This is a genomic window from Streptomyces roseoviridis (assembly GCF_039535235.1).
In the GTDB taxonomy this organism is placed as follows: domain Bacteria; phylum Actinomycetota; class Actinomycetes; order Streptomycetales; family Streptomycetaceae; genus Streptomyces; species Streptomyces roseoviridis.
In genome coordinates this window covers 3,133,689-3,586,213 of the sequence record NZ_BAAAWU010000001.1, presented here as the reverse complement: position 1 = coordinate 3,586,213, position 452,525 = coordinate 3,133,689, and the positions used below count along the sequence as shown (strand labels likewise).

Annotated in this window: 413 protein-coding genes, 7 tRNA genes, 3 rRNA genes, 4 pseudogenes and 2 riboswitches (1 of these 429 only partly in view); of the genes and pseudogenes, 239 read left to right on the top strand and 188 right to left on the bottom strand. The window is 72.9% G+C overall.

Annotated elements, in window-relative coordinates:
- Together ABD954_RS16220 and ABD954_RS16215 are read left to right on the top strand one after the other, a co-directional pair.
- A protein-coding gene (locus ABD954_RS16220) for a maleylpyruvate isomerase family mycothiol-dependent enzyme (RefSeq protein WP_345486746.1) crosses the window boundary here: on the top strand, positions 1–17 show its 3' portion. It extends 775 nt beyond the left edge of the window; only the last 17 of its 792 coding nucleotides appear in the window; the start codon falls outside the window, past its left edge; the stop codon is at positions 15–17.
- 75 nt (positions 18–92) lie between these two features.
- Positions 93–914 carry an META domain-containing protein gene (locus tag ABD954_RS16215; protein WP_345486745.1) on the top strand — a complete coding sequence of 274 codons (822 nt, stop codon included), beginning with the start codon at positions 93–95 and terminating at the stop codon, positions 912–914.
- Here ABD954_RS16215 and ABD954_RS16210 read toward each other — a convergent pair.
- Positions 883–2,373 carry a sulfatase family protein gene (locus ABD954_RS16210; RefSeq protein ID WP_345486744.1) on the bottom strand — a complete coding sequence of 497 codons (1,491 nt, stop codon included), beginning with the start codon at positions 2,371–2,373 and terminating at the stop codon, positions 883–885. The two genes, ABD954_RS16215 and ABD954_RS16210, sit on opposite strands and share 32 nt — an antisense overlap.
- 184 nt (positions 2,374–2,557) lie before the next feature.
- Complete coding sequence (locus ABD954_RS16205) at positions 2,558–2,656, bottom strand: putative leader peptide (RefSeq protein ID WP_345486743.1); 99 nt, start codon at positions 2,654–2,656, stop codon at positions 2,558–2,560.
- A gap of 253 nt (positions 2,657–2,909) precedes the next feature.
- On the opposite strand from ABD954_RS16205, the gene purF reads away from it, so the two are divergent.
- Both purF and purM read left to right on the top strand, forming a co-directional pair.
- Positions 2,910–4,436, top strand: coding sequence for an amidophosphoribosyltransferase (gene purF / locus ABD954_RS16200; RefSeq protein WP_345486742.1), 1,527 nt, complete (start codon positions 2,910–2,912; stop codon positions 4,434–4,436).
- 45 nt (positions 4,437–4,481) lie between these two features.
- Entirely contained in the window at positions 4,482–5,549 is a 1,068-nt protein-coding gene (gene purM, locus ABD954_RS16195; RefSeq protein ID WP_345486741.1) for a phosphoribosylformylglycinamidine cyclo-ligase, read from the top strand.
- A 166-nt stretch (positions 5,550–5,715) separates the two neighbouring features.
- Here purM and ABD954_RS16190 read toward each other — a convergent pair whose 3' ends face one another.
- Positions 5,716–5,973, bottom strand: coding sequence for a DUF3073 domain-containing protein (locus ABD954_RS16190; RefSeq protein ID WP_345486740.1), 258 nt, complete (start codon positions 5,971–5,973; stop codon positions 5,716–5,718).
- A 289-nt stretch (positions 5,974–6,262) separates the two neighbouring features.
- Complete coding sequence (locus ABD954_RS16185; RefSeq protein ID WP_345486739.1) at positions 6,263–7,351, bottom strand: Leu/Phe/Val dehydrogenase; 1,089 nt, start codon at positions 7,349–7,351, stop codon at positions 6,263–6,265.
- Between the two features lie 153 nt (positions 7,352–7,504).
- On the opposite strand from ABD954_RS16185, the gene ABD954_RS16180 reads away from it, so the two are divergent.
- A complete protein-coding gene (locus ABD954_RS16180; RefSeq protein WP_345486738.1) occupies positions 7,505–8,368 on the top strand; it encodes a DUF8083 family protein in 864 nt (287 codons plus the stop codon).
- Between the two features lie 545 nt (positions 8,369–8,913).
- Positions 8,914–9,120, top strand: a complete 207-nt coding sequence (bldC, locus tag ABD954_RS16175; protein WP_003949541.1) for a developmental transcriptional regulator BldC — start codon at positions 8,914–8,916, stop codon at positions 9,118–9,120.
- 409 nt (positions 9,121–9,529) lie between these two features.
- Here the strand turns inward: bldC and ABD954_RS16170 are convergent.
- Together ABD954_RS16170 and hrpA are read right to left on the bottom strand one after the other, a co-directional pair.
- Positions 9,530–9,606: transfer RNA gene (locus ABD954_RS16170), tRNA-Asp, on the bottom strand.
- A gap of 123 nt (positions 9,607–9,729) precedes the next feature.
- On the bottom strand, positions 9,730–13,698 hold the full coding sequence (hrpA, locus tag ABD954_RS16165; RefSeq protein WP_345486737.1) for an ATP-dependent RNA helicase HrpA: 3,969 nt from the start codon (positions 13,696–13,698) through the stop codon (positions 9,730–9,732).
- 318 nt (positions 13,699–14,016) lie between these two features.
- Here hrpA and ABD954_RS16160 point away from each other — a divergent pair, with 318 nt between their 5' ends.
- From ABD954_RS16160 to ABD954_RS16150, 3 genes are all read left to right on the top strand, one after another.
- Positions 14,017–14,370: a hypothetical protein gene (locus ABD954_RS16160; protein ID WP_345486736.1), complete on the top strand. Its 354-nt coding sequence runs from the start codon at positions 14,017–14,019 to the stop codon at positions 14,368–14,370.
- A 61-nt stretch (positions 14,371–14,431) separates the two neighbouring features.
- Positions 14,432–15,247, top strand: coding sequence for a DsbA family protein (locus ABD954_RS16155; RefSeq protein WP_345486735.1), 816 nt, complete (start codon positions 14,432–14,434; stop codon positions 15,245–15,247).
- Complete coding sequence (locus ABD954_RS16150; RefSeq protein WP_345486734.1) at positions 15,244–16,080, top strand: cytochrome c biogenesis CcdA family protein; 837 nt, start codon at positions 15,244–15,246, stop codon at positions 16,078–16,080. The genes ABD954_RS16155 and ABD954_RS16150 overlap by 4 nt, the downstream gene beginning before the upstream one ends.
- Here the strand turns inward: ABD954_RS16150 and ABD954_RS16145 are convergent.
- The 4 genes from ABD954_RS16145 to ABD954_RS16130 all read right to left on the bottom strand — a co-directional run bounded on the left by ABD954_RS16145 (position 16,077) and on the right by ABD954_RS16130 (position 16,523).
- On the bottom strand, positions 16,077–16,202 hold the full coding sequence (locus tag ABD954_RS16145; protein ID WP_345486733.1) for a hypothetical protein: 126 nt from the start codon (positions 16,200–16,202) through the stop codon (positions 16,077–16,079). The two genes, ABD954_RS16150 and ABD954_RS16145, sit on opposite strands and share 4 nt — an antisense overlap.
- A 39-nt stretch (positions 16,203–16,241) precedes the next feature.
- A tRNA-Phe gene (locus ABD954_RS16140) sits at positions 16,242–16,315 on the bottom strand.
- 22 nt (positions 16,316–16,337) lie between these two features.
- Positions 16,338–16,411: transfer RNA gene (locus tag ABD954_RS16135), tRNA-Asp, on the bottom strand.
- Positions 16,412–16,450: 39 nt separating this feature from the next.
- Positions 16,451–16,523: transfer RNA gene (locus ABD954_RS16130), tRNA-Glu, on the bottom strand.
- 105 nt (positions 16,524–16,628) lie between these two features.
- On the opposite strand from ABD954_RS16130, the gene ABD954_RS16125 reads away from it, so the two are divergent.
- The 5 genes from ABD954_RS16125 (at position 16,629) to ABD954_RS16105 (ending at position 21,675) form a co-directional block, all read left to right on the top strand.
- Positions 16,629–16,979: a metallopeptidase family protein gene (locus tag ABD954_RS16125; RefSeq protein ID WP_345486732.1), complete on the top strand. Its 351-nt coding sequence runs from the start codon at positions 16,629–16,631 to the stop codon at positions 16,977–16,979.
- A gap of 225 nt (positions 16,980–17,204) precedes the next feature.
- Complete coding sequence (locus ABD954_RS16120) at positions 17,205–17,807, top strand: hypothetical protein (RefSeq protein WP_345486731.1); 603 nt, start codon at positions 17,205–17,207, stop codon at positions 17,805–17,807.
- A 211-nt stretch (positions 17,808–18,018) separates the two neighbouring features.
- On the top strand, positions 18,019–20,154 hold the full coding sequence (locus ABD954_RS16115; RefSeq protein WP_345486730.1) for a DEAD/DEAH box helicase: 2,136 nt from the start codon (positions 18,019–18,021) through the stop codon (positions 20,152–20,154).
- 135 nt (positions 20,155–20,289) lie between these two features.
- A tRNA-Lys gene (locus ABD954_RS16110) sits at positions 20,290–20,362 on the top strand.
- A 257-nt stretch (positions 20,363–20,619) separates the two neighbouring features.
- The gene (locus ABD954_RS16105) at positions 20,620–21,675 is read left to right on the top strand and encodes an amidinotransferase (protein WP_345486729.1); all 1,056 of its coding nucleotides are present in this window, start codon (positions 20,620–20,622) and stop codon (positions 21,673–21,675) included.
- Positions 21,676–21,754: 79 nt separating this feature from the next.
- Here ABD954_RS16105 and sigJ (ABD954_RS16100) read toward each other — a convergent pair whose 3' ends face one another.
- Positions 21,755–22,762, bottom strand: coding sequence for an RNA polymerase sigma factor SigJ (gene sigJ / locus ABD954_RS16100; RefSeq protein WP_345486728.1), 1,008 nt, complete (start codon positions 22,760–22,762; stop codon positions 21,755–21,757).
- Between the two features lie 211 nt (positions 22,763–22,973).
- On the opposite strand from sigJ (ABD954_RS16100), the gene ABD954_RS16095 reads away from it, so the two are divergent.
- The 9 genes and pseudogenes from ABD954_RS16095 to ABD954_RS16055 all read left to right on the top strand — a co-directional run bounded on the left by ABD954_RS16095 (position 22,974) and on the right by ABD954_RS16055 (position 31,968).
- Entirely contained in the window at positions 22,974–23,468 is a 495-nt protein-coding gene (locus ABD954_RS16095; protein ID WP_345486727.1) for a rhodanese-like domain-containing protein, read from the top strand.
- A 62-nt stretch (positions 23,469–23,530) separates the two neighbouring features.
- Positions 23,531–23,604, top strand: a tRNA-Met gene (locus ABD954_RS16090).
- A 116-nt stretch (positions 23,605–23,720) separates the two neighbouring features.
- A complete protein-coding gene (locus ABD954_RS16085; RefSeq protein WP_345486726.1) occupies positions 23,721–24,461 on the top strand; it encodes a MerR family transcriptional regulator in 741 nt (246 codons plus the stop codon).
- A 153-nt stretch (positions 24,462–24,614) separates the two neighbouring features.
- Positions 24,615–25,007, top strand: coding sequence for a hypothetical protein (locus ABD954_RS16080; RefSeq protein ID WP_345486725.1), 393 nt, complete (start codon positions 24,615–24,617; stop codon positions 25,005–25,007).
- A gap of 154 nt (positions 25,008–25,161) precedes the next feature.
- Positions 25,162–26,208 (top strand): annotated as a pseudogene (locus ABD954_RS16075) (PLP-dependent cysteine synthase family protein); the annotation flags it as partial.
- A gap of 269 nt (positions 26,209–26,477) precedes the next feature.
- Complete coding sequence (locus ABD954_RS16070) at positions 26,478–27,713, top strand: MFS transporter (RefSeq protein ID WP_345486724.1); 1,236 nt, start codon at positions 26,478–26,480, stop codon at positions 27,711–27,713.
- Positions 27,714–28,112: 399 nt separating this feature from the next.
- Positions 28,113–29,222, top strand: a complete 1,110-nt coding sequence (locus tag ABD954_RS16065; protein ID WP_345492225.1) for a PP2C family protein-serine/threonine phosphatase — start codon at positions 28,113–28,115, stop codon at positions 29,220–29,222.
- Between the two features lie 212 nt (positions 29,223–29,434).
- Positions 29,435–29,579: riboswitch (cyclic di-AMP (ydaO/yuaA leader) on the top strand.
- 12 nt (positions 29,580–29,591) lie between these two features.
- A complete protein-coding gene (locus ABD954_RS16060) occupies positions 29,592–30,701 on the top strand; it encodes a M23 family metallopeptidase (protein ID WP_345486723.1) in 1,110 nt (369 codons plus the stop codon).
- Between the two features lie 292 nt (positions 30,702–30,993).
- Positions 30,994–31,968 (top strand): aldo/keto reductase, encoded by a 975-nt coding sequence (locus ABD954_RS16055; protein WP_345486722.1) that lies wholly within the window; start codon positions 30,994–30,996, stop codon positions 31,966–31,968.
- Between the two features lie 6 nt (positions 31,969–31,974).
- Here ABD954_RS16055 and ABD954_RS16050 read toward each other — a convergent pair whose 3' ends face one another.
- The 4 genes from ABD954_RS16050 to ABD954_RS16035 form a co-directional block, all read right to left on the bottom strand.
- Entirely contained in the window at positions 31,975–33,288 is a 1,314-nt protein-coding gene (locus ABD954_RS16050; RefSeq protein ID WP_345492223.1) for a PrsW family intramembrane metalloprotease, read from the bottom strand.
- Positions 33,289–33,551: 263 nt separating this feature from the next.
- Complete coding sequence (gene trmB, locus ABD954_RS16045; protein ID WP_345492221.1) at positions 33,552–34,271, bottom strand: tRNA (guanosine(46)-N7)-methyltransferase TrmB; 720 nt, start codon at positions 34,269–34,271, stop codon at positions 33,552–33,554.
- Positions 34,272–34,559: 288 nt separating this feature from the next.
- A complete protein-coding gene (gene lhgO, locus ABD954_RS16040; RefSeq protein ID WP_345486721.1) occupies positions 34,560–35,759 on the bottom strand; it encodes an L-2-hydroxyglutarate oxidase in 1,200 nt (399 codons plus the stop codon).
- Between the two features lie 82 nt (positions 35,760–35,841).
- Complete coding sequence (locus ABD954_RS16035) at positions 35,842–37,515, bottom strand: NsdA family TPR-like regulatory protein (RefSeq protein ID WP_345486720.1); 1,674 nt, start codon at positions 37,513–37,515, stop codon at positions 35,842–35,844.
- 562 nt (positions 37,516–38,077) lie between these two features.
- Between ABD954_RS16035 and ABD954_RS16030 the strand changes: the two genes are divergently transcribed.
- The 3 genes from ABD954_RS16030 to ABD954_RS16020 all read left to right on the top strand — a co-directional run bounded on the left by ABD954_RS16030 (position 38,078) and on the right by ABD954_RS16020 (position 43,922).
- Complete coding sequence (locus ABD954_RS16030; RefSeq protein ID WP_345492219.1) at positions 38,078–40,207, top strand: asparagine synthase-related protein; 2,130 nt, start codon at positions 38,078–38,080, stop codon at positions 40,205–40,207.
- Between the two features lie 115 nt (positions 40,208–40,322).
- Positions 40,323–40,559 carry a hypothetical protein gene (locus ABD954_RS16025; RefSeq protein WP_345486719.1) on the top strand — a complete coding sequence of 79 codons (237 nt, stop codon included), beginning with the start codon at positions 40,323–40,325 and terminating at the stop codon, positions 40,557–40,559.
- A 75-nt stretch (positions 40,560–40,634) separates the two neighbouring features.
- Complete coding sequence (locus ABD954_RS16020) at positions 40,635–43,922, top strand: ATP-binding protein (RefSeq protein WP_345486718.1); 3,288 nt, start codon at positions 40,635–40,637, stop codon at positions 43,920–43,922.
- 55 nt (positions 43,923–43,977) lie between these two features.
- Here the strand turns inward: ABD954_RS16020 and ABD954_RS16015 are convergent, their stop codons facing one another.
- On the bottom strand, positions 43,978–45,978 hold the full coding sequence (locus tag ABD954_RS16015; RefSeq protein WP_345486717.1) for a sigma-70 family RNA polymerase sigma factor: 2,001 nt from the start codon (positions 45,976–45,978) through the stop codon (positions 43,978–43,980).
- Between the two features lie 241 nt (positions 45,979–46,219).
- The gene (locus tag ABD954_RS16010; RefSeq protein WP_345486716.1) at positions 46,220–46,987 is read right to left on the bottom strand and encodes a TetR/AcrR family transcriptional regulator; all 768 of its coding nucleotides are present in this window, start codon (positions 46,985–46,987) and stop codon (positions 46,220–46,222) included.
- 353 nt (positions 46,988–47,340) lie between these two features.
- On the opposite strand from ABD954_RS16010, the gene ABD954_RS16005 reads away from it, so the two are divergent.
- Together ABD954_RS16005 and ABD954_RS16000 are read left to right on the top strand one after the other, a co-directional pair.
- On the top strand, positions 47,341–48,729 hold the full coding sequence (locus tag ABD954_RS16005; protein WP_382746118.1) for an NAD(P)/FAD-dependent oxidoreductase: 1,389 nt from the start codon (positions 47,341–47,343) through the stop codon (positions 48,727–48,729).
- 106 nt (positions 48,730–48,835) lie between these two features.
- On the top strand, positions 48,836–50,488 hold the full coding sequence (locus tag ABD954_RS16000; RefSeq protein WP_345486714.1) for an ATP-binding SpoIIE family protein phosphatase: 1,653 nt from the start codon (positions 48,836–48,838) through the stop codon (positions 50,486–50,488).
- A 6-nt stretch (positions 50,489–50,494) separates the two neighbouring features.
- Here the strand turns inward: ABD954_RS16000 and ABD954_RS15995 are convergent, their stop codons facing one another.
- On the bottom strand, positions 50,495–51,772 hold the full coding sequence (locus tag ABD954_RS15995; protein WP_345492217.1) for an MFS transporter: 1,278 nt from the start codon (positions 51,770–51,772) through the stop codon (positions 50,495–50,497).
- Positions 51,773–51,915: 143 nt separating this feature from the next.
- On the opposite strand from ABD954_RS15995, the gene ABD954_RS15990 reads away from it, so the two are divergent.
- From ABD954_RS15990 to rrf, 4 genes are all read left to right on the top strand, one after another.
- Positions 51,916–52,482 carry a MarR family winged helix-turn-helix transcriptional regulator gene (locus ABD954_RS15990; RefSeq protein WP_345486713.1) on the top strand — a complete coding sequence of 189 codons (567 nt, stop codon included), beginning with the start codon at positions 51,916–51,918 and terminating at the stop codon, positions 52,480–52,482.
- Between the two features lie 678 nt (positions 52,483–53,160).
- Positions 53,161–54,686: ribosomal RNA gene (locus tag ABD954_RS15985) — 16S ribosomal RNA — on the top strand.
- 283 nt (positions 54,687–54,969) lie between these two features.
- A 23S ribosomal RNA gene (locus ABD954_RS15980) occupies positions 54,970–58,090 on the top strand.
- 87 nt (positions 58,091–58,177) lie between these two features.
- Positions 58,178–58,294: ribosomal RNA gene (gene rrf / locus ABD954_RS15975) — 5S ribosomal RNA — on the top strand.
- Together the 16S, 23S and 5S rRNA genes form the textbook arrangement of a ribosomal RNA operon.
- Positions 58,295–58,343: 49 nt before the next feature.
- On the opposite strand, the gene ABD954_RS15970 is transcribed toward rrf, so the two are convergent.
- The 4 genes from ABD954_RS15970 to ABD954_RS15955 form a co-directional block, all read right to left on the bottom strand.
- Complete coding sequence (locus ABD954_RS15970) at positions 58,344–59,036, bottom strand: response regulator (protein WP_345486712.1); 693 nt, start codon at positions 59,034–59,036, stop codon at positions 58,344–58,346.
- On the bottom strand, positions 59,033–60,238 hold the full coding sequence (locus ABD954_RS15965; protein ID WP_345486711.1) for a sensor histidine kinase: 1,206 nt from the start codon (positions 60,236–60,238) through the stop codon (positions 59,033–59,035). Before ABD954_RS15965 ends, ABD954_RS15970 begins: the two co-directional genes overlap by 4 nt.
- Before the next feature lie 151 nt (positions 60,239–60,389).
- Complete coding sequence (locus tag ABD954_RS15960) at positions 60,390–61,160, bottom strand: ABC transporter permease (protein ID WP_345486710.1); 771 nt, start codon at positions 61,158–61,160, stop codon at positions 60,390–60,392.
- A complete protein-coding gene (locus ABD954_RS15955) occupies positions 61,157–62,122 on the bottom strand; it encodes an ABC transporter ATP-binding protein (protein WP_345486709.1) in 966 nt (321 codons plus the stop codon). Before ABD954_RS15955 ends, ABD954_RS15960 begins: the two co-directional genes overlap by 4 nt.
- A gap of 147 nt (positions 62,123–62,269) precedes the next feature.
- Here ABD954_RS15955 and ABD954_RS15950 point away from each other — a divergent pair, with 147 nt between their 5' ends.
- Entirely contained in the window at positions 62,270–62,836 is a 567-nt protein-coding gene (locus ABD954_RS15950) for a GNAT family N-acetyltransferase (RefSeq protein WP_345486708.1), read from the top strand.
- Between the two features lie 297 nt (positions 62,837–63,133).
- On the opposite strand, the gene ABD954_RS15945 is transcribed toward ABD954_RS15950, so the two are convergent.
- From ABD954_RS15945 to ABD954_RS15920, 6 genes are all read right to left on the bottom strand, one after another.
- The gene (locus tag ABD954_RS15945; RefSeq protein WP_345486707.1) at positions 63,134–64,843 is read right to left on the bottom strand and encodes a type VI secretion protein; all 1,710 of its coding nucleotides are present in this window, start codon (positions 64,841–64,843) and stop codon (positions 63,134–63,136) included.
- 39 nt (positions 64,844–64,882) lie between these two features.
- On the bottom strand, positions 64,883–66,277 hold the full coding sequence (locus ABD954_RS15940; protein WP_345486706.1) for an ATP-binding protein: 1,395 nt from the start codon (positions 66,275–66,277) through the stop codon (positions 64,883–64,885).
- Positions 66,278–66,297: 20 nt separating this feature from the next.
- Entirely contained in the window at positions 66,298–67,851 is a 1,554-nt protein-coding gene (locus ABD954_RS15935; RefSeq protein ID WP_345486705.1) for an SCO6880 family protein, read from the bottom strand.
- The gene (locus ABD954_RS15930; protein WP_345486704.1) at positions 67,848–69,224 is read right to left on the bottom strand and encodes a hypothetical protein; all 1,377 of its coding nucleotides are present in this window, start codon (positions 69,222–69,224) and stop codon (positions 67,848–67,850) included. Before ABD954_RS15930 ends, ABD954_RS15935 begins: the two co-directional genes overlap by 4 nt.
- Positions 69,214–70,008 carry a DUF8175 domain-containg protein gene (locus ABD954_RS15925; protein ID WP_345486703.1) on the bottom strand — a complete coding sequence of 265 codons (795 nt, stop codon included), beginning with the start codon at positions 70,006–70,008 and terminating at the stop codon, positions 69,214–69,216. Before ABD954_RS15925 ends, ABD954_RS15930 begins: the two co-directional genes overlap by 11 nt.
- A 115-nt stretch (positions 70,009–70,123) precedes the next feature.
- Positions 70,124–70,432, bottom strand: a complete 309-nt coding sequence (locus tag ABD954_RS15920; RefSeq protein ID WP_046908545.1) for a hypothetical protein — start codon at positions 70,430–70,432, stop codon at positions 70,124–70,126.
- Positions 70,433–70,925: 493 nt separating this feature from the next.
- Here ABD954_RS15920 and ABD954_RS15915 point away from each other — a divergent pair, with 493 nt between their 5' ends.
- Positions 70,926–71,954 carry a C40 family peptidase gene (locus ABD954_RS15915; RefSeq protein ID WP_382745557.1) on the top strand — a complete coding sequence of 343 codons (1,029 nt, stop codon included), beginning with the start codon at positions 70,926–70,928 and terminating at the stop codon, positions 71,952–71,954.
- A 195-nt stretch (positions 71,955–72,149) separates the two neighbouring features.
- Positions 72,150–72,872 carry a phosphatase PAP2 family protein gene (locus ABD954_RS15910; protein ID WP_345486701.1) on the top strand — a complete coding sequence of 241 codons (723 nt, stop codon included), beginning with the start codon at positions 72,150–72,152 and terminating at the stop codon, positions 72,870–72,872.
- A gap of 422 nt (positions 72,873–73,294) precedes the next feature.
- Here ABD954_RS15910 and ABD954_RS15905 read toward each other — a convergent pair whose 3' ends face one another.
- Positions 73,295–73,465 carry a hypothetical protein gene (locus ABD954_RS15905; RefSeq protein WP_425584040.1) on the bottom strand — a complete coding sequence of 57 codons (171 nt, stop codon included), beginning with the start codon at positions 73,463–73,465 and terminating at the stop codon, positions 73,295–73,297.
- 112 nt (positions 73,466–73,577) lie between these two features.
- Between ABD954_RS15905 and ABD954_RS15900 the strand changes: the two genes are divergently transcribed.
- Both ABD954_RS15900 and ABD954_RS15895 read left to right on the top strand, forming a co-directional pair.
- The gene (locus tag ABD954_RS15900) at positions 73,578–74,396 is read left to right on the top strand and encodes an SCO4651 family lipoprotein (protein WP_345486699.1); all 819 of its coding nucleotides are present in this window, start codon (positions 73,578–73,580) and stop codon (positions 74,394–74,396) included.
- A 101-nt stretch (positions 74,397–74,497) separates the two neighbouring features.
- Entirely contained in the window at positions 74,498–74,674 is a 177-nt protein-coding gene (locus ABD954_RS15895; protein ID WP_345486698.1) for a hypothetical protein, read from the top strand.
- 2 nt (positions 74,675–74,676) lie between these two features.
- Here ABD954_RS15895 and ABD954_RS15890 read toward each other — a convergent pair whose 3' ends face one another.
- A complete protein-coding gene (locus ABD954_RS15890; protein WP_345486697.1) occupies positions 74,677–75,036 on the bottom strand; it encodes a metal-sensitive transcriptional regulator in 360 nt (119 codons plus the stop codon).
- Positions 75,037–75,229: 193 nt separating this feature from the next.
- Here ABD954_RS15890 and ABD954_RS15885 point away from each other — a divergent pair, with 193 nt between their 5' ends.
- Both ABD954_RS15885 and ABD954_RS15880 read left to right on the top strand, forming a co-directional pair.
- A complete protein-coding gene (locus tag ABD954_RS15885; RefSeq protein WP_345486696.1) occupies positions 75,230–75,850 on the top strand; it encodes a DUF47 domain-containing protein in 621 nt (206 codons plus the stop codon).
- A gap of 6 nt (positions 75,851–75,856) precedes the next feature.
- On the top strand, positions 75,857–76,855 hold the full coding sequence (locus ABD954_RS15880) for an inorganic phosphate transporter (RefSeq protein ID WP_345486695.1): 999 nt from the start codon (positions 75,857–75,859) through the stop codon (positions 76,853–76,855).
- 117 nt (positions 76,856–76,972) lie between these two features.
- Here ABD954_RS15880 and pstB read toward each other — a convergent pair whose 3' ends face one another.
- From pstB to mshD, 11 genes are all read right to left on the bottom strand, one after another.
- A complete protein-coding gene (pstB, locus tag ABD954_RS15875) occupies positions 76,973–77,749 on the bottom strand; it encodes a phosphate ABC transporter ATP-binding protein PstB (protein WP_345486694.1) in 777 nt (258 codons plus the stop codon).
- 24 nt (positions 77,750–77,773) lie between these two features.
- Positions 77,774–78,844, bottom strand: a complete 1,071-nt coding sequence (gene pstA / locus ABD954_RS15870) for a phosphate ABC transporter permease PstA (protein ID WP_345486693.1) — start codon at positions 78,842–78,844, stop codon at positions 77,774–77,776.
- On the bottom strand, positions 78,841–79,815 hold the full coding sequence (gene pstC, locus ABD954_RS15865; protein WP_345486692.1) for a phosphate ABC transporter permease subunit PstC: 975 nt from the start codon (positions 79,813–79,815) through the stop codon (positions 78,841–78,843). The genes pstA and pstC overlap by 4 nt, the downstream gene beginning before the upstream one ends.
- 129 nt (positions 79,816–79,944) lie before the next feature.
- The gene (pstS, locus tag ABD954_RS15860) at positions 79,945–81,081 is read right to left on the bottom strand and encodes a phosphate ABC transporter substrate-binding protein PstS (RefSeq protein WP_345486691.1); all 1,137 of its coding nucleotides are present in this window, start codon (positions 81,079–81,081) and stop codon (positions 79,945–79,947) included.
- A 246-nt stretch (positions 81,082–81,327) separates the two neighbouring features.
- Positions 81,328–81,741 (bottom strand): NUDIX hydrolase, encoded by a 414-nt coding sequence (locus tag ABD954_RS15855; RefSeq protein WP_345486690.1) that lies wholly within the window; start codon positions 81,739–81,741, stop codon positions 81,328–81,330.
- Positions 81,738–82,727, bottom strand: a complete 990-nt coding sequence (locus tag ABD954_RS15850) for a CHAD domain-containing protein (protein WP_345486689.1) — start codon at positions 82,725–82,727, stop codon at positions 81,738–81,740. The genes ABD954_RS15855 and ABD954_RS15850 overlap by 4 nt, the downstream gene beginning before the upstream one ends.
- Positions 82,714–84,975, bottom strand: a complete 2,262-nt coding sequence (locus ABD954_RS15845; protein ID WP_345486688.1) for an RNA degradosome polyphosphate kinase — start codon at positions 84,973–84,975, stop codon at positions 82,714–82,716. Before ABD954_RS15845 ends, ABD954_RS15850 begins: the two co-directional genes overlap by 14 nt.
- Before the next feature lie 247 nt (positions 84,976–85,222).
- Positions 85,223–86,209, bottom strand: coding sequence for an ABC transporter permease (locus tag ABD954_RS15840; protein ID WP_345486687.1), 987 nt, complete (start codon positions 86,207–86,209; stop codon positions 85,223–85,225).
- Positions 86,206–87,045 carry an ABC transporter ATP-binding protein gene (locus ABD954_RS15835; protein ID WP_345486686.1) on the bottom strand — a complete coding sequence of 280 codons (840 nt, stop codon included), beginning with the start codon at positions 87,043–87,045 and terminating at the stop codon, positions 86,206–86,208. The genes ABD954_RS15840 and ABD954_RS15835 overlap by 4 nt, the downstream gene beginning before the upstream one ends.
- Positions 87,042–87,425: a GntR family transcriptional regulator gene (locus tag ABD954_RS15830; RefSeq protein WP_345486685.1), complete on the bottom strand. Its 384-nt coding sequence runs from the start codon at positions 87,423–87,425 to the stop codon at positions 87,042–87,044. Before ABD954_RS15830 ends, ABD954_RS15835 begins: the two co-directional genes overlap by 4 nt.
- Positions 87,426–87,524: 99 nt before the next feature.
- Positions 87,525–88,451, bottom strand: a complete 927-nt coding sequence (mshD, locus tag ABD954_RS15825; RefSeq protein ID WP_345486684.1) for a mycothiol synthase — start codon at positions 88,449–88,451, stop codon at positions 87,525–87,527.
- A 275-nt stretch (positions 88,452–88,726) separates the two neighbouring features.
- Between mshD and ABD954_RS15820 the strand changes: the two genes are divergently transcribed.
- The 6 genes from ABD954_RS15820 (at position 88,727) to ABD954_RS15795 (ending at position 97,696) form a co-directional block, all read left to right on the top strand.
- Positions 88,727–90,562 carry a bifunctional metallophosphatase/5'-nucleotidase gene (locus ABD954_RS15820; protein WP_345486683.1) on the top strand — a complete coding sequence of 612 codons (1,836 nt, stop codon included), beginning with the start codon at positions 88,727–88,729 and terminating at the stop codon, positions 90,560–90,562.
- A gap of 201 nt (positions 90,563–90,763) precedes the next feature.
- Positions 90,764–93,991: a FlgD immunoglobulin-like domain containing protein gene (locus ABD954_RS15815; protein WP_345486682.1), complete on the top strand. Its 3,228-nt coding sequence runs from the start codon at positions 90,764–90,766 to the stop codon at positions 93,989–93,991.
- Positions 93,992–94,176: 185 nt separating this feature from the next.
- Positions 94,177–94,887, top strand: a complete 711-nt coding sequence (locus ABD954_RS15810; RefSeq protein WP_345486681.1) for a VanZ family protein — start codon at positions 94,177–94,179, stop codon at positions 94,885–94,887.
- A 9-nt stretch (positions 94,888–94,896) separates the two neighbouring features.
- Positions 94,897–95,571 carry a response regulator transcription factor gene (locus tag ABD954_RS15805; protein WP_345486680.1) on the top strand — a complete coding sequence of 225 codons (675 nt, stop codon included), beginning with the start codon at positions 94,897–94,899 and terminating at the stop codon, positions 95,569–95,571.
- Entirely contained in the window at positions 95,564–96,643 is a 1,080-nt protein-coding gene (locus ABD954_RS15800) for a sensor histidine kinase (RefSeq protein ID WP_345486679.1), read from the top strand. The genes ABD954_RS15805 and ABD954_RS15800 overlap by 8 nt, the downstream gene beginning before the upstream one ends.
- Positions 96,644–96,832: 189 nt before the next feature.
- Positions 96,833–97,696 (top strand): phosphatidylinositol-specific phospholipase C, encoded by an 864-nt coding sequence (locus ABD954_RS15795; protein WP_345486678.1) that lies wholly within the window; start codon positions 96,833–96,835, stop codon positions 97,694–97,696.
- On the opposite strand, the gene ABD954_RS15790 is transcribed toward ABD954_RS15795, so the two are convergent.
- The 5 genes from ABD954_RS15790 to ABD954_RS15770 form a co-directional block, all read right to left on the bottom strand.
- Positions 97,661–99,106 carry a sensor histidine kinase gene (locus ABD954_RS15790; protein WP_345486676.1) on the bottom strand — a complete coding sequence of 482 codons (1,446 nt, stop codon included), beginning with the start codon at positions 99,104–99,106 and terminating at the stop codon, positions 97,661–97,663. The two genes, ABD954_RS15795 and ABD954_RS15790, sit on opposite strands and share 36 nt — an antisense overlap.
- Entirely contained in the window at positions 99,103–99,828 is a 726-nt protein-coding gene (locus ABD954_RS15785; protein WP_345486674.1) for a response regulator transcription factor, read from the bottom strand. Before ABD954_RS15785 ends, ABD954_RS15790 begins: the two co-directional genes overlap by 4 nt.
- A gap of 20 nt (positions 99,829–99,848) precedes the next feature.
- Positions 99,849–100,889 (bottom strand): S1C family serine protease, encoded by a 1,041-nt coding sequence (locus ABD954_RS15780; protein ID WP_345486673.1) that lies wholly within the window; start codon positions 100,887–100,889, stop codon positions 99,849–99,851.
- A 111-nt stretch (positions 100,890–101,000) separates the two neighbouring features.
- Positions 101,001–102,023: a LacI family DNA-binding transcriptional regulator gene (locus ABD954_RS15775; RefSeq protein WP_345486672.1), complete on the bottom strand. Its 1,023-nt coding sequence runs from the start codon at positions 102,021–102,023 to the stop codon at positions 101,001–101,003.
- Positions 102,024–102,085: 62 nt separating this feature from the next.
- Positions 102,086–102,847 carry a response regulator transcription factor gene (locus ABD954_RS15770; protein ID WP_382745547.1) on the bottom strand — a complete coding sequence of 254 codons (762 nt, stop codon included), beginning with the start codon at positions 102,845–102,847 and terminating at the stop codon, positions 102,086–102,088.
- Between the two features lie 217 nt (positions 102,848–103,064).
- Between ABD954_RS15770 and ABD954_RS15765 the strand changes: the two genes are divergently transcribed.
- The 9 genes from ABD954_RS15765 to ABD954_RS15730 all read left to right on the top strand — a co-directional run bounded on the left by ABD954_RS15765 (position 103,065) and on the right by ABD954_RS15730 (position 108,819).
- Positions 103,065–103,889, top strand: coding sequence for an alpha/beta hydrolase (locus ABD954_RS15765; RefSeq protein WP_382745549.1), 825 nt, complete (start codon positions 103,065–103,067; stop codon positions 103,887–103,889).
- A 66-nt stretch (positions 103,890–103,955) separates the two neighbouring features.
- Positions 103,956–104,210, top strand: a complete 255-nt coding sequence (locus ABD954_RS15760) for a MoaD/ThiS family protein (protein WP_345486670.1) — start codon at positions 103,956–103,958, stop codon at positions 104,208–104,210.
- A gap of 10 nt (positions 104,211–104,220) precedes the next feature.
- Positions 104,221–105,432: a hypothetical protein gene (locus ABD954_RS15755; RefSeq protein WP_345486669.1), complete on the top strand. Its 1,212-nt coding sequence runs from the start codon at positions 104,221–104,223 to the stop codon at positions 105,430–105,432.
- Positions 105,433–105,548: 116 nt separating this feature from the next.
- Positions 105,549–106,241, top strand: coding sequence for an LmeA family phospholipid-binding protein (locus ABD954_RS15750; protein WP_345486668.1), 693 nt, complete (start codon positions 105,549–105,551; stop codon positions 106,239–106,241).
- Between the two features lie 205 nt (positions 106,242–106,446).
- Entirely contained in the window at positions 106,447–106,527 is an 81-nt protein-coding gene (locus ABD954_RS33630) for an Ms5788A family Cys-rich leader peptide (protein WP_352021666.1), read from the top strand.
- Positions 106,528–106,690: 163 nt separating this feature from the next.
- A complete protein-coding gene (locus ABD954_RS15745; RefSeq protein ID WP_345486667.1) occupies positions 106,691–107,536 on the top strand; it encodes a sulfurtransferase in 846 nt (281 codons plus the stop codon).
- A gap of 53 nt (positions 107,537–107,589) precedes the next feature.
- Positions 107,590–107,877 (top strand): DUF1416 domain-containing protein, encoded by a 288-nt coding sequence (locus ABD954_RS15740; protein ID WP_345486666.1) that lies wholly within the window; start codon positions 107,590–107,592, stop codon positions 107,875–107,877.
- Between the two features lie 97 nt (positions 107,878–107,974).
- Positions 107,975–108,274, top strand: coding sequence for a DUF3099 domain-containing protein (locus ABD954_RS15735; RefSeq protein WP_345492215.1), 300 nt, complete (start codon positions 107,975–107,977; stop codon positions 108,272–108,274).
- A gap of 134 nt (positions 108,275–108,408) precedes the next feature.
- Positions 108,409–108,819, top strand: coding sequence for a RidA family protein (locus ABD954_RS15730; RefSeq protein ID WP_345486665.1), 411 nt, complete (start codon positions 108,409–108,411; stop codon positions 108,817–108,819).
- 54 nt (positions 108,820–108,873) lie between these two features.
- Here ABD954_RS15730 and ABD954_RS15725 read toward each other — a convergent pair whose 3' ends face one another.
- Positions 108,874–109,236, bottom strand: a complete 363-nt coding sequence (locus ABD954_RS15725; protein WP_345486664.1) for a DsrE family protein — start codon at positions 109,234–109,236, stop codon at positions 108,874–108,876.
- Between the two features lie 390 nt (positions 109,237–109,626).
- Here ABD954_RS15725 and ABD954_RS15720 point away from each other — a divergent pair, with 390 nt between their 5' ends.
- Genes ABD954_RS15720 through ygfZ form a run of 3 tightly spaced genes read left to right on the top strand, consistent with a single transcriptional unit; the run spans position 109,627 to position 111,666 of the window.
- Entirely contained in the window at positions 109,627–110,199 is a 573-nt protein-coding gene (locus tag ABD954_RS15720) for a heme-binding beta-barrel domain-containing protein (RefSeq protein WP_345486662.1), read from the top strand.
- Between the two features lie 54 nt (positions 110,200–110,253).
- Positions 110,254–110,691, top strand: a complete 438-nt coding sequence (locus ABD954_RS15715; RefSeq protein ID WP_345486661.1) for a Fur family transcriptional regulator — start codon at positions 110,254–110,256, stop codon at positions 110,689–110,691.
- A 9-nt stretch (positions 110,692–110,700) separates the two neighbouring features.
- Positions 110,701–111,666 carry a CAF17-like 4Fe-4S cluster assembly/insertion protein YgfZ gene (ygfZ, locus tag ABD954_RS15710; protein WP_345486660.1) on the top strand — a complete coding sequence of 322 codons (966 nt, stop codon included), beginning with the start codon at positions 110,701–110,703 and terminating at the stop codon, positions 111,664–111,666.
- Positions 111,667–111,735: 69 nt separating this feature from the next.
- On the opposite strand, the gene dtd is transcribed toward ygfZ, so the two are convergent.
- Positions 111,736–112,161, bottom strand: a complete 426-nt coding sequence (gene dtd, locus ABD954_RS15705; protein ID WP_345486659.1) for a D-aminoacyl-tRNA deacylase — start codon at positions 112,159–112,161, stop codon at positions 111,736–111,738.
- A gap of 128 nt (positions 112,162–112,289) precedes the next feature.
- On the opposite strand from dtd, the gene ABD954_RS15700 reads away from it, so the two are divergent.
- The 4 genes from ABD954_RS15700 to ABD954_RS15685 all read left to right on the top strand — a co-directional run bounded on the left by ABD954_RS15700 (position 112,290) and on the right by ABD954_RS15685 (position 116,978).
- Positions 112,290–112,895 (top strand): RsiG family protein, encoded by a 606-nt coding sequence (locus tag ABD954_RS15700; protein ID WP_345486658.1) that lies wholly within the window; start codon positions 112,290–112,292, stop codon positions 112,893–112,895.
- 95 nt (positions 112,896–112,990) lie between these two features.
- Positions 112,991–114,238 carry a GNAT family N-acetyltransferase gene (locus ABD954_RS15695; RefSeq protein ID WP_345486657.1) on the top strand — a complete coding sequence of 416 codons (1,248 nt, stop codon included), beginning with the start codon at positions 112,991–112,993 and terminating at the stop codon, positions 114,236–114,238.
- A 6-nt stretch (positions 114,239–114,244) separates the two neighbouring features.
- Positions 114,245–114,904 carry a TetR/AcrR family transcriptional regulator gene (locus ABD954_RS15690; RefSeq protein WP_345486656.1) on the top strand — a complete coding sequence of 220 codons (660 nt, stop codon included), beginning with the start codon at positions 114,245–114,247 and terminating at the stop codon, positions 114,902–114,904.
- A 40-nt stretch (positions 114,905–114,944) separates the two neighbouring features.
- Positions 114,945–116,978 (top strand): HelD family protein, encoded by a 2,034-nt coding sequence (locus ABD954_RS15685; protein ID WP_345486655.1) that lies wholly within the window; start codon positions 114,945–114,947, stop codon positions 116,976–116,978.
- Positions 116,979–117,104: 126 nt separating this feature from the next.
- On the opposite strand, the gene ABD954_RS15680 is transcribed toward ABD954_RS15685, so the two are convergent.
- Together ABD954_RS15680 and ABD954_RS15675 are read right to left on the bottom strand one after the other, a co-directional pair.
- Positions 117,105–118,586, bottom strand: a complete 1,482-nt coding sequence (locus tag ABD954_RS15680; protein WP_345486654.1) for an MFS transporter — start codon at positions 118,584–118,586, stop codon at positions 117,105–117,107.
- Between the two features lie 77 nt (positions 118,587–118,663).
- On the bottom strand, positions 118,664–119,152 hold the full coding sequence (locus tag ABD954_RS15675; RefSeq protein WP_345486653.1) for a MarR family winged helix-turn-helix transcriptional regulator: 489 nt from the start codon (positions 119,150–119,152) through the stop codon (positions 118,664–118,666).
- An 81-nt stretch (positions 119,153–119,233) separates the two neighbouring features.
- On the opposite strand from ABD954_RS15675, the gene ABD954_RS15670 reads away from it, so the two are divergent.
- Both ABD954_RS15670 and ABD954_RS15665 read left to right on the top strand, forming a co-directional pair.
- A complete protein-coding gene (locus ABD954_RS15670) occupies positions 119,234–119,746 on the top strand; it encodes an HAD domain-containing protein (protein ID WP_345486652.1) in 513 nt (170 codons plus the stop codon).
- Positions 119,747–119,886: 140 nt separating this feature from the next.
- Entirely contained in the window at positions 119,887–120,255 is a 369-nt protein-coding gene (locus tag ABD954_RS15665) for a hypothetical protein (protein ID WP_345486651.1), read from the top strand.
- A 4-nt stretch (positions 120,256–120,259) separates the two neighbouring features.
- Here the strand turns inward: ABD954_RS15665 and ABD954_RS15660 are convergent, their stop codons facing one another.
- Positions 120,260–120,700 (bottom strand): VOC family protein, encoded by a 441-nt coding sequence (locus ABD954_RS15660; RefSeq protein ID WP_345486649.1) that lies wholly within the window; start codon positions 120,698–120,700, stop codon positions 120,260–120,262.
- 10 nt (positions 120,701–120,710) lie between these two features.
- Entirely contained in the window at positions 120,711–121,133 is a 423-nt protein-coding gene (locus ABD954_RS15655; protein WP_345492213.1) for a helix-turn-helix transcriptional regulator, read from the bottom strand.
- Positions 121,134–121,367: 234 nt separating this feature from the next.
- Between ABD954_RS15655 and ABD954_RS15650 the strand changes: the two genes are divergently transcribed.
- Positions 121,368–123,728 carry an ATP-binding cassette domain-containing protein gene (locus tag ABD954_RS15650; protein WP_345486648.1) on the top strand — a complete coding sequence of 787 codons (2,361 nt, stop codon included), beginning with the start codon at positions 121,368–121,370 and terminating at the stop codon, positions 123,726–123,728.
- On the opposite strand, the gene ABD954_RS15645 is transcribed toward ABD954_RS15650, so the two are convergent.
- Positions 123,713–124,714 carry a helix-turn-helix domain-containing protein gene (locus tag ABD954_RS15645; protein ID WP_345486647.1) on the bottom strand — a complete coding sequence of 334 codons (1,002 nt, stop codon included), beginning with the start codon at positions 124,712–124,714 and terminating at the stop codon, positions 123,713–123,715. The genes ABD954_RS15650 and ABD954_RS15645 overlap by 16 nt on opposite strands.
- 71 nt (positions 124,715–124,785) lie before the next feature.
- Here ABD954_RS15645 and ABD954_RS15640 point away from each other — a divergent pair, with 71 nt between their 5' ends.
- The 5 genes from ABD954_RS15640 to ABD954_RS15620 all read left to right on the top strand — a co-directional run bounded on the left by ABD954_RS15640 (position 124,786) and on the right by ABD954_RS15620 (position 127,852).
- The gene (locus ABD954_RS15640; RefSeq protein ID WP_345486646.1) at positions 124,786–125,859 is read left to right on the top strand and encodes a saccharopine dehydrogenase family protein; all 1,074 of its coding nucleotides are present in this window, start codon (positions 124,786–124,788) and stop codon (positions 125,857–125,859) included.
- Positions 125,849–126,397 (top strand): GNAT family N-acetyltransferase, encoded by a 549-nt coding sequence (locus ABD954_RS15635; protein WP_345486645.1) that lies wholly within the window; start codon positions 125,849–125,851, stop codon positions 126,395–126,397. Before ABD954_RS15640 ends, ABD954_RS15635 begins: the two co-directional genes overlap by 11 nt.
- Positions 126,398–126,454: 57 nt before the next feature.
- A complete protein-coding gene (locus ABD954_RS15630; protein ID WP_345486644.1) occupies positions 126,455–126,850 on the top strand; it encodes a helix-turn-helix domain-containing protein in 396 nt (131 codons plus the stop codon).
- A gap of 13 nt (positions 126,851–126,863) precedes the next feature.
- Positions 126,864–127,418, top strand: coding sequence for a hypothetical protein (locus tag ABD954_RS15625; RefSeq protein ID WP_345486643.1), 555 nt, complete (start codon positions 126,864–126,866; stop codon positions 127,416–127,418).
- A 92-nt stretch (positions 127,419–127,510) separates the two neighbouring features.
- On the top strand, positions 127,511–127,852 hold the full coding sequence (locus ABD954_RS15620; RefSeq protein WP_345486642.1) for a DUF2516 family protein: 342 nt from the start codon (positions 127,511–127,513) through the stop codon (positions 127,850–127,852).
- Positions 127,853–127,925: 73 nt separating this feature from the next.
- Here ABD954_RS15620 and ABD954_RS15615 read toward each other — a convergent pair whose 3' ends face one another.
- The 3 genes from ABD954_RS15615 to ABD954_RS15605 form a co-directional block, all read right to left on the bottom strand.
- A complete protein-coding gene (locus tag ABD954_RS15615) occupies positions 127,926–129,188 on the bottom strand; it encodes a PP2C family protein-serine/threonine phosphatase (RefSeq protein WP_345486641.1) in 1,263 nt (420 codons plus the stop codon).
- 233 nt (positions 129,189–129,421) lie between these two features.
- A complete protein-coding gene (locus ABD954_RS15610) occupies positions 129,422–130,480 on the bottom strand; it encodes a C40 family peptidase (protein WP_345486640.1) in 1,059 nt (352 codons plus the stop codon).
- A gap of 251 nt (positions 130,481–130,731) precedes the next feature.
- Entirely contained in the window at positions 130,732–131,529 is a 798-nt protein-coding gene (locus ABD954_RS15605; RefSeq protein ID WP_345486639.1) for a class I SAM-dependent methyltransferase, read from the bottom strand.
- A 204-nt stretch (positions 131,530–131,733) separates the two neighbouring features.
- Here ABD954_RS15605 and mshA (ABD954_RS15600) point away from each other — a divergent pair, with 204 nt between their 5' ends.
- The 3 genes from mshA (ABD954_RS15600) (at position 131,734) to ABD954_RS15590 (ending at position 135,383) form a co-directional block, all read left to right on the top strand.
- On the top strand, positions 131,734–133,107 hold the full coding sequence (gene mshA / locus ABD954_RS15600) for a D-inositol-3-phosphate glycosyltransferase (protein ID WP_345486638.1): 1,374 nt from the start codon (positions 131,734–131,736) through the stop codon (positions 133,105–133,107).
- Positions 133,100–133,594, top strand: coding sequence for a type III secretion system chaperone family protein (locus tag ABD954_RS15595; RefSeq protein WP_345486637.1), 495 nt, complete (start codon positions 133,100–133,102; stop codon positions 133,592–133,594). The genes mshA (ABD954_RS15600) and ABD954_RS15595 overlap by 8 nt, the downstream gene beginning before the upstream one ends.
- A 109-nt stretch (positions 133,595–133,703) precedes the next feature.
- The gene (locus tag ABD954_RS15590) at positions 133,704–135,383 is read left to right on the top strand and encodes a glycosyl hydrolase family 28-related protein (RefSeq protein ID WP_345486636.1); all 1,680 of its coding nucleotides are present in this window, start codon (positions 133,704–133,706) and stop codon (positions 135,381–135,383) included.
- Here the strand turns inward: ABD954_RS15590 and ABD954_RS15585 are convergent.
- Positions 135,370–136,776, bottom strand: a complete 1,407-nt coding sequence (locus ABD954_RS15585) for an MDR family MFS transporter (RefSeq protein WP_345486635.1) — start codon at positions 136,774–136,776, stop codon at positions 135,370–135,372. The genes ABD954_RS15590 and ABD954_RS15585 overlap by 14 nt on opposite strands.
- A gap of 126 nt (positions 136,777–136,902) precedes the next feature.
- Here ABD954_RS15585 and ABD954_RS15580 point away from each other — a divergent pair, with 126 nt between their 5' ends.
- The 3 genes from ABD954_RS15580 to ABD954_RS15570 all read left to right on the top strand — a co-directional run bounded on the left by ABD954_RS15580 (position 136,903) and on the right by ABD954_RS15570 (position 139,117).
- Positions 136,903–137,664: a phosphoglyceromutase gene (locus ABD954_RS15580; RefSeq protein WP_345486634.1), complete on the top strand. Its 762-nt coding sequence runs from the start codon at positions 136,903–136,905 to the stop codon at positions 137,662–137,664.
- Positions 137,665–137,888: 224 nt separating this feature from the next.
- Positions 137,889–138,626: a dienelactone hydrolase family protein gene (locus ABD954_RS15575; protein ID WP_345492211.1), complete on the top strand. Its 738-nt coding sequence runs from the start codon at positions 137,889–137,891 to the stop codon at positions 138,624–138,626.
- A 230-nt stretch (positions 138,627–138,856) separates the two neighbouring features.
- Positions 138,857–139,117 (top strand): DUF7683 domain-containing protein, encoded by a 261-nt coding sequence (locus ABD954_RS15570; protein WP_345486633.1) that lies wholly within the window; start codon positions 138,857–138,859, stop codon positions 139,115–139,117.
- A gap of 97 nt (positions 139,118–139,214) precedes the next feature.
- Here ABD954_RS15570 and ABD954_RS15565 read toward each other — a convergent pair whose 3' ends face one another.
- The gene (locus ABD954_RS15565; RefSeq protein ID WP_382745551.1) at positions 139,215–139,763 is read right to left on the bottom strand and encodes a GNAT family N-acetyltransferase; all 549 of its coding nucleotides are present in this window, start codon (positions 139,761–139,763) and stop codon (positions 139,215–139,217) included.
- Positions 139,764–139,894: 131 nt separating this feature from the next.
- On the opposite strand from ABD954_RS15565, the gene ABD954_RS15560 reads away from it, so the two are divergent.
- Entirely contained in the window at positions 139,895–140,365 is a 471-nt protein-coding gene (locus tag ABD954_RS15560; RefSeq protein ID WP_345486632.1) for a GNAT family N-acetyltransferase, read from the top strand.
- 60 nt (positions 140,366–140,425) lie between these two features.
- On the opposite strand, the gene ABD954_RS15555 is transcribed toward ABD954_RS15560, so the two are convergent.
- Both ABD954_RS15555 and phoU read right to left on the bottom strand, forming a co-directional pair.
- A complete protein-coding gene (locus ABD954_RS15555) occupies positions 140,426–140,584 on the bottom strand; it encodes a hypothetical protein (protein ID WP_345486631.1) in 159 nt (52 codons plus the stop codon).
- A 232-nt stretch (positions 140,585–140,816) separates the two neighbouring features.
- Positions 140,817–141,497, bottom strand: coding sequence for a phosphate signaling complex protein PhoU (phoU, locus tag ABD954_RS15550; protein WP_345486630.1), 681 nt, complete (start codon positions 141,495–141,497; stop codon positions 140,817–140,819).
- A gap of 317 nt (positions 141,498–141,814) precedes the next feature.
- Between phoU and phoR the strand changes: the two genes are divergently transcribed.
- A complete protein-coding gene (phoR, locus tag ABD954_RS15545) occupies positions 141,815–143,050 on the top strand; it encodes a two-component system sensor histidine kinase PhoR (protein WP_345486629.1) in 1,236 nt (411 codons plus the stop codon).
- A 5-nt stretch (positions 143,051–143,055) separates the two neighbouring features.
- Complete coding sequence (gene phoP, locus ABD954_RS15540) at positions 143,056–143,727, top strand: two-component system response regulator PhoP (RefSeq protein WP_466728736.1); 672 nt, start codon at positions 143,056–143,058, stop codon at positions 143,725–143,727.
- 111 nt (positions 143,728–143,838) lie between these two features.
- Here the strand turns inward: phoP and ABD954_RS15535 are convergent, their stop codons facing one another.
- The gene (locus tag ABD954_RS15535; protein WP_345486628.1) at positions 143,839–144,504 is read right to left on the bottom strand and encodes a DUF461 domain-containing protein; all 666 of its coding nucleotides are present in this window, start codon (positions 144,502–144,504) and stop codon (positions 143,839–143,841) included.
- A 586-nt stretch (positions 144,505–145,090) separates the two neighbouring features.
- Between ABD954_RS15535 and ABD954_RS15530 the strand changes: the two genes are divergently transcribed.
- The 6 genes from ABD954_RS15530 to ABD954_RS15505 all read left to right on the top strand — a co-directional run bounded on the left by ABD954_RS15530 (position 145,091) and on the right by ABD954_RS15505 (position 151,913).
- Positions 145,091–145,573 (top strand): CarD family transcriptional regulator, encoded by a 483-nt coding sequence (locus ABD954_RS15530; RefSeq protein ID WP_003953493.1) that lies wholly within the window; start codon positions 145,091–145,093, stop codon positions 145,571–145,573.
- A gap of 308 nt (positions 145,574–145,881) precedes the next feature.
- Positions 145,882–146,631 (top strand): 2-C-methyl-D-erythritol 4-phosphate cytidylyltransferase, encoded by a 750-nt coding sequence (gene ispD / locus ABD954_RS15525; RefSeq protein ID WP_345486627.1) that lies wholly within the window; start codon positions 145,882–145,884, stop codon positions 146,629–146,631.
- Entirely contained in the window at positions 146,621–147,124 is a 504-nt protein-coding gene (gene ispF / locus ABD954_RS15520; RefSeq protein ID WP_345486626.1) for a 2-C-methyl-D-erythritol 2,4-cyclodiphosphate synthase, read from the top strand. Before ispD ends, ispF begins: the two co-directional genes overlap by 11 nt.
- Positions 147,125–147,586: 462 nt before the next feature.
- On the top strand, positions 147,587–148,984 hold the full coding sequence (cysS, locus tag ABD954_RS15515) for a cysteine--tRNA ligase (protein WP_345486625.1): 1,398 nt from the start codon (positions 147,587–147,589) through the stop codon (positions 148,982–148,984).
- A gap of 106 nt (positions 148,985–149,090) precedes the next feature.
- Positions 149,091–150,044, top strand: coding sequence for a 23S rRNA (guanosine(2251)-2'-O)-methyltransferase RlmB (gene rlmB / locus ABD954_RS15510; RefSeq protein ID WP_345486624.1), 954 nt, complete (start codon positions 149,091–149,093; stop codon positions 150,042–150,044).
- Between the two features lie 306 nt (positions 150,045–150,350).
- Positions 150,351–151,913, top strand: coding sequence for a DoxX family membrane protein (locus ABD954_RS15505; RefSeq protein WP_345486623.1), 1,563 nt, complete (start codon positions 150,351–150,353; stop codon positions 151,911–151,913).
- A gap of 479 nt (positions 151,914–152,392) precedes the next feature.
- Here ABD954_RS15505 and ABD954_RS15500 read toward each other — a convergent pair whose 3' ends face one another.
- The 4 genes from ABD954_RS15500 to ABD954_RS15485 all read right to left on the bottom strand — a co-directional run bounded on the left by ABD954_RS15500 (position 152,393) and on the right by ABD954_RS15485 (position 156,612).
- Entirely contained in the window at positions 152,393–153,106 is a 714-nt protein-coding gene (locus tag ABD954_RS15500) for a nucleotidyltransferase family protein (RefSeq protein WP_345486622.1), read from the bottom strand.
- 53 nt (positions 153,107–153,159) lie between these two features.
- Positions 153,160–153,573: a hypothetical protein gene (locus ABD954_RS15495; RefSeq protein WP_345486621.1), complete on the bottom strand. Its 414-nt coding sequence runs from the start codon at positions 153,571–153,573 to the stop codon at positions 153,160–153,162.
- Between the two features lie 227 nt (positions 153,574–153,800).
- Positions 153,801–154,898 carry an ABC transporter ATP-binding protein gene (locus ABD954_RS15490; RefSeq protein ID WP_345486620.1) on the bottom strand — a complete coding sequence of 366 codons (1,098 nt, stop codon included), beginning with the start codon at positions 154,896–154,898 and terminating at the stop codon, positions 153,801–153,803.
- A 322-nt stretch (positions 154,899–155,220) separates the two neighbouring features.
- Positions 155,221–156,612: an RNA-guided endonuclease InsQ/TnpB family protein gene (locus ABD954_RS15485; protein ID WP_345486619.1), complete on the bottom strand. Its 1,392-nt coding sequence runs from the start codon at positions 156,610–156,612 to the stop codon at positions 155,221–155,223.
- Between the two features lie 158 nt (positions 156,613–156,770).
- On the opposite strand from ABD954_RS15485, the gene ABD954_RS15480 reads away from it, so the two are divergent.
- Positions 156,771–156,849, top strand: a tRNA-Thr gene (locus tag ABD954_RS15480).
- Positions 156,850–156,942: 93 nt separating this feature from the next.
- On the top strand, positions 156,943–159,030 hold the full coding sequence (locus ABD954_RS15475) for a restriction endonuclease (protein ID WP_345486618.1): 2,088 nt from the start codon (positions 156,943–156,945) through the stop codon (positions 159,028–159,030).
- 54 nt (positions 159,031–159,084) lie between these two features.
- Here the strand turns inward: ABD954_RS15475 and ABD954_RS15470 are convergent, their stop codons facing one another.
- Positions 159,085–160,476 (bottom strand): NAD(P)/FAD-dependent oxidoreductase, encoded by a 1,392-nt coding sequence (locus tag ABD954_RS15470; RefSeq protein ID WP_345486617.1) that lies wholly within the window; start codon positions 160,474–160,476, stop codon positions 159,085–159,087.
- Between the two features lie 45 nt (positions 160,477–160,521).
- On the opposite strand from ABD954_RS15470, the gene ABD954_RS15465 reads away from it, so the two are divergent.
- The 3 genes from ABD954_RS15465 (at position 160,522) to ABD954_RS15455 (ending at position 162,454) form a co-directional block, all read left to right on the top strand.
- The gene (locus tag ABD954_RS15465) at positions 160,522–161,499 is read left to right on the top strand and encodes an aminoglycoside phosphotransferase family protein (RefSeq protein ID WP_382745552.1); all 978 of its coding nucleotides are present in this window, start codon (positions 160,522–160,524) and stop codon (positions 161,497–161,499) included.
- A 19-nt stretch (positions 161,500–161,518) separates the two neighbouring features.
- Positions 161,519–161,995, top strand: coding sequence for a GNAT family N-acetyltransferase (locus ABD954_RS15460; RefSeq protein WP_345486615.1), 477 nt, complete (start codon positions 161,519–161,521; stop codon positions 161,993–161,995).
- Between the two features lie 123 nt (positions 161,996–162,118).
- The gene (locus ABD954_RS15455) at positions 162,119–162,454 is read left to right on the top strand and encodes a hypothetical protein (RefSeq protein WP_345486614.1); all 336 of its coding nucleotides are present in this window, start codon (positions 162,119–162,121) and stop codon (positions 162,452–162,454) included.
- A 23-nt stretch (positions 162,455–162,477) separates the two neighbouring features.
- Here ABD954_RS15455 and ABD954_RS15450 read toward each other — a convergent pair whose 3' ends face one another.
- Both ABD954_RS15450 and ABD954_RS15445 read right to left on the bottom strand, forming a co-directional pair.
- Positions 162,478–163,461, bottom strand: coding sequence for a zinc-binding dehydrogenase (locus tag ABD954_RS15450; RefSeq protein WP_345486613.1), 984 nt, complete (start codon positions 163,459–163,461; stop codon positions 162,478–162,480).
- A 238-nt stretch (positions 163,462–163,699) separates the two neighbouring features.
- On the bottom strand, positions 163,700–164,872 hold the full coding sequence (locus tag ABD954_RS15445) for an NAD(P)-binding protein (RefSeq protein ID WP_345486612.1): 1,173 nt from the start codon (positions 164,870–164,872) through the stop codon (positions 163,700–163,702).
- Between the two features lie 105 nt (positions 164,873–164,977).
- On the opposite strand from ABD954_RS15445, the gene ABD954_RS15440 reads away from it, so the two are divergent.
- Positions 164,978–165,640, top strand: coding sequence for a pentapeptide repeat-containing protein (locus ABD954_RS15440; protein ID WP_345486611.1), 663 nt, complete (start codon positions 164,978–164,980; stop codon positions 165,638–165,640).
- A gap of 35 nt (positions 165,641–165,675) precedes the next feature.
- Here the strand turns inward: ABD954_RS15440 and ABD954_RS15435 are convergent, their stop codons facing one another.
- From ABD954_RS15435 to ABD954_RS15420, 4 genes are all read right to left on the bottom strand, one after another.
- Positions 165,676–166,176 (bottom strand): hypothetical protein, encoded by a 501-nt coding sequence (locus ABD954_RS15435; protein ID WP_345486610.1) that lies wholly within the window; start codon positions 166,174–166,176, stop codon positions 165,676–165,678.
- A gap of 171 nt (positions 166,177–166,347) precedes the next feature.
- Positions 166,348–167,562 carry an FAD-dependent monooxygenase gene (locus ABD954_RS15430; protein WP_345486609.1) on the bottom strand — a complete coding sequence of 405 codons (1,215 nt, stop codon included), beginning with the start codon at positions 167,560–167,562 and terminating at the stop codon, positions 166,348–166,350.
- A gap of 365 nt (positions 167,563–167,927) precedes the next feature.
- Positions 167,928–168,557 (bottom strand): response regulator, encoded by a 630-nt coding sequence (locus ABD954_RS15425; RefSeq protein ID WP_345486608.1) that lies wholly within the window; start codon positions 168,555–168,557, stop codon positions 167,928–167,930.
- Positions 168,554–169,711: a sensor histidine kinase gene (locus ABD954_RS15420; protein ID WP_345486607.1), complete on the bottom strand. Its 1,158-nt coding sequence runs from the start codon at positions 169,709–169,711 to the stop codon at positions 168,554–168,556. Before ABD954_RS15420 ends, ABD954_RS15425 begins: the two co-directional genes overlap by 4 nt.
- Positions 169,712–169,990: 279 nt before the next feature.
- On the opposite strand from ABD954_RS15420, the gene ABD954_RS15415 reads away from it, so the two are divergent.
- The gene (locus tag ABD954_RS15415) at positions 169,991–170,539 is read left to right on the top strand and encodes a GlcG/HbpS family heme-binding protein (RefSeq protein WP_345492207.1); all 549 of its coding nucleotides are present in this window, start codon (positions 169,991–169,993) and stop codon (positions 170,537–170,539) included.
- A gap of 302 nt (positions 170,540–170,841) precedes the next feature.
- A complete protein-coding gene (locus ABD954_RS15410; RefSeq protein ID WP_345486606.1) occupies positions 170,842–172,236 on the top strand; it encodes a M1 family metallopeptidase in 1,395 nt (464 codons plus the stop codon).
- A 133-nt stretch (positions 172,237–172,369) separates the two neighbouring features.
- On the opposite strand, the gene ABD954_RS15405 is transcribed toward ABD954_RS15410, so the two are convergent.
- Positions 172,370–172,945 carry a TerD family protein gene (locus tag ABD954_RS15405; protein WP_345486605.1) on the bottom strand — a complete coding sequence of 192 codons (576 nt, stop codon included), beginning with the start codon at positions 172,943–172,945 and terminating at the stop codon, positions 172,370–172,372.
- 126 nt (positions 172,946–173,071) lie between these two features.
- Between ABD954_RS15405 and arfB the strand changes: the two genes are divergently transcribed.
- A complete protein-coding gene (gene arfB / locus ABD954_RS15400; RefSeq protein ID WP_345486604.1) occupies positions 173,072–173,509 on the top strand; it encodes an alternative ribosome rescue aminoacyl-tRNA hydrolase ArfB in 438 nt (145 codons plus the stop codon).
- A gap of 33 nt (positions 173,510–173,542) precedes the next feature.
- Here arfB and ABD954_RS15395 read toward each other — a convergent pair whose 3' ends face one another.
- Positions 173,543–174,130, bottom strand: coding sequence for a flavin reductase family protein (locus tag ABD954_RS15395; RefSeq protein WP_382745554.1), 588 nt, complete (start codon positions 174,128–174,130; stop codon positions 173,543–173,545).
- A 290-nt stretch (positions 174,131–174,420) separates the two neighbouring features.
- Here ABD954_RS15395 and cdgB point away from each other — a divergent pair, with 290 nt between their 5' ends.
- Together cdgB and ABD954_RS15385 are read left to right on the top strand one after the other, a co-directional pair.
- Positions 174,421–176,118, top strand: a complete 1,698-nt coding sequence (gene cdgB / locus ABD954_RS15390) for a diguanylate cyclase CdgB (RefSeq protein ID WP_345486603.1) — start codon at positions 174,421–174,423, stop codon at positions 176,116–176,118.
- A gap of 120 nt (positions 176,119–176,238) precedes the next feature.
- A complete protein-coding gene (locus ABD954_RS15385; RefSeq protein ID WP_345486602.1) occupies positions 176,239–177,219 on the top strand; it encodes a CBM35 domain-containing protein in 981 nt (326 codons plus the stop codon).
- Between the two features lie 61 nt (positions 177,220–177,280).
- Here ABD954_RS15385 and ABD954_RS15380 read toward each other — a convergent pair whose 3' ends face one another.
- The 3 genes from ABD954_RS15380 to ABD954_RS15370 all read right to left on the bottom strand — a co-directional run bounded on the left by ABD954_RS15380 (position 177,281) and on the right by ABD954_RS15370 (position 180,536).
- A complete protein-coding gene (locus tag ABD954_RS15380; RefSeq protein ID WP_345486601.1) occupies positions 177,281–178,219 on the bottom strand; it encodes a 1-phosphofructokinase family hexose kinase in 939 nt (312 codons plus the stop codon).
- Positions 178,220–178,356: 137 nt separating this feature from the next.
- Entirely contained in the window at positions 178,357–179,502 is a 1,146-nt protein-coding gene (nagA, locus tag ABD954_RS15375) for an N-acetylglucosamine-6-phosphate deacetylase (RefSeq protein WP_345486600.1), read from the bottom strand.
- The gene (locus ABD954_RS15370) at positions 179,502–180,536 is read right to left on the bottom strand and encodes an ROK family protein (protein WP_345486599.1); all 1,035 of its coding nucleotides are present in this window, start codon (positions 180,534–180,536) and stop codon (positions 179,502–179,504) included. The genes nagA and ABD954_RS15370 overlap by 1 nt, the downstream gene beginning before the upstream one ends.
- A 237-nt stretch (positions 180,537–180,773) precedes the next feature.
- On the opposite strand from ABD954_RS15370, the gene ABD954_RS15365 reads away from it, so the two are divergent.
- The 3 genes from ABD954_RS15365 to otsB all read left to right on the top strand — a co-directional run bounded on the left by ABD954_RS15365 (position 180,774) and on the right by otsB (position 183,308).
- Positions 180,774–182,030 carry an extracellular solute-binding protein gene (locus ABD954_RS15365; RefSeq protein ID WP_345492203.1) on the top strand — a complete coding sequence of 419 codons (1,257 nt, stop codon included), beginning with the start codon at positions 180,774–180,776 and terminating at the stop codon, positions 182,028–182,030.
- A 126-nt stretch (positions 182,031–182,156) separates the two neighbouring features.
- On the top strand, positions 182,157–182,420 hold the full coding sequence (locus ABD954_RS15360) for a DUF3263 domain-containing protein (RefSeq protein ID WP_345492201.1): 264 nt from the start codon (positions 182,157–182,159) through the stop codon (positions 182,418–182,420).
- Positions 182,421–182,453: 33 nt separating this feature from the next.
- Positions 182,454–183,308, top strand: coding sequence for a trehalose-phosphatase (gene otsB, locus ABD954_RS15355; RefSeq protein ID WP_345486598.1), 855 nt, complete (start codon positions 182,454–182,456; stop codon positions 183,306–183,308).
- Positions 183,309–183,357: 49 nt separating this feature from the next.
- Here the strand turns inward: otsB and ABD954_RS15350 are convergent, their stop codons facing one another.
- Positions 183,358–185,640, bottom strand: a complete 2,283-nt coding sequence (locus ABD954_RS15350; protein WP_345492199.1) for an immune inhibitor A domain-containing protein — start codon at positions 185,638–185,640, stop codon at positions 183,358–183,360.
- 206 nt (positions 185,641–185,846) lie between these two features.
- Positions 185,847–186,731: an NAD(P)-dependent oxidoreductase gene (locus ABD954_RS15345; RefSeq protein WP_345486597.1), complete on the bottom strand. Its 885-nt coding sequence runs from the start codon at positions 186,729–186,731 to the stop codon at positions 185,847–185,849.
- Positions 186,732–186,837: 106 nt separating this feature from the next.
- On the opposite strand from ABD954_RS15345, the gene ABD954_RS15340 reads away from it, so the two are divergent.
- Positions 186,838–187,221: a winged helix-turn-helix transcriptional regulator gene (locus ABD954_RS15340; RefSeq protein WP_345486596.1), complete on the top strand. Its 384-nt coding sequence runs from the start codon at positions 186,838–186,840 to the stop codon at positions 187,219–187,221.
- Between the two features lie 177 nt (positions 187,222–187,398).
- Here the strand turns inward: ABD954_RS15340 and ABD954_RS15335 are convergent, their stop codons facing one another.
- From ABD954_RS15335 to ABD954_RS15325, 3 genes are all read right to left on the bottom strand, one after another.
- Positions 187,399–188,784: an alpha,alpha-trehalose-phosphate synthase (UDP-forming) gene (locus tag ABD954_RS15335; RefSeq protein WP_345486595.1), complete on the bottom strand. Its 1,386-nt coding sequence runs from the start codon at positions 188,782–188,784 to the stop codon at positions 187,399–187,401.
- A 29-nt stretch (positions 188,785–188,813) separates the two neighbouring features.
- The gene (locus ABD954_RS15330; protein ID WP_345486594.1) at positions 188,814–189,152 is read right to left on the bottom strand and encodes a hypothetical protein; all 339 of its coding nucleotides are present in this window, start codon (positions 189,150–189,152) and stop codon (positions 188,814–188,816) included.
- A 66-nt stretch (positions 189,153–189,218) separates the two neighbouring features.
- Positions 189,219–190,163, bottom strand: coding sequence for a glucosyl-3-phosphoglycerate synthase (locus ABD954_RS15325; protein WP_345492197.1), 945 nt, complete (start codon positions 190,161–190,163; stop codon positions 189,219–189,221).
- Positions 190,164–190,284: 121 nt separating this feature from the next.
- A riboswitch (SAM riboswitch) is annotated at positions 190,285–190,426 on the top strand.
- Here ABD954_RS15325 and thrC point away from each other — a divergent pair.
- From thrC to ABD954_RS15300, 5 genes are all read left to right on the top strand, one after another.
- Positions 190,420–191,748, top strand: coding sequence for a threonine synthase (thrC, locus tag ABD954_RS15320; protein WP_345486593.1), 1,329 nt, complete (start codon positions 190,420–190,422; stop codon positions 191,746–191,748). (Overlaps the previous riboswitch by 7 nt.)
- A gap of 34 nt (positions 191,749–191,782) precedes the next feature.
- Positions 191,783–192,061 carry a MoaD/ThiS family protein gene (locus tag ABD954_RS15315; RefSeq protein WP_128985002.1) on the top strand — a complete coding sequence of 93 codons (279 nt, stop codon included), beginning with the start codon at positions 191,783–191,785 and terminating at the stop codon, positions 192,059–192,061.
- Positions 192,062–192,475: 414 nt separating this feature from the next.
- Positions 192,476–192,679, top strand: a complete 204-nt coding sequence (locus tag ABD954_RS15310; protein ID WP_005315736.1) for a cold-shock protein — start codon at positions 192,476–192,478, stop codon at positions 192,677–192,679.
- A 426-nt stretch (positions 192,680–193,105) separates the two neighbouring features.
- Entirely contained in the window at positions 193,106–194,728 is a 1,623-nt protein-coding gene (groL, locus tag ABD954_RS15305) for a chaperonin GroEL (protein ID WP_345486592.1), read from the top strand.
- Between the two features lie 154 nt (positions 194,729–194,882).
- Positions 194,883–195,353, top strand: a complete 471-nt coding sequence (locus ABD954_RS15300) for an SRPBCC family protein (protein ID WP_345486591.1) — start codon at positions 194,883–194,885, stop codon at positions 195,351–195,353.
- A 51-nt stretch (positions 195,354–195,404) separates the two neighbouring features.
- Here ABD954_RS15300 and ABD954_RS15295 read toward each other — a convergent pair whose 3' ends face one another.
- Complete coding sequence (locus tag ABD954_RS15295) at positions 195,405–195,731, bottom strand: deoxyxylulose-5-phosphate synthase (RefSeq protein WP_345486590.1); 327 nt, start codon at positions 195,729–195,731, stop codon at positions 195,405–195,407.
- An 85-nt stretch (positions 195,732–195,816) separates the two neighbouring features.
- On the opposite strand from ABD954_RS15295, the gene ABD954_RS15290 reads away from it, so the two are divergent.
- Positions 195,817–196,188, top strand: coding sequence for a VOC family protein (locus ABD954_RS15290; protein WP_345486589.1), 372 nt, complete (start codon positions 195,817–195,819; stop codon positions 196,186–196,188).
- Positions 196,189–196,241: 53 nt separating this feature from the next.
- Here the strand turns inward: ABD954_RS15290 and ABD954_RS15285 are convergent, their stop codons facing one another.
- The 4 genes from ABD954_RS15285 to ABD954_RS15270 all read right to left on the bottom strand — a co-directional run bounded on the left by ABD954_RS15285 (position 196,242) and on the right by ABD954_RS15270 (position 201,442).
- Positions 196,242–197,072, bottom strand: coding sequence for a hypothetical protein (locus ABD954_RS15285; protein ID WP_345486588.1), 831 nt, complete (start codon positions 197,070–197,072; stop codon positions 196,242–196,244).
- A 233-nt stretch (positions 197,073–197,305) separates the two neighbouring features.
- Positions 197,306–198,034 (bottom strand): class I SAM-dependent methyltransferase, encoded by a 729-nt coding sequence (locus ABD954_RS15280; protein WP_345492195.1) that lies wholly within the window; start codon positions 198,032–198,034, stop codon positions 197,306–197,308.
- Between the two features lie 1,464 nt (positions 198,035–199,498).
- On the bottom strand, positions 199,499–200,230 hold the full coding sequence (locus tag ABD954_RS15275) for a transporter substrate-binding domain-containing protein (RefSeq protein WP_345486587.1): 732 nt from the start codon (positions 200,228–200,230) through the stop codon (positions 199,499–199,501).
- A gap of 228 nt (positions 200,231–200,458) precedes the next feature.
- Positions 200,459–201,442 (bottom strand): aldo/keto reductase, encoded by a 984-nt coding sequence (locus ABD954_RS15270; RefSeq protein ID WP_345486586.1) that lies wholly within the window; start codon positions 201,440–201,442, stop codon positions 200,459–200,461.
- Positions 201,443–201,542: 100 nt separating this feature from the next.
- Between ABD954_RS15270 and ABD954_RS15265 the strand changes: the two genes are divergently transcribed.
- Positions 201,543–203,090: an alpha/beta hydrolase gene (locus tag ABD954_RS15265; RefSeq protein WP_345486585.1), complete on the top strand. Its 1,548-nt coding sequence runs from the start codon at positions 201,543–201,545 to the stop codon at positions 203,088–203,090.
- On the opposite strand, the gene ABD954_RS15260 is transcribed toward ABD954_RS15265, so the two are convergent.
- From ABD954_RS15260 to ABD954_RS15250, 3 genes are read right to left on the bottom strand one after another with little or no spacing between them, the layout of a single operon-like run.
- Positions 203,087–204,889 (bottom strand): PTS transporter subunit EIIC, encoded by a 1,803-nt coding sequence (locus ABD954_RS15260; protein ID WP_345486584.1) that lies wholly within the window; start codon positions 204,887–204,889, stop codon positions 203,087–203,089. The two genes, ABD954_RS15265 and ABD954_RS15260, sit on opposite strands and share 4 nt — an antisense overlap.
- Positions 204,890–204,929: 40 nt before the next feature.
- Positions 204,930–205,859: an N-acetylmuramic acid 6-phosphate etherase gene (gene murQ, locus ABD954_RS15255; RefSeq protein WP_345486583.1), complete on the bottom strand. Its 930-nt coding sequence runs from the start codon at positions 205,857–205,859 to the stop codon at positions 204,930–204,932.
- 25 nt (positions 205,860–205,884) lie between these two features.
- Positions 205,885–206,889, bottom strand: a complete 1,005-nt coding sequence (locus ABD954_RS15250; RefSeq protein WP_345486582.1) for a MurR/RpiR family transcriptional regulator — start codon at positions 206,887–206,889, stop codon at positions 205,885–205,887.
- A gap of 127 nt (positions 206,890–207,016) precedes the next feature.
- On the opposite strand from ABD954_RS15250, the gene ABD954_RS15245 reads away from it, so the two are divergent.
- Complete coding sequence (locus tag ABD954_RS15245) at positions 207,017–207,373, top strand: hypothetical protein (protein ID WP_345486581.1); 357 nt, start codon at positions 207,017–207,019, stop codon at positions 207,371–207,373.
- 13 nt (positions 207,374–207,386) lie between these two features.
- A pseudogene (locus ABD954_RS15240) lies at positions 207,387–207,647 on the top strand (DUF4031 domain-containing protein); the annotation flags it as partial.
- 161 nt (positions 207,648–207,808) lie between these two features.
- Here the strand turns inward: ABD954_RS15240 and ABD954_RS15235 are convergent.
- From ABD954_RS15235 to ABD954_RS15225, 3 genes are all read right to left on the bottom strand, one after another.
- Positions 207,809–208,834, bottom strand: coding sequence for a hypothetical protein (locus tag ABD954_RS15235; RefSeq protein WP_345486580.1), 1,026 nt, complete (start codon positions 208,832–208,834; stop codon positions 207,809–207,811).
- 43 nt (positions 208,835–208,877) lie between these two features.
- A complete protein-coding gene (locus ABD954_RS15230; RefSeq protein WP_345492193.1) occupies positions 208,878–210,086 on the bottom strand; it encodes a Cmx/CmrA family chloramphenicol efflux MFS transporter in 1,209 nt (402 codons plus the stop codon).
- A 333-nt stretch (positions 210,087–210,419) separates the two neighbouring features.
- Complete coding sequence (locus ABD954_RS15225; RefSeq protein WP_345486579.1) at positions 210,420–211,091, bottom strand: HD domain-containing protein; 672 nt, start codon at positions 211,089–211,091, stop codon at positions 210,420–210,422.
- A 168-nt stretch (positions 211,092–211,259) separates the two neighbouring features.
- Between ABD954_RS15225 and ABD954_RS15220 the strand changes: the two genes are divergently transcribed.
- The 19 genes from ABD954_RS15220 (at position 211,260) to ABD954_RS15130 (ending at position 234,273) form a co-directional block, all read left to right on the top strand.
- On the top strand, positions 211,260–212,702 hold the full coding sequence (locus tag ABD954_RS15220) for an MFS transporter (RefSeq protein ID WP_345486578.1): 1,443 nt from the start codon (positions 211,260–211,262) through the stop codon (positions 212,700–212,702).
- A gap of 311 nt (positions 212,703–213,013) precedes the next feature.
- Positions 213,014–214,189, top strand: coding sequence for a trans-sulfuration enzyme family protein (locus ABD954_RS15215; RefSeq protein ID WP_345486577.1), 1,176 nt, complete (start codon positions 213,014–213,016; stop codon positions 214,187–214,189).
- Positions 214,190–214,310: 121 nt separating this feature from the next.
- The gene (locus ABD954_RS15210) at positions 214,311–214,898 is read left to right on the top strand and encodes a MaoC family dehydratase (protein ID WP_345486576.1); all 588 of its coding nucleotides are present in this window, start codon (positions 214,311–214,313) and stop codon (positions 214,896–214,898) included.
- Between the two features lie 47 nt (positions 214,899–214,945).
- Positions 214,946–215,806, top strand: coding sequence for a class I SAM-dependent methyltransferase (locus ABD954_RS15205; RefSeq protein ID WP_345486575.1), 861 nt, complete (start codon positions 214,946–214,948; stop codon positions 215,804–215,806).
- Positions 215,803–216,846, top strand: a complete 1,044-nt coding sequence (locus tag ABD954_RS15200) for a class I SAM-dependent methyltransferase (RefSeq protein ID WP_345486574.1) — start codon at positions 215,803–215,805, stop codon at positions 216,844–216,846. The genes ABD954_RS15205 and ABD954_RS15200 overlap by 4 nt, the downstream gene beginning before the upstream one ends.
- 179 nt (positions 216,847–217,025) lie before the next feature.
- On the top strand, positions 217,026–217,919 hold the full coding sequence (locus tag ABD954_RS15195) for a diiron oxygenase (protein WP_345486573.1): 894 nt from the start codon (positions 217,026–217,028) through the stop codon (positions 217,917–217,919).
- Positions 217,920–217,956: 37 nt separating this feature from the next.
- The gene (locus ABD954_RS15190; RefSeq protein WP_345486572.1) at positions 217,957–218,868 is read left to right on the top strand and encodes a class-II aminoacyl-tRNA synthetase family protein; all 912 of its coding nucleotides are present in this window, start codon (positions 217,957–217,959) and stop codon (positions 218,866–218,868) included.
- Position 218,869: 1 nt separating this feature from the next.
- Entirely contained in the window at positions 218,870–219,397 is a 528-nt protein-coding gene (acpS, locus tag ABD954_RS15185) for a holo-ACP synthase (RefSeq protein WP_345486571.1), read from the top strand.
- A gap of 17 nt (positions 219,398–219,414) precedes the next feature.
- On the top strand, positions 219,415–219,666 hold the full coding sequence (locus ABD954_RS15180) for a phosphopantetheine-binding protein (protein WP_345486570.1): 252 nt from the start codon (positions 219,415–219,417) through the stop codon (positions 219,664–219,666).
- Complete coding sequence (gene metK, locus ABD954_RS15175; protein WP_345486569.1) at positions 219,663–220,871, top strand: methionine adenosyltransferase; 1,209 nt, start codon at positions 219,663–219,665, stop codon at positions 220,869–220,871. The genes ABD954_RS15180 and metK overlap by 4 nt, the downstream gene beginning before the upstream one ends.
- 28 nt (positions 220,872–220,899) lie before the next feature.
- On the top strand, positions 220,900–221,883 hold the full coding sequence (locus ABD954_RS15170; protein ID WP_345486568.1) for a carbohydrate kinase family protein: 984 nt from the start codon (positions 220,900–220,902) through the stop codon (positions 221,881–221,883).
- A gap of 1 nt (position 221,884) precedes the next feature.
- Positions 221,885–225,370, top strand: coding sequence for a methionine synthase (metH, locus tag ABD954_RS15165; RefSeq protein ID WP_345486567.1), 3,486 nt, complete (start codon positions 221,885–221,887; stop codon positions 225,368–225,370).
- On the top strand, positions 225,367–226,257 hold the full coding sequence (gene metF, locus ABD954_RS15160) for a methylenetetrahydrofolate reductase [NAD(P)H] (RefSeq protein ID WP_345486566.1): 891 nt from the start codon (positions 225,367–225,369) through the stop codon (positions 226,255–226,257). Before metH ends, metF begins: the two co-directional genes overlap by 4 nt.
- A complete protein-coding gene (gene ahcY / locus ABD954_RS15155; RefSeq protein ID WP_345486565.1) occupies positions 226,250–227,665 on the top strand; it encodes an adenosylhomocysteinase in 1,416 nt (471 codons plus the stop codon). Before metF ends, ahcY begins: the two co-directional genes overlap by 8 nt.
- 17 nt (positions 227,666–227,682) lie before the next feature.
- A complete protein-coding gene (locus ABD954_RS15150; RefSeq protein ID WP_345486564.1) occupies positions 227,683–228,351 on the top strand; it encodes a maleylpyruvate isomerase family mycothiol-dependent enzyme in 669 nt (222 codons plus the stop codon).
- Between the two features lie 81 nt (positions 228,352–228,432).
- Entirely contained in the window at positions 228,433–232,176 is a 3,744-nt protein-coding gene (locus ABD954_RS15145) for an amino acid adenylation domain-containing protein (RefSeq protein ID WP_345486563.1), read from the top strand.
- A gap of 307 nt (positions 232,177–232,483) precedes the next feature.
- Entirely contained in the window at positions 232,484–232,780 is a 297-nt protein-coding gene (locus ABD954_RS15140; RefSeq protein WP_345486562.1) for a DUF2087 domain-containing protein, read from the top strand.
- A complete protein-coding gene (locus tag ABD954_RS15135) occupies positions 232,777–233,403 on the top strand; it encodes a LysE family transporter (protein ID WP_345486561.1) in 627 nt (208 codons plus the stop codon). Before ABD954_RS15140 ends, ABD954_RS15135 begins: the two co-directional genes overlap by 4 nt.
- Before the next feature lie 123 nt (positions 233,404–233,526).
- Positions 233,527–234,273 carry a class I SAM-dependent methyltransferase gene (locus ABD954_RS15130; protein WP_345486560.1) on the top strand — a complete coding sequence of 249 codons (747 nt, stop codon included), beginning with the start codon at positions 233,527–233,529 and terminating at the stop codon, positions 234,271–234,273.
- A 182-nt stretch (positions 234,274–234,455) separates the two neighbouring features.
- Here ABD954_RS15130 and ABD954_RS15125 read toward each other — a convergent pair whose 3' ends face one another.
- From ABD954_RS15125 to ABD954_RS15110, 4 genes are all read right to left on the bottom strand, one after another.
- Positions 234,456–235,028, bottom strand: a complete 573-nt coding sequence (locus ABD954_RS15125; RefSeq protein ID WP_345486559.1) for a dihydrofolate reductase family protein — start codon at positions 235,026–235,028, stop codon at positions 234,456–234,458.
- Between the two features lie 77 nt (positions 235,029–235,105).
- Positions 235,106–236,494 carry an FAD-binding oxidoreductase gene (locus tag ABD954_RS15120; protein ID WP_345486558.1) on the bottom strand — a complete coding sequence of 463 codons (1,389 nt, stop codon included), beginning with the start codon at positions 236,492–236,494 and terminating at the stop codon, positions 235,106–235,108.
- A gap of 227 nt (positions 236,495–236,721) precedes the next feature.
- Positions 236,722–237,222, bottom strand: coding sequence for a thiol peroxidase (gene tpx / locus ABD954_RS15115; protein WP_345486557.1), 501 nt, complete (start codon positions 237,220–237,222; stop codon positions 236,722–236,724).
- A 321-nt stretch (positions 237,223–237,543) separates the two neighbouring features.
- Entirely contained in the window at positions 237,544–238,002 is a 459-nt protein-coding gene (locus tag ABD954_RS15110) for a hypothetical protein (protein ID WP_345486556.1), read from the bottom strand.
- Between the two features lie 155 nt (positions 238,003–238,157).
- Between ABD954_RS15110 and ABD954_RS15105 the strand changes: the two genes are divergently transcribed.
- The 6 genes from ABD954_RS15105 (at position 238,158) to ABD954_RS15080 (ending at position 243,060) form a co-directional block, all read left to right on the top strand.
- On the top strand, positions 238,158–238,766 hold the full coding sequence (locus tag ABD954_RS15105) for an SMI1/KNR4 family protein (RefSeq protein WP_345486555.1): 609 nt from the start codon (positions 238,158–238,160) through the stop codon (positions 238,764–238,766).
- A gap of 580 nt (positions 238,767–239,346) precedes the next feature.
- Positions 239,347–239,592 carry a hypothetical protein gene (locus tag ABD954_RS15100; protein WP_345486554.1) on the top strand — a complete coding sequence of 82 codons (246 nt, stop codon included), beginning with the start codon at positions 239,347–239,349 and terminating at the stop codon, positions 239,590–239,592.
- 82 nt (positions 239,593–239,674) lie between these two features.
- Entirely contained in the window at positions 239,675–240,178 is a 504-nt protein-coding gene (locus tag ABD954_RS15095) for a septum formation family protein (RefSeq protein WP_345486553.1), read from the top strand.
- On the top strand, positions 240,175–241,191 hold the full coding sequence (locus ABD954_RS15090; RefSeq protein ID WP_345486552.1) for an ABC transporter ATP-binding protein: 1,017 nt from the start codon (positions 240,175–240,177) through the stop codon (positions 241,189–241,191). The genes ABD954_RS15095 and ABD954_RS15090 overlap by 4 nt, the downstream gene beginning before the upstream one ends.
- Complete coding sequence (locus tag ABD954_RS15085) at positions 241,181–242,125, top strand: hypothetical protein (RefSeq protein ID WP_345486551.1); 945 nt, start codon at positions 241,181–241,183, stop codon at positions 242,123–242,125. The genes ABD954_RS15090 and ABD954_RS15085 overlap by 11 nt, the downstream gene beginning before the upstream one ends.
- Entirely contained in the window at positions 242,125–243,060 is a 936-nt protein-coding gene (locus tag ABD954_RS15080) for a hypothetical protein (protein ID WP_345486550.1), read from the top strand. The genes ABD954_RS15085 and ABD954_RS15080 overlap by 1 nt, the downstream gene beginning before the upstream one ends.
- 36 nt (positions 243,061–243,096) lie before the next feature.
- Here ABD954_RS15080 and ABD954_RS15075 read toward each other — a convergent pair whose 3' ends face one another.
- Both ABD954_RS15075 and ABD954_RS15070 read right to left on the bottom strand, forming a co-directional pair.
- A complete protein-coding gene (locus ABD954_RS15075; protein WP_345486549.1) occupies positions 243,097–243,528 on the bottom strand; it encodes a hypothetical protein in 432 nt (143 codons plus the stop codon).
- 22 nt (positions 243,529–243,550) lie between these two features.
- Complete coding sequence (locus ABD954_RS15070) at positions 243,551–244,135, bottom strand: TetR/AcrR family transcriptional regulator (protein ID WP_345486548.1); 585 nt, start codon at positions 244,133–244,135, stop codon at positions 243,551–243,553.
- Between the two features lie 108 nt (positions 244,136–244,243).
- Between ABD954_RS15070 and ABD954_RS15065 the strand changes: the two genes are divergently transcribed.
- A complete protein-coding gene (locus ABD954_RS15065) occupies positions 244,244–245,122 on the top strand; it encodes an NAD(P)-dependent oxidoreductase (RefSeq protein WP_345486546.1) in 879 nt (292 codons plus the stop codon).
- Here the strand turns inward: ABD954_RS15065 and ABD954_RS15060 are convergent.
- The gene (locus ABD954_RS15060) at positions 245,103–245,312 is read right to left on the bottom strand and encodes a DUF397 domain-containing protein (RefSeq protein ID WP_345486545.1); all 210 of its coding nucleotides are present in this window, start codon (positions 245,310–245,312) and stop codon (positions 245,103–245,105) included. The genes ABD954_RS15065 and ABD954_RS15060 overlap by 20 nt on opposite strands.
- A complete protein-coding gene (locus tag ABD954_RS15055; protein ID WP_345486544.1) occupies positions 245,293–246,144 on the bottom strand; it encodes a helix-turn-helix domain-containing protein in 852 nt (283 codons plus the stop codon). Before ABD954_RS15055 ends, ABD954_RS15060 begins: the two co-directional genes overlap by 20 nt.
- A gap of 116 nt (positions 246,145–246,260) precedes the next feature.
- Between ABD954_RS15055 and ABD954_RS15050 the strand changes: the two genes are divergently transcribed.
- The 4 genes and pseudogenes from ABD954_RS15050 (at position 246,261) to ABD954_RS15035 (ending at position 248,282) form a co-directional block, all read left to right on the top strand.
- Positions 246,261–246,461: a hypothetical protein gene (locus tag ABD954_RS15050; RefSeq protein WP_345486543.1), complete on the top strand. Its 201-nt coding sequence runs from the start codon at positions 246,261–246,263 to the stop codon at positions 246,459–246,461.
- Positions 246,458–246,850: an ATP-binding protein gene (locus tag ABD954_RS15045; RefSeq protein WP_345486542.1), complete on the top strand. Its 393-nt coding sequence runs from the start codon at positions 246,458–246,460 to the stop codon at positions 246,848–246,850. The genes ABD954_RS15050 and ABD954_RS15045 overlap by 4 nt, the downstream gene beginning before the upstream one ends.
- Before the next feature lie 4 nt (positions 246,851–246,854).
- A pseudogene (locus ABD954_RS15040) lies at positions 246,855–247,498 on the top strand (LysR substrate-binding domain-containing protein); the annotation flags it as partial.
- Positions 247,499–247,607: 109 nt separating this feature from the next.
- The gene (locus ABD954_RS15035; protein WP_382746050.1) at positions 247,608–248,282 is read left to right on the top strand and encodes a DUF5701 family protein; all 675 of its coding nucleotides are present in this window, start codon (positions 247,608–247,610) and stop codon (positions 248,280–248,282) included.
- Between the two features lie 167 nt (positions 248,283–248,449).
- Here the strand turns inward: ABD954_RS15035 and ABD954_RS15030 are convergent, their stop codons facing one another.
- Positions 248,450–249,190 (bottom strand): PIG-L deacetylase family protein, encoded by a 741-nt coding sequence (locus tag ABD954_RS15030; RefSeq protein ID WP_345486541.1) that lies wholly within the window; start codon positions 249,188–249,190, stop codon positions 248,450–248,452.
- Positions 249,191–249,345: 155 nt separating this feature from the next.
- Here ABD954_RS15030 and asnB point away from each other — a divergent pair, with 155 nt between their 5' ends.
- From asnB to ABD954_RS15000, 6 genes are all read left to right on the top strand, one after another.
- Positions 249,346–251,154 carry an asparagine synthase (glutamine-hydrolyzing) gene (asnB, locus tag ABD954_RS15025; RefSeq protein ID WP_345486540.1) on the top strand — a complete coding sequence of 603 codons (1,809 nt, stop codon included), beginning with the start codon at positions 249,346–249,348 and terminating at the stop codon, positions 251,152–251,154.
- A gap of 13 nt (positions 251,155–251,167) precedes the next feature.
- On the top strand, positions 251,168–252,232 hold the full coding sequence (locus tag ABD954_RS15020) for a 2-methylaconitate cis-trans isomerase PrpF family protein (RefSeq protein WP_345486539.1): 1,065 nt from the start codon (positions 251,168–251,170) through the stop codon (positions 252,230–252,232).
- A 137-nt stretch (positions 252,233–252,369) separates the two neighbouring features.
- Positions 252,370–253,116, top strand: a complete 747-nt coding sequence (locus ABD954_RS15015) for an SDR family oxidoreductase (RefSeq protein ID WP_345486538.1) — start codon at positions 252,370–252,372, stop codon at positions 253,114–253,116.
- 116 nt (positions 253,117–253,232) lie between these two features.
- Positions 253,233–254,798: a class I tRNA ligase family protein gene (locus tag ABD954_RS15010; protein ID WP_345486537.1), complete on the top strand. Its 1,566-nt coding sequence runs from the start codon at positions 253,233–253,235 to the stop codon at positions 254,796–254,798.
- Positions 254,799–255,235: 437 nt separating this feature from the next.
- Positions 255,236–256,546: a D-inositol-3-phosphate glycosyltransferase gene (mshA, locus tag ABD954_RS15005; protein WP_345492189.1), complete on the top strand. Its 1,311-nt coding sequence runs from the start codon at positions 255,236–255,238 to the stop codon at positions 256,544–256,546.
- Between the two features lie 217 nt (positions 256,547–256,763).
- Positions 256,764–256,949: a hypothetical protein gene (locus ABD954_RS15000; protein WP_345486536.1), complete on the top strand. Its 186-nt coding sequence runs from the start codon at positions 256,764–256,766 to the stop codon at positions 256,947–256,949.
- Between the two features lie 82 nt (positions 256,950–257,031).
- Here the strand turns inward: ABD954_RS15000 and ABD954_RS14995 are convergent, their stop codons facing one another.
- The 10 genes from ABD954_RS14995 to ABD954_RS14950 all read right to left on the bottom strand — a co-directional run bounded on the left by ABD954_RS14995 (position 257,032) and on the right by ABD954_RS14950 (position 266,343).
- A complete protein-coding gene (locus ABD954_RS14995) occupies positions 257,032–258,072 on the bottom strand; it encodes a LuxR C-terminal-related transcriptional regulator (RefSeq protein WP_345486535.1) in 1,041 nt (346 codons plus the stop codon).
- Positions 258,073–258,299: 227 nt separating this feature from the next.
- Positions 258,300–259,370, bottom strand: a complete 1,071-nt coding sequence (locus ABD954_RS14990) for a LuxR C-terminal-related transcriptional regulator (RefSeq protein WP_345486534.1) — start codon at positions 259,368–259,370, stop codon at positions 258,300–258,302.
- 97 nt (positions 259,371–259,467) lie between these two features.
- Positions 259,468–259,908, bottom strand: a complete 441-nt coding sequence (locus ABD954_RS14985) for a Fur family transcriptional regulator (RefSeq protein WP_345486533.1) — start codon at positions 259,906–259,908, stop codon at positions 259,468–259,470.
- Between the two features lie 67 nt (positions 259,909–259,975).
- A complete protein-coding gene (locus ABD954_RS14980) occupies positions 259,976–260,860 on the bottom strand; it encodes an SAM-dependent methyltransferase (RefSeq protein WP_345486532.1) in 885 nt (294 codons plus the stop codon).
- A 304-nt stretch (positions 260,861–261,164) separates the two neighbouring features.
- The gene (locus tag ABD954_RS14975) at positions 261,165–261,644 is read right to left on the bottom strand and encodes a GNAT family N-acetyltransferase (RefSeq protein ID WP_345486531.1); all 480 of its coding nucleotides are present in this window, start codon (positions 261,642–261,644) and stop codon (positions 261,165–261,167) included.
- 105 nt (positions 261,645–261,749) lie between these two features.
- Positions 261,750–262,661: a M56 family metallopeptidase gene (locus tag ABD954_RS14970; RefSeq protein ID WP_345486530.1), complete on the bottom strand. Its 912-nt coding sequence runs from the start codon at positions 262,659–262,661 to the stop codon at positions 261,750–261,752.
- The gene (locus tag ABD954_RS14965) at positions 262,658–263,083 is read right to left on the bottom strand and encodes a BlaI/MecI/CopY family transcriptional regulator (protein WP_345492187.1); all 426 of its coding nucleotides are present in this window, start codon (positions 263,081–263,083) and stop codon (positions 262,658–262,660) included. The genes ABD954_RS14970 and ABD954_RS14965 overlap by 4 nt, the downstream gene beginning before the upstream one ends.
- 296 nt (positions 263,084–263,379) lie before the next feature.
- The gene (locus tag ABD954_RS14960) at positions 263,380–263,661 is read right to left on the bottom strand and encodes a metal-sensitive transcriptional regulator (RefSeq protein WP_132911977.1); all 282 of its coding nucleotides are present in this window, start codon (positions 263,659–263,661) and stop codon (positions 263,380–263,382) included.
- Positions 263,662–263,690: 29 nt separating this feature from the next.
- Entirely contained in the window at positions 263,691–265,961 is a 2,271-nt protein-coding gene (locus ABD954_RS14955; RefSeq protein ID WP_345486529.1) for a heavy metal translocating P-type ATPase, read from the bottom strand.
- Positions 265,962–266,052: 91 nt separating this feature from the next.
- Entirely contained in the window at positions 266,053–266,343 is a 291-nt protein-coding gene (locus tag ABD954_RS14950) for a heavy-metal-associated domain-containing protein (protein WP_345486528.1), read from the bottom strand.
- 184 nt (positions 266,344–266,527) lie between these two features.
- Between ABD954_RS14950 and ABD954_RS14945 the strand changes: the two genes are divergently transcribed.
- The 3 genes from ABD954_RS14945 (at position 266,528) to ABD954_RS14935 (ending at position 270,317) form a co-directional block, all read left to right on the top strand.
- Positions 266,528–267,511, top strand: coding sequence for a hypothetical protein (locus ABD954_RS14945; RefSeq protein WP_345486527.1), 984 nt, complete (start codon positions 266,528–266,530; stop codon positions 267,509–267,511).
- Positions 267,512–267,563: 52 nt separating this feature from the next.
- Entirely contained in the window at positions 267,564–268,265 is a 702-nt protein-coding gene (locus tag ABD954_RS14940; RefSeq protein WP_345486526.1) for a copper homeostasis protein CutC, read from the top strand.
- Between the two features lie 1,128 nt (positions 268,266–269,393).
- Positions 269,394–270,317 carry an aminoglycoside phosphotransferase family protein gene (locus ABD954_RS14935; RefSeq protein WP_345486525.1) on the top strand — a complete coding sequence of 308 codons (924 nt, stop codon included), beginning with the start codon at positions 269,394–269,396 and terminating at the stop codon, positions 270,315–270,317.
- Here ABD954_RS14935 and ABD954_RS14930 read toward each other — a convergent pair.
- Positions 270,314–272,287, bottom strand: a complete 1,974-nt coding sequence (locus ABD954_RS14930) for a HelD family protein (protein ID WP_345492185.1) — start codon at positions 272,285–272,287, stop codon at positions 270,314–270,316. The two genes, ABD954_RS14935 and ABD954_RS14930, sit on opposite strands and share 4 nt — an antisense overlap.
- 358 nt (positions 272,288–272,645) lie before the next feature.
- Here ABD954_RS14930 and ABD954_RS14925 point away from each other — a divergent pair, with 358 nt between their 5' ends.
- Positions 272,646–272,861: a hypothetical protein gene (locus tag ABD954_RS14925; RefSeq protein ID WP_345486524.1), complete on the top strand. Its 216-nt coding sequence runs from the start codon at positions 272,646–272,648 to the stop codon at positions 272,859–272,861.
- Between the two features lie 79 nt (positions 272,862–272,940).
- Here ABD954_RS14925 and ABD954_RS14920 read toward each other — a convergent pair whose 3' ends face one another.
- Positions 272,941–274,587, bottom strand: coding sequence for a DNA repair helicase XPB (locus ABD954_RS14920; protein WP_345486523.1), 1,647 nt, complete (start codon positions 274,585–274,587; stop codon positions 272,941–272,943).
- Positions 274,588–274,891: 304 nt separating this feature from the next.
- On the opposite strand from ABD954_RS14920, the gene ABD954_RS14915 reads away from it, so the two are divergent.
- Entirely contained in the window at positions 274,892–275,278 is a 387-nt protein-coding gene (locus ABD954_RS14915) for a Uma2 family endonuclease (protein WP_345486522.1), read from the top strand.
- Positions 275,279–275,312: 34 nt separating this feature from the next.
- On the opposite strand, the gene ABD954_RS14910 is transcribed toward ABD954_RS14915, so the two are convergent.
- Entirely contained in the window at positions 275,313–277,871 is a 2,559-nt protein-coding gene (locus ABD954_RS14910; RefSeq protein ID WP_345486521.1) for a helicase-associated domain-containing protein, read from the bottom strand.
- 41 nt (positions 277,872–277,912) lie between these two features.
- Here ABD954_RS14910 and ABD954_RS14905 point away from each other — a divergent pair, with 41 nt between their 5' ends.
- A complete protein-coding gene (locus tag ABD954_RS14905; protein ID WP_345486519.1) occupies positions 277,913–278,821 on the top strand; it encodes a hypothetical protein in 909 nt (302 codons plus the stop codon).
- 340 nt (positions 278,822–279,161) lie between these two features.
- Here ABD954_RS14905 and ABD954_RS14900 read toward each other — a convergent pair whose 3' ends face one another.
- From ABD954_RS14900 to ABD954_RS14890, 3 genes are read right to left on the bottom strand one after another with little or no spacing between them, the layout of a single operon-like run.
- Positions 279,162–279,983, bottom strand: coding sequence for an ABC transporter ATP-binding protein (locus ABD954_RS14900; RefSeq protein ID WP_345486517.1), 822 nt, complete (start codon positions 279,981–279,983; stop codon positions 279,162–279,164).
- Positions 279,980–281,059, bottom strand: a complete 1,080-nt coding sequence (locus ABD954_RS14895) for a FecCD family ABC transporter permease (protein ID WP_345486516.1) — start codon at positions 281,057–281,059, stop codon at positions 279,980–279,982. The genes ABD954_RS14900 and ABD954_RS14895 overlap by 4 nt, the downstream gene beginning before the upstream one ends.
- Positions 281,056–282,069: a FecCD family ABC transporter permease gene (locus ABD954_RS14890; protein ID WP_345486515.1), complete on the bottom strand. Its 1,014-nt coding sequence runs from the start codon at positions 282,067–282,069 to the stop codon at positions 281,056–281,058. The genes ABD954_RS14895 and ABD954_RS14890 overlap by 4 nt, the downstream gene beginning before the upstream one ends.
- Before the next feature lie 126 nt (positions 282,070–282,195).
- Here ABD954_RS14890 and ABD954_RS14885 point away from each other — a divergent pair, with 126 nt between their 5' ends.
- Positions 282,196–282,840, top strand: a complete 645-nt coding sequence (locus ABD954_RS14885) for an HAD family hydrolase (RefSeq protein ID WP_382745603.1) — start codon at positions 282,196–282,198, stop codon at positions 282,838–282,840.
- Here ABD954_RS14885 and ABD954_RS14880 read toward each other — a convergent pair.
- Entirely contained in the window at positions 282,828–283,106 is a 279-nt protein-coding gene (locus ABD954_RS14880) for a hypothetical protein (protein ID WP_345486513.1), read from the bottom strand. The genes ABD954_RS14885 and ABD954_RS14880 overlap by 13 nt on opposite strands.
- Positions 283,107–283,273: 167 nt before the next feature.
- Between ABD954_RS14880 and ABD954_RS14875 the strand changes: the two genes are divergently transcribed.
- Entirely contained in the window at positions 283,274–283,657 is a 384-nt protein-coding gene (locus ABD954_RS14875; RefSeq protein ID WP_031073201.1) for a cold-shock protein, read from the top strand.
- A gap of 98 nt (positions 283,658–283,755) precedes the next feature.
- Here the strand turns inward: ABD954_RS14875 and ABD954_RS14870 are convergent, their stop codons facing one another.
- The 4 genes from ABD954_RS14870 to ABD954_RS14855 all read right to left on the bottom strand — a co-directional run bounded on the left by ABD954_RS14870 (position 283,756) and on the right by ABD954_RS14855 (position 287,320).
- A complete protein-coding gene (locus ABD954_RS14870) occupies positions 283,756–284,607 on the bottom strand; it encodes a 1,4-dihydroxy-6-naphtoate synthase (RefSeq protein ID WP_345486512.1) in 852 nt (283 codons plus the stop codon).
- Positions 284,604–285,368: a futalosine hydrolase gene (locus ABD954_RS14865; protein ID WP_382745605.1), complete on the bottom strand. Its 765-nt coding sequence runs from the start codon at positions 285,366–285,368 to the stop codon at positions 284,604–284,606. The genes ABD954_RS14870 and ABD954_RS14865 overlap by 4 nt, the downstream gene beginning before the upstream one ends.
- Before the next feature lie 22 nt (positions 285,369–285,390).
- Positions 285,391–285,867: a DUF2771 domain-containing protein gene (locus ABD954_RS14860; protein WP_345486511.1), complete on the bottom strand. Its 477-nt coding sequence runs from the start codon at positions 285,865–285,867 to the stop codon at positions 285,391–285,393.
- 73 nt (positions 285,868–285,940) lie between these two features.
- A complete protein-coding gene (locus tag ABD954_RS14855; protein ID WP_345486510.1) occupies positions 285,941–287,320 on the bottom strand; it encodes an MFS transporter in 1,380 nt (459 codons plus the stop codon).
- A 356-nt stretch (positions 287,321–287,676) separates the two neighbouring features.
- On the opposite strand from ABD954_RS14855, the gene ABD954_RS14850 reads away from it, so the two are divergent.
- Together ABD954_RS14850 and ABD954_RS14845 are read left to right on the top strand one after the other, a co-directional pair.
- Complete coding sequence (locus ABD954_RS14850) at positions 287,677–288,603, top strand: DUF3027 domain-containing protein (RefSeq protein WP_345486509.1); 927 nt, start codon at positions 287,677–287,679, stop codon at positions 288,601–288,603.
- 416 nt (positions 288,604–289,019) lie between these two features.
- The gene (locus ABD954_RS14845; RefSeq protein WP_345486508.1) at positions 289,020–292,232 is read left to right on the top strand and encodes a sacsin N-terminal ATP-binding-like domain-containing protein; all 3,213 of its coding nucleotides are present in this window, start codon (positions 289,020–289,022) and stop codon (positions 292,230–292,232) included.
- Between the two features lie 19 nt (positions 292,233–292,251).
- Here ABD954_RS14845 and ABD954_RS14840 read toward each other — a convergent pair whose 3' ends face one another.
- Both ABD954_RS14840 and ABD954_RS14835 read right to left on the bottom strand, forming a co-directional pair.
- A complete protein-coding gene (locus ABD954_RS14840; protein WP_345486507.1) occupies positions 292,252–292,857 on the bottom strand; it encodes a hypothetical protein in 606 nt (201 codons plus the stop codon).
- 139 nt (positions 292,858–292,996) lie between these two features.
- The gene (locus tag ABD954_RS14835) at positions 292,997–293,293 is read right to left on the bottom strand and encodes a hypothetical protein (protein WP_345486506.1); all 297 of its coding nucleotides are present in this window, start codon (positions 293,291–293,293) and stop codon (positions 292,997–292,999) included.
- 49 nt (positions 293,294–293,342) lie between these two features.
- Between ABD954_RS14835 and ABD954_RS14830 the strand changes: the two genes are divergently transcribed.
- Both ABD954_RS14830 and ABD954_RS14825 read left to right on the top strand, forming a co-directional pair.
- Entirely contained in the window at positions 293,343–293,921 is a 579-nt protein-coding gene (locus ABD954_RS14830) for an HD domain-containing protein (RefSeq protein ID WP_345486505.1), read from the top strand.
- A gap of 304 nt (positions 293,922–294,225) precedes the next feature.
- A complete protein-coding gene (locus ABD954_RS14825) occupies positions 294,226–295,179 on the top strand; it encodes a hypothetical protein (RefSeq protein WP_345486504.1) in 954 nt (317 codons plus the stop codon).
- 40 nt (positions 295,180–295,219) lie between these two features.
- On the opposite strand, the gene ABD954_RS14820 is transcribed toward ABD954_RS14825, so the two are convergent.
- The 5 genes from ABD954_RS14820 to ABD954_RS14800 form a co-directional block, all read right to left on the bottom strand.
- Positions 295,220–295,825 (bottom strand): hypothetical protein, encoded by a 606-nt coding sequence (locus ABD954_RS14820; RefSeq protein WP_345486503.1) that lies wholly within the window; start codon positions 295,823–295,825, stop codon positions 295,220–295,222.
- Entirely contained in the window at positions 295,822–297,324 is a 1,503-nt protein-coding gene (locus tag ABD954_RS14815; protein WP_345486502.1) for a hypothetical protein, read from the bottom strand. Before ABD954_RS14815 ends, ABD954_RS14820 begins: the two co-directional genes overlap by 4 nt.
- Entirely contained in the window at positions 297,324–298,130 is an 807-nt protein-coding gene (locus tag ABD954_RS14810; RefSeq protein ID WP_345486501.1) for an ATP-binding cassette domain-containing protein, read from the bottom strand. The genes ABD954_RS14815 and ABD954_RS14810 overlap by 1 nt, the downstream gene beginning before the upstream one ends.
- Before the next feature lie 224 nt (positions 298,131–298,354).
- Positions 298,355–300,808, bottom strand: a complete 2,454-nt coding sequence (locus ABD954_RS14805) for an HAD-IC family P-type ATPase (protein ID WP_345486500.1) — start codon at positions 300,806–300,808, stop codon at positions 298,355–298,357.
- 265 nt (positions 300,809–301,073) lie between these two features.
- Complete coding sequence (locus ABD954_RS14800) at positions 301,074–301,364, bottom strand: DUF2530 domain-containing protein (RefSeq protein ID WP_345486499.1); 291 nt, start codon at positions 301,362–301,364, stop codon at positions 301,074–301,076.
- Positions 301,365–301,614: 250 nt separating this feature from the next.
- Here ABD954_RS14800 and ABD954_RS14795 point away from each other — a divergent pair, with 250 nt between their 5' ends.
- Positions 301,615–303,036 carry an NCS2 family permease gene (locus ABD954_RS14795; protein ID WP_345492180.1) on the top strand — a complete coding sequence of 474 codons (1,422 nt, stop codon included), beginning with the start codon at positions 301,615–301,617 and terminating at the stop codon, positions 303,034–303,036.
- Here the strand turns inward: ABD954_RS14795 and ABD954_RS14790 are convergent.
- Entirely contained in the window at positions 303,029–303,229 is a 201-nt protein-coding gene (locus tag ABD954_RS14790) for a ribbon-helix-helix protein, CopG family (RefSeq protein WP_345486498.1), read from the bottom strand. The two genes, ABD954_RS14795 and ABD954_RS14790, sit on opposite strands and share 8 nt — an antisense overlap.
- Before the next feature lie 132 nt (positions 303,230–303,361).
- On the opposite strand from ABD954_RS14790, the gene ABD954_RS14785 reads away from it, so the two are divergent.
- Positions 303,362–303,805, top strand: a complete 444-nt coding sequence (locus ABD954_RS14785) for a MarR family winged helix-turn-helix transcriptional regulator (protein WP_345486497.1) — start codon at positions 303,362–303,364, stop codon at positions 303,803–303,805.
- 27 nt (positions 303,806–303,832) lie between these two features.
- Positions 303,833–305,191, top strand: coding sequence for an MFS transporter (locus ABD954_RS14780; protein WP_345486496.1), 1,359 nt, complete (start codon positions 303,833–303,835; stop codon positions 305,189–305,191).
- A 153-nt stretch (positions 305,192–305,344) separates the two neighbouring features.
- Here the strand turns inward: ABD954_RS14780 and ABD954_RS14775 are convergent, their stop codons facing one another.
- Positions 305,345–305,857, bottom strand: coding sequence for a GNAT family N-acetyltransferase (locus tag ABD954_RS14775; RefSeq protein WP_345486495.1), 513 nt, complete (start codon positions 305,855–305,857; stop codon positions 305,345–305,347).
- Between the two features lie 46 nt (positions 305,858–305,903).
- Between ABD954_RS14775 and thpR the strand changes: the two genes are divergently transcribed.
- Together thpR and ABD954_RS14765 are read left to right on the top strand one after the other, a co-directional pair.
- Positions 305,904–306,488 carry an RNA 2',3'-cyclic phosphodiesterase gene (thpR, locus tag ABD954_RS14770; protein ID WP_345486494.1) on the top strand — a complete coding sequence of 195 codons (585 nt, stop codon included), beginning with the start codon at positions 305,904–305,906 and terminating at the stop codon, positions 306,486–306,488.
- A 186-nt stretch (positions 306,489–306,674) separates the two neighbouring features.
- A complete protein-coding gene (locus ABD954_RS14765; protein ID WP_345486493.1) occupies positions 306,675–307,664 on the top strand; it encodes an aldo/keto reductase in 990 nt (329 codons plus the stop codon).
- Between the two features lie 71 nt (positions 307,665–307,735).
- Here the strand turns inward: ABD954_RS14765 and ABD954_RS14760 are convergent, their stop codons facing one another.
- Positions 307,736–308,323 (bottom strand): Uma2 family endonuclease, encoded by a 588-nt coding sequence (locus ABD954_RS14760; RefSeq protein WP_345486492.1) that lies wholly within the window; start codon positions 308,321–308,323, stop codon positions 307,736–307,738.
- Positions 308,324–308,449: 126 nt separating this feature from the next.
- On the bottom strand, positions 308,450–309,052 hold the full coding sequence (locus tag ABD954_RS14755) for a MarR family winged helix-turn-helix transcriptional regulator (RefSeq protein WP_382745645.1): 603 nt from the start codon (positions 309,050–309,052) through the stop codon (positions 308,450–308,452).
- An 18-nt stretch (positions 309,053–309,070) separates the two neighbouring features.
- Here ABD954_RS14755 and ABD954_RS14750 point away from each other — a divergent pair, with 18 nt between their 5' ends.
- Both ABD954_RS14750 and ABD954_RS14745 read left to right on the top strand, forming a co-directional pair.
- Positions 309,071–309,520, top strand: coding sequence for a carboxymuconolactone decarboxylase family protein (locus ABD954_RS14750; RefSeq protein ID WP_382745610.1), 450 nt, complete (start codon positions 309,071–309,073; stop codon positions 309,518–309,520).
- 4 nt (positions 309,521–309,524) lie between these two features.
- Positions 309,525–309,917, top strand: coding sequence for a RidA family protein (locus tag ABD954_RS14745; protein ID WP_345486490.1), 393 nt, complete (start codon positions 309,525–309,527; stop codon positions 309,915–309,917).
- On the opposite strand, the gene ABD954_RS14740 is transcribed toward ABD954_RS14745, so the two are convergent.
- Positions 309,914–310,618, bottom strand: coding sequence for a GDSL-type esterase/lipase family protein (locus ABD954_RS14740; RefSeq protein ID WP_345486489.1), 705 nt, complete (start codon positions 310,616–310,618; stop codon positions 309,914–309,916). The two genes, ABD954_RS14745 and ABD954_RS14740, sit on opposite strands and share 4 nt — an antisense overlap.
- Positions 310,619–310,731: 113 nt before the next feature.
- On the opposite strand from ABD954_RS14740, the gene ABD954_RS14735 reads away from it, so the two are divergent.
- Together ABD954_RS14735 and ABD954_RS14730 are read left to right on the top strand one after the other, a co-directional pair.
- Complete coding sequence (locus ABD954_RS14735) at positions 310,732–311,754, top strand: WD40 repeat domain-containing protein (protein WP_345486488.1); 1,023 nt, start codon at positions 310,732–310,734, stop codon at positions 311,752–311,754.
- Between the two features lie 111 nt (positions 311,755–311,865).
- Positions 311,866–312,231: a cupin domain-containing protein gene (locus tag ABD954_RS14730; protein ID WP_345486487.1), complete on the top strand. Its 366-nt coding sequence runs from the start codon at positions 311,866–311,868 to the stop codon at positions 312,229–312,231.
- A gap of 106 nt (positions 312,232–312,337) precedes the next feature.
- Here ABD954_RS14730 and serC read toward each other — a convergent pair whose 3' ends face one another.
- Positions 312,338–313,456 (bottom strand): phosphoserine transaminase, encoded by a 1,119-nt coding sequence (gene serC / locus ABD954_RS14725; RefSeq protein ID WP_345486486.1) that lies wholly within the window; start codon positions 313,454–313,456, stop codon positions 312,338–312,340.
- A 51-nt stretch (positions 313,457–313,507) separates the two neighbouring features.
- Between serC and ABD954_RS14720 the strand changes: the two genes are divergently transcribed.
- Positions 313,508–316,312 carry an FAD-binding and (Fe-S)-binding domain-containing protein gene (locus ABD954_RS14720; protein WP_345486485.1) on the top strand — a complete coding sequence of 935 codons (2,805 nt, stop codon included), beginning with the start codon at positions 313,508–313,510 and terminating at the stop codon, positions 316,310–316,312.
- Positions 316,313–316,465: 153 nt separating this feature from the next.
- Here the strand turns inward: ABD954_RS14720 and ABD954_RS14715 are convergent, their stop codons facing one another.
- Both ABD954_RS14715 and ABD954_RS14710 read right to left on the bottom strand, forming a co-directional pair.
- A complete protein-coding gene (locus ABD954_RS14715; RefSeq protein WP_345486484.1) occupies positions 316,466–317,134 on the bottom strand; it encodes a DUF4232 domain-containing protein in 669 nt (222 codons plus the stop codon).
- Between the two features lie 105 nt (positions 317,135–317,239).
- A complete protein-coding gene (locus tag ABD954_RS14710) occupies positions 317,240–318,142 on the bottom strand; it encodes a LysR family transcriptional regulator (protein ID WP_345486483.1) in 903 nt (300 codons plus the stop codon).
- A 156-nt stretch (positions 318,143–318,298) separates the two neighbouring features.
- Here ABD954_RS14710 and ABD954_RS14705 point away from each other — a divergent pair, with 156 nt between their 5' ends.
- Both ABD954_RS14705 and ABD954_RS14700 read left to right on the top strand, forming a co-directional pair.
- Positions 318,299–319,240 carry an EamA family transporter gene (locus ABD954_RS14705; protein ID WP_382745612.1) on the top strand — a complete coding sequence of 314 codons (942 nt, stop codon included), beginning with the start codon at positions 318,299–318,301 and terminating at the stop codon, positions 319,238–319,240.
- 126 nt (positions 319,241–319,366) lie between these two features.
- Entirely contained in the window at positions 319,367–319,546 is a 180-nt protein-coding gene (locus ABD954_RS14700; RefSeq protein ID WP_345486482.1) for a DUF1272 domain-containing protein, read from the top strand.
- A gap of 17 nt (positions 319,547–319,563) precedes the next feature.
- Here ABD954_RS14700 and ABD954_RS14695 read toward each other — a convergent pair whose 3' ends face one another.
- The gene (locus tag ABD954_RS14695) at positions 319,564–320,718 is read right to left on the bottom strand and encodes a COG1361 family protein (RefSeq protein WP_345486481.1); all 1,155 of its coding nucleotides are present in this window, start codon (positions 320,716–320,718) and stop codon (positions 319,564–319,566) included.
- Positions 320,719–321,120: 402 nt separating this feature from the next.
- Between ABD954_RS14695 and ABD954_RS14690 the strand changes: the two genes are divergently transcribed.
- The 5 genes from ABD954_RS14690 to ABD954_RS14670 are packed head-to-tail and all read left to right on the top strand — an operon-like array spanning position 321,121 to position 328,261.
- On the top strand, positions 321,121–321,927 hold the full coding sequence (locus ABD954_RS14690) for a TIGR03084 family metal-binding protein (protein ID WP_345486480.1): 807 nt from the start codon (positions 321,121–321,123) through the stop codon (positions 321,925–321,927).
- Positions 321,924–323,603 carry an acyclic terpene utilization AtuA family protein gene (locus tag ABD954_RS14685; RefSeq protein ID WP_345486479.1) on the top strand — a complete coding sequence of 560 codons (1,680 nt, stop codon included), beginning with the start codon at positions 321,924–321,926 and terminating at the stop codon, positions 323,601–323,603. The genes ABD954_RS14690 and ABD954_RS14685 overlap by 4 nt, the downstream gene beginning before the upstream one ends.
- Positions 323,600–325,204, top strand: a complete 1,605-nt coding sequence (locus ABD954_RS14680) for an acyl-CoA carboxylase subunit beta (RefSeq protein ID WP_345486478.1) — start codon at positions 323,600–323,602, stop codon at positions 325,202–325,204. Before ABD954_RS14685 ends, ABD954_RS14680 begins: the two co-directional genes overlap by 4 nt.
- 7 nt (positions 325,205–325,211) lie before the next feature.
- Complete coding sequence (locus ABD954_RS14675; RefSeq protein ID WP_345486477.1) at positions 325,212–327,131, top strand: acetyl/propionyl/methylcrotonyl-CoA carboxylase subunit alpha; 1,920 nt, start codon at positions 325,212–325,214, stop codon at positions 327,129–327,131.
- Positions 327,128–328,261, top strand: a complete 1,134-nt coding sequence (locus ABD954_RS14670) for an acyl-CoA dehydrogenase family protein (RefSeq protein WP_345486476.1) — start codon at positions 327,128–327,130, stop codon at positions 328,259–328,261. Before ABD954_RS14675 ends, ABD954_RS14670 begins: the two co-directional genes overlap by 4 nt.
- A gap of 174 nt (positions 328,262–328,435) precedes the next feature.
- On the opposite strand, the gene sigJ (ABD954_RS14665) is transcribed toward ABD954_RS14670, so the two are convergent.
- Complete coding sequence (gene sigJ / locus ABD954_RS14665) at positions 328,436–329,455, bottom strand: RNA polymerase sigma factor SigJ (RefSeq protein WP_345486475.1); 1,020 nt, start codon at positions 329,453–329,455, stop codon at positions 328,436–328,438.
- A gap of 174 nt (positions 329,456–329,629) precedes the next feature.
- Here sigJ (ABD954_RS14665) and ABD954_RS14660 point away from each other — a divergent pair, with 174 nt between their 5' ends.
- Complete coding sequence (locus ABD954_RS14660; RefSeq protein WP_345486474.1) at positions 329,630–330,097, top strand: YybH family protein; 468 nt, start codon at positions 329,630–329,632, stop codon at positions 330,095–330,097.
- 18 nt (positions 330,098–330,115) lie between these two features.
- Here the strand turns inward: ABD954_RS14660 and ABD954_RS14655 are convergent, their stop codons facing one another.
- From ABD954_RS14655 to ABD954_RS14645, 3 genes are read right to left on the bottom strand one after another with little or no spacing between them, the layout of a single operon-like run.
- On the bottom strand, positions 330,116–331,411 hold the full coding sequence (locus ABD954_RS14655) for a vWA domain-containing protein (protein ID WP_345486473.1): 1,296 nt from the start codon (positions 331,409–331,411) through the stop codon (positions 330,116–330,118).
- A gap of 8 nt (positions 331,412–331,419) precedes the next feature.
- Complete coding sequence (locus ABD954_RS14650) at positions 331,420–332,733, bottom strand: AAA family ATPase (RefSeq protein ID WP_345486472.1); 1,314 nt, start codon at positions 332,731–332,733, stop codon at positions 331,420–331,422.
- 55 nt (positions 332,734–332,788) lie between these two features.
- A complete protein-coding gene (locus ABD954_RS14645; RefSeq protein ID WP_345486471.1) occupies positions 332,789–334,294 on the bottom strand; it encodes a hypothetical protein in 1,506 nt (501 codons plus the stop codon).
- A 219-nt stretch (positions 334,295–334,513) separates the two neighbouring features.
- On the opposite strand from ABD954_RS14645, the gene ABD954_RS14640 reads away from it, so the two are divergent.
- Genes ABD954_RS14640 through ABD954_RS14625 form a run of 5 tightly spaced genes read left to right on the top strand, consistent with a single transcriptional unit; the run spans position 334,514 to position 338,665 of the window.
- Positions 334,514–336,109: a 4-coumarate--CoA ligase family protein gene (locus tag ABD954_RS14640; RefSeq protein ID WP_345486470.1), complete on the top strand. Its 1,596-nt coding sequence runs from the start codon at positions 334,514–334,516 to the stop codon at positions 336,107–336,109.
- Complete coding sequence (locus tag ABD954_RS14635) at positions 336,106–336,828, top strand: enoyl-CoA hydratase family protein (protein ID WP_345486469.1); 723 nt, start codon at positions 336,106–336,108, stop codon at positions 336,826–336,828. The genes ABD954_RS14640 and ABD954_RS14635 overlap by 4 nt, the downstream gene beginning before the upstream one ends.
- Positions 336,816–337,433 carry a TetR/AcrR family transcriptional regulator gene (locus ABD954_RS14630; protein ID WP_345486468.1) on the top strand — a complete coding sequence of 206 codons (618 nt, stop codon included), beginning with the start codon at positions 336,816–336,818 and terminating at the stop codon, positions 337,431–337,433. The genes ABD954_RS14635 and ABD954_RS14630 overlap by 13 nt, the downstream gene beginning before the upstream one ends.
- A gap of 48 nt (positions 337,434–337,481) precedes the next feature.
- Positions 337,482–337,556, top strand: a complete 75-nt coding sequence (locus tag ABD954_RS33625; RefSeq protein ID WP_382745647.1) for a putative leader peptide — start codon at positions 337,482–337,484, stop codon at positions 337,554–337,556.
- A 44-nt stretch (positions 337,557–337,600) separates the two neighbouring features.
- Entirely contained in the window at positions 337,601–338,665 is a 1,065-nt protein-coding gene (locus ABD954_RS14625; RefSeq protein WP_345486467.1) for an isopenicillin N synthase family dioxygenase, read from the top strand.
- On the opposite strand, the gene ABD954_RS14620 is transcribed toward ABD954_RS14625, so the two are convergent.
- On the bottom strand, positions 338,644–339,744 hold the full coding sequence (locus tag ABD954_RS14620) for a citrate synthase 2 (protein WP_345486466.1): 1,101 nt from the start codon (positions 339,742–339,744) through the stop codon (positions 338,644–338,646). The two genes, ABD954_RS14625 and ABD954_RS14620, sit on opposite strands and share 22 nt — an antisense overlap.
- A gap of 276 nt (positions 339,745–340,020) precedes the next feature.
- On the opposite strand from ABD954_RS14620, the gene pdxH reads away from it, so the two are divergent.
- From pdxH to griH, 4 genes are all read left to right on the top strand, one after another.
- On the top strand, positions 340,021–340,650 hold the full coding sequence (gene pdxH, locus ABD954_RS14615) for a pyridoxamine 5'-phosphate oxidase (protein WP_345492174.1): 630 nt from the start codon (positions 340,021–340,023) through the stop codon (positions 340,648–340,650).
- Between the two features lie 412 nt (positions 340,651–341,062).
- Positions 341,063–342,433: an aspartate kinase gene (locus tag ABD954_RS14610; RefSeq protein WP_345486465.1), complete on the top strand. Its 1,371-nt coding sequence runs from the start codon at positions 341,063–341,065 to the stop codon at positions 342,431–342,433.
- 61 nt (positions 342,434–342,494) lie between these two features.
- Complete coding sequence (locus ABD954_RS14605; protein WP_345486464.1) at positions 342,495–343,298, top strand: 2-amino-3,7-dideoxy-D-threo-hept-6-ulosonate synthase; 804 nt, start codon at positions 342,495–342,497, stop codon at positions 343,296–343,298.
- A gap of 26 nt (positions 343,299–343,324) precedes the next feature.
- Positions 343,325–344,431: a 3-amino-4-hydroxybenzoic acid synthase gene (griH, locus tag ABD954_RS14600; protein ID WP_345486463.1), complete on the top strand. Its 1,107-nt coding sequence runs from the start codon at positions 343,325–343,327 to the stop codon at positions 344,429–344,431.
- 61 nt (positions 344,432–344,492) lie between these two features.
- Here griH and ABD954_RS14595 read toward each other — a convergent pair whose 3' ends face one another.
- The 9 genes from ABD954_RS14595 to ABD954_RS14555 all read right to left on the bottom strand — a co-directional run bounded on the left by ABD954_RS14595 (position 344,493) and on the right by ABD954_RS14555 (position 354,700).
- Entirely contained in the window at positions 344,493–345,818 is a 1,326-nt protein-coding gene (locus tag ABD954_RS14595) for an MFS transporter (RefSeq protein WP_345486462.1), read from the bottom strand.
- A 102-nt stretch (positions 345,819–345,920) separates the two neighbouring features.
- On the bottom strand, positions 345,921–346,841 hold the full coding sequence (gene griF, locus ABD954_RS14590; protein ID WP_345486461.1) for a grixazone synthase: 921 nt from the start codon (positions 346,839–346,841) through the stop codon (positions 345,921–345,923).
- 27 nt (positions 346,842–346,868) lie between these two features.
- Positions 346,869–347,261 carry a tyrosinase family oxidase copper chaperone gene (locus tag ABD954_RS14585; RefSeq protein ID WP_345486460.1) on the bottom strand — a complete coding sequence of 131 codons (393 nt, stop codon included), beginning with the start codon at positions 347,259–347,261 and terminating at the stop codon, positions 346,869–346,871.
- Between the two features lie 34 nt (positions 347,262–347,295).
- The gene (locus ABD954_RS14580) at positions 347,296–348,708 is read right to left on the bottom strand and encodes an aldehyde dehydrogenase family protein (RefSeq protein ID WP_345486459.1); all 1,413 of its coding nucleotides are present in this window, start codon (positions 348,706–348,708) and stop codon (positions 347,296–347,298) included.
- Complete coding sequence (locus ABD954_RS14575; protein ID WP_345486458.1) at positions 348,708–349,757, bottom strand: phenazine biosynthesis protein; 1,050 nt, start codon at positions 349,755–349,757, stop codon at positions 348,708–348,710. Before ABD954_RS14575 ends, ABD954_RS14580 begins: the two co-directional genes overlap by 1 nt.
- A 144-nt stretch (positions 349,758–349,901) precedes the next feature.
- Entirely contained in the window at positions 349,902–351,263 is a 1,362-nt protein-coding gene (locus ABD954_RS14570) for an MFS transporter (RefSeq protein ID WP_345486457.1), read from the bottom strand.
- 383 nt (positions 351,264–351,646) lie between these two features.
- Positions 351,647–353,020 (bottom strand): FAD-binding oxidoreductase, encoded by a 1,374-nt coding sequence (locus ABD954_RS14565; protein WP_345486456.1) that lies wholly within the window; start codon positions 353,018–353,020, stop codon positions 351,647–351,649.
- Between the two features lie 153 nt (positions 353,021–353,173).
- Entirely contained in the window at positions 353,174–353,911 is a 738-nt protein-coding gene (locus ABD954_RS14560; protein ID WP_425584039.1) for an AfsR/SARP family transcriptional regulator, read from the bottom strand.
- A gap of 159 nt (positions 353,912–354,070) precedes the next feature.
- A complete protein-coding gene (locus ABD954_RS14555; protein ID WP_345486454.1) occupies positions 354,071–354,700 on the bottom strand; it encodes an NAD(P)-binding domain-containing protein in 630 nt (209 codons plus the stop codon).
- Positions 354,701–354,928: 228 nt separating this feature from the next.
- On the opposite strand from ABD954_RS14555, the gene ABD954_RS14550 reads away from it, so the two are divergent.
- On the top strand, positions 354,929–356,053 hold the full coding sequence (locus ABD954_RS14550) for a helix-turn-helix transcriptional regulator (protein ID WP_345486453.1): 1,125 nt from the start codon (positions 354,929–354,931) through the stop codon (positions 356,051–356,053).
- Between the two features lie 138 nt (positions 356,054–356,191).
- The gene (locus ABD954_RS14545; RefSeq protein ID WP_345486452.1) at positions 356,192–357,523 is read left to right on the top strand and encodes a PAS domain-containing protein; all 1,332 of its coding nucleotides are present in this window, start codon (positions 356,192–356,194) and stop codon (positions 357,521–357,523) included.
- A gap of 166 nt (positions 357,524–357,689) precedes the next feature.
- On the opposite strand, the gene ABD954_RS14540 is transcribed toward ABD954_RS14545, so the two are convergent.
- Positions 357,690–358,445: an SIS domain-containing protein gene (locus ABD954_RS14540; protein WP_345486451.1), complete on the bottom strand. Its 756-nt coding sequence runs from the start codon at positions 358,443–358,445 to the stop codon at positions 357,690–357,692.
- 160 nt (positions 358,446–358,605) lie between these two features.
- Between ABD954_RS14540 and ABD954_RS14535 the strand changes: the two genes are divergently transcribed.
- The 4 genes from ABD954_RS14535 (at position 358,606) to ABD954_RS14520 (ending at position 363,044) form a co-directional block, all read left to right on the top strand.
- Positions 358,606–359,298 carry an iron-dependent transcriptional repressor DtxR gene (locus ABD954_RS14535; RefSeq protein WP_345486450.1) on the top strand — a complete coding sequence of 231 codons (693 nt, stop codon included), beginning with the start codon at positions 358,606–358,608 and terminating at the stop codon, positions 359,296–359,298.
- Between the two features lie 387 nt (positions 359,299–359,685).
- Positions 359,686–360,537 (top strand): alpha/beta fold hydrolase, encoded by an 852-nt coding sequence (locus ABD954_RS14530; protein ID WP_345486449.1) that lies wholly within the window; start codon positions 359,686–359,688, stop codon positions 360,535–360,537.
- Positions 360,538–360,781: 244 nt separating this feature from the next.
- Positions 360,782–361,816: a trypsin-like serine peptidase gene (locus ABD954_RS14525; RefSeq protein WP_345486448.1), complete on the top strand. Its 1,035-nt coding sequence runs from the start codon at positions 360,782–360,784 to the stop codon at positions 361,814–361,816.
- Between the two features lie 481 nt (positions 361,817–362,297).
- Positions 362,298–363,044 carry a hypothetical protein gene (locus ABD954_RS14520; RefSeq protein ID WP_345486447.1) on the top strand — a complete coding sequence of 249 codons (747 nt, stop codon included), beginning with the start codon at positions 362,298–362,300 and terminating at the stop codon, positions 363,042–363,044.
- Between the two features lie 106 nt (positions 363,045–363,150).
- On the opposite strand, the gene ABD954_RS14515 is transcribed toward ABD954_RS14520, so the two are convergent.
- On the bottom strand, positions 363,151–363,594 hold the full coding sequence (locus tag ABD954_RS14515) for a subtilase-type protease inhibitor (RefSeq protein ID WP_345486446.1): 444 nt from the start codon (positions 363,592–363,594) through the stop codon (positions 363,151–363,153).
- Positions 363,595–363,962: 368 nt separating this feature from the next.
- Between ABD954_RS14515 and ABD954_RS14510 the strand changes: the two genes are divergently transcribed.
- Together ABD954_RS14510 and ABD954_RS14505 are read left to right on the top strand one after the other, a co-directional pair.
- Positions 363,963–364,874: an alpha/beta hydrolase gene (locus ABD954_RS14510; protein WP_345486445.1), complete on the top strand. Its 912-nt coding sequence runs from the start codon at positions 363,963–363,965 to the stop codon at positions 364,872–364,874.
- A 55-nt stretch (positions 364,875–364,929) separates the two neighbouring features.
- Entirely contained in the window at positions 364,930–366,135 is a 1,206-nt protein-coding gene (locus ABD954_RS14505) for a serine hydrolase domain-containing protein (protein WP_345486444.1), read from the top strand.
- A 126-nt stretch (positions 366,136–366,261) separates the two neighbouring features.
- Here ABD954_RS14505 and ABD954_RS14500 read toward each other — a convergent pair whose 3' ends face one another.
- From ABD954_RS14500 to ABD954_RS14490, 3 genes are all read right to left on the bottom strand, one after another.
- The gene (locus ABD954_RS14500) at positions 366,262–367,914 is read right to left on the bottom strand and encodes a transporter (RefSeq protein ID WP_345486443.1); all 1,653 of its coding nucleotides are present in this window, start codon (positions 367,912–367,914) and stop codon (positions 366,262–366,264) included.
- Complete coding sequence (locus ABD954_RS14495) at positions 367,911–368,753, bottom strand: ABC transporter ATP-binding protein (RefSeq protein WP_382745649.1); 843 nt, start codon at positions 368,751–368,753, stop codon at positions 367,911–367,913. The genes ABD954_RS14500 and ABD954_RS14495 overlap by 4 nt, the downstream gene beginning before the upstream one ends.
- 104 nt (positions 368,754–368,857) lie before the next feature.
- Complete coding sequence (locus tag ABD954_RS14490; protein ID WP_345486441.1) at positions 368,858–369,559, bottom strand: bifunctional DNA primase/polymerase; 702 nt, start codon at positions 369,557–369,559, stop codon at positions 368,858–368,860.
- A gap of 258 nt (positions 369,560–369,817) precedes the next feature.
- On the opposite strand from ABD954_RS14490, the gene ABD954_RS14485 reads away from it, so the two are divergent.
- Positions 369,818–371,200: an NsdA family TPR-like regulatory protein gene (locus tag ABD954_RS14485; protein ID WP_345486440.1), complete on the top strand. Its 1,383-nt coding sequence runs from the start codon at positions 369,818–369,820 to the stop codon at positions 371,198–371,200.
- A gap of 150 nt (positions 371,201–371,350) precedes the next feature.
- Positions 371,351–372,685 (top strand): hypothetical protein, encoded by a 1,335-nt coding sequence (locus ABD954_RS14480; RefSeq protein ID WP_345486439.1) that lies wholly within the window; start codon positions 371,351–371,353, stop codon positions 372,683–372,685.
- Positions 372,686–372,728: 43 nt separating this feature from the next.
- Here the strand turns inward: ABD954_RS14480 and ABD954_RS14475 are convergent, their stop codons facing one another.
- A complete protein-coding gene (locus ABD954_RS14475) occupies positions 372,729–374,000 on the bottom strand; it encodes an ABC transporter substrate-binding protein (protein ID WP_382745614.1) in 1,272 nt (423 codons plus the stop codon).
- Between the two features lie 284 nt (positions 374,001–374,284).
- Here ABD954_RS14475 and ABD954_RS14470 point away from each other — a divergent pair, with 284 nt between their 5' ends.
- Positions 374,285–374,728: an SCO4402 family protein gene (locus ABD954_RS14470; RefSeq protein WP_345492172.1), complete on the top strand. Its 444-nt coding sequence runs from the start codon at positions 374,285–374,287 to the stop codon at positions 374,726–374,728.
- A gap of 60 nt (positions 374,729–374,788) precedes the next feature.
- On the top strand, positions 374,789–375,640 hold the full coding sequence (gene purU, locus ABD954_RS14465; RefSeq protein WP_345486437.1) for a formyltetrahydrofolate deformylase: 852 nt from the start codon (positions 374,789–374,791) through the stop codon (positions 375,638–375,640).
- 87 nt (positions 375,641–375,727) lie between these two features.
- On the opposite strand, the pseudogene ABD954_RS14460 reads toward purU, so the two are convergent.
- A pseudogene (locus tag ABD954_RS14460) lies at positions 375,728–377,045 on the bottom strand (zf-HC2 domain-containing protein).
- The gene (locus ABD954_RS14455) at positions 377,042–377,629 is read right to left on the bottom strand and encodes a sigma-70 family RNA polymerase sigma factor (RefSeq protein WP_345486436.1); all 588 of its coding nucleotides are present in this window, start codon (positions 377,627–377,629) and stop codon (positions 377,042–377,044) included. The pseudogene ABD954_RS14460 and the gene ABD954_RS14455 overlap by 4 nt, the downstream one beginning before the upstream one ends.
- A gap of 219 nt (positions 377,630–377,848) precedes the next feature.
- Between ABD954_RS14455 and ABD954_RS14450 the strand changes: the two genes are divergently transcribed.
- On the top strand, positions 377,849–378,223 hold the full coding sequence (locus ABD954_RS14450; RefSeq protein WP_345486434.1) for an STAS domain-containing protein: 375 nt from the start codon (positions 377,849–377,851) through the stop codon (positions 378,221–378,223).
- 154 nt (positions 378,224–378,377) lie between these two features.
- Positions 378,378–379,058, top strand: coding sequence for an FMN-dependent NADH-azoreductase (locus ABD954_RS14445; protein WP_345486432.1), 681 nt, complete (start codon positions 378,378–378,380; stop codon positions 379,056–379,058).
- Positions 379,059–379,072: 14 nt separating this feature from the next.
- Here the strand turns inward: ABD954_RS14445 and ABD954_RS14440 are convergent, their stop codons facing one another.
- On the bottom strand, positions 379,073–380,584 hold the full coding sequence (locus ABD954_RS14440) for a class I adenylate-forming enzyme family protein (RefSeq protein ID WP_345486431.1): 1,512 nt from the start codon (positions 380,582–380,584) through the stop codon (positions 379,073–379,075).
- Positions 380,585–380,719: 135 nt separating this feature from the next.
- Between ABD954_RS14440 and ABD954_RS14435 the strand changes: the two genes are divergently transcribed.
- The 4 genes from ABD954_RS14435 to ABD954_RS14420 all read left to right on the top strand — a co-directional run bounded on the left by ABD954_RS14435 (position 380,720) and on the right by ABD954_RS14420 (position 384,977).
- On the top strand, positions 380,720–381,910 hold the full coding sequence (locus ABD954_RS14435; protein WP_345486430.1) for an amidohydrolase family protein: 1,191 nt from the start codon (positions 380,720–380,722) through the stop codon (positions 381,908–381,910).
- A gap of 8 nt (positions 381,911–381,918) precedes the next feature.
- A complete protein-coding gene (locus ABD954_RS14430; protein ID WP_345486429.1) occupies positions 381,919–383,052 on the top strand; it encodes an acyl-CoA dehydrogenase family protein in 1,134 nt (377 codons plus the stop codon).
- 8 nt (positions 383,053–383,060) lie between these two features.
- Complete coding sequence (locus tag ABD954_RS14425; protein ID WP_345486428.1) at positions 383,061–384,110, top strand: acyl-CoA dehydrogenase family protein; 1,050 nt, start codon at positions 383,061–383,063, stop codon at positions 384,108–384,110.
- Positions 384,111–384,476: 366 nt separating this feature from the next.
- Positions 384,477–384,977: an ATP-binding protein gene (locus ABD954_RS14420; protein ID WP_345486427.1), complete on the top strand. Its 501-nt coding sequence runs from the start codon at positions 384,477–384,479 to the stop codon at positions 384,975–384,977.
- Positions 384,978–385,150: 173 nt separating this feature from the next.
- Here ABD954_RS14420 and ABD954_RS14415 read toward each other — a convergent pair whose 3' ends face one another.
- Positions 385,151–386,089: a cyclase family protein gene (locus tag ABD954_RS14415; RefSeq protein ID WP_345486426.1), complete on the bottom strand. Its 939-nt coding sequence runs from the start codon at positions 386,087–386,089 to the stop codon at positions 385,151–385,153.
- A gap of 102 nt (positions 386,090–386,191) precedes the next feature.
- On the opposite strand from ABD954_RS14415, the gene ABD954_RS14410 reads away from it, so the two are divergent.
- The 3 genes from ABD954_RS14410 (at position 386,192) to ABD954_RS14400 (ending at position 389,757) form a co-directional block, all read left to right on the top strand.
- Positions 386,192–387,106 (top strand): SDR family oxidoreductase, encoded by a 915-nt coding sequence (locus ABD954_RS14410; protein WP_345486425.1) that lies wholly within the window; start codon positions 386,192–386,194, stop codon positions 387,104–387,106.
- A gap of 131 nt (positions 387,107–387,237) precedes the next feature.
- Positions 387,238–388,293 carry a Zn-dependent alcohol dehydrogenase gene (locus tag ABD954_RS14405; protein WP_345486424.1) on the top strand — a complete coding sequence of 352 codons (1,056 nt, stop codon included), beginning with the start codon at positions 387,238–387,240 and terminating at the stop codon, positions 388,291–388,293.
- A 75-nt stretch (positions 388,294–388,368) separates the two neighbouring features.
- Positions 388,369–389,757, top strand: coding sequence for an MFS transporter (locus tag ABD954_RS14400; RefSeq protein ID WP_345486423.1), 1,389 nt, complete (start codon positions 388,369–388,371; stop codon positions 389,755–389,757).
- Here the strand turns inward: ABD954_RS14400 and ABD954_RS14395 are convergent.
- A complete protein-coding gene (locus ABD954_RS14395) occupies positions 389,718–390,707 on the bottom strand; it encodes a GlxA family transcriptional regulator (protein ID WP_345486422.1) in 990 nt (329 codons plus the stop codon). The genes ABD954_RS14400 and ABD954_RS14395 overlap by 40 nt on opposite strands.
- Before the next feature lie 100 nt (positions 390,708–390,807).
- Here ABD954_RS14395 and ABD954_RS14390 point away from each other — a divergent pair, with 100 nt between their 5' ends.
- From ABD954_RS14390 to ABD954_RS14380, 3 genes are all read left to right on the top strand, one after another.
- Positions 390,808–392,079 (top strand): MFS transporter, encoded by a 1,272-nt coding sequence (locus ABD954_RS14390; RefSeq protein ID WP_382745651.1) that lies wholly within the window; start codon positions 390,808–390,810, stop codon positions 392,077–392,079.
- A gap of 156 nt (positions 392,080–392,235) precedes the next feature.
- A complete protein-coding gene (locus ABD954_RS14385; RefSeq protein WP_345486420.1) occupies positions 392,236–393,552 on the top strand; it encodes an MFS transporter in 1,317 nt (438 codons plus the stop codon).
- Between the two features lie 75 nt (positions 393,553–393,627).
- Positions 393,628–394,161, top strand: coding sequence for a hypothetical protein (locus tag ABD954_RS14380; RefSeq protein ID WP_345486419.1), 534 nt, complete (start codon positions 393,628–393,630; stop codon positions 394,159–394,161).
- A gap of 45 nt (positions 394,162–394,206) precedes the next feature.
- On the opposite strand, the gene ABD954_RS14375 is transcribed toward ABD954_RS14380, so the two are convergent.
- The 6 genes from ABD954_RS14375 to ABD954_RS14350 all read right to left on the bottom strand — a co-directional run bounded on the left by ABD954_RS14375 (position 394,207) and on the right by ABD954_RS14350 (position 400,932).
- Positions 394,207–394,389 carry a hypothetical protein gene (locus ABD954_RS14375; protein WP_345486418.1) on the bottom strand — a complete coding sequence of 61 codons (183 nt, stop codon included), beginning with the start codon at positions 394,387–394,389 and terminating at the stop codon, positions 394,207–394,209.
- 170 nt (positions 394,390–394,559) lie between these two features.
- On the bottom strand, positions 394,560–395,153 hold the full coding sequence (locus ABD954_RS14370; RefSeq protein ID WP_345492170.1) for a flavin reductase family protein: 594 nt from the start codon (positions 395,151–395,153) through the stop codon (positions 394,560–394,562).
- Between the two features lie 114 nt (positions 395,154–395,267).
- Positions 395,268–396,059, bottom strand: coding sequence for an enoyl-CoA hydratase/isomerase family protein (locus tag ABD954_RS14365; protein WP_382745616.1), 792 nt, complete (start codon positions 396,057–396,059; stop codon positions 395,268–395,270).
- A 13-nt stretch (positions 396,060–396,072) separates the two neighbouring features.
- Positions 396,073–398,307 carry an acetate--CoA ligase family protein gene (locus ABD954_RS14360; RefSeq protein WP_345486417.1) on the bottom strand — a complete coding sequence of 745 codons (2,235 nt, stop codon included), beginning with the start codon at positions 398,305–398,307 and terminating at the stop codon, positions 396,073–396,075.
- 213 nt (positions 398,308–398,520) lie between these two features.
- Positions 398,521–399,408, bottom strand: a complete 888-nt coding sequence (bla, locus tag ABD954_RS14355; RefSeq protein WP_345486416.1) for a class A beta-lactamase — start codon at positions 399,406–399,408, stop codon at positions 398,521–398,523.
- A gap of 363 nt (positions 399,409–399,771) precedes the next feature.
- Positions 399,772–400,932 (bottom strand): flavin-containing monooxygenase, encoded by a 1,161-nt coding sequence (locus ABD954_RS14350; RefSeq protein WP_345486415.1) that lies wholly within the window; start codon positions 400,930–400,932, stop codon positions 399,772–399,774.
- A gap of 163 nt (positions 400,933–401,095) precedes the next feature.
- Here ABD954_RS14350 and ABD954_RS14345 point away from each other — a divergent pair, with 163 nt between their 5' ends.
- Both ABD954_RS14345 and ABD954_RS14340 read left to right on the top strand, forming a co-directional pair.
- A complete protein-coding gene (locus ABD954_RS14345) occupies positions 401,096–401,545 on the top strand; it encodes a DoxX family protein (RefSeq protein ID WP_345486414.1) in 450 nt (149 codons plus the stop codon).
- Entirely contained in the window at positions 401,545–401,991 is a 447-nt protein-coding gene (locus tag ABD954_RS14340; protein WP_345486413.1) for a Zn-ribbon domain-containing OB-fold protein, read from the top strand. Before ABD954_RS14345 ends, ABD954_RS14340 begins: the two co-directional genes overlap by 1 nt.
- A 36-nt stretch (positions 401,992–402,027) precedes the next feature.
- Here ABD954_RS14340 and ABD954_RS14335 read toward each other — a convergent pair whose 3' ends face one another.
- Complete coding sequence (locus ABD954_RS14335) at positions 402,028–402,897, bottom strand: AraC family transcriptional regulator (protein ID WP_345486412.1); 870 nt, start codon at positions 402,895–402,897, stop codon at positions 402,028–402,030.
- Between the two features lie 266 nt (positions 402,898–403,163).
- Here ABD954_RS14335 and ABD954_RS14330 point away from each other — a divergent pair, with 266 nt between their 5' ends.
- Positions 403,164–403,931: a MerR family transcriptional regulator gene (locus ABD954_RS14330; RefSeq protein ID WP_345486411.1), complete on the top strand. Its 768-nt coding sequence runs from the start codon at positions 403,164–403,166 to the stop codon at positions 403,929–403,931.
- Between the two features lie 277 nt (positions 403,932–404,208).
- On the opposite strand, the gene ABD954_RS14325 is transcribed toward ABD954_RS14330, so the two are convergent.
- The gene (locus ABD954_RS14325) at positions 404,209–404,835 is read right to left on the bottom strand and encodes an HAD-IA family hydrolase (protein ID WP_345486410.1); all 627 of its coding nucleotides are present in this window, start codon (positions 404,833–404,835) and stop codon (positions 404,209–404,211) included.
- 18 nt (positions 404,836–404,853) lie between these two features.
- Here ABD954_RS14325 and ABD954_RS14320 point away from each other — a divergent pair, with 18 nt between their 5' ends.
- Positions 404,854–405,297 (top strand): SSI family serine proteinase inhibitor, encoded by a 444-nt coding sequence (locus ABD954_RS14320; protein ID WP_345486409.1) that lies wholly within the window; start codon positions 404,854–404,856, stop codon positions 405,295–405,297.
- A 16-nt stretch (positions 405,298–405,313) separates the two neighbouring features.
- Here ABD954_RS14320 and ABD954_RS14315 read toward each other — a convergent pair whose 3' ends face one another.
- Positions 405,314–405,556, bottom strand: a complete 243-nt coding sequence (locus ABD954_RS14315; protein WP_345486408.1) for a DUF397 domain-containing protein — start codon at positions 405,554–405,556, stop codon at positions 405,314–405,316.
- On the bottom strand, positions 405,553–406,416 hold the full coding sequence (locus tag ABD954_RS14310) for a helix-turn-helix domain-containing protein (protein WP_345486407.1): 864 nt from the start codon (positions 406,414–406,416) through the stop codon (positions 405,553–405,555). The genes ABD954_RS14315 and ABD954_RS14310 overlap by 4 nt, the downstream gene beginning before the upstream one ends.
- A gap of 91 nt (positions 406,417–406,507) precedes the next feature.
- Here ABD954_RS14310 and ABD954_RS14305 point away from each other — a divergent pair, with 91 nt between their 5' ends.
- Positions 406,508–406,930 (top strand): ATP-binding protein, encoded by a 423-nt coding sequence (locus ABD954_RS14305; protein ID WP_345486405.1) that lies wholly within the window; start codon positions 406,508–406,510, stop codon positions 406,928–406,930.
- 353 nt (positions 406,931–407,283) lie between these two features.
- Positions 407,284–408,162 carry an isocitrate lyase/PEP mutase family protein gene (locus ABD954_RS14300; RefSeq protein WP_345486404.1) on the top strand — a complete coding sequence of 293 codons (879 nt, stop codon included), beginning with the start codon at positions 407,284–407,286 and terminating at the stop codon, positions 408,160–408,162.
- Positions 408,163–408,366: 204 nt separating this feature from the next.
- Here ABD954_RS14300 and ABD954_RS14295 read toward each other — a convergent pair whose 3' ends face one another.
- From ABD954_RS14295 to ABD954_RS14275, 5 genes are all read right to left on the bottom strand, one after another.
- The gene (locus ABD954_RS14295) at positions 408,367–408,873 is read right to left on the bottom strand and encodes a mycothiol transferase (protein ID WP_345486403.1); all 507 of its coding nucleotides are present in this window, start codon (positions 408,871–408,873) and stop codon (positions 408,367–408,369) included.
- 50 nt (positions 408,874–408,923) lie between these two features.
- Positions 408,924–411,032, bottom strand: coding sequence for a serine/threonine-protein kinase (locus ABD954_RS14290; protein ID WP_345486402.1), 2,109 nt, complete (start codon positions 411,030–411,032; stop codon positions 408,924–408,926).
- Positions 411,033–411,164: 132 nt separating this feature from the next.
- Entirely contained in the window at positions 411,165–411,389 is a 225-nt protein-coding gene (locus ABD954_RS14285) for a hypothetical protein (RefSeq protein WP_345486401.1), read from the bottom strand.
- A gap of 106 nt (positions 411,390–411,495) precedes the next feature.
- The gene (locus ABD954_RS14280) at positions 411,496–411,906 is read right to left on the bottom strand and encodes a DnaJ family domain-containing protein (RefSeq protein WP_345486400.1); all 411 of its coding nucleotides are present in this window, start codon (positions 411,904–411,906) and stop codon (positions 411,496–411,498) included.
- Positions 411,907–412,045: 139 nt separating this feature from the next.
- Positions 412,046–412,249 carry a cold-shock protein gene (locus ABD954_RS14275; RefSeq protein WP_345486399.1) on the bottom strand — a complete coding sequence of 68 codons (204 nt, stop codon included), beginning with the start codon at positions 412,247–412,249 and terminating at the stop codon, positions 412,046–412,048.
- A gap of 259 nt (positions 412,250–412,508) precedes the next feature.
- On the opposite strand from ABD954_RS14275, the gene ABD954_RS14270 reads away from it, so the two are divergent.
- Entirely contained in the window at positions 412,509–413,381 is an 873-nt protein-coding gene (locus tag ABD954_RS14270) for a menaquinone biosynthetic enzyme MqnA/MqnD family protein (RefSeq protein WP_345486398.1), read from the top strand.
- An 18-nt stretch (positions 413,382–413,399) separates the two neighbouring features.
- On the opposite strand, the gene ABD954_RS14265 is transcribed toward ABD954_RS14270, so the two are convergent.
- Positions 413,400–414,458 (bottom strand): alpha/beta hydrolase, encoded by a 1,059-nt coding sequence (locus ABD954_RS14265; protein ID WP_345486397.1) that lies wholly within the window; start codon positions 414,456–414,458, stop codon positions 413,400–413,402.
- 225 nt (positions 414,459–414,683) lie between these two features.
- Here ABD954_RS14265 and mqnC point away from each other — a divergent pair, with 225 nt between their 5' ends.
- The 3 genes from mqnC to ABD954_RS14250 all read left to right on the top strand — a co-directional run bounded on the left by mqnC (position 414,684) and on the right by ABD954_RS14250 (position 417,287).
- Positions 414,684–415,898, top strand: a complete 1,215-nt coding sequence (gene mqnC / locus ABD954_RS14260; protein WP_345486396.1) for a cyclic dehypoxanthinyl futalosine synthase — start codon at positions 414,684–414,686, stop codon at positions 415,896–415,898.
- A gap of 7 nt (positions 415,899–415,905) precedes the next feature.
- Complete coding sequence (locus ABD954_RS14255; RefSeq protein ID WP_345486395.1) at positions 415,906–416,505, top strand: imidazolonepropionase-like domain-containing protein; 600 nt, start codon at positions 415,906–415,908, stop codon at positions 416,503–416,505.
- An 86-nt stretch (positions 416,506–416,591) separates the two neighbouring features.
- On the top strand, positions 416,592–417,287 hold the full coding sequence (locus tag ABD954_RS14250) for a demethylmenaquinone methyltransferase (protein WP_345486394.1): 696 nt from the start codon (positions 416,592–416,594) through the stop codon (positions 417,285–417,287).
- Positions 417,288–417,305: 18 nt separating this feature from the next.
- Here ABD954_RS14250 and ABD954_RS14245 read toward each other — a convergent pair whose 3' ends face one another.
- Together ABD954_RS14245 and ABD954_RS14240 are read right to left on the bottom strand one after the other, a co-directional pair.
- Positions 417,306–418,685 carry a phosphodiester glycosidase family protein gene (locus ABD954_RS14245; protein ID WP_345486393.1) on the bottom strand — a complete coding sequence of 460 codons (1,380 nt, stop codon included), beginning with the start codon at positions 418,683–418,685 and terminating at the stop codon, positions 417,306–417,308.
- Positions 418,682–419,437, bottom strand: coding sequence for a peptidase inhibitor family I36 protein (locus ABD954_RS14240; RefSeq protein WP_345486392.1), 756 nt, complete (start codon positions 419,435–419,437; stop codon positions 418,682–418,684). The genes ABD954_RS14245 and ABD954_RS14240 overlap by 4 nt, the downstream gene beginning before the upstream one ends.
- 112 nt (positions 419,438–419,549) lie before the next feature.
- Here ABD954_RS14240 and ABD954_RS14235 point away from each other — a divergent pair, with 112 nt between their 5' ends.
- Positions 419,550–420,836 carry a geranylgeranyl reductase family protein gene (locus ABD954_RS14235; protein ID WP_345486391.1) on the top strand — a complete coding sequence of 429 codons (1,287 nt, stop codon included), beginning with the start codon at positions 419,550–419,552 and terminating at the stop codon, positions 420,834–420,836.
- Here ABD954_RS14235 and ABD954_RS14230 read toward each other — a convergent pair.
- Entirely contained in the window at positions 420,802–421,779 is a 978-nt protein-coding gene (locus ABD954_RS14230; protein ID WP_345486390.1) for a helix-turn-helix domain-containing protein, read from the bottom strand. The genes ABD954_RS14235 and ABD954_RS14230 overlap by 35 nt on opposite strands.
- 84 nt (positions 421,780–421,863) lie before the next feature.
- On the opposite strand from ABD954_RS14230, the gene ABD954_RS14225 reads away from it, so the two are divergent.
- Positions 421,864–422,739: an NAD(P)-dependent oxidoreductase gene (locus ABD954_RS14225; protein WP_345486389.1), complete on the top strand. Its 876-nt coding sequence runs from the start codon at positions 421,864–421,866 to the stop codon at positions 422,737–422,739.
- Positions 422,740–422,814: 75 nt separating this feature from the next.
- On the opposite strand, the gene ABD954_RS14220 is transcribed toward ABD954_RS14225, so the two are convergent.
- Positions 422,815–423,642: a C40 family peptidase gene (locus tag ABD954_RS14220; protein ID WP_345486388.1), complete on the bottom strand. Its 828-nt coding sequence runs from the start codon at positions 423,640–423,642 to the stop codon at positions 422,815–422,817.
- Between the two features lie 690 nt (positions 423,643–424,332).
- Here ABD954_RS14220 and ABD954_RS14215 point away from each other — a divergent pair.
- The 14 genes from ABD954_RS14215 to nuoN all read left to right on the top strand — a co-directional run bounded on the left by ABD954_RS14215 (position 424,333) and on the right by nuoN (position 440,280).
- Positions 424,333–424,692: an NADH-quinone oxidoreductase subunit A gene (locus tag ABD954_RS14215; RefSeq protein WP_003956195.1), complete on the top strand. Its 360-nt coding sequence runs from the start codon at positions 424,333–424,335 to the stop codon at positions 424,690–424,692.
- An 18-nt stretch (positions 424,693–424,710) separates the two neighbouring features.
- Positions 424,711–425,265, top strand: coding sequence for a NuoB/complex I 20 kDa subunit family protein (locus tag ABD954_RS14210; protein WP_265863904.1), 555 nt, complete (start codon positions 424,711–424,713; stop codon positions 425,263–425,265).
- Positions 425,266–425,353: 88 nt separating this feature from the next.
- Complete coding sequence (locus tag ABD954_RS14205) at positions 425,354–426,085, top strand: NADH-quinone oxidoreductase subunit C (RefSeq protein ID WP_345486387.1); 732 nt, start codon at positions 425,354–425,356, stop codon at positions 426,083–426,085.
- Positions 426,082–427,404: an NADH-quinone oxidoreductase subunit D gene (locus ABD954_RS14200; protein ID WP_345486386.1), complete on the top strand. Its 1,323-nt coding sequence runs from the start codon at positions 426,082–426,084 to the stop codon at positions 427,402–427,404. Before ABD954_RS14205 ends, ABD954_RS14200 begins: the two co-directional genes overlap by 4 nt.
- A complete protein-coding gene (gene nuoE / locus ABD954_RS14195) occupies positions 427,401–428,138 on the top strand; it encodes an NADH-quinone oxidoreductase subunit NuoE (RefSeq protein ID WP_345486385.1) in 738 nt (245 codons plus the stop codon). Before ABD954_RS14200 ends, nuoE begins: the two co-directional genes overlap by 4 nt.
- Positions 428,138–429,487 (top strand): NADH-quinone oxidoreductase subunit NuoF, encoded by a 1,350-nt coding sequence (gene nuoF, locus ABD954_RS14190; RefSeq protein ID WP_345486384.1) that lies wholly within the window; start codon positions 428,138–428,140, stop codon positions 429,485–429,487. The genes nuoE and nuoF overlap by 1 nt, the downstream gene beginning before the upstream one ends.
- Positions 429,484–431,964 (top strand): NADH-quinone oxidoreductase subunit G, encoded by a 2,481-nt coding sequence (locus tag ABD954_RS14185; RefSeq protein WP_345486383.1) that lies wholly within the window; start codon positions 429,484–429,486, stop codon positions 431,962–431,964. Before nuoF ends, ABD954_RS14185 begins: the two co-directional genes overlap by 4 nt.
- A gap of 29 nt (positions 431,965–431,993) precedes the next feature.
- Positions 431,994–433,322 carry an NADH-quinone oxidoreductase subunit NuoH gene (gene nuoH, locus ABD954_RS14180; RefSeq protein ID WP_345492166.1) on the top strand — a complete coding sequence of 443 codons (1,329 nt, stop codon included), beginning with the start codon at positions 431,994–431,996 and terminating at the stop codon, positions 433,320–433,322.
- On the top strand, positions 433,315–433,932 hold the full coding sequence (nuoI, locus tag ABD954_RS14175) for an NADH-quinone oxidoreductase subunit NuoI (RefSeq protein WP_345486382.1): 618 nt from the start codon (positions 433,315–433,317) through the stop codon (positions 433,930–433,932). Before nuoH ends, nuoI begins: the two co-directional genes overlap by 8 nt.
- Positions 433,929–434,792 carry an NADH-quinone oxidoreductase subunit J gene (locus ABD954_RS14170; RefSeq protein ID WP_345486381.1) on the top strand — a complete coding sequence of 288 codons (864 nt, stop codon included), beginning with the start codon at positions 433,929–433,931 and terminating at the stop codon, positions 434,790–434,792. Before nuoI ends, ABD954_RS14170 begins: the two co-directional genes overlap by 4 nt.
- Positions 434,789–435,088 (top strand): NADH-quinone oxidoreductase subunit NuoK, encoded by a 300-nt coding sequence (nuoK, locus tag ABD954_RS14165; protein ID WP_030214504.1) that lies wholly within the window; start codon positions 434,789–434,791, stop codon positions 435,086–435,088. Before ABD954_RS14170 ends, nuoK begins: the two co-directional genes overlap by 4 nt.
- 10 nt (positions 435,089–435,098) lie before the next feature.
- Complete coding sequence (gene nuoL / locus ABD954_RS14160) at positions 435,099–437,039, top strand: NADH-quinone oxidoreductase subunit L (RefSeq protein WP_345486380.1); 1,941 nt, start codon at positions 435,099–435,101, stop codon at positions 437,037–437,039.
- Between the two features lie 5 nt (positions 437,040–437,044).
- A complete protein-coding gene (locus tag ABD954_RS14155; protein ID WP_345486379.1) occupies positions 437,045–438,634 on the top strand; it encodes an NADH-quinone oxidoreductase subunit M in 1,590 nt (529 codons plus the stop codon).
- Positions 438,631–440,280, top strand: a complete 1,650-nt coding sequence (nuoN, locus tag ABD954_RS14150; RefSeq protein ID WP_345486378.1) for an NADH-quinone oxidoreductase subunit NuoN — start codon at positions 438,631–438,633, stop codon at positions 440,278–440,280. Before ABD954_RS14155 ends, nuoN begins: the two co-directional genes overlap by 4 nt.
- 66 nt (positions 440,281–440,346) lie before the next feature.
- On the opposite strand, the gene ABD954_RS14145 is transcribed toward nuoN, so the two are convergent.
- The gene (locus ABD954_RS14145) at positions 440,347–440,904 is read right to left on the bottom strand and encodes a hypothetical protein (protein ID WP_345486377.1); all 558 of its coding nucleotides are present in this window, start codon (positions 440,902–440,904) and stop codon (positions 440,347–440,349) included.
- 208 nt (positions 440,905–441,112) lie between these two features.
- On the opposite strand from ABD954_RS14145, the gene ABD954_RS14140 reads away from it, so the two are divergent.
- Positions 441,113–442,069, top strand: coding sequence for a helix-turn-helix transcriptional regulator (locus ABD954_RS14140; protein WP_345486376.1), 957 nt, complete (start codon positions 441,113–441,115; stop codon positions 442,067–442,069).
- Positions 442,070–442,121: 52 nt separating this feature from the next.
- Positions 442,122–443,003 carry a dioxygenase family protein gene (locus ABD954_RS14135; RefSeq protein ID WP_382745620.1) on the top strand — a complete coding sequence of 294 codons (882 nt, stop codon included), beginning with the start codon at positions 442,122–442,124 and terminating at the stop codon, positions 443,001–443,003.
- Between the two features lie 33 nt (positions 443,004–443,036).
- Here the strand turns inward: ABD954_RS14135 and fahA are convergent, their stop codons facing one another.
- Positions 443,037–444,272, bottom strand: a complete 1,236-nt coding sequence (gene fahA, locus ABD954_RS14130) for a fumarylacetoacetase (protein WP_345486375.1) — start codon at positions 444,270–444,272, stop codon at positions 443,037–443,039.
- A gap of 305 nt (positions 444,273–444,577) precedes the next feature.
- Between fahA and ABD954_RS14125 the strand changes: the two genes are divergently transcribed.
- Complete coding sequence (locus ABD954_RS14125; RefSeq protein ID WP_345486374.1) at positions 444,578–445,858, top strand: LPXTG cell wall anchor domain-containing protein; 1,281 nt, start codon at positions 444,578–444,580, stop codon at positions 445,856–445,858.
- A gap of 108 nt (positions 445,859–445,966) precedes the next feature.
- On the opposite strand, the gene ABD954_RS14120 is transcribed toward ABD954_RS14125, so the two are convergent.
- Positions 445,967–447,961: a CocE/NonD family hydrolase gene (locus tag ABD954_RS14120; protein ID WP_345486373.1), complete on the bottom strand. Its 1,995-nt coding sequence runs from the start codon at positions 447,959–447,961 to the stop codon at positions 445,967–445,969.
- 261 nt (positions 447,962–448,222) lie between these two features.
- Between ABD954_RS14120 and ABD954_RS14115 the strand changes: the two genes are divergently transcribed.
- From ABD954_RS14115 to ABD954_RS14105, 3 genes are all read left to right on the top strand, one after another.
- Entirely contained in the window at positions 448,223–449,233 is a 1,011-nt protein-coding gene (locus tag ABD954_RS14115; RefSeq protein WP_345486372.1) for a polyprenyl synthetase family protein, read from the top strand.
- 47 nt (positions 449,234–449,280) lie between these two features.
- A complete protein-coding gene (locus tag ABD954_RS14110; RefSeq protein ID WP_345486371.1) occupies positions 449,281–449,694 on the top strand; it encodes a VOC family protein in 414 nt (137 codons plus the stop codon).
- Positions 449,695–449,840: 146 nt separating this feature from the next.
- Positions 449,841–451,034, top strand: a complete 1,194-nt coding sequence (locus ABD954_RS14105; RefSeq protein WP_345486370.1) for a LolA family protein — start codon at positions 449,841–449,843, stop codon at positions 451,032–451,034.
- An 88-nt stretch (positions 451,035–451,122) separates the two neighbouring features.
- Here ABD954_RS14105 and ABD954_RS14100 read toward each other — a convergent pair whose 3' ends face one another.
- Positions 451,123–452,439: a M28 family metallopeptidase gene (locus ABD954_RS14100; RefSeq protein WP_345486369.1), complete on the bottom strand. Its 1,317-nt coding sequence runs from the start codon at positions 452,437–452,439 to the stop codon at positions 451,123–451,125.
- Positions 452,440–452,525 lie beyond the last annotated feature (86 nt).

The window sequence follows — 452,525 nt, the reverse complement described above, 5'->3', positions numbered from 1 at the left end:
TGCCCCTGATGAGCTGAGGAACCGTACGGGCCGGGCCGCACCGTACGGGCCGGACCGAGGAACCGTACGAACCCGCGGCCCGTCCCATCGGCATGCAGAAGCCGCGCACACTCACCGCAGCCCTGACCGTCTCGGCCCTCGCCCTGCTCTCCGCCTGCGGTACGGAGGCGGGCACGGGCCCCGGGGCGGGGGGCGACCCGGACACCCCCGACCTGCCCGTCGCCGGCAACCACTGGACGATCGCCGCCGTGACCGTCGACGGCGCCCGCTCGGTCGCCCCGCCCGGCGCGCACCTGGAGGTCGAGGAGAACGGCCGCGCCAAGGGGAACACCGGCTGCAACAACTTCGGCGCCGCCGTCGCCGTGAACGGGGACACCGTCACCGTCTCCTCGCACGAGGTGACGCTGATCGGCTGTCCGGCCGACCGGGACCGCTTCGAGCGGGCGCTCCTGAAGGCGTTCACGGGCGAGCTCAAGGGCAAGGCGCAGAAGAAGGGGCTGACCCTGGCCTCGGCCGACGGCCGCAAGGTCCTGGAACTGGTCGCCGAGTCCGGCGCTCCGCTGGTCGGCACCGCCTGGACGGTGGACGCCCTGCTCGGCGGGGAGACGTCCGCGTCGCTTCCGGCCGGCTCGGAGGGCAAGGCGAAGCTGACCTTCGGCAAGGACGGCCGGCTCAGCGGCAGCCTCGGCTGCAACCGGGTCTCCGCCCCCGCGAAGATCACCGACAGGACCATCACCCTCGGGGCGGTCACGACGACCCGGATGATCTGCACGAGCCCGCAGATGGAGCTGGAGACCAAGCTGTACGAAGTCCTCGACGGCCCCCTCACCTACCGGCTCGACCACCGCACCCTCACGGTCACCGGCGCGGACGGCCAGGGCTTCACCGCCCGCGCGGAGACCGACGAGGGTTAGTCCGGACGTCGGGACCGGCCCGGCAGGATCCGGAAGAGAGGCCCTGGCCTCCGTACGGGAGGAGGCCGGCGTCCGTCCTCTCCCACGCGGCCTTCAGATCGGCGAGCCGTGCCCGCTCGTACGGGGCCCGGTCGGCCTGTTCGCGGGCGTCCTCGGTGAGCCGGAAGAGCTGGTCGCGACCGCTCTTGCCGCGGTAGTACTTCCAGTCGCCGCGGCGCAGCGCCCGCTCCCCCCGCACCCGCCAGAAGAGGTCGCGCTCGGGCACGTCCTCGCCGCGCAGCAGGTGGCCGGCGAGGCTCGTGCCGTCGAGCGGATAGGCCGGGTGGGGACGGGCGCCGCCGATCTCCAGGAGGGTGGCGGTCCAGTCGGGGGAGAAGACGGGCAGGTCGCTGACCTGGCCGCCGTCGATCCGGGCGGGCCAGCGCAGGATCGACGGGACGCGGATGCCGCCCTCCTGGAGGGAGCCCTTGTTGCCGGCGAGCGGCCAGTTGTAGGAGAAGCGTTCGCCGCCGTTGTCGCTGGCGAAGAAGACGAGGGTGTCGCGTTCGCGGCCGGCGCGCCTGAGGGCGGCGAGGACGGTGCCGACGGAGCGGTCGAGGTCCTCGACCATTTCCTTGTACTTCTCCAGGGAGCCGCCGTCCTGGTGCCAGAGTGCGGAGCGGTCACCGGCCTTGATCCGCCGGACGATCTCCGCGCTGGTCTCTTCGTCGCCGTCGGCGATCCAGGGCCAGTGGGGGGTGGTGAAGTTGAGGTTCAGCAGGAAGGGCCGGTCGTGGTCGCGGCTCACGTACGCGCTCGCCCGCTCGGTGAGGATCCGGGTGTAGTAGCGCAGGTCCTTGTACGCGGCGTCGCCCTCGTAGAGGTCGTACTCGCCGCCGAGGCCGAGCTTGGAGTAGTACTCGAGCGCTCCGCCGAAGTTGCCGAAGAACTCGTTCCAGCCGGAGCGGGTGGGGGAGTAGTCGGGGAGGTAGCCGCAGTGCCACTTGCCGATGAGGGCGGTGGCGTAGCCGGCGTCGCGGAGCAGTGAGGCGAGCGTGGGGTGGGTGGGCTCCAGGCCGACGGACCGGTCCGCTATCGGCTCGGCGAGACCGCCCTTGGTGCGGCCCGGGTAGCGGCCGGTGTAGAGGCTGAAGCGGGTGGGCGAGCAGGTGGCGGAGCCGGCGTAGGCGTCGGTGAAGCGGACGCCCTGGCGGGCGAGCCGGTCCAGGTGCGGGGTGCGGATGTGCGGGGAGCCGTAGGAGGAGAGGTCGGCCCAGCCGAGGTCGTCGCCGAGGATGAACAGGATGTTGGGGCGGGCGGAGTGGCGGCCGGGCGCGGCACGGAACGGCCGCTCCCGCGCGGCCGTCCCGGGAGCGGCGGCTCTGGCCGGTGCGGCGGGGACCGTGGCGGCGAGGGCGGCCGCGGCGGCGGTTCCGACGGCGGCGCCGCCGAGGGCGCGCCGGGACAGGGGTGTGGACATACGGGACTCCTGGAGGGATGCAGCGGAATGCGGAACCGCCCGGAGGCGGACGTTCCGCGAGCGCGGTGGTGAGAGGGCGCGGCTCTACGGCACGGCCTGACGGCGGTGCGGTGCGGCAGGCTCCACGGCATGGCCCGGCCGCACCGTTCTCCGGCACGGCCCTGCGGCCCGGGGAAGGAAGCGCTCAGGCGCGGCGACAGACGGCGCTCGCGACACGGGCCAGGTCCACGTGCCGGCGCTCGACGAGCGTGACCGAGGGGTCGAGGTCACCGTTGGGCTGCATGATCGGAAGCGTGGCCGACTCCGGCGCCGGCTGTCAACGGGCGTCCTGCTGCGTGGACTCCGTCACATCCCGACCGTTCGGCCCGTGCCGTACGAGCGTGTGCTCTGATCACGCCACCCGGCTGCCGCCCTTACGCCGCCTGCTTTGTGGGCTCCGACAAGGAACGGACGATCAGTTCATGCGATCGCACAGCGCCGTATCACGCCTCCGGACGAATTCGGACCAGTGGTCGACCTCGCCTACACTCGGAGACGTGCCACGTGGTGACGGTCGACTCAATCACGATCTGCTCCCCGGCGAGAAAGGCCCCCAGGACGCTTGTGGCGTCTTCGGTGTCTGGGCTCCGGGCGAAGAGGTCGCAAAGCTCACGTACTTCGGGCTCTACGCCCTCCAGCATCGGGGCCAGGAATCCGCGGGAATCGCGGTCAGCAACGGCTCCCAGATCCTCGTCTTCAAGGACATGGGCCTGGTGTCCCAGGTCTTCGACGAAACCTCTCTCGGTTCCCTCCAGGGTCACATCGCGGTCGGTCACGCCCGCTACTCGACCACCGGGGCCTCCGTGTGGGAGAACGCGCAGCCGACGTTCCGGGCCACCGCCCAGGGCTCGATCGCGCTCGGACACAACGGCAACCTGGTGAACACGGCGCAGCTGGCCGAGATGGTCGCCGACCTTCCCAAGCGGGAGGGCCGCTCCACCCAGGTCGCCGCCACCAACGACACCGACCTGGTCACCGCGCTGCTCGCGGGCCAGGTGGCCGAGGACGGCACGCCGCTCACCATCGAGCAGGCGGCCGCGAAGGTCCTCCCCGAGGTCCGGGGCGCCTTCTCCCTCGTCTTCATGGACGAGCACACGCTCTACGCGGCGCGTGACCCGCAGGGCATCCGCCCGCTGGTCCTCGGGCGCCTGGAGCGCGGCTGGGTGGTCGCCTCCGAGTCCGCCGCTCTCGACATCTGCGGCGCCAGCTTCGTCCGCGAGGTCGAGCCGGGCGAGCTGATCGCGATCGACGAGAACGGCATCCGCACCTCTCGATTCGCAGAAGCGAAGCCCAAGGGCTGTGTCTTCGAGTACGTGTACCTGGCCCGCCCCGACACCGACATCGCCGGCCGGAACGTGTACCTCTCCCGCGTGGAGATGGGCCGCCGGCTCGCCAAGGAGGCCCCCGTCGAGGCCGACCTGGTGATAGCGACGCCGGAGTCCGGCACGCCGGCCGCCATCGGCTACGCGGAGGCCTCCGGCATCCCGTTCGGCGCCGGCCTGGTCAAGAACGCCTACGTCGGCCGGACCTTCATCCAGCCCTCGCAGACCATCCGCCAGCTGGGCATCCGGCTGAAGCTCAACCCCCTCAAGGAAGTCATCAAGGGCAAGCGCCTGGTGGTCGTCGACGACTCGATCGTCCGCGGCAACACCCAGCGCGCACTGGTCCGGATGCTCCGCGAGGCCGGCGCCGCCGAGGTCCACATCCGGATCTCCTCCCCGCCGGTGAAGTGGCCCTGCTTCTTCGGCATCGACTTCGCCACCCGCGCGGAGCTGATCGCCAACGGCATGTCGGTCGAGGAGATCGGCAAGTCGCTCGGCGCGGACTCGCTCTCGTACATCTCGCTCGACGGGATGATCGAGGCGACCACCATCGCCAAGCCCGACCTCTGCCGCGCCTGCTTCGACGGCGAGTACCCGATGGAGCTTCCGGACCCCGAACTGCTCGGCAAGCAGCTCCTGGAGACCGAGCTGGCCGCCGGTCCGGCCGCCACCGCGGCCGCCGACGCCCTGCGCCGTCCGTAAGACCCCGCTGCACACCCCGCAGTACGACACGAAAGCTCTGAACCCATGTCTCAGACCACTGGTGCCAGCTACGCGAGCGCGGGCGTCGACATCGAAGCGGGCGACCGCGCCGTCGAGCTCATGAAGGAGTGGGTGAAGAAGACGCAGCGCCCCGAGGTCCTCGGCGGCCTCGGCGGCTTCGCCGGTCTCTTCGACGCCTCCGCCCTCAAGCGCTACGAGCGCCCGCTGCTCGCCTCCGCCACCGACGGCGTCGGCACGAAGGTCGACATCGCCCGCCAGATGGGCGTGTACGACACCATCGGCCACGACCTGGTCGCCATGGTCATGGACGACATCGTCGTCTGCGGTGCCGAGCCGCTCTTCATGACCGACTACATCTGCGTCGGCAAGGTCCACCCCGAGCGCGTCGCCGCCATCGTCAAGGGCATCGCCGAGGGCTGCGTCCTGGCCGGCTGCGCCCTGGTCGGCGGCGAGACCGCGGAGCACCCGGGCCTGCTCGGACCGGACGACTTCGACGTGGCCGGCGCCGGCACCGGTGTCGTGGAGCACGACCGGCTGCTCGGCGCGGATCGTATCCGTACGGGTGACGCCGTCATCGCCATGGCGTCCTCCGGTCTTCACTCCAACGGGTACTCGCTCGTGCGGCACGTGGTCTTCGACCGCGCCGGCATGACCCTCGACCAGCAGGTCGAGGAGTTCGGCCGGACCCTGGGCGAGGAACTCCTGGAGCCCACCAAGATCTACTCGCTGGACTGCCTGGCGCTCACCCGGACCACCGACGTGCACGCCTTCAGCCACATCACGGGCGGCGGTCTGGCCGCCAACCTGGCCCGGGTGATCCCGGACGGCCTGCACGCCGTCGTGGACCGCTCGACCTGGGCTCCCGGCGCCGTCTTCGACCTGGTCGGCACGGCCGGACAGGTCGAGCGCCTGGAGCTGGAGAAGACCCTGAACATGGGCGTCGGCATGATGGCGGTCGTCCCGGCCGACTCGGTCGACGTGGCCCTGACGACCCTCGCCGACCGGGGCGTGGAGTCCTGGGTCGCCGGCGAGATCACCGAGCGCGGCGACAAGGAGACCGGCGCCGAGCTGGTCGGCGACTACGCGAAGTAGCCGCTACCGGACGTGGCCTCGGCCTCGGCCGTACGACGCACACCGAAGAGCACCCCTTGACGTCGAGGGGTGCTCTTCCGCGTCGGGGCACGAGGAGCCCGGCTCCCTCCGGACAGCGCAGAAACCCGGTCCGGGGTGCCCGGACCGGGTTTCGATGTGCGGAAGGTCAAGCGCGACGCTGAGTGGACGCCGGACCGGACTCGTCGTCCTCGTCCTCGTCGTCCGTGTTGTAAAGATCCGCGTACTGCGCGTACGGGTCGTCTTCCTCGTCGTCGTCCTCGAACGGCTCGCCATTCGGCGGCTGGCTCGAAGTCGTCGAAGCGCCCAGCTCGTGGGCCAGACGCGCAAGGTCGGTCCCGCCGCTGCTGTACTTCAGCTGGCGGGCGACCTTGGTCTGCTTGGCCTTTGCCCGGCCGCGCCCCATGGCTCGACCCCCTCGGTGACGGGGCTCGACGGCCCCAGAGTCTTGACACGCGTTCATGGTTCGGAACGGGCTCTCGGGAGAGAGACCGGTCCGTAGGGCTTCAACGGTACCTGTTTCCGTCGGTCTACGGTACGCCGCGCGCATCACATACCCCGGTACAGAACCATCGAGGTGCCCTGTCCTCGCTGGTCAATCGCGATTTTAACCTCTTCTTGAGGTCCGACCCGCCGATCGGCGTGAGCGAAGTCTCGCGAATCGCCCCCGGTCGGCGGGCCGGACCTGTCAAGAGTCAGGCCCGGCGCGCCTCGGCCATGCGCTGCTCGGCGATCCGGTCGGCCGCCGCGGCCGGCGGGATGCCGTCCGCCTTCGCACGTGCGAAGATCTCCAGGGTGGTGTCGAAGATCTTCGTGGCCTTGGCCTTGCACCGGTCGAAGTCGAAGCCGTGCAGCTCGTCGGCGACCTGGATCACGCCACCGGCGTTGACCACGTAGTCGGGCGCGTAGAGGATCCCGCGCTCCACGAGGTCCTTCTCGATGCCCGGGTGGGCCAGCTGGTTGTTGGCCGCGCCGCAGACGATGGCGGCGGTGAGGAACGGCACCGTCTCCTCGCTCAGGGCGCCGCCCAGCGCGCAGGGCGCGTAGACGTCCAGGCCCTCGACCCGGATCAGGGCCTGGGTGTCGGCGACGACGGACACCTGCGGGAACTTCTCGGTGATCCGGCGCACCGACTCCTCGCGGACGTCGGTGACGACGACCTCGGCGCCGTCGGCGATCAGGTGCTCGACGAGGTAGTGGCCGACCTTGCCGACGCCCGCGACGCCGACCTTGCGGCCGCGCAGGGTCGGGTCGCCCCACAGGTGCTGCGCGGAGGCGCGCATGCCCTGGAAGACGCCGAAGGCGGTGAGGACGGAGGAGTCGCCGGCGCCGCCGTTCTCGGGGGAGCGGCCGGTGGTCCACCGGTTGGTGCGGGCCACGACGTCCATGTCGGCGACGTAGGTGCCGACGTCGCAGGCGGTGACGTAGCGGCCGCCGAGGGAGGCCACGAAGCGGCCGTAGGCGAGGAGCAGTTCCTCGGTCTTGATCTGCTCCGGGTCGCCGATGATCACGGCCTTGCCGCCGCCGTGGTCGAGTCCGGCCATGGCGTTCTTGTACGACATGCCGCGGGACAGGTTGAGCGCGTCGGCGATCGCCTCGGCCTCGGTGGCGTAGGGGTAGAAGCGGGTGCCGCCGAGGGCCGGGCCCAGGGCGGTGTTGTGGAGGGCGATGACGGCCTTGAGGCCCGTGGCGCGGTCCTGGCACAGCACGATCTGCTCGTGGCCTCCCTGCTCCGAGTGGAACAGGGTGTGCAGTACGTCAGGAACGCCGGTCACATCGGTCACGGTGGTGACTCCCAAAACGAGGCGGCGGAAGGTCCCCCCTGCGGGTGGGGGAGGGACCGGAACGGCAGAAGGTTAAGTGCTACCTGGGCGTAGCAGGGACGCAGTGCTGCGGATCACCCCCTCCAGGAGTACGCGCGTGGAAGGATTTGCGACATGTCGGTCGTGTCCTCGGTGCTGGTCCCCTACGCCTCCTATCTGCGCGTGTACGAGCCGCTGGCCGCGTTCCCGGTCGCGGAGCGGGAGCACTGGGCCCGGTACGCGCGCCGCACGGACCTGCCCGGCGCGCAGGACGAACTGCGGCGCTCGCTGGCCGATCTGGTGCCGGTGCCGCCGGTGCCGGTGCCGGCGCACGAGAGCGGCGACGCGTTCGTGGTGGCGGTGGACGGGGTGGTCCTGGTCTGTCCGTGGCGGACGCGGCTGCGGGGCTGGCTGGCGATGGAGGAGCTGGTGGGCGGGACGCTGCCGGCGCCGGTCCTGGACGCGATGCTGCCGCCGGTGGTGCGGGAGCAGGCGGTGGCGGACCACGAGCGGTGGGTGGAGCGGAACCCGGACGCGCGGCCGTGGATCCGCAGTGCGGTGTGGCGAGTGCCGCTGAGCTGGTTCGCGCTGTTCTCGGACGAGGAGCGGGAGTACGAGCCGGGCGGCGGCGCGGGAGGGCCCGGTGGGGCCGGTGGGGCGGTGCTGCGCTACCGGACGCCGATGGCGCAGGCGCGGCGGCGGCTGGCGCGTTCCCTGAAGGCGTTGCGGGGGGCGATCGCGGAGGGGCCGATGACCGAGGGGCTCGTCGGGGTGGGCCGCTGGCTGGAGGAGTTCCATCCGCGGGCGCTGGTGGAGCTGGACTACGGCGGCCTGGTGCACGCGGTCCCCGCGGAGGCGCTGGCCGCGGACCGCTCGGCGGCGGACGTGGCCGAGGGCATCGCGGCGCTGCGGGACGGCGAGGGGGAGGCCGCGCGGGCGGCCTACGAGCGTCTCGCCGAGCGGTGGCGGGCGGTCCGCAACCTCGAGTTCGCGAACTGACCATCGACAGGACATCTCCATCTGATGTAAATGATCTTCATCGCTGGACACCTGTTCGGATCTTTGGTGTGCTCTGGTGGGGTCGGCGGTGCCGATGGGGCGGGACGTAGGTCCCGATCCGGGCCTTTGGTTCAAGCGTGACGGACAGCACTTACCGCACCCTTGCGCCCATCGCCCACCCTCGTGCCAAAATAGGACAAGGAGTCCGGGGAGGGTTCCTTCCGTCCAAGATTGGGCGGAACGCTCAGCATTGCACTCTATGGGGGGTCTGAGGACTCCTGATCGCTCTGTGACTGATCGTCACAGTGGCGTGACTGTCCGTTATGGCATGGTCCATCGACTTCCGCCGCTGATGAACACCTGCGAGGGCAATTCCATCGGTTTGGCCGACGTGGCTGGACGGATGGTGTAGTTGTAGTGCCGAGGACAAGCCGTTCGTCCTATAACCGACTCGGCCCGCTTCTGCCATTTCGGGCAAGGCGGGTCAAGGTGCAGAATTTAGAGGAAAGAACCGAGAAGGTTCGGTTCTCCCGAGGAGGCCGCTCATGACCGCTCGCACCCCTGATGCCGAGCCGCTGCTGACCCCTGCCGAGGTTGCCACGATGTTCCGCGTGGACCCGAAGACGGTGACCCGTTGGGCGAAGGCCGGAAAGCTCACGTCCATCCGCACCCTGGGTGGGCACCGCCGGTACCGCGAGGCCGAGGTCCGCGCTCTGCTGGCGGGCATTCCGCAGCAGCGCAGCGAGGCCTGAGGCGCACGCGAGGCACGCAACACCCCGTAACACCGGGCAACAGCCGGGTCCCCCAACCCGGTCCGCCCACCCCAAGCTCTGCCGACGAGTGCCTGCCCCAACAGGTTCTGGTCATCGATCGCGCTGGACTCCGCCGGGTCCAGCGCGATCTTTTTGTGTCCGCGTCCGGAAGCGTCCGATGGGTGCAATTGCACATATTAAATCGGGGACATGTAGGGAGGGTGTAAGTGCGGGGGTTTCTGAAACCGATTCAGTGACACCCGTCACACGGCACGACTCTTGCCAACCAACAGCCTGCCACTTCCGGGGAGTTCGCCAACGCGCCGTAGGTCACCGCCAGGTGGGACCTTGGTCCCTCCTTCGGGGGAACGCAAGAAGGCCCGCACCGATCGGTGCGGGCCTTCTTCGCTGGCGATCCTGACGGGACTTGAACCCGCGACCTCCACCTTGACAGGGTGGCGAGCTAACCAACTGCTCCACAGGACCTTCGCAGCCTCTGAGCAGCGGCTGCGAGGAAAACTGTACAGCAGCTCGGCGGTCTGGTCGAACCGGCGTCGGAGCGCCCGGCCGACGCCACCGCCGAGGCGGCCACCGGGCGCCCCGGCCGGCCTACGGGACGGCCGCGTCGATCGCCTTCACGATCCGCTTGTCCGACACCGGGTACGCCGTGCCGAGCGCGTGCGCGAAGTAGCTCACCCGCAGCTCCTCGATCATCCAGCGGATGTCCGTGACCGAGGACGGCACCGGGCGGCCCTTCGGCAGCTGCTCGAGGAGCCAGGCGTACTCGTCCAGCATCTCGTGGACCTTCTGCATCCGGGTGGTGTCCCGCTGCACGCCCGTCGGCATCTGCTGCAGCCGCCGGTCCACCGCCACCAGGTAGCGCATCAGGTCCGGCAGCCGCTTCAGGCCCGTCCGCGTCACAAAGCCGGCCGGCATGAGCCAGGACAGCTGCTCGCGCACGTCCTGGAGGTTCGGCAGCAGCGCCGGGCTGTTCGTGGCCTTCAGCCGCCGCTCGCAGGCCTGCCAGGCCGCCAGGACCTGCTGCACCTGGCCCACCGTCCGCACGGTCAGCTCCACGAGGTCCGCGCGGACCTTGTCGTACAGCTTCCGGAACGACTCCTCGTCCCACACCGGGCCGCCGTGGTCCGCGATCAGCCGGTCGGCGGCCGCGGTCGCGCAGTCCTCGAACAGGGCCTGGACCGAGCCGTGCGGATTCGCGGACAGGGCCAGCTTCTGCTGGTTGCTCAGCCGGTCCGAGGCGAACTTCGCCGGGTTCACCGGGATGTTCAGCATGATCAGCTTCCGGGTGCCCCGCCACATCGCCTGCGCCTGCTCCTCCTCGGTGTCGAAGAGGCGCACGGCGACGCTGTCGCCCTCGTCCACGAGCGCCGGGTAGGCCTTCACCGGCTGGCCGGCCCGCCGGGTCTCGAAGACCTTGGTGAGGGTCCCGATCGTCCAGTCCTTCAGCCCCGTGCGCTCCAGGGACGGCCCGGATCCGTCCGGGCCCGCCGTGGCCGCCTTCGCGGCCTTGGAGAGCGCCTGACGGGCCTTGGGGCGCAAGCGGAGCTTCAGCGCCTCCAGGTCCTTGTCCTCGGCCAGCTTGCGGCGCCGCTCGTCGACGATCCGGAAGGTGATCTTGAGGTGTTCGGGGACCTTCGCCCAGTCGAAGTCGTCCGCCGTCAGCGGCACCCCGACCATCCGCTGGAGCTCGCGCGCGAGCGCCGTCGTCAGCGGCTCCTGCACCGGGACGGTGGAGTCCAGGAAGCGGGTCGCGAAGTTCGGCGCGGGCACGTAATGGCGGCGGATCGGCTTGGGGAGGGACCGGATGAGCTCCGTGACGACCTCCTCGCGCAGGCCCGGGATCTGCCAGTCGAAGCCCTCGTCGGTGACCTGGTTGAGCACCTGGAGCGGGATGTGCACGGTCACGCCGTCGGCGTCCGCGCCCGGCTCGAACTGGTACGTCACACGGAACTTCAGCGGTCCCTGCCGCCAGGAGTCCGGGTAGTCGTCCTTGGTGACCGCCCCGGCCTTCTCGTTGATGAGCATCTCGCGCTCGAAGTCGAGGAACTCCGGCTCCTCGCGGCGCTTGTGCTTCCACCACGAGTCGAAGTGCGCCCCCGACACGACGTGCTCGGGCACCCGCTTGTCGTAGAAGTCGAACAGCGTCTCGTCGTCGACGAGGATGTCCCGGCGCCGGGCGCGGTGCTCCAACTCCTCGACCTCGGTGAGGAGTCTGCGGTTGTCGGCGAAGAACTTGTGGTGGGTGCGCCAGTCGCCCTCGACGAGCGCGTTGCGGATGAACAGCTCCCGGGAGACCTCCGGGTCGATCCGCCCGTAGTTCACCTTGCGGTCGGCGACGATCGGCACGCCGTACAGCGTCACCTTCTCGAAGGCCATGACCGCCGCCTGGTCCTTCTCCCAGTGCGGCTCGCTGTACGTCTTCTTCACCAGGTGCTGGGCCAGCGGCTCGACCCACTCCGGCTCGATCCGCGCGTTCACCCGCGCCCACAGCCGCGAGGTCTCCACCAGCTCGGCGGACATCACCATGCGCGGGGGCTTCTTGAAGAGCGCCGAGCCCGGGAAGATCGCGAACTTGGCGTTCCGGGCGCCCAGGTACTCGTTCCGCGTGCCCTCGCGCTTGGCGTCCTTGCCCTCCTTGGCGTCCTTCACGTCCTTCAGGCCGATGTGCGACAGCAGACCGGCCAGCAGGGACACGTGCACCGACTGCTCCGGGGCGTCCTCCTCGTTGAGGTGGATGCCCATCTGCTTGGCGACCGTCCGCAGCTGCGCGTAGATGTCCTGCCACTCGCGGATCCGCAGGAAGTTCAGGTACTCCTGCTTGCACATCCGGCGGAAGCTGGACGAGCCCCGCTCCTTCTGCTGCTCGCGGACGTAGCGCCACAGGTTGAGGAAGGCGAGGAAGTCGCTGGTCTCGTCCTTGAAGCGGGCGTGCATCTGGTCGGCCTGCGCCTGCTTGTCGGCCGGCCGCTCGCGCGGGTCCTGGATGGACAGCGCCGCAGCGATCACCATCACCTCGCGGACGCAGCCGTTCCTGTCCGCCTCCAGGACCATGCGGGCGAGCCGCGGGTCGACCGGGAGCTGGGACAGCTTGCGGCCCTGCTCGGTCAGCCGCTTCTTCGGGTCCTTCTGGGTCGGGTCGAGCGCGCCCAGCTCGTGCAGCAGCTGCACGCCGTCCCGGATGTTGCGGTGGTCCGGCGGGTCGATGAACGGGAACTTCTCGATGTCGCCGAGGCCGGCCGCGGTCATCTGGAGGATGACGGAGGCCAGGTTGGTCCGGAGGATCTCCGCGTCCGTGAACTCCGGCCGGGTGAGGAAGTCGTCCTCGGAGTAGAGCCGGATGCAGATGCCGTCCGAGGTGCGGCCGCAGCGGCCCTTGCGCTGGTTGGCGCTGGCCTGCGAGACCGGCTCGATCGGCAGCCGCTGCACCTTGGTGCGGTGCGAGTAGCGCGAGATGCGGGCGGTGCCCGGATCGATCACGTACTTGATGCCGGGGACCGTCAGGGACGTCTCGGCGACGTTCGTGGCGAGGACGATCCGGCGGCCGGAGTGGGCCTGGAAGACCCGGTGCTGCTCGGCGTGCGACAGCCGGGCGTACAGCGGCAGGATCTCCGTGTTGAAGAGCTTCTTCTTCGTCAGCGCGTCCGCCGTGTCGCGGATCTCGCGCTCGCCGGAGAGGAAGACCAGGATGTCGCCCGGCCCCTCCTTCTGGAGCTCGTCGACGGCGTCGCAGATCGCCGTGATCTGGTCCCGGTCGGACTCGTCCGAGTCCTCCTCCAGGAGCGGGCGGTAGCGCACCTCGACCGGGTACGTACGCCCGCTGACCTCGACGATCGGCGCGTCCCCGAAGTGGCGCGAGAAGCGCTCGGGGTCGATGGTCGCGGAAGTGATCACGACCTTCAGGTCCGGGCGCTTGGGCAGCAGCTGGGCCAGATAGCCGAGCAGGAAGTCGATGTTGAGGGACCGCTCGTGGGCCTCGTCGATGATGATCGTGTCGTACGCGCGCAGCTCGCGGTCCGTCTGGATCTCGGCGAGCAGGATGCCGTCCGTCATCAGCTTGACGAAGGTGGCCTCCGGGTTCACCTGGTCGGTGAACCGGACCTTCCAGCCGACCGCCTCCCCGAGGGGGGTCCTCAACTCCTCGGCGACCCGCTCGGCGACCGTGCGGGCGGCGATCCGGCGGGGCTGGGTGTGCCCGATCATGCCCCGGACGCCACGGCCCAGCTCCAGACAGATCTTCGGGATCTGCGTCGTCTTTCCGGAACCGGTCTCACCGGCGACGATCACGACCTGGTGGTCGCGTATCGCCTCCAGGATCTCGTCCTTCTTCTGGGAGACGGGCAGCTGTTCGGGGTACGTGACGGCGGGCACGCGTGCGGCGCGCGCGACGACCCGCTCCCTGGCCTTGCCGGCCTCGGCGGCGATCTCGTCCAGGACGGCCGTGCGGGCCTCGGGGTTGCGGATGCGGCGGGCGCCTTCGAGACGGCGGCCGAGCCGGTGGGAGTCCCGCAGCGAGACCTCGGCCAGGACGGACTGGAGGGCGGCGAAGGAAGTAGACATACGGGATCCAGGATCGCACCTGCGGCCGAGAAGCGGCGAACCGATTTACGAGTCGGGTGCCGCGCCCGGCCCCGGTAGGGCCCGGACCGCGCCGGGCCCCTCTACCGCCGCCCCCCGCCCGCCGGGCCGTGTCCCGGGCCGCGCCCCGCCTTGCCGGGCCCCCCTACCGGGCCGCGCCCCTCACCGGGCCGTGTCCCGGGCCGCGCCCCGCCCGCTGGCCCCCTACCGGGCCGCGCCCCGCCCGCCGGCACCTGGTCCCCGGGGCGGAGGCGGCCCGCTGCGTAATATTTCGGGCACGTCCCCCTGAAAGGTCTCCCCATGTCCCGTACCGCTCGCGCGCTGGCGGCGTTCGCCGCGCTGGCGGGCCTGGTGCTCGGACTGGTGGTCTGCGGGGCGGCGGCAGCCGTTCCGGCGGGGAAGACCCAGGCCGCCGCGCCCGGGCCCGCCCACCCCGGCTGCGGCGAGGGCCACGGCGGCGACGAGGGCGCGGCGGGGCCCGCCGTACCGCCGCGCTCCCACGGCTTCGCGGAGCTGCTGCCCGTACCGGCCGCCGACCGGGCGCCGTGGGGAGGCTGGGGCGGGGACCAGGCCGTACGGGAGACGGCCCCCGGCCCGTCGCCGCCCGAGCGCGTACCTCCGTCACCGGTGGAGCTGTCGGTCCTGCGGGTGTAGACGGCCGGGCCCCTCCCGCCCGTCCGTCGTCCTCTTTCTCCCCGTTCAGGAGCGCTTCAGCATGCCCACGTCCACGAGCAAGTCCACCGGCAAGTCCACGCGCAAGCCCGCCGGCAAGGCCCGGCCCGCGTCCCCGTCCACCTCGAAGTCCAGGCCGGTCGTGATCGTCGCCGGGGTGGCCGTCGCCGCCGCGCTGCTCGGCCTCGTCTCGTACACCGCCACCAAGCCGCAGGCGCCCGGCGGCTCCGGCGGCTCCTCGGCCGTGGCCGAGGTGACCGCCGACCCGTCCGACGGCGTTTACCCGGAGCTGGAGTCCTACGCCCGCCGGGACCCCGGTGACCGGCTCGCCCTCGGCCGGGCCGACGCGCCCGTCGTCCTGATCGAGTACGCCGACTTCAAATGCGGCTACTGCGGGAAGTTCGCCCGGGACACCGAGCCGGCGCTGGTGAAGAAGTACGTGGACGCCGGCACCCTGCGCATCGAGTGGCGGAACTTCCCGATCTTCGGCGAGGAGTCCGAGGCGGCGGCCCGGGCCTCGTGGGCGGCCGGGCAGCAGGGCCAGTTCTGGGAGTTCCACAAGGCCGCGTACGCGCCGGGCGCCAAGGAGAAGGGCTTCGGCGAGCAGCGCCTGACCGCCCTGGCGAAGGAGGCGGGGGTGCCGGACCTGGCCCGCTTCGCCCGCGACGCGCAGAGCGCGGCGGCCCGGGAGTCGGTGCGCCGGGACCAGGAGCAGGGCTACTCCCTCGGCGCCACCTCGACCCCGTCCTTCCTTATCAACGGCCGGCCGATCGCCGGTGCCCAGCCGATGGAGACCTTCCAGGAGACGATCGAGGCGGCGGCCGCGGCGGCGGCCGGGAAGCCGGGGCCGGGGCGATGACCTCCGGCATCGGCTACTTCGCCGCGTTCCTCGGCGGCCTGCTCGCCCTCCTCAGTCCGTGCAGCGCCCTGCTGCTCCCGGCCTTCTTCGCGTACTCCGTCGACACCCGCGCCCGCCTCCTGGCCCGGACCGGGATCTTCTACGGGGGCCTGGCCACCACCCTCGTGCCGCTGGGCGCCGCCGGCTCCTTCGCCGGGCGGCTCTTCTACGGCCACCGGGACCTGCTGGTGGCCGTCGGCGGCTGGCTGATCGTGGCCCTCGGGGTGCTGCAGATCCTCGGCCTGGGCTTCGCGTCCCGCCGGATGAGCGAGGTCAGCGGCCGGATCCGCCCCACGACCGCGTTCTCCGTCTACGCGCTCGGCCTGGTCTACGGCCTGGCTGGTTTCTGCGCGGGCCCCATCCTGGGGAGCGTCCTGACGGTGGCGGCGCTCAGCGGCAGCCCGGTCTACGGGGGCCTGCTGCTCGCCGTGTACGCGCTGGGGATGGCCGTTCCGCTGTTCGTGCTCGCGCTGCTCTGGGAGCGTCACGACCTGGGGCGGCGGCGCTGGCTGCGCGGCCGGCCGATCCGCGTCGGCCGTTTCGCCCTGCACTCGACCTCGCTGCTCTCGGGCCTCTTCTTCATCGCCCTCGGCACCCTCTTCCTGGTCTTCGACGGCACCACGGCCCTGCCCGGGCTGCTCTCGGTCGACGACTCCTTCGCGGTGGAGGAGCGGGTGGCCCGCCTCGGCCGCGCGGTTCCCGACTGGGCGCTGCTCGTGGCCGTGGTCGCGGCGGTGGCGGCGGTCCTGGCGTGGCGGGCGCGGCCGGGCGCCAGGCGCCGGGAGGACGCCTAGCGGGCGGCGAAGGCCGTACGGGCGGGGCGGCCGTACGGGAGGGGCGCGGGCTCTTCCCGTACGGGCGCCCGGGACGTACCGGGTTCGCTGAGGACCCGGGCGCGGGCACGGGCGCGGGACACGAAGAAGGCCCCGTTCTTGCGAACGGGGCCTTCTCTTTGTGGCTGGGGCCGGGGTCGAACCGGCGACCTATCGCTTTTCAGGCGATCGCTCGTACCAACTGAGCTACCCAGCCACGAGGCCGTTTCCGACCTCAGCGATCCTGACGGGACTTGAACCCGCGACCTCCACCTTGACAGGGTGGCGAGCTAACCAACTGCTCCACAGGACCTTATGGTGTGCGAGAACCAGTCTCGCACAGGGTTGTGCGTGCCCCCAACGGGATTCGAACCCGTGCTACCGCCTTGAAAGGGCGGCGTCCTGGGCCACTAGACGATGAGGGCTAAGAGGCCCGCCTGGGCGCTTCTCAGCGCGTCGGGGACGTGAGAAGCATATGGGATGGCAGGCGGTATCGCCAAAACGGTTTCCCGAGGGGGGAGAATGAGCGGGTGCTGGAGATGACGCGCGAGGAGTTCGAGGAGCTCGTCGCCGAGGCCCTGGACCGGATCCCGCCGGAGCTGACCCGGCTGATGGACAACGTCGCCGTGTTCGTGGAGGACGAGCCGCCCTCGGACGACCCGGAACTCCTCGGGCTCTACGAGGGGACGCCGCTGACCGACCGGGGCGAGTGGTACGCCGGGGTGCTCCCCGACCGGATCACCATCTACCGGGGGCCGACGCTGCGGATGTGCGCGTCGCGCGAGGACGTGGTCGCGGAGACGGAGATCACCGTCGTGCACGAGATCGCCCACCACTTCGGCATCGACGACGACCGGCTGCACGCACTCGGCTACGGCTGAGCGGGCCTCCGGCGCGCCGCTCGGCGCCCTCGGGGGCGCATCAGGGGCGCGTGCGAGAACCGTCCCGGGCGCATGCGGGGCGCGTCCCGGGCGCGTTCCGGGCGTGTCCCGGGCGTGTCCCGTGTGGCGTCGGGGCGTGTCCCTTGTGGCGCCAAGGGAGTTGGGCAGGGCAACGCGTGCGAACCGCGTCCCCGTTCCTGCCTGACCCGTCCTGGAGGTGCCTCCGTGCGCCATTTGCCCACCCCCGTGAGATGGGCCGCCACCGCACTGGCGGTCGCCGCCTGTGCGGGTCTGAGCGGCTGTATGAGTGTCGGCGAGGACGGCGCGAAGCCGGCGCCCAGCACGTCCGCGGGGAAGGGCGGCGAGGCGGCCGGTCCCGACGAGGACGGCGGGCTCGCCGGCGGCCACGGCGGAGGCGGCTACGACCGTACGGGGCGCGGCGGGCCCGATCCGGACGGCGAGGGCGAACAGACCCCCGTACCGAGCGGATCGCCGTCCCCGTCGGCCAGGCCGGCCGGCGGGGCGGGCCCGGCCGGTCCGGGCGGGTCGCCGAAGCCGCAGCCGCCCCCGGACGCCGGCGGGGACGGCGGCGCCGACGGCGGTGGCTCGGGCGCGCCGGGCGGCGAGACCACGCCACCGGTGGACCCGCCGCAGCCGACGCCGACCCAGGAGCCGACCCCCACGCAGGAGCCGACGCCCGATCCGACGGTGAGCGAGACGCCCACGACGACACCCGGCGCGGACACCCACATGGGTGCCATGCGGGCGGCCGAGGGTCCTGGCGGCGCGACGGAGCCGAAGGCATCGCCGCAGGCCAGGCCGGTGTAGCGCGGGTGTGACGGAGCTCGGTTTGCCTTGAGCGGGGGAGAGTGCGTATGGTGGTAGATCGTTTGATCCCATTTGCCCGGCGCCACGACCGAAGAGCGCCGTGACTGGCGCGTACTCTCCCTTGCCGTGGCTGACCGCATTGAGGCGGTCGATATGCGAAACACGGAGTTGACGGGCGCGTGCCGAGACTCCGGAAGGTTTCGCATTTCGCATGTCCATTTTCAGTTCTGACCACGCCGTCCTGCCCGAGAACGACGAGATCATCGACGCCGCCGACGTCGTGGAGGCCGCCGAGGCCGCCCTCGACGCGAGCGTCGACACCACCGTCGAGGCCGACGACTCCTCCGCCGAGCCCGAGCTCACCTTCGGTGACCTGGGCCTGCCCGAGGGCGTCGTGCGCAAGCTCGCCCAGAACGGTGTGACCACCCCCTTCCCGATCCAGGCCGCGACCATCCCGGACGCCCTGGCCGGCAAGGACATCCTCGGCCGCGGCCGTACCGGCTCCGGCAAGACCCTCTCCTTCGGTCTCCCGCTGCTCGCCACGCTGGCCGGCGGCCACACCGAGAAGAAGAAGCCCCGCGGCGTCATCCTCGTCCCGACCCGTGAGCTCGCGATGCAGGTCGCGGACGCCCTCCAGCCCTACGGCGACGTCCTCGGCCTGAAGATGAAGGTCGTCTGCGGCGGTACGTCCATGGGCAACCAGATCTACGCCCTGGAGCGCGGCGTCGACATCCTCGTCGCCACCCCGGGCCGTCTGCGCGACATCATCAACCGCGGCGCCTGCTCCCTGGAGCAGGTCAAGATCGCGGTCCTCGACGAGGCCGACCAGATGGCCGACCTGGGCTTCATGCCCGAGGTCACCGAGCTGCTCGACCAGATCCCCGAGGGCGGCCAGCGCCTCCTGTTCTCCGCCACGCTGGAGAACGAGATCGACAGCCTGGTCAAGCGCTACCTGGTCGACCCGGTCACCCACGAGGTCGACCCGTCCGCCGGTGCCGTCACGACGATGACCCACCACGTCCTGGTCGTGAAGCCCAAGGACAAGGCCCCGGTCACCGCCGCCATCGCCGCCCGCAAGGGCCGCACCATCATCTTCGTCCGCACCCAGCTGGGCGCCGACCGCGTCGCCGAGCAGCTGCGCGAATCCGGTGTGAAGGCCGACGCGCTGCACGGCGGCATGACCCAGGGCGCCCGCACCCGGACCCTGGCCGACTTCAAGGACGGTTACGTCAACGTCCTCGTCGCCACCGACGTCGCCGCCCGCGGCATCCACGTCGACGGCATCGACCTGGTCCTGAACGTGGACCCGGCCGGCGACCACAAGGACTACCTGCACCGCTCGGGCCGTACCGCCCGCGCCGGCCGCTCCGGTGTCGTGGTCTCCCTGGCCCTGCCGCACCAGCGCCGCCAGATCTTCCGCCTGATGGAGGACGCGGGCGTCGACGCCTCGCGCCACATCGTCGGCGGGGCGGGCGCGTTCGACCCCGAGGTCGCCGAGATCACCGGCGCCCGTTCGCTCACCGAGGTCCAGGCCGACTCCGCGAACAACGCCGCCAAGCAGGCCGAGCGCGAGGTCGCCGACCTGACGAAGCAGCTGGAGCGCCTGCAGCGCCGTGCCGTCGAGCTCCGTGAGGAGGCCGACCGCCTGGTGGCCCGCGCCGCCCGCGAGCGCGGTGAGGACCCGGAGGCCGCGATCGCCGAGGTGACCGAGGCCGCCGAGGCCGAGCTCGCCGCGGCCGTGGTCGCGGAGCCGGTCCGCGAGGAGCGCCGCGACTTCGACCGCGACCGCCGCGACGACCGTCCGTCGTTCAACCGCGACCGCCGTGACGAGCGTCCGTCGTTCAACCGTGACCGTCGTGACGACCGTGGTGGCGACCGCGGTGGTGACCGTGGTGGCTTCCGTCGCGACGACCGTCCGTCGTTCAACCGCGACCGCCGCGATGAGCGTCCGTCGTTCAACCGTGACCGTCGTGACGACCGTGGTGGCGACCGCGGTGGTGACCGTGGTGGCTTCCGTCGCGACGACCGTCCGTCGTTCAACCGCGACCGCCGCGATGAGCGTCCGTCGTTCAACCGTGACCGTCGTGACGACCGTGGTGGCGAGCGTGGCGGTGACCGTGGTGGCTTCCGTCGCGACGACCGTCCGTCGTTCAACCGCGACCGCCGCGACGACCGCCCCACCGGCGGCCACCGCGGCAGCGACCGCCCCTTCAACCGCGACCGCCGCGACGACCGCCCCTTCAACCGGGACCGTCGTGACGAGCGTCCGGCGTTCAACCGCGACCGCCGCGACGACCGCGGTGGCTTCCGCCGCGACGACAAGCCGCGCTGGAAGCGCAACGGCTGACACGCCGACAGGGCCCCTGCCCGCACATGAGTGCGGGCAGGGGCCCTGCCCTTTGTGGCACCGCGCGCGGCAGGGCCGATACCCGATCGGTTTGGAGGAGGTATCGGGCTATGCTGCTCGGGTGTGCTTGTCCACGGGCCGTTAGCTCAATTGGCAGAGCAGTGGACTTTTAATCCATTGGTTGTGGGTTCGAGTCCCACACGGCCTACCGCACGAGACGCCCCGCCCGGTCCCACCGGGCGGGGCGCCTCGGTGTCCGGCCCTCGTGCTCGGCCGCACGGCCGGTCGTCACCCGGATGCCACGTTTGGTGGCGGCGCAACGGGGACATCCGCCGGTGCGGAGGCATGGATATGGCTTTGTCATTCCGCCGCGCAGACGGCGTCCCGAGCACCCGAGAACGGCGTACCGATGAGCGGCACGCCCCACCGCCCGCCCCGGCCGCCCCCGAACCACTCGTCTCGCCGGTGAACTCCCACAACGAATGGGATCCGCTGGAGGAGGTCATCGTCGGCCGTCTCGACGGCGCGGCGATCCCGCCCGGCCACCCGGCCGTCACCGTCACCATGCCGCCGTGGGCGGCGCGGCTGCACGGCCTGGCCACGCCCTTCCGGTATCCGCGCCGGCTGGTCGAACCGGCCCAGGAGGAGCTCGACGGCTTCGTGGCCCTGCTGGAGTCCCTCGGCGTCACCGTGCGGCGCCCGGACCCGGTCGACCACAAGCGGCCCTTCGGCACCCCCGACTGGTCCACCCGCGGCTTCGCCAACTCCTGTCCGCGCGACAGCATGCTCGTGATCGGCGACGAGATCATCGAGACGCCGATGGCCTGGCCGTGCCGGTACTTCGAGACCCACTCCTACCGCACGCTCCTCAAGGACTACTTCCGGCGCGGTGCGCGCTGGACGTCCGCGCCCAAGCCGCAGTTGACCGAAGCGCTGTACGAGCCGGACTTCCGGCCCGCCAGGGACGGCGAGCCCGTCCGCCGCATCCTGACCGAGTTCGAGCCGGTGTTCGACGCGGCCGACTTCGTCCGCGCCGGACGCGACCTGTTCGTGACGCCGAGCAACGTCACCAACCGCATGGGCATCGAGTGGCTGCGCCGGCACCTGGGCCCCGGCTATCGCATCCACGAGATCGAGAGCCGCTGCCACGCCCCCATGCACATCGACACGACCTTCCTTCCCCTCGCCCCCGGCAGGGCCCTGGTCAATCCGGAGTACGTCGACATCGACCGGCTGCCCCCGGTCCTGGACTCCTGGGAGATCCTGGTCGCCCCGGAACCGGACCCGATCGACGACCGTCTGCTGAAGTTCACCTCGATCTGCGGCAAGTGGCTCAGCATGAACGTCCTGGTCATCGACGGCGAACGGGTGATCGCCGACCGCCACCACACCGGCATGCTGCGCGCGTTGGAGAAGTGGGGCTTCGAGCCCGTCCCGTGCGACCTGCTCCACTACGCCCCCTTCGGCGGCTCCTTCCACTGCGCCACCCTCGACGTCCGGCGCCGGGGCACGCTGGACTGAGCCACGCCGGGGGCGAGTCGCGAGCCGGGCCGGCCGCGACCGCGGAGCCGGGGCGGGCCGCCCGACCGTCTTCCGCCCCTCAGCGCACGCCCAGCCCCGCCAGCCGCTCCGGGTCCGCGACGATGTCGATCTCCACGATGCGGTCGTCGACGATCGTGAAGGCCATGAGGCCGACCGGGGCGCCGTGGACGAGGGAGACCAGGCCGGCCGCGCCGTTGACCGTGACCGGGCGGGCGGCGTGGCGGTACTTGGCGAAGGTGAGGGCCTGGGCGGTGACGGCCTCGGCGCCGCGGACCAGCTTGGAGGCGGCCGCCGTGAGCGCGCCGCCGTCGACGCGCAGGACGACGTCGGGGGCCAGCACGGTGAGCAGGCCCGCGAAGTCGCCCGCCCGGGAGGCGGCCAGGAAGGCGTCGACGACCTTGCGCTGCCGGGTGACGTCCGGGTCGGGCGTCGGGGCGGCGTCCTGGACGCGGCGGCGGGCGCGGCTGGCGAGCTGGCGGGTGGCGGCCGGGGTGCGGCCGACGATGGGCGCGATCTCGTCGAAGGAGACGGAGAACATGTCGTGCAGCACGAAGGCCAGCCGCTCCGCCGGGGCGAGCGTCTCCAGGACCACGAGCAGCGCGAGACCGACGGAGTCCGCCAGCAGCGCCTCCTTCTCGGGGTCGGCGGCGCCCTCCTCCCGTACGACCGGGTCGGGCACGTAGAAGTCGAGCGGGTCCTCGCGGCGCGAGGCGCGGGAGCGGAGCATGTCGAGGCAGACCCGCCCCACGACGGTGGTGAGCCAGCCGCTGAGGTTGCGCACCTCGCTGACGTCGGAGCGGTTCAGCCTGAACCACGCCTCCTGGACGGCGTCCTCGGCCTCGCCGACCGAGCCGAGCATCCGGTAGGCGACCGCCCGCAGATGGCCGCGGTCGGCCTGGAAGCGTTCCGCCAGGAGCTCCGGCGCGGAGGGCGCGGCGGGGATGCCGCCGGGTTCCTCCGTGAGGCCGGAGGGGCCGGTGAGGCCGGGGCGGTCCGTGCGGTCCGTACCGGCCGCGCGGTCCACGGGGTCCCCGGCGTCCGTGGGGCCCGGGAGGTCGTTCTCCATCGTTGCTGCCTCTTCCCCTTCGCGCGCCGTCCGACGAGATGACGGACGGGGTGCCCCGGATGTGACGGGGAGAGGTTTCCCCGCCCTTTCCGTTCCGGTACGTGAGATCCGTGCCGGGCCGTGGCGAACGCCCGGGAATCCCCGGCCGACCCCCCCGACCGCCGTGGATCGCCACTTCAGCGCGGTGATCGTCTTCCCTAGATTGATCACCATGACGACGACGACGAACCAGGTCAACCCCGTTCTCCGCACGCCCCCGGCCTCCCCGGCGGCCGCCGCGGCCTACTTCTCCGCCTCCCTCGCCTTCCACGCCGACGTGTCCGACGTCGCCTCCGCGCTCGCCGACGCCCGCGCCACCGGCGGCGACCCCGGCTTCGTGGTGATCGACTCCCGCTCCACCGCGTCCTGGGACCAGGGCCACGTCCCCGGTGCCGTGCACCTGCCGACCGCGCTGATCCCGGAGCAGGCCGAGCAGCTCCTCGACAAGGACGTCCCGGTCGTCACGTACTGCTGGGGTCCCGGCTGCAACGGCGCCACGCGGGCCGCCCTCGCCCTGGCCGAGCTGGGCTTCCAGGTGAAGGAGATGCTGGGCGGCTTCGAGTACTGGGTGCGCGAGGGCTTCCCGTACGAGACCTGGGAAGGAGCCGAGCAGAAGGCCGCGGACCCGCTGACGGCGCCGGTCGACGCGGAGGACTGCGGCTGCTGAGCCGTCGCCGGGGAAACCGATTAGGGATTCGCCCGACCATGCCGTAAGGTCATATTCACCGACGCGGGGTGGAGCAGCTCGGTAGCTCGCTGGGCTCATAACCCAGAGGTCGCAGGTTCAAATCCTGTCCCCGCTACTCAGTAGCACGAAGGCCCGGACCCGTCTGACGGATCCGGGCCTTCGTCGTGTGTCCGGCGCTGCCCCGATGTCCGGCTTGACCTTTACGCAACGTCAAGTTCTAGCGTTCTGGTCATGGAGTGGTCGATCCAGGAGATCGCCAGAAAGGCCGGCACCACTAGCCGCACCCTCCGCCACTACGGCGAGCTGGGGCTGCTGGAGCCGAGCCGGATCGGCGCGAACGGTTACCGGTACTACGACCAGGCGGCACTCGTGCGGCTGCAGCGGATTCTGCTGCTGCGCGAGCTCGGGCTGTCCCTGCCCGCCATCGCCGAGGTCCTCGAAGGCCAGCGGGACACCTCGGCCGCCCTGCGCACGCATCTGGCCCTCCTCGAACGGGAGCGCGAGCGCATCGGGCGGCAGATCGAGGCCGTACGCACCACTCTCCACAAGACCGAGAGAGGAGAAGAACTGATGGCCGAGGAGATGTTCGACGGCTTCGACCACACGCAGTACGAGGCGGAGGTCACCGAGCGCTGGGGCCGCGACGCCTACGAGCAGGGCGACCGCTGGTGGCGTTCGCTCGACGACGCCGAGAAGAAGGCGTTCATGGACGAGCAGACCGGCATCGCCCGCGACTTCGCGGCGGCCGCCGCCCGGGGCCTCGCGCCCGACAGCGACGAGGTGCAGGCGATCACCCGACGGCACCACGCCTGGCTGTCGACCACGACGACGCCGACGAAGGAGTACTTCGTCGGGCTCGGGCAGATGTACGTCGACGATCCGCGCTTCACCAAGAACTACGACCGGCACGGTGAGGGCACCGCCGTCCTCGTCCGGGACGCGATGGCCGTCTACGCCGAGCGCAACCTGTAGGCGCTGGGGCGGTGGGCGCCGGGCGCCCGGAAGCGGAACCTGAGCGTCATCGCCCGCCTTCGCGCGGCCCGCGCCGTCCGAAGTAAAGGGTGGCCGGATCCGCGCCCGTCCCTTTGCCACCGGGCGAGCGCGAGGCGTAACCTCACGCGCACCATGAGTGACCGGAGCGTGACGATGCGTGCGGCAGGACGGCGGGCGCCCGCCGTCCTGCTGCTGCTCGCGCTCGTCGCGCTGATCGCGGGCGTCTGCCACGGCACGCACGGCCACTCGCTGCCCCTCGCCGGCGGCCCCGCCCAGACCGGCGTCTCCGCCCCCGCCCTGCCGCACGGCTGCGAGCGGTCGGGGGAGGGCTGGTCCTTCGACGCGCATCTGCCCGCGCAGTCCACGGGCACGCAGCTGTCGGCGCCGGACGCCGGCAGCGCCGTCCTCGTCGCCGGTGACGAGGCGTTCCCGCAGGCCCCGCACACCCGCTGCGTCCGCGGCAGGGCGGGCCCCGGCCCCGAGCCGGGCCGTCTGCTGATCGCCCTGGGAGTGGACCGGAACTGACCGGACCGCGTACGAGCCCGAGCCCCGGCCGCTCGACCGAGCCCTGGCCGCTCGACCGAACTCCGGCCGCATCGAGCCCGAGCCGTACGCCTCCGGTCTTCCGCATGCCCGCGTACGCGCGGAGCCCCACCTCACCCAAGGGACGCAGACCCCCATGACGCACCCCGCCAACCTCCTGTCCGTCGCCGGGCAGACCGTCGGCAACACCCCCGTGCTGTGGATGGACGACGGCTACTGGGCGAAGCTCGAAGGCTTCAACTTCGGCGGCATCAAGGACCGCGCCGCCCTCCACATGGTCGAGCAGGCCCGCCGCCGCGGCGCCCTGCGGCCGGGCGCCCCGATCGTCGAGTCGACCTCCGGAACCCTCGGCCTCGGACTCGCGCTCGCCGGGATCCTGCACGGCCATCCCGTCCACGTCGTCACCGACCCCGGCCTCGAACCGATCGTGGAGCGGATGCTCACCGCCCACGGCGCCCAGGTCCACGTCGTGCCGGAGCCCAGCCCGCACGGCGGCTGGCAGCAGGCCCGGATGGACCGGGTCGCCGAACTGCTGCTCGCCCTGCCCGGGGCCTGGTGGCCCGACCAGTACGGGAACCCCGACAACCCGGATGCCTACGCCGGGCTCGCGGCCGAACTCGCCGGTCAGCTCGACCGGATCGACGTGCTGGTCTGCGCCGTCGGTACGGGAGGCCACTCGGCCGGCATCTCCCGCGCCCTGCGCGCCACCAGCAGCCCCGCGCTCGAACTCGTCGGCGTCGACTCGATCGACTCCACCGTCTTCGGCCTGCCGGCCGGTCCGCGCCTGATGCGCGGCCTCGGCTCCTCCATCCACCCGGGGAACGTGGACCACGGCGCCTTCGACGAGATCCACTGGGTCGGACCGGCCGAGGCGGTACGGGCGGCCCGCCGGCTGGCCGCCCGGCAGTTCGCGACCGGCGGCTGGAGCGTCGGCGCGGTCGCCCTGGTGGCCGGCTGGCTGGCCCGGACCCGGCCGCGGGGCACCCGGATCGCGGCCGTCTTCCCGGACGGCCCGCAGCGCTACTTCGACACCGTCTTCAACGACGAGTTCTGCGCGGCACACGGCCTGCTCGACGGCCCCGTACGGGAGGACCCGGAGGCGTACGCGCCCGGCGAGCCGGTCAGCGGCTGGACCCGCCGGGTGCTCGACCGCCCGGCCCGTAGAGGGGAGGCCGGCGCCGAGGTGCGTGCGGGGGAGGGAGAAGCCGGCGGCCGTAGGGGGGAGGCCGGCGCCGAGGTGCGTGCGGGGGAGGGAGAAGCCGGGGTCCGGAAGGGGGAGGCCGGCGCCGAAGTGAGTGCGGGCGAGGGAGAAGCCGGGATCCGTAAGGGAGGGGGCGGCGCCGAGGCGCGTGCGCGGGAAGGCGGCGTCGGGGCCCGTACGGCACCGGGCGCCGGCGGGGCCCGTACGGCGCGGGCAGGTACCGAGGCCCGCACCGCGCAGGGCGGGGCCCGATGAGCGTCTGGCGCCGGACCCGCGGCTTCGAGCCCGCCGCCCGGCTCCTCTTCCTCAACCAGCTCACCATCAACCTCGGCTTCTACATGCTGATGCCGTACCTGGCCGCGCACCTGGCGGACGGCCTCGGCATGGCCGCCTGGGCGGTCGGGCTCGTGCTCGGCGCGCGGAACCTGTCCCAGCAGGGCATGTTCCTGCTCGGCGGGGCGCTCGCCGACCGGCTCGGCTTCAAGCCGCTGATCGTCGCCGGGTGCGCGCTGCGCACGGCGGGCTTCGGTGCGCTCGCCTTCGCGCAGTCGCTGCCGGCGCTGCTCGCCGCCTCGCTCGCGACGGGCCTCGCCGGGGCGCTGTTCAACCCGGCGGTGCGGGCCTACCTGGCGGCGGAGGCGGGGGAGCGGCGCGTGGAGGCGTTCGCCCTGTTCAACGTGTACTACCAGGCGGGCATCCTGCTCGGGCCGCTGGTCGGGGTAGCCCTGACAGGGGTGTCGTTCCGGCTGACGTGCACGGTGGCGGCGGTGCTGTTCGCCGCGCTCACGCTCGTACAGCTGCGGCATCTGCCGGTGCGGCGAGCCGTGGAGGCCGAGGTTCCGTGGGGAGAGGAGCGGCGCGGGCAGTTCCGTACGGTGCTCGCCCACCGCACGTTCTGGCTGTTCTCGCTGTGCATGACCGGCTCGTACGTGCTGTCCTTCCAGGTCTATCTGGCGCTGCCGCTCGCCGCCGGCGGCACGGGGGCGACCACGGCGCTGTTCGTGGTGTCGGCGCTCGTGGCGCTCGCCGGGCAGTTGCGGATCACCGCCTGGTGCTCGGCGCGGCTGTCGCGCGAGCGGTGCCTGGTGCTCGGACTCGCCCTGATGGGCGGGGCCTTCCTGGTTCCGGCCGCGCTCGGGCGCTCGCTGGTGGGGCTGCTGCTGTGCACGGCGGTCCTGGCGGTCGCGAACGCGGTGCTCTACCCGTACGAGATGGACACCGTCGTCGCCCTGTCGAAGAACCGCTGGGTCGCCACCCACTACGGGCTCTACAACACGGTGTGCGGGGTGGGCATCACCCTGGGGAACCTGGGGACGGGCGCCCTGCTCGACGTGACCGGGTGGTCGGTGGTGCCCTGGCTGGTGCTGTGCGCGGTCGGCCTCGGGTGCGCGGGGGCGATGGCGCTGCTGGCCCGCGGCGGGCGGCTGGCCGAGCCGCCGCCCGTACGCCAACCGGCCGAGGAGGAGTCGCCGAGCCGCTCGGCCTGACGGCACCCTGGGGAGGGCGCGGGTCCGTCCGCGACCGGGCGGGTCCGGGCATGTCCAGGTGGGAGAGCACAGGTGGCGCGAGCGGGGATGCGGCGCGGGCGTGGCCGTTCCGGTGCCGCCCGCCCCGGTGCGCCCGCCGGTGCGGGGCGCGGTGACCCGTCGGCCGGTCCGTCGTCCGGTGCGTCCGCCGGTACGTCGTCCGGGGGCGGCCGGGGCGGTCCGGCTTCCGGCCGGCCCTTCGGTGCGTCCGCCGGACCTTCGGCCGGTGGGCCCCGCGGTGGGGGCCGCGGCGGGCCCTTTGGGCGGTCGTCCGGCCGGGTCTCCGGCTCGTCGTCCGGTGCCGTACGGGCCGCGTCCGCCGGTCCCGCGGGCGGGCAGTACCGGGGCGCCCGGCGTTTCCTGCGGGCGCTGCCTCCGCTGCTGATCGTGGGCGGGGTCGTCTTCGACACGCTGACCCCGCCCCAGTACACGGCGGCGCCGTTGTTCTCGGCGGCGCCGCTGATCGCGGCCCCGCTCTTCTCCACCCTGACGACGCTGCTCACGGGCATCGCCGCCGTCGTCGCCGGCATCGGCCTGCACGTCTACAACGGGACCGTGATGCGGATCCCGTCCCTGACGGAGACCCTGACCGTCGCCACGGTCTCCGGGCTCGCCCTGCTGATCGGCCGGGTGGTGCGGCGCAGCGGCGAGCGGCTCGCCTCGGCACGGGTGATCGCCGAGACGGCGCAGAAGGCGGTGCTGCCCGCGCCCGCGGAGCGGATCGGCGGCCTCCAGATCGCCGCGCGCTACGAGGCGGCGCAGGCGGACGCGTTCATCGGCGGCGATCTGTTCGCGGTGCAGGACACCCCGCACGGGGTGCGGCTGGTGGTCGGCGACGTGCGGGGCAAGGGTCTGGACGCGGTGGAGGCGGTGGCCGTGGTGATCGGCGCCTTCCGCGAGGCGGCCGAGCAGGAGGAGACGCTGGAGGGGGTGGCGGCGCGCCTGGAGCGGGCGCTGGCCCGGGAGGGCACCCGGCGCGACGGGCTGGACGCGTTCGAAGGGTTCACCACGGCGGTGCTCGCGGAGATCCCGGGCGGTGACCGGGTGGTGCGGGTGGTCAACCGGGGGCATCCCGAGCCGTTGCTGCTGCTCCAGGACGGGGGCGTGGAGGTGCTGCGGCCGAGCGAGGCCGCGCTGCCGCTGGGCATGGGCGATCTGGGGGTGTGGCCGGACCGGGCCGACGAGACGCCGTACCCGCCGGGGGCGACGCTGCTGTTCTACACGGACGGCCTCTCGGAGGCCCGGGACGGGGCGGGGGTGTTCTACGACCCCGGGGAACGGCTCGCAGGGCGGATCTTCCCCGGGCCCGAGGAGCTGCTCGACGCGCTGGTGGCGGACGTGCGCCGGCACACGGGCGGGGGCACGACGGACGACATGGCGCTGCTCGCGGTGAGCCGCCCGGCGGCGGGGCAACCGGAGCGGCGGCGGACCATGCCGGTGGTGCCGCCGGAGGGCGGATCGGCGCCGTGACGGGGCGTAGTGGCGAGGTGTCGCTCCGATAACAATTGACGTAACGTCAGATCGAGCGTTTGGTCCTGACCTCTTTCTGAAGGGGGGTCAACTCGGGCATTTCCCTACCAATTCAGCTAATGATCAAGGGGAACGGCTTGGAATCGGGTGGCCGCGTCTATTAACGTTCGATAACGCAGCGCGGTCGTCCCAGCCGTCGCAAGAGACGGCACCGTGCGCACGCGCCGAATCCCGCAAGGGAACCGGGGAACCACCACTTGGGGTGAATCGGGCCCCACCGCACCCGTGCGGCCGCCCGTAGGAGACCTTCCTGCTCCGAACCCGTCAGCTAACCCGGTAGGCGAGAAGGAAGGAAAGGAGAGCGCCTCCGTGGCCTCCAACACCCCTGCTCCGCATACCCCCTTCGATTACTTCGACACCTCGGGGGCGCCGGGCGCCGCAGGCGCGGACGCGGAGGAGTGGAATCCCACCGAGGAATCCCTCAGGGACCGGAGCCGCTCCGGCGGGCGCCACCGCGTCGTCAAGCAGCGCTCCAACTTCGCCCGTTCCTCCACCGTGCTCGGCGTCGGCGTCATCGCGGCGGTCGGCGCCGGCGGTCTGGCCACCGCCCAGCAGAAGCCCCCGGTCTCCATAGCGCTGCCGGACGTCGACCTTCCCGACGCCGCCGACCTGCCGGGCGTCGGCGCGCTGATCGGCGCGGACGACAAGGGCTCCGAGGGCGGGGCCGGCGGTGACGGGGGCTCGGACGCGATCGCGGGCGGGAACGACACCCAGCCGCTCACCGCTCTCACCTTCACCACCGACGGCGGCGGCTCGGGCGCCGAGGCCGCCGGGACCCAGACCCGGACCGACGCCGGCGAGGCGCTGCGCGCCCGCATCCTCCAGCAGGCCGAGCAGCAGCAGGTCGCCGCGGACGCCGCCGAGAGGGCGGCCGCGGAGAAGACCGCTGCCGAGAAGGCGGCGGCCGAGGCCGAGGCCAAGGCGCAGGCGGCGGAGCAGGCGGCCGCGGAGGCCGAGAAGAAGGCCGAGGAGGAGGCCGCGGCCAAGGCCGAGGCCGAGCGCCTGGCCAAGCTCGCCGCGAGCTACGCGCTGCCCACCTCCTCGTACACGCTCACCTCGACCTACGGCGAGTCCGGCTCCATGTGGTCCTCCGGCTACCACACCGGCCTGGACTTCGCGGCCCCCACCGGCACCCCGGTCAAGGCCGTCCACAGCGGCACGGTCAAGTCGGCGGGCTGGTCCGGCTCCTACGGCTACCGGATCGTCCTGGAGCTCCAGGACGGTACGGAGATCTGGTACGCGCACCTGTCGTCGATGACGGTGAGCGCGGGCCAGTCGGTCGGCACCGGAGAGACCATCGGCCGCGTCGGAGCCACCGGCAACGTCACCGGCCCCCACCTCCACCTCGAGGTCCACACCCCGTCCGGCAGCGGCATCGACCCGGCGGCCTGGCTCCGCTCCAAGGGCCTGTCCGTCTAGTGCGCCCCGCGTCCCCCGCACCGTCCGGCCACGGGCGGCCCACCGGTTTGCGGCCCCCGGCACCGTCCGGCCACGGGCGGCCCACCGGTTTGCGGCCCCCGGCACCGTCCGGCCACGGGCGGCCCACCGGTTTGCGGCCCCCGGCACCGTCCGGCCACGGGCGGCCCACCGGTTCGCGACCGTCGCGCCGGAGCTCGCGCCGGCCGGTGCCGCCGGGAGGCCGGGGGCGGGCGGCCGATCCGGATGATCCCCGGCCGGAATAGCGGTGTCCTCACGGAAGGTTGATCCACGCATGACTTCTCTTCGCCGGCTTGGCACCTCCGACCTGCACGTCTTCCCGCTCGCCCTCGGCGGCAACGTCTTCGGCTGGAGCGCCGACGAGGCGCAGTCCTTCGCCGTCCTCGACGCCTACGCCGCCGCCGGTGGCAACTTCGTCGACACCGCCGACGTCTACTCCGCGTGGGCCGAGGGCAACGAGGGCGGCGAGTCGGAGACCGTCATCGGCCGCTGGATGGCCTCCCGCGGCAACCGCTCCGACGTCCTCGTCGCCACCAAGGTCGGCGCCCACCCCCGCTTCAAGGGGCTGAGCGCCACGACCATCAAGGCCGCCGCCGAGGAGTCGCTGCGCCGCCTCGGCACCGACTACATCGACCTCTACTACACGCACTACGACGACGAGTCCGTGCCCGTCGAGGAGATCGTCACCGCCCTCGACCAGCTGGTGAAGGACGGCAAGGTCCGTGCCGTCGCCGCCTCCAACATCTCCCCCGAGCGGCTGCGCGCCTCCCTCGACTTCGCCGAGGCCGAGGGCCTCGCCCGCTACGTGGCCCTCCAGCCCCACTACAACCTGGTCTCCCGCGACACTTACGAGGGCCCGCTCCTGGACACCGCCGAGCGGGCCGGCCTCGCCTCCGTGCCGTACTTCGGTCTCGCGTCCGGCTTCCTCACCGGCAAGTACCGGCCGGGCGCCACCGTCGCAAGCGTGCGCGCCGGCACCGCCGCCAAGCACCTGGAGACCGAGCGCGGACAGAAGGTGCTCGCCGCCCTGGACGCCGTCGCCGAGGCGCACGACGCCGAGGTCGCCGCCGTCGCCCTGGCCTGGCTGGCCTCCCGTCCGACCGTCGTCGCCCCCATCGCCTCGGCCCGCACCGTCGAACAGCTCCCGGCGCTCGTCGACTCCGCCGGCCTGCGGCTGACGGACGCGGAGCTCGCCGCGCTGACCGCGGCCTCCGAGACGCCCGCGGTCTCGGAGGCGTCGGGGGCCTGAGCCCCGTCAGCTCCGGTACGGGTTGTAGCCGCCGTAGTCCAGGTACTGCGGCGGCACCCACACCCGGCCGGTCACCCGGGCCGCGTGGGTCAGCGCGGGCGAGGCGACCTGGCGGCGCTGCCACAGGTGGTGCAACAGCTCCTGCTCACGGGCCGTGAAGTCCGGTGCGGCCTGCCCGCGCCGGGCCCGGTGGCGCAGGAACGCAAGCGTCGTCGCGAACGCCTCGTACTCGCCGACGGCCTGCGCACCCGGCTTGCCGAAACTGCGGGCGGCGTAGCCGCGGGCGAGGGCCCGGGCCCGCATCGAGGAGAGCGCCAGCGGCTCGTCATGGGCGAGCCAGCCGGCCGACGCGTACGCCGGGAGCTCCCCGGATATCGTGCGCAGCTCCTTCTGCCGGCTCCATATCGCCAGCCAGGTGAGCAGCGCGAACACCGGCACCATGAACATCCCGTACACCAGCAGGAACGCCAGCGGGTGGAAGGTCGCCGAGCCGTTCCACAGCGCGTGCATGCCCATCGCGAGCAGCAGGCCGCCCAGGGGCAGCAGCACCAGGCGGGTGCGGCGGGCCCTCGCGGTGACCGGGAGGAGCGCGGCGAAGCCGAAGCCGAGGCCGGTGAGCGAGGTGAACAGCGGGTGCGCGAACGGGGACATGATGATGCGGACGAAGAACGTGCCCACGGTGATCGAGCCGAGACCGGCGGCGCCGAACTCCTGGTCCTCGCCGAAGGCGTTGCCCAGATAGAGAATGTTCTCGGTGAAGGCGAAGCCGGTGGCGGTGAACCCGGCGTAGACGAGCCCGTCGACCGGACCCGTGAAGTCCCGGCGGCGGAAGAGGAAGAGCAGCAGCACGGCGGCGCCCTTGGCGGTCTCCTCCACGACGGGGGCGACGGCGGTCGCGCCGAGGGTGTCGGCGGAGCCGGGGTCGGCGGTGGCGCTGCTGATCCACTCCACGGCGAAGGAATTGGCCAGGATCGCGACCAGGGTGGACGCGAACGCGCCCCAGGCGAGCGCGAACAACAGGTTCTTCCAAGGGGCCGGCTCGACGCGGTCGAGCCAGCGGAACGCGGCCATCAGCAGCGGCACCGGCAGCACCGCGAGGCCGAGACCCACGAGGAAGCCCTCGGTGCCGGTCTGCTCCCGCACCAGCGCGAGGATCGCCAGCGCGCACAGCGCGAGCACGGTGATCAGCGCGACGGCCCGGACCAGCCGGCTGCGCCAGAACGCCTTGCGCGGCTTGTACCGCCACTTGGCACGCTCCGGGACGGCCGTGAAGTCCGGCTGGTCGCTCTCGAGCGCGGGCACGGGAGCGGGTGCGGGCACGGTCCCCTGGGACTGAGAGGGATCGTGGACGGGCGAGTGGACGGGCGCGTGGACGTGCGACTGGGCGGGGACGGGCTCGGCGGCAGGACCGGCGATGGGGTTCGACGACACGCAACGACCCTAACGAGCCCCGCCGACAGCGGCGAGGGAGTTCCCGCCGCCTGTGGAAAACCCGGTTCGGGCGCCTGTGGAAAACGCCTTGCCGCGCCGGTAGGCGAACCGGAGCGGCGCCGGGGGAGGCCGAGGGAGGCCGGGGGCTCCGGCTAGCGGCGGCGGAAGAGCAGGTCGTGGACGACGTGCCCCTTGTCGAGCCCCTGCCCCTCGAAGCGGGTCAGCGGCCGGTACCCGGGGCGCGGGGCGTAGCCGCCGTCCTCCTGGGTGTTCTCGAAGTCGGGGTGCGCGTCGAGGACCTCCAGCATCTGCTCCGCGTACGGCTCCCAGTCCGTGGCGCAGTGCAGCAGCCCGCCGTGCTTCAGCCGGGGCGCGAGCAGGGTGAGGAAGTCGGGCTGGATCAGCCGGCGCTTGTGGTGGCGCTTCTTGGGCCAGGGGTCCGGGAAGTAGACCCGGCAGCCGGCGAGGGACTCCGACGGGAGCATCTCGCGCAGCAGGATGATCGCGTCGCCGTTGGCGACCCGGACGTTGGTCAGGCCGTTCCGGTCCGCGAGCCCGAGCAGGTTGCCCTGGCCGGGGGTGTGCACGTCCACGGCGAGGATGCCGGTGCCGGGGTCGGCGGCGGCCATCTGCGCGGTGGCCTCGCCCATCCCGAAGCCGATCTCCAGGACGACCGGCAGGCCCCCGAACATCTCGTCCAGGTCGAGCACCCGCTTGCCGTCGATGTCGAGCCCCCAGTCCGGCCACCGCTTCAGCATGGCCTCGGCCTGCCCCGCCGTGACGCGGCTGCGGCGGGGCTGGAAGCTGCGGATCCGCCGCTCGAAGTGCGCCCCGGCCGGATCGGGCGAGGGCCCTTCCCCGGGCGCGAACATGCGGCTGCCGCGACGCGCGACGGGCTGCTCGGCAGGGGCGGTGTGCGGGGGGTTCTCAGGGTGCTCAGACACAATGCCCCGATTCTACGGTCCGCCGCCGAGGGAGGGCCCGCGGAGGACGGGCGCACGGAGGGAGGGCCTGCGGAGGGCGGGCGTGCGGGGGCGGGTCCGGGCGCCGGGCGGGGCCACGGAGGACCGGCCCACGGAGGGAGGGCCCGCGGAGGACGGGCGTGCGCGGCCTGCGCCGCACGGACCCGCGCTGGATGGACCCGCGCAGGCCGGGCGCGGCTACAGCAGGGCCAGCGCCCGGCCGGCCACTTCGCGGCCGATCGGGAGGGAGGCCGTCGCCGCCGGTGAGGGGGCGTTGAGCACGTGGACCGTCCGCACCGACTCGCGGATCAGGAAGTCGTCCACCAGAGTGCCGTCCTTCAGCACCGCCTGCGCCCGCACCCCCGGAGCCGCCCGCCGCAGGTCGCGCTCCTCGACGATCGGGAGCATGCGCCGTACGGCCTCGGTGAAGGCGCGCTTGGACAGGGAGCGGTGCAGTTCGCCCGCCCCGTAGCGCCAGTGCGCGCGGGCTATCGCCCAGCTGCCGGGCCAGGCGAGGGTGCCCGCGAGGTCCCGCGGGCGGACGACCGACCAGCCGTATCCCTCCCGGGCGAGCGCCGGGACCGCGTTCGGCCCGACATGGACGCCGCCGTCGATGCCGCGGGTGAGGTGGACGCCGAGGAAGGGGAAGGCCGGATCCGGCACCGGATAGACCAGGCCGCGCACCAGGGAGGGGTCCGCCAGCTTGTAGTACTCCCCCCGGAAGGGGACGATCCGCATCTCCGGGTCGTCGCCGGCGAGCCGCGCCACCCGGTCGCAGTGCAGCCCCGCGCAGTTCACCAGGACCCGTCCGCGCACCACGCGCCCCGCCGCCGTGCGCACCGCCACGCCCCAGGGGCGCCGGTCGACGGCGGTGACCGCCGAGCCGTACAGGATCCGGGCGCCCGACGCCTCGGCGAGCTTGGCCGCCACCGCCCCGTAGTCGACGATGCCGGTGGTGCCGACGTGGATCGCGGCCAGGCCCCGCACCCGCGGCTCGTACTCGCTGATCTGCGCCGGGCCCAGCTCGCGGACCGGGATGCCGTTCTCCCGGCCGCGCTGCACGAGGGCGTGCAGCCGGGGCAGCTCCTCGCGGCCGGTGGCGACGATCAGCTTGCCGGTGACCTCGTGGGGGATGCCGTACTCGGCGCAGAACTTGACCATCTCGGCCGCGCCCTCGACCGCGAAGCGGGCCTTGAGCGAGCCGGGTCGGTAGTAGATCCCGCTGTGGATCACGCCGCTGTTCCGCCCGGTCTGGTGGCGCGCCGGGGCGTGCTCCTTCTCCAGGACCGTGACGCGGGTGCCCGGGGCGGCGCGCGTGATCGCGTACGCCGTCGACAGACCGACGATCCCGCCGCCGATCACGAGCACGTCACAGTCATAGCGGTCCGACTCGGACACCAGCGCCACCTCCCACCCCTGATAGTGCACTGGCCCACTGACAACCCGGCTAAACCGCCCGCACCGTGGGACACGTGTCACGTCACGCGGGCGCGACGAGGAGCGGGCGGGCCCGTTCCCGCAGCTCCATGACCCGCGGTTCGTCCCCGTACGGTTCGAGCCGGTGCAGCAGGTCTCGCACGTACTCCGTGGTGCGGGCCGAGGAGATCCGTCCGGCCACCTCCACCGCGCGCGTGCCGGCGGCGCAGGCCGCGTCCAGGTTGCCCGACTCCAGCTCGGCGACGGCCGACACGACCAGCCGGAGCCCGTGCGAGCGCACGTACTCCTCGGTGGGCCGGGACAGCGCCTGCTCGGTGAAGCGGCGCACCTGCCGGGGCGCCTTCAGGTCGCGGTAGCACTCGGCGGCGTCCGCGCAGAACCGGTCGTACGAGTAGAAGCCGAGCCAGGACGGGTCGCCGTCGCCCTCGCGGGACCGCTCCAGCCAGCCCTCCGCGGCCTTGAGCGCGGCGGCCGCCGCCGCCCCGTCGCCCGCCTTGGCGTGCGCCCGGGCCTCCACCAGGCGGAAGAAGGACAGGGTGCGGGCGGTGGCCAGGCCCCGGTTGCGTTCGAGGGCGGCCTGCGCGAGGTCGACTCCCTCGTCGGCGAACCCGCGGTAGGTCGCCTGGAGGGACATGGAGGCGAGGACGTACCCGCCGAGCGGTACGTCGGCGGCGGCGCGGGCGAGCCGCAGCGCCTGGATGTAGTAGCGCTGGGCGGCTTCCTGCTGGCCAGTGTCGAAGGCCATCCAGCCGGCGAGCCGGGTGAGCTCGGCGGTCGCGCCGAACAGGGCCCGGCCGACCTCGTCGGAGTAGGAGCCGAGCAGCAGCGGCGCGGCGTCGACGCGTAAGCACTCGGGCACCATGGAGGACCGCCAGTCGCCGCCGCCGTATTTGGAGTCCCAGCGGCGCGCGTCCTCGGCGGCCTCGCGCAGCTTGGCGACGTCGCTGTGTCCCACCCGCACGTGCTCCACGTGCTCGACCGGGCCGGCCGCGTTCCCCGGGCCGGCCGCGTTCCCCGGGCCGGCCGCGTTCCCCGGGCCCGCCACCCCCGCCGGGCCCGTCACCCCCGCCGGGCCCGCGGCACCCGTCGTGCCTGCCACGCCGAGAGCGCCGGGTCCGCCTGCCGGGCCGGCCGTGCCGCCGGTGGCTCCCGGGACCGTGGTGATCCGGGCCCCCGACCGCATGCCTCCGGGCCCGCCCGTCGGCCCCGCGCCGTGGCCCGGGTCCGCCTCCGGGCGCGGGGCGCGGCGCTCGACCGAGGGGTCGGCGGGGGTGATCAGCCAGCGGGAGGCGGGCGTCGCGTAGGCGCTCACCGAGAAGGAGCCGGCGAGCGACTGCCAGATCCCGCCTCCGCCCCGCCGACCGGCGAGATCCAGCCGGTACAGCTCGGTGGCCGAGCGGACCGCCTCGCCGACGTCGCGCGGGAAGGCGAGGCCCACCTCGGGAGCGGGGTCGGCGTCGGCGAGGCCGATCTCGTGCAGCGGCACCGGCCGGCCGAGCTTCTGGCCGATCGCGGCCGCGATCAGGTGCGGGGCGGCGCCCTGCGGCACCATGCCCTTGGACACCCACCGGGCCACGGACGTCTTGTCGTAACGGAGCGTCAGGCCGCGCTGCGCCCCGAGGTCGTTGACCCGCCGGGCGAGCCCGGCATTGCTGATTCCCGCGAGGGCGAGAACCGTGCCGAGCTTTTCGTTCGGCCCGCGTTGCTCCCTGGACATGACGCCACCCCTCGACACGACACCCAGACGGCCGCCACGACGCCGGGCATAGGCGTGCGGCATTCGTAAGCACAGCGTAGTTCGCCGGATCCCGACCGTTAAGGGGCGGTGTTCCGTATGGCGAGATTGTTGTGCGATGGGATGAGCTGCCCGGCCGTGGCGGTGCGTCGTGCTCCGGCCGTGTGGCCGTGCGCCCGGCCGTGCGCTCTCGCCCGGCCCTCGGGGGAGCGCTTCCATGAGTGCTGCGTGGGTCGGCCCGCTTGGCCGAGGACCGATGTCCCGGACGGGCGGGCTGGGGGACACCGTCGCCCCATTCCCCGCGGGCGGCGGACGGCTCCGGGAGGCGTCACGCCTCCCGGCTGCCGGAAGCCCGTCCTCTTTCACCGCCGGCCGGTCGGAGAAACCCGCCCCCCGCGGGGCGGTTGAGAATGGCCGAAAGGTGACGGTGCTCAACTGGCCCATGCCAGGGGCGCATTCGCCCTTGCCGTGATGCCCCTCGTGATACCTCCCGTGCGCCGTTGTCATGGCAGCATGTCTCCACTCGACCTTTGTGGAGGCGGCGATGCGGTGGCTGGTGGGTTGGAGCAGTGTCGCCGCGCGCTTCGGCACGCACGGCGTGCCCCCGGGGCCGCCGCCCGGATCGGCGGGCGCCGTCGGCGACCCGGCCGAGGGGCGCACGGTGCAGCCGGTGGGCGCGCAACTCCTGTGGGGCGACCCCGATCCGCTGTGGGCGGTCGGCGACTGGCGCCCCGACGAGGTGCGCCTGGTCGCCGTCGACGAGCACACCCGGCTCGCCGTCCTCGGCTGCTGCGCCGCGAGCGACGAGGAACTGCGGCGCGGCCTGCTGACCGCGCGCGGGGGCGCACTGCGGCACCTGACCGCATGGCCGGGCAGCTACACCGCCGTCGTCAGGGCCGGCCGGCGCATCACCGTCACCGGTGACCTCGCCGGCGCCCGGCCCGTCTTCCACACCCCGTGGGCCGGCGGCACGGCCTACGGCACCGCCGCCCTGCCGCTCGCCGACCTCACCGAGGCCCAGCTCGACATCGGCCACCTCGCCGCCCTGCTCGCCTGCCCCGAGACCCCGGAGGCGCTGCGCGACTCCACCCCGTACGAGGGAGTGCGCCGGGTGCCGCCCGGACACGCGCTGATCCTGCGCGAGGGCTCCCGGGAGATCACCGGCTACGAGACGGTCGCCTCCCTCGCCGTCGCCGCGCCCGAGGCCGACCCCCGGCAGGCCGTGGAGGCCGTACGGGACGCCCTCGTCGAAGCGGTACGCGCGCGGCTCACCGCGCCCCGGCACGCCCCCGAGATGCCGCTGCCCGACCCGGGCCCGGTGCCCGGCATGGGCCCCGCCGACCGGCGCGCGGCCCGCGGGACCGGGCCCGCGCCCGGCATCGGCGCCGACCTGTCCGGCGGCAGCGCCTCCGGCACCCTCGCCCTGCTCGCGGCGGGGCTGCCCGGCGTGCCCGGCACGATCCTGGGCCACGGCACCGGGGCGGGCGAACGGCTGCTGGCCGTCACCTTCAACGACCTGGCCACGCCCGGGCGCACGGACGAACTCGAACGCGCCCGGGAGATCGCCGCCAACCCGCGACTGCACCACGTGGTCGTCGCGGCCGGCGAGGAGGCCCTGCCGTACGCGGAGCTCGAAGGCCCGCTCACCGACGAGCCCGGCCCCTCCCTGGTGTCGGCCGAACGCCACCGCAGGCGGCTGGCGGGCGGCAGCGCCGACCACTTCACCGGCTTCGGCGCCCGCCAGGTCCTCGACGCCCACCCGGCCCGGCTCGCCGACCTCCTGATGGACCGCCGGCGCCGCTCCCTGGTGCGGCCGGTCACGGCGCTCGCCAAGGCGACCGGCGCCTCGGCGGGGGCGCTGCTCGTGCCGCTGACGGTGTACCGCGCGGCGCGGCGGCTCGCCCGTACGCCGTACCGGACCGGTCTCGAGGCCGCCGCCACCCGGGTCCTGGAGGCCAACCGCGCGCCCACCGGGGCCTATGGCCCGCTCGAGGCCTCGCTCTCCGCGCTCGCCTGGTCGCGGCCGGGGCCCGCGGCGCGCTGGCTGACCGGGGAGGCGCTGGCGGAAGTATCGGTTCGCCTGCACCGGGCGGCGACCCTGCCCACCTCCGTGCAGCGCCCGGGCGAGGCACGCGCGCGTGCCGCACTCGCCCGTGCCGCGGCCGACCACCGGGTCCTGGAACAGGCCGCGGAGATCCGCGGCCAGCGCCTGCACACCCCCTTCCTGGACAACCAGGTCGTACGGGCCTGCCGCAACCTGCCCGAATCGCTGCGGGTCCAGCCCGACGCCCGAGCCGGCGTCCTGCGCACCGTCCTCGCGGGCGCCGGCATCCACGACCTCCCGCCGGGCTGGGGCGCCTCCCATCCCGCCGTCCCGGCCGCGGCCACCCGCGCCGGGCTGCGCGCCGCCCTGCCCCAGCTCATGGCCCTGTTCGACGCGCCGCTCCTCGCCGACGCGGGCCTGATCGAGGCCCGCGTGGTCCGCCGCGCCCTGCGCGCCGCCGCCGACGGCGAACAGGTCCCCCTCGACGGCCTCGCCGACCTCGTCTCCACCGAACTCTGGCTCCGCCGCCTCCTCGCCCGCCGCGGCTCCTGCTGGACCGGCACGGCGGCCCCCCGCCACCGCGCCGTCCCGGGACCGCTGATCCCCACGGGCCGGTCGCTGCCGGCGTGAGGAGGAGCCTCGGATACGGGTTACGTCCTCCCCGACCCGGTCGCCGCACCCGAGGGCAGCGTCGAGGACCAGCAGCCGTGGCACGCCCCCGACCCTCGTGCTCCTCGTCACCGAAGTGACCTGCGAAGTGACCTGCGCGTCCCCGGCCGGCCGACCGGACCGAAGGACCCGCGGCTACGCCCGCGCAGGCACGCCCGTCCGTCTGCTGATCGACCGCGAGGCGGCCGGCGAGGCCGTCGTCCGCTCCGGCCCCGACGGCGGCGGCGACGCGCGCAACAGCGCCCACGAGGCGGGGACGCGCGTCCCGCTCCCGGGCCCGCTCGGCTCCGGGCCCGGCACCTCGGAGTTCTGACCGCGCCCGCGCCGGTCCGGGAGACCCGACCGAAACCCCGAGGCGCTCGCCACCCCCGCCCGTGACAATGATCCGGTGCGGTACCTCATCCTCGGCACCACCGAGGCCCTCGACCCCCACGGCGCCCCGGTCCCCCTCGGCGGCGCCCGGCTGCGTGCCCTGCTCGCCGCGCTCGCGCTGCGCGGGGGCCGGGCGGTGCCGGTCGCGGAGCTCGTGGACGACGTGTACGGGGCCGAGCCGCCGCACGACCCCGGCGCCGCGGTGCAGGCCCTCGTCGGCCGGCTGCGCAGGGTCCTCGGCAAGGACGCCGTCGCCTCCGGCCCCGGTGGATACCGGCTGGTCGCCGGCCCCGAGGACATCGACCTGTACGTCTTCGAGCGGCACGCCCGCGAAGCCGACGCCCGCCTCGACACCGGCGATCCGGACGCCGCCGCCGCACTGCTGCGCACCGCCCTCGGCCTCTTCCGGGGCCCGGCCCTCGCCGACCTGCCCGCGCCCGCGGGCGTACGGCCCGAGGCACAGCGGCTGGCCGCGCTCCGCCGGCGCGTCGAGGCCGACCTGCGGCGCGGCGCCACCGCCGGACTGGTCCCCGAGCTGACCGAGCTGACCGGCGCACATCCGTACGACGAGACCTTCCACGCCCAGCTGATCCGCGCCCTGCGCGCCGAGGGACGCCCCGCCGACGCCCTCGCCGCCTACGACAGGGCCCGCCGCACCCTCGCCGACGGGCTCGGCGCCGACCCCGGCCCCGAGCTCACCGCCCTGTACGCCGAACTCCTCGCCGCGGCGCCTCCTCCGCCCCCGCCGCGGGGCCCGGCCGCCACTGCCGAGCCCGGCAACATCCGCCCCCGTCTCACCTCCTTCGTCGGCCGCGAACCCGAACTCGCCGCGCTCCGCGCCGACCTCCGGCACTCCCGGCTCGTCACCCTCACCGGACCCGGCGGCTCCGGAAAGACCCGCCTCGCCGAGGAGGCGGCCCTCCAGGCCGTCGGCCCCGCCGCCTGGATCGCCGAACTCGCCCCGCTCGACGACCCCGACGCCGTACCGGGCGCCGTCCTCTCCGCCCTCCGGCTGCGCGAGACCAACCTGATCAGCCGGGACGGACAGCCCCTCCAGGACGATCCGACCGCCCACCTCGTCGAGCACCTCGCCCGCCGCCCCCTGCTCCTCGTCCTCGACAACTGCGAGCACGTCATCGGCGCCGCCGCCACCCTCGCCGAGACCCTGCTCACCCGCTGCCCCGACCTGCGCGTGCTCGCCACCAGCCGCGAACCCCTGGGCGTCCCCGGCGAAACCGTCCGCCCCGTCGAGCCGCTCCCGCCGACCCCCGCCCACCGGCTCTTCGCCGAACGCGCCCGCGCGGTGCGGCCCGGCTTCCGCGTCGAGGACGACCAGCCGGCCGTCGACGAGATCTGCCGCCGCCTCGACGGCCTGCCGCTCGCCATCGAACTCGCCGCCGCCCGCCTGAGGCTGCTCACCCCCCGGCAGATCGCCGACCGCCTCGACGACCGCTTCCGCCTCCTGACCTCCGGCTCCCGGACCGCGCTGCCCCGCCAGCAGACCCTGCGCGCCGTCGTCGACTGGTCCTGGGACCTCCTGGACGCCCGGGAGCGCGACCTGCTCCGCCAGGTCTCCGTCTTCGCCGGAGGCTGGGACCTCGCCGCCGCCGAAGCCCTCACCGCGAGCAGGCCGAGCGCCCCGAGCGCCCCGAGCGCCCCGAGCGCCCCGAGCACTCCGGGGGCCCCGGTGTCCCCGGGCGGCCCGCACGCTCCCCACACCGCCGACACCGCCGACACCGTCGGCGCCCTCGGCAGCCTCGTCGAGAAGTCCCTCGTCGTCGCCACCCCCACCGACGACGGCGAGATGCGCTACCGCCTCCTGGAGACCATCCACGAGTACGCGGTCGAGCGCGCCGCCGAGACTCCGGAACTCCTCGCCGCCGCCGAGGCCACCCACACCGCCCACTTCACCGCCCTCGCCGAGCGCGCCGAACCCCTGCTGCGCTCGGGCGAACAGCTCCCCTGGATCTCCCGCGTCGAGCGCGACCTCGACAACCTCCGCGCCGCCCTGCACCGCACCGTCGCCGCCGGCGACGAGGCCGCCGCGCTCCGGCTGGTCCTCGCCCTCGGCTGGTTCTGGTGGCTGCGGAACTACCGACCCGAGGGCCTCGCCTGGACCGAGCGCGTCGTCCGGCTGGGAGACGACCCCGAGGACCCGGCCCACCCCCGCTACTGGCCCCGCATGCACCTGCGCATGCTGCACTTCTTCCTCGCCGTGGAGAGCCAGACCGTCCCCGCCTTCCGCGACGACCCGGAGGTCACCGCCCTCGTCGACCGCCTGCGCACCGCCTTCGCCACCGACCCCGGCCCGGAGGCCGCCCGCTTCCCGGGCCTGCTGTGGCCGTTCACGGCGTATCTCACGGGCGAGCCGGCCGACGTCCGCGCCCTCCTCGACATCGCCGTCGCCAACACCCGCCGCCACGGCGGCGCATGGGAGACGGGCGTCACACTGATGTTCCGCACCCACATGGCCATCGACATGCCCGGCGGCACGCCCGACGTCGACGACGACCTCGCCGAGCTGCGGGCCCTGTCCCGGCGGGTCGGCGACCGCTGGATGCGCGCCCAGGTCGAGAGCGCGGCGGGCGAGGCCAACCTGCTCCAGGGCCGTGACGCCGAGGCCCGCGAGGCGTACGAGGAGGCCCTGGGCCTCGCCCGCGAGGTCGGCGCGCACGCGGAGGCGCCGTTCCTGATAGCCCGGCTCGCCGAACTGGACTTCCGCCTCGGCGACGTGACCGCCGCCGTCCGGGGCCTGCGGGAGGCGACGGCGGTGGCCGAGCGACACCGCGTCCGCGACACCGAGACCTACGTACGCTTCCTGCTGGCCGGAATCGCGCTCCACGAGGGCGACCTCACCGGCGCCCGCCGGCACATGGAGACGGCCGGCGCGCTGATCGGCGAAAGCACCCCGCCCCCGCACTTCCAGGCCCTCGTGACCGGACTCGCCGCCCGGATCGAGGCGCACGAGGGCGCGGGAGCGGTGGCCGTCGCGCGCGCCGTCCAGGCCCTGCGGATGGCGGTGGACGCCCAGTGCGCCCAGGTCTTCGCGGCCGGTCTCGCCGACGGCCTCGCCACCGCCCTCGCCCTCGGCGGCGCACTCGCCCCCGCCGTGACCGTGCTGGCCGCCGCCGGCACCTGGCGCGGCGATGCCCCGGCGGCCGTCCCCGAGGTCCGCGAGGCGGCGGACATCACGGCCCTGGCACGCGCCGGGCTCACCCCCGACGCCTACGAGGCCGCCCGGGCCGCCGGCCGTGACCTCGACGTGGCGAAGGTCCTCGCCTTCGCGGAGCCCTACACGACGTAGCCGCGTGGGCCCGCGGGCCCACGCGCGACGCGGGCGTCCCGGCGCCTCGGCGGGCTCAGCGGCAGCTGATGCGGGAGTTCGCCCAGTCCGCGACCGCCGCCCGGCCGAAGGGCGTGTGGTCCTCGACCACGAGCCGGAGCGTGCGGCGGCCGGAGAGGGCGACCTGCACGGGGACCGGGGCGTCGCCCGGGCGGATCACCGGGGAGCGCCAGAGCCGCTCGCCGTCGCCGTACACGGAGAAGCGGACGCCGCCGACGCCGAGCGGGGCGCTCATGTCGTCGAGGCCGACGAGCGCTTCGTAGCTGGTGCACTGCCGGTTGAGGTCGATCAGCACGGAGGACGGGACGTGCATGCTGACGCCGTGCGCGTAGCGGGTGCCGCCCATGGAGACGCTGGAGCGCTGCCACATCCAGCTGCTGGCCGCGAGGTTCACCTCCGGCTCGGTGCCGTCTCCGGCGATGCCGTACCGGAGCCGGTTGAGCTGGTAGACGGCCGGCACGGTGGGAGTCGGCTTCGGCGTGGCCTTCGGTGCCGTCCGCGACGGGCTGGGCTTCGGCTTCGGCGTGGGCTTGGGGGACGGCGTCGGCCGTGGGCTCGGCCTCGCGCTCGGCGTCGTCGGCTCGGGGTCGGCCGGCGGAGCCGGTACGGGCGGAGGCACCGGCTTCGGTGCCGGCGGGGGCGTCGGCTTCGGCGCGGGCGGCGGCGGTTCGACGGCGGCGACGGCCGGCGGCGTGGCCGCGGGCTGCGCGACGGGCTCCTGGTCCGATCCGGTCAGCGCCCAGACCAGGCCGGCGGTCGCGGCGACGGCGGCGACGGCCGCGATGCCCGCCTTCGCGGGGATGCCCAGGCCCTCGGCGGCCGCCGCCGAGGCCCCGGCCGTGCTGCCCGCGGTGCCCGTCCCCGTGGCGGCGGCCGCGGCGCCGGCCGCTCCCGCGCCGGCGGCACCTCCGGCGGCGATGCCCGCCGCCTTGAGGGAGTACCCGGCGGCGAACCAGCCGATGACGGCGACCGGCAGAAGTGCGGGGATCCCGGCGTTCACGTGGGCCAGCTCACCGGCGGCGAGCCGGCACTTGGCGCACTCGTCGAGGTGCTTGCGCAGACCCCGCTCGGCCCGCATCCGCAGGCCGCCGCGGGCGAACGCGCCGAGCCGGTCGGCGTAGCGGGCGCAGTCGCCGCCGGTGGTGAGCGACTGGCTGACATGGGCCTGGAGATACGCCTGCTTGAGGCCCTCGCGGGCCCGGCTGGCCAGAACCGCGGTCGCGTTGGCGGTCAGGCCGAACAGCGGCGCGATCTCGCTCGGCGACTCCTCCTCGACCGTGGTGTGCCACAGCACGGCCTGCCAGCGCTCCGGCAGCGAACGGAACGCCTGCATGGCGAGCGACTGCTCGGCCTCGTGCATGGCCCGCACGTCCGCGCCCAGGTCCAGGCCCGCCCCGAACGTCGCCGTCTGGTCGGCGACCTCGGCGGCCCGGGCGGCGTCCTCGGCGAACACGGCGAAGTCCTCGACCAGGTGCTCGCGCTTCTGGGTCCTGGTCCAGGTCGCGGCCACCCGGCGCACGCTGGTCAGGAGGTAGGCGCGGACCGCCTGTTCGGGGCCCGCGCCGCCCCGCACCGCCTGCAGGGTGCGGGCGAAGACCTCGGCCGTCAGGTCGTCGGCGGTGTCCGCGTCCCGGCAGCAGCTGCGCGCGTAGCGGCGGACGGCGGCGGAGTGCCGGCGGAACAGCTCCTCGTACGCGCCGTCGTCGCCCTCCCGCATCCGCTGCACGAGCTCGGCGTCGGACGGCGGAAGGTCCAGCGGCGGCGGCAGTACGGATCCGGACCCGGCCTCGGCCTCGTCGGCGAAGGACTGCGGGGCCGTACCGCCCTCGCGCTGCTGCGGCACGCTCACCTCGGCCGCCGAGCCGAGGGCCCCGTCCGCGCCCGGGACGGCACCGGCGCCCTGGCCGGGAGCGCCGGCCGGACCGCCCTGGTCGGGCACCTGGGCCGGGGGCGGGCTCACGGCCTCCGCGGTGCCGCCGTCTCCGCCCAGCGCTTCGTCCCGACTGTCACCGCTCATCGCGGAAGCCCCCGTATGCACGCTCGGACCCGAACACCGGCCAAGCGTGCCACAGAGCGCGGGCACGCCGAGCCCGCACGCCCACTTACCACTCGTCCGGGGCGACTTCCCGTTCCCGGGCGTGACCGCTCACCCGTTCGGTCCAGGCTCGGTGGTCCGTCCGATCACCGGCGGCCGGCCCCGGTCCGTATGACCGAGACCGTCTCCGAGCGCGCACGAGGGCGCCAGGACGCCGCCGCCGTCACCGCGAGCGAAGACCCTCCAGGAGGATGTCGAGGAGACGGGTCGACGCCGCCGCCTGCTGGGCCGCGTCCGGCAGCGCCGGCGCGCCGGTGGCTATGACGAGCAGGACATCGGACACCGTCACGTCCGCCCGCAGCTCGCCCGCCTCCCGCGCCCGCTCGACCAGCCGGCCCACGACCTCCAGGAGCTCCGAGGCCCCGGCGTCGTCCTGCTCGGCCGCCGGCACCGCGCGCGGCGCGACCACCCGCTGGTCGCCGTGCTCCGCGAACCCGTCGGCACCCGCGCCACCCGCCGCGTCCGCCACGGCGGAGGCCCGCTGATGCGGCACCCGCGCCTCGTCGTCCGGCGCACCGGCCGGCAGCACCACCTCGTCGACACCCACCCGCAGCACCTGCGGCGGCAGCAGCCGGCCGGCGCCCGAGGCGACCGACGTGCGCAGGAACCGGGACAGCGCCGACCACGGCTCGTCCTCCTGGCCGAGGGCGGTCCGCGCCTGCTCGGTGAGCCGCGCCGTCTCCTCCTCGGCTATCCGCCGGACCAGCACGTCCTTGCTCGGGAAACGGCGGTACACGGTGCCGACGCCGACCCGGGCGCGGCGCGCCACGTCCTCCATCGGAGCCCCGTACCCGAGCTCGCCGAACACCTCGCGCGCGGCCCGCAGCACGTGCTCCAGATTGCGCTGGGCATCCACCCGCAGGGGCGCGGATCGCCCGTTCGCCATCGACTGCGCCGTACGAACCTGCCCGTACGAATCCTGAATCTGCATAAGCGTTCCCCCGCTCATGATGTCTCCCCCCGGAGACTCCCCGCCCTGACACGGGGTCCGTCCGCGCCGCGCTCCTTGGTCCACGCGCGGCGATCCGACACCCCGACGAAGTACGAACATAGTTGAGTCCGGGTCAATTCAGAAGGGGCAGTTCCGTACGGTGCGCCCCCCGATCGGAGCAAGGACCCGGACCCTCCCGATTCAGGACCCGCCACCCACCCGCCACCCCCACCCTGACCTGCGGACTTCCTCCCGCGCCCGGTCCGTTCGCCACCCCGCGCCTCCGTAGTCCGCCGGTCACACAATTTGTCGGGCCTGTGGACAAACCCCGGATGGCGTTGCGTCATGGGACAGTGACCGAACCTGTGCGCATTCTCGTTGTCGGCGGCGGCTACGTCGGGATGTACACCGCGCTGCGCCTGCAGCGGCAGCTCAAGACGGAGCTGAGAAGCCGCGCGGCCGAGATCACGGTGGTCACCCCCGACCCGTACATGACGTACCAGCCGTTCCTGCCCGAGGCCGCCGCCGGCTCCATCTCCCCGCGGCACGTCGTCGTCCCCCTCCGCCGCGTCCTCGACCGCTGCCGCATCGTCATCGGCGAGGTCCACTCCATCGACCACGCGAAGCGGACGGCGACCCTCTCCACCCTCGCGACCGAGGAGGAGGGAGCCGGTCACGTCCGGCTCGGCTACGACGAACTCGTCATCGCCCCCGGCTCCGTCTCCCGCGCCCTCCCGGTCCCGGGCCTCGCCGACCACGGCATCGGCTTCAAGACCGTCGAAGAGGCCATCGGCCTGCGCAACCACGTCATCGAGCAGATGGACATCGCGTCCTCCACCCGCGACCCGGCCATCCGCGACGCCGCCCTCACCTTCGTCTTCGTCGGCGGCGGCTACGCGGGCGTGGAGGCCCTCGCCGAACTCGAGGACATGGCCCGCTACACGGCCCGCTACTACCACAACATCAAGCCCGAGGACCTGCGCTGGATCCTCGTCGAGGCGACCGACCGGATCCTGCCCGAGGTCGGCGAGGAGATGGGCCGCTACGCCATCCGCGAGCTGCGCGCCCGCAACATCGACGTCCGGCTGGGCACCCGCCTCGAATCCTGCGAGAACCGCGTCGCCGTCCTCTCCGACGGCAGCCGGCTGCCCACCCGTACCGTCGTGTGGACCGCCGGCGTCAAACCCGCGCCGCTCGTCGCCGCCACCGACCTGCCCCGCAACGAACGCGGCCGGATCGTCTGCACCCCGTACCTCACCGTCGACGGAGTCGAACACGCCTGGGCCGCCGGCGACGCCGCCGCCGTCCCCGACGTCACGGCCGGGGAACCCGGCAAGGAGTACGCGCCCAACGCCCAGCACGCCGTCCGCCAGACCAAGGTGCTCGCCGAGAACATCGCCGCCTCCCTGCGCGGACAGCCGCTCAAGGAGTACGCGCACGCGTACGCGGGCTCCGTGGCGTCCCTCGGCCTCCACAAGGGCGTCGCCCACGTCTACGGCCGCAAACTCAAGGGCTACCCGGCCTGGTTCATGCACCGCGCCTACCACCTCAGCCGGGTCCCCACCTTCAACCGCAAGGCCCGCGTCCTGGCCGAATGGACCCTGTCCGGCCTGTTCAAACGCGAGATCGTCTCCCTGGGCTCCCTGGAACACCCCCGGGCCGAATTCGAACTCGCCGCCGCCCCACCACCCGCCCCCAAGGACAGGTCACCGGGCGACAGCCCCGGCGAGTCTTCGGCCTGACATCACTGTCAGTGCACTCGCCCACACTGGACGTGTGACCATAGGTGGGCTCACACCTGCACAGAGTGACTCTGCACGGCAACGACACGACGAGGCATACAGATCCGTGAACTTCACCCGTTGGAGCGCCCGTCTCCCCGGTACGCAGCGCCGAGCGGCGGCCCGCGGGACCGAGGGCGCCGTGCCCGCGGCCCGCGGTGAGTACGGGCCCCGGCCGGACCACCCCGCCGACGCCGCCGCAGACGTCCCCGCGGGCGTGCCCGCCCTGGAGGACTTCACCGTCCGCGAGATCGTCGGCCGCCTCCCCGGCCTCGTCGCGCTCGTGTACGGGCCGGAGCACCGCATCGCGTACGTCAACGACGCCTACGCCGCCGCCTTCGGCCCCCGCCCCGCCGGAGCCACCGTCGCCGCCACCTGCCCCGAGGCGGAGGAGCTCGGCCTGCTCCCGCTCCTCGACCAGGTCCTGCGCAGCGGCAAGCCCCGCACGGTCAAGTCCCGCCGCACCCAGGACGGCGGTTCCTACACCGTCACCTGCCTGCCCGTGGACAGCCCGCACCTCGCCGACGGCGGCGTCCTCGTCCACGCCGCCGACGTCACCGACCACGCCGAGGCCGCCGAGCGGCTCCGCGCCAGCGAGCGCCGCCACCGCGAGACCGCCGTCACCCTCCAGCGCTCCCTGCTCCCGCAGGAGCTGGAGCAGCCCGACGACCTGCGGATCGCCGCCACCTACCAGCCCGGCGGCACCGACGCCGCCGTCGGCGGCGACTGGTACGACGTCATCACCCTCGGCGCCGGCCGCACCGCCCTCGTCATCGGCGACGTCATGGGCCGCGGCGTCCGCGCCGCCGCCGTCATGGGCCAGCTGCGCACCGCCGTCCGCGCCTACGCCCGCCTCGACCTGCCGCCGCACGAGGTGCTCCAGCTCCTCGACGGCCTCGCCGCCGAGATCGACGCCAGCCAGATCGCCACCTGCGTCTACGCCATCCACGACCCGAACGAGGGCAAGCTCGTCTACGCCTCCGCCGGCCACCTGCCGATCCTCGTCCGGGACGAGGACGGCACCGTCCGCCGCGCCGAGGACCCCACCGGGCCCCCGCTCGGCACCGGCGGCTGGCTGCACACCTCCGGCACCATCGCCCTGCCGCCAGGCTCCACCGCCGTCCTCTATACGGACGGCCTCGTCGAGCGGCGACGCGAGGACATCGACGAGGGCGTCGCCGCCCTGGAGCGCGCTCTGTCCGGCGCCACCGGCACGCCCCAGGTCGTCTGCGACCGCCTGCTGCGCTCCCTCGGCGTCACCGCGGAGCACGACGACGACGTGGCCGTGCTCGTCCTCCAGCACCCGGCGCGCAAGGGCCCCGACGCCGAGCTGTTCCACAACGCGGCACTGGAGCTCCTCGGCGGAGTGGAGGCGGCACCACGCGCGCGTGCCTTCGCCTCCGGAGTCCTCGCCAGCTGGCGCTTCCCGGTGGAGCTGCGCGACCTCGGCGTCCTCGCCACCAGCGAGCTGGTGGCGAACTCCCTCCAGCACGGCACCCCGCCCATGCGCCTGCGGCTGCGCCGCACCGACCGCCGCCTGATCATCGAGGTGACGGACGGCGACGACCATCTGCCGCGCCGCCGCAGGGCGGAAACGGAGGACGAGGCGGGTCGCGGTATCTCGATCATCGCGACGATTGCCTCGTCCTGGGGGAGCCGCCGCACACCGGGCGGCGGCAAAGCGGTGTGGTGCGAGTTCGCCCTGCCGGACACGCCGTGAGGCGCGTCAGGCGGTGGCGGTCTCCTTCGCCGGTTCGTGCCGGGCCACGATCTTCGACGGCCTGGCGGCGAGCGACGGCTGGTTCTGCACCGGCGTGAGCCGCTTGCCGAGCCGGACCGCCAGCACGGTGATGCCGAGCGAGAACAGCACGAAGGTGATGATGTACGGGCCGTGCAGCGAGGCCCCCATGGGCCCGCCGACCGCGGGGCCGACCGCCAGCGCCAGCTGCTTCACCAGGGCGAAGGCCGAGTTGTACGTCCCGACCATCGACTCCGGCGCCAGGTCCGCCACCAGCGGCGCGACCGTCGGCGACAGCATCGCCTCACCGAGCCCGAACAGCGCGTACGTGGAGACGAACGCCGCCGTCGCCATCGCCTGGCTGCCGTGCCCCAGACCCGCGTACCCGGCGAACAGCCACGCCACGGTCCAGATCAGCCCGACCGCGGCGATGACCCGGGTCCGCTTGCGGCGCTCGACGAACTTCAGCACCAGGAACTGGGCGGCCACGATGACGGCCGTGTTCGCGGCCAGGGCGATGCCGAGCGTCGACGGGGCGATCCCCGCGGCCTCCGTGCCGTACGCGGCGAGACCCGACTCGAACTGCCCGTAGCAGGCGAAGAACAGCACGAAGCCCAGCACGCACAGCTGCACCATCGCCTTGTGCCCGAGCAGCACCCGCAGGGCGCCGCCCTTGCCGGCGGCGGGCCGTGCCCCCTGGAAGGCGGGCGACTGCGGCATCCGCACGGTCAGCACGATCCCCGCGAGCACCAGGAACATCGCCGCCTCGATCGAGAACAGCAGCAGGAAGCTGTCGGGTCGGCTCGCGTCGACCAGCTGGCCGCCGATCAGACCGCCGATGCCGAGGCCCAGGTTCTGCAGGAAGAACTGCATGGCGAACGAGCGGGTACGCGTGGCCTGCGTCGAGCACCACACGATCATCGTCGCGAGCGCCGGCTGCATGACGGCCGTACCGGCACCGAGCAGCGCCGCGGACCCGACGGCGGCGGGCACCGAGGACGCGACCCCCATCCCGAGCGCGCCGAGCGCGGCGAGCAGCGAGGCCACGAGCAGCACGGGAACCGGCCCGCGCCGGTCGACGGCCCGACCGCTGAAGGGCAGCACGAGGAGCGCGGCCATGGCGAACACGGCCAGGACGACGCCCGCCGTGCCCGCGCCCAGATCCCGCACCTGAGCGACGTACACATAGAGGTACGGCACGGTGAAGCCGAGTCCGAACGCGCTCAGCGCGCTGCCTGCCTGAATCCGGCGCATCGCTGCGCCCATCGCCTTGGTCACACTCACCCACTTCGGTCGCGGGTTCAGCTCTGTAGCCCTGAACCCTGAAGACTTCAACACTAAAGTTCGAGGCTTAACAATACACATGGAAGGACTTCAACGCCAACGACCACCGTGGAATACTCGACCGCATGTCCGACACCCCCACGCCGTCCGGCACCCAGGCCCCCCAGGAGCCGAGCCTCGACGAGCAGATCGCCGCCTACCAGCGCGAGTTCCGCGACCTCGACCCCCAGGTCGAGAAGGTCGTCTCCGCCCTGGGACGGCTGAACCGCCGGATGAACGTGGCGTACGGCCGCCAGGTCGCCGACCTCGGCATCAGCAACGCCGAGTGGGAGGTCCTCAAGACCCTGGTCCTCTCCGGCGCCCCCTACCGGCTCGGTCCCGGCGAGCTGGCCAAGCGCCTCGGCCTCACCCCGGCCGCGATGACCCACCGCATCGACCGCATGGCCGGCGAGGGCCTGGTCACCCGCGACCGCGACGAGAACAACCGGGTCCGCGTGATCGTCGAGCTGACCGACGAGGGCCGCCAGAAGTGGCTGGAGGCCATGCGCATGGCCACCGACTTCGAGGAGGAGCTCCTCCAGGACCTCTCCACGGAGGAGCGCGGCGTCCTCGGCGAGATGCTCATCCGCCTGCTGCGCCGCGTGGAGCTGACGCAGCCGGACGCGGGCGGCCGCCTGACGGACCTGGACTGATCCCGGACCCGGGACCCCCGCCCCGAGGCCCGACGTGGAGGCCCGACGTGGAGGCCCGCCAGGGGGGCCTTGACACACCCCTCCGCGATGCGTAGTGTTCTCCGAGTTGTCACGGAGCCGGAACGGTTCTTCGACAGCCACTCCCGCCGCAGTAGCGGCACCTCAACTCCGCACGATCTCCCTACCGGGACGAATTTCGGCATGCCGAAATTCATTTCGAAAGGCTCGATTATGAGCCCCCGGGGAAATCCGCTAGAGTTTGAGACGTCGGAACGGCCCAACAGCCGCGAAGACAACTCCCGCTGACTGGGAATCAGGCCCGAAAGGATCTGATAGAGTCGGAACCGCCGGAAGGGCCCGGAGCGAAAGCGAAAGGGACCGGAAAGCACCGAGGAAATCGGATCGGAAAGATCTGATAGAGTCGGAAACGAAGGAAGCGCCCGGAGGAAAGCCCGCGAGGGTGAGTACAAAGGAAGCGTCCGCACCTTGAGAACTCAACAGCGTGCCAAAAATCAACGCCAGATTAGTTGATACCCCGTCCATCTTCGGATGGTCGAGGTTCCTTTGAAAAAGTCCACCCCACGGGGTGGCACACAGCGAGGACGCTGTGAACGGTACGGACTATTCCTCCGGACCGTTCCGCTCAACGCGAGTGTAGAACCGGATTACCGGTAAACATTCACGGAGAGTTTGATCCTGGCTCAGGACGAACGCTGGCGGCGTGCTTAACACATGCAAGTCGAACGATGAAGCCCTTCGGGGTGGATTAGTGGCGAACGGGTGAGTAACACGTGGGCAATCTGCCCTTCACTCTGGGACAAGCCCTGGAAACGGGGTCTAATACCGGATACGAGTCGCGGAGGCATCTCCGAGACTGGAAAGCTCCGGCGGTGAAGGATGAGCCCGCGGCCTATCAGCTTGTTGGTGAGGTAACGGCTCACCAAGGCGACGACGGGTAGCCGGCCTGAGAGGGCGACCGGCCACACTGGGACTGAGACACGGCCCAGACTCCTACGGGAGGCAGCAGTGGGGAATATTGCACAATGGGCGAAAGCCTGATGCAGCGACGCCGCGTGAGGGATGACGGCCTTCGGGTTGTAAACCTCTTTCAGCAGGGAAGAAGCGAAAGTGACGGTACCTGCAGAAGAAGCGCCGGCTAACTACGTGCCAGCAGCCGCGGTAATACGTAGGGCGCAAGCGTTGTCCGGAATTATTGGGCGTAAAGAGCTCGTAGGCGGCTTGTCACGTCGGGTGTGAAAGCCCGGGGCTTAACCCCGGGTCTGCATCCGATACGGGCAGGCTAGAGTGTGGTAGGGGAGATCGGAATTCCTGGTGTAGCGGTGAAATGCGCAGATATCAGGAGGAACACCGGTGGCGAAGGCGGATCTCTGGGCCATTACTGACGCTGAGGAGCGAAAGCGTGGGGAGCGAACAGGATTAGATACCCTGGTAGTCCACGCCGTAAACGTTGGGAACTAGGTGTTGGCGACATTCCACGTCGTCGGTGCCGCAGCTAACGCATTAAGTTCCCCGCCTGGGGAGTACGGCCGCAAGGCTAAAACTCAAAGGAATTGACGGGGGCCCGCACAAGCAGCGGAGCATGTGGCTTAATTCGACGCAACGCGAAGAACCTTACCAAGGCTTGACATATACCGGAAAGCATTAGAGATAGTGCCCCCCTTGTGGTCGGTATACAGGTGGTGCATGGCTGTCGTCAGCTCGTGTCGTGAGATGTTGGGTTAAGTCCCGCAACGAGCGCAACCCTTGTCCTGTGTTGCCAGCATGCCCTTCGGGGTGATGGGGACTCACAGGAGACCGCCGGGGTCAACTCGGAGGAAGGTGGGGACGACGTCAAGTCATCATGCCCCTTATGTCTTGGGCTGCACACGTGCTACAATGGCCGGTACAAAGAGCTGCGATGCCGCGAGGCGGAGCGAATCTCAAAAAGCCGGTCTCAGTTCGGATTGGGGTCTGCAACTCGACCCCATGAAGTCGGAGTTGCTAGTAATCGCAGATCAGCATTGCTGCGGTGAATACGTTCCCGGGCCTTGTACACACCGCCCGTCACGTCACGAAAGTCGGTAACACCCGAAGCCGGTGGCCCAACCCCTTGTGGGAGGGAGCTGTCGAAGGTGGGACTGGCGATTGGGACGAAGTCGTAACAAGGTAGCCGTACCGGAAGGTGCGGCTGGATCACCTCCTTTCTAAGGAGCACAGTACCGATTGCAGGCAAACGTTCTGCACGGTCAGCTCATGGGTGGAACGTTGATTAGTTGGCACGATCGTGAGAGTCCGTCACCAGTACTGCTTCGGCGTGGAACGTGATGAGGTCTTGAAGGATCGTGCTTGGCACGTTGTTGGGTATCTGAGGGTACGGCCGAAAGGTCTTGCCTTCGCGATGCCGGCCCCAGTGAACTTGACCTTCGGGTCAGGGTGATGGGTGGCTGGTCGTTGCTTGAGAACTACACAGTGGACGCGAGCATCTGTGGCCAAGTTTTTAAGGGCGCACGGTGGATGCCTTGGCACCAGGAACCGATGAAGGACGTGGGAGGCCACGATAGTCCCCGGGGAGCCGTCAACCAGGCTTTGATCCGGGGGTTTCCGAATGGGGAAACCCGGCAGTCGTCATGGGCTGTCACCCATGCCTGAACACATAGGGCATGTGGAGGGAACGAGGGGAAGTGAAACATCTCAGTACCCTCAGGAAGAGAAAACAACCGTGATTCCGGGAGTAGTGGCGAGCGAAACCGGATGAGGCCAAACCGTATGCGTGTGATACCCGGCAGGGGTTGCGCATGCGGGGTTGTGGGATCTCTCTTTCACAGTCTGCCGGCTGTGAGGCGAGTCAGAAACCGTTGGTGTAGTCGAAGGACATGCGAAAGGTCCGGCGTAGAGGGTAAGACCCCCGTAGACGAAACATCAGCGGCTTGCTTGAGAGACACCCAAGTAGCACGGGGCCCGAGAAATCCCGTGTGAATCTGGCGGGACCACCCGCTAAGCCTAAATATTCCCTGGTGACCGATAGCGGATAGTACCGTGAGGGAATGGTGAAAAGTACCGCGGGAGCGGAGTGAAATAGTACCTGAAACCGTGTGCCTACAAGCCGTGGGAGCGTCGCTCACATCTTTGGATGTGGGTCGTGACTGCGTGCCTTTTGAAGAATGAGCCTGCGAGTTTGCGGTGTGTTGCGAGGTTAACCCGTGTGGGGAAGCCGTAGCGAAAGCGAGTCCGAACAGGGCGTTTCAGTAGCACGCTCAAGACCCGAAGCGGAGTGATCTAGCCATGGGCAGGTTGAAGCGGAGGTAAGACTTCGTGGAGGACCGAACCCACCAGGGTTGAAAACCTGGGGGATGACCTGTGGTTAGGGGTGAAAGGCCAATCAAACTCCGTGATAGCTGGTTCTCCCCGAAATGCATTTAGGTGCAGCGTCGTGTGTTTCTTGCCGGAGGTAGAGCACTGGATAGGCGATGGGCCCTACCGGGTTACTGACCTTAGCCAAACTCCGAATGCCGGTAAGTGAGAGCGCGGCAGTGAGACTGTGGGGGATAAGCTCCATGGTCGAGAGGGAAACAGCCCAGAGCATCGACTAAGGCCCCTAAGCGTACGCTAAGTGGGAAAGGATGTGGAGTCGCAGAGACAACCAGGAGGTTGGCTTAGAAGCAGCCACCCTTGAAAGAGTGCGTAATAGCTCACTGGTCAAGTGATTCCGCGCCGACAATGTAGCGGGGCTCAAGCGTACCGCCGAAGTCGTGTCATTGCAGCAATACTCCCAACGGAGGCTGTGATGGGTAGGGGAGCGTCGTGTGCCGGGTGAAGCAGCCGCGGAAGCGAGTTGTGGACGGTTCACGAGTGAGAATGCAGGCATGAGTAGCGATACACACGTGAGAAACGTGTGCGCCGATTGACTAAGGGTTCCTGGGTCAAGCTGATCTGCCCAGGGTAAGTCGGGACCTAAGGCGAGGCCGACAGGCGTAGTCGATGGACAACCGGTTGATATTCCGGTACCCGCTTTGAAACGCCCAATATCGAATCCATTAATGCTAAGGCCGTGAAGCCGCCCCGGAGCCTTCGGGCAAAGGGGAGTGGTGGAGCCGCTGACCCAAGGTGGTAGTAGGTAAGCGATGGGGTGACGCAGGAAGGTAGTCCAGCCCGGGCGGTGGTTGTCCCGGGGTAAGGGTGTAGGCCGTGTGATAGGCAAATCCGTCACACATTAAGGCTGAGACCTGATGCCGAGCCGATTGTGGTGAAGTGGATGATCCTATGCTGTCGAGAAAAGCCTCTAGCGAGTTTCATGGCGGCCCGTACCCTAAACCGACTCAGGTGGTCAGGTAGAGAATACCGAGGCGTTCGGGTGAACTATGGTTAAGGAACTCGGCAAAATGCCCCCGTAACTTCGGGAGAAGGGGGGCCACGCCTGGTGATCGGATTTACTCCGTGAGCTGGGGGTGGCCGCAGAGACCAGCGAGAAGCGACTGTTTACTAAAAACACAGGTCCGTGCGAAGCCGTAAGGCGATGTATACGGACTGACGCCTGCCCGGTGCTGGAACGTTAAGGGGACCGGTTAGCTCACTTTCGGGTGGGCGAAGCTGAGAACTTAAGCGCCAGTAAACGGCGGTGGTAACTATAACCATCCTAAGGTAGCGAAATTCCTTGTCGGGTAAGTTCCGACCTGCACGAATGGCGTAACGACTTCTCGACTGTCTCAACCATAGGCCCGGTGAAATTGCACTACGAGTAAAGATGCTCGTTTCGCGCAGCAGGACGGAAAGACCCCGGGACCTTTACTACAGTTTGATATTGGTGTTCGGTTCGGCTTGTGTAGGATAGGTGGGAGACTTTGAAGCCGTGACGCCAGTCATGGTGGAGTCGCCGTTGAAATACCACTCTGGTCGTGCTGGATGTCTAACCTGGGTCCGTGATCCGGATCAGGGACAGTGTCTGATGGGTAGTTTAACTGGGGCGGTTGCCTCCCAAAGGGTAACGGAGGCGCCCAAAGGTTCCCTCAGCCTGGTTGGCAATCAGGTGTTGAGTGTAAGTGCACAAGGGAGCTTGACTGTGAGACCGACGGGTCGAGCAGGGACGAAAGTCGGGACTAGTGATCCGGCGGTGGCTTGTGGAAGCGCCGTCGCTCAACGGATAAAAGGTACCCCGGGGATAACAGGCTGATCTTCCCCAAGAGTCCATATCGACGGGATGGTTTGGCACCTCGATGTCGGCTCGTCGCATCCTGGGGCTGGAGTCGGTCCCAAGGGTTGGGCTGTTCGCCCATTAAAGCGGTACGCGAGCTGGGTTTAGAACGTCGTGAGACAGTTCGGTCCCTATCCGCTGTGCGCGTAGGAATATTGAGAAGGGCTGTCCCTAGTACGAGAGGACCGGGACGGACGAACCTCTGGTGTGCCAGTTGTCCTGCCAAGGGCATGGCTGGTTGGCTACGTTCGGGAGGGATAACCGCTGAAAGCATCTAAGCGGGAAGCCTGCTTCGAGATGAGTATTCCCACCTCCTTGAGAGGGTAAGGCTCCCAGTAGACGACTGGGTTGATAGGCCGGATGTGGAAGCCCAGTAATGGGTGGAGCTGACCGGTACTAATAGGCCGAGGGCTTGTCCTCAGTTGCTCGCGTCCACTGTGTTAGTTCTGAAGTAACGAACACGCCCCCCTTTTTGGTCAGGGGCGCGGCGGTTCAACTTCATAGTGTTTCGGTGGTCATAGCGTTAGGGAAACGCCCGGTTACATTCCGAACCCGGAAGCTAAGCCTTTCAGCGCCGATGGTACTGCAGGGGGGACCCTGTGGGAGAGTAGGACACCGCCGAACAATCATTGTGGGAAAGCCCCGCACCTTATGGTGCGGGGCTTTTCTGCGTTCACGACCCGGTCGGCGTCACCAGGCCCGTGTCGTAGGCCAGGATGACCGCCTGGACGCGGTCGCGGGAGCCGGTCTTCGCGAGGATGCGGGTGACGTGGGTCTTCACCGTCGATTCGGCGAGGTGGAGACGGGTCGCGATCTCCGTGTTGTTCCAGCCCTGGGCGATCACCGTGAGGATCTCCCGCTCCCGCTCGGTCAGCGAGGCCAGGCGAGGGTCCGCTCCGCGGGCGGAGGCCGGGGCTGCCGGGGCGCCCGTCGTCGAGGCGGGCAGGTGGTGGACGTAGGCGTCGAGGAGGCGCCGGGTCAGGCTCGGTGCCACCACCGCGTCGCCGCTCGCCACCGCGCGGATGCCGGCGAGGAGCTCCTCCGGCTGGGCGTCCTTCACCAGGAAGCCGCTCGCGCCGGCGCGCAGGCCCTCGTACGCGTACTCGTCGAGGTCGAAGGTCGTCACGATCAGGACCCGCGTGCGGGCGCCCGCGGCAACGATGCGGCGCGTCGCCTCGATGCCGTCGAGGCCGGGCATCCGGATGTCCATCAGGACCACGTCCGGCCGGTGGCGGTCCGTCAGGCGGACGGCCTCCGTGCCGTTGCCGGCCTCGTCGACGACCGTCATGTCGTCCTGGCTCTCCAGCAGCATGCGGAAGCCGAAGCGCTGCATCGGCTGGTCGTCCGCGATCAGGACCGTGGTCACGTGGGGGAGTCCTCCCGGGTCGGATGGGGCAGGGCGAGCCGGACCCGCCAGCCGCCGTCGGCCGGTGACCGGCCGCATTCGAGTGTGCCGTCATAGAGCGCCGCGCGCTCGCGCATTCCCACCAGACCCTGCCCGGCGGACGGGAGTTGGTCCGCAGCACCTCCGCCGCCGGACGTGCCGGTGTCCGTGACGGTGAGGACCACGGCCTCGGGCCCGTACGTCAGCGTCACCCTCGCCTCCGCCCCGTCGCCGGCATGCTTCAGCGTGTTCGTCAGCGCTTCCTGGAGGACGCGGTAGACCGTCAGCTGAGCGCCGTCGGCCAGACCCGGGTCACCTGAGGGCAGGTCCGCGTGGACCCGCAGACCCGCCTTCCGTACGCCGTCGATCAATGCCGGCAGGTCCGCGAGGCCGGGCTGCGGGTCCCGTGCCGCCGCTTCACCGTCCTGGTCCTCCTCCCTCAGCACGCCCAGCAGCCTGCGGAGTTCGCCGAGGGCCTGGCGGCTGGTCGTGGCGATGGCGTCGAGGGCCTGGGCGGCGCGCTCGGGCTGCTTCGCGGCCGCGTAACGGCCACCGTCCGCGAGACCGGTGATCACCGACAGGTTGTGGCCGATGATGTCGTGCATCTCGCGTGCGATGCGGGCGCGTTCGGCGGCGGCCGCCAGACGGACCTCCTGATCGCGCTCCTCACGGCGGGAACGGACCGTGATGCCGAGGAGGGCGACGATCGCGTACGCCCACAGGTTCGGGACGACGTGCTGGTCCCACGTGTCCCCCTGGAAGCGGAACGCGCCCGTCAGCAGGGGCGGCAGGATGAGGGCGGTGGACCACAGCAGGGCGCGCGGCGGCCGGGTCAGGGCGATGTGGAACACGGGGACCGCCTGGAGGAACGCGGCCTGGAGGAAGGCTCCCGAGGCGGCGCTGACGAGCGCCCCGCACGCCATGACGGCCAGCGCGGCCGTCGGCCGGCGGCGGCGCCAGTGGAGCGGCAGGGCCAGGACCAGGCTCGTCACCAGCACCAGCCAGCCCGGCACGGAGGGGTCGCGGGCGATGTTGCGCCAGCCGCCTGCCGCGTCGACGAGCGCCGCCAGCGTCCAGAAGGCGGTCAGGGTCGCGTCCCACACCCAGGGGCGCGCCGCGTCGAAGGAACGGGCCCGGGCCAGGGCCCGCTGGACGTAGCGGCTCGGCGCGGTGGTCCCGTGCACGGACGGCCGCTGTCCCGTCGCCCCGTGCCGCGTCCCTTCGTTCCCTGTATCCGCCCCGCCGGTCGCCGCCCCGCCGTTCGTCGCCTGCCCGGTCGTCCCCTGCCCCGTCGGTCGCCGCCCGGGCGTCGTGTCCGTGGTCACCCCCACATCCTCATACGTCCCGGCGCGTGAGCAGTACGGCCGGTACGGCGAGCGCCGCGCCCGCCCACAGCAGCAGGGCGACCAGGGCCGCTCCCGGAGTCGCGGCGCCGGGCAGTGGGGTGGCGGAGCCGAGGGCTCCGGCGGCCTGGGTGGGGAAGTGGCGGACGATCGTGTCCACGGCCTCGTACGGGAGCATGCCGAGGATCTCCGGCAGGACCATCACCCCGCCGATGAAGGCCCCGAGGGCGCCCGGGACGGAGCGCAGGGCGGCGCCGAGCCCGAGGGCGATCAGTCCGAGGAGGGTGACGCCGGCGGCGTTGCCCGCGATCGCGGTGAGGACGCCGTCGTCGGTGAGGGAGGCGGCCTGGTCGGTGTCGCCGAGGAGGATCTGGGCGGCCTCGAAGGTGAGCAGGGCGGTGAGGAGGGAGCCGGTGAAGACGACCCCGGTGTAGACCGCGGCCTTGGCCCACAGGACCGGACGGCGGTGCGGTACGGCGGTGAGGGTGGCGCGGATCAGGCCGGTGGCGTACTCGCCGGCGGTGAGCAGGATGCCGAGGACGGCGAGGGCGATGCCGCTGAGCTGGGAGCCGTAGAGGGTGAGGACGACGGTGTCGACGTCGGAGTCACCGCCGTCGGAGGTGTAGGTGGCGCCCATGAGGAGGCCGACGCCGACGACGAGGGTGACGGCGGTGAGCAGGGTGATCCAGGTGGAGCGGACCGTCCACAGCTTGTGCCACTCGGAGCGCAGGACGCCCGTGGGGGTGATGCCGTAGGTGGTCATGCGGCGGCTCCCTGGTGTGCGGCTCCCTGGTGTGCGGCGCCCGGGTGCCCGGCCCGCTGCGGTTCGGCGCCCTGGTATTCGACGGAGTCGTGGGTGAGGTCCATGAACGCCTGCTCCAAGGAGGCGGTCTGCGGGGTGAGTTCGTACAGCGGCAGCCCGTGGGCGGCGGCGGTGCGGCCGATCTCGGCGGCGTCGAGGCCGGTGACGTGGAGGGTGTCGGGGGCGTCGGCGGTGATGCGGGCCGTGGTGGGGAGCAGGGCGCGCAGCCGGCCGGCGTCGGGGGTGACGACCTTGACGGTGGTGCCGCCGGCCTCTCGTACGAGGGCGGTGACGGTGGTGTCGGCAAGCAGCCGGCCCTTGCCGATGACGACGAGGTGGTCGGCGGTGAGGGCCATCTCGCTCATCAGGTGGGAGGAGACGAGGACGGTGCGGCCCTCGGCGGCGAGGGACTTGAGGAGGGTTCGGATCCAGAGGACGCCTTCGGGGTCGAGTCCGTTGACGGGTTCGTCGAGGACGACGGCGGCCGGGTCGCCGAGGAGGGCGGCGGCGATGCCGAGGCGCTGGCCCATGCCGAGGGAGAAGCCCTTCACCCTGCGGTCGGCGACCTCGGTGAGGCCGGCGAGGTCGAGGACCTGGTCGACGCGGGAACGCGGGATGCCGTGGGTGAGGGCGAGGGCCGTGAGGTGGTTGCGGGCGGAGCGGCCGGGGTGGAGGGAACGGGCTTCGAGGAGGGCGCCGACCTGGGTGAGCGGCGCGGGGTGGTCGGCGTAGCGGCGGCCGGCGAGGGTGGCGCGGCCGCGGGTGGGGGCGTCGAGGCCGAGGAGCATGCGCAGGGTGGTGGACTTGCCGGCGCCGTTGGGGCCGAGGAAGCCGGTGACGGAGCCGGGCCGGACCGTGAAGGAGAGGTCCTGGACGACGGTGCGGCCGCCGTACCGCTTGGTGAGTTGTTCCGCTCGGATCATGTGCTCGACGCTAGGAAGCGGCGGGCGCCGGGGCGTCGGACCTGGGGTGGCAGGCGGGCGGCGGGCGTAGTACCGGGGTACGACGCGGGCGGGAGCGCCGGAAGAAATGCCTTGTCGTAGGGGTGCCCGGGCGGGGACGATCCCCGCATGGACCATGCGATACGTACCCTCCGCGCCGACGAGTGGGAGAAGGCGCGCGAGCTGCGGCTGGCCGCCCTCCAGGACCCGGTCGCGCACCTCGCCTTCCTGGAGACCTACGAGGACGCCGTCGGGCGGCCCGACGGCTTCTGGCAGGAGCGGACGGCGGGAGCCGCCGAGACGGGTGGGGGCCGGGTGCGCCAGTTCGTGGCGGAGGCGCCGGACGGGCGGTGGGTCGGCACGGTGACGGTGCTCGTGGAGCGGCCGTCGGACGGCGACGGCGTGGGGTTCGGGGAGGCGGCGACGGTCGACCAGACGCATCTGGTGGGCGTGTTCGTGCGGCCCGAGGCGCGCGGTGCCGGGGTGATCGACGCGCTGTTCCGGGCGGCGGTGGAGTGGTCCTGGACGCTGCCGGAGCCGGAGATCCGGCGGGTGCGGCTGTACGTCCACGAGGACAACGCCCGGGCCGCCGCCTTCTACCGGCGGTTCGGGTTCGTGCCGTCGGGCGAGAAGGTGCCGGTGCCGGGGCGGGAGACGGAGTGGGAGCTGGAGTACGTGCTGCCGCGTCCTGCGTGACCGACGTCCTGGCCGCCGGGCGGGTGATGCCTGAGGGGCGGCGGCCGGGGACACGTGCGGGGAGGGTGCCGGCCGAGGGGTCGGTGGTGTCCGCCGGGGGTTGGTGCTGGCCGAGGGTCGGTGGTGCCCGCGAGGGTGGGTGCCGGCTGAGGGGTCGGTGGTGCCCGCGAGGGTCGGTGGTGCCCGCGAGGGTTGGTGACACTCACGGGGCCGGTGACACTCACGGGGGGCCCGTGACACCTGCGGGGCCCGTGACACCTGCGGGGCGGGTGACGCCCGCGGGGCGGGGCCCCGTTCCTACGGCTGGGGGAGAGGTTCCGGCCAGCGGGAGCGGGCTTGCTCCGGGGAGCGCATCAGGGCGAGGGCCGGCAGGTCCGTCGGGCCCCGGTCGGTGCCCTCGGCGCGCTCGGCGACGAGACCGGGAAGGCCGGGGATCGGCGCGACGGCGGCGACGTCGTCGAGGACGAGGCTCAGTGGTGGGTCGAGCCGACCGTCGGATGACCGTGCGGCCATGCGGCGGCCGTGCTCGACCACGCTTGCGGCGAGGGCGGTCAGCAGCGGCATCGCGCCCGGGTGGGTGCGCGGGTCCTCGATCGGTTCACCCACCACGTAAAGGGTGCCCTGTTCGGCGACGAATGATGCCAACGCGAGCGAATCCGTTCGATTCGCCGTGCACGCCTCCCTGATGTGGATCGAGGAGAGGGAGGACAGCGCACGGGCCGTCAGCTCCTGCGCGGCCCGGCGGCGTTCGGGGTGCGCGGTGAGCGCGGACTCCAGGAGCCCGGCGTGGCCCGCGGCGGCCTTGGGGTGGGTGCGGAGGATCCGTACGGGGTCGTGGGCGTCGGAGCCCTGTGCCCAGCGGTGGACCTGCTTGAAGGGGCGGCCGTCCGTGGCGGCGGCGTGCAGCCAGCAGCGGAGGAGCGTTTCGGCGGTGTCGGCGAGCGCCGCGTCGAGGCGCGCCTGGGGCCGTACGGGAGCCAGCAGTGCCGCCGCCCGCTCCTGCGCCACGGCCGCGTCCTCGCATCCCTCCGCCGGGCTCCAGTGGAGGCGGGCGGGGGTGTCGCAGAGGTGGCCGGGGTCGTAGACGAGGACCGGGCCGAGCTTGCCGCGGGCGTCCTTGGTCTCCGCCCACACGGTCGGATCGGAGGTCACGACGAGCACGGCGCCCTCGGCGTCCCGTACCGCCTGCACGGCGAGGGGACGGCGGGTGGCGGCGGGGCCGTAGACGACCCGGGGGGTGGGAGCGGGGAAGGAGGGTGCGGTGGTCCGGGGCGCCTGGTGCGCCTGGGGCGCCGAGGGTACCGGGGGCGCCTGGGGTGCCGAGGGTGCCGGGGGCGCCTGGGGTGCCGAGGGTGCCGGTGGGTCGTGCGGGCCGCCCTGGAGGGGCAGGCGCGGAGCGGCGGGACGGGTGTCGGTGTCGCCTCCCGGGGCGCCGGCGAAGGCGGGGTCCGGAGCGGGTTCGCCCGCTGCCCGGGCTGCCCGGTGGTGGCTGCCCGCCTCCTCGTACGTCCTGGACGGCTCGTCGGGCCCGTACCCGTCGCCGTGCCGCTCCTCGGGCGCGTACCGCACCCGGGCACGGTCACGGCCCCGGTCGTGCGCGTCCGCGTCCGCGTCCCTTCCCCGCGCACTCCCCTCCCCGTACGCGCCCGCCCTCCGGCCCGCGCGGACCGCGCGCCAGCGGGCCAGGGTGCCGAGTGCGAACACCGCGAGGACCATGAGGATCATCGCCTCGCCGATGACGAGGCCCCAGAACAGCCCGTAGCCCGACAGCGCGGCCGGCGGGGTGGCCGGCCAGGCGGCGGGGAGGTCGGTGGGCGCCGAGATCAGGGAGCGCAGGGCGAGCGGGGTGCGGGTGAAGGTGACGCCCTCCGGCCAGGCGCCGTGGGCGAGGAGGCCGGAGAGGCCGGTCGCCGTCCAGACGAGGACGGCGAGGGCCAGCAGGAGCGCGAGCAGTCCGACCACGAGACCGTCGGGGATGCCGCCCTCCCGCCGTACCTCTTTCTCCATGTCATCTCTCCCTGTCAGGCCGTGCTCGCGAGGCCGTCCTCACGCCACCGTCGACTGGGAGGAGTCGTTCATCTGCTGCTCGATGAGGATCGCGCGCTGCTCCGTCTCCCACTCCAGTTCCTCGTCGGTCATGGACGATTCCGTCATGGCGCGGTCGGTGTAGACGAGCGGGCGTTCCTTCTCGGTGATGAGGTGCTTGACCACCTGGACGTTGCCGTTGACGTCCCAGACGGCGATGCCGGGGGTCAGGGTCGGGATGATCTCGACCGCCCAGCGGGGCAGGCCGAGGACCCGGCCGGTGTTGCGGGCCTCGTCGGCCTTCTGGGCGTAGATGGTCCGGGTGGAGGCCATCTTGAGGATCGCCGCGGCCTCCTTGGCGGCGGCTCCGTCGACGACGTCGGAGAGGTGGTGGACGACGGCGACGAAGGACAGGCCGAGGCGGCGGCCGAACTTCAGCAGGCGCTGGAACAGCTGCGCCACGAAGGGGCTGTTGATGATGTGCCACGCCTCCTCGACGAGGAAGATGCGCTTCTTCCGGTCGGGGCGGATCCAGGTGTGTTCCAGCCACACGCCGACGATCGCCATGAGGATCGGCATGGCGATGGAGTTGCGGTCGATGTGGGAGAGGTCGAAGACGATCAGCGGGGCGTCGAGGTCGATGCCGACGGTCGTGGGCCCGTCGAACATGCCGCGCAGGTCGCCGTCGACCAGCCGGTCGAGGACGAGCGCCACGTCCAGGCCCCAGGCCCGTACGTCGTCTATGTCGACGTTCATGGCCTCGGCGGACTCCGCCTCGGGGTGGCGCAGCTGCTCGACGATGTCGGTGAGGATCGGCTGGCGGTCGGTGATGTGCTCGTTGACGTAGGCGTGGGCGACCTTGAGCGCGAAGCCGGAGCGCTCGTCGAGGCCGTGTCCCATCGCCACCTCGATGATGGTGCGCAGCAGGGCGAGCTGGCCGGTGGTGGTGATGGACGGGTCGAGCGGGTTGAGGCGGATCCCGGCGTCGTTGGCGACCATCGGGTCCAGGCGGATGGGGGTTATCCCCAGCTCCTGGGCGATGAGGTTCCATTCGCCGACGCCGTCCTCGCCCTGGGCGTCGAGGACGACCACCTGGCGGTCGCGGAAGCGGAGCTGGCGGAGCACGTAGGTCTTCTCCAGCGCCGACTTGCCGTTACCGGACTCGCCGAGGACCAGCCAGTGGGGGGCGGGGAGCTGCTGCCCGTACAGCTGGAAGGGGTCGTAGATGTACCCCTTGCCGCTGTAGACCTCACGGCCGATGATCACGCCGGAGTCGCCGAGGCCGGGGGCCGCGGTCGGCAGGTAGACGGCCTGGGCCTGCCCGGTGGAGGTGCGGACGGGCAGGCGGGTCGTCTCCACCTTCCCGAAGAGGAAGGAGGTGAAGGCTTCGGTGAGGACGGACAGCGGATCTCGCATCGGTCTGTGCCCCTTCGGCCCTAGCGGCGGATGCCGGTCGCGAACGGCAAGGTGTTCACAAAGGCCCGGTGGTGCTCGCGGTCGCACCACTCCAGCTTGAGATACGACTTGCCGGCGGAGGCCCTGATCGTGCGCTTGTCCCGGGCGAGGGCTTCGGGGGAGCGCGCCGATACGGTGATGTACCCGACGAGGTTGACGCCCGCGGCGCCGCTGGCGAGATCTTCACCCCGCTGGTCGAGCCGGCCGTGGGCGGCGATGTCGCGCGGGTCGACGGTGCGGTTCATCTTGGCCTGCCGGGAGGCCTCGGCCTCGTCGTTGGTCTTCTCGGTGAGCATGCGCTCGATGGCGACCTCCGTGGGCTCCAGGTCCATGGTGACGGCGACGGTGCGGATGACGTCGGGGGTGTGGACGAGGAGCGGGGCGAGGAAGTTGACGCCGACGGGCGTCATCGGCCACTCCTTGATCCAGGCGGTGGCGTGGCACCAGGGCGCGCGGGTGGCGGACTCGCGGGTCTTGGCCTGGAGGTACGTCGGTTCCATCGCGTCCAGCTCGGCCGGCCAAGCGTTTCGTTTCGTCATGGCCTGGATGTGGTCGATGGGGTGGTCCGGGTCGTACATGGAGTGCACGAGGGAGGCGAGGCGGGACTGCCCGAGGGGCTGGCGGACCCGGATGTCGGCCTCGGCGAGGCGGGCGCAGATGTCGGTGAGTTCGCGGGCCATGACGACGGCGAGGCCGGCGTCGCGGTCGAGCCTGCGGGCGCCGGAGGCGTGGCGGGCGGCGCGGGCCATGGCGTTGGCCTCGGCGGCGAGCTCGCGGGTGTAGTGCATGCAGGCCACGAGGTAGGCGCGGTGCTGCTCGCTGGAGGTGGAGACCATGGACTGGAGCTGGTCGTAGGACTCCTGGAGCCAGGCCGGGGCCTGGTGGTCGCCGCGCTGGGCGACGTCCTTGGCGTGGGCGTCGGGGTCGGCGGGCAGGGTGCGGGCGAGCATCTGGAGGCGGGTGACGAAGCCGTCCCCGTTGGCGACGTGCTTGAGCAGGGTGCCGAAGCGGTCGACGAGGGCTTCCTGGTCCTCGGAGTCGCGCAGGCCGACGCCGGGGCCCTCGATCTCGATGGCGGCGGTGACGGTGCGGCGGTCGGCGTGCAGGAGGACGGCGATCTCGTCGGGGCCGAAGGGGGCGGAGAGCCAGCTGATCCGGCCGATGCCGGGCGGCGGGCCGACCTCGACCTCGCGGCCGTCGAGGCGGGTTCCGGCCTCGACGGCGCCGGAGCGGTAGGCGGTGCCCCGCTTGAGCATCCGCTTGTAACTGCGGTTGATCTCGAACCACTTGTAGAACGTGCGGTGCTTGTACGGGACGTAGACCGCGGCCAGGGCGATCATCGGGAAGCCCATGAGCAGCACGATGCGCAGGGACAGGACGGGGACGATCAGCCCGCTCATCATGCCGAGGAAGGCGCCGGCGATGATCAGCGCGATCTCGCCGGTCTCGCGGTTCTTGCCGACGATCGCGTTCGGCCGGGCGCGGCCGATGAGATACGTGCGGCGGGGCGAGACCGGCTGGGACTGGGTCGTCAACGCCCTCCACCTCCTGTGTTCTTGCTGCTGGTGCTGCTACGGCTGGTGTGCGGGGTCCCGGCGGTGGGGCTGCCGCTGCGGGGCGCGGGCGGGGGCGTGGGTCCGCTGCCGCCGCCGGAGCCGCGGCTGCTGTGGGCGGCGACGCCGCCGGAGAGCGGGTTGGCGGGACGGGGGGTGCTGCTCTGGCCGCCGCCGCCCTGTCCGCCGTCGCTGCGGGTGCTGTGGGTCTTGATGCCCTGGGAGACGAGGGAGGCGGGGGAGGAGATGACGGCGGCCGCGGCGTTCTCGCCGGCGCGGTGCAGGCGGTTGTTGCGGGAGGCGACGATCTCGTCGCCGAAGCCGGGGACGAAGCGGTAGATCATCGCGGAGGCGAAGATGGCGAGCAGGATGATGGCGAGGCCGGACACGACGGCGGAGAAGGCGTCGGGACCGGTGCCGGAGGAGAGCGCGCCGGCGAGGCCGAGGACGATGACGATGACCGGCTTGACCAGGATCACGGCGATCATGATTCCGGCCCAGCGGCGGACGTGGCCCCACATGTTCTTGTCGACGAGACCGGAGTAGACGACCACGCCGAGCAGCGCGCCGACGTACAGCAGCACGGCCCGCAGGACCAGCTCGAGGTAGAGCACGCCGGCCGCGAGGATCGTCACGAGCGACACGATGATCAGCATGATGGGCCCGCCACCGATGCTGTCGCCCTTCTCCAGGGCCTGTTTGAAGCTGCCGAAGAAGACGTCGGTCTGCTGGCCGGTGCCGGAGGCGATGACCTCGGTGACGGCGTCGGTGGCGTTGACGACGGTGTAGAGGATCAGCGGCGTGAACGCGGACGCGAGCACGGTCAGCCAGAGGAACCCGATCGCCTCCGAGATCGCGGTGGTGAGCGGCACCCCGCGGATGGCGCGCTTGGCGACGGCGAGCAGCCAGAGGAGGAGGGTGAGGAAGGTGGCGGCGGCGAACACGATGGCGTAGCGGCCGAGGAACTCCAGGTTGGTGAAGTCGACGTCGGCGGTCTGCTTGACGGCCTTGGAGAGGGTGTCGACGACCCAGGCGGCGGCCTTGGCGCAGCCGTTGGCGAGCGAGGAGAGGGGGTCGAGGGCGGCGGCGGGGTCGTCGAGCCGGGTGCGGGAGCCGCCGCCGGTCTGGCCGTTCTCGCAGTATTCGCGGGCCTGGCCCACGATGAGGTCACAGGGGTTGTTGCTGGGGCTCGGCGAGGGCGTGGCGCCGGGAGACGCCGTGCCGGCGGGCGGCGGCGTGGGCGTCGGGGCGGCGTACGCGCGCGGGGCGAGCAGCACGAGCGCGGCCGGCAGTGCGGCCACGCCGGCGACGAGCGGTCCCAGCGCGCGCAGGGAGGGGCGTCGGCTAGCGGGCATAGGTGAAGCCTCCGTATCCCTCGACGGCCTGGGCGATGTCGTCGGCGACGGAGGCGCGGTTGTCCCCGTTGACGGGCGTGGGGCCCTCGGCCTGCTCGGAGCTGACCACCCGCCAGTCGCCGTCGGTCCACCTCAGCTTCTCGGTGATGGTGAACCAGGTGGACGTGACCGGCTTCGTCGACCCCTCGCCCGCCAGCCCGACGAGCCCGGTGCACCACACCTCCACGGTGGCGGTCTCGCCCGTGTACTCCTTGAGCTTCGTGCCGACCGGAAGCGTGCGGGAGACGAAGGTCAGCCCCGCGGGGGCGGTGCCGTCCGGGTTGAGACCCACGTTCTCCAGGAAGGCGGCGGAGTAGGAGCTGTTCAGGCTCTGGATGAGGTTCTCCGCGACCGCCGGGTCGTGGATGGCGCGGACGATGTTCTCGCGCGGCCCACGCTGGAACATGTCCACGGACCCCAGCGCCACCGCGTAGTTCGCCGCCGCGCTCTGCGCCCCCTGCTCGTCCCTCGCGAAGCCCGACGGGATCGTGCCGTTCTTGCCCGTGACCGGGCGGACGCCCGTCGCCGCCGTGGAGGTCGCCTTCGCGGGGGCGTCGGGGCCGGCGCCGGAGGTGGCGGGGGTGGAGCCGTCGCCGCGGTTGGCGAGGGCGATGGCGGCGACCAGCAGGACCACCACGCCGACGACCGCGACGAGGGAGCGGGAGCCGCGGGCCGGGGGGCGGGGGGTGCCGGGGTCGGGGAGGCGCGTGCGGGTCTGGCCGTCGTGTTCGTCGCCGAGGCTCATGCCGGGTACGCCCCCTCAACCGTTCGCGGGTACGACGAATGCCGTGCTGGTTTCCGCGCGGGCGCGGCGTGGTGACTGGACATCAGGGAACGCGACCTCGGTGGTGAGAAACGGGTTAGACGGCCATCCCGTACACGATGGTGAAGAGCGTCCCCAGTGACCCGATGATGAAGACTCCGGTCAGCCCGGCCACGATCAGGCCCTTGCCCTGTTCGGCGCTGAAGGTGTCCCGGAGGGCGGTCGCGCCGATGCGCTGCTTGGCCGCTCCCCAGATGGCGATGCCGAGGCAGAGCAGGATGGCCACGGCCATCACGACCTCGATCATCACCTTGGCCTCGGCTCCCAGGCTGCCGAAAGGCCCCCAGTTCGGGGCGATTCCACCGATGATGGTGGTGATGTCGCCCTTTTCTGCCGCCAGGTACATGTAACTCACCGCCCCTGTTGGGAAGTTCGTCGGCCCTGCCGGATGGCATGGGTCGTCGACCCTATCTTCGCTGATGAAACCGCTCGCGTGTGACGGCTTGACGGCTCTCTTTACCCGATCCCCGCACACTTGACCGATGTGACCGCCTTGACCTGCGACGGTGTGGCCGGTTCCTATGCGAAGAAGTGTATGGTCACTCTGTGTATCACGCAGGGTGACTCCGGGCAATGATTGTCGTTGTGGCACCTTTGGGGCGGTGTCGGCGCCTTTCGGACAGGGCGTCAGGGCCGGTACGGGGTCCGGACGTCGCCCGTGCCCGGGGAACAGGGGCGTCGTGTCGCTGTCTCCCTCGAGCCGAACAGGCCGTCGGCCGGGGGTCGTCGTTCCGGTCGGGGGACACTGCCGTTCCGTCCGGTTCGTCCACGCCCTGAGGCGGGGGATCGCGCCTAGACTGGGGTGGGGCGTACTGCCAGGAGCCGAGGGGTGGTTGACGGTGCGTAAGGCGCGCGGGGCGTGGCTGGTGGCCGGCGGGGTGTTCGGGGTCTGCCTCAGCTTTGTCGCGCTGATCGTCGTCGGGACGTACTCCGCGGCCTCCGGGCTGCTCGGCGGGGCCGGGAACGGGAAGAACGGGACCGTGGCGCTCGCGAAGGGAGCCGTGCCGGCCGCGTACCAGGGGCTGGTGCAGCAGTGGGGGAACCTCTGCCCGGCGATCAACCCGGCGTTGCTGGCCGCGCAGCTGTACCAGGAGAGCGGCTGGAACCCGACCATCGTCTCGCCGGCGAACGCGCGCGGCATCGCGCAGTTCATCCCCGGCACCTGGGCCGGGCACGGCATCGACGGGGACGGGGACGGGGACCGGGACGTCTGGGACCCCAAGGACGCCATCCCGTCGGCCGCCTCCTACGACTGCGAGCTCGCCGGCTACGTGAAGGACGTGCCGGGCGACCCGACGAACAACATGCTGGCCGCCTACAACGCGGGCGCCTACCGGGTCATCAAGTCCGGTGGCGTGCCGCGGATCCGCGAGACGCAGAACTACGTGCGGATCATCCGCTCCCTGGAGAAGAGCTTCGCCCGGCCCGTCGGGCGGGTCGATCCGTCGCGGCAGGCCGCCGGGGCGATCTACTACGCGCAGCAGAAGCTCGGCACGCCGTACCTGTGGGGCGGTACGGGTACGGCGGCGCAGAACGGCCGGTTCGACTGCTCGGGGCTCACCCAGGCGGCGTACGAGTCCGTGGGGATCAAGCTGCCCCGCGTCGCCAACGACCAGTACAACGCCGGGCCGCATCCCAGCAGGGACGAACTGCTGCCGGGCGATCTGGTGTTCTTCTCCGACGACCTGACGAACTCGCGCGCCATCCGGCACGTGGGCATCTACGTCGGCGGCGGCTACATGATCGACGCGCCGCGCACCGGGGCCGTGATCCGGTTCGACCCGATCGACACGCCCGACTACTTCGGGGCGACCCGGGTGACCCAGGACGGTGCGGCGGCCTTGCCGACCCATCTGCCGCAGCCGTGACCGCCGCAGCCGTGATCCCGGCCCGGAACTCTCCGTGAGGCCCGGGCCCTGGGCTGCGAGGGCCCGTCACCTTTCGATAACGTCGTAGTGATCTTGGGTCAAGAGCGGAACGCTGCCCTCGGGCGGATCGTTTCCCGATCCGACCACTCTGACCACGGGGGTTGGACACCAACACACAGCAAGGGGCCGCAGCAGATGGCTGGACTCGCATCGGACGGTTCGAACCCCGATGTCAGCCTGCTCTACGACATCAACGGGCTGGCGAAGGCCAGCCCGCCGTGGTTCGACCGCGTCATGGAGTTCGTCGGCGAGTACGGCATCATGCTCGGCCTCGTCCTCGTCGTGCTCTGGTGCTGGTGGAGCATCCGCAGGAGGGGTTCGCTCGGCGATTCCGTGACCGGTCTCGTCGGGCTCGTGTGGGCCCCGCTCGCGGCCGGCATCGCCCTCCTGGTCAACATCCCGATCCGCGGCTTCGTCGAACGTCCCCGGCCCTTCAAGGACCACCAGGGGCTCGAGGTCCTCGTCGCGGGCAAGACCGACTACTCCTTCGTCAGCGACCACGCCACCATGGCGATGGCCATCGCCGTGGGCGTCTTCGTCGCCAGCCGCCGCTTCGGGCTCGCCGCCATCGGCCTGGCGCTCGCGGAAGCCTTCTGCCGGGTCTACATGGGCGTCCACTACCCGACCGACGTCGTCGGCGGTCTCGCCCTCGGCACCGCCGTCGCGCTGCTGCTCGCCCCGCTCGCGCTGGCCCTGCTCACCCCGGTCGTCTCCGCCGTCGCCCGCTCCCCGCGCGGTGCCCGCCTCGTGCGCTCCCGCCGCGCCGCCGCCCGGGCCGCCACGGCCGGCACCGGCGCCGAGGCCCTCGGCATCCCCGAGCCCCGGCACGGGTCGGGGGAGAACGACCTGGCGGCGTAGGGCGGAACGGGGGGCCCGGGCGTTCCCCGCCGGGGAGCGGAACGAGGGGCCCGGGGCGTTCCCCGCCGGGACCCGGGCCTGCCGGTCCGGATCCGGGCCCCTACCCGGACCCGAGCTGTCCATCGAGGTCCGCTCCCGGGGCGTTCCCCACCGGGGTCCGGGCCTGCCGATTCGGGCGGGGGCCGGTCCCGGGACCGCTCTGGGGGCTTCCCGTCGGATCCGGGGCCTGCCGGTCCGTATCCGGTCCCGGAGGCTCCCCGTCCAGGTCCGGCCTCGCGGTCCCGGGCCCGGGGCTTCCCATCGGATCCGGGGCCTGCCGGTCCGGATCCGGGCCCCGGCTGTCCATCCAGGTCCGGGCCTCTCGGTCCCGGTCCCGGCCCGCCTCTCGGTCCCGGTCCCGGTCCCGGCCCGCCTCCGCCTGCTCAGGCGCCGGGCCGTCCCGCCGACGCTTCGTCCTGCACCGCCACCGACGCCTCGTGCTCCGCCGCGTCCGCCCGGGCCCGTTCGCGGGATCTGCGGGCCGGTCCCCGCCAGCCACAGCTGCATCGGGCGATCGCGAACGAGCCGCGTTCCGTGGTCTCCGTGTGATGCACGTCCCCCACCGTACTGCGCCGCCACGCGCGCGTGACGGGGCGTCGGGACCGTCGTTATCCGGTCGGGCGGGTTTCGGACGGACAGCGGTACGGCGTTGGGGGTTGGCAGGCGATGGTGGTGCGGAAGGGACGCTCGGGCGGGGCGTGGGCCGCCGCCGCGGCGCTGGTCGGGAGCGTGGCGGCCGCCGGCTGCGCGGCGTCGGCCGAGGTGGCCGAGCCCGCCGGTGATCCCGTCGCCTCCGTGCGCGGCGCGGCCGAGGCGCTGGCGCGTGCCGGGTCGTCGAAGGCGAGCACCTCCATGGAGATGGCCTCCGGCGGCACCCGCGTCACCATCCGCGGCGAGGGCACCTACGACTTCCGCCGCCGCACCGGCAGCCTCCAGGTGGTGCTCCCCAAGGACGCGTCGGGCGAGAGCGCGCACCGGCCGATCACCGAGCTCCTGGCCCCCGGCGCGCTGTACATGAAGAACCGGGGCGCCGGTGTCCCGGCCGACAAGTGGGTACGGGTGGACACCACGACCCTGGACGACGGCAACCTGGTCACCGGCGGCGCCACCGACCCGGCCGCCGCCGCCGAGCTGCTGCGCGGGGCGCACCGGGTGGACTACGTGGGTGAGGTCGACCTCGCGGGCGTGAAGGTCCGGCACTACCGGGGCGTCGCTGACCTCGCGGCGGCGGCCCGGCGGGCGTCCCCACAGGTGCGCGGGGCGCTCGCGGCGGCGGCGAAAGGGTTCACCACGGACGCCGTGCCCTTCGACGCGTATCTGGACCGCGAGGGGCGGCTGCGCAAGGTCCGCCACCAGTTCAGCTTCAGCAACCAGGGCCGTACGGTCGCGGTCGCCTCGACCACCCTGCTGTACGGGTTCGGGGCGCGGGTGGCCGTGACGCTGCCCGACCGGAAGGACATCTACGCCGGGAAGATCAAGGCGTAGGGCCCGGTCCGCGGGGTCATCGCCAAATGGCCCGGACGTGTCATGTGCGGTCCGTAGGCCGCTCCCTACGCTGGGAGACCGACGCCGGCAGGAAGAGGTGAATGCGCATGGCCCCGCCGCTCGGTACCCCGACCGCGCTCAGCGATCCCGAGTGCGTCGCCCTGGCCGAAATCGAACTGTGCGGAGAGCTGATCATCGCGGCCTCGGCGATCGACGAGGAGCGGCTGAGCGCCGACCGCATCGACGAAGTGCTGCGGGTCGGCGCCGACGGCCGCTGACGTCAGGTCCGCAGCATCCGCGCGATCGCCTTCGTGGCCTCCTCGACCTTCGCGTCGATCCCGTCGCCGCCCTTGGTGGCCGCGTCCGCCACGCAGTGGCGCAGGTGCTCCTCCAGGAGCTGGAGGGCGAAGGACTGCAGCGCCTTGGTGGAGGCCGAGACCTGGGTGAGGATGTCGATGCAGTAGACGTCCTCGTCGACCATCCGCTGCAGGCCGCGGATCTGGCCCTCGATCCGTCGGAGCCGCTTGAGGTGCTCGTCCTTCTGCTTGTGGTAGCCGTGCACGCCGTGCTCGTGGCCGTGGTCCGGCGACGGCTCGGTGGTGTCGGGGGTGACCTCGGCCGCCGCCTCGGTGGTCGTCATCGCGTCCTCCCGCTGTCCAGAAAGGGTGTGTATACCCCTCGTGGGTATATGGTACCGATCCCCGCCGATCGGGGCGGGGTCCCGTGCAGATCACTGTGCCTGATGGGCGACACTGAAGGGACGCCGGTTAGCCGTGGCCGGATGATGCGCCTAGCATCAGCCTGACCGAAACCCAGCACCCCGAGGACCCCACGTGCGATTTCGTCTGACCCCCAGGGAGACGAGCTTCTACGACATGTTCGCCGCGTCCGCGGACAACATCGTCACGGGCTCCAAGCTCCTGATGGAACTGCTCGGAGCGGAACCCTCCGCCCGGGCCGAGATCGCCGAGCGGATGCGGGCAGCGGAGCACGCCGGCGACGACGCCACCCACGCGATCTTCCACCAGCTGAACTCCTCGTTCATCACGCCGTTCGACCGCGAGGACATCTACACCCTCGCCTCCTCCCTCGACGACATCATGGACTTCATGGAGGAGGCGGTCGACCTGGTCGTCCTCTACAACATCGAGGAACTCCCCAAGGGCGTCGAGCAGCAGATCGAGGTCCTGGCCCGCGCGGCCGAGCTGACCGCCGAGGCGATGCCGCACCTGCGGACGATGGACAACCTCACCGAGTACTGGATCGAGGTCAACCGCCTCGAGAACCAGGCCGACCAGATCCACCGCAAGCTGCTCGCCCACCTCTTCAACGGCAAGTACGACGCCATCGAGGTGCTCAAGCTCAAGCAGATCGTGGACGTGCTTGAGGAGGCCGCCGACGCCTTCGAGCACGTGGCGAACACCGTGGAGACCATCGCGGTCAAGGAGTCCTGAGGCTTCGTGGACACCTTCGCTCTGATCGTCACCATCGGTGTCGCGCTCGGCTTCACGTATACGAACGGATTCCACGACTCCGCCAATGCCATCGCCACCTCGGTGTCGACCCGGGCGCTGACCCCCCGGGCGGCGCTCGCCATGGCGGCGGTCATGAACCTCGTCGGTGCCTTCCTCGGCCAGGGAGTCGCCAAGACCGTCAGCAAGGGGCTCATCGAGACCCCGACCGGTGACAAGGGGATGGGCATCCTCTTCGCCGCGCTGGTCGGCGCGATCATCTGGAACCTGGTCACCTGGTACTTCGGTCTGCCGTCCTCCTCCTCGCACGCCCTCTTCGGCGGCATGGTGGGCGCGGCGCTGGCCGGCGGGACCGAGGTCATCTGGTCGGGTGTGCTCGAGAAGATCGTCATCCCGATGTTCGTCTCGCCGGTGGTCGGCCTGGTGGCCGGCTACCTCGTGATGTGCGCCATCATGTGGATCTTCCGCAGGACCAACCCGCACAAGGCCAAGCGCGGCTTCCGCATCGCGCAGACCGTCTCGGCGGCCGGCATGGCCCTCGGCCACGGCCTCCAGGACGCCCAGAAGACGATGGGCATCGTGGTGATGGCCCTGGTCATCGCCGATGTGCAGCAGGCCGGGGACGAGATCCCGGTGTGGGTGAAGATCGCCTGTGCCGTGATGCTCTCGCTCGGTACGTACGCGGGCGGCTGGCGCATCATGCGGACCCTCGGCCGCAAGATCATCGAGCTGGACCCGCCGCAGGGCTTCGCCGCCGAGACCACCGGCGCGTCGATCATGTTCGGCTCGGCCTTCCTCTTCCACGCGCCGATCTCCACGACCCATGTCATCACCTCCGCGATCATGGGCGTGGGCGCCACCAAGCGCGTCAACGCGGTGCGGTGGGGAGTCGCCAAGAACATCATCCTCGGCTGGTTCATCACCATGCCGGCAGCGGCCCTGGTGGCGGCGGTCAGCTTCTACATCGTGCGGCTGTTCTTCGGATAACGGATCCTGGATATCGGATCCGATATCCAGGAACGTGGTTGGGCCCGGCTCCCCCGTGGGGGAGCCGGGCCCTCTTCGTCGTACGGCGGCACCGCCATGCAGCGCCGTACAACGTGGTTATCCGAAGCGGCCCGAGATGTAGTCCTCGGTCGCCTGGACGCTCGGGTTGGAGAAGATCCGCTCGGTGTCGTCCAGCTCGATCAGCTTGCCGGGCTGGCCCACGGCGGCCAGGTTGAAGAACGCCGTGCGGTCGGAGACGCGGGCGGCCTGCTGCATGTTGTGCGTCACGATGACGATCGTGAAGCGCTCCTTCAGCTCGCCGATGAGGTCCTCGATCGCGAGCGTCGAGATCGGGTCGAGGGCGGAGCAGGGCTCGTCCATGAGCAGGACGTCCGGCTCGACCGCGATGGCGCGGGCGATGCACAGGCGCTGCTGCTGGCCGCCGGAGAGGCCGGAGCCCGGCTTGTTCAGACGGTCCTTGACCTCGTTCCAGAGGTTGGCGCCCTTGAGGGAGCGCTCGACGATCTCGGCGAGCTCCGCCTTCTTGTAGGAGCCGTTCAGGCGCAGGCCGGCCGCCACGTTGTCGAAGATCGACATGGTGGGGAAGGGGTTCGGCCGCTGGAAGACCATGCCGACCGTGCGGCGCACGGCGACCGGGTCGACCCCGGGGCCGTACAGGTTCTCGTCGTCCAGCATCACCTTGCCCTCGACGCGGCCGCCGGGGGTGACCTCGTGCATGCGGTTCAGGGTGCGCAGGAAGGTGGACTTGCCGCAGCCGGACGGGCCGATGAAGGCGGTCACGGAGCGGGGCTCGACGGTCATGGAGATGTCGTCGATCGCCTTGTGGGTGCCGTAGTAGGCGGAGAGGCCGCTGACGTCGATTCGCTTGGCCATCTGAATCACTTCCAATTGCCGCGGTCAGCGGCCGGTCTTCGGGGCCTTCCAGCGGGCGATGCCGCGGGCCACCAGGTTGAGGATCATGACGAAGGCGATCAGGACGAGCGCGGCGCCCCAGGCGCGGGCGACGGCGGCGTCGGTGCCGACCGCGTACTGCTCGTACACGTAGAGCGGCAGGGAGGACTGGGCGCCTTCGAAGGGGTTCGGGTTGATGAGCTTCGTACCGAACACGAGGAGGAGTACGGGGGCCGTCTCACCGGTGATGCGGGCGACCGCGAGCATGACGCCCGTGGTGATGCCGCCGATCGCGGTGGGCAGGACCACCTTCAGGATCGTGCGCCACTTGGGGACGCCGAGGGCCAGGGAGGCCTCGCGCAGCTCGTTGGGGACGAGCTTCAGCATCTCCTCGGTGGAGCGGACGACGACCGGCATCATCAGGATCGCGAGGGCCATCGCGCCGGCGAAACCGGAGGGGCCGAAGCCCAGCATCAGGTTCCAGGTGGCGAGGATGAACAGGCCCGCGACGATCGACGGGATGCCCGTCATGACGTCGACGAAGAAGGTGACGGCCTGGGCGAGCTTTCCGCCGCCGTACTCGACGAGGTAGACCGCGGTCAGGAGGCCGATCGGGGCGGCGATCACGGTCGCGATGCCGACCTGCTCGATCGTGCCGAGCAGCGCGTGGTAGACGCCGCCGCCGGCCTCGGCGTCGAGGACGCCGTTCATGGAGTGGGTGAGGAAGTAGCCGTCGAGGACTTCCATGCCCTTGCTGATGGTCACCCAGGCCAGCGAGAGCAGCGGGACGACGGCGAGGACGAAGCAGACCCAGACGAGGCTGGTGGCGACCCGGTCCTTGGCCTGGCGGGAACCCTCGACCTTGGAGGTGAGGGCGTACGTGGCGAGGACGAAGACCAGCGCGGCGATCAGGCCCCACTGGACCTTGCTGTGCCAGCCGGCGGCGAGGCCGAGGCCGCAGCCCGCGACGACCGAGAAGACGGCGACGGCGGCCGGGGTCCAGCGCGGGAGGCGCGCGTGGGACAGCGAGCGGCGCGGGGTCACGGTGACGGGACGGTCCTGTACGGCGTGGCTCATGCGTTCGCCCCCGAGTACTCCTTGCGGCGCGCGATGATCCAGCGCGCGGCGCCGTTGACCAGCAGGGTGATGGCGAAGAGGACGAGACCGGAGGCGATCAGGGCGTCCCGGCCGAACTCGTTGGCCTCGTTGAACTTCGCGGCGATGTTCTGGGCGAAGGTGCCGCCGCCCGGGTCGAGCAGGTGGCCCGAGATGAGGAAGCTGGGGGAGAGGACGACGGCTACCGCCATGGTCTCACCGAGGGCGCGGCCGAGGCCGAGCATGGAGGCGGAGATGATGCCGGAGCGGCCGAAGGGCAGCACCGACATGCGGATGACCTCCCAGCGCGTGGCGCCGAGGGCGAGGGCCGCCTCCTCGTGCATCTTCGGGACCTGGAGGAAGACCTCGCGGGTCACGTTGGTGATGATCGGGAGGATCATGATCGCCAGCAGGATGCCGACGGTGAAGAGGCTGCGGGCGAGGCCCTCGGCGGACTTGTCGAAGACGTACGTCCAGCCGAGGTACTGGTCGAGCCACTTGTTCAGGCCGTCCAGGTACGGGACGAGGAAGATCGCGCCCCACAGGCCGTAGATGATGCTGGGCACGGCGGCGAGCAGGTCGACCACGTACGCGAGCGGCTTGGCCAGCTTGCGCGGGGCGTAGTGCGAGATGAACAGCGCGATGCCGATCGCGACCGGCACGGCGATGACCATGGCGATGACCGACGAGACGACGGTGCCGAAGGCCAGGACGGCGATGCCGAAGACCGGCGGGCTGCCGGCGGGGTTCCACTCGAAGGTGGTGAAGAAGTTGGTGCTGTCCTTCGAGATGGCGAGGGCCGCGCGGTAGGTGAGGAAGACCGCGATCGCGGCCATGATCACGAGGAGGGTGATGCCGGAGCCGCGGGACAGACCGCTGAAGATGCGGTCCCCGGGGCGGGCCGCGCTCTTGGCGGGCCGGCTCCCTTGTATGTCGGGTGTTGTCGTAGACATCTGTTTCTTCTCCGGTCTGCGGAGCCGGTACGGCGGCCTCGTGGCGGCGTACGGGCTCCTGGCGGCGGTGCACCGGATGCCGGGGGCCGGCCCCTCCACGGGAGGTGAGGGGCCGGGCCCGGCCGGGGGTCAGGACAGGGTCGGGACGATCTCGCGCACCTTGGTGGCGATCTCGGCCGGGAGCGGGGCGTAGCCGGCGTCCGTGAGGACCTTCTGGCCCGCCTCGCTGACGGTGTAGTTCAGGAAGGCCTTCAGGGTCGGCAGGTTCTCCGCCTTGTTGCCCTTGTCGCAGGCGATCTCGTAGGTGACGAGGATCAGCGGGTAGGCGCCCTCGGCCTTGGTGGCGTAGTCGAGGGACAGGGCCAGGTCGCTGCCGGTGCCCTTGATCTTGGCGGCGGCGATGGCCTTGGAGGCGTTCTCCGGGGTGGCGGCGACCGGGGCGGCGGCGCCGGTGTTGATGCTCACCGTGGAGATCTTGTTGGCGGTGGCGTAGGAGAGCTCGAAGTAGCCGATGGAGCCCTCGGCGTCCTTGACGGCGGTGGCGACACCGGAGGAGCCGTTGGCGGCCTGGCCGCCCTGGGCGGGCCAGGACTTCGACTTCGGGTCGTGCTTCCAGTCGGCCGGGGCGGCGGTCGACAGGTACTTGCCCAGGTTCTGGGTGGTGCCCGACTCGTCCGAGCGGTGGAAGGCCTGGATGGCGGAGTCGGGGAGCTTGGCGCCCGGGTTCAGCTTGGCGATCGCCGGGTCGTTCCACTTGGTGATCTTGTTGTCGAAGATCTTGGCCAGGGTGGAGGCGTCCAGGACCAGGTTGTCCACGCCGTCGAGCTTGTAGCCGATGGCGATGGGGCCGCCGACCATCGGCAGGTTGATGCCCTTGCCGCCCTTGCAGATCTTCTGCGACTCGGCGACCTCGTCCTCCTTCAGGGCGGAGTCGGAGCCCGCGAAGGCGACCTGGCCCTGGTTGAACTTGGTGATGCCGCCGCCGGAACCGATGGCCTGGTAGTTGATCTCGACACCGGAGCACGCGGCCTGGAAGTTCTTGACCCAGAGGTCCATCGCGTTCTTCTGGGCGCTGGAGCCGGCCGCGAGCAGCTGGCCCTTGGCGCCGTCGCACTTGATGTCGGACGCGGCGGCGGACGTCGTGCCGCCGTCCTTGGCGGGCCCGGTGTTGTCGTCCGAACCACACGCCGAGAGGACCAGCGCGCCGGAGACGACGAGGGCACCGATCGCGGAGGCGCGAAGCCCGTTGTTGCGCGAAAGCTTCACTTTCGGGTGTTCCTTCCAGAAGCCGCCTGTCATGGACCTTGCTGTCCTGAACGTTCTACGGCGGCGCGTGTCGGAGTGGCCGGTGCGGCGCTGAGCTGTGCACCTTGTACGGCCGAAATTAGGCAGAACAGGTGAAGCCGCCGACGGGGGAGGGTGAACGGAAAGTGAACCGTGCCGGAATCGGTGGTGCGGGTCCCCCGGATGCCGCCCGCGGGCGGTGCCGGGGCGCGTTTTCCCGGGCGCCCTCTAGCGGGCCGCCGTCGCCAGGAGCGCGTCCAGGAGCTCGCGGTCCCGGGGCTGGGTGAGGCGGGGGCGGGCGAGGGCCGGGCGGAGCCAGACGAGGTCGTCGATCTCGTCGTTCGGCGTGAAGGTGCCGCCGAGGGCCCGCGCGGCCCAGTACGTGACCTCCTTGGGGCGGCCGTTGGCCAGGTACCGGACCGTGGGGAGGCGGGCGCCCAGGGCGCAGGACTGGCCGGTCTCCTCCCGGATCTCCCGCCGGGCACACTCCTCGGCGGTCTCGCCGCGCTTCAGCTTCCCCTTGGGGTGCGACCAATCGTCGTATTTCGGCCGGTGGACGAGCGCGATCTCGATGCCCTCGCCCGTCGCGGCCGGGCGCCACAGGACGGCGCCCGCCGCGAGGACGAGGTCGGGGGAGGTCACGGCACCGCCGCCGTGGCCGTCGCCCGGGACCAGGCGCGCTGGAAGGCGAAGCGGGCGGCCTCGACCTCGTGCCGCTGGTCGGCGTGCAGGACGCCGAGGGCGTACGCGGTGGCCGGGGCGATCCGCGGGGTGCGGGCGGCGGCAGCGGCGGCGGCGGCCGCCTCGGCGGCGTCCCGGTGCCGGTCGAGGGCCCGCCCCGCCTCGTAGAGGACCGGGTCGGCCTCCGCGCCGCCGTGCAGCACCTCGCCGGCGTAGCGGTGGAGCCGCAGCAGGCTGCGGGTCTGGTGCCAGGGGGCGTCCTGGGCCTCGGCGGCGGCCAGGGCGAGGGCTTCCGCGTTGTACGGGTGGGCCGCCCGGGTCAGCGGGAGCGCGGCCACCGCGTCCAGGAGCCGGCGTTCGACGGCCGACGCCGAGGCGTCCAGGACGTCGACGGCCCGCGCGGAGCCGGCCGGGCCGAGCGGCACCTCGGAGGCGAGCAGGGCGACGGCGTCGGCGACGGCGTGGAAGCGGGAGGAGCCGAGGGCCTGGAGCGCGGCCGAGTGGGCGCGGGTGCGGGCCAGGGTGAGCTGGCGTTCGAGGAGGGCGCCGGCGCGGGCGGTGCCGACGGCCAGGCCCCGGCCGCCGTCCGGGCCGCGCTGGGCCGGTACGGGGTCCCCGTTCGACAGCCGGGACAGGGCGTCCACCAGCCGGACGAGCCGGGAGGTGCAGGCGTGTTCCAGGGCGAGGGTGCCGGAGAGCCAGGCCAGCTCGGTGCGCAGCTGGTCGGCCCAGGCGGCGTCCAGGAGCGGCCGGAAGGTGTGGAGGGTGCCGCTGATCCGGCGGGCGGCGGCCCGCAGGGTGCGCGCTGCCGCCTCCGCGCCGGCCGTGTCGGCACCGCTCTCGGTGTGCAGCCGCAGGCCGCGGAGGAAGTCCGCGGCCCGGGCGTGGAGGTAGGGGGCGAGCACCTCGCCGGCCGAGACCTCGGAGGTGATGTCAGGGTTGTGCACGCCGGCGCCTCCGCGCGTCGATGAGCATCTCCTGGACGTGCCGGAGCGGCTGGCCCTCGGGGTCGGTCGCGTGCCGCGTCCAGTTCCCGTCCGGGCCGAGGTGCCAGGAGGAGGTGGTGTCGGACATCCCGGTCTCCAGGAGCCGGGTGAGGGCGGCCCGGTGGGCGGGGTCGGCGACCCGGACCAGGGCCTCTATGCGGCGGTCCAGGTTGCGGTGCATCATGTCGGCGCTGCCGAGCCAGACCTCCGGTTCGCCGCCGTTGCCGAAGGCGAAGATCCGGGAGTGCTCCAGGAAGCGGCCGAGGACCGAGCGGACCCGGATGTTCTCGGACAGGCCCTCGACGCCGGGGCGCACGGCGCAGATGCCGCGGACCCAGATGTCGACCGGGACGCCGGCCTGCGAGGCCCGGTAGCAGGCGTCGATGACGGCCTCGTCGACCATCGAGTTGACCTTGATCTTCACGTACGCGGGCCGGCCGGCGCGGTGGTGGGCGATCTCCTTGTCGATGCGGGAGACCAGGCCGTCGCGGAGCGACTTGGGCGCGGTGAGCAGGCGTCGGTAGGTCTCGCGGCGGGAGTAGCCGGAGAGCCGGTTGAAGAGGTCGGAGAGGTCGGCGCCGACCTGCGGGTCGGCGGTGAGCAGGCCGAGGTCCTCGTAGAGCCGGGCGGTCTTGGGGTGGTAGTTGCCGGTGCCGACGTGGCTGTAGCGGCGCAGCACCTCGCCTTCCTGGCGCACCACCAGGGAGAGCTTGCAGTGGGTCTTCAGGCCGACCAGGCCGTAGACGACGTGGCAGCCGGCCTCCTCCAGCTTGCGGGCCCACTTGATGTTGGCCTGCTCGTCGAAGCGGGCCTTGATCTCGACGAGGACGAGGACCTGCTTGCCGGACTCGGCGGCGTCGATGAGGGCGTCCACGATCGGGGAGTCGCCGGAGGTGCGGTACAGCGTCTGCTTGATGGCGAGGACGTCGGGGTCGGCGGCCGCCTGCTCCAGGAAGAGCTGGACGGAGGTGGAGAACGAGTCGTAGGGGTGGTGCAGCAGCACGTCGCGTTCCCGTACGGCCGCGAAGACGTCGGGCGCGGAGGCGGACTCCACTTCGGCGAGGTCGCGGTGGGTGCCGGCGATGAACTTGGGGAACTTCAGTTCGGGCCGGTCCAGGGACGCGATGCCGAAGAGGCCGGTGAGGTCGAGCGGGCCGGGCAGCGGGTAGACCTCGGAGTCGGAGACCTTGAGCTCGCGGACCAGCAGGTCGAGCACGTACGGGTCGATGGACTCCTCGACCTCCAGGCGCACCGGCGGGCCGAAGCGGCGCCGCATGAGCTCCTTCTCCAGGGCCTGGAGCAGGTTCTCGGCGTCGTCCTCCTCGACCTCCAGGTCCTCGTTGCGGGTCACCCGGAACATGTGGTGGGCGAGCACCTCCATGCCGGGGAACAGCTCCTCCAGGTGCGCGGCGATGACGTCCTCGAGGGGGACGTAGCGCTCGGGCGACGCCTCCAGGAAGCGGGAGAGCAGCGGCGGGACCTTGACGCGGGCGAAGTGCCGGTGGCCGCTGACCGGGTTGCGGACGACGACGGCGAGGTTGAGGGAGAGCCCGGAGATGTACGGGAAGGGGTGGGCCGGGTCCACGGCCAGCGGGGTGAGGACGGGGAAGATCTGCTGCCGGAACAGGGTGAAGAGGCGCGCCTGCTCCTTCTCCGTCAGCTCGGGCCAGCGGATCAGGTGGATGCCCTCGTCGGCGAGGGCGGGGGCGACGTCCTGCTGGAAGCAGGCGGCGTGCCGGGCCATGAGCTCGCGCGAGCGGGTCCAGATGAGGTCGAGCACCTCGCGGGGCTGGAGTCCGGAGGCGGAGCGGGTGGCGACGCCGGTGGCGATGCGGCGCTTGAGGCCGGCGACGCGGACCATGAAGAACTCGTCCAGGTTCGACGCGAAGATCGCGAGGAAGTTCGCTCGTTCGAGGAGGGGCGTCGAGGGGTCCTCGGCGAGTTCCAGCACCCGTTCGTTGAACGCGAGCCAGCTGCGCTCCCGGTCGAGGAAGCGCCCCTGGGGCAGCTCGCTCGCGGCGGCGTCGCCCTCGTACACGTCCAGATCCGAGTCCAGATCGGGTTCGAGGTCGCTCACGGCCGCGCCGTTGACCACGTGCGGGCGGTGGGCGGCTATGGAACCGAGGGACGGCTGGGGCGAGGTCGGGGCGGACGGCTGCGCGGGCTGCGTGGACGACTGGACCGGGACCTCGGCGGGCTGCTGGCTCATGGCCCCATTCTTCCGCGCGAAGGGGTCGGTGGGCGCGTCGGAGCGGGCCGTGGGGGAGGGCAGTCTCCCCTTGGGAAGTCTCCCCTGGGAGAGGGCCCTGGCGGGGGCGGACACGGAGCGCTTCATTGCGTGAGCGTCGCAAGCGCGTCTGAATGGTCGGTAACGGGGACGTGTCCTCGGGGAATCGGGGGCGGGGCCTGTGGCGGGCCCGGCCCCCGGTTCGTCCGTCGGTCTCCCGCCGGTCCGGCTACGGGTGCCGGGCGCGCAGGACGCGGAAGGCGGCGAAGAGGGCGAGGGCGGCGAGGGCCAGGACGATGCCCGTTTCGGCGAGCTGTGTGGGCCAGAAGCGGGCCGGCGGGTGGTAGTCGACGAAGCGGGTGGTGATGCCGTTCTGGTCGAGGCACCGGGCGAACACCTTTTCCCACAGGTTGGGGTCGGCGTCCAGTCCGGGCGTCCGGTTGACCTCGCTCCAGCAGATGCCCTGGTCGAAGCGGTCACCGGTGGCGGTGAGCATGCCCTCCTCCATGACCAGGGAGCGGGGCGAGGGCCACAGCGGGGCCGCGGCGGGGCCGGTGATCCGCTCGACCGGCAGGAGGGACCAGCGCAGCCGGCCGAGGACGAGCAGGACCACGCCGAGGACGAGGCCGGTGGTCGCCATGGCGAGGAGGGTGCGGCGGATCAGCTGGCCGATGAGGGCGCCCACGGCGACGGCGGCGAGCAGCTGGGCGAAGAGGACGACGCCGGTCGCCACGTACGGGCCGGGGTCCCAGGCGGTGCCCCCGGGGCCCGAGACCCGGACCCAGCCGATCCGGAAGACGCCCGTCAGGGCGAGGGCGGTGAGGAGGGCGGCGACGGTCGCGGTGACCAGCTTGGTGCGGAGCCACACCACGGGGCGCACGGACTGGGTCAGGGAGAGCCGGTACGTGCCCGTCTCGTACTCGCGGGCGACGAGCGGTCCCGCGACGAAGGCGGCGACGAGGAGCGGCAGCAGGATCAGCGCCCCGCCGCCGTACTCCACGGCCAGGCGGAGCGCCGCGTGTCCGCTGTCGTTCGCGGGGACCCACTGGTCCTGCCGCAGCAGCGAGTCGGGGGTCCGCGCGTCCCAGATCCGCAGGGAGCCGATCACGGCCAGGGCTAGGGCGACGGCCGCGGCAGCCGCCCACAGGGTGCGGCGGTGCTGGCGGACCGTCACCCAGTACGAGCCCTTCGGGGTCAGGGTGCTCAGGGTGCTCACGCGGCGGCTCCTTCGGGGTGGCGGAGGTGGGCGAGGAGGAGGTCCTCCAGGGAGGGGGAGCTGACGTCCCAGGGGCCTTCGACGGCGCCCTCGCGCCGGACCAGGGCGGTGAGCTGACGGCCCGTCGTGCGGGAGTCGATCACGGTGTGCGGGGCGAGGTCGGCGACGGGCCCGGTGAGCAGGGCGTGGGCGGCGAGCAGGTCGTCCACGGCTCCGTCGAGGCGGATCCGGCCGCCGGCGAGCAGCAGCAGGTGGTCGCAGGCGCCCTCCAGCTCGGTGAGGATGTGCGAGGACATCAGGACGGTGGTGCCGCGCTCGGCGGCGTCGGCCATGAGCAGGCCCATCAGACGGTGGCGGGCGAGCGGGTCGAGGTCGGCCATCGGCTCGTCGAGCAGGAGCAGTTCGGGCCGCTTGCCGAGGGCGAGCGCGAGGGCGACGCGGGTGCGCTGGCCGCCGGAGAGGTCGCGGACGAGGCCCCGCGGGTCGAGCTCGTCGGCGATGACCCGCCGGGCGGCGGGCTCGTCCCAGCGGCCGGGGTTGAGCTCACGCCCCATCCGCAGGGTGTCGGCGACGGTGAGCCGGGGGTGGAGCGGCTTGTCCTGCGCCACGTAGGCGATCCGCTCGCGCCCCGGGGCCGTGACGCGGCCCTCCGTCGGGCGGAGCAGGCCCGCGGCGAGGGTCAGGATGCTGGACTTGCCGGCGCCGTTGGGGCCGACCAGGGCGCAGATCCGGCCGGCGGGCAGGGCGAAGGAGCAGTCCCGCAGGGCCCAGCGGCGGGCCCGTCGTCCGTACCGCAGGCCGAGGCCCTCGGCCTCCAGCGCGGTGTCCCCTGTCATGCGTCCCCCTCGAAGAATTCGGTCAGTACGGATGTGAAGAGCGCGGCCACGTCGTCCCGTTCGAGCCCCTCGGCGCGGGCCCGGCGCGTCCAGTCGGCGAGCTCGCCGCGCAGGGGCGAGTCGGCCGGGGCGGTGCCGAGGGTGGCGCGGACGAAGGTGCCGAGGCCGCGGCGGGCCTCGACCAGGCCCTCGCGTTCGAGCTCGCGGTAGGCCTTGAGGACCGTGTTCGGGTTGATGGCCGTGGCCTCGACGACCTCGCGGGCCGTGGGCAGCCGGTCACCGGGTTTCAGCAGGCCCATGCGGAGCGCCTGGTGGGTCTGCTGGACGATCTGGAGGTAGGTGGCGACCCCGCTGCGCCGGTCGATGCGGTAGGCGAGCACGTGCTTGCACCACCCTTTCACTAATCAAGTAGTGAAAGGGTGGTGCAAAACAGGGGGCGGTGTCAACCGCCCCCTGTTCTCGGTGCGTTGACCTGGAGTTCAGGACTCCGTGCGGTACATCAGGTCCACCTCGTGGGTCCGGAAGCCCAGCCGCTCGTACACCGTGACCGCGGCGGTGTTGTCCGCGTCCACGTAGAGCATCGCCGTCGGCAGCGTCTGGGCCGCCAGGTGGCGCAGGCCGATCGCGGTCAGGGCCTTGCCGAGGCCGCTGCCCTGCGCCTCGGGCAGCACGCCGACCACGTACACCTCGCCCAGCTGCTCCTCGGCGTGGACCTTCGTCCAGTGGAAGCCGATCAGCCGCCCGTCCTTCTCCGCGAGGAAGAAGCCCTTCGGGTCGAACCACGGCTCCGCCGTCCGGTCGTCCAGGTCCCGCTGGGTCAGCGAACCCTGCTCCGGGTGGTGGGCGAACGCGGCCGCGTTGACCGCGAGCCAGGCCGCGTCGTCCTGGCCGGGCACGAAGGTGCGGACGGTCACGCCCTCCGGCAGCTCCGGCTCGGGCACGTCGAGCGGCACCAGGGAGCGGCGGAGCTGGCGCAGTTCGCGGAACAGGGTCAGGCCGAGCACCTGGGCGAGGTGCCGGGCCGCGGACTTGCCGCCGTGCGCCCAGACCCGCAGCCGCTTGCCGGACGCGTCGAGGAGGGCGGCGCCGAGCGCCCTGCCGTGCCCCCGGCCGCGGTGCGCGGGGTGCACGACCAGCTCGGCGGCGGGTGCCTCGACCGGGTCGGTGTCCTCCAGCTGGGCGTAGCCGTAGAGGTGCGGGCCGACGGTGAGCAGGTAGTGGCGCACGCCCTCGCGCCGGCCGTGGCGCAGGGAGAGCCGTCCCTGCTCGGACACGGCGTGCACGCCGTCGGCGCGGTCGGCGGCCTCCAGCAGGTCCAGGACGTCCCTGACCTGCTCGGGGCTCAGCTCTTCGTAACTGTTGATCTGCCGTCCGGGTTCAAGGGCCGGTGCCGCGTCGGAAGTCATGCCCACGAGCCTACGGCGGGGGTGTGCCGGCCCGTGGGAGATCTCACCGGCGTGACTGACCGGTGGACACCTGAGGGCGTGGAGGGAAGAAGGGGAGGGCGGGGGCCGGACACGAGGAGGAACGGGGTACGGGCACGGGAAGGGCGGGAGTCGGACAAAGGCAACCAGCTCGTAATCAGCCACCCCCTGTTGCGCTACGCGCGTTGACCTTAGGCTGCACCGGCAGACGGGGGAGTACGCCGGATGCCGCCGCAGGGGCAGGATCAAGGGGAGAGATGGCAGCGACACGGAAGAACAGCAAGGCGAGGGGCCGCATCCTCGCCGCGGGAGCGGGACTTGCGACGCTGGGCGCGCTCGTCGCCGCGATGCCGGCCGGCGCGTCGCAGGACAGCGCCGACACCGCCGCGTACGGCACCAACGGCAAGGGCTGGGGCCGCATGGTCGACGTCCAGCTGCTCTCCTTCAACGACCTCCACGGCAACCTGGAGCCGCCGGCCGGTTCCTCCGGCCAGGTCACGCACGTCCACGAGGACGGCACCACCACGAAGATCGACGCGGGCGGCGTCGAGTACCTGGCCACGCACCTGCGCCAGGCCCGTGAGGGGAATCGTTACTCCATCACCGCCGCGGCCGGCGACCTGATCGGCGGCTCGCCGCTGCTCTCGGGTCTCTTCCACGACGAGCCGACCGTCCACGCGCTCAACGAGCTGGACCTCGACGTCACCTCGGTGGGCAACCACGAGTTCGACGAGGGCGCGGTCGAGCTGGCCCGCATGCAGAACGGCGGCTGCCACCCGAAGGAAGGCTGCTTCGGCGCGGACAAGGGCTTCGAGCCCTTCGGCGGCGCGGACTTCCCGTACCTCGCGGCGAACGTGACCGACGAGAAGACCAACAAGCCGCTGCTCGACCCGACCTTCATCTGGGAGAAGGACGGCGTCCGGATCGGCTTCATCGGCGTGACCCTGGAGGGCACCCCGAACATCGTCACCGCCGAGGGCGTCAAGGGCCTGAAGTTCGGCGACGAGGTCGAGACGATCAACAAGTACACGAAGATCCTGGAGCGCAAGGGCGTCAAGTCCATCGTCGCCCTGGTCCACGAGGGCGGCGCCCCGGCGTCCCCCGCGTACAACTACGACTGCGACAGCCCCGGCCCCGGCGACGGCATCTCCGGTCCGATCGTCGACATCGCGAAGAACGTCTCGCCGCAGGTCGACGCCATGATCACCGGCCACACCCACCAGGCGTACGTGTGCACCGTCCCGGACCCGTCCGGCAAGCCGCGCCTGGTGACCTCGGCGTCCGCGTTCGGCAAGCTCTACACCGACACCACGCTGACCTACGACCGCCGCACCAAGGACATCGTCCGCACCGCGGTGGGCTCGGCCAACCACGTCGTCACCCGTGACGTGGCCAAGGCCGAGGACATGAGCAAGCTGATCGCCGACTGGAAGCAGCTCGCCGACCCGGTCGCGAACCGTCCGCAGGGCTGGATCGCCGCCGACATCAACGGCCGCGGCTCGACGGCGTACGAGAAGCCGCTCGGCGACCTGATCGCCGACGCCCAGCTGGAGGGCCTCGCCCCCGCCGACAAGGGCGGCGCGCAGCTCGCCCTGATGAACCCGGGCGGCATCCGCGCGGACCTCGTCCACAAGGCGTCCGGCTCCGAGGGCGACGGCGTGGTGACCTACGGCGAGGCGTTCACCGTCCAGCCGTTCACCAACATGATGCACGTGGTCGACCTGACCGGCGCGAACCTCATCTCGGCGCTGAAGCAGCAGGTCAGCGGCTCCAACCTGGGCTCGCCGAAGATCCTCCAGGTCTCCAAGGGCCTCACCTACACGCTCGACATGACCAAGACGGGCGCCGACCGCGTCGTCGAGGGCACGATCAAGCTGAACGGCCAGCCGATCGACCCGTCGAAGACCTACCGGGTCGCGATGAACGAGTTCCTGTCGGGTGGCGGCGACGGCTTCCCGGCCCTGGCGACCGGCACCAACAAGCTGGTCGGACCCTCGGACCTGGACGTCTTCAACGCCTACCTGGCGGCCCACTCCTCGGCGTCGGCGCCGCTGCCGGTGCCGGCGGCCGACCGGATCACGGTCGTGAAGTAACTCCCGGGACGTGGGGGGCGGTGTCCGCTTCGGCGGGCACCGCCCCTTTTCTCGTTCTGAACGGGTTCGAACGACTGTTACAGTCGTTCGACTTGGGACACCTGGGGAGGGGTTCTACACGTGAAAAATGGGTGGGGGACGAGGCGCCGAAGCGCCCTCTCACTGGCCGCGGCGACCGCGGCCCTGATCTCGCTGACGCCGGTGGGCGTGGGAATCGCGTACGCGGCCGAGGACGACGTACCGGCGGAGCTGGTGATCCCGGCCGACGCCAAGGCCGATCCGTACGCGTGGGCCGTGCGGCCCGGCACGACGGGATTCCTGCAGGGCGGACGCAGCGGCGACTACGCCTGGTACTCGTACGCCGACGGCACGTCCGTCCCGGTGGACGACGCCGGAGCGGTCCTGTTCGCGACCGACACGGACACCGTCGCCCGCTGGTACGGGCCCCAGAACAAGGTCGTCCTGCAGAACGGCGGCGGCGGCTCCGAGGAGACCGTCCCGCTCAACGCGGACCGCAGCGTCGTCGGCATCGCCGGACGCACCGTCATCGCCGTCAACGGCAACCGGACGCAGCTGCACCTCGTGGCCCTCGACAACGGCTCCGCTGTCGAGCGGACGGTCACCGGTCTGCCGGCCGGTGCCACGAAGATCGAGCTCGGTGGGCGGACCTCGTACGGTTTCCTCGCCTCCTACGAGGTGAACGGCACCCGGTCCCACGGCTGGGTCGACCTCGCGGGCGCCGCGCTGAAGCCGGTGGCCGACCTGGCCGACCGCAGGACCGCGGTGCGCCACGGCGACGTGCTGCTGCACGTCACCTCCGGCGGCAAGCTGCGGGTGTGGGACCTGAAGGGCGACTGGACCGCCCCGGTCCGCGAGACCGACTGGGCCGGCACCGACACGCCCGTCGCCCTCCACGGCGACCGGATCCTGAGCGTGACCGCCGCCGCGGCGGACGGCACGCGGACGCTGCACTCCCGCGCCTTCGCCGGCGGTGACCAGAAGGTGGTGCTCGACGGGCTCGTCGAGGCTCCCCTGGCGGCCGCGTCCGACCTGCTCGTGGCCCAGCGCACCGACAACGCCGACCGCCCGGTCTACCGCATCGCGCCGGGCGCGGACGGCGAGTTCGCGGCGACGAAGGTCGCCACCGTCATGGGCGAGAGCGCCCAGCCGATCCGGATCTCCGCCGCGCAGGGCGTCCTGCGCACGGTCGACCACATGCCCTCGGGCGAGTACCGGCTGCGCTCCGTCGAGATGAAGGCCGGCGGGCCGCTCGTCGCGGGGGACCGGGTCGACCACGGCACGGACACCCGCTTCGGCACGTCCTGGGAGGTGCCCACCGGCGACGGCCGGGTGGTCCGCCAGACCGGTACGGGCCTCTCCGTCCTCGCCGACGGCGCGTCGGTGCCGGGGACCACCCTCGCGGCGGGCTCCGTGGCGGGCGACCTGGAGGCATCCGGCCGCTACGCCTCGTACCGCCTGACGACCGGTGAGCGCCGGGTCTTCGACCTGGACGCCAAGCAGGCCGTCCTCACCCGCAACCTCGGCACCGGCCCGACCGCGCTGAGCGGCTCCACCCTGTGGACCACGACCGGAACCGCCGGTGCCCTCGCCGCGATCGACGTCCGCACCGGTGCCACGACCCGCACGGTCACCGCCGCCGACTGCGTCATCAAGGACGTGCAGTCCGTCGGCGCCGACCTGTACTGGAAGTGCGACGCGAAGTCCGGTGTCCACAACACCGCGACGAAGGCGAACACCGCCCTGCCCGGGCACTCCCAGGCGCTCCTCGGCGACGGCTACGTCACGCACGAGAAGGACGAGCTGCTGTACGTCACGCCGCTGCGTGGCACCGGGCAGACCCGCGAGATCGGCCGTCCCGCGGACGGCATGCGGGAGACGGGCTGGAACGTGGACCGCTTCGGCGGCCACACCGTCTTCGCCGACAACTTCGGCGGCCTCCACGTCGTCCCGAGCGGCGTCCCCGCCTCGCCCGTGTCCGTCCTCGACTCCGACCTCTCCTCCGACGTACTCGACGTCGAGGGCGGCGACGCGTGGACCGGCAAGTGGTGGCTGTCCAAGCCGGCCGCGTCCTGGACGCTGACCGTCAAGAACCCGGCGGGCACCGTCGTCCGCACGTACGGCGGCCACCAGACCCGCGGCGCGGTCAAGGTCGCCTGGGACGGCAACGACGCGAACGGCACGCCGGTCGCCGACGGCCGCTACACCTGGGAGCTCAGCGCCCCGCCGGCCGACGGCGCCGGGGACGCCCTGCGCACCACGGGTGCGGTCTTCGTGACGCACGGCGGCATCTCCACGTTCAAGCCGGTGCCTCCGGCCCGTGTCCTCAGCACGGTCAGCGGCATCGGTGCGGCGAAGGCCAAGGTCGGTCCCCGGGGCACGGTGACCTTCCAGGTCACGGGCCGCGGCGGAGTGGCCCCGACCGGCGTGTCCGCGGTGGTCCTCAACGTGACGGCGACCAACGCGACCTCCGGGACGTACGTGTCGGTGTACCCCTACGGGCAGCCCCGGCCGGAGTCGTCGAACCTGAACGTGGCGGCCGGGCGGAACGTCCCCAACCACGTCACCGTGCCCGTCGGCAAGGACGGCAAGGTCACGCTCTACAACCACGCCGGTTCGGTCGACCTGCTCGCCGACGTGGCGGGCTACTACACGCTCGCCGGCGACGGCAACCGCTTCAAGGCCGTGACGCCGTCCCGCGTCCTGAGCACCGTGGCCGGCACCGGTGTGCCGAAGGCCAAGGTGGGTGCCGCCAGGACGGTGAGCGTGCAGATCGCCGGCCGTGGCGGGGTGCCGTCGACCGGTGTGACCGCGGTGGTCATGAACGTGACCGCGACCAACCCGACCTCGGCGAGCTACGTCTCGGTGTACCCGTACGGGACGCCCCGGCCGACCTCCTCGAACCTGAACGTGGTCAAGGGGCAGACCGTCGCCAACCTGGTGACCGTGCCGGTCAGGGACGGCAAGGTCACGCTCTACAACCACGGCGGCACGATCGACCTGATCGGTGACGTGGCGGGCTACTTCACCAACGTGGCCGGCCAGGGCGACCGCTTCAAGCCGCTGACCCCGACCCGGCTCTTCGACAGCCGGTGGGAGGGCTCGGGCGGACCGCTTCTGGGGGGACGCGTCGGCACCCTGGGCGTCGTCGGCTACGCCGACATCCCGGAGACCGGCGTGTCCACCATGATGTTCAACGTCACGGGCACCAACGCGACGTCCGGGACGTGGATCGCGGTCCACCCGTGGCTGGAGACGACGCCGACGATCTCGAACCTGAACCTGGTGCCGCGGGCGACCGTGGCGAACCAGGTCGTGGTCGGGGTGTCCCACGAGGGCACGGTCGACTTCTTCAACCGCTTCGGTTCCGTCGACATCATCGTGGACGCGTTCGGCTACTACACGAAGTAGCGGCGCGCGCCGAGCGAGAAGGGTGGGGCCCCCGTCAAAGGACGACGGGGGCCCCACCCTTCGTCGGCCCCGCCCTTCGTCGCCCTCGGTGGTGATCCCGTCCGCGCCGTCGGCACCTCGGCGTATCGCCCGCGTATCGAAAACCGCATACGCCCCCGCAACGGCCCGCCCGCTGTCATGGAGCCATGGACCAGGACCACCACCCCTCCCCGCCCGGCCCGGCCCGTCGCGCGCTGCGGTTCGTCGTGCCCGCTCTCGCGGTCCTCGGCGTCGCGGGCGGACTGTTCGTGCTGCGGCGGCCGTTGACGATGTCCGCTCCGACGTGCCTGGCCGGGCGGTGGCACGGGTGCTTCGACACGTTCAACGGGGTGGTGCTGATGACCCTGGTGGCGGTGCCGCCGGCCCTCCTGGCGGTGTGGGCGCTGGCGCGGCTGCGGCGTGGCCGGGGCGCCGACGGGACGTCGGCGTGGCGGACGTCGCTGGCGGAGGTGGGCATGGTGCACGGGACGGTGCCGTTCCTGTGGCTGACCATGATGCCGGGCGACGGGGCCGGAGTCGTCCCGGCGCGGGTGAGTCTGGTGCCGCTGCGGGACCTGGCCACTATGGGGGCGCCGGGAATCGTGGGGAACCTGCTGGTCTTCGCGGCGCTGGGGTTCTTCGCCCCGATGCGGTGCGCGGCGGTGGCGTCCGTGCCGCGGGTGCTGGCGCTGGGGGCGGGCTGCTCGGTCCTGGTCGAGAGCGCGCAGTACGTGCTGCGCCTGGACCGGGTGTCGTCCGTGGACGACGTCCTGGTCAACGCCACCGGCGCCCTGCTGGCCGGTCTCGCCTCGCGCCGCTGGTGGCGGACCGGGGCGCCGGGGGCTCCCCTCGTGCCGGCGATGCGTCGTGCTGCCTAGGCTGCGGCCATGCGCGTACTGATCGTGGAGGACGAGCCGTACCTGGCCGAAGCCGTCCGGGACGGTCTGCGGCTGGAGGCGATCGCCGCGGACATCGCCGGTGACGGCGCCACCGCCCTGGACATGCTCGCCGTCCACTCCTACGACCTCGTGGTCCTCGACCGTGACATCCCGGGCCCCTCGGGCGACGAGGTGGCCCGGCGGATCGTCGCCTCCGGCAGCGGCATGCCGATCCTCATGCTGACGGCCGCCGACCGGATCGACGACAAGGCGTCCGGGTTCGAGCTGGGTGCCGACGACTACCTCACCAAGCCGTTCGAGCTGCGGGAGCTGGTCCTGCGGCTGCGGGCGCTCGACCGCAGGCGCGCGTACGCGCGGCCCCCGGTGCGGGAGCTCGCGGGCCTGCGCGTCGACCCGTTCCGCCGGGAGGTCTTCCGCGACGGGCGGCACGTCGCGCTCACCCGCAAGCAGTTCGCCGTCCTCGAGGTCCTGGTCGCCGCCGAGGGCGGGGTCGTCAGCGCCGAGGAACTCCTCGCGCGGGCCTGGGACGAGAACGCCGACCCCTTCACCAACGCCGTCCGCATCACCGTCTCCGCCCTGCGCAAGCGGCTCGGCGAGCCATGGGTCATCGCCACCGTGCCCGGTGTCGGCTACCGCATCGACACCGGTGGCCCCGGTGCGTAGACCTCCGGGCCCCAGCGTCCGCCTGAAGCTCACCCTCAGCTACGCCGGAGTGGTCCTGGTGACGGGCGCGGTGCTGCTGGCCGTGGTGTGGCTGTTCCTGCTGCGGTACGTCCCCGACAGCTCGCAGGGCCTGCTCGGGATCTCGCCCAACCGGTTCCTCCTGTCGCGCGTCTTCGGCCGTGCCGCGGCCGTCGCGATGGTGCTGCTGCTGGTGGTCGGCCTCGTCGGGGGCTGGCTGCTGGCCGGCCGGATGCTCGCACCGCTCACCCGGATCACGGCCGCGGCGCGGACCGCCGGCGGCGGCTCGCTGTCCCACCGGATCCGGATGGAGGGCCGCCAGGACGAGTTCCGGGAGCTCGCCGACGCCTTCGACGGCATGCTCGAACGGCTGGAGTCGCACGTCGCCGAGCAGCGGAGGTTCGCCGCGAACGCCTCCCACGAGCTGCGCACCCCACTGGCCATCGCGCAGACGCTGCTCGACGTCGCCCGCAGGGATCCCACCCGGGACCGGGACGAGGTGCTGGAACGCCTCCAAACCGTCCACACCCGCGCGATCGGGCTCACCGAGGCGCTGCTGCTGCTCAGCCGCAGCGACCGGGGCACCTTCGTCCGCGAGCGCGTCGACCTGTCCCTCCTCGCCGAGGAGGCCGCCGAGACCCTGCTGCCCCTCGCCGAGCGGCGCGGGACCACGCTCGACGTCACCGGCGCGGCGGCCCCGGTCCGCGGTTCCGCGGAGCTGCTGTTGCGGATGGTGACGAACCTGGTCCAGAACGCCGTCGTCCACAACCTCCCCGTCGGCGGCACCGTGACCGTCCACACCGGGACGGGGGACGGCGCGAGCGTGCTGCGGGTCGGGAACACGGGCCCGGTCGTCCCGCCCGACCTGGTGCCGACCCTGACCGAACCCTTCCAGCGCGGGACGGAACGCGTGCGCACCGACGAGCACGCCGGCGCCGGCCTCGGCCTCGCCCTCGTGCACAGCATCGTCCGCGCGCACGCCGGCACCCTCGACCTCGCCGCCCGCCCCGACGGCGGCCTCCTCGTCACGGTCCGGCTCCCGGCGACGCCGTGAGGCCGAGGGGCCGCGGCCCGTACGACGTCCCCCGGGACGCCGTGAGGCCTGGGGGCCGCAGCCCGTACGACGCGCCGGGCTCGCGACGCCGTGAGGCCAGGACCCGTACGACGTGCCGGGCGCGCGCCGTGTGTCCGTAGCCCGCACGACTATGGCAGGAGCACGTCAACCGCTGTCATAGTGCCGCCCATGGACCGACGACGCTTTCTCGCGGGCGCCGCCGCAGCCGGTGCCGCCCTCCTCGCCGGCACCCCCTCCGCCCGCGCGGCCGGCACCGCGCTCGGCACCCGGGACTGGCTGGCTGCCCACGGTGACCCCACCCCGCTCCAGAGGCTCACGATCCCCGGCACGCACGACTCCGGCGCCCGCTTCGGCGGCCTGTGGACCGAGTGCCAGAACACCACCATCGCCCAGCAACTGGACAGCGGCATCCGCTTCCTGGACATCCGGTGCCGGGTCACCGGAGGCTCCTTCGCGATCCACCACGGTGCCTTCTACCAGAACATGATGTTCGGCGACGTCCTCGTCGCCTGCTGGGACTTCCTCGCCGCCCACCCCACCGAGACCGTCCTCATGCGGGTCAAACAGGAGTACTCCACGGAGTCCGACGCCACCTTCCGCGCGGTCTTCGACGACTACCTCGACCGGCGCGGCTGGCGCCCCCTCTTCCACATCGCCCCCGGCGTGCCCACCCTCGGCGAGGCCCGCGGCAAGGTCGTGCTCCTCGCCGACAACGGCGGCCTGCCCGGGCTGCGGTGGGCCGACGGCACGTACTTCGACGTGCAGGACGACTACCAGGCCGAGCCCTTCGCCAAGTGGACCAGGATCCGCGACCAGTTCCGCGAGGCCGCCGGCCGCCCCGGACCCTTCTACGTCAACTTCGTCTCCACCGCCGCCGGGCTCCCGCCCCGCTGGAACGCCGACCGCCTCAACCCCCAGACGCACTCCCTGATCGACGGCGAGGGCGCCGGCTGGAAGGGCCTCGGCATCGTCCCCATGGACTACCCCAACACCCGCTCAGGACTCGTCGAGTCCCTCATCCGCCACAACTGACCCCCGAGGCCCACCGGCCACGTCCGGCGGCGGTGTCGGCGCTCCCGGCAGCCGCACCGTCGCCACCGTGCCGCCCCCGCCGTCGGCCGCCGGCGCGAGCGCGACCGTGCCGCCCGCCCGCCCGACCGTCCGCGCCACGATCGACAGCCCGAGGCCCGACCCCGGCAGGCTGCGCGCCGACGGAGAGCGCCAGAACCGCTCGAAGACGTGCGGCAGCTCGTCCGCCGCGATGCCCGGCCCGTGATCCCGTACGGTCAGCTCGCCCCGCATCAGCCGCACCCGCACCGTCCCGCGCGGCGGCGAGAACTTCACGGCGTTGTCCAGCACGTTCACCAGCGCCCGCTCCAGGGCCGCCGGCTCGGCCCGCACGTACCAGGGCGCGAGTTCCGTCTCGAAGGTCAGCTCCGGGCCCCGCAGCCGCGCCCGGTCCAGGGCCGACCGCAGGATCGTGTGCAGCGGCACCACCTCCAGCGGTCCGGGGGCCGCCGCCTCCGGCCGGGACAGCTCCTGGAGGTCCCCGATCAGCGCCGCGAGCTCCGTCATCTGCGCCTTCACCGAGGCCATCAGGGCCCGCCGGTCCTCCGGCGGCAGCGCCCGGCCCGTCTCCTCGCTGCGTGCGAGGAGCTCGATGTTCGTGCGCAGCGAGGTCAGCGGGGTGCGCAGCTCGTGGCCCGCGTCCGCGATCAGCTGTGCCTGCCGGTCCCGCGAGGTCGCGAGCGCCGCCGTCATCGCGTTGAACGACTGCGAGAGCCGGGCGATCTCGTCCTCGCCCTCCACCGGGATCCGCACCGTCAGGTCCTCGGTCGCCGCCACGTGCTCCACCGCCCCGGTCAGCCGGTCCACCGGCGCCAGACCCGTCCGCGCCACCCACAGCCCGGCCGCCCCGGCGCCCACCACGCCGATGCCGGAGACCAGCAGCAGCACCCAGGCCAGCGTCGACATCGAGTTGTCCACCTCGGACAGCGGCCTGGCCAGCGAGACCGCCGTGCCGGGCCGGTTCGGATCGGCGTACGTGTAGACCCGCATCTCGCGGCCGTCGCCGTCCTTCGTCGTGTGCAGCGTGTCGGCGAGCAGCCCGCGCGCCACCGCCACGTCCGAGGTCTGCGCGGGGATCGGCGCCTTGCCCGACGTGCAGACCGTGCCGTCGAGCAGGGTCAGCTGCACGGTGTACGGCGGCAGCGGCGGCGCCTGCCGGCCCGAGCGGCAGCCGCTGAGGACCAGGTTCAGATAGCCGTTGTCGACCTTGCTGGCCCGCAGGCCCGCGTCCAGCTCGCTCTCCAGCTGCGCCCGCGTCACGAACCAGCAGGCCAGCGACACCGCCGCCACCGCGACCGCCACCGCGAGCGCGGTCAGCAGCGCGAGGCGGGAGCGCAGCGGGCGGGAGCGGAACCAGGAGAGGGGACCGGTCACTCGGTGCCCCCGCCGCGCAGCACGTAGCCGACGCCGCGGACGGTGTGCACCAGGCGCGGCTCGCCGCCCGCCTCCGTCTTGCGCCGCAGGTACATCACGTACACGTCCAGCGAGTTCGAGCTCGGCTCGAAGTCGAAGCCCCACACCGACTTCAGGATCTGCTCGCGGGTCAGCACCTGCCGCGGGTGGGCGAGGAACAGCTCCAGGAGCGTGAACTCGGTACGGGTCAGCTCCACCGGCCGCCCGCCCCGCGTCACCTCCCGGGTGGCCAGGTCCATCCGCAGGTCCTCGAAGGACAGCACGTCGCCGCCGCCGGCGGGTGCCGCCGCGGCCGCGTACGAGCTGCGCCGCAGCAGCGCGCGGATCCGGGCGAACAGCTCGTCCAGCTCGAAGGGCTTCACGAGGTAGTCGTCCGCGCCCGCGTCGAGCCCGGTGACCCGGTCACCGACCGTGTCCCGGGCGGTCAGCATGAGGATCGGCACGGTCGAGCCCGAGGCCCTGATCCGGCGGGCCGCCGTCAGACCGTCCATCCGCGGCATCTGCACGTCCAGGACGACGAGGTCGGGTGCGTACGACTCCATCGCGGCGAGGGCGTCGAGCCCGTCGACGGCGTCGCGCGTCGCGTACCCCTCGAAGGCGAGGCTGCGGCGCAGCGCCTCCCGTACGGCGGGCTCGTCGTCGACGATCAGAATGCGTTCGGCATCGTTCTGCTGGCCGGTCATGGACTCAGCGTCCCATGCGTTCAGGAGGCACCGCCCGCACGCAGGTCGTCCAGGTCGGCCTTGAGGGTGTTCACGGGGATCGCGAATCCGAGACCGACGCTTCCGGCCGTGGAACCGTTCGCCGAACCGGGCGCGTACATGGCCGAATTGATGCCGATGATCTCGCCGTTCATATTGATCAGCGCGCCGCCGGAATTACCGGGATTGAGCGAGGCGTCCGTCTGGATCGCCTTGTAGGTGGTCTTCGACGAGCCCGTGTCGCCGTTGAACCGCTGCCCGCCGAACTCGAACGGCCAGCCCTCCCGCGGGTCGTACTGCTGTCCCTGGCCCCGGCCGTCGTCCTTGGCGACGGTCACGTCCCGGTCGAGGGCCGAGACGATGCCGCTCGTGACGGTGCCGGTCAGGCCCTCGGGGGAGCCGATCGCCACGACCTCGTCGCCCACCCGCACCTTGGAGGAGTCGCCGAGCGTGGCCGCCTTCAGACCGGAGGCGCCCTCCAGCTTGATCAGCGCCAGGTCCTTGGCGGGGTCCGTGCCGACGACCCGGGCCCGGTGGGTCTTGCCGTCGGAGGTGCGCACCGTGACCGTGGAGGCGCCGGAGACCACGTGGTTGTTGGTGACGATCTCGCCGTCGGAGGTGAGGATCACGCCCGAGCCGGTGGACCTGCCGGAGTCCGAGCTCGCGGAGATCTCCACGATGGACGGGGACACGGCCTGGGCGACTTGGGCGACCGTGCCCCTGTTGCTCGCCGACACGTTCGTGCCGCTCACGGCGCCCGTCGCGGCCGTGGCGCCGTCGGCCGTCCACCGCTCGACCAGGGTCGCGGTCCCGCCGCCGACCGCCGCCGCGGCGATCGCGACGGCCGCCAGGAGACCGACGCCGCGCCGGGCCCTGCGGTGCGCGGCAGGGGCCGGGGCGGGACCCGGGGCGGGCGGCGGTACGTGGCCGCCGGACGGCCAGATCGTCGTCCCCGGGCCGGTCGTGACCGGCTGCGTGGGGTCGTACGGGGGACGCGGCGGATAGTACGGCTGCTGCGGCTGGGGCTGCGTGTGGTCCGTCATGACCACGACTCTCGGAGCCGTGGATGAGAACCGTCTGAGGACGGGCTGAGAAGCCCGACAGAAGCCTGTATGCCCGAAATAAAGACGGGTGGTCCCGCGACTGCGGAAAGGTCAGCCGCAGCCGCAGGAGCGGCGCACGATCAGCGCCGACGGGAACTGCTTCACCCGCTCCCGCCGCGAGCCCGCCACCCGCAGCGAGTCGTCGAGGACCAGGTCCACCGCCGCCCTCGCCATCGCCGGGCGGTCCGAGTAGACCGTGGTCAGCGGCGGGTCGGACAGCGCCGCCTCCTTCACGTCGTCGAAGCCCGCCACGGCCAGCTCCGTCGGCACGTCGATCCGCAGCTCGCGGGCGGCCCGCAGCACGCCGAAGGCCTGGTCGTCCGTCGAGCAGAAGATCGCCGGCGGCCGGTCCGGTCCCGACAGCACCTCGAGCGCGACCTTGTAGGCGTCGTAGCGGTTGTACGGGGCCTGGAAGAGCCGGCCCTCGATCGACAGGCCCGCCTCCAGCATGGCCCGGCGCCAGCCCTCCTCGTGGTCCGCGACCGGGTCGCCCACCGCGGGGGTGTTCGGGATGCCGCCCATGCACGCCACGTACGGGTGACCGTGCTCCAGCAGGTGCCGGGTGGCGAGCTGCGCGCCGCCGATGTCGTCCGTCACGACGGCCACGTCGTCGATCGCCTCGGGCCGCTCGTGCAGCAGCACCACCCGCGCGTCCCACGCCTCGATCTCACTCGCGGCCTGCTCGCTCATGCCCTGGCTGACCAGGATCAGCCCGGAGACCCGCATGCCGAGGAAGGCCCGCAGATAGTGGATCTCGCGCTCGGTCCGGTAGTCGGAGTTCCCGACCAGCACCATCTTCCCGCGCTCGGCGGCGGCCTGCTCGACCGCGTGCGCCATCTCCGCGAAGAAGGGCTGCCGCGCGTCCGGGACCACCATGCCTATGAGGTCGGTGCGGCGCGACGCCATCGCCTGGGCCACCCGGTCCGGGCGGTACCCCAGCTCCTTGATGGCGGCGAGGACACGCTCGCGCGTGGCCGGGGCGACCGGCCGGGGTCCGTTGTTGATGACGTAACTCACGACCGCGGTCGAAGTACCCGCCAGTCGCGCTACGTCATCCCGCGTCACCTTGGCCACGCGCGGCAGTCTACGCGGGGGGGACCTACCTACCGGCAGGTCGGACTGTGGCATGTGCCACGTCAGCGGTCCTCCACAGGAGTGAGTTCCCGCGTGGTGCCCTTGACGCGCGCCCCCTCCTTCGCCCGCGCCTCCTCGGCGGCCCGCTCCACCTTCTCCGGCGTGACGAACCGGTAGCCGACGTTCCGCACGGTGCCGATCAGCGACTCGTGCTCGGGCCCGAGCTTCGCCCGCAGCCGCCGCACGTGGACGTCGACCGTCCGGGTGCCGCCGAAGTAGTCGTAGCCCCACACCTCCTGGAGGAGCTGGGCGCGGGTGAAGACCCGGCCCGGGTGCTGGGCCAGGTACTTGAGCAGCTCGAACTCCTTGAAGGTCAGGTCCAGGACCCGGCCCTTCAGCTTGGCGCTGTACGTCGCCTCGTCCACCGACAGGTCACCGTTGCGGATCTCCATCGGGGAGTCGTCGGCCGTGATCTGCTGCCGGCCCATGGCCAGGCGCAGCCGCGCCTCCACCTCGGCCGGCCCGGCGGTGTCGAGCAGCACGTCGTCGATGCCCCAGTCCGCGGTGACGGCCGCGAGACCGCCCTCCGTCACGACCAGGATCAGCGGACAGCCGGGGCCCGTGGACCGCAGCAGCTGGCACAGCGAGCGCACCTGCGGCAGGTCCCGCCGGCCGTCGACGAGGATCACGTCGGCGCCCGGGGTGTCCACGAGGGCCGGGCCCTCCGCGGGCGCCACGCGCACGTTGTGGAGCAGCAGGCCGAGTGCCGGAAGCACCTCGGTCGACGGCTGCAGGGCGTTGGTGAGGAGCAGCAGTGAGCTCATCGCGACCCACCTGCCCGGGTCGTCGACCGGCTCACCGCTCGGTCGTGCGTCGTTCGCTCGTCCATGACGTCGGTTCCTCCTCGGTCCCTGCGAGGACGTCTGCGTACCACTCTCGCGCCCTGAGAGCGTTTGTTCATCCGGTCGTAACAACGGTCGGAAAACACAAAAGGACCCGGGGGCTGCGTTGCCCGGATCCTCCGCCAGCAGAATAGCCCACATGACTTCCGCGGCAGAGGGTCGATTTCACATGGTGGATGTTTCCTGGCTCACTTCCGTACCCCGCCGCGCCGTTCTCCGTACCGAGGACGACGTCCGGATCGAGGCGTTCTTCGAACCGCGCACGGCCGCCGTCACCGATGCGGCGGCCGCCACGGCGATCGTCGTGGCACACGGGTTCACCGGCTCGGTCGACCGGCCCGCGCTGCGGCGCGCCGCCCGGGTCCTGCGCCGCCACGCCGACGTCGTCACCTTCTCCTTCCGCGGCCACGGCCGCTCGGGCGGCCGTTCCACCGTCGGCGACCGCGAGGTGCTCGACCTGTCGGCGGCGGTCCGCTGGGCCCGTGAACTCGGCCACGCGCGCGTGGTGACGGTCGGCTTCTCCATGGGCGGCTCGGTCGTCCTGCGGCACGCCGCCCTGGAGCGCGGCGCGGAGGCCCGCACCGACGCCGTCGCCGCCGTGTCCGCCCCGGCCCGCTGGTACTACCGGGGGACGCCGTCGATGCGCCGCGTCCACTGGGTGATCACCCGTCCGGTGGGCCGGCTGGTCGGCCGCTACGGCCTGGGCACCCGGATCCACCACCGGGACTGGGACCCGGTGCCGCTGTCGCCGGTGGAGGCGGTTCCGCTGATCGCGCCGACGCCGCTCCTGGTGGTGCACGGCGACCGCGACCCGTACTTCCCCGTCGACCACCCGCACAGCCTCCTCGCGGCGGCCCCCGAAGGCACGGCCGAGCTGTGGCTGGAGCGGGGCATGGGCCACGCCGAGAACGCGGCGGACGACGGGCTGCTCGACCGGCTCGGGGCCTGGCTCGTCCGGCCGTAGAACGGCCGCCGCGGGCCATGGCCCATCATGGGGGGCGGCGCGCACACGAACGAGAGGAGTGCCGCTATGGCAGCGGGAACCATCCGCTACTGGGCCGCGGCGAAGGCCGCCGCCGGAGTCGCCGAGGAGCCGTACGCCGCCGAGACCCTCGCGGAGGCGCTGGACGCGGCCCGTGAGCGGCACCCCGGTGAGCTGGTGCGGGTCCTCCAGCGCTGCTCGTTCCTGATCGACGGCGATCCCGTCGGCACGCGCGCGCATGAGACGGTACGGCTGGCGGAGGGCGGCACGGTCGAGGTGCTCCCCCCGTTCGCAGGAGGGTGAACGGCACACCATGAGCAGTGACCAGCAGTACCCGTACGAGCCGCGCGGCGGTCAGCCGTACGACCCGAACGTCACCCAGACGTGGCAGGGCCAGACCTGGGACACCCAGTACCAGCCGACGGTGAGCCCGCAGGCCGCCCCGCCCGAGGCCCCCGTCCCGTACGACACGGCGCACCTGCCGCCCCAGGGCGCGTACGGCCCGCGGACCGGCGGCCACCCGCTGCCCCCGGAGACGGTCCACCCGCCCAGGGCGGCCTACCCGCCGGGCCACGAGGCCCCGGGCCGGGCCCCGGCGTACGAGACGGCTCCCGCCCCGGCGTACGAGGCCCCGGCGTACGAGGCTCCCGCGTACGAGAGCGCGGCGTACGAACCGCCGGCCCCCGTCGCGGCTCCGGCCGTGACGGTCGAGGCCGGGCCGGGCGACGGGCCCGCGTACTCCTCGCCCACCACCGCGGGCAACACCCGGATCACCGACGCCCAGCGGGCCCGCGCCGAGGGCCGGTCGCCGATCATCGACCCGGGGATGCAGCCGGCCGCCCTGACGGCCCTGCTCGGGCTGCTGCTCGCCGCGGGCGCGGCCGTCGGCCCGTACGCGCTGCTCGTGCCGCTGGTCCTGCTCCAGGCCGTCACCGCCGCCGGCTGGTTCCGGCTCAACGGCATGTGGCCCGCCCGCCAGGGCATCGCGCTCGCCTTCCTCGGCGGTGTCACGGCCGACGCGGCGCTGCTCGCCGCCGGCCGCGAGCACGCGCCCGCCGCGATCATCGGCACGCTCGGCGTCTGGGTGCTGCTCACCCTGGTGCTCCAGCTGCGCAGCCACGCCGACCCGGACGAGAGGATGTACGGCCTGATGGCGACCGTCGTCTCGGCGGCGCTCGCGGTGCTGGCCGCCGGTCACCTCGGCGCCGAGCCGGACGCCGTGGTCGTCGGCGGGGCCGCGGTCGCCGCGGCGGTCCTCGCCCGGGCCGTCCCGCTGCCCGGACCGGTGTCCGTGGTCGTCGCCCTGCTCGCCGCCGCCGGAGCGGGCGTCGCGGCAGGCGGGTTCACCGGCCTCGGCACGGGCGGCGCGCTGCTCGGTCTGGGCGCCGGGGTGTGTGCCCTGGTCGGGCTGCGGGTGGCCGCCTACGACTACCCGTCCAGGTTCGTCCACATGACGGCCGGTGTCGCGCTGCCGCTGACCGCCGCCGTCCCGGCCGTGTACCTGCTGGGCAGGGCGCTCGCGTAGCGGCCCGCCTCACGGCGCCCCCGAGCCGCTCGGGAACCGACCGGCCCTCCGACACGTCGATCTTGTGTCGGAGGGCCGGATTCGTCGGCCGGACTCGTCTCGGGGGGACCAAGCACATGCGAGCACTGCGGATCGTGCTGATCGTGGCCGTCGTGCTCGGGGGGCTGTTCGTCGGCGCGGACCGGATCGCCGTCGGGTACGCGGAGTCGGAGGCGGCCGAGGGCGTGCGGCTCGGCACCGGCAAGGCGGAGTCCACCGAGGTGGACATCCACGGCTTCCCGTTCCTGACCCAGGTCATGGACCGGCGTCTCGACGAGGTCGAGGTGCGGGTGACCGGCTTCCGGGCGACCGCCGGCGGCCGACCGGTGCGCATCGGCGAGCTGACCGCCGACCTCCGTGACGTCACGCTGGGCCCGGACCACGCGATCGAGCGGGCCGGCACGGCCGACGGCACCGCGTTGATCTCCTACCGTGACCTGGCCGCCGCCTCGGGCCGGGAGGCCACCGTCGAGTACGGCGGCGACGGCAAGCTGAAGGTCACCGGCGGGGTGCGGTTCCTGGGCCGGACGCTGACCCGCAGCGTGCTGTCCACGGTGACCCTGGTGGACGGCGACACCCTCCGGGTGCGGGCCGACGAGGTGCCGGGCGAGGGCATCCCGGGTCTGGAGGACATGGTGCGCGCCCGCACCGACTTCGACCGGCGGATCGAGGGCCTACCGAAGGGCATGCGGCTGACGAAGGTCGAGGCGCGCCAGGACGGTCTCGCGGTGACGGTGACCGGCCGCGACGTGGTCCTGTCGGCCGGCTGAGCACGCCGCCACGTCCCCGTTTCCCACCGGCTGATCACCATCTGAGACACGGCCGTCCGACAGGCAGATGCCCAGGCCCGTGCGCCGTGTCCATCCTCTCCGGCGCGGGCCCGCAGCCGTCTTCTATCCCGCATGCCGGACGATCGCGTCTCAAAATACGACACACCGGTGACACGGCCGCCCGTCCGTCCCTACGATCGTCCGCATGAAGCGACAGGCGGAACTCACGAAGCGGCGGGCAGTAGACCTGTGCCGCGTCGCCGCCATGCTCTGTCGCTCCGTCTGAGCGGGACGCCGTCCACAGCGCCCGTATTCCTCGGATTCCCAGGCCCTACGACGTGATGTCGGGGCCGTACTCGCGCAGCCGTACGCCGTCGACCCCCCGGGCCGAGGCGTACCCGCACCACCCCGCACGACACCGCCGCACACTGCCCCGGAGGAGAAGAAGCATGGCTCGCAGCGACGTCCTGGTCGACGCCGATTGGGTCGAGGCCAACCTCGACAACCCGAAGGTCGCCATCGTCGAGGTCGACGAGGACACCTCGGCGTACGACAAGAACCACATCAAGAACGCCATCCGGATCGACTGGACGAAGGACCTCCAGGACCCGGTCCGCCGTGACTTCATCGACCAGGAGGGCTTCGAGAAGCTCCTCTCGGCGAAGGGCATCGCCAACGACACCACCGTCGTCCTCTACGGCGGCAACAACAACTGGTTCGCGTCCTACGCCTACTGGTACTTCAAGCTCTACGGCCACCAGGACGTCAAGCTCCTCGACGGCGGCCGCAAGAAGTGGGAGCTCGACTCCCGCGACCTGGTCGACGGCTCCGAGGTCCCGAACCGCCCGGCGACCGAGTACAAGGCCCAGGCCCAGGACACCTCGATCCGCGCCTTCCGCGACGACGTCGTGGCCGCGATCGGCACCCAGAACCTGGTCGACGTCCGTTCGCCCGACGAGTTCTCCGGCAAGCTCCTCGCCCCGGCCCACCTCCCGCAGGAGCAGTCGCAGCGCCCGGGCCACGTGCCGAGCGCCAAGAACATCCCGTGGTCGAAGAACGCCAACGACGACGGCACCTTCAAGTCGGACGACGAGCTCAAGGCCCTGTACGAGGCCGAGGACGTCGACCTGGCGAAGGACACCGTCGCCTACTGCCGCATCGGCGAGCGCTCCGCGCTCACCTGGTTCGTGCTGCACGAGCTGCTCGGCGTCGAGAACGTCAAGAACTACGACGGCTCGTGGACCGAGTACGGCTCCCTCGTCGGCGTGCCGATCGAGCTCGGCCCCGCCAAGTAAGTCCCCCCGGACCTCCCCTTCTCCGGACCCCTCGACCGTAAGGATTCCCCATCATGTGTGGAGCGCAGCCCGGCGGGCCCGACGCCTCGACGATCAAGCCCGGTGAGACCACCATCCAGGGCTACGTGACCAAGGACGGCCAGCCCGTCACCGGTTACGTCCGCCTCCTGGACTCGACCGGCGAGTTCACCGCGGAGGTCCCGACCTCCGCCACCGGCCAGTTCCGCTTCTACGCGGCCGAGGGCACGTGGACCGTCCGCGCCCTGGTCCCGGGCGGCTCCGCCGACCGCCAGGTCGTCGCCCAGCAGGGCGGCCTCGCGGAGGTCGCGATCGCGGTCTGACCAGCGGCACCCGAACGGCCGGAGGGCCGTGCCTCCTGGGGGGTTGGACGCCATTTCCAGGACTCGAGGCACGGCCCTCCGGTCTGCCCGCGCACGGCTGTCCGCGCGTGCCGGCCGGTCGTACGCTGAAGACGTGTACGCACGGCGTCGGCGTGTCTACTTCTGGATGATGGGCGTCTGCCTGGCCCTCTTCGTGGGCGCCTGGGCCGTCGTGCGCCTGTGGTCGGTGCCGGCGGCCGTCGCCATGTGCCTGGCCGCCATGGTCATCCCGCCGGTCGCCGCGGTGATCGCGAACCGCCGGGGCCCGGACGACCGCTGGTGGGACGACCCGTCGGGCGACCCCCGGTCGGACGAGTGGTGGGACGAGCTGGACGGCAGGAAGCGCCGCGACTCCTGAAGGCCCCGCGAGGGCCCGGCGGGGGACGGCGCCGGCCGTGACGGGAGCCGGCGGGCCGGGAAAACACGTCGAACGCGGAGCCGGACCTTGAGAAGCTTCCGGGAGTCCCGGAACCGCTGTGGAAGGAAGCCGCCGTGCCGCGTGCCGTCACCTTGATCCGCTCCGCGTCCCTGTCCGACGTCGCGGAGTACGCCTACGCGGCCACCGCCCCGGCCGAGGCACGGTTGGTCTTCCTGGCCGGAGCGTGTCCTCTGAACGAGGACGGCTCCACCGCGGCGGTCGGGGACGTCGCGGGGCAGGCGGCCAGGGCCGTGGAGAACATGCGGACCGCCCTGGCGGACGCGGGCGCGTCACTGCGCGACGTCATCAGCACCCGCGTTCTCGTCGCCTCTCACCGGCGGGAGGACCTGGTGACGGCGTGGGGGGTCGTCCGGGACGCGTTCGGCGACCACGACGTGCCCAGCACCCTGATGGGCGTCACCGTGCTCGGCTACGACGGCCAGCTCGTCGAGATCGAAGCCGTCGCCGCCGTGCTCGACTCCTGATCGAAGAGCCGCGGCCCGGGAACCGCGGCCCGGGAACCGCGGCCCGGGCGTCGCCTAGTAGACGAGCGCCTGCGTGTCCTCGGACATCGCCTCCTGGACGAAGACCTGGGCGCCCGCGATGCGGACGCCGTCGAGGACGTCGGCCTCGGTGATCTCGCGGCGTGCGGCGCACTGGGTGCACAGGGTGACGCGGCCCGCGGCCAGGATCGAGTCGATCAGGTCGGGGAGCGGCGCGGCGTGCGGGAGCTCGAACTCGGCCGCGCGGCCCGGGAGGGCGAACCACGAGGACTCGCCGGTCAGCCAGAGCGAGACCTCGACGCCGCTCGCGACGGCGACGGCGGCCACCGTGAAGGCCTGGGAGCAGCGTTCGGGGGCGTCCGCCCCGGCGGTCACCTTGATCACGAGCTTCTTCGCCATAGGCCGAACTGTAATGGGGAGTGCGGCGAGCTCACGCACTCCTCGCGGTCACGCGGGTCAGGCGGGACGGGGGCGGGGGACGAGGGCGGGACCCGTCACGGCGAGCCCGCACGACCGGCTGCGCGGCCGGGCGCCGGCGCCGACCCGCGTCCGCGCCGCGAGACCCACCTCACCGCGAGGGCCGGGCTCCCGCCCACTAAGCTGGGGTCCGGCCCGTTCCGCCTTCACCGCTCACCGAGGAGCACCAAGTGATCGTCTTTTTCGAAGTCCTGCTGGCGCTCGTCTGCGTCGCGGTCCTCGCCTTCGCCGGTCTGACCGTGAAGAAGCTGTACCAGGGCCAGCGCTGAACCCCCGACGTCTCCGGACCTACACAGATCGTCTGAGCTGCTCATGATCGAGATCCCGTCCGACCTCAACCCGGGCCTCGTCCCCCTCGCGTTCCTGCTGGGCACGTGGGAGGGCGCGGGCGTCTCCGACTTCCCCGGCGCCGAGAAGTGCAACTTCGGCCAGTCCGTGACCTTCAGCCACGACGGCCGGGACTTCCTCGAGTACCACTCGCACTCCTGGGTCCTGGACGCCGACGGCAACAAGGTCCGCCCGCTGGAGACCGAGAGCGGTTACTGGCGCATCGACAAGGACCGCAAGGTCGAGGTCGTCATGGTCCGCGACCAGGGCATCGTCGAGGTCTGGTACGGCGAGCTCGCCGACCAGAAGCCCCAGATCGACCTGGCGACGGACGCCGTCGCGCGCACCGCGGCCTCCGGCCCGTACAGCGGTGGCAAGCGGCTCTACGGCTACGTCAAGAGCGACCTGATGTGGGTGGGCGAGAAGTCCACCCCCGAGGTCCCGCTGCGGCCGTACATGTCGGCGCACCTGAAGAAGGTCGTCACGCCCGAGGAGGTCGCCGAGATGGCGCGCAACCTCCCCGACATGCCGGACGACGGCATCGCCTTCTTCCGCTAGGCCGGGGGAGAAGGACCGTGGACCGCCCCCACCGCGCCCTCATACACTGGGGGCGTGGTGAGCACCGACTGGAAGAGCGACCTGAGGCAGCGCGGCTACCGGCTGACGCCTCAGCGCCAGCTTGTCCTGGAGGCCGTGGACGCGCTGGAGCACGCGACCCCGGACGACATCCTCGGCGAGGTGCGCAAGACCGCCGCCGGGATCAACATCTCCACCGTCTACCGGACCCTGGAGCTCCTGGAGGAGCTCGGTCTGGTCAGCCACGCCCATTTGGGGCACGGCGCGCCGACCTATCACCTCGCCGACCGGCACCACCACCTGCACCTGGTCTGCCGGGACTGCGCCGAGGTCATCGAGGCGGACGTGGAGGTGGCCGCGGAGTTCACCGGGAAGCTCCGCGAGACCTTCGGCTTCGAGACCGACATGAAGCACTTCGCGATCTTCGGCCGTTGTCAGGGCTGCGCCACGAAGGACACCGCCGCCGGGTCGTAGGCTTTTCCCATGAAGAGCCCTCTGCTGTCCCTGCCCGGCGCCGTCCCCGCCGAAGGACGTGACGAAGGTGTCGCCGCGCACTACGGCGACCTGTTCCGCGAGCAGCGGTCCCTCGCCGACGGCACCGGTTTCGTCGACCTGTCGCACCGCGGTGTCGTGACCGTCACCGGCCACGACCGGCTGAGCTGGCTGCACCTGCTGCTCACCCAGCACGTCAGCGATCTGCCGGCCGGCCGGGCCACCGAGGCCCTGATCCTGTCCGCCAACGGGCACATCGAGCACGCGCTGTACCTGGTCGACGACGGCGAGACGGTCTGGGCGCACGTCGAGCCGGGCACGCAGGCCGAGCTCATCGCGTACCTGGAGTCGATGAAGTTCTTCTACCGGGTCGAGGTCGCCGACCGCACCGAGGACTTCGCGGTCGTCCACCTGCCGGCCGGGTCCATCGCCCCGGTGCCGGACGGCGTGGTCGTACGGGAGACGGCGCACGGCCGGGAGCTGTTCCTGCCGCGGGGCGGCCTGGAGGCGTTCGCGGCCTCGCACGGCCCGGCCGCCGGCATCCTCGCGTACGAGGCGCTGCGGGTGGAGGCTCACCGGCCGCGGCTCGGCTTCGAGACCGACCACCGGACCATCCCGCACGAGATCGGTCTGATCGGCAGCGCCGTGCACCTCCAGAAGGGCTGCTACCGCGGCCAGGAGACCGTCGCCCGGGTGCAGAACCTGGGCAAGCCGCCGCGCCGCCTGGTCTTCCTGCACCTGGACGGCAGCGAGGTGCACCTGCCCGCTCCCGGTACGCCCCTGCGGCTGGCCGCCGACGGCCCCGAGGGCCGTCAGCTGGGCTTCGTCACGACGGCGGTGCGCCACCACGAGCTGGGGCCGATCGCGCTGGCGCTGGTGAAGCGGAACGTGCCGGTGGACGCCGATCTCGTCGCGGGGACGACGGCCGCCGCGCAGGAGACCGTCGTCGAGCCCTAGGGCGAGCCCGCCCCCGCTCGGCGCCACGCCCCGAGGGGCCCGGGATCCCGGTCCGAACCGGGACCCCGGTCAGACCTCCAGCAGGACCGTGAACGGGCCGTGGTTCGTGAGCGACACGCGCATGTCCGCTCCGAACCGGCCCGTCTCCACGTGCGCGCCGAGCGCGCGCAGCCGGGCGACCACCTCGTCCACGAGGGGTTCGGCGACCGGGCCGGGCGCGGCCGCGTTCCAGGTGGGGCGGCGGCCCTTGCGGGCGTCTCCGTAGAGGGTGAACTGGGAGATCACCAGCAGCGGCGCGTTGACGTCGGAGCACGACTTCTCTCCGTCCAGCACCCGGACGGACCAGAGCTTTCTGGCCAATTGCGCGGCCTTCTCGGGAGTGTCGTCATGGGTCACCCCGACCAGGACGCACAGCCCTTCGCCGGTGATCTCACCGACGGTCTCCCCTGCGACGACGACGCTCGCGCCGTCGACCCTCTGCACCACTGCTCGCATGCGGACCAACCTACCGAGCGGATGTGTGCGGGGCCGAACGGGTGCAGACGGCCTGCGTCGGCCGGTGCGGGAGTGGCACCATGCCTGTCAGGCGGTGCGGTTCCGCACCGGTCGAGGGGACGATACACATGAGCGCATCTGGCGCCGGGCACACGCCGTCCGGTCCCGTACCGCTGACCCGTGCCGGAGGCTCCGTCGGGCGGCCGCCCGTCCAGCGGACCGCCGAGCCGGATCTGCCGGACCGGCCGCAGCCGGACCTGGCCGCGCTGCGGCTGCCCGAGCTGCGGGCGCTGCGCCGCGAGGCGCAGGGCGACGAGGCCGATCTCAGCTACGTGCGGAGGATGCTGCAGGGGCGGATCGACATCCTGCGGGCGGAGCTGGCGCGGCGCAGCGATCCGGAGGCCCCGGTGCTCGACCGGCTCTCGGAGATCCTCGCGGACACGCCGTCACGGCCCGGGGCGGTGGCGCGCTCGGCGCGGCACGTGACGCTGTCGACGCCGCGCAGCGAGGAGTACCGGCGGCTCGCGGCCGAGATGCTGTCCGAGGTCGAGCTGTCGGACCTGACGGCCCGTACGGACGAGGAGCTGCACGCGGCGATGGGGCGCCTCGCGGGCTACGAGCAGCAGGTGTCGCGGCGCCGGCAGGAGCTCCAGCGGACCGCGGACGACTGCAGCGCGGAGATCGCCCGCCGCTACCGGGAGGGCGAGGCGCAGGTCGACGACCTGCTGGCCTGAGCCGCGCCGTGGGCCCGGTCCCGGTCCGAGCGGCGCGCCGAGGGCGCGTCGAAACTCGGGTGCGGCAATCGGGGCCGCCCGCCTAGCCTCGAAGGATGGATTTCGAGGTGCGGGCGATCGAAGAGTCGGAGTTCAAGGACTGGCAGCGGGCCCGGCGGGTCGGGTTCCTGCGGCCGCCGGTGGTGCCGGACGAGGAGGTCGCGGACCGGCTTCCGCACACCGATCTGTCCCGGACGCAGGGGGTCTTCGACCGGGGCCGGGTCGTCGCGACCTTCCAGTCGTTCGCGCAGCGGGTGAGCACCGTCGGCGGCGCGGATCTGGCGGCGGACGCCGTCACCGGCGTCACGGTGTCCCCGACCCACCGCAGGCGCGGACTGCTCGGCCGCATGATGACGGCCGACCTGGCGGCGGCGAAGGAGCGGGGTGACGCCTGCGCGACGCTGATCGCCGCCGAGTATCCGATCTACGGCCGTTTCGGCTTCGGCGTGGCGACATGGGCCACCGAGTGGGCCGTCGACCTGACCCGGGCCGGCTTCGACCGCCGCCGGCCGGTTCCGGCGGACGAGGACGGCGGCCGGATCGACCTGGCGGACGGCGCCGAGATCCGCAAGGAGGGCCCGGAGCTGCACCGCCGGCTCGCGGCCCGGCGGGCCGGCGTCACGAACCGCACGGCCCGCGGCTGGGACGTCGGCACCGGCAACGCGTACAGCCCCGATCCGTGGACCGAGCCGTTCTACGCCGTCTACCGCTCGGAGTCGGGCGAGGCCGAGGGCTTCGTCGCGTACGGCGCGGACGACAAGTGGAACGACGCCAAGCAGCCGGTCAACACGGTGAGCGTGCGCGATCTGGTCGCGGTCACCCCCGCCGCCGAGCGGGCGCTGTGGCGGTACGTGTGCTCGGTCGACTGGGTCACCCGGGTGCGGACGGGCTACCGGGCCCCCGACGACGTCCTGCCGCTGCTGCTGCCCGACCCGCGGGCGGCGCGGGTCGTGACGCACGCCGACATGCTGTGGCTGCGGGTCCTGGACGTGGCGAAGGTGTTCGGGCCGCGGACGTACGTGACGGAGGGCAGCCTCGTCCTGGACGTGAAGGACACGGCCGGCCTCGCGGGCGGCCGGTACCTGCTGGAGGCGTCCCCCGAGGGGGCGTCCGTGGCGCCGACGGCCGCGCCGGCCGATCTGGTCCTGGACGTGGCGGACCTGGCGCCGCTGGCGTTCGGTGACGAGTCGGTGGTGCGGCTCGTCGCGCTGGGCCGGATCGAGGAGGCCGTGGCGGGCGCGGCGGCCCGGGCGGACCTGCTGCTGCGGACGCCGCTGCGGCCGTGGAGTATGGACATCTTCTGATCGAGAGTGGGTGAGGGTGTCGTGGGCGGGCTGCGGGAGCTGAAGAAGGAGCGGACGCGGCAGGTCCTGTCCGAGACCGCGGTGGAGCTCTTCCTGGAGAAGGGGTTCGACGCGGTGTCGGTCGCGGAGATCGCGGCGGCGGCCGAGGTGTCCAAGCCGACCCTGTTCCGCTACTTCCCGGCCAAGGAGGACCTGGTCCTTCACCGGTTCGCGGACCACCAGGACGAGCCGGCCCGGGTGGTGACGGCGGGTCGGGAGGCCGGGGTGCCGCCGCTGGACGCGCTGCGCGACCACGTGCTCGCGGGGCTGGAGCGGCGCGACCCGGTGACGGGCCTCAACGACGCGCCGGCGGTGCTCGCCTTCCTGCGCCTGCTGTACGGCACTCCGGCGCTGGTCGCGCGCATGCACGCCTACCAGCGGCGCTCGGAGGAGCTTTTGGCGGAGGCGCTGGGCGGGGCCGATCCGCTGGCGTCCCGGCTGGCGGCGGCGCAGGTGGTGGCGGTGCTGCGGGTGCTCGCGGAGGACAACGTGCGGCGGATCTCGGCGGGCGAGCGGGTCGAGGAGGTGCTGCCGGGGGCGGTGGCGGCGACGCGGCTGGCGTTCCGGCGGCTCGCGCAGGGCCTCGCGGACGAGCCGGTTCGAGGAGCCCGGAAGCGAACTCGGTAAAAAATGTAACTCGGTCACACTTCTCGTCTATCCTGGACGCATGAAGCCGCTCCGCCATGACCTCGACCGGGAACGAGCCCACCACGACAGCTGCCGCGCCGCCCTCGCCCGGATGGCCGAGGACATCGACGACCAGGTCGTCACCGGCGAGGACACCGCGGCCTCCGGAGCCGACGCCGAGGTCCTCGGTCACCACCTGCGCAGCCGCGCCAAGTCCTTCCGCGAGATGCCGCCGGGGCCGCTCTTCTTCGGCCGTCTCGACCGCGAGGACGGCCAGGTCCACCACATCGGCCGCCGCCGGATCGCCGAGCACCCGGCCGCCCCGCCGCTCGTCGTCGACTGGCGGGCCCCCGTCGCGCGGGCCTACTACCAGGCCGGGCCCCGGGACCCGCAGGGCGTCGTCCGGCGCCGCCGCTTCGGGTGGGCGCCGGGCAGCCTCGGCGCGTCCGAGGACCTGACCGCCCTGGAGGACGAGCACCTGGCGGAGGGCGGCGAGGGCGCCGGGGAGGCCCCGTCGAGCGCGATCCTGGCCGGCGAGATCGAACGCCCCCGCGTCGGCCCCATGCGGGACATCGCCGCGACCCTCCAGCCCGAGCAGGACGACCTCGTGCGTTCCGGCCCCGCCGAGTCGATCTGCGTCCAGGGCGCCCCCGGCACCGGCAAGACCGCCGTCGGACTGCATCGCGCCGCCTACCTCCTCTACACCCACCCGCAGCGCTTCCGGCGTTCCGGCCTCCTCGTCCTCGGCCCGAACCGCACCTTCCTCTCCTACATCTCCGAGGTGCTGCCCGCGCTCGGCGAGACCGGGGTGCGCCAGTCGACCGTCGAGGACGAGCTCGCCCGCCACGAGGTGCGCGCGGTGGACGGGGAGGCCGCGGCCCGGGTCAAGCACGACGCCCGCATGGCCGAGGTGCTGCGCCGCGCGCTGTACGCGCGGGTCGACCCGGCACCCGCCGGGGACCTGACCGTGCCGGACGGCTCGTACCGCTGGCGCGTGCCGGCCCACGAGCTCGCCGCGATCGTCGCGGACGTACGGGAGGAGGCCCCGCCCTACGCGACCGGCCGCGAGCGGGTCCGCGCCCGGGTCGTGCGGGCCCTCCGGCTCCGGGCCGAGCGGCGGGCCGGGACGCTGGGCAACGCGTGGCAGCGCAGGATCGAAAGGGCCCGCCCGGTCAAGGAGTTCGTGGACGCCTGCTGGCCGAAGGTCACCCCGGAGGAAGTGCTCGCCGGGGTCCTGACGGACCCGGACGCCGGTCTGCCGGCGGGTGGCCTGCTGACGGTCGGGGAGCGGGCCGCGATCCGCTGGGAGAAGCCCCCGCGCTCGTACCGCACGGCCCGCTGGAGCGCCGCCGATCTCGTACTCCTCGACGAGCTCGCCGGCCTGATCGAACGACCCGAGGGTTACGGACACGTCGTCGTCGACGAGGCCCAGGACCTCTCGCCCATGCAGTGCCGGGCCATCGCCCGCCGCGCAGGCTTCGGCTCCCTGACGGTGCTCGGCGACCTGGCGCAGGGCACCACCCCGTGGGCGGCCCGCGACTGGCGCGAGCAACTGGCCCACCTGGGCAAGCCGGACGCCGAGACGGTGCCGCTGACCACCGGCTACCGCGTCCCGGCGGCCGTGGTGGAGCTCGCCAACCGGCTCCTGCCGGAGCTCGGGGCGGCGGCCTGGGCCGGACGCTCCCTGCGCGCGGGCGGCGAGGTGACCGTGCGTCAGGTCGCGGACCTGGCCGAGGGCGTCGCCGAGGCGGTGCGGGCCGCGCTGAAGGAGGAGGGCTCCGTGGGAGTGATCGCCGCGGACACGGCGGTGGAGGAGCTGGCGGCCCTGGTCCTCGGCGACGGCGTCGCGGACGGATCCGGCGACCGCGTCTCCGTCGTGCCGGCGTCGCTCGCCAAGGGCCTGGAATACGACCACGTGATCGTCGTCGAACCGGCCGCCATCGCCGCCGCCGAACCCCGGGGCCTCCACCGGCTGTACGTGGTCCTCACCCGCGCGGTGTCCCGCCTGGACCTGGTCCACAGCGAACCCCTGCCGCCCGCGCTGGCGGCTCCTCCTGTCGGGGCGCCCGGCTGAGCCGACCGGCCCGGCGGCGGGGCGGCACGCCCGCCCGGCGCGGTACGGGCGCCGCCGCCGCTCCCCGCCTGCGAGGGGCGGGGAGCCGGCGGCGGCCGGGGCTTCGTCGGGGCGGACGGGCGGTGCTCATGCCGCGATGGTCAGCTCGCGGGGTGCGGGCCTCGGTGTGCGCGGGAGGGTGAAGGCGACGGCGAGGGCGGCGACGAGGAGACCGGCGCCGACGGCGAAGGCGAGGTGGTAGCCGCTGGTGAGGGCTTCGGCGGCGGGCCGTCCGGCTGCGGTGAGGGCGTCGGTGCGGGCGGCGGCCAGGGTGGACAGGACCGCGACGCCGACGGCCATGCCGATCTGCTGGGTGGTGTTGAACAGGCCGGACGCCAGGCCCGCGTCCTCCTCCTTCGCGCCGGACATGCCGAGCGCGGTGAGCGCGGGCAGGGCGAGCCCGAAGCCGGCGGCCAGCAGCATCACGGGCAGCAGGTCGACGGCGTACGAGGCATGGACGGGGAGGCGGGTGAGCAGGCCGAGCACGCCGACGAGCAGGACGAGACCGGTGAGCAGGACGTTCCGCTCGCCGAAGCGGGCGATGAGGCGGGTGGACAGGCCGAGGGAGGCCGCGCCGATGACGACGGCGGCGGGCAGCATCGCGAGGCCGGTCTCGGCGGCTCCGTAGCCCTGCACCTTCTGGAGGTGGAGCGCGACCAGGATCTGGAAGGAGAACAGCGCGGCGACCATCAGCATCTGGACGAGGTTGGCACCGGCGACGGCACGGGAGCGCAGCACGCGCAGCGGCATCAGGGGGTGGGCGGCGGTGGCCTGGCGGACGAGGAAGCCGGCGAGCAGGGCGAGCGCGAGGGCGCCGAGTCCCAGGGTGCGGGCCGAACCGGCCCCGTACTCCTCGACGGTGACGACGGCGTAGATGCCGGTGGTCAGGCCGCCGGTGACCAGCAGGGCGCCGAGGACGTCCGCGCCGCCCCGGGCTCGGGCGGGGCGGTCGGCGGGCAGCGCGGGAAGGGCGACGAGCAGGGCGGCGGCGCCGACGGGGAGGTTGATGAAGAAGATCCAGTGCCAGGTGAGGGCGTCGGTGAGGAGGCCGCCGAGGACCTGGCCGATGGAGGCCCCCGCGGCGCCGGTGAAGCTGAACACGGCGAAGGCCCTGGCGCGTTCGCGCGGCTCGGTGAAGAGGGTGACGAGGATGCCGAGGCTGACGGCGGAGGCCATCGCGCTGCCGACGCCCTGGAGGAAGCGGGCGGCGATCAGGACGCCGGGCGAGGAGGCGACGCCGGCGAGCAGCGAGGCGGCGGTGAAGACGCCGGTGCCGGCGAGGAACATCCGCTTGCGGCCGATGAGGTCGCCGAGGCGGCCGGAGAGGAGCAGCAGGGCGCCGAAGGCGATGAGGTAGGCGTTGACGACCCAGCTGAGGCCGGCCGGGGTGAAGCCGAGGTCGGCCTGGATGGCGGGCATGGCGACGGTGACGATGCTGCCGTCGAGGATCGTCATCAGCAGGGAGCTGGCGAGGACGCCGAGGGCGGTCCAGCGGGAGGCGCGCAGGGGCGTGCCCGCGGGCGCCGGAGCGGGGGCGGGCGGGGTCGTGGGCGGGGGCGTGGCAGGCATGACCGGCCTTCCTGTCGGGCGGAGGCGACAGGAAGGACGCTAGCAGATAGTTTTGTTGCAGACCATCTTTCTCGGTCTCACTTGGCGGCCTGGCGGGCCCTCCGCGCGGTGTGCGGCCCCTCGACGGGCGTCTCCAGGTGCCCCGTGACCAGCCGGTTCAGCGCCCGCACCAGCACCTCGCGCTCCTCGTCCGGGAGCGAGCCCAGCGCCCCCCGGTGCACCTCGTCGACGATCCTCTGGCTGCGGGCGGCGACCTGCGCGCCCTCCTCGGTCACCGCGATGATCCGCGCCCGCCGGTCCGTGCTCGACGGCCGCCGCTCGGCGAGCCCGGCCTTCTCCAGCGCGTCCACGGTCACCACCATCGTGGTCTTGTCCATGTCGCCGATCTCGGCGAGCTGCGCCTGCGTCCGCTCCTCCTCCAGGGCGTGGACGAGCACGCAGTGCATGCGGGCGGTCAGCCCGATCTCGGCGAGCCGGGCGGCCATCTGCGTGCGCAGTACGTGACTGCTGTGGTCGAGCAGATAGGAGAGGTCGGGTTCGGTGCGGGCGGGAGCCATGGCGGTCATGCGGTCAGGGTAGCGAAACCGGTCCGTTGCGGACGATCGGCGAGCGAACGAACGGTCACCGTCACGAGGCACCCTTTACCCATGCGGCCCCTGCTCTTCCTCGACGTCGACGGCCCCCTGATCCCCTTCGGCGGAACCTCGCCCCACCCCGCGTACGCCCCCGAACCGCCCCCGGACGCCCACCCGCTCCTGCATCGCGTGGACCCCGCGCACGGCCCGCGCCTCGCGGCCCTCGGCTGCGCGCTGGTGTGGGCCACCACCTGGGGCCAGGAGGCGAACGAGGTGCTGGCGCCCCGGCTCGGCCTCCCGCCGCTCCCGGTCGTCGACTGGCCGGACGAGGACGACGACCCGGTGGCGGCGGGCCTGCACTGGAAGACCCGGGCGCTCGCCGCCCGGGCCGAGGGGCGGCCCTACGTCTGGCTCGACGACGAGATCACGGACGCCGACCGTGCCTGGGCCCGCGCCCACCACCCCGCCCCCGCCCTCCTCCACCGCGTCGACCCGGCCACGGGCCTCACGGCGGCGGACTACGCGACGGTCTCCTCCTGGGTGGGTGCCTGCCGGGTGGCTGAGTACGGGACCCGGGCGGGATGAGCGGCCGTGCTCATCCCGGTGGCGCGGTGCGCGGCCAGGATGAGCGGAGAGCGCCACAGACCGCCGACGGCGCGGACCGCCGGCCCGGCTGCCGCACCCCCTCCCGCACCCGGACACCGCCCCCACGGATGGAGCCCACCATGAACCCCGACACGCACGCCGCTCTGTACGGACCGGGCCGGCCGGCTCCGGCGCGCGCCGGGCGCACGGGCGAGACGGTGCTCGCGGTGCTGGCGGGGCTCGTGTGGGCGGTGGTACTGACCCTGCTCGCCTGGCCGGCGTTCGCCCTCCTCCTCACCGTGACCTGGCTGGCGGCCGAGGGGGAGCCGGTCGGCGGTCTGCTCCTGGCGGGCCTCGGCGTCCCGCTCGCCGCCGCCGCGTTCCTGGCCCTCCTCGCCCGTACGCCCGTCGTCCGGGGCCTGTCGGCGCCCGGCCGCTTCCTCACCCTCGGCGCCGTGGCCCTGCCGATCGCGGTCGGGATCCTCTGGCTCGCCCACACGGCGGGCTGAACGGTCAGCCCTTGCGCGGCTGGTTGAACCGCAGCATGTTCCCCGCCGGGTCGCGGAACGCGCAGTCGCGCACGCCGTACGGCTGGTCCATCGGCTCCTGGAGCACCTCACCGCCCGCGGCGCGGACCCGCTCGAAGGTGGCGTCGACGTCGTCGGTGCGGAAGATGACGCCGCGCAGCATGCCCTTGGCGAGGAGTTCGGCGGCGGCCTGCCGGTCGGCGGCGGGGGCGTTGGGGTCGGCGAGCGGCGGCTCCAGGACGATCTCGACGTCCGGCTGCGTGGGCGAGCCGACGGTGACCCAGCGCATCCCCTCGAAGGAGACGTCGTTGCGGACCTCCAGCCCCAGGGCGTCGCGGTAGAAGGCGAGCGCCTTGTCGTGGTCGTCGACGGCGATGAAGCACTGGGCGAGATCGATCGTGGTGGCCTGGGTGGCGTTGGTGTTCATGACGACGACGCTACGAGCCGGCCGCGCTTTCCGCTTCTCCGTTCCTGACCGGTTCGGCGGCGGCCTCCCGCGCGCTGCCCGCCGACGCCCGCGTCGGGCGGGTCAGATACATCGCCACGCACCCCGGGATCGCCGCCCCCGCCCCGTGGTCACGCGCCCGATAGGCGCTCGGGCTCTCCCCGACCAGCTCCGTGAACCGCGTGCTGAACGACCCCAGCGACGTACAGCCCACCGCGAAGCAGACCTCGGTCACGCTCAGGTCGCCGCGCCGCAGCAGCACCTTCGCCCGCTCGATGCGCCGGGTCATCAGGTAGCCGTACGGCGTCTCCCCGTACGCGGCCCGGAAGCTGCGCGAGAAGTGCCCGGGGGACATCAGCGCGGCCCGGGCCAGGGCCGGGACGTCCAGCGGCTCCGCGTAGTCGCGGTCCATCATGTCGCGGGCCCGGCGCAGCCGGGCCAGGTCGTCGAGCGTCGGCGTCACGCACCCACCCTGCCACGGGCGCGGGGGGAGCGGGCCGTGCACGAGCCGCGAGCGGGCCGCGGACGGGGCCGTGAGCGGGCCGCGGGCGGGGCCGTGAGCGGTCGCCGACGGGTTCGTCAGGAATCGAGAAGCACCGCCGCCCGCCCCCGCCTAGCCTGGCCCCAGAGGCCACGAGCAGGGAGAACCATGAGCAGGACGCACGCCGCCGACAGCCACGACATGATCCGCGTGCACGGCGCCCGCGAGAACAACCTCAAGGACGTCAGCATCGAGATCCCCAAGCGCCGGCTGACCGTCTTCACGGGCGTCTCCGGTTCGGGCAAGAGCTCCCTGGTCTTCGACACGATCGCCGCCGAGTCGCAGCGGCTGATCAACGAGACGTACAGCGCCTTCGTCCAGGGCTTCATGCCCACCCTCGCCCGCCCCGACGTCGACGTCCTCGACGGGCTGACGACCGCGATCACCGTCGACCAGCAGCGGATGGGCGGCGACCCGCGCTCCACGGTCGGCACCGCCACCGACGCCAACGCGATGCTGCGGATCCTCTTCAGCCGGCTCGGCACGCCGCACATCGGCGGCCCCAAGGCGTTCTCCTTCAACGTCGCCTCCCTCAGCGGCGCCGGCGCGGTCACCGTCGAGAAGGGCGGCCGGACCGTGAAGGAACGGCGCAGCTTCACCATCACCGGCGGCATGTGCCCGCGCTGCGAGGGCCGCGGCTCGGTCTCCGACATCGATCTGACCGCGCTGTACGACGACTCCAAGTCGCTCGCCGAGGGCGCGCTCACCATCCCCGGCTACACCATGGACGGCTGGTACGGCCGGATCTTCGCGGGCAGCGGCTTCTTCGACATGGACAAGCCGATCCGCCGCTACACCAAGCGCGAGCTGAACGACCTGCTCCACCGGGAGCCGACGAAGATCAAGGTCGAGGGCATCAACCTCACCTACGAGGGCCTGATCCCCAAGCTCCAGAAGTCGATGCTGTCGAAGGACATCGACTCCCTCCAGCCGCACGTCCGCGCCTTCGTGGAGCGCGCGGTCACCTTCGCCACCTGCCCCGACTGCGACGGCACCCGGCTCAACGAGGGCGCCCGCTCCTCGAAGATCGGCGAGGTGAGCATCGCGGACGCCTGCGCGATGCAGATCAGCGACCTGGCCGAGTGGGTGCGGGGCATCGGGGACCCGTCCGTCGCGCCGCTGCTCGCGACGCTCCAGCAGACCCTCGACTCCTTCGTCGAGATCGGCCTCGGCTACCTCGCGCTCGACCGGCCGTCGGGCACGCTGTCCGGCGGCGAGGCGCAGCGCGTGAAGATGATCCGCCACCTCGGCTCCTCGCTCACCGACGTGACCTACGTCTTCGACGAGCCGACCACCGGCCTGCACCCGCATGACATCCAGCGGATGAACGACCTGCTGCTGCGGCTGCGCGACAAGGGCAACACGGTGCTCGTGGTGGAGCACAAGCCGGAGACCATCGCGATCGCCGACCACGTCGTCGACCTCGGCCCGGGCGCCGGTACGGCGGGCGGCAGCGTCTGCTTCGAGGGCACCGTCGCCGGGCTGCGCAGGAGCGGCACCGTCACCGGCCGGCACTTCGGCGACCGCGCCTCGCTGAAGAAGTCCGTGCGGGAGCCGAGCGGGGTCCTGGAGGTGCGCGGGGCGACGGCGAACAACCTGCGCGACGTCGACGTGGACATCCCGCTCGGCGTGCTCACCGTCGTCACCGGAGTGGCCGGCTCCGGCAAGAGCTCGCTGGTGCACGGCTCGATCCCGGCGGGCGCGGGCGTCGTCTCGGTCGACCAGGGCGCCATCCGCGGTTCGCGGCGCAGCAACCCGGCCACGTACACGGGGCTCCTGGAGCCGATCCGCAAGGCGTTCGCCAAGGCCAACGGGGTCAAGCCGGCCCTCTTCAGCGCCAATTCGGAGGGCGCCTGCCCCACCTGCAACGGCGCCGGGGTCGTCTACACCGACCTGGCGATGATGGCCGGGGTGGCCACCGTCTGCGAGGAGTGCGAGGGCAAGCGGTTCCAGGCGTCGGTGCTCGAATACCGCTTCGGCGGCCGGAACATCGCCGAGGTGCTGGCCATGCCGGTGAGTGAGGCGGAGCGTTTCTTCGGCGAGGGCGAGGCCCGCACCCCGGCCGCCCACCGCATCCTGGAGCGGCTCGCCGACGTCGGCCTCGGCTACCTCACGCTCGGCCAGCCGCTCACCACCCTCTCCGGCGGTGAGCGGCAGCGGCTGAAGCTGGCCACGCACATGGGCGAGAAGGGCGGCATCTACGTGCTCGACGAGCCGACCGCCGGTCTGCACCTGGCCGACGTGGAGCAGTTGCTCGGGCTGCTCGACCGGCTGGTGGACTCCGGCAAGTCGGTCATCGTGGTGGAGCACCACCAGGCGGTCATGGCGCACGCCGACTGGATCGTCGACCTGGGGCCCGGCGCCGGCCACGACGGCGGCCGGATCGTCTTCGAGGGCACCCCGGCCGATCTGGTCGCCGCCCGCTCCACCCTGACCGGCGAGCACCTCGCGGACTACGTCGGCGCCTGAGCCCGGTCCCGGTCCGCCCCCGCACCGGTCCCCGTCCCCGTGCCCGCCCGTACGCGGAAGGTGCGGCGGTACGTGTCCGGGGGCACCCCGACCGCACGGGCGAAGTGGCGGCGCAGTGTCGTGGCGGTCCCCATCCCGGTGGCCGCCGCGATGCGGTCGACGCCGTCGTCGGTGGTCTCCAGGAGCTCCTGGGCGCGGCGGATCCGCTGGGCGAGCAGCCAGCGCAGCGGGGTGGTGCCGGTGACGGCGCGGAAGTGGCGGGCGAGGTGACGGGAGCTCATCCCGGCCCGGCGGGCCAGGTCCTCCACGCTCAGCGGGCGGTCGAGCCGTTCCCACACCCACGGGAACAGCGCGTCGAGCGGGTGGTTGCCGGGCGCGGGGACCGGGGTGGTGACGAACTGGGCCTGGCCGCCGTCCCGGTGCGGCGGCACGACCAGCCGGCGGGCCACCGTGTTGGCGGCGGCCGAGCCGTGGTCGAGGCGGACCAGGTGCAGGCACAGGTCGAGGGCGGCGGCCTTGCCCGCGGAGGTGAGCACACTGCCCTCGTCCACGTAGAGCACGTCCGGGTCCACCGTCACCCGGGGGTGGCGGGCGGCCAGGACGTCGGTGTGGGCCCAGTGCGTGGTGGCCCGCCGCCCGTCGAGCAGCCCGGCGGCGGCGAGCACGAACGCGCCGGTGCAGAGCGAGGCGACCCGGGCGCCCGCCTCGTGCGCGGCGCGCACGGCGTCGACCAGCTCGGCGGGTGGGGCGACGTCGACGTCGGCCCAGCCGGGGACGACGACCGTACGGGCCCGGGGGAGCCGGTCAAGACCGTGGTCGGGTTCGAGCAGGAACCGTCCGGCGCGGACCGGTCCCGGACCGCAGACGGTGAGCTCGTAGTCCCGGGCGAACACCTCGTGGGCGATGGCGAGTTCGAAGTGGAGCATGCCGTCGGTGACGGCCAGGGCGAGGGAGGGGGTGACGGAGCGGGCGGCCCGGGAGTCCATGTCGGAAACTGTACGGGGTGCGTCGTTTCCGACTCTCACGGTGGGCGGGGGCCGGTGGCGAGACTGTTCGCATGACGAGCGAGCGGACAGCGGGGAAGGCCACCGGCAAGACCGTGGTGGTGTACGGCGCGTACGGGCACACGGGCCGTTTCGTGGTGGCGGAGCTGCGGGAGCGGGGCTTCGTGCCGGTGCTCTCGGGCCGGGACGAGCGGAAGCTGGAGGAGACGGCCGACGGGGCGGAGGTGCGCCCGGCCGCGGTCGACGACCCGGCGGCGCTCGACCGGGCGCTGGCGGGCGCGGCGGCCGTCGTCAACTGCGCGGGCCCGTCCGCGACGACGGCCGGGCCGGTGATCGAGGCGGCCCTGCGGGCGGGGATCCCGTACGTGGACGTGGCGGCCGAGATCGAGGCGAACGCGGACACCTTCGCGCTCTTCGGGGAGCGGGCCCGGGCCGCCGGGGTGCCGGTGGTGCCGGCGATGGCGTTCTACGGCGGCCTCGGCGACCTGCTCGCCACCGCCGCGACGGGCGACTGGACCGAGGCCGACGAGGTGCACGTCGCGTACGGCCTGGACAGCTGGCACCCGACGGCCGGGACGCGCGCCGCGGGGGCGGTCTCGCGCGAGCGGCGCGGCGGCCGGCGGCCGGTCCACACGGGCGGCCGGCTGAGTTACCGGGACGACGCGCCGCCGACGCTCCAGTGGGTGTTCCCGGCGCCGATGGGGCCGCGGACGGTGATCGGTGAATTCACGATGGCGGACGTGGTGACCGTGCCGAGCCATCTCGCCGTCCCCGAGGTGCGCACGTACATGACGACGGAGGCGGCCGGCGACCTGGCGGCCGCCGACACCCCGCCGCCGGCCCCGGCCGACGCGAGCGGGCGTTCCGACCAGACCTTCCTCGTCGACGTGCGGGTCCGCTCCGGGGCCGAGGAGCGGCGCGCGGTGGCGAGGGGCCGGGACATCTACGCGGTGACGGCCCCGCTGGCGGTGGAGGCCCTCGCCCGCCTCCTCTCCGGCCGCACGCGCACTCCGGGCGGCGGCGTCCACTCGGCCGGCGCCCTCTTCGACGCCGCGGACTTCCTGCGCGCGCTGGCCCCGCACGTGCAGGTGACCGTCACCGGGGCAGGATGGACGGATGCGGCTTGACGTACCCGAACTCGCGGCGCCCGGCGACCTCACCCTTCGCCCCTGGCGCCTGACGGACCTGCCCCTCGTCGCCGAGGCGGCGCGGGATCCGTACATCCCCCTGATCACGACGGTGCCCTCGCCCTACTCCGAGGCAGAGGGCGTCGCCTTCGTGGAGCGCCAGTGGTCCCGGGCGGCCACCGGCGCGGGCTACCCCTTCGTCATCGTCTCCGGTGCCGGCCGCCCGCTCGGCACCGTCGGCCTCTGGGTCCGTGACCTCCCGCAGGGCCGCGCCTCCCTCGGCTACTGGCTGGCCGCCTCGGCCCGCGGCCACGGCGCCGCCTCCCGCGCCCTCACCGCCGTCACCGCCTGGGCCCTGGACGAGCTGCGCGTACCCCGCCTCGAACTCCACGTCGAACCCTGGAACACCGCCTCCCTCCGCACCGCCGAGAGCGCCGGCTTCCGCCGCGAGGGTCTGCTGCGCGGCTGGCAGGAGGTGGGCGGCGAGCGGCGGGACATGTACGTGTACGGGCTGCTCGCCGGCGACACGGACACGTAACAGAACTATTGCAAGCGCCTGCTTGCAATAGTTAGCACCGGCTGGCATGGTCGAGGCATGGCTTCACTCAACGTCGGCAATCTCGGCGACTACCTCCGCGAGCAGCGGCGCACCGCGCAGTTGTCCCTGCGGCAGCTCGCCGAGGCCGCGGGGGTGTCGAATCCGTATCTGAGTCAGATCGAGCGGGGGCTGCGCAAGCCCAGCGCCGAGGTGTTGCAGCAGGTCGCCAAGGCCCTGCGGATCTCCGCCGAGACGCTGTACGTGCGCGCCGGAATCCTCGACGAGAAGGAGCGGGAGGAGCTGGAGACGCGCGCCGTCATCCTGGCCGATCCCTCGATCAACGAGCGGCAGAAGCAGGTGCTGCTCCAGATCTACGACTCCTTCCGCAAGGAGAACGCCGCCGAGAACGCCGCCGGCACCGCCGCCGAGCAGGCGCATCCCACCGCCACTTAGGAGGACCACGACCATGGCCATCATCGACGAACTGCGTACCCCCCTCTACTTCGCGGCCGGCACCGCCGACCTCGCCGTGCAGCAGGCCAAGAAGGTGCCCGGCCTGATCGAGCAGATCGCCGCCGAGGCGCCCGCGCGCATCGAGGCCGTCAAGAAGACGGACCCGAAGGCGGTGCAGGAGAAGGCGCAGGCGAAGTTCGCCGAGCTGGTGGGCGGCCTCGACACCGATCTGAAGAAGCTGGGCGAGCAGGCCCAGGACCTGGCCCTGCGCGGGGTCGGCGTCGCCGCCGAGTACGCGGTCAAGGCGCGCGAGAAGTACGAGGAGCTCGCCGCGCACGGCGAGGAGGCCGTCCGGGCCTGGCGCGGCGAGGCCGCCGAGGAGATCACCGAGATCGCCATCGCCGTCGAGCCGGACCCGGAGCCGAAGGCCACGACCGAGAGCACGACCGGGACGACGGCACAGGCCGAGGGCGGGACCGAGGCGGACGAGGCCCCCAAGGCGCGCAGGACCACCACCCGCAAGACTCCGGCCAAGAAGACGGCCGTCGCCGACGGCGTCGAGAAGTAGGCGGGTCCGGGCACCAATCCCGGTGTCCGGAGCGTTGTAACGGGTACCTTGGCCGCGAGGCGCAACACCCACTCACCTAGGCGGTGCTCAGCATGTTGGCGAACGGCTTCGACTCGATCCTGTCCCTGGTGACCTTCCTGGTCTTCACCGGCTTCGCCATCGCCGCGTTCGCCTTCGCCGCCACGGCGCGCGAGGACGCCTACCGCGCCGCCGACAAGCAGACGAAGAAGTTCTGGCTGATCCTGCTCGGCGTCAACCTCCTGCTCAACCTGCTGCTGCCGATGCTGTTCCTGCAGATCGCCGGACTCATCGCGGCCATCGTCTTCATGGTCGACGTGCGGCCCGCGCTGCGGGAGGTCACGGGCGGCAGCGGCCGGCGCGGCGGCGGTTCCAGCAGCGACGGCCCGTACGGCCCGTACAACGGCGGCCGGTGACGGCGCAGGACCGAGCGGGCGACGAGCACGCGCGGGCGCCGCGCGCGGCGAGCGAGCAAGCGGGGCCCGGGGGCTAACCCCGGGCCCTGTCCCGTTCCAGGGCGAGGACGGCCACGTCGTCCGTCAGCTCCCCGCCGTTCAGCGACCGCACCTCCGTCACGGCCGCGTCCAGCAGCTCCTCGCCCCGCAGCCCCTGCGCCAGCTGCCGGTTGATCATCTCGACCATCCCGTCCTGGCCGAGCCGTGGCGAGCCCGGCCCCGCCGAGCGGCCCTCGATCAGGCCGTCGGTGTACATCAGCAGGCTCCAGGCCGGGCCCAGCTCGACCTGCCGGCGCGGCCAGCGGGCGCGCGGCAGCAGCCCGAGGGCAGGTCCGCCGTCCTCGTACGGCAGGAGCTGCGCGGCCCGGCCGTGCCGGGCGATCAGCGGGGAGGGGTGGCCGGCCAGGCACAGCCCGGCCCGGCGGCCGTCGGGCGCGATGTCGACCGTGCAGACGGTCGCGAAGATCTCGTCGCTCTCGCGTTCGTGCTCCAGGACCCGCTGGAGGGTGGAGAGCAGCTCGTCCCCGCACAGCCCCGCGAAGGTGAGCGCGCGCCACGCGATCCGCAGCTCCACGCCGAGCGCTGCCTCGTCGGGGCCGTGCCCGCAGACGTCGCCGATCATGGCGTGGACCGTGCCGTCGGGCGTGCGGACGGTGTCGTAGAAGTCGCCGCCGAGCAGGGCGCGGGACCTGCCGGGCCGGTAGCGGGCGGCGAACCGCAGGTCCGAGCCGTCCAGGAGCGGCGTCGGGAGCAGGCCGCGCTCCAGGCGGGCGTTCTCCTGGGCGCGCAGCCGGGACTCGGTGAGCTTGACCTGCACGGCGTCGGCGCGCTTGCGCTCGACCGCGTACCGGATGGCCCGGCTCAGCAGCCGCCCGTCGAGCTCCTCGCGGAAGAGATGGTCCTGGGCTCCGACCCGTACCGCCTCGGCCGCGAGTTCGGCGTCGGCGGACGCGGCGAGGGCGAGGACGGCGTGCCGGGGCGCGAGCCGCAGGATGTGCCGGAGCGGGGCGAGCGGGTCGTCCTCGGCGGTGCGGGGTGCGGGCAGCGCGAGGTCGACGAGCACGCAGTGCACGTCGTCGGTGAGGAGCCGCTCCGCCTCGGTGAGGTTGCGGGCGGTACGGATCCGGACCCGCGTACCGGCCGCGTCGAGCAGCTCGGGTACGGCGAGCGCGCCGGCCGGGTCGTCCTCGACCACGAGCAGAGTGAGATCGGTCGCGGCGCCGGTCGTGCCGGGTGTGCCGGTCGTGCCGGACGGCGCGGCAGAATCGATTCTCTGTCGCGGTACGGGTACGGACATCGGTGTGGTCTTCCTTCCCTCCCCCCGAGGGCCGGGGACCGACCATAGCGGTACCGCCCACCGCTTTGGAATGGCGATCACCCTGTGAACCGCCATGGCGGTATGGCATATGCCACGGATGGGGAGGTAGCCGCCGCCCGGACGGCCTCAGAACGGCCTCGGGGCGGCAATTGCCGGGCGCCGGGAGGGCTCCGAGAGGATGAGGAACGTCACTCCGGGCGGCCGGTCCCCGCTCAGTCCGGCCGGACGACGCCCAGGATCTCCATGGAGCCCGCGCCCGCGAGCGTGACGTTCCGTCCGGGGCGCGGCGCGTGCACCATCATCCCGTCGCCCACGTACATCCCGATGTGGCTCGCGTCCTTGTAGTAGACGATCAGGTCGCCGGGCCGCATGTCCCTGACGTCCACGCGCGGCAGCAGCCGCCACTGCTCCTGCGAGGTGCGCGGGATGTCACGGCCGGCGTTGCCCCACGCGGTCTGGGTGAGCCCCGAGCAGTCGTACGAGCCCGGGCCCTCGGCCCCCCACACGTACGGCTTGCCGATCTGCGCCGTCGCGAACTCCACGGCCCGCCTGCCCGCCGCGGTCGCGTTCGCGCTCCCGCCCTTGAGGACGCCGGTGCCGAGCCAGGCGTTCTGCGCGCGGGAGCGTTCCTGCTCCTCCATGCGCAGCAGCCGTGCCCGCTCCTCGGCGGCGAGCTGGGACTCCAGCTTCTTCGCCGCCTCGATCTTGTCGTTGATCTCCTTCTTGGCCCGGGCCTGCTTGACCCGGTTGGCCTCCAGCTTCGTCCAGTTGAGGCTGGCCTCGTTCGCGTACGCGGTCAACTCGGCCTGCGTGCGGTTCATCTCGCCGAGCAGGTCCTTGGTGGCCTTGTGGCCCTCCTTGAGGCGGCCCGCGTTGTCGAGGAAGAGCTGGGGGTCGTCGGTGAGGACGAACTGGGCGCCGTCGGGCAGTCCGCCGTTGCGGTACTGGGCGCGGGCGGCGGCGCCCGCGCGCGACTTGAGGTCCTCGATCCGCTCCCGGCCGGCCACGATCATCCGGGCCAGCTTCACGATCTCCTCGGACTGCTCCTCGGCCTTCTCCTCGGCGAGGTTGTACGCGTCGGTGGCGGCCGCGGCCTGGCGGTAGAGGCCGTCGATCTCCTTGCGGACCTCTTCGAGGGTCTTCTTCGGCTGCTGGGGCGGCGGGGGGAGGGGGGCCGCGGCGGCCGGGAGCGTGAGGGCCGGGGAGACGAGCACCGTCAGGGCGCACACCACGGTGATCGCGGCGGCGATGGCACGGCGGCGTCGGTTCACAGGCTCCCCCTCAAGTGACCCATATCTGATTTACCGTCAGTAACTTGGTCGTGACCTTGGTGATAGTGCCATGTGCGGCGGGAAAACGACAGGGGAAAGCGGGTCCTGTCGGGTCACATCCCCCCACGGGGACGAGCGTTGCGCCCCTCGCGTTCCCCATCCGGAGGAAATTCGGGGGAAGTTCGGCGATTCCGCTTCCGGGCGGCTCGCGGGCGGGTCCGGTGCGACTCGCGGGCGAGGACCCGCACGGGTCAGGCGCGGGGGGCCAGTGCCTCCCACCGGACCGTCAGCTCGCCCTGCCGCCAGCGCCGCGGTCCGTCCGTCAGCGGCCAGTCCGCCGCGAGGTCGCGCGCGGTGCGGATCCAGCGCTGCCGGGCGCCCAGCGAGGCGAACGGGGCCGCGGCCGCCCACGCCCGGTCGAAGTCCCGCAGGAAGGCGTGCACGGGCTCGCCCGGCACGTTCCGGTGGATCAGGGCCTTCGGCAGCCGCTCGGCGAGGTCGGAGGGCCGGTCGAGCGAGCCGAGCCGGGTCGCGAAGGTCACCGTCCGCGGCCCGGTCCGGTCCAGCGCCACCCACACGTGCCGCCGCCCGATCTCGTCACACGTCCCCTCGACCAGGAGACCGCCGGGCGCCAGCCGCCCGCACAGCCGCTCCCAGACGGCGGCGACCTGATCCTCGTCGTACTGGCGCAGCACGTTCGCCGCCCGGATCAGGGAGACCTCGCCGGGCACCGGAACCTCGAAGCCGCCGTGCCGGAAGGCCAGCCCCTCGCGCTCGTACGGCCGCGCGGCGGCGACCCGGGCCGGCTCGATCTCGATGCCGTAGAGGAGGGTGCGGGGGTCGGCGGTGCGGAGCCGGGCCAGGAGCTCCACCGCGGTCCAGGGCGCGGCGCCGTAGCCGAGGTCGACGGCCACCGGCGGCCCCGCGGACCGGCGCAGGGCCGGGCCGTGCACGGCGGCGATCCAGCGGTCCTGGCGGCGCAGTCGGTTCGGGTTGGTCGTCCCACGGGTGACGGTGCCCACGGGACGGGGGGTGGTGCGGGGGGCCATGGAACGAGCGTAAGGGGCGCCGGCGGGGGCCCCGGGCCCGCCGAGGGGCGGGCGACCCGCCGGATTCGTCGGTAATGACTTGGCAAAACGCCCCCGCCGACGGAAATGAAAGGGGCCATTCCGGTGTTGTGGCGCCTGGAGGAGGCCCGTACGCCCCCCTCTCCGCCATGCCCGACAGCGCCCGACAGCGGAAGGACCGCCGACGTGAGCCAGTACGTGTCCCGGTTCGCCGGCACCCTGGCGGCGACGCCACGGCTCCGGCTTCCCGGCCGGTCCCGCACTCCGCGCCGTGTCGCCATGCTCAGCGTCCACACCTCGCCCCTGCACCAGCCGGGAACCGGCGACGCCGGCGGCATGAACGTCTACATCGTGGAGCTGGCCAAGCGGCTCGCCGCGATCAACATCGAGGTGGAGATCTTCACCCGGGCCACCACCGGCGGCCTCTCCCCGGTCGTCGAGCTCGCGCCCGGCGTGCTCGTCCGGCACGTGGACGCAGGACCGTACGAGGGCCTCGCCAAGGAGGAGCTCCCCGCCCAGCTGTGCGCCTTCACGCACGGCGTGATGCGGGCCTGGGCGGGCCACCGGTCGGGGCACTACGACCTGGTCCACTCCCACTACTGGCTGTCCGGCCACGTCGGCTGGCTCGCCGCCGAGCGCTGGGGCGTCCCGCTCGTCCACACCATGCACACCATGGCCAAGGTCAAGAACGCCTCGCTCGCCGAGGGCGACACGCCCGAGCCCGCGGCCCGCGTGATCGGCGAGACGCAGATCGTCGCGGCGGCCGACCGGCTGATCGCCAACACCGCCGAGGAGGCCGACGAGCTCGCCCGCTTCTACGAGGCCGACCCCGCCAAGATCGCCGTCGTCCACCCGGGCGTGAACCTGGACCACTTCCGCCCCGCCGACGGCCGCGCCGCCGCCCGGGCCCGCCTCGGCCTGCCGCAGGACGCCTTCGTGCCCGCCTTCGCCGGCCGCATCCAGCCGCTGAAGGCCCCGGACATCCTGCTGCGGGCCGCGGCCCTGCTCCTGGAGCGCGACCCGTCGTTGCGCTCGCGCATGGTCGTGCCGGTGGTCGGCGGCCCGAGCGGCAGCGGCCTCGCCAAGCCCGAGGGTCTTCAGAAGCTCGCGGCCAGGCTCGGCATCTCCGACGTCGTCCGCTTCCACCCGCCGGTCGGACAGGACCGGCTCGCGGACTGGTTCCGGGCGGCCAGCGTCCTCGTCGTGCCCTCGTACAGCGAGTCCTTCGGCCTGGTCGCCATCGAGGCCCAGGCGGCCGGCACCCCGGTCGTCGCGGCCGCGGTCGGCGGGCTGCCCGTGGCCGTGCGCGACGACGTCACCGGCTTCCTGGTCCAGGGCCACGACCCGGCCGACTACGCCCGCGCGCTCGGCCGCTTCGTCGACGACCCCCGGCTCTCCGACCGGATGGGCGCGGCCGCCGCCCGGCACGCGGCGTCCTTCGGCTGGGACACGGCGGCGTCGGGGACGGCGGACGTGTACACCGCCGCGGTGCACGACCACCGGCTGCACGACCACCGGCTGCACGACCACCGCCGTCGCGTACGCTCGCACCATGGCTGAGGACGTGCGGCGGATCATCGAAGACACCTTCAAGGACGCCGAGCTGGAGTGGGAGTCCCCCGAGCCCGGCTCCTACGTGGTGAAGCTCCCGGGCACCCGCAAGCTCTTCACCACGCTGTCCCTGCGGGTGGGCCGCCACTCCCTCTCCCTCAACGCCTTCGTCGTCCGCCACCCGGACGAGAACGAGGCGGGCGTCCACCGCTGGCTGCTGGAGCGCAACCTCAAGCTCTACGGCGTGAGTTACGCGATCGACCAGCTCGGCGACATCTACCTGGCCGGCAAGCTGCCGCTGTCCGCCGTCACGCCGGAGGAGCTGGACCGGCTCCTCGGTTCCGTCCTGGAGGCGGCCGACGGCGACTTCAACACGCTCCTGGAGCTCGGTTTCGCGACGGCGATCCGCCGGGAGTACGCATGGCGGGTCTCGCGCGGCGAGTCGACGCGCAACCTGGACGCGTTCAAGAACCTGACGCGGAAAACCACCGACTGACGTCCGTCACCGACCTCTTCCCGCCTCTTCCCTGACGGGGCGGAGGAGTGCCATGCTCGCGCACAGCACAGATCTGAACACCATTCATATACGTGAAGGGCTCAGGTTCATGGCAGACGGCAGGCCCGGCATCGGGCGCACGCTCAGCAGAAGGCAGTTCGTCGGCGGCGCGGCCGCCGTGGTCGCGGCCACCACCGCCACCGGCTTCACGTCCGCGCCCCGCACCCCGTACGCCTCCCTCTGGGAGGAGTACCTGGACGCCCCCTACACCCACCCCCAGATCCCCTACGTGGGCTCCGCCGGCGCCCACCGCGGCGCCAGCCGCCTCCCTGGGCCGCGCGTCGTCGCGAACGCCCTCGCCCACGGCGCCGACCCCGACGGCTCGGCCGACTCCGCCCCCGCCGTCAACCGCGCCCTCGCGGAGGCGGGGGAGCGGGGCGGCGGCACGGTCCTGCTCCCGCCCGGCACGTACCGCATCGACGACTACCTGCGCATCGGCCACAGCGGCGTCGTCCTGCGCGGCGCGGGCTCCGGCCGCACGACCCTGCGCGCCACCCGCAGCCTGACCGAGCTCATCGGCCCCTACGGGTCCCGCTACGGCGGCGACAAGTCGGCCTGGTCCTGGGCCGGCGGCCTGATCTGGCTCTCCCCGCGCGCCCGCCACGCCTCCCTCGTCGCCGCGATCCGGGCACGCGCCTGGCCCTTCGAGGGCTGGACCGGCAACCGGCGCGACGAGTGGACCACCCTCACCACCCTCCGCCCGGCCCGCCGCGGCGACCACACCGTCACCGTCGACGACCCCACGGGCCTGCGCCCCGGCCGGCTCGTCCTGCTCCGGCTCGCCGACGACGCCGGGCACACCCTCCTGGAGCACATGGCCGGCGGCGGCCCCGGGCCCGAGGCGTACGCCTGGGACGACAAGACCAAGCTCACCTCGTACGTCCCCTACGAGTGGCCCGTACGGATCACCCGGGTCGAGGGGCGGCGCGTCCGCCTCGAACGCCCGCTCCCGCTCGACGTCCGCCCCGAGTGGGACCCCCGACTCGTCTCGGGGGTCACCCCGCTGACCGGCTCGGGGGTGGTCGGCCTCACCCTGGAGGCGCCCCAGCTCCCGCAGGCCCCGCACCTGCTCGACCGCGGCTACAACGGCGTCACCTTCCAGTGTGCCTACGACTGCTGGGCCGAGGACGTGGTGGTCCGCCACGCCGACAACGGCTTCGGCCTCGTCGCCTCCTCCGCCTGCACCCTGCGCCGCACCCGGGTCGAGGGGCGCGGCTCGCACCACCCGTACTTCTGTCGGGAAGGCGCGCACGACAACCTCGTCGAGGACTTCCGCGTCGCCGCCCGTACCGTCCCCGCCCCGGCCGGCACCCAGCTCCACGGCATCAACGTCGAGGGCCTGTCCAGCCACAACGTCTGGTCGCGCGGGGTGATGGAGACGGGCACCTTCGACACCCACCGGGGGATGCCCTTCGCCAACGTCCGCACCGCGATCACCGTCGAGAACGACGGCCGTCACGGCGGCGACGCCTCGGCCGGCCCGCTCTACGGGGCCCGGTTCACCCACTGGAACGTGACGGTGACCAACGGCCGGGCGGGGCTGGTGAAGCTGGACGCGGTCGCCCCGTACAGCGCGACCGTGGGCATCAGCGAGGTGCGGGAGTTCGACCAGATCGACGTACCGGACTTCGCGGGCGAACTCCACGCCCGCCTGGAGGCGTACGGCGCGCCCGGCGCCGTACGCCCCGCCAACCTGTACGAGGCACAGCGCCGGTTCAGGAGGAGCTGACGGGATCGGCGGCGGGCGCCGGGGGCGTCACGGCCTTGGCCGGCACGGCCGGCGCGGGCGCCGGGGCCGGTTCCTGAGGAGCGGCCGGGGCCGGGGCGGCGAGGGTCGGTTCCTGAGGAGCGGCCGGGGCCGTGGCCGGGGCGGCGGTGGGGGCCGGGGCCGGGACGTCCTCCTCGGCGTCGGCGAGGGCGGACCGCAGCCGGGTCTGGTAGCCGAGGGCGGCGACGGCGCCGATGACCCCGCAGGCGATCCACAGGACGTCCGGCCCGGGCCCGTCCACGACCCAGCCCGCCAGGATCGGGGCGACGAAACCGGCCACCGCCCACGACATCCCCATCACGCCCTGGTAGCGGCCCCGGGCGTGCTCGGGCGCGAGCCGCGCGGTGGCGGCGGCGTTGGTGGGCACGTGGACCATCTCGCCGATCGTCCAGACGACGACGGTCGCGGCGAAGGCGACGGAGCTGCCGGCCAGCGCGGTGGCACCCGTGCCGACGGCGAAGAGGAGCGAGGAGACGGTCAGCAGCATCACCGGGGAGCGCTTGTCCGTGACCTTGTTGACGAGCAGCTGGAAGCCGACGATCACGATGCCGTTGACGGCGATGACGACACCGTAGGCGGAGGGGTCGAGCCCCTCGCCGGTCATGGTGAGCGGCAGGCCGATCCAGGGCGCGGTGAAGACGAGGCAGACGAGCAGGTTCAGCGTCACCAGGGTGCGGAAGGGCGCGTCGCGCAGGACGGTGAGGACGCTCACCTTGGCCTCGGCGACAGGCTCGCCGGTGGTGCGGTCCTTCTTCGCCTCCGGTCGGGTCTCGGGCAGGCGGAGGAAGACGATCAGGGCGCACAGCGCGGTGGCGGCGGCGTCCACGACGAAGAGGGTGCGGTAGCCGAGGACGATCGCGGCACCGCCGCCGATGGCGGCGATGGCGAAACCGAGGTTGAGGGCCCAGTAGTTGAGGGCGTAGGCGCGGCGCACCTCGTGGGCCGGGACGAGGTCGGCGATGGTGGCGTTGATGGAGGGCCGCACGGCCTGCATGGCGGCGCCCATGAGGAGGACGACGAGGGCGACGCTCCAGGCGCTGGTGACCACGGCGAGCAGCAGGGCGCAGCTGGCCGCGGCCAGGTGCATGGTGACCATGGTGGGGCGGCGGCCCCAGCGGTCGGTGAGCATGCCGCCGAGCGGTGAGCCCGCCACGCCGCCGAGGCCGTGGAGGGCGACGACGAGTCCGGCGAACCAGGCCGAGTGGCCGAGCTCCTGGGTGAGGTAGAGGGACAGGAAGGTCAGGACGAAGGCGCCGGTGCGGTTGACCAGGGTCGACAGCCAGAGCCACCAGAAGCCCCCGGGAAGCCCCGAGACCGTGGCGCGTGCTGATCGCCTGAGCGAGTCGATGGACATGTGTGGCCGGCCCCCTGGTGCGTGTAAGTCCCTCGTACGGCTCTCGTAACTTACGGATCTCATAGGCCGGACGCCAGTGAATTGACGGTGCGCGTCAATCGTCGACCGTCGTCTAGGCTCGGACGCATGGCCGACGCACCGTACAAGCTGATCCTCCTCCGCCACGGCGAGAGCGAGTGGAACGAGAAGAACCTGTTCACCGGCTGGGTGGACGTCAACCTCACCCCGAAGGGCGAGAAGGAGGCGGCGCGCGGCGGTGAGCTGCTGACGGAAGCCGGTCTGCTCCCCGACGTGGTCCACACCTCCCTCCAGAAGCGCGCCATCCGCACGGCGCAGCTCGCCCTCGAGGCCGCCGACCGCCACTGGATCCCGGTCCACCGCTCCTGGCGCCTGAACGAGCGCCACTACGGCGCGCTGCAGGGCAAGGACAAGGCGCAGACCCTGGCCGAGTTCGGCGAGGAGCAGTTCATGCTCTGGCGCCGCTCGTACGACACCCCGCCGCCGCCGCTCGCCGACGACAACGAGTTCTCCCAGGCCCACGACGCCCGCTACGCGACGATCCCGCCGGAGCTGCGCCCGCAGACCGAGTGCCTGAAGGACGTCGTCGAGCGGATGCTCCCCTACTGGTACGACGGCATCGTCCCCGACCTCCTGGCCGGCCGCACGGTCCTGGTCGCCGCCCACGGCAACAGCCTGCGCGCCCTGGTCAAGCACCTCGACGGCATCTCGGACGCCGACATCGCGGGCCTCAACATCCCGACCGGCATCCCCCTCGCGTACGAGCTCGACGAGAACTTCAAGCCGCTGAAGCCCGGCGGCACCTACCTCGACCCGGAGGCCGCGGCGGCGGCCATCGAGGCCGTGAAGAACCAGGGCAAGAAGAAGTAGCCCGCACGATCGAGTCCGCACGATCAGCCCCCTGCCGGCAGGTTCTCCGTCGGTAGGGGGCCGATGTGTTCCGGGGGCCGTCGGCACACGCCCGGAGGGGCAGCGAGGTGATCGTGAAGTCCTGAGATCGCAGGGAAGCGAGGGCCACGCACGCTGTTCCGCCGGCGGCAGAACACCGACCGGACGGGACTGGCCGATCACTACAGTCCCGTCTCATGACGACCATCACGACGATCACGACGCGTACGGTCGAGTACCCGGCGGACGGTCTGACCATGAGCGGCCACCTCGCGCTCCCGGCCGGGACCGACCGCCGGCCCGCGGTGCTGCTCGGTCCCGAGGGCACGGGACTCAGCGACGTCGAGCGCCGCCGGGCCGATGCCCTCGCGGAGCTCGGATACGTGACGCTGGCCTTCGACCTGCACGGCGGGCGCTATCTGAGCGACCCCGAGGAGATGCGGGCCCGCTGCCTGCCGCTGCTCGCCGACCCCGACCGGTTGCGGGGCATCGGCCACGCGGCGCTCGACGTGCTGCGCGCCGAACCGCGCACCGACCCCGACCGGATCGCCGCCGTCGGCTACGGCACCGGGGGCATCATCGGGCTGGAACTCGGCCGCGACGGCGTCGACCTGCACGCGATCGGCACGCTCAACGGACTGACCACGGGCCGGCCGGGCGAGACGGCGCGCATCCGCTGCCCGGTGTGGGCCGGCGTCGGATCGGAAGACCCGATCATGTCGCCCGCGCAACGGGAGGCGTTCATCGCCGACATGCAGGCCGCGGGCGTCGACTGGCGCCTCGTGGTCTACGGCGGAGCCCTGCACGCCTTCCACCACCCGACGGTCGACCACCCCACCGTCCCCGGCGTCGGCTACCACCCCCAGCACGCGGAACGGGCCTGGCGCGACGTCGTGGACCTGCTGGCCGAGTGCCTGCCGGTGGCGGAGGGTCCGGGGGCATGACCCGGGTTGGCAGCCCGGCGCCAGGTGTGGACCGTGCCGGGACCCGGCGGTCCCCTCCCCTCAAGCCCGCAGGGCGACATGAGGGCGGGCGCTCGACCGCGGAGACGCGTTCAGCGTGAAGTATTCGACGGACTCGTCGTCGGCCATCCCGCCCACCCTTCTCAGCGACCAGGAGTGTGGGTACCCCGGGAAGACGGCGGCCACGGGAAACCTGGGCATACGATGCGCGGATGTCTTCAGAAGATCAGGGAGTCGTCTGGTCCCTCCAGGGGTTCAGCAAGGCGGACGAATTCCTGCGCACCGAGTTCCCGATCAGCCGCGAGCAGATTCGGCAGCTCCGGGAAGTGATCAAGCCGGATCCGGACGACCCCTGGATGTACCTCTGCTACGACGTGCCCCTTGAGGCGTGGCCCGCGGTGGACGCCATCCTGCACTGCGGTCCGCCGGATCCCGGGCTCGACTACCAGACGGGTGCCTACGCGGCCGAGTGACCGGGCCCGGCTCGTACGGACGGCGGAGAAGGCTTCCGGCCGTGGCTCGCCGCGCCAGGGGAGGGGCGGGAGCGGCGGAGGGGCCGGGCCTGGGCGCTCACGTGTCCTCGGTGCCCCGCAGGTCCCGGCGCATCAGGACCTCGTCGCGCGTGTCGTGCGGGGTGAGGCGCAGGGCGGCGGGCCAGCGGCCGGACTCCCGCCAGCCGAGGGCGGCGTAGAAGGTCTCCAGGCCCTCGCCGCCCCGGGCGGCGAGGCGCAGGTGATCGAGGGAGAGCTCGTCGCGGGCCACGCGGTGCAGTTCGCGCATCAGGGCCGTGCCGACGCCCCGGCCGCGGAAGTCCGGGTGGGTCTGGAGGTGGTGGACGGAGCCCCAGTGGGCGACGAGCGGGTTCGGGTCGCGGCCCAGCACGACCCAGCCGGCGAGCCGCCCGCCGGCCGTCGCCGTGATCAGCCGGTGGCGATCCGGGCCGAGCCGGTCGACCAGGGCGTCGAGCACCGGAGCGACCTCCGCCTCGCCGACCGGCGGAAACGGAAAACCGGCGGCTCCGCCCGCGTTGGTGACCGCGATCCAGCAGTCGATCAGGCATCGGCGGAGCGCGGGGGACACGTCGCCGGGTGAGCTGGCGTGGGCGAGTGCGGTGATCACCCACCCATCCTGCTCCAAGGGCCGGGAGGACCTCGACGGGGCCTTCTGAGGGACCCTCAACGCCCTGGCCCTCCACCTCCGCACCGTATTTCCCGCGCGCCCCCGCCCGGACACCCTCTACCATGCGCGCCATGGCACCACATCTGGAACCGGTCACCCCGGACAACATCGACGCCGCGCTCGCCCTGCGGGTCCACCCCCACCAGGAGAAGAACGTCGCGCCCGTCGTCCGCTCCCTCGCCGAGGCGTACGCGTTCGCTGAGCGCGCCTGGCCGCGGCTGATCTTCGACGGTGACCGGCTCGTCGGCTTCCTGATGGCCTTCGTCGACATCCCGTGGGACCCGGAGAAGGACCCGGACGACCGGCGCAGCGGCCTGTGGCGGCTGAACATCGGGGCCGAGCACCAGGGCCAGGGCTACGGGCGGTTCGCCGTCGACGCCGTGCGCGAGGAGCTGCGGCGGCGCGGGGCGAGCGAGATGTACGTGAGCTGGGAGCCGGGCGAGCACGGGCCCGGCGCCTTCTACGAGGGCCTCGGATTCCGCCCGACCGGCGAGACCACCGGCCGGCAGACCGTCGGGGTCCTCGGCCTCGCGCACCCGTAGGTCACGGGACGGGTGCGCGGGCCCCGCGCGTAGGCAGGGCCCGCGCACCGCATGCCCTGCCTACGAGGAGCAGCCCCCGCACTGGCACGGCGCGCCCGACTGACAGCCGCAGCCGCAGCCGGAGCCGCACCCGCAGGCGCCGAGGACGGGCAGGAACTCCGCGTCGCGCGGGCGCACGGTCTCCTGCTGGGGATCGGTGATCGGAGCGGATTCGGCCATGGGTCCCTCCCTGAGAGGCGTACCTCGCCTCCCCCCATTGGATGCCCCGACCCCGGGGCGCATCAACGGCGCACTGTTGTGCGAACGGCGGCCCGAAGCCGCCCTCGCGCCCGGCCCCCCCCGGTCCGCGTCCAGCCGTCCCGCCCGGCACCCCGGGTCCGCGTCCCGCCTGGTGCCGTTCCTCCGCGGACGCGTCCCGCCCGGTGCCGTTCTTCCGCGTCCGCGTCCCGCCCTACGCCCCCTCGACCGGCGCCTCCGCCGGCTGCAGTTCGTCCGCGTGCTCGCCCGTCACCAGGTAGACCACGCGCTTGGCCACCGACACCGCGTGGTCCGCGAACCGCTCGTAGTAGCGCCCCAGCAGCGTCACGTCGACGGCCGTCTCGATGCCGTGCTTCCAGCGGTCGTCCATCAGGTGCTTGAACAGCGTGCGGTGCAGCGTGTCCATCTCGTCGTCGTCCTGCTCCAGCTGGAGCGCCAGGTCGACGTCCTTGGTGATGATGACCTCCGCCGCCTTCGCCATCAGGCGCTGCGCCAGCTGCCCCATCTGCAGGATCGTGGCGTGCAGGTCGTTCGGCACGGCCCGGTCCGGGAAGCGCAGCCGGGCCAGCTTCGCGACATGCTGGGCCAGGTCGCCCGAGCGCTCCAGGTCGGCGCTCATCCGCAGCGAGGTGACCACGATCCTCAGGTCCGTCGCCACCGGCTGCTGCCGGGCCAGCAGCGCTATCGCCCGCGCCTCCAGGTCGTGCTGGAGGTCGTCGACCTTCTGGTCCGCGGCGATCACGCTCTCCGCGAGCTTCAGGTCGGCGTCGAGCATGGCCGTCGTGGCGCGCCCGATCGCCGACCCGACCAGGCGGGCCATCTCGACCAGGCCCTCGCCGATCGAGTCAAGTTCCTCGTGGTACGCGTCCCGCATCGGGTGTCCCTCTCTCCTGCGATCTCCTGCGACTACGTGCCTCTACGCGGCCGGTCGTCCTGCGCACTGCTCGGGAGCCGGTCCCGGGAAGGGGCCGGTACTCCCACGCTCCCACGTTCGGGCCCGTACGCGTCGGGCTCCACATCCACACGTGAACCGGCACCTTCCCCCAGGTGAACTCTGGGCGACTCACGCCGCAGTCTCCTCCAGGGCAAATGAACCACCCCCGTCCCCCCGGTGAACTCTGGGCGACGACTGTTCGAGGAGCCACTCGCACGGCTGGGAGAGTGTCAGCCGACCCGCATAACCTTGAGGGCATGGACGTGAACGCGGCGGTCGCCGCATTGGCCGCGATCGCCGGCGTGTGCACCGGCGTGATCGCCATGCTGGCGTTCCGCTGGAGCGAGCGCGACCAGGCGCGACCCACTCGTACCTCCCTGCACACCGACGCCGTGCTGCCGCCCGGTGTCGACACCGTGCTGTCCGTGCTGCGCTCCTCCGCGGTCGTCCTCGACGAGAGCGACTCGGTGGTCAAAGCCAGCTCGGCGGCGTATGCGCTCGGCCTGGTCCGGGGCGGGAAGCTGGCCGTCGAGCCCATGCTCAACATGGCCCGCGACACCCGCCGCGACGGCGAGATACGGCAGGTCGAGCTCGACCTGCCCCGCCGCGGCACCGGCCGTGGCGAAGCCCTCGCCGTCTCCGCGCGGGTCGCTCCGCTGGGCTCGCGCCTGGTGCTGCTGCTCGTCGAGGACCTGACCGAGGCCCGCCGCATCGAAGCGGTGCGGCGCGACTTCGTCGCCAACGTGAGCCACGAGCTCAAGACCCCCGTCGGCGCGCTGTCCCTGCTCTCCGAGGCCGTCATGGACGCCTCGGACGACCCCGAGGCGGTCACCCGCTTCGCGGGCCGGATGCAGATCGAGGCGACCCGCCTGACCAACCTCGTACAGGAGCTCATCGACCTCTCCCGGGTGCAGAACGACGACCCGCTGGAGGACTCCGAGCCGGTGCGGGTGGACGAGCTCGTCGCCGAGGCGATCGACCGCTCCCGGCACACCGCGACGACGAAGCAGATCACCATGGCCTCCGGCGGGACCTCGGACCTGTCCGTGTGGGGCAGCCGCGGACAGCTCGCCGCCGCGCTCGGCAACCTCGTCGAGAACGCCGTCAACTACTCCCCGGCCCACACCCGGGTCGGCATCGCCGCCCGCCGCGTCGCGGCGCCCGGAGGCGACATGATCGAGATAGCCGTGACCGACCAGGGCATCGGCATCCCCGACAAGGACAAGGAGCGCATCTTCGAGCGCTTCTACCGCGTCGACCCCGCCCGCTCCCGTGCCACCGGCGGTACGGGCCTGGGCCTGGCCATCGTGAAGCACGTGGCCGCCTCGCACGGCGGGGAGGTCACGGTGTGGAGCACCGAGGGCCAGGGGTCCACCTTCACCCTGCGGCTGCCCGAGGCGGGCGCCGTACGGGACCGCCGGTCCTCCGAGTCCGCCTCGCACACCCCTGATCTCATGACCGAACCGCTCCCCGCCCCGGAGGTCCTTCCGTGACCCGAGTGCTTGTCGTCGAGGATGAGGAATCCTTCAGCGACGCCCTGTCGTACATGCTCCGCAAGGAGGGCTTCGAGGTCGCCGTCGCGGCGACCGGGCCCGACGGCCTCGACGAGTTCGAGCGCAACGGAGCGGATCTCGTCCTCCTCGACCTGATGCTGCCGGGCCTGCCCGGTACGGAGGTCTGCCGCCAGCTGCGCGGCCGCTCGAACGTCCCGGTCATCATGGTGACCGCCAAGGACAGCGAGATCGACAAGGTCGTCGGCCTGGAAATAGGAGCCGACGACTACGTGACGAAGCCCTTCTCCTCTCGGGAGCTGGTCGCCCGCATCCGCGCGGTCCTGCGCCGCCGCGGCGAGCCGGAGGAGGTCACCCCGGCCGCCCTGGAGGCCGGCCCGGTCCGCATGGACGTCGACCGCCACGTGGTCACCGTCGCCGGCGGCAAGGTCGACCTCCCCCTGAAGGAGTTCGACCTCCTGGAGATGCTGCTGCGCAACGCGGGCCGCGTCCTGACCCGCATGCAGCTCATCGACCGCGTCTGGGGCGCGGACTACGTGGGCGACACCAAGACCCTCGACGTCCACGTGAAGCGCCTCCGCGCGAAGATCGAACCGGATCCCGGCGCGCCGCGCTATCTGGTGACGGTGCGGGGTCTGGGCTACAAGTTCGAGCCGTAGGCCGCGGCGCGGTGTCGGCAGGGGTCCGGGGCGCAGGCCCTCAGGGCCCCTGGATGTACGTGAAGGGCGCCCCCTCCTGGGAGGGGGCGCCCTTCACGTGTGCGCGACGGCTCAGTGGCCGGCCGAGTGGCTCGCCTCGCCCGTCGGCGTGGCCGTGGCCGTGGCCTCGGCGCCGTGGCCCGGCGTGGTGGCGCCGTGGCCCGGGGTCGCCGTGCCGGTCGGGGTGGCGGTGCCGGTCGGCGTGGCGGCCGGGGGCTTCGGGATCTCGGTGGGGCCGAAGTCCTTGAAGTAGCTGGTCGCCGGGACGACGAACGCGCTCAGCTGCACGTCGCCGGTCTTGCTCAGCTTGAAGACGATCTTCTGCGTGGCGCCGTTCTTCGCGGCCTCGCGGCCGTTCTCGATGGTGGCGGACGCGTTGCCCTTGCCGCCGATGACGACCGAGCCGCCGGCGGGGACGGTGACCGGGCCGGAGCCCTGGGCCGCCTTGAGCGTCACCTTGGCGGAGGTGCCCGGCAGGGTGACCGACTCCAGGGTCTGGGGGTCGCGGCCGTTGTTGAAGACGGTCGCGGAGACGACCGCGGGACCCTCCGCGCCCGCCTCGGGCTGGGTGATCACGAGGGCGTTCTGGATCTGGACGTCGTCCACCGTGACGGCGGCGTTGTCCGGCCGGACACCGAGCGTCTGTGCGTCGTTGCCCGCACCACAGGCGGACAGCGAGGCGATCGAGATCACGATGGCGGTGGCGGCGAGGGCGCCGCGTCGAAGGCTGCGGCTCACGGCGGCGGCAACTCCTAGGACGTACGGACGGGCTATGGACGGCTAAAGGTGTGTCAGCGCGCTTAGGTTACCGAGCCGCACTCTCCGTCCCGCACCCGACCCGCCCCCCGCGCACCCCCCGTGCCCTCCGCTCACCGTCGGGAACTCGTCGTCATGGCCGGATCACGACCCATTGGCCCGCCGTTCACATATCCGTCGTGATCAATTCGGCGCCCGGTCGCGCATTCCTCCGTCCGGGGCCTTCGGAAAAATCCGTCCGGTCGGCGGTGATCAATTCGAGAATCCGTCCGCACATCGCCCGTACGGGTGGTCGATCCTCGAACGGAGTACGTGAACCAGGCCACACCGAACCCGGCAAACCGGGGCATCGGCCCTCCTTCGCGCCCCTCCCGGCACCTGTAACGTGGGTGTTTCTCTGTGTCCACGCAGCCGCTCCCACCTGCGAATACCGCCTTCCACAAGCCTGTCGCAGCACGTCCGCGTCACTGTTGTCAAGCCCCGAGATACGCCCTGACCTGCGAAAACGCCATTCAGAAGAAGCCGTATCCGTGTTACCCTGGATAGCCACGGAAGGGGTACCTGTCACATGACGTTCAAGGTTGGCGACACCGTGGTCTATCCCCATCACGGGGCCGCGCTGATCGAGGCCATCGAAACTCGCCAGATCAAAGGCGTGGACAAGACCTACTTGGTGCTCAAGGTCGCGCAGGGTGACCTGACGGTTCGTGTGCCGGCGGACAATGCGGAGTTCGTCGGTGTTCGCGACGTGGTCGGTCAGGATGGACTGGACCGGGTCTTCGAGGTGCTGCGCGCACCGTACGCCGAGGAGCCCACGAACTGGTCTCGTCGCTACAAGGCAAATCTGGAGAAGCTCGCCTCCGGCGACGTCATCAAGGTCGCCGAAGTGGTGCGTGACCTGTGGCGCCGCGAGCGCGAGCGTGGTCTGTCCGCGGGCGAGAAGCGCATGCTCGCCAAGGCGCGCCAGATCCTGGTGAGCGAGCTGGCCCTCGCGGAGAACACCAACGAGGACAAGGCCGAGGCGCTTCTCGACGAGGTGCTCGCCTCCTGACGCCTGCAGTCCGAACCGTCTGACGCCTGGCGTCCATGCCAAGCCCAGCACATGCCGCGGTGCCCGTCGACGCGCTGTGAATCCCTGATTCCACAGTGCCGTCGCCGGGCACTGCGGCATGTTCGTCTCTCTTTTCCCCACCCCCTGACCTGCGGCTCTCGCACGGCGCCGCCACTCCCACGGCGACGCCTCTCGCATGGCGACGCCCCGACCGTCGTCACGGAAAGGGCCCGGTCGAGGCGTCTCAGCAAGCTTGCTGACGCCATACCCACCTCGTCCGCGGAAACAAACCTGCCGGAGTGCAACCGATGACAGACGAAGCGCGTCCTCCACGTACCGCCGTGGTGATCCCCGCGGCCGGCCGGGGCGTGCGCCTCGGCCCGGGCGCCCCCAAGGCGCTGCGCGCGCTGAACGGCACACCCATGCTCATCCACGCCGTCCGGGCGATGGCCGCCTCCCGCGCCGTCTCCCTCGTGGTCGTGGTCGCACCCCCCGACGGCGCCGCCGAGGTCAAGAACCTCCTCGACACCCACGCGCTGCCCGAACGGACCGACTACGTGGTCGTCCCCGGCGGCGCCACCCGCCAGGAGTCCGTCCACCTCGGCCTCCAGGCGCTGCCCGAGGACATCACCGCCGTCCTCGTCCACGACGCCGCCCGCCCCCTCGTGCCCGTCGACACCGTCGACGCCGTCATCGAGGCGGTACGCGACGGGGCCGTCGCCGTCGTCCCCGCGCTGCCCGTCGCCGACACCGTCAAGGAGGTCGAGCCGGCCGAGAAGCCCGGCGACCCCGAACAGGTCGTCGCCACCCCGGTCCGGGCCCGGCTGCGCGCCGTGCAGACCCCCCAGGGCTTCGACCGCGACACCCTCGTCAACGCCCACGCCACCGTCGCCCTCACCGGCGAGGGCGCCACCGACGACGCCGGCATGGTCGAGAAGCTCGGCGCGCCCGTCGCCGTGGTGCCCGGCCACGAGGAGGCGTTCAAGGTGACCCGCCCGCTCGACCTCGTCCTCGCCGAGGCCGTACTCGCCCGCAGGAGGGCCAACGATGGCTTCTGACCTCCCCCCGCTGCTGCCCCGCACGGGCATCGGCACCGACGTCCACGCCTTCGAGAAGGGCCGCGAGCTGTGGTGCGCCGGCCTCCTGTGGGACGGCGAGGAGTACGGGCTCGCCGGGCACTCCGACGGCGACGTCGCCGCCCACGCCGCCTGCGACGCGCTGTTCTCCGCCGCCGGCATCGGCGACCTCGGCGCCCACTTCGGCACCTCACGGCCCGAGTGGTCCGGCGCCTCCGGCGTCACCCTGCTCGCCGAGGCCGCCCGCATCGTCCGCGCCGAGGGCTACGAGATCGGCAACATCGCCGTCCAGGTCGTCGGCGTCCGCCCCAAGATCGGCAAGCGCCGCGACGAGGCCCAGAAGGCCCTCAGCGAGGCGGCCGGCGCCCCCGTCTCCGTCTCCGGCACCACCACCGACGGCCTCGGCCTCACCGGCCGCGCCGAGGGCCTGGCGGCGCTGGCGACGGCCCTGGTCTACCGGGTTCCGGCGCCCTGACGCCGCGGTGAGGGGGCCGGGGGCCGAGGGAGCGGGTTGGCCGACGGGCGGGCGCCCCGCGACCCGGCCCCGGTCCAGCGCCGAGCGCCTGCCCCGGTCCGCCGAGCGCCTGCCCCGGTCCGCCGAGCGCCTGCCCCGGCCCAGCGCCGAGCGCCTGCCCCGGCCGTGCGCCCGGCCCGTCGCGAGCCCGACCGGCCGCGCGCCCGACCGGCCGCGCGCCCGAGCGGGTCGCGCGGCCATCGCGGACACCGCGGCCGCCCCGGTGCCCCGGCGCCCCGGCGCCCCGGTGCCCCGGTGCCCCGGGCCTCGGCCGAGCCCCCTCCCCGCCCCGGGCCGCCCCGCGCCCGGCCGCCCCTCCGCCGAGTCCGCTCCCGGCCGCAGGACCCCGTCCGGCCCGAAAAAGTCGTGCCCCGACCGGGAATCGGTCGCAGCGCACTGTCCCCCGCCCACTACCCTGGTGCCGTGACCATTCGCCTGTACGACACCAGCGCCCGGCAGATCCGTGACTTCACCCCGATCAAGCCGGGCTGTGTCTCGATCTACCTCTGTGGCGCGACCGTGCAGGCCGCCCCGCACATCGGACACATCCGGTCGGGCCTGAACTTCGACATCATGCGCCGCTGGTTCGCGTACCGCGGCTACGACGTCACGTTCGTCCGCAACGTCACCGACATCGACGACAAGATCATCGCCAAGGCCGCCGACCAGGGCCGCCCCTGGTGGTCCATCGGCTACGAGAACGAGCGCGCCTTCAACGACGGCTACCGGGCCCTCGGCTGCCTGCCGCCGACCTACGAGCCGCGCGCCACCGGCCACGTCACCGAGATGGTCGAGATGATGCGCGGCCTCATCGAGCGCGGACACGCCTACGAGGCCGACGGCAGCGTCTACTTCGACGTGCGGTCCTTCCCCGGCTACCTGTCCCTGTCCAACCAGGACATCGACGACCTGCGCCAGCCCGACGAGGGCGTCTCCGGCAAGCGCGACCCGCGCGACTTCGCCATGTGGAAGTCGACCAAGCCGGGCGAGCCCGACTGGGAGACCCCGTGGGGCCGCGGCCGTCCCGGCTGGCACCTGGAGTGCTCGGCGATGGCCCACAAGTACCTGGGCTCCGCCTTCGACATCCACGGCGGCGGCCTCGACCTGATCTTCCCGCACCACGAGAACGAGATCGCCCAGGCCAAGGCGTTCGGCGACGACTTCGCCCAGTACTGGGTGCACAACGCCTGGGTCACCATGAGCGGCGAGAAGATGTCGAAGTCGCTCGGCAACAGCGTCCTCGTCTCCGAGATGGTGAAGAACTGGCGCCCCATCGTCCTGCGCTACTACCTCGGCACCCCGCACTACCGCTCGATGATCGAGTACAGCGAGGAGTCCCTGCGCGAGGCGGAGGCGGCCTTCGCCCGCATCGAGGGCTTCGTCCAGCGCGCCACCGAGAAGGCCGGGTCGCCCGTCGCCCCCGCCGCCGAGGTGCCGCCGGCCTTCGCCGAGGCCATGGACGACGACCTGGGCGTGCCGCACGCGCTGGCGATCATCCACACCACCGTCCGGCAGGGCAACAGCGCCCTTGCCGCCGACGACAAGGACGAGGCCATCGCCCGCCTCGCCGAGGTCCGCGCCATGCTGGGCGTCCTCGGCCTCGACCCGCTCGACCCCCAGTGGGCCGAGGAGAGCGACCGCGGCGAGGAACTCCACGGCGTCGTCGACACCCTCGTACGGCTCGTCCTCGAGCAGCGCGAGTCCGCCCGCGAGCGCAAGGACTGGGCGACCGCCGACGCCATCCGCGACCAGCTCACCCGGTCCGGCCTCGCCATCGAGGACGGCCCCGACGGCCCCCGCTGGACGCTGGGCAACCGCTAGACCGCTGTGGAATGTGCCGTCCGGGGCCCCGGGCGGCACACTTCACTTACAGGCTTCACTCAGAGGCTCACGGGCTTCGCTTACGCAGTAGAGGAAACAGGTAGTCATGGCCGGGAACAGCCAGCGCAGGAACCGCCGCACGTCCAACAAGAAGGGCGCGACGGTCGGCAGCGGTGGCAAGCGGCGCCGCTCCCTCGAGGGCAAGGGCCCGACCCCGCCCGCGTCCGCCCGTAAGGGGCACGTCAAGAACCGCCTCGCCAACGCCAAGGCCAAGCAGGCCCAGCGCCGCCCCGTGGCCCGCCGCGGCGGCAAGGGCCAGTCGGAGATGGTCGTCGGCCGCAACCCGGTCTTCGAGGCGCTGCGCGACGGCGTGCCCGCCACCACGCTCTACGTCCAGCAGTTCATCGACAACGACGAGCGCGTGCGCGAGGCCCTGAGCCTGGCCACCGGCCGCGGCAACATCAACATCATGGAGGCGCCGCGCCCCGAGCTGGACCGGATGACGAACGGCCTCAACCACCAGGGCCTCGTCCTCCAGGTGCCGCCCTACGAGTACGCGCACCCCGAGGACCTCGCCGAGGCGGCCTTCGACGACCACGAGGACCCGCTGATCGTCGCCCTCGACGGCGTCACCGACCCGCGCAACCTCGGCGCCGTCGTCCGTTCCGTCTCGGCCTTCGGCGGCCACGGCGTGGTCGTGCCCGAGCGGCGCGCCGCCGGCATGACCGCCGGTGCCTGGAAGACCTCGGCCGGCACCGCCGCCCGTACGCCGGTGGCCCGGGCCACCAACCTGACCCGGTGCCTTGAGCAGTACCAGAAGGCGGGCCTGACCGTCGTCGGCCTCTCCGCCGACGGCGACACCGAGGTCCACGAGCTGGAGGCGCTGGCCGGTCCGGTCGTCATCGTGGTCGGCTCCGAGGGCAAGGGCCTGTCCCGCCTGGTCGGCGAGACCTGCGACTTCCTGGTCCGCATCCCGATGCCGGGCGGCGCCGAGTCGCTGAACGCCGGTGTCGCCGCCGGTGTCGTGCTCTACGAGGCGGCCCGCCGCCGCATGGCCTGACCCGGTCCCGTCCGGTGGGTCGGCCGCGTGGGCCGGCCCCGTCCCGTCCCCGGGGCGGCCGTAGGGCCTGACCCGGTCCCGTCCGGTGGGTCGGCCGCGTGGGCCGGCCCCGTCCCGTCCCCGGGGCGGCCGCACGGCCTGACCCGGTTCCCCCGGGTCGGTTCTCCCGGGTCAGCCGCATGGGCTGACCCGCTCTCCCCGTACGGGCTGACCCGGACGGGGGAGGCACCCCGGCGGTGATCTTGACGGGCCTCCGACATTTGGGGCCCGTCAAGGCAGTGTCCTAACCGCGCGTCACTCGGTTAGATGAGTGTGGACACCAGAACGCCCCGGCCGGGGTTCGACGATCAGCCCGCGCTGAGCATGGTCAAGGTGGATTCCGATCCCGCCCAGGTGATCGTGAACCACGCCAGCTTCCGTGTGCGGCTCGCGCCGGCCCAACAGCCGAAGTTCGCCGCGAACCCCCGGATCGCCGCCCTCGCGGGCGCCGCAGGTGTCGGTGCCGCCGCCGGTGCGGCCCGGAGCGGAGCGGCCCGCCGCAGGCCCGTCGTGTGGACCGGGAAGTCCTCTCCCGGCGCCACCGGCCTCCTCCAGGCCGTCCGCGAGTCGTCCGCCCCGGGCGTCGCCACCCTGGAGCCGACCACCCAGACCATCCCGCGCATCGACGACACCATGCCGACCCCGGTGGTGCCGGCCGCGCCGACCGCCCCCCTGCTGCCGCCGATGCGGCGCGCGGAGGGGGCGTACGACGACCTCTACGAGATCGAGCGCGAGCCCTACGACCAGGGGGCCGACCCGGACGACCGCTCCCCGCAGCGGCCCGGCGGCCCCTGGACCTCGGCCGCCGCCTCGGCGAGCGTCCGGCACGCCTACTACCCGGGCCGCCGCATGAACCTCGGGGTGGTGCTGCTGCCGCTGCGCGTCTTCCTCGGCTTCATCTCCATCTATGCGGGCATGGGCAAGCTCTGCGACCCCGTCTACTTCGACGGCGGCGAGCGCGGCTCCATGGTCAAGTGGCTCAACTCGCTGCACCCCTGGGCGCTCGCCGAGCCGCTGCGCGACTTCGCCCTCCAGCACCCGGTGGGCGCCGGACTCACCGTCGCCTTCCTCCAGGTCGTCGTCGGCGTCCTCACGGTCCTCGGCCTGTGGCAGCGGGTGGCGGCCGTGGTCGGCGCCCTGCTGTCGGCCGCGCTGATCCTCACCGTGAGCTGGAAGACCGTGCCGGTCTACGACGCGCCGGACATCATCTTCCTGGCCGCCTGGTCGCCGCTGATCATCGCGGGCGCCCCGGTGTACTCCATCGACGGCCGGCTCGCCGGCGAGGCGTGGCGGCGCCTCGGACCGCGCGCCGAGCTGTGGGACCTGCGCCGCCGCGTGCTGCGGCGCGGCACGGTCGTCGCGGCCGTGGTCGTCGGCCTCACGCTGCTGATCGGCTCGATGCTCGGCGGCGCGGTGCGGTCCACCGAGATGGTCACGGTGCCGGGACCGAACGACGACCCGGTCAACCACCTGCCGGGGCAGCCGCTGCCGAAGGAGCCGGGGGCGACCGGCCCGTCCCGCAAGGCCCCGAAGACCCCGAAGCCGTCGGCGACGACCGGGGCGAGCGGCGAGCGCGAGAAGGACGAGGAGAGCACGCCGAAGGAGTCCGCGCGGGAGACCCGGCGCAGCGAGCAGCGCAGCCCGAGCGCGACCAGCGGGACGCGCAGCCCGAGCCAGACCCGTACGACGGCTCCGTCCTCCTCCAGCTCCGACTCGACCTCGGGCGGCACGAGCGGGACGCCGACGAGCGGCAGCAGCAGCGGCGGCTCGACGGACGGCGGTTCGACCTCGGGCGGGGCACGCAACCCGATCGGCGGCCTGCTGGGCTGACCAGCGGGTGAGGGCCGGAGGGCCCCGGGCGTCCAGGCGGACCCCGGGGCCCTCCCTCGTCCCCTCCCTCGTCCCTCTTCCCGAGCTCCGGTCATCCGGTTCGAGCGCGGGTCCGCCTCGTGGCCGTCCCGGTCATGGCCCCAGGTCGTGGAAGAGAACCGGCCCGCTTCGACGTGGGCGGCCCGGAGTGGCGGGCGCCCGGCTTCCTCGCCGCCGCCAACCGCGTCGCCGCCCTGGTGTGACGGCGGGACGCGGGACGCGGGACGCGGGTCATGCGAAGGGGCGGCACCACCCGACCGGTGGTGCCGCCCCTTCGCCGTCTCCTCGACGGTCCTGGCCGCTCTGGCCGTCCCGGCGCGCCCCCTGGCCGCACCGGGCGGCGCCCGGCCGTCCGCGCGCCCTCCTGGCCGCACCTGGGGGCGGGGCGCTCGGCGGCGCCTGGTGGCGCCCGGCGCGGTGCCCGGCGGCTCTCCGCTCACTCAGGGCTGCGCGGCGAGCTCCTTCGCCGCCTCGGTGAGGTCCTTTGCGGTGTCGATGGCCCGCCAGTACGCCCCCTGCGGCAGCGGAAAGCCCGCGAGCCGCCGCTCCCGGGCGAGCCGGGGGAAGGTGGTGCGCTCGTGGTCGCCGAGGTCCGGCAGCAGATCGGTGAAGGCCGCGGAGAAGACGTACACGCCCGCGTTGATGAGGTACGGGGACGGCGGCGACTCGATGAAGTCGGTGATGTGGCCGAAGGCGTCGGTCTCGACGGCGCCCCACGGGATCCGCGGCCGGGCCAGCGCCAGGGTGGCGGCGGCGTCGCGCTCGGCATGGAAGTCGGCCATCTCCCGCAGCGAGAACCGGGTCCAGATGTCGCCGTTGGTGGCGTACCAGGGCTGCCCCGGCTCGGGCAGGTGCGCGGCCGCGTACTTCAGACCGCCGCCGCGCCCCAGCGGCTCCGACTCGACGACCGTGGTCACCTCGAGCGGCAGCTCGGCGGCGGCCAGCCACTCCTGGAGCACCTCCGCGAGATGACCGCAGGAGACGACGGCGTGCGTCACTCCCTCCGCGGCGAGCCAGGACAGCTGATGGCCGATGATCGGGGTCCCGGTGCCCGGGATCTCGACCATCGGCTTGGGGCGGTCGTCGGTGTACGGGCGCAGTCGCGAACCCTGGCCGCCCGCCAGGATCACGGCCTGCGTCGGGGAGGTATGCATACCGGGAACGATATGCGCTGTACGGCGGGCCTACCGGCGTGACGAGGGCCGGCTCAGCTCGCGTGCAGGACGCCGGTGGCGAAGGAGGTGTCGCAGACCGGACGCGAGTAGGACTGGGCGCGCGTCGGACCGTAGTGGCGGACGGCGGCGGCACCGAGCGCCTTCGCGATGGACATGCAGTGCTTGGCGAGCGACGGCCGGTTCTCCACCTCGCGCTGGAGGTGGGTGAGGGCCGTGCCGGGGTCCTTCTCCTGAAGCTCGGCGAGGAGCTGGTCGCGCAGAATATCCTGGGGCGCACGGGACTTGGCCCGGACCGAGACGTCCGTGGACGACGCGGTCAGCATCTGGGTCCCGGAGCTCTGGCCGGCCCACGGAACGGCGGACACCGCGAGCGTTCCCGAGAGCACCAGGACGACGGGCAGGACGAGGGCGAGAGAGCGGCCGATTCGGCGGGCAGTGTGGGTCACGCAGGCGAGCGTAGCGGGCCGTAGTGATATGGCGACATTTAGTCACTCTCGCGAGGGATGGTTCGAGGTGGCTTTTCGAATTCCGTGTTGACGCGGGGGAGCGGTCGTGGGCGCGAATGCCCAGTTCTGCCGGGGTTTTCGCCGACTCGGTGTTTCATGCCCCCTGTACGCGAACGGCCCCGCCCCCGCAAGCGGGAACGGAGCCGGACGGTGGGACGCGGTACGGGTCAGCCGGAGAGGCGCTCGCCGGTCGAGGTCGAGAAGACGTGGAGTTCGGCGGAGCGCGGGACGACGTGCAGCGTGGAGCCCTTGGCCGGGACCTCACGGCCGCCGACGCGGACCACGACGTCCTTGTCCTCGCCGCCGACGCGGGTGGAGCCGTAGACGAAGCCGTCGGAGCCCAGCTCCTCGACCACGTTCACGGTGACGGCGAGGCCGTCCTTGCTCGTCGGGCCCGACACGTCGAAGTGCTCGGGGCGGACGCCGACCGTGACGGTGGTGTCGCCCTTGGCGGACGCGGCGGCGATGGCCTCGCGGGAGACCGGGACGATGCTCGCGCCGAACTTCACGCCGCCGTCGGTGATCGGGACCTCGATCAGGTTCATGGCCGGGGAGCCGATGAAGCCGGCGACGAAGAGGTTGGCGGGCTTGTCGTACATGTTGCGCGGGGTGTCGACCTGCTGGAGCAGACCGTCCTTGAGGACCGCGACCCGGTCGCCCATGGTGAGCGCCTCGGTCTGGTCGTGCGTCACGTAGACGGTGGTGATGCCGAGGCGGCGCTGGAGGCTCGCGATCTGCGTACGGGTCGAGACGCGGAGCTTGGCGTCGAGGTTCGACAGCGGCTCGTCCATGAGGAAGACCTGCGGCTCACGCACGATGGCCCGGCCCATGGCGACACGCTGGCGCTGACCGCCGGAGAGCGCCTTCGGCTTGCGGTCCAGGTACTCGGTGAGGTCGAGGATCTTCGCGGCCTCCTCGACCTTGGCGCGGATCTCGCTCTTGTTGACGCCGGCGATCTTCAGGGCGAAGCCCATGTTGTCGGCGACGGTCATGTGCGGGTACAGCGCGTAGTTCTGGAACACCATGGCGATGTCCCGGTCCTTGGGCGGCAGGTGCGTGACGTCGCGGTCCCCGATGCGGATGGCACCGGAGGTGACGTCCTCCAGACCGGCCAGCATGCGCAGCGAGGTCGACTTGCCACAGCCGGAGGGGCCGACGAGAACGAGGAACTCGCCGTCGGCGATCTCGATCTCCAGCTCGTTGACGGAGGGCTTTTCGGCGCCGGGGTAGACCAGGGTCGCCTTGTCGTAGGTGACGGAAGCCATGGTGATGTGTCCCTTCACCGGCAGGAACGTGCCGGACGATCCGAGTAAAGGAAGGATGTGGTGTAGTCCACCTGGGTGAACTCCGGGTGACGCTACCCGGCGATGTCCGATCTGTCAGCAGGCGGAGGGGGAGAGATTTCCGACGGTCGCGCTCGGCGCAGGGGCCGAGCACCGCTCTTGTGGCCCTGCCGCACGCGCGGCGCTTCCTGCTTCACCGCCCACTGCCGATCCCGCACGGTCCTGAGGACCCCATCAGCACCGGTCTCACATGAGCTCCACAGGCTTCCGGCCGACGGCCCGTCGGTCCGTGACGCATGTCCTGCTAGGAGACGAGTGCGACCTCGGGCAGCTCGGAGGCCCTGATCAATGACGGCACCGGCCGTCCCGGCGGCAACGCCATCGCCACCAGCCGGTACAGGCACAGTCCCTCGTCCCGGAGGTTCACCGCCGCGTTCCGGTCGCGCCCGTGCACCGCACCGCACTCGCCGCAGGCCCACTCCCGTACCGAAACATCCAGCCGCGGCCCCTTCGTACGGCACGCCGAGCAGCGACGCGTCGACGGGAAGAACCGGTCCACCACCACCAGCGTCCGCCCGTACCACGCGCACTTGTAGCGCAACTGCCGCAGCAGCTCGCCCCAGGCCGCGTCCTTGATCGACTGGTTCAACTTCGCCTTGCGCCGCCGACCCTTGCCCCTCGCCGGGCGCATCAGATTCGCGATCGGAAGATCCTCCACCACGAGCACTTGGTTCTCGCGCACGAGGCGGGTGGTGAACTGATCCAGCAGATCCCTACGGACATCTCCGATACGGGCGTACAACCGCGCGATGCGCTCCCGCGCCTTTCCCCTGTTTCTCGAACCCGGTTTCTTCCGGTGCAGATCCCGCTGCCGGCGCGCCAGCTCCTCCCCGTATTTCTTCAGCAGGCGCGGATGCCCGAGCATCGCTCCGTCGTCCAGCGTCACCAACGCCGCCAGACCGAGATCGATCCCCACCGCCTTCGGCGCCGAACCACCCGGCCGGAACACGGGCGGCAACGGCTCGATCCGCTCCTCGACCAAGACCGAGAGGAAGAACCGACCGGCCCGGTCCCGCGTCACCGTCAACCGAACCGGAACCTGTCCCGACGGAAGCGGACGCGACCAGCGCACATCCAACGGAGCGGACTGCTTCGCCAGCGTCACCTGCCCCGTACCCGGCCGCTCAGGATCCTCGACCCACCGGAAGCCCGTCCGCACATATACCGCGCAATCGCGCGACCGTCCCCTCCTCTTCCGCACGGGATGGCGAGCCGACTTCCGAAAGAACCGCTGGAACGCCCCGTCCAGATGCCGCAACGCCTGCTGCAACACCGTCGACGACACCTCCCGCAACCACTCCCGCTTCCACCCCGTCAGTGCCCGACACGTCTCCGCGAACCCGACGGAGACTCGGTGCCGCTCCCAGGCGCCCGAACGGAGCGCCAGGCCCTCGTTGTAGACCCAGCGGCACGCGCCGAAGGTCTGGATCAGCTGCTCGACCTGTTCGGGGGAGGGGTAGAAGCGGTAGCGGTAGACCCGCTGGTGTGTGCCCGCCTCTTTCGTGCGGCGCTGCGTGGGGACCGCGTCCCGTCCTTGGTGCTTGCGGCGGTCGGCGATCGGCAGCGCGTCACGTTTCACGCGCTCGGCCTCGGCGCCGACGGCCCTGGCCGGCCCCTCCTGTGATCGTCTTGGCATGACCCCTCCCCGCCCTGCTGTCCGATAGTCGGAACGGCACTTCAGTCCGATCAACGAACGTGTGGACGGACGGTTACGGTGATCTCGAAGTTATTCATGGCGGTTCGCGCCGCTGTGTAGAGTGGTCGTGCTTCGCGCGCGAGAGCGTCGTGAGGCGTGCCTCCTTAGCTCAGTCCGGCCCAGAGCGATGTACTTGTAATACATAGGTCGTCGGTTCGAATCCGACAGGGGGCTCCACCGAACTCGTGTCCCGGACCTCTCAGGTCCGGGACACTTGTGCGTTACGGGGGTGTGTGCGCGAGGGGTGTTTTCCGGGGAGGGGTGCGGCGGATGGGCCGGCGTTCCAGTGGGTTGATCGGGGCTTGGGCCGAGGCGCAGCGGGTGGCGCAGCGGGAGCGCGAGGGGCAGTTGCAGGCGGTGGTGCGCCGGCAGCGGGAGGCCGAGCGGAGTCAGCGGTCGTACGAACGTGATGTGGCGCGGATGCAGCGCGAGCAGCGGGCGGAGTACCGGCGGCACCGGGACGCTGATGCGTTGCGGCGGACGCGGGAGCTGGACGAGCGGGTGGCGTTGCTGGAGGGGATGCTGAGCTCGGGCTGTCGGCAGGTGCCACTGGGCGTGGAGTCGTTGCGGCAGTCGGAGGAGATCGAGCCTTTTGCGCCGGGGCGGCTTGCGGAGCCGGTGGCGATGCCGGACCAGCGTCTTTACCGGCCGCGAGGGGCGGCCTGGACGGCGGCGGGGCGGGCGCAGGAGGAGCAGGAGGCTCGGGCGGCCTTCGAGCGGGACTGGTATGCGGCGCAGGCGGCCGAGGCGCGGCGGGTCGAGCAGTTGGCCGCGTATCGGCGGCAGTACGACGAGTGGGCTGCTGCGCGGCTTGCGGAGATCCGGGAGCACAACGGGGGGATCGCCGCGATGGTGGAGGCCCTGCGGGCCGGGGAGCCGGAGACGGTGGTGGAGTTCTTCTCGGCGGTTCTGTACGCGTCGGGGGCTTGGCCCGAGGGATTCCCGCGGGAGGTGTCGGCGGCGTACGACCGGGAGGCCCGGCGTCTGGTGCTCGACTGGGAGCTGCCGGGGTACGAGGTGGTGCCGGCGGCGAAGGGGATCAAGTACCTGCCGAGCACGGACCAGGAGAAGGAGGTCGCGCGGCCCGTCACGCAGCGGCGGGCTCTGTACCGGGATGTGCTGGCGCAGTGTGTGTTGCTGGCTCTCCGGGAGCTTTTCGTGGGGGATCGCTTCGGAGCCCTGGAGTCGGTGGCGCTGAACGGGTTCGTCGAGGGGGTGGATCCGGCGACCGGGGTGGCGGGCCGGGTCTGTGTCGCGTCGGTGGCGGTGGAGCGGTCGGTCTTCGAGCAGCTGAACCTGGAGCTGGTCAGCGCGGTGGACTGTATGACCGGTGCGCTGTCGGGGCGTCTGTCGGCGAAGCCGGACGAGCGGGTGGCCGTGCTGCCGCTGTTGTCGCCGGAGCGGGTGGGGTCGGAGGTGGTGTCGCACGGGGACGGTGAGGAGCCGGATCTGCTGGCGATGGATCCGATTGCCTTCGAGGGGCTGGTGGCCGAGTTGTTCCGGGCCCGTGGGCTGCAGGCGGTGACGACGCAGCGGTCGAACGACGGTGGGGTGGACGTCCGGGCGCTGGATCCGGATCCGATCAGTGGCGGGTCGATCGTCGTGCAGGTGAAGCGGTATCGGAACACGGTGCCGCCGAGCGCGGTGCGGGACCTGTTCGGGACGGTGCAGGACGCCGGGGCGAACAAGGGTGTCCTGGTGACGACGTCGAAGTTCGGCCCGGGGTCGTACACCTTCGCCAATGGCAAGCCGCTGACGCTGATCTCGGGGACGGAGCTGGTGGATCTGCTGCATCAGCACGGGCTTCGGGGGCGGCTCGGGACGGGGGCCGTGGAGCGGGTGGCCGTGGCCGAGGCGCCGGCCGAGCAGGACGAGGGGTTCAATCTCCTCGGCATGGTGTGGTCGGGGTCGGTGGCGCTCGATGTGTGTGCGCTGGTGTGTGCGGGGAGCCGGGTGCTGGGGGACGAGTGGTTCGTGTTCTTCAACAACCCGGCGACGCCGGACGGCTCGGTGGCGATGGTGACGGCCCCGCGGGGTGACAAGGCGGCGGTACGGGTGGGCTTCGATGCCCTGCCTCGGCGGGCGGACCGGCTCGTGCTGGTGGCGGCGGTGGATCCGGAGGTGAACCCGGAGGCGGACCTGGCGGGGTTCGTGGAGGCGGGGATCGTCCTGCGGGACGACTCGGGTGCGGAGTTGGACCGGTTGAGGGTGTCGGAGGGGCGGGCGGGCGAGTCCGCGCTGGTGCTCGGTTCGTTCCGGCGGCGGGAGGGCGGCGACTGGGACTTCGTCCTCGGTGGGAAGGGGTACCGCGGGGGGCTCGCCGAGCTGGTGGGGGATTTCGGGATCGAGGTGGAGTGAGGAGGGGCCCTGTGGTGCCCCCTCCCGGGCGGCACCACAGGTCCGGCGGCCGGGTCAGCGGCCGCTGAGGCGGTTGGCCAGGGTTGCCACGCGGTCGGTGGTGGTCGTGCGGGCCGTGGATTCGCGGCGGTCGGCGCCGCGGAAGGCCGCGTACATCGTCTGGACGCCGAGCCAGCGCAGTGGTTCCGGCTCCCATTTGCGCACGCGGTGGTCGACCCAGGGCAGGGTGGTCAGGTCGGTGGGGCCGGACTGGCCGGAGTCCTGCTGGATGAGGTCGCGCAGGGTGCGGGCGGCGAGGTTGGTGGTGGCCACGCCGGAGCCGACGTAACCGCCCGCCCAGCCGAGGCCGGTGGAGCGGTCGAGGGTGACGGTGGCGCACCAGTCGCGGGGCACGCCGAGGACGCCGGACCAGGCGTGGGCGATGCCGACGCCCGCGAGCTGCGGGAAGAACCGGATCAGGATCTCGCGCAGGGCGGTGATCGTCCGTGGCTGGGTGCGGCCGTCGTTGTCGGTCTTCGAGCCGTAGCGGTAGGGGACGCCCCGGCCGCCGAGTGCGATGCGGCCGTCGGCGGTGCGCTGGGCGTACATGTAGGCGTGGGCCATGTCGCCGAGGGTTTCCATGCCGTTCCAGCCGATGGAGTCCCACTGGGCGTCGGTCAGCGGCTCGGTGGCGATCATGGAGGAGTTCATCGGGAGCCAGGTGCGGCGCTGCCCGGCGAGGGAGGCGGTGAAGCCCTCGGTGCAGCGCAGCACGTAGGGCGCGCGGACCGTGCCGTACGGGGTGACGGCGTGCTTCGGGCGGATCTCGGTGACCGGGGTGGATTCGTGGATGGTGACGCCGAGCGCCTCGACGGCGGTGGCGAGGCCCTTGACGAGCTTGACCGGGTGGAGGCGGGCGCCGTGCGGGGTCCAGGTGGAGCCGACGGCGCCGGTGACGCGGATGCGTTCGGCGGTTTCGCGGGCGCCGTACAGTTCGCGGTCCTTCTCGCCGAAGGTGAGCTCGGCGGCGTGGAATTCCCTGAGGCGGGAGAGCTGGGCGGGGGAGTGGGCGACCTCCAGGACGCCGCCGCGGTGGATGTCGGCGTCGATGCCCTCGGCCGCGCAGACGTCGATGACCTCGGTGACGGTGTCGTTCATGGCGTGCTGGAGGCGTACGGCGGCTTCGTGGCCGTGCAGCCGGGCGTAGCGGTCGCGGCCGGCGATGCCGTTGTAGAGCCAGCCGCCGTTGCGGCCGGAGGCGCCGTAGCCGCAGAAGGCGGATTCGAGGACGGTGATGTCGAGGAAGGGGACGGCCTTCTTGAGGTAGTAGGCGGTCCACAGGCCGGTGTAGCCGCCGCCGACGATGCAGACGTCGGCGGTGCGGTCGCCGGGCAGCGGTTCGCGGGGCGGGGCGGCGCCCTCCTGGGCGTACCAGAACGAGATGCCGCCGTTGACCGTGCTGCTCATGTGTATCCCTCTTCCGGGTCCGTGGGCGGGAGGTTACCGGGGGCGGTGGAGTTTAGGGTCGGTCGGGTGATCGAGATTCCGGCGGAACTGGCGGCGTCGCAGGCGCGGTACAACGGTGAGGCGGGGCGGGCGTTCGTCGCCGCGCTGCCGGGGCGGGCGGAGGAGTTCCTCGGCCGGTGGGGGCTGCGGGTGACGGGGCCGTCCCTGTACGGGGTGGCCTCGCTGGTGCTGCCGGTGACGCGGGACGGTGTGCCGGCCGCGCTCAAGCTGCAGCTGCTGGACGAGGAGTCGGAGGGGGAGCCGGTCGCGCTGCGGACCTGGGACGGCGCGGGGGCGGTTCGGCTCCTGGAGCACGACCCGGGCACGGGCACGATGCTGCTGGAGCGGGCGGACGAGACGCGGCACCTGTCGACGCTGGGGGACTCGAGGGAGGCGGTGCGGATCCTGGCCGGTCTGCTGCGCCGGTTGGTGGCGGTCCCGGCGCCGCCCGGGCTGCGGCGGCTCGGTGACGTCGCGGCGGACATGGTGGCGGCGACCCCGGCGGCCGCGGCCCGGCTGGGGGCCGAGGACGCGGCGCTGCTGCGGGACTGTGCGGCGGCGGTACGGGAGGTCATGGGCGAGCCGGGGGACCGGTTGCTGCACTGGGACCTGCACTACGACAACATCCTGGCCTCCGAGCGGGAGCCGTGGCTGGCCATCGATCCGAAGCCGCTGGCGGGCGATCCGGGCTTCGACCTGCTCCCGGCGCTCACCGACCTGTGGGACGAGGCCGGGTCCGGGGGCGCGGCCGGGGCCGGGAAGGGGGCCGGGGCGGGGGCCGGGGGCGGTGTGCCGGATCCCGGGGAGGTGCTGTGGCGCTTCGACCTGCTCACCGAGCACCTGGGCCTCGACCGAGGGCGGGCCGTGGCCTGGACCCTGGGCCGGGTGTTGCAGAACGGCCTGTGGGACGTCGAGGACGGTGAGCCGGCCCTCGACCCGGACCAGGTGTCCATCGCGCGGAACCTGCTGGCCCGGCGGGGGTGATCCGGTGCACTCTGACTCCATGATCCGTACTGCCACGCCTGCCGACGTTCCCGTCGTCCACCAGATGATCCGCGAGCTCGCCGACTACGAGAAGGCGCTCGACGAGGCCCGCGCGACTCCGGAGCAGCTCCACGAGGCCCTCTTCGGCGAACGGCCCGCCGCCTACGCCCACATCGCGGAGACCGCCGACGGCGAGGTGGCGGGCTTCGCCCTGTGGTTCCTCAACTTCTCCACCTGGCGCGGGGTCCACGGCATCTACCTGGAGGACCTCTACGTCCGCCCCGCCCTCCGCGGCGGCGGCCACGGCAGGGCCCTGCTCGCCGAGCTCGCCCGCATCTGCGTGGAGCGCGGCTACGAGCGCCTGGAGTGGTCCGTCCTCAACTGGAACGCCCCCTCGATCGCCTTCTACGAGTCGCTGGGCGCCCGTCCGCAGGACGAGTGGACGGTCTACCGGCTGACGGACGCGGCGCTGAAGGAGCTGGGGACGAGGGCGTAGGGCCAGGGGCGCTCGCGGGCCGGCGGCGCGAGCCGGCGGGACGGGTGCCGGCGTCGGCGGCGGGGGACCGGCGTTGGCCGGCCGGTTCGGCGGGAGACCCGGCGAGACGGTAGGAAGGGGGGCATGGACATGGACATTCAGCAGCGGTTCGAGCGGATCACCGCTTTCATCGAGGCGCGGCTCACGCCGCTCTTCGACCCCGAGAACGGCAGTGATCACGGGTTCGGGATGGACGACACCTCCCGGGCGCTGCGCGCGCTGCGGTACACGGTGCAGGCGGCGTCGGCCGTGAACGGGCTCGTGGAGAAGCGGGAGTCGGCGCCGGAGCTGCGGCAGGTGGTGGACCAGGCGTTGGAGCACAACTGGGACGTGCTGCGCTCCGTCGCCCGGATGTGGGAGGACCACCCCGACTTCCTGAAGGAGTTCAAGGGGCACTCCTGGGACGTGCTGGGGGTCTGACGGGCCCTCAGTGGTCGGGAGGCTCAGGGGATCAGGACCACCTTGCCCATCGTGGCCCTGGTCTCCAGGGCGCGGTGGGCCGCGGCCGCCTCGGAGAGGCGGAAGGGTTGGACCGCGGGGCGGAGGGTGCCCTCGGTGGCGGCGGCGAGGGCGGCGAGTTCGAGGGTGCGGATGTCGCCGCCGGCCTTCTGGAGCATCACGGGGCCGAGGACCGACGTCGACGTGATGCCGCGGGCGGTCTGCTCCTCCTCGGTGAGGGTGAGTTCCGTGCCGCTGGACCAGCCGAAGACGAGGTGCTGTCCGCCCTTGCCGAGGAGGTCGACGGCGGCGCGGGCCGTGTCGCCGCCCACCGAGTCGAAGACGATCGTCGCCCGACGGTCCCCGAGGTGGGAGCGGACCTGTTCCGGCCAGCTCGGCTCCTTGTAGTCGACCGCGAGGTCCGCGCCGTTCTCCGCGACGCGGGCGGTCTTCTCCGGGCCGCCCGCCAGGCCGATGACGGTGGCGCCGGCGTTCTTGGCGTACTGCACGAGGAGCGTGCCGATGCCGCCCGCCGCGGCCGGGACGATCGCGACCGAGTCGGGGCCGAGTTCGGTGAACTGCAGGATGCCGAGGGTGGTGCGGCCGGTGCCGATCATGGCGACGGCCTCCGCCTCGCCGAGGTGGTCGGGCAGGGGGTGCAGGCGGGCGGCGTCGGTGACGGCGAGTTCGGCGTAGCCCCCGGGCGCCATGCCCAGGTGGGCGACGACCCGTCGGCCGAGCCAGGCCGGGTCGGTGCCGTCGCCGAGGGCGTCCACCGTGCCGGCGACCTCGCGGCCGGGGACGGTGGGCAGTGGGGCGGGGGCGGGGAAGGGGCCCGTCTCGCCCTGGCGGAGCACCGTGTCGAGGAGGTGCACGCCGGCCGCCGCGACCTTGATGCGGACCTGGCCGGGGCCCGGGACCGGGTCGGCGGTCTCCTCGTAGCGGAGGTTCTCGGCGGGGCCGAAGGCGTGGAGGCGGATGGCGTGCATGGTGGCTCCCCTGTGGCTCGGGTGGGTGGGCGGGCGGTGGCGGGCGGGTGCGCGGTGTGATGCCGCGTACGCGTGGTGCGGTGCGGTGCCGCGTACGCGCGGGGTCGTGCGGTGCCGCGTACGCGTGGTGCGGCGGTACTGCGGTGCTGCGGCGTGCCCCCGGCCCCGGCCCCGGCCTCGGGCCCCGTGGCTCCGTGACCCGGGCCCCGGACCCGGTGGCGGAGCCCAGCTTTCAACCTCAAGCGGAGTTGAGGTCAAGGGCCCGCTGCCGCAGCGCCAGCGACACCGCCTCCACCGCGCTCGTGAACGACACCTCCGACAGCACGCCGGGCGCCGCGACCTGGTCGCCCACCACGTAGATCCCGTCGCCCCGGTCGATCGCCGGCCGGTCGCGCCAGGTGGTGCCGGGCCGGTCGACCGCGCCCGTACGCCCGGTGGAGACGGCCGCGCGGCGCCACACCGTACGGTCCCGCCAGCCCTCGAAGCCCAGGTCGAGCAGCCGCTCCGCGTGCGCGACGCCGTCCGCCCGGGACTCGCCGGGGCCGATCGGCAGCTGTGCCTGGATCAGCTGCTCGCCGGCCGGGGCGAGGCCCGGGTCCTGGGCCGTGAACCGTTCGACCCATCCCGGTGCGTCGAGGTCCGAGATCGCGAACGGGTCGCCCTTGCGGGTCCGCAGCGCCAGGTCGAACAGGACGGTACGGCCGGACTCCCAGGTCAGCGACGGGTCGTCGAGGAGCCGGGCGGCGGCCGGCAGGGAGGTCGCGACGATCACCGGGCCGTCGGCGAGCGGCAGGTCGCCGAGGGCGTCGATCCGGGCCGAGGTCTCGATGCGCACGCCCAGCTCCCGGGCGCGCCCGGCCATCCGGTCGACCAGCCGCCCCCAGCCGCCCTTGACGTAGTGCGCCTCCGGCGGGACCGTCGCGGCCCGGTGCAGCCGCTCCTGCACGAAGCGGGCCGAGAGCGCGCCCGGGTCGTGGTGGAAGAGTGCGACCCCGCTGTACACGGCGGCCGCGCGGGCCGTGTCGGGGCCGGCGAGCCGGCCGGCCCAGGTCCTGAAGTCCAGGTCCACCGGCGCCCGGTCGGCGCCGCGGAGAGCCTGGCGCAGGAAGCCGAGCGGCGGCAGGCGGCGCAGGGCGCCCCGGTGGTGGAACCGGAGCCTGGCGGCCTCCAGCGGCGGGAGCGGGGCGAGGGGGCCGAGCAGCCCGCGCTGCTTCAGCCAGGTCCAGTGCGGGCCGCCGTTGTAGAGGGCGTGCGGGCCCTCGTTGGTCAGGTACGGGCCGGCGGCCGTGCGGGCCCGGCCGCCGAGGGTCTGGTGGGCCTCGTACAGGGTGACCTCGGTGCCCGCCTCGGCGGCGGTGACGGCCGCGGTCAGTCCGGCGAATCCGCCGCCGACGATCGTGATCTTCCGCATCTCTCCGGCTCCTCGTGTCGGGTTTCACGAAGGGGACGGGCGGGGCGGGCCGGTTCGTGACATCGCGGCGGGGGCGATGTCAGTGGCGTGGGTCACGATGGGGGCATGAAGCGACGGAGAGTTCCGGAGGTGAGGCGGCCGGAGGTGCGGCTGCCGCCGCTGGAGGCGTACGGGGGCGGCGGTCTGGAGCCGGACGGGGACTACGACGGCGTGGAGCTCGCGGGGCTCGACCTCGCGGGGCAGGACGGGGCGGGGGCCCGGTTTCTGGACTGCCTGGTGCGGGACTGCGGGCTCGACGGGGCGCGGCTGACGTCGGCCCGGTTCCTCGACTCCGTTCTCGACGGGGTACGGGGGGTGGGCACGGACCTGGCGGGGGCGCAGCTGCGGGACGTCGAGGTGCGGGAGGCGCGGCTGGGCGGGGCGCAGTTGCACGGGGCCGTGCTGGAGAGGGTGTGGATCCGGGGCGGCAAGGCCGATTACCTGAACCTGCGGGCGGCCAGGCTGAAGGACGTCCTCTTCGAGGGGTGCGTGCTCGGCGAGCCGGACTTCGGCGGTGCGCGCCTGGAGAGGGTGGAGTTCCGGGACTGCGTGCTCGTCGGGGCGGACTTCGGCGGGGCGAGCCTGAAGGACGTGGACCTGCGGACCGTCCAGCGCCTGGAGATCGCCCGGGGGGTGGACTCGCTGGCGGGCGCGGTGGTCTCCGCGGCGCAGCTGATCGACCTGGCGCCGCTGTTCGCGGCGCAGTTGGGGGTGCGGGTGGAGGACTGAGCCGTACGGGGGCCGGCGGGCGTGCGTGCGCGTGCCTACGGCAGTCGGGGGAAGCGTGTCTGGAGGTCCCACACCACCGGGTTGTCCGCGAGGCCCTCGTGCATGTCGGTGAGGTCGGCGATCAGGTCGTGCAGGAAGTCGCGGGCTTCGCGGCGCAGTTCGGCGTGGTTGAAAGTGAGCGGGGGCTCGTCGCCCGGCATCCAGTCGGCCTCGACGTCCACCCAGCCGAAGCGGCGCTCGAAGAGCATGCGGTCGGAGGACTCGGTGAAGTCGAGCTCCGCGTACTGGGGCTGGGCGGCGCGGCTGCCGCGCGGGTCGCGGTCGAGCTGCTCGACGATGTCGCACAGCGCCCACGCGAAGTCGAGCACGGGCACCCATCCCCAGGCTGTGGACACTTCACGGTCCTTGTCGGTGTCCGCGAGGTACACGTCACCGCAGAACAGGTCGTGCCGCAGCGCGTGGACGTCCGCGCGGCGGTAGTCGGTCTGCGGGGGGTCGGGGAAGCGGCGGGAGAGGGAGTAGCCGATGTCGAGCACGCACTGATGGTGTCATGCCGGACGGGCCGGCCCTGCCGGGCGGTGGGGGCGCGGTCAGGGCCGGTGGGCGGCGCGGGCGGGGCCGGTGCGTGGTTAGTGCCGGTGGGCGGCGCGGGCGGGGTCGGCGGTTGGTCAGGGCCGGTGGGCGGCGCGGGCGGGGTCGGCGGTTGGTCAGGGGCGGTGGGCGGCGCGGGCCAGCCGGGGGCCCAGCCAGCGCTTGAGGCGGCGCAGGGCCTCCAGCCGCTCGGCGGTGCGGTCGAGCCGGTAGTAGAGCTGGGGCGGGATGTGCGGGAGCAGCGGCGAGTGCCGCTGGCCGAGCAGGGCGAACATCCGGGCCGGCTCCAGACGCATGTAGCGGGGCAGGTTCTCGTACCACCGGGCGCTGTAGCGGGCCGCGCTCTGTGCCGAGACGAGCTCGGAGCGGCGCCGGCGGCCGTACGCGGTGAGGGCCGCGTCCAGGGGCGTCGACGGGTCGCGCAGGGCGGCGGCGAGGGCCAGGGCGTCCTCCAGGGCCAGGGTGGTGCCGGCGCCGATCGAGTAGTGCGTGGTGTGGGCGGCGTCGCCGAGGAGGACCAGGTTTCCGTGGTGCCAGGTCCGGTTGGTCAGGGTGCGGAAGGTGAGCCACTGGGCGGGTGCGGCGGTGCCGGCCTGCTCGCCGCGGCCGATCAGGGGCTCGCCGTCGAGGAGGTCGGCGAACAGCTTCTCCAGGAGCCGCAGGGAGTCGGCCTCGTTCATGCGGTCGAGCCCGAGGCCCGTCCAGGCGTCCGGTCCGCACTCGACCACGCAGGTCGACTGCTCGCCGCTGAAGCCGTAGGCGTAGCACCAGATCCAGCCGTGCGCGGTCTCCTTGAAGGCGAAGCTGAAGGAGTCGAAGACCTTGGTCGTGCCCAGCCAGACGTAGTGGTTGCGTCCGCTGGTGACCTCGGCGCCGAAGCGGTCGGAGTGCGCTTCGCGCAGCGCGCTGTTCACCCCGTCGGCGGCGACGACGAGGTCGGAGCCGGCGAGCTCGGGGGCGTCGGGGCCGCTGACGGGGTGCTCGTACGCGACCCGTACGCCGAGCTCCCGGGCCCGGTCGGCGAGCAGTGCCAGCATCCGGCGCCGCCCGATGCCGAAGCCCGCGTCGCCGCGGTGCACGGTGCGCTGGTCGCGGACGATGGCCACGCCGTCGGTCCAGGTCACCGAGGCGGCGACGATCGCGTCGGCCGACTCCGGATCCCCGGCGCGCAGCTTGTCCAGGAGCCCCGCCCAGTAGGTGACACCCCAGCCGTAGGTGGCGCCCGCCGGGTTCCGTTCGTAGACCGTGACCTCGTGGGACGGGTCCTGGCGCTTCATCAGGATCGAGAGGTAGAGCCCGCCGGGTCCGCCGCCGACGATGGTGATCTTCACATGCGCTCCCACGAGAACATGACGCACTGCGCTGAAAGGGGAACGCAGGGTAGCAGCGCGGATCCCGTGTCGCGGGGGAGTCGGGGGAGCGGGTCCGGCCACGCGGGTGAAGAGGGGGCGAAAGGGGGCACATCCGGCTCAACGCCGGGCCCGGCCGGACGGCGGCCAGAGGGCCCGCGGCGGGCCGGGGGGCCGGCCGCGGAACCGCCTCGGGCCCGTACCGTCCCGGCTCCCGGCCGGTACTGCCCCCGCCCCGGGCCCGTACCGAACCCTCCACCCTCCCGGCCCGTACCGCGCCAGGCCCGAACCCTCCCCACTCCCGGCCTGTACAGCCCCCGCCTCCGGCCGTACTGCGCCCCGCCCCGCTACGGCAGCAGGCGCCGTTCCTTCGCCACCGCCACCGCGCCCGCGCGCGTGTCGACGCCGAGCTTGGCGTAGATGCGGCCCAGGTGGGTCTTGACCGTCGCCTCGCTGATGAACAGGGCGCGGGCGATCTCGCGGTTGCCGAGGCCGTGGGCGAGCTGGCCCAGGATGTCGCGTTCGCGGTCGGTCAGCGAGGGGCCCGCGGCGCCCCGCATCCGGTCCATGACGCGGCTGGCGACGGGCGGGGACAGGGTCGTGCGGCCCTGGGCGGCGGAGTGGATCGCGGCGAAGAGCTCCTCGGGGCGCTCGGCCTTCAGCAGGTAGCCGGTGGCGCCCGCCTCGATCGCCCGGGTGATGTCCGCGTCGGTGTCGTACGTGGTGAGGACGAGGACGTGCACCCCGGTCGGGGCGATCCGGCGGGTGGCCTCGACGCCGTCGATGCCCGCGCCGAGCTGGAGGTCCATCAGGACGACGTCGGGCCGCAGGTGCGCGGCCATCGCGACCGCCTCCTCGCCGCTGCCCGCCTCGCCCACCACCTCGATGTCGGGCGCGCTGCCCAGCAGGGCGAGGAGCCCCGCCCGGACCACGGCGTGGTCGTCGCACAGCAGGATCCGTACGGGCGTCGCGCTCACTGTCGTACCTCCAGGGGGATCGCGGCGGAGAGCACGGTGCCCTCGCCCGGCGTGGACTCGATCGTCAGCGTGCCGCCGAGCTGCTGGGCCCGCACCCGCATCGCGGGCAGCCCGTGACCCCGTACGCCTTCCTCGTCCCGCGCCGCCGCCGGGTCGAAGCCGCGCCCGTCGTCGGCGACGTCCAGGACGACCTGGTCGTCCAGATACGTCAGGGTGATCGCCGCCGAGGTGGCCCCCGCGTGCTCGCGGATGTTGGCCAGCGCGCCCTGCGCGATCCGCAGCAGCGCCGACTGCACCCGGTCCGGCAGCACCGCCGCCGTCCCGTCGACCCGGAAGGCGGCCGACTCACGGGTGGCGAGGCCGCGCAGCGCCTCCTCCAGGCCGCCGCCCTCGGCGAGGTCGGCGGGGGCCAGGTCGTGGACGAAGCGGCGGGCTTCGGCGAGGTTCCGTTCGGCGATGGACTCGGCCGTACGGACGTGCCGGCGGGCGGTCGCCGGGTCGCTGTCCCAGGTGCGGTCGGCCGCCTGGAGCAGCATCTGCTGGCTCGACAGGCCCTGCGCGAGCGTGTCGTGGATCTCCATCGACAACCGCTGCCGCTCCGCCAGCGTGCCCTCGCGCCGCTCGGTCGCGGCCAGCTCCCGGCGGGTGCGGATGAGGTCCTCGATGAGCGCCCGCTGCCGGTCGGCCTGCCGTTCGGCGTGCACGAAGACGGCGGTCGCGATGGCCGCGACGGCCGGCGGGGCGATCACCAGGTTCGGGTCGAAGCCGCCGTGCGACAACTGCACCTGCGCGGTGACGACGAAGACCGTGAGCAGCGCGACGAGTCCGAGCGCGGCGCGCGGCGGGAGGGTGCGCAGGCCCGTGTAGAACAACGGCACCGCGCACCAGGCGAAGCTCGGTGCCAGCACCACCAGGACCATCCACACGGCGACGACCGTGCCCAGCCACGCGATCCGGCGGGGTGTGGCGCGGGTGCCGAGGACCGGACCGAGGAGGTAGAGGGAGGCGAGCGCGCCGGAGAGCGCCACGATCCACGGGCTGCGGTCCTCCCAGGGGTGGCGCAGCAGGAAGCGGGCCAGGGAGGCGCCGAGGAGCAGGAAGAAGGCGACGTGCATGACGCGCGCCAGCCAGCGGGCGTCCGGATCCCGGTCCATCGTCCACCTCGTCCACGCGCGTCCGGCCCGGCTCTCGCGCCGGGCATCCGTGCCCGGGTCTTCGCAGGGGGCCGCGGCCCCGGCCTCTGACCTGGGTGTTCGGTTCCATCCTGGCCCAGGGGGACCACGTCGGCATCAACCGTTCGGCTGACCCCTCCGTCCACCGTCCCGCTCGCCGACGGCAGCCGGAACGTGGACCGGACGGCCCGGGTCCCGGGCGGAGGATCGATGGCAGAGCGAACGGAACACCGCCGCCGCCTCGACACCCTGGAGCCCGCCATGAAGAAGAAGTTCCTCCTCGGCACCACCGCCGCCGTCGTCCTCGCCGCCGGCACCTTCGGCGCCGTCTCCGCGAACGCCACCGCCCCGCAGGCCGCCCCGGCCGCCGCCGTCGCCAAGAAGGCCGACGCGGACAACGACCACCTGCGCCAGACCACCCACCTGACGATCGAGGCCGCGACCGAGGCCGCGCAGGCCGCCCTGAAGGCGGCCGAGAGGGAGAACCAGCGGGTCTCCGTCGCCGTCGTCGACCGCAACGGCACCACCATCGTCACCCTGCGCGGCGACGGTGCCGGCCCGCAGTCCTACGAGTCGGCCGTGAAGAAGGCGTACACCGCCGTCTCCTGGAACGCCCCGACCTCGGTCCTGGCGGGCCGCCTCGCCCAGGCCCCGAACCTGAAGGACATCCCCGGCACCCTCTTCCTCGCGGGCGGTGCCCCGGTCACAGCGAACGGCGGCCCGATCGCCGGCATCGGCGTGGCGGGCGCCCCCTCCGGCGACCTCGACGAGAAGTTCGCCCAGGCGGGCGTGGCCTCCCTGAACGACTGACGGGCTCCGGTCCGGACGGGCGTGACGTCTCCTCAGACGGACACCCCGTCACCGCCCCTCCGAGCTCGGCGGCCGCGTCACCCCCCCCCCGAGCTCGGCGGCCGCGTCACCGCCCGCCCCGAACCTCAGTCGCCCCGAACTCGGCGGCACCGGACCCCACCCCCCAGCTCGGCGGCCCCGGACCTCAGTCGCCCCGAGCTCGGCGGCCCCCGAACTCAGCGGCGCCCGGACCCCCGCCGGGCGCCGCTGATCCGTGCGCCCGGCGGGCCGGGACCGGAGCCGGGCCGCCTTAGGATCGGTCGGTGAACACACGCAGCCGAGTCCGCGCGGGGGCCGTGGCCCTCGCCTTCGCCCTGCTGACCGCCGGCTGCACCGGCTCCGGGGTGCGCGGCACCCCGGGCGCCGCCGGCGTGCGCGACCCGCTCTTCCCCAAGCTCGGCAACGGCGGTTACGACGTGAGCCGTTACGCGCTCACGCTGTCCTACGACCCCGAGACCGGCCGCCTCGACGGGCGCGCCGAGATCACCGCCGAGGCCACCCAGGACCTCAGCGCCTTCAACCTGGACCTCGCCGGGCTGACCGTCCGCGGCGCCACCGTCGACGGGGCGCCCGCCGCGGTCAGCCGGGCCGGGAACGAGCTGACCCTGCGGCCGCGCGACGAGATCGACGACGGGTCGGAGTTCCGCGCCACCGTCACGTACGACGGCGTGCCCGAGACCGTCACCGATGCGGACGGATCCGAGGAGGGCTGGCTGAAGACCGAGGACGGGGCCCTCGCGGTCGGCCAGCCGACCGGGTCCATGGCCTGGTTCCCCGGCAACCACCACCCCTCCGACAAGGCCGCGTACGACATCACCGTCACCGTCCCGGCCGGGCTCGCGGCCGTCTCCAACGGCGTGCTCACCTCCCGGCGGAAGACGGCCGACGGCCGCACCACCTCGGTCTGGCACGCGGCCGAGCCGATGGCCAGCTACCTCGCCACCCTCGCCATCGGCCGCTTCGACATCACCACCGGCACCGCCCTCGGCACCGTGCCGGTCCACACCGCCGTCGACCCGGTCGTGGCCGCGGAGACCGCCGCGCTGCGCGCCCGGCTCCCGGAGCTGCTGGAGTGGGGGACCGAGAACTTCGGGCGCTACCCCTTCGCCGCGACCGGCGTGATCGTCGAACGCGACGACGACCTCGGCTACGCCCTGGAGACGCAGACCCGGCCCGTGTTCTCCGCCGCCTCCTTCGACACCTCCACCCTCGTCCACGAGCTGGCCCACCAGTGGTACGGCGACTCCGTGTCGCCCGCGAACTGGAAGGACATCTGGCTGAACGAGAGCTTCGCCGTGTACGCGGAGTGGCTCTACGCGGAGGACTTCGAGAACACCCCGGCGCAGCGGAGCTTCGAGAAGGCCTTCGCGAACGACGCCGCGTGGGCCTTTCCGCCGGCCGAACCGCCCACCGCGGAGGACCTGTTCGGCCCGCCCGTGTACCAGCGGGGCGCGATGGTGCTGCACCGGATCCGGCAGGAGGTCGGCGACGACACCTTCTACGAGATCCTCGCGGGCTGGCCGGCCGGGCACCGCCACGGCACCGCGAGCACGGAGGACTTCACGCGGTACGTGGAGTCGGTGGCGGGTGAGGACCTGGACGGGCTCTGGGACGTGTGGCTCTACGGGGACGGCAAGCCGGCCGGCCCCACCGACTGACCGGCCCCGGAGCCGCCGCGGAAGGACGGAGCCGGGCAAGCGCAGGGCCCCGGCACGGTGCGCCGGGGCCCGGACACGCACGGGTCAGGGGACGTCGGGGTCCCGGCCCGTGCGGTCGTAGGACGCGTACGGGTCAGAGGTTGACGCCGAAGTCGCGGGCGATGCCCTCCAGGCCGGAGGCGTAGCCCTGGCCGACGGCGCGGAACTTCCACTCGGTGCCGTTGCGGTACAGCTCGCCGAAGACCATGGCGGTCTCGACGGCCGCGTCCTCCGACAGGTCGTAGCGGGCGATCTCGGCGCCGCCGGCCTGGTTGACGATGCGGATGTAGGCGTTGCGGACCTGGCCGAAGTTCTGGCCGCGGTTCACCGCGTCGTAGATGGAGACCGGGAAGACGATCTTGTCGACGCCGGCCGGGAGGCCCGCCAGGTTGACGTTGATCTGCTCGTCGTCGCCGCCGCCCTCGCCGGTGCGGTTGTCACCGGTGTGGACGATGGTCTGGTCCGGCGTGGACTTGTTGTTGAAGAAGACGAAGTGACCGTCGGAGACGACCTTGCCGGCGGCGTCGACGCCGATGGCGGACGCGTCGAGGTCGAAGTCGGTGCCCGTGGTCGTACGGACGTCCCAGCCCAGGCCCACGGTGACGGCGGTGAGGCCGGGGGCCTCCTTGGTCAGGGAGACGTTGCCGCCCTTGGAGAGGCTTACAGCCATGGGATGTCCCTTTCTCAGGTCCTGCGAGGTGTCGTCACTTGCGTGACGCATACGGGATAACGCAGAGCGGAGCGCTGCGGTTCCCCCGCGAAAAGAGGGTGACGTACGGCCGGCCGGCCGGGGAACATGGAGGGCATGTCCGGTCCCTATCCGATCCGCGGCTCCGTCTCGCTGCCCGAGGCCGAGCTCCTGTGGCGTTTCTCGCGGTCGTCCGGGCCGGGCGGCCAGCACGTCAACACCAGCGACTCGCAGGTCGAGCTCCGCTTCGACCTGGCGGCGACCGAGGCACTGCCGGAGGTCTGGAAGGCGCGGGCCCTGGAGCGCCTCGCCGGCCGCCTGGTGAACGGGGTGGTCACCGTTCGCGCCTCGGAGCACCGCTCCCAGTGGCGCAACCGCGAGACCGCCGCCGTGCGTCTCGCCGCGCTCCTCGCCGAGGCGACGGCGCCGCCGCCGAAGCCGCGCCGTCCGACGCGGATCCCGCGCGGCATCAACGAGCGCCGGCTGCGGGAGAAGAAGCAGCGCGCGGAGACCAAGCGCGGCCGCCAGGGCCGCGACTGGGGCTGAGCCCGCCGCGCCGCATGCGCGGGGCCGCGCGGGTCAGCCGAGCGTGCGGTACCTGCCGCGGAAGTAGGTGAGGGGGCCGCCCTCCGCCGAGGGCAGGTTCGTGGCGAGCACGCGGCCGATGACGAGCGTGTGGTCGCCGGCGACGACGCGGCTCTCCGTACGGCATTCGAGGGTGGCGAGCGCGCCGCCGATCAGGGGGGCGCCGCTGTGCGGGCCGCGGGTGTACGGCACGTCCGCGAACAGCAGCCGGTCGCTGACCCGGCCCTTCATGGCGAAGCGGCCCGCGACGTGGCGCTGGCTCTCGGAGAGCAGGGAGACGGCCCACACGGGCACCTCGTCGAGCAGGTCGTCCATGCGCGAGCCGTTGCGCAGGCTGACCAGGACCAGCGGCGGGTCGAGGGACACGGAGAGGAAGGCGGTCGCGGTCATGCCGACGTCCTCGCCGCGCGGCCCGTCCTCCGGGTCGTGCGCCGTCACCAGCACCACGCCGGCCGCCAGGCGGGACATCGCTGCCTTGAAATCCTCGTCGCTCACCCCCTCAGCATGAGGGATGGCCAGGTCGAGGGCGTCGGGGGCCCCGAGGGCGAGGGCGGCCTCGGTGGCGAGCGTCTTCTGGAGCACGCTCGCACGCTAGTCCGACCGCGGACGCCCCCGCATCGGGCGCCGGGACCAGACCGGCGTCCCCCGCGGGTCCTAGGACTCGCTTCGCCCGGCCGTTCCACACCGTTCACGCTGGGTTCGCAAACCCCCCGCACACTTTGTGACTTGAGTCACAGACCCCACTATTTGTTGACCCTGTGTACCGGGTGCACAGCTCGCTGTGATTCAGTGGCGGAGACAGTGCACCACGAAGCCGATGAAGCCGATGAGAAGCCTGGAGTCAGCTGTCGAGGTCTCGGGGAGAGCGAGCAATGGAGACCGAGTCGGAGCCATATGTCCGTCTTGCGACCCTGCGGCAGCTGCATCAGGTCGTGGCGGACCTCAACACCGCCCGCAGCCTTGCGGACACCCTGCAGGCCGTCGCCGACGGCATCGTCGCGGGGCTCAACTATGAGCTGGCCTGCGTCAACCTCGTGCGCCCCGACGGCGACCTCGTCGTCGCCGCCTTCGCCGGCAGCCCCGCCGCCGAGGCCCTGATCACCGGCCGGGTCGGCTCCCGCGCCTCCTGGGACCGCCGCCTCGCCATGGGCGAGGCATGGGGCGACCTCGTCTTCATCCCGCACACCGAGGGCTGGGTGCTCCTCGAGGACGACGTCCCCCAGTGGCACACCGAGGGCCCCGCCCCCCGCTTCGAGGACGAGTGGCACCCCCACGACCGGCTCTACGCGCCGATGTACGCCCCCGGCGTGCGCTCCGCCCACCCGGGCGGACCCGCCGGCTCCGGCCGCGAGCTGCTCGGCGTGATCTCCGTCGACCGCCCGCGCAACGGGCGCCACCCCGGCCCCTGGGGCCGCGAGGCCCTCCAGATGTACGCCTCCCAGGCCGCCATCGCGATCAGCAACGCCCGCCTGCGCTCCAACATGCAGCGGGCCCTGGTCCGCCTGGAGCGCGAGCAGCAGGCCCTGCGCGCCAGCGAGGAGTCCTTCCGGCAGGCCTTCGAGTACGCGCCCTCCGGCATGGCCATCGCCGAGATGGGCGGCGACCAGCACGGCCGGCTGCTGCGCACCAACGACGCCCTGTGCCGGCTGCTCGGCCGCCCCGCCTCCGTGATGCGGCGCTACTCCTTCGCCGACCTCGTCCACCCCGAGGACATAGGCACCCTGCTGCGCACCTCCGCCGAGGGCGGCCGCGCCGAGCTGCGCCTCGGCCGCCGCGACGGCACCTACGTCTGGGTCTCGCTGCGCAACTCCGTCGTCGCCGACACCGCCGACGGCCCCCGCTTCCTCCTCACCCACGTCGAGGACATCGAGGAGCGCAAGCGCCACGAGCTGCAGCTCGCCCACCGCGCCTCCCACGACGCGCTCACCGGCCTGCCCAACAGCGCCGAGCTCCGCTCCCGGCTCTCCGCCCGCCTCTGCGAGCGCCCCTTCGCCGCCGAGCCGCCCCTCGCGGGCTCCGTGCCCGTCCCCGGCGCCTTCGAGCCGCCGTACGAGTACGAGTACGACCACGAGCACGAGCACGGCTTCGGCTTCTCGCCGGTCGCCGGCGCCGGCGCGTACGACCACCACGTCCACACCGTCGCCCCCACCGGCGGCGAGACCGACGACGGCACCAAGGGGCTCGCCGTCCTCTTCTGCGACCTCGACGGCTTCAAGTCGATCAACGACCGCTTCGGGCACCACACCGGTGATGCCGTGCTCATCGAGGTGGCCCGCCGGCTGACCACGGGAGTACGGGACGGGGACACGGTCGCCCGCCTCGGTGGCGACGAGTTCGTGGTCCTCGCCGACGGCCTGGGCTCCGCCGACGCCGCCGACCTCGCCGTCCGGCTGCGGAACGCGATCATTCCGCCGATCCGGGTGGACGGCCGGGCCGTGCGCGTGGGGGCGAGTTTCGGCATCGGCTGGGCCGAGTGCGGCATGACCGTCGAAGAGGTCCTGAACAGCGCCGACCAGCGCATGTACATCGAGAAGCGGTCCCGGTCCAAGGTGCACCGACGGGCCGGATAGGCCCCGGCGGGCCGGTTCGTTCACCGCTCGTCCACACATCGCCGAATCCTTGACAGGGCCGTACGAGGTAGGCTCGGCCGGTCGGCGACGGCTGGCGAGCAGGGAAAAGGAGTGACCCGGATGGCTGCCGGAAACGACGGCGCGAAGACGCCGGAGGACGACGATCCGTTCGGCTACCTGTACGCGGACGGGCAGGCGGCGGGGGCCAGGGCGCCCCAGGGCGGCGGCTACGGCTACCCGGGTCCGGCGGCGCAGCCGGGCGTCCCCCGCACCTCGTACAACCAGGTCCGCACGGTCGGCGAGCGCCAGTACGGCGGTCACGGCCAGGCGGCGCACGTGCCGCAGCAGCAGGCCCCGTACGGCCAGCAGGGCTACGGCCAGCCGCACCCGCAGTACGCGGCCCCCGAGACCTACCCCGGCGGCGGTCAGCAGCGCCCCGGCCCGCCGCAGCCCGCCCCGCGCGGCGGCGGCCGCGGCCCCAACACCAAGGGACTGCTGATCGGCGCGGTCGCGGTCGTCGCGGTCGTCGTGCTCGGCATCACCGCCGCCGTGATCAACAACGCGGGCGGCGAGTCCGACGACGCGGGCGGGGGCGGGAAGCCGACGGGCGCGCCCACCCAGGTCTCGGAGTCCCCCTCCGTCGACCCCAGCTCCTCCACGCAGCCCCCGGCCGAGCTCCCGCAGCAGGACGCGGCGACGCTGAAGCTGGGCGGCTCGGCGGCGCTGGCCAAGGACATCAAGGGCGCGGAGGGCGCCGACGGCGCGTACGTGACCGGGTTCAACGCCATCGGCTCGTCGGTGACCTGGCAGGCGGAGGTGCCCGAGGCCGGGAGCTACTACCTCTACGTGCGGTACGCGATCCCCGCGAAGGACGCGAACGCCACGCTGACCGTCAACGACAAGGCGAACAGCAACCCGATAGGCCTGAAGAACTTCATCGGCTCCTCGGACCCGAACCTGGAGAAGAACTGGCAGACCACCTGGGCGCCGGTGACCCTCAAGCAGGGGCAGAACACGATCAAGCTGTCGTGTGAGACGGGCAACCAGTGCGACGCGGTCTTCGACTGGCTGAAGATCAGCAAGACGCAGATCCGCGACTGAGCGAGGCCGACGGCTGGCGAGCGGGGCCCTTCGGGGCCCCGTTCTTCTTGGTCCGGCAGCTCTAGGCAGCCGTGGCCGGTGTCTGGACGGTGACGCGCGGGAGCAGCTCCCGGTAGGCGGGCTCGTCGAACTCGCCGGCCACGGGGGAGAGGACCGTCGCCGCCGAGAGGGCGACGGCGTGGGCGAGGCGGTCGGGCCAGTCGGTGCCGTCGACGAGGCCGGCGAGCAGGGCGGCGACGGCCGAGTCGCCCGCCCCGGTGGGATTGCCCCGCACGGGCGCGGGCGGGGCCGCCTGCCACAGGCCGTCCGGGGTGGCGGCGAGGAGGCCGTCGGGGCCGAGGGAGGCGACCACGGTGTGGGCGCCCCGGCGCCGGGCGTCACGGGCGGCGCGGTGCGGTTCGCGGGAGCCGGTGAGCTGGGCCAGCTCCTCGGCGTTCGGCTTGATGACGTCGGGACGGGCGGCGATGCCCCGGCGCAGGGGTTCGCCGCTGGTGTCGAGGAGGACCGGGACGCCCGCGGCCCTGGCGAGGCGGACGAGTTCGGCGTAGGCGCCGACGTGGATGCCCGGCGGCAGGCTGCCGCACAGGGCGACGGCCCGGGCGTCGCCGAGGAGTTCGGTGAAGCGGGTGGTGAACGCGGCCCATTCGCCGGGGGTGATGGCCGGGCCCGGCTCGTTGAGCTGGGTGGTGTCGCCGCTCGACGCGTCGACGACGGCGATGGTGCGGCGGGTGGCACCGGTGGTCGGCACGAGCGCGTCGCGGACCGGCTGCCCCGCGGTGCGCGCGGCGAGCAGGGCGCGGACCGTCTCGCCGGTCGTGCCGCCGGCGAAGCCGGTGACGACGGTCTCGTGGCCGAGGGCGCCCAGTACGCGGGCGACGTTGAGGCCCTTGCCGCCGGGGCGTTCGACGACCCGGCTGACGCGGTGGGAGCTGTGCGGGGTGAGAGCGGCGACCTCGTACGTCAGGTCCAGGGCCGTGTTGAGGGTGACCGTGAGGATCATCCGTTCCGCCCCCGTCGTCTCGTGTCACCGGCTGGGGCCGTCGGCGTCCAGCATCCTTTCAGCGCCCTGATCATGCCAAAGAGACGGCGGCAGGCCCAGACCCCGGGCCGGCCGCCGGTGCGCAACGCGATGCGCAATCAGCCCACTTGGGGCGGAACCACCCAGGTGCCGCGGCGCATGACGCCCTTGAGCTCGAAGTCCGCGTCGAGGACGACGAGGTCGGCGTCCTTTCCGGGCTCCAGGGAGCCCACCCGGTCGTAGACGCCGAGCAGTCGCGCCGGGTTGGCGGAGATCGCCTGGACGACGGACTCGACGGGCAGCCGGTCGACGGTCACGGCCCGCTTGAACGCCCGGTCGAGGGTCAGGGTCGAGCCGGCGATGGAGCCGCCGTCGACGAGCCGGGCCACGCTGTCCTTCACCTGGACCTCCAGGGTGCCGAGCATGTAGCGGCCGTCGCCGAAGCCGGCCGCGTCCATGGCGTCGGTGATGAAGGCGACCCGCTCGGGGCCGGCGTGGTGGAAGGCCAGCTCCAGGGCGGCCGGGTGCAGGTGGGTGCCGTCGTTGATGAGCTCGACGGTGATCCGCTCGTCCTCCAGGAGGGCGGCGATCGGGCCGGGCGCGCGGTGACCGAGGCCGGGCATCGCGTTGTAGAGGTGGGTGGCGACCGTGGCGCCCGCGTCGATGGCGGCCCGCGTCTGCTCGTACGTGGCGTCCGTGTGTCCGATCGCGGCGATCACGCCGTGCTCGGCGAGGAGGCGTACGGAGTCGATGCCGCCGGGCAGCTCGGTGGCGAGGGTGACCATCCGCGCCTGGCCGCGGGCGGCGTCGATCAGCTTGCGGACCTCGGCCGGGTCGGGGTCGCGCAGCAGCGTCTCGTCGTGGGCGCCCTTGCGGCAGGGGGAGATGAACGGGCCCTCGAAGTGGATGCCGGCGATCTCGCCCTGTTCGGCCAGCTCGGAGAGCAGGCCGGCGCGGCGGCCGAGGAAGTCGGTGTCGCCGGTGACGAAGGAGGCGACGACGGTGGTGGTGCCGTGCAGCCGGTGGGTGTGGACGCCGGTGAGGATCTCGTCGACGGTGCCGGAGGTGAAGGAGGCGCCGCCGCCGCCGTGGTTGTGCATGTCGACGAAGCCGGGCACGACCCAGTGGCCGGTGAGGTCGAGGGCGGGGGCGTCCGCGGGGGCGGATCCGGCGATGCGGCCGTTCTCGACGATCACTCGTCCGTTCTCGACGATCCCGGTCGGCAGCACCACGCGGGCCCCGGCGAGAACTGTGGAAACGGCCATCAGGCGGATACCTCCGAGTCGGTGGGGCGCTGGTCGGCGTCGTGGTCGGAGCCGTGGGCGGGGTCGCGGTCGGGGCCGTGGTCCGGAGCGGCGTCGTGGTCGGGGTCGTGGTCGGGGCCGGCGAGCAGGTCCCAGGCGAGGAGGCCCGCGCCCAGGCAGCCGGCGGTGTCCCCGAGGGCCGCCGGGACGATGGCGGGCAGCTTCTGGAAGGTGACGCGCTCCTCCACGGCGGCCCGAAGGGGTGTGAACAAGGTTTCCCCCGCCTCGGCGAGACCGCCACCGATGATGAGCGTGCGGGGGTCCAGCAGGGTGAGCGCGGTGACCAGGCCGTCGGCGAGGGCGTCGACGGCGTCCTGCCAGACCCGGGTTGCGGACGGGTCGCCGGACTCGACGGCCTTGGCGCAGTCGGCCGCGTCGGCCTCGGGGTCGCCGGAGACCTCGGCCCAGGCGAGGGAGACGGCGGAGGCGGAGGCGTACCGCTCCAGGCAGCCGCGCTGGCCGCAGCCGCACGCGGTGCCGCCGGGGCGGACGACGATGTGGCCGATCTCGCCGGCGTAGCCGTGGGCGCCTGCCTCGATGGCGCTGCCGATGCCGATGGCACCCGCGATGCCGGTGCCGAGGGGGACGAAGAGGAAGCGGTCGGCGCCGTTGCCCGCGCCGATGCGGCCCTCGGCGAGGCCGCCGGTGCGCACGTCGTGGCCGAGGGCGACGGGGATGTGGCCGAGGCGCTCGCTGAGCAGGGCGCGCAGGGGGACGTCGCGCCAGCCGAGGTTGGCGGCGTAGACGGCGATGCCGTTCGCGGCGTCGACGATTCCGGGGACGGCGACTCCGGCGGCCGCGGCGGGGCGTCCGTACCGCTCCTGACCGAGGGCGCGCAGGTCCTCGGCGAAACCGAGGATCGTCTCGACGACGGCCTCGGGCCCGCGGTCGCGGCCGGTGGCGCGGCGGGCCTCGTGGAGCAGGGTGCCGTCCGCCCCGACGAGGGCGGCCTTCATGCCGGTGCCGCCCACATCGAGGGCGATGACGTGTCTCACGCAGACAGTCTCGCGCCTGACCCCCGAAAGGTCTAGTCCACTGAGAGGATTGTTGCGCTTGGATACAAATACGGTCCACGGTGCGGCGGACCCGGGGGCACGGTCTCGGCGACGCGTTGCGAAAGCGATATGCGAGTGGTGTAGACCTCCCGAGCCCATACGGGAGAAACTGTCGTCTTCCGACATCTCGACGACGAGCGAAAAGGGTGGGGCACGGCTGTGCAGCGGCGACGATTCATGGGACTGGCCGCGGCGGCCACCGCACTCGGTCTGACCACCGCCCTCTCCGGCTGCGGCGCGCTCGGCGGCGACGGCGGGGACGTCACCCTCACCCTGGTGGCCGCCGACTACGACCTGACCGGCGGCGACTCCACCAAGAAGTACTGGGACGGCGTCGTCACCGCCTTCGAGGCCGAGAACCCCGGAGTGAAGGTCCAGGTCCGCATCGAGTCCTGGAACGACGTCGACCGCGAGGTCGCCGAGCTCGTCAAGGCCGGCAAGGCGCCCGACCTCGCCCAGATCGGCGCCTACGCCGACTACGCGGCCGCCGACCAGCTCTACGCCGCCGATCAGCTGCTCTCCATCCCCGTCCAGGCCAACTTCCTCGCCCCGCTCGTCGACGCCGGCGAGTACGAGCACACCCAGTACGGCATGCCGTTCGTCGCCTCCACCCGGCTGCTCTTCTACAACGAGGAGCTCTTCGACAAGGCCGGGATCGACGCGCCCCCGACCACCTGGGACGAGCTCGCCGCGGCCGCGGAGAAGCTGAAGAAGAAGGGTGTCGCCTACCCCTTCGCGCTGCCGCTCGGCCCCGAGGAGGCGCAGGCCGAGACGATGATGTGGCTGCTCAGCGGGGGCGGCGGCTACCTCGACGGCCTGGGCCACTACAAGGTCGACTCCGAGGCGAACGTCCGCACCTTCACCTGGCTGCGCGACAACCTCGTCGCCAAGGGCCTCACCGGTCCCGTCGCACCCGCGAAGCTCGACCGCAAGGCGGCCTTCGCCGCCTTCGCGCGCGGGGAGGTCGGCATGCTCAACGGCCACCCGTCCCTCATGCAGGAGGCCGCGAAGAAGGGCGTGAAGGTCGGCAAGACCGCCCTGCCGAGCACCGACGGCCGGGACAGGGCCGCCATGGGCGTCGCCGACTGGATCATGGGCTTCAAGCAGAACGGCCACCGCAAGGAGATCGGCGCCTTCCTCGACTTCGTCTTCAGCGACGAGAACGTGCTGAAGTTCGCGGGGGACAACGACCTGCTGCCCGCCACCGTCACCGCCTCCGAAGCCATGCGGTCCGACCCGGCCCACGCCGACCTGCGCGAGTTCCTGGAGGCGCTGCCCGACTCGCAGCTGCCGCCCGTCGGCAAGACCTCGTGGGCCCAGGTCAGCGGCACGGTCAAGCAGGACATCGGCAAGGCGGTCGCCCCGGACGGCCGGCCGGCGGAGGTCCTCGGCCGGATCGCGCGGCAGGCGACGGCGGCGGAGAGCGCGGAGTGACCCGGGCCGCATAAGTTGGTCTGTATGACCAGTGAACTCGGGGAGCCCGGGGAGCTTCGGGAGTCCGGCGGGCCCGGCGAGCGGGAGGGGGCCGTGCCCGGTGGGCCCGGCGAGCGTGAGGGGGCCGTGCCCGGCGGGCCCGGCGAGCGGGAGGGGGCCGTGCCCGGCGGGCTCGGCGAGCGCGAGCGGGCCGTCCTCGCCCTGGAACGCCGCTCCTGGCCGGGCCCCGGAGCCAAGGAGCGGGCCGTGCGCGAGCAGCTCGGCCTGTCCGCCACCCGCTACTACCAGCTGCTCAACGCCCTCCTCGACGACCCGAGGGCCCTCGCCCATGACCCGGTCACCGTGAACCGGCTCCGCAGGGTCCGGGAGGAGAAGGCACGGCGCCGCTGATGAGGACGCCCGTAGCTGGGTAGGGTCAGGAGCATGGTCAGCAGCCTTCCGCACCCGACCACCTCCGCCGGCCGCGAGGGACTCGCCGCGCTCCTGGCGCGGCCCGAGAAGGCCGTCGTCGCCCTCGACTTCGACGGCACGCTCGCCGAGATCGTCGCCGATCCGGAGCAGGCGCGCGCCCACCGGGGCGCCGTGCCCGCGCTCGCGGCCCTCGCCCCGCAGGTGGCTTCCATCGCCGTGATCACCGGCCGCCCGGCCGGGGTGGCCGTCCGCTACGGGGGCTTCGCCGGCGTCCCCGGCCTGGAGCACCTGGTCGTGCTCGGCCACTACGGCGCCGAGCGCTGGGACGCGGTCACCGGCACCGTCCGGGCCGCCGCCCCGCACCCGGGCGTCGCCTCGGTCCGGGCCGAGCTGCCCGGTTTCCTCGACGGCGTGGGCGCCTGGCCCGGCATCTGGATCGAGGAGAAGGGCCGGGCGGTCGCCGTCCACACCCGCCGCGCGAGCGACCCGCAGGGCGCCTTCGAGGCCCTCAAGGGCCCCCTCGCCGACCTCGCCGCCCACCACGGCCTGGTCCTCGAACCGGGCCGCCTGGTCCTGGAACTCCGGCCCCCGGGCATGGACAAGGGCGTCGCCCTCACCGACTACGTCCGCGAGACCGGCGCCGGGTCCGTCCTGTACGCAGGTGACGACCTGGGCGACATCCCCGCCTACGCCGCCGTCGAGAAACTCCGCTCCGACGGCGTCCCCGGCCTCCTCGTCTGCTCCGCCGCCGAGGCCCAGGCCGTCCCCGACCTCGCCGCCCGCGCCGACCTCACGGTCCCGGGGCCGGCGGCGGTGGTGGGGCTGCTGGCGGGGCTGGCGGAGGCCACGGGGCCGGCGGAGACGTGACGGAGGGGCCCCGGTCCCTGTGAACCGGAGCCCCTTCGGGGGGGGATGGTCAGGAGGCCGGGTTGGCCACCGTGATCGTCAGGTCGTCGCCGGCATCGCCCGTGACGGTCACCTTCACGCCGTGGCCCGCGACCTTCACGCTGGCCTGGGGGGCCGTCGGGTCGTAGTAGGCGTTCGGGTCGGTGTCGTCGAAGACCGGGAGGCCCGGGACGGACGGGGCGCAGGCCGCCTTCGTCGCGACGGTCTGGTTGCCGCCCTTGCCGACCAGGACCTCCTTGTGGAGGCAGGTGGCGTCGGTGGGCTCCAGGCCGAAGGTGGCGTCGAAGGGCTGGCGGCGGTTGCTGGGTGCGGTGCCGTCGTCGTAGCGGAACGGGGCGGGGCGGGCGTCGACCGCCATCGCCGAGCCGCCGCCCGGGTGGTCGCTGACGTTGTTGTCGTCGTAGGAGCGGTCCACGTACCAGACCAGCATGCCGTTCTGGTAGCGGAAGAACTCCACCCAGTCCGGGGCGGTGATGCCCTTGCTGTACTGGTACGGGCCCTCGGCGAGGAGCGCGTCGGAGCCGACGTACTCGCGGTTCTCCAGCAGGTAGTAGCGCGGGAAGGCGGCGGTCTCCGTGCCCGTGGAGATCTTCCAGCGGCCCTGCGCCGCCCAGCCGTTCGCGCCCTGCTCGACGTCGTCGGCGAGGACCGTGGTGCTGCCGGCGCCGATGGTGATGTCGTCCAGGAACGCGCCGGCGAAGTGCACGCCGCCGTCGGTCTGGTAGCGGAAGCGGAAGAGCGAGGGCTTGCCCTGCGCGTCGTACGCGTACCGCAGGGTGGTCCAGCGGCCCGAGGAGGAGCCGTCGACGGCCGTGCCGGCACGCGACCAGGTCGCTCCGCCGTCGAGGGAGTACTCGGCGAAGAGGTAGTCGTAGTCCGCCTCGATCTCGTACCAGGCGCTCGCCTTCACGGTGACGCGTGAGGCGGCCGGGACGGAGCGGGCGAGGGACTGGTTGAGGCCGTCGGCCGAGCCGGTCCACCAGGCGTGGCTGCCCGAGACGGGCGTGGTGTACGAGGTGCTGGCGACCTTGTCCGGGAGCACGACGCGGACGGCCTGCTCCTTGCCGGTGACCTGGAGCTGCGCCGGGTTCAGGGTGTACGTGCCGGTGGTGCCGAGCGGTGCGTCGGCGTGGTCCAGCCAGCCGAGGAAGAGCTTCTCCTCGGCGCCCATCAGGCCCGGGTGGGTGCCGATGCCCTCGTTCGCGGCGGCGCCGTGGCCCAGCCAGGAGCCGGAGCTCATCAGGGTCCAGAAGGCGGTGGAGTTCTCACCGCCGCCCGTGTCGTAGTAGTCCGGCAGGCCGAGGTCGTGGCCGAACTCGTGGCAGAAGACGCCGAGTCCGCCGTTCTCGCCCTCGGTGGTGTAGTCGCCGAGCCAGTACTTCGACTGGCCGATGCGGGCTCCGCCCGCCTTGTTCTGGGTGCCGGCGACCTCGGGTCCGGTCAGGCCGTAGTCGTCGCCGTTGACGTACCAGCGGTGCGACCAGATGGCGTCCTCGCCCTGCGCGCCGCCGCCGGCGTCCTCGCCCATGCCGGCGTGGACGGCCTGGAAGTGGTCGATGTAGCCGTCGGCCTCGTCGAAGTTGCCGTCGTGGTCCCAGTCGTTGCGGTCCCAGACGTCGAACTGCGCGAGGTAGGCGTCGATCTCGGCGGGGGTCTTGCCGGCCGCGATCTGGGCGTTCCACCAGGCGTCGCCGGTGTCCTGGATGAAGGCCCAGGAACCGCCGTTGTCCTCGACGGCGTTGTCGCCGTAGTAGGAGGCGTTGTACGGGACCCTGACCCAGTCCTCGACGACGTTGCTGACCGAGTAGGCGCCGTTGGACAGCTTCTCGTAGTACGTCCTCATCGACTCGCCGGAGCCGTTGAAGAGGTTCTCGTAGTACGCCTTGTCGAAATCGGCCGTCCAGGCGTTGGAGTTGTCCACGCTCCGGTCGGGCTCGGGTATCTCGTTGTGGAGCGGGCCGGGGACGCTGCCGTACTTGCCGGAGCTCTGCGTGCCGAACTCGGAGAGGATCGTGAGGATCTTCTCCTGCCGTACGGCGGTGGTGGTCTTCGTCTCCGCGAACTTGCCGGGCGCGACCTCGACGACGCCGCGGGCGTTCGCCTTCGCCTTGCCCTTGGCGACCAGGTCGATCGCCTTCTCCCGCAGCTCGGTGCGCTGCTTGGTGAGGGGCCCGGGGCGGTTGTCGCTGCGGTGTGCCTGGGCGCCGGCCGGTGCGCCGTCCCTGGCCTCCTGCGCGGCGGCGGGGGTGAGCCCCGCGGCGAGGAGTGCGGTGAGCGCCGACCCGAGGGTCATGCTCACGACAATCTTCTTCACGTATCGCGATCCCTTCGCTCGCATGCGGGCATGGCGATGCCGCATGGTGCGCGTGGTTCCGTTGGGGTGTACGGATCGCCTGGGGGAACGATCGCCGCAGAGTCTGGCACGGGACGACCCCCCGCGAGGAGGGGTCGTCTCCGATTAACGGAACGGATTGACGGAACCGGTTTTCGGAAACCGCCTCACCGCAGCAGCAGGTCCACCACGCCCGTCAGGTCCTCCTCGCCGCTGCCCTCCGCCAGGCGGCGGCGCATCAGCTCGAAGTACGGGTTGATCAGCTCCGGGCTCACGCCCTGCTGCTCGGCCGTGGTCAGGAAGGTCGGCGTGCCCGCCACCTGCATCGCCAGGTTGGACACCACGTCCGTGGTGTAGTCGCCGCTCTTCAGCTGCCGGGCGGTCTGCTGCACGGCCGGGCCGGCCATGGCGGAGATCCAGCCGGAGAGCAGCGGGGCGAAGGAGACCGGGTCGATGTCCTCCTTGCGGATCAGGGCGAAGGCGTGCGCGACCCCGGCGAACATCCCGTACATGGCGCTGAGCAGGGCCACGTCGTGCAGGGCGGCGAAGCCGGCGTCCTCCCCGACGTGGACGGTGCCGGCCGGCACCGCGAGGGTCTCCTGGTGCAGCTCGAACAGCTCGCGCGATCCGCTGTAGAAGACGTAACCGCCGGCCTCGGGAACACCGATCATCGGCGGGACGGCCATGATCCCGCCGTCCAGGTAACGGGCGCCCCGCTCGCGGGCCCACGCGGCGCGGTCGCGGGCCTGGGCCGGCGTGGTGGTGGTCAGGTTCACCAGGTCCTTGCCGGTCAGATCGACATCGGCGAGGGCCTCGCCGACCGAGGCGTCGTCCAGGAGGCAGACCACGACGAGGGTGCTCGCGGCGACCGCCTCGGCCACGTCGGCGGCGGCCCGCGCGCCCTCGTCGACGAGCGCGGCGGCACGGGCGGGGGTGCGGTTCCATACGGTGAGGGGGTGGCCGGCGGCGAGCCAGGTCCGGGCCAGGGCGGTGCCCATGGCGCCGAGGCCGAGGAGGGTGACGGGGGTCTTCTGCGAGGTCGTCTCGTTCATGTGCCCAGGCTGCGTCCCGGGCGGTTGAGCGCTCAAGTACGCACTTCGAAGTGGGTGGTTACCCTGAAGTGAGCGAGCAGGTCAGGAAGGTGGCGGGAGGGGGAGCATGGCGACGCTGAACCGGCCCGGGTCCGACGGCGGGGAGCACATCTGCGGGATCGACACCGCGATGGACATCATCGGGGGCAAGTGGAAGGTGCTCATCCTGTGGGCGCTCCACGAGTACCCGCACCGCCGCTTCGGCGAACTGCGCAGGATGGTGCCGGGCATCACCGAGAAGGTGCTCGCCTCCCATCTGCGCGAGATGGAGGCGGACGGCATCGTCGACCGCGTCTCCTACGACGAGGTCCCGCCGCGCGTCGAGTACGCCCTGACCAAGGACGGCATCCGGCTCAACGACGCGCTCGAACCGCTCGCCGTCTGGGGCCGCGAGCGCCGGGAACGGGAGGAGGCGTCCGGGAGCGCCCCTTCCGAGGACACCGCCTCCTAGGCGCGCCCCTTCCGAGGACGCCGTCCGTCTCCGAGGCGCGCACCGTCCCAGGACACCGGCCCCAGGCCCGCGCCGTCTCCCAGGCGCGCGCCTTTCGATGCCACCGGCCCCAGGCCCGCGCCGCCTCCTCAGGCGCGCCCCTTCCGAGGACACCGGCCCCAGGAGCCCACCGCCTCCTCAGGCGCGCACCGCACCGCCCAGTGCCTCCAGCTGGTCCAGGAACCAGCGGCGCGGCGGCAGGGCGGTGGCCGCCGCGGCGAGCCGCTTGGTGCGCTCCGCCCGGTCCGCGGCGGGCATCGACAGGGCCTCGTGGAGGGCCTCCGCGGTCTCGGTCACGTCGAAGGGGTTCACCGTCAGCGCGTCGGCGCGCAGCTCCTCGTACGCGCCCGCCTCCCGGGACAGCACCAGCGCGCAGCCCTCCTCGGAGACCACCGGGATCTCCTTGGCGACCAGGTTCATGCCGTCCCTGACCGGGTTGACGAGGGCCACGTCGGCCATCCGGTACGCGGCCAGGGAGCGGGTGAAGTCGTCCTGCACGGATACCAGAACGGGCTGCCAGTCCGGCGTGCCGAACTCCTCGTTGATCCGTTCCGCGAGCGCCGAGACCGCGGCCGTGTAGGAGCGGTAGCTCTCCAGGTCCTGGCGGGAGGGGTACGCGGAGGCGAGGTGCACCACCCGGCCGCGCCACTCGGGGTGGTCGGCGAGGAGCTCGCGGTAGGCGAGCAGGCCGCGCAGGATGTTCTTGGACAGCTCCGTCCGGTCCACCCGGACGATCGTCTTCCGGTCGCCCACCTCGGCGCGCAGGGCCGCGAGCCGCTCGTCGACCTCCGGCCGGTGGGCCAGCGCCCGCAGCTCGTCGCCGTCCACGCCCAGCGGATGGACCGACACGCGCGAGCCCCCGGCCGCGCGGGCGACCTGCGGGTCGGCCCGGAAGGCGTCCGCCCAGGCCCCCGTGTGGAAGCCGATCCCGTCCGCCCCGAGCATGCCCTCCACCAGCTCCTGGTGGATGTCGTCCGGCAGCATCGCCAGATAGGCCGGGGACGCCCACGGGGTGTGGGTGAAGTGCGCGATCCGCACATCGGGCCGCAGCGCGCGCAGCTGCCCCGGGACCAGCGCCAGGTGGTAGTCCTGCACCAGGACCGCCGCGCCCTCGTCCGCCGCCTCGGCGAGGGCCTCGGCGAAGGCGCGGTTGTAGGCCCGGTAGGAGTCCCAGCGGTGCCGGAAGGCCGCGTCGAAGACGGGCTCGCGCGGGATGTCGTACAGGTGGTGGTGGAGGAACCACAGCACCGAGTTCGCGATGCCGTTGTACGCGTCGGCGTACACGTCCGGGTCGATGTCCAGCATCCGCACGCCCGGCTCGGCGATCCCGCGCCGCACCGCCTCGCGGTCGCCGTCGCCGAGGGCCGCGCACACCCACAGCCCGTCACCCGCCGAGTCCTCCGAGAACACGGCGCTGAGGCCGGAGACGAGCCCGCCGCCGCCCCGCCGGGTGTCAAGACCGCCGTCGTCCCGCAGGGTGTACGAGACGGGACCACGGTTCGATGCCACGAGGACTGAAGCCATATGCCGAACCTAGCCCGTCCGCTAAACGCTCAAACGTGCGGATTCGAGCCGGGCCCGCTGCTCCCCGGCGGCTCCCTGTGGAGCCGTACGGCCGCCCCGGCCACCACGCCGGTCGCCGCCAGCGCCAGGCCGAGACCGCCGAGCAGCCACAGCCGCTCCTCCGCCGTCCGGCCCGGCCCCGGCCGGTCCGTGTCCCGCGCCGCGATCCTCTCCGGACCACGCGCCGGGGCGGCGTCCGGGGCCGCGGCGCGGCCCTGAGCAGGGGCGAGGTCCAGGGCCGCGGCCGGCGGGGGCCCCGCCAGGAACAGGGCCCCGGTGATGAGGGCGAGGGCTGCCGGCAGGATTCCCGTTCCGCGTCTCCATCGCATAAAAAGGAAATCTAGGCAGAAAGGGTCATCATTCGGTGCTGCGCCACGCGTCCACCGCCTCGGCGGCTAGGCCACGCGCCGGCGCGCGTACTCCGCGATCTCCGCCATCGGGGGCCGCTCCTCCGTGTCCACCGCGTACGTGCGCGGCGCAAAACCGCCCCCCTCGCTCCGCTCGAACTGGGTCAGCCGCGGCCGCACCAGATGACCGCGCGAGAGCCGCAGCTGCGCCGTCCGGTAGATCGCCGCCGCCATCCGGCCCAGCGCCTGACCGTCCTGGTGCCGGTGCTTGCGCACCCCCACGTCCACCTGTGCGAGCGCGTCGAGGCCCACCGTGTGCAGCGCGTCCACCAGCAGGCCCAGCTCCACCCCGTAACCGACCGGGAACGGCAGGCGCTCCAGCAGCGAGCGGCGCGCCGCGTACTCGCCGCCGAGCGGCTGCACGAAACCGGCCAGCTGCGGCCAGTGCAGGTTGAGCAGCGGCCGGGCCACCAGCTCCGTCACCCGGCCGCCCTGGCCGGGAGCGCCGTCGAGCGGGCGGTCGTACATCGCCTTCACGAAGTCCACGTCCGGGTCGGTGAGCAGCGGGCCGACGATCCCCGACACGAAGTCCGCCGAGAAGTCCCGCAGGTCGGCGTCGACGAAACAGACGACGTCCCCGCCGGTCGCCATCAGCGAACGCCACAGCACCTCGCCCTTGCCCGGCACCGCCGGTATCCGCGGCAGTATCGCGTCCCGCGCCACCACCCGCGCCCCGGCCGCCGCGGCCACCTCCGCCGTACGGTCCGTGGAGCCCGAGTCGATCACCACCAGCTCGTCCACCAGCGGCACCGCGTCCGTCATGAGCTCACGGCGGATCACGGAGACGATCGCGCCGACCGTCGCCTCCTCGTTCAGCGCCGGCAGCACCACGCTCACCGTCGTCCCGCGCTTGGCGGCGAGGATCCGCTCCAGCGGACGGTCGGCCACCGACCAGGACCGCCGGGCCAGCCAGCGCTCCACTTCTTCCAGCAACGTGATCTCCATCTCGCGGATCGGACGACCGTCTCCACCTCGGAAGGCTTCGGTTACAGTCTTGAACAACGCGGATGCCCGATGCATGTCGGGGTGCCGACCGCGTTCCACAATCGAATACCGCTCATCCAGAGGGGCAGAGGGATACGGCCCGTTGAAGCCCCGGCAACCCTCCAGTCGGTTCTCGTCCTCCAGCGAGGTCCCCGACTAGGGAAGGTGCCAAATCCGTCTCATGGCGAAATGCGTCATGAGGAAGATGAGGAGAAAGGGCCTCGCCTCCATGGCTGTACAGACGGTCGCATCCACCGCCGCCGCTTCCCCCCGGACCCCGGTCGACCTCGGTCCCGCGTCCGGACTCTCCTGCCGCGAATGCGGCGAGACCTTCCCGCTCGGCCCGATCTTCGCCTGCGAGCTCTGTTTCGGCCCGCTCGAGGTCGCGTACGACCTGCCCACCGGCGACCCCGAGGCCCTGCGCAAGCGGATCGAGGCCGGCCCCGCCAACATCTGGCGCTACGCCCCGCTCCTGCCCGTCCCCGCCGACGTCGCCGACAAGCCCAACCTGAACCCCGGCTGGACCAAGCTCGTCCAGGCCGACAACCTGGCCCGCGAGATCGGCGTCGAGCCCGGGAAGCTGTTCGTCAAGGACGACTCCGGCAACCCGACCCACTCCTTCAAGGACCGGGTCGTCGCCCAGGCCATCGAGGCCGCCCGCGCCTTCGGCTTCACCACCCTCTCCTGCTCCTCCACCGGCAACCTGGCCGGCGCCGTCGGCGCCGCCGCCGCCCGGGCCGGCTTCCGCTCCTGCGTGTTCATCCCGCACGACCTGGAGCAGGGCAAGGTCGTCATGGCCGGCGTCTACGGCGGTGACCTCGTCGCCATCGAGGGCAACTACGACGACGTCAACCGCTTCTGCTCGGAGCTGATCGGCGACCCGCTCGGCGAGGGCTGGGGCTTCGTCAACGTCAACCTGCGCCCGTACTACGGCGAGGGCTCCAAGACGCTCGCGTACGAGATCTGCGAGCAGCTCGGCTGGGTCATCCCGGACCAGCTGGTCATCCCGATCGCCTCCGGCTCGCAGCTGACGAAGATCGACAAGGGTCTTCAGGAGCTCATCAAGCTCGGCCTCGTCGAGGACAAGCCCTACAAGATCTTCGGCGCCCAGGCCGAGGGCTGCTCCCCGGTCTCCGCCGCCTTCAAGGCCGGCCACGACGTGGTGCGCCCGCAGAAGCCGAACACCATCGCCAAGTCGCTGGCGATCGGCAACCCGGCGGACGGCCCGTACGTCCTCGACATCGCCCGCCGCACCGGCGGCGCCGTGGAGGACGTGAACGACGAACAGGTCGTCGACGCGATCAAGATCCTGGCCCGCACCGAGGGCATCTTCGCCGAGACCGCGGGCGGCGTGACCGTCGGCGTGACGCGCAAGCTCGTCGAGGCCGGTCTCCTCGACCCCACCCTCACCACCGTCGTCCTCAACACCGGCGACGGCCTCAAGACCCTGGACGCGGTGGCCGAGAGCTCCCAGGCGACCGCCACCATCCGCCCCAGCCTGGACGCGTTCCGCGACGCGGGCCTGGCCCACTGAGACCCGCCCTAGCGCGCCGAAAGGTTACGAAGACATGGCCGTGAACGTCCGCATCCCCACCATCCTCCGCACCTACACGGGCGGCCAGGCGGAGGTGCCCGCCGAGGGCGCCACCCTCGCCGAGGTCATCGCCGACCTGGAGAAGAACCACACCGGCATCGCCGCCCGCGTCCTGGACGACCAGGGCAAGCTGCGCCGCTTCGTCAACGTGTACGTGAACGACGACGACGTGCGCTTCGAGCAGGGCCTGGAGACGGCGACGCCGGACGGCGCGGGCGTGTCGATCATCCCGGCCGTCGCCGGCGGCTGCTGAGCCGTAGGCCGAGTGGGGTTTTGCCCGCTTCCCCGATTTCCCTGAATTGCCCCTTCCGCTGCCAGAAGCGGAAGGGGCAATTCAGCATGGTTGAGCGCGGTAGAGTTGGGGAAGTCCCCGCAGCCGCTCATGCCAGGCGCATATGAGAATGCGTCCGCGCGGGACGAGATGCAGCCAAAGTGACCGTGCCTTGTGCACCATCTGCGCGCTTTGCCGGGCCCGACTTGCCCCGGAATTCCATGTATTCTCCTCAATCCGCCTTTCCGGCGTGCCCAGAATTCTCGTCGGATTGACCTGTTGCAGAGGGCAGTTGGGCAGATACATTCAGCCGCGGTCGACGCGTTCCGGCGCAGGGTCTGACCCGGGTCCGCGAAGTGCGGTCCCGCGCAAGGGCCAGTAATAGGGGAGTTAGGCATGGCTCAGGGCACCGTCAAGTGGTTCAACGCGGAGAAGGGCTACGGCTTCATCGCGGTCGACGGTGGTGCGGATGTTTTCGTCCACTACAGCGCGATCCAGATGGACGGCTACCGCACCCTCGAAGAGGGTCAGCGGGTCGAGTTCGAGATCTCGCAGGGCCAGAAGGGTCCGCAGGCGGACATGGTCAAGCTCGCCGTCTGAGCGCGGCGCGATCGGCCACCGACGCACTTCCGTCGAGGGGCCCGCATCCTGACCGGGATGCGGGCCCCTCGCGCGTGTCCGCACGACCTGCCGCGGCGCCTCACGGTCGGGCCGGATCCGGGTGCGGATCGGCTCGCGGTCGGGGCCCGGACAGGGTGGGGACCGGCGCCCGGGGCGGGACCCGGATCCGAGCCCGGATCCGAGCCCGGATCCGGCTCTCGATCTGCGGGAGTCGCTTGCACTCTCCTAGGTCGAGTGCTAATCATTGGCGTTAGCACTCTGAAGGTGAGAGTGCTTACGAGGATCGGGCAGACGAGGTCGCAGGCCACGTGGGGCAAGGAACCACGGGGCACGCGGGCCGTCCGTCGCGGGCGTCGGCGCGGTCCAGGAGCGTTATCCACCCCATGTCCGGGAGGACCACTTCACATGGCCAAGATCATCGCGTTCGACGAGGAGGCCCGGCGCGGTCTCGAGCGCGGCATGAACCAGCTCGCTGACGCCGTCAAGGTCACCCTCGGTCCCAAGGGCCGCAACGTCGTCCTCGAGAAGAAGTGGGGCGCCCCCACGATCACCAACGATGGTGTCTCCATCGCCAAGGAGATCGAGCTCGAGGACCCGTACGAGAAGATCGGCGCCGAGCTGGTCAAGGAAGTCGCCAAGAAGACGGACGACGTCGCCGGCGACGGTACGACCACCGCCACCGTTCTCGCCCAGGCGCTGGTCCGCGAGGGCCTGCGCAACGTCGCCGCCGGCGCCAACCCGATGGCCCTCAAGCGCGGCATCGAGAAGGCCGTCGAGGCCGTCTCCGGCGCCCTGCTCGAGCAGGCCAAGGATGTCGAGACCAAGGAGCAGATCGCTTCCACGGCCTCCATCTCCGCCGCCGACACCCAGATCGGCGAGCTCATCGCCGAGGCCATGGACAAGGTCGGCAAGGAAGGCGTCATCACCGTCGAGGAGTCCCAGACCTTCGGTCTGGAGCTGGAGCTCACCGAGGGTATGCGCTTCGACAAGGGCTACATCTCGGCGTACTTCGCCACCGACATGGAGCGTATGGAGGCGTCCCTGGACGACCCGTACATCCTGATCGTCAACTCCAAGGTCTCCGCGGTCAAGGACCTCCTCCCGCTCCTGGAGAAGGTCATGCAGTCGGGCAAGCCGCTGCTGATCATCGCCGAGGACGTCGAGGGCGAGGCCCTGTCGACCCTGGTCGTCAACAAGATCCGTGGCACCTTCAAGTCCGTCGCCGTCAAGGCCCCGGGCTTCGGCGACCGCCGCAAGGCCATGCTGAACGACATCGCCATCCTCACCGGCGGCACGGTCATCTCCGAGGAGGTCGGCCTCAAGCTGGAGAACGCGGGCCTCGACCTGCTCGGCCGCGCCCGCAAGGTCGTCATCACCAAGGACGAGACCACCATCGTCGACGGTGCCGGTGACAGCGAGCAGGTCGCCGGTCGCGTGAACCAGATCCGCGCCGAGATCGAGAACAGCGACTCGGACTACGACCGCGAGAAGCTCCAGGAGCGCCTGGCGAAGCTCGCCGGTGGCGTCGCCGTCATCAAGGCCGGTGCCGCGACCGAGGTCGAGCTCAAGGAGCGCAAGCACCGCATCGAGGACGCCGTCCGCAACGCGAAGGCGGCCGTCGAGGAGGGCATCGTCGCCGGTGGTGGCGTGGCCCTGCTGCAGGCCTCCTCCGTCTTCGAGAAGCTCGACCTCGAGGGCGACGAGGCCACCGGTGCCAACATCGTCAAGCTGGCCCTGGAGGCCCCGCTCAAGCAGATCGCCGTCAACGGTGGTCTCGAGGGTGGCGTCATCGTCGAGAAGGTGCGCAACCTGCCCGTCGGCCACGGCCTGAACGCCGCGACCGGCGAGTACGTCGACATGATCGCCGAGGGCATCATCGACCCGGCCAAGGTGACCCGTTCCGCGCTGCAGAACGCGTCCTCCATCGCGGCCCTGTTCCTCACCACCGAGGCCGTCATCGCCGACAAGCCGGAGAAGGCCGCCGCGCCGGCCGGCGGCGGCATGCCGGGCGGTGACATGGACTTCTGATCCTCTCAGTCGTAGAGGATCGGCGGTTCATCGCTGAACGCCGAAGGGCGGCACCCCACCGGGGTGCCGCCCTTTCGCCGTGTGGACGGCGCCACGGGGCGGGGCGATCCTGGAGGGGCAGGGAGGTCCGGGACCTGATCGGCGGGAGAACGCCATGATCACGCTGCTGACCACACCGGCGGACCGCGAGCTCGTCATCACCCGCACCTTCGACGCGCCGGTCGCGCGCGTGTGGGAGGCGTGGACGCGCCCCGAGCACGTCCACGCGTGGTACGGACTGGCGGCACTGACCATGTCCGTCTGCGAGATCGACCTGCGGCCGGGCGGCGCGTGGCGCTGGGGCCAGCGGACCCCGGACGGCCAGGAGATCGTCTTCTCCGGCACGTACGAGGAGATCGTCCCGGGCGAACGCCTCGTCTACACCGAGGTCTTCGAGCAGATGCCGGACGCCGGACCGGTCCGCGTGGTCCTCGCCTTCGACGCGACCCCCGACGGCGGCACCGCCCTGACCAGCACGTCCTTCTGGCCCTCGACGGAGATCCGCGACCAGGCACTGGCGGCGGGCATGGAGGCGGGGGTACGGGAGCAGTACGACCGGCTGGAGGAGCACCTGCGGCGGATGTGACGGGTGCCGTCCGCCGTCCGGTCAGGCCCGGCAAGATCCGGAAGAGAGGGCCTAGACCTCGTACCGCAGCAGCGCCCGGGCCACGGGCTCGCCGGTGCGACGGGCGTGGGCGGTACGGGCCTTGACCTCGCGCAGGGTGCGGGGCCGCCATCCGGGACCGCCGCAGCAGCTCTTGTGGAAGCCGATCCCCGCGTTCAGGACGACGGACAGCGCCCGCCAGGCGTCCTTGTCACGCCGCCGCGGCGGCTGGAACGCCGACCCTGCGTGGATCATCACCCGGGCGCAGCGCGGACAGTGCCGCTCGCGCTCGGGACCGTAGGACTGCTTGTACGAGGCCCGGCACGGCAGGCACACGTAGGAGGTCTTGCCGTGGCTCATGGGAGGGAGGGTACGGGGCCGGGGCGGGCGGATGGCAAGCGAATTCCGGTGCGGGCGTGGTCCGTACGTTCCTAGCCTGGGGATCATGGAGCTTTCCGCGATCACCCTCGACTGCGCCGACCCCCTGGCCCTCGCCGACTTCTACCACCGCGCCACCGGCCTGCCGCCGCACCCGAAGAACCACGCCGACTTCGCCGGCCTCCAGCGCGAGGGCGGCCTGCTCCTCGGCTTCCAGCGCGTCGACGACTACCGCGCCCCCGACTGGCCCGGCCAGGACGTCCCCCAGCAACTGCACCTGGACTTCGACGTCGACGACCTGGCGGAGGCGGAGGCCCGGCTCCTCGCCCTGGGCGCCCGGAAGCCGGACTTCCAGCCGGACGAGGAGCGCTTCGTGGTGCTCCTCGACCCGGCGGGACATCCGTTCTGTGTGGCGCCGCGGCGGGGTCCGTCGGTGTAGTCCCTCAGCCTCACGGCCCCGGGCCGTGCCCCGGGGCCGGTCGAGCCGCACGGTCAGGTGCGCATGCTTGCGAGCGCCTGGCGGATCTCCGCCGCTCGCAAGCGAACGCGCTGCACGGGGACGCGGCCGGAGGCGGTGGCCGGGGCGGCGGGCCCGCCGCGATCGCCCCGGCATGGTCCGCACTCGCCGTCGCGCAGCCGGTCCGCGTACCCCGGCGCGCCGCACTTCGCGCATTCGAGCAGCCGGAGGGGCGGGGGATCGCGACGGAGGGGCGGCGGGGGCAGCTTGTCGGTCAGCCGGCGCCTGGCGAGCGCGGCCGGGTGGTGGACGGGATGCGGCAGGCCGGCGGTCAGGGCGCGCAGCACGTCACGCTCCTCGGCACCCCGCGCGAACCACTCCTCGACCAGCGGCGTCAGCGCGCGGCAGTCCGCGTGGGACAGCGACATCGCGGCGTTCTCCCGCCCCAGCGCGGCGAGCAGGATGTAGGCGCGCGACCGGGTCGGCGGCGGCTTCTCCCTGGGCACGTCACCGCGCTCGAAGGCGGCCCACCACGCGTCGTCACGTGCCGTACGGGAGAACCACGTTCGGGTGATCCATTTTCCGCCGAGGCACTCGCGTCCGCGCCGCAGGTGCCCGACACGCTGGATGCGGTTGAGGGCGGTACGGAGGGCGCACTGCCCGTACGGCAGGTGCTTGGCCAGCGTCTTCACCGAAATGTCGCTGCCGTCGGGCAGCCGGTCGATGTACGCGGCGATGGCGGCCTCGCGGGGCGGGAGGTGCGCGAAGTCGTCACGACGGGAGGGACGTTCGTACGGCGTCGAGCGCTTTCCGTAGCCCGGGTTGGCGAGGGGGTGGGGAGCGAAACTAAACTCGGCGTCAGCCATGGATCGGAAGCGGCTTTCTTTCGATCGGTGGTGAGACCCCCTTCAGGTGTTGGCGCACCTGCTGGGGGTCGTTCGTTTACCGGACACGCTAGAGGCGTATGACTCTGCGTGGCAAGTCGGTCGCCCAGGGTCAACTCGCTGGGCGGGTGGGTGGGTTGAATCCCAGGCCCCGTCCCCATCCTCAGAAACAGCGCCCGAATCTCGCCGCTTGAGCCTCGGGCCTGAGCTGCGGCTCAGCCGATCGCGCGGCGGAACAGGCCCGTCCAGAGGAACGGTTCGCCGAAGTGCGGGGAGTCGGACGGCTCGTCGTGCATGCGGCGGAGCTCGATCTCCGTCAGGTCGGAGAAGAGCGCGCGCAGGGAGTCGGCGGTGTAGGCGAGGCCGCCGTGGAGGGAGGCGTCGCGGTAGAAGGCCGCGTCGGGGAGTTCGGAACCCATGCCGTCGGGGCCGGCGGCGAAGCAGGTGAGGGCGAAGTGGCCGCCGGGGGCGAGACGACGGGCGAGGAGGGCGAGGTAGCTTGCGCGGCGGTGGGGCGCGAGGTGGTGGAAGCAGCCGGAGTCGTAGATCAGGTCGTACGCGCCTTCGCTGCCGAGACGGCCCTCCCGGTCGAGCACGAAGGCGTCGCCCTGGAGGAAACGGACGTCCAGGCGCGCTTCCTCCGCCCGCTCCCGCGCCCACGCCAGCGCGCCGGCGGACAGGTCCACCGCGTCGACCGCGAAGCCGCGCGCCGCGAGGTGAAGGGCGTTGCGCCCCGGCCCGCAGCCGAGGTCCAGGGCACGCCCGCCGGTGGGGATCACGCCCTGGTCGAGATGGGCGGCCAGGTTCTCGTCGGGCTTCGGGACGAAGAAAGGGACGGGCCGGGCGCGATCGTCGTAGAAGCTCTCCCACTTGCCGGTGTCGGCGGCGAACAGGCCGTCGAGGAGCTGGAGAACGTCCTCGGTGGTGCGGGTCGAACGGTCCATGCGGATGTCCATGCGGATCCCCTTCCGTGTAGGGGAAACGCTACGGGAGGAAGGGGTGAAAGCCCAGGTCAGGGGCGGTTCGGGGAGGCGCTGGGCGGCGGTGTGGCGGGCGATCGGGAGGGGCGCGGGCTTGCTCCCCCCGGCTCTCGGGGCGGGGGCGCGGAGAGGAACGTTGGGGGCCGTCTCGGGGGGTTTGGGGGCGGGGGCGGAGAGGGTTTCGGGACGGGTTTGGGGACGGTTTCGGTGGGGGTTTGTGGGTGGGGTGGTGGTTGGGGTGCGGGTCTTGGGTGGTCGGGGTGGGGGTTTCTGATGGGCTTCTGGTGTCGGCCGCCCTCTCTCTGAGTGTGGCCCCCTCCGCCGGCCCCTCAAGGGCGCTCCTTCGTCGCGTCGCTACGCGATTCCGCTTCGCTCCACCCTTGACCGGCCGGCTCCGGGTGCCTTTTCACACTCGGAGGGCGGCCGGGGGCGTGGCCACGCGGCAAGGCCGGGTACCGGCCGGGCGACGTGGGCGAGTGGCGGGCTGGTGGGTGGGGGCCGGGTTTGTGGCGGGAGTGGGGGAGGCCGCTCCCCTCGTGGGGGGTGCGCCGAAGTGGGATGGGGTGCTCCACCCCAGCTCGGCGGCGACCGGCCGTCGTCTGGTCGGGGTTCAAGCCCCGCTGGTCACTCCCGGTGGGTGGGGAGTGTGGTCGGGGGCGGCCCGGCGGTGCAAACTGCCCCCTCGCGAGCCGAGGCGTGACGGGGGTGAACTCGCGTGACGAGGGAGGCGCTTCGGCTGTCTCGGCGAGGGAGTTTGCACCGCCGGGAAGGAGTGAAGTCACCTCTCCCCGGTCAGAGTGGGACGCGAGTGAACTGCTGTGACTCAGGAGGCGTCCCCGGACGGGGTTGTGTCGTCTCGCCGGTGCAAACTGCCCTCTCGCGGGCTGTGATGTGACGGCAGTGAACTGCTGTGACAGGCGTGGCACTTCGGCCGTCTCGGCAAGGGAGTTTGCACCGCCGGGCCATCTCGACTGCCCTTCCACCCGCCGGGAGTGACCAGCGGGGCCTGAATCCCAGCCGGACGACTACCACTCGCCGCCGAACCGACATCGGGCGCCCCATTCCACGACCGCGCACCCCGCACGGCGGGAAAGGTCCTCCCCCACCCCTGCCAAGAGCCCAGCCCCCACCCACCAGCCCGCCACCCGCCCACGGCGGGAAGCGCTGCCCGGCCTTGCCGCGTGGCCACGCCCCCCGGCCGCCCTCCGAGAGTTTGTGCGCACCGGGAGCCGGCGGGTCAAGGGTGGCCGGAGGCCATCGCGCAGCGACGCGACGAAGGAGCGCCCTTGACGCGGTGGCGGAAGGGGCGACTCTCGGAAGGAGGGTGGCCGTACGGTGCCCGCGTCAGGGCGTTCACCACGACGGACCAGGCAGCGGTGCGGACACGAGCTGAGCACCGTCCGGGACCGCCCCCGGACGGGCCCCCCTTCAGGTGGTCGGGGCCGGCGGTGCCTGGAGGGCCGGGTCCTGGCCCGAGCGGGCGAGGGACGCCGCGACGAAGCCGTTCCCCTTCAGTTCCTCCACCGTGGCGCGCAGGAAGGCGACCGTCTCCGCCGACCGGCCCACCGTCGTGCCCACCGCCTGCCGGATCTCCATGAACCGCTCGTCGATCAGCCGCACCTCCGGGTGGGCCGCCGCGTACGCCGTCATCGGCTGGCGGATGCCCGCACCCGCCTCAAGTCCCTGCTCCGCGAAGGTGTCGACGCCCTCCGCACCCCGCACCAGGGTCGCGTGGCGCAGCGCGCGGGTGAGGTGAAGGTCGTACGCGGAGCCCGCCTTCACGCCGATCCGGACGCCCGGGGCGTCCACGTCCTGCGGGGTCCTGAGCGCGGAGTCGCGCGGCACCGCGTACACGCCCTCGATGACCACGTACGGGGCCGTGAAGGCCACCTCCGCCTCCCGGGCGGGATCGACCGCGAGGAAGCAGAGGTCGGCCCGGCCGGTCGCCATCGCCTCGTACGACTTGCGGGCCGCGTCGAAGCACAGCAGTTCCACGGGCACGCCGAGGCGGGCCCCGATCTCGCGGGCGAGGTCCACGGTGACGCCGCCCGGAGCCTCCGGGGTGCCCTGGGCGAGGACCGGGTTGCCGAGGTTGATCGAGGCGCGCAGGGTCCCGGTGGGAGCCAGGTCGGCGGCGAGGGCCCGATTCGAGGTCGTCATGCGGCGGAGTCTAGACAGCCGGACATCCGGACCCCCGGACGGGGGACCCCGGACATCCGGACCCCCGGACGGGGGGCCCCGGACATCCGGACCCCCGGACGGGGACCCTCGGACGTCCAGACCCCCGGAAGCGGGACCCCGGACGTCCGGGGACGCAGCCACGTCCAGCCCTCGGTGGGATGGCCCCCGGACGTCCAGCCCGCAGCACCCACGCCCCCCGGCCGACCGTCAGTCCTCCTCCGCCCGGTGCACCCCGTCCAGGCGGGCCAGCTCCTCGGGCGCGAGGCGCAGGGTGCCCGCCGCGACGTTCGCCTCCAGGTGCGCCGGGTCGCCGGTGCCCGGGATCGCCAGCAGGTGGGGGCCCTGGTGGAGGATCCAGGCGAGGCGGATCTGGGCCGGGCTCGCGTCGTGGGCGCGGGCCACGGCGAGGAGTTCCTCCGGCTCCGCCGTCGCGCCGGCCCCGCTCTCCCGGCCGGCCGCCGCGATCGCGTAGAACGGCACGAACGCGATGCCCAGCTCGCCGCAGCGGCGGACGAACTCCGCGTACTCGGGGCGTACGCCGATCCCGTACATGTTCTGCACGCACACCACGGGGGCGATCCGCCGCGCCTCCTCCAGTTGCTCGGGCGTGACGTTGGACAGGCCGAGGTGGCGGATCAGGCCCGCCTCCCGGAGTGCGGCGAGGGCGCCGAAGCGTTCGGCGACCGAGTCGGTGCCGAGGACGCGGAGGTTGACGACGTCGAGGTGGTCGCGGCCCAGCTGGCGCAGGTTCTCCTCGACCTGGCCGCGCAGTGCCTCCGGCGTCCCGGCGTGGCTGACCCAGGCGCCCGACGCGTCCCGCGCCGGGCCCACCTTGGTGGCGATGACGAGGTCGTCGGGGTAGCGGCCGGAAGGGGCCAGGGCGCTGTTGATCAGCTCGTTGGCGGAACGGAGCGGGGAGAAGTAGAAGGCGGCGGTATCTATGTGATTGACGCCGAGCTCGACGGCCCTGCGGAGGACGGCGATCGCCTGGTCGCGGTCCCTCGGTACGGCGTTCTCGATCAGCGCCTGGCCGGTCTGGGGCAGGCGCATCGCGCCGAAGCCGATGCGGTTCACCGTCAGGTCGCCCAGCCTCCAGGTGCCGGAGGCGGAAGCGGAGACGGGGACGGGGACGTCAGCGGTGGTGTCCGTGGTGGTGTCCGTGGTGGTGTCCGTGGTGGTGTCCGTGGTCATGCGGTGGTGATCTCCCTGGTACGGAGCGGGGGTTGGCCCTACTGCGGAGTGGCCTGCCTGCGGGATGGGTCGGGCGCGGGTGGGCGACGAAGGTTTCCCCATGACCTCTCGCCTGCGCAACTCTCTTCTGCTCGGCCTCACTTCCGTCACCCTCGCGACCGGCCTCACCGCCACGCCGTCCGCTTCCGCCACCCCCGCCGCCGCGCCCACCCCTGCTGCCGTCCCCGTCCCTGCTGCCGTCCCCGTCCCTGTCCCCACGGTCCCCGCTCCACTCGCCTGGACGCCCTGTGGTCCCGACGGGCTCCGCCAGGAATGCGCCACGCTCTCCGTGCCCCTCGACTACGCGGACCCCCGAGGCCGACAGGTCGGGCTGGCCGTGTCCCGGATCCGCAGCACCGACCCGGCCGCCCGGCGCGGCACCCTTGTCGTCCTGCCCGGCGGGCCCGGCAACTCGGGTGTGCAGCGGCTGAGCGGCAAGGGCGCGGCGCTGGTGCGGGAGCTGGGCGGCGCGTACGACCTGGTGGCGTTCGACCCGCGCGGGGTCGGCGGCAGCATGAAGGCGGACTGCGGGCTCAGGGACGAGGACCGCCATCTGGTGACCCTGCGGGCCTGGCCGGCCGCCGACGGCTCCATCGCCGAGAACGTCGAGCGTTCCCGGCGGGTCGCCGCGGCCTGCGCCCGCAACGGCGGCGCCGAGCTGCGCAGCCTGACCACCGCCAACGAGGTCCGGGACATGGACCGGCTGCGGCAGGCGCTCGGCGAGGACAAGGTGTCGGCGTGGGCCCACTCGTACAGCACGTACGTCACCGCGTGGTACGCGCAGGAGTTCCCGCACCGTACCGACCGCGTCGTCCTCGACAGCAGCGCCGACCCCGACCCGCGGTCCGTGGGGCAGGGCTGGCTGCGGGACATGGCGCGGGGCGTCGAGGACCGCTTCCCCGACTTCGCGGCCTGGGCGGCGCACCCGGATCGGGCGCAGGCGGGGCTGCGGCTCGCCGAACGTCCCGAGGACGTCCGGCCCCTCGTCCTCGGCCTGGCCGCCCGCCTGGACCGTACGCCCAGGCCCTCGACCACGCCGGGCGTGCCGCTCACCGGCAACCTGCTCCGCCAGGCCCTGCACAACGCGCTGGGCTCCGACACCTCCTTCGAGGGCTTCGCCCGCCTGGTCCAGGAGGCCCGCACGCCCACGGCGACGCCCGCCCTGCCGGCGGCGCTGGCCGGCCCCATGCCCGGCCCCGACGTGGCCGTGGCCCTCGGTGTCGTCTGCAACGACGTGAGGTGGCGCGGCTCGGTCCGCGACCACGAGAGGGCGGTCGCCGCCGACCGCGTCGCGCACCCGCTGACGGCGGGCATGCCCGTGAACGTGACGCCCTGCTCCTTCTGGAAGGGCGGTCCGGTCGAGAAGCCGGTCCGGCTCACCGACGAGGGCCCGTCCGACATCCTCATGATCCAGGGCCTCCGTGACCCCAACGCCCCGCACTCCAGCGGCCTGAAGATGCGCGCGGCCCTCGGCGACCGCGCCCGTCTGGTCTCCGTCGACCGCGGCGGCCACGGCATGTACCTGAGCAACGGCAACGCGTGCGGCGACCGGACGGTGACCCGCTTCCTGCTGACGGGCGAGCGCCCGGCGGGCGACATCCGCTGCTAGACCCTGGCGCGGTCGGGGTCCGGGCCCGGGTCCGCGTCGGGGGCGGCGTCGGGGTCCGCGATTCCGGAGGGAGGGGGAGATGGAGCGGAGGGAGCGGATGCCCGTGCGGGGCGCGTGGCCGGGGCGGCCTCCGCCGCGGTCCTCACCGCAGTCGTCACCGCGGTCGTCGCCCCCGTCATCGCCACGTCCCCCGTCTCCACGTCGAACTCCTCGGTCATCTCCCGGCTGAAGCCGAAGAAGTACGTGGCCAGGAAACCCGTCACGTAACCGACCAGCAGCCCGCCCGCGTAGATCGCCACCGTCTCGCCCAGGCCCTTGTTGCCGTCGAGGAGCGGGAAGAGGGCCCAGCCGGAGGGGCCGATGGCGGTGGAGCCGACCTTGTCGCCCAGCATGTTGAAGAAGCCGACGAAACCGCCGCCGAAGGCGCCGCCGACGCAGGCGGTGACGAAGGGGCGGCCGAGCGGCAGGGAGACGCCGTAGATGAGGGGTTCGCCGACGCCGAGGAGTCCGGCGGGGAGGGCGGACCGGATGGTGCGGCGGAGCGAGCGGTTGCGGGGCAGCTTGACGTACACGGCCATCGCCGCGCCGACCTGGCCCGCGCCCGCCATCGCGAGGATCGGCAGGAGGACCGTGTAGTCCTGCTGCTCGATGAGGGTGGTGTGGATGGGGATGAGGGTCTGGTGGAGGCCGAGCATCACCAGGGGCAGGAACAGTCCGCCGAGCACGAGGCCGGCGCCGGCTCCCGCGTGGGCGAGCAGCCAGTCGGCGACGTCGCCGATGGCGCGGGAGACCTCGCCGGCCACGTACATCAGGCCGTAGACGGTGGCCAGGCCGGCGACGAGCACGGTGACGGTGGGAGTGACCAGGACGTCCAGGGACTCGGGCACCCTGCGGCGGCACCACTTCTCCACGTACACGGCGAGGACCGCCGCGCCGAGCGCGCCGAGCACGCCGCCCTGGCCGGGGGAGAGGGGCCGGCCGAGGACTTCGACCTTCGCGACGCCGGCGAAGACGATGACGGAGGCGACGGCGCCGCCGAGGATCGGCGTGCCGCCGAACTCCTTGGCCGTGTTGTAGCCGACGAAGACCGCGATCAGGGCCATGAAGCCGCTCGCGACGGCCGTGAGCGCCGGGGTGAGGGCGGGCAGCCGGCCGAGGTTGATCAGCAGGCCGTTGAGGCCGGCGATGATGCCGCAGCCGATGAGGGCGGGGATGAGCGGGACGAAGATGTTCGCGATCCGGCGCAGGAAGAGCTTGAAGGGCGTGGCGTTCCGCGCCTTCTGGGCGGCTCTGATCGCGGCGCCCGCCGCCGCGAGGTCCTCGGCGGTACGCGGCGGGGCGCCGGACGCCACCAGGGCCTCGAACTCCGGCGTCACGCGGGCGACCGCGCCCGGGCCGAGGACGATCTGGTACGTGTCGTCCTCCACCACGCCGAGCACGGGCGGCAGGGCCCGCAGGGCCTCGTCCCGGACGAGCGAGCGGTCCCGCAGGCCGAGCCGGAGGCGGGTCATGCAGTGGGCCACGGAGGTGACGTTCCCGGCGCCGCCGACGAGCGGGAGGATCGCGGCGGCGGTGGCGCGGTGCTTGTCCGCGGGGTGCGTCCGCTCGGCCGTGCTGCTCGTGTCGGCGCTGCTGCTCGTGTCGGCCGTGCCGTTCGTGTCGGCCGTGCCGGTCTCGCCGTCCGGGCGGCGCTTGTCGTGGGTGCCGCCCTTGTCGTTCGCACGGTCCTTGTCGTTCGCACGGTCCTTGTCGTTCGTGCCGCTCTTTTCGTGGGCGCTGCTGTTGTCGTCTGGGCTCATGGTGCGGTGGTGCCTTGCTGTGAGGGGTACGAGACGGGCCTCAGCCCGTCGTCGCGTGCAGCGCGGCGCGCAGGTGGCCCCGGGTGTCCTGCAGCCGGCGCTCGGCGGTCTTGGCGTCGACGTCGGCCAGGATCATCAGGATGGCGGTCTTCACCTCTCCGCCGGCGGAGCGCAACGCGGTCTCGATCTGCTCGTCGGTCGCTCCGGTGGCGAGGGCCACGATCCTGCGTGAGCGGGCCTGGAGCTTGTCGTTGGAGGCGCGGACGTCGACCATCAGGTTTCCGTAGGTCTTGCCCAGCCGGATCATGGTGATCGTCGAGATCATGTTGAGGACGAGCTTCTGGGCCGTGCCGGCCTTCAGCCGGGTCGATCCGGTGAGCAGTTCGGGGCCGGTCACGACCTCGATGCCGTGCTCGGCGGCCGCGGCGAGCGCGCTGTCGGCGTTGCAGGACAGGCCGATGGTGAGCGCGCCGAGGGCGCGGGCGTGTTCGACGGCGCCGACGGCGTAGGGGGTGCGGCCGGAGGCGGAGACGCCGACGACGGTGTCGTCGGCGGTGAGGCCGAGCGCGGTGAGGTCCGCGACGGCGAGTTCCTTGGAGTCCTCGGCGCCCTCGGCGGCCTTGACCATGGCGGTGGGGCCGCCGGCGATGAGGCCGACGACCTCGGAGGGGTCGGTGTTGAAGGTGGGCGGGCACTCGCTGGCGTCGAGGACGCCGAGCCGGCCGGCGGTGCCGGCGCCGAGGTAGAGGAGCCGTCCGCCGCGGGCCATCCGCTCGGCCGTCGCGTCGATGGCGGCGGCGATCGCCGGGAGCTGCCGGGCCACGGCGGTGGGGACGGTCTGGTCCTCCTGGTTCATGAGCGCGGCGATCTCGGCGGTGGGCAGCCGGTCGATCTCGGCGAGCTCGGGGCGGAAGGCCTCGGTGGTGAGCGTGGCGAGCTGGGCGCGCAGTTCGGAGTACGTGGTCGGCACGGGCGGCTGCTCTTTCCTGGGTGGTTCAGCGGGTGCGGGGGGCGTGGCGGTGTGCGAGCGCTTCGTACGAGGCCGCGAGGGCCGGGGCCGCCGTCTCGTACGTACGCTGGGTGACGCAGGTGAACAGGCAGTCCACCACCAGGAGTTGGCTGGTGCGGGAGGACATCGCGGCCGGGCGAAGTTCGCTCTCGCGGGCCGTGGAGGTGGTCAGGACGTGGTCGGCGTACTGGCTCACCGGGCCGTCCGGGCGGCCGGTGACGGCGACGGTGGTGGCGCCGTGGTCGAAGGCGACGCGGAGCGGTTCTATGACGTCGCCGGTGGAGCCGGAGTGGGTGATGGCGATGGCGACGTCGCCGGAGCGGAGCTGTACGGCGTTGGTGACGGCCAGGTGCGGGTCGCTGGGGGCGTGGGCGATCAGGCCGATGCGGAGGAGTTTCTGGGCGAGGTCCTGCGCGACCAGGCCGGAGGCGCCGATGCCGTAGATGTCGATGCGGCGGGCGGTGGCGAGGGCGGCGACGGCGGCGCCGAGCTGGACGGTGTCGAGGCCGGCGGCGGTGTCGGCGAGGGTCTGCTGCTCGTCGTAGGCGAGTTTGGCGACGACGTCGGCGACGGGGTCGTCGACGGCGATGTCGGCGGTGACGGAGGGCGCGCGGCCGGACTGCTGCTGGGCGGCGAGGCCGGCGAGGGCGAGGCGCAGGTCGCGGTAGCCGGGGTAGCCGAGGAGGCGGGCGGTGCGGACGACGGTCGCCTCGCTGGTGCCGGTGAGCTCGGCGAGGCCGGTGACCGTGAGGGCGGCGCAGCCGGCCGGGTCTCCGGCGACGGCCTCGGCGACCCGCTGCATGGAGCGGGTCATGGAGGGGGCGAGGGTCCGGACCTTGGCCGCGAGGGCGGCGGGGGCGGGCGGGGCGGCGCCGCCGGCGGTCGCGGCACCGGGGGCGGCCGGGGCCGCCGTGCGCGGGGTCGCCGTTCCGGGGGCCGGGGCGCCGGGTCTGCCCCCGCTTGTGAAACTTTCCTTCACTTCATTGGTCACTGTTGAAAGATATTTTCGGCTCCAGGGGGCGTCAAGACCTCCTCCCGCCCTGCCCAGGCCGTCCCCGGGCGTCCCGGATCGGAGCGGGCCGTTGGTCCGGGACGAGGCGGGGGCGCAGAATGTGAGCATGGACGAGATCGACCCCGTGGAACAGGCCCTTCACGCCGCCCGTGCCCTGATCCTCGCCGACCTGTCGGCCCGCCGGGTCGGCATGGCCGAGGTCGTCTCGATGGTGGAGGACGCCGTGGCCCACCGCCGCTGGTGGGTGGAGCAGTGGCCCGAGGGGCGCGCCTTCGTGGCCGGGTTGGTCGCCCAGGACGTGCAGGACGCCCTGCTCGAACGGTACGGCCGCTGGCCGCTGTGCCCGGTCTGCTCCTCGGGCGACCCGCACGCCCTCGACGTCGAACCGGAGATGGGCCCCGACCCGCACTGGGTGTGCGGCAAGCAGGGCGTGCGGGTGGCGCCCATCGGCGGCCTGACGTGACGGGGGCGGCGGCGTGACCCTCTACATCGACCCGCCGACCTGGCCGGGCCACGGCCGCATGTGGTCGCACCTCGTCAGTGACGTCTCCTTCGAGGAGCTGCACGCCTTCGCCGCGGCCATCGGCTGCCCGCCGCGCGCCTTCGAGCGCGACCACTACGACATCCCGTCCGACCGGTACGCCTCCGCGGTGGCGGCAGGCGCCGTCGAGGTCGGCTCGAAGGAGATCGTCCGCCTCCTGACGGCGGCGGGCCTGCGCCGGCCGAAGGGCCGTCCCGAGGACTGGCCCGAGGAGCCCCGGGACTGGCCGGAGGGCCAGCCCCAGGGCTGGTCGGGCGGCGGGCCGGGGGTCCGGCCGGCGCAGGGGGAGCGCCTGCCGCGCTACGAGGGGTAGCGAGTCGGGGCGGTCCGCTCAGCCCCCGGCGGCGGGACGGTTCGTCAGACGGTGTAGGTGATCGCCGAGCCGTGGGTGGCCGCGATCGTGCCTGACGCGTAGCCGTCGTGGATCTTGACCGGGTTGCCGCTGACGTTGCGCACCTTCAGCGTCGTGCGGACCTGGGTGCAGCCGCCGAGCTGGGCGGTGGTCAGGGTGAGGGTGTTCGCCGCGGTCTGGTGGTGCTTGGCGTTGGTGATGTTCCAGCGCGAGACGGGGCCCGCGATCGGGCCGCCGCACAGGGAGCCGTCGGCGTTGCGGGGCTGGGCTTCGACCCACGTCTCGACGACGGTGCCGTCGTAGGCGGTGGAGCCGCCCGAGCAGATCGACGAGCCGGCGGCGCAGGTCGACAGGGCCGCGTCCTGGTAGAGGGAGATCCGGTTTCCGGCGGTCGGCGTGACGGTGTACCCGAGGGTGGTGGCGGTGGTGGCGCGGGCGACCGTGGTGCCGCTGCCCGCGAGCAGGGTCCAGCGGGACTGGTCGGTGTAGACGGGTTCGGTCTGCCGAGCGAGTTCGGCGCCGGCCGGCACGCGCATGGTGACGGTACGGCCGTTCACGATGATGGAGGAGTACGAGACGATCGACAGCCGGCAGGTGTAGCTGCCGTCCGCGGGCGCGACGAACACCCAGCGCAGGGCAGAGGTCAGCCTGCTCTCGATCGTGGGCACCAGGTTGGCGGCCCAGTACACCCCGGCCTCGGTGCCGGCGGGCAGGGCGGTGCCGTCGGCGTTGCGGCAGCGGACGGCGAAGGTGGTGCCGATGTTGTCCCCGGCCGAGAGGGTGTCGACCGGCTCGGTGGAGAAGAAGCGCGACCACAGGAACGAGCGCTCCCCGGCCGCCGCGTCGAAGGTGACGGCGGTGCCCGGAACGTCGAGGTACGTCTCGGCGTTGCGGGTCACCTCGTACGTGAAGTCGCCGGAGGCGGCGTGCGCGGGCGCGGGGGTCGACACCGCGCCCGCGAGGGCGAGGAGGAGTGCTCCGGCCGTCGCGGCGGCGGCACGGATGGTTCGGAAGCGCACGGGGTGCTGCACGGGCCCTGCTCTCTCGTTGACGTGTACCCCTCCAGTCGGAGGGTCAGCGAGACGATACGCGGGACTCTTCCGGCTGGCGGGCGGAGGACCGCGTCACGATGCGCGAACGCGACCTGGTCAGCCGCAGTGAGACCGCGACCGTGCCCAGCGCGAGCAGGGCCATGGCCGCGCCGGCCCAGGCCGGGGAGGCGTAGCCGAGACCGGCGTCGATGACGGTGCCGCCGAGCCAGGGGCCGCCGGTGTTGCCGAGGTTGAAGGCGGCGGTGGTGGTGGCGCCGGCGAGGGTGGGGGCGGCGCCGGCGACGTTGAACATGCGGGCGTTGAGGGCCGGGGCGGTGTAGAAGGCGGAGACGCCGAGGAGGAAGGTCAGCGTGATCGTGGCGACGGGGCTGGACGCCAGCAGGGCGAGCGCCACGAGGAAGACGGTGGAGGCGGTGATGCCGCTGAGGAGGACGCCGAAGAGGTGGGCGTCGGCGACCCGGCCGCCGATGTACGTACCGATGAGGGCGCCGATGCCGAAGAGGCCGAGGACGCCGGAGACCCAGCCGGCGTCGAGGCCGGAGACGTCGGTGAGCAGCGGGGCCAGGTAGGAGAAGGCGCAGAAGACGCCGCCGGCCGCGAGGGCGGTGATCAGGACGGAGAGCAGCACCTGCCGGTCGCGGTAGATGACCAGCTCGCTCTTGAGGCGGGGCCGGGTCTCGGGCAGCGGGATGTGCGGGATGCGGGTGATCACGCCGACGAGGGCGATCGCGGAGGCGACGCCGACGGCCCAGAAGGCGGAGCGCCATCCGAGGTGCTCGCCGAGGAAGGCACCGGCGGGGACGCCGAGCACGTTGGCGATCGACAGACCGCCGATCATGACGGCCATGGCACGGGCCCGGGAGCCGACCGGCACCATCGCGATGGCGACGGCCGCGCCCACGGCCCAGAACCCGGCGCAGGCCAGGGCGCTCACCACGCGCGAGGCGAAGAGCACGGCGTAGTTCGGCGCGAGCGCCCCGGCGACCTGGCCGAGGCCGAAGACGGTGATCAGCGCGATGAGGGTGGTCTTGCGGGGCAGCCGGAGGGTGGCGACGGCGAGCAGCGGGGCGCCGATGACCATGCCGATGGCGAAGGCCGAGATGAGCAGACCGGCGCGGGGGATGGAGACGCCCATGTCCTCCGCGATGGGCGGCAGCAGCCCGGAGAGCATGAACTCGCTCGTGCCGAGCGCGAAGACGGACAGGCCGAGGATGTAGACGGCCAGGGGCATGCGGGTGGGGGAGGGCACGGCGGCTTCGGCGTTGGTCGACGGCATGACATGGGCAACCAGTCCGTGACCCCTGTCATTTCCTCTCCCAGCGAAATCTCGGGATCCGAGACGGCCGTCGGGTGCTGTAGTGCGGGGGGCGGGCCCGGGCGGGGGTGGTCGCACCCGGAGCCGGCCGGTCAAGGGGGGCCAAAGGCCATCGCGCAGCGACGCGACCCAAGGGAGCGCCCTTGAGGGGCCGGCGGAGGGGGCCACACTCGGAGAGAGGGCGGCCGATCCAGAAGCACACCCGACACGGTCACCCCGGCAGGGCCCAGACCCGCACCCCCGCCACCTCTATCCCGCCAGCCCCTCCAGTTCCCACTCCACGTTCGCCCGTGCCCGTTCCTCCCATGCCGCCGCGCCGTACGGAGTGCGGAACAGTCGCGGCAGTGCGAGGAGGTGGCGGAGGACGGCCGCCCGGCCCTCGCGGAAGGCGTCGTCCGGGACGAAGGCGTACTCCTCGCGGACCGCCTTCGTATACCCCTCGTAGGTATCCGGGTCGCTCGCCAGGATCGCCAGGTCCGCGTCGCACAGGGTCTCGCCGTTGAGGTCGCCCGGCTCCGGGTCGTGGGTGGTGGTGAGGCGGACCAGGCGGGCGACCTCGGTGACCTCGCGCGGGGTGAGGCCCGCCTCGGTGAGGGCCCGTTCGGCCAGGGCGGCGGAGCGTTCCTCGTTCTCGGAGCGGTCCGGGCGGTAGACGGCGTCGTGGAACCAGGCGGCGAGCCGGACCAACTCCAGTTCCCCGCCCTCGCCGCCCTGGTCGGTCAGTTCGTCGACGCGGTCGAGGACCGCCCGCAGGTGGTCGACGGTGTGGTACCGACGCTGCGGCTCCGACCAGCGGGTCAGCAGCTCGCGGCCGTACGGGAGGGGGTCCGGGCCTTCGCGGCCGGCGCGGGCGGCGAGGAGGGTGGCGGTCCAGCGGGTCAGGAGTTCCTGGTCGCGGACGGTGCTCGGCTCGGCGGTCATGAAGGGCATTCTGCCCGCCCGTGGCCCGGCGCGCGGGCCGGAAGCACTGCTTCCTCCGTGCGCCCCGCACGCCCTCATCTCTCTCTTACATACCCCCCATGGGTATGCTACGGTGCTGCGTGCAGGTACCCCCCAGGGGTATGTAACCGCGAGCGAAGGGTCAGGGCAATGTCAACCGTCAATCCCCGGCGCTGGTGGGCACTTGCCGTGCTCGCCGCCGCGCAGTTCATGGTCATCATGGACACCTCGATCATCGGAGTCGCGCTCCCCGAGATGCAGAAGGAGCTCGGCTTCTCCCAGGGCGAGCTCCAGTGGGTCTTCAACGCCTACGTGATCGTCTTCGGCGGTTTGCTGCTCCTCGGCGGCCGCCTCTCCGACCTCGTCGGAGCCCGCAAGATCTTCGTCTCCGGCTGGGTGGTCATGATCGCCGGATCGATCCTCGCCGCGGCCGCGCAGACCGCCTGGGTCGAGATCGCCGGCCGTGCCGTCCAGGGCGTCGGCGGTGCGCTCATCGCGCCCTCCGCCATGACGCTGCTGATGATGCTGTTCATGCACGACCCGAAGGAGCTCGGCAAGGCGATGGCGCTCTACGGCGCCGCGGCCCCGGCCGGCGGCACCGCGGGCGTGTTCCTCGGCGGCGTCTTCACCGAGTGGGCCGCCTGGCAGTGGTGCTTCATCATCTACGTCCCGATCGGCATCGCGACCCTCGCCGCGACCAAGCTCCTCCCGGACGTCGGGTCCCGGCGCGGCTCCGTCGACGTCCTCGGCGCCGTCGCCGTCACCGCCGGTCTCGCGCTCGGCGTCTTCGCGGTCGTCCGCGCCCCCGAGGTCGGCTGGAGCGCCCCCGCCACCGTCCTGGAGCTGGCCGGTGCCGCCGCCCTCATCATCCTCTTCTTCGTGATCCAGAAGGCCGTCCGCGAGCCCCTCATGCCGCTCAGCGTCTGGCGGGTCCCGCGCCTCGGCTCCGCCAACCTGGCCATGACGCTGCTCGGCGCCGCCTGGATCCCGATGTGGTACTTCCTCAACCTCTACCTCCAGCAGGTCCTCGGCTACGGGGCCTTCGCCTCCGGTGCCGCCCTGCTGCCCATGACGGGCCTGCTGATGGTCTTCATGACGGCCATCACCGCCAAGCTCATGGCGAAGGTCGGGGCCAAGCCGCTCATCGGCGTCGGTCTGCTCGTCCTCGCCGCCGGCCTGGTCTGGCTGGCCGCCGTCGAGCCCACCGGCTCCTTCGTCGTCGACGTCCTGCCCGCCTCGCTGGTCGCCGCGCTCGGCATGTCCCTCGCCTACATCCCGGCGATGATCGCCGCCATGTCCGGCGCCCCGCAGGAGCAGGCCGGCCTGGCCTCCGGCATCGTCAACACCACCTACAACGTCGGCTCCGCGCTCGGCCTCGCCGCCCTCACCGCGGTCGCCATGTCCCAGGGCGCCGCCGAGCTCGGCAACCTGCCCAGGCTCACCGAGGGCTTCTCCGCCGCCTTCATCGGCGCCGCGGTCATCGCCGCCGTCGGCGGTGTGATCACCCTCCTCGTCATGAAGAGCGACAAGGCGCTCGCCGCCGGGGCCCCCGCCCCCGCCGCCGAGCAGCAGGGCGACAAGGTCACCGTCTGACCCGGCGCCACGTCCCCGATTCCGCGGGGCCGCCCGATGTCCGTTCACCGGCCGTCGGGCGGCCCCCTTTTCGTACGGCGCCTCCTCTTTCCTGCGGCGCCCTTTCGCGTACGGCACCCCGCCCGGCGGCTCGCCCGGCGGCCCGTTCGGCACCCGTCCGGCGGCTCGCCCGGCCCTCCGCCCGGCACCCGTCCGGCACCCCGCCCGGCGGCCCGCTCGGCGGCCCGTCCGGCACCCGCCCGGGCGGCCCGTCCGGCGGCCCGTGCGCACCGTCCCGTACGCCCTTGCCTCCGCCCCGAGAGGAAGTCCCCATGGATCTGGACCTGAACACCCGGGCCGTCCACGTCTCCCACGAGCCGCCCGTCCCGGGCAGCCGGCCGCTGTCCGTGCCCCTCGTGCAGTCGTCCGCCTTCGCCTTCGACTCCGCCGACGAGCTCGCCGAGGCGATGGCCGGACCCGACGGCAACTACGTCTACAGCCGCCGCGGCAACCCGACCGTACGCGCCCTGGAGCGGACCCTCGCCGATCTGGAGGGCGGCGCCGGGGCCATCGCCTTCGCCTCCGGCATGGGCGCGATCAGCGGGGTGCTGCTCGCGCTCCTCAAGCCCGGTGACCGCGTGGTGGCCCAGCGCTGCCTGTACGGCGGGACCTACGCCGTCCTGTCGGACCTGGCCGCCCGCCACGGCATCACGGTCACCTACGTCTCCGGCGACGACCCGGCCGAGTTCGAGGCGGCCGCCCGGCACCCCGCCACCCGGCTCCTGGTCCTGGAGACGGTGGCCAACCCCACCGGGCAGGTGCCCGACCTGCCCGGGCTGCTCGCCGCCGCCCGCAGGGCGGGTGTGACGAGCGTGGTCGACAACTCGCTCGCCTCCCCCGTCCTGTGCCGGCCGATCGAGCTCGGTGCGGACGTGGTCGTCCACTCCACGACCAAGTACCTCTCCGGCCACTCCGACGTCCTCGGCGGCGCCGCCGTCTTCGCCGACGACGAGCTGCGCCGGGCCGTCTGGCCGCGCACGGTCGAACTGGGCGCGTGCGCGGATCCGTTCGCGGCCTGGCTGACCCTGCGCGGGATCGCCACCCTGCCGTTGCGGATGCGCGAGCACTGCCTGAACGCGGCCGTGCTCGCCGAGCGCCTGACCGCCCGCCCCGACGTCACGGCCGTGCACTATCCGATGCTCCCCGGCCATCCCTCGTACGGCACGGCCCGCAAGGTCCTCACGGGCGGCGGCGGGCTGCTCTCCTTCGAGCTCGCGGGCGGCCGGGAGGCGGGGAGGGCCTTCATCGAGCGCGTACGGGTGGCCCGGCTCGCCCTGTCGCTCGGCGGCGTCGAGTCCCTGGTGACCCACCCGGCGTCCACCTCGCACCGCGAGCTGGACGCCGATGCGCTGGCCGCGGCCGGGATCGGGCCGGGGCTCGTGCGGATGTCGGTCGGGATCGAGGCGGTCGAGGACCTGTGGGCCGACATCGAACAGGCCCTCGGCTGAGGCGCGTTGGGGCGAGAAACCGCCTTGCACGGTCCTTCTTTTGGGTTGACAAAAGAAATGGCTAATTCGTAGATTGGGTGATGCCAGGGAACGACCACTCCTAGGTCAAGGGGGGCGCACGATGCGCTACTTCGAGGACTTCCGGCCCGGTGACGTCCACGAGCTGGGCACCGTCACCGTCACGGCGGAGGAGGTGCTGGACTTCGGAAAGCGCTTCGACCCGCAGCCCTTCCACACGGACCCCGAGCTCGCCGAGGACTCGCCGTTCGGCGGGCTGATCGCCAGCGGCTTCCACACCCAGGCGATGTTCATGCGCCGCTACGTCGACGGACTGCTCGCCTACAGCGCCTGCATGGGCTCGCCCGGCATCGACGAGGTCCGCTACCTGCGGCCCGTACGCCCCGGTGACGTCCTCAGGGCGCGGGTGGAGATCCTTGGCGCGACCCCGTCGCCGTTCAACCCCACCAGCGGCACCGTCAAGCCGCGCTGCACGCTGGTGGCCGCCGACGGGACGGCCGTGTTCAGCATGATCCTGCACAGCATCTTCCGGCGCCGTCCCGCCGGAGCCGAGGCCGCCCATCAGTCGTCGATGCCCGCGGCCGCGGATCCGGCCGGGTGCTGCTCGCGCCCCGCGCAGAGCCCGGTCGCGGCGGTCGCCCCCGCCGCGACCGGCACCCCGGCCGCCGTCGCCGTGCCGGTCTCCGGCTGAACACGGCCGTTTCGAACCTCACCACCACCAGTGAAGGGGGACCTCCTGTGGAGGCCGTATCCCGCACCGCCCAGTGGACCGCCGCCGCGCGCGCCCTGGAGACCGAGCGCGAGGACCGGCTGTTCGCCGATCCCTACGCGCGCACCGTCGCCGACGAGATCGGCTTCGAACTGCTCGAGCGCTACGCCGGCGGCGGCACCGTGCCGTTCCTCGCCATCCGCACCACCTACCTGGACCGCGCCATCGTCAAGGCGGTGGAGGAGCGCGGCATCCGCCAGGTGGTCTTCCTCGCCGCCGGCATGGACACCCGGTTCTTCCGGCTGCCCTGGCCCGACGGCATCACCGTCTACGAGCTCGACCGCCCGGCGCTCCTGGAGGCCAAGGCCGGCATGCTCGCGGACGAGCCGCAGCCGGCCGGCCGCACCCGGATCACCGTCCCGGTCGACCTCACCCAGGACTGGACCGGCCCCTTGAAGGAGGCGGGGTGGAAGAGCGACGAGCCCGTCCTGTGGGTGGTCGAGGGCCTGCTGTTCTTCCTGCCGGAGGAGGCCGTACGGACCCTCCTGTCGACCCTGTCCGCGCACGCGGCCCCCGGCTCCGTGCTGCTCGGCGACGTCATCTCCAGGGCCGCCCTGGAGAACCCGCTGGCCCGGACCTTCCTCAGCGCCCTGAAGGAGGACGGCAACCCGTGGCTCTTCGGCACCGAGGAGCCCGAGGCGCTGCTCGACGCGTGCGGCTGGGACGTGCTGGAGGTCAGGCAGCCGGGTGAGCCCGGTGCCGACTTCGGCCGCTGGCCCTACCCGGTCCCCGCGCGCGCCGTCCCGCGCGTGCCCCGCTCCTTCCTGTTCACGTGCGAGCTCCCCACCACGAACGGCTACCAGGGCAACCAGGAGGAGAAGGCCGCATGAGCGCCCACGACTTCCACCAGAAGGTCATCACCGACGCCGGCGCGGCCGTCCGCGGCCTGACCGTCGCCCTCGGCGAGCGGCTCGGCCTCTACAAGGCGCTCGCCGCGCACGGCCCGCTCACCGCCGCCCAGCTCGCCGAGAAGACCGGCACCAACGAGCGCTACATCGAGGAGTGGCTGCACGCCCAGCTCTCCGCCGGGTACGTGGAGCGGCACCCGAGCTCGCTGACGTACACCCTGCCCGCCGACCACGTCGAGGTGCTGGCCGACCCGGCCGCCGTCACCTTCGCCGCCGGGTTCTTCACCGCCCTGAAGGCGCTGTACGCCACGGAGGACCTGCTCGTCGAGGCGTACCGCAGCGGCGACGGCGTCGGCTGGGCCGAGCACGACCCGGCGCTCGACACCGGTATGGGCTCCTTCTTCCAGCCGACGTACGAGCACAAGCTCGTCCCCGACTGGCTGCCCGCGCTGCACGAGGTCACCGACAAGCTGGCCGCCGGCGGCACCGTCGCCGACGTCGGCTGCGGCGTCGGCCACACCACCCTGCTGATCGCCAGGGCCTTCCCGAACGCCACGGTGTACGGCTTCGACTACTCCGAAGAGGCCGTCTCCCTCGCCCGGCAGCTCGCCGAGGAGGCCGGCCTGTCCGACCGGGTGGTCTTCGAGGTCGCCTCCGCCGACGACTACCCGGGCTCCGGCTACGACCTGGTCTGCTTCTTCAACGCCCTGCACGACATGGGCGACCCGGTCGCCGCCGCCCAGCACGTCCACAAGTCGCTGGACGCGGACGGCACCTGGATGCTCGTCGAGTCGAACGTCTCGCCCGCCGACATCGACACCCAGACCCCCGCCGCCCGCATGTTCATGGCCCTGTCCGCCGTGATGTGCCTGCCCGTCGCGGTCGCCCAGCGCGGCCCGCACGCGCTCGGCAACCACTCCGGCGAGAGGGCCTTCCGCGCCATCGCCGAGGAGGCCGGCTTCACCCGCTGGCGCCGGGCCACCGAGACCCCGGTCAACGCGGTCTACGAAGTCCGCCCCTGACCCGCCGCCCGGCCCGTCCGGCCACCCCGAGGGCGAGTGAGCCGAAGGGGCGCGCCGAGGGAACAGTGCCGAGCGCGCGCAGGCCCCGAGGAACGAGGGGTCGAGCACGGTCGGTGCTGTGAGCTCGGCTCAGGCGCCCCGGAGGTGGACCGAGCCACGAAGAAAGAAGGAGCTACACCATGGGCGCCACGGCCCCCCTGCCGGTCACCGACCGGTTCATGGAAGTCCTGGAGCGGCTCAGCGAGCGTTCCGTCGAGGACTACTACAACCCGTACCAGACCTTCCAGTGGCCCGAGACGCTGGAGGAGAACCGTTTCTGGATGACTCCGGAGCTGCTCACCGTCTACGGCACCGAGCACTATGACACCCTCGGCGAGGAAACGCTTCAGCGCCTGTCGAAGTGGGAGTCCGTCAACTTCTACAGCCTCAACGTGCACGGCATCCGCGAGCTCCTCATCGAGGTCGTCGGCCGCATCCACATGCCGGGCTTCGAGGTCCCCTCGGACTTCTTCCACCACTTCATCGGCGAGGAGAACGAACACATGTGGTTCTTCTCCGAGTTCTGCCGGCGCTACGGCCACAAGATCTACGGATCCACCGCCATGCGCGCCGACGCCGCCTGGGAGCCGGAGGTCGAGAACTTCCTGGTCTTCACCCGCATCCTGTTCTTCGAGGAGCTGGTCGACCACTACAACTCCCGGATGGCCAAGGACGACTCCCTGTGCCACACCATCCGCGAGGTCAACCGCATCCACCACCAGGACGAGTCCCGCCACATCGCCTTCGGGCGCGAGCTGGTCTCCCTCCTCCACCAGCGGATGTGCCAGGCGGTCAGTGCCGAGCGGGTCCGCGAGGTCGAGGCGTACCTCAAGCGGTACGTCGTCTACAGCATCAACTCGCTCTACAACCCGCACGTGTACCGCGACGCCGGCATCCCCGACCCCCTCGCGCTGCGCAACAGCCTCGTCGCCGACGAGCGCCGCCGCCCGCACGAGCGCAAGGCGATCCGCAAGCCGCTGTCCTTCTTCCTGAAGACCGGGATCTTCTCCGACGACACGCTGCCCGTCGTCTGAGTCCCCCAGGAACCTCCCACCGAGAGGTGCACCGACCATGACCGTGACGACCCCCGCGAGCGTCGGGGAACCCGAGGCCGCCGCCGCCGGCGGCGCCAGGGGCCTGCCCACGCTCGGACCGGAGGCGACCCGACTGCTGCGGCTCCTCGACGACACCTTCGAGGGCTGGGGAGTGGCCGCGGGAGCCCGCCCGATGACCATGCCCCCGCTGCTGCCGGCCGCCGACCTGGCCCGGCTCGACTACTACGACAACTTCCCCCACCAGGCCGTCGTCGCCGCCCCGCTCGACCTGGAGCGCCGCGCGACCACGCCCTTCGACACCGACACCGGCCGCTTTCCGACCGCCGCGCTCGAACCGGCCGCGCTCGGACTGCCCTCGGCGTCCTGTTACGCCGTCTACCTCGCCCACCAGGGCACCCGGGTCGCCGACGACACCCTCGTCACGGTCTGCTCCTGGTGCTTCCGCAAGGAGACCCACTACGAGGGCATGCGGCGCCAGCTCGGCTTCCGCATGCGGGAGGTCGTCGCCATCGGCGGGCGCGAGCACGCCGAGAACCACCTCGCCGCCTTCACCGCCCGCGTCCACGCCTTCGCCGAGGCCCTCGACCTGCCGCTGCGCAAGGAGGCCGCCTGCGACCCGTTCTTCGACAAGGGCGGCTCGAAGGCCCTGCTCCAGCGGCTCACCCCCGTGAAGCACGAGTTCCTGTACGAGGACCTGGCGATCGCCTCGGTCAACACGCACCGGAACTTCTTCGGCGAGCGCTGCGCCATCACCCTGGAGTCCACCGGCGGCCCCGCCTTCACCAGCTGTGTCGCCTTCGGCCTGGAACGGTGGCTGTCGGCGCTCACCCGCCGGCACGGCGGCTGGGACGCCGCCACGCGGGCGGTCCTCGACGCGAACGCCCGCCTGCGGGCCGGTGCGAGCGGCGCGGCCGGGCCGGTGATCTGACGTGCCGGCCCGTCCCGTCGCCCCGCCGGCGGGCGGCCTGGGCTGGGCGAACCTCGGCATGGACATCGTGTCCGTCAACCGTGTCCGCAGGCTTCTCACCCAGTACGGGGAGAAGTTCTTCGAGCGGATGCTCACCCCCGGCGAACTCGCCGACTGCCGCACCGCCGACGGGCTCGACGTCTTGAGCCTGTGCGGCCGGATCGCGGCCAAGGAGGCGGCCTTCAAGACGCTGCGCGTGCGCGGCAGGTTCCTGCCCTGGCCCGACATCGTCGTACGGCGCTCCGAGGGCGGCTGGCCGCTGGTCGAGCTGCGCGGACCGGCGGCCGAGATGGCCCGGGAGTCCGGCATCTCCGAGATCACCGTGTCCATCAGCCACGACGTCGACTACGCGGTCGCGGTCGCGGCGCCGATCATCGCCCCCACCCCACCCGTATCCACCACCCCACCCGTATCCACCGCCTCACCCGTATCCACCGCCCCACCCGTATCCACCGCCCCACCCGTATCCAGCACCCCCATCGAGCAGTAGCGAAAAGGAGAGCAATCATGGCCGACGGCCTGCAGACGGTGAAGAACTGGATCCTCGAGCGGCACCCCGAGCGCGACGACATCGCGCCCGACCTCGACCTGATCGAGAACCGGCTCATCGACTCGCTGTCCTTCGTCGAGTTCGTCTTCCTGCTGGAGCAGGAGAGCGGCACCGCCATCCAGATGGAGACCCTGGAGGTCGACTCCATCCGGACCCTCGGCGCCATCGAGCAGCACTTCTTCAAGGCGCCGGCGGAGGTCCAGGCATGAGCCGCCGCCTGTTCACCTCGGAGTCGGTCACCGAGGGCCATCCCGACAAGATCGCCGACCGGATCAGCGACACCGTCCTCGACGCCCTCCTCGCCGAGGACCCGCACTCCAGGGTGGCGGTCGAGACGCTGATCACCACCGGCCAGGTCCACATCGCCGGCGAGGTCACGACCAACGCGTACGCGCCGATAGCCCAGCTGGTGCGCGACGCCGTCCTCGACATCGGCTACGACTCCTCGGCGAAGGGCTTCGACGGCGCCTCCTGCGGTGTGTCGGTGTCCATCGGCGCCCAGTCGCCGGACATCGCGCAGGGCGTCGACACCGCCTACGAGTCCCGGGTCGAGGGCGCCGGTGACGAGCTCGCCGCACAGGGCGCCGGCGACCAGGGCCTGATGTTCGGCTACGCCTGTGACGACACCGCCGAGCTGATGCCGCTGCCGATCGCCCTGGCGCACCGGCTGTCGCGTCGCCTCACCGAGGTCCGCAAGAACGGCACCGTCCCGTACCTGCGCCCCGACGGCAAGACCCAGGTCACCATCGAGTACGACGGCGACCGGCCGGTCCGGCTCGACACGGTGGTCGTCTCCAGCCAGCACGCCGCCGACATCTCCGTCGAGGGCCTGCTGACCCCGGACATCCGCGCGTACGTCGTCGAGCACGTCCTCAAGGAGCTCGTCGAGGAGGGCGTGACCCTGGAGTCCGACGGCTACCGGCTCCTGGTCAACCCGACCGGGCGCTTCGAGGTCGGCGGTCCGATGGGCGACGCCGGGCTCACCGGCCGCAAGATCATCATCGATACGTACGGCGGCATGGCGCGGCACGGCGGCGGCGCGTTCTCCGGCAAGGACCCGTCGAAGGTGGACCGCTCGGCCGCGTACGCCATGCGCTGGGTCGCGAAGAACGTCGTCGCCGCCGGGCTCGCGAGGCGCTGCGAGGTCCAGGTCGCCTACGCCATCGGCAAGGCCGAGCCGGTCGGCCTCTTCGTCGAGACCTTCGGCACGGGCACGCTGCCGGACGAGGAGATCCAGCAGGCCGTGAGCGAGGTCTTCGACCTGCGGCCGGCCGCGATCATCCGCGACCTCGACCTCAAGCGCCCCATCTACGCCGCCACCGCCGCCTACGGGCACTTCGGCCGCGAGCTCCCCGACTTCACCTGGGAGCGCACCGACCGCGCCGAGGCCCTGAAGACGGCCGCGGGGCGCTGAGGAAGCAGAGGGAGCTGAGGGAGTCGACATGCGCATCGCTGTCACCGGATCCATCGCGACCGACCATCTGATGACCTTCCCGGGGTGGTTCAGCGATCAGCTGATCGCCGACCGCCTCGACCGGGTCTCCCTGTCGTTCCTCGCCGACAACCTGGAGGTCAGGCGCGGCGGAGTGGCAGCGAACATCGCCTTCGGGCTCGGCGTGCTCGGCCTGCGTCCCGTCCTCGTGGGCGCGGTCGGCGCCGACTTCGAGCCGTACCGGATCTGGCTGAAGGACCACGGTGTGGACACCGACTCGGTGCGCGTCAGCGAGTCGCTCCACACCGCCCGGTTCGTCTGCACCACCGACCGGGCACAGAACCAGATCGCCACCTTCTACGCCGGTGCGATGGCCGAGGCCCGCGAGATCGACCTGCGGGAGGTCGTCGCCCGGACCGGGCGCCTCGAACTCGTCCTGGTCTCCCCGGACGACCCCGAGGCGATGCTGCGGCACTCCCGCACCTGCCGCGAGCTCAAGATCCCCTTTGCCGCCGACCCCTCGCAGCAGCTCGCGCGGCTCGACGGCGGGCAGGTGGGGGAGCTGGTGGACGGGGCACGCTTCCTGTTCACCAACGAGTACGAGACCGCCCTGCTCCTGGAGAAGACCGGCTGGTCCGAGGCGGACGTGCTGAGCCGCGTCGGCACCTGGATCACCACCCACGGCGAGGCCGGCGTCCGCATCCGCGGCGAGGGCCGGGCCCCGCTCGCCGTGCCCGCCGTGCCCGTCGCGGGCGTCGTCGACCCGACCGGCGTCGGCGACGCCTTCCGGGCCGGATTCCTCGCCGGAACGCTGTGGGGCGTGCCCGAACGCTGCGCCGCCCAGCTGGGCTGCGCGGTCGCCGCCACCGTCCTCGACTACGTGGGGACGCAGGAGTACCGGCTGCACCGGGAGCCGCTCCTGGACCGGATCAGGACCACCTACGGCATGGGCTGCACCGCCGAACTGGTGACACATCTGAGGGGGCTGAGCTGACGTGACTGCCGTGCGCAGGTCGCTGCGGGACGAGTTCGCCACGCGGGTCGTGGTGGCCGACGGGGCGATGGGCACCATGCTCCAGGCCGCCGACCCGACGATGGACGACTTCCGGCAGCTGGAGGGCTGCAACGAGATCCTGAACGTCACCCGCCCGGACATCGTCGCCTCCGTCCACGACGCCTACTTCTCCGTCGGCGTGGACTGCGTGGAGACCAACACCTTCGGCGCCAACCTCGCCGCGCTCGGCGAATACGGCATCGAGGACCGCGTCTACGAGCTGTCGGAGGCCGGCGCCCGGATCGCCCGCGGCGTCGCCGACGCCCACACCGCCGCCGACGGCCGCCCCCGCTGGGTCCTCGGCTCCATGGGCCCCGGCACGAAGCTGCCGACCCTCGGCCACGTCACCTATGAGCCGCTGCGCGACGCCTACCAGCAGAACGCCGAGGGCCTGATCCGCGGCGGCGCCGACGCCCTGCTCATCGAGACCTCGCAGGACCTCCTCCAGACGAAGGCGGCCGTCATCGGCGCCCGCCGGGCCCTGGACTGGTGCGGCGCCGACGACCTGCCGCTGATCGTTCAGGTCACGGTCGAGACGACGGGCACGATGCTGCTCGGTTCGGAGATCGGTGCGGCGCTCACGGCCCTGGAGCCGCTGGGCATCGACATGATCGGTCTGAACTGCGCGACGGGGCCGGCGGAGATGGCCGAGCACCTGCGGTACCTGTCGAAGCACGCGCGGGTCCCGCTGTCGGTGATGCCGAACGCGGGCCTTCCGGTGCTGACGTCCGAGGGCGCGCACTATCCGCTCTCCCCGGCCGAACTCGCCGACGCCCAGGAGGCGTTCGTACGCGACTACGGGCTGTCGTTGGTGGGTGGGTGCTGCGGTACGACCCCCGAGCACCTGCGGGAGATCGTGGAGCGGGTGCGGGGCGCGGCGGTCCCCGACCGGCGTCCGGAGGCGGAGCCGGGCGCGTCCTCGCTCTACAGCCATGTTCCGTTCCGGCAGGACACCGCGTATCTGGCGATCGGTGAGCGGACGAACGCGAACGGGTCGAAGAAGTTCCGTGAGGCGATGCTGGAGGGCCGCTGGGACGACTGTGTGGAGATGGCGCGGGACCAGATCAGCGAGGGCGCGCACATGCTGGACCTGTGCGTCGACTACGTCGGCCGTGACGGTGTGGCGGACATGGCGGAGCTGGCGGGCCGGTTCGCGACCGCGTCGACGCTGCCGATCGTGCTGGACTCCACCGAGGTGGAGGTGCTGCGCGCGGGTCTGGAGAAGCTGGGCGGCCGGGCGGTCATCAACTCGGTCAACTACGAGGACGGTGACGGGCCGGAGTCGCGGTTCGCGAAGGTCACCGCGCTGGCCAAGGAGCACGGCGCCGCCCTGATGGCGCTCACGATCGACGAGGAGGGCCAGGCCCGTACGGTCGAGACGAAGGTCGCCATCGCGGAGCGGCTGATCGCCGACCTGACCGGGAACTGGGGCATCAATGAGTCGGACATCCTCATCGACACGTTGACGTTCACGATCTGTACGGGGCAGGAGGAGTCCCGCAAGGACGGCATCGCGACGATCGAGGCGATCCGCGAGCTGAAGCGTCGCCACCCCGACGTGCAGACCACGCTCGGTCTGTCGAACATCTCCTTCGGGTTGAACCCGGCCGCGCGGATCGTCCTGAACTCGGTCTTCCTCGATGAGTGTGTGAAGGCGGGTCTGGACTCGGCGATCGTGCACGCCTCGAAGATCCTGCCGATCGCGCGCCTGGAGCCGGAGCAGGTCGAGGTCGCCCTCGATCTGATCTACGACCGCCGGCGGGAGGGCTACGACCCGCTGCAACGGCTCCTCGAACTCTTCGAGGGCGCGACGGCGAAGTCACTGAAGGCGGGCAAGGCGGAGGAGCTGGCGGCGCTGCCGCTGGAGGAGCGGCTGAAGCGGCGGATCATCGACGGCGAGAAGAACGGCCTGGAAGGGGACCTGGACGCGGCGCTCATGGAGCGTCCGGCGCTGGACATTGTCAACGAAATCCTGCTGGACGGGATGAAGACGGTGGGTGAGCTGTTCGGCTCGGGCCAGATGCAGCTGCCGTTCGTCCTCCAGTCCGCGGAGGTCATGAAGACGGCGGTGGCCTATCTCGAACCCCACATGGAGAAATCGACCGATGCATCGGGAGGGGGCTCGGGCAAGGGAACGATCGTCCTGGCCACGGTGCGCGGCGATGTCCACGACATCGGCAAGAACCTGGTCGACATCATCCTGTCCAACAACGGCTACAACGTGGTCAACATCGGGATCAAGCAGCCCGTCTCCGCGATCCTGGAAGCTGCGGAACAGCACTCCGCCGACGTGATCGGCATGTCGGGGCTGTTGGTGAAGTCGACCGTGATCATGAAGGAGAACCTGGAGGAACTGAACGGCCGGGGGCTTGCGGAGAAGTATCCGGTGATCCTCGGTGGTGCGGCTCTGACCAGGGCGTATGTGGAGCAGGACCTCCACGAGATCTACCGGGGCGAGGTCCGCTACGCCCGCGACGCCTTCGAGGGCCTGCGGCTGATGGACGCGCTGATGGCGGTCAAGCGGGGCGTGCCGGGGGCGAGCCTGCCGGAGCTGAAGCAGCGGCGGGTGCCGAAGCGGGAGACCCCGCTGCTGGACGTGGTGCGCGAGCCGGAGCCGGCCGGCCGTAGCGACGTAGCGGTGGACAACCCCGTACCGGAGCCGCCGTTCCTCGGTACGCGGGTCGTCAAGGGCATCCAGCTCGCCGAGTACGCGTCCTGGCTGGACGAGGGCGCCCTGTTCAAGGGCCAGTGGGGGCTGAAGGACAAGGAGACCATCGAGTCGGAGGGCCGTCCGCGGCTGCGCATGTGGCTGGACCGGCTCCAGACAGGCCACCTCCTGGAAGCGGCCGTGGTCTACGGCTACTTCCCTTGCGTCTCCAAGGGCGACGACCTGATCGTCCTGGACGAGGACGGAGGCGAGCGGACCCGCTTCACCTTCCCCCGCCAGGAGCGCGGCCGCCGCCTCTGCCTGGCCGACTTCTTCCGCCCCGAGGACTCCGGCGAGACCGATGTCCTGGCCCTGCAGATGGTCACCGTCGGATCCAGGATCGGCGAGGAGACGGCGAAGCTGTTCGCCGCCGACTCCTACCGCGACTACCTCGAACTCCACGGCCTGTCCGTGCAGTTGGCCGAGGCCCTGGCGGAGTACTGGCACGGCCGGGTCCGGGGCGAGTGGGGCATCGCCGGATCCGACCCGGCCGGCATCGAGGGCATGCTGCGCACCGAGTACCAGGGCTGCCGCTACTCCCTCGGCTACCCGGCCTGCCCCGACCTGGAGGACCGCGCCAAGCTCGCCGAGCTGCTTCACCCCGAGCGAATCGGCGTCGTGTTGTCGGAGGAGTACCAGCTGCACCCCGAGCAGTCCACGGACGCCTTCGTCGTCCACCACCCCGAGGCCAGCTACTTCAACGCGGGAGGCCGCCGATGAGCCACGGCCATGCGCACCCCACCACGGGGAGCCCCACCTTCTCCTTCGAGTTCTTCCCGCCGAAGACGGACAAGGGCGAGCAGACGCTGTGGGACGCGATCCGACGCGTGGAGGCGCTTGCGCCGGACTTCGTCTCCGTGACGTACGGCGCGGGCGGCTCGTCCCGGGACCGCACCATCGACGTCACCCAGCGGATCGTCACCGAGACCACCCTGCGCCCCGTCGCCCACCTCACGGCCGTCGGCCACTCGGTCGCCGAGCTCCGGGCGATCATCGGCGCCTACGCGGACGCGGGCGTCCGGGACGTCCTCGTCCTGCGCGGCGACCCGCCGGGTGACCCCCGGGGCGTCTGGTCGCCGCACCCGGACGGTTTCACCTACGCGTACGAACTGGTCGAACTCGTGCGGTCATTGGGCGAGTTCCGGATCGGAGTGGCGGCCTTCCCGGAGGGGCACCCGCGTTCGCCGGACGCGGCCAGCGACATCCGGCACTTCGTCGCGAAGTGCCGGGCGGGCGCGGACTACGCGATCACGCAGATGTTCTTCGACCCGGAGGACTACCTCCGGCTGCGGGACCGGGTCGCCGCGGCGGGCTGCGACACCCCGATCATCCCGGAGATCATGCCCGCCACCGACGTGCGGCAGATCCGCCGGTTCGCCGAGCTGTCGGACGCGGCCTTCCCCGAGGACCTCGCCCACCGCCTGGAGGCGGCGAAGGGCGATCCGGCCGCCGCGTACCGGATCGGGGTCGAGCACGCGACGGCGATGGGCCTGCGGCTGCTCGACGAGGGTGCGCCGGGCCTGCACTACATCACGCTCAACAAGTCCACGGCGGCTCTCGAAATCCACCGATCGATCCAAGCGTCAAGGAGCTTCGTTCATGCCTGACACCACGGCCGCGGCCACGGCCTTCACCGACTTCAAGGTTGCCGACATCGGTCTGGCGGAGTTCGGCCGTAAGGAGATCACGCTGGCCGAGCACGAGATGCCGGGCCTGATGGCGATCCGCCGCGAGTACGCCGCCTCCCAGCCCCTCGCGGGCGCCCGGATCACCGGCTCCCTCCACATGACCGTCCAGACCGCCGTCCTCATCGAAACCCTCGTCGCCCTGGGCGCACAGGTCCGCTGGGTGTCCTGCAACATCTACTCCACCCAGGACCACGCCGCCGCCGCGATCGCCGCCGCCGGCATCCCCGTCTTCGCCTGGAAAGGCGAAACCCTCGAGGAATACTGGTGGTGCACCGAGCAGGCCCTGACCTGGCCCGGCGCCGACGGACCCAACATGATCCTCGACGACGGCGGCGACGCCACCCTTCTCGTCCACAAAGGCGTCGAACACCAGAAGACCGGCGCCCTGCCCGAAGCCGCCAACGAGGAACTCGCCGTCGTCCGCTCCCTCCTCGAAACCACCACCCTGGACTGGACAGCCCTGGCCGCCGGCATCCGCGGCGTCACCGAGGAGACCACCACCGGCGTCCACCGCCTCTACGAAATGCACCGCGACGGCGCACTCCTCTTCCCCGCCATCAACGTCAACGACGCCGTCACCAAGTCCAAGTTCGACAACAAATACGGCTGCCGCCACTCCCTCATCGACGGCATCAACCGCGCCACCGACACCCTCATCGGCGGCAAGACCGCCGTCGTCTGCGGCTACGGCGACGTCGGCAAGGGCTGCGCCGAATCACTGCGCGGCCAGGGCGCCCGCGTCATCGTCACCGAGATCGACCCCATCTGCGCCCTCCAGGCAGCCATGGACGGCTACCAGGTCACCACCCTCGACGAAGTCGTCGAGACCGCTGACATCTTCATCACCACCACCGGCAACAAGGACATCATCATGGCCGCCGACATCGCCAGGATGAAGCACCAGGCCATCGTCGGGAACATCGGCCACTTCGACAACGAGATCGACATGGCCGGCCTCGCCGCCGTCCCCGGCATCGTCAAGGACGAGGTCAAACCCCAGGTCCACACCTGGACCTTCCCCGACGGCAAGACCGTCATCGTCCTGTCCGAAGGCCGCCTGCTCAACCTCGGCAACGCCACCGGCCACCCGTCCTTCGTCATGTCGAACTCCTTCGCCGACCAGACCCTGGCCCAGATCGAGCTCTACACCAAGACCGACCAGTACCCCATCGGCGTCCACACCCTCCCCAAGCACCTCGACGAAAAGGTCGCCCGCCTCCACCTCGACGCCCTCGGCGTCACCCTCACCACCCTCCGCCCCGAACAAGCCGCCTACATCGGCGTCCCCGTCGACGGCCCCTACAAGCCCGACCACTACCGCTACTGATGTGTACCGACGACCTGATGTGTACCGACGACCACACCCGTGACCCGTGGCTCCCGGACCGGCTCCTGAAGACGGAGCGGGACCTGCTGATGCCGCTGCTGCGCCGTACGCCCGAGGCGGCGTACGAGCTGCGCACCGCCTGCCCCGGCTGGACCGCCCGGCAGGTGCTCGCCCACTGCGCGGCGGCGCTCGTGAGGATCGTCGAAGGGCGCCTGGAGGAGGGCGTGTTCCTCCCCGAGGCGAACGCCGCCGACGTCGCCGAACGCGCGGACTGGCCGCTCGGCCGGATCCTCGACGAGCTGGAACGGGGCCTCACCGAGGCCGGTCCGGTCATCGCCGGCCACGAGGACGGGCGCCTCGACGCCGTCGCGCTCGGCGAGTGGGTGCACGCCGGTGACGTACGGGAGGCATTCGGCGAGCCCGGTGCCTACTGCGGCGACGCCCTCGACCTGGCCCTGCCGCTGCTGTCCGTCACCAGCCGCAGACGCGGGACCCCCCGGCTCGTCGGGGTGCTCGCGGACCGGGCCGGAGAGGTCGAGCTGGGGAACCCGGTCGAGGGCCGGCCGCCGGCCCGGTTCCACGGCGACGCGGCCACCCTGATCCGCATCTGCTCGGGCCGCCCGCTGGTCCGCACCCGCTACGAGCTGACGGGCGCGACGGAACAAGAACTCCTCATCTATCGCTGAGGGTTGAGGCGGGCCCCGGTCCTCACAGGACCGGGGCCCGCCCCTTTCATCCGAGGCATCACCCACGCAGGGGGGACCTTCATGGCCAGTACGTTGGACCGGTTGCTGCGCGCCCAGGTTCAGGCGCGCCCGGACGACACCGCCGTCGTCTTCGAGGACGACACCCTCACCTTCCGCGAGCTGCACGAGGGCGCCGCCGCCCTCGCCGGCCGTCTCCGCGCCCTCGGCGTCGCCGCGGACCACCGCGTCGGCGTCCACGTCGAACCGTCGCTCGAGCTGATGACCGGTACGTGGGGGGTGGTGCTCTCCGGCGGCGCGTACGTCCCGCTCTCCCCGGAGTACCCCGAGGAGCGCCTCCGCTACATGATCGAGGACAGCGGCGCCGGGATCGTCGTCACCCAGGAACGTTTCCGCGATCGCGTCACCGCGCTCGCTCCCCCCGGCACCACCGTCGTCACCCTGGAGGACGCCGTGCGGCACGCCCGGCGCACCGACGGCGCCGCCGACCCCGTCGCCGGTCCCGGTCCGACGCCCGGAGACCTCGCGTACGTGATCTACACCTCCGGCTCGACCGGCAGGCCCAAGGGCGTCATGGTCGAGCACCGCTCGATCGCCGCGCAGATGCGCTGGATGGCCGCCGAGCACCACCTCGGCCCGGGCCAGACCGTCGTCCAGAAGACGCCCATGAGCTTCGACGCCGCCCAGTGGGAGATCCTCGCCCCGGCCGTCGGCGCCCGGGTCGCCGTGGGCCCGCCGGGGGTGTACCGGGATCCCGAGGGCCTGATCGACACCGTACGGCGGCACGGGGCCACCATGGTCCAGTGCGTGCCGACCCTCCTCCAGGCCCTCCTGGACACCGAGCGGTTCGCCTCCTGCACCACGCTGCGCCGGGTCTACTCGGGCGGCGAGATCCTCTCCCGCAACCTGGCCGTCCAGCTCCTCGCCGAGCTGCCCGGTGCCGAGCTGGTCAACCTGTACGGCCCCACCGAGTGCACCATCAACGCCTCCTCCCACACCGTGGACCGCGCCACCGTCGCCGACGGCCCCGCCGCGATCCCCATCGGCAGACCGGCGTACGAGACCAGCTTCCACATACGCGACGGCGAGCTGTGCATCGGAGGGGTCCAGGTCGCGCGGGGGTACCTGGACCGGCCCGAGCTCACGGCGGAACGCTTCGTCACCACCGAGACCGGCGAGCGCCTCTACCGCACCGGTGACCTGGCCACCTGGAACGAGGACGGCACCGTCCAGTTCGCGGGCCGCGCCGACAACCAGATCAAGCTGCGCGGCTTCCGCGTCGAGCTGGACGAGATCGCGCTCGCCATCGAGAACCACGACTGGGTGAAGTCCGCCGCCGTCATCGTCAGGAACGAGCCCCGCACCGGCTTCCAGAACCTGGTCGCCTGCGTCGAGCTCTCCCCGAAGGAAGCCGCCCTGATGGACCAGGGCAACCACGGCGCCCACCACCAGTCCAAGGAGTCCAAGCTCCAGGTCAAGGCGCAGCTGTCCAACGCGGGCACCCTCGACGCGCGCGAGCTGGCCGGCCGCCCGGTCGTCGAGCTGCCCGGCCGCACGCCCACCGAGCGGATGCGCCGCACCGTCTTCGCCCGCAAGACCTACCGCTTCTACGAGGGCGGTCCGGTCACCCGCGCCGATGTCCTCGACGCGCTCGCCCGCCGCCCGGAGGGCATCGGCTCCCGCGCGGTCGGCACGCTGACCGCCGCCGACCTGGGCGGGATCCTGCGCTGGTTCGGCCAGTTCCTCAGCGAGGAGCGGCTGCTGCCGAAGTACGGCTACGCCTCGCCGGGCGCCCTGTACGCCACGCAGCTCTACGTCCGGGTCCGGGGGATCGCGGGCCTGGAGCCCGGCACGTACTACTACCACCCGGTGCACCACCGGCTGCACCTGATGGAGCCGGGGGCGGCCGGGGAGGCCGCGGCGTCGCACGAGCCGTACGTCCGCTTAGGGTTCCGCGGCAAGCGGGAGGCCATCGAGCCCGTCTACAAGAACAACATCCGCGAGGTCCTGGAGATCGAGACCGGGCACATGGTGGGCCTGTTCGAGGAGATCCTGCCGGGCTTCGGCCTCGCGATCCGCCCGGTGCGCGGCGGGCGGGACCCGCAGGACCTGGGCCTGTTCGAACTCGTCCCGTACGACGAGGAGTCGGTGCGGGCATCGGACCCCGAGGTGGACCTGTACGTGCAGTCCCACCCGGACCGGATCGCCGACCTGCCCGCCGGCCAGTACGCCTACCAGGGCGGGGAGCTGGTGCCGGTCGGGGACCTGCTGGTGGAGCGCAGGCACGTCATCGCGATCAACCAGGCCGTGTACGAGCGGGCGAGTCTCGGCGTCACCGCCGTCAGCAGGACGGCGGAGCCCTGGCGCGCGTACGTCGACCTGGGCCGGGCCCTCCAGCGGCTGCAACTCGGCGACCACGGGCTCGGCTTCATGTCCTCGGGCTACAGCTCCATGTCCGGCCACCCGCTGCCGGCCGCCCGCCGCGCGGACGAGATCCTGGCGGCGGCGGGCCGCGCCACCGGCCCCTCGTACTTCTTCGTCGGCGGCCGGGTCAGCGAGGAGCAGCGGCTGAGCGAGGGCATGTACGAGGACACCGTGCACATGAAGGGGCCCGCGGAGATGATCCGCGACGACCTGGCGCAGCACCTGCCCGACTACATGATCCCCAACCGGGTGGTGGTCCTGGACCGGCTGCCGCTCTCCGCCAACGGCAAGGTCGACACCAAGGCGCTCGCCGACCTCGCCGTCGTCAACGCCGGTCTCCACGGCCGCCCGCACGTGCCGCCGCGCACCCGCACCGAGCGGCGGATCGCCGAGATCTGGGCGGCGGCGCTCAAGTACGAGGAGGTCGAGGCGGTCTCCGTGCAGGACGACTTCTTCGAGTCGGGCGGCAACTCGCTGATCGCGGTCGCGCTCATCACGAGGATCAACCGCGAGTTCGGCGCGTCGACCCTCCCCCTCCAGATCCTCTTCGAGTGCCCCACCATCGAGAAGCTGGCCCACCGCGTGGACGGCGCCGCCGCGACCCCCGCCTCCCGCCTGGTCCGGCTGCACGCCGAGGGCGACCGGTCACCCGTCTACTGCTGGCCGGGCCTGGGCGGCTACACCATGAACCTGCGCTTCCTCGCCGAGGAGGCCGGCATCGACCGGCCCTTCTACGGGGTGCAGGCGCACGGCATCAACCGCGGCGAGACCCCGTACGACACCATCCGCGAGATGGCCGCCGCCGACGTGGCCGCCATCCGCCGGCGCCAGCCCTCGGGCCCGTACACCCTGTGGGGCTACTCCTTCGGCGCCCGTGTCGCCTTCGAGTCGGCGCACCTCCTGGAGGCGGCGGGCGAGCAGGTGGAGCACCTGTTCCTGATCGCGCCCGGCTCCCCGAAGGTCCGCGAGGAGTCGGCGGCCGGCGGCGCCTCGTACGACAACCCCGGGTTCACGCAGATCCTGTACTCGGTCTTCGCGGGCGCCCTGGAGGACGTCCCGGCGAAGGACGCGGAGGGCTTCGCCGCGTACGTGACGGAACGGTTCCCCGCGCTCGATCCGGAGCTGGTCGCCCGGATCATCGCCATCGTGGAGAAGACCTTCGAGTTCACGTACACCTTCCGCGAACTGACCGAGCGGACCGTCTCCTGTCCGGTCACGATCTTCAAGGCCCGCGGTGACGACTACTCCTTCCTGGAGACGGCGACCGGCTGGTCCGAGCGCCCGCCGACGGTGGTGGAGCTCGACGCCGACCACTACAGCCTGCTGCGGGCGCCGGACCTCCAGGAGCTGGTGAAGAAGATCGGATACCGGCTGGGGCGGTAACCGCCGCCCGTCCGCCCCGCCTGGCGGTGCGGGGGCGGGGGAGGCCGCCGTGAGCCGGTCGTGCCCCCCCGAGTGGCCCGCGAAGGGCTTCGTCGCCCGGGCGGCGGGGCCCGACGGGCCGGGCGGATGGCAGGGCCGGGCGGCGGGGCCCGGTGGGCCGGGGGGATGGCAGGGCCGGGCGGCGAGGCGCGGCGGGCCGGGGGATGGCAGGGCCGGGCGGCGGGGCCCGGCGGGCCGGGCGGATGGCAGGGCCGGGCGCGCGGTAAATGCTTTGCGGGCCGCCGCCCGGCCCGTCACGCTGCTGCGCATGAACACCACCACCGCCGATCTGTTCGCGGCCGACGGGCGCCTCAAGGCGATCCCGCGCAAGCCCGCGCGCCGGGCCGCCCTGCTCGACCATCTCGCCGCGACGCTCTTCGAACCGGCCCGCTCCTACACCGAGCGCGAGGTCAACGAGGCCCTGAAGACCGTGCACGACGACTTCCCGGCCCTGCGCCGCTATCTGGTCGTCGGCGGGCAGCTCGCCCGTACGAAGGACGGCTCGGCCTACCACCGACAGCAGCGGACCGGCGTCCCCGCAGGAGCGACCCCCGCCGTCGCGTGATCGCCGCGGCGGTGGCCGGCCTCCTCGCCGGCTACGGCATCGCGATCCCGGTCGGCGCGGTCGGCGCCTACCTGGTGGCCGTCACGGCCAGGACCGGCTGGCGCACGGGCGCCGGCGCGGCCCTCGGCGTCGCCACCGCGGACGGCGTCTACGCCCTCCTCGCGGTCGCGGGCGGCTCCGCCCTCGTCCCGCTGCTCGCTCCCGTGACGACCCCCCTGCGCTGGGCCTCCGCGGTGGTCCTGGTGGCCCTCGCGGCCCGGGCGGCCGTGCTCGCCGTACGGACCTACCGCGCCGGGGCCCTCGCCTCGCGGGACGACGGGGCGACGGGCCTGACACCGGCCCGCGCGTACGTCACCTTCCTGGGCATCACGATCCTCAACCCCATGACGGTGGTCTACTTCGCCGCCCTGATCCTGGCCACCGGCCCCGACGCCCCCGCGACCCCCGCCGAGCGCACGGTCTTCGTCCTCGCGGCCCTGCTGGCCTCCGCCAGCTGGCAGCTCCTCCTCACCACCGGCGGCAGCCTCCTCGGCCGCACCCTCGCCGGCCCGCGCGGCCGCCTCGCGACGGCACTCGCGTCGAGCACGCTGATCACGGTCCTGGCGGTGCGACTGGTGAGCTGAGGCCCGTACGGGAGCCCGACGGGCGCGCCGCATCTCTGTGCTTTCCGCCAGTACGGCGGGGCCCTCGCCTCCGGCGAGACTGCCAGGCGACCGGACCGCCAACTCCGCGACGGGAGACGAGACATGAGCAGCGCACGTCGGCAGTACGACGCGATCGGCGAGGCGTACGAGGGGTTCAAGTCACTGCCGCTGGAGCAGTACGCGGTGGTGCCGAGCTTCCTGGCCCTGGTCGGAGACGTGAGGGGCCGGTCGGTCCTGGACCTGGCCTCCGGCACCGGCTTCTACAGCCGCGAGTTCCGGCGGCGCGGCGCCTCGGAGGTGCTCGGCGTCGACATCTCCGGCGAAATGGTCGCCGTGGCGCGGAAGCTGGAGGAGGCCGATCCGCTGGGCGTCGACTACGAGGTGGGCGACGTCGCCGAACTGCGCCCCTTCGGGCGGCCCTTCGACATCGCGCTCGGGGTCCAGATGCTCAGCTACGCGCCGGACGTCGCCACCACCGAGCGGATGTGCCGCAACGTCCACCGCAGCCTGAGGCCCGGCGGGGAGTTCTTCATCCTCAACCAGTCGCCCGACTACCGCTTCGACGGCCCGACCCCGGAGAGGTACGGCTTCCGCGTCGAGCTCACCGGCGGGCAGATCGAGACCGGCCCGCAGGTCCGCCTGACCGCGCTCCTCGACCCGCCGGTCTCCTTCGTCGCCAACCGCCCCCGCCGCGAGGTCTACGAGAACTCCCTGCTCGCCGCCGGTTTCCGCGACCTCACCTGGGTCCCGGTGACGGTCTCCGAGGCCGGCCTGCGCGCGTTCGGCCCCGACCACTGGGCCGACTTCCACGCCAACCCGCCGCTGGAGATGCTCCGCTGCCGCGCCTGAGCCGTCCGCGCCCGAGCCCGCCGGGCTTGAGCCGTCCGCGCCCGAGCGCGCCGGGCCCGAGCCGTCCGCGCCCGAGCCCGCCGGCCTGAACCGGCCGCGCCCGAGCCCGCCACGCCTGAAACCTCCGCGCCCGAGCCCGCCGCGCCCGAACCCTCCGCGCCCGCCCGCCCGTCGGGCGGCCGTCACCGGACGACGTCGAAGACCTGCTTCTGGACGCCGTTCGCGTACGCCTCGTGCTCCACGAGGCGCAGCTTCTGCGCGTCCTTGTCGGTCGTGCTGAAGAGCCGCTTGCCGGCGCCCAGCAGCAGCGGGAAGACCAGCAGGTGGTAGCGGTCGATCAGGCCCGCGTCGGACAGGGCGCGGTTCAGGGTGGCGCTGCCGTGGACGATGACCGGGCCGCCCTCGGTCCGCTTCAGGGCGGCCACCTCGTCGAGGGAGCGGAGGATCGTGGTCTCGCCCCAGTTCGTCACCAGGTCGTCCTCGGCGAGGGTGGTGGACACGACGTACTTCGGCATCTCCTTGTAGTCGGCGAAGTCCTCCATGTCCGGCCACACGGCGCTGAACGCCTCGTAGCTCGTGCGGCCGAGGAGCATCGCGGACGCCTCCTTCTGCTCCCGGCCCTTGATCTCGAAGACCTCGGGGAGGAACTCGACCTCCTTGAAGGTCCACCCGGAGTTGCGGTAGCCGGGCTCGCCGCCCGGGGCCTCGACGACGCCGTCGAGCGAGACGAAGGCGGTGCTGATCAGAGTGCGCATGGGGGTTCCCTCGGTGAGTCGCCGTATCGCGTTCGGAATCTAGGACCGGCGGCCAACCGGAAAGTCATCGCTCCGCTTCAGCCGGCCGCCGGGACGATGTTCTGCGTGTGGTGGAAGACGTTGTCCGGGTCGTACGTCCGCTTCACCTCGGCCAGCCGGTCGTAGTGTCCCCGGTACGTGGCCCGGACCCGGTCCCGGCCCTCGTCCGCGCCCAGGAAGTTGACGTACGCGCCGCCCATGGAGTGCGGGTGCAGGGCGTCCCAGTAGTCCACCGCCCACGCGCGGATCCGCTCCGCGTCGCCCGGCTCCGCGCCGATCCCGGCGATCACGCCGGACCAGACCGCGTCCCGGTACGCCCAGGCCGTGTCCATGGGGCCGGGGCCGTGGGCGGCGCCGTCGACGGGGTAGAGGTGCATCGTCGACAGCTCGGTCGGCATCCGCTCCAGGAAGGCGCGGTGGACGTCGATCGCGTCGTCGCCGACCGTGTCGAAGAAGTCCCCGCGCCAGTACCACTGCAGCCCCTTGGGGATCAGGTCGTCGAACATCGACTGGATCCCCGGGTACGGGACGGGCGTCTCGAAGTGGAAGGCGGGCGGCGCCGGGTCGGCGACCGCCGCGAACGTCTTCGCGAGGCCGTCCTCGTCCGTGGCGCCCGTGTGGCACCACACCACCCCGCACATCCGCTTCCCGTGGATCTCCTCGGGGAACGGCGCCTCGGGCGCCACCACCAGCGTGGCGAAGAAGCCGTTCAGGTCGGTGTCCGCCGCCGGCAGGAACTCCCGGTACCAGCGCAGCACCGCACCGATGTGCTCCGGCTCCCACAGGGTGACGGCGAGCCCCACGTCGCCCACCGGGTGCAGCGCGAACGTGAACGAGGTCACCACCCCGAAGTTGCCGCCGCCCCCGCGCAACGCCCAGAACAGATCCGGGTGTTCCTCCGCCGAGGCGGTGACGACCGAACCGTCCGCGAGGACCACGTCCGCCGCCAGCAGGTTGTCGATCGTCAGGCCGTACGCGCGGGTCAGGTGCCCGTGCCCGCCGCCCAGGGTCAGTCCGCCCACGCCGGTCGTCGACATGATCCCGCCCGGCGTCGCCAGGCCGAAACCGTGCGCCTCGTGGTCCAGGTCGCCGATCTGGCCGCCGCCGCCGACCAGCGCGGTCCGCGCCACCGGATCGACCCGTACCCACCGCATCGCCGACAGGTCCACCATCAGGGAGCCGTCGGCCAGGCACAGCCCGCCGCCGCTGTGCCCGCCGCCGCGCACCGCCAGGTCCGTGCCGGTGTCCCGGGCGTAGCGCACCGCCGCCCGGACGTCGGAGGTGTCCGCGCACCGCGCGATCACCGCGGGCCGGCGGTCGATCATCGCGTTGTAGATCGCCCGGGCCCCGTCGTATCCCGGGTCGTCGGGGCCGATCACCTCGCCGCGCAGCGACGCGCGCAGGGTCTCCACCGCCGTACCGTCCATGGCCACTCCTCAAGGGATCCCCGTCCGAAACCCCCGCCCGAGGCCGCGCTACCCCTTCAGTCTCTCCCCCGGCCCGGCACCCCGCCTCCCCGGCCGGGGGCCCTCGGGGCGGGGACGACGAAGCCCGCCCGGGCGGTGTGCCGGGCGGGCCTCGTGGTGCCGGACGGGCGCCTGAGGGCGCCCCGAGGTCACCTCAGGTGCCTTCGGTCCGCCTCAGGCCATCTCGGTCACTTCAGGGCGGAGAGGGCGGCCTCGTAGTTCGGCTCCTCGGAGATCTCGTTGACGAGCTCCGTGTGGAGGACCTTGTCGTTCTCGTCGAGGACGACGACGGCGCGGGCGGTCAGACCGGCCAGCGGGCCGTCGGCGATCGCGACACCGTAGTCGGTGTGGAAGTCGCGGCCGCGCAGGGTGGAGAGGCTCTGCACGTTCTCCAGGCCCTCGGCGCCGCAGAAGCGGGCCTGGGCGAAGGGGAGGTCCGCCGAGATGCAGAGCACGACGGTGTTCTCCAGGTCACCGGCCTTCGCGTTGAAGGCGCGCACGGAGGACGCGCAGGTGGGGGTGTCGACGCTGGGGAAGATGTTGAGCACCTTGCGCTTGCCGGCGAAGTCCTTCAGCGACTTGTCCGCCAGACCCTCACCGACCAGGGTGAACTCGGGGGCCTGGGTGCCCGTGGCGGGCAGGGAGCCGTCGACGGTTACGGGGTTGCCCTTGAGCGCGACCTGCGCCATGAGGAATCTCCTTAGACAGAGGGTGTAGCTGTCATCAGCCACTGGTGCAGCTGTCAGCGCTCCCGATCGTATTCCGCCCGCCCGCCACCGGGCTCGCCCGCCCGCCCGCCACCGGGCTCGCCCGCCCGCCCGTGAGGACGAGGCGCACGGGGCGGGGGCGGGGGTGCGGCGAGGCGCGCGGGGCGGGGCGTCGGGCCGGGGGGTATCGGTCGGAGGCGTCGGCGGGGCCACGCGCCCCACGCACACCGGGCCCTCCTCGGCCGTCGCGTTCAAGCCGGCGACCGTCTGCACCGAGTCATCCACGGATCCACCTCATCCGGGTCACCGGCCCGCCGCCGTGTGGACGACGGCCGGCTCGTCCGGCACCGGCGCGTCCGGACACAGCCGGGTCAGCTCGTACGAGGGGAGCAGGAAACTGTCGTACGTCTCGGGCGCCGTGCTCTCGCCCCAGTACAGGCCCCCGGCCACCACGTGCCCGGGTGCGCCGTCCTCCGTCTCCAGGACGAAGGGCCGCCAGTCGTGCCAACGCCGGGGATCCGCCGCTCGCAGCCGCGCCTCCTCCTCCGGGTCCGCGAGCCGGATCGTCAACGACGGGTAGTGGTCCCGCACCGACATCGACCCGACGTCCGCGAACAGCACGTCCAGCGTGGTGTCCCACCCCTCCTCGGGTTCCTGCCGCCCCCGGAAGAGCAGCTGCCCGTGCCCGTACACGTACGCCATGAGCCGCACCGGTCGCTGGAACACCACCGGCAACGCGACGGCCTCGATCCTTCGCCCCATGGGTCGCCCTCCCCGTCTGCCGACCACCGGCAGACGGAAGCGTACGGCGGGGCCCGCCCCGGACTCGCGCGCCGTCGTGAGGGGACCTGGGTCGGCGAGGACGCTCGCCGCGCTCAGGGACTCGCAGGGCGGACGGCCTGGCTACGATCGCCCGGATGAGCACCGACTGGATAGCGGAGTACCGGCGGCTCTCCCAGGGCCACCGCCACGAGGCCGGGGTGCCGGCCGCGTGGGAGACCTACCGGGAGCCCGCCGCGCCGCCGCTTTCCGAGGGGGAGGTGCGGGAGGCGGAGGCCGAACTGGGGATCGCCTTTCCGGAGGAGTACCGGGAGCATCTGCTGCGGGTGAGTGCCGGGGGCAGGTTCAACCGGCTTGAGCGGGGCCCCGAGGGGTGGGGGTGGCGCGGGGACCGGGAGACCAACTACGACCTCCTCGCCGAACCGTTCCCGCACCCCGACTCGTACGCCGCATACGACGACGAGCTGGGCGAGCGTGAGCCGCCGCGGGAGGACGCGGCGGCGTGGGCGGTGTGGGACGCCGAGTGCGGGGTGCTCCAGGAGCGGAAGACGGCGGGGGCCGTCTCCATCCGGGAGGGCGGCTGCGGCTTCCACACCCTGCTGGTGGTCACCGGCCCGCACCGCGGCGAGATGTGGTTCGACAGCCGCGCCACCTGCGACCTGATCGTGCCCATGCGCTTCCGGGGGCGACCCGCCACCTTCGCGGACTGGGTCGCGCACCCGGGTGTGGACATGGTCGCGTACTAGCCCGACCCGCCGCCCGGCCCCGCCCCAGCGGCCCTCTCCTGTCTCCGACCTCCCAGCGCCTTTCCACCGGTGCTTCGACTTCGAGCCAATCACGAAACGCGTCCATGCAGTACGCAAACGAGGAGTACTGGCTTCCGCACGACGGAGAGTGGTGGCCTCCGTTTGCGTACCGCTTCCCCAGCCGGACAGTCCGCACCACGGCAGGCGCAAATCCGGCTGCTCGAAAGCGATGACTTCTTCCGAATCCCCCTTTTGCGTCGGGATGGGTCGGCATTGACCGGAGGACTCGCGTGGTTTGTCCGGTCGTGAACGGGCCGCAGCCGCACCTTTCTCGTCGCGTCACCGTCCGGACTTACGGAAGGAGCGAGTCCAGCAGAGAGTCCAGTAGTGGGCGGTGGTCGTATTCGGTCATTACCAGGGCGCCTGTTGATCCGTCACTCGACGTCTCCGTAGGTTGATCACGCACGACCAGTTCAGAACATATGTACGAGAAGGGGAGATCGTAATGTTCGGGAACACCACGCGGCGTATCAGTGCCGCGGGCACGGCCGCTGCCGCTCTGGCCAGCGCCGCTGTCATCGTGGGGGGTACCGCTACCACCGCTCAGGCGGACACCCGATGCGACTGGAGCACCATCCGGATCAACGGCAACCCGGGGGCCGAGCTGCCCTCGAACGCCTCCGGTCACACCCACCGCACGGGCAACCACTACGTCGGCCGGATCACGAACACTGGCGGAAACATCGTGGTGGACTGGTACGCCGACAACAACGGCGGTGACGACGGCGACACTTGGGACTCGTTCTACGGGACCCGCGTCTGCTGACCTGCTGCCGTTCCGTGGTCGGGCGGGGGACGCCGTGTTCCCCGCCCGGGCACTTCCGTTTCCACCGAGGGGAGATGAGCGCATGCGCCGTGCCATGCTCATCCGCATCCTGGCGGCATCCGCCGTCCTTTCCGTCGCCGGCTGCGCCACGACCCAAGGCGGCGGGCCGGACGAAGCGTCGCACCCGCCGAGCCGGCAGGCGGACGCCATGAAGGGCCTGCCGGCGGGCCACCCGACGCCGTACGCCTCTCTCGCCGTCGGCATGTGCTCCAACGACGACGGAGCGGTCACCGCCGCCGAGTCCGTCGGGGTCGTCGACTGCGCCACCCCGCACCGCTTCGAGATCCTCGCCAAGGTGCGCGTACCCGGAGCCGCCGACGCACCGTTCCCCGGCCGCAACGCCCTCGTCGCAGCCCTCACCAAGGCGTGCGACCCGACGCTCGAACCCCTCGTGGCCACCGCGCGCGGTGCCCGGATCGGCATGCAGTTGCTGCCGTTCGACGAGAAGTCGTGGACGGACGGCAACCGCACGGGATACTGCGCCGTCACCTTCCCCGAGCCCGCCACCGGCCGGGTGGGCCCATGACCGCGGCCGAAGCCCGGGCCGACGCCTCACCCGACCCCGACGGGCCGCCGCCGGCGCGGCTGGAAGGGCTCGTCAAGCGCTACCGCACCGCACGCGGCCGACGGCACACCGCGCTCGATCACTTCTCGATGTCGGTTCCCGCCCGTTCCATCGTCGGCCTGCTCGGTCCCAACGGCTCGGGCAAGACCACCGCGCTCAAGGCCCTCCTCGGACTCGTCCGCGTCGACTCGGGCACGATCACCGCCTTCGGCCACGAACTGCCCCGCGCCCAGCACCTCGTGGCGCATCGCATCGGCGCCCTCATCGAGGGGCCCGCCTTCACGGCCTCCCTCACGGGGGAGCGCAACCTCCGTCTCCTCGCCACCCTGCACGGCGCATCGGAGAGCACCGTCGCCGAGGCCCTCGACCTCGTCGGACTCACCCGGGACGCCCGACGCGCCTACTCCGGCTACTCACTCGGCATGAAGCAGCGCCTCGGCATCGCCGCCGCGCTGCTTCCCTCTCCCGACCTGCTGGTCCTGGACGAGCCGATGAACGGCCTCGACCCCGAGGCGATCCGCGACCTGCGCCCCCTGCTCACGCACCTGCGCGACGACCGGGGCATGACGATCCTCGTCTCCTCGCACATCCTGGCCGAGGTGGAACTCGTCAGCGACCACGTCACCATCGTCCGCCACGGACGCGTGATCAGCGAGGGCCGGTTGTCCCGGCTGGTCGAGGGAACCACCGACCACGTCGTCCTGCGACTGCCCGGGCCGGAGTCCCTGCGCGACACCGCCCGCGCCGTACTGGCCCGACGGGGGATACCGGTCGCCGCCGCCGACGGCGCCTCGGACCCGACGGAACTGCGCGCGGCCACGGGCGAGGGCGTCCCCGCCGTCCTGCGGATCCTCGCCGAGCACGACATCTACCCCGAGGAGGTCCACCGCCGGTCCGCCTCGCTCGAGGACGCCTACATCCGGGCGATCCGCGCGGCGGACGCCGAACGGGACGGTCCCCACGATGCCGAGTGACTCCCGAGGGCAGACCTGGCGCCGCCTCCTGAGGGCGGATCTGCGACGGTTGTTCGCGCCCCGAGCCGTTCGGCTGGCCGCCCTGGTGACGTCGGCCGTCACCCTCCTCTTCGGTCTGTCCAAGCTCGCTCTGCACTCCACCGACACCGCCGCCGCCTGGAGGGCAGCGGAGGCCCGGTTCGCCCAGGTCCGGGCGGACGCCGTGCGCTACGGCCTGCCGATGAACGAGGGGGTCGGCCCCCGGCTCTTCTACGACGAGCCGCGCTACCTCATGAGCACCATGTCCTTCGCCGACCTGCGCACCGCCTTCACCGCGCTGGCGGCCGCCGCCGTACTCTTCGGCATCGTCGCGGGCGGCGCCGACTGGGGCTCCCGCGTCATGCTCACCCTGGCGACGGCCGAACCCCGCCGAAGCCGGCTGTTCGCGGCCCGTGCCCTGCTCGTCGCCGGAATCTCCATGGGGACGGCGGCCACCGCGGGTGCCGTACTGGTCCCGGTCCTGCTCCTCGCGGCGTGGCTCCGCGGCAGCACGGCGGGGCTGGACGGGAGCTATTGGGCCGCGTTCGGAAGCCTCTACCTGCGGGGCGTGCTGCTCTGCGGGCTGCTCGGCCTGCTGGGTTACGGACTGGCCATGCTGACCCGCCGTTCCGCCACCGCTCTCGGGATCGTCTTCCTCTATCTGGCCTCGGCGGGACAGATCTTCGGCGGGCGCGGCCCCCGGCTCTCCGAGTACGACATGGCCGGCCTCACCTTCGCCGTGCTCAACGAGAAGCCCGTCATCCCGATGATCGCGTCGGACTGCATCGCGGGGCCCGGCTGCGAGGCGGCGCACGTGGACCTGACCATCGCCGACGGACTCGTCGGCGTCGTGCTCTACGTGCTTCCGGTGCTCGTTCTGGCCTTCTGGCGCTCCACTCGAACGGATCTGGGCTGATGACACCGACGCTGCCCCTCCGCCGCCTCGCCCGCGCCGAACTGCTGCGCCTGCTGAGTCCGGCGGCCGTCCGGTACGCGCTGCTCGCCCTTCCGCTCGTTCTCGTCCTGTACGCCGCCGCTGCCTATGCCGCCCACCACACCGACACCACGAGTGCCTGGCGGGCCGCCGAGAGCGCGCACCGCCAGTACCTGAGCGACGCGGCCGCCCGCGGCATCCCCACCGGTCAGGTTCCCCCGGTGGCGACCTTCTTCGACGACCCGCGCTACCTGTTCACCAAAGCCGTGTTCGTCGACCTCAGAACGGTCCTCTCGGGCCTGGCCGTCGCCGCCCTCCTCCTCGGCATCCGCAGCGGCGGGGCCGACTGGTCCTCCCGCGTCCTGCTCACGCTCGCTGGCGCCGAACCCCGTCGCGCGCGCCTCTTCGCGGTACGGGGCCTCCTGGTGGCGGCCGGCGGTGCGCTGACCGCCCTTCTCACCGCCTGCGCCCTGGTGCCCCTGCTGGCCTGGACCGGTCATCGGCGCGGCAGCCTCGACGGCATCGACGCGACCTTCTGGCAGGTCCTGACCCTGCTCACCCTGCGCGGGGCGCTCCTCGTCGGCCTGGTGGGACTGCTCGGATACGGCCTCGGCATGCTGACCCGGGGAACGGTGACGGCCCTGGGCATCACCCTGGCCTACCTGGTGGCAGCCGACCGCCTCCTTCAGGACTACCTCCCCTCGCTGACCGAGTACCACCTCTCCGGCATCACCTTCGCCGTCCTCAACGAGCGTCTCCTGATGGACATCGACCGCACGGAGTGCCTCGGCCAGGCGGCGTGCGTGGCGATGCACCAGGGAACGACCGGCACCCAGGCGTTCCTCGCCCTGGCGGTGTATCTGCTCCCGGTACTGGCCGCGGCCTACGTCCGCTTCGCCCTCCGTGACCTCGGCTGAGCTTCCGAAGCGGCGTCCGGCACGGCCGGGCCGGCGCTAGAGCTCGTAGTCCCGGGCCAGGTCCTCCCAGGGGATGCCGAGAAGCCCGGGGTCGGCGTCCTCGCCCGAGGGGACGTCCACGTGGGGCTGGAACCAGACCACGGTGAGGGCCGAGCCGTGCAGCACCGGGTCGAGTGCGGGGGCGACGGCTGCGGAGCGGAAGGTGCCGATGCAGGCCACGGAGGGGAGCACCTCGACGGGGCCGAAGGGGCCGGCGGTCGTGTCCGGGTACGTGCGGACGGGCGGGATCAGGTGGACCGGCGCGGCGGGAAAGGCGTCTGCGGCCTGCCGCCGCAGGCCCCGGACCTTCATGTCGTTGACGCGCGCGCACGGGTAGCCCTCCAGCATCCCGCCGTAGGTGGAGGACATCCGCAGCTCGGTGAGCTCGATCGAACGGCCGGACGAGAGGGCTATGCGGCTCAGTGACATGCCGAGACCCTATGCGCACGGCTCACTGCGGCTGCGCGCCCCCGTACGAGCGCACCAGGCGGGCCAGCTGGCGGCCCGCCGTCCGCAGTGGTTCCTCGCTGCGCATCACCTGGGCCGTCACCTCCGCTCCCTCCAGGGTGCTGATGACGGTGCTCGCCAGCTCCCGGGCGTCGGCGGCGGAGAAACCGCACCGCAGGAGCTTGTCGTGGACCAGTTGCTCCCAGTCGCGCAGGGCGTCCGCGCAGGCCCGCTGGATCTCCGAGTCCGTACCGAGCGTCTCCAGGGCCGCCGCCGTGACCGGGCAGCCGTCGGTCCAGCCCGACGCGCTCAGCTCCGTCGCCAGTCTGCCGGCGCAGGCTTCCACGGCCATCGCCGCGTCTTCCTCGTGGTCCAGGGACTCCTGGAGCAGCGTCGCGAACTCCCGCGTGCCGTGCCCGATCGCGGCCACGGCGACGGCCTCCTTGCCGCCCGGGAAGAAGTGGTAGACGGACCCCAGAGTGGCCTGCGCCTCCTGCGCGATCTGCTTGATTCCCGTGCCGACGTAGCCCTGCCGCTGCAGGAGACGTGCGGCGGTGACGATGATCCGGTCCCGGGTGCTGGTCTGCATGCGGTCACTCTACAACGCCACTTATTAGAGCGTTCGTTTTAGAACGTGCTACGGTACGGACGCGTTCTGAGTAGAGCGTTCGTTTTAGCGACAGGTGGAGGTATCCCCATGAGCACCAACAGCCAGTCGGTCACCGTCATCGGGCTCGGCCCCATGGGCCAGGCCATGGCCGCGGCCTTCCTGGACCGCGGCCACGCCGTCACCCTCTGGAACCGCACCCCGTCCCGAGCCGACGACCTCGTCGCCCGCGGCGCCGTCCTCGCGCCGAGCGTCGACGCCGCCCTCTCCGCCAACGAGGTCGTCTTCCTCAGCCTCACCGACTACACGGCCATGTACGCCCTGCTCGAACCCGCCGCCGACGCACTGCGCGGCCGCGTCCTCGTCAACCTCAGCTCCGACACCCCCGAACGCGCCCGCGCCGCCGCCGGCTGGGCCGCCGACCACGGCGCCGTCCACCTCACCGGCGGCATCACCGTCCCGCCGTCCGGCATCGGCAAGCCCGAGTCCTCCACCTTCTACAGCGGCCCGCGCGCCGCCTTCGACGCCCACCGGCCCCTGCTCGAAGTCGTCACCGGCCGCGTCGACCACCGGGGCGAGGACCCCGGCCTCGCCGCGCTCTTCTACCAGCTCGGCATGGTCATGTTCTGGACGTCCATGCTCAGCTACTGGCAGGCCATCGCCCTCGCCCAGGCCAACGGCCTCACGGCGGCCGACATCCTCCCGCACGCCACCGAGACCGCGAACTCCCTGCCGGGCTTCTTCGCCTTCTACGCCGACCGCATCGACGCGGGCCACCATGTCGGCGACGTCGACCGCCTGGCCATGGGAGCGGCCAGCGTCGACCACGTCCTGCACACCATCGCCGACGCGGGCGTCGACACCACCCTCCCCGCCGCCGTCACCGCCCTCTTCCAGCGCGGCATGGACGCGGGGCGGGACGGGGACAGCTTCTCCAGCCTGGTGGAGCTCATGCGCAAGTCGTCTTGACCGATGCGACGAAGGGCGCCCAGGCGGTGGCGGCGAGGAGGAGGACGGGGCCGTCGGGGCGCTTGGAGTCCCGGACCGGGACGAGGCCGGGGATGTCCGAGGCGACTTCGACGCACTCGCCGCCGCTGCCGTTGCTGTAGCTGCTCTTGCGCCAGACGGCAGCGGTGAGATCAAGGGCGTTGCTGGCCATGTCGGTAGTCCTCAGCTGCTTGTTCGATCAGAGCGAGGGACGCCTCCGGCGACAAGGCGGCGGCCCTGAGGCGATCGTATGCCTTGCGGTACTGCTTCACGAGGCTCGGATCGTCGATGGTTTGACCGTGATACGGGCCCTCCGTGTACATCAGTGGTGGCTCGTCCTCGAACTCCATGAACATCATCGACAACTCCACAAAGGGTTGTGTCGGTGCGTTCCAAGGAAGGATCTGCAGAAAGATTCGGCCCTGCCGGACCAAGCCGGCGATGTGGTCGAGCTGCTCACCCATATCCACAGGCGGAATGGTGGCATTGCGCACCAGCGACTCGTGCAGGATGACCCAATACTCCGGCTTCTTCGGGTCGTCGAAGAGCTTCGTCCGCTTCATTCGCGCGTCGATCCTCGCCTCGACCTCTTCCGGCGTGTCGAGCGGTTCCGTCGAGCGGATAACGGCCCTGGCGTACGCGGGGGTCTGGAGCAGGCCCGGGATCAGCGCGTTGCTCCACCGCTCGATCACCAACGCCCGCTTCTCCGCCTCCGCGATCGCCGCGAAGTACGCCGCATGCGCACCCTGTTTCGCCTTCCGCACGTCCTCGCAGCGCCGTGCGAAGAAGCCGTCCGTCTTCAGGACCCGGTCCACGTGCTGGGCCAGATCGACCGGCATCCGGCGCTGGCCGCGTTCGATCTCGCTCAGATACGTCACGCCGTAGAAGCTGTCCTCCACCAGCCGTTCCAGCGTCAGGCCCGCCTCCTCCCTCTTGAAGCGGAGCTCCTTCCCGTAGAACTCCGGGACGCTCGCCGAGCCGTCGATCTCCTTGCGCGCAGCCACCGTCGACCGCCTTTCGCACCTTGCTTCGTGGAGCGGGAAACGCTTCCCACGGTACGGGCCGGGGCGGCAGCGTGTGAGGGGTTCGTCACAGCACGCTACGGAAGGTGGAACCCCGCATGGCCGAGGACATCCGGCCCGACATCGACGCGCTGCGCGCCGCTCTCGCAGCTCACGGCATCACGCTGCCCTCCCTCGGGGTCGATCCCGTCACCCTCGCCGGTACGAGCGTCCGGCCCCCGCTCGTCGCGCTCGGCAACTGCAGTGTGGCGACTGCACGCCACCTCACCCAGGTCCTCCGTAAGGCGGCGGGCGGGTGACGCTGCCGCTCACGGTGGAGTTGCTGGCGCTGCCGAAGGCGGTGGCGGAGGTGCGGCGGATGCTGCCGGGGGATGATCTGCGGCTCTGCGTCAGCGAGTTGCTGACGAACGTGATCCAACACGTCGGGGAGGGCACCCCCGTCACCGTCCGGGTGACGGCGGCGCCCACCGGCCGGGTCAGGGTCGCGGTCAGCGACCCCGACCCCCGCCTCTGGCCCGTCCTGCGCGAGGTTCCGGACGGGGCCGAGTGCGGGCGGGGGATGGGGATCGTCGACGCGGTGGCGCTGCGGTGGGGCGTCGACGAGGCGCCGTACGGAAAGACCGTGTGGTGCGAACTCCCGTCGTCCACGGTCCCGGTCCCTGCCCTCCCACCCCGCCATGAAGCGTGAACATGCTGGTCACGTGGGACAGGTGCGGGGACGGCTCGCCGTCGGGGTGATCCCGTCGGTGGCGGCGGTCGACATCCCGGGCGCGCTGCGGGAGTTCCACGAGCGGTACCCGAACTGGCGGTCAGCCTGCGGGTGGGCGTCAGCGAGGAGTTGGCGGATCAGGTCGAGGAAGGGGCGCTGGACGTGGCGTTCCTCGGGTTGCCCACGACGGCGGCCCCGCCGAAGGGGCTGCGGGCGCGGGAGCTCGGGCGGGACCGGCTCGTGGCCCTGGTCGCGCCGGGGCATCCGCTGGCGGGGGCGGGCGCGGTGAATCTGCGGCGGCTGTCCACGGAGGTGTTCGTGGACCTGCCGGCGGGGACGGCGGGGCGCGTGCAGTCGGACCAGGCGTTCGAGGCGGCGGGGCAGGCGCGGGAGGTGGCGTTCGAGGTGACGAACGCGGACTTCCTGGCCCGGCTCGTGGGGCAGGGCCTGGGGGTCGCACTGCTGGCCTCGGCCTACGTGGCGCAGCTGGGCGGGCTGACAGCCGGGGAGGTGGTGGAGGTGACCGACGCGCCGGAGCGGGTCGAGTACGCGGTCTGGAGCGGCGCGGGACGGACGCCGGCGGCGGGGGCCTTTCTGGCGGTGCTGGGGGTGCGGGAGGAGGAGTAGCGGGTGCCGGAGATGTTCCCGCGCCGCCCCCTACGGAGCGGGAACAATTCCGCTCGCCGCCTCGTTCGGTCTCAGGCTGGACGCCAACGGCCCGTGACCGAGGAGCGCTTTGACCGACACCACCCTGTCCGATTCTGGTTCCGCCGACATCCTGGCCCCGCTGCCGCCGCTCGCCGCCCAGGCGGAGAGGCTGATCGAGCTGGGGGTGCACGAGCTCGCCGGGCTGCCGGCGGAGGACGTGCGCGCCTTCGCCGAGGGGGCCGGGGACGCGCGGGGCGCCCTGCTCGCCGTACACCCGGAGAGGGTGCCCCCCTCGGCGCTCGCGCCGCTGCTCCGCCGGGACGACAAGCCCGGGTTCGTCGTGGTCGACATGCCGGACGTCGACGACTTCGCCCCGTACGGCGAGGCGGGCGTGGAGCTGCCGGACGCGCCGCTGTATCTGGTCGACGGTGTCGACCGGGGCGACCGCATGGCGAACTGGAGCCCGGAGGAGGCGCTGCCCGCCCTCACCAAGGAGGGCCGTAGCCCGCTCGTGCTCAGTGAGGGCATCCACTGGGTGCTCCAGCAGCCGGAGGCGCTGGAGCGCAACCGCTGCTTCATGACGATCGGTTCGCGGCTGCGGAAGCCGAAGGGCACGTACGACGCCCGTACGCCGGCGATCTGGATCAGCAACGGCACGGGGCGGGACGGCAAGGAGCGGCGCAACGCGCCGAAGGTCGGCTGGTGCTGGTGGGGGAACCGGCACACGTGGCTCGGGTTCGGGTCGGCGACCGGTCGCAGGTAGCGGCCCGGCGGAGGGCGGAGGGCGGAGGGCCGGTGGCCCCTCAGGGGTGGGGAGCACGTGCCGGCATCCCCGCCCCGCCCCTCAGTCGACGGGAGACGGGAGCACGCAGCGGCATCCCCACCCACTCAGTGGAGGGGGAGTACGCAGCGGCATCCCGCCCCCGCCCCTCAGTCGATGTGCACGATCTGGAACGCCTCCGCCATCCGGCCCGGCGGCAGTCCGCCCGCCGTCGCGTGTTCGCTGAGCCATTGCCGGAGGAGTCCCGCCAGGTCGTCGAAGTGGGCGGTCTGGGAGGTGTGGATGCGCAGGGCCTCGACCTTCCGGTCGAAGACCGGGGTGACGTCCACGTACTGGTTCGGCGTGGGCCCCGTCATGAGCCAGAGCTCGTGGACGATCCACGGCTCAAGGCCCTCCTGTTTGAGCAGTTCGGGGTGGGCGAAGGGGTTGCGGGCCTCGGGGTAGATCGCGCGCAGGCAGGCGTCGCCGACGGCCCGGTGGTCGGGGTGGAGGTCGGCGACGCGGGCCCAGTTGATCTCGGGGGACGGGATGATGCAGCGCTGCGGGCGGACCTGGCGGATCACCCGGCACAGGTCGCGGCGCAGGTCGACGGAGGGTTCGACGAAGCTGTCGGGGTAGCCGAGGAAGCGGACGTCGGCGACGCCGCTGAGTTTGGCGGAGTGGACCTGTTCGGCGCGGCGCAGGTCCGCCATCGCCTGGCGGGGGAGCGCCTCGTCGTAACCGCCGGCGCCGCCGTCCGTGACGATGCAGTACGTGACGCGGGTGCCGCGTTCGATCCACTGCATGACGGTGCCGCTCACGCAGAACTCGATGTCGTCCGGGTGTGCCGCCACCACCAGCAGTGATTCCGGTGCACTGCGGACGGTCGGGTCGATCGCGAAGTCCTCCATGGATTCAGCCTGTTGGGCGGCGGGGGGCGCCACAAGGCCAACTCGTGGCGTGAACAGGACATGGCACTTACGCGCCACTCAAAAGCTTGGTAAGTTCAAATCATTGGCTGCGCCATGTGGACAGTGACTGGTATCGAGCTCCGGAGGCGACCGGCATGTGCAGGATTCTCGGCTCCCTCGCCGCGTCGGCGGACCGCCCCGACCCGGCCGAACTCGCGGCGGTCTCGGCCCGCCAGCGGCACGGCGGACCCGACGAGCACCAGGTGCTCAGCGGCCCCGGCTGGTCGCTCGGATGCGACCGGCTCGCCGTCACCGACCCGTGCGGCGGCCGGCAGCCCTACCGGCTGCCCCACCTGCCCGGCATCCTCGCCGTGCTCAACGGGGAGATCTACAACCACGCCGAGCTGCGCCGCCGCCTCGCCGCGCGCGGCCACCGCTTCCCCGACCGCTGCGACGGCACGCTGCTGCCCGCCCTCTACGCCGAGTACGGGCCGGCCTTCGCCGAGCACCTCGACGGCATGTTCGCCGTCGCCGTCCTCGACCTGCGGCCCGGCAACGCCCAACTCCTCCTCGCCGTCGACGACATGGGCATGAAGCCGGTCCACCTCCACCACGACCCCCGCGACGGCTCCACCCGCTTCGCCTCCGAGATCCCCGCCCTGCTCGCCTTCGAGGGCGTGCGGATCGCCCCGCGCGAGGACTCCCTCGACACCGTCCTCGCCACCCGCACCTCCTACTCCGCGCACACCGCCCTCGACGGCGTCACCGTCCTGCCGCCCGGCGCCACCGCCCTCGTGCGGCCCGGCCGGGCGCCCGTCGTCCGGCGCCGCGCACCGCACGCCGCGCGGCCCCTCGGCGACACGCAGGACGTGCTGCGGCACGAGGTGCGCCGGCTCGCCACCGCCGACGCCCCGGTCTGCGCCGTCACCAGCGGCGGCCTCGACTCCGGACTCGTCACCGCGCTCGCCGCCGAGCACGCCCGCGAGACGGACGCGCCGCCGCTGCACACCTTCCACCTCACCTACCGCGGCAAGTGGCCCGGCTCCGAGGCCGCGTACGCCCGCGCCGTCGCCCGCCGGGCCAGGACCGTGCACCACGAGGTGACCGTCGACCCCCAGGAGATCCCCTCGCTGCTCACCCGCACCGTGCGGCACCTGGGGCAGCCCAACGCCGACCCGATCGCCCTGTCCACGTACGCGCTGTTCCGAGCCGTGCGCGAGAACGGCTTCACCGTCGCCCTCACCGGGGACGGGGCGGACGAGCTCTTCGGCGGCTACGACCGGATGCGGGCCGCGCTCACCTCCCCGCCCGGCGTCGACTGGGCCGCCTCCTACGCCGACGCCCTCTCCGCCGCCCCCCGACTCCTTCGGGAGCACCTGTACACCTCCTCGTACGCCGCCTTCATCGCCGACCAGGGCTCCGCCGCCGACCGGATCGAGCAGGAACTGCGGTCGGCGGAGGCGGCCGGGGCGGACCGGGCCGACGTGATGAGCGCCTTCGAGACCAGGTGGCGGCTGCCCGCGTACCACCTGCGGCGGGTCGACCACCTGTCGATGGCCTGGGCGGTCGAGGCGCGCCTGCCGTTCTGCCAGCCGTCCGTGGTCGCGCACGCGCGGGCGCTGCCGCCCGGGGCGCGGCACGGCAAGCGGGCGCTGTACGAGGCGGGCGCCGAGCTGCTGCCCGCGGCCGTCCTGAACCGGCCCAAGCAGCCCTTCACCCTGCCGATCGCCGCCATGATCGCCCCCGGCGGCCCGCTCCTCGACACGGTCCGGGAGCTGCTGTCGCCGGCGCGGCTCGTGCTCGGCGGCAGGATCCGCGCGGACCGGGTGAACAAGCTCCTCAACCGCCATCTGGAGCGCCCCAACCAGCACATCGCCCTCGCCCTGTGGGCGCTGGCCGTCCACGAGCTGTGGACGGACGTCGTCCAGGGCATGCGCATCCCGCTGGGCTGTGCGGCCGCCTGAACCGCCGCCCGCCGTGCGCCTGCCCACCGCCTGCACGGGTGCGGTGAGGGCGGTCGCCGGTACGGGTGTGGTGGGGGCGGTCGCCGGTACGGGTGTGGTGGGGGCGGTCGCCGGTACGGGTGCGGTGAGGGCGGTCGTCGTGCGCGCCGAGGACGCCCCCGGGCCCACCCTCGTCGTACGGCTCGACCGCCTGCCGCCCGGCGCCCTGGGCCTGGCCGAGGAGCTGGCGCACGTACGCCACGCCCTCGCCCCGACCCCGTACACGGCACTCAACAAGATCGCCCTCTACGGTCCCTCCACCCGCCCCTCCGGCGCCAGCCCTGGCCCCGGCACTGGCACCGGCACCGGTCCCGGTCACGGCCCCAGCCCCGGTCACGGCCCCAGCCCCGGTCACGGCCCCGCCGCGCTCGACTACCGCTTCGTGCAGGCCCTGCCCGACGGGCGGTTCGACTTCCGGGCCGGGTGCGGGCATTCGCTCCTCGCGGCCGTCGTCGCCGACGGGCGGCCCGGACCCGTCACCGTACGGGCCGTGACGACCGGGGACACGGTCCTGTGCACGCCCGAGGGCGACGGCGCCTACACCCTCGACTTCCTGCGCGCCCCCACCGCCCCCGGCACGCTGCCCACCGGGCGGCCCGTCGACGTCCTCGACGGAGTGCCGGTCTCCCTGGTGCGCTACGGCAACCCGTACGTCCTCGTCGACGCCCGCCTGCTGCCCGCGCACCGACTCCGGGAGCGCCTGCTCGACCTGCGGGCCCGCGCCGGGCGGCTGCTCGGGTACGCGCCCCACTCCCCGCTCCCCAAGATCGCCGCCTTCGACCGCTCCCCGCACGGGCTCCTCGTGCGCGCCCTCACCGTCGGCGGCTGGCATCCCCGGCTCGCGCTCACGGGCGCCGCCGCCCTCGCGGCGGCCGGGGCGATCGACGGCACCGTGGTGCCCGGGCCGGTCGGCCTGATCCGTACGCCCGGGGGCGACGTCACCGTCTCGGCGACGCCGGACCGGGTGCGGGTGCACCGCAAACGGGCGCGAATCCTCGGTGAGTTGGAAGTGACGTGGCGTATCCACGCAACGGCGTGAACGCGCACCCCGCTCGCCAGGTGTTCCGCCGCATTCCTCTGCCACGCTGAAGGACGACCGGCAACCGGCGGGCCCACGAGGGGAATCCGCGCCGCCTGCCGCATCCCGTGCCGTATCCGTGGGGAGAGCAGACACACATGAAATTCGAGAATCTGCGTGTCGTCGTGACCGGGGCGTCCCGCTATTTCGGCCGCGCGCTCGCCGTCGGATTCGCCCACCTCGGCGCCGAGGTCTACGTGTCGGCGCGGACCGTCGAGGCCGCCGAGCGCACCCGCACCGAGGTCCTCGGGTCCGCCCGCGACCGCATCCACGCCTTCGGCTGCGACCTGAGCCGGCCCGCCGAGATCCGGGAGTTCGCCGCGCGCGTCGGCGAACGCACCGACCGGGTCGACCTGCTCGTCAACAACGGGGCGCGCTGGCTCGACGGCATGGACCTGGAGGCGGCCAGCGACGACCAGATCGTGGAGACGATCGAGTCGACGGCCGGCGGCACCGTCCTCATGGTCAAGCACTTCCTGCCCCTGCTGCGCGGCTCGCTGCGACCCGACATCGTCAACATGGTCGCGGTCCGGGACGCCGAGGGCGCGTCCGCCGCGACGGCCGGTGCGGCGCACGAGGCGTTCTGGGCGGCCAAGAGCGCCCAGGCCGGCTTCGCCGACATCCTTTCGCGCCGGCTGCGCCCCTCGGGGGTGCGGGTCTTCTCCCTCTTCCCGCCGGACTTCTCCACCTCCGATCCGCGCTTCGCGGAATGGGACGGCTCGAATCCGGACGGAATAGCCCCGGACGAGAAGCTCACCACGCAGGCCCTTTTCGAGTGCATCGTCTACGCCGTCGAACAGCCGCGGGACTGCTTCATCCGCTCCTTCCACTTCGAACCCCGCTGATTCGAACCCCGCTGATCGAACTCCGCTGATCGAACTCCGCTGATCGAACTCCGCGATTCGGTCCTTGCCGATTCGACCCCGCCGCTTCGAACCTCGCCGACGCTCAGGAGGTCTCCATGAGCACCCCCGTCTGGATCACCGCGACTCCTCCGGCCACCCACGGCGAACTCCACATCGGTCACCTCGCGGGACCGTACGTGGCCGCCGACGTCCTGACCCGCTTTCTGCGCGCCGAGGGCGAACCCGTCCGCTTCACCACCGGCACCGCCGACCACGCCAGCTCCGTCGAGGTGCGGGCGCGGCGCCTCGGCCGCAAGCCGGAGGAGGTCGCCGAGGGCTACCGCGCGGCGATCACCGCGGACTGGCTGCGCTCGGGCGTCGAGTTCGACCACATCGTCAGACCGCGCCGGGACCGCGGCTACGGGCGCTGGGTGCAGGACCTGTTCAGCCGCCTGTACGCGGACGGCGTGATCGCCCCGCGGACCCGTCTGCTCCCGTACTGCGAGCCGTGCGAGCGGTGGCTGTACGGGGCGCACGTCACCGGCACCTGCCCGCACTGCGGGGCGTCGAGCGACGGCGGCATGTGCCACGAGTGCGCCCGCCCGAACGACGGCGGCGACCTGATCTCGCCGCGCTGCTCGCTGTGCGACACGCCCGCGCTCGCCAGGCGCTGCCGGCGCCTGTACGTGCCGCTGGAGCCGTTCCGCGACCGGCTGGCCGACTACTGGTCGGCCGCGGGCCTGCCGCCGCGGCTCGCGGCGCTGTGCGAGTCGCTGGTCGAGGACGGGCTGCCGGACATCGCGGTCGGCCACCCGGCCGACTGGGGCCTTCAGGTGCCGGTGGAGGGCTTCCCCGACCACCGCATCGACGCCTGTTTCGAGGCGGCGGCGATGCACCTGTTCGGCTATGACACCAAGGGCCCGCTGCCGGCCCGCGCCATCCACTTCTGCGGCTTCGGTCACGCCTTCTGCCACGCGGTGCTGCTGCCGGTGCTGCTGCTCGCGCAGGACATCAAGCTGCCGCAGGACTTCAACGTGAACGAGTCCTACGTGGTCGAGGAGGGCGTCCGCGAGGGCAACGTGTGGGCGCTCGACCTGCTCACCGAGTACGGCTCGGACAGCCTGCGCCGGCACGTGCTGCAGGCCCGGCCGACCGGCCGCCGGACGGTGTTCCAGCGGGACCGGCTCGCGGCGGCACGCCTGGAGCTCGACGAGAACTGGAACAGCTGGCTGACCCGGCTGTTCACGGCGGTCCGCGAGGAGTGCGACGGGCTCGCTCCGCAGGCGCTGCCCGGCGGCACCGGCTGGGACGTCCTGGAGCGCCGGCTGCACCGGGGCGTGGACGACCTGCGCGAGGCGTACGGTCCGGACGCGTTCGACCCGCGCCGGGCGGTCGCCGTGCTCGACGAGATGGTCCGTTCGGTGGCCGACTTCGGCTACGTCAACGCGCACGAGCGCTGCCGTCCGACCACCTCCTGCCGCCACCTTCCGGCCCTCGCCGCGCAGTTGGCGGTCGCCTCGGCGCTGTCGGCGTGGGCGCGTCCCGTGATGCCGGAGGGCGCGGACCGTCTCGCGGCGGCGCTCCGGGTGGCGCCGGGCCGGCCGGTGGACTGGTCGGCCCTGATCGCCCCACTGCCGGGGACGCGGCTGGCACCGCCCTCGGGTCCGGTGTTCGGCTTCTGAGCCCGCCTCCCGAGTCGGTCTTCTGAGCCCGCCTCCTGAGCCCGCCTCCTGAACCCGCTTCCCGAGTCAGCCATCCGCGTCAGCCATCCGAGTCAGCCTTCCGACCCCGACCCCCGAGTCCGGAGTCCGAGTCCGAGCCCGGAGTCCGACCCCGAGCCCGAACCCCGAGCCCGAACCGGGAGCCCGAGTCCGGAGTCCGAGCCCGGTTTCCGGGTCCGGTTTCTAAGCCGCTAAGAAGCCGCGTAGTTCCGAATGCCGTGCGGCGGCCCGGTCCGAGGGGCCGGGCCGCCGCACGGCGGGCGGCTCGCCGGCCCGGCGCCGGTGTGCCGCCCCGTACGTCCGCCCCTCATCCCTTTCCCTGCCGCGTGACCGTGCGCGCGACGCGCGGGGACACGTGGCCCACCCCACAGGAGCCCCACGTGTCCCTGCGCGTCGCCATGCTCAGCGTCCACACCTCCCCGCTCCACCAGCCCGGAACGGGGGACGCCGGCGGCATGAACGTGTACATGGTCGAACTGTCCCGCGCTCTGGCCGAACAGGGCGTCCGCGTGGACCTGTTCACCCGCTGCCGCGGCGAGGGCCTGCCCGGCCTCGTCGACGTCGAGCCCGGGGTCCGGGTCCGCCACCTGCACGCCGGTCCGCGCCGGCCGCTGCCGAAGGAGGCCATGCCCGACCTGGTCGTGCCGTTCTCGCTCGCCCTGCTGAAGGAGGACCGGCGCTACGACCTGGTCCACTCGCACTACTGGCTGTCGGGACAGGCGGGGCGGATCGCCTCGTTCGGCTGGGGCATACCGCTGGTGCACACCGCGCACACCCTGGCGCTGGTGAAGAACGCCCACCTCGCCGACGGCGACACGCCCGAACCGGAGCTGCGGATCCGCGGCGAGCGGCAGGTGGTGGCCGACGCGGACCGGCTGATCGCCAACACGGCCGACGAGGCGGAGGCGCTGCGCTCGCTGTACGGGGCGGCGGGGGCGAGGACGGAGGTGGTGCGGCCGGGGGTGGACCTGCGGACCTTCGGGCCGGGTGACGGGAGGGCGGCGGCGCGGGCCCGGCTCGGGTTGCCGGCCGAGGCGTTCGTGCCGCTGTACGCGGGGCGGATCCAGCCGTTGAAGGGGCCGGACGTGCTGGTGCGGGCGGTCGCGGAGCTGCTGCGGATGGCTCCGGGGCTGCGGCGCCGCCTGCTCGTGCCGGTGGTGGGCGGGCATTCGGGGGCGGGCGAGCAGGGCGCGGTGTGGCGGCTCGCGGCGGAGCTGGGGGTGGCGGACGTGCTGAAGGCGTGCCCGCCGGTGCCGCAGGCGCGCCTCGCGGACTGGTACCGGGCGGCGGACGTGCTGGTGGTGCCGTCGCGTTCGGAGTCGTTCGGTCTGGTGGCCCTCGAGGCGCAGGCGTGCGGGACGCCGGTGCTGGCGTCGGCGGTGGGCGGGTTGCCGACGGCGGTGTGGGACGGGGTGTCGGGGCTGCTGGTGCCGGGGCACGATCCGGTGGAGTACGCGCGCCGGCTGTGGTGGCTGGCCCGGCATCCGGAAGCGCGGGTCTCGATGGGGGAGGCGGCGGTCCGGCACGCGCGGGGAATGAGCTGGCGTGCGTCCGCCACGCGGACGGTCGAGGTGTACGAGGACGCGCTGGCGGGCCTGGAGCGGGCGGCGTCGTGGGCGGTGCGGCGGGTGGGGCAAGGGCGGCGGCACGCCCCTGCCCCGGCGGCCCCTCTCTCCTGGAGGAACGAGAAGGCCGTAGCACGAGTCTAGCATCTCTTTTGGTTCGACCAAAGATTAGAGGCGTCCCGGATCGGCCAATTCCACGAGATCCACGGCCTATTGACGCACTCACGCCATGGCGGGTCCACGCAGCGGGAATCCCTGGATTCGCCTGAGGGGCCCGGACAGAATGGAGATGTCTTCAGGGAACGCCCGGCGGCACGGGCCCCCGAAGAACCGAATTCCCATTCTCACTCCTGGAGGAATCATGTCCGTTGAGCGGAACACCGGCGTGCGCAGGACCGTCCGTCAGTTCGCCCTCGCCCTGGTGGCCTGTCTGGCCGTCGCGGGTGGTGCGGTGGCCGCCGTCGGCGGCCAGGGCGACGCTCCGGTCCAGCAGCTCGTGGTCGCCGATGACAACTGGCCGATCCAGACCCCGGCGCCCGGCAACTGACCCTCGTTCCACGGAAAAGCCCCCGCGATCGCCCTGCCACGATCGCGGGGGCTTTTCCGTGCCCGCGTGCCCGCGTCGCCCGTCAGTCCAGCCAGCCCATCCGCACCGCGCGCACACCCGCCTCGAACCGGCTGGCCGCGCCCAATTCCTGCATGAGTTCCGAGAGCATTCGGCTCACCGTACGCAACGAAACTCCGAGATTGCGGGCGATCTTCTCGTCCTTCATTCCCGTGGCCAGCATTCTCAGCGCCGCCCGCTGGTGCTCGGACAGCCCGTCGCCGCCCCGCTCGGCCGAGGCGCCCGAACCGTAGGGCACGGCCGTGTGCCAGCAGTGCTCGAACAGCCCCAGGTACGAGCGGACGAGTGCCCGGCCGCGCGCCAGGATGGCGCCCTGGCGCGCGTCCTCGGGCCGGATCGGCAGCATCGCGTACTGCTGGTCGATGATGATCATGTTGAGGGGCACGACCGCGGCCACCCGGATCTCCGCCCCCAGCTCGCTGCGCGCGTCCAGCAGTTCGGCCACGTCCGGGCGCGTGGCGTGCTCGCGCGCGTAGATCGCCCGGACCCTGATGCCCTGTTCGAGTCGCCGCCGGTCGCGGTCGAGCGTCACCTCGTGCACCTCACGGCTCGGCCCGCCGGGATACATGGACGCCGAGCTCTCCTGCATGACGTCGATGATGTCGTCCAGGGCCTGCTGGATGCGCCGGTAGTCGGTCAGTGCCTCGACCTCGACCTCGGAGCCCGCCAGCACGCTGGCCCGCAGGAACGTGCCCGCCAACGTCTCCAGGGTGCTGTACGCGAGGTCCGCCTCGGCCAGGTGCTCACGGAGCCGGGCCCGTTCCCGGTCCAGCAGGCGCAGCAGCGCGATCTCGGGGTCCACCGAGGCGACCGTGTCCGCGTCCGGCTGCCACCCCTCGCGCAGATCGGCGTTGGTGGCGTGGGTGGTGGTGGTGGGGACGATCAGGCCGAGCTCGATCAGCTCGACGCGACATCGCTCGTACTCCTCGGCCGCGAGCCCTAACGCCCCGGCGACCTCCGGGAAGTTCGACACCCCGCGACGGCGCAACTCCCGGTACAGGGGCACCAGTCTGTCCTCCGGAGCGGTGCTTCCTGTCGTCGCCATGGCGATCTCCCCCTTGTCCTCGTGGTTCTCGTCGTCGTGGGCCGGCCGTCCGGAACCTTCCGGTCAGGAACTCCCGTCAGGCTACGTGCCGCGCTCCGGCGGGTCGTCGTCCGGAAGGCCGAGCCGGAGGGTCCGCACAGCCGCCTCGAACCGGCCCGACACCCCCGCTCCCGCAACACGTTCGGCCATCGGCCGGTTCGCGGGCACGACGAGACCCCGCCGCCCTGCTAGGGGGTGTGCTCGTACGGTTCGCCGTCGAGCAGGCCGAGCCGGGCGGCCTTCACCCCGGCCTCGAAGCGGCTCGCGGCGTCGAGTTCCTGCATCACCTCGGAGATCAGCCGGCTCACCGTGCGCAGGGAGACACCGAGGTTCCGCGCCACCTGCTCGTCCTTGATCCCGGAGGCCAGCATCCGCAGCGCGGCCCGCTGCTGCTCGGTCAGTCCGTCACCGCCGTGTTCGGCCGACTCCTCGTGGCCGTACGGGGTGGCCGCCTGCCAGCAGTACTCGTACAGGGCGCGGTACGAGCGCACCAGGCCCGGTCCGCGGGCCAGGATCGCGGCTGATTCCGGGTCGTGGGGATCGGTCGGCAGCAGGGCGAAGGTCTCGTCGGCGAGGACCATGTTCATGGGGACGACGGGGGAGAGGCGGACCTCGACGCCGAGCGCGCACCGCTCGGCCAGGTGCTGGACCATCTCCGGCACCTGGCCGACCCGGTGGCTGTACATGGCCTGGACCCGCACGCCGCGGGCGACGCGGTCGCGGTCCCGGCCCAGCTCCAGGGTCATCTCCTCGCGCCGCACCGAACCCGTGAGCATCGAATGCACCGAGTCCTTCACCGTGTGCGTCAGGTCGGCGAGCTCCCGGCGGATGCGCGCCGGATCGTCGACGATCTCGACCTCGACCTCGGAGCCCGGTTCCATCCCGGCCCGCAGGAACGGTCCGGCCAGCGTCTCCAGGGTGGCCTGGGCCCGGCTGGTCTCGGCGAGCCGGCTCTCCAGCCGGTCGCGCTCGTGCTGGAGCAGCCGGAGCAGGGCGACGTCCGGGGCGATGACTGCGGCGGCCGGTTCGGCCGCGGGCCCCGCGGCCGGCCCCGCGGCCGGCTCCGCGGCCGGATCGGGAGCGGTCTCGATCAGTCCGAGGTCGGTCAACTCGGCCCGGCAGCGCTCCCGTTCGGCCTCGGTCAGCTGAAGGCGCAGCGCGACGGCGTCGAAGTCGGCGCCGGGGGCGGCCCGGAGCTCCTGGTAGAGGGCGAGGGTCTGCTCGCTTCCCGTACGCGATCCAGCGGCGTTTTTGGACACGACGCAGCAGACTCCCCTCGGATCGCGCGGATCCTGTTGAAACGCCCCGCTAGACCCTGCCACACATTCGAACGCGTCGCACGGGGTTCACCTGCTCTCAGTGCGAAGGGGACGCATCGCGGCAGTCGGGGCAAAGGCCCTTGAAGACCACCTCGGCGTCGCTGACCGCCCAGTCGGTCAGGCTGCCGCGGGGCGGTGCGGGGGCGGTGGCCGCCACGTTCTCCACCCGGCCGCAGTTCAGGCACAGGGCGTGCTGGTGGGCGGGGCCGGAGATCTCGAAGACGGCGGGCAGGCCCGGCCGGTCGAACTTGCTGACCAGGCCCGTCTCCTGGAAGTGCCGCAGCATCTCGTACACGGCCTGGCTGGTGAGGGTGCCGAGGCGCTCGCGGGCGGTCGCCGTGATCGCCTCGACGTCCAGATGACCGCCGGCGGCGAGCACCGTGAGCACCTCCAGGCGCGGCCCGGTGACCCGCAGACCGACATCGCGCAGCCGCTGGATCACCGCCTCGCGGCCCGTCAGGTCTTCCACGACTGCCATCTTCTCCGCCTGCCACCTGGTCGGCCCAAACTTTTGTGGGCATCGTACCTCTTGGCCGTCCCTGCCGTCAGTCGTCCGGGCGGCAGACCAGCAGCACGCTCTCGGTCCGCTCGTCGATGCGGTGCCGGCGGCGGCCCTCGATGTGCAGACCCGCCGAGTGCAGTTCGGCCGCCAGGTGCTCGCCGTCCACGATCCATTTGTCGGTGGTGAGCACGACCCGCTCGGTGGAGAGCTTCCCGGTCCGCGCCGTGTAGTAGGTGATCCGCTCGCTCATCGTCCGCAGGTCGAAGTCCTGCCGGGCCACCACCCACTCGTCGATCCCGTCGAACCGCGGCACCTGGAAGGCCCAGGTCCGCTGCGGTTCGGCGACCAGACCGGACAGCAGGTGGGAGGTGTAGTCGAGGGCGAGCGCTCCGCCCGCCCCCAGGTGCGTGGCGATCTCGCGCAGCAGCCGGGGCCGCGCCGGCGGCGGTACGGCGGAGACCATCGCGCCCGCGAGCAGCGCGAGCCGGTAGTCGCCGTCGAGCCGCAGCTCGGTGAGGTCGGCCCGGGTGGTCACGATCAGCCCGGCGACCTGCGGGCCGATGCGCCGGGCCCAGCTCTCGAGGCGTTCCAGGGCGGGGCCGTCCCGGTCCACGGCCTCCACGGCGAAGCCGTGCCGGGCGAAGGGGACGGCGAGCCGTCCGGCGCCGGAGCCGAGATCGAGGACGGGGCCGCCGGTGGACCGGGCGAGACCGAGGTACCGGACGATGTCGGCGCTGTGCGGGCCGAGGAGCGCGTCGTGGAGCCAGACCGCGTCCGCGTCGCCGGGGGAGACCGTCTCGAGTCCGGGAAGGGTGTCGGACGTGAGCCGGATGCCGGCGCCGGGGGCGGGGAGTTCGTATCGGGACGACAGGACCGGCGAGAGCGCCGCGGGCACGGCGGGCAGGGACAGTCCGCTCGGTGTGTGCATCGCTCCTCCAGGGCTCGCTCGGTCCGTGCCGTCCGGGCGGGATACCCGTGCCGCCGGGTCCGCGCCGCTGTGCTCCATCCTGGCCGGGGGCGCGGCGCGGGATCCAGCGGATCCGGGGGCGTGAACACGCGATGGCGTGTGTCTGCCACGGGTGGGGGAGGACTTTTGAGGACGGCGGACGGCGGACGGCGGACGGGAGCGGCAGCCGCCGGCGGGCGGCCGCGGCACGCGCCCGGTCAGCGGGAGCGGTGGATCACCGGGAGCGTCCGGCCGGAGCGGGCGTCGGGCCAGAGGGGGCGTCCGGTCAGAGCGAGCGGCACAGGCGGGCCGTGCCGATCGGGGCGAAGCCCTGGCGCTCGTAGAAGGGGAGCGAGGGGTCCTGCTCGGCGGGCAGCGTGACCCGCTGCCGGTGGGCCCCGAACGCCCGCATCCGGTCGGTGGCCGCGCCGAGCAGCGCCGTACCGACTCCGCCGCGCCGGGCCCCGGGCGTCACCGCGAGCGCGTACAGCTCGCCCTCGCCCGGGACGGGCACGCCGCCGGCGACCGCGCCGACCACGGCACCGTCGGTGCCGGTGGCGACCAGCCAGCCGAGCCAGCCCGGCGCGCCGCCCGGAATTTCAATTTCCGCGCGGATACGGGGAAGCGCGCATTGCGCGGAGAGCAGGCGCCGCACGGGGATTTCGCCGAGTATTTCCTCGTAACTGCCCCGAATGGACTCCGCAAGCAGCCTGGATATCGTCGTCGCGTCGGCGGCTTCCGCCGCCCGCACGTCAGCCAGCTGCATTGGTCCGTACCCTTCGACGTGCCGAGCTGAGCGTCAACATACCCACAATAGCCGGGAATTCGGGGCCGGTGTGACCGATGTGAAATCTACGAATTCCCTTAGTATTTAATTGGGGAACGAACAGCAGGCGATGATCAGGGGTGCCGCCGCGAGGCCGGCCGTCGCGATCGTGAGCAGCGCGCGCAGCACGGGGTGCCCCGCGGCCTGCGGGGTGAGGATCCGCCGCATGCGCAGGGCGGCGGAGGGGCCGCCCGCCGCGAACGCCTCGCGCGGGGCCCTGCCCGAGGCGAGCGCGTACAGGGCGGTGGCGAGCGCGTCGCGCGAACAGCGGCGCAGCGCGCGGTCGTCGGCGGTCATCTCGAGGAGCAGCGGGACCGCCGTGCCGCCGTGCCGGGCGAGCGGGAGGTAGGGGAAGACGGCCGAGAAGGACTCCGCGGCGGCGACGAGCAGATGGTGGCGCCCGGTGATGTGGGCCCGTTCGTGGGCGAGGGCGGCGTGCAGTTGGGGCGGGGTGAGGGCGGTGAGGGCACCGGAGGAGACCACGACCCGGCGCGCGCGGCCGGGCAGGCAGTAGACGGCGGGCCGTTCGTGTTCCAGGACGGTGGCGCCGAGTCCCGGGTCGTAGCGGCCCACGAGCCGGAGGGTCTCGGCGTGCCGCCGCCGCTGCCGCCGGGCGCGCAGCAGGGCGCGGGCGAACCCGGCGGCGGGGACGGCGAGGACGGCGAGGGCGGTGCCGAGGGCCGTGTACTCGCGCGCGGTCAGTTCCACGAGCCGTTCGGCGGGCGGTAAGCGGAGGAGGAAGAGGGCGTCGCTGAGCCGGTGGCCGGCGTCGCTGGACAGGATCAGCTGGGCCGGGAGCAGGGCGGCGCAGCCGGCGAACAGCGCTCCACTCACCGCCCACACGGCGAGCGCGAGCCGCGGCACCTGCTGGGCCCAGCGGGCCCGCATCAGCAGCCAGGGCACCAGGAACCCGGTGCACAGGACGAGGCCGAGCGGCGGCAGCGTGTGGTGGTTCACCGGCCCTCGCCGCCCCGGTCGCGGGGGTGGCCGTGGAGGTGCGGGCCGCCGTCGTCGGGGCCCTGGGCGCGGCGGGCGGTGCGCAGGGCCGCGTCGAGGGCGGCCATGTCCTCGTCGGAGATGGTCTCGACGAAGCGCAGCAGCGCCGCGGGCCGGTCCTGGCTGTCGCCGAGCGCGTCCTGCATGAGGCCCGCGGTGTACTCCTCGCGGCTGCGGACGGGCTCGTACAGCCAGGCGCGGCCGGATTTCTCACGGCGCAGCCAGCCCTTGCGGTGGAGTATGTCGGCGACGGTCATCACCGTCGTGTAGGCGACGCGGCGCCCCAGATTGATGTCGTCGACGATCTCGCGGACCGTCGCGGGCCTTTGCCAGGCCCACAGCCGGTCCATGATCTCGGCCTCCAGCTCTCCCAGCCGGCGCACGTGCATCCCCTCCCCGGTCACGGGCGGCTCATCGTACGGGCCGCCTCACCCGCTCAGGTATACCCCCTAGGGGTACACTGGCGGGATGGTGACCCTCATGACGAACCGCCCTTGCGCGAAGGTCTGCGTCCCCGGCCTGCCCGGTTCGACGGAACTGGTGCTCCTTCGACGGGTGCTCGGCCTGTGCCTTCGGCTGAGCCTGAGGCTGTCCGCTGACTGCCCTTCGCACAAGGGCGGTTGACTCGCTCTTTACGTGTGTCCGCTCGTGGTGTGTCAGGTCGGGCGGGGCCCGCGGCTCAGGTCCGGATGAGTCGGGCGATCGCCCTCGACGCCTCGCCGACCTTGACCTTGGCCTGGTCCCCGCCGGCCTCGATGGCCTCCGTGACGCAGCAGCTGAGGTGCTCGTCGAGGAGGGCGACCGCGCAGGACTGGAGCGCCGCGTTGATGGCGGACACCTGGGTCAGGACGTCGATGCAGTAGACGTCCTCGTCGACCATCCGCTGCACCCCCCGGACCTGCCCCTCGATGCGCCTCAGGCGTCTGATGATGTCTTCCTTGTGCTGTACGTAACCGGCCACGGCGGCCTCCTCGGATGTCCGCAGGGATGTCAGCGGTCGGCGGCCTGGAAGCCGCGCAGGCGCAGGCTGTTGCCGACCACGAAGACCGAGGAGAAGGCCATGGCGGCCCCCGCGATCATCGGGTTGAGCAGTCCCGCCGCGGCGAGCGGCAGGGCGGCCACGTTGTAGGCGAAGGCCCAGAAGAGGTTCGAGCGGATGGTGCCGAGCGTCTTGCGGGAGAGCCGGATGGCGTCCGCCGCGGCCCGCAGGTCGCCCCGTACGAGGGTCAGGTCGCCGGCCTCGATGGCGGCGTCCGTGCCCGTGCCCATCGCCAGGCCCAGGTCGGCCTGGGCGAGCGCGGCGGCGTCGTTGACGCCGTCGCCGACCATGGCGACCGAACGGCCCTCGCCCTGGAGCTTCTTGACGACGTCCACCTTGTCCTGCGGCATGACCTCGGCGATCACCTCGTCGATGCCGACCTCGGCGGCGACGGCCTCGGCGACCGCCTTGTTGTCGCCGGTGAGCAGGATCGGGGTCAGGCCGAGCGCACGGAGCCGCCGGATGGCCTCGGCGCTGGTCTCCTTGACGGCGTCGGCGACCTCCAGGACCGCGCGGGCCTCGCCGTCCCAGGCGACCGCGATGGCGGTCTTGCCGGCCTTCTCGGCGGCGTCCTTGGCCGACTTCAGGCTCGCCGGGAGGGTCACGGCCCACTCGTCGAGCAGCTTCTCGCGGCCGACGAGGACGGCGTGGCCGTCGACGACGCCCTGGACGCCGAGGCCGGGAACGTTGACGAAGTCCTCGGGGGCGGGCAGGGTGCCGACCTTCGCTGCCGCGCCGGTGGCGACGGCCTGGGCGATCGGGTGCTCGGAGGAGTGCTCCAGGGCGCCGGCGAGGCGCAGCACGTCGGTCTCGTCCGTGCCGGCGGCGGTGTGGACCTTGATCAGGGTCATCCGGCCGGTGGTGACGGTGCCGGTCTTGTCCAGGACGATGGTGTCGACCTTGCGGGTGGTCTCCAGGACCTCGGGGCCCTTGATGAGGATGCCGAGCTGGGCGCCGCGGCCGGTGCCGACCATGAGGGCGGTCGGGGTGGCCAGGCCCAGGGCGCACGGGCAGGCGATGATCAGCACGGCGACGGCCGCGGTGAACGCGGAGGTCAGACCCTGTCCGGTACCCAGCCAGAAGCCGAGGGTGCCGAGCGAGAGGGCGATGACGATCGGCACGAACACGGCCGAGATCCTGTCGGCGAGGCGCTGGGCGGCGGCCTTGCCGTTCTGGGCGTCCTCGACGAGCTTGGCCATCCGGGCGAGCTGCGTGTCGGCGCCGACCCGGGTGGCCTCGACGACCAGGCGGCCGCCCGCGTTCAGGGTGGCGCCGGTGACGGAGTCGCCGACCCCCACCTCGACGGGCACGGACTCGCCGGTGAGCATGGAGGCGTCGACGGCCGAGGAGCCCTCGACGACCGTGCCGTCCGTCGCGATCTTCTCGCCGGGGCGGACCAGGAAGCGGTCGCCGACCTGGAGTTCGGCGGTCGGTACGGTGACCTCCCGGCCGTTCCTGAGGACGGTCACCTCCTTCGCGCCCAGCTGCATCAGCGCCTTCAGCGCCGCGCCCGCCTTCCGCTTGGAGCGGGCCTCGAAGTAGCGGCCGGCCAGGATGAAGGCGGTGACGCCGGCCGCGGCCTCCAGGTAGATGTTCCCGGCGCCGTCGGTGCGGGCGATGGTGAACTCGAAGGGGTGGGTCATGCCGGGCGTGCCGGCGGTGCCGAAGAACAGCGCCCACAGCGACCACAGGAACGCGGCGATGGTGCCGACCGAGATCAGCGTGTCCATCGTGGCGGCGCCGTGCCGGGCGTTGGTCCAGGCGGCCCGGTGGAAGGGCCAGGCGGCGTACGTGACGACCGGTGCGGCGAGCGTGAGGCTCAGCCACTGCCAGTACTCGATCTGGAGGGCCGGGACCATGGCCATCGCGATGACGGGCACGGCGAGGGCGACCGCGGTGACGAGCCGCTGCCTGAGCGGCCGCAGCTCCTCGTCCGCCTTCTCCTCGTCCGAGGGGCCGGAGCCGGAGCCGCCGGGCGCCTCGCTCTTCGGGGGCGCGGGCTCCTCGGCGGTGTAGCCGGTGGCCTCGACGGTGGCGATGAGGTCGGCGACGGAGATGTCGGCGTCGAAGGTGACCTTCGCCTTCTCGGTCGCGTAGTTGACGGTGGCCTCGACCCCGTCCATGCGGTTGAGCTTCTTCTCGATGCGGGCCGCGCACGAGGCGCAGGTCATGCCGCCGATGGCGAGCTCGACCTGGGCGGTGCCCGGAGTGGTCGTGGTCATGAAACTGCTCCTCGTTCGTTACGGGGCTCGGGGGCCGGGGCTCGGGCGTGGTGGACGAGCCCCGGCGGCCGGCTGGCGCCGAGGGCGCCGGTCAGGCGCGGCCGGTCAGCTCGTAGCCCGCGTCGTCGACCGCCGCGGCGATCTTGGCGTCGTCGGGCTCGCCACCGGTGGTGACGGTCACCAGGCCGCCGGCGACGTCGACGTCGACGGAGATGACGCCGTCGAGCGCGCTGACGGAGTTGGTGATGGCGGTCTTGCAGTGGCCGCAGGTCATGCCGGAGACGGCGTAGACGGTGGTGGTGCTGTCGGCGACGGCGGTGGCCGTCGAGACCTCGACGGTGCCGGTCGAGCAGCTGTTGTCGGGGGTGCAGCAGGAACCCATGGTCTTCCTCCTTGGCTTGGATACCCTCCGGGGGTATCGCGGTGAGTCCATGTATACCCCCGGGCCGTATCGGATGGCAAGCGTGTCGCCGACTTGACTTGATACCCCCTAGGGGTATGGTGAGGTGCAGTGAAGGGTCCAGAAGGGTCCCGTCGCCAGGCCACCCACGTACGGGAGAGCAGTCATGAACACCGGAGTGAAGATCACTGCCTTTGCCGCCGCGCTCGCCGCGACCTTCGGGACCGCGTACGGGGTCGGCAAGGGCGTCGGCCCCTTCGACGAGCCGAAGAAGGCGGAGCACGGCGGGCACGCGGAGGCGGCGCCGAAGGGCGCGGGCGAGGACGCCCGCACGGAGCGGGCGGGGCACGCGGGCCACGCGGAGGCGAACGCCCCCGCGGCCGGCGGGCTCCAGGTCTCGGACGGCGGCTACACCCTCGCCCTGGAGACCCCGACGCCCCCCGCCGGGCGCAGCGTGCTCCGGTTCTCCATCAAGGACGGGGCCGGCAAGAAGGTCACCGCGTTCACCACGGAGCACGGCAAGGAGCTCCACTTCATCGTCGCCTCGCGCGACCTCACCGTCTTCCGCCACCTGCACCCCGAGAAGGCCCCCGACGGCACCTGGACGGTCGACGCGGACCTGCCGTCGGCCGGCGCCTACAAGGCGTTCGCCGACTTCAAGCCGGCGGTCAAGGGTGCGAAGGGCATCACGCTCGGCGTCGACCTGGCCGTCCCCGGCGCGTACGCCCCGAAGCCGATGCCGCCCGTCTCGCCGACGGCCGACGTGGACGGCTACCAGGTGCGGCTCGGCGGGACGCTGGACCCGGGCAAGGCGGGCGAACTGCGGCTCACCGTCACGAAGGCCGGCCGGCCGGTCACCGACCTGGAGCCCTACCTCGGGGCGTACGGGCACCTCGTCGCCCTGCGCGAGGGAGACCTGGCCTACCTCCACGTCCACCCCAACGAGGGCGGCCCCGGCCCGGACGTCTCCTTCACGGCGACCGCGCCGAGCGCGGGGACGTACCGGCTGTTCCTGGACTTCCAGCACGGGGGCACGGTGCGGACGGCCGCGTTCACGGTCCGCGCGGGCGGCGGCGCGCCGGTGAGCGGGCCGGCGAGCGGGCCGGCGGAACAGCCGTCGCACGGTGCGGACGGCCACGCGCACGGCTAGGCTGTTCATTGGACTAGACCTGTAGGCGTGCGAACCGTGGAGGTTGGGCTCGATGAGCGACCGTGCAGTGCTGGAGGTGATCGCCCTCGACGAGCGGGACGCCGTCGCAGCCCAGGCCGGTGGGGCGGACCGTCTGGAGCTGGTCACCGACATGGCGGCGGACGGACTGACCCCGTCGACGGCGGGCTTCGCGGCGATCCGGGCGGCGGTGGACATCCCGCTGCGGGTGATGCTCAGGCTGACGGACGGCTTCGAGGCGGGGGACGCGGAGCACGTCGACGCGCTGGTGGCGAGGGCGTCCGAGCTCCGGGCGGCGGGGGCGACGGAGTTCGTCCTCGGCTTCCTGACGGCGGAGGGCGAGCCGGACCTGGTGGCGGTGGAGCGGCTGATCGCGGTCCTGGAGGGCAGCCGGTGGACCTTCCACCGGGCGATCGACCGGGCGGCCGACCGTGACGCGCTGCGCAAGCAGCTGGCGGACCTGCCGGGCCTGGACACGTATCTCACGGCGGGCGCGCCGACCGGCGTGGACGACGGCCTGACGACGCTGGAGGCGGAGGCGGCGAGGGCGGGTGAGCCGGGCTACGAGCCGCAGATCCTGGTGGGGGGCGGCCTCCGCCTGGACCACCTCCCCGCGCTGCGCGCCGCCGGCCTGACGGCCTTCCACATCGGAGGGGCGGCCCGCCCGAACGGCTGGACGGCGCCGGTGTCGGTGGAGGCGGTCAGGAAGTGGCGGGAGGCGGTGGACCGGGGGTAGGGCGGGGGGTGGTGGTGGGGGTGCGGGTCTGGGCCCTGCCGGGGTGACCGTGTCGGGTGTGCTTCTGGATCGGCCGCCCTCTCTCCGAGTGTGGCCCCCTTCGCCGGCCCCTCAAGGGCGCTCCTTCGTCGCGTCGCTGCGCGATTCCGCTTCGCTCCACCCTTGACCGGCCGGCTTCGGGGTCCTTTACACACTCGGAGGGCGGCCGGGGGCGTGGCCGCGCGGCAAGGCCGGGTATCGGCCGGGCGGCGTGGGCGGGTGGCGGGTTGGTGGGTGGGGGCCGGGTTCTTGGCGGGCGCCGGGAAGGCCGCTCCCCTCGTGGGGGATGCGCGGCCGTGGAATGGGGTGCCCAATGCCGGTTCGGCGGCGAGCGGTAGTCGGTCGGCTGGGATTCAAGCCCCGCTGGTCACTGTGTGTGGGTGGGGAGGGCAATCGCGGGAGGCTCGGCGATGCAAACTCCCTTGCCGAGACAGTCGAAGTGCCACGCCTGTCACAGCAGTTCACCGCCGTCACATCACAGCCCGCGAGAGGGCAGTTTGCACCGCCGGGCCGCCGCCGACCACCCTCTCCACCCGCACACAGTGACCAGCGGGGCTTGAATCCCGACCAGACGACGGCCGGTCGCCGCCGAACCCGACATCGGGCGCCCCATTCCACGTCTGCGCACCCCCACGGCGGGAAGGGACGTCCACGACCCCGCCACAAACCCAGCCCCCACCCACCAGCCCGCCACCCGCCCACGCCGCCCGGCCGATACCCGGCCTTGCCGCGCGGCCACGCCCCCGGCCGCCCTCCGAGTGTGTAAAGGACCCCGGAGCCGGCCGGTCAAGGGGGGCCAAAGGCCATCGCGCAGCGACGCGACCGAAGGGAGCGCCCTTGAGGGGCCGGCGGAGGGGGCCACACTCGGAGAGAGGGCGGCCGATCCAGAAGCACACCCGACACGGTCACCCCGAGCACCCAAGACCCGCACCCAACACCACCCCCCTCAGCCCACCCCACCAACTTCCCCCCCCTGCGGCAGAGACGGCCGTCGTCGCGAACGACGATCAGCAACCGGGCATCCTCCGTCGCCCCCTCTCGGGCAAATCCCCTGGCGGTCCCCTCGGCCGCCCCCGTACCCTCCGCCGCATGCAGCCCACCCCGCCCACGCCCCCCTCCCCGCACCCCTCCCCGCCCCTCGACGCGGATCTCGTCCGCCGTCTCGTCGCCTCGCAGTTCCCCCACTGGGCCGAGCTGCCCGTACGGCAGTTGGAGACGGCCGGGACGGACAACGCGATGTTCCGGCTCGGGGACGAGCTCGTCGTGCGGTTGCCGAAGGCCGACTGGGCGCAGGGGCAGGTGGAGAAGGAGCAGCGGTGGTTGCCGCTGCTGGCGCCGGCGTTGCCGTTGCCCGTACCCGTGCCGGTGGGGCGCGGCGTGCCGGGTGAGGGGTTCGGGCAGGCGTGGTCGGTGTTCCGGTGGCTGGACGGATCCGACGCGTACGAGGCGCCGGTCGGTGATCTCGCCTCGGCCGCCGTCGCGTTGGGGCGTTTCGGTGCCGCCCTGCGCACGGTGGACGCCACCGGCGGGCCCGTGTCCTTCCGGGGCGGTCACGTCACCGAGTGGGAGGAGGGCGGCATGGCGCAGGCCATCCGTGAGCTCGGCGAGGACGGCACCCTCGACGCGGCCGCCGCGACCGCCGCCTGGGAGGCGGTGCTCCGGCTCCCGCAGTGGGACCGCGCACCCGTCTGGGTGCACGGTGACCTGCTGCCCGGCAACCTGCTGACCCGCGACGGCCGGCTGAGCGCCGTCATCGACTGGGGCGGGCTCGGCACCGGCGATCCCGCCTGCGACATGATGGCGGCCTGGACCCTCCTCACCCCCGAGACCCGGCCTCTCTTCCGGGAGGCGGCCCGGGTCGACGACGCGACCTGGGCGCGCGGGCGGGGCTGGGCCCTGTGCTGGGGGATCGTGACCGAGCACTACTACCGGGGGAAGAACCCGGTCCTCGCCGAGGTGGCGCACCGCGCCTGGACCCAGGCCCTGCCCGAGTACGCCTCGATCCCCGGCTAGCCGACCGGTCCGGATCCGGGGGCCAACTGCTCCGGCAGTTCCGCGGCGTGAACGACCGTCAGTCCCGACACCGCACGCGTCAGCGCCACGTACAGCCGCCGCAGCCCCGTCCGCTCGTCCGGTTCGCCGTCGACCACGGCGGCCGGTTCGTCGAGGACCACGTAGTCGTATTCGAGGCCCTTGGCGAGCGAGGCGGGGACGAGGGTCAGGCGGGACTCGGCGGTCGTCTCCTCGCCGGGGGAGAGCGGGGTCAGGCCCGCCGCCGCCAGGGCCTCCGCGAGCGGGGCGATCCGGGCGTCGGCGGCGATCAGGCCGATGGAGCCCTCGTGTCCGAGGGCTTCCCCGCACGCCGCCACCACGTCCGCGTCCAGCGACGCGGGGGTCGAGGGCCGGATCGTCAGCGAGCCGGGGTTCTCGCGGACCGACTCCACCGGTGCGAGCCCCGGCGACATGTGCGGCAGCAGCCGTGAGGCGTACGCGATGACCTCGCGCGGCACGCGGAAACCGGCCGTCAGCTCCTCCACGACCGCCTCCGGCTTGCCCAGGTGCGCGAGCGCCTGCGCCCAGCTCTGCGTGGCCCAGGGCGTCGTGCCCTGCGCCAGGTCGCCGAGGACGGTCGCCGAGCCGGTGGTGCAGCGCCGGCCCACCGCCCGGTACTGCATGGGGGAGAGGTCCTGCGCCTCGTCGAGGACGACGTGGCCGAGCGAATGCGTCCGCTCCACCAGGTCCTTCGCCTCGTCGATCAGCACCGCGTCCGCCGCCGACCACTTCGCCGACTTCACGCTCCGGTACGGCTTCGCCCACAGCAGGAGTTTCTGCTCCTCCTCGTCGAGGATTCCCGCCGCGTGCTCGGCCAGGAAGTCGGCGTCGCCCAGCAGCCGCAGCACCAGCTTCGCCGGGTCGACCGCGGGCCAGCACTCCTTCACGAGGGCCTTGACGGCGGGGTTGCGGGCCACCGCGTTCTGCACCCGGTCGTCGGGGGCCTCGCCGGCCTGCTCCATGCGGACGAGGACGGCGTGCGCGACGCGCTGCGGCAGGGCCTCGCGGGCCGCCCCGTAGCGGATGTCGCGGTCGGTCAACTCGCGGACGATCTCCTCCAGTTCATGGGCGGGCACCCGCCAGCGCCGGGAGCCGCGGACCACCATCAGCGGCTCGGCCGGCATGGTCACGTGCGACCACACCGCCCGCCGCAGCACCTCGGCCATCCGGGCGTCGCCCTTGACGACGGCGGTCGCGGCCTCGTCCGTGCCGCGCACCTCGACGTGGGCGACGAGGTCGTCGACGGTCGCCTGCTGGACCTCCAGCTCGCCGAGCGCGGGCAGCACCTGCTCGATGTAGTGGAGGAAGGAGCGGTTCGGTCCGATGACCAGCGTGCCCGTGCGGGCGAGGCGCTCCCGGTGGGCGTAGAGGAGGTAGGCGACCCGGTGCAGGCCGACGGCCGTCTTTCCGGTGCCCGGTCCGCCCTGCACGCAGACCGTGCCGGCGAGGTCGGAGCGGACGATCTCGTCCTGCTCGGGCTGGATGGTGGCGACGATGTCCCGCATGGGGCCGACGCGCGGCCGTTCGATCTCCGCCTGGAGCAGTCGGCTGGTCCGCTCCAGCTCCGTCGGGTCGGACAGGTGCTCGTCCTCGTACGCGGTGAGCTCGCCGCCCGTGTAGCCGAACCGGCGCCGCAGTCCCACGTCCTGCGGGTCCTTCTTCGAGGCCCGGTAGAACGGCTGGGAGACGGGGGCGCGCCAGTCGATCACCATCGGGTCGCCGTCGGCGTCGTGGACGTGCCGCCGGCCGATGTAGAAGCGCTGTCCTTCCTGCGTGGTGTGCAGGTAGTCGAGGCGGCCGAAGAACAGCGGCGTGTCGGCGAGGTCGGCGAGCGCCTTGATGCGGTCCTCGATCTGGCGGGTGAGGACGACGGCGTTGACCCAGTTCGCGGTGACGTCCTTGATGTCGAGCGATTCCACGTCCTCGCGCATGGCGCGCAGGGCGGCGCGGGACGCGGCGAGGTGGGCGCGCTCGCGGGCGAGGGGTGCGAGCGGGTCGTCGGCGGACAGCGTGGACGGTGCGGACACGGTGGAGCCTCCGGACGGGGTGATGCGCGGACACGTCAGGTGGCCGCCGGTTTCCGACCGGACGGCGGCGCTCCGCGCGCGAGAGCCGTGCGGGAGGCGGGGAAGCAGGCGAGTGTAGCGGGCACCCGGCGATCGGGGCGAACGCTTTTTCCGGCCCGGAGCGGGGGCGGCCTCCCGTAGGGGTCGGGGTCCGACCTCAGGGGGAGCCGGGTTCAGCCCGGGGACCGATGTGTTCGGTATGTCCGATTCGCATCATGGATGCATGACCGCCACCGCCCTCACCCCCGCGACCACGTCCTCGACCCGGATACCCCGCCGGACCGCCCGTCGCCCGCTCGCCTCCGGGCTCCGCGCGGTACGCGCCTTCGGCTCCGCCGCCGTCTCCGTCGTCCTCCTCGGCTCCTACGACGGGCCGGACGCCCGGGAGGCCGGCGTGCGCGACCCCCGCCCCGCGCACATCGGCCGCCCCGGGGCCTGAGGGCGACCGGCACGTTCTCACCGGAAGGGGCCCCGTCCGCAGTGGACGGGGCCCCTCGCCGTACTCCGGCGCGCCGGCGTCACTCCCCGGCGGCCAGCAGCTCGCTCGCGTCCACGATCCGGTAGGCGTACCCCTGCTCGGCCAGGAACCGCTGTCGGTGGGCGGCGAAGTCCTGGTCGATGGTGTCGCGGGCGACCACGGAGTAGAAGTGCGCCTGGTGCCCGTCCGCCTTCGGACGCAGCACCCGGCCGAGGCGCTGGGCCTCCTCCTGGCGGGAGCCGAAGGTGCCGGAGACCTGGATGGCGACCGTGGCCTCGGGCAGGTCGATCGAGAAGTTCGCGACCTTCGACACCACCAGGACGCTGATCTCGCCGTTGCGGAAGGCGTCGAACAGCTTCTCGCGCTGCGCGTTCGACGTCTCGCCCTTGATCACCGGCGCGTCCAGGTGCTCGCCGAGCTCGTCGAGCTGGTCGATGTACTGCCCGATGACGAGGATCTGCTGTCCGGCGAACTTCCTCACCAGGGCCTCGGTGACCCGCCGCTTGGTGGCCGTCGTGGCGCAGAAGCGGTATTTCTCCTCCGCCTCGGCCGTCGCGTACGCGAGCCGTTCCGCGTCGGTGAGGTCGACCCGCACCTCGACGCAGTCGGCGGGCGCGATGTAGCCCTGTGCCTCGATCTCCTTCCACGGCGCGTCGAAGCGCTTGGGGCCGATGAGGGAGAAGACGTCGGACTCGCGCCCGTCCTCGCGCACGAGCGTCGCCGTGAGGCCGAGGCGCCGGCGCGCCTGGAGGTCGGCGGTGAACTTGAAGACGGGCGCCGGCAGCAGGTGCACCTCGTCGTAGACGATCAGGCCCCAGTCGCGGGAGTCGAACAGCTCCAGGTGCGGGTAGACGCCCTTCCGGCGGGTCGTCAGCACCTGGTAGGTGGCGATGGTGACCGGCCGGATCTCCTTCTTCGTCCCGCTGTACTCGCCGATCTCGTCCTCGGTGAGCGAGGTCCGCTTGACCAGCTCGTGCTTCCACTGGCGGGCCGAGACGGTGTTCGTCACCAGGATCAGCGTGGTCGCCCGCGCCTTGGCCATCGCCCCGGCCCCGACCAGCGTCTTGCCCGCGCCGCAGGGCAGCACGACGACGCCCGAGCCGCCGTGCCAGAAGCCCTCGACGGCCTGCTGCTGGTACGGCCGCAGCGCCCAGCCGTCCTCGGCCAGGTCGATGGGGTGCGCCTCGCCGTCCACGTAGCCGGCCAGGTCCTCGGCGGGCCAGCCGAGCTTGAGCAGCGTCTGCTTGATCTGGCCGCGTTCCGAGGGGTGCACGGCCACGGTGTCCTGGTCGATCCGCTGCCCGACCAGCGGCTGCACCTTCTTGGAGCGCAGCACCTCCTCCAGGACCGGGCGGTCGGTGGTGGTGAGCACGAGACCGTGCACCGGGTGCTTGGACAGGGTCAGGCGCCCGTAGCGCGCCATCGTCTCGGCGACGTCCACGAGCAGCGCGTGCGGCACCGGATACCGCGAGAACTCCACGAGCGCGTCGACGACCTGCTCGGCGTCGTGCCCCGCCGCCCGTGCGTTCCACAGCCCGAGCGGCGTGACCCGGTACGTGTGGATGTGCTCGGGCGCCCGCTCCAGCTCGGCGAAGGGGGCGATGGCCCGACGGCACGCCTCGGCCTGCTCGTGGTCGACCTCCAGGAGGAGTGTCTTGTCGCTCTGGACGATGAGTGGACCGTTCACGTGCTGCGTATCCCTTCCACGTGGCCAAACATCCAGTCTGCCTGAAGCCCGGCCGATGTCCGAGGGGCCTGCCGCACTGGTTGCGACGGACCGCCGAGAGGGAGGTGGCGAGATGAGCGTCGCGCACGATCCGCACCACGGTCCCTGGACGACAGAAGAGGTGCTGGCTCTGGGGGAGGACCGTGGTGAACGTCGTGAATTGATGGGGGAAGCGCTCTTGGTGTCACCAGCTCCGGGATTCAAGCACCAGCGTGCGTCGTCGAGGCTGTGGCACCTCCTGGATGCCGTCGTGTAGCAGGCCGGCGTGTCGGCCGAGGCGATGGAAGCCGTCCATGTGGTCCTGCCCGACGGACTCTTCATCCCCGACATCGTCGTCGTCGAAGCGGCCGCCGCCGCCGAGGATCCGATCACCGTGGATGCCGAGGCCGTGCTCCTCGTCGTCGAGATCGTCTCGCCTTCGTCGTCCGGACGGCGCACGGACCGTCTCCTCAAGCCGCCCTATTACGCGGAGGCGGGCATCGAGCACCTGTGGCGACTGGAGCTGGAGCCCGAGACGGCGCTGATCGTCACCGAGCTGGTGGACGGCCGCTACGTCGAGAGGACCGTGGCCGAGGCGGGACGGGAGACGGAGATCGAGACGCCGTTCCCGCTCACGATCGACCCCGGCACCCTGGTCAGCCCCCGCGCCTGATCCGGAGGGCGGAGGAAGGCTTGGGAGGAAGTGTCTAGACCTCGTCGTCCGCCAGTTCCGCCACGCCCGTGATCCGGTGCAGCGGATACGTGCGGACCTCGTCGGCCGTGTGGTCGTAGCCCGTCACGAAGCCGCCCTCGACGCGGACCGGGGCGATCACGCGCTGGCTGGCGGCGCCCTCGGCGTTCACGTAGCCGATCCAGACGGCCGAGCCGGTCATCGCGGCGGCCTGGACGGTGGCGAGGGTCTCGGCGGCGGAGGTGCGGGGCAGGCCGCCGGAGGCGGTCGGGGCCGCCGACGCGGGCTCCTTGCGGTGGACCGTCGCCGCCCGGTCGCCGGCCCGGATCGCCCGGACGGCGGCGGTGAGGAGCGTGGCGTCGGGCGCGGGCGGGCCGTCCTGGACGGGGGCCGGGGCGGTACGGGGCGGGGTGCGGTAGGCGTCCGCGCGGGTGATCAGGACGTCGCCCTCGGCGGACTCGGCGGCCGGTGCGTAGCCCATCGCCCGCAGCCCTTCGAGGAGCGCCGCCGGGTCCGCCTGGGCGGCGAGCACCGTCGGCGCCAGGCGGCGCAGCCGCAGGGGGGCGGAGCGGCGGTCGGCGAGGATCTCGCCGAGCAGGGCGTCGTCGTCGCAGCGGACGTATCCGGACGCGGCGCCGATCCGCAGATGGCCGTGCTTCCGGGCCACGTCGTCGATGAGGTAGGCCAGTGGCTGCGGCACCGGGGTGCGCGAGTGGGAGGTCAGGAAGTCGTGCAGGTCGGAAGCGCTGCGCCCGGCGTCGAGGGCACGGCGTACGGAGGCGGGCGTGAAGCGGTAGACCGTCGCGCCGCCCTTGGACTCCACGTCGGCGAGCACGGACAGCGTCTCGGCGAGCGGGCGGCGCAGCGGGCCCGGCGCGACCGCGGTCAGGTCGGCCTGGAGCAGGACGTGGTCGACGGCCTCGGGCAGCAGCGGGGCGAGCAGGGTCGCGGCCCGGGAGGCGGCGACGGCCGGTTCGCAGTCGTGGGCGTGGCTGTCGAGGGCGTCGTCGTCGGCGGGCTCGGCCAGCGGCAGGTTGAGCAGTGCCCGGGCGGGCGAGGCGAGCGCGCCGCGGCCGGTGACGCCGAGGAGTTCGGCCTCCTCCAGGGTCCAGGTCGCGATCCGGGCCCGCAGGTCCGCGGCCTGGTCGCCGCCGCCCCGCAGCGGCCGGTCCCAGCGCAGCCGGGCGAGCACCGACTCCCGGTCGGCGGCGGCGCCGGGCGGCAGGGTGGCCAGGAGGCCGAGGACCCGGCGGCGGACCTCGACCGCCGGGCCCCGGTCGAGGCCGGGGCCGAGCGCGGCGAGCGTGCGGCCCTTGGTGTCCTGGGTGCCGACCACGCCCGGCACGCGGGTCGCGGCCAGCCAGGCGGCGGCGAGGCGCACCCACCGTTCGGCGGGCGGCAGGTCGAGCCAGTCGTCGTAGGCGGGCGTCGGCGCGTAGCGCTCGTCCGCCTGCCCGTCCGAGGCGAGCAGCCCCGCCCCGTACGCGAGCTCCAGCCAGAACGCCGCCGTGGGTTCCGGCAGGTCGAGGGCCGTGGCGGTGCGCTTGAGGTCCCGTACGGCCAGGCCGCCGGCCCGCAGCACCGGTGGGCCGCCCTGGTTCCAGGACTTCAGGAGCTCCTCGATGGTGGACAGGGCCGTGTACGCCTGCCCGGCCGCCGCGTTGTCCACCACCTGTGGACGGTGGTCGCGGGCCGCCACCACCGTCGGAGCCGTCGGCTCCGGCGTGCGGTGCGCCCGCCCGCCGCGCAGATGCAGGGCCGCCTCCCGGGGCAGCACCACCGTCCGCGTCGAGGCGGGCAGCAGCAGCCCGCGGTCGCGCAGCCAGCGCACCGGCGGCGTCGGGTCGGCCGTCACCTCGCCGTACGGAGGGCCCCACACGAGCCGGTCGAGGACGGCGAGCGCCTCCGGCGGCGCGGTGTCGAGCAGCGCCGCCATCTTCGTACGGTCCGTGAACAGGGCGGTCAGTGCCGCCACCGCCGACACGGGGTCGTGCGTCGGGGGCAGCCCGGCCGCCGCGACGATCTCCTGGAGCCGGCCGGGCGACATGCCGGCCGTGGCTTCCGCGACCGTCGGGCCGAGGCCGGTGGGGGAGGGGTGCTGTGGCGACGGCGCGAGCAGCTCGCGCGCGGTCCGCACGAGCCGCAGCCGTTCGTCGTCGCCCCACACGAGCGCCTGCTCGCGCAGCACGGCGAGCGCGCGCGGCAGTGCCGCCTCGATCGCCGGGGCGTCCGGGTGCCCGCCGTCGCCCGTGAGCAGGCCGAGGAGCACGGTGTACGGGGCGGGGTCCGGGGCCACGGCGAGGGCTTCGGCCGTCTGGAGGGCGAACCGGTCGAGCCGTTCGAGGGCCCGGACCACGGAACCCCGGGTGCCGGCCCGGGTGGCCAGCTGCGTCAGGTCGTTGGGCACCGGAGTGAGGAGGTCCGGGCGGGCGCGCAGCAGCGCGGCGAGCGCTTCGTCGCCGCCGGCGCGCAGCGCCTCCGCGAGGGTGCGCGGCGGCGCGCCGGCACCCTTGGCCGCGCCGTCGTCCGTTCCTGCGGGCACGTGCGCCTCCCGGTCGAGCTCACCGATCCCCATCCGCACCACGTTAGCCCCTGCGCAGGCGCTAACGTCATGCCGTGGGGATCGAGGGGATCGAGAACGACCGGTTGGTCTTCGACTATCTGAGCCGGGTCGGTGATCTGGCGCAGCAGCGGCAGGTGCCGGCGGCCGAGCGGCGCGAGCTGGTCGCGGGCCTGCGCGACGAGATCGAGCGGCGCCGCGCGGTGCGGGGCGAAGGCGTGTCCGGGATCCTGGGCGAGCTCGGTACGCCGGACGAGGTCGTCGACCGCGTGGCGCCGGGGACCGGGTCCGGTCCCGCCGATCCCGCCGTTCCCGGGGCTCCCGCCGATCCCGCCGTTCCCGGGGCTGCCGTGCCGGGGCCGCGGGCGCCGGAGGCGGAGCCGGACCGGGGCCGGGGCGCAGGCGCGGGTGCGGCCTCGGACTGGTGGCGTACGGACGGGACGGACGCGCTGGGCACCGTCGAGGTGCCGGGTTTCGTCGGGGGCGTGGAGATCCCGGAGCTGTTGAAGCCCCCGCCGGCCGACGAGGACGAGGACGGGGGCCGGGACGGGGACGGGGACGAGGGCGCGGAAGCGCCGGAGGCCGTGGACGGGGAAGGGGGACGGTCCGGCCGGCCGGGCGGGGTCCGCGGCCTGCGCCTCGGCAGCCCCCTGCTCCTGGTCTCGGCGCTGCTCCTGCTGGCCGGCGCGGCCTTCGGCTGGCTGCTCCCGCTCGCCGCGGGCTGGCTCCTCGCCTACGCCTCCCGTGAGCGCCGCGGCGCCGTCCTGGTGGTCCCCGGGCTCGCCGTCACCGCCGGGATCGTCTGGCTGTGGGGCCGTGTCGAGGGCCGCTGGGGCGCCCCCGTCGGCCCCGGCGAGGACGCCCTGGGCGCGGCCCTCGCCGCCACCTGGCCCTGGACCCTGCGCGCGGCGGCCGTCGCCTCGGCCCTCTTCCTGCTGTGGCGGGCCCGCCGGGCGGCCCGCTAGGAGTACGCCGGGGCGGGGTCGGGCGGACCGGTGCCGGTGCTGTTCCCGGAGGCCGCCGCGCTCGTGATCGGCGCCGCGGTGACCGGTCGGACCCGGCCGTCTCCGCGCAGCGGGTGTCGCCCCGGGGTCGCCCCACGGCCGGGATCCGGCGTCCCGGAAGCGGGCGCCGCCTCGGTGTCGCCCCCGGGGGCACCCGGTGCCCGGGCACCCGGGCGCCGGCTTCGCGCCGATCCCCACGGCCGTGGCCCCGCGGCCCGGCCGCGGGTGGTCCGTCCCCCTCAGTCCCGCTCCGCTCCCCACGGCCGTGGCCCCGCGCCCCGCCGCGGGGGGCCCGTCCCCCTCAGTCCCGCTCCGCTCCCCACGGCGCCCCCGGTACCACCAGGGGGGAGCCCGTCACAGGGTCCGGGACGACCACCGAGTCCAGGCCGAAGACCTCGCGTACCAGTTCCGCCGTGACCACCTCGGCCGGTGGGCCCTCCGCGACCACGCGGCCCGTCTTCATGGCGACCAGGTGGTCGGCGTACCGGGCCGCCTGGTTCAGGTCGTGGAGGACGATCACCACGGTCCGGCCGCGTACCCGGTTCAGGCGCCGGACCAGGTCCAGGACCTCGACCTGGTGGGCGATGTCCAGGTAGGTGGTGGGCTCGTCGAGGAGGAGCAGGTCGGTCTCCTGGGCCAGGGCCATCGCGATCCAGACCCGCTGGCGCTGGCCGCCCGACAGCTCGTCCACCGACCGGTGGGCGAGGCCGGCGACGTCCGTGCGCTCCATGGCGTCGACGACGGCCCGCTCGTCCTCCTCCGACCACTGCTTCCACCACGCCTGGTGCGGCTGGCGCCCCCGCGCCACCAGGTCGGCCACCGTGATGGCCTCCGGGGCGACCGGGGTCTGCGGCAGCAGGCCGATCTGCTGGGCGATGCGCTTCGTGGGGAGCTTCGCGAGCTCCTCCCCGTCGAGGAGGACGGCCCCGCCCCGCGGCCTGAGCAGCCGGCCCAGCGCCCGCAAGGTGGTCGACTTGCCGCACGCGTTGGGGCCGACGATGACGGTGACCTCGCCGTCCGGGATCGCCAGGTCGAGCTCCTGGACGACGGTCCGCTCCTCGTACGCGAGGGTCAGCTTCCGCGTCGTCAGCCTGCTGCTGTCCGCCTTCGAGACGACGGTCACGCCTTGCCTCCCACTCCACGGCTGCGCATGATCAGCCAGATCAGGTACGGGGCGCCGACCGCCGCCGTCAGGACGCCCACCGGCAGTTCGGTGGGCGCGAGGAGCCGCCTGCCCAGCAGGTCGGCGAGGATCACGACGAGGGCGCCCGTGAGCGCCGAGCACAGCAGCGGGATCTGCGCGGTCCGGGTGGTCCTGCGGGCGATCTGCGGCGCGAGCAGCGCCACGAAGTCCACCGGCCCGGCGACGCCCGTCGCGACCGACGCCAGGACCACGCCGACCGCGACCAGCCCGAGCCGCACCCGTCCCAGCCGGACGCCGAGCGCGGTGGCCGTGTCGTCGTCGAGCGACACCGTCCGCTGCGCCCGCGCCGCCCACAGCACGGCCGGCAGCATCACGAGCAGCGTCACCCGCAGCGGCAGCGACTCGTCCCAGCCGCGCCCGTTGAGGGAGCCCGTCATCCAGATCTGGGCCTGCTGGGCGACCAGGTAGTCGCCCTTGGTCATGAACAGGTGGGTCAGCGAACGCAGCGCGATCGCGAAGCCGATGCCGATGAGCACGAACCGGGTCGCGTGCAGCCCGCCGCGCCAGGCGAACACGTACACGAGCCCGGCCGCGAGCAGCCCGCCCGCGATCGACACGTAAGGGATGACGGCGTACGAGGTGAGCCCGAAGGTCATCGCCGCGACCGTCACCGCGCCCGCGCCCTGGCTGATGCCGATGACGTCCGGGCTGGCGAGCGGATTGCGGGCGACGGTCTGGATGAGCGCGCCCGCGACCCCGAAGGCCGCCCCGGCCATCAGACCGGTCGCGAGGCGCGGCAGCCGCAGTTCCTCGACGACGAAGGAGCTGCCGTCGCCGAGGAGGACCTTCACGACCTCCGAGGGCGGGACGAAGCGCTCGCCGACGCAGAGGTACGCGACCGAGGCGGCGGCCAGGACGAGGAGCAGGCCCACGGCGACCAGGGCGGACCGCCGGTGCACCAGGAAGGAGGCGCGTCCGGCGCGGACCAGGCCGTAGCCGGCCGGGCGCACGGGCGCGGAGCGGGCAACCCGTACGGGCGGGGAGACGGCGGTCATGCCGGGACCGCCTTCCGGCGCACGAGGGTCACCAGGAACGGCACGCCGATGAGGGCCGTCATCACGCCCGCCGGGACCTCGCCCGGCGGGAAGAGGACCCGGCCCACGACGTCCGACACCAGCAGCATCACCGGTCCGATGAGCGCCGCCATCGGCAGCACCCAGCGGTGGTCGCCGCCGACGACGGCGCGGGCGATGTGGGGGACGGCGAGGCCGACGAAGGCGATCGGACCGGCCGCGGCGACCCCGGCGCCGGTCAGCACGGTCGCGCCGACCCCGCCGACGATCCGCACGGTCGCGACCCGCTGCCCGAGGCCCTTGGCGACGTCCTCGCCGAGCGCGAGCGCGTCCAGCCCGCGGGCCACGGAGAGCACGAGCAGGGCGCCGAGGAGGAGGAAGGGCCAGGTCTGGGCGACGATCTGGGTGTCGCGGCCGTCGAGGGAGCCGATCTGCCAGAACCGGAACTCGTCGAGCGCGGAGGCCCGGGTCGTCAGCACGCCGGTCGTCACGGACAGCAGCAGCGCGTTGATCGCCGCCCCGCCGAGGGCCAGCTTCACGGGCGTCGCCCCGCCCCGGCCGCTGGAGGCGATGGCGTACACGGCGACGGACGCGAGCGCGGCGCCCGCGAAGGCGAACCACACGTAGCCGCCGAGCGTGTGCACCCCGGCGACGGCGATGGCGAGGACGACGCCGGCCGAAGCGCCCTGGCTGATGCCGAGGATGCCGGGGTCGGCGATCGGGTTGCGGGTGATGCCCTGGAGGGCGGTTCCGGCCAGGGCGAGCGCCGCGCCGACCATGAGGCCGATGAGGGTGCGGGGCACCCGCAGCTCCCGGACGACCTCGGCGTCGGGGCTGGTGGCCCCGTGCAGCAGCGCGTCGAGGACGGTGGCGGGCGCGACGGGGCGGGCGCCCACCGCCAGACTGAGCAGGACGGCGAGCAGCAGGGCGACGACCGCCGCCGTGGTCGCGACGACCCGCCGTGAGGCGCGTCGGGTACGTATGGCGGTCATGGACACCCATCGGAGCTGCGGGCAGTGGTGCGAGCCTCGGCCACGGCATCGGTGAGGCGCGAGGCGTCGGGCTTCGGTAAGGCTTCGCTAAGTCTAGACAGTGGCCGATTCTCGCCCACCGGCAGAATGACCCCCATGGAATCGCCCCGCGCCGCGGCCTTCGCCGCCGTCCCCACCGTCGGCTTCGACCTGGACATGACCCTCATCGACTCGCGGCCCGGCATCCGGGCCACGTACGTCGCCCTCACGGCGGCGACCGGGGTCGCGATCGACGCGGACCTGGCCGTCTCCCGGCTCGGCCCGCCGCTGGAGCACGAGATCGCCGAGTGGTTCCCCGCCGAGCGGGTCCAGGAGACGGCGGCGCACTACCGGACGCTGTACCCGACGTACGCGATAGAGCCGAGCCTTCCGCTGCCGGGCGCGAGGGATGCGATTCAGGCCGTTCGCGAGGCGGGCGGCCGGACCGTCGTCGTCACCGCCAAGAACGAGCCGCACGCCAGGCTCCACCTGTCCCACCTGGGCATCGAGCCCGACGCCGTCGTCGGCGGACTGTGGGCCGAGGGCAAGGCGGAGGCGCTGCGCGCCCACGGCGCCGGGGTGTACGTCGGCGACCACATCGGCGACGTGCGCGGCGCGGCGACCGCGGGGGCGCTGTCGGTCGCGGTGGCCACCGGCCCCTGCGGCGCCGAGGAGCTGCGGGCGGCCGGCGCGGACGTCGTCCTGGCCGACCTGACGGACTTCCGGAGCTGGTGGGAGGGCTACCTGGGCTGACCGGTCGCGGCCTGCACGGCCCTGGCCCGGCGGCGCTGGACGGTGATCGAGCGGAGCACGCCCGCACCGGCGATGAGGAAGCCGACCCCCATCAGCATCGACACGAGGTACGCGACCGTGGGGAACGGGTCGGTCCCCAGGAACAGCGGAGCCACCGTGACCAGCGTCGCGACCGCGCCGACGATGAAGACGATCGCACCGGCGCGGACGAGCCCGTCACCGGGGGCGCTGTCGTCCGAGGGGGCGGAGGGGGTTTCACGAAGCATTCGGCCAGGGTAGTTCCCTGGCCGAGGAGAACGGACCGGTGGCGTCTTGTCACCGGGCCACAGCCCATTAGCCTTGATGCCGGCGTGGTCGGTGACCCGCTGTATTTCTTTTCCCACACGGAGCCGGGACCCCGGCGCACCCATCGAGTACGAAGACGAGGACGGACGTGCCTACCGGCAAGGTCAAATGGTTCAACAGCGAGAAGGGCTTCGGCTTTCTCTCCCGCGACGACGGCGGCGACGTCTTCGTCCACTCGTCGGTGCTCCCCGCCGGAGTCGACGCCCTCAAGCCGGGGCAGCGCGTGGAGTTCGGCGTGGTCGCCGGGCAGCGCGGTGACCAGGCGCTCTCCGTGACGGTCCTCGACCCGACCCCCTCGGTCGCCGCGGCGCAGCGCCGCAAGCCCGACGAGCTGGCGTCGATCGTGCAGGACCTGACCACGCTCCTGGAGAACATCACGCCGATGCTGGAGCGCGGCCGCTACCCCGACAAGGTCCACGGCAAGAAGATCGCCGGCCTGCTGCGGGCGGTCGCGGACCAGCTCGACGTCTGATCCCCGCAGAGGGCCCCGGAGCGAGCCCCGGGAGGAACCCCGGAAAGCTCCCGGGGACGCCCCGCGGCGCGCGGTGGTGCTCCGGCGCCGAGGGGTCCTCAGGGAAACGCCAGCGCGTCCGGGCCGAGGGGCGGTACGAGCCCCTCGGCCGCGGCGCGCGTGAGCAGCCCGCGCACCGCCGCGTAGCCGGTCTCGCCGAGGTCGGCGGTGAACTCGTTGACGTAGAGGCCGATGTGCTGATCGGCCACCTTCGGGTCCATCTCCTGCGCGTGCTCCAGTACGTACGGGCGGGAGACGGACGGGTCGTCCCAGGCCATCCGCACGGAGGCCCGCGCCGACTCGGCGAGCAGCCGCAGCGTGTCGTCGCCCAGCGAGCGCCGGGCGACGATCGCGCCGAGCGGAATCGGCAGGCCGGTGGTGTGCTCCCAGTGCTCGCCCATGTCGGCGAGCGCGTGCAGCCCGTAGTTCCGGTACGTGAAGCGGGCCTCGTGGATCACGAGCCCGGCGTCGACCTTGCCGTCCCGCACGGCCGGCATGATCTCGTGGAACGGCAGCACCACGACCTCGCCGACCCCGCCGGGGACGCTGTCCGCCGCCCACAGTCGGAACAGCAGATAGGCCGTCGAACGCTCGCTCGGCACCGCGACCGTCTTCCCCGCGAGGTCCGCCGGACCGCCCGCCTCGCGGGTCAGCACGAGCGGCCCGCAGCCGCGGCCCAGGGCGCCACCGCAGGGCAGCAGCGCGTACTCGTCGAGGATCCAGGGCAGCACGGCGTACGAGACCTTCAGGACGTCGTACGGGGCGTCGCCGCGCTCGGCCCACCCGTTGGTGAGGTCGATGTCGGCGAAGGTGACGTCGAGGCGCGGCGCGCCGGGGACCCGGCCGTGTGCCCAGGCGTCGAAGACGAAGGTGTCGTTGGGGCAGGGCGAGTAGGCGATCTTCAGTTTCACTGCGGGATTCCCTCGGAGTCCGGGTCGGTGCCGGCGAGGACCGTGTCCACGACGGCGCTGTCCGCGAAGACGGTGTGGGTCAGCAGCCCGAAGGCGCGCCGCAGGGCGTCCAGGGCCTCGGGGATCCGCCAGGCGGCGCGGTCGCGCGGGCCGACGGCGTTGGACACGGCGCGGACCTCCATGACGGGCACGCCGTACGCGGCGGCGGCCTCCGCCACCCCGAAGCCCTCCATGGCCTCGGCGGCGGCCCCCGGGTGACGCTCCGCCAGCTCGGCGGCGCGGTCCGCGGTGCCGGTGACGGTCGAGACGGTGAGGACGGTGCCGACGACGTGCGGCTGCCCGTCGTGGGCGAGTGCTTCGGCGGCCGCCCGGGTCAGTCCCTCGGGCACCCGGTGCGCGGAGCGGCCGAAGCCGAGCTCCTCGACGGCCAGGTAGCCGTCGGCGGTGCGCGCGCCCAGGTCGGCCTGGACGACGGCGTCGGCCACGACGACGGTCCCGAGCGGTGCGAGCGGCCGGAACCCGCCGGCGATCCCGGCGGAGACGACGAGGCCGTAGGGGCGGTGGGTGGTGGCGTGGGCGAGGGCGGTCGCGGTGGCCACGGCGGCCGCGGCCGGGCCGACGCCCCCGACGAGGACGTCCACGACCGGGGCCCGGCCGGCGGTCGCGGGCACGTGGCGGCGCAGGGTGAAGCCGCCGGGCAGCGGTACGTCGACGGCCGGGCCGGTGGCGACGGAGTCGGCCTCCGCCGCCACGGCCGTCACGACCAGGATGCGACGGGACAGGTCAGGACTTCTTCTTGAACTCGAAGGACCAGATGCCGGTGACCTTCTTGCCGGAGTTCTCGACGATGGTGACCTTCGTCCGGTCCGAGGGCTCGCCCGTCTGGTTGCTGAAGAAGGCGCTGGCCTGGATCGAGCGGTACGTCTTGGTGAACGGCTCCGGCTCGACGTTCTGGCCGTTCAGGAAGATCGTCCAGCCGTTCTCGGCGACCTCCGGGTCCACGCCGAAGCGGACCCGGTCGGTGGGGTCGACGGAGACGGACTTGCCGGGCTTGTTGAGGCACTCCGACAGCTTCTTCTCCGGGAGGGCCTTGCCGTCGTCGTAGCAGGCGGCCTCGGAGTTCACCGACGTGGAGCCGACCGTCACGGTCGCAACCGGGGACGGCTTGTCGCAGGCGGAGAGGACGAGGAGCCCGGCGGAGACGGCCCCGAGGGCCGCGGTGGCCCGGCGGTGCTTGCGGGTGAGGAACGCAACGGTCATGAGCCGAAGGCTATCGGGCCGCCGCGTTCACGCCACGCGGGGGTACGGCGTGCCGCCCGACGGGACCCGCGGCCTACGCCACCCGGGCCTTCGCCGGATCCCCGAGCCGCCGGTGGCGGCGGGCGGCGGCGAGCAGGCCCCGTACGGACAGCAGCCAGCCCAGGGCGAGCAGGCCCGCCGCCACCGACATGCCGAGCGTCCCGTTCAGCGGCAGGGCGATGCCGATCGCGCCGCCCACCACCCACGCCATCTGCAGGGCCGTCTCCGAACGGGCGAACGCCGAGGTCCGCACCGCCTCCGGCACGTCCCGCTGGATCGTCGCGTCCAGCGACAGCTTCGACAGGGCCTGCGTGAGGCCCGCCACCGCCCCCAGCACCGCCACCATCAGGCCGCCGAAGAAGACGGCCGTGCAGATCGCCGTGCCGAGCACCACCGACAGCATCGTGGCGATGATCACCTCGGGGCCGTGTCCCCGGTCCCTCAGGAGCGAGCCGACGGCGGTCCCGCACGCGTTGCCGACGCCCGCCGCCACCGCCACCATCCCGAGCGACACCGCCGCGCTCTGCCCGGACAGCGGATGCTCGCGCAGCAGGAACGCCAGGAAGAAGATCAGGAAACCCGACAGCATGCGCTGGGACGCGTTCGCCTGGAGCCCGTGCAGCACGGACGGCCCGACCGTCCGCAGACTCGGCCTCTTCTCGCCGTGCGTCAGCAGGTGGGCGCGCCGCTCACCCTTCGCCGAGTCCACCTTGTGCGGCATGCGGAAAGCCCAGAACGTCCCCAGCAGGAACAGCGCGCACGCCCCGTACAGCGGCCAGCCGGGCCCGACGAGCTGGAGCGCGGCCCCGGCCGGGGCGGCGATGCCGGTGGCCAGCAGACCGGCGAGCGTCACCCGCGAGTTCGCCTTGACCAGCGAGAAGTCCGGTGGCAGCAGACGCGGTACGACGGCGCTGCGCACCACCCCGTACGCCTTCGACGCCACCAGCACGCCGAGCGCCGCCGGATACAGCTGGATGCCGCCCGTGGCGACCGCCCCCGACATGGCGACGGCGAGCACCGCCCGGGTCAGCATCGCGCCCGCCATGGCCGCGCGGCGGCCGTGCGGGATGCGGTCGAGCAGCGGACCGATGACGGGCGCCAGCAGGGTGAACGGGGCCATCGTGATGGCCAGGTAGAGCGCCACCCGGCCGCGGGCCTCGTCGGTCGGCACGGAGAAGAACACGGTGGAGGCGAGCGCGACGGTGATCATGACGTCACCGGCGCCGTTCACGGCGTGCAGCTCGATCAGCTTTCCGAGCCCCGACTCGCCCGCGCCGTGCGCGTGCGTGGCCTTTCTGATGCCCTTCGCGGTGCCCGTGAACGGCAGGTGCAGGGCGCGACCCACCGTCCGGCCCGCTCGGCTGAGCGGCCCGGCATGATCGTGCGATCGTGCGGAAGACCGTGCGGCTGCCACTCCGTCATAGTGCCCCACGACCCGCCGTACGAACCGATGGCGGGGCCCGCGAGCCGGTCGCGGAGGTCCGCGATGCGGGCCACTTGGGTCGCGCAGGTGGGCTGAGCGCTGCGAACGGGGTAGCGTGCGTAGCGCGTCACCGGCGGATGTTCTCGGCCGCGCGCCTCTTCGGCATCCCGCAGAATGGATGACGATAGGTGTGCCCGAGACACGCGAGAAGCACGAGAGACATGTCGGGCGTGGACGTCGATGCGGCCCTCTGGTCCGCTCCGCCCACGGCCCCGGACTTCGCTCCCGCTCGCTCCCGTTCCTCGGCCGGCGCACCCGTGAGACGGCGTAGGAGAGAAGCGAGACCTGTGAGTGCTGCGACGACGCGAAGCCGTACCCCGCGTACCCCGCGAGCCACGCGTACCCCCGACCGTCTGTGCGCCGAGGCCGTAGACCTCGCCCGGGAGGCCGCCGAGGAGGCGGCCGCGCCCGGCGTCGTCGGGGAGCACGTGGAGGTCGTCGCCGAGGGCGACCGGGTCGTCACGCACTTCTTCGAGTGCAAGGAACCCGGTTACCGCGGCTGGCGCTGGGCCGTCACCGTCACCCGGGCCTCCCGCGCGAAGAACGTCACGCTTGACGAAACCGTCCTGCTGCCCGGCCCGGACGCCCTCCTCGCCCCCGAGTGGGTGCCCTGGAGCGAGCGCCTGCGGCCCGGCGACCTGGGCCCGGGCGACCTGCTGCCGACCGAGCAGGACGACCTGCGCCTGGAGCCCGGCTACACGGGCGAGGACGAGCCGCCGCCGAACTCGGCCGTCTCCGAGGAGATGGAGGAGCACCTCGACGCCGAGGACGCCGAGATCACCTCCCGTACGCCGTCCCGGGGCGCGATCGCGGCGGTCGCGGACGAGCTCGGCATGCGCCGCGCCCGGGTGCTGTCCCGCTACGGGCTGCACGTCGCCGCGGACCGCTGGGACGAGTCCTTCGGCGCGAAGACCCCGATGGCCCAGGCGGCGCCCGCCGCTTGCGTCTCCTGCGCCTTCCTGGTGCCGCTGGCCGGGTCCCTGAAGCAGGCGTTCGGCGTCTGCGCCAACGAGTTCTCCCCGGCGGACGGCCGGGTCGTCTCCCTCGCCTACGGCTGCGGCGGCCACTCCGAAGCCGCCGTCATGCCCAAGCCCCCGCGCCCGGCGCCTCCGGTCCTCGACTCGATGGCCACCGACGCGTTCCCCCTCCGCCCGGCCAAGGACTCCGGCTCCACCACGGAACCGGACGCGTCGGAGGACCTGGGCCACTCGTAGGGACCGGATCCGGCGGGGCGGTGCGGCTGCCGCCGTCGGTGCGGGGCGCCCGGCCCGCGGGCCTCGCGCCCGACCCCGTCGTGGGCTCGTTCCTCCCCGCGGACTTCGTCCGCGGGAGGGACGATCGCCCGCCCGGGCGCGGGACGACGGCCGCCCGGCCGGGCACCGGCCCCGCGCGACGGCCACGCGGTACGGAGTGATGGCCCGCACGGGCCGGGAGCGAGGGCCCCACGGGTGGGCAACGGCCGTGGGCGCCCGCGTCGAAGGGTGCGCCGTACGGCGCGACGGCCCGCACCGGCGGCGCGACGGCCGCGCTCCCACCGGCGGCGCACGTGGCCACCCCGCGCCAGGGGTGGGCGCCCCCTCGGGTCGGGGCGCGGTACCTTCGGGCACCGGCCACATCCCCGTACCGCAGAGTGGAGTCAGACGTGAGCGTCAGCGTCAGGACGTCGACCGACGGAGCCGACCCCTTCGGTACCGCACGGCTCCGCAGAGGCGTGCTCGACGCATGGGGCGCCGCCCCCGCCCGCTTCCGCGAGGACGCCAACGCCGAGGAAGACCTCGCCCTCGGCGGCTACCGTGACCGCCTCGTCGTCGAGCTGGCCCAGAACGCCGCCGACGCCGCCCGCCGCGCAGGCGTCACCGGCCGGCTCCGCCTCACCCTGCACCCGGCCGACGCCGACGGCCCCGCCGCCCTCGCCGCCGCCAACACCGGCGCACCGCTGGACGCCGCCGGCGTCGAGTCGCTGTCGACGCTCCGCGCCTCCGCCAAGCGTGCGGAGCGCGACTCCGGCGCCGTCGGCCGGTTCGGCGTCGGCTTCGCCGCCGTGCTCGCCGTCAGCGACGAACCGGCCGTCCTCGGCCGCCACGGCGGCGTCCGCTGGTCCCTCGCCGAGGCCCGCGAGCTGGCCGTCGAGACCGCCCGGCACAGCCCCGGCCTGGGCGACGAGCTGCGCCGCCGCGACGGCCACGTGCCGCTGCTGCGCCTCCCGCTGCCCGCCGAGGGCACCGCGCCCGAGGGCTACGACACCGTCGTCGTCCTCCCGCTGCGCGACGCCGCCGCCGTCGACCTCGCCGAACGGCTCCTCGCCGCCGTCGACGACGCCCTGCTGCTCACCCTCCCGGGTCTGAGCGAGGTCGTCATCGAGACGGCGGGCGGCCGGGTGCGCACCCTCACCCGCACCGAGCGCGACGGCTACGTCCACATCACCGACTCCGCCGACTCGGCGACGGTGACGCAGCGCTGGCGGACCGTCAGCCACGGCGGCCCCCTCGACCCGGCCCTGCTGAAGGACCGCCCCGTGGAGGAGCGTCTGCGCCCGCACTGGTCGGTGACCTGGGCCGTACCGGTCGACCAGGAGGGCGCCCCGCAGTACCCGCGCACCACCGCCGTCGTCCACGCCCCGACCCCCACCGACGAGCCCCTGGGGATCCCCGCCCTGCTCATCGCCTCCTTCCCGCTGGACACGGCCCGGCGCCACCCGGCGCCGGGGCCGCTCACGGACTTCCTGGTGGAGCGGGCCGGCGAGGCGTACGCGGAACTGCTCGCGGACTGGCAGCCGGTGACGACCGGCACCCTCGACCTGGTGCCCGGGCCGCTCGGCAAGGGCGCCCTCGACGGGGCGCTGCGCGCCGCCGTACTGGAGCGGCTGCCGCGGGTGGCGTTCCTCGCCCCGGCCGCCGCGTCGGAGGAGCTGCCCGCGCTGCGTCCGATCGAGGCGGAGGTCGTGGAGGGCGCGGGCGCCGACACGGTCGCGGTGCTGGCCGAGGTGTTCCCGACGCTGCTGCCGGCCGGTCTGGAGCGGCGTACGGAGCTGCGGACCCTCGGGGTGGGCCGGCTGCCGCTGACCGAGGCGATCGACCGGCTGGCGGGCGTGGACCGCTCGCCGCAGTGGTGGTGGCGGCTCTACGACTCCCTCGCCGGCGTCGATCCGGACCGCCTGACGGGCCTGCCGGTGCCGCTGATGGGCGCGGCCGGTACGGAGCCCGAGGCCCCGGCCCCGGGCGCCGGGGAGGACGAGGAGCTGCCGCAGCCGACCCGGGTGCGCACCACCATCGGTCCGCGCCAGGTCCTGCTGCCGCAGGACCACACACCCGTCGACCTGGCCCGGCTCGGCCTGAAGGTCGCCCACCCGGACGCGGCGCACCCGATCCTGGAGAAGCTGGGCGCCGTACCGGCGACGCCGCGCGCGGTGCTCACCACGCCGCAGGTGCGGGCCGCGGTGGCGGCCTCGCTCGACGCGGGCGAGATCTGGGACGAGGACGCCGACACGCCGGACGCGGACGAGCTCGCGGAGACGGTGCTCACCCTCGTACGGGACGCGGACCTCGCTCCCGGCGACGAGCCGTGGCTGGGCGCGCTCGCGCTGCCCGACGAGGACGGCGAGCTGGCCCCGGCCGGGGAACTGGTGCTGCCCGGTTCGCCGTTCGCGTCTGTGATGCGCGAGGGAGAACTCGCGCTCGTGGACGCGGAGTTGGCCGAGCGCTGGGGGGAGCAGCCGCTCGCCGCCTGCGGGGTGCTCGCCGGCTTCCAGCTGGTGCGGGCCACCGACCTGGTGCTCGACCCGGACGAACTGGAGCCGCGCGAGGGCGACTTCGCCGAACCGGACGACGCGGGGCTGCTCGACGCGGTGGACGTGTGGTGCGAGGACGTGCTCGACCGGCTGCCGGAGTCGCCGGTGCCTCCGGTGGCGACGGAGATCGTCGCCGTACGGGATCTGGACCTGGTCGACGACGACGCCTGGCCGCAGGCGCTGGCCCTGTTGGCGCGGCCGCCGCTGCGGGACGCGCTGACGCAGCCGGTGCGGGTGCTGCTGCCGGACGGGACCACGGAGACGGTGCGCTCGTACACCGCCTGGTGGCTGCGCGACCACCCCGTCCTCGACGGGCGCCGGCCGGCGGGCCTGCGGGCCGCCGGTACGGACCCGCTGCTCATCGGCCTGTACGACCCCGCCGACGCGACCGGCTTTGAGGACGAGCAGGTGCTGCGGGCCCTCGGCGTACGGACCTCGGTCCACGCCCTCCTGGACGAGCCGGGCGGTGCCGCCGAGCTCCTGGGGCGGCTCGCCGACCCCTCCCGCGAGGTGACCGGCACCCAGCTGCACGCCCTGTACACGGCCCTGGCCGACCTCGACCCGGAGCAGGTGACCCTGCCCGACGAGCTGCGGGCGGTCGTGGACGGCGCGCTGGTGGTGGTCGACGCGGCCGACGCGCTGGTCGCCGACGCCCCCGACCTGTTGCCCCTCGGCGCCGGTCTGCCGCTGCTCCCCGTCGCCCCGTCCCGGGCGGCCGACCTCGCCGAACTGTTCCAGGTCCGGCGCCTGAGCGAGGCGGTCGAGGCGGAGGTGACGACGGTCGGCGAGGAACACGAGGTGCCGCCCGCGGTCCACGCCCTCCTCGGGCCGGCGACCCCGGACACGTACATCGAGCACGAGGAACTGCGCGCCGCCGGCGTCGAACTCGACTGGCGCCGCACCCCCGACGGCGCCATCCACGCCGCCACCCTGGAGGGCGTCGCCGCCGGCCTGGCCTGGGCCGCGGGCCAGTGGCCCAGGCGCTTCGAGGTGGCCGCCCTGCTGGAGGACCCGTCGCGGACGGCGGAGCTGGCCCGGGACCGGTGGTTCGACTAGGCGAACCGGGCGGGGGACGTCAGTACTTGGCGGCGAGACTCACCTGGGTGTCGCCGCCCGCCCCCTCCAGACGCCACCGCAGCCACTTGGGGTCCGGTGCGTTGGTGTTCACGGACAGCCAGTGGCCGGGGACGACGGCGCCGTGCCAGTTCTGCACCCAGAAGCACTCGGTGCCGCCCAGGCAGAACGGGCCGACGCAGATGCACTCCCACACGTCGACGAAGAGGGTTCCGTTACGCGACCCCTCCGCGCCGACCATCGCGATCCCGGTTCCGTATCCGACGGCACGGTTCGTGCCGCAGATCGCCCAGTCCCAGCCCTGCACACAGGCCTGGGCGCCGTTGCAGAAGGTGTTCTTGAACCAGATCTGCTCATCGGTGGTGCGCACCGCCGCCTCGTCGTAGCCGGCGGCCCGCTCACCCGCCTCCTGCTTCCCGGCCTCGGGCGGGGCCTCGGCCTCGCCCGGCGTGGCGGGCACGTGCTCCACGGCCCGGCCGCCCTCGACGATCGCCCTCATCCCGGAGGGGAAGTCGAGGATCTGCAAGGCGTGGTCGTTCCCCAGATCCATCACGGTGCTGGCCCGCGGCGGCTGCCCGTGCTTGACGCGGCTGTTGGTGGTGGTCATCTCAGGCTTCTTCCCCGCGCCACCGGGAGCGCGCCGATGACGCGACCGGGCGAGGCGAGTGTGCTGAAGGAGGATCGGGCGTCGCCGGGGCGTCCCGTCGGGGACCTCCACCCGTACGACTTCGTTCGTCTTCAGTCTGTCACTCCCGCCGCCGACTGTCGTGTCGGCCGGGGAGGCGGTTCGCGGGACCGTCGAGCCACGGCGTGACTCCGCCCGCAGTCGCGGTGAGGCCGAACCGTTCGAGCCCCGGCCGCCCCTGCTTCTCCCACCAACCCTGCACGGCTTCGACCCGGTCCCACAGGCGTCTCGGTCCCTGCTGGTAGACCTCGCCGTCCCGGCCGTCGCCGTTCGTCCACCGGACGGCCGCCCAGGACCGGTCCGTGAGGGAGTAGAACCAGGCGGCGGCGTCTCCCGGAGGGCACGTCGTGAACTGCACGCCCTGCATCACGTTTTGCTGGATCGCATCTGACACCGGAGGTCACCACATGGCAGATGACACGGCGAACGCCGAGGGCACGGCCGGGTTCATCTTCGAGATGGGCGTGCTCAAGAACGCCAAGCGCACCGGGTGGTGGTTCACCGGCAACAACAATCCCGAGTCGATCGCCGAACACTCGTTCAGGGTGGGGATCATCGGTGCCGTGCTCGCGATGATGGAGGGCGTGGATCCCGCGAAGGTCGCGCTGATGTGCCTGTTCCACGACACGCAGGAGACGCGGATCGGCGACATCCCCCACATCGGCCGCCGCTACATCGACGCCGCCACCAACCAGACGGTCACCGCCGACCAGGTGTCCGCCGCCCATCCGGCGGTGCGGGACGGGGTCCAGCGGGTGGTCGAGGAGTACGAGGCCAAGGAGAGCCCCGAGGCGATCGTGGCCAGGGACGCCGACAAGCTGGAGTGTCTGGTGCAGGCGGTGGAGTACCGGGCGCAGGGAAACACCCTGGTTCAGGACTGGATCGACACGTCCTTGAACAGCCTCAAGACCGCCTCCGCGCAGGCCCTCGCCGAGGCCGCGCTGACCATGTCGCCGCTGGAGTGGCGCCGGACGTTCCTGCGCTGATTCGCGCTCGCTTCTCCGATGCCACCGGGGCGTGGTGGGCCGCGCCCCGGTGGCGCTCGGCGCCCTTCGAAGAACGATGGGAGAGAAACACCAAACCAACCCCCTCCGTCCCCCGTCCGTGCGCCAACTGCCGTGATGACACGATCGGGTGAAGGAGTGTCCGGTGACCGGACGGGTGCGGTACGGTCGGCCTCGACCGACTGGCATATGCAAATCGGCCCCCGGCAGGACGGGCATCCTGACGAGGGCCTACCAACCAGGAAGCAGTACCTTCCCGATGGATGATCCGCAGTCTAACGCGGCCGTGTCCGCGTCCCCCGTCCTGTTCGACATTCCCGCCGACGCACCACGCGCAGGAGTGATCCACGTCCGGTACCGGCACCGCTACCGGTTCGTGGTCGTGGGCCATGACCTCGCCCAGCACCCGGACCTGTCGGCCGTGGCCATCGGGCTCGCCGTGCACATCCAGTCCCTGCCCGACGGCGCCGACGTCAGCGTCAAACGGCTCACCCGCCGCTTCCGTGAGGGCGAGATCACCATCCGCCGAGCGCTCAACGAGCTGGTGGCCGCCGGGTATCTGGAGCGGAGGCGGGTGGTGCTCGGAGGCGGCCGGTTCGCCACGCGGGTGATCTGGTACGACAAGCCCGACAGCGGCCGCACCGCGACGGCGAGCCAGGCCGAGGCGCCCGCGCCCGAGCCGGCGGCTCGACCGGAAGCCGATCCCCTGCCGCCACCGGAACCCCGGCCCGTGCCGCGCCCTGAGACCGGGCCCGTGCCGCGACCCGAGAGCGAGCCCGTGCCGCGACCGGAACCCCGGCCCGCGCCGCGACCCGAGACCGGGCCCGTGCAGCGACCCGAGAGCGAGCCCCGGACCGTCACCGTCACCGCCACGCCGTTCTCGTCCGAGGGGCCCGCCGTCGGGATCCTCGCCCGGCTGCGGGCCGTCGACTCCCGGCTGCTGCTGTCCTGGCGGGACGTACACGAGCTGGCTCCCGCCGTCGACCGGTGGCTCGACCGGTCCGTGAGCCCGGAGCAGATCACCCGTACGCTCACCGCGGCCCTCCCGCCCGGCCACGTGCCCATCCACCACCCGGCCCGGTTCCTCGCGTACCGGCTCGCCATGTTCCTCCCGCCCCCGCTCCCGGTCAGCGCCCCCGTGCCGACGGCACCGCCCCTGATCACCTGCGACGGATGCGAGCGGGCGTTCCGGAGCCACGATTCCGGTGCGGTGTGCGGCGATTGCAGACGCGCCGCCTGACCGCCTGAGCCCTGACCACGTTTCCGTCGCGGCCCGCCCGTTAGCCCGTCTCCGCACCCCGCCGGGTGCCGCCCGTCAGCAGCAGTCCCGCCAGCCACAGCAGCGCGGCGATCAGCGCCGCGTCCGTCGACGACGGCCCGTGGATGGACCAGGCCCACCACTCCGGGGTGTTGTCCTCGGCCACGCCGAGGAGCAGCGTCGGGCCGAAGGTGGCCAGGGGAAGGAGCCAGGACAGGCCGGTGCCGAAGAGGCGGGCGCCCACGGCGGCGAGGCCGAGGTGGCCGGCCGCGTTGCGGGCGGAGACCGCGAAGATCTCGGCCGGGCTGCCGGACAGCAGGGGCAGAGCCGCGAGCGCGGTCGCGAGGAGGGTGAGGGCGACCAGGTGGAGGCGCCGGAGGAGGGGCACAGGGCGGGCCGAGAGGTGTTCCAGGTCCGCCTGCGGCGTGTGCAGCGTCGTGGCCAGGACCACCGCGTACGCGACGGGCGCGACCGCCGCCACCGGAACGCTGAAGTCGACCAGATGCCGCAAGTCCGGGAGCGTGACCCGGGACCCGGTGAAGACCGTGGTGACCACCGCCAGGGCCAGGGCGGTCGCGGCCGCGACCGGCAGGCCGCGGCTGCGGGCGAAGGCAAGGGCGGGGTTCACGGGCGCGCGGCTCCCGGGCCGGAGGGCGGGCCGGGTACGGGGCGCGCGGCTCCCGGGCCGGAGGGCGGGCCGGGTACGGGGCGCGCGGCCCCCGCGTCTGCGTGCGGTGTTGCCCCCAAGTCTGCGGGCGGTGCGGCCCCCGGGTCCGCGGACACGGCGGGTACGGCGCGCGCGGTCCCCGCGCCGGAGGGCACGGCGGGTACGGCGGGCGGCAGGGCGGGTACGGGGCGGCAGGCTCCGGCGGCGGTCGCGGCGCCGGACAGCCACCGGTCCTGGTCGGCCGCGGGGGCCTTCAGGATCCGCTCGACGGCGGCCGAGAACCGGTCCCCGTAGAACGGCGCGGGCAGACCCGCGCGGCTCCGCAGCACGGCCTGGACGAGGAACAGGTCCGGATAGCCGCCGGTCTCCGCGAGCACGTGCGGGCCGCAGCCCGGCGGCGACGCGGGCAGCGAGGCGTCGAGCATCGCCTCGGTGAGGGTCTGACGGTCCACGACCGGCCGGTTCACGGGCAGTTCCGCCCCCTCCGGGCCGTCGGGCCGCAGCCCCGTCTCGTGGAAACGGTGGTGGAAGCCGGGCAGTCGGCCCACGGCCCGGTCGACCGTGCGTGCCGCGGCGCCGGCCTGCGGCAGCAGGTGCCGGTCCGCCGGCCACAGGCAGGCGGTCGTACGGCCGTGGGTGACGCAGCTCGCCCCGGCGGGCTGCGGCGTCCGCGTCGCCCAGAACGAGTCGGGGCCCGCGGCCGGGGAGGCGAGCAGCAGCCCGCCCGCGGCCAGCGCCGCCGCGGCGGGGGCCGCGGCCGCCCACCCCGGCCCCACCACCGCGCGGCGCACCAGCGCGGGCAGCGCGAGCAGGACGAGTGCGGCCCCGGCGCACCACACGGCGGCGACGAGGAGACGGACGGTGTGGGGACGGAAGGCGGCGTCCCAGTGCTCGTCGAGCGCGGGCAGCAGCCGCGCCACGGGCAGGCCGGGCGCGAAGGCGAGCAGCACGAACGCCCCGTACCAGAACACGCCCGTGGCGGGCGCGACGATCCGGGACGGCAGCAGCGTGCCGGCCGCGACGCCGGCGGCGATCTGGAGACCGGTCATCGCGAGCGCGAGGACCAACGGGCTCCACACGGGCTCCGTGACCTCGCTGACGGCGGCCGTCCGGGCGAAGGCGACGGCGGTCAGGACCGCGTACGCGACGAGGGACCACAGCCAGGCGGCGCCCCACAGCAGCAGGGCCTGGGGGAGGCCGCCGCGCGGGGTCGTGTCGGCCCAGGCCCGGGTCCCGGTGCGGTGGGCGCGCCCCGCGCTCCAGGCCGCGGCGGCGCTCATCAGGGAGCCCATGACGATGACGCCGTAGACCTGGACCTTGATGCTCGCCTGGTTCCACCAGCCGATCCAGTCGCTGGTCGCGGGGTCGGCGGAGGCCAGGTACCAGACGCCGGCCGCTGCCGCGAGCACGGCGGCCTTCCCGGCCTCGCCGCGCCGCATCTCGTGGGCGAGGACCCGCATCACACCCGTGCTCCGTCCTGCTGCACCAGGGCGAGGTAACCCGCTTCCAGGGAGGGCCCGTCGACGGGGGCCCCGGCGGCGCGGCCGGGGGCCCGGTCGCACAGCTCGGCGGCGGTGCCGGTGAACCGCATCCGTCCGTCGAGGAGGACGTGGACGCGGGTGCCGATCTGGGCGACGTCCTCGGCGAGGTGGGTGCTCATCACGACCGAGGTGCGTTCCCCCAGGTCCTTGACGAGCGTGCGGAAGCCGACCCGCTGGGCCGGGTCGAGGCCGACGGTCGGCTCGTCGAGGAGGACGAGCGCGGGCCGGTTGACCATCGCCTGCGCGATGCCGGCCCGGCGGAGCATGCCTCCGGACAGCGCCCCCATGCGCTGGTCCGCCTGGCGTTCCAGGTCGACCAGGCGCAGCGCCTCCTGGGTCCGCTGCCGCCTGTCCCGCGCGGGCACCTTGCGCAGCCAGGCCGCGTACTCGACGAACTCCCGGACCGTGAAGCGGGGATGGTGCCCGAACGACTGCGGCAGCATCCCGATCCGTTCCCGTACGCGCAGGGTCGCCGCCCGCCCGCGGGCCGGCTCACCGAGGACGCGCACGGTGCCCGAGTCGGGCCGTCGGGCGGTGCTCAGCAAGGAGAGCAGGGTGGTCTTGCCGGCGCCGTTGGGCCCGAGCAGGGCGGTGACGCCCGGGTGGAACTCGGCGTCCACGCCGTCGAGGGCCACGACGGTCCGGTAACGGACCGTGGCGCCCTCGACCGATGCGGCCGGCGCCGCGGGGGCGCCGGCCGGGTCGTCACTGTGGTGTGCGGACACGTCTTCCTGATCAGTTCTCGGCGGCAATTCCCGCGGCCTGTGGGGATGTTCGCGACGTGCGCGAAGGGGTGCGCCGCCGACACTAGCCCGCGGATGATCACACCGGACATGGCGTGGATCACCATCTCGGCGAGTGGGCCGAAAAGCGACGTCCCCACCGGGCCCTGGGCTCCCGACCCCGGGTGCTGCCGCGCCCCCGGCTTCCCGCCGCCCGCCCCCGCTCCCTACGCCGGGACCCTCCGCCCTACCCACCGCCACGCGACCTCCAGGACCGCCGCCCCCGTCGCCGCGATCGCGACCGCCGCCCACGGCATGGTCACGCCGACCAGCTTCAGGGCGAAGAAGTCCTGGAGCCAGGGGACCACGAGGACGAGGAGGAAGGCGCCGCCCATGGTGGCGACCAGGGCGACGCGCCACCAGGTGTAGGGGCGGGCGATGATCGCGAGGACCCACATGGAGACGAGGAAGAGGGTGAGGGTCGCCGCGCTGGTCTCGGCGTCGAGGGCGCCGGGGCCCGTGTAGTGGTGGCGGGCGAGGAGGTAGGTGGTGAAGGTGGCCGCCGCGGCGATGACGCCGGCCGGGATCGCGTACCGCATCACCCGGCGTACGAAGTGGGGCTTGGCGCGCTCCTTGTTCGGGGCGAGGGCCAGGAAGAAGGCGGGGACGCCGATGGTGAGGGTCGACAGCAGGGTGAGGTGCCGGGGCAGGAACGGGTACTCGACCTGGGAGCAGACCACCAGGATCGCGAGGAGGACGGAGTAGACCGTCTTCGTCAGGAAGAGGGTGGCGACGCGGGTGATGTTGCCGATGACCCGCCGGCCCTCCGCGACCACCGACGGCAGGGTCGCGAAGGAGTTGTTGAGCAGGACGATCTGGGCGACCGCGCGGGTGGCCTCGGAGCCCGAGCCCATGGAGACGCCGATGTCGGCGTCCTTGAGCGCCAGCACGTCGTTGACGCCGTCACCCGTCATGGCGACCGTGTGGCCGCGGGACTGCAGCGCGGCGACCATCTCGCGCTTCTGCTGCGGGGTGACCCGGCCGAAGACCGCGTGGTCGTCGAGGGAGCGGGCCATCTCCTCCCGTTCGGTCGGCAGTCGCCGCGCGTCGACGGTGTGCTCGGCGCCGGGCAGGCCGAGCTTGCCGGCGACGGCCCCGACGGAGACGGCGTTGTCGCCGGAGATCACCTTGGCGGCGACGTCCTGGTCGGCGAAGTAGGCGAGGGTGTCGGCGGCGTCGGGCCGCAGCCGCTGTTCGAGGACGACGAGGGCCGTGGCGCGGGCGTCGGCCGCGACGTCGGGGGAGTCGAGTTCCCGGGTGGTGCGGGCGAGCAGGAGCACCCGCAGTCCCTGCTCGTTGAGCCGGTCGACCTCGGCCAGGGAGGGGTCCGTGTCCGGCAGGAGCACGTCGGGGGCGCCGAGCAGCCAGGTGGAGGTCTCGCCGTCGCCCTCGCTGAAGGCCGCGCCGCTGTACTTGCGGGCGGAGGAGAAGGGCAGCGCCTGGACGCAGCGCCAGTCGACCGCGTCCGGATAGGCGTCGATGACGGCCTGGAGGGAGGCGTTGGGCCGCGGGTCGGACTCGCCGAGGGCGCCGAGCACCTTCCGCACGTACGTCTCGTCCGCCCCGTTCAGCAGGCGCAGCTCGGTGACGTCCATGCCGCCCTCGGTGAGCGTGCCGGTCTTGTCGAGGCAGACGACGTCGACGCGCGCGAGGCCCTCGATGGCCGGGAGCTCCTGCACGAGGCACTGTTTGCGGCCGAGGCGGATCACGCCGATCGCGAAGGCGACGGAGGTGAGGAGGACCAGGCCCTCGGGGATCATGGGGACGATGCCGCCGACGGTGCGGGCGACGGAGCTCTTGAAGTCGGCGTCCTTGACGACGAGCTGGCTGACGATGAGGCCGATGGCGGTGGGCACCATCATCCACGTCACGTACTTGAGGATCGTGGAGATGCCGGAGCGCAGCTCGGAGTGGACGAGGGTGAAGCGGGACGCCTCCTCGGCGAGCTGGGCGGCGTACGCCTCGCGCCCGACCTTGGTGGCGGTGAACGCGCCGCCGCCCGCGACGACGAACGAGCCCGACATCATCCGGTCGCCGGGCTGTTTCACGACGGGGTCGGCCTCGCCGGTCAGCAGCGACTCGTCAACCTCCAGGCTGTCGGCCTCGGCGACCTCGCCGTCGACGACCACCTTGTCGCCGGGGCCGAGCTCGATCAGGTCGCCGAGGACGATCTCGGAGGTGGAGACCTCGGCGGAGACGCCGTCGCGGCGGACGGTGGGCCGGGCCTCGCCGATGACCGCGAGCCCGTCGAGGGTCTTCTTGGCGCGCAGTTCCTGGATGATGCCGATGCCCGTGTTCGCGATGATCACGAAGCCGAAGAGGCTGTCCTGGATCGGCGCGACGAACAGCATGATCACCCACAGCACGCCGATGATCGCGTTGAAGCGGGTGAAGACGTTGCCGCGGATGATGTCGGCGGTGGAGCGGGAGCTGCGGACGGGGACGTCGTTGACCTCGCCGCGCGCGACCCGCTCGGCGACCTCGGCGGAGGTCAGTCCGGCGATCCGGTGCACGACGGGAGGCGCGTCAGGGGCCCCGGGCCCGGTGCTCCCACCGGTGCCGGCCCTGGTCCCGCCCGCCGCCTCGCCGCCGTCGGTGTCGATCTTCGCCCGCTGACTCATGTTCCCGACGTTACGGCCGGACGGGGGCGTTCACCCGCCGAGAGGGCCGAAGATCGGACCCGGGGAGGACACGAATGGTCCCCAGGTACTACGGGACGCGGTGGGCGGCCTCTACGGGTCGGGGTGCCCGGGCCCTACGGGACGGGACGGGACGGGGGCAGGCTCAACGCGGGCCGGGTCAGGCCCCACGGGGCCGGGCTCGGCCTCGACGGGGCGGGGTCGGCCTCTACGGGGCCGGGTTGGCCTCTAAGGGCGGGGCCGGCCTCTACGGGGCGGGGTGCCCGGCCTCCGGCCCCTGCTGCTCGGCGGCGGCCGCCGCGTGGCGCTTGATCGCCGCGTCCCGCTTCCGTACGTACCAGATGCCGATGAGTCCGAGTCCGCCGCCGGCCAGGCAGGTCCACACCCACCAGGTCAGGTCGCGGTCGTCGAACCAGCCGTAGAAGGGGACCTGCACGAGGAACAGGACGAACCAGAGGATCGTGCCGCCGGTGATGGTGGCGACGACGGGCCCCTCCAGGGGCTCGGGTGCCTCGTACTTGGGTGTCCACTTCGCCATGCGGTCAGTCTAGGCGGCCGGTCTCCGGCCCCCCGGGCGGTCATCGGCATGCTCACCCGCACCCTCACCCGGGCCACCCCGACCCCTCCACCGGCTGACGTCTACGCGCGGAGATGGACTGCCCCTCGTTCATGTGTTCATACTGAAACGGTTTGCCTCTGGCGGGTTCCCTTCGTATGAACCGCCAAATGGACGTCTTCACACCTCCGTAGAGGAACCCCCCATGAGCACCACGGCCGCCGCCAAGGCCATGCCCACGCCCCCGAGCCCGCAGGGGCCGCACTCCGCGCTCGACCGCTTCTTCAAGATCTCCGAGCGCGGCTCCACCGTCGCCCGCGAGGTCCGCGGCGGTTTCGCCACCTTCTTCGCGATGGCCTACATCATCGTGCTGAACCCGATCATCCTCGGCAGCGCCAAGGACATGTACGGGCACCAGCTCGACGGCGGCCAGCTCGTCACCGCGACCGTCCTGACCGCCGCCTTCTCGACCCTCCTCATGGGCGTCATCGGCAACGTGCCGATCGCGCTCGCGGCCGGTCTCGGCGTCAACACCGTCGTCGCGCTCCAGCTGGCGCCCCAGATGTCGTGGCCCGACGCGATGGGCATGGTCGTGCTGGCCGGTCTGGTCGTGATGCTGCTCGTCGCGACGGGCCTGCGCGAGCGCGTGATGAACGCCGTGCCCGTCGGCCTGCGCAAGGGCATCGCCATCGGCATCGGCCTGTTCATCATGCTGATCGGCCTCGTCGACTCGGGCTTCGTCTCCCGCATCCCGGACGCCGCCCACACCACCGTCCCGCTGCAGCTCGGGGGCGACGGCCACCTCACCGGCTGGCCGGTGCTCGTCTTCGTGCTCGGCACCCTGCTCACCCTCGCGCTGATCGTCCGCAAGGTGCCGGGCGCGATCCTGATCTCGATCGTCGTCATGACGATCGTGGCCATGATCATCAACGCGGTCGCCACCGTCCCCTCCTGGGGTCTGACGACCCCGGAGTGGCCCGGCAACCCGGTCGCCTCGCCCGACTTCGGCCTGGTCGGTCAGGTCAGCCTGTTCGGCGGCTTCGGCAAGGTCGGCGTGCTGACCGGCGTGCTGTTCGTCTTCACCGTGCTGCTGTCCTGCTTCTTCGACGCCATGGGCACGATCCTGGGCGTCGGCGACGAGGCCAAGCTGATGGACAAGGACGGCAACTTCCCGGGCATCAACAAGGTCCTGCTGGTCGACGGCCTGGCCGTCGCCTCCGGTGGCGCCACCTCCTCCTCCGCCACCACCTGCTTCGTGGAGTCCACGGCCGGTGTCGGCGAGGGCGCCCGTACGGGCCTGGCGTCCGTGGTGACCGGTGGTCTGTTCTCGGTCGCGCTGTTCCTCACGCCGCTCGCCACGATGGTGCCCTCGCAGGCGGCGACCCCCGCCCTGCTCGCGGTCGGCTTCCTGATCCTGGCCGGGTCGGTCAAGGACATCGACTGGAGCGACTTCACGATCGCCGTGCCGGCCTTCCTGGCGATGCTGATGATGCCGTTCACGTACTCCATCACCAACGGCATCGGCATCGGCTTCATCGCCTTCAGCGTGCTGCGGCTCGCCGCGGGCCGGGGCCGCGAGGTCCCGGTGGCGATGTACGCGGTGTCGGCGGTCTTCGTCTTCTACTACGCGATGCCCGCCCTCGGCCTCACGTGATCGCGGGGCGCGTGGCCGCCCCGTAGAACTTCTCCGTCTCCTCGACGGCGGTCTGGAACCGCTCGTCGAAATCCTCCCGAATGAGCGTCCGGACGACATAGTCCTGGACGCTCATTCCTCTTCTGGCGGCATGTCCGCGGAGCCGTTCGAGCAGCTCTCCGTCGATGCGCAGGCTGAGCACGGTCGATTCCATGCCCGTCAGGTTCGCGCCACGAGCCGCCCGAGTGCGTCACTTTTCGGATCGGTCTCACTCGTATGGGTGACAAAAGGTGGCCAGAGGTTTTCGATTGGTCTTTAGTTAGAGTAATGAGTTACGCTAAGGAACATGCCTGACCTGTCCCACGGCACCGCCGACGACGTCGCGGCCGTGAACGCACTCCGCAGCGCTGTGATGCGGCTGAGCCGGCGCCTGAAGCACCAGCGCGTCGACGAATCGCTGAGCCCCACCGAGATGTCGGTGCTCGGCACCCTGTCGCTCTGCGGCCGCGCCACCCCCGGCGAGCTGGCCCGCAAGGAGCACGTCCAGCCGCCGTCGATGACGCGCATCGTGGCGCTGCTCGAGGCCAAGGGCCTGGTCAGGCTGGAGCCGCATCCCGACGACCGCCGGCAGAAGGTGGTCAGCCAGACCGAGCAGGCCGAGGCCATGCTCGAGGAGTCCCGCCGCAAGCGGAACGCCTGGCTGGCGTCCCTCGCCGAGGGTCTGGACGAAGACGAATGGGCGAAGCTGCGCGCGGCCGCCCCCGTCCTGGAGAAGCTCGCCCACCTGTAGACCCGAAAGCCAAGGAGGCGACGCACTTTGAGTACGGGACCCGGAGCAGACTCCGCACCCGTCCACAAACCCGATACCCACGCGCACCCGCGCACCCGCCCGGGCAAGGGGACCTTCTCCTCGCTCGCGATCCGGAACTACCGGCTGTTCTTCACCGGAGCGATCGTCTCCAACACCGGTACGTGGATGGCCCGGATCACCCAGGACTGGCTGGTCCTGAGCCTCACCGGCTCGGCCGCCGCCGTCGGCATCACCACGGCCCTCCAGTTCCTGCCGATGCTGCTGTTCGGCCTGTACGGCGGCGTCCTCGCCGACCGCTACCCGAAGCGGCGGATCCTGCTGGTCAGCCAGGCCGCGCTCGGCCTGTGCGGACTGACCCTCGCCGCGCTGACCCTGTCCGGGCACGTCCAGGTCTGGCACGTCTACCTGGTCGCCTTCCTCCTCGGCATGGTCACCGTCGTCGACAACCCGACCCGGCAGTCCTTCGTCTCCGAGATGGTCGGCCCCGCGCAGCTGCGCAACGCCGTCTCGCTGAACTCGGCGAACTTCCAGTCGGCCCGGCTCGTCGGACCCGCCGTCGCCGGCCTGATGATCGCCTCCATCGGCAGCGGCTGGGCCTTCCTGATCAACGGCCTGTCCTTCCTCGCCCCGGTCACCGGCCTGCTGATGATGCGGACGAGCGAACTCCACAAGGTGGAGCGCGCCCCGCGCGGCAAGGGCCAGCTGCGGGAGGGACTGCGGTACGTCGCCGGGCGGCCGGACCTGATCTGGCCGATCGTCCTCGTCGGCTTCATCGGCACCTTCGGGTTCAACTTCCCGATCTGGCTGACCGCCTTCTCGGAGGAGATCTTCCACGTCGGCGCCGGCACCTACGGCTTCCTCAACACCCTGATGGCGGCCGGCTCCCTCGCCGGCGCGCTGCTCGCCGCCCGGCGCGGCTCGACCCGGCTGCGGATGCTGGTGGTCGCGGCGGGCGCCTTCGGCGTACTGGAGGTCGCGGCGGCGCTGTCGCCGTCGTTCTGGCTGTTCGCGCTGCTGCTCGTACCGATCGGCATGATCGGTCTGACCGTCAACATCAGCGCCAACTCGGCGGTCCAGATGGCGACGGACCCGGTCATGCGGGGCCGGGTGATGAGCCTCTACATGATGGTCTTCGCCGGCGGCACCCCGATCGGCGCGCCGCTGCTCGGCTGGGTCACCGACACCTACGGCCCCCGCGTCGGCTTCGCGACCGGCGGCCTGGTCTCGCTCGCGGCGGCCGCGGCGATCGGCCTGGTCCTGGCCCGCGTGGGCGGTCTGAAGCTCGCGGTCGGCTGGCACCACGGCCACCCGAGCGTCCGTTTCGTCCCGAACGGCCGCCGCGAGAGCCTGGCTGCGGCGGCGTGACCGCGCCGCCGGGCGGGCGGTGCGGCCCGGCGCGGGGACCGTCCCGGGAGGGGGGGACCGCGCGGCCGGTCGGACCCGCGCCGCCGGACCCGTCGCTGGATGTGAGCCGCTGGACGTGAGCGGCTCGACGTGCCCGCCGCCGGGCCCGCGTCGCTAGACCCGTCGTTCCAGGACCTGCCCCGGCCAGTCGCCCACCGTGAAGGGTTCCGTACGGGTGAAGCCCTGGCGCTCGTAGTACTCCACCAGGCGCCCCTCGCTGCCGGCGAAGCAGTCGACCCGCAGCAGCGAGACGCCCGCGAGGCGGGTCCGCTCGGCCGCGTGGGCGAGGAGGGCCGCGCCGACCCCGTGGCCGTGGAAGCGGCCGTGGGTGGCGAGGAAGCGGACGTAGCGCTCCGGCTCGGCGGCCGGGGCGACGTACGCGCCGGGGTGCGGGGTGAGGGTGAGGGTCCCCACCGGCCGGCCGTCGAGCTCGGCGATCCACGGCTCTCCCTCGGCGACGACCCGCTCGACCGTCTCCACCGTCTTCGCCCGCGCGCTGAACGGCTCGGTGCCCCACTGGGCCGTGATCCCCCGCTCGTTGAGCCACACCACGGCGCTGTCGAATATCCCGAGCATCGCGGGAACGTCCGCCGCCCCGCCCGCCCTGATCTTGATCCCGGAGTTCATCCCGCCGAGGCTAGGGGGTGCCGCGCGTCCCTGCCACACTCACCTCATGAGGCTTTTCGCTGCCGTCCTGCCGCCGCCCGCGCAGCTGGCCGAGCTCGCCCGCGAGGTGGACCTGCTCACGCGTCTGCCGGGCGCGGACCGGCTGCGCTGGACCTCCCGGCCCGGGTGGCACTTCACCCTCGCCTTCATGGGCGAGGTCGACGACGACCTGCTGCCCGAGCTGACGGCCCGGCTCGGGCGGGCCGCCCACCGCACCGCACCGTTCCCGCTGCGGCTGCACGGCGGCGGCCGCTTCGGTCGGGCGGTGCTGTGGACCGGCGCGGCGGGCGGCCTCGACGAGATGCGGCTGCTCGCCGAGCGCGCGGACGCCGCCGCCCGCCGGGCCGGTGTGCCGATGGACGAGCACCGCCGCTACCAGGCCCACCTCACCGTCGCCCGGTCCCGCGCCGACGACCTGGACCTGCGTCCCTTCGTCGCCCGGCTCGACGCCTTCGAGGGCACCCGCTGGCAGGTCTCCGAGCTGGCCCTGGTGCGCAGCAACCTGCCCGGGGGCGGGGTGCCGGGGGAGCAGCCGCGCTACGAGACGATCGCCACGTGGCCCCTGGGCGGGACGGCGGAGGCGGCGGGTTAACCTCGGAGGGTGGACCCGAAGACCCGTAACCGGATCATGGCCGGCGTGCTCGTACTGATGTTCGCGATCATCGCGGTGGCGTCGGTGACCGGCCAGTAGCCCCCCCATGGCGAGCCGTAGACCGCCCGTGGCGAGCCGTGCAAAGTCCTTGCTTCGAGTGGACTCCAAGGCGTTGCCTTGAATCCCATGGAGTACACGCAGCTCGGACGCACAGGACTCAAGGTCGGCCGGCTCGTCCTCGGGACGATGAACTTCGGACCCCAGACGGACGAGGCCACCAGCCACGCCATCATGGACACCGCGCTCGACGCGGGCCTCAACCTCTTCGACACGGCGAACGTCTACGGGCAGACCGCCGGCAAGGGCCGCACCGAGGAGATCATCGGCTCCTGGTTCGCCGCGGACCCGTCCCGCCGCGACAAGGTGGTGCTCGCCACCAAGGTGTACGGGAACATGGGCGTGGAGGGGCAGGTCTGGCCCAACCACGACCGGCTGTCCGCCGTGAACATCCGGCGGGCCGTCGAGGGCAGCCTGAAGCGGCTCGGCACGGACCACATCGACGTCTACCAGTTCCACCACATCGACCGTCTGACTCCCTTCGAGGAGATCTGGCAGGCGGTGGACGTGCTGATCCAGCAGGGGAAGATCCTCTACGCCGGGTCCTCCAACTTCCCCGGCTACAAGATCGCCCAGGCCAACGAGGCCGCCGCCCGGCGCGGGATGGTCGGTCTGGTCAGCGAGCAGTGCCTCTACAACCTCTTCGAGCGGCGCGCCGAGATGGAGGTCATCCCGGCCGCGGAGGAGTACGGGCTCGGGGTCATCCCCTGGTCCCCGCTGCACGGCGGCCTCCTCGGCGGTGTCCTGCGCAAGACGGTGAAGGAGGGGCGTCGTGCGGGCGGCCGGTCGTCCGGTGTGCTCGCCGATCCGGCGGCGCGGGAGAGGATCCAGCGGTACGAGGACCTGCTCGACAAGCACGACCTGGACCCGGGCGAGACGGCCCTTGCCTGGCTGCTGACCCGGCCGGGCGTGACCGGCCCGATCATCGGCCCGCGCACCCCGGAGCAGCTGAAGGGCGCCCTGCGCGCCCTGGAACTGACGCTCGGCGAGGAGCTGCTGGCCGCCCTCGACGAGATCTTCCCGGGCCCTGAGCCTTCGCCGGAGGCCTTCGCCTGGTGACGGCTTCGTCAGGGCCTGGGCGAGGGTGAGCCGGCGCACCGCCGTGCGGGCCGGCCGAGGCTTCCTCCGCGTCAGTCGCGGGGGAAGCCGTCGGTCTTGAGGACGAGTTCCAGCGGGGTCTTGGTCAGGTCGAGGTCGGTGCCGAAGGGGACCCGCACCTCTTCGGTGTAGTCGCCGTCCTCGGGCTTGGTGTAGGCGATGCACCGGGCCGTGTAGGGGTCGGCGACGACGTAGACGGGGACACCGGCGGTGGCGTAAGCGGTCTTCTTGGGTCCGTAGTCGTTCATGCCGGTGCCCTGGGAGATCACCTCGGCGACGAACTCCACGTCCTCGTGGTTCCAGCGGCCCTTGTCGTCCTGCACGGCGTCGTCCCGCAGCTTGGCGACGTCCGGGCAGAACGCGTTGCGTTCGCCGGGGAAGTCGATGCGTACGTCCGACGCCACCTTCACGTCCATCCCGAACTGATCCTCCAGGGCGCGGACGATCCGGCGAGTGATATCCCAGTGCGTCTGCCTCTGTGGAACCATGAAGACGACCCCTCCGACGACTTCGCTCTTGTGTCCTTCGGGGGCGATCTCAAGCCACTCGAACAGCTTGTCCAAGGGCACGTCGTTCTCGCTCATGGCCAGCTCGATCCTGTCGTCCTCTACGACGGTCATCGTGGCGCTCCTCCCCGCTGCCGCGCGTTCGCATGCAGTCGCCGCAGTCGCCGCAGTCGCCGCAGTCAACGATACGCACGCCCGTGCCGACACGCCGTCGGCCAACTCGCCACCTGGAACGGCGTGTCACGCCCCGCCGAGCCAGCTGGGCGCGTCCAGGCGGAAGGCGGTCTCGGCGGGGACGACGGTGCGCAGGGCGGCCTCCAGGTCGTGGACGCGGTCCGCGCCGAGGCGGGCGGACCACTCGGCGCGGAGTTCGTCGAAGACCGCGGCGGAGCGGGCGAGGGCGTCGGTGCCGTGCGGGGTGAGGCGGACGAGCTTGCGGCGGGCGTCGGCGGGGTCGTCGGTGCGTTCGGCGTAGCCGAGGGCGAGGAGCCGTTCGACGGTCTTGCCGGCCGCCTGCTTGGAGACCCCGAGCCGGCGGCCGATGTCGCTGGCCGTGGAGCCGTACGGGCTCGCCGCGACGGCCTGGAGGGCGAAGCCGTGCGCGGGGCGCAGGTCGGGGTGGCCCTGGCGGGCGAGCTCGGCGTGGAGGCGGTCGATCAGGGTGCGGAAGCCGGCGAAGAGCAGCAGGGGCAGCTCGAAGCCGGGGCGGTCGGGCGCCCGGTCCGGTGCCTGGTCGGATCCCCGGTCCCGTGCCTGACCGGGGGCCTCGGGAGGAACCCTCTTGCCGTTATCGACAACCTGGTTTACGTTTTCTCCGCCGACATGGTCAACCATGTTGTCGATCCTATCGGAGGGGCCCACGTGTCACTCGACCTGTCCACCGACCGAACCGCCGACCAGACCGCCGACCTGTCCACCCGTACCGCCCAGGCCGTCGCGCTCCTCGAAGAGTCCCCGCACACCCTCGACGGCTTCCTCAAGCTCAGTGAGCTCTTCGAGTCCACCACCCTGGACCCGCACTCCCGCGAGACCGTGATCCTCACGGTCGCCGCCCGCAACCAGTGCCACCTGTGCGTCGACATGCACGAGGCCAAGCTGGCCGCCCTCGGCCCGGCCCCGGCGCGCGAACGCCTCGACGCCGTACGCCGTTTCACCCTCCAGGTCCTCGCCGCCTCGGGCGCGGTGAGCGACGCCGAGCTCGACGCCTTCCTGGCCCACGGCTACACCCGGCAGAACGCCCTCGAAGTGGTCCTCGGCATCGGCACGTACACCGTCTCCACCTTCGCCAACCGCCTCACTCGCGCATCATGACACCGTGAACAACACGAGGCAGCACGTCAGTTCAGGATCGCCGCTCGAGCCGGAGATCGGCTTCTCCCGCGCCGTCCGCAAGGGCTCCCACATCGCCGTCGCCGGCACCGCGCCCATCGCCGAGGACGGCGGGACCGCCGGCGTCGGCGACGTCTACGCGCAGACCGTGCGGTGCGTCGACATCGCCGAGACCGCCCTCAAGGCCGCCGGGTCCTCCCTCGACGACGTCGTACGGACCCGGATCATGCTCACCGACATCACGACCTGGAAGGAGGCGGCCAGGGCACACGGCGAACGGTTCGGCGCCGTGCGGCCGGTGACCACCTTCGTGGAGGTCTCGCGGTTCATCGACCCCGACTGGCTCGTCGAGATCGAGGTCGACGCCGTCACCGACTAGCCGGCGCGCGGCTGATCGACCGGGGCCCCGTACGGGCCGCCGATGCCCCACGCCTGGTGCAGGGCGGTCGCGAAGGCCGCCGCCAGTTTGTCTTCGCCGGTCGGCCCGGGGTGGGTGCCGTCGTAGGTGTCGTGGTCGATGTCGTACGACTCCGGGACCGACGCCAGGAGCAGCGGCGAGGAGGCCGTGTCCAGGTCCGCGACCGTCTTCGCGAGCAGCTCGTTGAAGCGGGCGCACTCGGCGGCGAAGGGGGCGTCGTAGGTGGCCCGTACGTTCGGTATGACGGGCAGCAGCACGGCCCGCACGCGCGGGTTGGCGGCGCGGGCGGCGCCGAGGAAGGCGCGGACGTTCTCGGCCGTCTGGTCGCTGTTGGTGTAGAAGCCGAGGTCGATCAGGCCGAGGGAGATCAGCAGCACGTCCGCGCGGGTCTCCCGCACCGTCTCGCCGGCGAGCGGCGCCATGTGCAGCCAGCCCTCGCCCCAGCCGGCCAGATGACGGCGGGCGGCGGCCGGGAAGTCCGGGTCGGCGTACGCGTCCGAGGTCGCGGCGTCGGTCGCCGCCTCGTACAGCGCGGTGCGCGGCCCGACGATCTCGTACGCCCCGGGCAGCACGGCCTCCAGGTGCCGCCACATCCGGTAGCGCCAGGTGAAGTCGCCGGCGCGTCCGATGGTCATGCTGTCGCCGACGAACAGAAAACGCATGGAGCACATCATCACCGACGCCGGACCGGTGCAGACCGGGCCGGTGACGTGATCCCGGCCACCAGGGACGCGGCCCGGCAGGCCCCTGCCGTCGCCGTGGCAGTCTGGAGGGCATGCGAACTGCTGTGTTGCGCGTGCTCGGGGCCACGGCCCTCGCCGTCCTCGCCGCCACCGCCCCCGCGACCGCGGTGGACGGCGGTGACGCCGACCGGGACTTCACCCTCCAGGACCCCCGCATCACCGAGTCCAGCGGCCTCGCCGCCAGCCGGGCGCACCCGGGGATCTACTGGACGCACAACGACCAGGACGCGCCACTGATCTACGGCGTCGACTCCCGCACCGGGAAGACCGTCGCCACCCTCACCCTGAAGGGGGTCGGCACCCCCCGCGACATGGAGGCGATCTCCGTCGGCCCCGACGGCTCCGTCTACGTCGGCGACATCGGCGACAACCTCGACGGCACCTGGGACCACGTCTGGATCTACCGCTTCCCCGAGCCGAAGGAACTCCGGGACCAGACCGTGCGGGCCACCCAGTACGACGTGCGGTACGCCGACGGGGCGCGCGACGCCGAGGCCCTGATGGTCCATCCGAAGACCGGGCGGGTCTACATCGCCAGCAAGCACAAGAACGGCGGCGGCCTCTACGAGGGCCCGGCGCGCCTGTCCGCCTCCCGCACCAACGTCTTCCGGCGGATCGCCGAGGTCCCGTGGGTCACCGACGGCGCCTTCTCGCCGGCCGGCGACCGGCTCGTCCTGCGCGGCTACCTCCTCGCCGAGGAGTACGCCTGGAAGGACGGCCGGCCCGCGGGCGAGGGCACGTCCGTCGGAGCGCCCTTCCAGGGACAGGCGGAATCGGCCACGTACACGCGGGACGGCTCGGCCTTCATGTTCGGCTCGGAGGGGAGCCGAAGCCGGGTGATCCGGGTCGACCGCCCCGGCGCCACCCCCGCCCCCGGCGGCACCGTCCCCGGTGACGGGCCGAAGACCCCCGGTGCCGGTTCCGGCGCGGGCGGCACGGGCGGCGGCGCGGGCGCCTCGGGCGGCGAGGGAGACGCGACCACCGGCTTCCTCGTCCTCGGTCTGGTCGCCGCCGCCGTCATCGGCGGGAAGCGTCTCCTGCGCCGCCGCGACTGACCCGGCGTGCACCGCGGCCGACCTGCGGTTTCCGTCTCCTCACAGCGCCCGCGTCGACCCGGCGCACCGCCGGGTCGAGACTGGAAGGGAGACCGAGAGGGCGGAGGAGTCATGACGGCATTCACGCGCGAGGACACCCCGGTCGCCATCGAGGGCGACGGCCTCGACTTCCGTATGCAGGAGGCCGGAGGTGACATGACGGTCGCCTTCATCCACCTCCCGAAGGGCACCGACATGGCGCCGGCCCTCAAGGGCCTGGAGGGCGACCTGTGCCAGTGCCCCCACTGGGGCTATCTCTTCAAGGGCCGGATCAGGATGCGGACGGCCACGGGCGAGGAGGTCTACGAGGCGGGGCAGGCGTACTACTGGGGGCCCGGACACGCTCCGGAGGCGCTGGAGGACTCCGATGTCGTCGAGTTCTCGCCGACGGCAGAGTTCAACGCGGTCATCGACCACGTGAAGGCGCAGGCGGGCTGAGGCCGCCGGGCCGGGCCGGAGACAGCCGGACGCCGGACCCCGGCACGCCGAAGGGCCCGGCGTCGGTCGTGTCCGACGCCGGGCCCTTCGGGAACGCTCCGTACGGTCAGAGCTTCTCGATCACGTAGTCGACGCAGGCCGTCAGCGCCCGCACGTCCGCCGGGTCGATCGCCGGGAACATCGCGATGCGCAGCTGGTTGCGGCCCAGCTTGCGGTACGGCTCGGTGTCCACGATCCCGTTGGCGCGCAGGACCTTGGCGACCGCGGTCGCGTCGATGTCGTCCGCGAAGTCGATGGTGCCGATGACCTGCGAGCGCTTCGCGGGGTCGGTGACGAACGGGCTCGCGTACTTGGACTCCTCGGCCCAGCCGTACAGCGCCTGCGAGGACTCCTTCGTCCGGGCCACGGCCCAGTCCAGACCGCCCTGGCCGTTGATCCACTTCAGCTGCTCGTTCAGCAGGAAGAGGGTCGCGAGCGCCGGGGTGTTGTACGTCTGGTTCTTGAGCGAGTTGTCGATCGCCGTCGGCAGGCTGAAGAACTCCGGGACGTGACGGCCGGACGCGTGGATCCGCTGCGCCCGCTCCAGGGCGGCCGGGGAGAACGCCGCCAGCCACAGGCCGCCGTCGGCGGCGAAGGACTTCTGCGGGGCGAAGTAGTAGACGTCCGTCTCGGTGATGTCGACCGGCAGACCGCCGGCGCCCGAGGTCGCGTCGACCAGGACGAGCGCGCCCTCGTCGGCGCCCGCGACCCGCTTCAGCGGGGCGGCGACACCGGTGGAGGTCTCGTTGTGCGTGTAGGCGTAGACGTCGACGCCCGCCTCGGCCACCGGCTCCGGGTGGGTGCCCGGGTCGGAGGAGATCACGGTCGGCTCGGCCAGCCACGGGGCCAGCTTCGCGGCCTTCGCGAACTTGGACGAGAACTCGCCGAAGGTGAGGTGCTGCGACTTGTTCTCGATCAGACCGTGGGTCGCGATGTCCCAGAAGGCGGTCGATCCGCCGTTGCCCAGGATCACCTCGTAGCCCTCGGGCAGCGAGAAGAGGTCACGGATGCCGGCACGCACCTCGCCGACCAGGTTCTTGACCGGAGCCTGGCGGTGGGACGTGCCGAGGAGGGAGGTGCCCGTGGCGGCCAGGGCGTCCAGCGCCTCCGTACGCACCTTGGAGGGGCCCGCGCCGAAACGGCCGTCGGCGGGCTTGATGTCAGCGGGAATCTGGATATCGGCCACGAGGCGGAGCGTATCGGTTCGGGAAGGCGCCGGGCGTGGGATGTCCGCCCGATGAGACGAGCACTGAGACATCCTGGGGTTGTGGGAACACACGAGGAACACGCCCCGGAGCTGGCCGCGGACCTGCGTTCCGCCGTCGCGGGAGACGTCGACTTCTCCGTCACGGCACGGGCCCTGACGTCGATGGACGCCTCCAACTACCGCCGCGTGCCGGTCGGTACGGTCGCGCCGCGCGACGCGGACGACGTGGCCGCGGCCCTGGAGGTGTGCCGGGCGCACGGCACCCCGGTCGTGGCGCGCGGCGGAGGGACGTCGATCGGCGGCCAGGCCACCGGCACGGGTGTCGTGCTGGACTTCACACGGCACATGGACGGACTGGTCCTGCTCGATCCGGAGGCGCGGACGGCGGTCGTCCAGCCGGGGCTGGTCCTGGACCGGCTGCGGGCGGCGGCCCGGCCGTACGGGCTGACCTTCGGGCCCGATCCGTCCACGCACGCCCGTTGCACGCTCGGCGGGATGATCGGCAACAACGCGTGCGGGGCGCACTCGGTGGCCTGGGGGACCACGGCGGACAACGTGCGCTCCCTGGACGTGGTGACCTACCGGGGCGCGAGGTTGACGGCGGGTCCGGACGGACGGGGCGCGCCGCCCGGCCTCCTCGACCTGGTGGACGGCCGGCTCGCCCTGCTGCGGACGGGCTACCCGGCCGGACTGCCGCGCCGGATCTCCGGCTACGCCCTGGACGCGCTGCTGCCCGAGCGCGGCAGGGACGTGGCCCGGTCCCTGTGCGGCAGCGAGGGCACGCTCGGGGTGGTGACGGAGGCCGAGGTGCGTCTGGTCCCGCTCCCCGTGGAACCGATCCTGGTGGTCCTCGGCTACGCCGACGAGAGCGCCGCGGCGGACGCGGCGGCCGGACTCCTGCCGTACGGGCCGCTCACCGTGGAGGGCATGGCCGCCGACCTGGTGCGGGGCGCCGAGGGGCTGCCCCGGGGCGCGGCCTGGCTGTTCTGCGAGGTGGACGGGGAGGCCGCGGCCTCGGCCCTGGTGCGGGCGGCGGACGCGGTCGACACCGCCGTGGTGCGCGACCCGGCGGGCCGGCGGGCGCTGTGGCGGATCCGGGAGGACGCGGCCGGGACGGCGACCCTGACGCCGGATCGCGGGGAGGCGTGGCCGGGCTGGGAGGACTGCGCGGTGCCACCCGCCCGGCTCGGCGCCTATCTGCGTGCATTCCGTTCCCTGCTGGCCGAATTCGGCCTCAAGGGCATCCCGTACGGCCACTTCGGCGACGGCTGCGTCCACGTGCGGATCGACTTCGACCTGTGGACGGACGAGGGGGTGGGGCACTTCCGCCGCTTCTCCGAGGCGGTCGCCGACCTCGTCGTCGCCCACGGCGGCTCCCTGTCCGGCGAACACGGCGACGGCAAGGCCCGGGCCGAACTGCTGCCCCGGATGTACGGGGAAGAGCTCGTCGCCCTCTTCGGCGAGGTCAAGGACCTGTGGGACCCGGACGGCGGCCTCAACCCCGGCATGCTCGTGCGGCCGGAGCCGCTGGACACCGGGCTGCGGTTCACCGGCCTTCCGGTCGTCGGACAGGAGCCCGGACGGCGGGGTGCGCCGGAGCGGGTGGCCGTCCTCGGCCGGGCCGCCGCCCGCTGCGTCGGCGTCGCCAAGTGCCGTGTCGAGGGCCCCGCTTCGGGACCGGGCGTGATGTGCCCCTCGTACCGGGCGACGGGGGAGGAGAAGCACTCGACCCGCGGACGCGCCCGGCTGCTCCACGAGATGGCCCTGGGCGAGACCGTCACCGGCGGCCTGCGCGCCGAGGAGGTCCACGAGGCGCTCGACCTGTGCCTGTCCTGCAAGGGCTGCCGCAGCGACTGCCCGGTGGGCGTCGACATGGCCGCGTACAAGGCGCAGTTCACGGACGGCTACTACGCGGGCCCGCTACGGGCGCTGAAGCGGCCCCGCTCGCACTGGACCATGGGCGGCCTGCCGCGCTGGCTCGACCTGTTCGGCCGGGGGCTGAACACGGCGATGCGCCTGCCGTACGCGGCGCGGCTCGCGGGCGTCACCCCGGAGCGGAGCATGCCGGGGGTGGCGGAGCGCTCCTTCGTGTCCTGGTTCGGCGAGCGGGCCTCGGACCGGCCGCCGGTCCTCACCCTGTGGCCCGACACCTTCACCGACCACCTGGCGCCCCAGGTGGGCCGCGCGGCGGTACGGGTCCTGGACGCGGCAGGGCTCGGAGTCGCCCTGCCGCCCGGCCGGGTCTGCTGCGGGCTCACCTATGTCTCGACGGGCCGGCTGGCGAGGGCCCGCCGGGTGATGCGCCGCACCCTCGACGTGATGGAACAGGCCGTCGCGGACGGCCGGCCGGCCGTGGTCCTGGAACCCTCCTGCGCGGCGGCCCTGCGCACCGACCTGCCCGAGCTGCTCCCGGACGACCCGCGCGCCGCCCGCCTCGCTGCCTCCGTCCGCACCTTCGCCGAGGCGCTGGCCGAACTCGCCCCCGACTGGTCCCCGCCCCGCCTCGACCGCCCGGCCACCGGCCAGACCCACTGCCACCAGCACGCCGTCCTGGGCGACACCGCGGACCGCCGCCTGCGCCGGAGGGCGGGCCTCGACGGGGAGCCGGTGGGCGGCTGCTGCGGCCTCGCGGGCAACTTCGGCTTCGAGCCCGGCCACTACGAGGTCTCCGTCGCCTGCGCCGAGGAACAGCTCCTGCCCGCCCTGCGCTCGGCACCCGCCGACGCCGTCGTCCTGGCCGACGGCTTCTCCTGCCGCACCCAGATCACCCACCTCGCCCCCGACCGCCACCCCCGCCACCTGGCGGAGGTCCTGGCGGAGGCGCTGGACGAGTGAGCCCCCCGGCCGGTCCCGCCCGCTCCCGGTTCATCAGGCGACTGCCTGCCCCGGGCGCGTGGCGAATCGACGCACTCGGCGCGTGGGCGTACGAGCACGGCGACGAGGTGCTCGCCGCGCAGGACGAACGGGCCGCGGCCTCCGGGCGCCTCCCTAGAGGCTGAGCGCGTCCTCGGCGTTGTCGACCCACGGCGTGACGGACTCCTTGTCCGGGGTGACGTGGAGGCCGGGGGTGGCGGCCTTGAGCGGCACCTGCTCCAGGTCGGACTCGGTGTTCATGGTCATCCGGATGTACGGGACGGTCGTGCTCTGCGCCGTGAGCGGGCCGCCCATGAGCCCGGCGTAGGCCGACTGGCCCGGCGCGAGCCGGAGGGCGTGTTCGACGGCGGGCGCCTTGCCGCGCTCCGTCGCCGCACCGTCGAGCTCGCCGAAGGTGACGACGGGGTGGCCGAGCACCCGGCACGGCTTGCCGGTCCTGTTGGTGATCTTCAGCAGATAGCTGCTGGTGGTGGGCTCGGCCAGGACCGCGCTGAACGTCACGTCGAAGGTGCTGCACGGGAAGACGTCGGCGTCGGGGTCGGGCGTCGGCTTCGCGGGCGGCGTGGCGGGCTTGGTCGGCGTGGTGGGCGTGGTGGGCGTGGCAGGTGTGGGCTTCGCGGGCGGTGCGGTGGGCGTGGGCTTCGTGGGCGGCGCGGTCGGGGTGGCCGGCTTCGCCGGCGGGGTGGTGGCGCCCCCGGCGGCACCGTCCTCGGAGGGCCCGCAGGCGGTCAGGGCCAGCGCGGACAGGGCGGCGAGGGCCGCGAGGGCGGCGGTTCTGCGCATGGTGCTCATGGTGGTGTTCCCCCCGATGACGAAGCGCGGGCGCGCTGTGATGGGGACCACTGTCCCGCCGCAGCTTCACGGCTTCGTGACGAGGGTTCGCCGAATTCACCACGGTTCGCGGGCGATCCGCCGGGCCAGGTCCACCAGCGCCCCCGTCGCCGGGTGCCGCGCGGTGTCCCGCCAGGCGAGGAGGACGGGCAGCGGCGGGGCGTCGGTGAGGGGCCGGTAGGTGACGCCGGGGTGCGGGTGGAGGGCGGCGGTGGAGGCGGCCGAGACGCCGATGCCACGGCCCGCGGCGATCGCGGTCAGCCAGTCGTCGGTGTTGGCGACGGTCAGGGTGGAGCGCGGGCGGGCGCCGGCCGGCCAGAGGTCGAGCGTGGTGGTGCCGGAGACCGGGTTGAGGATCGCGGTCTCGGCGGTCAGGTCGGCCAGGGCCAGCCCGGGACGCGCGGCGAGCGGGCTGTCGGCCGGCAGGGCGGCCACCCGCTCCTCGGTCAGCAGCTCCTCGGTGGCGAGACCGGGGATCTCCACCGGGCCCCGCAGCAGCGCCGCGTCGACCTCGCCGCGGAGCAGACCGGCCGTGCGGTCGTCGACGCGGAGCAGTTCCAGGGGCGTTTCGGGGTGGTCGCGCTGCCAGCGGCGCAGGAGGGGGGTGGTGTACGGGCCGAAGGCCGACCAGGCGTGTCCGAGGCGGAGGGGGCGGTGGCGCAGCCGGCCGGGGTCGACGGCGGTGTCGAAGGCGGCGACCGCGGCGGCGGCCCGTTCCCGAAAGGCGCGGCCCTCGGCGGTGAGCGCGAGGTGGTGGGTGGAGCGGTCGACGAGCCGGGCGCCGAGCTGTTTCTCCAGGGCGGCGAGGGTGCGGGAGACGGCGGGCTGGGTGAGGTGGAGGCGTGCGGCGGCGCGGGTGAGGTTGCCCTCCTCCGCGATGGTGAGGAAGCAGCGGAGGTGACGGAGCTCGATGCTCGGACGGCTCATGCGTCGGGAGCATAACCGCAGCGCAATCGGCATTTCACGGCGGCGCGCTCTGACTCGTAGCGTGAAGAGGGGGCGTCGGGGCATCCCGTCGGGGAGTGCATTACTCTGGACCCATTGGTTCAGTGTAGTGAACTCATGATCGTCGGTAAGGCCCGCAAGGGGAAGCAAGGCAAGGCAAGGAGCACGCCGGTGGACAGCCCGGTCAAGGACATACCCGCCGTGGCCTCGGCCACCGTTCCCGCCTCCTCGGCCCCCGAGGCGGGGGCGGGCCGCCGGGGCGGCCGGCTCGGACCGGTCGCCCTCGTCGTCGCCGGCGGGCTGTCCGTCCAGTTCGGCTCGGCCCTCGCGGTGCTGCTGATGCCCAGGGCCGGCGCCCTCGGCGTCGTCACCCTGCGGCTCGTGCTCGCCGCCGTCGTCCTGCTGGCCGTGTGCCGGCCGAGGATCAAGGGGTACGGCCGCGCGGACTGGGGCACCGTGCTCGCCTTCGGCGCCGCCATGTCCGGCATGAACATCCTCTTCTACCTCGCGGTCGACCGGATCCCGCTCGGCGCCGCCGTCACCCTGGAGGTGCTCGGCCCGCTCGCCCTGTCCGTGCTCGCCTCGCGCCGCCTGGTGAACCTCCTCTGGGCGGGCCTCGCCCTCGGAGGCGTCGTCCTGCTCGGCGGCGGACTCCACGGTGGCGGCTTCGACCGGCTCGACCCGGCCGGTGCGGGCTTCGCGCTCGCGGCGGGCGCCATGTGGGCCACGTACATCGTCTTCAGCGCCCGCACCGGCCGCCGCTTCCCGCAGGCCGACGGCCTGGCCCTCGCGATGGCCTTCGGCGCGGTGCTCAGCCTGCCGTTCGGCATCGTGGAGGCGGGTGACCGGCTGCTCGTCCCGTCGACGATCGGCCTCGGACTCGCTGTCGCCCTGATGTCCTCGGTGCTGCCGTACACCCTCGAACTCCTCGCGCTGCGCCGCCTGCCCGCGCCCACCTTCGCCATCCTCATGAGCCTGGAACCGGCCATCGCCGCCACCGCCGGCTTCCTCGTCCTGCACCAGGCGCTCGGCGTGACGGACGCCGTGGCGATCGCGCTGGTCATCGCGGCGAGCATGGGCGCGGTGCGGACCCAGATGTCCCGATCCCGCTGACGCCGGCGGACCCGGCGGCCCGGGGTGGCCCGGCCGCGCCACCCCGCCGGGCTCCCTGGCCGGATCCCGTCGATCTTTGGCCCGCGCCCGGTTTCCCGGTGCGCGGGCCGTCCGCAGGATGGGGGCATGGCCCTTGAGATGCGCGAACGCTGCGAACGCTGCGAGACGACCGCCCTGCCCGTCGACGCCCCCGCCCGGATCTGTACGTACGAGTGCACCTTCTGCGTGCCGTGCGCCGACGCGATGGCCGACGTCTGCCCCAACTGCGGCGGGGAGCTGGTCCCGAGGCCCCGCCGCAGCGCCTGACCGCACGCTCCCCGGGGTCAGTGCCGCCGGCGGATTCCGTTTCCGGCCCGCCTGCGGGCCCGGACGAACAGGACGCCACCGGCCGCGGCCAGGGCGGCCGCGGTGCCGGCCAGCGCGGGCAGCGGGCCGGAGCCCGTGTCCGCCAGATCACCTCCGGTGCCCCGGCCGGTGTGCGAGGACTGCGGGGCGGACGTGGTGGACGCCGGGGCCGTCGGCCGTGCGGTCGGGGTCGAGGTCGGCTTCGTCGTCGGGCCGTCCGTGGGCTTCGGCTTCCCGCCCGCGAGGTACGTGACGGCTATCTCGTCCTGGTTGTTCTCCCTCACCGAGTCCTTCGCCGTGTCGGCGTACAGACTCGCCGACACCTTGTACGTGGTGCCCGCCGCGGCCCTGTCGTACGTGAAGGTGAAGGGGAAGGTGACGCTCCTGCCCGGTGCGAGGGCGGTGTACTCCTCGCAGACGGCCGTGCCGGGGTCCCACCAACAGCGCTTGTCGGAGGTGCTCACGGGGTGGTCGTAGCCGACGTGCACGGCGATCACGACCGCCGGGGCCGGGCCCGGGCCGTTGTTGGTCACGACGAGCTCGGCGGTGCGGACCTCGCCGGTGCGCAGGGACGCCGAACCCGGCTTCCACGTCACGTCCAGGTCGGCACCGGGGGCGGTCCTGACGGTGGTGGTCGCGGTGTCGTTCGCCGGCTCGTCGTCGGTCGCGCCGACCGGGGTGACCGTGCCGGTGACGTTCAGGTCGGTGCCGACGGCCACGTCCTCGTCGACCCGCAGCGTCACGGGCAGGCCGAGGGAGCCCGACGGCATCGGCGGCTGGGCGGGGCAGGTGAACGACCGGCGGTCCGCGCCCGGGCGGCAGGCGATCGCGCTGTCGCTTTCCGCGTACGTGACGCCGGCCGGCAGCGTGACCGTCACGTTCAGCTGGTCCACCGAGCCCGACACGATCTTTCCTCCGACCCGCAGCTTGAAGAAGCCGCCCGGGGCGACGGAGGCGGGGGCGGCGACCAGCGAGGCCGCGAGGTCGACCGTCGCCGCGGCGTGATCCGCCGCCGGAGCCGCGGGAGCGGGCGTCGTCGTGGCCGGTGCCGTCGGTTCCGCCTGAACCGCGGCGACCGGAACGGTCAGGAGGAGCGCGGCGGTCGAGGTGACCGCGGCGGTTTTCCCTCGCATGGTGAGTCCTCAGCCGTACGTCGGGTGCTGCCGGCAAGCGGCGGGAACGAACAGTACGACGACCGGGCATGGCCAAGGGTTGTACGGCAGGTGACGCGCGAGGGGCCGTGACACGCCTGCGGGACCGGGCCGCCCCGCTCGGGGTCAGTGGTCCCCGCGGGTCCGGGCGCGGTCGTCAGGCCGGAGTCCGCCGTCGCCTCTGATGCGCATGCCGTGTTCGTGCCCGTCGTGGGATGGCCGTGGGGGACGGACAGTTGGACGCCCCGAGGCGGCCGACGGTTGTGCGCCGCCCCCTGTCCCGAGAGGAGGAGATCTAAAGCAAGCACGCTTGATTGTTTCTGGCCCGGCTGCCATGCTCCTCACGCACGTCCGTGACCCGCCCGTCCCCGAGGGGAGCGCTCCGTGTCCGACCCCGCCGGCGTTCTTGCCGACCTGCGTGCCGAGAGCGAGGACGTCGACGCCCTCGTACGGGAGGCGACCGACGACCAGTGGGCGGCGGCGACGCCCGCGCCGGGATGGACGGTCGCCCATCAGATCGCCCACCTCGCCTGGACCGACGCGGCCGCCCTGCTCGCCGCGACCGATCCCGGCGCCTTCGCCGCCGAGGTCGAGAAGGCCCTCGCCGCGCCGGACCGCTTCGTCGACGACGGGGCCGAGGAGGGCGCGGCACTGCCGCCCGGCGTGCTGCTCGCGCGCTGGCGGGACGGGCGGGAGCGGCTGCACCGGGTGCTCGCCGAGGCGCCGCCGGGTACGCGGTTGCCCTGGTACGGGCCCGCGATGAGCGCCGGGGCGCTCGCCACCGCCCGGCTCATGGAGACCTGGGCGCACGGACAGGACGTGGCCGACGCCCTCGGGGTGGTGCGGGCGCCCACGGCCCGGCTGCGGCACGTGGCCTGGATCGGCCTGCGGGCCCGCGACTACGCGTACCTGGTGCGCGGACTCACCCCGCCCGCCGCGCCCTTCCGTCTCGAACTCGCCGCGCCCGACGGGGTGTCCGGCGACCCCGTGTGGTCGTTCGGGCCCGACGACGCCCCGCAGGCGATCACCGGCCCGGCCCTCGACTTCTGCCTCCTGGTCACCCAGCGCGTGCACCGCGCCGACACCGCCCTCGTCGCGCACGGCCCCGACGCCGACGCGTGGCTGGACATCGCCCAGGCCTTCGCCGGCCCGGCGGGGCCGGGGCGCGCCCCGAAGGGAGCCGGGTCGTGATCCTGCGGATCGGAAACGCCTCCGGCTTCTACGGCGACCGATTCGACGCGGTCCGCGAGATGCTCACCGGCGGCGAGCTCGACGTCCTCACCGGCGACTACCTCGCCGAACTGACCATGCTCATCCTCGGCCGCGACCTCCTGAAGGACCCGTCCGCCGGATACGCGAAGACCTTCCTGCGCCAGATGGAGGAGGGCCTCGGCCTCGCCCACGAGCGCGGGGTGCGGATCGTGGCCAACGCCGGCGGGCTGAACCCGGCCGGTCTCGCCGACGCCCTGCGCGCCCTCGCCGGCCGGCTGGGCGTCCCGGCCCGGATCGCCCACGTCGAGGGCGACCGGCTGCCGCCGCGGCCGGACGTCCTGGCGGCCAACGCCTACCTGGGCGGCGGCGGCATCGCCGCCTGCCTCGCGGCCGGCGCGGATGTCGTCGTCACCGGGCGGGTCACCGACGCCGCGCTCGTCACCGGGCCCGCGCAGTGGTTCTTCGGCTGGGGGCCCGAGGCGTACGACGAACTGGCCGGCGCGGTCGTCGCCGGGCACGTCCTGGAGTGCGGCACCCAGGCCACCGGCGGCAACTACGCCTTCTTCACCGACCACGACCCGGCCGCCCTCCGCCGCCCCGGCTTCCCCCTCGCCGAACTGCACGCCGACGGCAGCGCCGTGATCACCAAGCACCCGGGCACGGGCGGCCTCGTCGACACCGGCACCGTCACCGCGCAGCTCCTCTACGAGACCGCCGGCGCCCGCTACGCCGGGCCCGACGTCACCGCCCGCCTCGACACCGTCCAGCTCACGCAGGAGGGCCCCGACCGGGTCCGGATCGACGGCGTGCGGGGCGAGGCGCCGCCGCCGGCGCTCAAGGCCGGGCTCTGCCGGCTCGGCGGCTTCCGCAACGAGGTCGTCTTCGTGCTCACCGGCCTCGACATCGAGGCCAAAGCGGCCCTGGTGCAGGACCAGATCACCGACGCGCTCGCCAAGGCGGCCCCGCGCGAGGTGCGTTGGGAGCTGGTGCGCACCGACCGGGAGGACGCCGCCACCGAGGAGACGGCCAGCGCCCTGCTCCGGCTGGTCGTGCGCGACCCCGACCCCGAGAAGGCCGGCCGCACCCTGACCGGGGCCGCGATCGAACTCGCCCTCGCGAGCTACCCGGGCTTCCACGTCACCGCCCCGCCCGGCAAGGGCACCCCCTACGGGGTCTTCGAGAGCGCGTACGTGCCCGTCGGCGAGGTCCCGCACACGGCCGTGCTCCCGGACGGGACCCGCCTGCCCGTCCCCGTACCGCCGAGGACCCGGCCCCTGGAACCGGTGCCCGGCCCCGGCCTTCCGCCGCCGCTCCCGCCCGGGCCCGTGCGGCGCGTGCCGCTCGGCCGGATCGCCGGGGCCCGCAGCGGCGACAAGGGCGGCGACGCCAACGTCGGCGTGTGGGTCCGCACGGAGGAGGAGTGGCGCTGGCTCGTGCACGCCCTCACCGCCGACCGCTTCCGGGAACTGCTTCCCGAGACGAAGCGGCTCCCGGTCGAGCGGCACGTGCTGCCCGGGCTCAGGGCGCTGAACTTCACCGTCACCGGACTGCTCGGCGAGGGCGTCGCCTCCCGGGCCCGCTTCGACCCCCAGGCCAAGGCCCTCGGGGAATGGCTGCGCTCCCGCCACCTCGACGTACCGGAGGTACTGCTGTGACCGTCCTCGCCTCCGCCCTCGACACCGGCGGACCCGACTACGCGGCCGCCCGCGAGGCGATGCTGGAGAAGCTGGCGGCGCTCGACGCCGAACACGCCAAGGCGCTCGCCGGCGGCGGCGAGAAGTACACCGAGCGGCACCGGGGGCGCGGCAAGCTGCTCGCCCGCGAGCGGATCGAGCTGCTCGTCGATCCGGACTCGCCGTTCCTCGAACTGTCCCCGCTCGCCGCCTGGGGCAGCGACCACCCGGTCGGCGCCTCGCTGGTCACCGGCATCGGGGTGATCGAGGGCGTCGAGTGCCTGATCACCGCCAACGACCCCACCGTGCGCGGCGGCGCCTCCAACCCCTGGACCCTGAAGAAGGCGCTGCGCGCCAACGAGATCGCGTACGCCAACCGGCTGCCGGTCGTCTCGCTCGTCGAGTCCGGCGGAGCGGACCTCTCCTCCCAGAAGGAGATCTTCATCCCGGGCGGGGCGCTGTTCCGCGACCTCACCCGCCTGTCGGCCGCCGGCATTCCCACGATCGCGGTCGTCTTCGGCAACTCGACGGCCGGCGGCGCCTACGTGCCCGGCATGTCCGACCACACCGTGATGATCAAAGAGCGGTCGAAGGTCTTCCTGGGCGGGCCGCCGCTGGTGAAGATGGCCACGGGGGAGGAGAGCGACGACGAGTCGCTCGGCGGCGCCGAGATGCACGCGCGGACCAGCGGCCTCGCCGACCACTACGCCGTCGACGAGGCCGACGCCCTGCGCCAGGCCCGGCGGATCGTGGCCCGCCTCAACCACCGCAAGGCCCACCCCGATCCCGAGCCGTTCGCGGTCGCACCGCCGAAGTACGACGAGGAGGAGCTCCTCGGCATCGTCCCCGGCGACCTCAAGACCCCCTTCGACCCGCGCGAGGTCATCGCCCGGATCGTCGACGGCTCCGACTTCGACGAGTTCAAGCCGCTGTACGGGTCCTCGCTCACGACGGGCTGGGCGCGCCTGCACGGCTACCCGGTCGGCATCCTCGCCAACGCCCGGGGCGTGCTCTTCTCCGCCGAGTCGCAGAAGGCCGCCCAGTTCATCCAGCTCGCCAACCAGCGGGACATCCCGCTGGTCTTCCTGCACAACACCACCGGCTACATGGTCGGCAGGGAGTACGAGCAGGGCGGCATCATCAAGCACGGCGCCATGATGATCAACGCGGTGTCGAACTCGCGCGTGCCCCACCTGTCGGTCCTCATGGGGGCGAGCTACGGCGCCGGGCACTACGGCATGTGCGGCCGGGCCTACGACCCGCGGTTCCTCTTCGCCTGGCCGAGCGCGAAGTCCGCCGTCATGGGCCCGCAGCAGCTCGCCGGCGTCCTGTCGATCGTCGCCCGCGCCTCGGCGGCGGCCAAGGGGCAGCCGTACGACGAGGAGGCCGACGCCGGTCTGCGCGCCATGGTGGAGGCACAGATCGAGGCGGAGTCGCTGCCCATGTTCCTCTCCGGGCGGCTGTACGACGACGGGGTCATCGACCCGCGCGACACGCGCACCGTCCTCGGGCTGTGCCTGTCCGCGATCCACACGGCACCGGTCGAGGGCGCGCGCGGCGGCTTCGGCGTCTTCAGGATGTGAGGCACTGATGACCGATCGACCGATCTCCACCGTCCTGGTCGCGAACCGGGGCGAGATCGCCTGCCGGGTCTTCCGCACCTGCCGGGACCTCGGCATCGCGACCGTGGCGGTGTACTCCGACCCGGACGCCGGCGCCCTGCACGTACGGGAGGCCGACGCGGCCGTACGGCTGCCCGGGGCGGCGCCCGCGGACACCTATCTGCGCGGCGATCTGGTGGTGGCGGCCGCCCTCGCGGCCGGTGCCGACGCCGTCCACCCCGGCTACGGATTCCTCTCCGAGAACGCGGAGTTCGCGCAGGCGGTGATCGACGCCGGCCTGGTGTGGATCGGGCCGCCGCCCGGGGCGATCGAGGCCATGGCGTCCAAGACCCGGGCCAAGGAACTCATGGGCGTCCGGCCCCTGGCCGACGTCACCGAGGCCGACCTGCCGGTCCTGGTGAAGGCGGCGGCCGGCGGAGGCGGCCGCGGCATGCGCGTCGTGCGCGAACTCTCAGCGCTGTCGGGGGAGTTGGCCGCGGCGTCGGCCGAGGCGGCGAGCGCCTTCGGGGACGGCGAGGTGTTCGTCGAGCCGTACGTGGAGAACGGCCGCCACGTCGAGGTGCAGGTCCTCGCCGACACCCACGGCACCGTGTGGACCCTCGGCACCCGCGACTGCTCCCTCCAGCGCCGCCACCAGAAGGTCATCGAGGAGGCCCCGGCACCCGGCCTGCCCGCCGCGCTCGTCGAGGAGCTGTACGAGCGCTCGGCGACGGCCGCGAAGGCGGTCGGCTACGTCGGTGCGGGCACGGTCGAGTTCCTCGTCGCCGACGGCCGGGCGCACTTCCTGGAGATGAACACCCGCCTCCAGGTCGAGCACCCGGTCACCGAGCAGGTCCACGGCGTCGACCTGGTCGCCCTCCAGATCCAGGTCGCCGAGGGCGCCGCCCTCGACCCCGAGCCCCCGCGGGCGCACGGCCACGCCGTCGAGGCCCGGCTCTACGCGGAGGACCCGGCCGCCGACTGGGCCCCGCAGACCGGAGTGCTGCACGCCCTGGAGTTCCCGGCCGGGCCCGGTGTGCGGGTCGACACCGGCTACGCCTGCGGCGACTCCGTCTCCGTGCACTACGACGCCATGCTCGCCAAGGTCGTCGTCACCGCGCCCACCCGCGCCGCCGCCGTGCGCAAGCTGGCCCAGGTCCTCGACCGCGCCCGGATCCACGGGCCGGTCACCAACCGGGACCTGCTCGTCGCCTCCCTGCGGCACCCCGGCTTCCAGGACCCCGCCCTGCTCGGCACCGGCTTCTACGAGCGCCACCTCGACGAGCTGACCCGCCCCCGGGACGGCGGGGCGCACGCCGCCGTCGCCGCCGCGCTCGCCGCAGCCGCCGCCCGCCGGGGCCGCTTCGGCGGCGGCTGGCGCAACGTCCGCTCCCAGGACGAGACGCGGACCTACGGCCCCCACGAGGTGCGCTACCGGCCCCTGCGCGGCGGCGGCCACGAGGTGACGTCCCCGCCGGGCGTCCGCGTCCTGGCGGCCGCCCCCGACCGCGTACGCCTCGAAGTCGACCGAGTGGCGCGGGACTACGACGTGACCGCGTACCCCGACGGCACCGTCCACGTCGGCCCGCACCGGCTCGCCGTCCGCCCCCGCTTCACCGACCCCCGCGAGCAGACCGCCCCCGGCTCCCTGCTCGCCCCCATGCCCGGCACCGTCGTCCGCGTCGCCGACGGCCTCGCCGTCGGCGACCGGGTCACGGCCGGACAGCCCCTGCTCTGGCTGGAGGCCATGAAGATGGAACACCGGGTCGCCGCGCCCGCCTCCGGCACGCTCACCGCGCTCCACGCCGCCCCCGGCCGCCAGGTCGAGGTCGGTGCCCTGCTCGCCGTCGTACAGCCCGGGGAACGGGCCGACGTACCGACCGAAGCCCAGGAGGAAGCCCCCGCATGAGCACCATCGTGGAATCCCCGGAGCACACCGCCCTCCGCGCCGCCGTCTCCGCCCTCGGCCGGCGCCACGGGCCGGGCTTCGACCGGGCCGCGCTGTGGGCCGAGGCCGGCAAGCTCGGCTACCTCGGCGTGAACCTGCCCGAGGAGTACGGCGGCGGGGGCGGCGGCATGGCCGAGCTGTCCATCGTCCTGGAGGAGGCGGGCGCGGCCGGGGCGCCGCTGCTGATGATGGTCGTCTCGCCCGCGATCTGCGGCACGGTCATCGCCCGCTTCGGCACCGACGCGCAGAAGGCCGCCTGGCTGCCCGGACTCGCCGACGGCACCCGGACCATGGCCTTCGGCATCACCGAGCCCGACGCCGGCTCCAACTCCCACCGCATCACCACCACCGCCACCCGCACCGAGGACGGCTGGGTGCTGAACGGCCGCAAGGTCTTCGTCTCCGGCGTCGACATCGCCGACGCCACCCTGATCGTCGGCCGCACCTCCGACGCCCGCACCGGCACCCTCAAGCCCTGCCTCTTCGTCGTCCCGCGCGACACGCCCGGCTTCGGCCGCCGGCCCATCGAGATGGAACTCGACGCGCACGAGAAGCAGTTCGAACTCACCCTGGACGACGTCCACCTGCCGGCCGACGCACTCGTCGGCGACGAGGACGGCGGCCTGCTCCAGCTCTTCGCGGGCCTCAACCCGGAGCGCATCATGACGGCCGCCTTCGCGATCGGCATGGGCCGCTACGCGCTGGCACAGGCCGTCACGTACGCCAAGGAGCGCCAGGTCTGGAAGACTCCCATCGGCGCCCACCAGGCCATCGCCCACCCGCTCGCCCGGGCCCACATCGAACTCGAACTGGCCCGCCTGATGATGCAGAAGGCCGCCGCGCTGTACGACGCGGGCGACGACGCCGGGGCGGGTGAGGCCGCCAACATGGCGAAGTACGCGGCGGCCGAGGCGTGCGTGAGGGCCGTCGACACCTCCGTCCACACCCTCGGCGGCAACGGCCTCACCCGCGAGTTCGGCCTCGCCCGCCTGATCACGGCGGCCCGGGTGGCCCGGATCGCCCCGGTCAGCCGGGAGATGATCCTGAACTACGTGTCCACCCAGACCCTGGGGCTGCCCAAGTCGTACTGACGCCCGCCGCGCTCCGCTCGCCCACGTGTCCCCCCACACCCGGGGGGGCCGCCCAGGTCGTACTCGGCCCGCCCGCGCTCGCCGGCGGCCTTCTCGGGCAGGGCCGCGACCTCGTCGGTCCACTGCCGGACCCTCGCCGCGAAGCGCACGGGGCCGACCTCGTGACGGGCAGCGTCAGCCCGTCGTCCACGGGCGGAGCTTCTCGGGGTTGAGCACGGCCCAGATGCGGCGGATCCGGTCGTCGGCGATGTCGAAGGCGTAGACCGACACCACGGCCCCGTCCAGCTGCGCCGCCAGGCCGGGCTGGCCGTTGACCGTGCACTCGCGGAGCGTCAGCCGGCCCGGGAGGACCCGTTCCGCGAAGAAGCGGGCGATGCTCTCGGCGCCCTCGATCGGGTGGAGCGTGGCCGTGACGAGCCCGCCGCCGTCCCCGACGGCCGTCGCGTCCGGATCGAGCAGGCCCACCAGGGCGCCGATGTCCCCTGCCTCCCACGCCTGCCGGAACTCCCTTACCACTCGCGCCCGTTGCGCCGTCGGGGAGGCGGGGGGCCGTTGGGCGTCGATGCGGCGGCGGGCGGAGGACGCCAGCTGGCGGCAGGCGGCCGGGGTGCGGCCGACGATGTCGGCCACTTCCGCGAAGGGGTAGCGGAAGACGTCGTGCAGGACGAACGCGACGCGTTCGGCCGGCGTCATCGACTCCAGCACGACGAGGAAGGCCATGCTCACCGACTCGTCGAGGGTGACCCGGTCCGCGGGATCGGCATTGCTGCCGTCGGCCGCGCCGGAGGACCACTCGGCGCCCCCCGGCAGCGGCTCGGGCACCCATGCGCCGACGTAACGCTCCCGTCGCGCACGCGCCGAGCGCAGCACGTCGAGGCAGATCCGCCCGGCGACCTTCGTCAGCCAGGCGCCGGGGGACACCACCGCCTCCCGTTCCCGTGGGGACATCGCGTACCAGCGGGCGTACGTCTCCTGGACGACGTCCTCGGCCTCGGCCAGCGAGCCCAGCATCCGGTAGCCGAGGCTGATCAGCCGGCGCCGCTCGGCGGCGACGGCGTCCGGACCCGGCTCGGCCACGTCCGGACCCGGCTCGGCCACGTCCGGACCCGGCTCGGCCACGTCCGGACCCGGCTCGGCCGCGTCCGGACCCGGCCGGTGCGCGCCGGACCCCGGCGCGGGCGGGATGGTCGTCATGGTCTCGCGGCTCCCTCGGTCGGTACTCCCTCACCTCTCTGACGGATCGGCGCCCCGGAACGTGAGGCGGCGCCCCGGAACGTGAGGCGGCGCACATGAGACGGCGCCCCGCCTCACATCCCCCGGGGCCGTGTCGTCGTACCGGCAGGGAACACCCCACCGAAGGAGCATGCGATGACCACCCACGAATCCGAGATCCGCGCACTGCTGGCGAGCCGCGCCGAGGCCCAGCAGAAGAAGGACATCGACCGGCTCATGTCCTTCTACGCCCCCGACGCCGTCTACTACGACGTCGTCCCCCCGCTGCGCTTCACCGGAACCGACGAGATCCGCCGCAACTTCCTGCGCTGGTTCGACGGATACGTCGGCCCCATCGGCCTGGAGACGCACGACCTCACCCTCGCGGCGGGCCGGGACACCGCGTTCGCGCACATGCTCCATCTGGACTCCGGGGAGCGCAAGGGCGGCCTCCAGGCGTCGATCTGGGTCCGGGAGAGCGTCTGCCTGCGCCGGACGGAGGACGGCACCGGGGCCGGATCCTGGGCCATCACGCACGAGCACGTCTCGATCCCGCTCGACCCGACGACCATGGGCGTCTGGCTCCCGTCCGACAAGGACCAGCCCGCCCCCGCCTGGCCCTGATCCCGCCCGCCGACGGCCTCACCCGATGCGGACCACCCGGGCCCAGTCCGGCGGGCCCTTCGGGGTGTAGTCCGGGTTCTCCTCGTTCACCGGCCGCGCCGGGCCCGGGCGGGAGAACAGCCCGACGACGGTGCGGCACGGCGGGCGGACCGGCCAGGGCGTCTGGCCGTCGGTGAGGACGACGATCACGTCCGGGCGGGGCGGCACGCGCAGGGCGGTCGCGAAACCGGTGCGCAGGTCCGTGCCGCCCCCGCCGAGCAGGGGAATGCCCTCCACCCGGCACAGCGAATGGACCACGCCGGCCGACGCGTCGCAGGGCAGCACCCGCACGAGGTCGCGGCCGCCGCCGACGGCACGGGAGATCGCGGCGACCTCCAGGAGGGCACTGCCGAGCTCGGCGTCGCTGACCGAGCCCGAGGTGTCGATGATCACCGACACCCTGGGCGGTCGCCGGCGCAGACTCGGCAGCACGGTGCCGGGCAGCGCCACCTGGCGGCGCGACGGGCGCCCGAAGCTGTGGTCCTGGGCCGCGCCCGCCCCCGAGGCGGCCGAACGCAGCGCCGCACCGAGCAACTGCCGCCACGGCTGGGGCGGGTGGAACGCCTCCTCGGCCCAGCGCCGCCAGCCGCGCGGCGTGCTGCCCGGGGCGCCGGTGATGCCCTGGGCGACCCGGAACCGGACCGCGTCCTGCTCCTGCTCGCTCAGCCCGTGCGCGCCGTCCGGGCCCAGGTCCCAGTCCCGTTCCAGGCCGTCGGCGCCGCTGCCGCAGTCCAGCCACGCCGCCGCGTCCGGCAGCCACGACCCCAGCCGGAACTGCCGCAGGTAGTCCTCCATCAGGTCGCCCGCCGGCAGCCCCAGCGTCTTCGGCAGGACCACGCCCCCGGGCTGTACGAGGCCGTCGCCGTACACGTCGTCGTTGATCTCGCAGTCCGCGGCGATGTTGATCCGCAGCCGCTCGCCCGCCCTGGTGAGCCCGCGCTCGCGGACCACCCGGTCCCCGCGGCCGTGGTGGTTCCGCAGCAGGTGGGACACCTCGTGCACCCACACGCCGGCCAGCTCCTCGACGGGGGTGCGGGCCACGAAGCCGGGCGAGACGTAGCACCGCCAGTGCCGGTCGACCGCCATCGTCGGCACCCGTCGCGACTCCACGACGTGCAGGGCGAACAGGGCGGTGGCCAGATACGGCCGTACGCGTACGGCGTGGAGGCGCGCGGCGAACAGCTTCTCCCGGTCCAGTCCCGTCACCGTGCCCGTCCCCCCGCCCGTCGCCGCGTCCGCCGAGTCGCCCACCGCGGCGCTCGTGCGACCGCTCATCGGGTCGCTCACCGGCCCGCCCCGGTCCCGGCGCCGCCCGCAGCCGTCGCCCGCGCCACCGAGCGGTCCGTCCGCCGGGACAGCGACACGGCGCCGGCCAGCCGCTCGATCGCGGCCGGGACGTCCCACTCCTCCTGCCGCAGGGCGGCCAGGGTGGTGGCCGGCACGACCACCAGGTCCGGCGCCCCGGTCTCCAGCGCGCGGACGAGCAGTGTCCAGGCGGCGTCCCAACGCGCCCGGTCCGGGCGGGACTTCACCGCCTCCACGACTCCTTCGAGGGCGGCCTGGCGGCGGTCGCCCCGCTCGGGCAGCTCCGCGTTGCGGGGATCGGCGAGCAGCAGCTCCGGGTCGGGCAGGTCCATCCGGTCGAGGCAGGCGAGGAGTTCGAGCCCGGGACCGTCGCCCACCGTGCCCCGGACGAGCAGCGCGAGCACGTCCCGCGAGGAACCGGCGGCGGTGGCGAAGGCGATCAGCGACAGGGCCATGTCCCAGCTGCGGGGCGACGGCCAGGCACCGCCCCGCAGGCTCTCGTTGCCCGGCAGCCGGTGCACGAGCGCGGGCCGGGCCGTGAGGAGCCCGCACACCGCACGGCGGGCCACGTCCACGGCTTCCGGCAGTTTGTCCGGGTCGAGCCGCGGCAGTGTGGCCCGGGGCCAGGTGCCGCCGAGGCCGCGGACCACCACCTCGTGGTCGTGGGTCCACGGGAGGTGCACGAACCGGTTGGCCAGCGGCGCGCTGAGGTCCCAGCCGTCCGCGGCGGAGGCGCGCGGGTTGGCCGCGGACACGATCCGTACTTCGGGCGGCAGCCGCAGCGACCCGATCCGCCGTTCCAGCACGAGACGGAGCAGCGCGGCCTGGACGGCGGGGCCGGCGGTGGACAGCTCGTCCAGGAACAGCAGCCCGCGGCCGGCCCGTACGAGACGTACGGCCCAGTCCGGCGGGGCCAGCGGCACGCCCTGTTCCGCCGGGTCGTCGCCGAGGACGGGCAGGCCGGAGAAGTCCGACGGCTCGTGCACGCTGGCGATCACCGTGGTCAGCGGCAGGTCGAGGGACTCGGCGAGCTGGGTCAGGGCGGCGGTCTTGCCGATGCCCGGCTCGCCCCACAGCAGGACCGGCAGATCCGCGGCCACGGCCAGGGTCAGGGCTTCGAGCTGCGGGTTCGTCCGGGGTTCGGTGGTGGTGTCACGGAGCAGGGCGAGGAGGTCGGCGGCGACGTCGAGACGGCGCGCGGAGGGGGTGGGGCAGGGGGCGGCGGCCGAAGGCGCGGCGGCTGACGGGGCCGGGGCGGACGGGGCGGGAGCAGCGTGCGGGGCAAGGGGCATGAGGGTCACCTGGGGTGTGAGGAGGGAAGAGGAGCGTGAGGAGGCGCCGGCGCGGTCAGTGGCCGGGGCGGTGGGGATGGGCGTAGGCGTGCCGCGGGCGGGGCCGGTGGTCCTTGTGGCGGGTGGGCCCGGGCGCCGCGCGCGGCGGCTCGGCCAGTCCCGCCCGGTACAGCCCGTACGCGATCCGCCGCTCCGCCGCCGCCTGCAGGGCGTCCCGCAGGGCGCCGCCGCGCAGCACCGCGCCGGGCCCGAGCAGACCCTCGACGACGGCCAGGGCCCCGGCGGTGTCGCCGTGGACCAGGCGCTCGCGGACGCCGTCGAGGCACTCGGGGTGCCGGTGCGCCTCGTCGATGGCCCGCAGGCACGGCAGCGGAGGCCCGGACAGGGCGGCCAGGAGTTCCTCCCGCCGGACCTCGGCGGGTCCGTGGTCCAGCGGGGACAGGACGCCGTCGACCAGGCCGATCCGGTGCAGGGACCCACGGCACTCGACGACCCGGGGCCGCCCCGGATCGTGGGGTGCCGGGGCCGGGGCCGGCTCGTCACCCGGTACGAGGGCGTCCGCGACCAGCGGATGCAGCCGGCCGGGCTCGATCGCGTCGGCCCGGAGCAGTTCCAGGTCGGGCGGGATCCAGGTCGCCGCGTCCGGCAACAGGGGCAGAGCGGCGCCGCCCCGGAGCGGTGTGGTGATCCGCAGGCAGGTGCTGTCGCCGGTGCCACGGCCGTCGCCGTCGCGGCCCGGCGGTCCGAGTTCGAGCACGAGGCGCCGGCCTGCGGCCCGTACGGCCACGGCCCCGTGGGACCGGCCCTCGGCCCGGAGCAGGATCCCGGCCTCGGCCGCCCACCGCCCGACGGCGGGGCGCAGCCCGGCGGGCGCGCTGGAGTCGCCGAGGGGCCCGGCCGGTTCCGCCGGGCCGGGCAGCCCGGCGGAGGGTCCGCTCGGCCCCTCGGGACCGGCCTCCGGATCGGACCAGGTGGGGTCGGGGCCGGCGGCCGGTGGGAGGATCGCGCCCGATCTGGTGCGCAGTTCACCGGTCCGGCGCGCGTCCCACAGGTGCCGGTGCAGGTCGAAGCGGAAGCGGCGGCTGGGCCGTGGGTGCGGATGCGGACCCGTCGGCCGGAACGCGGGCGTGCCGTCCCACAGGGCCAGGCTGAGCCGCTGTCCGCCGTCCGCCCAGGCCGGTGCCGTGCGCACCACCAGGTGCACCGCGCCGTACCGGGCGAGGGGGACGGTGAGGCCGGGCCGCAGGAGCCCGTCCGGGGCGATCCGCGGCAGGTGCCAGCGCAGCAGGTCGGGCGCCAGGTGCCGCAGGTCGGAGCGCACCCGGGCGGCGAGTTCCGTGCCCCGGGTCCGGGCCAGTGAGGCGAGGTCGAGGTCGACGTCGAAGCCGGCGGCGGCACACGCGCCGGCCCAGTCACCGGCGAGGCGCCGGGTGGTCGCGGTCTCGATCATGGCGGCCGGCACGGCGAACGCGCGCACCCGCGGCCAGAAGGAGAAGCGGGCATGGGAGGGGCGGGAGGGGGAACGGGATACACCGTTCGCGACGGAGGTCTGAGTGGCCATCAGCACTCACCTTGCGCGGACGGGACCCCCCATCTGGTGAGAGAAAGAGTCGTCATCGCGGCGATCGTAGCCCTCGCCGGCGCACCGTCGCCCGGTAATTTCGCAAACCATGCATGCACGCTTGCTTGTTTCTCCGGCTGCTGCCAAGGTCTCCCCAAGCCGCACCCGCACACGCCATCCTGTCGCCATCATTCACCCACAGTCAGGGGGCTCGCACGCATGGTGTTCGAGAGTGAGTTCGCGGACGTTCCGGTGGTCTCCCTGCCCATCCACGACGCCGTCCTCGGCCGCGCCGCCGCGCTCGGGGACGCCCCGGCCCTGATCGACGGCACCGGCGGAGAGGGCGCGCTCACCCTCTCGTACGGGCAGGTCGACGCCTTCCACCGGCGGGTCGCCGCCGGTCTCGCCGAAGCGGGCGTCCGCAAGGGCGACGTCCTCGCCCTGCACAGCCCCAACACGGTGCTGTTCCCGGTCGCCTTCTACGCCGCCACGCGCGCCGGTGCGGCCGTCACCACCGTCCACCCGCTGGCCACGGCCGAGGAGTTCGCCCGGCAGCTGCGCGACTCCGCCGCCCGCTGGATCGTCACCGTGTCGCCGCTGCTCGCGACCGCCCGCGCCGCCGCCGGACTCGCGGGCGGGATCCGGGAGATCTTCGTCTGCGACCAGCCGCCGGCCGGTCCCGAGGGGGACGGCGTCCGCTCGCTCCAGACCTTCCTGGGCTCGACCGCGCCCGATCCGGTCCCGGACATCGACCCGGCCGCGGACCTCGCCGCCCTCCCGTACTCCTCGGGCACCACCGGGGTCCCCAAGGGCGTGATGCTCACCCACGCCTCCGTCGCCACCAACCTCGCCCAGCTCGAACCGCTGATGCCGATGGGGCCCGGCGACCGGATCCTCGCCGTGCTGCCCTTCTTCCACGTCTACGGCCTGACGGCGCTGATGAACGCCCCGCTGCGGCGCGGCGCCACCGTCGTCGTCCTGCCCCGCTTCGAGCTCGACGGCTTCCTCGCCGCCATCGAGGAGCACCGCATCACCGCCCTGTACGTGGCGCCGCCGATCGTCCTCGCGCTCGCCAAGCACCCGTCGGTCGCCGGCTACGACCTGTCGTCGCTGAAGTACATCGTCTGCTCGGCCGCCCCGCTGGACGCGGCGCTCGCCGAGGCGTGCTCGGCCCGGCTCGGGCTGCCGCCGATCCTCCAGGCGTACGGCATGACCGAACTCTCCCCGGCCACCCACCTCGTGCCGCTCGCCGCCGGGAACCCGCCACCGGGCACCGTGGGCAAGCTGCTGCCGTCCACCGAGATGCGGCTGGTCTCCCTCGACGACCCGGCGAAGGACGCGGCCCCCGGCGAGGAGGGCGAGATCGCCATCCGCGGCCCGCAGGTCATGAAGGGCTACCTCGGCCGGCCCGAGGCCACCGCCGCCATGGTCGACGCCGACGGCTGGCTGCACACCGGTGACGTCGGGCGTGTCGACGAGGACGGCTGGCTGTTCGTCGTCGACCGGGTCAAGGAGCTCATCAAGTACAAGGGCTTCCAGGTCGCCCCGGCCGAGCTGGAGGCCCTGCTCCTGACCCACGGGGGCGTCGCCGACGCGGCCGTCATCGGCGTACGGGACGCCGAGGGCACCGAGGTCCCCAAGGCGTTCGTGGTGCGCCAGCCGGCCGCGGCCGGGCTCACCGCCGAGGACGTCATGGCGTACGTCGCCGAGCGCGTCGCCCCGTACAAGAAGATCCGGCAGGTGGAGTTCATCGACACCGTGCCCCGAGCGGCGTCGGGCAAGATCCTGCGCCGGGAACTGAGGAACCGCGCATGAGCCTCGTCCGTACGGAAACCGACCGCGGGATCACCACCCTGACCCTGGACTCGCCGGCCAACCGCAACGCGCTGTCGGCGCCGCTCGTCACCGAGCTCGCCGAGGCGCTCACCGCCTGCGCCAAGGACCGGGCGGTACGGGCGGTGGTGCTCGCCCACACCGGCACCACGTTCAGCGCCGGCGCCGACCTGAAGGCACCGCCCGGGCCGTACGCCTTCGTCGACCTGCTCCGGCAGATCGTGGAACTGCCCAAACCGGTGGTCGGCCTGGTCTCCGGCCACGCCCGCGCCGGCGGCCTCGGACTGCTCGGGGCCTGCGACGTGGTGCTCGCGGCGGACGGCTCCGACTTCGCCCTCACGGAGGTGCGGATCGGCGTCGCGCCCGCCGTGATCTCGCTGACCCTGCTGCCCAAGCTGGAACCCCGGGCGGCGGCCCGCTACTACCTGACGGGCGAGCGCTTCGGCGTGCCGGAGGCCCGCGCGATGGGTCTGGTCACGGCCGGCGCGGACGAGTTGCCCGCGGTCCTCGACGGGCTGCGCACGGCCTCCCCGCAGGGCCTGCGCGAGGCGAAGCGGCTGGTCACGGCTAGAGTCCTGGCAGCCTTCGAGCGCGACGCGGAGGAGCTGGTCCAGCTGTCCGCCTCGCTGTTCGCCTCGGCCGAGGCACGCGAAGGGATGACGGCCTTCCTCGAACGACGGGACCCAGCATGGCGGATGTGACCGGCCCCCAGGACGGTGCCAGAAACGGCGGCGCCAAGGCCGGCCCGAAGCAGGACAGGAGCCGGGCCACCCGGCAGCGGCTCCTGGAGGCGGCGGTGGCCTGCCTGGCCGAGCACGGCTGGGCGGGCTCCACCGTCGCGGTGGTCGCCGAGCGGGCCGGGGTCTCCCGGGGCGCCGCCCAGCACCACTTCCCGACCCGGGAGGACCTGTTCACGGCGGCCGTCGAGTACGTCGCCGAGGAACGCTCCCAGGCGCTGCGCACCCTGCCCACGCAGGACCGCCGCTCGGTCGTGGCGGCCCTGGTGGACCTCTACACCGGCCCGCTCTTCCGCGCCGCCCTCCACCTGTGGGTGGCCGCCTCGAACGAGGAGCAGCTGCGCCCCCGCGTCACGGAGCTGGAGGCGCGGGTGGGCCGCGAGTCGCACCGCATCGCCGTCGAGCTGCTCGGTGCCGACGAGTCCCGGCCGGGCGTCCGCGAGTCCGTGCAGGGCCTGCTGGACATGGCCCGCGGCCTGGGCCTGGCCACCCTCCTCACCGACGACCGGGCCCGCCGCGAGCGGGTGGTGGCCCAGTGGGCGCGGCTGCTCGACGAGGCGCTGGGCTGAGGGTTCCGCTTCGGGGCGGAGCCCCGGGCCCCGCAGTACGCTGGTCGCATGCCTGCGCTCGTACGTCGCCGCCACGTGGACCTGCTCCGCGTCGCGAGCATGGGGTGTACGGGTCGCCTCTGATCCCGTCGCCCGGCCCTTCTCGTACCTCTTCGCGGACGCACGCCATGAGCCATCCCTCGCCCCACCCGTCGTACCCGTCGTACGCCTCCCAGCTGCCCATCGTCGACCTCGCCGCCGCCCGGCGGGGCCCGCAGGCCCGTCGCCTGCTGCACGCGCAGCTGCATTCCGCCGCCCATGACGTGGGCTTCTTCCAGCTCGTCGGGCACGGCGTCACCGAGGCCGACACGCGGGCGCTCCACCGCGCCATGCGGGCCTTCTTCGCGCTGCCGGAGGCCGAGCGGCTCGCCCTGGACACCACGAACTCGCCGCACTTCCGCGGCTACACCCGCGTCGGCGACGAGCGGACCGGCGGGGCGCGGGACTGGCGGGACCAGCTGGACATCGGGGCCGAGCGGCCCGCGCACGTCCCCGGGCCGGGGGAGCCGCCGTACTGGTGGCTGCAGGGCCCGAACCAGTGGCCCGAGGCCCTGCCGGAGCTGCGGCTCGCCGCGCTGAACTGGATCGAGCGGCTCTCCGGGGTCGCCGAGCGGCTGCTGCACGAGCTGCTCGCCGCGATCGGCGCCCGGCCCGACTTCTACGACGACGTCTTCGGCCCGCACGCCCACCCGCACCTGAAGCTGGTCCGCTACCCGGGCAGCAGCGGCGACGAGGGCGACGACCAGGGCGTCGGCGCGCACAAGGACTACGGGTTCCTGACGCTGCTGCTCCAGGACCAGGTGGGCGGGCTCCAGGTGGAGCGGGAGGACGGGGTCTTCCACGACGTGCCGCCGCTGCCGGGCGCGTTCGTGGTGAACCTGGGCGAGCTGCTCGAGGTGGCGACGAACGGCTACCTCGTCGCGACCAGGCACCGCGTGGTGTCGCCGCCGGGGGCGACGGAACGGTACTCCGTCCCGTTCTTCTACAACCCCCGGCTCGACGCCCGGATCGCCCCGCTGGAGTTCCCGTACGCCGCCGCCGCGCCCGGCGTCACGGCCGACCCGGCGAACCCGCTGTTCGCCGAGTACGGCCGGAACGAGCTGAAGGGAAAGCTCCGCGCCCACCCGCTCGCGGCGGCCCGCCACCACGCGGACCTGCTCGCGGCGGCGGGTCAGCCGGCGATGTCCGCGTAGCCCTCGATCTCGCGCGGGTCGCGCTGGCCGGGGCCCACGTAGCGGGCGGACGGGCGGACCAGGCGGCCGGTGCGCTTCTGCTCCAGGATGTGAGCCGACCAGCCGGCCGTGCGGGCGCACGTGAACATCGAGGTGAACATGTGCGCCGGGACCTCGGCGAAGTCGAGGACGATGGCGGCCCAGAACTCGACGTTCGTGGCCAGGACCCGGTCCGGACGGCGGTTGTGCAGCTCCTCCAGGGCGGCCTTCTCCAGCGCCTCGGCGACCTCGAAGCGGGGCGCCGCGAGCTCCTTGGCCGTACGGCGCAGGACGCGGGCGCGCGGGTCCTCGGCGCGGTAGACGCGGTGGCCGAAGCCCATGAGCCGCTCGCCCTTGTCGAGGGCCTGCTTCACGTAGGCCGTGGCGTCGCCGGTGCGCTCGATCTCCTCGATCATGCCGAGCACGCGGGACGGGGCGCCGCCGTGCAGCGGGCCGGACATGGCGCCGACGGCGCCGGACAGGGCGGCGGCCACGTCGGCGCCGGTGGAGGCGATGACGCGGGCGGTGAAGGTGGAGGCGTTCATGCCGTGCTCGGCGGCCGAGGTCCAGTAGGCGTCGACGGCCTTGACGTGCTTCGGGTCCGGCTCGCCGCGCCAGCGGACCATGAACCGCTCGACGACCGTCTCCGCCTTGTCGATCTCGCTCTGCGGCACCATCGGCAGGCCCTGGCCGCGCGCCGACTGGGCGACGTACGACAGGGCCATGACGGCGGCGCGGGCGAGGTCGTCGCGGGCCTGCTCGGCGGAGATGTCCAGGAGCGGTTTGAGGCCCCAGACCGGCGCGAGCATGGCGAGCGCGGACTGGACGTCGACGCGGATGTCACCGGAGTGCACGGGGATGGGGAAGGGCTCGGCGGCCGGCAGGCCCGGGTTGAAGGCCCCGTCGACGAGCAGGCCCCAGACGTTGCCGAAGGAGACGTGACCGACCAGGTCCTCGATGTCGACCCCGCGATAGCGGAGGGCGCCGCCCTCCTTGTCGGGCTCGGCGATCTCCGTCTCGAACGCGACGACTCCTTCGAGTCCCGGTACGAAGTCAGACATGAGGCGGCTCCTCTGCGCGATGTGGCGTGACGCCGGGGTGATCGGTACGACGATGTGATCGATGATCAATCATCCCAGCGGCCGGTTGGCGGAACGGAACAGTGATCCAGCGGATGAGTCTGTACGGTTCCGATGATGCGGGGAAAGGTGACATCCGGCACAGTGCGCCGTTCCGGCGACGAAGGATTAACGGAACGCGGTGCCGGGCAGACTGGGCGGCTACGGCAGGATGGCCGTGTGACCGACGCTCTCGATGACGCTCTCGACCCCGCCGACATGCGCGAGCAGTACCGCACCGTGGAGCTCGACGTGGCGGATCTCGCACCCGAACCCGTCGAACAGTTCGCGCGCTGGTTCAAGGAGACCGCCGCCAGTCCGGCCATCCACGAGCCGAACGCGATGGTCGTCTCCACCGCCACCCCCGACGGCCGCCCGTCCTCCCGCACCGTGCTGCTCAAGCACTACGACGAGGCCGGATTCGTGTTCTTCACCAACTACCACTCCCGCAAGGGCCGGGAGCTGGAGGCCAACCCGTACGTCTCGCTGCTCTTCCCCTGGCACCCACTGGCCCGCCAGGTCATCGTCACGGGCCGCGCGGCGCGCACCGGACGGGACGAGACGGTGGCGTACTTCCGCACCCGCCCGCACGGCTCCCAGCTGGGCGCCTGGGCGAGCCGGCAGTCCTCGGTGATCGCGTCGCGGGCCGAACTGCTCGCCCGCTACGAGGAACTGGCCGCCCGCTACCCGGAGGGCGAGCAGGTGCCGGTGCCGCCGGAGTGGGGCGGCGTCCGGGTCGTCCCGGAGACCGTGGAGTTCTGGCAGGGGCACGAGAACCGGCTGCACGACCGGCTGCGGTACGTGCGCGAGGGCGACGGCTCCTGGCGGGTCGAGCGGCTGTCCCCCTGAGGGCTTTCCCGCGCGAGGACGCAGACGACCCGTGGGCCTGGGTCCCGTCCGCCTAGGTCCGGACGGGAGCCGGCCGGACTGACCGGCGGCCCACGGGTCGGGTGACTGCGTTGGTGTCGGCAGAGGGCCTGCCGAGGTGCACAAGAGTGCGACGGCAGGCCTTAGCCCGCAGTCACCTCACGAGTCCGAAAAGAAACCATTTTTTCGGATCACCTCCTTTCGCGTGTGTCCCCACCCTAAGAAGCGCTTCTCCCTCGCTCAACTGTTTTTTCCCACGTTCTTTCCGCCCCCCTTCCCGCCGTCACGCTCCGATGCGGCCCCGATGCGGTGCGGATAGCCCGCGCGATACGGCCCCCGATACGGCGCTCCGGTTGGCTCGTGCCAGTTGACCGAGACGACGAGCGGGGGACAGATGGCAACCCTTGGCGAGGAGCGCACACGGGGCACGGTGGTGCAGAAGTTCGGCGGAAGCTCGCTGGCGACCACCGAACACGTGCGCCGGGTGGCCCGCCGGGTCGCCCGGGTCGCCGCCTCCGGCTGCCGCGTCGCCGTCGTGGTCTCCGCGCAGGGCAAGACCACCGACCACCTCATCCGCACCGCCGGGGAGATCAACCCCGACGCCGACGGCCGCGAGCTCGACCAGCTCCTCGCCACCGGCGAGGCGGCCTCCGCGGCCCTCATGGCGATGGCGCTGCAGCGCATCGGCACCCCGGCGACCGCCCTGTCGGGAGCGCAGACCGGCATCCTCGCCTCCGGGCCGCCGGGTTCGGGCGTCATCGTCGCCATCGACACCGAGCGCGCCGAGCGGCTCCTGGACGCCGGCCGGGTCGTCGTCATCGCCGGCTTCCAGGGCGTCGACGCCGACGGCCACATCATCACGCTGGGCCGCGGCGGCTCGGACACCACCGCCGTGGCCGCCGCTGCGGAACTGGGCGCCACCCACTGCGAGATCTACACCGACGTCCCCGGCGTCCTCACCGCCGACCCGCGCCTGGTCCCCACCGCCCGCCTGATGCCCCGGCTCGACATGGACGTCATGGCGGAGATGGCCTTCGCCGGCGCCAAGGTCATGCACTCGCGCGCGGTCGAGCTGGCCGCGCTGTGCGGCCTCGACATCCACGTCGGGCACTCCACGGCCGCCGAGGTCGGCACCCGCATCCACGCGACGGCCCACCCCTTCCCGGCACAACTCTCGGCAGACCCCTCGACAGACCCCTCGACCGGAACGCACGCGACCGGAATCCACGCGACCGACGGAGAGACCATGCTCGAGACCCAGGCCGCCGTCATGGCGGTCGTACACGACCAGGACGCGGCACGGGTCACCGTCCGCACCGCGGGGACGGCGGAGAACCCGGCGCTCACCGTCTTCCGCGCGCTCGGCAGGGAAGCCGTCCCGGCCGACATGACGTCCGTCCACGAGGAGCGCGGCGGCGGCCACACCATCGGCCTGACCGTGCCGCACACCCGCGTCGCGGCGGTGCGCGAGTTCCTGGCCGCGCACGCCGCCGACGGCGCCGACGGACTCACCGTGGACGACACCGTCGCCAAGGTGTCGATCGTCGGCAAGGGCCTGCTCAGCCGCCCCCAGTACGCGGCCCGGATGCTGTCCGCGCTCACCGACCGGGGCATCCCCGCGGGCGCGTTCTCCGCCTCGCAGCTGCGGATCTCGGTGACCGTGCCGCGCACCGAGGTGGGCCGGGCGGTCCGGCTGCTGCACACCGAGTTCGAACTCGACGGCTCGCCGGACGACAGCCCGCTGACCCTCGCCACCCGGACCTGACCCGCGGCCCGTCGCACCCCGACCCGGCCCCGGCCCACCCCCCTGCCCCCTGGGAGAACCGATGACCGACCAGTTGTCCTTCGCCCGCCGCTTACGGCTGCGGCGGCTGTACCGCCACGCACCGGACCGGCTCCTCGTCGTGCCGCTCGACCACTCCGTCACCGACGGCCCCGTGACCGGGGGCAGCCGGGTCGGCGCGCTCGTCGGCGAACTGGCCCGCCACCACGTGGACGCCGTGGTGCTCCACAAGGGCGCGCTGCGGCGCATCGACCCCGAGTGGTTCGCCCACACCTCGCTGATCGTGCACCTGAGCGCCAGCACCGTGCACGCCCCCGACCCGAACGCCAAGTACCTGGTCGCGGGCGTCGAGGAGGCCCTGCGGCTCGGCGCCGACGCGGTCAGCGTCCACGTCAACCTCGGCGCCGACGAGGAGCGCGAGCAGGTCGCCGACCTGGCGGCGGTGGGCGACGCCTGCGACCGCTGGAACGTTCCGCTGCTGGCGATGATGTACCCGCGCGGCCCGAAGATCGACAACCCGCGCGACCCCGCGCTGGTCGCCCACGCCATCCAGCTCGCCGCCGACCTGGGCGCCGACATCGTCAAGAGCCCGTACGTCGGCTCCGTGGCCGCGATGCGGGACGTCACCGCCACCGCCGCCGTCCCGGTCATCGTCACCGGCGGCCCCCGCAACGACGACGAGGCCGCCACCCTCGCGTACGTCGAGGAGGCCCTGAGCGGCGGCGCCGCCGGCATCGCCATGGGCCGCAACGTCTTCCAGGCCCCGAACCCCGGTGCCCTCACCGACAAGCTTTCCGACCTCGTGCACGGACGGCGCACCGCCGACTCCGCCGCCGCGGCCCGCTAGAGAATCCGACAGATCAGGAGAGTTCCGTGAAGATCAGCTGGCTCGACATCCGTTCGCTCGGCGAGGCCCGCGAGGCGATCCTCCAGGAGGCGCTGCACCACCGTGTGGAGGCCGTCGTCGCCGACGAGGTGGAGCAGCTCAAGGACCTGCCGCCGACCATCACCAAGGTCCTGTTCCCGCAGGGCAAGCCGCTGCCGGAGGACTTCGGCGACGCGACCGTCGTCATCGTCGACCCCGACAAGCACGGCGTGACGCCTGCCGAACTCGCCCTGAAGCACCCGGAGGTGGAGGTCGGCCGGTTCGTCGAGATCGTCGACGCCCCGACCCTGGAGGACGCCTGCGAGTCGGCGCGCACCGAGAAGTGGAGCGTGCTGCTGTTCCGCGACCCCACCAAGATCCCGCTGGAGATCGTCATCGCGGCCGCGGCGCGCGCCACCGGCTCGCTCATCACCGTGGCGCAGGACGTCGAGGAGGCCGAGATCATCTTCGGTGTCCTGGAGCACGGCTCGGACGGCGTCATGATGGCCCCGGCGAAGGTCGGCGACACCGCCGCCCTCAAGCGGGCCGCCGAGGCCGACGTCCCGAACCTCAACCTGACCGAGCTGCGGATCGTGGAGACCACCCACATCGGCATGGGCGAGCGCGCCTGCGTCGACACCTGCACCCACTTCCGCGAGGACGAGGGCATCCTGGTCGGCTCGCACTCCAAGGGCATGATCCTGTGCGTCAGCGAGACCCACCCGCTGCCGTACATGCCGACCCGCCCGTTCCGCGTCAACGCCGGCGCCATCCACTCGTACACGCTGGGCAAGGACGAGCGCACCAACTACCTGAGCGAGCTCAAGGCCGGCAGCAAGGTCACCGCGGTGGACGTGAAGGGCAACACGCGCCTGGTCACCGTCGGCCGGGTCAAGATCGAGTCCCGTCCGCTGATCTCCATCGACGCCGAGGCCCCCAACGGGCAGCGGGTGAACCTGATCCTCCAGGACGACTGGCACGTGCGGGTCCTCGGTCCCAACGGCGTCGTCCTCAACAGCACCGAGCTGAAGCCGGGTGACATCGTCCTCGGCTACCTGCCCAGCGAGGACCGTCACGTCGGCTACCCGATCGACGAGTTCTGCCTGGAGAAGTAGGTCCTCTCCGCTGTGCCCCCGGCCGTGCCACCCGCCCCTCGGGTGGCACGGCCGGGGCGGTTCAGGCGGTACGCGCTCCCCGCCCGGCCTCCGGAACGCCGTCCGGCACCTCCTGCCGCACCGGCCCGCGCCGCACCACCCGGCTCAGCACCACCGCCACGGCGCCCAGCACACCGGCCGCCGCGAACACCGGGAAGCCCCAGGTGCCGTGGCCGTGGGAGAGGAGATAGCCGCCCAGCCAGGGGGACAGCACGGCCCCGAGCCGGCCCACCCCGGCCACCCAGCCGAGGCCCGGGGCCCGCAGCGCCGCCGGGTAGAAGCCGCCGGCCACCGCGTACACCATCGTCGAGGCGCTGTAGAGCCAGATCCCGGTGACGGTGACGAGGACGTACGTGACGGGCACCGGCATCCGCACCGAGAGCAGCAGCAGCGACACCGAGGTCAGCGCGAACCAGGTCCCGGCCACCGGCACGGCGCCGAACCGGGAGGCGACCCAGCCGGCGAGCAGCATCCCGGCGATGCCGCCCGCGTTGACGGCCATCAGGAAGCCGACGGAGGAGCCGAGTCCGTACCCGGAGGCCCGCATCAGCTGCGGGAGCCAGGTGCTCAGCCCGTACACGAGCATCAGTCCGCAGGACGAGGCCAGCCACAGCAGCAGCGTCGCGGCGCGGTGCTCGCGCCCGACGAGCGCGGCCACGGCCCGCAGCCGGCCACCGGACCCCGCGGAAGCCGCGCCGCCCGGACCGGCCGCCGGGTCGGGCAGGCCGTAGGCGAGGGCGGTCTCGGCCGCCTTCCCCCGCCGTCCCCGGGCCCAGAGCACGGCGGGCGACTCGGGCAGGAAGCGCAGCAGCAGCGGTACGGCGACGACGGCGGGCAGCACGCCGGCGGCGAAGGCCCAGCGCCAGCCGTGGCCCGGCGCCAGCCACAGGCCCACGCCCGTCGCGGTCATCCCGCCCGCGTGGTAGGCCGACATGAGGATGCCGGTGGCCAGCGGCACCCGGGCCGCGGGCGTGAACTCGGCGACGACGGCCAGGCAGACGGGGATCAGGCCGCCCAGGCCGATGCCGGTGAGGAACCGCCCGGCGCCGAAGACGCCGACCGAACCGGCCACCGCGCACACGCCGGAGCCGGCGGAGAAGGCGAGGACGCAGCCGACCAGGACCGGGCGGCGGCCCAGGCCGTCGGTGAGGCTGCCGCAGCCGAGGGCGCCGAGCAGCATGCCGAGGGTGGTCCAGCTGCCGATGGTGCCGGCGGTCTGCGCGTCGAGGCCGAACGAGGCGTCGTCCAGCATGTACGGCAGCCCGGCGCCGTACACCATGACGTCGAAGCCGTCGAAGAAGACCGCCGCCCAGCACAGGGCGAGGACGAGGACGGATCGGGAGCGCACGAGTACCTCCGAGACGGGGGAGAACGGGAGGGAGGGGCACGGACACGAAGGCGCCGGACCGCGGACCTCCTCGGAGGTCCGCGGTCCGGCGCCCGGCGGGTGCTACTTGTCGTAGCGGTACCACTTGGTGTGGTCGATCAGGTCCCGTGGCGTCATCGTGTGCCACGGCCCCAGCGGCGTGTTGATGTCCGGCACGTCCGTCGTCGGCTCCAGCGGCAGGTAGTGCGGCACCTCCGGGTTCCGCTTCTGCCACAGCGCCCAACAGCGGTCGATCATGCAGTGGTTGAGGAAGAACACCGGGTCGTTGGGCGAGCCGATGTACATCATGTGGCCGCCGACCCACACGTGCCCGGCCGCGTGCAGCTTGCCCGCGGCCTCCTCCCAGGCGAACTTGGTGTAGCCCTCCAGGTGGTTGCGGAAGCTCGCGTACGGCGGCTCGCTGCCGGAGGTGTGGTTGAACGGCGCCGAGTCGTACACCTTCAGGGCGAGGGTGTCGTCCAGCTCCTTCGGCGTGGGCAGCTTGTCGGTCAGCGTGCCCATGTCCCGGACCAGGTAGTCGCGGTCGTCGTGGGTGTAGTTGCCGTTCAGGGCCGGGTGCTCGTCGCCCACGGGGACGACGCTGATGTTGAGGACCCAGCCGTTGTCACGGGCGAACGGCCCGGTCATCACCCGGCGGTCGCCGGGGCGCCCGTTGCCGCCCATGAAGTCGTCGTCCCACAGCGGGGAGTCCTCGCCGTGGTCGACGGTCCAGTCCCAGTACGGCAGGGTGACCCGCGGGTCGACCTTCTGCAGCTCCCGTTCGAAGCGCAGCAGGTACTGGCGGTGCCAGGGCAGGAAGCCGGGGTTGATGTGACCGAGCCGCTTGCCGGTCACCTTGTCCAGGTAGTCCTGCGAGTTGATGCGTATGTGCAGGTCGACGAAGCGGTCGTAGATCCCTCTCCGCTTGATCTCCTTGACGGCGTGGATGAATCTGCGCTTCTCCTCGCGGGTCATGTCGAGGTGGTTCTTGCGTACGTGCACCATGGCGGGGCTCCCTCTCGGACGGGCGGGTCAGGCGGTCGTCGTGGCGTCCATGACGTGGGCGCCGTGGACGTTCGGGAGCAGCTGCGCGCCGCGGAGCTCCTCGACGGCGCGGCGGGCGGCGACCAGCGGGGTGGGCGCCATCTCGTAGTGGCACAGGGAGCTGAGGTAGGCGTCCTCGGCGAACTTCATGAGGTGCAGCGGACGCCCGTCGATGAACACGCCGCCGCCGGCCGCGGCGGACGCGACCCGGATGGTGCGGCCCTGGTACGTCTCGGTGTAGTCGCCGTCGGCCGCGGGAGCGGCACCGGCAGCGGCGTCCTCGGCGCCGACGGCTCCGGTGGCGAACGGGACCGCGGCGGCGGAGGCGGCGAGGGCCGCGCCGGCGGTCAGCTTGACCATGTCGCGTCGCTTGATGGACACGGTGGCTTCCTTCCTGGGGGTACGGGGGGAGGGGTCAGGCGGCGGCCACGACGCCCTTGGGCTCCAGCAGGAACTGGGTGTAGTTGTCGTCGTGCGGGATGCCGGGGACCGCCGTCCACGGCAGCACCGTCCCGCGCGTGACCTTGCGGACGCTCGGCTCGCGCACGGCCGCGTCGAGGAGTTCCTCGTCGTCCGTGAGCAGGTTCAGGACCAGCGACTCGCGCAGCGGGGCGACCCCGTCGGCGGTCGTCCAGGGGGCGACGACCACGAACGGGAAGGGCAGTTCGGTGCCGACCGCCGGGTGGTCGACCCGGTCCACGGACAGCACCAGCGGGCGCGGCAGCAGCGAGCCGTCGGCCAGCTCGACCACGGTCCCGGCCGAGGCCGGGTCGAAGCGTGCGCTGTGGTCGGTCACCCCGGCGGCCGTGCGCAGCTCGTCCACCTGGCGGCGGATCCGCTCGGCCCGCTCGCGGTCGGCGACCAGGAGGGTCGCCCCGGCCGTGGTGGCGGGCACGCTCGGCAGCGCGGCGAGCCGGCGGGCGAGCGCGTCGGCGACCTGGTGGACCGGACGGGTGGTGAGCACCGCCGACAGGTTGGTGCAGCGGGTGCCGCCGTCGAAGGAGGCGGACAGCGCCAGGTGCCCGATGACGGCGTCGTCCGGCTCGGCGTCGAGCAGGGCCTTGGTGCGGCCGGGTCCGCGCACGGCGACGGACTCGTCGCCCTGCCAGCGCCGTACGGCACTGTCGCCGCCGTACACGATGCCGCGGTCGGCCTCCTTGAGCAGGAACTCGCCGGTCTGGTGCGAGGCGGGCAGGAACGCCAGCTTGTGCGCCGGCAGACCGGCGGCCAGCAGCGCGCGGGCCAGCCGCAGCGGCGTGAAGGGGTCGCGGCTGCCGGGCTTCACGGCGACGCTGTAGCCGTGGAAGAGGGCCTGCGCCCAGGTGACGCTGGGGGTGGGGTGGTTGCTGGCCATGACGGCGGCGAAGACCCGGCCGCGCGGCACCCAGCGGGTGGTGAAGCCGGAGCCGGAGTGGGGGCCCCGCCGTGTCCCGGCGGCCGGGCCGAAGCGGGTGCCGGGCAGTTCGGCGGCGGTCGTCTCGGACAGTTCGCGCAGCTCGTCGACGAGGTCGCGGACGGACTGGGCGACGGCGGCGGCGGTGAGCCCGGTGGCGTACGAGACGCGGGCCGCGTACTCCTCGGGCGACTCGCCCTCCAGGACGGCGTGCTCGAAGAGCTCCGCCGCCTTGTCGACGACGTCCTGGCCCACCGGGCGGCCGTCGGCGTGGGCGCGCAGCTCGCGCAGCGCCGCCAGCGCCATGAGCCGGGGGGCGGTGCCGACGTCGGCGAGGTCGCCGCCGCGGACGTCGGGCAGCCGGGTGCGGTCGGAGCTGGTGACGGTGCGGCCGCAGACCAGCGGGTCGACGGTGACCAGACGGTCGCCGGCCATCAGTAGACCCCCTCGATGACGCGGACGTCGTCGATGGCCCGGTAGGTCTGGACGTCGGCGAGGCCGTCCACGGGCGAGCCGGGGCGCGGGGCGATCCGTATCGCGCTGTCCCGCTCCAGGATGTTGGGCAGGAACATCTCCTCGGCGACCAGGTGCAGCCGGACCCGGCCGCGCTCCCCGTACGCCACCGGCCGGCCCTCGTCGTCGACGAGTTCGAGTCGGGTGGTGGCCGGGTACGGCTCGAAGACGCAGGGGTGGCTGTCGCCGGGGACGGCCGGGCGCTGCGGGGCGACGCCCATGAGGCTGTTGCCGTAGACGCCGACGACGGCGGCGTCCGGGAAGAACTCCTGGTCCAGCATGCGCAGGTTCTCGGCGCTGATGGAGGTGCCGGCCCAGATGACCGCCTCGACCTGGGAGCGCACCAGCTCGTAGAGGCGGGGGCGGGCGCAGATGGCCTCGAGGAGCGGCGGGGTGGAGCTGAGGACGGCGGCCTTCTGGGTGGTGAGGATGGTCTCGGCCTGGTCCAGCAGGTGCTGGACGTAGGCGTCGGCCTCGTCCTCGCGGCCGTCGGCGAGGAGACGTTTCACCCAGCGCGGGTCGAGGTCCACGGTGTGGAAGAGCGCGCCGGACAGGGCGGCGTAGCGGGACACGTCGTAGCCGATGACGTGCGGGCCGCTGGGGCCGAGGTGGAGCCAGTCGCCCCGGGCCGGCACTCCGCTCTCGAGGAGCCGCTCGCGGGCCCAGACGAGGAGTTCGGCGCGGGCGGCGCTGTCGACGATCCGCTTGGGGGAGCCGGTGGTGCCGCCGGAGTCGTACACCCGGAAGACCCGGTCCTTCAGGCCCCGCGGGATGAGGTCACCGACGGGCACGGTGCGCAGTTCGGCGCTGACGTCGGGGAAACGGGTGAGGTCGGCGAGTCCGCCGATGTCGGTGAGGGGGTCGAAGCCGAGGCTGTCGCGCTTGGCGAGCCAGAAGGGGGAGCCGGTGTCCGCACCGAAGTGCCAGGCCATCGACTTCCGTATGTGAAGGTCGAATTCCGTGTCGGTCATGGCGAGTACTGGTCTCCTTCAACGCGAAGAGGCGCCGACGGTGTTCATCCTTCGGTCGGCGCCTATCGCGGCTGTATTGGTGTTGTTTCGTGGGTCCGGGGTGACCCGGCGGGCCGGGTCGGGGGCGTTGCCCGGCCCGCCGGGTCAGTTCTTGGGGCCGCCCGTGGAGCGCAGGGTGAGCGCGGTGACGGCCGCGAGCAGCGGGAAGACCGCGACGACGGCGAGCACCCCGGTCATGGACATCGACTTGACGAGCGCGCCGGCGGTCGCGCTGCCGACGCCGCCGCCGACGAAGAAGGTGAGGTTGAGCAGGCCCATCGCGCCGCCGCGCAGGGCGGGTTCGACATGGGCGGACATCAGGGCGGTGGTGATGACCTGGGTGACGGCGAACGCGGCGAAGCCGAGCGAGGCGCCGATCAGGAGCGGCGTGGGGTTGGTGACCGCCGCCGACAGGGCGAGGACGGCCGCCATGGCGAGGGCGATGACGCTGAGCATCACCGACCCGGCGCTGCCGCCCGCGAATTTGCCGGCGAACCGGGACAGGACGGCGCCGACGACCGCGCCCGGCAGCAGCCAGGCGCCGACGGCCAGGACGCTCCAGCCGTGGCCGCCGACGAGGATCTGCGGCACCAGGTACATGGCGGCGAACAGGCCCGCGTAGGCGCCGACGCCGGTGAGCGAGGCGCGCAGGAACACCCGGTCGGCGACGAGCCGGCGCGGCACGAACGCGCCCTCGGTGGCGCGCACCCGCTGGATCAGACCGCCCAGGGACACCACGAGCGCGGCGGCGAGGGCGATGACGACACCGGCGGACAGGCCGAGCGCGTACGACTGGATGAGCAGCAGGAACGACATGGCGGCGACGGTCAGCAGGACGGCCCCGGGCAGGTCGAGCTTGCGGCCGCTGCCGGCCCGGGCCGCGGCGGCGCGCAGGCACAGGGGCACGGCGAGCAGCGACAGGGCGGGCAGGACGAGCGCGATCCGCCAGGTCATCCACTGGGTGAAGACGCCGCCGGCGAGGGTGGCGCTCGCGGAGAACACGGCCATGGTGGCGCCGAATCCGCCGAGCACCTTGGGCCGGTCGGCCGGTGGCGCGGCCGCCGACAGCGCCAGGGCGCCGGAGGTCATGGCGCCGGATCCGGTGGCGAGCACGAAGCGGCCGGCGACGAGGACGCCGATGTTCGGGGCGAGCAGACAGACGACGGTGCCGACGGCGAGCACGATCGAGCCGACGAGCAGCGAGGTGCGCACCCCCCGGGAGTCGGCGAGCCGGCCGAACAGGGCGGTGCCGACGCCGAGGGCGAGGGCGTGGGCGGTGAGCACCCAGGCGGCGGTGGCGGGGGTGGCGCCGAGGGCCTTGGCGACGTCGGGCAGGGCGACGCCGGCGGCGGTGACGCCGAAGACGGCGGGCCCGAAGAGGGCGCCGTAGCGGAGTCCGGCGGAGCGGGCGCTGAGGACGGCAGCCGGCTGTCCGGGGGCGGTGGACAGGGCCTGGTCGGTGGTCATGGGGCTCCTCCTACGGAGGCGAGCGGGGTGGCGTGGTCGGTGGTCGGATCGGTCGGCGTGGTGGGCGTGGTCGGGTCGGTCGGCGTGGTCGGGTCGGTCGGCGTGGCGGCGTTCGGCCTTGGCTGTGCGGCGTGGTCGGCGTCCGGTGCCCTGCGGGGAGGGGCCGGGCCGGGCCCGTTCGGGGGATGCGGGCCCGGCCCGGCCGGCGGTCCCGGACAGCCGTCGGGAGCGCCCTGGGCAGATCGGGCGGCTCCGGGCAGGCCCGGGAGGTCGGAGGTGGTTCCGGGTGTTCCGGGTGTTCCGGGTGGTCGGGTCGGGGGCGGGGCGCGGTCCGCCCGGGGCGGGCGCGCGGGACGGCGGGCGGGTAGTGCGCCCGGCTCGGGTCAGTGGGCGTCGGGAACCAGCGCGTGCCCGAGGCGGAACACGTTGTGCGGGTCGTAGTGCCGCTTCACCCGCAGCAGCCGCGCGAGGGTCTCCTCGTCGAAGCAGTCGGCGGCCAGGTCCGCGGTGTCCGCGCCCGCCAGGAAGTTGAGGTAGCGGCGGCCGGTGGACCAGCGGGCGAGCCGCCCCAGGACGACGTCGGGCGAGCCCGGCAGCGACAGCGTGGACAGGGTGAACGCCCCGTCCCGGCCGACCGCCCCCGGCACGGACGGCTGCCGCGACAGCGCCCCGCCCAGGTGCCGGAGCTCCACCATCGGGTCGGTGCAGGCCGTGCCGGGACCCGCGGCGGCGAGCAGCTCGGCCAGGGCGTCAGCGTCGAACTCCCGCAGCACCGTGTTGCGTTCGTGGTACGGCAGCGGCTCGGTCGGGTCCTGGTGGATCTCGGCGACGTCGCTGTACGGCATCTCGGCGACCGTGTCGGCGAGCAGCGTGCCCGCCTCCCGCAGCGGACGCAGGTGCCGTGCGCCCTCCTCCTCGTCGCCGGTGAACGCGATCCGGATGTGGACGGCGAGCTCGCCGGCCGGGTGGCCGGGCACCTGGTGCAGGCCGGGCAGCCGGAGCAGGGCCACGGAGGAGGTCAGGGTCTCGGGCACGGTCGCGGTCCATTCCCGCCAGGCGTCGAGCACGGCCGGGGCCTCGGCGCCGGGGAAGTAGAGCCCGCCGCCGTACAGCCGGGCGACCGGCATCACGCGGAACTCCAGGGCGGTGACGATGCCGAAGTTCCCCTTGCCGCCGCGCAGCGCCCAGAAGAGGTCGGGGTGGGAGTCGGGGGTGACGGTGAGGTGTTCCCCGTCGGCGGTGACGAGGTGGACGCGCGTGACGTGGTCGGCCGCGTAGCCGTACAGCCGGCCGAGCGGTCCGAGACCGCCGCCGAGGGTGTAGCCGACGACACCGACCAGGTGCGAGGAGCCGTTGAGGGGCGCCAGGCCGTGGTAGGCGGCAGTGGCGATGACCTGGTGCCACTGGGCGCCGGCCTCGACCCGGGCGATCCGGGCGATCGGGTCGACGGCGACCGCGTTCATCCGGTGCGTGGTGACCAGGACGGCGTGCTCGGCCGGGGCGGCGATGCCGTGGCCGGTGGCCTGGACGCCGACGGGCAGCCCGAGTTCGCCGGCGAGGCGGACGGCGGCGGCGACGTCCTCGGCGGTGACCGCGCCCACCACGATCGCCGGGCGGTGCCGGCCGATCCGGTTGAATCCGTCGAGCTCGGCCTCGTACCCGGGGTCGTCCGGAAGGAAGACCTCGCCCTTCACACCGGAGACGAGCCGGTCCACGGCACTGTCCGGGATGACGGAGTACTGAGGCTGGCGAGCCATGGACGGCCCCTCTCTTCTGCGTGCGGCGCTACGGCCCGTGAGTGCCGTGCCTGGGAACGCCCCCGAGTCTTTCCGTACGGCGCGGGGCGCTCCATCCCCTGCACAGGAGGGACTCCGCCCCGGCCTCCCCCCTCAGCTGAGGGGGAAGACCGGTCAGTGGCGGGTGGGCGCGGCGGCGGCCGGCTGTCCGAAGAGCAGGGTCTGGTCGGTGTACGGCTGCCGGTCGGCGTGCTGGTGGGCGTGGTCGGTGGCGCCGAGGATCAGGCTCTCGATCGACTGGAGCCGTTCGCCGGGCACGATGCCGAGCTCGTCGCGGAAACGGCGGTGGGTGTCGCGGAACAGCGCGAGGGCGTCCGCCGTCCGACCCGAGCGGTAGAGGGCGATCATCAACTGCGCGATGAGCGTCTCGCGGAACGGGTGCTCGGAGACGTGGTGGGTGAGTTCGCCGAGGACCCTGCGGTGGTAGCCGAGCCGGAGCTCCAGCTCGTAGCAGTCCTCCAGGGCGGAGTGGTAGTCCTCGTGGTACTTCAGGGCGACGGTGTCCAGGAGCGGACTGCCGAGCCCTTCGCCGAGAGGCCCCCGCCACAGGGCGAGGGCCTCTCGGTAGAGCGACGCCAGTTCCAGGTCGGGACGGTTCGCCGCCCCGCCTCTGGCGCGGGATATGAGCTGTCCGAAGCGGTGCAGGTCGATGGCCGCCTCCGGGGCGCGCAGCCGGTAGCCGGTCTTGTGGGTCTCGATGGTCGCGGGGACGTCGCCGGCCGCGAACTGGCGGCGCAGCGAGGACACGCAGATGCGGATCTGACTTCGGGCCGTCGCGGGTGGCGAATCGCCCCAGATCGCACGGATCAGCCGGTCGACGGCCACCACCCGGTTGCCCTCCAGTAACAGCATGGTCAACAAAATGCGCTGACGGTTTCCGCTGAGCTTCACCTCACCGTGCGGACCGTGCACGACAAGGGCGCCGAGGGCGAGAAAAGCCGGTTCTCTGGTCATGGATCTTCCCCCAAGATCGGATTGCCGGTGAATTGGTCGATGCGGCGGTTCCGGCGCTCACCAGCTGGGGAGCAACTTTATTGCCCAGCCTTCCGGAGTGGCCAGTCGGTGGCTGATTTCCCTACCCAGAGATGTCAATTCGTCGAGAACCCCCGCCCGGTCGAGCCGCCCCGCGTCGAGGGCGCGCAGACCGGACCGGTCGACGAGCTCGATCACCCGAATCTTGGCCGGATCGTCGTCGGCGGCCACGAACACGTCGACGGGATGACCGTCGATCAGCCCCCGGTAGATCGACTCGGCGTCCCCGGCGGCGCAGGCCCGCACCCAGCGGGCACCCGGCACGGCGGCCATCAGTTCGCGCATCTGCGTGCCGCGCGGTTCGGCACGGGGGACGGTCACCTCGACGAGCACCTTTCCGGTCAGCGTACGGCGGTGACGACGCAGGAACTCCAGGGAATCGGCCCGGTCGAGGGCGAGGATCACCAGGCCCGGCCGGAGCGCGGCGCGGGGCGTCACGGCCTCCACGACCCCCGGGGTTCCGGCCACCGCCTCCCGGGCCACCCGGTGCGCCCGGCCGGCGGCGTGGCCGGCGCCGCGGTCGGCGAGGAGGACGACCGCTCCGGCGAGCGCCGCCCGGCGTGCCATCGCCCTGCCCATCGCACCCGCGCCGATGATGCCCACTCGCATACGCGTTTCCCACCGTCTGCCGGAAAGTGCCGTCCGAAAAGTTTGGGAATTCTCCCGTGCGCCGCGCACTGTTTCATCCCCGCATTCGAGGGGGTTGTGGCGACCGGGCGCCGTTCTTCAAATGGTTGACGCGACGGCCGGCTCGGGTGACCGGTTCCTCCACCCCTTTTTTTCGTACCCCTCAAGTGAGGGGTTGGCGCTCCGCCGTCCAACTGTCAGGATCAAGGGGTGACCAGTGACCGTGTTTCCCGAATCGAGATCGGCCGTGCCGAACTGCTCGCGCGGGCCGCGAAGAGCGGCGACGCGCTCGGCATGTTCGCCGAGGTGTCGCACCACGTGCGCCGGCTCATCCCGTACGACGCCGCCGTCTGGCGCGTCACGGACCCGGAGACCGGGATGATGGCCGCCCCCATCCGCGCCGAGAACCTCGACGAGCACGGCTGCGCCGTCTACTGGGAGACCGAGCTCTTCACCGAGAACGTCAACCTCTTCCGCGACCTGGCCCAGGCCAGGGTGCCCGTCGCCGGACTGCGCGAGGCCACCGGAGACCTGCCGGCCCGCAGCAGCCTCTACCACTCCTTCATGAAACCCCGTGGCCTGAGGGACGAGTTACGGGCCGTGCTGCGCGTCGGCGGCCGCCCGCACGGTCACATCAGCCTCTTCCGCGCGCAGGGCCGGCCCGCGTTCGGCGCCGCCGAGACCCGGCTGATCGAGGGCCTGGTCACCCCGCTCGCCCGCCGGCTGCGCTCCTTCGCCGGCACCGCCCCCCAGCCCCTGCCCGACGGCCGGCACGGGCCGGGCCTGCTGCTCTTCGACGCCTCCGGCGCCCTGCTGTCCGCCAACGACGACGCCCGTGCCCATCTCGCCGACCTGCCCGAGGGCCCCGCCGTCACCACCGCGGGACTCCGCGTGCCCGCCTGGGTGCAGGCCACCGCGCTCAAGGCCCGCGCCATCTCCCAGGACCGCGACCGCGGCCACGCCCGCGTCCGGGTGCGCACCCGCAGCGGCCACTGGCTGGTGTGCCACGCCTCGTGCCTGCGCGAGGCGGACGGCGGCCTCGGCCCGTCGGCCGTGGTGATCGAGCCGGCGAAGACCTCCGAGATCGTGCCGCTGATCGTGGACGCCTTCGAACTGACCGACCGGGAGACCGAGGTGACCCAGTGCATCGCGCGCGGGCTGCCCACCGGGAAGATCGCCGAGCAGCTCCACCTGTCGCCGCACACCGTCCGCGACTACATCAAGGGCATCTTCGAGAAGGTCGGCGTCTCCAGCCGGGGCGAGCTGGTGGGCAGGCTGTTCACCGAGTACTACGCGCCGTTCGCGGAGCGGGGCATCGTCCGCGTCCACGACTGAGGACCGGGGCCGGGCCGGCGCCGCCGCGTCACCTCCGCTTCGGCGCGCGTCCCCCTCGTGTCCACCGCGTATCGGTTTCGCCGAAAGGGCTGTGTCCTGGGTCACGTTCCAGTTGAATGAGGCCCGGGGGGTGCCCGCATGAGTGGTTCTGCGAGTGACACGGCCGACACGGCGAGGGTTCCCGGGGTGCCCGGGGCGGATCTGCTCGCCGCCCTGCTGGACGGCATGGACGCGGCGCTCTGCGCGCTCGACGCGTCCGGGACCGTCACCCACTGGAACCGGGAGGCCGAACGGATCCTCGGCTGGAGCGCGCGCGAGGCCGTCGGACGGCGCGGCTTCGACGGCTGGGCGGCCCGCAGCGCCGACGCCGAGGAGATCCTGGAGCGGTTGCTGCGCGCGATGACCGCGCCCGGCCGCCGGGTCCACGAGTTCGCGCTGCTGCGCAAGGACGGCGGACGGGTCCTCGTCCGCACGCAGACCGCGGGCGTGCGCGGTGCCGACGGGCAACCGGCCGGGGTGTACTGCGCGTTCAGCGAGGTGCACGTCCAGATCGACCTGGAACGGTCCCTCGGACTGAGCGAGGCGCTGCTCGCGGACGCCGCCTGGGGCGTCGTCGTCGTCGACGTCGACCTGCGCCCCGCCGTCGTCAACGGCTACGCCGCCCGCGCCCTCGGCGCCTCCCGCGGCTCCCTGCTCGGCCGCCCCCTCGGCGAACTCGTCACCCAGGGCGTGGAAGAGCTCGAGGGCGCCCTCCGCCACGTCCTGGCGGCGGGCTCGCCGCCCGCTCCGGCCGACGTGTGGGTGACCCTGCGCGACGCCCGCGGCGAACGCCGCCGCTGCTGGCGGTGCGGCTTCGTCCGGCTGGCCTCCCCGCTCGCCGAGGGGCCCGAGCCGGTCCCGCTGGGCGTCGGCTGGCTCTTCCAGGACGTCACCGAGGCCCGCCTCGCGGAACAGGGCGCCGACCGGCTGCGGTTCCGCTGGAGCCAGCTCCACCGCGCGAGCGTGGCCGCCGCCGAGTGCGAGGACCCCCTCCGGGCCGCCGCCGTCCTCCTGGACTTCGCCCTGGCCGGCTTCGCCGACCACGTCCTGGTCGACCGCACCGCCCCCGGCGACCGGCTGGTCCGCGCCCTCGCCAGCCCGGGGGGCGCCCCCGGGCCGGTGGCCCCCGTCGCCGCCGGGGGCATCCCGCTGCGCTACGCCCCGACCCACCCCGCCCTCCAGGCCCTCGCCCGCCTGGGCCCCACCCGCACCAGCGCGGCCCCCCACACCGCGCGCTGGGCGGCCGACCGCCTCTGGCCCGCCGACACGGCCCACGCCCTCTGCGTCCCCCTGCGCACCCGCGCCCGCACGGTCGGCATCGCGACCTTCCTCCGCTCCGCGTCCCGGCCCGCCTTCGAGCGGGAGGACGCCGAGTACGCGGAGACGGTGGCGGGAAGGGTGGCGGCGGCGCTGGAGGGAGCGGCCGAGTGACGCGGCGGGCGCCGCCGGCGGATGGCGCCGGCGACGAGCTCCCTGGACCTGACAGAGAAACGACACGAGAAAGCGGGGGCCGCGGCGATTTCTCGCCGCGGCCCCCGCGCCCGTTTCCGGCCTCGGTGGCTCGAAAGCCGGTGGTCGGAACCCGTTCGCCCGGTCCTCAGTGGCGGAAGAAGATCCGGTCCCCGTACTCCGTCATCACCCGGCCGTTCCACTCGTGTCCGCCGTCCACGTTCCCCGACCGCAGCAGCGGCGGCTCGATGCCGAGGCGGACCATCTCCTCGGCCGCGGCGGCCATCGTGGCCTGCATCAGAGCGCTGGTGACGACGGTCGAGGCGGGGGCGAAGGGGGCCTCGATGCCCTCGTGGGTGAGCTCGGCGTCGCCGACGGCGATCTTGGAGTCGAGGACGATGTCGCAGTGGTCCTTCAGATACGTGCCCGAGACGTGCCGCGACCTGGTCTCCGTCGCGTACGCCACCGAGGTCACCCCGATCACGGTGAGGCCGAGGGCGCGCGCGTTCATCGCCATCTCGACCGGCAGGGCGTTGCGCCCGGACAGCGAGATGACGATCAGGACGTCGCCGGAGCGGGCGGGGGAGGAGTCCAGGACCGCGCCGGCCAGGCCGTCGACGCGTTCGAGGGCGGAGCCCAGGGTGGCGGGCATGACGTCGACCCCGACGACGCCGGGGACGGCCAGCAGGTTCATCAGGGCGAGGCCGCCCGCCCGGTAGACGACGTCCTGCGCGGCGAGCGACGAGTGGCCCGCGCCGAACGCGAAGAGCCGGCCGCCCGCCGCGACGGCCTCGGCGATGGCGGTGCCGGCGGCCGCGATGTCCGCCGCGTCCTCGTCCCGCACCTTCTGGAGCAGCCCGATGGCGGCGTCGAAGAACTGTCCGGCCAGCTTGCTCTCGCCCATGGCGGCGGCTCCTTCTCGTCGTGGTCGCCGATCACGGTGCGGTCTGGACCATTGCTCTGTCAATACCGTCCCGCCCCGCTTCACCCCGGCACGCCCCGGTTGTCGGTGCGATGCGTCAGAATTGGTGCAGGGCCAGCGCACGACTCATCGAGGGGCACGTATGTCCGGACTGATCGACACCACGGAGATGTATCTCCGCACCATCCTTGAGCTTGAGGAGGAAGGTGTTGTCCCCATGCGCGCCCGTATCGCCGAGCGGCTGGACCAGAGCGGTCCGACCGTCAGCCAGACGGTCGCCCGCATGGAGCGCGACGGCCTCGTGGCGGTCGCGAGCGACCGCCACCTGGAGCTCACGGACGAGGGCCGCCGCCTGGCCACCCGCGTGATGCGCAAGCACCGGCTCGCCGAGTGCCTGCTCGTCGACGTGATCGGCCTGGAGTGGGAGCAGGTCCACGCGGAGGCGTGCCGCTGGGAGCACGTGATGAGCGAGGCCGTGGAGCGCCGGGTCCTGGAGCTGCTGCGCCACCCGACGGAGTCGCCGTACGGCAACCCGATCCCGGGCCTGGAGGAGCTGGGCGAGAAGGCGGAGGCCGAGTCGTTCCTGGACGACTCGATGGTCTCGCTGGCCGACCTCGACGCGGGCGGCGAGGGCAAGACCGTGATCGTGCGCCGCATCGGCGAGCCGATCCAGACGGACGCCCAGCTGATGTACACGCTGCGGCGCGCGGGCGTGCAGCCCGGCTCCGTCGTCTCGGTGACGGAGTCCCCGGGCGGCGTCCTGGTGGGCAGCAGCGGCGAGGCGGCTGAGCTGGACGCCGAGGTCGCGGCGCACGTCTTCGTCGCCAAGCGCTAGTCGCCCCGCGTCGGAGTCCGGCTCGGCGGCCCGTTTTACGGCGGAATCGCCACGCCCACGCCCCTTCCCGTGCCACGCTGGTGGGATGAGGGTCGTCCTTCGTACGACAACGGTGAACCCCGGCGCCCTGAGGCGCCGGGGTCCGTCCTCCCCTGTGCTGACCCGGAGCCCCGAGCTCCCAGGGTCATTCCCCTCGGACCGATTTCCCCGAGCGGTCCGCCTCCCGCTGAAGATCTCCCCTCGGCCGCGGCCGTCAATCCTTGAGGGCTGTCACTCGAACGTGGGGTGTTGAGCGGCAGAAGCCCATTTTCGAATACAAGTTCGATAGTCTGGCGCAGCTCCACGGGTCATTCCCGGGGCCATGGGAAAGAGGGGGTGCCGAGCATCATGGTGCGACGACTCGACGTCTCGGGGGCCGACGGCGTACGCCTGGCGGCCTGGGACTTCACCGAACAGACCGCGCCGCAGACCGGTTCCGGCGTCCTGCTCCTCCACGGCCTGATGGGCCGTGCCTCCCACTGGGAGCCCACGGCCCGCTGGCTCGCCGCCCGCCACCGTACGATCGCCCTCGACCAGCGCGGCCACGGCCACAGCGAGAAGCCCGCGGCCGGCCCCTTCACCCGCGAGGCGTACGTCGCCGACGCGACCGCCGTCGTCGAACGGCTCGGCCTCGGCCCCGTCACCCTGGTCGGGCACTCGATGGGCGCGCTCACCGCCTGGCAGCTCGCCGCCGAGCGCCCCGACCTGGTCCGGGCCCTCGTCATCTGCGACATGCGCGCCTCCGCGCTCGGTGCCGCGTCCCAGCGTGAGTGGCAGGACTGGTTCCGCCGCTGGCCCGTCCCCTTCCCCTCGCTCGACGCCGTCCGCCGGTGGTTCGGCGAGGAGGACCCCTGGGTGGAGCATCCCCGCCCCGCCCGCGGCGCCTTCTTCGCCGAGGTGATGACCGAACGCCCCGACGGCTGGCGGCCCGTCTTCGACCCCGCCCAGATGCTGGCCTCGCGCGCGACCTGGGTCCACGACGCCCATTGGGACTCCCTCGCCCAGGTCCGCTGCCCCGCCCTGGTCGTCCGCGGTCTCGACGGCGAACTCGGCCGCGCCGAGGCCCAGGAGATGGTCCGCGTCCTCCCGCGCGGTGCCTACGCGGAGATCCCCGACGCGGGTCATCTCCTCCATTACGAGCACGCCGACGCCTGGCGCGAGGCGGTCGAGCCCTTCCTGAACGGCGTCCTCACCTCCTGACGCCCACGCCCCGCCCCCTGACGCCCGCGCCGCGCCCCCTGACGCCCGCGCCCCGCCCCCTGTGGTTCGCACCCCGGCGCTGCTCGCCCCTCCCGACCCGCGTCTCACCCGCGCACCGCCCCCGGCCCCCGCCAGGCCGAAAAGCGAACGCGCGAACCGGCCATTCCTCTCACGTTCCGTTGACGGTCCGTCACGCTGCGCCTAGACATTGCGTGTCCATGCCAGCAACGGATCGAGGTATCGCGTGTTCGGCATACGCAAGAGACGCTCGTCCACCACCACTGCCGTCGGCTTCGCCACCGCCGCCCTGCTCCTGCTCCCCGTCGCCGCCCAGGCCGCCGAGACCCCCGGGGCACCGGCCACCCGGACCGCCGCGAAGGCGGACACCGCCGTCGAGCACGTCGTTCCGACCGGTGCCGCCGCGCGGGCGGCGGAGTACTGGACCCCCGAGCGGATGGCAGCGGCCCTGCCCGCCACGCCCGCCGAGGCCCGGACGGCCGAACGGCCCGGCGCCCCCGCCCCCTCGGCACCGCAGAAGCCGACCGGCCCGGCGGCGACCGGTTCCGACCCGGTCGCCGGCACCGCGGCCGCCGCCGGCGGCATCAAGGTCTCCGTCACCGCGACCCGAGTGGTGGGCAAGGTCTTCTACCGGGCCTCGGACGGCAAGGACTACGTCTGCTCCGGCTCGGCCGTCAACAGCACCAACAAGAACATGGTGTTCACCGCAGGGCACTGCGTCCACGGCGGCCCCGGCCAGTCCTGGGCCTCCAACTGGCAGTTCGTGCCGTACTACGACCACGGATCGCGTCCCTACGGCACCTGGTGGGCCGAGCGGCTCGTCGCGTTCAACGGCTGGATCAACGACGGCAACTTCGGGTACGACGTCGGCATCGTCATCACCTCCCCGAACTCCCGCGGCGAACTCGTCAACGCCGTCGGCGGCCTCGGTATCCAGTGGAACCACCCCAAGGACCGCTCCATGACGGCCATGGGCTACCCGCAGGCCCCGCCCTTCGACGGCCAGTGGCAGTACTTCTGCGCCGCGACGACCTCCCAGCGCAGCTGGTGGACCACCGATCAGATCAAGATGCCCTGCAACATGACCGGCGGATCGAGCGGCGGGCCCTGGATCCACGGCAAGGACGACAACGTCTACTACAGCGGCTGGGTCAACGGCGTGAACAGCAACGTCGACAACAGGGACAATCCGACGGAGATGCGGTCGCCGTACTTCGCCACCTGGGTGGGCGACGCGTTCAACACGTACTCGACCTACTGAGGGCAGCGGGCCCGGGCCCCTCGCGCGGGCCCGGGCCCGGCCCCTCGTCCCCGTCCCCGGAAGGCGGAACTCCATGGCGCGCTCAACGGCGCACGGCAGCGCACTTCTCCTCGTCACCGCCGTGCTCCTGGGCGCGCTGACCGGCTGCGGGGCGGGCGGCGACGGCGGCTCGTCATCCGAGGAGGAGGGGCCGTCACCCTGCCCCTCCTCCTCTCCGTCGTCGGGGCCCGCTCCGGCACCGGCCCCGACAGCGCCCCCGTCGCCGGCGCCCACCGGTTCCCCCGGTGACAGCCGGACCCACTCCGTGGGCCCGGGGAGCGACTGCCTCATCGAGAGCGGGATCCCCGACATGCCGGTGGATCCCTGAGGGGGCCCCGGAGCAAGGCCCGGGAAACACCCCAGATTTCTGGGATGGGCCCGCGGCGCGCACGCTGCCAACCTGAAGGCGCCATGAGCCGAACTCCCAGTAAGGACAACCGGCATGTCGATTCGTTCCCGGCTGGCCACCGTGACCGCCGCCCTGGCGCTCGGGGCCGGTCTCTTCGCCGCCCCGACCGCCCACGCCCAGAGCATCTGTGACGGGCCGGAGCCGCCCTCGTGGTGCGACGGCGGCGGCGTCGAGGACCCGCCGGCCGACTACTCCCCGCAGGGCAAGCTGAACTCGGCGTCCCGGGCTCCCGGCGGCGTCAACGTCTCCGGCTGGGCCTCCGACCCGGACGGCACCGGCCCGGTCCGCGTGAAGATCACCGTGGGCGGGACGTGGGTCGCCACCCTGGACGCCAACCAGTCCGGCGGCGCCTTCTCCGGGTTCGTCGGCGTCCCCACGGCCACGGGCCAGGTCTGCGCCACCGCCCTCAACACCGGCTACGGCACGAACAAGTCCCTGGGCTGCTCGGTCTCGGTGGACCACGACCCCGTCGGGAACCTCGACGGCTACCGGATCGACGGCAACTCGGTCACCATGTGGGGCTGGGCCCTGGACCCGGACACCGCCCAGTCCACGCAGGTGTACGTCCAGTACAGCGACGGCAACACCTACGGCCCGTACCCGGCCAACCTGACCCGTACGGACGTCGGCGCCGCGCACCCGGGCTACGGTGACGCCCACGGCTTCCAGTTCACCTTCACCCCGACGCAGATCCACCGCTGCTACACCGCGTGGACCGTCAACGCGGTGGACCTCCACGCGGGAGCCGACAAGTCCGTCGGCGGCTACTTCTGCTCCTGACGCCGGGCCGGGGACGGCGGGGCGTCGAGGCGGGGACCCCCTGGCACCGGGGCCGGCACCGGGGGAGCGGGCGGCGGAGTCCGGACGGAGCGGGGGCGGCGTGCCGTCAGAACGCGAGGGTCGCGCTCTCCGCCGTACGCGCCTGCAGCTCGCACGGGTTGCCGTAGGTGGCCGTCCAGCTCACCCGACGGCCCTCCCAGACGCCGTCCCCGGTGACCGTGACCGGGTTCCACTCGCGGGTGCAGGGCCGGTCGCCCGGCACCGCCGTCAGGCGGCCCAGGTCGCCGTCCGCGTCCGCGAGTTCGGCACAGGCCGCGACCGGGTCCGGGTGGGTGCCGCCGGGGGTCGGGGCGCAGGTCAGGGTGACGGCGCGCACGACCGTGGACGTCTCGGCGCTCTCGCCCTCGCCGACGGTGAGGACGAGCGCCGACGGGGCGTAGAGGCTCGTGGGCGCGGCCTCGGCGGTGCCGCCGGCTATGGCGGTGCCGAGGAGGGTGAGGCCGGTGGCGGTGGCGAGCGCGGTGGCGCCCATGGCACGGAAGTAACGCACGAGAGATCCCTTTCGCTTGTGGCTACGGGTGTGGATGCGGAATGGAGTCTTGTCGACGCACTGGGTGATCGCACATCCGTCGCAAATTTCCGGCCGTGTGTGGGCACCGGTCAGGACCGACCGGTCGTTCGGGCAGTTGAGAGGGGGTGTTCCGGCTGTTGGGACGCCCTGCCGACCGGGCGCCGCACCGGCCGTTCAACTCGGAACGACCCGTTGGCCTGCAACGACGCGAGAAATGTTCGGAATTGGAGGAGTTCGGGACGCCGTCGATCGGCCGGAAGGTTGCCGCCGACCGGTGCGCGAAGGGGGCGGCATGCGCGACGGATGGCGGCTGATCCCTCCCCCGGCGGCCCGTGAGGATGCTCCTCATGGACCCCGAACTCGAAGCGTTCCTCCCGTTCTTCCCCGACGCCGGACTCGACGACCCGGCCGCCGCCCGCGAGAAGTTCGCCGGACTGGCCACCGCGGTGCCGCCGCCGGACGACGCCGACCTGACGGTCGAGGACCGCGCCGTCCCCGGCGCCCCCGGCGACCCCGACGTACCGATACGGATCTACCGCCCCCGGCAGGCCGCCACGCGCGGCGCGGTCGTCTGGCTGCACGGCGGCGGTTACGTCATGGGCGACGTCCGCACCGAACACCCCTGGGCCACCCGCCTGGCGGTCGCCTCCGGCACGCTGCTGGTCTCGGTGGGCTACCGCCTCGCCCCCGAGCACCCCTTCCCGGCCGCCCTCGACGACGCCTGCGCCGTCCTGCGCTGGACGGCCCGCCACGCCGCCGAGCTGGGCGTCGACCCCGACCGGATCGCGGTCGGCGGCCACAGCGCCGGCGGCGGCCTCGCGGCCGCGACCACGCTGCGCACCCGGGACGAGAACGGTCCGGCGATCCGCTTCCAGCTGCTCAACCAGCCGCAGCTCGACGACCGCCAGGAGTCCTGGTCGCAGCGGAACTTCACCGACACGCCGTGGGTCAACCGCGGCACGGTCGCCGCGTCCTGGCGGCACTACCTCGGCTCCGCGCCCGCGACCCCGTACGCGGCCCCCGCCCGTGCCACGGACCTCTCCGGCCTGCCCCCGGCCTATGTCGCCACCGCCGAGTTCTGCCCCAACCGCGACGAGGACCTCGACTACGCGCTGCGCCTGCTGCGCGCGGGCGTCTCCGTCGAGGTGCACCAGTGGCCCGGCACCTTCCACGGCTCGCAGGCGATCCTGTCCGCCGACATCTCCCAGCGCCAGAACGCCGAACTCGGCGCCGTCCTGCGCCGCGCCCTCTCCGGCTGAGTCCGGCCAGCCTCCACCCACCGCCGCCCTCCGGAAGGAGACAAGGACCGACGTGATGAAGAACCGACTGATGTGGACGGCCGCGAGCCTGGCCGCCCTCGCCCTCACCGCCACGGGCACCGCCACGGCGACCCCGGCCCCGGCCCCCGCGACCCCGCCGGCCGCGACCGCACCCGCCCTCCGGACCGCCCTCGACGAGGTCCACCGCGCCGGCGTCCCCGGCGTCTTCGCCGAGGTCCGCCGCGACGGCCGCACCTGGCGCGGGGCGTCCGGCGTCGCCGACCTCGCCACCGGCCGGCCCGTCACGCCCGGCATGCGCCAGCGCATCGGCAGCGTCACCAAGACCTTCGTCGCCGCCGCGGTCATGCGCCAGGTCGAGCGCGGCCGCATCGACCTCGACGCACCGGTCGCCCGCTATCTGCCGGACCTGGTGCCCGGCGAACGCGGCCGGCGGATCACCGTACGGATGCTGCTCAACCACACCAGCGGCATCCCCGACTACATCCCCTACGCCTTCCCGTCCCTCCAGCGGCTCTCGCCCGAGAGCATCGACGCCCAGCGGTTCCGGCACTTCGAGCCCAGGGAACTGATCGAGCTCGGCCTCGCCGCGCCGCCCGCCGCCGAACCCGGCACCACCCCGGGCGTCTACTCCAACACCAACTCCGAGCTCCTCGGGCAGCTCCTGGAGCGCGTGACCGGCACCCCGGCCGTCGACCTGGTCACCCGGGACGTCATCCACCGCGCCGGCCTGCGGCACACCGCCTTCCCGACCGGGCCGCGCGTCAAGGGCCCGCACTCCCGCATGTACGAGTCGCTGCACGGCCTGATCGACCCGGCCCGCGACTACAGCGTCTACGACATGTCCTGGGTGATGATGGGCGCCGGCATGGTGTCGACCACGGCCGACCTCGACCGCTTCTACGCCGAGCTGCTCGCCGGCCGGATCGTCAGCCCCGCCTCGCTGGCCGAGATGCAGCGCACGGTCCCGGTCGTCGCGCTCGACGGCTCGATGATCGAGTACGGCCTCGGGCTGCACAGGGTCACCACCGACTGCGGCACCTTCTGGGGCCACGACGGCACGGTCTGGGGCGCCGGGACGATCTCCCTGACCCGGGCCGACGGCCGGCGCCAGATGTCCGTGGCCGTCAACCTCATGCGCTGGAACGCGCTCGACCCCGCCACCGGCGAGCCGCGCCACCACCCCATCGACGACGCCCTGAAGGCGCTGTACGACAAGGCCCTGTGCGGCAACGAGCCGTAACGGCACAGCGGGCCGGGCCCCCTCCCAGGGGACCCGGCCCGCCCGTCGGCCCGCGCACCGGCACTCGTACCCACCGGCGCTCGGGCCGTCGAGCCAGTACCACCGGCGTGCGGACCGCTCCTCCCGCTAGCCCTTGCTCACCGCAGCCAGGATCTCCGGCAGCCGCCGCGCCACCCGCGGCGCCGCCGCCTTCAGACCGCCCCAGGCGGCCAGCGCCCCGTACAGCGTGCCGAGCGGCAGCACGATCCACAGCAGCTCCTCCGCCCACAGGTGGAGCAGGACCGTGGTGACGATCACCGGGGCGCACAGCAGCGCCGCGGCGAGCATGCCGCCGAAGATGGAGATCCAGGCGAGGCCGCCCTGCCCCGGCGCCACGTTCTTGAAGGCGCCGTCCTGCGGGATCGAGTACGGGTAGTTCGCCGAGGCCACCGCGCCCGTCGCCATCATCGCGCCCAGCAGCGCGAACGCCACGCCCAGCGCCTCGGGCAGCCGGTTCCAGTCGCCGAGGACGCCCGCCGTCGCGGTGGTCACCACAGCGGTGTACGGCACGGTCACGGCGAGCAGGGCGTAGGCCCGCGCCCGCAGCTCGGCGTAGGCGTCGCCCGTCGTCGACAGGGTCTGCGCCACCATCCAGAAGGCCGAGGTGTCCTGGCCGAACTGGTTGTACATCTGGATGCCGAGCATGCCCGAGGCGAAGCAGGCGAAGTACACCGAGCCGGTGCCCTGCAGGGCGTTGAACAGCGGGACGATCGCGCCGACGGCGAGCGAGGAGACCCACGCCGCCTTCGTCTTCGGGTCGCGCCAGATGTAACGCAGGGTGCGGTCCATCACCGCGCCCGTGCGCCCGCCCGGCAGGATCCGGCCGAGCAGGCCCGTGGCGGCGGCCTTCTCCCCGGCCCCGCCGGAGGCCGCGCCGAGCGTCGAGCCGTCCGGCTCCACCATGAGCCGGACCAGCGAGCGCTGCCACCAGGAGACGAGCGCCCCCAGGGCGAGCGCCGAGATCAGCAGCTTGGCCGCGGCGACCAGGTGGTCACCCTCGCTCGCCGCGTCGATCGCGGACACCGCCGAGGCCGGCGGCAGCCAGGCCACCACCCCCGCGGCCGGTTCGAGCGTCGCGAGCCCGCCAGCCTGGCTGAGCCGCTGGGCACCGAAGTTCACCACCTGGACGCCGACCGCGATGACGAGGCCCGACAGCACGGCCAGGTCACGGCCCTTGCGGGAGGTGAGCAGCCGTACGTTCGCGGCGGCGACCGCCCGCGACAGCGCCACGCACACCAGGACGACCAGCGGCACGGCGAGGACGGCGACGACGATCCCCGCCGCTCCCCGGGCCAGCGTCAGGGCCGCGCCGACCGTGACGCACAGCGTGAACACCGGGCCGATGCCGACCAGCGAGGCCACGAGCAGCGCCCGGACCAGCGGCCGGGGCCGCAGCGGCAGCATGACGAGCCGCGACGGGTCGAGGGTCTCGTCGCTTCCCGGCACGAACAGCGGCATGAACGCCCAGGACAGGGCGAGGACCCCGGTGAGCAGGACGGTGACGACGGCCGCGTCGTCGTCACCGCGCAGCAGGACCGCGCCGAGCACCAGGAAGGCGGCGAAGACCGCGGCGACGACGATCGAGGAGACGTAGGCGGCGGTCCGGCCGCCCGACTGCTTCAGGCCGTTCCTCAGGAGCGACAGCTTGAGCCGTACGAAGACGGCGGTGAGCGACGGGACCGGTGACGACGGGCCGGCCGACGGCGCCGCCGCGGCCGGGGCGGTGCTGGCGGTGCTCATCGGCCAGAACCGCCCAGCCAGTCGAGGGAGTCCCCGGCGTCGCCCCGCCCGTGCGCGCCGACCAGTTCCAGGAACGCGGCCTGCAGCGACGGCGCCGAGCCGCGCACCTGCTCCAGCGGGCCCTGCGCGCGGATCTGCCCGGCGGCCATCACGGCCACCCAGTCGCACAGCGACTCCACCAGCTCCATGACGTGGCTGGAGAACACGACGGTGGCGCCCGAGCCCGTGTACCGCTCCAGGACCCCGCGGATGGTCTGCGCGGACACCGGGTCCACGCCCTCGAACGGCTCGTCCAGGAAGAGGACTTCCGGGTTGTGCAGCAGGGCGGCGGCCAGGCCGATCTTCTTGCGCATGCCGGTCGAGTAGTCCACGACCAGCTTGTGCTGCGAGCCCGCGAGGTCGAGCACGTCGAGCAGCTGCGTCGCGCGCTTGTCGACCTCGGCGCCGGGCAGCCCGCGCAGCCGTCCGCTGTAGGCGAGGAGTTCGCGGCCCGAGAGCCGCTCGAAGAGGCGCAGGCCCTCCGGCAGGATGCCGATCCTGGACTTCACCCGGGCCACCGACTCGGGATCCGCCCAGACGTCGTGGCCGGCCACCCGGATGCGACCGGCGTCGGGCCGCAGCAGCCCCGTGATCATCGACAGAGTGGTGGTCTTGCCGGCGCCGTTGGGCCCGACGAGCCCGATGAACCTGCCCGCGGGCAGGACCAGATCGATCCCGTTCACCGCGATCTGCTGTCCGAAGCGCTTCCACAGCCCCTCGACGTGAACGGCGGGCACCGCACCGGATCCCGGTGCACCGCCCGCCGCATTGGACACTCCGTCAAATGCCTGGTCAGGCATCATGTTGCGTCAACCCTTCGGTTGTCCCCGTACAGTCGGGATCCACCTTACGGGTGAGCGTCTTTCCGGCCAGGTGGCCAAAGACCCGCGCGGGTCTACCGTCCCTACGCCCGCCGGCTGCGCGCGTCCGCCGCCTCCCGCCCGCACGCGTACGCCAGCGGACTGATCAGCTCCTCCGCGTCCGGGAGCCAGCGGTTCGCCGGCGTGGGCTTGCGGGCCCACTGCACCGCGCCGAAACCGCCGACCCGGGTCGGCGGCGCCGCCACGTAGAAGCCCTCGCCGCGCGTGACCAGGTCGATCGAGGTGGGCACCCAGCCCAGTTTGCGCACCAGGTCCGGCACCTTCGCGGCGGCGCCGGGCAGCACGAAGAAGAACATCCGGCGGTCCGGCGTGCAGGTCACCGGCCCGAGCGTCAGTTCCATGCGCTCCATACGGGCCAGGGCGAGGAAGCCGGCGGACTCGGGGACCTCGATCGCGTCGAAGGTCCGGCCGGTCGGCAGCAGGATCGACGCCTTCGGCTGCTTCGTCCACATCCGCCGGGCCCCGACGGCACTGCCCGTCGCCTGGGTCGACCAGTCCGGCCTCGCGGGGTGGGCGCCGGGCAGCGGGCACTCCTCCGCGCCGCACGAGCAGCGCTCCCTGCCCTCGACCGCCTCCAGCCAGGTCCCGGGGACCACGTCCCAGTGCCGCTCTTCCGCGTACCGCACGGCGCTGTCCAGCAGCAGCTCGCCACGCTGCTTGGGGATCTGTGCGGCTTCGGTGACTCCGATGGTCTCTTCCACGTCGAACTCAACTGCCGCCACCACCTGGGGTTACGGGCCCGGCGGAGAGTGGGGTGGCGCATCGATCCTGCATGCGGGGCGCACGGGTGCACGGGCGGGGGCGCGCGTGGGGCAGGGGAGCGGCGGGCGGGTACGCAGGGTGGGGGGCGCCGGCGGTACGGGGCCGGTGGGCTTCGCGGCCGGCGTGTCCGGTTTCGCGTGTTCACATCTGCATTGACCGGATATCCGCCGGGCAGTGATCAGCCAGTCGATCACTCATGCCGGCCACAGGGGGTAGTCATCATGGCAGCCAGACCACTCGTCGCCCGCCAGCCCAACGAACGCTTGCAGGCGCTCATCCAGGAGGCGGGGTGCTCCAACGCCGGCCTCGCCCGCAGGGTCAACATGGTCGGCGCGGAGCGCGGCCTCGACCTGCGCTACGACAAGACGTCGGTGGCGCGCTGGCTGCGCGGCCAGCAGCCGCGCGGACGGGCGCCCGGCATCATCGCCGAGGCCCTCGGCCGCAAGCTCGGCCGCACCGTCACCATCGACGAGGTCGGCATGGCCAACGGCCGCAACCTCGCCTCGGGAGTGGGGCTCCAGTTCGCCCCCACCGTGCTCGGGGCGATCGAGCAGGTCTGCGAGCTGTGGCGCAGCGACGTCGGACGGCGGGACTTCCTCTCCGGCTCGACGGTGGCCGCCTCCGCGCTGGTCGAGCCCAGTCGAGACTGGCTGATCAGCGGCGCGGACCCACAGGTCGCGCGGGCGGCCGGGGCGCGGGTCGGCCCCTCGGACGTCGACGCGCTGCGGGCGATGACGGCCGCCCTGGTCGACCTGGACCGCCAGTTCGGCAGCGGACACGTGCGGCCGGTGGTGGTCCACTACCTCAACAGCGTGGTGTCGGGGATGCTCTCCGGCTCCTACCGGGAGGCGGTGGGGCGGGAGTTGTTCGCGGCGGCCGCCCGACTGACCGAGCTCGCCGGGTACATGGCCGTCGACACCGGCCAGCCGGGCCTGGCCCAGCGCTACTACATCCAGGCGCTGCGCCTCGCGCAGGCGGCCGGCGACCGGGCGTACGGGGGCTATGTGCTGGCCGCGTCGATGAGCCACCTGGCGGCGCAGCTCGGCAACCCCAGGGAGATCGCCCAGCTGGCGCGCGCGGCGCAGGAGGGCGCGCGGGGGCAGGTGCCGCCGCGCGCCGAGGCGATGTTCCTCGCGGCGGAGGCCCGCGGCCACGCCCTGCTGGGCGACGCGCACGCCTTCGGCCGGGTGGCGGGCCTCGCGGAGGAGGCGCTGGAGCGCGCCGACCCGGAGTCGGGCGACGACCCCGTCTGGATCGCCCACTTCGACGACGCCTACCTCGCGGACGAGCTCGCGCACTGCCACCGCGACCTCGGCCAGGCTCGGGAGGCGGCCCGCGCGGCCGAACGCTCCCTCGCCGGGCACCCGGAGACCAGGGCCAGGCGCCGGGCGATCGGGCTGGCACTGCTCGCCTCCGCGCAGATCCAGCAGCGCGAGGTGGAGGAGGCGTGCCGCACCGCCACCCGCGCCGTGGAACTCCTCGCCACCCTGCGGTCCTCGCGCGGCGCGGAGTACCTGGACGATCTGCGCGAGCGCTTGGAGCCGTACGGACGGGAGGCGGCGGTGCGGGAGTTCGAGGCGCGCCTCGACCTGCTCGCCGCCTGAGCGGCGGGCGGGGCCGCGCCGCGTCCGGCCGCTCGTGCGGGACATGTCCTGGCTCACACGAGTCTCGGACGCGTGTGCGGGGGACGGGGGGCACCCGGTAGCGTGAGCCGACGATTCCGTAGTTCCGTAGGTCCATCAGTAGGAGTCCCGGTGACGCACAGCGGACAGGGTCCGGAGCCGCAGTATCCGGCCGCGCAGCCCCTCCCACCTGAGGTGACCCCTGGTGGCCCCTCGGACGCCCAGGCGACGCAGTACCTGCCGCCGGTCCCGGCGCAGCCCCCGGCGGCGCCCCCGGCCGGGCCGCCCGGGTACGGCTATCCGCAGGCGGCCCAGGGCGGCTACGGCTACCCGGGCCCGGACGCGCAGGCGACGCAGTACATCGCGCCGGTCGCCCCCCAGGCCCCCCAGGCCCCGGACGCGCAGGCCACGCAGTACCTGCCGCCGGTGGCCCCGCAGGGCCCCCAGGCCCCTCAGGCCCCGGACGCGCAGGCCACGCAATACCTGCCGCCCGTCACCGGCGGCCCGGACGCGCAGGCGACCCAGTACCTGCCGCCCGTACAGCAGCAGGGCCCCGCCCAGCCGCCCGCGCCACAGCCCGCCCAGCCGCCGGCACCGCAGGCGGGATACGGGGAGCGGCCGCCGCTCGCCGACTTCGACAACCTGTTCCGCAGCGACACCCCGGCGCCCCGGCCCGCGGCCGCGCCGCAGCCGGGTTACGGCTACCCGCAGCCGCCCCAGCCCCAGCACCGCCAGCCGCCCCAGCCCCAGCACCACCAGCCGCCGCAGCCGCCGCAGTACGGAGGCGGCTTCCAGGACGCGTACTACGACGACGAGCCCGAACCCCCGCGCCGCAAGTCCCCGGTCGCCCTGATCGCGGCCGTGGTCGCCGGGTGCGCCGTGGTCGGGCTCGGCGCGGGCGCCCTGCTCAGCGGCGGGGACGAGAAGGACGACCCGGCCGGCAAGGCGGGCCAGAACGTGGCCGCCAGCTCTGCCGCGCCCCCCTCCACCGCGAGCGAGAAGCCGGCCGACCCCGCCGAGGCCCAGGCGAAGGCCCTCGACAAGCTGCTCGCGGACAGCAACGACAGCCGGGACGCGGTGATCCGTTCCGTCGAGGCCATCAAGAGCTGCAAGAACCTCGACCAGGCCGCGGCGGATCTGCGCGGCGCGGCCGAGCAGCGCCGCGGTCTGGTGACTCGGCTCCAGTCCCTGTCCGTGGACCAGCTGCCCGACAGCACGGCGCTGACGGAGGCGCTCACCAAGGCGTGGCAGGCGTCGGCCTCCGCCGACGACCACTACGCGGCCTGGGCCGAGCAGGCGAAGAACAAGAAGATCTGCAAGGGCGGCAAGGCCCGGTCGACCTCTCAGACGATCGAGGCGAACAAGAAGAGCGGCGAGGCGACCACCGAGAAGCGGAAGGCGGCCGCGCTGTGGAACCCGACCGCCGAGAAGTACGGACTGGAGAAGCGCAGCCCGACCCAGCTGTGAGCGGGGCCGGGCCACCGGTCCCGGCCGCCGCCGGTCCCGGCCGTCACGGCGCGGTCAGGACCGTCTCGCCGACGTCCACGAAGCCGGGCTTCTGGGCCACCAGGCGTCCGTCGCGGACCACCTGGAACGTCACGTCGTGGTTGACGATCCGGGGGAAACCGGGGGCGCCGAGCAGGTCGTCGTACCGCCAGCGCAGTTCCGGAGTGAGACCGCCGGTGTCGATGGTCACGCCCTTGTCGAGGGCGTGGGAGATCTGCAGGGCGGTGATGCGGTCGCTGTCCAGCGACTCGATGACCTGCCGCAGGACGGTGTAGGCGATCCAGGTCGTCTGCACGCCCGCGTCCGCCGGGTCGACCCGGTTGTCGACGAAGGCGTGCTCCTTGATCACCTTCTTCATCGGTTCCCAGGCCCTGTGCTCGGCGTCCGGGTACCAGCCGGTGACGTAGGCGCCCTCGAAGGGACTGTTCGGGCCGCCGGTGCGGTCGATGACCGGCTGGCCGACGCTGCCGAGGACGGAGGAGATCCGGACGGTGTCGCCGCCTCCGTCCTTCTCGCCCTTCTGTTCGGGCAGGCGGCGGAAGGAGTCGAAGAAGGTCTGGGTGCGCTCGCCGAGGACGGCGGTGACGCAGCCGTCCTGCGCTCCGGCCCGGCTGCGGGCCCGGCTGGCCTGCTGGGTGTACTCGGCGGCGTCCTCGAGGGCCGGGATGTCCACGGCGCTGCGGTGGCTGGCCTTGCGCAGGCCGGAGTTCAGCAGGTTCGGCAGCTTGTCGCCGGCGATGGTGTCGGGGCGGACGAGGGAGACGGTGCGGCAGCTGGCGGCGAGCTGCATGCCGTGGCCGGCGATGAGGGAGGCCTGGCCGCCGTTGACGGGGTAGGACAGCGGGCTGGTGAACTCGTCCTCCGAGATGCCGTAGCCCCCGATGTACGGGATGCCGGCGGCCTCCAGCGGGGCCATGAAGGCGCGCCCGTTCTGGCTGTAGGAGCCGACGACGGCGACGGCGCCCTCGCGGACGGCGCGGCGGGCGCAGGCGGAGGCGCCCGCGCTGGTGTTCTGCTCGTTGCAGGTGAGGACGCGCAGTTCGTGGCCGTCGATGCCGCCGTTGGCGTTGACCCAACGGGCGTACGCCTGGGCCATGGCGGGCATTCCGGGCATATTGGTGGCGCGGGTCTGGTCGGGCGCCCAGGTCATCACGGTGACGGGCTCCCTGGAGCCCCCCGTGGCACCAGGGAGTACGCCACAGCCGGTGAGCAGCGACGCTCCGGCCGCCGCTGTCGAGACGTACGCAAGGAGTGAGGTCAGTCGCCTACCGGTCATGGGCATGCACACTTCCGCCCCATGGGTAACGCGGGAGTGAGCCCGTTTCAACGCTGGGTGACGTGAAGGTGAATTACAGGCATCGGTGATCAGGTCGCGGCCGGGGCCGGACCGGAGCGGGACGGGGGTCCGCCGGGGGCCGGGACGGGCCCGCGAAGGGCGCTGTCCGTGGGTGAACGTACGATCGAACGATGTCCAGTCCCACGTCCACCACCAGCTCCACCGGCTCCACCCCCACCTCCGGCTCGGTGAACTCTTCCCGTCGCGGCCGTCGCTCCTCCACCATGGGCGGCATGCCGCTCAACGACATGCCGTGGTGGCGCTGGCGCGCCAACGTGCGCTCCGCGCTGCACATGCTCTCCGACCCGGGGTTCCACGAGACGACCTGGCTGGCCGGCCAGGAGGGGTACGGCGACGTCACCGACGCCGTCTACCGACTCGTGGAGGACACCTGGCTGGACAACTGGTCCGCCGAGAAGTACGTGGGGACGATCTTCCGCGACTCGGGCGAGGCCGCGCTCGTCGACGTGGCCGTGCTGCGGGTGCTGCGGATCATGCACCAGGTCGGAGCGGACGCCCCCGTCTCCGCGTATCTGGAGCACCACGCCTGGCCCGAGGCCGTACGGGCCGCCCGCGAGGCGCACGTACGGATGGCGACGGCCGACGGCGAGGACCCGGACACCCCGCCGCGCTCACTGGAAGTGCTCCGTATCATGACCCGGTCGTGACGCGTTCCGTCTGACGGACGGCCGGACTTCCGGCGCTCTCCGTTGTGGCAGGCTAGTCGGATGACCGACCAGTACGTCCTCACCCTTTCGTGCCCCGACAAGCAGGGCATCGTGCACGCCGTGTCGAGCTACCTCTTCATCACGGGATGCAACATCGAGGACAGCCAGCAGTTCGGAGACCGTGACACGGGTCTCTTCTTCATGCGGGTCCACTTCTCGGCCGAGGCCCCCGTCACGGTGGACAAGCTGCGGGCGAGCTTCGCCGCCGTGGGCGACTCCTTCGCGATGGACTGGCAGATCAACCGGGCCGACGAGCGGATGCGCGTCGTCCTGATGGTGTCGAAGTTCGGGCACTGCCTGAACGACCTGCTGTTCCGCTCGCGGATCGGCGCGCTGCCGGTGGACATCGTGGCCGTGGTCTCCAACCACACCGACTTCGCCGAGCTGGTCGCCTCGTACGGCATCCCCTTCCGCCACATCCCGGTCACCAAGGACACCAAGCAGCAGGCCGAGGCGGAGCTCCTGGAGCTGATCGACGCGGAGCACGTCGAGCTGGTCGTGCTCGCCCGCTACATGCAGGTCCTCTCCGACGACCTGTGCAAGCGGCTGTCGGGCCGGATCATCAACATCCACCACTCCTTCCTCCCCAGCTTCAAGGGCGCCAAGCCCTACCACCAGGCCCACGCCCGCGGCGTGAAGCTGATCGGCGCCACCGCCCACTACGTGACGGCCGACCTCGACGAGGGGCCGATCATCGAGCAGGAGGTCGAGCGCGTGGGCCACGAGGTGACGCCGGACCAGCTGGTGGCGATCGGGCGGGACGTGGAGTGCCAGGCGCTGGCCCGAGCGGTGAAGTGGCACGCGGAACACCGCATCCTCCTGAACGGCCGCCGCACGGTCGTCTTCGCGTAGCCCCTGCCGGGGCGGGGCGCCTGGCCGCGGAGCCGTCGCCCCCGGTCCGCTGTGCGAGCCCGGTCGCGAGGACCAGGCTCCGCGCCGCTACATGCGGCTCAGGGACGCCGCCGCGAAGAGGACGTCGCGGATGGCCTCGCGGTCGCCGTCCTGGCCGGCGGCCGCCTCCTCCGGAGGGACGTGGCCCGCGACCAGCTGGCAGAACTCGACGCCGTCCATGGCGACCTGCGCCACCGCGTGCTCGTGGGAGCCGAGGGCGGCCGGGGAGTCCAGGGCGATGTACCAGTGGCCGCCGCCCGCGCCCTCGATCTCCAGGTGGAGGGAGCGGCCGGGCGCGCCCGCCGTCACCAGCTCGCGGGGCGGCGCGGCGAGCCCCGCCCGACGGCGCCCGGCGAGGGCCGCCGGCAGCAGCCGCGCCGCGAGGTCGATCATCCCGTGCAGGTGCGCCCCGCTGGGCGGCTCGTAGGGGTAGGCCACCGCGTTCGCGATGTCCTCCGCGTGGACCCAGCACTCGAAGGCCCGCTCCAGGAGCGAGTCCCGCAGCGGCAGCGCGAAGTCCCCGTAGGTCACCGTCAGGTCCGCCACCCCGCGCCCCGCGAAGGAGGCCGTGCGGATCAGGGCGTGGCTCTGGTCGCGCCACGGCTCGCGCACCGTGCGGGTCGGCGGCCGGTGGGAGCCGCTCCACCAGATCTCGGTCCGCTCGGTCGGCGAGGTCTCCGCCGCCACCGCGCCCAGCGGGTCGTCCAGACCGAGGGAGGCGGCCACCAGGCCGTCCACGGCGAGGAGGTGCCCGATCACCCCGGCCACCGTCGTCTTCCGGTTCACCCGGCGCTCGCCCTCGAACCACTTCAGCCGCACCGGCGCGTGCCACTCCGACTCCCCGATGTCGCGCAGCAGCGCGTCGAGCCGGGCGGTCTCCGCGTCGTACGGCGTCGCCCACGTGGGGGACGGGGATCCGGGCGGGGCGCCGGCCCAGACAGTTCTCCAGGACGCGGGAGCGCAGCAGCGGGTCGAGGTCCAGGTCACGCTCGGCGTGCAGCAGCCCGACCGCGTCCCGCAGCCGCAGCGCCTCGTCCGCGCACGGGGCGCACTCGGTGAGGTGCTCCTCGACGGCCCGGGTCTCCTCCGCCGAACACGCCGACAGCGCCCAGGCCCCCAGCAGGGACTTGAGCACCCGGTGGGGCAGCGGCTCCGCCACCGGAACGGGCTCCGGCTCAGCGACAGCGGCGGGCTCCGGACCCGGTGCCGGACCCGGTGCCGGTGCGGGACCCGGCTCCGGGTCCCGCACGGGCGGCAAGCCCTGAAAGGGAGAGCTCAGGTCCGCGTGGTCGTCCGCCGCCGGGCGCGGACCCGGTATCCACGGGGCGCGTGCGACCTCCTCGTGGTCGTCGTTCGCCCCGCTCACAGCGACCGCCCGTAGCCGCCCGGCGGCGAGGAGCCCTCCAGCGGCCGGGTGTTGGCCGTCGACAGGAGCTGGAGCCCGAGCCGCAGCCGGCGCCGCGCCTCGTCCTCCGTCACCCCGAGGTCCGCCGCCGTCTGCCGGTAGTCCCGGCGCTGGAAGTACGCCAGCTCCAGAGCCTGCCGCAGCGGCGTCGGCATGGACGTCACGATGTAGTCGGCGCGGGCCGCCACCGACGCCCGCCGCACCTTCTGCTCCAGCTCCTCGGCCGAGCCCTCGCCGCGCTCCGCGTACGCCACCGCCTCGGACTGCCGCAGCCGGTGCACGGCCTGCCGCTGGGTCAGCCGGGCCACCCACGCCCGCATGTTGCCCTGCTTCGGATCGTAGGCGTCGGGGTTCTCCCAGATGTAGCCGAAGACCTCGCGGGTGACCTGGTCGGCGGCCTCGTCGTCGTCGAGCACGCGGTGCGCCAGGCTGTGCACGAGGGAGGCGAACCGGTCGTAGAGCTCGCCGAGCGCGGCCGCCTCACCGCGCGCCAGCCGCTGCTGCATCCTGCGGTCCCAGCGCGGTGGTGTGTCCTTCGCCGCCATCCGAAGCCCTCCCGACCGACCCGAGTTCTCCTCCAAAGTAATGCGCCCGGCTCCGGCGCACCTCTCTTTGCCGCAAGTGCGCCCTTGACGGGACGGCCAATGGTAAGGAAAGCGACAAGCGCGACCGCGGGGGTTTCAACGGGTGGTGGCTGGGCAGCGGGTGAGGACAGGAAGGACTGCCTCCGTTTGATGCGTTGATCCGTCTGAAAGGCGCCGCTCGTGACGATTCAGGTCGACGAGGCCGAGCAGGACCCATGGACCGTGCTGCGGATCAGCGGTGAACTGGACCTGGTGAGCTCGCCGGTGATCCGCAGACGCGTCCACGCGGCCGTCGCCGGGGGCCGTCACGACGTCGTCCTCGACCTGTCGGCGGTCCGCTTCTGCGATTCCAGCGGCGTCGGCGTCCTGGTCGCCTCCCGCCGCCTGATGCGCTCCTGCGGCGGCCGGCTGCGGCTGATCCTGCCCGCGCGCGGTGCCGAGGACGGGGCGCACGTCAACCGGGTGCTCGCCGCGCTCGGCGTCCGCCGTCTCTTCGAGGTGTACGAGGACGTGCCCGCCGCCCTCGACGAGACGACCGAGCCCCTCTCCGCCTGAAGCCCCGGCCCGGAGCTCCCGGCCCGAAGCCCCAGCCCGCCGGGCCTCCCGCCCTGCCACGTCTCCCGACGCCTGGGCTTCCGCACCCCCGGCCTTCCGGGCGGCCCCCGCGCCGTCTTGCCTTGCCCTCGACGGCAATCCCTACGGTCGGCGCATGACTTCCCCCGCGCAGGGGTCCCTCCTGCACCTCGACGCCAGCATCCGCCCGGCCGGCTCCGTCACCCGCGAGCTGACCGCCCACTTCGCGCACGAGTGGCGCCGCGCCCACCCAGCCGGCGGCTACGCCTACCGTGACCTGGCCGCCGAGCCCGTGCCCCACCTCACCCACGCCGTCCGTGAAGCCCTGCTCGACGGCGAAGGCCCCGGTGGGGGTCCCGGTGACGGCCGAGGCGAGCACCACGGCGCGTCCCCGGCCGAACGGGCGCTCAGCGAGGCGCTGACCGCCGAGGTGCGGGCGGCGACAGCGATCGTCCTCGGCGCGCCCATGTACAACTACGCGATCCCCTCGACGGTCAAGGCGTGGCTGGACCGCCTGGTCACCCCGGCCCACCTGGTGACCCCCGGTGGCGGCCCCGCCCTGCTCGGCGGCAAGACGGTCGTCGTGGTCACGGCCCGCGGCGGTTCCTACGCCCCCGGCACCCCGCGCGAGGGCATGGACCACCAGGAGCCGTACCTGCGCTCCGTGTTCGGCGCCATCGGTCTCGCCGACGACCTGACCTTCGTCCACGCCGAGCTGACCCTGGCCGCGGTGGTGCCGCAGATGGCGGCCCTGAAGCCGCTGGCGGAGAAGTCCCTGGCGGGCGCGTACGAGAGCCTCGCGCGGCTGGCCGCGTAGCGCGCCCGTACGGCTCAGGAATACCGCTCGCGCAGCTTGTACTTGAGCACCTTGCGCAGCGTCTCGTTCCTCGGCAGCGCCTCCACCACCTCCAGCTGCTCCGGCAGCTTGAACACCGCGAGCCCCGCGCCGCGCAGGAACGCCGTCACCGCCTCCAGGGTGAGGGGTTCGGTGCCCGCGGCCTGTTCGACCACCGCGCACACCCGCTCGCCGCGCTCCGCGTCCGGCAGGCCGATGACCGCCGCGTCCGCGACGTCCGGGTGGGTGTGCAGGAGGTCCTCGATCTCCTTGGCGGAGACGTTCTCGCCCTTGCGGATGATCACGTCCTTGAGGCGCCCGGTCAGGACCAGATGACCACTGGCGGTCAGGTGCCCGAGGTCGCCGGTGCGCAGGAAGCCCTCCTCGTCGAAGGCGGCGGCGGTCTGCGCCGGGTCCAGGTAGCCGCGGCAGACGGCCTCGCCGCGCAGCCGGACCTCGCCGTCCGCCGCGATGCGTATCTCCATGCCGGCGGGCGGGCGGCCCTCCGTCGTCGCCAGGTTCTCCGCGCTGTCCTCCGGGTCGCCCATGGTGACCATGGGGACCTCGGTCATGCCGTACCCGTGCGTCAGCCGGCAGCCGAGCTCGCGCACGACCGCGTGGTAGACCTCCGGCGGCTTGGGCGCCCCGCCGCCCGCGAGGAGCCGCAGGGTCGGGATGACCGGTTCGCCCGGCCGACGGCGCTGCTCGGCGAGGAACATCGTGTAGAAGGCGGTGGACCCGCCGGCGACGGTCACGCCGTGCCTGCGGTACTCCTCCAGGGCTTCCGGCAGCGCGAACTGCTCGAACATGACGGCGGGAAACCCGTACAGCAGCAGCATGACCGTGTAGTCGGGCCCGGCGATGTGCGCGTACGGGAAGGCCATCGAGCCGACGTCGTCGGCGGTCAGGCGCAGGGCGTGGGCGAGGCAGGAGCCGCCGGCGATGAGCGAGCGGTCGGTGTGCAGCACGCCCTTGGGGTCGGAGGTGGTGCCGGAGGTCCAGTAGATCCAGCGGACGTCGGTGCCGGACGCGGGCGGCGGCGGCAGGACGGCCGGGTCGCCGTCGGGCAGGGATCCGTACGCCTCGAAGATCCCGCGCGCGCCGAGCCGGCGGGCCATCGCGGTGTGGTCGAAGCCGCGCCACACGCCGGGGACGGCGAAGAACTCGGCGCCGGACTCGCGCAGGGCGAAGCCGACCTCCCGGTCCCGGTGGAAGGGGATGACGGGGGACTGCACGGCGCCGAGGCGGGCGAGCGCGAAGGAGAGCACGGCCGTCTCGATGCGGGTGGGCAGCTGCCAGGCGACGACGGTGCCGGGGCGCACGCCCCTGCCGTGCAGGCCGGCGGCGCAGCGCTCGGCGTGGTCGCGGAGCTCGCCGAAGGTGAGGGTGCGGTCGCCCTGGAGGAGGACGGGCCGGCCGGGGGTGAGGGCGGCGCGGCGCTCGACCAGTTCCCAGAGGGTGCGGGAGGTGCCCAGGGCGTACGCGGTCTCGTGCTCCGTCTCGGGCATGCCCGTACTCCTTTGGCTGACGATGCGTCAGATCGTGCCGAGAGCGTAGAGGGCCGGTCCTTGTCGGTCCAGGGGTGCGGGGCTAGCCTGGCCCCATCCGGATCTGACGGTCCATCAGAAAATGACGGAGGGGTCATGACGGAACTGCCCCGCATCATCAGCGTCGACGACCACGTGATCGAGCCCGCGCACCTCTTCGAGACCTGGCTCCCGGCCAGGTACCGCGACCGGGGGCCGAGGCCCCTCACCGCCGGCATCGGACAGCTCGCCTACACCGGCGGCAGGTACCAGATCACGATGGACCCCGACGGGCCGCCCACCGACTGGTGGATCTACGAGGACCTGAAGTTCCCGTACAAGCGCAACATCGCCGCCGTCGGCTTCGACCGCGACGACATGACCCTGGAGGGCATCACCCGCGCGGAGATGCGCCGCGGCTGCTGGGACCCCGTCGAGCGCCTGAAGGACATGGACCTCAACCACGTCGAGGCGTCCCTCTGCTTCCCGACCTTCCCCCGCTTCTGCGGCCAGACCTTCGCCGAGGCCAAGGACAAGGAGGTCGCCCTCGCCTGCGTCCGCGCCTACAACGACTGGATGGTCGAGGAGTGGTGCGGCGACAGCGGCGGCCGGCTCATCCCGCTGTGCATCATCCCGCTGTGGGACGTGCGGCTGGCCGTCGCCGAGATCCGCCGCAACGCCGCCCGCGGGGTCAAGGCCGTCACCTTCTCCGAGATCCCCACCCACCTCGGCCTGCCGTCGATCCACTCCGGCTACTGGGACCCCTTCTTCGCCGTCTGCCAGGAGACCGGCACGGTCGTCAACATGCACATCGGGTCCAGCTCCCAGATGCCCGCCGCGTCCCCCGACGCCCCGCCCGCCGTCCAGGCCACGCTTTCCTTCAACAACGCCATGGCCTCGATGACGGACTTCCTCTTCAGCGGCGTGCTCGTGAGGTTCCCCCGCCTCAAGCTCGCCTACAGCGAGGGCCAGATGGGCTGGATCCCGTACGCCCTGGAGCGCGCCGACGACGTGTGGGAGGAGCACCGCGCCTGGGGCGGCGTCCGCGACCTGATCCCCGAACCCCCGTCCACCTACTACTACCGGCAGATCTTCTGCTGCTTCTTCCGCGACAAGCACGGCATCGCGTCCCTGGACGTCGTCGGCCGCGACAACGCCACCTTCGAGACCGACTACCCGCACGTCGACTCCACCTTCCCGCACACCAGGGAAGTCGCCCTCGACCACGTCAAGGGCCTCGACGACGAGACCGTCTACAAGCTCATGCGCGGCAACGCCATCCGCATGCTCGACCTCGGCATCGTCTGAGGCGGGCGATGGACCTCGCGTACAGCGAAGAGGAGGAGGAGTTCCGGGCCCGGCTGCGGGAATGGCTCGCCGCCGCACTGCCCGGACTGCCGCCGACGCCCGACCCGCTCGACTGGCCGGCCCGCCGCGCCTACGACTGCGGCTGGCAGCGACGGCTCTACGACGCGGGCTACGGACACGTCCACTGGGACGCCTCGCCCACCCGGCGCCTGATCTTCCTGGAGGAGACCGCGCGCGCCGACGCCCCCTACGTCGGCGCCAACTTCGTCGGCCTCCTCCACGCCGGCCCCACCATCGCCGCCGAGGGCACGCCGGAGCAGCGCGCCCGCTGGCTGGAGCCGGTGCTGCGCGGCGACGAGGTGTGGTGCCAGGGCTTCAGCGAACCCGAGGCCGGCTCCGACCTCGCCGCCCTGCGGACGACGGCCGTCCGGGACGGGGACGCCTACGTCGTCACCGGCCGGAAGATCTGGACCTCGCACGCCGAGGTCGCCGACTGGTGCGAGCTCCTGGTCCGCACCGACCCCGCCGCCCCCAGACACCGCGGCATCAGCTGGCTCGCCCTGCCCATGGACGCCCCCGGCATCACCGTACGGCCGCTGCGCACCCTCGCCGGATCCGCCGAGTTCGCCGAGGTCTTCCTCGACGAGGTGCGGGTGCCGGTGGCGAACCGCGTCGGCGCGGAGAACGACGGCTGGCGGGTCACCATGGTGACGCTGTCCTTCGAACGCGGCACCGCCTTCGCCGGCGAGGTCGTCGCCTGCCGCCGCGTCCTCGGCGACCTCGCCCGCGCCGCCCGCGCCGACGGCCGCTGGGACGACCCGGCCCTGCGCCGCCGCCTCGGCCGCCTCGGCGCCGAGTTCCAGGCCCTGTGGCGCCTCGTCCAGTGGAACGTCAGCGCAGCCCAGGCGACCGGACAGGTGCCCGGCGCCGGCGGCTCCGTCTTCAAGCTGCGCTACTCCCACGCCCGCCAGGAGCTCTACGACGCCGCCGCCGCCGTCCTCGGCCCGGACGCGCTCGACCTGGGGCGCGCGTGGACCCTCGACCGGCTGTCCTCGCTGTCGTACACGATCGCGGCGGGCACCTCGCAGATCCAGCAGAACATCGTCGCCGAGCGCGTCCTCGGCCTGCCAAAGGGGCGGTGAACCGCCGCGTGGACTTCCGACTCACCGAGGACCAGCGGGCACTGAAGCGGGGCGCGCGGGAGGTTCTGGAGCGCCTTTTCGACCGGGACGCGCTGCGGGCCGCGGCCGACGCGAACGGCGGCGCAGGCGGTGCGACGCTCGACCGGGCCCTGTGGCGGGAGCTCGGCGCGGCCGGCTTCTTCTCGCTGCGGCTCCCGGAGGAGCGGGGCGGGGCCGGACTCGGTCTGCCCGAAGCGGTGCTGCTCTTCGAGGAGGCGGGCCGCGTGCTGCTGCCCGGGCCGCTCGTCGCCACCCACCTGGCGGCGGGCGAGGTCGCGGGCGCGGCGGAGGGCACCACGGTCGTGACCGCCGTCGACGGGCGGCTCGTCGCATGGCTGGACGCGGCCGACGTGGTGCTGGGCGACACCACGGGCGCCGTGCCCCTCAGGTCCGTGGACCCGCTGACTCCTCTGCACCGGCTGCCGGGCGGCGCCGGCGGGAACGGCGGGAACGGCGGGAACGGGGGGAACGGGGGGAGCGGCGGGGGGAACGGTGGGGACGGGGAGCCGGCGCCGGGACCGGGCGGGGATCCCCGGTGCGGCCCCGGCTCCGGCGGGGATCCCGGATGTGGCCCAGGCCCGGGCGGGCCTCCGGGGTGCGGCCCCGGCTCCGGCGGGGACCTGGTCTCCCTGCTCACCGCCGCCGAACAGCTCGGCAGCGCCGCCCGCACGACCGAGGCGGCCGTCGCGTACGCCCGGACCCGCACCCAGTTCGGGCAGCCGATCGGCGGCTTCCAGGCCGTCAAGCACCTGTGCGCGCAGATGCTCGTACGAACGGAAGTAGCCCGCGCCGCCGTCTACGCCGCCGCCGTCACCGCCGACCCGGCCGAGATCGCCGGGGCCCGGCTGCTCGCCGACGAGGCCGCCGTCGGCTGCGCCCGCGACTGCCTCCAGGTGCACGGCGGCATGGGCTTCACCTGGGAAGCCGATGTGCACCTCCACCTCAAACGGGCCTGGGTGCGGGCCGAGCGCGGGCTCTCGGGGGCGGCGGCCGAGGAGCTCGTCGCCGCCGGCTTGTAGCGTGCGCGTCACGCAGCGTCGATACCGGGTCGTGTCCTTCGGCGGGGTCGTCACGGGCCGGAGTCGGCCTCCGCCTCCGGTACGCTCCGTGGGATGCGAGTGCTTGTGGGCCCGGATCGCGCCGGTGCCGCCCCTGCGGCGGCTCCGGGTTCGGGAATGCCCGCCGCTCGTGCCCCGTGGAGGCGCATCGGGCGCCCCTGTTCGACTCCCCGGAATGTGCGTCGCACAGTATGGACCATGCGTACTCCTTCGCGCTGGAATATGCCCGAAGCGCTTGTTGCGGTGACTGTACGTCAACCATGCTGTCCCACAAGGGAATCACGTTCCGTTAGGTCGTCGAGGACGCCGGTTCGGATGGTGTGAACGGTGCAGGTGCTTCAGGTTCAGTTGGAGGTCGGGCCGGACCCGGCAGAGGTGGGGCGCGCCCGGCGGTGGGCGCGTTCGCGGCTGGCCGGATCGGGGATAGGGGACGACGAGCCGCTGGCCGACACGCTCGTGCTGCTCATCTCCGAGCTGGTCACCAACGCGGTGGTGCACACGGGCTGCCCGGCCGTGCTCAGGATGCTCTTCGGCGGGGGCGGGGTGCGGGTCGAGGTCGCCGACACGAGCGACCGCCCGCCGACGCCCCGGCACGCGGCCGGCGAGGACACCAACGGGCGCGGCCTCGAGCTGGTGGACGGCCTCGCGGACCGGTGGGGCTGGCAGCGCGAGGGCGCGGGCAAGAGCATCTGGTGCGAGGTGGACCGGGCCCCGGCCCCGCTCCCGGACCAGATGGTGGCCCCGATCGCGATCCCCGTCGCCGCCCAGGCCGTGGGACCGGTCCCGGACCAGGGAGCGCAGGTGTCACCCTTCCGGGTGCGCTGTTGACGATTCATGGCGAATTGACCACCCTTGGGTGAGCGATTCGCTCTGCGAGGGGAGTCGAGGGGCGTGGCCCCTCGGCGCACGCGGGTCGTGACGGGTGGCGGCGGTCGTGCCGTGCTCGGGGCGCGCGCGAGCGCGCCGCCACCCGCAGAGCCCCCTCCGGGGAGTCGTTCCCCTCACAGCACGGCCACCGGTGCCACCGGTGTGCCCGTGCCGCCCACGAAGGGCTCGGGCATCGCGGAGAGCAGGAACGCGTAGCGGCGTTCCCGTGCACAGGCTGTGGACAACTTTTCCAGATTCCAGTTCTGCCCCTGGAGCATGCCCATCTCGACCAGGTGGAGGGCGTGCACGGGCAGCCACAGATCCTCAATCTCCGGGGGGAAGATCTCGAAGGTGAGCGTGTCGTTGGCGACCGCCGCCACGTCCCGGGCACGGAACCACTCGGGCGTCCGCACGGACAGGCCGGGCGACGGGAAGGCGTAACCGTGCCTGTCGCCGGCGAGGTAGGCCCGGATCTGCCCGGTCCGTACGAGCACGATGTCACCGGACCGTACGGTGACCCGGCCGAACTCCGCCGCCTCGTCGAGGTCCTCGGGCGTGACGGCGTGGTCGCCGGGCAGCCGGTCGACGCCCTTGGCCGCCGCCACGTCGAGCAGCACCCCGCGCGAGACGATGTGCCGGGCGGTGTGGATGCCGCTGAACTCGGCGCGGCCGTGCGCGGTGACGGTGCCGGCGGGGCGGCCGTTGTAGATCCGACCCGAGTGCGAGACATGGGTCAGGGCGTCCCAGTGGGTGCCCGCCTGGAGCCCGAGGGTCACGGCGTCGTCGCTGGTGGCGACCGTACCGGGGCCGAAGAGCTCCTGGTTGACCTGCACCATGACGTGCAGGGGGTTGACCCGGCCGGGGATCACGCCGGTCTGCACGCCGTCCTGCTTCAGCTCGACGGCCAGCGGGATCCGCCGGCCGGTCCGGACGGTCGCGGCGGCCTCGCGCACCACGGCGTCGGTGATCAGGTTGAGGGTGCCGATCTCGTCGTCGCGGCCCCAGCGGCCCCAGTTGTTCACGCGCGCGGCGATGGCGTGGAATTCCGGTGGGAGAGCGCTGGTGACGGACATCGGGGGCCTCCGAGGTCTTGTACTCCGGTATCTGACGGGTCGTAGAATCCTCTCGGCGCACGAATCTAACGGACCGTCAGAAAATGCGGGAAGGGGCCGGGCGTGGGGAACTTCTTGGCAGGAAAGGTCATCGCCGTGACGGGAGCGGGCCGGGGGATCGGCCGCGCGGTCGCCCTCGCCTGCGCCGCCGAGGGTGCGAAGGTCGTCGTCAACGACTACGGGGTCTCCGTCGAGGGCGCCGAGCCCACGAGCGAGATCGCCGAGGCGGTCGTCAAGGAGATCGAGGCGGCCGGAGGCGGTGCGGTGGCCGTCGCCGACGACATCTCGACGATGGCGGGCGGACAGCGGGTCGTGGACGTGGCGCTCGCGGAGTACGGGCGGATCGACGGCGTCGTGTGCGTGGCCGGCATCCTGCGGGAGCGGATGCTCTTCAACATGACGGAGGAGGAGTGGGACCCCGTCGTCGCCACCCACCTCAAGGGCACCTTCACCGTCTTCCGGGCCGCCTCCGCCGTCATGCGCCGCCAGGGCTCCGGCACCCTCATCGGCTTCACCAGCGGCAACCACCAGGGCTCGGTCGCCCAGGCCAACTACGCGGCGGCGAAGGGCGGCGTCATCTCCCTCGTCCGCAGCGCCGCCCTCGGCCTCCACAAGTACGGCGTCACCGCCAACGCCGTCGCCCCCGTGGCCCGCACCCGCATGTCGGCCAACGTGCCCATGGAACTCAAGGAGATCGGCGAGCCGGAGGACGTGGCCGCGCTCGTCGTGTACCTCCTCTCCGACCGCGCCAGGACGGAGAGGATCACCGGCCAGGTCTACACGGTCGCCGGCCCCAAGATCGCGGTCTGGGCCCAGCCGAGAGAACTGCGGGCCGCCTACGCGGAGAGCGGCAGCTGGACCCCGGAACGGATCGCCAACTTCCTGCCGGGGACGGTGGGCACGGACCCCATGCCGATGCTCCGGCACCTGGAGGAGATGACCAGGGCGGCGGCGAACGGCTCCCGCCCGAACGCGTAGCGGCGCCCCTGCGGCCCGCGCCCCGTGCGGACGGTCCTCCCGCGGGGGGCCGTCTCCCCCGGCGGGGGTGCGGGGCGGTCGGAAGCGCGCAGGCGCGTACGGATCCGGTCCATCGACGGAGGTGCAGGGACATGAGAGGTGTCGTCTTCGACGGCAAGGAGGTCCGGGTCGTCGACGACCTGGACGTACGGCCCCCCGGACCCGGCGAAGTGCTCGTCGCCGTCGCCGCCGCCGGGCTCTGCCACAGCGACCTGTCGGTCGTCGACGGCACGATCCCGTTCCCCGTGCCCGTCGTCCTCGGCCACGAGGGCGCCGGAGTCGTCGAGGCCGTCGGCCCCGGAGTCACCCACGTCGGCCCCGGCGACCACGTCGCCCTGTCCACCCTCGCCAACTGCGGCGCCTGCGCCGACTGCGACCGCGGCCGGCCCACCATGTGCCGCAAGGCCATCGGGATGCCCGGCCGGCCCTTCTCGCGGCGCGGCGACGGGAAGCCGCTCTTCCAGTTCGCCGCCAACTCCTCCTTCGCCGAACGGACCGTCGTCAAGGCCGTCCAGGCCGTGAAGATCCCCGAGACCGTCCCGCTCACCTCCGCCGCCCTCATCGGCTGCGGTGTCCTCACCGGCGTCGGAGCCGTACTCAACCGCGCCCGGGTCGACCGCGGCGAGACCGTCGTCGTCCTCGGCACCGGAGGCATCGGCCTCAACGTCCTCCAGGGCGCCCGGATCGCCGGCGCGACGACCGTCGTCGCCGTCGACACCAACCCGGCGAAGGAGGCCGCCGCCCTCCGCTTCGGCGCCACCCACTTCCTGACCTCGACGGACGGCGTCCGCGAGATCCTGCCCACCGGCGCCGACCACGTCTTCGAGTGCGTCGGCCACACCGGACTCGTGCGCACCGCCGTCGACCTGCTCGACCGGCACGGGCAGGCGGTCCTCCTCGGCATGACCCCACCGAAGGCCGAGGCGAGCTTCCCGCCGGCGGCGATGTTCCTCGACAAGTCGATCCTCGGCTGCCGTTACGGCTCCTCCCGCCCCCAGAAGGACATCCCGCTCTACGCCGAGCTCTACGGCGCCGGCCGCCTGCTCCTCGACGAACTCGTCACCGCCACCTACCCGGTGGAGGACTTCGCACGGGCGGCGCGGGACGCGGCGCGCGGTGAGGTGGCCCGGGCCGTCCTCACCTTCTGAACCGTCCGGCCGTTGCGCACCCCGCGCCGGAAATCGGCTGGGGCACACGGGCGTACGTCGCTACGGTCCTGAGGCATGTCCTACCGCGAGCTCGCCACCCGTCCCGTCCTCGCCTGGGCGGGCGTCGCCTCCGCCGCCCGGCTGCCCGTCGCCATGGCTCCGCTCGCGCTGGTCTTCCTGGTGCGGGAACAGCCGGGCGGCTACAGCCTCGGCGCGGTGCTGGCCGCCGTGTACGTGGTCGGGGAGATCGTCGCCGCACCCGTCCTCGGCGTCCGCCTCGACGCCGAACGGGCCCGGCCCCACCTCGCGGTCGGCCTCGCCGTCGGCGCCACCGGGTTCGCGGGCCTCGGGGTCGTCGGCGGCGAGGGCCATCCCGTGCTGCTCGGCGCGCTCGCCTTCCTCGCGGGCGCGGCACCCGCCGCGGCGCCCGGCGGCCTGCGGGCGCTGCTGACCGGCATGGTCCCGCAGCGGGCCGTCACCCAGGCGATGAGCCTGGAATCGGTGCTGACCTTCGGGATCTGGGCCGCCGCCCCGGCCCTCGCGACCGGACTAGCCCTCGGCGTCGCCCCGGCCGTACCACCGCTGCTCCAGGCCGTACTCATGGCCCTGTCGGTGGCGGGACTGTGGCTGCTGCCGGCCGGCTGGTCGACCCGGGAGGCCACGGAGGCCACTGAGGTCGAGGGAGTCAAGGAGGCCGAGGGAGCCACGGAGACCGAGGGAGCCAAGGAGGCCGAGGACGACGGAGGGTCCGGGAAGCCCGGGGCTCGCCGGACCACCCGGCGGTCCCGGACCGGAGAGCCGGGCACGGCCAGGGGCCGGGTGCTCGCCCGTGCCTGGCCCGTGTACGTCACCGGCGCCGCCGGCCTCACCCTGCTCGCCCTCGCCGAACTGATCCTGCCCGCCCTCCTCGAACAGCGCGCCGTCCCCCTCGCCTGGGCCGGTCCGCTGCTCGCCGGGTTCTCCATCGGCTCGGCCGTCGGCGCCTTCCTGTACGGGCTGCGCGACTCCTGGCCCGGCCGGCTGCCCGTGCAGTCCGCCGTCCTGGTCGGCGGCGTCGCGGCCGGTGTCGCCCTCGTCGCCGTCCTGCCCTGGGCGGCCGCGATCGGCGTGACCCTGGTCGCCGCCGGTCTCCTCCAGGCACCCGCCATGCTGACCCGCAACCTCGCCCTGCGCCAGATCCTGCCGCCGCAGGCCCTCGCCGCCGGGTACTCGGTCATGTACGCGGCCGTGGGGGCCGGCTACGCGGCCAGCGGCACCCTCGCGGGAGCCCTCCTCGAGGTCGTCGCCCCGTCCACGGCGATCCTGTGCGGGGTCGTCCTCACGCTGGCGCTCACCGCCCTCGGGCTGTGGGGCGAGCGGCGGATCCCCCCGCTCGGCACGGAGGCGGCCGAGGCCGGGGAGGCGGTCCGGGCCGGGCAGGAGGCTCAGGCCGGGGAGCCGGCCGCGCGGAAGGTGCGCCGGTAGGCGGTCGGGGTCACCCCGATCGCGCCCTGGAGGTGCACCCGCAGCGACTGGGCGGTGCCGAAGCCGGAGTCGTGCGCGACCTGGTCGACGGGCAGGTCGGTGGTCTCCAGGAGGTGCCGGGCCCGTTCCACCCGCTGCTGGGTGAGCCACTGGCCGGGGCTTGTGCCGACCTCGTCGCGGAACCGGCGGGTGAAGGTCCGCACGCTCATCGACTCCCGTACCGCCAGGTCCCGCAGACGGATCGGCTCGTGGAGGTGGGCGAGCGCCCACGCGCGGGCCGCCGTCGTGGTGGAGACCGCCGGATCGGGCACCGGGCGCTCGACGTACTGGGCCTGGCCGCCGTCCCGGTACGGGGGCACGACGGTGCGCCGGGCCACCTCGTTGGCCACGGCCGTGCCGTGGTCGCGGCGGACGATGTGCAGGCACAGGTCGATCCCGGCGGCCACGCCGGCGGAGGTCAGCACGTCCCCGTCGTCCACGAACAGCACGTCGGCGTCCACCCGCACCCGCGGGAAGAGCCGCTGGAAGTGGTCGGCGGAGGCCCAGTGGGTGGTGGCGGGCCGTCCGTCCAGGTAGCCGGCCGCGGCCAGCACGTATCCGCCGGTGCAGATGGACACCAGCCGCGTCCCCGGCCGTATGCGGGCGAGGGCCGAGGCCAGCGGTTCGGTGAGCCTGCCCTCCTCGTAGACCGGGCCCAGCTCGTAGGAGGCGGGCACCACGACGGTGTCGGCGGTCGCGAGGGCCTCCGGTCCGTGCTCGACGTGGATGGCGAAGTCGGCGTCGGTCCGGACCGGTCCGACGACCGGCGCGCAGGTCACGGTCTCGTACAGCGGCCGGCCCCCGGGGTCCTTGGCGCGGCCGAAGATCCGGTGCGGGATGCCCAGTTCGAAGGGGAGCAGGCCGGGCAGGGCGAGGACGGCGACGCGATGGGGCCGGTGCGGTGGCGGCACGGCGTACTCCCTCCATAAAGCAGTGGTGGTTTAGACCACAGGCTGGTACCTGTGTCTCTTCGTGACGGACAACACGTACAAGTCTGAGGCCGGCGAACGGATTCCCGCGCCGGCCGGATCCGGACCGGGCCCCGTGCCGGCAGAGCCCGGCGGGGTTGCCGTCCGGACCGGCCCGCCCGCACCCGCCGCGCTCTGGAACCGTAACTTCCGGCTCTTCTTCGTCGCCCGCGCGGTCGCCGTCCTCGGCGAGGGCATGGTCCCGGTCGCCTTCGCCGCCGGCCTCCTCGGCGCCGGCCACCCCGGCTCGGCCGTCGGCTACGCGCTCGGGCTGTGGACGGCCGCCTTCGCCGTCTTCGTCCTCTTCGGCGGCGTCCTCGCCGACCGCTTCACGGCCCGCCGCATGATGATCCTCGCCGATCTGCTCCGGCTGCCCGGCGCCGTGCTCCTCGGGGTCACCTTCGCGCTCGGCAGCCCGCCGCTGTGGGCCGTGTACGCGCTGTCCACCGTCGCCGGTGTCGGCGCGGCCCTGTTCCAGCCGGGCGTCGCCTCCACGATCCCGCGGATCGCCCCCGACGTGCAGCGGGCCAACGCGGTCCTGCGGGTCGTCGAGGCCCTCATGACGATGGCGGGCCCGGCGCTCGCCGGTCTGCTCGTCGCCCTGTGGAACGCGGGCGCCGCCTTCGCCGTCAACGCGGCCACCTTCGCCGTCAGCGCCGTCTGCTTCACGCTGATGCGGCTTGCACCCCTTCCCTCGGACGGGGCAGGCCGCGGCTCGCTCGGCTCGGAAATGGCCCTCGGGTGGCGGGAGTTCCGGTCGCGGAGCTGGCTGTGGGGCGTCATCGCCATCTGGACGGTGTACGGGCTGACCGTCGCCGGACCGATGGTGCCGTTGACCGCGAACCTGGTGACCGGCGAGCACGGCTCGGCCACCTACGGCGTGCTGATGGCCGCGGGCGGGGCCGGAAGCGCGGTCGGCGGCCTCCTCGCGCTGCGCCTGCGGCCGGTCCGCCCGCTGGCCGCCGGGGCGGTCGCCCTGCTCGGGCTGCCGGTGAACCTGCTGCTGCTCGGCGCGGGCGCGCCGGTGCCGCTGCTGCACGCGGGCCAGTTCGTCGGCGGCGCGGCCTTCGCCTTCTGGCTGGTGATGTGGTCGACGGCGGTGCAGACCCACGTGCCGCAGGACGCCCTGAACCGCATGCACGCCTACGACGTGGCCGGATCCCTGCTGATGATGGGCGTGGGGCGCAGCCTGTCCGGGCCGGTGGCGGCGGTCCTCGGCACGGAGGAGGTGCTGCTCGCGGGGGCGGGGATCGCGGTCCTGGTGGTGGTCGCGCTGCTTCTCGTGCGGCCGATCAGGACGCTGCCGCGGGTGTGAGGAGCGCGGGCCGGGTGGCGGGCCGGTGCGCCTGGCGGTGTGGCGGGCCGGTGTGGCCGGCGGGGTGGTGGGCCGGTGCGGCGGGCCGGGTGCCGATGGCCCGATCTGTTGGAAAGCTGTCATCCGGGCCAATGGTCGGCCACGGTCCCCGGCTCGATGCTGGGTGACGTGACCCAGACAACCCCGCCCCCGGCCCCCGCCCCCGTCTCGTACCGGCCGCGCCCTCCGCGCATCCACCGCGCGTGGTTCGTCGCGGCCGTCACCTTCGTCACGATCATCGGCGCGGCCGCCTTCGCCTCGCTGCCGGGCCTGCTCATCGAGCCGCTGCACTCGGAGTTCCGCTGGACGCGCGGCACGATCGGCTTCGCGGTGTCGGTGAACCTCGCGCTGTACGGCCTGACGGCGCCGTTCGCCGCCTCGCTGATGGACCGTTTCGGCATCCGCCGGGTCGTCGCGGTGGCGCTGTCGGTCATCGCGCTGGGCTCACTGCTCACCGTGGGGATGACGGCCGCCTGGCAGCTCGTCCTCTACTGGGGCGTCCTCGTCGGTCTCGGCAGCGGCTCCATGGCCCTCGCCTTCGCCGCGACCGTCACCAACCGCTGGTTCGTCGCCCGGCGCGGCCTGGTCACCGGCATCCTGACCGCGGCCGGGGCCTCGGGGCAGCTGGTCTTCCTGCCCCTCCTGTCCTGGCTGGTCGAGCACCAAGGCTGGCGCCCCGCCGCCGTCACCGTCGCGCTGTCCGCGCTCGCCGTCGTGCCGTTCGTGTGGCTGCTGCTGCGCGACCACCCGGCGGACGTGCGGCTCGCCCCGTACGGCGGTGAGTACGCCGAGAAGCCCGCACCGGTGCCGGGCGCCGCCCGCCGGGCCGTGACCGTCCTGTTCAAGGCCGCCCGCACGGGTCCGTTCTGGCTGCTCGCCGGCACCTTCGCGATCTGCGGCGCCTCCACGAACGGCCTGGTCAAGACCCACTTCGTCCCCGCCGCGCACGACCACGGCATGCCGGTCACGGCAGCGGCCGGGCTGCTCGCCGTGATCGGCGTCTTCGACGTCGTCGGCACGATCGCCTCCGGCTGGTTCACCGACCGCTTCGAGACCCGCCGCCTGCTCGCCGTCTACTACGCGCTGCGGGGGATCTCGCTGCTGTTCCTGCCGATGCTGCTGGCCCCGGCGGTGCACCCGCCGATGCTCTTCTTCATCGTCTTCTACGGCCTCGACTGGGTCGCCACGGTGCCGCCGACCATCGCCCTGTGCCGCGAGCACTTCGGCGAGGACAGCGCCATCGTCTTCGGCTGGGTCCTCGCCTCCCACCAGGTCGGCGCCGCCGTCGTCGCCTTCGCGGGCGGCGTCGCCCGCGACGTCTTCCGCTCCTACGACCCCGTCTGGTACGCCTCGGGCGCCCTCTGCGCGGCGGCGGCCCTGATGGCCCTGGTCATCAGGCGCCCGAGCGCCCCCCGGGCCCTGCCGGCGACCTGACCCCACCCCGTAGGGCACCCCGGGTGCACGGCCCTGGTCCGCATGGAGGAGGATGCGGGCCGGGAGGGGATTTGAATGCGTTCAGAAAAACTGGTGGGTGGCGGCGGGGCCGGGGCGGAGGGGCGCACCTTCCGGCGGATGGTGACGGTGTCGATGCTCGTGCTGTTCCTGGAGGCCGCGTTCGCGCTGGTGCTGGGTTTGGTGTTCGGGGAAACCCGGGAGCCCGAGCCCGGCGAGGAGGCGGTCAGTGCGTGGACCCTGCTGTTCATGCCGTTCTTCGCCGTGTTCGTGCTGGTCGCGGCGGCCCTGGCGTCGGCGGCGCTGGTGGCGCCGGCGGTACTGCTCGCGGAGGGCGCCGGACGGCGCGTCGGGGGACCGGCGCTCGGGTGGCAGGTGCTCCTGACGGGGGCCGCGGGCGCGATCCTGTGGCCGTTCGGCGGGTGGCGGGGCTGGCTGGTGGCATGGGTGTGCCTGGCGGCGGCCGCGGTCGTGGCGCGGCGCGCGCGGCGGGGCTCCTTCGTCACGGTGCTCCTGTGGGGGACCCTCGTGGTCCTCACGGCCTTCGGGCTCGGCGGCGTCGGACTGTGGGCGGGCGTCATCGAGGGCTGACCCCGGCCCTCGATCCGCCGGAACGAACGGGTGACGGCGGCTCGGTCAGCCGGCGGCTCGGTCCATCGGCTCGACCCCGACGTGCCGGCGCATGCCCGGCTCCTCCCGCCGCTCTCGTACGGAGCGGCCCGGTTCGAACCGGATCCGAGCCGCCTCGTACGCGGTAGCGGCCTCGGGACCGCGCGGCGCGTCCTCCCGCGAGCGGGCCCGGCCTGCGCGGCCGGTCACCGGGCCACTCCTCGTCGACGGTGTGTTCCTGGGCGACGCAACGGCCCCCAGCCGGCAGGGCACGCTCGATCTCGGCCGGCTCCCGCTGCCGCGTCTTGAGGCGGGGCCGCGCCCGGAGCCACCCGAACGAGCGGCGCCCGCACGCGGTCACTCCGGTGGCGGTCCGGGCGCTAGCCCGCGAACCGCCCGAACCGCCCCCGGTGGAACAGCAACGGCTCCCCGGCCTCCGTGGCGCCCAGGGCCTCCACGCGGCCCACCACGATCAGGTGGTCGCCGCCCGTGTGGACCGTGGTGATGGTGCAGTCGATCCAGGCGGGGGCGTCCGGGAGGCGGGGGGAGCCGGTGGCCGGGGCCGGGGTCCAGGTCACGCCGGCGAACTTGTCGGCCCCGCTCACCGCGAAGGCCCGGCACAGGGCGGCCTGCTCCGCTCCCAGGACGTTCACGCAGAACAGGCCCGCGCGGGCGATCCGGGGCCAGGTGGTCGACGTACGGGCCACCATGAAGACGACCAGCGGCGGGTCGAGGGAGAGCGAGGCGAAGGACTGGCAGGCGAAGCCCGCCGGGCCGTCCCCGTCGAGGGCGGTGACGATCGTGACCCCGCTCGCGAAGTTCCCGAGCACGCGCCGGAACGCGGCGGGATCGACCGGCAGCCGTTCGTCCTCCCGTACCGCCCGCAACGCGGGCCGGGGAAGGGCGTCCGCGGCCGTGCCGGCGCCCACGACCGCACCGGCCGACCTGAGGTATCGGACGGCGGTGGCCGCCATCCCAGCGTGTCCCATCACCACCCCATTGAAGCTGACGGCCCGTCAGATGAGAAGCCCCCGAACCCCCGGCCCTGCCGTCCCCCGAACCCCCGGTCCTGCCGTCCCCCGAACCCCCTACCGTCCCTCGAACTCCGCCGCCCGCCGCTCCACGAACGCCGCCACGCCCTCCCGCGCGTCCCGCGTCGTCATGCAGATCTCCTGCGCCGCCGCCTCCGCCACGAACGCGGCCGTCCGGTCCGCGTCCAGGGAGGCGTTGACCAGCTGCTTGGTGAGGGCGAGGGCGCGGGTGGGGCCCTGGGCGAGGCGGTCGGCCCAGGCGCGGGCCGTCTTCTCCAGGTCCTCGGCCGGGACGACCCGGTTCACCAGGCCCATCGCCCGCGCCTCGGCCGCCGGCAGCGCGTCACCGAAGAACATCAGCTCCTTCGCCCGCTGCGGCCCCACCAGCCGCGGCAGCAGATACGCCCCGCCACCGTCCGGCACGATCCCGCGCCGCACGAACACCTCCACGAACCGCGCCGACTCCGCCGCCAGCACCAGGTCGCACGCGAACGCCAGGTGCGCCCCGATCCCGGCGGCCGTCCCGTTCACCGCCGCGATCACCGGCTTCTCGCAGTCCAGTACGGCCCCGACGAAGCGCTGCGCGCCCCGCCGGATCATCCGGGCCACGTCCCCCGTGACCCGGTCCTCCGCCGAGACGGACGGCCCCCCGCGCAGGTCCGCCCCCGCGCAGAAGCCCCGCCCCGTGGCGGTCAGGACCACCGCCCGCACCCCCGGGTCGGCCGAGGCGTCGTCCAGCAGGGCGACGATCCGCTCCCGCTGCTCCCAGGTGACCGCGTTCATCGCCTCCGGGCGGTTGAGCGTGATCCACGAGACGCCGTTCTCCACGGCGTGCAGGACGTCCGGCACGGCAACTCCTCGTCTACCGGCACACCGCGAGCGCGTCCAGGGCCACCGCCCCCTGCCCCCGCGGCAGCACCATCAGCGGATTGATGTCCAGCTCGGAGAGGTCCCCGTCGAGTTCCAGGGCCATGCGCTGCACCCGCAGCACGACCTCCACCAGCGCGTCCACGTCCGCCGCCGGAGCTCCCCGCACCCCGTCGAGCAGCGCCCGCCCGCGCAGTTCGCCCAGCATGTCCCGGGCCTGTCGCTCCCCGAACGGCGGCACCCGCACGGCCGTGTCGTCCAGGACCTCCACCAGGACCCCGCCGAGCCCCACCGTCACCGTCGGCCCGAACAGGGAGTCGTGCGTCACGCCCACCACCATCTCGACCCCCCGCCCCACCATCTGGCACACCAGGACGCCGTCCAGGTCGACGTCCTCGTAGCGGGCGATGTCCGTCAACTCCCGGTAGGCGTCCCGGATCTGGCTCGCGGACGTCAGTCCGACCTTCACGAGCCCCAGCTCCGTCTTGTGCGCGAGCCGGGCGCCCGACGCCTTCATCACGACGGGGTAGCCCACCAGGCCCGCCGCCCGTACGGCCGCGGCGGCGCTGGTCACCAGCTGCTCGCGGGGCACCCGTATCCCGTACGCCCGCAGCAGCTGCTTCGCCGCGTGCTCGCTCAGCCGCAGGCCGGGCCGGAGCAGGGCCCGGGCCTTGCGGAGGGACGGGGACGGGGTGCGCGGGGCCTCGTCGAAGGGGGAGCGGTAGCCGGTGGTGAAGCGGTGGTGGTCGAGCCACGCCTTCACCGCGCCGATGCAGTTGCCGAAGGTCCGGAAGGTGGCGACCCGCGAGGAACCGAGCAGGGTCGTGCGGTACGCGTCCTCGGTGCCGACCGGCGAGCCCCACACCACGCAGACCAGCTTGTCCGTCCGCTCGGCCGCGTCCACCAGGTCCTGCGCCAGTCTGTCGCTCATCGGCGGGAAGGGCCCGGTGATCGGGCAGATCAGCACGCCCACCTCCGGGTCGGCGAGGATCGCGTCGATGATCTTCCGGCCGCGCCAGTCGCCGACCGGGTGCCCGCCGTTGTCGACGGGGTTGGCCACGCTCAGGTACTCCGGGATCCACCGGTGCAGTTCGTCCTGCTTGGCGGCCGACAGCGTGGGCAGCTTCAGGCCCGCCGCGGTCGCCAGGTCGGAGAAGTGGGCGCCGGTGCCGCCGGATATGGAGTAGACGACGACGCCTTCGGCGAGCGGCCTGCGGGCGCGGGCGAGGAGGGCGGCGGTGTCCTGGAGCTGGTCGAGCCCGTCGACCCGGATGACCCCGAACTGCCGCATGGCCGCGTCGACGACCCGGTCGGCGCCGGTGAGCTTGCCGGTGTGCGAGGCGGCCATCCGCGCCCCGGCCTCGGTGCGGCCCACCTTCACGGCGACGACCGGCACCCGGCGGCGGGCGGCCTGGTCGGCGGCGAGCAGGAAGGAACGGCCGTCCTTGAGGCCCTCCACGTAACAGGCGATGGCGCCGACCTCGGGCCGGTGCGCGAAGTACGAGAGGAAGTCGGCGGTCTCCAGGTCGGCCTCGTTGCCGGTGGGCGCCCAGTGGGAGAGCCGGACGCCGAGCTCCTGCATCGTGAACACGGGCCGGCCCTGGTGTCCGGACTGGGTGATCAGCGCGACCGCCGGTCCCTCCAGGTCGTCCCGGAAGCGCTCGAAGGCGTTGAGGTTGGTGTTGGGGCCGAGCAGGCGCATCCCGGACCGTCCGACGGCCGCGGCGAGCCGTTCCTGGGCCCGCGCCCCGGCCTCGCCGGTCTCGGCGAAGCCGGAGGCGAAGGCGACCGCGAACCTCACCCCGGCCTCGGCGAGCCGCTCGATGACGGGCAGCGGGTCGGCGACCAGGAGCACGGCGAGGTCGACGGGCTCGCCGAGGGTGCCGAGACCGTCGACGGAGGGCAGGCAGTCGATCCCGAAGACGCTCGTCCGGGTCGGGTGCACGGGCACCACGCGTGCGCCGACCCGCCCGGCCCAGTCGAGCAACTGCCTCGTGATGCCGGTGTTGGGCCGCCCCTCGGCGTCCGAGGCGCCGACCACGGCCACGACCCGCGGCCGGAAGAACCGGTCGAGGTCGGGCACGGGCGCGTGCAGCGGCCGGCCGCTGACGTCGGTGTCGCCCTCGGCGGCGGCGACACCGTGCACGGCGGTCCGGTCCGGCTGTTCGCCGCAGGCGTCCACGCGGGCCCGGAGGTCGGTCGTGAAGGTCCCGTGAGTCGATCCCAGCATCGTTCCGCACCGCCCATCCCGAAGACCGGAGCCGCCCCGGCCCCAACTGACGAGTAGTCAGATTACTCAACTGACGGTCAGTCAGGAATAGGGCGTACGGGGCGGCCGGGCCGGTCCGAGGGTGCGCCGCGCGGACCGGAGGGGTGGAGGGCAGGGGGACGGGAGGGACGGGGCGCCTGGGGGCGCGGGGGGCCGGGGGATCGACGGGACGGGTTACCGGGTCACGGCGTCCGCCAGCACCTCGGCCGCTCGCGCCACCAGCTCGTTGTCCGCCGCCGCGTCCTCGGCGGGCTTGGTGGTCATGACGGCCAGGACGACCGGCGGCCGTCCCGGGGGCCAGGCGATGCCCGCGTCGTTGTTGCCGCCGTAGCGGCCGCCGCCGGTCTTGTCGGCCAGCGTCCAGTCGGCCGGCAGCCCCTTGCGGAACCGCTCGTCGCTGGTGGTGTTGGCCAGCATCCAGCCGGTCAGCCGCCGCCGGTCGTCGGGCGCGAGGGCCCCGCCCAGGACCAGCCGGGCGTACGAGCGGGCGATCGCGCGCGGGGTCGTGGTGTCCGTCTCGCGCCACGGCTCGGCCGAGTTCAGCTCCGGCTCCCAGCGGTCGAGCCGGGTCACCTCGTCGCCGATGGAGCGGGCGAAGCGGGTGATGGCCGTCGGGCCGCCCAGCTCGCGCAGCAGCAGGTTGGCGGCCGTGTTGTCGCTGTGGGTGATCGCGTACTCGCACAGCTGGGCCACCGTCATGCCGGTGGCCACGTGGTCCTTCGTGATCGGCGACCAGCCCGAGCGTGTCACGTACTCCTGCGTGTAGTGGATGCGCCGTGCGAGGAACTCGCCGTCGCGGTCCAGGTCCCGCAGGACCGCCGCCGAACACAGGGTCTTGAACAGCGAGCACATGGGGAAGCGTTCGTCGGCGCGGTACGTCACCAGACGCCCGCTGCCGGTGTCGTACGCGTACGCGCCGAGGCGGGCGCCGTGCTCCTGCTCCAGGGCGCGCAACCGCTGCCGGGGGCGGCCCGGTGCGGCGTGCGCCGGGGTCAGGGGCAGGGCGGCGGCGAAGGCCGCACCGGCGCCGGTGGCGAGGATCGTCCGACGGGTGGGACGCACGGTTCGGTGCCTTTCGTTGACACGGGTGGGACGTGAGAGGTGACGTCCCCAGCCGCCCGAGCGGTTGCGCAGCGGCACCTTACGCCCCCCCGCCGCCGCGGGTGCGCGACCGCCGCGCGGCCCCGCCGGAACGGCGGGAGCGGCGGCCGCCGGGGGCCGCCCGTGGCGCGCCGGGGGCCGCCCCGCCCCGCCATGTGACGCGTGGGGCCGGGCTGCTGTGTGTTCGCTGTTCTGGGCTCGCCGTGTCCGCGTGGGCTGGGCTGCCGCGTGCCCGCCGCCCCGCCCCGCCGTGTCGGCGTGGGCCGGGCCGCGCGTGTCCGACGCCCCGCCGCGTCGTCCGCCTGCCCGGCGCCACCGTCCCCGCTAGCGGCGTCCCTTCGCGATCCGGCGCGCGATCTTCTCCGCGTCCCTCGCCAGTTCCCGCAGCATCCCGCTGATCGGGTTGGTGAATCCGATGAAGTACAGCCCGGGTGCCGTGCGCGGGCAGCGGGATCCGCGGGTCAGCGGGCGGCCGGCCGCGTCCAGGACGCCCAGGTGGCCCACGAGCGGTTCGAGGGCGCGGTCGTAGCCGGTGGCGGCGATGACCGCGTCCGGGGTGATCCGGCTGCCGTCCGCGAGGACGACCTCGCGGCCGTCCAACGCCTCGACGGCCGCGACGACCTCGACCTTCCCGGACCGGACGGCGGCGACCAGGCCGACGTCCTGCACCGGCACCGCCCCCGCCCGCGTGCGGGTCGCCAGGCCCGTGTCCGGGCGGGGCAGTCCGTGGGCGCTCAGGTCGGGCGACGCGAACCTGGCGAGCCCCCGGCCCAGCAGGTCGACCAGCCCCACCGGCAGCCGCCGGACCAGGATGCCGCTGCGCTGGGCGGGCCAGCCCAGCGTCGTGCGGCGCACGATGTGCGGAACGGTCCGCACCGCGAGCCGCACCCGGGCGGCACCGCCCTCCGCCAGGTCGGCGGCGATCTCCGCCCCCGTGTTGCCGACGCCCACGACCAGGACGTCCTTGCCCTCGTACGGCACCGGGTTGCGGTACTCCCGCGCGTGCCTGAGCTCGCCCTCGTACGTGCCTCGGCCGGGCCACGCCGGCAGTCGCGGGGTGTGGTTGTAGCCGGTGGCGACGACCACGGCGCTGCCGACCATGCGCCGTCCCCCGGTCGCGTGCAGCACCCAGTCCGTGCCGTCCCGCTCGACGCGGAAGACCTCGACGCCGGTGACGATCTCCAGCTCGTGCTCCTCCGCGTACGCCTCCAGGTAGCGGACCACGTCCGCCCGTGCGACCCAACGCCCGTAGGAGCGCGGAATCTTCAGGCCCGGGAGCGCGGACAGGCGCCGGGTGGTGTGCAGGCGCAGCCGGTCGTAGTGCCCGCGCCAGGAGGCGCCGACGGCGTCGGACTTCTCCAGGACGACGGCGCGGACGCCACGGGCGCGCAGGGTGGCGGCGACCGCGAGTCCGCCGGGGCCGCCGCCGATGACGTACACCGGGTGGACGGCCTGTGAGGGTGGTGCTTGGGGGGTGGTGACCATGAATTCTGAGCGTAATGACGTGTACACGCTGTGGGTCTCGGTCAAGACGGGTTTCGGTTGCGAATCGGTCACGCGACCCCGTCACCCGCCTCCCTCTTGTGCCCGGACTGCTCCTGCGCTGAACTGACGTACCGTCAGGTCCGTGTCTCCGGGAGGCTCGCGCATGCAGACCGTCTGGCTCACCGGCGTCGAATGGCTCGCCGTCCTCCGCATCGGCCTCGGCCTGTGGTGGCTGGAGAGCTGGCGCCACAAGGACAGAAAGGGATGGTTCGAGCGCGGCACCGGCATCTCCTGGGCCGCCGAGGTCGCCGCCGACCACCGGTGGCCGCTCGTGAGGAAGGGCTTCGAGACCGTCGTCGCGCCCCGCCCCCGACTCATGGCGTACATGGTCGTCCACGCCGAACTCGCCCTCGGCCTGGGCCTGGTGACCGGCCTCCTCACCCCCGTCGCCCTGATCGGCGGCCTGCTCCTCAACCTCCTCTATCTCACCCTGATGATCCACGACTGGGCCGAGCAGGGGCAGAACGCCATGATGGGGCTGATCTCCCTCGTCGCCCTCTTCGCCGTCTCCTGGCAGACCTGGTCCCTCGACCACGCGATCGGACTCTTCTGATGACGGCCACCCCCACCCCCGCGAACCTCCCGGACATCGACGCCTTCACCCGGCCCTACTGGGACGCCGCAGCCGAGGGCCGCCTCCTCCTGCGCCACTGCGCCGCCTGCGACCGCGCCCACCACTACCCGCGCGAGTTCTGCCCCCACTGCTGGAGCGACGCCGTCACCTGGCGCCGGGCGAGCGGCCGCGCGGTGCTCTACACCTGGTCCGTCGTCCACCGCAACGACCTCCCGCCCTTCGGCGACCGCGTCCCCTACGTGGCGGCCGTCGTGGACCTGGCCGAGGGCCCGCGCATGATGACCGAGATCGTCGACTGCCCGGAGCGGGACCTGCGCATCGGCATGGACGTGGAGGTCGCCTTCCGCCGCGAACGGCTTCCGGAAGGCGATCTCGGCGAGGGCGTCCTCCACGTCCCTGTCTTCAGGCCCCGGCGAGCGGACTGACCGCTGGGCCGGCTGACCGCTGGGCCGGCCCAGCGGTCAGCCCGTGACCCGTTCCACCGGCACCCACAGCTGGGAGCCCGTCTCCGCACCGATCTCCACCGGCTGGGTCTTCAGGAGCTCCGGGCCCGGCCGGCTCGCGTACGGGTTCGAGGGGAACCACTGCGTGAAGACGTCCCGCCACAACTCCTGGAGGGCGCTCGGGTAGGGCCCGCGGTTGTCGAAGACCGCCCAGGTCCCGGCCGGCACGTCGAGGACGTCGAGGTCCTCGGCCGTCGTCCCCGGGCCGGTGGCCACCCCGATCCAGTAGTCGACCTCCGCCCCCTCCTCGCGGCTGTCGGACAGGTGCTCCACCGCCGACAGGACCCCTTCCGGGTCCCGGTCGGACAGCGCCTTCATCCGTACGATCGCCTGCTCGCCCAGGTTCGCCACGTGCGCCGCGGCGGCCGCGTTCACCCCCTCGTGGACGAGCGGGATCCGGGCCTTCCTGCCGACGATCCGGAAGGCGTCCTTCTCGACGATCCGATACCGCATGGTGCTGCTCCCTTCGACGACGACACGGAAGGACATCCGCGGCTGTGACGTGAGCACCGCTCCCGTGCGCCGGACCTCGCCCGGCCCCACCCCGTGCACGGAGCGGAACGCCCGGGCGAACGCCTCGCCCGACCCGTAGCCGTACCGCACCGCGATGTCGAGCAGCGTGCGCTCCCCGGCCAGCACCTCGGCACCGGCCAGCGTCATGCGCCGACGCCGTACGTAGACGGAGAGCGGCATTCCGGCGAGCGCCGAGAACAGCCGCCGGAAGTGGTACTCCGACGTCATCGCGATCCGGGCGGCCTCGGCGACGTCCACCTCGCGGTCGAGATGGTGCTCCACGTGGTCCAGGGCCCGGTTCAGCTCCTCCAGCACGCCCGCGTCCTTCCTTCTGGTGCCTTCACCGTAGGAAGGACCACCCTCCCAGGACCCGACAAGCCGTGCCCGGAACGGTCGGGTGGGGGAGGGGGCGGGTCGGGGCCGGGAGAGGGTGCCGGAGCGTCGGCGGGGCGCTGGTGGCGGAGCATCGGCGGGTGTGGTGGCGGAGTGCGGCGACGGGCTTGCGGTTGACGCTGCGGAAACTCCTACGGTCTTCGTACGGGGTCGGACCGACCGGCCCCGGCGACGGGAGGACACCACCGATGACGGCCTGGTCGATCGCGGACGTGGCCCGGATGTCCGGGGTCACCACCCGGACCCTGCGGCACTACGACGAGATCGGTCTGCTGCCGCCCGCCTGGACCGCGAGCAACGGACACCGCTACTACGAGGAGTCCCAGCTGCTGCGCCTCCAGCAGATCCTGCTCATGCGGGAGATGGACGTGGGGCTGCGCGAGATCCGGGCCGTCCTGGACAGCCGGGCCGACCGGGTGGCGGTGCTCCGCGAGCACCATGCCCGGCTGCTGGCGGAGCGGGAACGGATCGCCACCCTGGCCAGGACGGTGGCCCGCACCATCGCCGAACTTGAGGAGAGCGAGGACGAGGACACCATGACGAAGATCAACCGACCGGAGAACCTCTTCGAGGGCTTCCAGGCCGACCCGGAGATGGAAGCCGAGGTCAGGGAACGATGGCCGGAGGCGTACGAGGAGTCCCGGAAGGCGGTCGAGGAGCTGACCGCGGAGGCCGGCGAGGAGTGGCAGCGCGAGGTCACCGCGCAGATGATCCGCTTCGCCGAGTTCATGGCCGCCGGCACCCCGGCCGACGACCCGGCGGTGCAGGCCGAGGTGGACGCCCACTACCGGGGCGTGTGCCGCTTCTGGACCCCGACCGCGGAGGCGTACCGGGGCCTGGGCGCCACGTACGCGGAGGACCCGAGGTTCCGCGCGAACTTCGACCGGATCGCCGAAGGGCTCGCCGAGTACCAGCGCGCGGCGATGGACGTGTACGCGGACGCCCGACTGGGCTGAGCTGAGCCGGAGGGGAAGTTGGTGGGGTAGGGCGGGGGGTGGTGGTGGGGGTGTGTAAAGGACCCCGGAGCCGGCCGGTCAAGGGTGGAGCGAAGCGGAATCGCGCAGCGACGCGACGAAGGAGCGCCCTTGAGGGGCCGGCGGAGGGGGCCACACTCGGAGAGAGGGCGGCCGACCCAGAAGCCCACCAGCAACGGACACCCCGAGCACCCAAGACCCGCACCCAACACCACCCCCCTCAGCCCACTCCTATCCCACCGCCCCCGTACGGCGTCGGTCAGCGCGTCCGGACGCTCGCCAGGATCTCGGGGGCGGCCTCCGCGAGCGTCGCGAAATGCCGGTGGGAGCCCTCTGCCGCCGTGGGCGTGTTGACGGTCCAGACCGTCATCCCGGCCGCCCGCCCGGACCGTACGCCGGACGGCGCGTCTTCGATCACGAGACAGTCGGCCGGGTCCGCGCCCAGCTTCTCGGCGGCGGTCAGGTACGGCACGGGGGAGGGCTTGCCCTCGCGGACGCAGGCCGCGTCCACGATGAGCTCGGGCAGCGGCAGCCCGGTCCGTTCGAACCGGCCGCGCACCCGGTGCTCGTAGTTCGACGTCACCAGCGCCCACCGGTCGGCGGGCAGGGCGTTCAAGAGCTCGGCCGCGCCGTCGAAGGCGCTGTACGTACCCGTCCGTACGTCCTCGTCCTCCAGCGCGTGCAGGAGGGCGAGGCACTCGTCGGGATCGGCGTCGGGCGCGACGGCCGCGAACGTCTCCACCGGCCGCGTCCGCAGCGCGACGGCGTACACCTCGTCCCCGTCCAGCCCGTGGCGGGCGGCCCAGGCGTGCCAGACGCGCCGCTGGTTCTCGACTGCGTCCATCAGGGTGCCGTCGACGTCGAAGAGGATGAAGGTGCTGGTCATAGGGGGGAGATCCTAGGCATGAAGCGAACGCTTGCCCACGCCTTTGCCGCCGCCACCTGCGCCGCCGCCCTGGGCCTCGGCCTCTCCGGCACGGCCACCGCCGGCCCCGTACCCGTCCCCGTCACCGGACCGGAAGCCCCCGCCGCCGAGTGGGCTCCGAAGCCCCCCACCCGCCTGCACCTGACGGTCACCGACTCGGCCGGTGTCGAGAAGGACGTCTTCCTCGGCTGTCGCCCGAACGGTGGCAACCACCCGAAGGCGGACCTGGCCTGTGACGCCCTCCACGACTCCGCCGGCGACTTCGACAAGCTGAAGGGCGAGCTGAGGTCCTGCACCCAGCAGTACGACCCGGTCACGGCGAAGGCCGAGGGCACGTTCAACGACACCCCCGTCTCCTGGACGAAGACCTTCGGCAACGCGTGCGAGATGGAAGCGGCGACGGCCCCCGTTTTCGTGTTCTGACCGTTCCTTCCGGCGGTCAGACGCGCGCGTACGACACGAACGACGACCACACGGCGGGCGCCACGGCGAGCTGGGGCCCGTCGGGGTTCTTGGAGTCGCGCACGTGGACGGTGGTGGGGTGCGCGGCGACCTCGACGCAGTTGCCGCCTTCACCATCGCTGTAGCTCGACTTGCGCCACTCGTAGGCGACTTCGATGCACTCGCCGCCCTCGCCGCCGCTGTAGGTGCTCTTGAACCAGGCCAGATCCGCGGTGCTCATAGCTCTCCCAGCATCTTCTCGATCAAGTCCAGGGACTCGTGGGACGTGAGTGCCTGTGCGCGGATAATCCCATAGCGCTCGGTGTAGGTGCGCACCTCTTCTGGGTCGGTGATCAGCCGGGCGTGACTGTAGCTCTCGATGTACGCGACCTCTCGGCGTCCCTTAGGCGTGAGAAGCGTGAATGCCCCTTCCAAGCCGGGGTGTTCTGTGCAGTCGAAGGGCAAGACCTGGAGGTGCACGGTCCGCCGTTGGGCGACCTCGATGAGGCGTCGCATCTGCTCGCGGAAGGCTTCAACACCGCACAACGGTCGGCGTAGCACGGCCTCCTCGATGACGAAGCTAAGCGTCGGCGCAGGCCACTTGTCCAAGATCACCTGCCGTGAAATGCGATCCGAGATCCGCTTCTCGAGCGTCTCCTCGTCGTACAGCGGACGGCGGTGCCGGAAGACCGCCTCCGCGTAGGTCCGGGTCTGCAGAATGCCCGGCACGGCCTGCACCGCGTAGTAGTGCAGCGCGACCGCCTCCGCTTCCTCCTTCGCGAAGCTCCGGAACCAATCCGGATGCCGCACCCTCGCCCGCGCCAGTGCCTCCCGCACGTCGTCCACCGACGCGGTCAGCACCCCGCCGGCGCCCAGCACCGGGTCCGCCCGGATCAGGAAGTCCGGCTGCGGGGTGCGGACGCCGCGCTCTACCGAGGAGACCAGGTCCTCGCTACAGTGCGTGGCGTCCGCCAGTTCCGCCTGGCTCAGGCCCGCGTTCTTGCGCAGGACCTTGATGATCTTCCCGAGCGCCCTGAACAGGTGCGCCGTACCGTCGACTTCGGACGGCCGTTCCGGCCGCTCCTCCTCGTTTCCCGACATCCGTACCGCCCTCTTGGCGTGCTCGTACCGCTACTCAGCGTCGTGGTGTCGCCCCTGGTCAGAGTACGGGCGGCGCTCCAGTCTCGGGGGCATGAAGACGGAAATGACCACCCCAACCAGTGAGTCCGGCGACCAGTTCAAGGGCGTGTTCGCGCAACGGCTCTCTTCCACGCGCCGGGGCGCTCGGCTCGCGCGCCTGCTCGCCGTGCAGCAGATGAGGGACTGGGGGCTGACGGACACGGACGCCGCCGAGCTGGTGGTGGCGGAGCTGGCCGGCAACGCCGTCACGCACGGTCGCGTGCCCGGCCGGGACTTCGAGGTGCGGCTGCTGCTCGCCGAGGACCACGTCCGGGTCGAGGTCTCCGACACCCGCGCCGAGCGCGAGCCGGAGCCGAACCCGTATCCGGACGAGCACGGCTACGGCCTCCTGCTCGTCGCCGCGCTCGCCACTGCCTGGGGCGTGAAGGGCCGGTCCGTGGGCAAGACGGTCTGGGCGGCGGTGGCGGCTTCGTGACCCGAGGGGTACGGCCGGCGAACGGGACGATCCGGCGGAGCCGATCGGGTCGTTCGAGGAGGTCCACGGCCCCGCCGACCCTGTAGCCGTGGCCGAGAAGGCGGCCGTCCTGGCACGCGGCGGGTGCCGGAAGAGGGCGGGGAGGGGCCGCGTGAGCGGTGGTCCGGCGGACCCGAAGCGGTGCGCGCACCGGCTCGCCGGATGCGACGCGATGTCCCGTGACGTTTCTGCAGGTGAAAGCGGTCCGCCTGGCGGGTGAGGGCGGGCCCGTAACGCGGCCGTCGTCGCTGTCCGCCCCCAACCATCGTCCTCGGCAGCGCGTCGTGCGCTGCGGAATGATGAGGAGTCAGGCAGTGAGCACCACCCCCACCCCCTACGGCACCGCCCTGCGCGCCCGGATCGCCGCACCCGGCACGACGCCCCTCGTCGGGGTGTACGACATGTACTCGGCGTCGGTCGCCGCCGGTCACTACGACGGGATGTTCGTGTCCGGGTTCGGTTTCGCGGCCTCGTACTACGGGCTGCCGGACATCGGCTTCATCGCGTGGCCGGACATGCTGGCGTTCGTGCAGCGGCTGCGCGGGGCGTTCCCCCGGCACGATCTGCTCGTCGACATCGACGACGGGTACGTCGACACCGAGGTGGCCTGCCACGTCGTGGACAGCCTTGAGCGCGCCGGTGCCTCCGGGGTGATCCTGGAGGACCAGAGGCGGCCCCGGCGGTGTGGACACGCGGACGGGAAGCAGGTGCTGCCGCTGGACGAGTACCTGGCCAAGCTGGAGACGGTGCTGCGGACGCGGCGGGACCTGGTGGTGGTGGCCCGTACGGACGCGACCGAGGAGGACGAGATCCTGCGGCGGGCGGAGTGCCTGGCGGCCACCGACGCCGACGCCGTGCTCGTGGACGGCGTGCGGAGCGTGGAGTGGATCCGGCGGATCCGGAAGGTCGTGGGCGGCAAGCCGCTGCTCTTCAACCAGATCGCGGGCGGCAAGTCGCCCCGCCTGTCCTTGTCCGAGCTGACGGACCTGGGTGTCGACGTGGCGATCTACAGCACGCCGTGCCTCTTCGCCGCGCACGAGGCGATGGACGCGGCGCTGGCCGAGCTGCGGCGGACGGACGGCCGGCTGCCGGCCGTCGATCCCGGGAGCGGGGTCGGCGTCGCGGCCTCGACCCGGCTCCTGGAGCGGAACCTCGCCCGGCAGCGCACGGCACCGGAGCACGCGGAGGCGTGAACGAGACCGCCCAAAGGCCGCCCAAGACGCGAGGCGACCCGCCGCGGGGGCCCACCAGTCCCGTCCGCAGGCGTGGGCCGTCCCGCGCGGAGACGTGAACCGTCCTGCTCCCAGGCGGGAACCGCCCCCCGCGCGGACCCCAACAGCGCCGTCCGGAGGCGTGGGCCGCCCTGTCCGGAGGCCCCCCCGGACAGGGCGCACCCCTCAGCGGCGCTCCACGACCCCGCGTACGTACGCCGCCTGCCCCGCGTGCTGGTTGTCCTCGGCGATCACGCTGATCAGCCGGACGCCCAGGGTGACGTGCGGGGTCCAGCGGGTGTCGACGACCCGGTCCAGGTCGTCGTCGCCGAGGGAGCCGACGTGGTCGAGGGTGCGGGCGTGGACGGCGTCGTAGTAGCCGAGGAGCAGGTCGGCGGGTGCGCGGACGGCGCCGACCTCCTCGCTGCCGTGGCCGAAGCCGGTGGCGTCGTCGGGGAAGGGCAGGCCGAAACGGCCGGACCAGCCGTCGGCCGTCCACACCTGTTCGGTACCGAACGCGTCGGCGACGTGGTCGTCCTGGATCCGGGTGAGGTGCCAGACGAGCCACGCGATCGAGTTGGCCTCGGGGTCGATCCGTACGGCCAGGTCGTCCTCCGTCAGGCCCTCGACGGCCTCGTGCACGGCCTCCTGGACCCGGCCGAAGGCGTCAAGGAGAAGCTCGGCGCTCTTCATGGGGCCCACCGTACGACGCGCGCGGGCGGCCCGCCCGTTCCCTGCCTCCATCAGGCCCGGTGGTAGTGGTAGCCCTCGCCGTGGGAGGGGCCCACATCGCGGAGGATGCCGCTCGGCACGGCGAGCTTGAAGGCGGACGTGTCGCCGTTGGTGCAGTAGGGGTACCCGCCGGACTTGGCCTGGTCGACGGTGGTGGTGCCCAGGTTGATGCGCTTGCCGCCGTCGGTGATCGAGACCAGCTTGGCCACGTACTCGCAGTGCGCCCCGTTGATGTTGGTGATCATGCGGGTGGCGATCTGGCCGGGGGCCACCCGGTAGATGTAGACCGTCTCGGGCTGGCTGATGTTGTAGTCGGCGGTGTACTTCCAGGTGCCGACGAAGGCCGACGGGACCCGGTTGTCGCTGGTCGCGGGCGGTTTCGGGGCCGTGGTGGCGGGCGGCCGGGCGGCGGTGCCGCCGGACGAGGAGCCGCCGGACGAGGAGCCGGACACCGACCCGCCGGACACCGACCCGCCCGGGGAGCCGCCCGACACCGACCCGCCGGACGCGGAGCCCCCGCCCGAGGCCGTACCGCCGCCGCTGGCGGGCAGGCCGCCCCCGGAGCCGCCCGAGGCGCCGCCGACGGCGCCGCCCGGGCTGCCGGGCGGCGGCGCGGCCGTCGTCGGGGTCTGGCCGGGGGCCGTGGTGGGCGTGCCGGGCGGGGGAGCGGACGAGGGGCCGGTGCCGGTGGTGGGCGGCGCGGCGGTCCCGGAGGCGCCGGGGGAGCCCTGGACGCCGCGCTCGTGGGCGCCGTCGTCGATGAGCTTGACGACGGTGCCGCTGACGCCGAGGACGACGAAGACGGCGGCCACGACCGCCCAGACGCGGGAGGCGCGGCGCGGCTCACGCCGGGCGCCGGCCGTGACGGGTGTGGCGCGCGGGGCCCGGCCCGCGGGCCCGCCCTCTTCGGGGCCCTTGGACAGCGGCCCGACGGTTCCGGTGCCGTCACCGGTGCCGTCACCGGTGCCGGACGGGTCGGCGGCACCGGAAGCGGCTCCGGACGGGTCGCCGGCCCCGGAACCGGCTCCGGCAACGGCCCCGGGAGCCGCCTTGGCCCCCTTGCCGGCCCGGGCGGCCCCGTCGGAGCGTTCGTCCTGGTCGGTCCGCTCCGTCACCTTCTCGGCGGCGCCCCGCTCCAGCTCCTCGGACAGCGCTTCCACGTCGAGCAGCCGGGCCGCCTGCCGGGCGAGCCGGGCCACCAGGTCGGGCGGCAGCCAGGCCCCGGCGGCCGCGGCGCGGCCGGTCTCCTCGCCGGGCAGGGCGGGATCGGCGAGCAGGGCCGCGATGGGGGGCCGCTGCTCGGGGTCCTTGACGAGGCAGCGGGCGACGAATCCGCGCAGCTCCTCGGACTCGATCCGGTCGAGGTCGGGCTCGGCCTCGACGATCTGGAACATGATCGCGTGCTGGTTGCTGGCGCCGTGGCCGAAGGGCAGCCGGCCGGTCGCCGCGTACATCAGGACACAGCCGAGCGCGAAGACGTCGGCGGCCGGTCCAAGGGTGTCGCCGCGGACCTGCTCGGGGGCCATGAAGCCGGGCGAGCCGACGACCATGCCGGTGCTGGTGAGCAGGGATTCGACCGAGGGCTCCAGGGCCCGCGCGATGCCGAAGTCGATCACCCGGGGGCCCTCGACGGTGAGCATCACGTTGGACGGCTTGAGGTCCCGGTGCAGGATCCCGGCGCCGTGGATGCCCTGGAGGGCGCGCAGCAGGCCGAGGGCGAGGGCGAGGATGGAGTCGGCGGGCAGCGGGCCCCGTTCCCGTACGACCTGCTCGAGGGACGGCCCGGGCACGAAACCGGTGGCGACCCAGGGCCGGTCCGCCTCGGGGTCGGCGTCCAGGACGGGGGCGGTGTAGTGCTCGCCGACCTTCCGCACGGAGTCGACCTCCCGGCGGAACCGGGCCCGGAACTGCGGGTCCTGCGCGTGCTCCTCGTGCACGACCTTCACGGCCACCGTGCGCCCGCCCTCGGAGCGGGCCAGGAACACCCGCCCCATCCCGCCGGACCCGAGCCGCCCGAGCAGCCGGTACGGGCCGATCGAGCGCGGGTCGCCGGGCTTGAGCGGTTCCATCCCGCTGCCCCCGCCGTCCCTCTTCTTCCCTTTGCCGTCCCCGCCGCTCATGCCGGTGGTTCCCCCTGGTCGTCCCTGGTCCGTGGTCGGTCGAACGCGCACAGCGTAGATGAGTACGCGTCAAGTGGACGCCCCGCGCCGGGATTTGGGTTCCCCCTGCACGTACTCCTCCGCGCCGCCGCCTTACAGGAACCAGCCCTCCACGTCGGCGATCAGGTGCACGTTCCCGGAGTGGATCACGACCTCGTCCGCCGCCGGCGCGGGCGCGGGCGCCGGGTCCTCGGCGGCGGCGGGAAGGGTCGGGGTGCCGGTCAGACCGCTGGTGGCGGCCAGGACGACGGCGGTGGCGAGCGCGGTGCGCGGAAGCGCGGGGCGCGGGACGGCGCGGCGGCGAGCCGTGCGAAGCACGGGGAATCCCCTCCTGAGCGCGGGAGGAGATCCCGCCCGGGGGCGCCCCCGCGTCCCGAGCCCCCCGATCACCCCCCTGGATGCGCGGGATCCTGGCCGAACGCGTTCAAGAGCCGGCGCGGTCTCTCGTCTCGCGCCACTCCGCCACCGCCGCCTCGACGTCGAAGAGTGTCAGGTTCAGCGGCGGGCCGGCCGGCGGGCGGGCCAGGGCCTCGGCGATGCGGGTGTTGATCTCGCCGAGGATCCGGCGGACCTGGGACTCGGAGACGGCCGTGCGGGCCGCCTCCGCCGCGTCCTCGGCGGCCTTGCGCAGGGCCAGGGACGGCGGCAGCACCGAGGCGCCCTCGCGGTGCAGCTTCTGCTTGACCCACCACAGCTCGTCGTAGGGCGCGGCCTCGTCCGGGAGCGGCTTGCCGAAGCCGGACAGAGCGGCGAAATCACCGCGCTCGGCCGCCTCGCGGATCTGCTTGTCGACGAACGACTCGAAACTGACTCCGGGCGGTTTCCGTTCGGTCATACGCCCAGACTACGAATCCGGCGGCAGGAACGGCAGGAACCCGCAGGAACGGCAGGAGCCCCGCTCGTGCGCTGACGTGCACGGAGCGGGGCTCCTTGGGTACTGCTCTCGAAGATCGCGATAAGTCGACCCGGTGGCCTTAGGCCGGGGTGACGTTCTCCGCCTGCGGACCCTTCGGGCCCTGGGTGACGTCGAAGGTCACCTGCTGGTTCTCCTCGAGGGAGCGGAAACCAGACGCGTTGATCGCGGAGTAGTGGACGAAGACATCCGGGCCGCCGCCTTCCTGGGCAATGAAGCCGAAGCCCTTTTCAGCGTTGAACCACTTCACGGTTCCGGTAGCCATGAGCCCTCCTATGGGCCAAAGGGTCGCCCTGCTCCAGAACCTGCAAACAAGTCTGAAAACTACAAAAGCCTGCGGGTCACATGCTCCGCAGGCTCTGTACTGCAAGGGAAACCAAACTGCAACTTGCGTTGAGCGTAGCACGCAGTGTGCGCGAAGCGGTAGAGGTAAAGATCACGTCACTCGGATGTTTGATCCGCCCGAACGCGCTGACACGCGCCCCGGCGATGTCCACCGTTCGAGACGGGACTAGCCTCGCGATGTGGACAATGCATCCGATGACCACCAGCGCAGCCGGCCCCGGGTCGGACACATCCAGTTCCTGAACTGCCTCCCCCTCTACTGGGGCCTGGCCCGGACCGGAACGCTCCTCGATCTCGAGCTCACGAAGGACACCCCGGAGAAGCTCAGCGAGCGGCTCGTCCGGGGCGATCTCGACATCGGTCCCATCACCCTCGTCGAGTACCTCCGGCACGCCGACGAGCTGGTCGCCCTGCCCGACATCGCCGTCGGCTGCGACGGGCCGGTCATGTCGTGCGTGATCGTCTCCCAGCTGCCGCTGGAGGACCTGGACGGCGCGCGGGTGGCGCTCGGATCCACCTCCCGCACCTCCGTGCGCCTGGCGCAGCTGCTGCTCGCCGAGCGGTACGGCGTGACGCCCGACTACTACACGTGTCCGCCCGACCTCGGCCTGATGATGCAGGAGGCGGAGGCGGCCGTGCTCATCGGGGACGCGGCGCTGCGGGCCTCGCTGCACGACGCGCCCCGGCTGGGGCTGCGGGTCCACGACCTGGGGCTGATGTGGAAGGAGTGGACGGGGCTCCCGTTCGTCTTCGCCGTGTGGGCGGCCCGCAAGGACTTCCTGGCCCGCGAGCCGGAGACCGTACGCGACGTGCACCGGGCCTTCCTGGCCTCGCGCGACCTGTCCCTGGAGGAGGTCGCCAAGGTCGCCGAGCAGGCGGCGCGCTGGGAGACCTTCGACGCGGAGCTGCTGGAGCGGTACTTCCGTACGCTCGACTTCCGCTTCGGGCCCGAGCAGCTCGCCGGCGTGCGCGAGTTCGCCCGCAGGACCGGTCCGACGACCGGTTTCCCCGCGGACGTACGGGTCGAGCTGCTCGAAGCCCGGCGCTCCTGAGCCGGGAGGACCTGAGGCTCAGGAGGAGGGGATCGGCGCCTGGAGGTGCTTGCTGATCCAGGCGATCGAGCCCATGTCCATCCCCCGTACGTAGCTGGTGGCGTTGTGCCCCCCGTTGGGGATGATCTGCAGCCGCGACTTCACCGGGCCCTTGGTGTAGGTCCTGATGAAGGCGTTCAGGCGCGGGGCCATCCAGGTCTCCTTCGTGCCCATCTGGAACGCCAGGTAGACCTGGTTCGCCCGGGTGTCCGGCTTCGTACCGAGTGCCTTGGCGAGCCGCTCCGGGCTGTTCGCCTGCCGCTCCTTCTCGTGCCCCTTCCACAGCGGCGAGTCCGGCACGAGGTCCGGCCCGGAGGCGATGACGGCCTTGAACCTGTCGGGTTTCTGGAGCACCGACTTCAGGCCGACGAAGCCGCCCGACGACGAGCCCATGAAGGCCCAGCCGTCCCGGGACCTGAACGTGCGGAAATTGGCCCGGACGAAATCGGGCACGTCCTCGGTCAGCCAGGTGCCCATTCTCGGCTGCCCGGGGATATCACTGCCGTCGTAGTACGCCTTGTCGTTCGGGTTGAGAACAGGCATCACGACGATGAACGGAAGGCTCTTTCCCTCCTCGGACCACCGGGCGATGCTCGACTGCAGTTTCAGGTCGGTGCCCATCCAGTAATTCGTGGGATAGCCGAGTCCTCCGGGCAGCGCGATGAGGACGGGGAAGCCGCTGTCGGCGTACTTCGGATCGAAATACTGTTTCGGGGCCCACACCCACACCTTGCCCGTGAACCCGGACTTCTCGCCGCGGAGCTCGGTGACGCCGATCTTCGTGCCGTCCTCGACGGTGTTGGCCGTGGTGAACTCCGCCTTGGGGCCGGTGGGCAGGACCGTCTCGGGCACCGGGGTGCCGGGCTTCGCCTTCGTGTCCTTGTGCTGCTGGACGGCCCGCTGGTTCGTGGGGCGGTCGCTCCTCGGCGTGTCGAAGGAGACCGTCTCGCCCTCGTCCGAGCAGCCGGTCGCCACGGCGAGCGTGGTGCCGAGGGCGAGGGCTGCCGCGAGGGCGCGGATCGGGCGTCGACGTGTCATGGAGGGTCTCCGGTGCGGTGCGGTGCTGGTGAGATGCGGGCGGTGCGGTGTGGTGCCGGTGCGATTCGGGTGATAGGGCGGATTCCGGAGAAGGAGAGGGTTCCCGCACGCGATCGGTTGGCTCGGGACCGGGACGAATCCGCGCGGGGGCCCTGGCGTAGGCTGGCTCGGTCCGCTCCGTACGCGCCGGAACGCGTACACACCCCTCCGAAAGGGACACACCCGGTGACCGAGAAGGCCGAACTCACGTCTCCTGATGTCGCAGCCGTTCTCGACCGCGCCGCCGCGGGTGGCCGCATCACTCCCGAGGAGGCGCTCGACCTGTACCGCCGGGCGCCGCTGCACGCCCTGGGCTCCGCCGCGGACGCCGTGCGCCGCCGCCGGTACGCGGGGACCGAGCACATCGCCACCTACATCATCGAGCGCAACATCAACTACACGAACGTCTGTGTGACGGCGTGCAAGTTCTGCGCCTTCTACGCGCCCCCGAAGGACACCAAGAACGGCTGGACCCGCGACCTCGACGACATCCTGCGCCGCTGCGCGGAGACCGTGGAGCTCGGCGGCACCCAGATCATGTTCCAGGGCGGCCACCACCCCGACTTCGGCGTCGAGTACTACGAGAAGCACTTCGCCGCCATCAAGAAGGAATTCCCGCAGCTGGTCATCCACTCCCTCGGCGCGTCCGAGGTCGAGCACATGGCCCGCATCTCCGGCGTCTCCGTCGAGGAGGCCATCACCCGCATCCACGAGGCCGGTCTGGACTCCTTCGCCGGTGCCGGCGCCGAGCTGCTCCCGGCGCGGCCGCGCAAGGCCATCGCCCCGCTGAAGGAGAGCGGCGAGCGCTGGCTGGAGATCATGGAGATCGCCCACCGGCTGGGCGTGGAGTCCACTTCCACGATGCTGATGGGCACCGGCGAGACCAACGCCGAGCGCATCGAGCACCTGCGGATGATCCGGGACGTGCAGGACCGGACCGGCGGCTTCCGGGCCTTCATCCCGTACACGTACCAGCCGGAGAACAACCACCTGAAGGGCCGCACGCAGGCGACCCTCTTCGAGTACCTGCGCATGATCGCCATCGCGCGGCTGTTCCTCGACAACGTGGCCCACATCCAGGGCTCCTGGCTCACCACCGGCAAGGAGGTCGGCCAGCTGTCGCTGCACTACGGCGCGGACGACCTGGGCTCGATCATGCTGGAGGAGAACGTGGTCTCCTCGGCGGGCGCCAAGCACCGCTCGAACCGGCTGGAGATCATCGACCTGATCCGCAAGGCCGGCCGCGTCCCGGCCCAGCGCTCCACGACGTACGAGCACCTGGTCGTGCACGACGACCCGGCGAACGACCCGGTCGACGAGCGCGTCGCCTCGCACATCTCCTCGATCGCGATCGAGGGCGGCACCGCCCACCCCGAGCTGAAGCTGCTGGACGCGAACTGAGGCCGCGTTGCTGACCCTGCACGCCGCCGACGCGTCGCCGGAGACCTCCGTCCTCGTCGACGGCGCGCGGATCGCGGCCGTCGGCCCGTACGAGGAGCTCGCGGCCGCCCACCCGGGCGCCCGGGCGCGCCGCTGGCCCGGCCTCCTGCTGCCCGGACTGCTCAACCCGTACGGCCCCGAGCTGCTGGAGCAGACCTACCACCCGGACCCGCGCGAGGCCGACGCCTACGGCACCGAGCCGGTCACGGGCGAGCGCGCCCGGGCCCTGTTCCGAGCCGACCCGGCCCGGCTCGGCGCCAGCGCCCGCCGCGGCGTGCAGCGCCTCCTCGCCCACGGGACGGTCGCCGTCGCCGGCGAGCTCCGCTCCCGGGCCGCCCAGGACGCGGTGCGCCGCGCCGGCCTCGCGATCGGCCGGCGGCCCGACGGCCTCCCCGGACCGCCGTCGCTGTCGCCGGTGCCGCTGGTGCTGCTCCCGCGCCTGACGGTGGGCGCACCGGCGCGCTTCGCGGTCTTCGACGTCCCCGACACGGCGACCCTGGTACGCCGGGGTGCGGGGACCTGTGTGGCCACCGTGCTCGGCGGCCGGCTGGTGTACCGGGCCCGCTGACGGGAGCGGCGCGGCGGCCCTGCGACAATGCGGGCGTAACGCCATCCGGCAGCACGACACGTACGACACGAGTGAGGCGAACGCCAGTGACCCGCGCCACCCTGGAGAAGCAGCCGCACGAAGTCGCCTCCATGTTCGACGACGTGGCGGCGAACTACGACCTCACCAACGACGTCCTCTCCCTCGGTCAGGACCGGCGCTGGCGCAAGGAGGTCGCCAAGGCGGTCGACGCGCGACCCGCGCAGAAGATCCTCGACCTCGCCGCCGGCACCGCGACCTCCTCGCAGCCGTTCGCCCGCGCCGGGGCCTATGTCGTGCCGTGCGACTTCTCCCTCGGCATGCTCAGGGTCGGCAAGCACAAGCACCCGTGGATGCCGTTCACCGCGGGTGACGGCATGAGCCTGCCCTTCAAGGACGACGTCTTCGACGCCGTCACCATCTCCTTCGGGCTGCGCAACATCCAGGACACCGACCGGGCGCTGCGCGAGCTGCACCGGGTGACCAAGCCCGGCGGCCGGATCGTCATCTGCGAGTTCTCGCACGCCACGTGGGCGCCGTTCCGCACGGTGTACGAGGAGTACCTGATGCGGGCGCTGCCGCCGGTCGCGCGGGCGGTGTCCTCCAACCCCGACGCGTACGTCTACCTCGCCGAGTCCATCCAGTCCTGGCCCGACCAGCCGACCCTCGCGGGGATGCTGCAGAAGGCCGGCTGGTCGAAGGTGGCCTGGCGGAACCTCACGGGCGGGATCGTGGCGCTGCACCGCGGGTTCAAGGCCGAATAGGGCCCGGCGGGCCCCGGGCTACGGCTTGGCGTACATGCCGTAGCCGCCGACGCCGGTGTACACGGCGTCGGCCACCTTCCGGTGCACCTTCGCGCCGGTCGCCGCGTCGGTGTCCGTCGGCGGGGTACGGGTCTTCGTGCCCGTCACCAGCGTGGTCGAGCCGCCGCCGTCGAGGTTGAGCACGTCGACCAGGCCGAGCTCCCCGGAGTCCAGGAGCGCGGCGAAGGCGCGCAGGTAGTCGCCGTCCTCGTTGTCCTGGCCGGTGAGGGTGATCAGCAGGGGACGGCCCTGGAGGTCGACGCCGAGCGCGGTGCGCGAGTCGGTGCAGATGGTGCTCCGGCCGTCGATCTGACCGGGCTCCACGCCGGAGCGGGTGCAGGAGTTGGGCAGGTCGTCGGAGGACGGCACCGCACCGCCGCGCAGCAGCTGGTGGGGGGAGCTGACCACGTCGACGGACGCGTCGAGCGGGATCTCCCGGCCCAGCGTCCTGTCGTGGAGCCTCGTCTCGACGACCGGCCTGCTGCCGACCGGCAGGTGGGTGCGCAGCCACGCGGCCCCGGTGCCGATGCCCTGGAGGATCCGGCCGCCGGCGGGGACGGTGGTGCCGCCCCGGTTCTCGTGGACGGCGGTGACCACGCCCTTCGCGTCGAGGACGACCTCGTGGCCCGCGGCGAGGGCGGGGGTGGGCGTGCCGTAGTCGGGGGTGAACACCACGATCTCGTCGGGGTCCGCGTAGACCCGGGGCGCGTCGCTGACTCGGGTGTCCTCGGCGTCCCGCGCGCACTGCGGGATGCGGCCGGGGGTCCGGTTGACGTCGTCGACGCGCACGCTCGCGGTGGGCGAGGCCGTGAGCTTCAGCTCGGTGGCGAGCTTGGTGACGTACGGGATGCCGTACTGGATCACCGCCCCGCTGCTGCCCTGTCCGCCGTTCCAGCAACTGGCGGCGTGCAGGACGCCGTCGGTGACGGCGACGCTGGTGTGCACGGTGTTCCCGTCGGCGCCGGACGGCTGCGGTTCGCGCTGGAACAGGCCGCCGTTGACCCCGGCGTGGGGCCGGCGGGCGGCGACGGGCGTCACGGCGGCCAGCTGTTCGAGGACGGTCTCGGCGGCGGCGTCGCTCGTGCCGATGGCGCCCTCCAGGGTCGCGGCGCCGGCACCGGGGTCGATCTCGACGACCTGGAGGACGCGGGCCCGCAGCCGGTTGTCGGGCGTCTTCTCCGTCCAGGTGGTGTGGGTGACGCCGGGCGCGAGGACGACCGGCGTCGCTCGCGTCCAGCCGACGGCCAGCGGGCTCGACGGCTCCTCGGCGGCGGGTGCGGCACCGGCGGAGGCGGCCAGGCCCAGGGCGGCGACGGTGGCGGCGAGGGCCGCGAGCACGCGGCGGTGGTTCGCGGTCACTGGCATTCCGCCGTTCCGCCGACGAGTTCGTGGGAGCGGAAGCTGCCGGCGAACGGCGCCGGCACGGTCGTGCTGTCGCCGCGCAGGACCACGTACGCCCCGTACGTCCTGCCGGTGCCGTCGGTCCACGTGCCGGTGAAGGCGGGCTCGGGGTAGAAGCAGACGTGCCTGCCGGTGCGGTTCCAGACCGACCGGGGCGCGGCGGTGGCGCCGTAGCTGTTGCCGAGGTTCCCGGTGACCGGGTCGGTCGCGGGCACGTGCGCGGTCATCGGGCCCCGGCCGCGCTCCTGGGTGAAGGTGCACACCCGGTCGTCGGGGCAGCGCTCGTAGCCGGTGAAGCAGTGGGCCCGGGAGGGGACCGGCTTGTGGGAGCTGATGGTGTTCACCCAGCGGGCGTCGCCGCCGGCGTAGTCGTCGGAGTTGCCCGGGGAGACGGTCTGGAGCAGGCCGCCGTAACCGGCGTCGACGTAGACGCACGCCCACAGCTTCGTGTTGTTCCTCAGGGACAGGGTCCGGTCGTCCCAGGCGGCGTCGTAACCCTCCACGCCCTGCCGGTCGGTGAAGTCGCGCCGCTCGCCGGTGCCGGCGGGGCCGCTGTACAGGCACAGGGTGTTCGCCGGGCAGTCCTCGTACGGGACGGGGGCGGCGCCGGCGGGCAGCACGAGGAACGCCGAGCAGAACAGGGCGAGGGCCGCCGTGATGAGGACGCCTGGCCGCGGGAGGGGTCTGCCGCGTCTTCGCATGATCGTCATGCGGCGATCTTCACCCACGGGTGGCCCTCCGGACAGGCCGACACGGCCCCCCATAGACTGCCCCGGTACGTCCGTACCACCCTTACCGCCCTAGTCTTCGGGAGACACCGCCGTGACCGAGCAGCCCCTCTCCGAGCACAGCGCAGATGTGATCGTCGTCGGGGCGGGCCCGGCCGGCTCGACCACCGCGTACTACCTGGCCAAGGCGGGACTCGACGTCCTGCTCCTGGAGAAGACCGCGTTCCCGCGCGAGAAGGTCTGCGGCGACGGGCTCACCCCGCGCGCCACCAAGCAGCTCGTCGCCATGGGCATCGACATCTCCGAGGAGGCCGGCTGGCTGCGCAACAAGGGCCTGCGGATCATCGGCGGCGGGGTGCGGCTCCAGCTCGACTGGCCGGATCTCGCCTCGTACCCGGACTACGGACTGGTCCGCAAGCGGGACGACTTCGACGAGATGCTGGCCCGTCAGGCGCAGAAGGCCGGGGCGCGGCTGTACGAGCGCTGCAATGTCGGCGCCCCGGTCGTCGACGACCGCACCGGCCGGATCACCGGCGTCCACGCCAAGCTCGGTGAGGAGAAGCGCGAGGTCACCTTCCACGCGCCGCTGGTCGTCGCTGCCGACGGCAACTCCACCCGGCTGTCCCTCGCGATGGGCCTGCACCGGCGCGAGGACCGGCCGATGGGCGTCGCCGTGCGGACGTACTTCACGACGCCCCGCCACGAGGACGACTACCTGGAGTCCTGGCTGGAGCTGTGGGACCGGCGCGGCCCGCAGGACCGTCTGCTGCCCGGCTACGGCTGGATCTTCGGCATGGGCGACGGCACCTCCAACGTGGGTCTCGGCATCCTCGACTCCTCCTCCGCCTTCCGCGAGCTGGACTGGCGCGAGGTCCTGAAGGCGTGGTGCGCGTCGATGCCGGAGGACTGGGGCTTCACCCCGGAGAACATGACGACCCCCATCCGCGGCGCGGCCCTGCCGATGGCCTTCAACCGCCAGCCGCACTACACCAAGGGCCTGCTGCTGGTGGGCGACGCCGGCGGCCTGGTCAATCCGTTCAACGGCGAGGGCATCGCCTACGCGATGGAGTCCGGCCAGATCGCCGCCGACGTCATCGTGCAGGCCCACGCCCGCTCCACGCCCGCCCAGCGGGAGCTGGCGCTGCGCAACTACCCGCGGATCCTCAAGGACACCTACGGCGGCTACTACACGCTGGGCCGCGCCTTCGTGAAGCTGATCGGCAACCCGAAGGTCATGAAGATCGCGACGCAGCGCGGTCTGACCCACCCGGTGCTGATGAAGTTCACGCTGAAGATGCTGGCGAACCTGACCGACCCGACCGGCGGCGACGCGATGGACCGCATCATCAACGGTCTGTCGAAGGTGGCGCCGAAGGCGTGAGCGAGCGCCGGTAGGCGGTCGGGGAGAGGCCCAGGGCGCGGGTGAAGTGGCGGCGCAGGTTCGCCGCCGTGCCCAGGCCGCTCGCCTCGCCGATCCGCTCCACCGGCAGGTCGGTCGACTCCAGGAGCGCCTGCGCCCGCGCCACCCGCTGCCCCAGCAGCCACTGAAGCGGTGTGGTGCCGTGGGTCTCGCGGACGCGGCGGTGGAGGGTGCGCGGGCTCATGCGGGCCCGCCGCGCCAGGTCGTCGACGGTCAGGGGCTCGTGCAGGTGCTCCAGGGCCCACTGGAGGGCGGGGCCGAGCAGGTCCGGCTCGCCCGGCGGCAGCGGTGCCTCGACGAACTGGGGGCGGTCGCCTTCCCGCGGGGCGGGGACGACCAGCCGCTGGGCGAGGGCGCCCGCGACAAAGGCGCCGAGGTCCTTGCGGACGAGGTGCAGGCACAGGTCCAGGCCGGCGGCGGCGCCCGCGCTGGTGAGCACGGTGTCCTCGTCGGTGTAGAGGACGGAGGCGTCGACGTCGACGCGGGGGTGGCGGGCGGCGAGTTCGGGCGCGTACTCCCGGTGGAGGGTGGCCCGGCGGCCGTCGAGCAGGCCGGCGGCGGCGAGCGCGAAGGCCCCGCTGCACATGGACACCATCCGCGCCCCGCCGGCGGCCGCCGCCCGCAGTGCCTCGACGAGGTCGCCGGGCAGGCTCTCGCGGCCCTCGACGACGCCGTCGGGCACCGACGGCACGATGACCGTGTCCGCGTCGGCGAGCCCGTCGAGTCCGTGGGTGCTGTGCGGGCCGGGGCCGGCGACGACGCGCAGCGCGTACCAGGGGTCGGCCAGGTCGGTGTGCGGGATGCCGAAGACCATGGTGGCGACGGACAGTTCGTAGAGGTCCCAGGGGGAGATCCCGGGTGTCTCGCCGGGGACGAGGGCGACGGCCACCACTCCTGCGCTCATGCCGCGAGCCTATGGCAGGAACCGTGCGCAGGCGGGCGGTTCCGCCGCTGTCGGCGGCCGCTCGCCGCTGGGAGCGTGGAGCGCATGAGCGACAGCACGAAGCAGCACGTCACCGTCATCGGGCTCGGCCGGATGGGCAGCGCCCTCGCCGACGCCTTCCTCACCGCGGGCCACCCCACCACCGTCCACAACCGCACCCCCGAGAAGGCCGCGCCGCTGATCGCCCGGGGCGCCCGGAGCGCCGCGAGCGTCGCCGAGGCGGTCGCGGCGAGCGAGCTCGTCGTGGTCTGCGTCCTCGACGACGCGGCCGTCCGGGAACTCCTCGCCCCCGCCGCGGACGCCCTGCGCGGCCGGGTCCTGGTGAACCTCACCTCGGGCTCGCCGGAGCAGGCCCGCGAGCAGGCCGCCTGGGCGGCGGCCCACGGCATCGGATACCTCGACGGCGGCGTCATGACCACGCCGCCCGGCATCGGCGACAGCGCCAACATGATCCTGTACGCGGGCTCGCCCGAGCTGCTGGCCGCGCACCGCGAGACCCTCGCCGTCCTCGGCGACCCGGTCGACCTCGGCACGGACGCGGGCCTCGCCTCGCTGTACGACGCCGGGCTGCTCGGCCTGATGTGGTCGGTGTTCGGCGGCTGGCTGCACGCCACGGCGCTCACCGGTGCCGACGGCGTCCCGGCGAAGGAGTTCACCGAGGTCGCCGTGCGCTGGCTGCGGACGGTCGCCTGGTTCATGTCCGGCTACGCGGGGCAGATCGACGCGGGCGCGTACCCGGGGGACGACGCCACGATCGACGTCCAGGTCGCGGCGATCGGCCACCTGCTGCACGCCGGCGAGGCGCGGGGGGTGGACGACCGGCTGCCGCGGCTGCACCTGGAGCTGATGCGGGAGGCGGTGGCGGCCGGGCACGGCGGCGACAGCTATGCCCGGATCATCGAGGCGTTCCGCACGAAGTAGGAAGGTTCCGGACAATGGCGAAGGGCCGTCGCTCCCCCGAGGAGTGACGGCCCTTCGGCTCGTTTCGCGGACGGATCAGAGGATCCGGACGGCGCCCGACGGCGTGTCCCAGTCCAGGGAGCGCTCGACGACACCGGTCGACGGGTTCTGCGCGCCGACGTAATTGCCGCCGCCGACGTAGATGGCGACGTGGTACGAGCCGCTGCGGCTGCCCCAGTAGAGGATGTCGCCCGGCTGGAGGTCGCTCAGGGAGACGGAGGTGCCCATGCTCGACTGCGAGCTGGAGACGCGGGGCAGGTCGATGCCGGCCTCGCGGTAGGCGGCCTGGACGAGGCCGGAGCAGTCCCAGGAGTTGGGGCCGGTGCCGCCGGAGACGTAGGCGTCGCCGACCTGGGCGCGGGCGAAGGCCACGATGGCGGCGGCGGAGCCGGTGGCGACCCGGGAGCTGCTGGAGGAGCCGCTGTCCGAGGCGCCGGCGCTGTAGGAGGAGGCGGCGAGGGAGGTGCGCTCCGAGGTGCGGGAGGCGCGCTCGCGGGCCTCGGCGCGGGCCTTCTCGGCCTTCTCCGCCTCGGCCTTGCGGTCGGCCTCGGCCTTGGCCTTCTTGGCGTCCTTGGCGGCCTTCTCGAGGGCCGCCTTCTCCTGGGCCGCGAGGCTCTGGTCCAGGGCCTCCTGCTGGCTCGCCTCGACGGAGGCGGAGACGGCGCTGGCGAGGTCGGCGTCGAGGGAGCCCAGGGTGGGCATCTCGAGGGTCGTCTCGGTCACCGGCTCGGCGTTCGCCGGGGCGGCGGCTCCGGCCACCGCGATGGTGCTGAAGACGCCACCGGCAACTCCGGCCCGGAACGCGAGCTTCGAGGCGCTGCGGCGGGGCTTCCGGTGGCTGGGTATGTGAGCGGTCTGGGACATGAGTACAACCGCTATCAGGGCTTCACGGTTCCCTTCAAGAAACGTGGGTTGCGCCACAGTTACGTTCGGAACCTTCGAATCCGCTTCCCTGGCGCCCTTATTGACGCCGTAACGGGCAAAACGGGCATGGCCCCATGGGCCCTTGATCACGTGTTTTCAATGAAACGCCCGAATTGCCCGTCACTTACCACCTCTTCACGTGGATGGCCAAGCCCCGTTCTTCCGCGCCCTGGAGTGGTGTGGCGCAGGTCACAGGTTCGTCAGGTCTCCGCTCGTGAACGCGTGCACACGTCCACCGCCGTACGCCCCGACCCCCGACCGGGCGATGGCCGGTTCCCATATCACTCGGACGCGTTCCACTGCCAATTTGCCTGTAGCGGCCATCTCTTGATAGTGCAACACCCCCTCCGACCAGCGATTTCCGGTGTGGATGTCACAACTGGTGATCACCTGGGCGCTTCGAGTGGCAAGATCACCGCTCATCCGACTTCATGATCGTTCGTCAGGTGGTGGAGATCACAAAGTCACTGTCGTACCCCGTGTCGCAGATCACAGAGGGGCGGGCTTAAGATACGCGGCAGTCGGCTTGTGAACTGCCTCACATGTGGCGATCTTCGGTGACCCGGATGAGGACGACGCGAAGCCGGTGTGCGGTCCAACGGTCAAGGACGACTGGAAGGAGCGAGGAGCGTGAATGCGTACGCGCCCATCCTCGTGCTCGGTGCCCTGGGAGCGGGGTTTGCGATCTTCTCCGTGGTCATGGCCACGCTCATCGGGCCAAAGCGGTACAACAGGGCAAAACTCGAGGCGTACGAGTGCGGCATCGAACCCACGCCGACGCCTGCCGGGGGCGGTCGCTTCCCGATCAAGTACTACCTGACGGCGATGCTCTTCATCGTCTTCGACATCGAGATCGTCTTCCTCTACCCCTGGGCCGTCAGCTTCGACGCCCTGGGGCTTTTCGGGCTCGTGGAGATGCTGCTCTTCGTGCTCACCGTCTTCGTCGCCTACGCGTACGTGTGGCGGCGCGGCGGCCTGGAATGGGACTGAGGGGCGTAAGGAGCACCCATGGGACTCGAAGAGAAGCTGCCGAGCGGTTTTCTGCTGACGACCGTCGAACAGGCCGCGGGCTGGGTCCGGAAGGCCTCCGTCTTCCCCGCGACCTTCGGCCTCGCCTGCTGCGCCATCGAGATGATGACCACCGGAGCCGGCCGCTACGACCTGGCCCGCTTCGGCATGGAGGTCTTCCGGGGCTCGCCGCGCCAGGCCGACCTGATGATCGTGGCAGGCCGCGTCAGCCAGAAGATGGCGCCCGTCCTGCGGCAGGTCTACGACCAGATGCCGAACCCCAAGTGGGTCATCTCGATGGGCGTTTGCGCCTCTTCAGGCGGAATGTTCAACAATTACGCGATTGTGCAGGGCGTTGATCACATTGTTCCGGTCGACATCTATCTGCCGGGCTGTCCGCCGCGCCCGGAGATGCTGATGGACGCGATTCTCAAGCTCCACCAGAAGATCCAGGGCTCCAAGCTCGGCGTGAACGCGAAGGAAGCGGCCCGCGAGGCGGAGGAGGCGGCGCTCAAGGCGCTGCCGACGATCGAGATGAAGGGGCTGCTGAGGTGAGCGACGTACGCGCGGCCGCCGGGCCGCAGACGACGACGACGTGCGAGCCTCCGCGCCGCGCGGGCGGAGAAGCGATGGGGTGTGCGCGATGAGCGACGAGATCCCGAACCCCGAGCAGGACCTCAGCGCTCAGAACCTGCCGGGACAGCGCGGGCAGCACGGCGAGGAGGTCCGCGTCCAGCGCGGCATGTTCGGCGCCGACGACGGCGGCGACACCTCCGGCTACGGCGGCCTCGTCCGCTCCGTCCGGCTCCCCGGCCCCGCCACCCGCCCCTACGGTGGCTGGTTCGACGAGGTCGCCGACGAGCTGGAGGGCGCCCTGGAGGAACAGGGCCTCGTCCCCGGGAACGCGATCGAGAAGACGGTCGTCGACCGCGACGAGCTCACCTTCCACATCGAGCGCGAGCACCTCGTCCGGGTCGCCCGCACCCTGCGCGACGACCCCGCCCTGCGCTTCGAGCTCTGTACGGGCGTCTCCGGCGTCCACTACCCGGGCGACAAGGGCCGCGAGCTGCACGCCGTCTACCACCTGCGCTCGCTCACCCACGGCCGGCTGATCCGCCTGGAGGTCTCGGCGCCCGACGCCGACCCGCACATCCCGTCCCTCGTCGCGGTCTATCCGACCAACGACTGGCACGAGCGCGAGACCTACGACTTCTTCGGCATCGTCTTCGACGGCCACCCCGCCCTCACCCGGATCATGATGCCGGACGACTGGCAGGGCCACCCGCAGCGCAAGGACTACCCCCTCGGCGGCATCGCCGTCGAGTACAAGGGCGCCCAGATCCCGGCTCCGGACCAGCGGAGGTCGTACTCGTGACCACCCCTTCTGCAAGCGCGCGTGAGACGACCGAAGGCACCGTCTACACGGTCACCGGCGGCGACTGGGACGAGGTCGTCCGGTCCGCCGCCCAGGCCGACGACGAGCGCATCGTCGTCAACATGGGCCCCCAGCACCCGTCCACCCACGGCGTGCTCCGGCTCATCCTGGAGATCGACGGCGAGACCGTCACCGAGGCCCGCTGCGGCATCGGCTACCTCCACACCGGCATCGAGAAGAACCTCGAATACCGGACCTGGACGCAGGGCACCACCTTCGTCACGCGCATGGACTACCTCACCTCGTTCTACAACGAGACGGCGTACTGCCTCGGCGTGGAGAAGCTGCTCGGCATCACCGACCAGGTCCCCGACCGGGCGAGCGTCATCCGGGTGCTCCTGATGGAGCTCAACCGGCTCTCCTCGCACCTGGTCTGCATCGCCACCGGCGGCATGGAGCTCGGCGCCACCACGATCATGATCTACGGCTTCCGGGACCGCGAGATGATCCTGGACCTGTACGAGCTGATCACCGGCCTGCGCATGAACCACGCCTTCATCCGCCCCGGCGGCCTCGCCCAGGACCTGCCGCCCGGCGCCGTCGACGCCGTGCGCGAGTTCGTGAAGACCATGAAGAAGAACCTGCCGGAGTACGACAAGCTCGCCACCGGCAACCCCATCTTCAAGGCCCGCATGCAGGACGTCGGCTACCTCGACCTCACCGGCTGCATGGCGCTCGGCGCCACCGGACCGATCCTGCGCTCCGCCGGCCTCCCGCACGACCTGCGCAAGACCGACCCGTACTGCGGCTACGAGACCTACGACTTCGAGGTCCCCACCGCCGACAGCTGCGACGCCTACGGCCGCTTCCTCGTCCGCCTGGAAGAGATGCGCCAGTCGCTGCGGATCGTCGAGCAGTGCCTCGACCGCCTCGAACCCGGACCGGTCATGGTCGGCGACAAGAAGATCGCCTGGCCCGCCCAGCTGGCCCTCGGCCCCGACGGCCTCGGCAACTCCCTCGACCACATCAAGAAGATCATGGGCACCTCCATGGAGGCCCTGATCCACCACTTCAAGCTGGTCACCGAGGGCTTCCGGGTCCCCCCGGGGCAGGCGTACGCCGCCGTCGAGTCCCCCAAGGGCGAGCTCGGCGCCCACGTCGTGTCGGACGGCGGCACCCGCCCCTACCGGGTCCACTTCCGCGACCCGTCCTTCACCAACCTCCAGGCCATGGCCGCGATGTGCGAGGGCGGCCAGGTCGCCGACGTCATCGTCGCCGTCGCCTCCATCGACCCCGTGATGGGAGGTGTCGACCGATGACCGACATCCAGCTGGGGATGCCGCAGCTGCCGGCCCCCGACTACCCGGCCGAGGTCCGCGCCCGCCTCGAACAGGACGCCCGGGCGATCATCGACCGCTACCCGGGGTCCCGCTCCGCGCTCCTGCCGATGCTGCACCTCGTGCAGTCCGAGGAGGGCCACGTCACCCGCACCGGCATGCGGTTCTGCGCCGACATGCTGGGCCTGACCACCGCCGAGGTGACCGCCGTCGCCACCTTCTACACCATGTACCGCCGCCGGCCCTCCGGCGACTACCAGGTCGGCGTCTGCACCAACACGCTGTGCGCGGTCATGGGCGGCGACGCCATCTTCGAGGAGCTCAAGGAGCACCTCGGCGTCGCCAACGAGGGCACCACCGAGGACGGCAAGATCACCCTCGAACACATCGAGTGCAACGCGGCCTGCGACTTCGCACCCGTCGTGATGGTCAACTGGGAGTTCTTCGACAACCAGACGCCCGAGTCCGCCAAGCGGATCGTCGACGACCTGCGGGCCGGCCGCCCCGTCGCACCCACCCGCGGCGCGCCGCTGTGCACCTTCAAGGAGACCGCCCGCATCCTGGCGGGCTTCCCCGACGAGCGCGAGGGGGCCGTCGAGGCCACCGGAGGGGCCGGCCCGGCCTCGCTCGTCGGGCTGCGGCTGGCCAAGGGCGAGACCCCGCACCACAAGATCGTCCACCCGCGCGGCGAATCGGCCAGTGGGGAGGGGGAGTGATGACCTTGGCAGCCGAGATCAACAACAGCAGCCCCGAGAAGCTGCTCGCACCCGTTCTGTCCGCCTTCTGGGACGAGCCGGAGTCCTGGACCCTGGAGACCTACCGGCGCCACGAGGGCTACGAGGGCCTGCGCAAGGCCCTCGCGATGTCGCCCGACGAGCTCATCGCGTACGTCAAGGACTCCGGTCTGCGCGGCCGCGGCGGCGCCGGCTTCCCCACCGGAATGAAGTGGCAGTTCATCCCGCAGGGCGACGGCAAGCCGCACTACCTCGTCGTCAACGCCGACGAGTCCGAGCCCGGCACCTGCAAGGACATCCCGCTCCTCTTCGCCAACCCGCACTCGCTCATCGAGGGCATCGTGATCGCCTGCTACGCGATCCGCTCCAGCCACGCCTTCATCTACCTGCGCGGCGAGGTCGTCCCCGTGCTGCGGCGCCTGCACCACGCCGTCAAGGAGGCGTACGACGCCGGATACCTCGGCCGGGACATCCTCGGCAGCGGACTGGACGTCGAACTCACCGTGCACGCCGGCGCCGGCGCGTACATCTGCGGCGAGGAGACCGCCCTGCTCGACTCGCTCGAAGGACGACGCGGCCAGCCCCGGCTGCGTCCCCCCTTCCCCGCGGTCGCCGGTCTGTACGCCTGCCCCACTGTCGTGAACAACGTCGAATCGATCGCCTCGGTTCCCGCGATCCTCCAGCGCGGCAAGGACTGGTTCACGTCCATGGGCAGCGAGAAGTCCCCCGGCTTCACGCTCTACTCGCTCAGCGGCCACGTCGCCTCGCCCGGCCAGTACGAGGCACCGCTCGGCATCACCCTGCGCCAGCTCCTCGACATGAGCGGCGGGATGCGCCCCGGCCACCGGCTCAAGTTCTGGACCCCCGGCGGCTCCTCCACCCCGATGTTCACCGACGAACACCTCGACGTCCCGCTCGACTACGAGGGCGTCGGCGCCGCCGGATCCATGCTCGGCACCAAGGCGCTCCAGTGCTTCGACGAGACCACCTGCGTGGTCCGCGCCGTCACCCGCTGGACCGAGTTCTACGCCCACGAGTCCTGCGGCAAGTGCACGCCCTGCCGCGAAGGCACCTACTGGCTCGTCCAGCTGCTCCGCGACATCGAGGCCGGCAAGGGCGTCATGTCCGACCTCGACAAGCTGAACGACATCGCCGACAACATCAACGGCAAGTCCTTCTGCGCCCTCGGCGACGGCGCCGCCTCGCCGATCTTCTCCTCGCTGAAGTACTTCCGCGACGAGTACGAGCAGCACATCACGGGCAAGGGCTGCCCCTTCGACCCCGCCAAGTCGACGGCCTGGGCGGACAAGCACCGGGAGGTGAACGCATGACCGTCACCACGTCGACCCCGTCCGGCGGCGGCAGCCCGGCGGTTCCGCCGGAGGACCTCGTCACGCTGACCATCGACGGCATCGAGGTCTCCGTCCCCAAGGGGACCCTGGTCATCCGGGCCGCCGAACAGCTCGGCATCGAGATCCCCCGCTTCTGCGACCACCCGCTCCTCGACCCCGCCGGCGCCTGCCGCCAGTGCATCGTCGAGGTCGAGGGCCAGCGCAAGCCGATGGCGTCGTGCACCATCACCTGCACCGACGGCATGGTGGTCAAGTCGCAGCTGACCAGCCCGGTCGCCGAGAAGGCCCAGCACGGCGTGATGGAGCTGCTGCTCATCAACCACCCGCTGGACTGCCCGGTCTGCGACAAGGGCGGCGAGTGCCCGCTGCAGAACCAGGCGCTGTCCCATGGACAGGCCGAGTCCCGCTTCGAGGGGAAGAAGCGGACGTACGAGAAGCCGGTCGCGATCTCCCCGCAGGTGCTGCTCGACCGCGAGCGCTGCGTGCTGTGCGCCCGCTGCACCCGCTTCTCCAACCAGGTCGCCGGCGACCCGATGATCGAACTGATCGAGCGCGGCGCGCTCCAGCAGGTCGGCACCGGCGAGGGCGACCCCTTCGAGTCGTACTTCTCCGGCAACACCATCCAGATCTGCCCGGTCGGCGCGCTCACCTCCGCCGCCTACCGCTTCCGCTCCCGCCCCTTCGACCTGGTGTCGTCGCCGAGCGTCTGCGAGCACTGCGCGGGCGGCTGCGCCACCCGCACCGACCACCGGCGCGGCAAGGTCATGCGACGGCTCGCCGCCGAGGACCCCGAGGTCAACGAGGAGTGGATCTGCGACAAGGGGCGGTTCGGATTCCGGTACGGGCAGGCGCGTGACCGGCTCACGACGCCGCTCGTCCGCAACGAGGCCGGCGTCCTCGAACCCGCCTCCTGGCCCGAGGCCCTGGAGGCCGCAGCCCGCGGCCTGGTCCGCGGACGGACCGGCGTCCTCGCCGGCGGCCGGCTGACCGTCGAGGACTCCTACGCGTACGCCAAGTTCGCCCGCGTCGCCCTCGACACCAACGACGTCGACTTCCGGGCCCGCGTCCACTCCGGCGAGGAGGCCGACTTCCTGGCCTCCGTCGTCGCCGGACGCGGCCGCGACCTGGACGGCACCGGAGTCACCTACACCTCCCTGGAGGCGGCGCCCGCGGTGCTCCTCGTCGGCCTGGAGGCGGAGGAGGAGGCCCCCGGCGTCTTCCTGCGGCTGCGCAAGGCATGGCGGAAGAAGGGCCAGAAGACGTACGCGGTCGCCGCGTACGCCACGCGCGGCCTGGAGAAGGCCGGCGGCACCCTGCTCGCCGCCGCGCCCGGCACCGAGACCGAGTGGCTGGACGCCCTCGCCTCCCGGGTCGGGCTCTCCGGGGACGGGCCGGCCGCCGCCGAGGCGCTGCGCCAGGAGGGCGCGGTCATCGTCGTCGGCGAGCGGCTCGCCGCGGTGCCGGGCGCGCTGTCCGCCGCCGTGCGGACCGCGGCCGCCACCGGCGCGAAGCTGGTGTGGATCCCGCGCCGGGCCGGCGAGCGCGGCGCCGTCGAGGCGGGCGCCATCCCGGCGCTGCTGCCCGGCGGGCGGCCCGCGACCGACCCGCGCGCCCGCGAGGAGGTCGCCGCCGTCTGGGGCGTCCGCGAACTCCCGCACGGCTACGGCCGCGACACCGGCCAGATCGTCGAGGCGGCCGCGATCGGCGAACTGGCCGCGCTGCTCGTCGGCGGCGTCGACGTCGACGACCTGCCGGATCCGGCACGCGCGCGTGAGGCACTCGACCGGGCCTTCGTCGTCTCCCTGGAGCTGCGGCCCGGAGCGGTCACCGAGCGGGCCGACGTGGTCCTGCCGGTCGCCGCCGTCGCCGAGAAGCCCGGCACCTTCCTCAACTGGGAGGGCAGGGCGCGGATGTTCGAGGCCGCGCTCAAGCCGGAGCAGATGACCCGGCCGCTCGCCCCGACCGACGCCCGGGTCCTGCACATGCTGGCCGACGCCCTGGACGCCCACCTGGCGCTGCCCGACCTGCGGTCGGTGCGGCGCGAGCTGGACCGGCTCGGCGGCTGGAGCGGCGAGCGGGCCTCCGAGCCGGCCGAGCCCGCGCAGGCCGCGGCCCGCCCGGCCGAGGGCGAGGCGGTCCTCGCCGGCCACCGGCTGCTGCTCGACCTGGGCCGCCTCCAGGAGGGCGACGAGGCCCTGGCCGGCACCCGGCACGCCGCCGTCGCCCGTCTGTCGGCCGCCACCGCCGCCACCACCGGCGTCAAGGACGGCGACGTCCTCGCCGTCACCGGCCCGGCCGGCAGCACCGAACTGCCGCTGGTCGTCACCGACATGCCCGACCGGGTCGTCTGGCTCCCGCTGAACTCCACGGACCACGGCGTCCTCGCCACCACCGGCGCCCGCCCCGGCGACCTGGTCCGCATCGCCCCGGCGACCTCGAAGGAGGTGCAGGCGTGAACACGCTCCTCGCCGCCGAGGACCTGTCCATGTTCGGCACGGACCCCTGGTGGCTCGTCGCGATCAAGGCGGTCTTCTGCTTCGCGTTCCTGATGGTGACCGTGCTCTTCTCCATCGTGTGGGAGCGCAAGGTCGTCGCCTGGATGCAGCTGCGCATCGGCCCCAACCGGCACGGCCCCTGGGGCATGCTCCAGTCGCTCGCCGACGGCATCAAGCTGATGCTGAAGGAGGACGTGATCGTCCGCCGGGCCGACAAGGTGGTCTACGTGCTGGCCCCGATCGTCGCCGCCATCCCCGCCTTCATGGCGATCGCGGTGATCCCGTTCGGCCCGGCCGGCAACGAGGTGTCGATCTTCGGGCACCGCACCGCGATGCAGCTGACCGACCTGCCGATCGCGATGCTGTACGTCCTCGCGGTCGCCTCCGTCGGCATCTACGGCATCGTCCTCGCCGGCTGGTCCTCCGGCTCCACCTACCCGCTGCTCGGCGGACTGCGGTCCTGCGCGCAGATGATCTCCTACGAGATCGCGATGGGTGCCGCCTTCGCCTCCGTCTTCCTCTACTCCGGGTCGATGTCGACCTCGGCGATCGTGGAGGCGCAGGCCGACCGCTGGTACGTCGTGCTGCTGCCGGTCTCCTTCATCATCTACATCGTCACGATGGTGGGCGAGACCAACCGCGCCCCCTTCGACATGCCGGAGTCCGAGGGCGACCTCGTCGGCGGCTTCAACACCGAGTACTCGTCCATCAAGTTCGCGATGTTCATGCTCGCCGAGTACGTGAACATGGTGACCGTCTCGGCCGTGTCGGTGACCCTCTTCCTGGGCGGCTGGCGGGCCCCGTGGCCGATCAGCACCTTCTGGGAGGGCGCCAACCACGGCTGGTGGCCGATGCTCTGGTTCGTCCTCAAGGTCCAGCTGCTGCTGTTCTTCTTCATCTGGCTGCGCGGCACCCTGCCCCGCGTCCGCTACGACCAGCTGATGAAGCTCGGCTGGAAGGTCCTCATCCCGGTCTCGCTGGTCTGGCTGATGCTGGTCGCCACCGTGCGGGCACTGCGCAACGAGAACTACGACTTCCAGACGATCGTGCTGTACGTCGCGGGCGCGGTCCTCGCGGTGCTCCTGCTCTCCTTCGTCGCCGACGTCTTCCGCGACCGCAAGGCGAAGGGCGCCGAACCGGCACCCGAGGAGACCGGCGCGTTCGACCCGATGGCCGGCGGCTTCCCCGTACCGCCCAAGCCCGGCCAGTCCCTGCCGCCCGTACCGCGGCGTCGGTCCCGCCAGGAGCGGGAGCTGATTGTCAGTGGTGGCCCCGATACTGCTACTGCGAGTGATGGAAAGGAGACGGACGGTGTCTGATTTCCAGAATCCGGTGGCCGGCTTCGGCGTGACCTTCAAGGCCATGTTCAAGAAGCGGCTGACCGAGCAGTACCCGGAGCAGCAGAAGACGACGGCGCCCCGCTTCCACGGCCGGCACCAGCTCAACCGTCACCCCGACGGTCTGGAGAAGTGCGTCGGCTGCGAGCTGTGCGCCTGGGCCTGCCCCGCCGACGCCATCTACGTGGAGGGCGCCGACAACACCGACGAGGAGCGCTACTCCCCGGGCGAGCGGTACGGGCGGGTCTACCAGATCAACTACGCCCGCTGCATCCTGTGCGGACTGTGCATCGAGGCGTGCCCCACGCGCGCGCTGACGATGACGAACGAGTTCGAGCTGGCCGACTCCTCCCGCGAGAACCTGATCTACACCAAGGAGCAGCTGCTCGCGGGCCTCGACGAGAACATGGTCGACACCCCGCACGCCATCTACCCCGGGATGGACGAGCAGGACTACTACCGGGGCCTGGTCACCGAGGCCGCGCCCGGGACCGTCCCGCAGACCGCCGTCTCCAAGGGCGAGGTGGTGCAGGAGGGCGAGTCCACCTTCGGCGAGGCCGAACCGGCGTCGGGGAAGGTGGTCGGCCGATGAGCGCGCTCGCCGCCTCGCTCACCTCCACCGGCGAGGCCGTCCAGTTCTGGGTCCTCGGCACCGTCGCCGTCATCGGCGCGCTGTGCACCATCCTGATGAAGAAGGCCGTCCACTCGGCGCTCTGCCTCGCCGGCACCATGATCGTCCTGGCGGTGTTCTACCTCGCCAACGGCGCGTACTTCCTCGGCGTCGTCCAGATCGTCGTCTACACCGGCGCGATCATGATGCTGTTCCTCTTCGTGGTCATGCTGGTCGGCGTCACCGCCGCCGACTCGCTGAAGGAGACCCTCAAGGGGCAGCGCTGGTGGGCCGCCGCCTGCGGCCTCGGCTTCGGCGTCCTGCTCGTCGCCGGCATCGGCCAGGCCGCGCTGACCGAGTTCAACGGCCTGGGCGCGGCCAACACCGCCCACGGCGGGAACGTGGAGGGCATCGCCGCCCTCGTCTTCACCAAGTACGTCTTCGCCTTCGAGATCACGGGCGCCCTGCTGATCACCGCGGCCGTCGGCGCCATGGTCCTCACCCACCGCGAGCGCACCGAACGCGCCCGCACCCAGCGCGAGCTCTCCGAGCAGCGCGTGCGGGAAGGCAAGCACCTGCCGCCGCTCCCCGCGCCCGGCGTCTACGCCCGGCACAACGCGGTCGACATCGCCGGTCTGCTGCCCGACGGCACCCCGTCCGAGCTCACCGTGATCTCCACCCTGCGCAAGCGCGGCCAGATCCGCGACGTCTCCACGGAGGCGCTCGCCGACCTCAAGGCCCTGGAGCAGCGCGCCGAGGAGCGCCTGGGCCGTGACCGGGAGGACGTCCGCGACCTCCGGGACCAGGTCCGGGACCGGGACGAAGAGGAGGCCACCCGGTGAATCCCGTCAACTACCTGTATCTCGCCGCCCTGCTGTTCACCATCGGTGCGGCCGGGGTGCTGATCCGGCGGAACGCGATCGTGGTCTTCATGTGCGTCGAGCTGATGCTCAACGCCTGCAACCTCGCGTTCGTCGCCTTCTCCCGCATGCACGGCAACCTCGACGGCCAGATCATCGCCTTCTTCACGATGGTCGTGGCCGCCGCGGAGGTCGTCGTCGGACTCGCGATCATCGTGTCCGTCTTCCGTGCCCGTCACTCGGCCTCGGTCGACGACGCCAGCCTGATGAAGCTGTGAGGGGCTGACCGTGGACAACCTCATTGCGCTGCTCGTCGCGGCGCCCCTGCTCGGAGCGGCCGTCCTGCTGTGCGGCGGCCGACGGCTCGACAGGACCGGGCACTGGCTCGGCACCCTGCTCGCCGCCGTCTCCTTCGGCATCGGCCTGGTCCTCTTCGCCGACATGCTCTCCAAGAGCGCCGACGACCGGGCGCTGCACCAGCGGCTGTTCAGCTGGGTCCCGGTCGAGGGCTTCCAGGCGGACATCGCCTTCCAGCTCGACCAGCTGTCGATGACCTTCGTGCTGCTGATCACCGGCGTCGGCACGCTCATCCACGTGTACTCGATCGGGTACATGGAGCACGACGAGCGCCGCCGCCGCTTCTTCGGCTACCTCAACCTGTTCGTCGCGGCGATGCTGCTGCTCGTCCTCGCCGACAACTACCTGCTGCTGTACTTCGGCTGGGAGGGCGTCGGCCTCGCCTCGTACCTCCTGATCGGCTTCTGGCAGCACAAGCCCTCCGCGGCCACCGCCGCCAAGAAGGCGTTCCTGGTCAACCGGGTCGGCGACGTGGGCCTGTCGATCGCGATCATGCTGATGTTCACCACCTTCGGCACCTTCGCCTTCGGCCCCGTGCTCTCCTCGGCGAGCGAGACCGGCGAGGGCACGCTGACCGCGATCGCCCTGATGCTGCTCCTCGCGGCCTGCGGCAAGTCCGCCCAGGTGCCGCTGCAGTCCTGGCTCGGCGACGCGATGGAGGGCCCGACCCCGGTCTCCGCCCTCATCCACGCCGCCACCATGGTGACCGCCGGTGTCTATCTGATCGTCCGCTCCGCCGCCGTCTTCAACGCCGCTCCCGACGCCCAGCTCGTCGTCACCGTCGTCGGCGCCGTCACGCTCCTCTTCGGTGCGATCGTCGGTTGCGCGAAGGACGACATCAAGAAGGCGCTGGCCGGCTCGACGATGTCGCAGATCGGCTACATGATCCTCGCGGCCGGCCTCGGCCCCATCGGCTACGCCTTCGCGATCATGCACCTGGTGACCCACGGCTTCTTCAAGGCCGGGCTGTTCCTCGGCGCCGGTTCGGTCATGCACGGCATGAACGACGAGGTCGACATGCGCAAGTACGGCGGCCTGCGAAAGTACATGCCGGTCACCTTCGTCACCTTCGGCCTCGGCTACCTCGCCATCATCGGCTTCCCGGGCCTGTCCGGCTTCTTCTCCAAGGACAAGATCATCGAGGCGGCCTTCGCCAAGGGCGGCACCGAGGGCTGGATCCTCGGCGGCTGCGCCCTCCTCGGCGCCGCCATCACGGCGTACTACATGACCCGCGTGATGATCCTGACCTTCTTCGGCGAGAAGCGCTGGCAGCCCGCACCGGACGCCGACCGGGCGCCCAGCGCCGAGCCGGCCGCCGAGCACGCGGCCGGGACCATGCCGCACCCGCACGAGTCCCCGAAGTCCATGACGATCCCGATGATCCTGCTCGCCTTCGGATCGGTCTTCGCCGGCGGCTTCTTCGGCATCGGAGACCGGTTCGTGCACTGGCTGGAGCCCGTCACCTCCTTCGAGCACGGCCACCCGCCGATCGGCGCCGGAGCCATCACCGCCTCCACCGTCGTCGTCATGATCCTCGGCGTCGGCATCGCGTACCTCCAGTACGGGCGGCGCCCCGTGCCGGTGGTCGCCCCGCGCGGCTCGCTGCTCACCCGGGCCGCCCGCCGCGACCTGCTCCAGGACGACTTCAACCACGTCGTCTTCGTCCGCGGCGGCACCCACCTGACCCGCTCCCTCGTCTACGTCGACCACAGCCTCGTCGACGGGGTGGTCAACGGGACCGCGGCCTCGGTCGGCGGGCTGTCCGGCCGGCTGCGCACGCTCCAGAACGGCTACGCCCGGTCGTACGCGGTCTCCATGTTCGGAGGTACGGCGGTGCTCATCGCCGCGACCCTGCTGATGAGGGCGGTGTGACTGTCATGTCCCAAGTGGTCAACGCGGGCTTCCCGCTCCTCACGGTGACGGCGGCGGTGCCGGCGGCCGGTGCGATCCTCACCGCCGCCGTGCCCGCGGCCCGCCGCACCGCCGCCAAGTGGCTCGCGCTGCTCGTCTCGCTCGTCACCCTCGCGCTCGCCGCCGTCGTCTTCGTACGGTTCGAGCCCGGCGGCGACCGGTACCAGCTCGTCGAATCGCACGCCTGGATCAAGGACTTCGGCGTCCGCTACGAGCTCGGCGTGGACGGCATCGGGGTGGCGCTGATCGCGCTCACCGCGCTGCTCATCCCGTTCATCATCCTGGCCGGCTGGCACGACGCCGACCCCCTGGAGACGTCCTCCAGGCGGTGGCGGCCCACCCAGGGCTTCTTCGCCCTGATCCTCATGGTCGAGGCGATGGTGATCCTCTCCTTCGAGGCCACCGACGTCTTCCTCTTCTACATCCTGTTCGAAGCCATGCTCATCCCGATGTACTTCCTCATCGGCGGCTTCGGCGACCGCGCGCACGCCGGCTCCGACGAGAACGCGGCGGCCCAGCGCTCCTACGCGGCGGTCAAGTTCCTGCTCTACAACCTGGTCGGCGGCCTGATCATGCTGGCCGCGGTCATCGGCCTCTACGTCGTCGCCGGCAACTTCTCCCTGACGGAGATCGCCGCGGCCCGGGCCGACGGCACCCTGGAGATGGCGGCCGCCACCGAGCGGTGGCTGTTCCTCGGCTTCTTCTTCGCCTTCGCGGTGAAGGCGCCGCTGTGGCCGCTGCACACCTGGCTGCCCAACGCGATGGGAGAGGCCACCGCCCCGGTCGCCGTCCTCATCACCGCCGTCGTCGACAAGGTCGGCACCTTCGCGATGCTCCGCTTCTGCCTCGGACTCTTCCCCGAGGCGTCGCGGTGGGCCACCCCGGTGGTCATCGCCCTCGCGCTGGTCAGCATCGTCTACGGGGCGCTGCTGGCCGTCGGCCAGCGGGACATCAAGCGCCTGGTGGCCTACGCGTCGATCTCCCACTTCGGCTTCATCATCATGGGCATCTTCGCCATGACCAGCCAGGGCCAGTCCGGCGCCACGCTCTACATGGTCAACCACGGCATCTCGACGGCCGCGCTCATGCTGGTCGCCGGCTTCCTGATCTCCCGGCGCGGCTCGCGGCTCATCGCCGACTACGGCGGGGTGCAGAAGGTCGCCCCGGTGCTCGCCGGCACCTTCCTGATCGGCGGCCTCGCCACCCTGTCGCTGCCCGGACTCGCCCCGTTCGTCAGCGAGTTCCTGGTCCTGGTCGGCACCTTCGCCCGCTACCCGGTGGCCGGCGTCATCGCCACCACCGGCATCGTCCTCGCCGCGCTCTACGTCCTCGTCCTCTACCAGCGGACGATGACCGGCCCGGTGAAGGAGGAGAACCGCTCCATGCCGGACCTGCGGGCCCGGGAGCTCGCCGTGGTCGCCCCGCTGATCGCGGTGCTGATCTTCCTCGGGGTCTTCCCGAAGCCGCTGACGGACGTCGTCAACCCGGCGGTGCGGCACACCATGTCCGATGTCCAGCAGAAGGACCCCAGCCCCGAAGTGGAGGCGGCCAAGTGAGTTCCACGGCTGTCCACACCCTGTGGACGACGGCCGCCGAGCCGATCCAGAAGATCCCGGCGCCCCACATCGAGTACACCCAGCTGTCGCCCGTGCTCATCGTGGTCGGCGCGGCCGTCCTCAGCGTCCTCGTCGAGGCCTTCGTGCCGCGCAAGGGCCGCCACTACACCCAGGTGTTCCTGAGCGTCCTGGCCCTCGCCGCCGCGTTCGCGGCGGTCGTCGGCCTGGCCGCCGGCGGATACGGCTCCACCAAGGCCCACATCGCGGCCATGGGCGCCATCGCCGTCGACGGGCCCGCGCTGTTCCTCCAGGGCACCATTCTCCTCGCCTCGATCGTGGCGGTCTTCACCTTCGCCGAGCGCAGGCTCGACCCGGCCCACCACGGCCACAAGGTCGACTCCTTCGCCGCCGAGGCCGCCGCCGTCCCCGGCAGCGACCACGAGAAGGCGGCCGTCAAGGCCGGTTTCACCACCACCGAGGTCTTCCCGCTGGCCCTGTTCGCGGTCGCCGGCATGCTGGTCTTCCCGGCCGCCAACGACCTGCTGACCCTCTTCGTCGCCCTGGAAGTCTTCTCGCTGCCGCTCTACCTGCTGTGTGCCGTGGCCCGCCGCAAGCGGCTCATGTCGCAGGAGGCCGCGGTCAAGTACTTCCTGCTGGGAGCCTTCTCCTCCGCGTTCCTGCTCTTCGGCATCGCCCTGATCTACGGCTACGCGGGCTCCGTCTCGTACGCCGCCGTCGCCGACGTCGTCAGCGGCGACGTCACCGCGATCGACCCGGCGCTCGCCGCCACCATGGGCAACGACGTGCTGCTGCTCATCGGCTTCGCCATGGTGCTGATGGGCCTGCTGTTCAAGGTCGGCGCCGTCCCCTTCCACATGTGGACCCCGGACGTCTACCAGGGCGCCCCGACCCCCGTCACCGGCTTCATGGCCGCCGCGACGAAGGTCGCCGCCTTCGGTGCCATGCTGCGCCTGCTGTACGTGGTGCTGCCCGGACTCACCTGGGACTGGCGGCCGGTCATGTGGGCGGTCGCCATCGTCACCATGCTGGGCGGCGCGATCGTCGCGATCACCCAGACCGACATCAAGCGGCTCCTCGCCTACTCGTCGATCGCCCACGCCGGGTTCATCCTGGCCGGTGTCATCGCGGCCACGCCCAGCGGCGTCTCCTCGGTGCTGTTCTACCTGGGCGCCTACTCCTTCGTGACGATCGGCGCCTTCGCCGTGGTCACGCTGGTGCGGGACGCGGGCGGCGAGGCCACCCACCTGTCCAAGTGGGCCGGTCTCGGCCGCCGTTCGCCGCTCGTCGCGGCGGTCTTCGCGGTCTTCCTGCTCGCCTTCGCCGGCATTCCGCTGACCTCCGGCTTCACGGGCAAGTTCGCGGTCTTCAAGGCGGCCGCGGACGGCGGCGCGGGCGGCCTCGTCGTGGTCGGCGTGATCTCCTCGGCGATCGCCGCGTTCTTCTACATCCGGGTGATCGTGCTGATGTTCTTCAGCGAGCCGAAGGCGGACGGGCCCACGGTCGCCGTGCCGTCCGGCCTCACCTCGGTCGCCATCACGGCCGGTGTGGTGGTCACTCTGGTGCTCGGCTTCGCACCGCAGTACTTCCTGGACCTGGCGAACCAGGCGAGCGTGTTCGTGCGCTAGCCGCCCGGACGGCCGAAGGGCCCGGATCCCGCCGCGACGGCGGGGGCCGGGCCCTTCGTCGTACGCCTACGCCTTCGGGTGGTCCTCAGGGCACGGCGTGCAGTGCACCCGCGGGTTGTACGGGGCGAAGACGCCCCGCGGGTTCTTCTTGAAGATCCAGGCGTGCAGCGAGTAGTGGGGACCGACGGGCTCGAAGTCGAAGGGCCCGTCGAAGCCCCGGTTGAACAGCCTCGGGCGCGGCTGGCCGGTGTTGGGGACGACCCACTCGACCGCGACGAGCTCGCGCTTGCCGGTCTTGTGGTCCTCCTCGTACAGCACGGCGGCCGGCTTGGTCGGGTCCGTCGAGCCGACGTACGCGGGCTTCACGTAGTGGTAGCCCATGCCACCGAGCTCCGGGTCCTCCACGCACTCGTCGGTGCGCAGGTAGCCGTCGGCGATGGCCGCCTGTTCCGACCTGTACTTCTTGGTCGCCTCGTACGTCCTCTTCAGGTCCGGATGCGGCCAGTCCTTGCCCGCCGGCTTCGGGGCGGGATCGGCCGTGGCGGCCGGGGCGGCCCCCAGGGCCAGCGAGGTGACGGCGGCCAGCGCGAGAGCGGCCATGAGGGGACGGGGTCGTGCGGACATGTGGGTCTGCTCCTCGGGAGGGTGGGCGCGCCCTGTGCGGGGCGCCTGTCGTCGGCGGGCTCTCCCCACGCCCGCCACCTCCAGCAGCGTCACCCTCGGTGCGGGGTCGGCGCACGCCGGGTGACCCATTGGGGGGTGTCCCGGCGGGCCGCCGCATGCCATCGTGAACCCAATGGTCTGTACCAGTCGAGGAGAAGGGAGCGGCGCGATGCGCGGCACCACGGCCTTACCGGGGACCCCGTGCGTCACACCGAGAAGGGGCCAACCGCCCGTCCACCGCCTGGAGGTGCGGCTGCCGGACGACGTCCCGTTCGCCGTGGGGACGTTCGACACCATCGGCCCCATGTCCCGGGCCGACTTCCCGCACCGGCACACCTTCTACGAGATCGTCCACGTCACCCGGGGCAGCGGCACCCACGTCGTGGACCTGGCCCGCTGGGAACTCAGCCCGCCGCACCTCGGTCTGATCCTGCCCGGGCAGCTCCACCACTGGGAGGACGTCCGGGAACTCGACGGGTCGGTGGTGCTGTTCACCCCGGAGTTCCTCGTCGACCACCCCGGCGACCAGGAGTTGCTGCGCCGCATCGGCGAACGCCCCTGGCTCCGCCTCGACCCGGCCGCCCACGCCCGCACCACCCGCCTGATCGCCGAACTCACCGAGGAGTACGGCCACGGGGACGCCGGCTTCGCCACGGTGCTCCGCTCCCTGCTGCACGTCCTCCTCGTCCGTACGGCTCGGCTCGGCGGACCCGCGGGCCCGGCGGCCGGGCAGGAGCCCCCGCCCGGCCGGTACGCGGCCGTCGCGGACGCCTTCGCCCGGCTGCTCGCCCGTACCGCGGCGGACGGAGAGGCCACGGGACCGCGGTCCGTACGGGAGTGCGCCGAGCGGATCGGGGTGACCCCCGGCTATCTCACCGAGGCGGTGCGCGCGGCCCTCGGCCGCACGCCGGGCAGCCTGCTCCGGGAGGCCCGCACCCGGGAGGCGCAACGCCTGCTGGCGCGTACCGAGTTGTCCGTCCGGCAGGTGGCGGTGCGGACGGGCTTCGACGACCCCGCGTACTTCTGCCGCTTCTTCCGCAGGGAGACCGGGATGAGCCCCGGGGACTTCCGGAAACACCACGACCGCCGTGCTGCGTCCATCGAAGCGGCAGCCGGACCGTCCTAGGTTGCTGCTCACACCTCCGCCCCGCACCCCCGCCCCCACACGAGGAGCAGGCATGGACAGCGAGACCAGCACGAGCAGCACCGGCGCCCCCAGCACCGGCAACACCACCGACACCGGCACCACCGGCACCGGGCACGTCACCCGCAAGGCGGTCCTGCGCGCCGCGCTCGCGGCCGGCATGGCCGCACCGGCCGTGCTCATGGGCGTCCCCGCGCTCGCCCGCACCCTCACCGACGGCACCGGCGCGCCCGCGCTCACCCCGGCGTGCGACGACGGTGACGACCCGACACCCCCGCAGACGGAAGGGCCGTACTTCAAGCCCAACTCCCCGCGCCGGACCAGCCTGGTGGAACCGGGCACGCCCGGGACGCGGCTCTCCGTCAGCGGCTGGGTCTTCGGGCGGGCCTGCCGGCCGATCGCCGGGGTGCTGCTCGACTTCTGGCAGGCCGATGTGAACGGCGCGTACGACAACACCGGCTTCCGCTTCCGGGGCCACCAGTTCACCGGCGCGGACGGCGCCTTCCGCCTGGACACGATCGTGCCGGGCCTCTATCCGGGCCGCACCCGCCACATCCACGTCAAGGTGCAGGCGCCGGGGCGGCCCGTCCTCACCACGCAGCTGTACTTCCCGGGCGAACCGCGCAACAACACGGACCCGATCTTCGACGCGCGGCTGCTGATGAGCGTGCGCGACGCCGGCGGGGCGAAGGAGGCGGCCTTCGACTTCGTCCTGGACGTGCCGCAGGACCCGGGGCCGACCCCGACCCCCACGCCCACGCAGACCTCGCCCGGCGGCACGTGGGCCGCCGGTACCGCCTACCGGGCCGGGGACGCCGTCACCTACGCCGGGCGGGGCTATGTGTGCCTCCAGGCGCACACGGCCCAGCCCGGCTGGGAACCGCCGTCGGTGCCCGCGCTGTGGCGGGCGGCCTGAGCGGCCGGAGTGATCCGGGCGCTCTGAGGGGGATCAGGCGGCGGGGCTGGGCGCGATCCGGCCGGTGACCTCGCCGAGGGCGACCCGGGTGCCGTCCGGGCCCGGGGCCCACGCGGTCAGCGTGACCTCGTCGCCGTCCTCCAGGAACGTCCTCTTGCCGTCGGCCAGTTCGAGCGCGTCACGGCCGTTCCAGGTCAGTTCGAGCAGCGAGCCGCGCTGGCCGACCTCGGGGCCCGAGACCGTGCCGGAGCCGTACAGGTCGCCGGTGCGCAGGGAAGCGCCGTTGACGGTCATGTGGGCGAGCTGCTGGGCGGCCGTCCAGTACATGGTGGAGAACGGCGGCTCGGCCACCACCTCGCCGTTGACGGTGACGGTGATCCGCAGGTCGAAGCCGCCGGGCTCCTCCTCGCCGGAGTCGTCCAGGTACGGCAGCAACGGGAAGTCGCGGGCCGGCGGGGCGACGCGGGCCGCGTCCAGGGCCTCCAGCGGCGTCACCCAGGCCGACACCGAAGTCTGGAAGGACTTGCCGAGGAACGGCCCGAGCGGCACGTACTCCCACGCCTGGATGTCCCGCGCCGACCAGTCGTTGAGCAGGGTCAGTCCGAAGACGTGCTCGCGGAAGTCGCCGAGCGCGACGGGGCGGCCCAGCTCGGACGGGGTGCCGACCAGGAAGCCGACCTCCGCCTCGATGTCCAGCTTGACCGAGGGCCCGAAGACCGGCGCCGGGTCGGTGGGCGCCTTGCGCTGCCCGGCCGGGCGGACGACGTCGGTGCCGGAGACCACGACGGTGCCGGCGCGGCCGTGGTAGCCGATCGGCAGGTGCTTCCAGTTCGGGGTGAGCGGCTCGCCGTCCGGGCGGAACATGCGGCCGACGTTGGTGGCGTGGTGCTCGCTCGCGTAGAAGTCGACGTAGTCCGCGACCTCGTACGGCAGGTGCAGCGTCACGGCGTCCAGCGGGTGCAGCAGCGGCTCCACGACGGGACGGTGCGCGGGCACGGTCAGCCAGCCCGTGAGCGCCCGCCGGACATCGCGCCAGGCGGTGCGGCCGGCGGCGAGCAGCGGGTTGAGGCTGGGCTGCGCGAGCAGCGCGGCGTACGGCGACCCGAGCGCGTGCGCCGCGGCCCCCGCGTCGAGCACGTGCCCGCCGATCCGGACGCCCAGCCGGCGCCGGTCGGGCTCGTCGGCGGTGGAGAAGACGCCGTACGGAAGGTTGTGCGGGCCGAAGGGGTCGCCCTCGGGCAGGTCGAGCGGGCTGCTCTGCTCGGGCATCGGTGCTTGCCTCGCTTTCCGGGTGTGTGGGGGACACGTTACGGGGCCCCCGCCGAGGCGCGGATGACATGTGTCACACAGAAAGTGCGGCCTCCGTGGGCAACTGTCCGAGTTCACGGGTTTTGTGACCGCTGTGAAGGCGCTGAGGGGTGGGGCACGTGAGGTGCACTCGCCGATCCCGCTATTCCGGGCCCTTATCCCGGTCATACGATCGCGGTGCGCCGCGCCGCGTGAGGTATCCGCTGGCGTGGCCCCACAACTCCGTTTCCGCTTTTCATCTTCGTCCGACCAGAAAAAGGTCCACCTTGAAGATCCGCCGTATTCTCGCGACCGCCGTGGCCGCCGCCGTGACCACGCCGGTCGTCCTCCTTTCCGCCGCGCCGGCGTTCGCCGACACGAAGCCGGCCGCGCCCGCCCAGACGCAGGACCAGAACCAGACCGTCGAGGACCTGCGCCGCGCCGTCACCAAGGCGCAGGCCGCGTACGACGCGGCGGTCATCGCCGAGGCGAAGGCGCTGGAGGCCGTCGAGGCACTCGACAAGGCCGACCACCCGCTGAAGAAGGCCGCCGCCGACGCCCAGAAGGCGTCCGAGGAGGCCGCTGCCGCCAAGGTGCTCGCCGACCAGAAGCTGGCCGACGCCAAGAAGGCCCTGGCCGAGCTGCCCGCCGACGCCCCGGCGGAGAAGAAGACCGAGGCCGAGAAGGCCGTCACCGACGCCCAGGCCGTGGCGGACACCGCCAAGACCACCGCCGAGACGAAGGCCGCCGAGGCCAAGACGGCGCAGAAGACGTACGACGACGCCTCCGTCGCCGCCTTCACGGTGCTCAACAGCGCCAAGAAGGCCAAGAAGGACGCCGCCGCCGCCCTCGACGCCGCGAAGAAGGCCCTCGACGAGGCGCTTGAGGAGCTGCCGGGCGAGGACGTCGACTGCAAGGACGACAAGAACCTCGTCACCTCCATCACCGGCCCGAAGAAGGTCACCGCCGGCACCAGCGGCGTCTTCACCTTCCGCATCACGAACAAGGGCAAGACCGAACTCGGCGAGGTCGGGGGCTACGCCGAGGTCTTCGACATCAGCGAGGACACCAGCAAGCACCTCACGCTTGCCTGGTCCTCCGCGACCAGCCCGAAGTGGCAGACGCTCGGCGTGGGCGACGACTTCTCCAGCCTCTCCTCCCTCAAGCCGGGCAAGTCCTTCGACGTCAAGCTGAAGGTCACCGTGGGCGCCAAGGCCCCGGCGGGTGACGGCTTCCTGTTCGGCGCTGCTGGCTATGTCAACAAGGACGGCTCCTGCGGCTCGGACGAGGAGGGCTCCTACGCGGAGTTCGGCATCGTCAAGCCCGGCAAGCCCACCAAGCCCGGCACCGGTTCCACCGGCGGCAACGGCAACACCTCCCCGCAGGGCGGCCAGTCCAACACTGCCGTGACGGGTGGCACCACCGGCTCCACCACCGGTGGCAACCTGGCCAACACCGGTGCGGGCTCGGCCACGACGTCGATCGCCCTCGCGGCCGGCGCGGCCGTGGTGCTCGGTGCCGGTGCGATGGTCGTCGTGCGTCGTCGCAAGGCCGGCGCGGACGCCTGATAACGCGCCTGATAGCGCGTGGGATGACGCAGCGCGCTGAAGGGCCCGCATTCCGTCACGGAATGCGGGCCCGTTCGCTTTCCGTACACCCGAAGAGCGAGGGGGAATTCACCCCGTCGTGCGCGGGATGCGTTTTTCCCACGTCCGGTGGAAAACGATCTCCTCGCCCTCCGTGCAGATCACCTCGTCGGAGGTGAGGAACGCATCCGCGTCGCACGAGATCTCCGATCTCGTATCGATCGTCACGTCCCAGGCCATTTCCGGGCGGTGCAGCCGGATCGTCCGGTCGGAGCGCGTCCGGGCGGACAGCGGGCCGGACGCGTCGATCGTGTACGTGTCCAGGGCCTCCTCGGTGTACTCCAGGCCGTCCGGGAAGACCCGGGTGCCGCCGTGGCGGGGGTCCACCTCCAGCCGCCACTCGCCCCTGGCGACGTCCCGGACCACGAGTCGCTCCGGGCGCGGCTCCTCCAGGGTGCCCGGAACCCCGGCGCCGAGCGGCTCGGACTGCTCGGGCTCCTCGAACGTGACGGCGGCGGTCTCGGCGTCTGGGGCCGGGGCGCGGACCGGCAGGGTGAGGGAGGAGCCGGCCGGGTCCAGGGTGAACCCTGCTGAGTCGGGCCGGGGCCAGACCCAGGGCCAGTACGCGGAGGAGACGGCGAGCCGGACCCGGTGGCCGGGCGCGAAGGCGTGCCCGGTGCCGTACAGCTCGACGGCGTACGACTCCGTCCGGCCGGTCAGCGCCCCGACGGCCCGGGAGAGGTCGAGCACGCCCCGGGTCACGAGGGTGGAGGAGCCGTCCGGGGCGACGTCGCAGAGGCGGGCGATCACCTGGCCGCTCGGGGCGTGCGCCGTCAGGCGGAGGTGCGCGGCGGGCCGGCCCAGGATCTCGATCGCCGGACCGTCCGCGGGCACGGGGAAGTCGAAGCAGGCCGAGTGGGCGTCCTCGGCGCGCTGGTCGGGCGGCAGGTCGGCGTCGTTGCCGCGCGGGACGAGGGCGCCCGCGTCCAGGCCGGTCCACGGCGGTGAGGCGACGAGCACCGGGTCGCCCCGGAGGCCGTACGGGACGGGGGTGACGTGCGGGGACGGCCAGGCGGGGTCGGCGACCCAGCGGCCCGGCAGCTCCTCGTACACCGTGGCCGGCGGATGCGACGCGCTGATCCAGGACCGCAGCAGCGGCTCGTCCATGACACCGTTCTCGACGCCCTTCAGGTGGTGGTCCCACCAGCGCAGGGTCTCCTGGAGGAAGCCGATCGCCGGGCCGGGCGGCAGGCCGCGGTCCGGGTACTGGTGCGGCCAGGGGCCGATGACGCCCCGCACGCGGTCCGCGGGCAGGTGCTCGACCAGCCGCAGCACGGTGTCCCGGTACGGTTCGTGCCAGCCGCTCACGGCGAGCACGGCGGCCCCGATCGCGGAGGGGTCCTCGCGCAGGCTCCCGAGCCGCCAGTAGGCGTCGCGGGTCTGGTGGGCGAGCCAGGTGTGGACGAGCGGTTCCACCGCCTCCAGACGCTCCCGCCACAGCTCGCGCCACCGCTCGCCCGCGTGGTGCGGGTCGGGCGGCCGGCAGACGAAGGCGAGCAGCGTCGCGGCCCTGCTCGGCAGGCCGGCGGCGAGGACGGAGCCGCCCCGGTAGTGGACGTCGTCGTCGTAGCGGTCGTCCGTGGCGCCGACGGTGACGACCGCCTTCAGCGGCTCGGGGGCGAGCGCGGCGATCCGGAGCGCGTTCGAGCCGCCCCAGCCGATGCCGAACATCCCGACCCGGCCCGTGCACCACGGCCGGCGGGCCAGCCAGTCCACGACGGCCGCGCCGTCGGCGAGCTCGGTCGGGTCGTACGCGTCGCCCGACAGGCCCCCGCTGTTCCCGTGGCCGCGCACGTCGACCCGTACGGAGGCGTAGCCGTGGCCCGCGTACCAGGGGTGGCGCTGCCGGTCGCGGGGCGCGGTCGCGTCGGTGAGGCGGTGGGGCGCGTACTCCAGGAGGGCGGGCACAGGCTCGTCCGTCAGCGGCCTCCACGCGCGCGCGTGGAGCAGGGTTCCGTCGGGTACCGGGATGCGGAGGTCCTCGTGGCGGGTCTCGTACGGGAAGTCGGTACGGATCCTCGGCATGGGGTCACCTCGCTGGCCGCCGCGTCGATCGACGTTCGGGACAAAACGCTTATCAATGGTCATATGAGCTGATCACGAACATACCGGGGGTGACGGGAAGGCGCCCACGGTGATCGAAACGTGACCGGATACGCTGGCTTGAGTGAATGGACCGACACATCGACAATCCGAGTGATCGACGGCGTCCGGTCCGGCCACGACAGGCAGCGTCAGACAGCGACAGGCAGCGTCAGCAGGCGTCAGCAGACAGGAGATCCCCTCGTGACCGTCGTCGGGCCGTTCGGTCTTAGCGTGCGGGACCAGGCTCTCGAAGCCGATGTCCAGACCGGTTTGGCCGCCGTGGAGGCCGGCCTCCTCGACGCCACCAAGAGCGACGTGCCGTTCATCACGGAGGCCGCCCAGCACCTGGTGCTCGCCGGCGGCAAGCGGTTCCGGCCGCTGCTGGTGATGCTCGCCGCGCAGTTCGGCGACCCGTACGCGCCGGGTGTCGTGCCCTCGGCCGTGGTCGTCGAGCTCACCCACCTGGCCACGCTCTACCACGACGACGTCATGGACGAGGCGACCGTACGGCGCGGGGTGCCCAGTGCGAACACCCGCTGGGGCAACTCGCTCGCCGTCCTCACGGGTGACTTCCTCTTCGCCCGCGCCTCGCACACGCTCGCGGACCTGGGACCGGAGGCCGTCCGGATCCAGTCGGAGGCGTTCGAACGGCTCGTCACCGGCCAGATCCTGGAGACGGCCGGCCCCCAGGAGGGCCGCGACCCGGTCGCCCATTATCTCGACGTCCTCGCCGGCAAGACGGGCTCGCTCGTCGCCGTGTCCTGCCGCTTCGGCGCGATGATGGCCGGCGCCGACGAGAGCGTCGTCGACATCCTCACCCAGTACGGCGAGCGGCTCGGCGTCGCCTTCCAGCTGGCCGACGACGTCCTCGACATCGCCTCCGACTCCCACGAGTCCGGCAAGACCCCCGGCACCGACCTCCGCGAGGGCGTCCCCACCCTGCCCGTCCTCTACCTGCGGGCCGCCGCGGCCGCCCACGGCCGCCCGGAGGACCTGGAGCTCCTCGCCCTCGTCGACGGCGACCTCACCGACGACGCCCGCCACGCCGAGGCCCTGCGCCGCCTGCGCCTCCACCCGGCCCTGGAGCAGGCCCGCCGCGACACCCTCCGCTACGCGGAGGAGGCCCGCGCCATGCTGGCCCCGCTGCCCGGCGGCTACGCGAAGGCGGCCCTGGAGGAACTGTGCGACGCGGTGGTGCACCGCGCCGGCTAGGCCAGAATTCCCCTCCGGCCCACGTGATCCTGTGACAAGATCGCGGGATGCTGCGACTTACCGACTTCATCATCGACTGCCCGGACACGATGAAGCTGGCGGCCTTCTACTCAGACGTGCTGGGGCTGCCGGTCAAGAAGGGCAGCGACGAGTCCTGGGCCGGCATCCAGCTCGGCGAGATCGAGCTGGCCTTCATCCGGGTGGACGACTACCGCGCCCCGCAGTGGCCCGACGGCGAGCACCCCAAGCAGTTCCACCTCGACTTCGAGGTCGACGACGTCGACGCGGAACAGCGCCGCGTCCTCGACCTCGGCGCGACCCTGCAGCGGGACTTCATCGGCCCCGAGGGCTACGGCTGGCGCGTCTTCACCGACCCCATCGGCCACCCCTTCTGCCTCTGCCGCAACAAGGGCGTCGTCTGGACGGAGCAGGGCCCGGTCTGGCCGGAGCGCGCGGAGTAGGGGGCGGCACCGTCGCACCGCGCGGGCTAGGGGTCACCAGGGTCGGGTCATCCCCTAGGCGTACGACAGGTTGAGCCCCGGGGCTGACGACTTCGCGGTGCCGCCTTGGTGAGATGGAGGCATCGACCACGGAGGTAGCGCAGACCATGGCAACGAACGAAACCCGTCGCAAGGCGAGCCGTTACGTCGTCCCCGTCGCGGTGGCGGGTGTCGCCGCGGCCACCATCGGGCTCGTCCCGGCCCTGGCGGCGTCCGGTGACCCGGACCTGTCGGAGATCACCGCGCAGCAGCTCATCGAGAAGATCGCCGCCTCGGACACGCAGACGCTGTCCGGCACGTTCAAGATCAGCACCGACCTGGGCCTGCCGTCCTTCGCGGGCCTGATCCCGTCGGGCGGGGCTTCGGCCTCCGCCGACCCGTCGGCCAGGCTCACGGAGCTGGCCTCCGGCACGCACACGCTGCGCGTGGCGGCCGACGGCCCCGACCGGCAGAAGCTGACGCTGCTCGACGGCTCGGACGAGTACAGCCTGATCCACAACGGCGCCGACGTCTGGGCGTACGACAGCAAGTCGAACGAGGTCTTCCACGAGAAGGCGGACGGCCCGGCTGGCACGCCCGAGAAGGAGCTCCCCGGCACCCCGAAGGAGCTCGCCGACGAGGTCCTGAAGGCCGCGGGCGACACCACCTCGATCACCGTCGGCGGCACCGCGAAGGTGGCCGGCCGCGACGCGTACCAGCTGGTGATCAAGCCCAAGCAGTCCGGCTCGACGATCGAGTCCGTCAAGATCGCGGTGGACTCGGCCACCGGCACTCCGCTGAAGTTCACCCTCGACTCGACCAGTGGCGGCAAGCCGGTCGTCGACGCCGGCTTCACCAAGGTGGACTTCGGCAAGCCGGACGCCTCGACCTTCGACTTCAAGGCCCCCAAGGGCGCGAAGGTGACGGAGGGCGCGGCGGACGAGGCGGCCGACGAGGCGACCGACGGGACGGCGTCCGGGAAGCACGGCGAGCTTCCCCCGGGCCTGGAAGGGCTGTTCGGCGACATGGGCGCCGAGGGCGGCAAGGGCGGCAAGGACGGCCAGGGCCTGAACGTCATCGGCGAGGGCTGGACCGCCATCGCGAAGCTGGACACCGGCGCCCCGGCCCCCAAGACGGACGAGGCGCCGAAGGAGGTCCAGGGCTTCCTGGACTCCTTCGGCGACAAGGTCAGCGGGAAGTTCGGCTCCGGCACCGTCTTCAAGACGAAGCTGGTCAACGCGCTGATGACGGACGACGGCAAGGTCTACGTCGGCGCGGTGACGCCGGACGCGCTCGTGAACGCGGCGAACTCCGGCAAGTAGGAACGGGGTTGGGACCCCGGGCGGGTCGGGGCGATCGTCACCGACCCGCCCGGGAGTTCTGTGCGGGACCTTCCTGCGGCCCCAGGCGTTACGGGAAGGTCAGCTTGAAGCCGCTGATGTAGCCGACGTCGGCCGAGGCCCGGTCCTGGGCGCGCAGCTGCCAGGTGCCGTTGGCGACCTCGGTGGAGGCGTTGACCGTGAAGGTCTGGACGATGTTGTCCGCGCTGCCGCCCGACCGGTTGTGCAGGTTGTAGACCGAGCCGTCGGGCGCGATCAGGTCGACGACCAGGTCACCCTTGTAGGGGTGGACGATGTCCACGCCGACCGCGAGGCTGCTCGGCGCGTTGCCGGTGATGCCGGAGACGGTGACCGAGGTCGAGACGGCGGCGCCGTTGTCCGGGATGGAGACGTCCGCGGTGTTCTCGAAGACCTTGCCGGGCGGCGGGGTCGTCGTACCGGCCGACAGGTTCCAGACCGCGTGGGCGACGGCGTCGCTGTTGCGGTCCAGGGCGGTGTCGTTGATGTTCGACGTGGTGTCGCAGGACGAGTGGTAGCAGCGGTCGAAGGCCGTGGTGGTGCCGCCCCACTTCTGCACCTGGGCGGAGGTCTTCGTCCGGCTCGCGCCGGTGAACAGACCGCCGACGGGGATGCCCACGTTCTTGAACGAGGCGTGGTCGGAGCGGCCGTCGCCCTCGGTCTCGATCTCGGTCGGCACGCCGAGGCCGGCGAAGTAGTCCTTGAAGGTCTTCTCGATCACCGGGTCGTCGTCGTAGACGAAGTAGCCCGGGTTCGGCGAGCCGATCATGTCGAAGTTCAGGTAGCCCTTGAGCTTCGAGCGCTCGGTCGTCGGCAGGTTGTTGACGTAGTACTTGGAGCCGACGAGACCGAGCTCCTCCGCGCCCCACCAGCCGAAGCGCAGGTGCTTGGTGGGCTGGTACCCGGCCCGGGCGACGGCGAGGGCCGTCTCGAGTATCGCGGCCGAGCCGGAGCCGTTGTCGTTGATGCCCGGGCCCGAGCTGACCGAGTCGAGATGCGAACCGGCCATGATCACCTGGTTCGGGTCGCCGCCCGGCCAGTCGGCGATCAGGTTGTAGCCGGTGGTGCCGTTGTACGAGAACTGCTGGATCGCGGTGGTGTACCCGGCGGCGTCCAGCTTGGCCTTCACGAAGTCGATGGACGCCTTGTAGCCGGGCCGGCCGTGGGCGCGGTTGCCGCCGTTGTTCGTGGCGATCGACTGGAGGTCGGTCAGGTGCTGCTTGACGTTGGTCAAGGAGATGTCGGGCGCGGCGGCGGTGCCCGAGGTGGCGGCCGCCGGCGCCGCGGTGGCCGGTGCGGCGCCCGCGAAGGCGCCGAGCACGAGTGCCGAGGCGCCCGCGAAGGCGGACAGTCTCACGGAGAGTTTCATGTGGGGGCTCCGGATTCCGAACTGGGGATGGGACGGAACGTACGAGCGCCTCGCGTCGTGGGTGGCGCGAGGCGTTGGAGCTGTGC

Excerpts from the sequence above, each read along its gene's own strand:
- ABD954_RS14555 (WP_345486454.1), bottom strand. The coding sequence starts at position 354,700 with ATGCGAGTGGGCATCATCGGCGCGGGTGCGATGGGCAGGGCGATGGCA.
- ABD954_RS14415 (WP_345486426.1), bottom strand. The coding sequence starts at position 386,089 with ATGTCCGTCACCAGCGCTCTCCCACCGGAATTCCACGCCATCGCCGCG.
- trmB (WP_345492221.1), bottom strand. The coding sequence starts at position 34,271 with ATGTTCGCGCCCGGGGAAGGGCCCTCGCCCGATCCGGCCGGGGCGCAC.
- ABD954_RS15505 (WP_345486623.1), top strand. The coding sequence starts at position 150,351 with ATGAGTGTGGACACCAGAACGCCCCGGCCGGGGTTCGACGATCAGCCC.
- ABD954_RS15190 (WP_345486572.1), top strand. The coding sequence starts at position 217,957 with ATGACCGTGACGACCCCCGCGAGCGTCGGGGAACCCGAGGCCGCCGCC.
- sigJ (WP_345486475.1), bottom strand. The coding sequence starts at position 329,455 with ATGACGACCATCCCGCCCGCGCCGGGGTCCGGCGCGCACCGGCCGGGT.
- ABD954_RS15780 (WP_345486673.1), bottom strand. The coding sequence starts at position 100,889 with ATGACGGACCACACGCAGCCCCAGCCGCAGCAGCCGTACTATCCGCCG.
- ABD954_RS14240 (WP_345486392.1), bottom strand. The coding sequence starts at position 419,437 with ATGACGATCATGCGAAGACGCGGCAGACCCCTCCCGCGGCCAGGCGTC.
- ABD954_RS16210 (WP_345486744.1), bottom strand. The coding sequence starts at position 2,373 with ATGTCCACACCCCTGTCCCGGCGCGCCCTCGGCGGCGCCGCCGTCGGA.
- ABD954_RS15215 (WP_345486577.1), top strand. The coding sequence starts at position 213,014 with ATGGATCTGGACCTGAACACCCGGGCCGTCCACGTCTCCCACGAGCCG.
- ABD954_RS14720 (WP_345486485.1), top strand. The coding sequence starts at position 313,508 with ATGAGACGAGCACTGAGACATCCTGGGGTTGTGGGAACACACGAGGAA.
- ABD954_RS14735 (WP_345486488.1), top strand. The coding sequence starts at position 310,732 with ATGCGAACTGCTGTGTTGCGCGTGCTCGGGGCCACGGCCCTCGCCGTC.
- ABD954_RS14630 (WP_345486468.1), top strand. The coding sequence starts at position 336,816 with ATGGCGGATGTGACCGGCCCCCAGGACGGTGCCAGAAACGGCGGCGCC.
- ABD954_RS15655 (WP_345492213.1), bottom strand. The coding sequence starts at position 121,133 with ATGATGGACCGCGACTACGCGGAGCCGCTGGACGTCCCGGCCCTGGCC.
- ABD954_RS16085 (WP_345486726.1), top strand. The coding sequence starts at position 23,721 with ATGGAGTGGTCGATCCAGGAGATCGCCAGAAAGGCCGGCACCACTAGC.
- ABD954_RS14695 (WP_345486481.1), bottom strand. The coding sequence starts at position 320,718 with ATGCGAGGGAAAACCGCCGCGGTCACCTCGACCGCCGCGCTCCTCCTG.
- ABD954_RS15920 (WP_046908545.1), bottom strand. The coding sequence starts at position 70,432 with ATGTACCTGGCGGCAGAAAAGGGCGACATCACCACCATCATCGGTGGA.
- ABD954_RS14640 (WP_345486470.1), top strand. The coding sequence starts at position 334,514 with ATGGTGTTCGAGAGTGAGTTCGCGGACGTTCCGGTGGTCTCCCTGCCC.
- pstA (WP_345486693.1), bottom strand. The coding sequence starts at position 78,844 with ATGAGCCACGCCGTACAGGACCGTCCCGTCACCGTGACCCCGCGCCGC.
- ABD954_RS16055 (WP_345486722.1), top strand. The coding sequence starts at position 30,994 with ATGACTTCTCTTCGCCGGCTTGGCACCTCCGACCTGCACGTCTTCCCG.
- ABD954_RS15070 (WP_345486548.1), bottom strand. The coding sequence starts at position 244,135 with ATGCAGACCAGCACCCGGGACCGGATCATCGTCACCGCCGCACGTCTC.
- ABD954_RS15750 (WP_345486668.1), top strand. The coding sequence starts at position 105,549 with ATGCGAGCACTGCGGATCGTGCTGATCGTGGCCGTCGTGCTCGGGGGG.
- arfB (WP_345486604.1), top strand. The coding sequence starts at position 173,072 with ATGGAGGGCATGTCCGGTCCCTATCCGATCCGCGGCTCCGTCTCGCTG.
- ABD954_RS15470 (WP_345486617.1), bottom strand. The coding sequence starts at position 160,476 with ATGAGCAGCACGGTCAACGGCGGCATCTCGTTCTGGTACGCCCAGGAG.
- ABD954_RS15960 (WP_345486710.1), bottom strand. The coding sequence starts at position 61,160 with ATGACCACCTACGGCATCACCCCCACGGGCGTCCTGCGCTCCGAGTGG.
- ABD954_RS15200 (WP_345486574.1), top strand. The coding sequence starts at position 215,803 with ATGAGCGCCCACGACTTCCACCAGAAGGTCATCACCGACGCCGGCGCG.
- ABD954_RS15245 (WP_345486581.1), top strand. The coding sequence starts at position 207,017 with ATGGACGAGATCGACCCCGTGGAACAGGCCCTTCACGCCGCCCGTGCC.
- metF (WP_345486566.1), top strand. The coding sequence starts at position 225,367 with ATGAGCCACGGCCATGCGCACCCCACCACGGGGAGCCCCACCTTCTCC.
- ABD954_RS15285 (WP_345486588.1), bottom strand. The coding sequence starts at position 197,072 with ATGGCTGACGCCGAGTTTAGTTTCGCTCCCCACCCCCTCGCCAACCCG.
- ABD954_RS15990 (WP_345486713.1), top strand. The coding sequence starts at position 51,916 with ATGTCCGACACCCCCACGCCGTCCGGCACCCAGGCCCCCCAGGAGCCG.
- ABD954_RS15015 (WP_345486538.1), top strand. The coding sequence starts at position 252,370 with ATGAAATTCGAGAATCTGCGTGTCGTCGTGACCGGGGCGTCCCGCTAT.
- ABD954_RS15950 (WP_345486708.1), top strand. The coding sequence starts at position 62,270 with ATGGACCATGCGATACGTACCCTCCGCGCCGACGAGTGGGAGAAGGCG.
- ABD954_RS14330 (WP_345486411.1), top strand. The coding sequence starts at position 403,164 with ATGACGGCCTGGTCGATCGCGGACGTGGCCCGGATGTCCGGGGTCACC.
- ABD954_RS15120 (WP_345486558.1), bottom strand. The coding sequence starts at position 236,494 with ATGGACGGTACGGCGGTGGAGACCCTGCGCGCGTCGCTGCGCGGCGAG.
- ABD954_RS14495 (WP_382745649.1), bottom strand. The coding sequence starts at position 368,753 with ATGCCTGACCAGGCATTTGACGGAGTGTCCAATGCGGCGGGCGGTGCA.
- ABD954_RS14575 (WP_345486458.1), bottom strand. The coding sequence starts at position 349,757 with ATGACCGACACGGAATTCGACCTTCACATACGGAAGTCGATGGCCTGG.
- ABD954_RS15440 (WP_345486611.1), top strand. The coding sequence starts at position 164,978 with ATGAAGCGACGGAGAGTTCCGGAGGTGAGGCGGCCGGAGGTGCGGCTG.
- ABD954_RS15590 (WP_345486636.1), top strand. The coding sequence starts at position 133,704 with ATGGCAGACGGCAGGCCCGGCATCGGGCGCACGCTCAGCAGAAGGCAG.
- ABD954_RS15290 (WP_345486589.1), top strand. The coding sequence starts at position 195,817 with ATGGAGCTTTCCGCGATCACCCTCGACTGCGCCGACCCCCTGGCCCTC.
- ABD954_RS15225 (WP_345486579.1), bottom strand. The coding sequence starts at position 211,091 with ATGACCGCCGAGCCGAGCACCGTCCGCGACCAGGAACTCCTGACCCGC.
- ABD954_RS16205 (WP_345486743.1), bottom strand. The coding sequence starts at position 2,656 with ATGCAGCCCAACGGTGACCTCGACCCCTCGGTCACGCTCGTCGAGCGC.
- rlmB (WP_345486624.1), top strand. The coding sequence starts at position 149,091 with ATGGCCGGGAACAGCCAGCGCAGGAACCGCCGCACGTCCAACAAGAAG.
- ABD954_RS14700 (WP_345486482.1), top strand. The coding sequence starts at position 319,367 with ATGGCCCTTGAGATGCGCGAACGCTGCGAACGCTGCGAGACGACCGCC.
- ABD954_RS15665 (WP_345486651.1), top strand. The coding sequence starts at position 119,887 with ATGAACCCCGACACGCACGCCGCTCTGTACGGACCGGGCCGGCCGGCT.
- dtd (WP_345486659.1), bottom strand. The coding sequence starts at position 112,161 with ATGCGAGCAGTGGTGCAGAGGGTCGACGGCGCGAGCGTCGTCGTCGCA.
- ABD954_RS14890 (WP_345486515.1), bottom strand. The coding sequence starts at position 282,069 with ATGACCGCCATACGTACCCGACGCGCCTCACGGCGGGTCGTCGCGACC.
- ABD954_RS14980 (WP_345486532.1), bottom strand. The coding sequence starts at position 260,860 with ATGCACACACCGAGCGGACTGTCCCTGCCCGCCGTGCCCGCGGCGCTC.
- ABD954_RS15765 (WP_382745549.1), top strand. The coding sequence starts at position 103,065 with ATGACTTCCGCGGCAGAGGGTCGATTTCACATGGTGGATGTTTCCTGG.
- ygfZ (WP_345486660.1), top strand. The coding sequence starts at position 110,701 with ATGAAGAGCCCTCTGCTGTCCCTGCCCGGCGCCGTCCCCGCCGAAGGA.
- ABD954_RS15385 (WP_345486602.1), top strand. The coding sequence starts at position 176,239 with ATGGCTGCCGGAAACGACGGCGCGAAGACGCCGGAGGACGACGATCCG.
- ABD954_RS15275 (WP_345486587.1), bottom strand. The coding sequence starts at position 200,230 with ATGACGACCTCGAATCGGGCCCTCGCCGCCGACCTGGCTCCCACCGGG.
- ABD954_RS15675 (WP_345486653.1), bottom strand. The coding sequence starts at position 119,152 with ATGACCGCCATGGCTCCCGCCCGCACCGAACCCGACCTCTCCTATCTG.
- ABD954_RS15615 (WP_345486641.1), bottom strand. The coding sequence starts at position 129,188 with ATGTCCGTACCCGTACCGCGACAGAGAATCGATTCTGCCGCGCCGTCC.
- ABD954_RS15785 (WP_345486674.1), bottom strand. The coding sequence starts at position 99,828 with ATGACCGGCCAGCAGAACGATGCCGAACGCATTCTGATCGTCGACGAC.
- ABD954_RS15740 (WP_345486666.1), top strand. The coding sequence starts at position 107,590 with ATGTGTGGAGCGCAGCCCGGCGGGCCCGACGCCTCGACGATCAAGCCC.
- ABD954_RS14520 (WP_345486447.1), top strand. The coding sequence starts at position 362,298 with ATGTCGATTCGTTCCCGGCTGGCCACCGTGACCGCCGCCCTGGCGCTC.
- ABD954_RS15660 (WP_345486649.1), bottom strand. The coding sequence starts at position 120,700 with ATGAACACCAACGCCACCCAGGCCACCACGATCGATCTCGCCCAGTGC.
- ABD954_RS15085 (WP_345486551.1), top strand. The coding sequence starts at position 241,181 with ATGCCGAGTGACTCCCGAGGGCAGACCTGGCGCCGCCTCCTGAGGGCG.
- ABD954_RS15170 (WP_345486568.1), top strand. The coding sequence starts at position 220,900 with ATGCGCATCGCTGTCACCGGATCCATCGCGACCGACCATCTGATGACC.
- ABD954_RS14955 (WP_345486529.1), bottom strand. The coding sequence starts at position 265,961 with ATGACCACGACCACTCCGGGCACCGCCCAGGTCGAGCTCGCCATCGGC.
- ABD954_RS15560 (WP_345486632.1), top strand. The coding sequence starts at position 139,895 with ATGGCACCACATCTGGAACCGGTCACCCCGGACAACATCGACGCCGCG.
- ABD954_RS14985 (WP_345486533.1), bottom strand. The coding sequence starts at position 259,908 with ATGGCAGTCGTGGAAGACCTGACGGGCCGCGAGGCGGTGATCCAGCGG.
- ABD954_RS14910 (WP_345486521.1), bottom strand. The coding sequence starts at position 277,871 with ATGGGGATCGGTGAGCTCGACCGGGAGGCGCACGTGCCCGCAGGAACG.
- ABD954_RS14185 (WP_345486383.1), top strand. The coding sequence starts at position 429,484 with ATGACCGTCACCACGTCGACCCCGTCCGGCGGCGGCAGCCCGGCGGTT.
- ABD954_RS14620 (WP_345486466.1), bottom strand. The coding sequence starts at position 339,744 with ATGTCTGACTTCGTACCGGGACTCGAAGGAGTCGTCGCGTTCGAGACG.
- ABD954_RS16070 (WP_345486724.1), top strand. The coding sequence starts at position 26,478 with ATGAGCGTCTGGCGCCGGACCCGCGGCTTCGAGCCCGCCGCCCGGCTC.
- ABD954_RS14220 (WP_345486388.1), bottom strand. The coding sequence starts at position 423,642 with ATGTCCCAGACCGCTCACATACCCAGCCACCGGAAGCCCCGCCGCAGC.
- ABD954_RS15460 (WP_345486615.1), top strand. The coding sequence starts at position 161,519 with ATGATCCGTACTGCCACGCCTGCCGACGTTCCCGTCGTCCACCAGATG.
- ABD954_RS14275 (WP_345486399.1), bottom strand. The coding sequence starts at position 412,249 with ATGGCTACCGGAACCGTGAAGTGGTTCAACGCTGAAAAGGGCTTCGGC.
- ABD954_RS14510 (WP_345486445.1), top strand. The coding sequence starts at position 363,963 with ATGGACCCCGAACTCGAAGCGTTCCTCCCGTTCTTCCCCGACGCCGGA.
- ABD954_RS16115 (WP_345486730.1), top strand. The coding sequence starts at position 18,019 with ATGTCCATTTTCAGTTCTGACCACGCCGTCCTGCCCGAGAACGACGAG.
- mshA (WP_345492189.1), top strand. The coding sequence starts at position 255,236 with ATGCTCAGCGTCCACACCTCCCCGCTCCACCAGCCCGGAACGGGGGAC.
- ABD954_RS15910 (WP_345486701.1), top strand. The coding sequence starts at position 72,150 with ATGGCTGGACTCGCATCGGACGGTTCGAACCCCGATGTCAGCCTGCTC.
- ABD954_RS16095 (WP_345486727.1), top strand. The coding sequence starts at position 22,974 with ATGACGACGACGACGAACCAGGTCAACCCCGTTCTCCGCACGCCCCCG.
- ABD954_RS33630 (WP_352021666.1), top strand. The coding sequence starts at position 106,447 with ATGAAGCGACAGGCGGAACTCACGAAGCGGCGGGCAGTAGACCTGTGC.
- ABD954_RS15475 (WP_345486618.1), top strand. The coding sequence starts at position 156,943 with ATGGGCCGGCGTTCCAGTGGGTTGATCGGGGCTTGGGCCGAGGCGCAG.
- ABD954_RS15890 (WP_345486697.1), bottom strand. The coding sequence starts at position 75,036 with ATGACGACCACCGAGGCGGCGGCCGAGGTCACCCCCGACACCACCGAG.
- ABD954_RS14675 (WP_345486477.1), top strand. The coding sequence starts at position 325,212 with ATGACCGATCGACCGATCTCCACCGTCCTGGTCGCGAACCGGGGCGAG.
- ABD954_RS16150 (WP_345486734.1), top strand. The coding sequence starts at position 15,244 with ATGACCTCCGGCATCGGCTACTTCGCCGCGTTCCTCGGCGGCCTGCTC.
- ABD954_RS14660 (WP_345486474.1), top strand. The coding sequence starts at position 329,630 with ATGACCACCCACGAATCCGAGATCCGCGCACTGCTGGCGAGCCGCGCC.
- ABD954_RS15580 (WP_345486634.1), top strand. The coding sequence starts at position 136,903 with ATGGCCGACGCACCGTACAAGCTGATCCTCCTCCGCCACGGCGAGAGC.
- nuoH (WP_345492166.1), top strand. The coding sequence starts at position 431,994 with ATGTTCGGCACGGACCCCTGGTGGCTCGTCGCGATCAAGGCGGTCTTC.
- ABD954_RS14100 (WP_345486369.1), bottom strand. The coding sequence starts at position 452,439 with ATGAAACTCTCCGTGAGACTGTCCGCCTTCGCGGGCGCCTCGGCACTC.
- ABD954_RS15745 (WP_345486667.1), top strand. The coding sequence starts at position 106,691 with ATGGCTCGCAGCGACGTCCTGGTCGACGCCGATTGGGTCGAGGCCAAC.
- ABD954_RS14840 (WP_345486507.1), bottom strand. The coding sequence starts at position 292,857 with ATGACCACCACCAACAGCCGCGTCAAGCACGGGCAGCCGCCGCGGGCC.
- ABD954_RS15700 (WP_345486658.1), top strand. The coding sequence starts at position 112,290 with ATGAGCGCATCTGGCGCCGGGCACACGCCGTCCGGTCCCGTACCGCTG.
- ABD954_RS14325 (WP_345486410.1), bottom strand. The coding sequence starts at position 404,835 with ATGACCAGCACCTTCATCCTCTTCGACGTCGACGGCACCCTGATGGAC.
- ABD954_RS14730 (WP_345486487.1), top strand. The coding sequence starts at position 311,866 with ATGACGGCATTCACGCGCGAGGACACCCCGGTCGCCATCGAGGGCGAC.
- ABD954_RS15195 (WP_345486573.1), top strand. The coding sequence starts at position 217,026 with ATGGGCGCCACGGCCCCCCTGCCGGTCACCGACCGGTTCATGGAAGTC.
- ABD954_RS14530 (WP_345486449.1), top strand. The coding sequence starts at position 359,686 with ATGGTGCGACGACTCGACGTCTCGGGGGCCGACGGCGTACGCCTGGCG.
- ABD954_RS15050 (WP_345486543.1), top strand. The coding sequence starts at position 246,261 with ATGGCCGAGGACATCCGGCCCGACATCGACGCGCTGCGCGCCGCTCTC.
- ABD954_RS16015 (WP_345486717.1), bottom strand. The coding sequence starts at position 45,978 with ATGAGCGGTGACAGTCGGGACGAAGCGCTGGGCGGAGACGGCGGCACC.
- ABD954_RS15895 (WP_345486698.1), top strand. The coding sequence starts at position 74,498 with ATGCGCATGGCCCCGCCGCTCGGTACCCCGACCGCGCTCAGCGATCCC.
- ABD954_RS15845 (WP_345486688.1), bottom strand. The coding sequence starts at position 84,975 with ATGAGCCAGCAGCCCGCCGAGGTCCCGGTCCAGTCGTCCACGCAGCCC.
- nuoE (WP_345486385.1), top strand. The coding sequence starts at position 427,401 with ATGACCGACATCCAGCTGGGGATGCCGCAGCTGCCGGCCCCCGACTAC.
- ABD954_RS14565 (WP_345486456.1), bottom strand. The coding sequence starts at position 353,020 with ATGGCTCGCCAGCCTCAGTACTCCGTCATCCCGGACAGTGCCGTGGAC.
- purU (WP_345486437.1), top strand. The coding sequence starts at position 374,789 with ATGACCGACCAGTACGTCCTCACCCTTTCGTGCCCCGACAAGCAGGGC.
- ABD954_RS16010 (WP_345486716.1), bottom strand. The coding sequence starts at position 46,987 with ATGCAGATTCAGGATTCGTACGGGCAGGTTCGTACGGCGCAGTCGATG.
- ABD954_RS15625 (WP_345486643.1), top strand. The coding sequence starts at position 126,864 with ATGGCCATCATCGACGAACTGCGTACCCCCCTCTACTTCGCGGCCGGC.
- bldC (WP_003949541.1), top strand. The coding sequence starts at position 8,914 with ATGACCGCTCGCACCCCTGATGCCGAGCCGCTGCTGACCCCTGCCGAG.
- ABD954_RS15150 (WP_345486564.1), top strand. The coding sequence starts at position 227,683 with ATGTGTACCGACGACCACACCCGTGACCCGTGGCTCCCGGACCGGCTC.
- ABD954_RS14120 (WP_345486373.1), bottom strand. The coding sequence starts at position 447,961 with ATGCCGAGGATCCGTACCGACTTCCCGTACGAGACCCGCCACGAGGAC.
- ABD954_RS14145 (WP_345486377.1), bottom strand. The coding sequence starts at position 440,904 with ATGTCCGCACGACCCCGTCCCCTCATGGCCGCTCTCGCGCTGGCCGCC.
- ABD954_RS15260 (WP_345486584.1), bottom strand. The coding sequence starts at position 204,889 with ATGAGCCCAGACGACAACAGCAGCGCCCACGAAAAGAGCGGCACGAAC.
- ABD954_RS14500 (WP_345486443.1), bottom strand. The coding sequence starts at position 367,914 with ATGAGCACCGCCAGCACCGCCCCGGCCGCGGCGGCGCCGTCGGCCGGC.
- ABD954_RS15570 (WP_345486633.1), top strand. The coding sequence starts at position 138,857 with ATGTCTTCAGAAGATCAGGGAGTCGTCTGGTCCCTCCAGGGGTTCAGC.
- ABD954_RS14940 (WP_345486526.1), top strand. The coding sequence starts at position 267,564 with ATGAGCGACCGTGCAGTGCTGGAGGTGATCGCCCTCGACGAGCGGGAC.
- ABD954_RS15500 (WP_345486622.1), bottom strand. The coding sequence starts at position 153,106 with ATGCATACCTCCCCGACGCAGGCCGTGATCCTGGCGGGCGGCCAGGGT.
- thrC (WP_345486593.1), top strand. The coding sequence starts at position 190,420 with ATGAGGAGAAAGGGCCTCGCCTCCATGGCTGTACAGACGGTCGCATCC.
- ABD954_RS15075 (WP_345486549.1), bottom strand. The coding sequence starts at position 243,528 with ATGTCACTGAGCCGCATAGCCCTCTCGTCCGGCCGTTCGATCGAGCTC.
- ABD954_RS15295 (WP_345486590.1), bottom strand. The coding sequence starts at position 195,731 with ATGAGCCACGGCAAGACCTCCTACGTGTGCCTGCCGTGCCGGGCCTCG.
- ABD954_RS14930 (WP_345492185.1), bottom strand. The coding sequence starts at position 272,287 with ATGCGCGAGGACGTGGAATCGCTCGACATCAAGGACGTCACCGCGAAC.
- ABD954_RS14370 (WP_345492170.1), bottom strand. The coding sequence starts at position 395,153 with ATGGCGGCCACCGCCGTCCGATACCTCAGGTCGGCCGGTGCGGTCGTG.
- ABD954_RS15995 (WP_345492217.1), bottom strand. The coding sequence starts at position 51,772 with ATGGGCGCAGCGATGCGCCGGATTCAGGCAGGCAGCGCGCTGAGCGCG.
- ABD954_RS15695 (WP_345486657.1), top strand. The coding sequence starts at position 112,991 with ATGGATTTCGAGGTGCGGGCGATCGAAGAGTCGGAGTTCAAGGACTGG.
- nuoF (WP_345486384.1), top strand. The coding sequence starts at position 428,138 with ATGACCTTGGCAGCCGAGATCAACAACAGCAGCCCCGAGAAGCTGCTC.
- ABD954_RS15210 (WP_345486576.1), top strand. The coding sequence starts at position 214,311 with ATGCGCTACTTCGAGGACTTCCGGCCCGGTGACGTCCACGAGCTGGGC.
- ABD954_RS14925 (WP_345486524.1), top strand. The coding sequence starts at position 272,646 with ATGACCGCCACCGCCCTCACCCCCGCGACCACGTCCTCGACCCGGATA.
- ABD954_RS15725 (WP_345486664.1), bottom strand. The coding sequence starts at position 109,236 with ATGGCGAAGAAGCTCGTGATCAAGGTGACCGCCGGGGCGGACGCCCCC.
- ABD954_RS15130 (WP_345486560.1), top strand. The coding sequence starts at position 233,527 with ATGAGCAGCGCACGTCGGCAGTACGACGCGATCGGCGAGGCGTACGAG.
- phoU (WP_345486630.1), bottom strand. The coding sequence starts at position 141,497 with ATGCGGGACGCGTACCACGAGGAACTTGACTCGATCGGCGAGGGCCTG.
- ABD954_RS15770 (WP_382745547.1), bottom strand. The coding sequence starts at position 102,847 with ATGAGCTCACTGCTGCTCCTCACCAACGCCCTGCAGCCGTCGACCGAG.
- ABD954_RS14475 (WP_382745614.1), bottom strand. The coding sequence starts at position 374,000 with ATGACCGGTAGGCGACTGACCTCACTCCTTGCGTACGTCTCGACAGCG.
- ABD954_RS14830 (WP_345486505.1), top strand. The coding sequence starts at position 293,343 with ATGGCAGATGACACGGCGAACGCCGAGGGCACGGCCGGGTTCATCTTC.
- ABD954_RS14440 (WP_345486431.1), bottom strand. The coding sequence starts at position 380,584 with ATGCCCGAGACGGAGCACGAGACCGCGTACGCCCTGGGCACCTCCCGC.
- ahcY (WP_345486565.1), top strand. The coding sequence starts at position 226,250 with ATGCCTGACACCACGGCCGCGGCCACGGCCTTCACCGACTTCAAGGTT.
- ABD954_RS15010 (WP_345486537.1), top strand. The coding sequence starts at position 253,233 with ATGAGCACCCCCGTCTGGATCACCGCGACTCCTCCGGCCACCCACGGC.
- ABD954_RS16155 (WP_345486735.1), top strand. The coding sequence starts at position 14,432 with ATGCCCACGTCCACGAGCAAGTCCACCGGCAAGTCCACGCGCAAGCCC.
- ABD954_RS14345 (WP_345486414.1), top strand. The coding sequence starts at position 401,096 with ATGCAGACCGTCTGGCTCACCGGCGTCGAATGGCTCGCCGTCCTCCGC.
- ABD954_RS15455 (WP_345486614.1), top strand. The coding sequence starts at position 162,119 with ATGGACATGGACATTCAGCAGCGGTTCGAGCGGATCACCGCTTTCATC.
- ABD954_RS14560 (WP_425584039.1), bottom strand. The coding sequence starts at position 353,911 with ATGCTGTTACTGGAGGGCAACCGGGTGGTGGCCGTCGACCGGCTGATC.
- ABD954_RS14975 (WP_345486531.1), bottom strand. The coding sequence starts at position 261,644 with ATGCAGCTGGCTGACGTGCGGGCGGCGGAAGCCGCCGACGCGACGACG.
- ABD954_RS14645 (WP_345486471.1), bottom strand. The coding sequence starts at position 334,294 with ATGGCCACTCAGACCTCCGTCGCGAACGGTGTATCCCGTTCCCCCTCC.
- ABD954_RS15105 (WP_345486555.1), top strand. The coding sequence starts at position 238,158 with ATGAGCACCGACTGGATAGCGGAGTACCGGCGGCTCTCCCAGGGCCAC.
- ABD954_RS14140 (WP_345486376.1), top strand. The coding sequence starts at position 441,113 with ATGCGCGGCACCACGGCCTTACCGGGGACCCCGTGCGTCACACCGAGA.
- ABD954_RS15680 (WP_345486654.1), bottom strand. The coding sequence starts at position 118,586 with ATGCCTGCCACGCCCCCGCCCACGACCCCGCCCGCCCCCGCTCCGGCG.
- ABD954_RS15125 (WP_345486559.1), bottom strand. The coding sequence starts at position 235,028 with ATGCGCACTCTGATCAGCACCGCCTTCGTCTCGCTCGACGGCGTCGTC.
- ABD954_RS16035 (WP_345486720.1), bottom strand. The coding sequence starts at position 37,515 with ATGTCCAGGGAGCAACGCGGGCCGAACGAAAAGCTCGGCACGGTTCTC.
- ABD954_RS15650 (WP_345486648.1), top strand. The coding sequence starts at position 121,368 with ATGAGCAGGACGCACGCCGCCGACAGCCACGACATGATCCGCGTGCAC.
- ABD954_RS14650 (WP_345486472.1), bottom strand. The coding sequence starts at position 332,733 with ATGCCCCTTGCCCCGCACGCTGCTCCCGCCCCGTCCGCCCCGGCCCCG.
- ABD954_RS15220 (WP_345486578.1), top strand. The coding sequence starts at position 211,260 with ATGTCAACCGTCAATCCCCGGCGCTGGTGGGCACTTGCCGTGCTCGCC.
- ABD954_RS14110 (WP_345486371.1), top strand. The coding sequence starts at position 449,281 with ATGCTGCGACTTACCGACTTCATCATCGACTGCCCGGACACGATGAAG.
- ABD954_RS15450 (WP_345486613.1), bottom strand. The coding sequence starts at position 163,461 with ATGCACGCCATCCGCCTCCACGCCTTCGGCCCCGCCGAGAACCTCCGC.
- ABD954_RS14605 (WP_345486464.1), top strand. The coding sequence starts at position 342,495 with ATGACCGACCAGTTGTCCTTCGCCCGCCGCTTACGGCTGCGGCGGCTG.
- ABD954_RS14785 (WP_345486497.1), top strand. The coding sequence starts at position 303,362 with ATGCCTGACCTGTCCCACGGCACCGCCGACGACGTCGCGGCCGTGAAC.
- ABD954_RS15065 (WP_345486546.1), top strand. The coding sequence starts at position 244,244 with ATGAGCACCAACAGCCAGTCGGTCACCGTCATCGGGCTCGGCCCCATG.
- sigJ (WP_345486728.1), bottom strand. The coding sequence starts at position 22,762 with ATGGAGAACGACCTCCCGGGCCCCACGGACGCCGGGGACCCCGTGGAC.
- tpx (WP_345486557.1), bottom strand. The coding sequence starts at position 237,222 with ATGGCGCAGGTCGCGCTCAAGGGCAACCCCGTAACCGTCGACGGCTCC.
- hrpA (WP_345486737.1), bottom strand. The coding sequence starts at position 13,698 with ATGTCTACTTCCTTCGCCGCCCTCCAGTCCGTCCTGGCCGAGGTCTCG.
- ABD954_RS15270 (WP_345486586.1), bottom strand. The coding sequence starts at position 201,442 with ATGACCACGGACACCACCACGGACACCACCACGGACACCACCACGGAC.
- ABD954_RS14295 (WP_345486403.1), bottom strand. The coding sequence starts at position 408,873 with ATGAAGAGCGCCGAGCTTCTCCTTGACGCCTTCGGCCGGGTCCAGGAG.
- purM (WP_345486741.1), top strand. The coding sequence starts at position 4,482 with ATGTCTCAGACCACTGGTGCCAGCTACGCGAGCGCGGGCGTCGACATC.
- ABD954_RS14385 (WP_345486420.1), top strand. The coding sequence starts at position 392,236 with ATGCTGGGTGACGTGACCCAGACAACCCCGCCCCCGGCCCCCGCCCCC.
- ABD954_RS14895 (WP_345486516.1), bottom strand. The coding sequence starts at position 281,059 with ATGACCGCCGTCTCCCCGCCCGTACGGGTTGCCCGCTCCGCGCCCGTG.
- ABD954_RS14570 (WP_345486457.1), bottom strand. The coding sequence starts at position 351,263 with ATGACCACCGACCAGGCCCTGTCCACCGCCCCCGGACAGCCGGCTGCC.
- ABD954_RS14625 (WP_345486467.1), top strand. The coding sequence starts at position 337,601 with ATGAGCCATCCCTCGCCCCACCCGTCGTACCCGTCGTACGCCTCCCAG.
- pdxH (WP_345492174.1), top strand. The coding sequence starts at position 340,021 with ATGCGCGAGCAGTACCGCACCGTGGAGCTCGACGTGGCGGATCTCGCA.
- ispD (WP_345486627.1), top strand. The coding sequence starts at position 145,882 with ATGACAGACGAAGCGCGTCCTCCACGTACCGCCGTGGTGATCCCCGCG.
- griF (WP_345486461.1), bottom strand. The coding sequence starts at position 346,841 with ATGGTGCACGTACGCAAGAACCACCTCGACATGACCCGCGAGGAGAAG.
- ABD954_RS15685 (WP_345486655.1), top strand. The coding sequence starts at position 114,945 with ATGAAGCCGCTCCGCCATGACCTCGACCGGGAACGAGCCCACCACGAC.
- ABD954_RS15670 (WP_345486652.1), top strand. The coding sequence starts at position 119,234 with ATGCGGCCCCTGCTCTTCCTCGACGTCGACGGCCCCCTGATCCCCTTC.
- ABD954_RS16190 (WP_345486740.1), bottom strand. The coding sequence starts at position 5,973 with ATGGGGCGCGGCCGGGCAAAGGCCAAGCAGACCAAGGTCGCCCGCCAG.
- ABD954_RS15380 (WP_345486601.1), bottom strand. The coding sequence starts at position 178,219 with ATGATCCTCACGGTCACCCTCAACACGGCCCTGGACCTGACGTACGAG.
- ABD954_RS14950 (WP_345486528.1), bottom strand. The coding sequence starts at position 266,343 with ATGGGTTCCTGCTGCACCCCCGACAACAGCTGCTCGACCGGCACCGTC.
- ABD954_RS15000 (WP_345486536.1), top strand. The coding sequence starts at position 256,764 with ATGTCCGTTGAGCGGAACACCGGCGTGCGCAGGACCGTCCGTCAGTTC.
- ABD954_RS15930 (WP_345486704.1), bottom strand. The coding sequence starts at position 69,224 with ATGCCCGCTAGCCGACGCCCCTCCCTGCGCGCGCTGGGACCGCTCGTC.
- ABD954_RS15940 (WP_345486706.1), bottom strand. The coding sequence starts at position 66,277 with ATGCGAGATCCGCTGTCCGTCCTCACCGAAGCCTTCACCTCCTTCCTC.
- ABD954_RS15315 (WP_128985002.1), top strand. The coding sequence starts at position 191,783 with ATGGCCGTGAACGTCCGCATCCCCACCATCCTCCGCACCTACACGGGC.
- ABD954_RS14885 (WP_382745603.1), top strand. The coding sequence starts at position 282,196 with ATGACCCCCATGGAATCGCCCCGCGCCGCGGCCTTCGCCGCCGTCCCC.
- ABD954_RS14740 (WP_345486489.1), bottom strand. The coding sequence starts at position 310,618 with ATGCGTTTTCTGTTCGTCGGCGACAGCATGACCATCGGACGCGCCGGC.
- ABD954_RS15760 (WP_345486670.1), top strand. The coding sequence starts at position 103,956 with ATGGCAGCGGGAACCATCCGCTACTGGGCCGCGGCGAAGGCCGCCGCC.
- ABD954_RS15795 (WP_345486678.1), top strand. The coding sequence starts at position 96,833 with ATGGACCGACGACGCTTTCTCGCGGGCGCCGCCGCAGCCGGTGCCGCC.
- ABD954_RS15310 (WP_005315736.1), top strand. The coding sequence starts at position 192,476 with ATGGCTCAGGGCACCGTCAAGTGGTTCAACGCGGAGAAGGGCTACGGC.
- ABD954_RS14505 (WP_345486444.1), top strand. The coding sequence starts at position 364,930 with ATGAAGAACCGACTGATGTGGACGGCCGCGAGCCTGGCCGCCCTCGCC.
- ABD954_RS14710 (WP_345486483.1), bottom strand. The coding sequence starts at position 318,142 with ATGCCGATTGCGCTGCGGTTATGCTCCCGACGCATGAGCCGTCCGAGC.
- ABD954_RS14935 (WP_345486525.1), top strand. The coding sequence starts at position 269,394 with ATGCAGCCCACCCCGCCCACGCCCCCCTCCCCGCACCCCTCCCCGCCC.
- ABD954_RS15620 (WP_345486642.1), top strand. The coding sequence starts at position 127,511 with ATGTTGGCGAACGGCTTCGACTCGATCCTGTCCCTGGTGACCTTCCTG.
- ABD954_RS14315 (WP_345486408.1), bottom strand. The coding sequence starts at position 405,556 with ATGAGCACCGCGGATCTGGCCTGGTTCAAGAGCACCTACAGCGGCGGC.
- ABD954_RS14610 (WP_345486465.1), top strand. The coding sequence starts at position 341,063 with ATGGCAACCCTTGGCGAGGAGCGCACACGGGGCACGGTGGTGCAGAAG.
- ABD954_RS15405 (WP_345486605.1), bottom strand. The coding sequence starts at position 172,945 with ATGGCTGTAAGCCTCTCCAAGGGCGGCAACGTCTCCCTGACCAAGGAG.
- ABD954_RS14445 (WP_345486432.1), top strand. The coding sequence starts at position 378,378 with ATGACTTCCCCCGCGCAGGGGTCCCTCCTGCACCTCGACGCCAGCATC.
- ABD954_RS14805 (WP_345486500.1), bottom strand. The coding sequence starts at position 300,808 with ATGAGTCAGCGGGCGAAGATCGACACCGACGGCGGCGAGGCGGCGGGC.
- ABD954_RS16160 (WP_345486736.1), top strand. The coding sequence starts at position 14,017 with ATGTCCCGTACCGCTCGCGCGCTGGCGGCGTTCGCCGCGCTGGCGGGC.
- ABD954_RS14290 (WP_345486402.1), bottom strand. The coding sequence starts at position 411,032 with ATGAGCGGCGGGGACGGCAAAGGGAAGAAGAGGGACGGCGGGGGCAGC.
- ABD954_RS15490 (WP_345486620.1), bottom strand. The coding sequence starts at position 154,898 with ATGGCTTCCGTCACCTACGACAAGGCGACCCTGGTCTACCCCGGCGCC.
- groL (WP_345486592.1), top strand. The coding sequence starts at position 193,106 with ATGGCCAAGATCATCGCGTTCGACGAGGAGGCCCGGCGCGGTCTCGAG.
- ABD954_RS16030 (WP_345492219.1), top strand. The coding sequence starts at position 38,078 with ATGCGGTGGCTGGTGGGTTGGAGCAGTGTCGCCGCGCGCTTCGGCACG.
- ABD954_RS15145 (WP_345486563.1), top strand. The coding sequence starts at position 228,433 with ATGGCCAGTACGTTGGACCGGTTGCTGCGCGCCCAGGTTCAGGCGCGC.
- ABD954_RS14400 (WP_345486423.1), top strand. The coding sequence starts at position 388,369 with ATGTCCTACCGCGAGCTCGCCACCCGTCCCGTCCTCGCCTGGGCGGGC.
- ABD954_RS14545 (WP_345486452.1), top strand. The coding sequence starts at position 356,192 with ATGAGTGGTTCTGCGAGTGACACGGCCGACACGGCGAGGGTTCCCGGG.
- ABD954_RS14670 (WP_345486476.1), top strand. The coding sequence starts at position 327,128 with ATGAGCACCATCGTGGAATCCCCGGAGCACACCGCCCTCCGCGCCGCC.
- ABD954_RS15900 (WP_345486699.1), top strand. The coding sequence starts at position 73,578 with ATGGTGGTGCGGAAGGGACGCTCGGGCGGGGCGTGGGCCGCCGCCGCG.
- ABD954_RS15080 (WP_345486550.1), top strand. The coding sequence starts at position 242,125 with ATGACACCGACGCTGCCCCTCCGCCGCCTCGCCCGCGCCGAACTGCTG.
- ABD954_RS15645 (WP_345486647.1), bottom strand. The coding sequence starts at position 124,714 with ATGGACTCCCGGGCCGCCCGCTCCGTCACCCCCTCCCTCGCCCTGGCC.
- ABD954_RS14230 (WP_345486390.1), bottom strand. The coding sequence starts at position 421,779 with ATGAGCGCAGGAGTGGTGGCCGTCGCCCTCGTCCCCGGCGAGACACCC.
- ABD954_RS15530 (WP_003953493.1), top strand. The coding sequence starts at position 145,091 with ATGACGTTCAAGGTTGGCGACACCGTGGTCTATCCCCATCACGGGGCC.
- ABD954_RS15485 (WP_345486619.1), bottom strand. The coding sequence starts at position 156,612 with ATGCCAAGACGATCACAGGAGGGGCCGGCCAGGGCCGTCGGCGCCGAG.
- ABD954_RS15350 (WP_345492199.1), bottom strand. The coding sequence starts at position 185,640 with ATGACCCTCGGGTCGGCGCTCACCGCACTCCTCGCCGCGGGGCTCACC.
- ABD954_RS14470 (WP_345492172.1), top strand. The coding sequence starts at position 374,285 with ATGGGCGGCATGCCGCTCAACGACATGCCGTGGTGGCGCTGGCGCGCC.
- ABD954_RS14765 (WP_345486493.1), top strand. The coding sequence starts at position 306,675 with ATGGAGTACACGCAGCTCGGACGCACAGGACTCAAGGTCGGCCGGCTC.
- ABD954_RS15805 (WP_345486680.1), top strand. The coding sequence starts at position 94,897 with ATGCGCGTACTGATCGTGGAGGACGAGCCGTACCTGGCCGAAGCCGTC.
- ABD954_RS15060 (WP_345486545.1), bottom strand. The coding sequence starts at position 245,312 with ATGGCCAGCAACGCCCTTGATCTCACCGCTGCCGTCTGGCGCAAGAGC.
- ABD954_RS14580 (WP_345486459.1), bottom strand. The coding sequence starts at position 348,708 with ATGGCCGGCGACCGTCTGGTCACCGTCGACCCGCTGGTCTGCGGCCGC.
- ABD954_RS15300 (WP_345486591.1), top strand. The coding sequence starts at position 194,883 with ATGATCACGCTGCTGACCACACCGGCGGACCGCGAGCTCGTCATCACC.
- ABD954_RS15420 (WP_345486607.1), bottom strand. The coding sequence starts at position 169,711 with ATGGACCGGGATCCGGACGCCCGCTGGCTGGCGCGCGTCATGCACGTC.
- ABD954_RS15755 (WP_345486669.1), top strand. The coding sequence starts at position 104,221 with ATGAGCAGTGACCAGCAGTACCCGTACGAGCCGCGCGGCGGTCAGCCG.
- ABD954_RS15605 (WP_345486639.1), bottom strand. The coding sequence starts at position 131,529 with ATGGCCCCCCGCACCACCCCCCGTCCCGTGGGCACCGTCACCCGTGGG.
- ABD954_RS15345 (WP_345486597.1), bottom strand. The coding sequence starts at position 186,731 with ATGAACGAGACGACCTCGCAGAAGACCCCCGTCACCCTCCTCGGCCTC.
- ABD954_RS14380 (WP_345486419.1), top strand. The coding sequence starts at position 393,628 with ATGCGTTCAGAAAAACTGGTGGGTGGCGGCGGGGCCGGGGCGGAGGGG.
- ABD954_RS14310 (WP_345486407.1), bottom strand. The coding sequence starts at position 406,416 with ATGTCGGGAAACGAGGAGGAGCGGCCGGAACGGCCGTCCGAAGTCGAC.
- ABD954_RS15445 (WP_345486612.1), bottom strand. The coding sequence starts at position 164,872 with ATGCGGAAGATCACGATCGTCGGCGGCGGATTCGCCGGACTGACCGCG.
- metK (WP_345486569.1), top strand. The coding sequence starts at position 219,663 with ATGAGCCGCCGCCTGTTCACCTCGGAGTCGGTCACCGAGGGCCATCCC.
- ABD954_RS14405 (WP_345486424.1), top strand. The coding sequence starts at position 387,238 with ATGAGAGGTGTCGTCTTCGACGGCAAGGAGGTCCGGGTCGTCGACGAC.
- ABD954_RS15945 (WP_345486707.1), bottom strand. The coding sequence starts at position 64,843 with ATGGAGAAAGAGGTACGGCGGGAGGGCGGCATCCCCGACGGTCTCGTG.
- fahA (WP_345486375.1), bottom strand. The coding sequence starts at position 444,272 with ATGCCCGAGCAGAGCAGCCCGCTCGACCTGCCCGAGGGCGACCCCTTC.
- ABD954_RS14760 (WP_345486492.1), bottom strand. The coding sequence starts at position 308,323 with ATGACCGTCGTAGAGGACGACAGGATCGAGCTGGCCATGAGCGAGAAC.
- ABD954_RS15635 (WP_345486645.1), top strand. The coding sequence starts at position 125,849 with ATGCGGCTTGACGTACCCGAACTCGCGGCGCCCGGCGACCTCACCCTT.
- ABD954_RS14265 (WP_345486397.1), bottom strand. The coding sequence starts at position 414,458 with ATGACACGTCGACGCCCGATCCGCGCCCTCGCGGCAGCCCTCGCCCTC.
- ABD954_RS15230 (WP_345492193.1), bottom strand. The coding sequence starts at position 210,086 with ATGCCCCTGGCCGTCTACATCCTCGGCCTGTCCGTCTTCGCGCTCGGC.
- phoR (WP_345486629.1), top strand. The coding sequence starts at position 141,815 with ATGGACGTGAACGCGGCGGTCGCCGCATTGGCCGCGATCGCCGGCGTG.
- ABD954_RS15265 (WP_345486585.1), top strand. The coding sequence starts at position 201,543 with ATGACCTCTCGCCTGCGCAACTCTCTTCTGCTCGGCCTCACTTCCGTC.
- ABD954_RS15555 (WP_345486631.1), bottom strand. The coding sequence starts at position 140,584 with ATGGCCGAATCCGCTCCGATCACCGATCCCCAGCAGGAGACCGTGCGC.
- ABD954_RS14655 (WP_345486473.1), bottom strand. The coding sequence starts at position 331,411 with ATGAGCGGTCGCACGAGCGCCGCGGTGGGCGACTCGGCGGACGCGGCG.
- ABD954_RS14540 (WP_345486451.1), bottom strand. The coding sequence starts at position 358,445 with ATGGGCGAGAGCAAGCTGGCCGGACAGTTCTTCGACGCCGCCATCGGG.
- ABD954_RS15095 (WP_345486553.1), top strand. The coding sequence starts at position 239,675 with ATGCGCCGTGCCATGCTCATCCGCATCCTGGCGGCATCCGCCGTCCTT.
- ABD954_RS16180 (WP_345486738.1), top strand. The coding sequence starts at position 7,505 with ATGTCGGTCGTGTCCTCGGTGCTGGTCCCCTACGCCTCCTATCTGCGC.
- ABD954_RS15090 (WP_345486552.1), top strand. The coding sequence starts at position 240,175 with ATGACCGCGGCCGAAGCCCGGGCCGACGCCTCACCCGACCCCGACGGG.
- ABD954_RS14455 (WP_345486436.1), bottom strand. The coding sequence starts at position 377,629 with ATGGCGGCGAAGGACACACCACCGCGCTGGGACCGCAGGATGCAGCAG.
- ABD954_RS15630 (WP_345486644.1), top strand. The coding sequence starts at position 126,455 with ATGGCTTCACTCAACGTCGGCAATCTCGGCGACTACCTCCGCGAGCAG.
- ABD954_RS15820 (WP_345486683.1), top strand. The coding sequence starts at position 88,727 with ATGGCAGCGACACGGAAGAACAGCAAGGCGAGGGGCCGCATCCTCGCC.
- ABD954_RS15180 (WP_345486570.1), top strand. The coding sequence starts at position 219,415 with ATGGCCGACGGCCTGCAGACGGTGAAGAACTGGATCCTCGAGCGGCAC.
- ABD954_RS14350 (WP_345486415.1), bottom strand. The coding sequence starts at position 400,932 with ATGGTCACCACCCCCCAAGCACCACCCTCACAGGCCGTCCACCCGGTG.
- ABD954_RS14430 (WP_345486429.1), top strand. The coding sequence starts at position 381,919 with ATGGACCTCGCGTACAGCGAAGAGGAGGAGGAGTTCCGGGCCCGGCTG.
- ABD954_RS15365 (WP_345492203.1), top strand. The coding sequence starts at position 180,774 with ATGGGACTGGCCGCGGCGGCCACCGCACTCGGTCTGACCACCGCCCTC.
- ABD954_RS15585 (WP_345486635.1), bottom strand. The coding sequence starts at position 136,776 with ATGTCCATCGACTCGCTCAGGCGATCAGCACGCGCCACGGTCTCGGGG.
- ABD954_RS15640 (WP_345486646.1), top strand. The coding sequence starts at position 124,786 with ATGACGAGCGAGCGGACAGCGGGGAAGGCCACCGGCAAGACCGTGGTG.
- ABD954_RS14535 (WP_345486450.1), top strand. The coding sequence starts at position 358,606 with ATGTCCGGACTGATCGACACCACGGAGATGTATCTCCGCACCATCCTT.
- ABD954_RS14210 (WP_265863904.1), top strand. The coding sequence starts at position 424,711 with ATGGGACTCGAAGAGAAGCTGCCGAGCGGTTTTCTGCTGACGACCGTC.
- ABD954_RS15340 (WP_345486596.1), top strand. The coding sequence starts at position 186,838 with ATGGCGACGCTGAACCGGCCCGGGTCCGACGGCGGGGAGCACATCTGC.
- ABD954_RS14635 (WP_345486469.1), top strand. The coding sequence starts at position 336,106 with ATGAGCCTCGTCCGTACGGAAACCGACCGCGGGATCACCACCCTGACC.
- ABD954_RS15330 (WP_345486594.1), bottom strand. The coding sequence starts at position 189,152 with ATGCGATGGAGACGCGGAACGGGAATCCTGCCGGCAGCCCTCGCCCTC.
- ABD954_RS14155 (WP_345486379.1), top strand. The coding sequence starts at position 437,045 with ATGTCCCAAGTGGTCAACGCGGGCTTCCCGCTCCTCACGGTGACGGCG.
- cdgB (WP_345486603.1), top strand. The coding sequence starts at position 174,421 with ATGGAGACCGAGTCGGAGCCATATGTCCGTCTTGCGACCCTGCGGCAG.
- ABD954_RS14435 (WP_345486430.1), top strand. The coding sequence starts at position 380,720 with ATGACGGAACTGCCCCGCATCATCAGCGTCGACGACCACGTGATCGAG.
- ABD954_RS14800 (WP_345486499.1), bottom strand. The coding sequence starts at position 301,364 with ATGGCGAAGTGGACACCCAAGTACGAGGCACCCGAGCCCCTGGAGGGG.
- otsB (WP_345486598.1), top strand. The coding sequence starts at position 182,454 with ATGGTCAGCAGCCTTCCGCACCCGACCACCTCCGCCGGCCGCGAGGGA.
- nagA (WP_345486600.1), bottom strand. The coding sequence starts at position 179,502 with ATGGCCGTTTCCACAGTTCTCGCCGGGGCCCGCGTGGTGCTGCCGACC.
- ABD954_RS15720 (WP_345486662.1), top strand. The coding sequence starts at position 109,627 with ATGATCGAGATCCCGTCCGACCTCAACCCGGGCCTCGTCCCCCTCGCG.
- ABD954_RS15030 (WP_345486541.1), bottom strand. The coding sequence starts at position 249,190 with ATGGAGGACTTCGCGATCGACCCGACCGTCCGCAGTGCACCGGAATCA.
- ABD954_RS15280 (WP_345492195.1), bottom strand. The coding sequence starts at position 198,034 with ATGGACCGTTCGACCCGCACCACCGAGGACGTTCTCCAGCTCCTCGAC.
- ABD954_RS14320 (WP_345486409.1), top strand. The coding sequence starts at position 404,854 with ATGAAGCGAACGCTTGCCCACGCCTTTGCCGCCGCCACCTGCGCCGCC.
- ABD954_RS14945 (WP_345486527.1), top strand. The coding sequence starts at position 266,528 with ATGAACACCGGAGTGAAGATCACTGCCTTTGCCGCCGCGCTCGCCGCG.
- ABD954_RS14105 (WP_345486370.1), top strand. The coding sequence starts at position 449,841 with ATGGCAACGAACGAAACCCGTCGCAAGGCGAGCCGTTACGTCGTCCCC.
- ABD954_RS14280 (WP_345486400.1), bottom strand. The coding sequence starts at position 411,906 with ATGACCGAACGGAAACCGCCCGGAGTCAGTTTCGAGTCGTTCGTCGAC.
- ABD954_RS16080 (WP_345486725.1), top strand. The coding sequence starts at position 24,615 with ATGAGTGACCGGAGCGTGACGATGCGTGCGGCAGGACGGCGGGCGCCC.
- mshD (WP_345486684.1), bottom strand. The coding sequence starts at position 88,451 with ATGACTTCCGACGCGGCACCGGCCCTTGAACCCGGACGGCAGATCAAC.
- ABD954_RS15955 (WP_345486709.1), bottom strand. The coding sequence starts at position 62,122 with ATGATCCGAGCGGAACAACTCACCAAGCGGTACGGCGGCCGCACCGTC.
- ABD954_RS14225 (WP_345486389.1), top strand. The coding sequence starts at position 421,864 with ATGAGCGACAGCACGAAGCAGCACGTCACCGTCATCGGGCTCGGCCGG.
- ABD954_RS15335 (WP_345486595.1), bottom strand. The coding sequence starts at position 188,784 with ATGGCTTCAGTCCTCGTGGCATCGAACCGTGGTCCCGTCTCGTACACC.
- ABD954_RS14305 (WP_345486405.1), top strand. The coding sequence starts at position 406,508 with ATGAAGACGGAAATGACCACCCCAACCAGTGAGTCCGGCGACCAGTTC.
- ABD954_RS14485 (WP_345486440.1), top strand. The coding sequence starts at position 369,818 with ATGGCAGCCAGACCACTCGTCGCCCGCCAGCCCAACGAACGCTTGCAG.
- thpR (WP_345486494.1), top strand. The coding sequence starts at position 305,904 with ATGAGGCTTTTCGCTGCCGTCCTGCCGCCGCCCGCGCAGCTGGCCGAG.
- ABD954_RS15110 (WP_345486556.1), bottom strand. The coding sequence starts at position 238,002 with ATGGGGCGAAGGATCGAGGCCGTCGCGTTGCCGGTGGTGTTCCAGCGA.
- ABD954_RS15595 (WP_345486637.1), top strand. The coding sequence starts at position 133,100 with ATGGCTGAGGACGTGCGGCGGATCATCGAAGACACCTTCAAGGACGCC.
- ABD954_RS14360 (WP_345486417.1), bottom strand. The coding sequence starts at position 398,307 with ATGCTGGGATCGACTCACGGGACCTTCACGACCGACCTCCGGGCCCGC.
- ABD954_RS14795 (WP_345492180.1), top strand. The coding sequence starts at position 301,615 with ATGCCCACGCCCCCGAGCCCGCAGGGGCCGCACTCCGCGCTCGACCGC.
- ispF (WP_345486626.1), top strand. The coding sequence starts at position 146,621 with ATGGCTTCTGACCTCCCCCCGCTGCTGCCCCGCACGGGCATCGGCACC.
- ABD954_RS15835 (WP_345486686.1), bottom strand. The coding sequence starts at position 87,045 with ATGACAGGGGACACCGCGCTGGAGGCCGAGGGCCTCGGCCTGCGGTAC.
- ABD954_RS15415 (WP_345492207.1), top strand. The coding sequence starts at position 169,991 with ATGAAGAAGAAGTTCCTCCTCGGCACCACCGCCGCCGTCGTCCTCGCC.
- ABD954_RS14815 (WP_345486502.1), bottom strand. The coding sequence starts at position 297,324 with ATGCGGGTCCTCGCCCACGAGATGCGGCGCGGCGAGGCCGGGAAGGCC.
- pstC (WP_345486692.1), bottom strand. The coding sequence starts at position 79,815 with ATGTCTACGACAACACCCGACATACAAGGGAGCCGGCCCGCCAAGAGC.
- ABD954_RS14205 (WP_345486387.1), top strand. The coding sequence starts at position 425,354 with ATGAGCGACGAGATCCCGAACCCCGAGCAGGACCTCAGCGCTCAGAAC.
- ABD954_RS15810 (WP_345486681.1), top strand. The coding sequence starts at position 94,177 with ATGGACCAGGACCACCACCCCTCCCCGCCCGGCCCGGCCCGTCGCGCG.
- ABD954_RS14790 (WP_345486498.1), bottom strand. The coding sequence starts at position 303,229 with ATGGAATCGACCGTGCTCAGCCTGCGCATCGACGGAGAGCTGCTCGAA.
- ABD954_RS15925 (WP_345486703.1), bottom strand. The coding sequence starts at position 70,008 with ATGAGCCTCGGCGACGAACACGACGGCCAGACCCGCACGCGCCTCCCC.
- ABD954_RS14880 (WP_345486513.1), bottom strand. The coding sequence starts at position 283,106 with ATGCTTCGTGAAACCCCCTCCGCCCCCTCGGACGACAGCGCCCCCGGT.
- ABD954_RS14340 (WP_345486413.1), top strand. The coding sequence starts at position 401,545 with ATGACGGCCACCCCCACCCCCGCGAACCTCCCGGACATCGACGCCTTC.
- ABD954_RS14775 (WP_345486495.1), bottom strand. The coding sequence starts at position 305,857 with ATGAACTCCGGGATCAAGATCAGGGCGGGCGGGGCGGCGGACGTTCCC.
- ABD954_RS16215 (WP_345486745.1), top strand. The coding sequence starts at position 93 with ATGCAGAAGCCGCGCACACTCACCGCAGCCCTGACCGTCTCGGCCCTC.
- ABD954_RS14135 (WP_382745620.1), top strand. The coding sequence starts at position 442,122 with ATGGACAGCGAGACCAGCACGAGCAGCACCGGCGCCCCCAGCACCGGC.
- ABD954_RS15140 (WP_345486562.1), top strand. The coding sequence starts at position 232,484 with ATGAACACCACCACCGCCGATCTGTTCGCGGCCGACGGGCGCCTCAAG.
- ABD954_RS14995 (WP_345486535.1), bottom strand. The coding sequence starts at position 258,072 with ATGGCGACGACAGGAAGCACCGCTCCGGAGGACAGACTGGTGCCCCTG.
- ABD954_RS14715 (WP_345486484.1), bottom strand. The coding sequence starts at position 317,134 with ATGCGCAGAACCGCCGCCCTCGCGGCCCTCGCCGCCCTGTCCGCGCTG.
- ABD954_RS14170 (WP_345486381.1), top strand. The coding sequence starts at position 433,929 with ATGAGCGCGCTCGCCGCCTCGCTCACCTCCACCGGCGAGGCCGTCCAG.
- ABD954_RS14860 (WP_345486511.1), bottom strand. The coding sequence starts at position 285,867 with ATGACCGTTGCGTTCCTCACCCGCAAGCACCGCCGGGCCACCGCGGCC.
- asnB (WP_345486540.1), top strand. The coding sequence starts at position 249,346 with ATGTGCAGGATTCTCGGCTCCCTCGCCGCGTCGGCGGACCGCCCCGAC.
- pstB (WP_345486694.1), bottom strand. The coding sequence starts at position 77,749 with ATGGCCAAGCGAATCGACGTCAGCGGCCTCTCCGCCTACTACGGCACC.